The organism is Cupriavidus basilensis (assembly GCF_000832305.1).
Classification (GTDB): domain Bacteria; phylum Pseudomonadota; class Gammaproteobacteria; order Burkholderiales; family Burkholderiaceae; genus Cupriavidus; species Cupriavidus basilensis_F.
In genome coordinates this window covers 741,979-1,195,115 of sequence record NZ_CP010536.1, presented here as the reverse complement: position 1 = coordinate 1,195,115, position 453,137 = coordinate 741,979, and the positions used below count along the sequence as shown (strand labels likewise).

Sequence of the window (453,137 nt, the reverse complement as noted above, 5' to 3'; positions counted from 1 at the left end):
CAATCCCTGCCACGGCCCATGTCATTGCCTGCCGCGCTGGCCGCCTTCATGCCACCGGCCAGCGACTTGCAGCAACGGCCTCCCGGGCGTAGCGCCACCTCTGCCGCCAGCGCCCCGCCCCCCGAAGCCACCACCCAGCCCCCGCATCCGTCCCATCCCACCCGCCACTACCGCGCCATCTGGCTGTCGGACATCCACCTCGGCACGGCCGGCTGCCAGGCCAATTACCTGCTCGACTTCCTCAAGCACAATGAATCGGACCAGCTCTACCTGGTCGGCGACATCATCGATGGCTGGCAGCTGCGCCGCGGCTGGTACTGGCCGCAGAGCCACAACGATGTGGTGCAGAAGCTGCTGCGCAAGGCGCGCAAGGGCACCGAGGTGATCTACGTGCCGGGCAACCACGATGAGGTGGCGCGGCAGTTCGACGGCCTCGCCTTCGGCGATATCACGGTGCGCGAAGATGCCGTCCACGTCACCGCCGCGGGCAGGCGACTGTGGGTCGTGCACGGCGACCTGTTCGACGGTGTGGTGCAGCACGCGCGCTGGCTGGCTTACCTGGGCGACTCGCTCTACACGCTGATCCTGGCCATCAACCGGCACTTCAACCGCATCCGCGCGCGCCTGGGCTTTCCCTACTGGTCGCTGTCGCAATACCTGAAGCACCAGGTCAAGAACGCGGTCAACTACATCAATTCGTTCGAGCAGGCGATGGTGGATGAGGCGCGCCGGCGCGGCTGCGATGGCGTGATCTGCGGCCATATCCACAAGGCCGAGATCCGCGAGGTCGACGGCCAGCTCTACTGCAACGACGGCGACTGGGTGGAGAGCCTCTCCGCCCTGGTGGAGACGCAGGACGGCGAATTGCAGATCGTCTACTGGACCACCTTGCTCGATGCGCCGGCCACAGCAGGGCGCCGCACCGTCGCCACGGCCTGACGAGACTTGAGCGCGGCACCTGCCCCACACGCCGCCACCCGTACAACGGTATTGCCGTGGCCTCGCCGAGGCCGGCCACCCACGCGGCCTGGCCGCAAGGAGCAGCTATGAAGATCCTGATCGTCACCGACGCCTGGGAGCCGCAGGTCAATGGCGTGGTGCGCACGCTCAAGTCCACCCGCCGCGAGCTGATTGCGATGGGGCACACGGTGGAGCTGATCACGCCGCAGGAATTCACCACCATTCCCTGCCCGACCTATCCGGAGATCGCGCTGTCACTGTTCGCCGCCGCCAAGGTCCGCGCGCGCATCCGCGCCTTCGCACCGGACGCGCTGCATATCGCCACGGAAGGCCCGCTCGGGCTGGCTGCACGCCGCTATGCGATCCGCGAGCAGTTGCCGTTCACCACCGCCTACCACACACGCTTTCCGGAGTACGTGCAGGCACGCTTTGGCATTCCGCTTGCCTGGACCTACCGCTTCCTGCGCTGGTTCCACGGCCCGGCGCGCGCCGTGATGGCGCCGACGCCTGTGGTGCTGCAAGACCTGCATCAGTTTGGCATCACCCACGGCGTGCTGTGGACCCGCGGCGTCGACCTCGATGTCTTCACCACCCAGCAGGCTAACGTGCTGAACACGGCGCACCCGATCTTTCTCTACGTGGGGCGTGTCGCCGTGGAAAAAAACGTGGAGGCCTTCCTCGCGCTGGACCTGCCCGGCTCCAAGTGGGTGGTGGGCGACGGGCCGGCGCTGGCGTCGCTGCGCGCGCGCTATCCGGCGGCCAACTACCTGGGCGTACTGACCCAGCCGGAGCTGGCCAAGGTGTATGCTTCAGCCGACGTCTTTGTATTCCCCAGCCGCACCGATACGTTCGGGCTGGTGCTGCTCGAAGCCCTGGCCAGCGGGCTGCCGGTGGCGGCCTATCCGGTAACCGGGCCAATCGATGTGCTCGGCCACAGCGATGCCGGGGTGATGCACGAAGACTTGCGTGAAGCTTGCCTGGAAGCGCTGCGCATCGACCGCGCCACCGCTCGCGCCCATGCCGAACGGTTCTCGTGGCGCGCCGCCTCCGAGCAGTTCCTGACTCACCTGCAGCCACTGCCGGCCGTGCGCGCGACCCCCAACGGCACGAACGGCACCACTGCCCGCCCCTCCTCCGAACATGCCGACTCCGCTTCGCCCACCCACCGAACCGCACCGCCCGCCGGCGCCACAGACCGTCACGTCAGCCCCGGCACCGCCCCCGGACTCGCCGAGCAGCGACTACACGATTGAGCAGAACCCCCACAAGGGCAACCGCGGCCTGGCGCGGGCCTGGCATGCCGGCATCAACTCGGTGTCCGGCCTGCGCTACGCGGTGCTGGAAGAAAGCGCGTTTCGCCAGGAGCTGACGCTGGTGGTCATCCTCACGCCCTGCGCCTTGCTGCTGCCGGTCGGCATTGTCGAGCGCATCCTGCTGCTGGGCACCCTGCTGCTGGTGCTGATCGTGGAATTGCTCAACTCCAGCGTGGAAGCCGCGGTCGACCGGATTTCGCTGGAGCGGCACAGCCTGTCCAAGCGCGCCAAGGACTTCGGCAGCGCGGCGGTCATGCTGGCGCTGGTGCTATGCGGCGGCACCTGGCTGGCTATCGCGGGGCCGATCGTGATGGACTGGCTGCGCGCGCTGGCGGCCTGACAGGCTGGCCGCACGGGCTCGGCACAAGCGCGGCACGGCGGGCGCGCGGACAGCGCCAATGGCGCTTGTGGCATGGCGGCAAACGGCGATTGCTTATAATCGCCTTCAACTTACCGAATTGCCGCTCGCCCGGTCGCCTATGGAACCCAAACAGCAAGCCGGTCCCCGCCGCACCCGGGACCGCATCCTGGACGTCTCACTCCGCCTGTTCAACGAGGTGGGCGAGCCCAACGTCACCACCACCACCATTGCGGAAGCCATGGAGATCAGCCCCGGCAATCTCTACTATCACTTCCGCAACAAGGACGACATCATCAACTCCATCTTCGTGCTGTTCGAGCAGGAGATGGAGCGCCGCCTGAAGTTGCCCGACGATCACAAGGCCACGCTGGACGAAAGCTGGGGCTACCTGCAATACATGGCGGAGTTCCTGTGGAACTACCGCTTCCTGTATCGCGACATCAATGACCTGCTGGCGCGCAACCGCATGCTTGAAACCAATTTCAAGCGCATCGTCGAGCAGAAGAAGCGCTTTGCGATGGAGATCTGCCGGCAGTTCCAGGAAGACGGCGAGATGGAGGCCACGCCCGAGCAGGTCGAGGCCATCTGCACCAATATCGTGGTGATCGCCACCTACTGGCTGTCGTTCCAGTTCGTGCAGCATCCGCGCCAGTACAACGACCCTGAGCTGATCCGCGGCTACCTGCACGGCTCCAGCTACCATATCTTCTCGATCCTGGCCCCTTACCTGCGCGGCAAGGCCCGCCAGGCGTTCGACAAGCAAGCCCAGGAATACGCCGCGGCCAAGGCGGCGCAAACAGAAAAGGAAAAAAAGTGAAGTCCGTTTGCATCTATTGCGGCTCCAGCCCCGGCAATCGTCCCGAGTACGCCGCCGCGGCGCGCGCCATGGGCAAGACCCTGGCCGAGCGCGGCCTGGCGCTGGTGTACGGTGGGGGCAAGGTCGGGCTGATGGGCACCGTGGCCGACGCCGTGCTGGCCAACGGCGGCACCGCGATCGGCATCATTCCCGAGGCGCTGATGCAAAAGGAAGTTGGCCATCGCGGCTTGACCGAGCTGCACGTGGTGCGCAACATGCACGAGCGCAAGCAGATGATGGCCGACCGCGCCGATGCATTCATCGCCATGCCGGGCGGCGTCGGCACCTTCGAGGAGTTGTTCGAGACCTTCACCTGGCTGCAGCTGGGCTATCACGCCAAGCCGGTGGGACTGCTCAATGCGGAAGGCTTCTACGACAGCATGCTGGGCTTCATGCAGCACGCCGTGGACGAAGGCTTCCTGAAGCAGGTCCACAACGACCTGCTGCATGTGGCGCCCACGCCCGAAGGCATCCTCGACAAGCTCGCCAACGCGCCGCGCTTGCTGGTGGACAAGTGGCAGGAGAAGCGCGAGCAGACCTGATGGTGCTCCCCGCGGCCCGACGCCCGACGCCCGACGCCCGACGCCCGATACCCGATACCCGATACCCGATACCGAGAGCCGGCCACATCGGCTTGCGCCCCGGCCCCGCCACCACCCCGCGATAGCGGCTGTGCCACGCGAGACCCGCTCAGAACGACGAGCCGGGTTCCTCCAGGAAGGCGCTCTCCTGCGCCGTATCCCCGCGTCCCAGCATGGCGTTGCGATGCGGGAAGCGCCCGAAACGCTCGATCACCGCACGGTGCTTGAGCGCCCAGTCCACCACGTCCACCTGACCCTGGCTCTGGTCGCGCAGCGCCGTCATCAACCGCACGGCCATGTTCTGGTCGGCAAGCGCTTCGGAATGCTCGAACGGCATGTAGCAGAACATGCGGTGGAATGCCGTGGGCAGCAGGCGGTCGGCGCCGCTCGCCACCATCTGCCGGGCTGTTGCCAGCGCCTGCGCATCGGAGGCGAAGCTGCGCGGGTCGTCGCGAAAGACGTTGCGCGGCACCTGGTCGAGCAGCACGATGCGCGCGCAGGCGGATTCGGGGCTTTGCGCCCAGCCCGCGTTCGCGCCCGCGTGCGTGGCTTCCCACAGTGGCAGGAAGGCAGCGCGAACCGTGGCGTCGAATTCGGCGGACTTGGTGAACCACACCGAGCGTGTCGTGTTCCATGCCGGCGAGCCAGGCGCGCCGAACCAGAAATCGAGTACGCGCCGGGCGTCGGCAGGCAGGTCCGTGGCGGCTTCGGGATGCGTGTCAGCCATGGTGCCGGGACCTATGGCGGGTCAGGTAGCCTTGGCCATCAACGCGGCACATTGCGCATCCAGTCGGCGGTGCCGAAAAAGGCCTGCATCAGGCGCAGCTGCAGGTCTTCGGGCAGGCCGACGTCCTGCATGGCCAGCGCCATGCAGCGCATCCACTGGTCGCGCTCGCTGGTGCCGATCTCGAATGGCATGTGGCGCGCGCGCAGGCGCGGGTGGCCAAAGCGCTCGATGAAGTGGTTGGGACCGCCCAGCCAGCCGCACAGGAACCAGAACAGCTTGTCGCGCGAGCCGTCGAGCGAGGCGGGATGCAACGCACGCAGGCCCTTGAACTCGTCCTCCAGATCCATCAGGTCGTAGAAACGGTCGACCAGTTCGCGCACGCGCGCCTCGCCGCCGATCAGTTCATAGGCGGTGACTTCGGGGGCGGCATCGGATGCCGAGGATGCCGCATTTTCAGGCTTGGAATCGGTACTCATAAGCACTCAGGGATGGTTCAGGCTTCAGGTTTCACGCAGCGTGGCCAGCGCCGGCTGCCGCAGCACCTCGCGCAAACCCAGCCAGCCGCCCGCGAAAGCGCACAGCATGCCAGAAAGCACACCCGCCGGCACGATCCAGCCATTGAAGCGGTAGGGGAAATCGAACACGAACTGCGACAAGCCCCAGCCCACCGCGATCGCGCCCAGGCTGGCCAGCAGGCCCGCCAGCCCGCCCACCACCAGGAACTCCGCGTACTGGGTCTGGCGCACCACCGCGGCGGATGCGCCCAGCGCCTTGAGCAGCCCGGCATCGCGCTTGCGCTCGTCGCGCGCCCCGGACAGCGCTGCATAGAGCACGGTGACGCCGGCTGCGAGCGTGAACACGAACAGGAACTCGACGGCGGCGATGACCTGGTCGAGCACGTCCTGGATCTGGCGCAGGATCATGTCGGTGTTGACCACCGTGATGTTCGGGAAGGCCGCCACCATGCGGTTGCCCAGCGCGGCTTGCGCGGGCGGCAGGTGGAAGGCGGTGATATAGGTCTGCGGCAGGCCTTGCATGGCAGAAGGCGGCAGGATGACGAAGAAATTGACCCGCATCGAGCCCCAGTCCAGCTTGCGCAGCGAGGTGACCGGCGCCTCCACCGACTGCCCCGCCACATCGAAGCGCAGGGTGTCCCCGAGCCGGATCCCCAGCGTCTTGGCGATGCCTTCCTCCACCGAGGCCCCGGCCCCGCCCTTCCCGGCGCCGAGCCAGTTGCCCGCCACCACGCGGTTGCCGGCCGGCAGCGCATCGGTATAGGACAGGTTGAACTCGCGCTCGACCAGGTTGCGGGCGCGGCCATCGGCAAAGCGCTCGGCGCGCACCTGCTGGCCAGCGATATGTGTCAGGCGGCCGCGCACCATCGGGTACAGCAGGTCGGCGATGCCGGCGTGCTGCAGCATGCCGGTAAGCGGCGCGCGCTGGTCCGGCTGGATATTGATGACGAAGCGGTTGGGCGCGTCCGCCGGCGTGGCGTTGCGCCAGGAGGCGATCAGGTCGTTGCGGGTCATGCCGAGCAGCAGCAGCGCCATCAGGCCCACCGCCAGCGCCACCGTCTGCAGCACCGTCACGCCGCGGCGGCGCTCCAGCACCGCGAGCGCAAAGCGCCAGCCCACGCTACCGCGCGCCAGGCGCCGGCCGCGCATCAGCCGCGACAGCAGGCTTAGCAGTCCCAGGGCCAGCAGCGCGAACACGACGCCGGCGGCGACAAAGCCGCCCGCGGTGGTCAGCCCCAGCTTGAGATCACGCGCGGCCACCAGCAGCAGCGCCACGAAGGCGCCCAGGCCGAGCCCGTAGGCGATCCAGGTCGAGACCGGCGGCGCGCCGACGTCACGCCGCAGCACGCGCAGCGGCGGCACCCGGGTCAGCGCCAGCAGCGGCGGCAAGGCAAAGCCCGCCAGCAGGACGACGCCCGCCAGCACGCCAACCACGGCAGGCAAGACGGAAGGCTGCGGCAGCGTCACGGTCAGCAGCTTACCCAGCGAGAGCAGCAGGCCGTAGTGCGCCAGGTAGCCGAGCGCCACGCCGGCCGCCGCGCCGCCCACGCCCAGCAGCAGGAACTCCAGCCCGAAAGCCAGCAGGATCTCGCGGCGCGACAGGCCCATGCACTTGTAGACAGCGCAGGCATCGGTGTGGCGCTGCATATAGCGGCGCGCCGACATGGCGATGGCCACCGCGGCAATCATCGACGACAGCACCGCCACCAGCGACAGGAAACGCTCGGCACGGTCCAGCGTGGCGCGCATCTGCGGCTGGCCGGATTCCAGCGACTCGACCCGCGTGTTGCGCAGCGCGCGCTTGTCGATCTCGGCCTCGGCCCACTTCTGGTAGGCCTGCGCGGCGGCATCGGGGCCAGCCACCAGCAGGCGGTAGGAGACCCGGCTGCCCCAGCCCACCAGCCCCGTGGCGGCCAGGTCAGACAGCGGCAGCATCACGCGCGGCGCGAAATTCATGAAGCCGGCGCCGCGATCCAGTTCCTGCGTGAGGATGCGGTCGATGCGAAAGGCGCGGCTGCCCAGCTGGATGGTGTCGCCCACGGCAACGCCGAGCGCGTCCAGCAAGGCCTCGTCCACCCAGACGGTGCCCTCGGCGGGAATGCCGGTGGCGGCGGCTTCCGGCGCCCCGGGCCCAGCCGCCACCTTGAGCTGCCCGCGCAGCGGATAGCCGGGGGCGACCGCCTTGAGCGCAGCCAGTTGCGAAGGGGCATCGGCCTGAGCCCCGCCAGCCGCCCCTTGCCCTTGCGTTGTGGCGGCCTTGCCCGGCAAATGTGCGCTCGCCATGCTCGGAAAGGTGACCGTCTGCGTGGTGGCCAGGCCCGCTTGCGCGGCGTGGCTGGCGAAGACGGCATCGAACGGCTGGTCGGACACGATCAGCACATCGGCGGCGATCATCTGGCGCGCGTCGCGCTCCAGCCCCAGGCGCATGCGGTCGGCCAGAAAGCCCACGCTGCTGAGCGCCGCCACGGCCAGCACCAGCGCGAACAGCAACAGGCTCAGCTCGCCGGCGCGCCAATCGCGCCGCGCCATGCGCAAAGCCTGGCGCCAGGGCGAGAAGCGCGCCGGGCCGGCGCCGGACGATGCCGCGACGGTGGTGGTGGCTGCGGCTGCGGCTGCGTTTGCTGCTGCGGGAGCGTGCTGGGAGGCGGGTTCTGAAGACATCGATCTCTTATCTCTTCTCTCTAATCTCTTGTCCGTGCACATGCATGGTGGCGGCCGGCCGGGCTGGCCGCAGGCCAGGATTGGCGCGACCGCAGGACACCAGCGGGAGGATCCCGGCGCGCATCCGCCGGACCAGGGCCAGATTATGGCCGGATTGCGCAAAGCGAGGGTCGAACCCGCCACTCAGCGCCGGGGCTGACGCCCCGCCGGCGAGGCCGCCGGAGCACGCTTGGCCAACGCGTCGCGCAAATAGCGCAAGCCGCGCCACAGCTTGGGCAGCAGCCACGCCGCCACCAGCAACAGCACGGCCAGCACCACCAGGAACACCGCAGGCAGGAAAAAAGCCAGCAGCAGCCCGCTGCTGGCGGCAACGTCCTCGCTCAATGAGGCAGCCCAATTCGAAAACGGTTCCGGCGAGACGTTGATCAGGGCGCGGGTGCCGGCCTTGGCGGCATGGGCGGTGCCGGCCAGCGTGCCCCCGACCAGCCCGGCGGCGACCATCCATTGCGGATCGAGCTGCCCGAAGGCGGCAGCGGCCAGGATCGCGCCGGCGGGAATGCGGATAAAGGTCTGGATGCTGTCCCAGAAGGAATCGAAGCCCGGCACCTTGTCGGCCACGAATTCGGCCAGGGCCAGCACCGCGGCCAGCGCGATCACCCACCACGACTGCAGCGCCTGCAGGCCGGGCGGCAGGTGCAGCCAGCCCAGGCGGCCCAGTGCGCCAGCCGTGAACACGGCCAGGTAAAGGCGAAATCCGCTGGTCCAGGACAAGCCCGCGGCCAACGCGGCCGTTTCTAGCATGGCGCTCCTTGCTGGGTCTGTCTGGCGGGCATGCAGCCCCGCCTATGCAACCAGTGTAATACGCGCGCGCTCAAACAGCCGGGTTCCCACCCTCCCCGGTGGACGGCGTCAGCCGCCTTCCTTGCCGTCGGGGCCGTACCAGGGAAGTGCCTCCTGCGGCGTCAGGATGCCATCGGGCGCGGCCATGGCGTAGCCGGGAAGCGCTTCGATGCGGTGCCGGAAGGCCGGGTCAGCCAAATGCGAAAGCAAGCCATGCGCCCAGGGCGTGATCTGGTCGTTCTTGCGCAGTGCCAGATAGTAGGCCTCGCGGGTCAGCGGCACAAAGGCCAGCCCATGGGCCTCGGCATTCATGCGCAGGCCGAAGCCCACCTCGGCACGGCCGGCGTGCACCGCTTGCGCCACCGTCTCGTTGCTGAACTCGGGGGTTTCGTAGCCAACGATCTGGTCCGGGAAGAGCCCCTCGGTGGCCAGCAACTGGTCAAACAGCATGCGCGTGCCAGAACTGCGCTGGCGGTTGACGAAGCGGGCACGGGTACGGGCCAGGTCGCGCAGGCCGTGGATCTCCCCCGCGAGCTCGCGCGCGACGATCAGGCCCTGCTCGCGCCAGGCCAGCCGGATCAAGCGCACGGCGGCCGGACGCAGCCATTTGCGCAGCGTCACGTGAGCGACGGAGCCAGCCTTCTGGATCGGTGAGACGTAGAAGCCAGCCAGCTCGGACTGCCGCTCCTGCAGGCAGATCAGGCCCTCCACGCTGCCGCAGAACACGGTGTCGAGCTGCAGGCCGCCCGGCGCGTCGTGCAGCGCCCCCGCCAGGACCTCCATGGCCGGATCATGGCTGCCGGAGAAGCGGATGCGGGTCTGCGGCTGGGCCGCGTCGTCCAGGTCCGCCAGGAAATCGACCATGGCCTTCTGCACGACCGGGTCGATCGAATCGCGCAAGCGCCCCTCCGCACGCAGCAAGCGCTCGCCGAACAGCGTCAGTGACGCCCCCCGGCCCCGCTCCATGTCGAGCATGCTGCGCCCAAGCATCTCCTCCCAAGACCGCATCACGCCCCAGGCGTGCCGGTACGACAACCCGATCTCGCGCGCCGCGCGATGCAGGGAGCCCGTCTCGCGCACTGCCTTGAGCAGCTGGAACACCTTGCCGTTGGAGCGAGGATTGTCGTCTGCGGCGACAACCGGGAACAGGTCAAAGCGGAATGTCATATGAAACGCCTTTCATATTTACTTTGGAGATGTGGTTCACCGAGAATGCAAGGCGCTGATTTCCACGTATTTTTCTGCATTCTCACCGATCTCATGAGTTTGTGGCAATTGTGTTTCTAAAAACATAAGACAAGGAGAATCCATGCAAGCGCTCAGCAAACAAGGCCTTTCACGCCATATTTCGAACCGAGCCGCGTGCGCTATCGGGCTGGTTTGCCTGGTTGGCATGGCCGGCGCCACCATCGCCACCAGCGCCTTCGCCGGCGAACTCAAGCTGGCCACCACCACCAGCACGGAGAACTCCGGCCTGCTGAAATTCCTGCTGCCCAGGTTCGAGCAAAAGAGCGGCGTCACCGTCAAGGTGATCGCCGTAGGATCGGGCAAGGCGATGAAGATGGGCGAAATGGGCGACGTCGATGTGCTGCTGGTGCACGCCCGCAAGATGGAAGACGAATTCGTGGCGGCGGGCTACGGCGTCAACCGCCGCGACGTCATGTACAACGACTTCATCGTGGTTGGCCCGGCCAGCGACCCGGCCAGGCTGAAAGGCGGCAAGGACGTGCTGGCCGGCTTCAGGAAGATCGCCGCCGGCAGCACCAAGTTCATCTCGCGCGGGGACAACTCAGGGACCGACGTGATGGAGAAGGACTACTGGAAGCAGGCGGGGATCGAGCCCAAGGGGCAGCCGTGGTACGTGAATGCCGGGCTGGGGATGGGCGAGGTGCTGACCATGGCCGCGCAGATGCCGGGTTATACGTTGTCGGACCGGGCCACTTATGGCGCGTATCGCGCCAAGACCGGATTGGCGATCCTGCTGGAAGGCGATCCCAGGATGTTCAATCCATATGGCGTGATTGCGGTCAATCCGGCCAAGCATCCTGATGCCAATTACGTGGATGCCATGAAGCTGGTGGAGTGGATTACCTCCAGGGATGGGCAGGACACCATTGCTGCGTACAAGGTGGAGGGGGAACAGTTGTTCTTTCCGAGTTACAGGGGGAAGTGAAGTGAAGAGGGTGTTTATGCGCAACGGTTCTGCGCGGTTCTGCCCTTGCGCACAAACACCCCCTTACCCCTCCCTCACCAGCTGCGGCAAAACCGGCAACTCCCCCGCTACCTCCGCAATCATCCTGCGCATCCACATCACATCCGGCGCGGCATGGCACCGCTCATGCCACAGCTGATAAAACCGCATCCGCGGAAACGCCACCGGCGAAGGCACCATCTTCAGCGGCAGGTACTGCGCATAATGCGCGGCAAACTGCCGCCCCGTGGTGAACACCATATCGGTCTTCATCAACACATACGGCACCAGCCCGAAATACGGCAGCGTGACCTGGATATTGCGCTTGTATCCCTGTTCGGCCAGCGCCTGGTCGATCATGCTGCGCTGCATCGAGGCATAAGGCGCCGGCGCCAGGTGCGGCATCTCCAGGTAGTGCTTGAGGGTCAGCCCCTTGCGCGCCAGCGGATGCTGCGCTCCCAGCATGCACACCACCTCATCGTCGAACAGCGGCGAAATATGCAGATGCTCCGGTGGCGACAGCCAGTTGCCGACCACGATGTCGAGCTGCCCTTGCTCCAGGCTGTCGAGGAAGTCGCTCGATGACGTCATCGGGTGCACGAACAGCTTGGCGCCGGGCGCCAGCCGGCGCACGCGCTCGACGATATTGGGCAGGAAGAAGGCGTCCAGGTAGTCCGGCGCGCCCAGGTGGAAGGTACGGGTAGTGGTGGCCGGGTCGAAATGCTGCGGTGGCCGGGCGATGCGGTCCATGGCCGCCAGGCTCTGTTCGGCCAGTTGCAGCAGCTCGCGGCCGCGCTCGGTCGGCACCATGCCGCTCTTGCCGCGCACCAGGATGGCATCCCCCGTGATTTCCCTTAGCCGCTTGAGCGTATTGCTGATGGCAGGCTGCGACTGGCCGAGGCGGACCGCGGTGCGGGTCACGCTCTGCTCGGTGAGCAGAGTGTGCAGCACCCGCAGCAAATAGGTGTCGAGATGGTCGCGTCCGTGCATGGCGAGGGGGCGCCTGGCGCGCTTTGCGGCCGGTGGCGTGGGCAATGGGAACGGCGCATAGTGTATGTCACGCACCCCGTCATTGGTCAAATCCGGCCGCCGCCGCCCTCGCCGGCCGCCGGAACGCTCTCCCCGCTTGATGGGGCATATCACCTGGGCCGAATATTGCATCATCGGCGTCAGTGCTATGTTTGGCCCCATCCACAAAGAGAGAAGACACCATGGAGACGCAAACCATCCGCTTTTACCACCGGGGCAAGGTCACGGAGGTCGCAAACGCCCCCGTTACCCGCACCGTGCTGCAATACCTGCGCGAGGACGCGCGCTGCACGGGCACCAAGGAGGGCTGCGCCGAAGGCGATTGCGGGGCATGCACCGTGGTGCTGGGCGAGCTGGGCGAAAACGGCCAGGTCGAGTTCAAGGCGGTCAATGCCTGCATCCAGTTCCTGCCCACGCTGGACGGCCGCGCGCTGATCACCGTGGAAGACCTGCGCCAGGCCGACGGCGCGCTGCACCCGGTGCAGCAGGCGATGGTGGAGTGCCATGGCTCCCAGTGCGGCTTCTGCACCCCCGGCTTTGTGATGTCGCTGTGGGCGCTGTACCAGCAGAAATCCGAGGACGCCGGCACCGGCCGCGCCCCGGCGCGCGAGGCCATCTGCGACGCCCTGACCGGCAACCTGTGCCGCTGCACCGGCTACCGCCCCATCATCGAGGCCGGCCAGCGCATGATGGCGCTGCCGGCGCCGCAGGCCAGCAAGCTGGACCCGCGCCAGATCGCCGACACGCTGCGCGCGCTGCGGCGCGACGACACCTTCCACTACAGCGCCGCAGGCCAGCACTTCTACGCGCCCCGCACCGCCTCGGCGTTTGCCGCCATCAAGGCGGCCGAGCCCGGCGTGCGCATCCTGGCCGGCAGCACCGACGTGGGGCTGTGGGTGACCAAGCAGTTCCGCGAACTGGGCAACCTGCTGTACGTGGGCCAGGTGGCTGACCTGAACGGCATCCGCGAAATCGATGGCGCCCTGGAAATCGGCGCGGCAGTCTCGCTGGAGCGCGCCTACGCCGCGCTGAACGGCGTCCATCCCGAGCTGGAGGAATTGTGGAAGCGTTTCGCCTCCCTGCCGATCCGCAATGCCGGCACGCTGGGCGGCAATATCGCCAACGGCTCGCCGATCGGCGACTCCATGCCCGCGCTGATCGCGCTTGGCACCGAAGTGGTGCTGCAACGCGGCGACGTGCGCCGCACCCTGGCGCTGGAAGACCTCTACCTGGCTTACCAGAAGACCGCCATGGCCGAAGGCGAGTTCGTCGCGGCGCTGCGCGTGCCGCTGGCCGGGCCGGAGCACTTCCGTACCTACAAGCTGTCAAAACGCTTTGACGAAGACATTTCCGCTGTCTGCGCGGCCTTTGCGCTGACGCTGGAAAACGGCGTGATCCGCGATGCGCGCGTGGCCTTCGGCGGCATGGCTGCCACGCCCAAGCGCGGGGCACTGACGCAAGCCGCGCTGATCGGCCAGCCCTGGACCGAAGCCACCGCCCGCGCCGCCATGAGCGCGCTGGCGCAGGACTTCACGCCGTTGTCCGATATGCGCGCCACCGCCGCGTACCGCAGCCGCGGCGCCGCCAACCTGCTGTACCGCTTCTGGCTGGAAACGCGCGCCGACGCGCTGCCCGCGGCCGCCGTCAATGTCCGCGCCATCGGTGCGGGCGCGGCCACCACCACCGCTACCGCGTAAGGAGAGATCGGCATGAACAAGCAAACCGAACCCTTCCTGCTCGACGCCGCGAGCGAAGCCAGGACCGCCATTTCGACGCCGCAAGTGGGTGTCTCGCGCCCGCACGAATCGGCCCACCTGCACGTGGCCGGCACGGCCACCTACACCGACGACATCCCCGAACTGGCAGGCACGCTGCATGCCGCGCTCGGCATGAGCACGCGCGCCCATGCCCGCATCAGGTCGATCTCGCTCGACAAGGTGCGCGCCGCGCCGGGCGTGGTGGCGGTGCTGAGCGCCGAGGACATTCCCGCTGCCAACGAATGCGGCCCGATCATCCACGACGACCCGATCCTGGCCAACGGCCTGGTCCAGTTCATCGGCCAGCCGATCTTCGTGGTGGTGGCCACCTCGCACGATGCCGCGCGCCGCGCCGCCCGCCTGGGCACGATCGAGTATGAAGACCTGGCGCCCGTGCTGTCGCCCGAGGCGGCACACCAGGCCGGCAGCTATGTGCTGCCGCCGATGCACCTCACGCGCGGCGAGCCGGCCAGCCATATCGCCGCCGCCGTGCATCGGGACAAGGGCAACATCCGCCTGGGCGGCCAGGAGCAGTTCTACCTGGAAGGCCAGATCGCCTACGCCGCGCCCAAGGAAAACGACGGCATGCATGTGTGGTGCTCGACCCAGCATCCCACCGAAATGCAGCATGCGGTGGCGCATATGCTGGGCTGGCACGCGCACCAGGTGCTGGTGGAGTGCCGCCGCATGGGCGGCGGCTTCGGCGGCAAGGAATCGCAATCGGCCATGTTCGCCTGCTGCGCCGCGCTGGCTGCCTGGAAACTGCTGTGCCCGGTCAAGCTGCGTCCGGACCGCGATGACGACATGATGATCACCGGCAAGCGCCACGACTTCGTCTTCGACTACGAAGTCGGCCACGATGCCGACGGCCGCCTCGACGGCGTGTCGGTGGAGATGGTTTCGCGCGCCGGCTTCTCGGCCGACCTGTCCGGCCCGGTGATGACCCGCGCCATCTGCCACTTCGACAACGCCTACTGGCTGCCGAACGTGCAGATCGACGGTTACTGCGGCAAGACCAACACGCAGAGCAATACCGCATTTCGCGGCTTTGGCGGCCCGCAGGGTGCCTTTGCCATGGAGTACATCCTCGACAACGTGGCACGCACCGTGGGCCGCGATGCGCTCGACGTGCGCCGTGCCAACCTGTACGGCAAGACCGAGCGCAACGTCACGCCTTACGGCCAGACCGTGGAAGACAACGTCATCCACGAACTGCTCGACGAACTCGAAGCGACCAGCGCCTACCGCGCGCGCCGCGAGGCCACGCGCGCGTTCAACGCCACCAGCCCGGTGCTGAAGAAGGGCATCGCCATCACCCCGGTGAAGTTCGGTATTTCCTTCAACGTGGCCCACTTCAACCAGGCCGGCGCGCTGGTGCACGTGTACAACGACGGCTCGGTGCTGGTGAACCACGGCGGCACCGAGATGGGCCAGGGCCTGAACACCAAGGTGGCGATGGTGGTGGCACATGAGCTTGGCATCCGGCTCGAACGCGTGCGCGTGACCGCGACCGATACCAGCAAGGTGGCCAACACCTCGGCCACGGCCGCCTCCACCGGCACCGACCTGAACGGCAAGGCCGCGCAGGACGCCGCGCGGCAGATCCGCGAGCGGCTGGCGGCGTTTGCCGCGCGCCAGGCCGGCGTGGACGCGGACAGCGTGCAGTTCGGCGACGACCTGGTGGTAGCCGGCGAACTCCGCCTGGACTTCAGCGACCTGGCACGGCAAGCCTACGTGGCACGGGTGCAGTTGTGGTCCGATGGCTTCTACACCACGCCCAAGCTGTACTGGGACCAGTCCAAGCTGCAAGGGCGGCCGTTCTATTACTTCGCCTATGGCGCGGCGTGCTCGGAAGTGCTGGTGGACACGCTCACCGGCGAATGGCGCCTGCTGCGCGCCGACGTGCTGCACGACGCCGGCCGCTCGCTCAACCCGGCCATCGACATCGGCCAGGTCGAAGGTGGGTTCATCCAGGGCATGGGCTGGCTGACCACCGAGGAACTGTGGTGGAACAAGGACGGCAAGCTGATGACGCATGCGCCCTCGACCTACAAGATCCCGACCGTCAACGACTGCCCGGAAGACTTCTACGTGCGGCTGTTCGAGAACGACAATGCGGAAGACAGCATCCATCGGTCCAAGGCCGTGGGCGAGCCGCCGCTGCTGCTGCCGTTCTCGGTGTTCTTCGCGATCCGCGACGCGGTGGCCAGCGTCGCGGACTACAAGGTGAACCCGCCGCTGGTGGCGCCCGCGACCAGCGAGGCAATCCTGGATGCGGTGGACGCGGTGCGGGTGGTGCGGGTGGTGTAGTAGGAGACAGCGGCTTGCGGATGCGCCCGCCCTCTCCCACAGTCCGTCTTCGCTGAAGACCGTAACGAAGTAACGAGCTTCACCCAGAGCATCAACCTTGAAAGGCATCACCATGCAGGACGCACCCCTCAAACCCTTGCGCTTCGCCGACGCCACCCGCTGGGTGCGCGCGGGCGTGCCGGTGGCGATGGTCACCATCGCCGAGGTGAAAGGCTCCGCGCCGCGCGAGGCGGGCGTGCGCATGCTGGTGACCGCCAACGAACTGGCCGGGACCATCGGCGGCGGCCATCTCGAATGGCGCGGCATGGAGATCGCCCGCGCCATGCTGGCCGAGCGCGGCGCGACGCGGCAGATCGTGCGCATCCCGCTGGGCCCGGCGCTGGGGCAATGCTGCGGCGGCGTGGTGCTGCTCGCTTTCGAGGTGTTGGGTGAAGCCGACCTGCCGTGGCTGGACGCGGTGCAGGCCGCGTTCGGAGCCGGACGCGCGCTGATGCGCACGGTGCCACGCATCGGCGCGGTGCGACACGCCGCGGCGCCGGCGCTGCTGCCCTCGGTGGCCTTGCAGGCGGACGGCGACTGGACCGATACCCTGGTGCCGGACGAGTTGCACGTGGTGCTGTTCGGCGCCGGCCATGTGGGCCATGCGCTGGTCAAGGTGCTGGCCAACCTGCCGTGCCAGGTGCACTGGGTGGATGAGCGCGACACCTTGTTCCCCGCCGGCCTGCCCGACAACGTCACCCCGGAAGCCAGCGACACCCCCGAAGCCGTGGTGGACCATGCGCCGGCCGGCAGCTACTTCCTGGTGATGACGCACAGCCACGCGCTGGACCAGACGCTGTGCGAGCGCATCCTGCGGCGCGACGACTTCGCCTACTTCGGCCTGATCGGCTCCAAGACCAAGCGCGCGCGCTTCGAGCACCGCATGGCGGAGCACGGGATTGACCCTTCCCGCTTTGCGGAAATGACGTGCCCGATGGGCGTGCCCGGCATCACGGACAAGGCTCCGGCTATGATTGCGGTTGCCATCGTCGCCCAGCTGTTGCAGGTTCGCGACCAGCGCCTCGCCCATCTGGGCGCGCTGAGCGCCAGCCGCAGCGGCAAAGCGACGAGCACGACGCAAACCAAGACCGCAAAAGGAACCCCATGACGCTCGATGCCGCGCTCGCAGACCGTATCCGCCAGACGCCCAAGGCGGAACTGCACGTCCACATTGAAGGCACGCTCGAGCCTGAGCTGATCTTCCGGCTGGCCCAGCACAACAAGGTCAAGTTACCGTACGCCAGCGTGGAAGCCCTGCGCGAGGCCTACGCCTTCACCGACCTGCAATCCTTCCTCGACATCTATTACGCCGGCGCCAGCGTGCTGCTGACCGAGGACGATTTCTTCGACATGACGATGGCCTACGTGCAGCGTGCCGTCGCCGACAACGTGCGCCACGCCGAGATCTTCTTCGACCCGCAGACCCATACCGAGCGCGGCGTGCCGATCCATGTGGTGATCGACGGCATTTCCGACGCGCTCGCCCAGGCCCGCACGCAGTACGACTTCTCGAGCAGCCTGATCCTCTGCTTCCTGCGCCACCTCTCCGAGGAAGACGCCTTCGCCACGCTGGAAGCCGCGCTGCCTTACCGCGACCGCTTCGTCGGCATCGGGCTGGACTCTTCCGAGCAGGGCAACCCGCCGGAGAAGTTCGCCCGCGTCTTTGCCCGCGCCCGCGAGCTCGGCCTGCACCTGGTGGCGCATGCCGGCGAGGAAGGCCCGGCGCAATACGTGACCGACGCGCTCGACATCCTCAAGGTGGAGCGCATCGATCACGGCGTGCGCGCCATCGACGACCCGGCACTGGTTGAGCGGCTGGCCCGCGAGCGCGTGGCGCTCACGGTATGCCCGCTGTCCAACCAGAAGCTCAAGGTCTACCCGGACCTGCGCGACCATTCCCTGCACCGCCTGCTGGAAGCGGGCGTGCTGGTCACGCTGCACTCGGACGACCCCGCCTATTTCGGCGGCTATATGAACGCGAACTGGGAAGCCGCTTTCGAAGCCTTGCCGCTGACCGCGGCCGATGGCCACAAGCTGGCGCGCAACAGTTTCGAGGCGTCGTTCCTGCCCGCCTCGCAAAAGACTGCCTTCCTCGCTGAAGTCGACCACTTCTGGCAATCCCCCCTGCCCGCCGCGGCCTCCACGGCCTGAAGCGCGGCTCACACCAAGAAGCCGGCGCGCCATGCGCGCGCCGGCGCATGACGAGACATCGATATGACGACCACGCCCCCCACCCAGTCCATCACCCGCGCCATCCGTGGCCGCGTGCTGCACTTCCTGCGCGACCCCCAGTTTCATGACGACGCGTATCAGTATTGGGAAGACGGGGTGCTGATCGTCACCGCCGGGCACGTCGCCGCGGTCGGCAGCCATGCCGACCTGGCCGACCAGATCCCGGCGGGCGCCGAAGTGATCGACCGCCGCGGCAAGCTGATCATGCCGGGCTTTATCGACACGCACGTGCATTACCCGCAGACCGACATCATCGCCTCGCCATCGCCCGGCCTGCTGCACTGGCTGGAGACCTATACCTTCCCCGAGGAGCGCCGCTTCGCCGAGCCGGAATACGCGGCGGCGGTGGCTGGCTTCTTCGCCGACGAGTTGTTGCGCAACGGCACCACCAGCGCCGTGGCGTGGAGCACCGTGCACACGGCCTCGGCCGACGCGCTGTTTGCCGAAGCCGACCGCCGCAACCTGCGCCTGGTCACCGGCAAGGTGATGATGGACCGCAACTGCCCCGAATTCCTGCGCGACACCGCCGAGTCCGGCGCGCGCGATTCGGCCGACCTGATCTCGCGCTGGCACGGCAAGAACCGCCTGTCGTACGCCATTACGCCGCGCTTCGCGCCCACCTCCAGCGAGGCGCAGCTGCAAGCCTGCGGCGAGCTGGCCAAGGCCTGCCCGGACGCCTTCATCCAGACCCACGTGGCGGAAAACCGCGACGAAGTGAAATGGGTGGCCGAGCTGTTCCCGCAAGCGCGCAGCTACCTGGACATCTACGATCACTACGGCCTGCTGCGCCCGGGCGCGCTGTACGGCCACGCCATCTACCTCGACCAGGATGACCGCAAGCGGCTGGCCGACAGCGGCGCGGCGGTGGCGCACTGCCCCACCTCCAACCTGTTCCTGGGCAGCGGCTTCTATGACTTCCACCAGTCGGATGCGCACCGCCTCAACGTGACGCTGGCCACCGACGTGGGCGGGGGCACTTCGTTCTCGATGCTGCGCACCATGAACGCCGCCCACAAGGTGGCGCGCATGGGCGGCTACCACCTGAGCGCGCTGCGCATGTTCTACCTGGCCACCCGCGCCGCCGCCGATGCACTGGGCTGGAGCGAGCGCGTGGGCAGCTTCACACCCGGCTGCGAGGCCGACTTCATCGTGCTCGACCCGCAGGCCACGCCGCTGATCGCGCGCCGCAGCGAGCGCTCGGAAACGCTGGAAGAACAGTTGTTCGCCTTCGCCATGCTGGGTGACGACCGCGTCATCGGCGAGGTGTATGTGATGGGCGAGCCGGCGAGCGCGCCGGCCTGGGCAGCGCACTAACCGTCACTTTTCGCTGAGTGACACCGGGTCGGGCCCTGCTGGCTTGACCCGGATCAACACCCCTGTCACGCAATCCTTCTAAGCTGTCACACCATCGGCCTGTCCCGTGGCCGCGCATCGCCAGTCTCGGGCCCAGCCCGACCCCGCGTTCGACAACTGAAGGTTTTTGCATGATTGCCACGCAGCAAGCTTCCTTTCCGGAGCCGATTTCCCCTGACGCCCCCCTGCCCTCGCGCAAGATCATCCGCGGCTGGCTGATCCCGCTTGGCGCGCGCAGCACGCCGCGCGCGCTGGCGCTGTTCGCGCTGGACACCGCGCTGTTCCTGGCCGCGCTGGCCGGGGTGGTGCTGTTCTCCCACTGGCTCGCCAAGCTGGCCGCCAGCGTGGCGACGGGGCTGATCATCGCCCGCCTGTTCATCATCGGCCACGATGCCTGCCACCAGAGCCTGACGCCCCGGCGCGGCCTGAACAAGTGGCTGGGCCGGCTGACCTTCCTGCCGTCGCTCACGCCTTACAGCCTGTGGGAAGTGGGCCATAACGTGGTCCACCACGGTTACTCCAACCTCAAGGGCTTCGACTTCGTCTGGCAGCCTTACTCGCTCGAGGAATTCCAGGCCCTGCCGCGCTGGCGCCGCGCGCTGGAGCGGGTCTACCGCACCGGCTTTGGCGCGGGCCTGTACTACCTGGTCGAGATCTGGTGGTTCAAGATGTTCTTCCCCAGCCGCCGCCAGATGCCCACGCGCCGCGCCGTCTTCATGTGGGACTGCACGCTGGTGGCGCTCTTCGGCGTGGCCTGGATCGGCGCGCTGGCGTGGCTGGCCATTGCCACCGGGCAGTCGGTGGCGCTGCTGGTCGGGCTGGGCTTCGTGCTGCCGTTCCTGGTCTGGAATTTCACCGTGGGCTTTGTGCTCTACGTGCACCACACCCACACCAGTGTGGCCTGGTACGACACCAAGGCCATGTGGGCGCGCGCCCAGCCCTTCGTTTCCACCACCGTGCACCTGCGCTTTCGCTATGGCATCGGCGCGGCGCTGCACCACATCATGGAGCACACCGCGCACCACGTGGACATGAGCGTGCCGCTGTACCGCCTCAAGCGCGCCCAGGCGCTGCTGGAGCATGCGCTGCCGGGCCGCATCATCATCCAGAACTTCACCTGGCGCTGGTATTTCGATACCGCGCGCCGCTGCAAGCTGTATGACTTCAAGGCGCTCTGCTGGACGGACTTCCGCGGCCGGCAGACCAGCGCCAACGCGCCTGTGCCGGCATAACCCGCCACCGCTCACCGCCTGCCGCAGCCGCCCTGGCTGCGGTTTGTCTTTTGGGGCGCGTAATACTCAATTACAAAGTCTTTGCGCGCGCTTGTCCCGCGCGGCGGCGCTTGCCTCGTTATGCAAGGTATCGGTCTCAAGGTCATTGTGCATCCCGACCCGGGGCCGCCCCTTGGACAACGCCCGAGCGCAAATCAGCGCCAACAGGACAAAGACAAATGGCAATCAGCAAACCCCATGCGCCAGCACGGCGCCGCCTGCTCCGCGCCGCCCTGCCGGCGCTCGCCTCACTGGCGGTGCTCGGCAGCCTCGCCGGCTGCGTGACCGAGCGCGTGGTAGTACGGCAACCGGCGCCTGCGCCACCCCACCAGATGGTCCGCAACATGCCGCCGCCGGTGCACGAAGACCGCGGCCCCGCGCCTGCCTACGGCTGGAACTGGGTGCCGGGCCACTGGAAATGGGAGGGTAACGACTGGTTCTGGGTGCACGGCCGCTGGGTCCAGCAACCGGTGCCGGCGATGCCGCCCGTGATCGTGGAACAGATCACGGTCACCCCCGCCGCACACGCCTACTGGGTGCCCGGACACTGGGTCTGGCGCTTCGAGGGCGGCGGCTGGGTCTGGATGAAGGGCGCCTGGCGCGGCTAACAGGCCATTTCCAGAAAATTCTGGCGTCGCTGCGCGGCCTTGGCCGATCCACTTGTCCTGTCTGCGGCCGCGCGCCTTGCCAGAACCGCTTCGCTTCACTCAGGCTTCTGCACCATCTTCCCAGCCTGCTCCGCCATGCGCGCGCGCATGGCGTCGGCCGAGCCGATCTGATGGAACAGCGGTCCGCCCGGGGCGAAGCTGTCGGCCGTGGCGAGCCGGCCGACCACGACCGGCTCGAAGCCGGCATCGCGCACCAGTTGCTCGCCGATGCGCAGGGCCTTCGGATCGTCGGCGGCGATCGGCACCGCGATCAGGCCCTCGGCCCGGTGGTTCTGATTGGCAAAGTTGGTGGCGCCCATGAAATTGAAGGCGCGCACGATACGCGCGCCGCGCAGGTACTTTGCGGTGGTGATGCCGATGCCCTTGCGCATCGCCTCTTCGGCGACGGCGCCATCGCGCGCGCGCAAGGCGTTGGTCGCATCCACCACCACTTTGCCGGCAAAGGCCTTGCCGTACTCCGCCGATATCTCAGGCAACGCCTTGTAAGGGACGGCGAGAAAAATCACATTGGAAAACGCCAGCGCCTCGGCCACCGTGCCCGCGCGGGCAAGCGGGCCAAGTTTTTCGACCAGCGGCTTGAGTTCATCCGGGTGGCGCGAGGAGAACAGGACGGGATGGCCCGCCTTCACCCACAGCCCGCCCAACGTGCCGCCGATGCGGCCCGAGCCGATCACGCCGATGGGCACGGGGGCGCCTTCCCGGCTTGCCTGCGCGCGCAAGCGCGAGGGCGAGAGCCCCAGCCACATCGCCAGCAAGGCCAGGCTCGCGCTGCCGGTGAGCAGGCGGCGGTGCCGGCCGATGGTTTCGATGCGCTCGGGAAACGGCAAGGCGGACTCCTCGATCCGATGAAGATCATGGTGCTGCAGCACAGCGATCGGGTGCGGTGTGCTTGGCACGCCTTCAAACTCTAGGCGAAAAATACAGGGCGCGCCGCCGCCTGGCTGCCGCCGCGTGATCGATTTGGCGCTTGCCACCTTGTGCACTACAGTAAGTAGCACTTGCATCACCCCCGATCGCCCCGCGCTTGCGTCCTTGTCCCCACGGAGACGGTAATGGCCCCCGCCTTCCCCTGTCCGCGCCGCTCAAGGCTCGTGCCCGCGCCGCGGCGTACGGCAGCCGCATGCGCGCGGCTGGCGCGGCTGGCCCTGGCGGCGCTGGCGGCGCTGGCGGCGGGCGCGCCGGCCGGCGTGGCCGCCCAGACGCCGCAGGCCGCGCCTGGCGACGAGGTCCACAACCTGCGCGAGGTCACCGTGGTCGCGCCCGCGCCGCTGCCGTCGTTCTCCATCCCGCGCGAGGCGTTTCCCGGCAATGCGCAAACCGCGACGGACGCCGACATGGAGCGCGCCAAGGCTGGCAACCTGTCATCGTTCCTCGGCGAGACCATGGACAGCGTGGTGATCAACGACGTACAGGGCAACCCGTTCCAGAAGGACATGCTCTATCGCGGCTACCGCCTGTCCTCCACCCTGGGCGCGGCGCAGGGCATCGCGCTCTACCTGGACGGCGTACGGCAGAATGGCGCGCTGGGCGACGTGGTCGACTGGACGGCGATCCCCGAGGCCGCCATCAGCACCATCACGCTGGTGCCCGGCAGCAACCCGCTCTACGGTCTCAACGCACTTGGCGGCGCGCTGGCGCTGACCACCAAGTCCGGCGAGACGCATCCCGGCGTGGAGGCCGACCTAAGCCTGGGCGGCCACGGCCGCGCGCGGCTCGACGTGAGCGCGGGCAACGTGCTTGGCGATGGCTGGCACGCCTTCGTGGCGGGCACGGGCTTTCGCGAGGACGGCTGGCGCCAGCTGTCCGGCAGCAGCCTGGGCAACCTGTTCGCCAAGGTCGGCCGCTCGACCACCGATACGCAATGGAGCGTGAGCGTGCTGGGCAGCGGCAGCAGCCTGTCCGGCAATGGCCTGCTGCCCGACAGCATTGACGGCAGCCAGCGCAATGCCATCTACACCGCGCCCGACCTCACCCGCACGCGCTCGCTGCAGGTCACGCTCAACGGCACGCACCAGCTCAACGCCGAGGACCAGCTCGCGCTGACGGCTTATGCTCGCCTGGGGCACGCAAAGGCCAGTACCGGCGATGTCAGCGACGACTACCTCGACACCTTGCTTGGCTGCCAGGGCAATGCCGGCAACGCGGGTTGCGCGCCAGGCGCCGCGCCGTCCAGCGCGGTGCTCAACACCGCGAGCGTCAACACGCATGACTACGGGCTGTCCGGGCAGTGGTCCCATGCGGGCGACGTTCACAACGCGGTACTGGGCGCCGCCTTTGCGCTGAGCCGCGCATCGTATCGCCAGGACACGCAGCCCGCCAGCTTCAGCGACGATCGGGTGGCGGTGGCGGACCCCGGCGCCACGCCCGGCACCAACGCCTCGCTCGATGGACGCACCAGCACCGTCAGCCTGTATGCCTCCGATACCGTCAAGCTGCTGCCGCACAGCTACCTCACCGCGAGCGCGCGCTGGAACACCTCGAGCACGCACACGGTGCTGACCTTGCCGAATGCATCCGACGAACGCTTCACGTTCTCGAAGCTCAATCCTTCGCTTGGGCTCTCGCACCGGTTGCGCAGCGGCCTCACGGTCTTTGCCTCGGCCTCGCAGGGCACGCGCATGCCGACCGCCATCGAGCTGGGTTGCGCGGATCCGGCCAATGCCTGCCAGTTGCCCACCGGCCTGCAGGCGGATCCGTACCTGCGCCAGGTGGTATCGCGCACGGTGGAGTTCGGCGGGCGCTGGAAGGCCGCGGATGCCACCGAGCTCACGCTCGCGCTGTACCGCAGCGACAACCGCGACGACATCCTGTTTCAGCGCTCGCCGGTCAGCCCGCTCGGCTACTTCACCAACTTCCCCAAGACCCGCAGCCAGGGGCTGGAGCTCGGGCTGCGCCAGCGGCTGGGCCCGGTGATGCTGCGCGCCAGCTACAGCTACCTGCAATCCACCTACCAGGCGGACGGCCAGATCCAGACGCCCTTCGCGGCGCCCGTCAACGTGCGCCCCGGCACGCGCATGGCGGGCGTGCCGCTGCACAGCTTCAAGCTCAGCGGTGACTGGCGCGCAACCGGGTCGGTCACGCTCGGCGGCACCATGATCGTATCGTCGTCGCGCGCGGTGGCCGGCAATGAGGACGGCGCGCTGAGCGCGCAGGATCCGCGCCTGGCGCGCACCGCCGGCTTCGTGCTGTTCAACCTGCGGGCGAGCTGGCAGGTCGATGCGCGCTGGCAACTCTACGCGCGCGTCGACAATGTGTTCGACCGCCGTTATGAAACCTATGGGCAGGCGGGCCTCAACGTGTTTCCCGGCGGCACCCTGCTGCAGCCCGGCGCGGCGGTGCCGATCGAGCGCTTCGTCGCGCCGGGCGCGCCGCGGCTCTTCCTGGTGGGCGTGCGCTATGAATGGGGCGGGCGCTAGTGGCGCCAGTAGTGGCGCCAGGCATGCGGGAAATCCTTGGCAGTTGCCGCGCCGTCACCAAGAATGAAAGGCAGCCGGAGGGGATCGGGCCGGGGACAACGACAAGCAACGCAAGCGGGAGGCGTGCATGGCGACGAGACAGGGCAATGGCCAATCTGGCCGGATCATGCTGGCGCTATTCGCCGCGCTGGCCTGCGCCGCTTGCGCGCCAGGCCCGGCGCCGCGAGGCGCTCTGGCGCCCAAGGCCTATGTGTCTAGCGAGAGTGGCGGCATCGCGGTGATCGACCTCGATCGGCTCGACATCACTAGCACCTTCGACACCGGCGGCAAGGGCCCGCGCGGCATCGCCATCACTGCGGATGGACGATACCTGCTGGCCGCCAACAAGGGAACCGGCGACCTTACCGTCATCGACACACACGATGGCCAACTGGCCAAGCGCATCCCGATCGGCAAGAACCCGGAATTCGTGCGCGTGTCCGGCGGGCAGGCTTTCGTCACCTATGAGCCCGGCGAGCCGGGCAAGGCTGGCGACCACGCGCCGGTCCCGGCGCAGATCGCCGTGATCGACCTCAAGGACTGGCGCGTCACGCGCGCGATCCCCAGCGGCCTGGAGACCGAAGGCATCGAATTCTCGCCGGACGCTCGCCTGCTGCTGGTCACCAACGAGGGCGACGATACGGTGTCGGTCTACGAGCGCGCCAGCGGCCGCCGCCTCAACCTGATCAAGACGCCGCCCGGATCGCGCCCGCGCGGCATCAAGGCGAGTCCCGACGGACAACGCTATATCGTCACGCTGGAGTCGGCCAATGCGTTCCTGGTGCTCGATGCGGCCGACTACCGCATCCTGCGCACGGTGCCGACGCGCAGCGGGCCCTACGGGGCCGCCTTCGACCGCGCCGGCAAACGCCTGTTCGTGGCCGCGTCGCGGGCGGACACCATCCAGGTATTCGATGCCGACAGCGATGAGAACATCGCCAACATCGCCACCGGCAAACGTTGCTGGCACTTCAGCTTCACCCCCGACGACGCGCGGCTGCTGATCGCCTGCGGCCGCTCGAACGCCGTCTACGTGGTGGACGCGCGGACCTACCAGCCGCTGCGCGAAGTGGCCGGCGTGGCGCTGAGCTGGGGCGTTGTCACCTACCCGAAGAGCCCGGGGACGCTAGATGCGCCTTGAATCCACTGACGCGCACCGGCGTGCAGCCGGGTCTTCAGGATTCCGTGCGACTGGGTGCGACTGGGTGCGACTGGGTGCGACTGGGTGCGACTGCGTATATGGGACGTTGGCCTTGCAGGCGGGGCAGAGAGGCAGACGCCGCAATCCGCGGTCTTTAATGCTGCGTACTCAGCAAGCCAGCCACCGTCTTCGCGCCGGCCTGATCGGCGATCTCCCGCGCGGTCAGCCCGCGGTTGTCGCGCAGCTCCGGGCGGGCGCCTCTGGACAACAGCAGGCGCACCGTATCGACCTTGTCGTAGCCCGCGGCCCACATCAGCGCGGTGAGCTCGTTGGCGTAGAGGGTGTTGACGTCCACGCCGGCGTCCAGCAGTTGCCGAACCACGCCAGCATGGCCCTCGCCGGCCGCGTAGATCATGGCGGTCTTGCCGACGCGATCCGTGGCGGCGAGTTCCGCATGGCGCGCCAGCAGCATCGCCACAATCTCGTCAAAGCCGCCGAAGGCCGCGGCCATCAGCGGCGTCACGCCCTGCACGTTGGCCTGGCTGACGTCGGCGCCATGCTCGACCAGCGTGCGCGCCATCTCGGTCAGCCCACGCTTGGCTGCGGTGAGCAGCGCCGTATCGCCGATGCGGTTGCGCGCATTCACCGCCGCGCCCTGCTGCAGCGATGCGCTCACCGCCACCGCGTCGCCGGCCCGCGCGGCCGCAAGCAGGCGGGCATTGAGGCTAATGTCGTCGTCGGCCCTGGCCTGCAGGCACAGCACTCCCATGCCACATAGCAACGCGGCGGCAAGCCCCGCGCGCCATCCAGTGCGTCCGTTCATGTCCGTCCCCCGCCACTGCCGTTGACTACGTTACCTGTCTCACCGCGACAACTTCGCTGGCTAAGTCTGGAGGGTAAGACGCGCAATTTCAAGGAGCGTCGGCGGGCATGCTGCGGCGCGGCGAACACCGATTTGACACGCGCCGCGATGCAGGTTGTTTTGCCGGCACTCTTGCCTATACTGCTTGTGACCCGGGCCGCCACAGTGTGCGACAAGCACACCCTTTCGCCCTGGGAAAGCCGGGGCACGAATAGATTCAAGCAAGGAGCTTCCCATGCTCTCATCCCGCAGCCACGCCCGGGTGCCCCTCCCCTTGCTGTTGCTTGCACTGGCCGCCGCGGCCGCCGCGCTCATTCCCGCAGCCTTCGGCGCGGACGAAATCCAGGGCGGCGCGACCACCCCGGGCGCGGCCATGACCCGGCCCCTCCCGCCGGTGACGCAGGCACAGCTCGACGCGGCCGGCAACGACGCTCGCGATTGGGTGCATTCCAATGGCTCCTACGTGCAGACGCGCTACTACCCGGGCAGCCAGATCAACACCAGGAACGTGGCAAAGCTGAAACCCGCGTTCCTGTTCCAGACCGCCGTGCTCGAGTCCATGGAGACCGCGCCGATCGTGGTCAACGGCGTCATGTTCCTGACCACGTCCTATAACCACGTCTATGCGATCGATGCCGTGACCGGCAAGGAGTTCTGGCACTACAAGCACAAGATGGGGCCGATCACGACCTTTTGCTGCGGCCCGAACAACCGCGGCGTGGCCGTCTCCGGCGACCGCGTCTTCATGGGCACGCTCGACGCCAGGCTGGTCGCGCTGGACGCCAGGACCGGCAAGCTGCTGTGGGAAACGCAGATCGCCGATCCCGAGCTGGGCTACTCGGAAACCATGGCGCCGGTGGTGGTGGACGACAAGATCCTGATCGGCACCAATGGCGGCGAATACGGCATCCGTGGCTTCCTCAAGGCGTACAGCGCCACCGACGGCAAGCTGCTGTGGACCTTCTACACCATCCCCGAAAAGGGCCATGAAGGCGTGTGGGCCACCAGGGACGCCACCGGCCGCGACATGAAGCGCGATATCGCGGCTGAGAAGAAACAGCTCGCGGACAAGGGCGGCGATTTCTACAAGGCGCTTGGCGGCGGCGTGTGGATGCCGCCGGCGATCGACCGCAAGAACAGGATGGCGATCTTCGTGGTGGGCAATCCCTCGCCCGACCTGTATGGCGCCATCCGCCCCGGAGACAACCTCTATACGGATTCGATGGTCGCGGTGGACCTGGATACCGGCGCCTACAAATGGCACTCGCAGTACATCGCCCATGACGTATGGGACCTGGACGCCGTGAGCCCGCCGATCCTGGTCGACGTGCGCGACAAGAACGGCCAGATGATTCCCGGCGTGATCCACGGCGGCAAGACCGGCCACGTCTATGTGCATGACCGCCGCGACGGCCGGCTTATCCGCTTCTCGCAAGCCATGATCCCACAGGAAGACATGTGGACCCTGCCCACGGCCAATGGCGCGCGCATGCTGCCAGGCGCCAACGGCGGCGTGGAATGGTCGCCGATGGCCTTCAACCCGAAGACGCGGATGGCCTATGCCGCCAACCTGCACCAGCCCATGACGTACCAGGTGGAAGCCTCGCCCTACCCGGGCGGCAAGCTCTGGCTTGGCGGCGCCTTCAAGACCATCCCGGCAGAGGCGCAGTGGGGCAAGCTCTCTGCGGTAAACATCGATACCGGCAAGGTGGTGTGGGACTACAAGACCGACCAGCCGCTGATCGGCGGCGTGCTCGCGACAGCCGGCGGGCTGGTCTTCAATGGTGAAGGCAACGGCCTGTTCCGCGCCTTCGACGCCGCCACCGGCAAGAAGCTGTGGGAGTACCAGTGCGGCGCGGGCGTGAATGCGCCGGCGGTGTCCTACATGGTCGGCGGCAAGCAGTACATCGCGGTGGCGGCCGGCGGCAACACGCAACTGGACTTCAAGCGCGGCAACAGCGTGTTGGTGTTCGCGGTGCAATAGGGATCAGGGATCAGGGATCGCGGATTAGGGATCAGGGATCAGGGATGCGTATCCGGTCCTATCTGGCCCGGCCCCGGCGGTTAGCGCTGCCGGGGCCGGTGCTTCTGGCGGGCCTGCTGCTGGCAGCCGTCGTCGGCAGCGCGCACGCCGATCCCGACGCCGGCAAGCGCAAGGCCGAATCGTGCGTCGCCTGCCATGGCCCGATGGGCAACGCCAGCAATCCGCTCTATCCGGTGCTGGCCGGCCAGAGCGGACGCTACATCTACCTGGAACTGAAGGATTTCAAGGAAGGCCGTCGCAGTCATCCGATGATCACGCCGATGGCCACGCCACTGTCGCGCGAGGACATGCTCGACCTGGGCGAATATTTTGCCGCGCAGAAACCCATTGCGTCCCAGTTCAAGGCCGACGGGCAGAAAGTGCAAGCCGGCAGGAAGAAGGCCGAGGAAGTGCTCTGCACCATGTGCCATCTCGGCGGATTCAAGGGGCAGAATGAAATTCCCCGCGTGGCGGGGCAGCAGTATGCGTATATCGTCAAGCAACTCGAAGACTTCCGTTCGCGCAAGCGGACTAATGATGCGGGGAGCATGACTAGCGTAGCTCGCGGGCTGTCGGATGCGGATATTCGGAATCTTGCTAGTTATATTGCTGATTTGCAGTAGGGTTTTGGGGGTTCCGGAGGGGCATGCGACATCACCCTGTCTGGACCCAAAAGCCATCGCCGCTCAAGGAAACGGCGCCCCCTCAAGTTACCGCTCTCAAAAAAAAACGGGGCTTGCGCCCCGCTCAAACCCTCGTCGGTCCGGACCTCCGGCCATCAACGACATAGCCACCGGACCGCCGATCACCGATGCTCGGTAACAGGCCCGCCTCTCGGCCGGGCCCGTTGATCTCCATCAAATCAGTTGGTGGTCTTGGCGCCTGCCTCGAACCACTGGCCCAGCAGCGCGCGCTCGTCATCCGTGATCTGCGTGACGTTGCCAAGCGGCATGGCCTTTTGCTGCACCGCCTGCTGGTAGATCATCTGCGCATGCGCCTTGATCTCGTCAGCGGTATCGAGCTTGATACCCTTGGCGGCGCTCGGCATCAACTTTGGCGCCGCGGCATGGCATTGGATGCAGCGCGAATTGATGACTTCCTGTACCTGGATAAAGCTCACCTGCGCGGCAGCCGCACCGTCCTTGCTGGCGACCACCTCACGCGGCACCGGCGCGATCATCACCGCGACAACCGCCAGCACGGCCACGCCGGCAGCCGGCCACGCGACGTTGATCCTGCCCTTGTGCTTGAGGATGAAGAACTGGCGAATCAGCACGCCGGCCAGCATGATCAGCACCAGCACGGCCCAGTTGTACTTGTAGCTGTAGGTCATGCTGTAGTGGTTCGACAGCATGGCGAACAACACCGGCAGCGTGAAGTACGTGTTGTGCACGCTGCGCTGCTTGGCGTTCTTGCCATGCACCGGATCCACCGGATCGCCCGCGCGCAGCGCGGCAACCACCTTGCGCTGCCCCGGGATGATCCACACCAGCACGTTGGCGCTCATGATGGTCGCGATCATCGCGCCGGTCAGCAGGAATGCCGCGCGGCCCGAGAACACGTGGCAGGCCACGAACGCGGCCAGCGCCACGTAGATCGCCACCAGGATGCCGACGGTGCGGTCGCTCTTGCCGAACACGCGGCAGATGCAGTCGTACACCAGCCAGCCCACGCCAAGATACGACAGCGCAAACCCGATCGCCGCGCCCGGCGACATGTCCATCACGTTCTTGTCGATCAGGAACGTGCTGGCGTTGAACAGGTACAGCACCACCAGCAGGCCAAAGCCGGTCATCCAGGTGGAATAGGACTCCCAGTAAAACCAGTGCAGGTTCTCCGGCAGCGTCTTGGGCGCGCTCAGGTATTTCTGCGGGTTGTAGAACCCGCCGCCGTGCACCGCCCACAGTTCGCCGCCCACGCCCTTCTCCTGCAGGTCGGGGTCGTCGGGACGGGTCAGGCTGTTGTCCAGCCAGACGAAATAGAACGAGGAGCCGATCCACGCGATCGCCGTGATGACGTGCACCCAGCGCAGCAGCAGATTGGCCCAGTCGAGGATATAGCCTTCCATGTCTTGTCTCCTTTATCGCCCGTTGCCGCGCTTAGCTGCCACGGTAGGTCGAGTACGACCAGGGGGAGACCAGCAGCGGCACGTGGTAATGCGCGCTGGTGTCGGCAATGCCGAAACGCAGCGTCACCACGTCGAGGAAAGCCGGCTCGGGCAGCTTGGTGCCCTGGGTGCGGAAATAATCGCCGGCGCCGAATTCGAGTTCGTACACCCCAACCGCCATGGTGTCGCCATCCAGCAGGGGCTGGTCGCAACGGCCATCGTGGTTGGTGACGACTGTCTTCAGCGTCTCCTTGCGATTGTCGACAATTTTATGCAGGGTAATCGACATGCCGGCGCCGGGCGTGCCGGCTGCGGTGTCGAGTACATGTGTGGTCAAGCGTCCCATCCTGTTATTCCTTAGGGCTTTGGGTTGTGAGAGGCGCCGCTGCCTTCACTAGCACCATTTGTGGGAATGGTGCCCGCTCGGTACGTATTTCTAACGCATCCCGGCGCTGGACTGGTGCATGGCGACAATGCTTCGCACCACTCCGGATGGCAACTCAGGAATTACCCTGACTTGTCGAAAACCTAGCTCGGTTTTGTTGACAATATTGCCGTGCCAACCAAATAATTGTCAACAATTTTTGGGGCGCGCCACTCTGCTTCACCCCGCTCACACGGCGCGCCGCTCCCCTCCTCACCGATACGCTGGTGCCAAGATGTCCAAGAGTCTCAAGCTGATCGCCGGTGCCGATGACACCGCCGCCCCGACCGAAATCAAGCCCGCCCGCAAGGGTTCCGTCGAGGAGCGCATGTATCACGAGATCTATGACGCGATCATGGAACATCGTCTGCCCCCTCGCACCAAGCTGACCGAGCACTCGCTGTGCGAAATCTATGCCACCGCGCGCCACACGGTGCGCAAGGTGCTGGCGCACCTGGCCGCCGACGGCATGGTGGACCTGGAACCCAACCGCGGCGCCTTCATCGCCAGCCCCTCCACCGACGAGGCGCACGACATGTTCGAGCTGCGCCAGATGCTGGAGCGCGCGGTGCTGGAGAAGCTCGCCGGCATGCGCGACGTCAAGCGCGTGATCGCGCCGCTGCGCAAGATGGTGGAGGCCGAGCGCCAGGCCTTCCTCACCAACGAGCGGCCCAAGTGGATCCGCCTGTCGGCCGAGTTCCATACCGCGCTGGCCGAGATTTCGGGCAACGCGCTGCTGGTCACCATGATGCGCCGGCTGGTGTCGCGCACCACGCTGATGATCGCCAGCGTCGAGGCGCCGGGCAATAACGCCTGCTCCTTCGACGAACACGAAGAGATCCTCGACGCACTGGAACAGGGCGATGCGGCCCTGGCCCAGAGCCGCATGGCGCACCATCTCGGCGCTTGCGCCGATCGCGTGCAGCCCGATGAACCGGGCAATTTCGATCTTCGCAGCGTGCTGGGTCACTCCACCTAGCAGGTTGTTCCCGCTGCCAACCTGCGGCCAAGGCCCGATTCCTGCTCATGAGAAACGCGTCCCCGACGATGCGCGAAGCCGGAGTCACATACCGAGAGCCACCCCGCCCGGCAGCGTTCCCATCAAATCCAAAGGAGAGGAGACACATCCATGACTAGCGCTAGCACCACGGTCACAACGGACCAAACCAACGAGCGGCTGCCTTCGGGCCGGCTGCTTGCGCTCGGCCTGCAGCACGTGCTGGTGATGTATGCCGGTACCGTCGCGGTGCCGCTGATCATCGGCGGCGCGCTCAAGCTGCCCAAGGATCAGCTTGCCTTCCTGATCAATGCCGACCTGTTCGCGGCGGGCCTGGCCACGCTGATCCAGGCTTTCGGCTTCTGGAAGTTCGGCATCCGCATGCCGGTCATGATGGGAGTGACCTTTGCCTCGGTGGCGCCGATGATCGCCATCGGCTCCGACCCCAACGTGGGCCTGCTGGGCATCTACGGCGCGGTGATTGCCGCAGGGGTGTTCGGCATCCTGGTGGCGCCGCTGATGGGACGCATGCTCGGGCTGTTCCCGCCTGTCGTCACCGGCACGGTGATCACGCTGATCGGGGTGTCGCTGATGCGGGTGGGCATCAACTGGGCGGCCGGCGGCCAGCCCACCACCCGTGCCGTGATCGACGGCGTGGTCAAGGATGTGCCAAACCTCGCCTATGGCGACCTGGGCAACCTGGGCATCGCGGCGCTGGTGCTGGTGGCGATCCTGTTGCTGAGCAAGTATGGCCGCGGCCTGATCTCCAACTGCGCGGTGCTGCTTGGCATCGTGATCGGCACCCTGGTGGCGATGGCGCTGGGCAAGGTTTCCTTCGAAGGCCTTAGCGACGCCAGCGCGATCGCGCTGATCACGCCGCTGCACTTCGGCATCCCGACCTTCGACCTTCCGGCCATCCTGTCGATGTGCGTGGTGATGCTGATCACGCTGGTGGAATCCACCGGCATGTTCCTCGCGCTGGCCGACATCACCGGCAAGCGCCTGTCCAACGAAGACCTGACCCGCGGCCTGCGCGCGGACGGCCTTGGCACCGTGATCGGCGGCGTGTTCAACACCTTCCCCTACACCTCGTTCTCGCAGAACGTGGGCCTGGTGACGGTGACCGGCGTGCGCTCGCGCTATGTGGCGGTGGCCGGCGGCATCATCCTGATCGGCCTGGGCCTGTTCCCGAAGATGGCGCACATCGTGGCCTCGGTGCCGCAGTTCGTGCTCGGCGGCGCGGGCATCGTGATGTTCGGCATGGTGGCCGCCACCGGCATCCGCATCCTGGGCTCGTGCGATTTCAACCGCAACCGCTTCAACCTGTTCATCGTCGCCATCTCGATCGGCTTCGGCATGATCCCGACACTGGCGCCGACCTTCTTCCAGTACCTGCCCAAGTGGACCGACCCGTTCACCCACAGCGGCATCGTGCTGGGCACCATCGTGGCAGTCGTGCTCAACGTCTTCTTCAACGGCATCCAGTCGCGTGAAGAAGCCATGCGCAACGCCGCGGCCAACTCGCACGGCACGGAATAAGTCCAGCCGGCGGCGGCCGGCACCGTTTCCTGAAGAACCATGACCCTGATGACAAGCCACAACTATCCACGCGATCTGATCGGCTACGGCAGCCAGCCGCCGCACGCCCGCTGGCCGGGCGGCGCGCGCATCGCGCTGCAGTTCGTCCTCAACTACGAAGAGGGCGGCGAAAACAACGTGCTGCACGGCGATGCCGGCTCCGAACAGTTCCTCTCCGAGATCATCGGCGCGGCGGCTTACCCCGACCGCCACATGAGCATGGAGGGCGTGTACGAGTACGGCTCGCGCGCCGGCGTCTGGCGCATCCTGCGCGAGTTCGAGCAGCGCGGGCTGCCGCTGACGATCTTTGGCGTGTCAATGGCATTGCAGCGCCATCCGGACCTGACCCGCGCGTTCGTCGAGCTAGGCCATGAGATCGCCTGCCACGGCTGGCGCTGGATCCACTACCAGGGGATGGATGAAGCCACCGAGCGCGAGCACATGCGCATCGGCATGCAGATCATCAAGGAACTGACCGGCTCGCTGCCACTCGGCTGGTACACCGGCCGCGACAGCCCCAACACGCGCCGCCTGGTGGTGGAGCACGGCGGGCTGCTGTATGACTCGGACTACTACGGCGACGACCTGCCCTTCTGGACCGAGGTGGAAGTCACCGGCGGCGAAAAGAAGCCCCACCTGGTGGTGCCCTATACGCTCGACTCCAACGACATGCGCTTTGCCACGCCGCAAGGCTTCAACACCGGCGAGCAGTTCTTCCACTACCTCAAGGACGCCTTCGACGTGCTCTACGCCGAGGGCGATCCGCAGGGGCTGGACCGCCCCAAGATGCTGTCGGTGGGCATGCACTGCCGCCTGCTGGGCCGCCCGGGCCGCATGCGCGGGCTGCAGCGCTTTCTCGACTACGCGCAGGGACACGACAAGGTCTGGATCTGCCGGCGCGTGGATATCGCGCGCCACTGGGCCGAAACCCATCCCTACTCCGCACAGAACCACGCATAAGCCGAACCATGAGCCAGACCTACACCCTCGACCAACTCAACGCCCTGCCGGCCGCCGACTTCATCCAGGCGCTCGGCGGCATCTATGAACACTCCGCGTGGGTGGCGCAAGCCGCCGCCACGCAGCGCCCCTTTGCCCATGCGGCCGCGCTGGCCGATGCCATGCGCGCCATCGTGGACGGCGCGGGCGACGCTGCCCAGATCAAGCTGGTGCGCGCCCACCCGGAGCTGGCCGGCAAGGCCGCCGTGCGCGGCGAGCTGACCGCCGAATCCACCCGCGAGCAAAGCGGCGCCGGGCTGGACCAGTGCTCCGCGGCGGAGTTCGAGCAACTGCAATCGCTCAACCGCCAGTACAACGAGAAATTCGGCTTCCCCTTCATCCTGGCGGTGCGCGGCTACGACCGCGCCGGCATCATCGGCGAGTTCGCAAGGCGCGTGAGCAACGAACCGGCCGCAGAGTTGCAAACTTGCATCAACCAGATCCACCGCATTGCGCAATTCCGGCTGAACGACTTAGTATCCGGCTGAGCCAAAAAAGCAGCTGGTTCGTTAGCCCTGCGTTACCCCTGTCATTCCACTGATTTACCACTGATTTACCGCTGACTTACCCATGCTGCTGTAACGGGCAGCGGCCGGACCGAGCCCAGGCCCGGCCTCCGCCTGGCACCAAAAAAGGCACCAGAACCAATAAAGCTCATCAAGCCCATCAAGCCCATCAAGCTCGTGGAGCAGCGAAAGCTAATAGAACCCGTCAGGGACCCAGTACACAAAGAACGCAACGGATCAACCACGGAGAAACCCACAATGCATAAGCAGATCAAGCCGGCCCTCAAGCTGGCAGCGATGGCAGCAGCCCTTTTCAGCGGCGCGGCCATGGCGCAATCCAGCGTCACGCTGTACGGCCAGGCCGACATGTTCGTCGGCGGCGTCAAGAACGTCGGCGCGGCCAACCGCGCCTATGTCGCCAATTCGGGCGGCATGCAGACCTCGTACTGGGGCATCAAGGGCACCGAAGACCTCGGCGGCGGCACCAAGGCCATCTTCGACCTGAACGGCTTCTTCCGCACCGACAGTGGCTCCTCGGGCCGCTTCAACGGCGACTCGATGTTCAGCCGCAATGCATTCGTGGGCCTGCAGAACGACAAGCTGGGCACCATCAAGCTGGGCCGCAACACCACGCCCTACTTCGTGTCGACCATCCTGTTCAACCCGCTGATCGACTCCTACGTGTTCTCGCCGATGGTGTTCCACACCTATTTCGGCGCCTCCACGGCCCGCGTGAACGACCCGGGCATCATCGGCGATTCGGGCTGGAACAACTCGCTGCTGTACTCCACGCCGAACTTCGGCGGCCTGACCGCCAACGTGATCTACTCGTTCGGCGAGAAAGCTGGCGCCACCGGCCAGAACAAGTGGGGCGGCAACCTGACGTACTTCAACGGCCCGTTCGCTGCCACGCTGGCCTTCCAGCAGGTCAAGTTCGACAGCACGCCGGGTGACGTGACCGCATCGACCAGCCCGCTGCTGGTCGGATTCAGCAAGCAAAATGCGGTGCAGGGCGGCGTGAGCTACGACTTCAAGATCGTCAAGCTGTTCGCGCAAGGCCAGTACATCAAGTCGGACATCAACAACAACGTCAACGGCGACATCAAGCACACCAACGGCCAGGTCGGCGTTTCGGTGCCGGTCGGCAATGGCAATATCCTGGCGTCCTACGCCTACGACAAGACCAAGAACTCGGTCGCGGACTTCAAGCGCAACACGGTGGCGGTCGCTTACGACTACAACCTGTCCAAGCGCACCGACGTCTACGCCGCTTACTTCTACGACAAGATCACCGACCTGTCGCACGGCGACACCTTCGGTGTGGGCCTGCGCCACAAGTTCTGACGCTTTCCCCTTGTCAGCGGGAACGGCTACCCGCCCTCCCGCCCAACCCGCCCAACCCGCGCTTGTGGCGGGTTTTTTTATGGTGCGCCGGCGCGCGGTGCTCAGGCGGCAAGCAGGCTCCCGGCGATGAAGTCCACGAAGGCCCTGAGCTTGGGTGACAGCTGGCGGCTGGACGGCCACAGCACCCGCAGCATCGTGCGGTCCTGGTTGTAGTCGTCAAGCACGCTGACAAGCGTGCCTTCGTCCAGCTGGCGCCGGATGGAAATATCCGGCACGCAGGCGATGCCCAGGCCCTGCTCGGCGAAACACACCTGCGGCTCCAGCGTGTTGGTCACCATGCTGGCCAGCCGAGCCCGATCCCGGCCGGCTGGCCATCGCGGCACAGCGGCCACGCAAGGCTGGCGCCGCCGGCCATTGCTGCTGGCCGCGCTGGCCGGGCTGCTGGCCTTCAATACGATTACCGCCCTGGCGCCCGGCTACGTAGTGGCACTGGTGGCGCGCTTGCTGGCAGGCATGGCGGGCGGCCTGATCTGGGGCATGCTCGCGGGCTATGCGCGGCGCATGGTGCCGGATCACCTCAAGGGCCGCGCACTGGCCGTGGCCGGCGTCGGCGCGCCGCGTTTGGCGCGATGTCGGTCCTGGCGCTGGCCGTGATGGCGTGGTTCGCGTTGAGGGCGCCGGATTACGCTGGCCACGCTGCGGGCAAGCACATGCCAGTGCGCCGGGTGTTCGCGACCCCGGGTGTGCGGCCAGTCCTGGGCGTACTGGCCTTATGGGTGATGGCCCACAACATGCTCTACACCTATGTCGTGCCCTTTCTCGTGCCAGCCGGACTGGCCGGGCAGGTGGATATCGTGCTGCTGGTGTTCGGCGTGGGGTCGCTGGGCGGCGTGTGGGTCAGCGGCCTGCTGATCGACCGCCTGCTGCGCGTGCTGGTGCTGGCAAGCCTTGCGCTGTTCGCCATGGCCTCGCTGGCGCTCGCCATCGGCGGCAGCCATCCGGCCGTGGTCTATCTGGCCGTCGTGACCTGGGGCCTGACCTTCGGCGGCGCCCCCGCCTTGCTGCAGACCGCATCCGCCGAGGCGGCGGGGCCTGGCGCCGATGTCGCGCAATCGATGCTCGTCACCACCTGGAACCTCGCCATCGCAGCCGGCGGCATCGTCGGCGGCGTCCTGCTGGAGACGCACGGCGTCGGCGCGTTCCCGCGGGCGCTGCTTGCGTTGTTGCTTGTTGGGCTGCTGATTGCGTGGGCCTCGCGCGGGCATGGGTTCCCGACGCGACCCGACGCGGCATAGCGCGCGGCGCCGCGGGCGCTAGGGATTCTTGCGCCGCCGGCCAGGCTTGGGCGGCGGCGCCTGCAGGCTCACCAGCAACCGCCCGAACTCGCGCGCGGCCGGCGTCTTCTCACCATCGCGCCAGATCAGCGCAAAATCCGCCGCCGGCAGCGCTGGCAAGCCGTACTGGCCATCGATCACCTTCATCCCCGGCTTCAGGTCGCCGCGAATCTGCACCGAGGCGCCGAGCCCCGCCAGTACCGCAGTGCGGATGCCCTCCTGGCTTGGCGACGTAAACGCCACGTGCCACGGTATGGGGGTGCCCTCCAGTGCCGCCACGCCCACCTGCCGGTTGACGCAGGGCGACGGCGACAACGCGAGCGGCAACGACGCACCCGGTGCGACCTCGAAGGCCTGGGCGGCGGCCCACACGAACCGCGTGTGCTGCAGCACCGTGCCGCCCTCGCCGCCCGGCGCCGACAACACCACGGCAAGATCCAGTTCGCCGGCCTTGATCATCGCGCGCAAGTCCAGGTACGTGCCCACGTTCACATCGAGACGCACCGCGGGGAATGCCCGGGCGAACCGCGACAGCAGTTGCGGAAGCCGCTCGCCCAGGAAGGTTTCCGGCACGCCGAAGCGCACCACACCGCAAACGGGAGAGGGCCGGAACCGGCGCGAAAGAGCATCGAGCGAGGCCAGGATCTGCTCCGCGTGCTGGAGAAAATCGTTGCCGTCCTCGGTCAGGGTCAGGGTGCGCGTCGTGCGGTGCAGCAGCGGCCGGCCCACCTGCTCTTCGAGCCGCCGGATCTGATGGCTGACCGCGGACTGCGTCAGGTGCAGCCGCTGCGCCGCGCGCGTGAAGCCGCCGGTTTCCTTGACGGCGACAAAGGCCCGCAACAGTGTCGGATCGAAATCCATGGTCCCTTATTTATGATGATCGTTAATGAATCGGAAGAAATTAGATCATTTCTATCATGGCGAGGACTCGCTCACAATGTGCGCCAAGACCGGCGTCGAGCACGACGCCATCCGTTCCCCGCAACCGGATTCGCCTGGAAAGCACCCTCGATGCGCCTCACTCATTCCCGTAAAAACCAAATGGCATTGGCCGCCGTCTGCCTGGCCGCGCTGATGTTCGGCCTGGAGATCTCCAGTGTGCCGGTCATACTGCCCACCCTTGAGCACGTCCTGCACGCTGGCTTCGGGGACATGCAATGGATCATGAATGCCTACACCATCGCCTGCACCACGGTGCTGATGGCGGCCGGCACACTGGCCGACCGCTTTGGCCGCAAGCGCATGTTCATCCTCGGCATTGCCTTGTTCGCCGTTGCCTCCCTGGTCTGCGGCCTGGCGCAAAGCGCCGCCGTGCTGATTGCCAGCCGGTTCCTCCAGGGCATGGCCGGCGGCGCGATGCTGATCTGCCTGGTGGCGATCCTGTCGCATCAGTTCCAGCAAGGCAAGGAACGCAGCAAGGCCTTTGCCGCGTGGGGCATCGTGTTCGGGATCGGCCTGGGTTTCGGGCCCATCGTGGGTGGCATGATCGTTGCCGTCTCCAGCTGGCAATGGGTGTTTCTGGTGCACGTCGTGCTGGCCATCCTGACCCTGGCGCTGGTCTTCGCGGGCGTGCAAGAATCGCGCGATCCGCAGGCGGGCAAGCTCGATGTCGCGGGCATCGTCACGCTGTCGCTGGCCGTTTTCGGCCTGGCCTACCTGATCACGCAGGGGCCGGAGGCCGGCGTTTCCCGCGCCGCCGCGATCGGCATGACGGCCGCGACGGCGGCCAGCTTCGTGGCGTTCCTGCTCGCGGAAAAACGCAATCCGCATCCGATGTTCGATGTTTCGGTGTTCCGCAGCCGGGACTTCTCGGGCGCGCTGCTTGGCTCCATGGGCATGAACTTCAGCTTCTGGCCGTTCATGATTTACCTGCCGCTTTATTTCCACGGCGGCCTGGGCTACGGCAGCGTGGCCGCCGGCTTGTCCTTGCTGGCTTACACGCTGCCCACGTTGGTGTTTCCGCCGCTGGGGGAGCGGCTTGCGCTGCGCTACAGGGCCGCCATGGTCATTCCCCTGGGCTTGTTCACGATCGGGCTGGGCTTCATGCTGATGAAGCTCGGCAGCAGCCTGGCACAGGCAAGCTGGCTCACCCTGCTGCCGGGTTCGCTGCTGGCCGGCATCGGCCTGGGCATCACCAACACGCCGGTGACCAACACCACCACCGGCTCGGTCCCCAGCAGCCGCGCGGGCATGGCGTCCGGCATGGACATGAGCGCGCGGATGATCTCGCTGGCGGTCAATATCGCGTTGATGGGATTCATCCTGGTCGCGGGGATCTCTTCGTATCTGAAGCGTGCCTTTCCGGGCGCGTTCGATGCGTTGCAGTTGCGCGCGCTGGCGCAGCGCATTGCCGCGGGCAACCTGGATGCGCCCGGGGACGCCTTCACGCAACTGCCCGCCCTGGACGCGTCCGGCGCCGCGCTGCATGCGGCGCTGGTCCATGGCTTTGGCTGGGTGATGCTGTATGGGGGGATTGGCGCCTGGGTCCTCGCCCTGCTCAGCCTGATGGTGTTCGCTCCCGGCAAACGCGGGCGTCAGGCGGTTGCCGATCCCGCGGGCCGCTGCGCTTAGCAGTCCACCGCCATCGCCGGCGTGAAGGTGCACGGCACGCCCGGCGTCAGGTAGCCGCCGCAGGTGGACGCCCAGTACGCTCAGCCGCCTCCCCGGGTCGGCACGCCGGCGATGGCCCAGGCCGACGATTCACGCCGTGCCGGGCATGGAATCGCGCACGCCTTGCGCCCCGCGAACTCGCTGGCCATGCGGGCCAGGTCGATCTCCCAGCCGCGCGCTTCGAGCGCCTTGAGCGTCTTGCGAAAGGCGATCTGCAAGCCATCCGAGCGCACCGACACTTCCTCCCGCCAGTCGTCGGGCGTGTGCTGCGGGCAAACCCGGGACAGCACGGCGTGGTCCTGCTCGAAGATGCGCAGGTTGCTGCGGCGGGTGCGCGCGTCAAGCAGCGCGCTCTTCATGAAGGTACGGCCCATCATCCACAGGGTGCGCGTGCGTTTGGCGTCGACCGGCAGGTGCGCCGAGACGATGCGGATCTCCCAGCCGGGACGGGGCTCGAGCCGCAGCGTGGTGCACGGCCCGGAGAAGTGGTAGCCCGGCGTGGTGTAGACCGGCACCCGGCCACCCGCTGCCCCGCGCGCGAGCCACGCAGGCCATGAGCGGCGCCGCGGGCGGTACATGCGCATGCGCGCTTCGCCCTGCCACTCGCCTGCCTCTACCGTGAAGTCGTCGATCTCGGGATGCGCGGGGTCGCCGAAAGCCGTGCCATGCACGAATGGCGCGTGGGCAAAGTCCAGGCCGTTCTCCATCACGCGGTCCCAGCTGGCATCCCAGTCGAAATGCCCGCGCACCAGCCGGAAACGGGGATCCTCGACCCATGACAGATCCGGCAGCGGTGGCCGCTGCGCCGGCGGCAGGTCGCCCAGGAAGGCCCAAACCCAGCCAAAGCGCTCCACCGTCGGGTAAGCGTCCACCCGCGCCCGGGTAGGTACCCGCAGTCCCGGCTGGGCCGGGATATGCGTGCAGATGCCGTTGCCGTCGTAGCGCCAGCCGTGGTACGGGCACACCACGTCGCCGGCCACCACGCGGCCATGGCTGAGGGATCCACCCCGATGCGCGCAGACGTCGGACAGCGCGCAGGCCAGGCCGGCGCTATCGCGAAACAGCACCAGCTTCTGGCCAAGCGCGGTCACCATGACAGGCTCGGCACGCACATCCGTTGAATGGCCCAGCACGTACCAGAGATTCTTTAGCATCGGGATTGCCTTGAGGACGGCATTGAGGATGGCCACGGGGTCGTCGGGTTCGCGCGAGTGCCCTGGCGCCGAAGGGCGCCTCGCCGCCGGATCGCGGCGCGCCGCACCATGGCGGTTCGACCGGATTGAGCGCCGCTGGTTTCGGCAGTGCCGCGACGCAGCATGGATTTGCTGCGGTGCGATAGAGACAAACTACCGGAATTCGGGATCGAAAGCCGCTGCTTAATAGAGCGATTCAATTGGCGGGCCTGCGCCTGCGTACCTAGATTTAGGTTCCAGGCAACAAGACGGCAACGGACGAGGTGACTCATGCGGCGTGATGCAAAGACACGGTCGGAGTTGATGGCCATCCTGAACCAGTTCCTCAACAACAATCCTGAGTGCGGCGAGTGCGAACTGCATGCCATGCGAGTTCACCAGCCTGACCACACCGGTTGCAACTGGAGCGCGGAAGTCGATTTCCCGCGCGAGGAGGAGGACCATTTGCCAACCCGGCTGGCCGCGGCCAAGTCCATCATCGTTGTGATGCGCGAGCAGTACAACATGCTGCAATAGCGACGATAGCGGCATTGCGGCATAGCGGCAACGGGATCAGGGCAGGACAGGTTTTCCGGGCCGGCGGAACTGCTTCACAAGCCGGTCAAAAAAACGGGGCTCCAAAGGAGCCCCGTTTTCATTGGGTGGCGCCCGGCAAGCCGGCCGCGCCGCCGGATCAGCGCACCGCGTTGGCTTCGGCCACCGCTACCGCCGTCATGTTGACGATGCGGCGGGTGGTAGCTTGCGGGTTGAGAATGTGCACCGGCTTGGCCGCGCCCAGCAGGATCGGGCCAATGGTGACGCCCTGCCCGCCCGTGATCTTGAGCAGGTTAAAGGCGATATTGGCCGCATCCAGCGTCGGCATGACCAGCAGGTTGGCGCTGCCGGCCAGCTTGGTGCCCGGCAGGAAGTGACGGCGCACGTCCTCGACCAGGGCGGCGTCGCCCTGCATCTCGCCTTCCACTTCCAGGTGCGGCGCTTCGCGAGCCAGGATCTCCTGGGCCGCGCGCATCTTCCTGGCCGACGGGCGGTCCGACGAGCCGAACATCGAGTGCGACATCAGCGCCACCTTCGGATGCTGGCCAAAACGCGCGATTTCCTCGGCGGCCAGCTGCGTGATGGCGGCGAGCTCCTCGGCGGTGGGATCGTCGTTGACGAAGGTGTCGGTGATGAACAGCGTGTACTTCTCGAGCATCAGCGCGTTCATCGCGGCGAACACCTTGGCGCCCGGCGCCATGCCGATCACGTCGCGCACGTGCTCCAGGTGGGCTTCGAAGCGGCCCACGGTGCCGCACAGCATCGCGTCGGCGTCGCCCATATGCATCAGCATGGTGCCGATCAGCGTATTGGAGCGGCGCAGCATCACCTTGGCCACGTCCGGCGTGACGCCGTCGCGACCGCGCAGGGTGTGGTAGGCCTCGTGGTAGGCACGGTAGCGCGGGTCGTCTTCCGGGTTGATCAGCTCGAAGTCCGCGCCGGCCTTCAGGCGCAGGCCGGCCTTGTCGATGCGCATCTGGATCACGTGCGGGCGGCCGATCAGGATCGGACGGGCCAGGCCTTCGTCCACCACGGTCTGCACCGCGCGCAGCACGCGCTCTTCTTCGCCCTCGGCATAAACCACGCGCTTGGGCGCGGCCTTGGCTGCCGTGAACACCGGCTTCATGATCAGGCCGGTGTGGTAGACGTACTGGGTGAGCTGCTGGCGGTAGGCTTCCAGGTCCTTGATCGGACGGGTGGCCACGCCGGACTCCTCTGCGGCCTTGGCCACTGCCGGCGCGATCTTCTCGATCAGGCGCTGGTCGAACGGCGTCGGGATGATGTAGTCCGGGCCAAACTTCAGTTCCTGGCCACCGTAGGCGGCGGCAACGGCGTCGTTCAGCTCGGCTTCGGCCAGGTCGGCGATGGCCTTGACGCAAGCCAGCTTCATGGCTTCCGTGATCTTGGTGGCGCCGCAATCCAGCGCGCCACGGAAGATGTACGGGAAGCACAGCACGTTGTTGACCTGGTTCGGGTAGTCCGAGCGGCCGGTGGCGATGATGCAATCCGGGCGCGCTGCCTTGGCCACTTCCGGGCGGATTTCCGGCTCGGGGTTGGCCAGCGCCAGGATGATGGGTTTGTCGGCCATGGTCTTGACCATCTCGGCGGTCAGCACGCCGGCGGTCGAGCAGCCCAGGAACACGTCAGCGCCATTGACGATATCGGCCAGGGTACGGTTCGAGGTGTCTTGCGCGTAGCGCGCCTTGTTGGGTTCCATGTTGGCGTCGCGGCCCACATAGATCACGCCCTTGGAGTCCACCACCGAGACGTTCGAGCGGGTCACGCCCAGGCTCACCATGGTGTCCAGGCAGGCGATGGCCGCGGCGCCGGCGCCCGAGACCGCCAGCTTGACCTTGGCGATATCCTTGCCGACCACCTTCAGGCCGTTGAGCAGCGCCGCGCCCGAGATGATGGCGGTGCCGTGCTGGTCATCGTGGAAGACGGGGATGTTCATGCGCTCGCGCAGCTTCTTCTCGATGTAGAAGCACTCGGGCGCCTTGATGTCTTCGAGGTTCACGCCGCCGATCGTCGGCTCCAGCGCGGCCACGATCTCGACGATCTTGTCCGGGTCGTGCGCATCGAGCTCGATGTCGAACACGTCGATGCCGGCGAACTTCTTGAACAGGCAGCCCTTGCCCTCCATCACCGGCTTGCCGGCCAGAGGACCGATGTCGCCCATGCCGAGCACGGCGGTACCGTTGGTGATCACTGCCACCAGGTTGCCACGCGAGGTGTACTCGGCGGCCATCGCGGGATCCTTGGCGATCTCCTCGCAGGCGTAGGCCACGCCCGGGGAGTAGGCCAGGGACAGGTCGCGCTGGTTGGACAGCGCCTTGGTCGCGTTTACCTGGATCTTGCCCTTGGTCGGGCTGCGGTGGTATTCCAGCGCGGCCAGGCGCAATTGCGCTTCAGGACTGTTGGGGGCATGTTGCGGTGCATCACCGCCGGTCTTGCTGGTCATTATGCTCGTCCAGGAAGTGGCCCTGCCAGTGCCCGCCGAGGCTGCGCCGGTCGTATCCGGCGTGGCTTGCCGGAATCTTCCATTGCAGCTTTCAAAGACGGGCTCCGGCGGCTCGGGCCGAAAAATCGAGCCGTCATTCTAGCTCACCCAAGCCCGGCGCGAAGCCCCTCCCACCGGGGCATCCGGGGATTCAAGGCTTTTCGCCGGGCAATTCAGTTTTTACCACCGCACAGGCAATGCCTTGCTTGTGGCTTGCATGTGGCTTGCCACCTGCTACTTGTCATTCGGGTCCAGCGGCAATGTCACCCGCCTTGGCCGGCCACTGTCCGCCGGGAACTGCACGAAGGCGCTGCGGATCAGGTAAGGCATCGCCGCCTGCAGGGACGCCCCCTCCGCGCGGTGGTTCGCCGTGACCTGGTAGACCCGGCGGCCGCTGGCGGCATCCTTGAAGAACACGCGCAGCGTGGACTGGGTGACCGGCACATCGCGCACCGTGGTCACCGGCGGCCAGTAACCCGGGCCACCCCAGCCGTACGGGCCCCAGGGGCGATAATACGGCCCCCAGTAAGGGCCGGGGGACCATGGGTCGACGTAGCTGGTCTCCTGGATCCGCATCAGCCGCGAGTTGCTGTCGTATTCCATGCTGACCAGGTAATGCGCCTGCGGCCGGGCCACCTGCTCGAAGCCGATTCCGGAGAGCGCCTGCGCCAGCCACTGCTCATAGGTCTGGTCCTCGAGCTGCGGCTCCTGGCCGCTGGTGCGATCGAAGGCATAGGTGCGCGGCGGATCGTTCTGCCAGTCGCCCTGGCGAAAGGCCGTCACCTCGGTGGTGACAGTGCTGGCGCAGCCGGACAGCAGCGCCACGCCGAGCAGCGCCGCGCCCGCCATCAGGCGGCCACCGCGCCAGCCCTCGCCGGCTATCCGGCCCCGATCCTGACCGAGGTTCGCCAGCTTCCCGAGCGTTGCCAGCCATCGTTTTGGCATCATGCCTCTCATCGATTCGTTGTCCATTGTGTGATTCTGACCGTGCCGGGCCGGCGGAATTCCGTCCCGGTCGGCCGCCAGCGCCGCGCGCCCGAGCCGGGGCGCCCGCGCTTGGCTACAATGGGTTCTTCAGTGCCGTGGCACGCGGCCCGGCAGCGGCTCCCACCCTGCCCGCCTGCCGTGACCATGGCGACCATGCCGCCCCAGGTGGCCCCCAGAGGACAGGATTCCTTCATGCTGCGCACCGACACGCCCGTTACCGTCCATCGCAAAGACTATACTCCGCCGGCCTTCGCTTTTGAGCACGTCGACCTCACCCTCGAGCTCGACCCGGCGCGCACGGTGGTCACCAGTATCCTGCGCTTCACGCGCCAGGCGCCCGGCCCGCTGGTGCTGGCGGGCGAGGCACTGGAGCTGCTCGGGGTTCGCCTCGACGGCAAGCCGCTGGAAGGCGCGCAGCAGACGCCCGACAGCCTGACGCTGCCCGAGCTGCCCGCGCAAGGCACGCTGGAAATCGCCACCGCCTGCCAGCCGGCCGCCAACACGTCGCTGTCCGGCCTCTACGTTTCCAATGGCAACTTCTTTACCCAGTGCGAAGCCGAGGGCTTCCGCAAGATTACCTATTACCTGGACCGCCCCGACGTGATGTCGACCTTCCGGGTCACGCTGCGCGCACAGCGCGCGGCCTACCCGGTGCTGCTGTCCAACGGCAACCTGATCAGCGAGCGCGAGCTGCCCGACGGCCGCCACGAGGCCATCTGGGAAGACCCGTTCAAGAAGCCCGCCTACCTGTTCGCGCTGGTGGCCGGCAAGCTGGAATGCATCGAGGAACGGATCCAGTCCGCCTCCGGCCAGGAGAAATTGCTGCAGGTCTGGGTGGAGCCGCAGGACCTGCCCAAGACGCGCCATGCCATGGATTCGCTGATCCACTCGATCCGCTGGGACGAACAGCGCTTTGGCCTGGAACTGGACCTCGACCGCTTCATGATCGTCGCCGTGGGCGATTTCAACATGGGCGCGATGGAGAACAAGGGCCTCAACATCTTCAACACCAAGTACGTGCTGGCCAATGCCGAGACCGCCACCGATGCCGATTTCGGCAACATCGAATCCGTGGTCGGGCATGAGTACTTCCACAACTGGACCGGCAACCGCGTGACCTGCCGCGACTGGTTCCAGCTCTCGCTCAAGGAAGGCCTGACGGTGTTCCGCGACCAGGAATTCTCGGCCGACATGATGGGCTCCGAATCCGGGCGCGCGGTCAAGCGCATCGAGGACGTGCGCATGCTGCGCCAGGTACAGTTCCCCGAAGATGCCGGCCCCATGGCGCACCCGGTGCGCCCCGACAGCTACGAGGAAATCAACAACTTCTACACCGTGACGGTGTACGAGAAAGGCGCCGAGGTCGTGCGCATGTACCAGACCCTGCTAGGCCGCGACGGTTTCCGCAAGGGCATGGACCTGTACTTCCAGCGCCACGACGGCCAGGCCGTGACCTGCGACGACTTCCGCGCCGCCATGGCCGACGCCAACGGCCGCGACCTGACGCAGTTCGGCCGCTGGTACAGCCAGGCCGGCACGCCGGTGGTCGCGGTGCGCACCGCGTGGGATGCGGCCACCGGCACCCTGGCGCTGACGCTGTCGCAAACGAGTCCCAAGGTCGGCATCGAGACGCGCCCCGGCACGCCGGACAAGCTGCCCTTCCATATCCCCTTCGCACTGGGCCTGATCGACGCCAGCGGCGCCGACCTTGCGCTGCAGCTCGAAGGCGAAAGCCAGCCCGGCGCCACCACGCGCGTGCTGGATTTCACCGAGGCCGAGCAGACCTTCCGCTTCATCAACCTGCCGCGCGGCGCCGAGCCGCCGCTGGCCTCGCTGCTGCGCGACTTCTCCGCGCCGGTCATCATCGACGCCGAGTACAGCGAAGCGCAGCTGACCTTCTTGCTGGCGCACGACAGCGATCCGTTCAACCGCTGGGAGGCCGGCCAGCGCCTGACCACGCGCGCGCTGCTGCAACTGGTGGCCCAGGGCCAGGCCGGCGGCGAGCTCCGGCTCGACCCGGCGCTGGTGGCCGCGCTGCGCACCGTGCTCAACGACCAGCAACTCAGCCCCGCCTTCCGCGAGCAGGCCCTGACGCTGCCGGCCGAGGCTTACCTCGCCGAGCGCATGGGCGTGGCCGATCCGGCCGCCATCCACCGCGCCCGCCAGTTCATGCGCGAAGCGCTGGCGCGCGCGCTCAAGGCCGACTGGCTGGCCGCGTTCGAGGCCAATGCCACGCCGCTCGCCTACAGCCCCGATGCGGTGTCCGCCGGCAAGCGCGCGCTGCGCAACCTGGCGCTGGGCTACCTGGCCGACAGCGGCGACGCCGCCATGCAGGCGCTGGCCGAAGCGCAATACAAGGCCGCCGACAACATGACGGACCGCTTCGCCGCGCTCAGCGCCATGGTCAACACCTTTGCCCCCGGCCGCGAGGCCGCGCTGGCCGATTTCTACCAGCGCTTCGAGCAAGACCCGCTGGTGATCGACAAATGGTTCTCGCTGCAAGGCACGCAGCGCGGTACCGTGGGGCCGCAAAGCGCCGGCCACAAAGGCAAGCACACCATCGACACGGTGCGCGCGCTGATGCAGCATCCCGCCTTCAACCTGCGCAACCCCAACCGCGCGCGCTCGCTGATCTTCAGCTTCTGCGCGGCCAACCCGGCGCAGTTCCACGCCGAGGATGGCTCGGGCTACGCCTTCTGGGCCGAGCAGGTGCTGGCGCTGGACGCCATCAACCCGCAAGTGGCGTCACGCCTGGCGCGGGTGATGGATCGCTGGCAGAAGTACGCCCTGCCGCTGCGCGACCGCATGCGCGCCGCGCTGGAGCAGGTGGCGGCGGCCAGCGACCTGTCCCGCGATGTGCGCGAGATCGTGAGCAAGGCGCTGGCGCCGTAAGGCAGCGCCGGGCTGGCCGGGGCGCGGTTGGCGGCACCGCGCCCCGGCCCCGCCGACAGTACCCCACGGGCCGGTGGCATTGGCCTGGCGGGCTGGCGCCCATGTAGAATTGCGGCCATTCAAGGAGAATCCCCATGAGTCGCATCAGCCTCACCCGCTACCTGGTCGAGGAGCAGCGCAAGCACAACACGATCGAGCCCGAACTGCGGCTCCTGATCGAAGTGGTGGCGCGCGCCTGCAAGGCCATTTCCAACTCCGTGAGCAAGGGCGCCCTCGCCGGCATCCTCGGCTCGGCCGGCACCGGCAACGTGCAAGGCGAGACCCAGCAAAAGCTGGACGTGATCGCCAACGAAGTCCTGCTCGACGCCAACGAATGGGGCGGCCACCTCGCCGCCATGGCGTCCGAGGAAATGGACAGCTTCTACGAGATCCCGAACCGCTATCCCAAGGGCGAATACCTGCTGCTGTTCGACCCGCTCGACGGCTCGTCCAACATCGACGTGAACGTGTCGATCGGCACCATCTTCTCGGTGCTGCACATGCCCAAGCCGGGCCAGACCGTCACCGAAACCGACTTCATGCAGCCCGGCAGCCGCCAGGTCGCCGCCGGCTACGCCGTGTACGGCCCGCAGACCACGCTGGTGCTGACGGTCGGCAACGGCGTGCAAATGTTCACGCTGGACCGCGAGGCCGGCAGCTTCGTGCTGACGCAGTCCGACGTGAAGATCCCGGAAGACACCAAGGAATTCGCGATCAACATGTCCAACATGCGCCACTGGGCCCCGCCCGTGCGCCGCTATATCGACGAATGTCTGGCCGGCGACGAGGGCCCGCGCGGCAAGAACTTCAACATGCGCTGGATCGCCTCGATGGTGGCCGACGTACACCGCATCCTCACGCGCGGCGGCATCTTCATGTACCCGTGGGACAAGCGCGAACCGGAAAAACCCGGCAAGCTGCGCCTGATGTACGAAGCCAACCCCATGGCGATGCTGGTCGAGCAGGCCGGCGGCGCGGCCACCAACGGCCATGAGCGCATTCTCGACATCCAGCCGGAAAAGCTGCACCAGCGCGTGTCGGTGATCCTCGGCTCGAAGAACGAAGTGGAACGCGCCACGCGCTACCACCAGGAGGAGAAAGCGGCCGGCTGATTGCGGGCAGCTTCATTGATCTGTCAAGTCCTGACATAGGTTGACAGGTTTTGTGGCGCCGTGGGCGCCTAGCGTTCCAAGGTAATAGACGCCCGATGAACCTCATCGGGCGTTTTGTATTTCAGGGCTTGATGGGGGCGTTCACGGTTATAGATCTGTACGGACTCCTTCACCATGCGAGCCGCTTGCTGCAGGTCAGTTGGTCGGTTCAGCAGGAATTCGCTCTTGAGGATGCCGTTGATGCGCTCGGCCATGGCGTTCTGGTAGCAGTCGTAGCCGTCGGTCATGGAACAGGTCAAACCGTGCCGCTGATGGATGGCCTGGTAGTAGGTCGCGCAGTATTGAATTCCTCGATCCGAATGATGTACCAGCGTCTGCCGGGTCCGGCGCGAGCGTAGTGCCATTTTCAGCGCCTGGCTCACCTGCTCGGTCTGCAGGCTGTCATGGACATGGTAGCCCACGATCTTGCGCGACCAGGCATCCGTAACAAGACTCAGATAGACGGTCTGCTGGGTGGTGGGAAGGTACGTAATGTCAGCGACCCAGACCTGCTCGGCCGCCGTGGGCACTACCTTCTGCGGCCCCTCCTTGAGAAGATTGGGATGGCACCGGAAACGGTGATGGCTGTTAGTGGTCTTGTGATACGCCCGATGCGGTTTCACGAGCAGCCTGGCTGCGCGCAGAACATCAAATAGCCGGTCTCGGCCCACCCGGATATCTGCCTTCGCCAGCGGCGCCTGCAGAACCCGCTGCAGTTTTCGCGTGCCCAAACGGGGTTGGCGCAGCCGCACTTCGGTGACCAATGCGCAGATCCTGGCGTCTCGGGCCGTTTGTCGAAGCTCGCTGTGGCGGCGCTTGTAGTACGCCTGGCGACTGATGCCAAAGTAACGGCAAGCCCTGCTAACGCTTAGCCCTTGGACGAGCTCTTGCGCGAGGACTTGCCCGAAGGCTTTTTTACGACGCGTACCCCGTGCTCCTTCTGAATCACGTCGATCACTGCTTCGAACAGTCGCGCCTTCTCCTGCGCCTCGCGCAACTGGACTTCCAGTTCCTTGATGCGCTGCTCCGGCGTGCGGGGCTTGGCTTTACCTTGCTTTTCCATCGTCGCGTACCGGGCGCCCTGTGGCAACGAGCCGCTCCAGTCCTGTAGTCCGTGCTTGCGTAACCATACCAGCACCGTGGACCTCCCCTGGATTCCGTACTTGTGTTGCGCCTGCTTGTACGTCAGTTCGCCTTTTTCCACTTCCTCAACGACCGCCAGCTTAAAAGCCAGCGTGTAGTCGCGTTGGGTTCGTTTCCGATCTATATCCAAGACACTCTCCTCATTGCTGCGGGAAAAGTGTCAACCTTAGTCAGGACGGGTCAATCCGACGAAAAAGGGACGCCGCGGCGTCCCTTTTTCCATCGCTTGACCCCGCTATCGCGCCCGCGCGGCAACTTTGCCAGGCGGCCAGGGCGTAGCGGACGCGCCCAGGACCGGCTTGCCAAGCAGGGGCGTTGACAACGCGTAGGCGCCGTTCTCGGTGAAGGCCCAGATGATATTGCGGTCGTACTCGGTGTAGATCGCGAACACGCCTTTGCCGAGCGTGTAATTCGGCAACTCCGTCTCGTCCGCCAGCGCGGGCACGAAATAGCCAGCGATCGTCGCCTTTTCCGGATGGCTGACGTCAAAAATCTGCACGCCGGCATTGTAGAAAGAATAGGGAACGATGCCTTGGCGCCATTGGCCGGGCTGGCCGATGGAGTTCGCGCGCTTCGGGCCGAAGTTGCCGCCACGCTGGCAGAAGCTCGTGAATGACGCCCCCTGCGGCACCTGCGGCTGCGGCAGTTTTCCGGCCACCTTCAAGTGAGACGGATCGCGTGCGTCGACGACGAAGATGTCCTTGTATGGCTCATAGCAATCGCGGTTCATCGGATAGCCGCCGGTCAGGACATAGCCCGTGCGCGCGTACTGGCTGACATCGGCGTTGTCGTACTCGGTACCGGCAAAGCTGGGCGGCGTATTGACGTTGCCGAGCACCTTCGGCTTTGCCGGGTCGGAAAGGTCGAACGAATAAAGACCGAGGCCACCCATCGCGCCGAAGCCGATCTTGCCGCCGTCCTCCAATGGCTTGGGCAGGAAGATCGGAATGCGCGCTCCCATCCACGAGGTACGGTTGCCAGCCCGTTGATTCATCAGATAAGCCTGCTCGTGGGCTTCGTTACCAAGGATTTGCCCCGGCACCGAGATCTGGGAAACAAAGGTCGGATTCGCGGGATCGGACATGTCCCAGACCTGATAGCCGGGCGAGTAAAGATAGTTGGGGTACTCGGTCAGGCCATACGTGTCATCCGGCGCCGACGCCAGGATCATGTACTTGCCGCCATGGTATTCAGGCGAATCGAGCGATCCGGACCCCTGCTGTTGCCCGACCGGCGCATCGGGGTGCCTGTAGTCGGTGGTGCGGGTTGCCAGCAACCGCCACTGGCTTGGCAGCGGGCCATCCATCGCGAAGACCTTGAACCCTTTCAGCGAATTGTAGCGACGCTGCGCCGCGACCTGGTCAGGCTGCTGGGTCTTGTCAGTCATCAGGCCGTAGCGTCCGATTTCAAACGACGCGACGAGCACCGCCTTGCCCAGTGTCTTGCTCCAGGCAATGGTCGCGCCGCCCAGGTAGTCGTCGACGGTGCGCGGATCGTAGTTCTCACTCGAGCCTTTCGGTCCCCAGACGCCGCCCTTGGAATAGACCACCTTGCCATGGGCGGGATCGGTGATGTCCATGATCCGCAGATAGTCCCGGTCATGAATGTAGAGGTAACGGCGCCCCTCGAAGTCGGCGATGTTGTTCCAGGCATGGAAGGGTGAGCCAACGGCGGGATAGAAGGCCAGAACCTCGACGTTCTTGGCAAAGCTCTTCTTGTCCCATGCGGTCATTTCACCCGGGAAGCGCTGCCCCTTGTGCACTTCGGGCGTCGCTTTCGGCCAGACGAACTGTCCCGTGGCCGGATCCATCCCATAGTCGACACCCGGCTTGAGCGGCGCGGGCGAGCGATCGGGCGTCAGCCGCAGCCAGGCGGCGAGATAGGGATCCTGAACATTGGGCGTGCCCGGCGTCATCTGCGTTGCCGGTGTCACCGGCGTTCCCAGCGTTGCGGAGGCCACAGGCGCCGCCGTTGCCTGCACCGTGTCCGCGTTTGCGCAAGCCATCATGAATATGGCCGCTGACGCTGTCCCTGTTGCCAGGACTGATCTGAACGTTCTGATTCGAAGCATGGCTTCCTCCTTTTGTATCAACAATTTCCTCTCCCGCCGGACCAGGGCCGCCGCATCGTTGCCGGCGGACTGCGGCGCGTTCCTGGCCACCATGTCCGGGCCGGGCGCTCAAAACGCGTGGCGAATGCCGATGGCCATGCCGGACGGGTTCTGCTGGCTGGTAGGCGAGGCCGAGAACGTGACCGGATAGCGGATCGGGCTGTCATGCTTGTGCTGCACGTGAGCGTACGTGGCGTAGATCTCGCTGCGCTTGGACAGGCTGTAGATGTAGCCAAGCACGAAGCCGTTGGCGTCCGACAGCTTGGTGTTGTTGTCGTCCTTGCGATGAACGAAGCTGGCGTAGAAACGGTTCGACGGGTTGAGCCTGTAGCGCGCACCGATCTGGATATCCCAGCCTTTGGACTGGAAGTCCGCATAGGGCGGATACGCGTAGTAGCCGTTGTAGGTGTGGTAAACCAGCGTCGGCTCGAAATCGCCGAACTTGTAGGCCAGCGAGGCGTAGTTGTCGCGCGCCGAAGGCACGCTGCCGGCGTTGTAGATATTGCGCGTGTAACGCAGGTCGCTGACGATGCCCGCGTAAAGCTTGTCGTCGCGGTACTCGAGGCCGGTACTGAGGTAGCGGCCGGCCCGGGTGGTGTCCTCCAGGCCGGTGGTCACCATGAAGCGCCCCATGAACCCGTAGAAGCGCGGCGTGTTGTACTGGATCGAATTATCCACGCGGTAGGCCGCGTAGAAGAACTGCATGTTGCTGACCATGCTGTAATCGGCCGAGAAGCTCGGGTCGGCGTAGCCGGCGATCCAGTATGACGGCGTGTTCTGGCGGCCCATGGTCAGCACGCCGAAATTGTTGCTGTGCAGACCGACAAACGACTGGCGCGCCTGCGCCGTCGCCGTGCCGGTATCGGCCGAGAATTGTGGCTCGTAGGTGAAGATGGCTTTCAGGTCGCTGCTGAGCACTTCCTGCCCGCTGAAGTTGATCCGCGACGAGCTCAACTGGCCGCTGGACACGCGATACACCGAGCCCCCCTTGCCCGACTGAGCGAGGCGCTCCACGCTGATGTCGACGAAGCCTGACAGCCTGACCCAGGACTCCTCGGCACAGACCTGCGCGCCCCCCATTGCCAACGCGCAGGACACCATGGCCCGGGCATACGACACCTTGTCAGCTCTTCTCATTTCCTCTCCTCTTCCTCTTTTGTGGTTGGCCGCCGCGCTGCACGTGCATGTGTGCATGTGCGCTGGCTGCACCGGCTGGCACTTGCCGGTGCCCTGGTCATGCGCGACCCGCTTGCTCGGGGCCTTTCTTGCGCAGTGTTCAGCCGCAGTATGGAGAGGGCTGGCATGCGGCGAAAATGAAATATTCCGCCTTCGGGATGCCTTTAATTTATGGCCAGGAACCGCGGAACGAGCGCCTCCGCACCGCCTCCATGCGATGGGAAAACAGCCTCGTCCGTGCTGAAAAAACCCACGTTGCGCCAGCGCTCCGGCGAGTGCGAATGACACTCGCTCGGGTCCGGCGCAAGCGCTGATCTGCCCGCTTGCCCCCCTGCTTGCCCCCTCCTTTCTTTTTCTTTTCTCCTACTTTTTCTCTTCCCACGTGCCACAGCCATGCCGCTGCCATCGCGTCGATACCGCTGCGCGCTAACAATGCGCCTCACCGCACACTTTTCACATTTTTGCACTCACTTCCAACTAAGTGTATACACATATTACAGTATGTTTACAAATAGATAGTATTTGTACCTCAACAATAAGGAGACACCATGACCACGCCCTGCCCTGGCCGGCGCGCCGCGCGCGCCATCTCTCGCTTCGCCGCCCTGCCCGCGCTGGCCGCCCTTGCCGGTGCTGTTCCCGAACTCGCCCGGGCGCAAAGCGACAGCGTGCAGATTTACGGCTTCATCAAGGAAAACGTGGAACAGGTGCGGCTCGCGGGCAACGGCCGTACCGCTTCGGTGTCGCGCCTGTCGAACGATCTGTCAGTGCTGGGTTTCCGCGGCCGCGAGTCGCTCGGCGGCGGGCTGGAAGCCTTCTTCCAGATCGAGACCAACCTGCGCATGGATGGCACCGGCACGTCACAGATCGGCGACCGCAATACCGGTGTAGGCTTGCGCAGCCCGTGGGGCCAGATCCTGATGGGGCAGTGGGAAATGCCGCTGCGCTTCGTCTCCGTGTACAAGGTGGACCCGTTTACCGCGGGTATCTTTGCCTCGAACTCCATCATGGGTAACGGCTTCACCACGGCCGCCAACGGCGCCGCGCCAGAATCGTTCGACCGGCGCCAGAAGAATCTGGTGCAATACAGCACGCCGCACTGGGGCGGCGTCTCCGCACGGCTGGCCCTGTCGATGCCCGAGGACCGCACCCCCACCACCAACCCGATCGCCTGGTCCGGCCTGCTGTCCTATGAGGACAAGAGCTGGTACGTGGCATGGGGGCATGAGTATCACGGCGACTACTTCTACAGCGGCTCGCGCGACCACGCGGACCGGCTCGGCCTGGTGTACGCCTTTGGCGGCACCAAGCTGCGCGGCGCCTACGAACGGCTCTCCTACGAGCCGGCGCCGGGCCAATCGGTGCGGCGCGATGCCTGGCAGGTCGCGGCCACGCATGCCATCGGCGCGCATGAGTTCCGCGCGTCGTACATCTCGGGCGGCAACGCCCACGGCAGCAGCACGGCGGCGGTAGGCGGCATCGGCCTGCCGGGCACGGATTCCGGCGCCTGGCAGATTTCGCTGGGCTACGGGTACACGCTGTCGAAGCGGACCGAACTGTGGGCGGCATGGACGCGCCTGGTGAACCACGCGACGGCGCGCTACAACCTCTCCGGCAATTCCGTGCCCGGCCTGAAGCCGGGCGACTCCGCCACCGGCGTCGGGCTGGGGATCACGCATAAGTTCTGAAGCAAGGCCGTGCGCGGCCGTTTCGAATAAAAAAGGGCGCACGATACGGTGCGCCCTTGCTGCTGCCTTTGGTGCTGGCCTGGATGTGTGCCTAGTTGCGCTTGGCCGCACCGTCGGCGCGCTGCGCCTCGATCAGCTCCATCACATTGAGCGTGAGGCGCGTGGTGTGGCTGCGCATCGCCAGGTAGGCCTCCTCCGGCTGGCCCGCGAGAATCGCCTCGACAATCTTCTGGTGCTCCCGGTGCGAGGTCTCGAAGCGGCGCTCCACGCCGGACTGCGCGGCGCGGAACGGTGCCAGCCGGTCGCGCAGGTTCTCGACCGCGGCCATCAGCGTCTCGTTCTGCGTGCCCTGGCAGATCAGCTGGTGGAAGCGATGGTTGAGCTCCAGGTATGCCTGCGCATCGCGGCGCTCGCCCACGGCCTCGGTCTGCTCGTGCAGCAGCTCCAGCTGGCGGCGCTGCATGGCGCTCATGCGCTGCGTGGCAATGCGGCAGCAAAGGGATTCCAGCTCGCACAGCGCTTCCAGCATGTCGGCCAGCTGCGCGGCGCCCACATTGGCCACCACGCCGCCGCGCCGCGGCACGAGCTCGATCAGCCCGCGCGCGTCCAGCAGGCGCAGCGCCTCGCGCACCGGCGTGCGCGACACCTGGAAGCGCTCCGCCAGCGCGGGTTCCTCGAGCCTCTCGCCAGGCGGCAAGGTGCCAGCGATGATTTCATCGGCAAGCTTCTGGCTGATTTGGGCGGCAATGGTGGTCACTGTTGTCCTTGTGTCCTGGTCCTTGATCGAAGCGTTCGGCATGGCGAGCCCCCGGCTTGGGGCATCGCAAGGCAGCCATTGCCCCGGATATGGGCGCAATTATACGCGGCACGCCCTTCGCCTCGCCAATTGGCACTAAAAATGTTCCAATCATGATCTATTGAATACACTTAGCATTGCGTGTATACATATCGACTAGCGGCAATTCCGCCGTGCCGATAGTCAATCGCCAAACGAGGAGCACAAACATGACCAGCAAACTGCGCCACATCGCCCTGTCCGTCCCCGATCCCTGGGCCGCGGCCGAGTTCTACCAAAAGGCATTCGGTTTTCGCAAAGTCGGCGAGACCGACTCCTCGCTGGCGCGCGGCGTCTACCTGACGGACGGGACCATGAGCATTGCGCTGTTGAACTACAAGAGCGACGAGGCTGCCGGAGAAGAGCGCGGCAAGGACTTCGTCGGCCTGCACCACATCGGCGTGTGGGTCGACGACATCGCCGAGGCGCGCAAGACCGTGGAGGAAGCGGGTGGCCGCTATTACATGGGCGAAGTGCCGGTCAAGGGCAACATCTTCTATGAAGTGAAATACCGCGACCCGCACGACATCATCATCGACCTGACCGATCACGGCTGGGGCGGCGCTTCCAAGGAAGGCAACAGCGGCGGCGGCGGCCCGGCGCTGCGCAACCCGGACCTCAAGGCGGATCGCGAAGGCCTGTAAGCGCCCCGCCGCAACTTGCGTCCCCGCGCCGCGGGGACGCGTTCAGGCTGGCAACGCCACCGGATGCACCGGCTCGCCATGCAGGAACCAGCCATCCAGGTTGCCCACCAGCGCCGTGTGCTGCGCCACCCGGGTTTCCGGGGAGCGGCCGGCCAGGTGCGGCGTCAGAATGACCTGGTCCATCGCGCGCAAGGCCGCCGGCACCAATGGCTCTGTCTCGATGACATCGAGCGCGGCACCGGCGATTTCCCCGCGCGCCAGCGCCTCGACCAGCGCTACCGTATCCACCACGCTGCCGCGCGCCACGTTCACCAGCAGGCCGCGCGGCCCTAGCGCGCGCAGCACCGCTGCGTCGACCAGATGATGCGTGGCCGCGCCGCCCGGGCAGGTCAGCGCGAGCACATCGCTTGCGGCCGCCAGCGCGATCGGATCGGCATACGGCGCGTAGTGCCCCGCGGCCGGCGCGCCGCGCCGCAGGTAGGCCACCTGCATGCCCATGGCCTGCGCCAGCACGGCCAGTTTGCCGCCGATATTGCCCAGCCCGACGATGCCCAGCGTCTTGCCGCGCACGCCCGGACGCGGCGCGCGCAGGCTTTCCCACTGGCCGGACTTGACGCCGCGATCGAGCGCGGCAATCCCCCGCGACAGCGCCAGCATCAGGGTGAGCGCGTGGTCGGCCACTACCTGGCTATTGGTGTCGGGGGCATGACACACGCGCACGCCGCGCGCCCTTGCCGCGGCCAGGTCGATGTTCTCGTAACCAGCCCCGAAACTTGCCACCAGCTCCAGCGCCGGCAGCGTCGCCAGCTCCGCGGCCGACAAGCCGGTCGAGCCATTGGTCAGCACGGCGCGCGCAATGGCACGCGCGCCGTCGCCGGCCTCGTTCCACGCCACGAAGCGATAGCGCGGCGCCTGCGCCGCCAGCCACGCGGCGTCCAGCGCCAGTCGCGTCAATACCAGTACCTGCTGTTCGCCATGCAATCCGCTAGCCATCTTCTTTTCTCCTCCGTCATCGAATCCGCCTGGAAGCGGTGTTGAACAAAATTATCACGAAGACGTTGACGTGTATACACGCATCACTTAAAGTATTCCCATAGACGGAAATGCATGGCGATTGAAACCCAGTGCTTTCCGTCACCCTGAACACAAATGACAAGGAGACAAGGTGAACTGGCACAGCCTCGCAACCTATGAACTCGCCGGCGACAAGCGCGCCGGCCTGGTAGTCGCAGATACCCTGTATGACCTGGCCGCACTCGGACGTGCTTGCGAGATCGATCCCGCCAGCCTGCCCGGCGACATGAACCAGGTGTTTGCGCGGTGGGCGCAACACGCACCATTGCTGGCCGACATGGCCGGCCGCGCCGCACAACTGGCAACCAGCGGCAAGCTCGCCGCGGTGGATGCGGCTGCCACCTACGCCGTGCCTTACCAGCCGGGCCGCATCTTTGGCGTGGCGTCGAACTTCTACGACCACGCCGATGAGATGGGCACCAAACTGGCAGCTCGCAGCGAGAGCCAGCCTTATGCCTTCATGAAGGCGGAAACCAGCGTGATCCCCACCGGCGCGACCGTGCTGATGCCGCCGGAAACGGCCAAGCTCGACTGGGAAGTGGAACTTGGCGTGGTGATCGGCCAGCGCTGCCGCCACGTTCCGGTGGAAGACGCGCTATCGGTCATCGCCGGCTATACCGTCTTCAACGACATCAGCGCGCGCGACCTCAACCGCCGCACCGACTATCCCTTCACCCACGACTGGTTCCGCGGCAAGAGCTTCGATACCTTCGGCCCCATGGGCCCGTGGGTGGTGCCGGCGGGCTGCATCGCCGACCCGCAGAACCTGCGCATGTCGCTAACCGTGAACGGTGAAACCATGCAGGACGGCAATACCTCGCAGATGATCTTCTCGGTGGCCGAGCAGATCGCCTACCTGTCGCGCATCCTGACGCTGCAGCCGGGTGACCTGATCGCCACCGGCACGCCGGATGGCGTCGGCATGGGACGCGGCGTGTTCCTCAAACCCGGCGACAACATGGTGGCCTGGATCGAAGGCATTGGCTCGATCGAGAACGCAGTGGCGCTGGAAGCACTGGCGGCGCGTTGAACACCACCGCCGTGGCAATGCGCACGCGGCGCAGGCACACTGCGCCCACACGCATCGCCATGGCGACCTGGAGGAGACTGGCATGAACCCGATACGTACCCGCAAGCTGGGCCACCTGGTGCTGATGGTGCGCGACCTGGAACAATCCACCCGCTTCTATACGGAAGTGATGGGCCTCAAGGTCTCGGACCGCATCGCCGACCAGATGGTCTTCCTGCGCGCCGGCGAGGACCACCACGACCTGGCGCTCTCGCGCCTGCCCGAGGACAGCGCCGAGCGCGACGACCTGCCGCGCTACACGCGCCCCGGCCTGGAGCATTTCTCCTACTACGTGGAGTCTCTGGACGAGATGAAGCGCGCGGTGGACGTAGCGCGCAGCCACGGCGTGGTGATCGAGCGCGGCATCGGCCAGCATGGGCCGGGCGGCAACTGGTTCCTGGTGTTCAAGGACCCGGACGGCAACAACGTCGAGATCTACACCGAGATGGAGCGCATCGCCACCGATACCGAGCACGAGCCGCAAACCTGGGAGCGCAACCTCGAATCCTTCGACCGCCATCGCCTGGCGCACTTCGTGGTGACCCCGCCCGCCGCCATGCTCGCCGCCAAGCATGGCAAGCAACCGGCCAAGGACGAAGACTGGCCCGCGGACTCGCAAGCCGGAGACGCGGCATGAGCCAGGGTGCCAGCCCGCCGGGTCCGCAGAGCCGGCTGAGTGACCCGGCCCTGCCAGGCCTCTCGCCCGCGCAGCGCGATGCCATGCGCGCGCTGGGGCGTGACTGGGCGCGCGATATCCAGGGCAACCGCAAGCAGGTCTGCGAGATCTATGACGCCGTCCACGCGGCACTGCCCGCCGACGGCGTGCGGCGCGTGGCGGGCCTGGCCTACGGCGGGGATCCGCGCCAGCAGCTCGATCTCTACCTGCCGCCCGATGTCACGCCGGCCAGCGCGCTGCCCGTGGTGGTGTTCGTGCACGGCGGCGCCTTCCTGCGCGGCAACAAGGACGCCAGCCCCTACATCTACGCCAACGTGCCGCGCCTGTTCGCACGGTTGGGCTATGTTGGCGTGAACCTGGAATACCGGCTTGCACCGCAGGCGCCCTATCCCGCCGGCGCGCAAGATGTGGTGGCGGCAGTGGCATGGCTGCGCGCATCGGTGGGCGCCTACGGCGGTGACGCCCGGCGCATCGTGCTCATCGGCCATTCGGCCGGCGGCAGCCACGTGGCCAGCGCATTGAGCGATCCGCTGTTCGACGGCGAGGCCGCGGGCGTGGCTGGCGCGGTGCTGGTCAGCGCGCGCCTGCAAGCCGACACGTTGCCGGACAACCCCAACGCTGGCGGCGTCATCGCCTACTACGGCGCGCACAGCGCGCAGCAGCAGCAACGCGCGCCGATGGCGTTTGCGCAGCGGCTGACGGCGCCGCTGATGGTGGTGTTCGCCGAGCATGAGAATCCCTACCTCGACCTCTACGCCCTGCAGTACGCCGCGCGCGTCGCCGAGGCGCAGCGGCGCGCGCCGCGCGTGATCCAGGTGCCGCACCACAACCATACCTCCGTGGTGGCGCATCTGGGCAGCGCGGACGCCGCGCTGGCCGATGCGCTGAGCGACTTCATCGAATCCGTGGTCACGCAACGCCCCGCCTCGAAATAACAAGCAGAAACAGCGAACAACAAACAACAAGACAGGAGACTTTCCCATGGCAGCAGACAAACTGCGCGGCGTGTTCGCGCCCGTGGTCACGCCCTTCAACAACGATCTCTCGATCAACCTGCCGGCCTTCGTTGCGCACTGCCAGCGCCTGGTGGCCGACGGCGCCGGCGTGGCGATTTCCGGCACCAATAGCGAAGCCTGCTCGGAGACCTTCGAGGAGCGCATGGCGCTGGTCGACGCCGTGATCGACGCCGGCATCCCGGGTGAGCGCGTGCTGGTCGGCACCGGCTGCTGCGCCATTGGCGACGCCGTGGCGTTGACCCGCCATGCCATCGACCGAGGCTGCGCGGGCGTGCTGGTGCTGCCGCCGTTCTTCTTCAAGAACGTGCAGGAGGACGGCGTGTTCGCCTACTACCGCGAACTGATCCAGCGCGTGGACGATCCCGCGCTGCGCGTCGTGCTGTATCACATTCCCGCCATGTCGGGCGTGCCCATCACCTTGTCGTTGATCGAGCGGCTGGTGGCGGCCTTTCCCACGCAGATCGCCGGCGTGAAGGACAGCAGCGGCGACTGGGACAACGTGATGGCGATGCTGGAGCGCTTCCCCGCGCTGTCGATCTTCCCCGCCTCGGAAATCCTGATGCTGCGCAGCCTGGCGCTGGGCGCCGCCGGCTGCATCTCCGCCACCAACAACATCAACGCGCGCGATATCGCGCTGGCCTATGGCTCGGTGACCGAGGCCGCGCGCCTGAACGACAGCATCACCTCGGTGCGCAAGGCCGCGGAGCGCTTCCCGATGGTGGCTGCCGTCAAGCACACCTTGTCGCTGCTAGCGGGCGACGCGGGCTGGCGTCACGTGCGCCCGCCGCTGGTGCCGCTCGCGGCCGATGCCGCCCTGCAGCTCTCGCAAGCCATGGCCACCGCCATGCCGGCACTGCGCGGCGTGGCGCTGCCAGCATGAACGCGCCGGTGCGGCAGGACCCGCCACCGCTGGCGCGCTACACGGCCAGCCGACGCGCCGGGCGGCATGTGCACGTCAGCGGCATGAGCGCACGCACGGCCGATGGCTGCGCCGGCGTCAGCGTGGCCGCCGGCGGCACGCGCGTGTACGACATTGCCGCGCAGACCGATTGCGTGCTGGGCAAGATCGAGCGCGCGCTCGCCAGCGAAGGCATGGGCCTGGCCGATTGCGTGGCCATGACCTGCTACCTCATCGACATGGCCGACTACGACACCTTCAACGCCGCCTACGCGCGCCACTTCCCCGCCGCCGTGCCCACGCGCACGTGCCTGGCAGTAGCCGCGCTGCCCCATCCGGACATGCGCGTGGAGATCACCGCCACCGCATGGCGCGACGAGGAGGCCGCATGATCGACACCGCCACGCTCGATACGCTGTTCATGGCGGCCCGCAGCCACAACGGCTGGCTGGACGGCGACCTTGACGACGCTACGCTGGAGCGCCTGTACGAACTCGTGCGGCAAGGCCCGACCAGCGCCAACTGCTGCCCGATGCGGCTGGTGTTCGCGCGCTCGCCCGAGGCCAAGGCCAAGCTCTTGCCGGCGCTCGCGCCCGCCAATGTGGACAAGGTCATGCAGGCGCCGGTCACCGCTATCGTCGCTTACGACACGCAGTTCCACGCGCTGGCCGAGGCCCTGTTCCCGCATCGCCCGGCGATGTACGAGATGTTCGCCGCCAACGCATCGTTGTCGCAGGAAACAGCGATGCGCAACGGCTCCATGCAGGGCGGCTACCTGATCCTGGCCGCCCGCGCGCTGGGGCTGGACTGCGGGCCGCTCTCGGGCTTCGACGCCGGGGCCGTCAACCAGGCCTTCTTCCCCGATGGCCGCTGGCGCGTCAACTTTCTGTGCAACCTCGGCCGCGGCGACCCTGCGCGCCTGTTCCCGCGGCTGCCCCGGCTCGCGTTTGGACAGGCCTGTCGCATCGAGTAGATTTCCGAAAACAATGCGCGCGGCGCTTCCCCCAGCGAAGAACGCCGGCAATCACCACGGAGCAGACACATGATGAAGACACACAGCGTCCGCTGCACATGGACGCAAAAGGCAGCAGGCGCGATGCCATTCGCGCTGCCAATTGCGCTGCCGACACAAACCGCCAGCACGGCGAAAACATGCAAGCGCATTGCAGGCAAACTCGGCGGCCGCCTCGCCGCAGGCCTGGCGCTGGCCTTCGCGGCTGCCCTGCCCGCGGCCGTCCACGCGCAGGAGCCCTGGCCCGCCCGTGCGGTCACCATCGTGGTGCCGTTCGCCCCCGGTGGCAATACTGACATGATCGCGCGCTTGCTGGCGGAGCGCCTGGGCAGGACCTTTGGCAAGCCCTTCGTGGTGGACAACCGCGGTGGCGCGGGCGGCCTGATCGCAGCGGAGTATGTCGCGCGCGCACCGGCCGACGGCTATGTGCTGTTCATGTCGACGATGACGCAGATCGTCACCGCCCCGATGACCAACAAGATCCGCTACGACCCGGTGCGAGACTTCGTGCCGATCGTCAACGTCGGGGGCAACCCCTTCATTCTCGCCGCCAGCACCCGGCACAACTTCAAGACCGTGGCGGACCTGGTGCGCTATGGCAAGGAGAACCCCGGCAAGCTCAACGTAGGCCACGCCGGCAACGGCGGCCTGACCCAGCTCTCCGCGCTGCTGTTCCTGAGCCGCGCCGGCGTGCAAGCCACCATGGTGCCGTACCGCGGTGGCGCGCCGGCGCTGGCCGACGTGCTGGCTGGCCAGATCGACCTGTACAGCGCCAGCGTGTCCGAGGTGATGCCGTACGCGGGCACCGGCAAGCTCAGCCTGCTCGCCGTATCCAGCGACAAGCGCCTGGCGCAGCTGCCGTCGCTGCCCACCATCGCCGAGAGCTATCCCGGCCATCAGGTGGATACGTGGAACGGCCTGGTCGGCCCGTCGAAGATGCCGCCCGAGATCGTGGACAAGATCGGCGCCGAGGCGAAGAAGATCATCGCCGAGCCGGAGTTCCGCGCGCACCTGGAGAGTGCCGGCATTATCCCGCTGGGTGAGACGCGCGAGGCATTCGCGCAGCGCATCAAGCAGGACCAGAAGAAGTGGAAGCCGGTGATCGAAGCGGCCGGCATCCAGCCGGAGTAGGCGACCAGCGGCGACAGGCACACCGGCGCGGCCCGCGCGCCACGCCGGCGGTAAACCTCAATATGGCGGCACCGGTGCCCACCCTTTCATCGGCGCATGGTCTTGCGCCCCACCAGGCGTGTCAATGCAATGTGCCTCATGTCCAGCCGTCCCACCGTTACCTTGAGCGACGTGATGCTGCGCCGCCTCAAGCTCAAGCCCCTGCTGATCTTCGATCGCGTGCTGCAGTCCGGCTCCATCGTGCGGGCAGCGCGTGAGCTGAGCCTGACCCAGCCCGCCGTCACCAAGGCGATCCAGGAACTGGAAGAAGACCTCGAAGTCCCCTTGTTCGAGCGCACCAACCGCGGCGTGGTGCCCACCAGCTACGGCCTGCTGCTGGGCGAGCGCGTGAAGTCGGTCATCGCCGAGCTGCGCTACCTCACCGACGAGCTCAACAGCTTCCGCTCGGGCGACACCGGCAACGTCATCGTCGGCACGCTGATCTCCGCCTCGGCCCGGCTGCTGCCGCGCACCATCGCGCTGATGAAGACCCGCCGCCCCGGCATCCTGGTGACGGTGCGCGAAGCCCCCACCGACCGCCTCTTCCCCGCCCTCGCCACTGGCGAGCTCGATCTGGTCATCGGCCGCCTGCCGGAGAGCGATCTGCCGCTTGCCCGCATGTTCGCACTCACGCATACCGCGTTGTACGACACCGCGATGTGCGTGGTGGTGGCACGCGACAACCCGCTGGCGATCAGCGCCGGCCTGCGCCTGGCTGAACTGGCCGCGCATCCGTGGATCCTCCCGCTGAACGAATCTCCCGCGCGCCTGGCCGCCGAGCGCATGTTCCTCGATGCCGGCCTGCAGGTGCCCGCCAACCTGGTGGAGTCGCTCTCGCTGCTGACCAATATCGGCCTGATGCAGGATCTCGGCGCCATCGGCCTGATGGCGCGCGACGTGGCCGATCATTTTGCGCGCCTCGGGCTGCTGGCCATCCTCGACCTGGGCGATATCGGGCGCTTTGGCACCATCGGCTATTCGGTGCGCACGGACCGCGCGCCGGCTCCCGCCGCCGCGCATTTCATCGCCTGCCTGCGCGAAGCCGCCGCACTGTCGCAAGCGCGCTGAGCGCCGCGAAACAGGCCACCCTGGCCCCGTCCAGACATGCCATTTTGGAATACCGGGGGCCTTCTTCTTCATTATGCAAGGCCGGGGGGCGCTCCATATACTGGTCCTCGCTGCGCACCCCTCCCCCAACCCGCGCAGCACGGAGACCAACCCGTGCCCAAGCAGAACATTCCACTCATCCGGCACTACATCGACGGCGAGTTCGTCGCCAGCGCCGGCACTTTTCCCGACACCTGCCCGGTCGACGGCCACCTTGTCGCCAACGTGTGCGAAGCCGATGCGGCGCTCGTGGACCGCGCGGTGCAAGCCGCGCGGCGCGCGCTGCAAGGCCCCTGGGGACAACTCGACGTACAACAGCGCGCGGCGCTGCTGCACCGCATCGCCGACGGCATCGAAGCCCGCTTCGACGCGTTCGTGGCCGCCGAGGTGGAAGACACCGGCCGCCCCGAGCACCAGGCCCGCACGCTGGACGTGGCGCGCGCCGTCACCAACTTGCGCACCTTCGCCGACCTCGCCAAGACCGCCGGCAACGAACTATACGAGACGCCCACGGCGGATGGCGCGGGCGCACTCAACTACACGGTGCGCAAGCCCGTGGGCGTGGTCGGCATCATCTCGCCGTGGAACCTGCCGCTGCTGCTGCTGACCTGGAAGGTGGCGCCCGCGCTCGCGTGCGGCAACACCGTGGTGGCCAAGCCATCGGAAGAGACCCCGGCCTCCGCCGCGCTGCTGGCCGAGGTTATCCACCAGGCCGGCGTGCCGCACGGCGTGTTCAACCTGCTGCACGGCTTCGGCGGCGGCTCCACCGGCGAGTTCCTCACCCGCCACGACGGCATCGACGCCATCACGTTCACGGGCGAGTCCAGGACCGGCAGCACCATCATGCGTGCGGTGGCCGACGGCGTGAAGGAAATCTCCTTCGAGCTCGGCGGCAAGAACGCCGCGGTTGTGTTCGCCGACGCCGATTTCGACGCCGCGGTGGCGGGCGTGCTGCGCTCGTCCTTTACCAACGCCGGTCAGGTTTGCCTGTGCTCCGAGCGCGTGTTTGTCGCGCGGCCGATCTTCGATGCCTTTGTGGCGGCGCTCAAGGCGCGCACACAGGCGCTCAAGCTCGGCCACCCCGGCGACGATGGCGTGGATATGGGCCCGTTGATCTCGCGCGGCCACCGCGACAAGGTGGAGTCGTATTTCCGCCTCGCTGTGGAAGAAGGCGCCACCGTGGTCTGCGGCGGCAAGGTGCCGGTGTTCGGCGATGCGCGCGACGACGGCGCGTACGTGATGCCCACCATCTGGACCGGCCTGCCGGACAGCGCGCGCTGCGTCACCGAGGAAATCTTCGGCCCGGTCTGCCATATCGCGCCGTTCGACAGCGAAGAGGAAGTCATCGCCCGCGTCAACGACAGCGCCTACGGCCTGGCCTGCGCGCTGTGGACCACCAACCTGACACGCGCCCACCGCGTGGCGCGCCAGGTCCGCGTGGGCCTCACGTGGGTCAACACCTGGTACCTGCGCGACCTGCGCACGCCCTTCGGCGGCGTCGGCCTCTCGGGCCTGGGCCGCGAAGGCGGCCGCCACTCGCTCGACTTCTACTCGGAAGTGGCGAACATCTGCATCAAGCTCTGAGCCATGACGAACGAGATCCAACAACCATCCAACGCCGACGCCGCCATCCGCGCCGCCGCCGACCTGCTGTGGCAGGCGCATGCCGGGCATGCGCCGTGCCTGCCGGTGCGCACACTGATCGGCGAAACCGATCCCCGGGCCGCTTATCAGGTGCAGGAGATCAACACGCAGCGCTGGCTCGCCGCAGGCCGCCGCCTGGTGGGCCGCAAAATCGGCCTGACCTCGCGCGCCGTGCAACAGCAGCTGGGCGTGGGAGAGCCGGATTTCGGCATGCTGTTCGCCGACATGGCCGTGGCCGAGGGCGAGGAGATCGACCTGCGCCGCGTGCTGCAGCCCAGGATCGAAGCCGAGATCGCGCTGGTGCTGGCGCATCCGCTTGCGCACGAGCGTCACACCATCGCCGACCTGATCCGCGCCACCGCCTACGCCTTGCCCGCCGCGGAGATCGTCGGCAGCCGCGTGGCCAACTGGGATATCCGCCTGAACGACACGATTGCCGACAACGCATCCAGCGGCCTGTTCGCGCTCGGCTCGCGCCCCGTCAAGCTGGCGGACCTGGACCTCATCGGCTGCGGCATGGCGATGGAGCGCCGCGGCGAACAGGTCTCGCTCGGCGCCGGCGCCGCCTGCCTGGGCAATCCGTTGCACGCCGCATTGTGGCTGGCCGACACCATGGTGCGCGTGGGCCGTCCGCTGCAAGCCGGCGACATCGTCATGACCGGCGCGCTGGGCCCGATGGTGCCGGTTGCCGCCGGCGACGTCTTCGACCTGGAGATCGAAGGACTGGGACGCCTGTCGACGCGCTTCGCCCCGGCCAACAAGGAGCCATCCGCATGAGCATGAGCAAGCCATCCCGGACGCGCCTGCGCGCGGCCATCATCGGCTCCGGCAATATCGGCACCGACCTGATGATCAAGATCCTGCGCCACGGCCAGCACCTGGAAGTTGGTGCCATGGTCGGCATCGACGCCGCCTCCGACGGCCTCGCCCGCGCGCAGCGCCTCGGCGTGCCCACCACGCATGAAGGCATCGAGGGGCTGCTTGGCATGCCCGGCTTCGCGGACATCCGCGTGGCCTTCGATGCCACCTCGGCCGGCGCCCACATGCATCACAACGCGGTGCTGCAAAAGCACGGCATCCAGGTGATCGACCTCACCCCGGCGGCGATCGGCCCCTATGTGGTGCCGGTGGTCAACCTGGACGCCCACCTCGATGCGCCCAACCTCAATATGGTCACCTGCGGCGGACAAGCGACGATTCCCATCGTGCGTGCCGTGTCGCAAGTCGCGCCGGTGAGCTACGCCGAAATCGTCGCGTCCATCGCCAGCCGCTCGGCCGGCCCGGGCACGCGCGCCAATATCGACGAGTTCACCGAGACCACCTCCAACGCAATCGTGCAAGTGGGCGGCGCCGCGCACGGCAAGGCCATCATCGTGCTGAACCCGGCGGAGCCGCCGCTGCTGATGCGCGACACGGTGTTCTGCCTGACCGCGGCCGATGCCGGCCAGGACGCCATCCGCGCCTCGGTCGAGCGCATGGTGGCGCAGGTTGCCGCCTATGTGCCCGGCTACCGGCTCAAGCAGCACGTCCAGTTCGAGCGCATCGACCCGGCGTGCCCGCTCACACTGCCGGGCATCGGCCGCCTTGCCGGCCTCAAGGTCTCGGTGTTCCTGGAGGTGGAAGGCGCCGCGCACTACCTGCCAGCCTACGCCGGCAATCTCGACATCATGACGTCCGCCGCGCTGGCCGCCGCCGAGCGCGTGGCCAGGCACAAGCTGGCGCGTGCGCAAGGAGCAACGCAATGACGGCAGCACAACATCCCGCAGGCAAGACCATGAAGAAAGTCCATGTGTCGGACGTGACGCTGCGCGACGGCATGCACGCCATTCGCCATCAATACAGCCTGCCGCAAGCCGTGGCCATCGCCCGGGCGCTGGACGCGGCACGCGTGGACAGCATCGAGGTGGCCCACGGCGACGGCCTCAATGGCTCGAGCTTCAACTACGGCTTTGGCGCGCACACCGATCTCGAATGGATCGCCGCGGTGGCAGCGCAGCTCAAGCACGCACGCGTGGCCACGCTGCTGCTGCCCGGCATCGGCACCATCCACGACCTGCGCGCCGCCTACGACGCCGGCGCGCGCACCGTGCGCGTCGCCACCCACTGCACCGAAGCCGACATCTCGCGCCAGCATATCGAGTACGCGCGCAAGCTCGGCATGGATACCGTGGGCTTCCTGATGATGTCGCACATGACCACGCCGGCGGCGCTGGCGCAGCAGGCCAGGCTGATGGAATCCTACGGCGCGCAGTGCGTGTACGTGGTGGACTCCGGCGGCGCGCTGTCGATGCGCGACGTGGCCGAGCGCTTCGATGCGTTCAAGCAAGTGCTGGATCCTGCCACCGAAACCGGCATGCATGCCCACCACAACCTGTCGCTTGGCGTGGCCAATTCCATGGTGGCGCTGGAGCACGGCTGCGACCGCGTGGATGCCTCGCTCGCCGGCATGGGCGCGGGCGCGGGCAACGCGCCGCTGGAGGTCTTTATCGCGGCGATCGACCGCGCGGGCATTGCGCACGGCACCGACCTCCACGCGCTGATGGACGCCGCCGACGATCTGGTTCGGCCGCTGCAGGACCGCCCCGTGCGCGTCGACCGCGAAACGCTGGCGCTTGGCTACGCCGGTGTGTACTCCAGCTTCCTGCGCCACGCCGAGGCTGCCAGCGCGCGCTACGGCATCGCCACCGTCGACATCCTGGTCGAGCTCGGACGCCGCCGCATGGTCGGCGGACAGGAGGACATGATCGTGGACGTGGCGCTGGACCTGTTGCGCCAGCGCGATCCCACCGCCAATCCGGCCACCAATCCCACCGGCAAGCCCACCAACAACCCGATCGCGAGTGCCGCATGATTGCCGAGCAGATTATCCAATACGCCACCCGCCTCGACGACGCCGCGCGCCAGCGTGAAGCCATCGACCCGCTGGGCGGCGCCACGCCCCATCGAAGACGCCTACGCCATTCAGGCCGGCGCCATCGCGCTGCGCCACGCGCGCGGCGAGCAACCGATCGGTATCAAGCTCGGCTTCACCAGCCGCGCCAAGATGGTCCAGATGGGCGTGGACAGCCTGATCTGGGGCCAGCTCACCAATGCCATGCTGTGCGAGGAAGGCGCCGCGCTCGCGCTCGATGCCTTTATCCATCCGCGCATCGAGCCCGAGGTGTGCTTCCTGACAGCGCGCGACATCGCTGGCCCGCTCACCTTGCTCGATGCCGGCGGCTTCATCGAGGCGGTGGCCCCGGCCATGGAGATCATCGACTCGCGCTATCGCAACTTCAAGTTCTCGCTGGCCGACGTGGTCGCCGACAACTGCTCGTCCGCCGCGCTGGTGGTGGGGCCGTGGTCGCGCCCGGACAGCGCGCTGGCCAACCGCGGCGTGCAACTCGAGATCGACGGCCGAGCGGCGCGACTCGGCACCACCGCGGCCATCCTCGGCAACCCGCTGCGCGCGCTGGTGCAGGCCTCGCAACTGCTGGCGCAGGCCGGCATGGTGCTGCCGGCCGGCTCGCTGATCATGGCCGGCGCGGCCACCGCGGCCGAGCCGCTGCGTCCCGGCTGCCACGTGCGCACCCGCGTGAGCGGGCTGGGGCAAGTCGAACTGAGCATACGCTGACAACCGGAGACCACGCATGACTACGCTTTCCAAAGTCCTGACCGGCAAAGCCACCCCGCGCGGCCGCTTCCCGCACGTGAAGCGGGCCGGCGACTTCCTGTTCGTCTCGGGCACCAGCTCGCGCCGTGCGGACAACAGCTTTGCCGGCGCCAGCGCCGACGCCATGGGCGTGACCGCGCTCGACATCCACGAGCAGACCCGCGCCGTGATCGGCAATATCCGCGAGATCCTGCAAAGCGTCGGCTGCGATCTGTCCGACCTGGTGGAGATCACCACCTTTCTCGTCAACATGAACGATTTCGGCGGCTACAACGAGGTCTACGGCGAGTATTTCGACTACGACGGCCCGACCCGCACCACCGTGGCCGTGCACCAGTTGCCACACCCGCATCTGCTCATCGAGATCAAGGCCGTGGCCTACCAGCCGCTGCCGCGCTGAAGCGCCGACACGCCCGACATCGCAACCGCAACCTCACCCCCACAAGAGACTCGCGCCATGTTCATCTACGGCATGCCCCTGAACTTCCCGCGCTGGCTGGACGAGCACGCGCACCTGCTCAAGCCGCCTGTAGGCAACCAGCAGGTCTGGCAGGACGCCGACACCATCGTCACGGTGGTGGGCGGCCCCAACCAGCGCACGGATTTCCATGACGATCCGCTCGAAGAGTTCTTCTACCAGTTCAAGGGCAATGCCTGGCTGGACATCATGGACCGTGGCAAGCGCGAGCGAGTGGACCTCAAGGAGGGCGACATTTTCCTGTTGCCCGCGCACGTGCGGCATTCCCCGCAACGCCCCGAGGCTGACAGCCGCTGCCTGGTCATCGAGCGCCAGCGCCCCGAAGGCGTGGTGGACGGCTTCGAGTGGTATTGCCCCGCGTGCAGCGCGCTGGTGTACCGCGTGGAGGTGCAGCTCAAGAGCATCGTCACCGACCTGCCGCCGCTGTTTGCCGGCTTTTACGACAACGCAGCACTGCGCCGCTGCGGGCAATGCGGCACGGTGCATCCGGGCCGGGCCTCGGCACCGGCACCGGCACCGGCCAGCAAGGACCCTGAATGAGCGCCAACAGCGTGGTGGATATCCACAGCCACTTCTTCCCGCCCATCAGCCGCCGGGAGGCTGCGGCGCTTGACCCCGTCGCCGCGCCCTGGCTGCAGGCCAATGGCACTGACACGGCCATGATCATGACCGGCGACCAGCCGTTCCGCCCGGTCTACTCCGCGCTGTGGGACCCCGCGCGCCGCATCGAGGAAATGGACCGCTGCGGCGTCGACATCCAGCTGATGTGCGCCACGCCCGTGATGTTCGGCTACCGCTATCCTGCGCACGTCGCGGTGCCCTGGTCGCAGCGCATGAACGACTACGCGCTGGAACTCTGCGCGCACCGTCCCGCGCGCCTCAAGGCGCTGGCCCAGGTGCCGCTGCAGGATATCGACGCGGCCTGCCGCGAAGCCTCGCGCGCCAAGGCCGGTGGCCATGTCGGCGTGCAGATCGGCAACCACCTCGGCGAGCGCGACCTCGACGACGAAGGCCTGATCACCTTCCTCATCCACTGCGCCAACGAAGGCATTGCCGTACTGGTGCACCCGTGGGACATGATGGGCGCCCCGCGCATGAAAAAGTGGATGCTGCCGTGGCTGGTCTCCATGCCGGCGGAAACGCAGCTCGGCATCCTGTCGCTGATCCTGTCCGGCGCGTTCGAGCGCATCCCGGCCTCGCTCAAGCTGTGCTTCGCGCATGGCGGCGGCAGCTTCGCCTTCCTGCTCGGCCGCATCGACAACGCCTGGCGCCATCGCGACATCGTGCGCGAGGACTGCCCGCACCCGCCCTCGTCGTATGTCAACCGCTTCTTCGTGGACTCCGCCGTGTTCGACCCGCGCGCGCTCAAGCTGCTGGTCGACGTAATGGGCGAGGACCGCGTGATGCTGGGTTCGGACTACCCTTATCCCCTCGGCGAGCAACAGGTCGGCGCGCTGATCCGCGCAACCGATCTTGCCGACGCGGCGCGCCGCAAGCTGCTGGGCGCCAATGCAGCGGCATTCTTCGGGCTTGGGGATAACAAGTCATAAACGACAAGCAACAATCAACAAACGACAAGCAACAAACGACCAGCCACAAATGACGCCGCTCATGCCCGACACGGCACGGGCGGCGGGCAAACCAAGGAGGAGACATGGAACAAGGAAACGGGCAACGCCACGCAAGCGCAGGCTTCCAGCAAATCGTCCAGCGCGAGCAAGGCCTGCACCGCAGCCTCAAACCCGCTCAGCTCGCCATGATCGCCATTGGCGGCGCCATCGGCACCGGCCTGTTCATGGGCAGCGGCTTTGCCATCGGCTTCGCCGGCCCCGGCGTGCTGCTCAGCTATGCCATCGGCGCGCTGGTCACGCTGCTGCTGATGGGTTGCCTGGCCGAGATGACGGTAGCCCACCCCACCTCCGGCTCCTTCGGCGCCTATGCCGAGCACTATGTCAGCCCGCTCGCCGGCTTCCTGGTGCGCTACGCCTACTGGGCCTCCATCGTGCTCGCGGTCGGCACCGAAGTCACCGCCGTGGCGCTCTACATGGGGTACTGGTTCCCGCAGGTGCCCGCCTGGTTCTGGATCGTCTCGTTCTCCGCCGCGCTGATCCTGATCAACCTGGTCGGCGTAGGCATCTTCGGCGCCGTCGAGTACCTGTTCTCGATGGTCAAGATCGTCGCCATCGTCGCCTTTATCCTGGTGGCCGCCTACATCGTCTTCGGCGCGCCCGGCAGCACTGGCAGCGGCGCGGCCGGCGCCGGCTTCCACCATTACACGGCGCACGGCGGCTTCCTGCCAAACGGTTTGTGGGGCATGTGGGTAGCCGTGATCGTCTCGATCTTCAGCTACCTCAGCATCGAGATGATCGCGGTCGCCGCCGGCGAAGCCCAGGACCCCGAGCGCGCCGTGCTGCAAGCCTTCCGCTCCACCATGATCCGGCTCGGCCTGTTCTATCTGCTCACGCTCGCGCTGATGCTCGCCATCGTCCCCTGGAACCAGGCCGGCGCGCAGAAAAGCCCCTTCGTCCAGGTGATGGAAGCCATCCATGTGCCGGGCGCCGCCGCCATCATCAACTTCGTCGTGCTGATCGCCGCGCTGTCCGCCATGAACAGCCAGCTCTACATCACCACCCGCACCATGTTCAGCCTGGCGCGCGCCGGGCAGGCGCCGCGCAGCTTCGGCGAAGTCAGCAAGCGCGGCATCCCCGTGCGCGCGCTGCTGCTCTCCAGCATCGGCATTGCGCTGGCCACCGGCCTCAACGTCTTCTACCCGGGCAACGCCTTCCTGCTGATGATGGCCATCTCCATGTTCGGCGCCCTCTTCACCTGGTTCATGATCTTCGTCACCCACTACCGTTTCCGCCGCCAATGGGCCGCCGCCGGCAACCGCCCGCTGGCCTTCCGCATGCGCGGCTTCCCCCTGCTCACGCTGCTAGGCGCCGGCATGATGCTGGCCATCATGCTGACCACCCTGCTCACCGACGCCTTCCGCATGACGCTGATCACCGGCATCCCCTTCCTGGCGGCGCTCAGCGTGGCCTACCTGCTCCGGTTCCGCCATCGCGCGGCACCCGCGCCACTGCCCGCCAACGACGCCGCCTGAATAACCACGGGGACTCCCGGCAGAATTCTTTCGCCGGGGCTTCACAGCAAAAAAAAACGCTGCTATGATTGCGGGCTTCATCCAGTTGTTGACGGATGGTGGGCCGAAGTAGCTCAGTCGGTAGAGCAGCTCATTCGTAATGAGAAGGTCGGGGGTTCGATTCCTCTCTTCGGCACCATTAATTAGATCTAAGCCCTTGAACTTCAAGGGCTTTTTTCTTTTCTGGCGTCATCTTGGCGTCATCGCTCTCAAGTAGCGGTTGCGAATCCCGCAATCTCCGGCGACACTGTATATCCATACAGTCTACGTGCTGCATGCCCCAGCACCCACCCGCCCGGAATTGCCGCCATGCCCGATACTCGCTCCATCAAGTACATCGTCGTACCCTACCGCAAAGGCAAGGGCGACACACTCCTGCCCGGCGAGATCCGCCAGGCGTCCAGCGAAGTCGGCGCTATCCGTATCGCGAACGGCATGGCCTCGAGCTTCGCCGGCGTCGCGGCCTACGAGGTACTGGTGGACGAGGAGACCGGTGAGATGGGCTCTCCTCGCATTCTGGTGAAGGAGGGGAGCATCCCTGCCCTCGGCGATTAAGCAGAGAGCCGCGCAGGGCGACGGCAATGGCTGCGCGCACCATTGGCACCCCCTCCATTCTGTCGCCATGAGCCTCGCCAATGCCTTCGCGTTCGCTGGCCCCGCAGCCGGTACGCCCGGTGCGCCCCGCCAGGGCCTGCCTTGTCTTGTGGCCGGTGGGCGCCGCAAGGCGCACGCGGCACAGAAAAGCCACGGCCCCGCACGTCCGGTCGGCTATCATGCCAATCCTCTCCGAAGTGGCTCCTTATGATTTCCGTCCGTAATGTCACGCTGCGCCGCGGCGTCAACGTCGTGCTCGACCGCGCGTCCGTCACTTTCAACCCCGGCGAAAAGATCGGGCTTGTCGGCCGCAATGGCGCCGGCAAGTCGTCATTTTTCGCCCTTCTCAACGGCACGCTGCACGAAGACAGCGGCGAGTTCTCGATTCCCGCCGCATGGAAGATGGGCCAGGTCGCGCAGGATATGCCGGAGACCGAGCAGAGCGCGACCGACTTCGTCGTCGAGGGTGACACCGTGCTGCTGGCCGCGCAGGACGAAGTGGCCGCCGCCGAGGCCAGCGACGACGGCATGCGCATGGCGCACGCCTACATGGCCCTGCACGACGCCGGCGCACACGATGCCCCCGCACGTGCCCAAGCGCTGATCCTGGGCCTTGGCTTCAGTGCTGCGCAGCTTGGTCAGCCGGTCAACAGTTTCTCCGGCGGCTGGCGCATGCGACTGCAGCTGGCGCGCGCGCTCATGTGCCCGTCCGACCTGCTGCTGCTCGACGAGCCGACCAATCACCTGGACCTCGACGCGCTAGTCTGGCTGGAAGCGTGGCTCAAGCGCTATCCAGGAACCCTGGTAGTGATCAGCCACGACCGCGAATTCCTCGACGCGGTGACGCAGGTGACGGTGCACGTCGACAACGCCAAGCTCGTGCGTTATGGCGGCAACTACAGCAAGTTCGAAGAGATGCGCGCTGAGCAGCTCGTGTTGCAGCAGGCCGCGATGGCCAAGCAGGCGGACAAGATCGCCCACCTGCAGAGCTTCATCGACCGTTTCAAGGCCAAGGCCTCGAAGGCGAAGCAGGCGCAGAGCCGGGTCAAGGCGCTCGAACGCATGGAGAAGATCGCACCGGTGCTTGCCGAGGCAGAGTTCAACTTCGAGTTCAAGGAGCCACTCAACGTCCCGAACCCGCTTTTGTCGATGCTGGACGCGAGCTTCGGCTACCCGCCGCCGGCCGGCGCACTGCCGGGCACGCCGCCCACGGTCATCGTGCGGGGCATCAACCGCTCCGTGCTGGCCGGGCAGCGCATCGGCATTCTCGGTGCCAACGGCCAAGGCAAGTCGACGCTGGTGAAGACGGTGGCGCACGCGTTGGCGCCGATATCCGGCGAAATCAGCGAAGGCAAAGGCCTGAACATCGGCTACTTCGCACAGCAGGAGCTCGACGTGCTGCGCCCGCTCGACACGCCGATGGAACACATGATCCGCCTGGCCAAGGACACGCCGGCGCACATGCGCGCCCCCGGCCAGAGCGGCACCGAACAATCCCTTCGCACCTTCCTCGGCACCTTCAGCTTCAGCGGCGACATGGTCCATCAGGCGGTTGGCACGATGAGCGGCGGCGAAAAGGCACGGCTCGTGTTGTGCATGATCGTGTGGCAGCGCCCCAACCTGCTGCTGCTCGACGAGCCGACCAACCACCTCGACCTGGCCACGCGCGAAGCGCTAGCTGTGGCGCTCAACGAATTCGAAGGCACGGTGATGCTGGTCAGTCACGACCGGGCCCTGCTGCGCGCCGTATGCGACGAGTTCTGGCTGGTCACCAAGGGCGGCGTCGAGCCCTTCGACGGCGATCTGGACGATTACCAGCAGTTCCTGATCGACGAAGCCCGCCGCATGCGCGAGCAGGCTGCCGCAGAGCAGAAGGTCGTCGCCTGAGATACCTGCTGGCGCGGGCGCCCGTCCCGCAGTTCGTGCAGCAGGCTAGATACCCTCCGCGTTCCCCCACACCGCCCACGTTACGTAACGCGTAACACCGCCGCGCCATCCCCTGCGCGGCGGCGCGCGGTACCCACCCCCTTCCCAGCTCCAGGCAAGTCGCCCGCAATCCCTTATCTGGCGCGGCTTCCAGCCTGATCGCATCGGCCTCGCGCCGCCGCCACGCCGCGTCGGCAAGTGCCATCAGCCAGATGGCACGGCGATTGCGCTAGTCCTTGTCATTCACGCGCGACGGGCCACGACGAATGAGAGAGCAAATGACATCAGTTTTCAGCAGCGAGGAGTTGGACGCGTATTTCTCTTCGTACGCCGGCATGGAGGGGGGAAACATCGGCGCGGCTGTCTGGATATGCGATAAGGAGCCGCACCTGCTTGCGTCTTCGCCGGGTGCCTCGCTGGCGCCCGTGCATGAGCCGCCCGCCTGGGACAGCGCATTTCGCGAGCGCCACCGGCATGACATGCCGCGCTGGCAAACGCACCAGCGCCTCGCCCGCATCATGGCCGCGACGCGCACGGCAACGCTGCGTGAAACCATGCCGGGGCTGGACTGGCGCGGCTACTTCGACCAGTACCTCTACGCGCCGCTCGGCTGGGAGTTCAAGATCAATCTCTACCCTCTGCCCAAGCCGCAGCAGATGGACCTGTCGCAGATCGAGACCTTTCGCCGCAACCCGTGCCTCAGCCCGAACTGGCGCTATGTGGAATTCTGCCGCCAGGGTGGGCGCTTCCGCTTTATCGCGGAGCAGCGCCGGCGCATGCGTCCCAAGGTGATTCTCTGCACAGGGCAGGCCGAAGAAGAGGAGTTCCTGCTGGCGTTCGGCTTCCAGGGCGTGCCCTGCTCGGAGCATCACCTGCAGCCGGCGGACCTGGTCAAGACGCTGCGCGTGTACTCGCACGAGGGCACCCACCTGGTCATCTGCCCGAAGGTGGGCGGGCCGACCGGCATCAACTCGGACACGCTGCTCGATGCGATGGGCGCCTTCCTGTCGGTCTGGCTCGACGCATCGGATTTTCCGGACGTGCGCGCGCAAGCCATGCGCGCGGAGCCGCCCGCCGGCACCGCGCACCTGGCCTGGCGCGCGATGACGCACAGCCAGGCTGGTTCCGCCAGCGCGTCTGCCGTATGACCCAAGCGCCGCGGCCACTGCCGCGGCACTCGCCTGCCCGCATCGTCAAACGCATGTTTGACTGACTGCGCCATGCCCTGGCGCTGCCGCCTGGCAGCCGCCAGCGGCATATCACCCCTCCTCCTGCCTTGCCGGCGCAAGCTCGCGGAACGTCCCGTTTTAGCGGGACGTTGACATCCGCTTGCCCTCCAATCCCCTCCATAGGCTTACGGCATTCGATTGATTGAATCCGCCGCGCCGAAGCACCAGACTGGTAACACGACAAATACAAGACCGGCCCGCCGCTCCAATTGGCTGCCGGGACCGATGACGAAGCGGCCGCGCAGCACGCGGTACGCGTTCGCACTTGCCACGCAACCGGGGAACATCATGCACATCGCCGCCACCTAGGGCCGCCGGCGCCACGCCGGACTCGCGCAGGATGGCTGCGCCCGCACGCCGATTCGCGTCGCGTCCAGCCAGCTCCCAGCCAAGACAATCGACAAGGAAGCGGCCATGGATGCTTATCCAGTTCCTGGCGCGGCGAGGTATCGCCTTTTTCCGCGCAAGCTCCTGATGGTGTTTGCGCTAGGCGCATCCTTGTGGGCCGTCACCGCCCGCGCGGATGACAGCACGCCGCCCGACACCCCGGCAGATCCGGCGCAGGCTATGCCGGCGCCCGCCTTCAGCCCCCAGGTCTGGCTGAACGCCGGATTTTTTTCTTACCACTTCAATCACACGGCGCACTACAACGCGGCCAACTGGGGCATCGGCGCCGATGTCCGCATCACCGAGGATGTCACCTTGTCGGCCGGCGAGTACCGCAACAGCATGCGCCATCACTCCACCTACGCGAGCGTCACCTGGCAGCCTCTGCATCTTGGCCCGGTGCGGATCGGCGCCACGGCGGGCGCGGTGCGCGGGTATCCGGATGTCAATAACGGCGGCTGGTCGCCGATGGCGGCGCCCGTCATCAGCATCGAGTATGGGCGCGTGGGTGCGAACCTGATCTACGTGCCGACGATGCGGGGCAAGGTGGATGGCTGCATCTCGCTGCAGCTCAAGATCCGGGTCTGGTAGGCGAATTCCGTGGTGGGAAGGTGCAGGGGAAGGTGCGGGGGAAGGTAAGAGGGAAGGCGAGAAAAAAAGGCGCCGCATGCGAGAGCATGCAGCGCCACGGAAGGAGGGCCAAGGGATTAGGCCCTCTCGGGAAAACCACTCCCGGGGAGAGAGCGGTAAGTGGCTACTGTAGCGAGCGCAGCCGCATCAACCTACCAGCCACTTCCCAATGCATGTGGAGAAATTTCCGCAAACACTTCCGTTCCCGCTTATGGCTTGAACGTATCGCCCAGCACCACGCCTTCACGACGCGGATCGGCCCCGCCGACCAGCGCCGTCGACCCGCCCACAGTGGTACGGATGATGGCGCTCAAGCCGCTCGACTGGGCCGTCACGTTGACCACGTGACCGAGCCCGCGCAGGCCCTTGACCAGGGGATCGTTGTCGCCGGCCAGGCCGCCGGCCGGCTTGGTGGCATCCACGTTGGGATGCTCGCCGCCGACCATCATGCCGCTGGTGGCGCTGTTTGAGCCACCGAAGTCGATCATCGACACGGCCTGCTGCGCGTCCATCTTCCAGTCCAGCACGCCCACCAGGGTCTTGGCTACGTACTGGATGATGCTGGCGCCGCCCGGCGAACCGGTGGTCATGTAGAAGTCGCCGCGCGAGCCGTCGGCATTGCGCTTGAACACCAGCGTGGGCGCCATCGAGCTGCGCGGGCGCTTGCCCGGCTGCACGCGGTTGGCGATCGGCACGCCACCGGCATCGGCGGGTGCCGCATTGAAGTCGGTCAGCTGGTTGTTGAGCAGGAAGCCGTTGGTGAAGTGATACGAGCCGAGGCCCGCCTCGATGGTGGTGGTCATCGAGACGACGTTGCCATACTTGTCGGTCAGCGACAGGTGCGTGGTGCCGTGCTCGTTGATGACCGACGGGGCCAGCGGCACGGCGCCGAGGTCGCCCGCGGCGACCGGCAGCGTCATGGAGCCCACCGTGCTGATCAGGTCCGCCCGCTTGCGCAGGTAAGGCTTGTTCAGCATGCTTTCCCAGCTGCCGCCCGGCAGGCCGATGAAGTCGGTATCCGCCACATACTTGTTGCGATCGGCATACGCCAGGTTGCCTGCCTCGGCCATCAGGTGGACGCCGAGCACGTTCGGGCGGCCGCCGTTCTTGTCCATGTTCGACGGCGCATAGCGCGACATCTCGTAGTTCTCGACGATACCCATGATCTGCGCCACCGCGATGCCGCCTGAGGACGGCGGCGGCATGCCGCAGATCTCGTACTCGCGATAAGTCGTGCAAACCGCCGTGCGCTTCTTGGCGACGTAGCTCTCCAGGTCGGCCAGCGTGGTCAGTCCCGGCGTGGCGGTGCCGCCATAAGTATTCTGGATCTTGGCGACGATAGCCCGGGCAATCGGGCCGTTCTTGTAGAACGCATCCGCGCCGCCGCTGGCGACCGAGGTGAACACATTGGCCAGCGCCGGGTTCTTGATGATGGTGTTGACCGCGCGCGGGGTGCCGTCGGCATTGAGGAAATATCCGGCCATCTCGGCGTCGCGCTTGATGCTGGGGGCCGTCACCGGATTGCTGAGCGCCGAGGCGATCGCGGCAGCCATGCGGGGCGGAATCGCGAAACCATCGGTCGCCAGCTTGATGGCGGGAGAGAACAAGTCCTTCCAGGCCAGCTTGCCGTGCTCGCCGTGCGCCAGCTCCAGCACGCGCAACGTGCCGGGCGTGCCGATGGAGCGCCCGCTGTGCGTCGCGTTAGGTGCCGGCGTAGTCTGGTCGGCGGCGGACTTCCATTGGATATAGTTGCCGTCGGCGGCGGCCGGCGCCATCTCGCGCCCGTCGTAGGCGGTGACCTGCCTGGTGGCCGCGTCGTAGTACATGATGAAGGAGCCGCCGCCGATGCCGGAGGATTGTGGCTCGACCAGGTTCAGCACCATCTGCGCCGCTACCGCGGCGTCCACCGCCGTGCCGCCGTTCTTCAGCACGTCGCAGGCGGCCTTGGTCGAGACCGGGTTGTTGGTCACCGCCATATAGGTCTTGGCGTAGACCGTACTCTTGGGCGCATAGCCGGTGGCGATCTCCGGCGCATTAGGGTCGCCCGGCAGCACCACGGCTTCGCCACCGGTGGTGCCGTTCAGTTCGCAGCCCGCAACCACCGTCGGGGTAGTCGAAGCCGGGGTGGTGGCAACGGGATCGTCGCCGCCGCAGGCACCCAGGGTCAGCGCCAGGGAGGCGAGCGCGATGGCGCTGAGCCGGGTCGGCGTGAAGCGGGTGCCGGCCGGATCCATAGGCGGAGTTACCGCTTCGTGAGCAGTTTGTGGCATGTTCTTCCTGTCTTATGTTGAGGTTTCAGAAAATCGACGCTTCCCTCGTCGATCGCCGCAACCGCTGCTGATGGGGGAGCGGTTGTGACGAAGGATCAACATAGACCTGCCATTTGCGATTCTGAATAGCTACATGTCTGTATTTACAGACATGTGAACGCGGTTCATACTTGAGAGTGCTGCAAGATGCGCATGTAGCTGTCGGTGGCATGGCCGCCTTTGCGCTGCCCGTCGAGGCGAACGGGTTTTCCTTGTTCGCGGCCTGGCGTGCGCGCAACCATGCCGATCCGGAAATCCCCTGGCTCCCCTGGCCCGGGAGAAAATAGCCGCCGTGGCCGATGCGGCCGTTACGGATTGAAGCGCGGCTCAGGCGGCCAGCACTTCGGCCTCAAGCATGCTGCTGATGGCGGCTTCCAGGGTAACAAGGGCTGCTGTCTTGGGCAGGCAACAGCAGATGCCGTAGCCCATCTCCGGCGGCGGCATGTGCAGCCACATATTGTCCGACAGCAGCAGCACCCGCTGGGCGGGCAGCATGCTCCGCAGCTTGCGCAGCAGGCGCCAGCCGCTGGTCACGTCCTGCGGCATGCCAAACACCAGCAAGCCGGCCTCGCGAATCGTCGTCCCGTGCATCGAGAGATCATCGGGATCCACGCCATCCACCTGCTCCACGCCGGGCATGCTCTCCAGCATGCGGGCCAGGCCGAGGCGCAGCAGCGCGCATTCGTCGATCACCACAGCCCTGAGCGGCGCCGCGCCATGCGACGCCAGCGGCAGCCTGGCAATCTGCCGCGCCGACATGGCCGATGACACGCCCGGCGCGACGCCTCGCGAGGTGATGCTGTCTACGCCTGCCCGGCTGGTGAGTGCCATGTCCATGATTCCTCCTTTTGCTTTTTTTCTGGAACGGCGCCAGCGGGGACGCCTGACAGGGCACGGTGCAAGGCACGTGCCAGCCGCAAACGCGGGCTCGCGCGCACAGCGGGGCAGGCCGCTCGGCCTTACGGCGCAAGGGATTGCCGCCTGCGCGGGACGCGGGCGGCGCGGCCCGGGCGGGGCCGGGGCATGTTACGCGTCACGTAACGTGTTCCGCATGTTGTTCCGCGCGGCACAAGCAAAACCGCCGCGCAAAAGCGCGGCGGCCGGCATGCGACGGCAAGCGTGGGGACTCAGACCAGCGCGATGCGGTCCTCCACCAGCCGGACGTGGCCGCCCGGCTTGTCCTCCATAATCTTCATCGACTTCTGCCCGATGTGCAGGCTGCACCCCCCGTGGATGCGCCGGCTCACCTCGATCACCGCCTCGGGAGACGGCCGCAGCTGCTCGGCAAGCTTGGCCAGCCTGGCGTCGAGCGCAATCGAGTCGCGGGTGAGCTTGAACAGCGTGGCGCGCGCCTTCTCGCGCATGTCGCCCACCGCTTTCTCGGGATGCTTGGCGAAGAAGCTGACCAGTTGCTGCACCTTGGCCTGCTCCGCCTCCAGCTGGCGGCGCTGGGCCTCGAGCTCGGCCTTCTCGGCTTCGGCGTAGGGATTGGTACCTACCTGCACGATGGTGGCGGTGCCCGCGGAGGCGCCAAGGGTGGCGGTGCGCACCGCCAGTTGCGCACGGCAGCGCCCGCCGGTGATGTTGCCTTGGCCACCCTTGGGACTGCCCGCAATGATGCTGCGCCCGGCGCAGACGTCGCTCTGGCGGATGCCGCTTTCCACCTTGACCTCGGTGCCGGCCTCGACCACGGCGCTTTCGATGAAGCGCGCATGCAGCGAACCCTTGCAGGTCACCCGCGCCAGCGCGACGCCCTCGGCGCCCTGTTGTGTGCCTTGATGCGCGCCTTGATGCGTGCCCTCGGCCTTGCCGATGATGCCGCCCTTCACCACCACGTTGCCGCCCGCCTCCACATGGGCAGCCTCGATGGTGCCGGTGACGATCACGTCGCCGGTCACGCGCACGGTCATGCCGGTCCTGATATCCCCGTTGACGCGCAGCGTGCCGTCGAAGGTGACGTTGCCTGAATGCATGTCTACCGCCTCCACATCGACCACCGGGCTCACCGATGCGCCCTGTGCCGACAAGGACGGCGAGCCGGAGATCGCCGCCACCAGTACCTCCGGATCAGCGGGATCCTGCGCCACGCCGGTCAGGCCGTCCGCGAATGGCGGATCGGCAGCCGGCACGGCGGGCACGACCTTGCCGAAGACATCGATGCCATCGCTGCCCTGGCGGGCCGGGATGCGACGCATCAGCGGCGCGCCGGGATTCACCAGCAACAGCGTGCCCAGGTCGCGCAGGTCGATGCGGCCGCTTTCGTCCTCGGCCACCAGCGGCTTTGGGGGGGCCAGCAGGCTCTCGAAGCGCGCCGGCATGCCGGGCAGCGGTGCACGTCCCGTGGCAATCTCGAGCCCGTCGCAATGGCCCGCCTCGACCGCGCCACGCAGGGCCGCGCTGTCCGGCTCGGCTTTGATGCCGCGCTCGGCCAGCGCGGCACGGATCTCGTCGCGTGACACCTCGCGCCCGCCTTGCGGCGGCAGCAGGTTGAGCCGCACGCTCAGGTTGTCGCTGCTGACGCTGAGATCGAAGTATCCGTCGGTCAGCTCGCCGATCAGCGCCTCCACGGGCGTCCCCTCGGTGGCGCGCTGGCATTGCGCGAGAAAGGTGCCGATTGCGGCGGTGTCCAGTTTCGCCTGCGCCCAGCCGCCCCTGGCCAGCGCCTCTTGCAGCGCGGCGCGGTCCGGCGCCATGCGGCCCGGCATGGCGGCATACGCCGCGCGCAGCTGCCGCGTGCTGTCGTCCAGGCTAAGCCGTAAGCCGCCGGCCTCTGTGTCTTGTCCCCGGTTTTCCATTCGGTAGTTCCATTGATGGATCATGTCCGGACGGCTCCGCCCCGTCCTCGGGGTCGTCCGCAATCCCGGCCTCGGCAGTGCCGTGCCGCCGCTGCGCCATGGCGCGGCCGCCCGGTGCCCGTGGCCTGCCAGGCAGGCAGGCCTTTGAAGCCGGGGATGTCATTGATGCGCCGCGGGATCTTGGTCCCTTCCGACGCACACAACACCATCGGCCGTTTCGCCGAAAACTTGAGCCGCGGCGCAGCCCGCACCCCACCGCCCGAGGCGAAAAATGTACACTTCTGCCCATCGACGGAACGCCGTGCCGCAATGCCAGGGGATCACAGATGATTGTGCGAGACCGCCCATCGGGACTGAGGTTGTTCCTGGTCCTGCGAGGCTCGATCCTGTCGCGCATCTGGCGCGTGCTGCTGGTGAACTTGCTGGTAGCGGTTGCCGTCACGATCAGCCACGGCGCGTTCTTCCAGCACAAGGTCACGCTCACGGCCATCCCCTTCACGCTGATCGGCCTGCCGCTGGCCATCTTCCTGGGCTTTCGCAATACCGCCGCCTACGATCGCTTCTGGGAAGGGCGCAAGCTGTGGGGAGAGCTGGTGGTGCGCAGCCAGAACCTGGCACGGCAATGCCTCAGCCTGATCGCGGACAACGTGCCGGACAGCGCCGGCCATAAGCCAGCGGGCCTGAGCGACGCGCGCGTGCGCATGATCTCCCGCACCATTGCCTACGCTTATGCGCTGCGCAACCGTTTGCGCGGCGCCAGTGCCGCCACCGACGTGGACCCGGGCTGGCTGCGCCCGGCGGAGCTAGCCGACCTGCAGCGCTGCACCAATGCGCCCGCCTTGCTGATGATGCGCATGGGCCAAGACCTGGGCCAGTGCGTGCGGCAGCACCGCGTCGAGCCCTGCCTCGCCGCCGGCATCGACGACACCTTGTCGGCCATGATGGCCACGGCGGTGGCGTGCGACCGCATCCACAACACGCCCATCCCGTTCTCGTACACGCTGCTGCTGCACCGTACCGCCTACCTGTACTGTTTCCTGCTGCCGTTCGGGCTGGTGGATACCATCGGCTTCGTCACGCCCGTGGTGGTGGCCATCGTGGCCTACACCTTCTTCGGCCTGGATGCGCTGGGCGATGAGCTGGAAGAACCGTTCGGCACCAGCGCCAACGACCTGCCGCTCGATGCGCTCTGCCGCACCATCGAGATCGGCATGAAGGAAGCGCTAGGCGAGACCGCACTGCCGCCGCCGCTCGTACCCGTGGATTACTGCCTGCTGTAGAGACCTGTTCAGGGGGCCTGTTCAGGGGGCCCGGCAAGGCGGCGCCGGCATGCGCCGGTTGCGCCACTCGCCCCGGGCAAGCGCGACTTTCGGTAAACTGCCGCTGTACCGGCGCAGCGTCGTCCGGCTTTGGCGCACGCCTCACCGCTTTTCCCCAGGTTCCAGACATCCCAGATGGCCCAGAAGTCCCCGGCGTCCAAGACGCCCGCCGCACCGGCGCCCAGCCCCCACGAAATCCGTCCCGGCCAGTCCATCGAGCTGCTCAAGGCGCTGCATATCCTCACGCGCGACGGCAAGATGAACCAGGACAGCCGCCGCAAGCTCAAGCAGGTCTACCACCTGTTCCAGTTCATCGAGCCGCTGCTGCAGGACCTCAAGCAGGATCACCCGGACGTGACGCTGGTCGACCACGGCGCCGGCAAGTCCTACCTCGGCTTCATCCTGTATGACCTGTTCTTCAAGGCGCAGCTTGACCAGTCGCACATCTACGGCATCGAGACGCGCGAAGAGCTGGTGCGCAGCTCGCAGGAACTCGCCAGCCGGCTGGGCTTCAAGGGCATGTCGTTCCTGAACCTGTCGGTAGCCGATTCGATCACGTCCGACCAGCTTCCGCCCACCATCGACATCGTCACCGCGCTGCACGCCTGCAACACAGCCACGGACGATGCGATCCGTTTCGCGCTGGAAAAGCACGCCAAATACATCGTGGTGGTGCCGTGCTGCCAGGCCGAGGTGGCCGGCGTGCTGCGCAAGAACAAGGGCAAGCTGCTGGCCGGCAATCCGCTGACCGAAATCTGGCGCCACCCGCTGCATACGCGCGAGTTCGGCAGCCAGGTGACCAACGTACTGCGTTGCCTGCAGCTCGAGGCGCATGGCTACCAGGTGAGCGTGACCGAGCTGGTGGGCTGGGAGCACTCGATGAAGAACGAGCTCATCATCGCGCAGTACAAGGACCTGCCGCGCCGCCGCCCGGCCGAGCGGCTGAACGAAGTGCTGCGCACGCTGGGACTGGAAGAGATGGAAGCGCGCTTCTATACGCAGGAGCCGGCAGCTGCCGGCTGAGGCTGACTCGCGCCAGGCCAATGGCGCGCTGCTGTCCGCAAGCTGAAACGCGCCGCTTTGACGGCGCGTTTTTTTATGTTCCGCTGCCCTCGGTCATCAGCTTGCGCCAGCCGTCGTGGCCGAGCCGGCGCATGGTTTCCTGGTTGCGCTCGTAGATATCCGACGCATCGGGAAACGCCGCCACGGCTCGCGCGATGCTGTCCTCGCGCAGCAGGTGCAGGATGGGGTAAGGCGCGCGGTTGGTGTAATTCTCGATGTCGTCCGGCTCGCTGCCGCCGAACGCGTAGTGCGGATGGAAGCTGGCGATCTGCAGGATGCCCGCCAGGCGCAGGCTCTTGAGCAAGCGCTCGGCGAAATAGAGGAAATCGTTGTAGTCGAGAAACTCGGCCAGCGACTGTGGCACGATCAGCAGGGTCGTGTCGATCTCGGCAGGGTCGGCATCGGCGAGCGTGCGCAACTCGGTTTCGAGATCGGCGAGCACGCCCTCGGTATCGGTGGCATCGCTCACCGTGTAGCGGATCTGCCGCTTCACGTGCACGGCCTTGGCGAAGGGGCACAGGTTAAGGCCGATCACCGCGCGTTCCAGCCATTGCTGGGTGGCGTCTACGATGAATTGGCTGGATGGCGAAGCGATGGGCATGGCAATGAGTGACGCAGGGAACGGCGCTAAACCGCTATTTTAGCCTCCCGCCCAGGCAGGCCAAAGGCGCTCAGCGCCGCGGCCCGTAGATCTGCCTGGCCAGCGCGTCCGCCTGGCGCATGGCCGCATCGCGCTCGGTCGTGCTCAGCTTTGCGCAGACGTACTCCAGGTTGGCGGTGTCCAGGTCAGTGACATGGCGCTCGCCGGACAGCACGATCACCTTGCGCCACATGCAGGCCTTGACGCGGTCACGCTCCAGCCCGAGGCACCCGGACTGCAGGCAATACGAGAGGTTGCGCTGGGACAGGAAATCGCCTTTCATTGCCTTTTCCTGCAATCCCTGCGCGGTTTCCTGCGCGAGCGCCGGGTGCACGCCGGCGACAAGACCTAGCAAGCCCAGCAAGACCAGCACGAAGGCCCGCGCGGCGGGAAGAGGCAACGACAAGCGGGACCGCATGGGCATGGTCATGGACATGGGAGGCGCGGGAGACCCGTGGCACAAGGGAAGGGGCGATATTAGCAGTTGCCCCTGGCCTATATAATCCGATCCGCCGCACCCTGCCTTGCGCCCCATTGCGCGATCGACCGCCTTGCCCCGGATCCAACCCATGTCTGCACCCACCGCCTCCCTCCCCGCTGCCAGCGTCGCCGTGATCGGCGGCGGCCCCGCAGGCCTGATGGCGGCGCAGGTGCTGGCCGCGCGCGGACTTCGCGTGGAGGTGTATGACGCCATGCCCTCGGTCGGCCGGAAGTTCCTGATGGCCGGGCGCGGCGGCATGAACCTCACGCATTCCGAAGCGGCGCAGCCCTTCCTCGGGCGCTATGGCAAGCGCAGCGCGCAAATCGCGCCGCTGCTGGCCGGCTTCGATCCGCAAGCGCTGCGCGGCTGGGTGCACAGCCTCGGCATCGAGACCTTCGTCGGCAGCTCGGGCCGCGTCTTCCCCACCGACATGAAAGCCGCGCCGATGCTGCGCGCGTGGCTGCACCGCCTGCGCGAGGCCGGCGTGCAGTTCCATATGCGCCATCGCTGGCTGGGCTGGGACGATGCATCGGGCCAGCTGCGCTTTGCCACGCCGGATGGCGAGCGGCTGGTCCGGCCCGATGCCACGGTGCTGGCGCTTGGCGGCGGCAGCTGGGCACGCCTGGGTTCCGACGGCGCATGGGTACCGCTGCTGGCCGCGCGTGGCGTGGACATCGCCCCTTTGCGCCCCGCCAACTGCGGCTTCGACGTAGCCTGGAGCGAACACTTCCGCACGCGTTTTGCCGGCCACCCGCTGAAGGCCGTGGCCATCGGGCTGCGCGACCGCGATGGCGTGGAGCATTATCGCCAGGGCGAGTTCGTCATCACGGCCGGCGGCATCGAGGGGAGCCTGGTCTATGCGCTGAGCGCGCCAATGCGCGACCTGCTCGAGGCCACGGGCGAGGCCACGATCCATCTCGACCTTGCGCCGGGCCTGCCGGCCGAACGCGTGGCCGAAGCGGTGCAGCGCCCGCGCGGCGCGCGCTCGCTATCGAGCCACCTGCAGAGCAAGCTGGGCATCACCGGCGTCAAGGCCGGCTTGCTGCGCGAATGCTTGTCGAAGGAAGAATTTGCCGACCCCGCGCGGCTGGCGGCGGCGCTCAAGGCGCTGCCCGTGCGCCTGCTGCGCGCGCGCCCGATCGATGAAGTGATCAGCAGCGCGGGCGGCGTCGCGTTCGAGGCGATGGACGCGCAATTGATGCTGCGCGCCGTGCCGGGCGTGTTCTGCGCCGGCGAGATGCTGGACTGGGAAGCGCCCACCGGCGGCTACCTGCTGACCGCCTGCTTTGCCAGCGGGCGCGCGGCCGGGCTGGGCGCCTCGGCCTGGCTGAAAGCGCGCGGGGCTGCCGGGCGCTAGCTAAGCCAGCCTGGGGCTCGCTCAGGCCGCCTTGCCGTTGACGATGCTCAAGGCCACGGCCTCGGCCACTTCGATGCCATCGATGGCCGCGGAGTAAATGCCGCCCGCATAGCCGGCGCCTTCGCCAGCCGGGTACAGCCCTTCCACGTTCATGCTCTGGTAGTTGTCCTTGCGGCGGATGCGCAGCGGCGACGACGTGCGCGTTTCCACGCCGGTCAGCACCGCGTCATGCATGGCAAAGCCGGCGATCTTCTTGTCCAGTTCCGGCAGCGCTTCGCGGATGGCTTCGATGATGTAGTCGGGCAGCGCGGTGGACAGGTCCGTCGGCGTGACACCTGGCTTGTAGGAGGGCTCGACCGCGCCCATCGCCGTGGACGGCCGGCGCGCGATGAAGTCGCCCACCAACTGCGCCGGCGCATTGTAGTTGCGCCCGCCAAGTTCGAACGCGCGCTCTTCCCAGTGGCGCTGGAAGGCAATGCCGGCCAGCGGGCCGCCGGGGAAATCCTCCGGCGTGATGCCCACCACGATGCCGGCATTGGCATTGCGCTCGGCGCGGACGTACTGGCTCATGCCGTTGGTCACCACGCGGCCCGGCTCCGAGGCCGCGGCCACCACCGTGCCGCCCGGGCACATGCAGAAACTGTAGACCGCGCGGCCGTTGCTGGCGTGGTGCACCACCTTGTAGTCCGCGGCGCCCAGCAGCTTGTTGCCGGCGAACTTGCCAAAGCGGCTGCTGTTGATCATGCCCTGCGGATGCTCGATGCGAAAACCCAGCGAGAACGGCTTGGCCTCCATGAACACGCCGCGCTCATGCAGCATCTCGAAGGTATCGCGCGCGCTGTGGCCCACCGCCAGCACAACGTGGTCGGCCTGCAGGTACTCGCCGTTGGACAGCTTGAGGCCGCGCATCTTGCCGCCCTCGATGTCCAAGTCCTCGACGCGGGTCTCGAAGCGGACCTCGCCGCCCAGCGCGAAAATCTCGGCGCGCATCTTCTCCACCATGCTGACCAGGCGGAAGGTGCCGATGTGCGGGCGCGCGAGGTAGAGGATGTCCTCCGGCGCCCCGGCCTTGACGAACTCGTCGAGCACCTTGCGGCCGTAGTGCTTCGGGTCCTTGATCTGGCTGTAGAGCTTGCCGTCGGAGAACGTGCCCGCCCCGCCCTCGCCGAACTGCACGTTCGACTCGGGGTTCAGCACGCTCTTGCGCCACAGGCCGAAGGTGTCCTTGGTGCGCTCGCGCACTTCCTTGCCGCGCTCCAGGATGATGGGCTTGAAGCCCATCTGCGCCAGGATCAGGCCGGCGAGCAAACCGCACGGGCCCATGCCGATCACCACCGGGCGCAGCGTGGTGCCCGCTGCGGGGGCCTGGGCGACGAAACGGTAGGCCATGTCCGGCGTCACGCTCCAGTTCGGCTTGCCGGCCATGCGCTGGATCGCCGCGGCTTCGTCCTTCACCGCGATATCGAGGATGTAGGTGAGCTTGATATCGGAGCGCTTGCGGGCATCGTGCGCGCGGCGGTACACGGTGAACCCGGCCAGGCCATCGGCCTTGACGCCGAGCTCGGCGAGGCGGGCGAGGACCACGGCCTTGAGATCGCTCTCGGCGTGGTCGAGCGGGAGTTTGACTTCACTTAGACGTAGCATGGGAACCTGGAATTCTGCGGCCGGTGGGTCGGCCCTGGAAGGGGCGCTGACTGCACTCTGGTTGAGCGTCGGGCTGGCCGGACCGCAATTTTATCGTTTTTAGGGCCAGGGTCCGCATTCTCTGCCACGAGCGTGCGAAATTGTGAGATCTTCCGCACCCCGGCAAGATAACCAGCAAGGAAGAAAGATGATCGACGCACTAGTCAGCGGCCGGCTCCACGGCCACGCCAGCGAACGTTCCGGCCAGGGCGGCAGCCAGTACGTGACCGCCAAGCTCAAGGCTGCCGTCAACGATGGCGACACCGTCATCGTCAATGTGATCGCGTTTGCCGACAAGGTGCGCGCAGGGCTGCTGGCGCTGGAGGACGGCGAATCGGTCGCGCTGTCAGGCAGCCTCACGCCCAAGGTCTGGACCGACAAGAACGGCGACACGCGGCCCGCCCTGGACCTGGTGGCCCATGCCATGCTGAGCGCGCACGGCCAGCAGGACTGACCGCCCCGGGGCAGCCGCGGCCAGTTGCGCGTCAGGCCTGCGCCGGCCGCAGCCAGCGGGTCCACCACGGCCCGGCCGCGGGTGCCTGCAGCCGCAGCGTGGACGCATGCCGGGCCAGCACTTCCACCCAGCCAGCCGACAGCGCCACCACGCTGCCGGCGGGCAGGCGGCGCGGCTGCCGCCACACGGTGCCGGCCAGCCAGCGCGGCGCCTCGGTGAGTTCGATTTCGCCCTCCAGCACGCACAGGGTAGTGCCGGCCTTGGCATGGAAGCGCAGCACGCGGCTGCTTTCCAGGTCGATTGCCTGTGCTTGCGGCTCGGCGCCAGCCAGCATGGCGGGCGTGGGCTGCACGGGCTGCACAGTGGGGATGATCGGGTCTGAACGATAGCTTTGCATGATGCCGGCTCCCTGGCTTTGACAGGGCTCCAGACTACCGACGCGGGCCGGACCAGAACAGGCACACGCGCAAGGCTTGTGCACCGTAACAGAAGCGTAGCAGACCGTCTGTTACGATACAGAAGACCCCGATCTGTATCTGTTGCGCCGGCCGCCGCCGCGCCAACATGCCGCATGGAATCCGCCCCCCTCTACCGCCAGCTTGCCCAGCACTACCTGCACGCCATTGAAACGGGCGTTTTGAAGCCGGGGGACCGCGTGCCCTCCGTGCGCACGCTGATGGAGCTGCACGGCGTGAGCCTGTCGACTGCGCTGCAGGCCTGCCGGCAGATGGAAAGCGATGGCCTGCTCGAAGCCAGGCCGCGCTCGGGCTACTTCGTGCGGCACCGCCGGCACAAGCCGCTGGCGCCAATCGAAGAGCCAGTCGCCACGCTGCCGGACCCCGCGCAATATGTGGGCATCCATGAGCGCATCTCCGCCATCACCGCGCGCGGGCACCAGCAACCGGTCGCGGTGAACTTTGCCGGCGCCTGCGGCGCGCCCGCGCTGTACCCCGCGCAAGGCCTGCGCAACGCGGCGGCGCGCGCGCTGCGCCTGCACCCGCAGCTGTTTGGCAGCGCGGCCGATTCCGGCGGCCATCCAGCCTTTCGCGCCGTGCTGGCGCGCAACGCGCTGCTCTCGCGCATCACGGTCGCGCCGGAAGATATCCTGGTGACCCACGGCTGCACCGAGGCGCTCAACCTCGCCCTGCGCGCGGTGGCACAGCCCGGCGACGTGATTGCCGTGGAGTCGCCCACCTACTACGGCCTGCTGCAGATCCTGGAGAGCCTGGGCATGCGCGCGCTGGAGATTCCCAGCAGCCCGCAGACCGGCATCTCGCTCGAAGCGCTGGAACTGGCAGCGCAGACCTACGACAATATCCGCGCCGTGGTGGTGGTGCCGAACCTGCAGAATCCGCTGGGCAGCATCATGCCGGACGCCAACAAGGCGCAGCTGGTGGCCTGGTGCGATGCGCGCGCCATCGCGCTGATCGAGGACGACTGCTTCTCCGCCCTGGCGGAGGGGGACGCGCCACTGGCCGCCCTCAAGGCCTGGGACCGCAGCGGCGGCGTGATCCATTGCGCCTCACTGCACAAGATCCTGGCGCCCGGCATGCGGCTGGGATGGATCGCCGCGGGCAAGTGGCAGGCGCGCGTGGAAATGCTCAAGTACAGCCAGTCGCGGCCCAACGAGTTGCTGGCGCAGATGGCGGCGGCCGAGTTCATGGGTTCCGGCGCGTTCGAGCGGCACCTGCGGCGCCTGCGCGAGCAATTGCGCAGCCAGCGCGCGCAGGTGGCCCAGGCGATTGCCGCCGAGTTTCCCGCCGGCACGCGTGCCTCCAACCCGAACGGCGGCCTGCACCTGTGGGTCGAGCTGCCGGGCTCGGTCCCGTCCGAGGCCGTGTTCGACCAGGCCATGGCGGCCGGCATCCGGGTCGTGCCCGGGGTGATGTTCTCCAACTCCAACCGCTTCGACCATTTCCTGCGGCTCAATTGCGGCACGCCGTTCACGCTGGAGATCGAGCGCGCGTTGCGCACGCTCGCCGCGGTGGTGGCGCGCCTGGCGGACAAGCCGTAGCGGCCGATGATGCATGGCTGGCGATGGGCATGGCGCGCCGAATCCGTCAGCTCGCGCCACCATTCGCTCCTGGCATCGTGCCGTTCATCGCAGCGCGCTAGGCGGCGGCGGACCGGCCCGGCATCCTTGCGAACATTGCCGAAACCGGCAGACCGCGCCCAAGGAGAACCAGATGCCACACCCCCGCCTTGCGCTAGCCATCGGGACCGTGGGCTCCGTCCCCCGCCTTTGCACCGCCCGCCGCGCCGACCCGGCGCATCGCCTGGCGCGCACCGATGCCAGAGCTGGCCAGGACACAAAAGACAACGCCGCGCGCACGGAGCATGACCAGGGACAAAGCAGCGACCCCTGGCTTGCCGCTACCATCGACCGGGTTCCTGTCCAGACCTTGACTGAGATGACTCATGCCAACTCCGCGGCCAGCGGCAAGCTCGATGAACTGCGCACCCTGGCCTCGCACCTGACCGCCGGCTCGCTGCTGCAGGCGGCCACGCTGCAATTGATCGCCGAGCAAGAGAACGCGAAGCACCGGTACGCCCCCGCGCGCATCGCCGAGCTGTCCCGCCAGGCCTGACGCGCCGGCGTGCGCCATGTGTGGGTTTTTACGCCACACACTACCCATATCCTCCCCTGCTGCCCTATGCTATCGCTCGTAGCGAGCATGGCGGCAGCCACGGCAAATCCGAGGCGGCGCAAAGCCAGCCGTGCCACACGCGTGCCAGCTCTGGCCCGCGCCAAACGGGATTGGGATGGGGATAGGGATTGGGAAAAGACGCATTGATGGCAACGACCGAAACGTCGCGGATCGACAACGAGTACAAGGCCTTGTTCCAGTTGGCGCCGGTCTCGCTATGGCTGGAAGACTTCAGCGCCGTGCGCGAGCACTTCCAGGCCCTGCGTGCGCAGGGCGTGACCGACCTGCGCGGCCACCTGCGCGCCAATCCGGAGGAAGTCGCGCACTGCTCGGCACGGATCCGCGTGCTGGACGTGAACCAGCGCACGCTGGACCTCTTCCGCGCCGCCGACCTCACCGACCTCGTCAATAACCTCGACACCGTCTTTCGCGACGATATGTTCGACCAGCATGTCGAGGAACTCGGCCAGCTGTGGGACGGCGGGTTGCGCTTTTCAAGCCAGACCGTCAACTACACGCTGGAAGGCAAGCGGCTGGACATCCGCCTGGATGCCACCGTCATGCCCGGCCATGAGGCCACCTGGGAACGCGTGCTGCTGTCGATCGAGGACATCACCGCGCGCGTGGCCACCGAACGCGAGCTGCGCCGCAGCGAGCAATACGCGCTGGGCCTGTTCGAGCATTCGCCGGTCTCGCTGTGGGTCGAGGATTTCAGCGCGGTCAAGGTGCTGCTCGATGAAGTCCGCGGCGCGGGCATCTCGGACTTCCGCACCTTCCTCAACGTGCATCCGGATTTCATTTCCCGCTGCATGCAGGAAATCCGTGTGCTCGACGTCAACCAGCAAACCCTGCTGATGTTCAGCGCGTCGACCAAGGAGGAGCTGCTCTCGCGCCTGGGCGACGTGTTCCGCGACAATATGCGCATCCAGTTCGCCGAGCAATTGATCGACCTCTGGAACGAGAAACTCTGGCAGCAGCGCGAAGTCATCAACTACGCGCTGGATGGCCGGGCCGTGGACGTATTCATGCAGTGGTCGGTGTTTCCCGGCCGCGAGGCGGAGTGGGACCAGGTGCTGGTGTCGCTGACCGACATCACCGCGCGCAAGAAGGCCGAAGCCTATGTCGAATTCCTCGGCAAGCACGACGTGCTGACCAAGCTCTACAACCGCGCCTACTACGAAGACGAGCTCGCGCGGCTGGGCCGCAAGGGCCCGTGGCCGGTCAGCGTGATCGCGGTCGACCTGAACGGCCTGAAGCAGGTCAACGACCAGCTCGGCCACGGCGACGGCGATGCGCTCCTGCGCCGCACCGGCGAGGCGCTGAAAAAGGCCGTGGGCGACCAGGCCTGCGTGGCGCGGGTCGGGGGCGACGAGTTCATGGTGCTACTGCCGGCGCGCGACGAGCGCGGTGCGGCTACAGTGGTCGAGCAGATCCACCAGGTGGTGGAGCTCAACAACCAGTTCTATCCGGGCACCGCGCTCAGCCTGTCGATCGGCACCGCAAGCTGTGGCGCAACGGACCGCCTGAGCGACGCCGTCAAGCTGGCCGACGCCCGCATGTACCAGGCCAAGCGCGCCCACTACGAGGCGCTCGACGACGAGCGCGAGCGGCGGCGCCGATAGGCAATCGCCGATGTGCAATCGCCGATGTGCAAAAGAAAGGGCCGGCATCAGCCGGCCCCTTCTTCTTGCGTACTAAAGCCTGTCAGCGTTACAGGTACACGATCAGCGCCACGCCGGCGGCGATCAGGCCGAACTTGACCACGTAGTAAGCCGGCCGGCTCCACGCCTTGAAACGCCGGCGATACTGGCCGCAAACCCAGACAATACGGAACAGGCGGTTGATCATGCCGGTCTGGTCGGACTCTTCGTTGGGCGAACTCGCCGCGGTCATGACCTTGCGGCCCAGCCAGCGGTTGATCTTGCCGGCCCAGCCGAAGCGCATCGGACGCTCGATGTCGCAAAACAGGATCAGCCGGTTGCTGTCGCTCTTGTTCTCGGCCCAGTGCAGGTAGGTCTCGTCGAATACCACGCCCTCGCCATCACGCCAGCTATGGCGCTCGCCGTCGACCTCGATAAAGCAGCGGTCGTCGTTGGGCGTGGCCAGGCCCAGGTGATAACGCAGCGAACCCGCGAACGGATCGCGGTGCGGGTTCAGCTTGCCGCCGGGCGGCAGCTCGGCGAACATCGCCGCCTTCACGCTCGGCAGGCCGCGCAGCAGTTCCACCGTGCGCGGGCACAGGACCTCGGCCGACGGATGGCGGGCTTCGTACCATTTCAGGTAGAAACGCTTCCAGCCGTACTTGAAGAACGAGTTGAAACCGGCATCGTTGTTCTTGTCGGCGGCCTTGATCTTGCGCATGGCAGCCAGGGCAAGGCCTTCGTCGCGAATCTCCGGCCACGCAGCGCGGATCTTCTCCAGCTCGGGAAAACGCTCGACGGGGATGTAGGGCGTGCGCGGCACGCCGGAAAATATGTACATGAAGCAGTTGACCGGGGCCACCAGGGCCGAATGGTCGAGCAACTGGCGCCAGATGCGCAGCCTCACCTTGCCGCGAAAATGCACGTACAGGATCGCTCCCAGGTACGCCGCGACGATTATCCACTTGATCACCCGAAATCCTCCATATCAGCAGTACCGCGCGCAGTTGCATACGCGTAGCAACGCGACGGTGTCGGGGGCGAAAACCCGTAGTGTATCGAAATGGGACGCGCCCTGCTGGATGATATCGATACGCCACACGCCGATCCATCACACAGGATCGGCGGCGTAAGCGGCCTAAGCGGCGTAAGCGGCCTAAGCCGCCGGAGGGCAGCCTCGCCTCAGGGCGCGCCGCGGGATTGCCGGGCGATGCGCTCGATCAGCGCGTTGGCGTCGTCGGGCAACCCCCGCAGCGTCAGCAAGCGCGCGTTGAGCACCATATTCTCCAGCACCAGCTTGGCGGTGGAAGCCCACATGGTCGCCAGTAACGCGTCCACCGGCATGCCGGCCGTCTCCATGGCGCTGGAGCGCTGCGCCACCAGACGGCACACCAACGCGCGCAGCGTGGCGTCGTCGAAGGGCAGGTCGGCATAGTCGATGGGGTCTTCCTTCTCGACTTCCACCATCAGTTGCAGCAGCATGTCTTCGGTCATCGGCAAGCTCCCAGGAAGGCTTCAAGGGTCGGATGGTCCTGTTGATGACGCTAATCCTCGGCCCTTGCGTTGTCAATGTGGTGGCCGATCGGCGCTAGCGCATTGACGCAATGACAACAGGCACCGGGTCCGGCACCCGCGGCAGTAACAGGGACATCCGATGACTCAGGGTAAGCGATAGACAGGTCCCATCAGTCGGCACTGAACAAAGCGTGTAAGCTCCGGTCTGATCTTTACTACCAACCAAGCACCAGAGTTCATGACCGAGCGTTTGTTGTCAGCCATGCGTCAATACGCATGGTTCAGTGGTGTCAAGCACCACGTAGTCCAAGGTGTCGAAGCGCTGGCCACCTTGCTCAAATCTCCCGCAGTCGCAGCCCGCGCAGTGGCTGCCATCGTTGCAGAAACCGAACAGGGCGTGCAGGTGTGGGTGTCCTACTTCGGCAAGCCGATGGATCCGCATACCCAATACGTTTTCTGGCCAATGCAGCGCGCGCTCAAGCCCGCGCGACGACGCGTAGCCATGGTCCCGTTACCGCCGCAGCACCGGGATCGCCGTTAGCCTCGTTGCACCATGCATCGCGAATGGCTGGCCGATGCCGGCGATTCGCGAGCATCAAACCGATGCATCAAGCCAAAGCATCAAGCCAAAGCTTCCTGCCTCGACATCCCCTCCCCCGCTCCCCTCACCTCCCATGCCGCCGCTCAGGCGTCGGCCCAGCGCCGCAGCAGGTTGTGATACACGCCGGTAAGTCCCACCACGGCCGCGTCCTTGTGCCCCAGAGCCTGGCCGACCCGCTGGATCTGCGTATCGAGCTCAAACAGTACCGAGCGCTGGCCCTCGTCGCGCACCATGCTTTGAATCCAGAAAAATGACGACACGCGCGCGCCGCGCGTAACCGGGCTGACGTGGTGCAGGCTGGTGGCCGGGTACAGCACCATATGCCCCGCTGGCAGCTTCACGCGTTGCTGCCCGTAGGTATCCTCCACCACCAGTTCGCCGCCGTCGTAGTCTTCCGGCTCCGTCAGGAACAGCGTTGCCGAGAGGTCGCTGCGCACACGGAAGTTGGTACCGCGCAGGTGGCGGATCGCGTTGTCGATATGGTTGTCGAACGCGTGCCCGCCCTCGTAGCGGTTGAACAAGGGCGGATAGACCTTGAGCGGCAGCGCGGCCGAGATGAAGAGCGGATTGGCGCCCAGCGCATCCTGGATCAGATCGCCCACCTGGCGCGCTACCGGCGAGCCTTCGGGCAGTTGGAGGTTGCGCTTGGCCAATGCCGACTGATGCCCGGAAGTGGCGTTGCCGTCGGTCCACTCAGTTGCATCCATCCAGGCTCGGCATTGGGCAATCTGTGCCTTTGTCAGCACATCCGGGATCTGCAGCATCATGAATTCAATTACCTCGGCAAGACGGTTGGCCCGGGCACCTTGCCGTGCCCGGGACGAGCGCCGATTGTAAGAGAAAGCCGGCGATCATACAAATGGGAATCATTATCAGTATCTGCCAGCCTTGACCTGACGCAAGTCCTGCGCAGAGGCGCTGCCCTGTAGGCCTTGTGCCGACATGCGTCGGGCATGCGGCCTACTACAATGGATTGCACCCAGTCCATATTGCCAAGGAGACGGAAATGCCCGAACCGGTACACGATGAAGCGTTGGTCAACCTCTACCTCGAGCAGATTTCCGCCCTGTCGATCAGTGCCTTCGATGGCGCGGATGTGAACGAGGAACTCGGACAGGTGGTGCGCGAGGCCGTCGATCGGTGCGGCGCAAGCAAGACCGCGCCGCAGGGGAATAACCTGAGCGTGCTGATCGAGCGCTTGACCGCCCGGTCCGAAGCAGCGGCGCGCGAAGGCCAGCCGCAAGTGCGAGACACGTTTTCGCGCGCGGCCGAGCTGGCCCGGGCGCCCGCCTGAATCCCTGGCAGGCGCTGTGCGGGCGCAAGCCAGCGCGACACTGAACCTCTCAGCGGAACACAGTCTCTAATTGTTATCGCCCGCCGCCCGCCGGGCGCGATCCACTGGCGAACCAGAAGCCCCATGCACAGCGCCTTGCTCCGCTTGTTGTTAGCAGTGACAGTGCTGTGCGTGGGCGCATGCGCCGGCTACCCTTACTACGACCCTTACGACAGCTACAACCCCTACAACCCCTATGATCCCTACGGGTTCGACGAGGGCGGCGTAGCCTATCCCCCTGGCACTTACGGGTTCGCGTATGGATACGACCGTGCGCCCTACTATGGCGGGTTCTACGGCCCGGCCTTCTACTACGGTTACGGTGGCTATCGCGGCTATCGCGGCTACGGCTACTATCGCGGCCCCGGCTACCACGCGGGCGGGCCGCGATACTACGGCGGCTATCACTCCGGCATGGCGCACGGCTACTACCGTGGCCGCGGCTGGGGAGGTACGGGAGGTACGGGAGGTACGGGAGGCACGCGAGGCAGCCACGGCGGAGGCGGCCGCGGGCGGCACTGATCGGTGCGAACCCATGGTGCACGCAATGCAAACCGGTCGCGTGCAACGCTTGGGTTTCGTATCTTCGGGAATTTGCAGAACATGGCCAGGACGGCCCGGGGATCAGCCTCGGAGACCAGGAAAGGTCTTTGGTTGCGGGGGCAGGACTTGAACCTGCGACCTTCGGGTTATGAGCCCGACGAGCTGCCAACTGCTCCACCCCGCGTCCGAGAGGCCGGATTATGGTGGATCCCACCGCGCATTGCAATCGCTTTGTGACGTCATCGTGAAAATCCCGCCATCCGGCGCGCCATCCCGTGTGCGCATCCGCTAGTCCGTCACCGGGCCCACGAGCTTATCCACAAGCTGGTAGGCCGCAGCGAACGCAGCGACTTCGGCCGCGTGCCGGGTAGCAAACTGCGCACCGTCGCCCGACATGCGCTCGATGTCGCCGGCATCGGAGGGATCCGCACCCTCCTGGCAGACACGCACCTCGTACCCCCACTGGGCAACCTTGCCCAAAGCCGGGACACCGCCGTCATCCGGCTTCGATACGAGGACATAGACGTCCATGCCCCGATATGCCTCCACCCGCCAGTCCGCATTGCTCATTGGATCCTCCATGGTTCTTGCCGCAAGCATGAAGCATAGCCGCTCGCCCCCAACGCGCTCCTGAACCAGCCTATGCCGCCAGCAGCGCCCCCGCAAGACGGCGTGCGCCTATACACCACTGCGCGCGGCGTGATAGCGTACCCCGCGCATGGGACTATCCGAATCGTCGAGGCAGTGCCGGACAAACGCCAGTTGCCGCTGCAGACCGGCGCCAGGCCCGGCCCACATTGCCCGGCCCAGCAGGTGACTCACCGCAACCTCCTGCCAGGACGCCATCTGCGCGAAGACCTGCGACGCCGCCTGCTCGATCACGGCCCATGCCTGCGCTTCGGTTTGCATGCCACAGTCGTAAGCGGCCCGCGCAACATGAATCGCCCGGCTCATGTCCCAGGCCAGGACGCCACGCGCAAGATCGACCCGGGAGCCAAGCAGGCGGCTCGCCCGCAGGTCCGGCATGGCGCGCTCGAGATTGTCGATGCAGCGGGCAAGACGCACCGGATCGAAGCGATCATCGAGCAGCACGATCTCACGCTCGCGCGCCGCGCGCGGCACCGAGAACAAGATCCGGCAGACCTGCGGATACAGCGCGCGATGCCCCTCCTCCAGCAGCCATGCCAGCGTGCCGCGTGCCTCGCCAGCCGTATGGATATGCCAGTCGGTAGCCAGCACGGCCGCCTGCGTGCGTGAATCCACACCGGTGGCAAGGGTGCTGACGTTAAGGGTCGACCGCGCATCGTGCAAAAAGCCCACCAGCAAACTGCGCGTGTACTCGCCGATAGCCGGTGCAGCCTTGTCCTCCGGCGCCTGGCTGGAAACACGGCCTTGCGGGCCCGGCCCGCGCTCCGCCGCTGATGACAACGCGGACGGCAACGCGGATGGCGACATGCCCGGCTTGCGCCAGCGGCATGCGGCACTGGCCACAGCGGCGAGTATGGCGGCACAGACAAACCACGGCAACGATCGCATCACAAGACGCCCCAAAGGAAAGCGTGATCGCTCGGCCCGGCAGAGCGGGAAGCAGCAGCAAGAGAGCGATCCGGTTATGAACGCGCGAGGATGCGCACCGGAATAGAGATTAGCGAGAGGAAGCTCGGCGCACGATGAGACAAGTCTCAATCGCGGCGATTACCGTCGACGCACGGCAGAACGCCGTAGAATGGCCACACCAGGGACCGAGAGCGACGGCAGAAGCCAAAATGAAAAAAGAGCTTCCATTTCTGGAAGCTCTTTTTGCAATGAGTGGTGCGGCTGGCAGGATTCGAACCCACGACCCCTTGGTTCGTAGCCAAGTACTCTATCCAACTGAGCTACAGCCGCACTCGAGAAAGAAATTATAACGTACTTTTGAAATTTGGGAACCCCCTTGCCCCACTTTTTTTGCTTTTCCCTCCGGCGGGCCGCCGCTTCCTATAATGACAGCCCCGCAGATGTGATCGGATCATGAACAAGGCATTTGTCAAAGAGTCATCCGGCGACGAGGACGACGACCTTCCCGAAGGCGCTACCCCGCTGCCGCCTGGCACCAAGAACTACATCTCGGCGCAAGGCTACCAGCGCTTGCGCGATGAACTGATGCACCTGATCGACACGGCTCGCCCGGAGGTGGTCCAGATCGTTTCGTGGGCCGCATCCAATGGTGACCGTTCCGAGAACGGCGATTACCACTATGGCAAGAAACGCCTGCGCGAGATCGATCGCCGCATCCGCTTCCTGACCAAGCGCCTGGAGAAGGCCGAGGTGGTGGACCCGTCCCTGCAGGGCGACAACGACCAGATCTTTTTCGGTGCCACCGTCACCTATGCCGACCAGGCCGGCGAGGAAACCACCGTGACGATCGTCGGCACCGACGAGGTGGACCTCGACAGCAACCACGTGAGCTGGATCTCGCCGATCGCGCGCGCGCTGCTCAAGGCGCGCGAAGGCGATACGGTGCTGCTGCGCACGCCGGCAGGGGTGGAGCAGATCGATATCCTGAAGGTCAGCTATCCCGGCAAGCGGGCGGAACCGATCGCCGCCGCGCAGCCGGAAAAGCACTGAGCCCGGCTCGGCCGGGCTCAGTGCTTGTGTGCGGGAAGGCTGCGTCAGCCGTCGTTGCGATCGCGGAAGATACGGATGACGTCGGGGTTGCGCCGCAGCGCCCGCATCACGTTGGCAAGATGCAGGCGGTTCTGCACCTGGATGATGAACTGCATGTAGGTGGCTTCCTGATGGCCGCCCTCCTGCTGCTCCATCGCCACGTGCGCGACGTTGGCGTCGGCCGAAGTCAGGTCGGCCGCCACGCGGGCGACGATGCCCTTGACGTTGCGCACCATCACCTTGATCGACACATCGAAGGAGCGCGTGGTCTTCTTCGCCCACATCACATCGATCCAGTGCTCCGGGTCCTTGCTGTGCAGGCGCTTGGCTATCTTGCAATCCTGGACGTGAATCTGCAAACCCTCGCCCTTGCCCAGGTAGCCGACGATGGAATCGCCGGGAATTGGCCGGCAGCATGATGAGAAGATCATCGACATGCCTTCATCGCCGGTGATCGGCACAGCGGGGGCTTCCTCGCCGGCGAAAGTCTGCACGGCCGCCAGCAGCGCGCTGTCGACATCGCCGGAAAGCTCCTGCAGCAGGATCTCCATGCGCTTGGCCACCACGGCCGGCACGCGTCGTCCCAGCGCCAGGTCGGCGAAAATGTCTTCCTTGTGCTTGTTGCCGGTCCACTGCACCATGCGGTCCCACACCGACTGAGGCAGCGCCTTGAGCTCGATGCCGAGCTGTCGCGCCGACTGCTCCAGCAGGCGCTCGCCAAGCTGGATGGCTTCGTCGAGCCGGGTGGTCTTGAGATAGTGGCGGATGGCCGCGCGTGCCTTGCCGGTGCGCACGAACGCCAGCCATGCCGGATTGGGCTTGGAGTACGGCGCCGTCACCACCTCGACGATATCGCCGCTCTTGAGCTCCGTGCGCAGCGGCAGCAGCTCGTTGTTGATCTTGACCGCCACGCACTGGTTGCCGAGGTCGCTGTGCACGGCATAGGCGAAATCGAGCGCGGTGGCGCCGCGCGGCAGCGCGCGGATATGCCCCTTGGGCGTAAACACATAGACCGCATCCGGGAACAGGTCGATCTTGACGTGCTCGAGGAATTCCTGCGAATCACCGGTCTGGCTCTGGATATCGAGCAGCGACTGCAGCCACTGGTGCGCCTGCTGCTGGATATCGTTTGCCTGGTCGGCCTGATGCTTGTACATCCAGTGCGCGGCCACGCCGGCTTCCGCGATCTGGTGCATGTCGCGGGTGCGGATCTGGAACTCCACCGGCGTGCCGAACGGGCCCACCAGCGTGGTATGCAAAGACTGGTAGCCGTTGATCTTGGGAATGGCGATGTAGTCCTTGAACTTGCCCGGCATGGGCTTGTACAGCCCGTGCAACGCGCCCATCGCCATATAGGTGTGCATCTGGGTTTCCACGACCACGCGGAAACCATACACATCGAGCACCTGCGAGAACGACAGCTGCTTGTCGTGCATCTTGCGGTAGATGCTGTAGAGCGTCTTTTCACGCCCCGACAGCTCCGCCACAATGCCGGCGTCGCCCAGCGCCTTCTGCGCGGCTTCGAGAATACGCTTGACCACCTCGCGCCGGTTGCCGCGCGCTGCCTTGACCGCTTTTTCCAGCGTGGCATAGCGGAACGGCGAACCAACCTTGAAGGACAGTTCCTGCAGTTCGCGGTACGTGGTGTTGAGACCAAGCCGATGCGCGATCGGCGCGTAGATCTCCATGGTCTCGAGCGCGATCCGGCGCCGCTTTTCCGGCGGCACGAAATCAAGCGTGCGCATGTTGTGGGTGCGGTCGGCCAGCTTGACCAGAATCACCCGCACATCGCGCGCCATCGCCAGCAGCATCTTGCGGAAGCTCTCCGCCTGCGCCTGCTCGCGGCTCTGGAATTCGAGCTTGTCCAGCTTGGTCAGGCCATCGACCAGCTCGGACACCTTGGGGCCGAATTTTTCCGCCAGCTCGCTCTTGGTGATGCCCTGGTCTTCCATCACATCGTGCAGCAACGCCGCCATGATGGATTGGACATCGAGCTTCCAGTCGGCGCACAGTTCGGCCACCGCTACCGGATGCGTGATATAGGGCTCGCCGCTCTGGCGATACTGGCCAAGGTGAGCTTCGTCCGAGAACTGGAAGGCTTCGCGCACGTGCGCCTGGTCCGCCGGCTTGAGATAAGCGAGCTTCTCCATCAGCCGGGTGATCGAGATCACCTGCTGGCGCGGAGGCACTGCGGGTTGCGAAGTCGGGCCGAAGAAGTGACGATAAGACTGCGCCAGCACCGCATCGATGAAGAGCGCGTCGCCCGGCGCAGCACCCTGCGGCGCCTCGCTCAGTTCACTTTCGGCGGCAGCCTGGGCGGCTCTTGCCTTGCCCGCACCCATTGCCGGGGCGACGGCGCGCTCGCCAACGACATCGTTGCCAAGCGGATCGGGAAGATTGGGAGCGCCGGTACGCGCCGTCACGGCCGACTGACCGGGCACGGCGCGCTTGCGCTGAACGGGTGGCAATGCATCGCCACTCGCGTCACCAGTGGCTTCTCCGCGCAATCGCGCTGGCGTGGCCGTGGGGCTGGCCGTCGCGACAGGGGGGGAAGGCTGGGAGGAAGACATGTGGGCGGCTTCTGTAATCTGGCTGGTTAAGCAAGTACGCGAACAGGTACGTTAGCAGAGTCTCAATGCAAAGGTACGCGTTGCTAGGACTGGCCACCGCCGCCCGAAAATCAGGTCGGTACCTTCTTGAGCATCTCGATGCCGATCTGGCCCGAGGCGATCTCGCGCAGCGCCACGACTGTGGGCTTGTCCTTGGCCTCGACCTTGGGAGTGTGACCCTGCACCAGCTGACGGGCCCGGTACGTTGCCGCGAGCGCGAGCTCGAAGCGATTCGGGATGTGTTTCAGACAATCTTCGACGGTAATACGCGCCATATGTAATCCACCTCGGGACAAAACCTTATGCGATGCCGGCTATTTTACAGCACGCGGCAAGAAACGTTCCCGCCGCGCTCCGGATCAATGAATGCCAAGCTCGATGAAGAGGTCGGCGTGACGCGCTTTTTGCGATGAAAAACGCAGACGGGTAGCGCGGATGACGCTGCGAAGCTGTTCGAGCGCCTGCTCGAAAACCTCGTTGATGATGACATAGTCCGACTCGGACGCGTGAGCCATCTCGCTGCCGGCTGCCAGCAGGCGGCGCACGATCACGTTCGGCTCGTCCTGGCCGCGCTTGTTCAGGCGTTCTTCAAGCGCTTGCAGCGACGGCGGCAGGATGAAGATTTCCATGGCGTTGGAAAAACGCTGATGCACCTGCTGCGCGCCCTGCCAGTCGATTTCCAGCAGCACATCGTTGCCCTGGGCCATCTGTTGCTCAATCCACACCCGCGAGGTGGCGTAGTAGTTGCCGTGCACTTCCGCCCACTCGAGAAATTCGCCGCGATCGCGCGCCGCGCGGAACGCGTCCACGGTGGTGAAATGGTATTCCCGGCCATCCTGCTCGCCGGGACGCGGCGCGCGGGTGGTGTGCGAGATGGATAGGCGAATGGCCTGGTCCTGCGCCAGCAGCGCGTTGACCAGGGTGGACTTGCCGGCGCCGGAAGGCGCCACCACCATGAACAGGTTGCCGGGGTAGGCGGTGTCGATGGCGACGTGGGACGACGTTTCACTCATGATGATTATTCTAGGTTCTGAATCTGTTCTCGCATCTGCTCGATCAGCAGTTTGAGTTCCATGGCGGCATCGGCCAGTTCTTTGGCCGCTGATTTGGAGCCCAGCGTGTTCGCTTCGCGGTTGAGCTCCTGCATCATGAAATCGAGCCGCTTGCCAGCCTGCCCGCCCTTCTTGAGGATATGGCGGGTTTCGTTCAGGTGGGCCTGCAGGCGCGACAGCTCTTCGGCAATGTCGATGCGGATGCCGTAGACCGTGGCTTCCTGGCGGATGCGCTCGCCGATTTCGTCCCGGCTCATCGACGGCATGCCGCCGGGCGCTACCAGGTTGAAGGCTTCCTGCAGGCGCTCGGTGAGCTTGTCCTGGTGATGGGCGATCAGTTGCGGGATGGTGGGCGTGAGGCGCTCGACGATGGCCAGCATGGCTTCGATGCGCTCGTCCAGCGTGGCCTTGAGCGCGTCGCCCTCGCGGCGGCGCGCTTCCAGCAACTGGCCCAGCGCTTCCTTGGCCGCGCCCATCACGGCCTCGCGCAGGGCGTCCTGCGACAACTCGGGTTCCACCAGCACGCCGGGCCAGCGCAGGATCTCGCCCATGCGCAGCGAGCCGGCTTGCGTGAAGGTGGCCGCCACCGTTGCCTCGATCGAGCGGATCTGCGCCAGCAAGGCATCGTTGAGCGCCAGCGTGGTGCCACCGGCGCCGGCATCGGCGCGCTGCAGGTTGATGCGGCATTCCAGCTTGCCGCGCGATAGCTTGGCCATGAGCATTTCCCGCAGCGCCGGCTCGAAAGCGCGGCATTCTTCGGGAGCCCGGAAAAACAGGTCGAGGAATCGCGAATTGACCGTGCGGAACTCCACCGAAACGGATGCGGTCCTGCCGGTGGGCGCGCCTTGCGCGTCCGTCAGCGGCGCCTGGCGCGTCGCCAGGCCGTAGCCTGTCATGCTGTGGATCATTGAATAGTCTCGCGAAATGGCCATCCGGCCGCATGGGTTCAAACAGCCCGGGGAGCCGGCAACCCCGCAACCGCGCTGGCTGAACGCCGAAAAGAGAGGCCAAAATGGCCGCTATTGTGTTCTTTACAAGTCTTCGATTAGTCAGGACAATCCTGAGGCAATCAAGGTCCCGAATCCTATGACAGAGCCAAAGGGCGCATCACCTCCGAAGAGCGCACCGCTGCCCATCGGCACGCTGCTGTCCAACTATCGTATTGTAAAGAAGTTGGCCAGCGGGGGGTTCAGTTTCGTCTACCTCGCGACCGACGAGACCGGCTCGCCTGTCGCGATCAAGGAGTACCTGCCGTCGTCGCTGGCACGCCGCCAACCGGGCGAGCTGATCCCCGTGGTGCCCGACGAAAGCGCGGCGTCGTTCCGGCTGGGGCTCAAGTATTTCTTCGAGGAAGGGCGCTCGCTGGCGAAGATTTCGCATCCCAGCGTGGTACGCGTGGTGAATTTCTTCCGCGAGAATTCCACCGTCTACATGGTGATGAACTACGAGCTGGGCAAGACGCTGCAGGAACACATCCTGCACGCGCGCCAGCAAGGCCGCGCCAAGGTGCTGCGCGAACACTTCATCCGCAAGGTCTTTCATGACCTGATGAGCGGCCTGCGCGAAGTGCATATCCACAAGCTGCTGCACCTGGACATCAAGCCAGGCAACATCTACCTGCGCGAAGACGAATCGCCAATCCTGCTCGACTTTGGCGCCGCCCGCCAGATCCTGAGCATGGAAGCGGCACGCTTTCAGCCGATGTACACGCCGGGCTTTGCCGCACCGGAGCTTTACGGCAAGCATTCCGAGCTGGGCCCGTGGACCGACATCTACAGCCTTGGCGCCACGCTCTACGCCTGCATGGCCGGCATGCCACCCCAGGAGGCCAACCAGCGCGAGAAGGACGACCGCATGGCGGACTCCGTCACGCGGCTGCGCGCCAGCTATACCAACGGCCTGGTGGACCTGGTCGAATGGTGCCTGCGCCTGCCCCCTTCCGAGCGGCCGCAAAGCGTGTTCCGGCTGCAGAAGGAGCTGCGCGAACAAACCAACGCACTAGGCGAACAAGCGGCCGCGCCCGCAGCCGCGGCCACCACCGAGCGCCCCCTCGCAAGCCGGTTCATGACGCTGCTGCGCAAGCGCGAGGAGCCAGCCGCGGCAATCCAGGCCAAGGAGGCTGGCAAAAGAGGCGAATAAAGCACAAAAAGGCGCCATCCCCGCGCCGTGTGCAGGACCCCTCCCTCCGCCCCTTGCGCTATCAATAACAACTATGATGAGAACCGTCGCCTCGCGGCCCGCCCGCACGCTGTGCCGGTGGGGCGCGCTGATGACGCCGCCGTCTCCCAAGAACTGACTCCTACAGCCACCATGCGATTCTCCGTCTACCAGGAAAGCAGAAAAGGCGGCCGCCGCATCAACCAGGACCGCATGGGCTATTGCTTCACGCGCGATGCCCTGCTGATGGTCCTGGCCGATGGCCTGGGCGGCCATGCGCTGGGCGAAGTCGCCGCGCAGCAAGCCTTGCAGACCCTGGCACGCCAGTTCCAGGCCCAGGCCCGGCCCTCGATCCGCAATCCTGCCGATTTCCTGCAAGACACGATCATGCTGGCCCACCGGGAAATTCATCGCTACGCTGAAGCCAACCAGCTGGCCGACGTCCCGCGTACCACCGTTGTCTGCTGCCTGGTCCAGAACGGCCAGATCCACTGGGCCCACGCCGGCGACTCGCGCCTCTACCTGGTACGCAAGGGTAACCTGCTGACCCGCACGCGCGACCACTCCAAGATCGAGAACCTGTTGCAACAGGAGCGCGTGCTGCCAATCGAAGTGGCCAATCACCCCGAGCGCAACAAGCTCTACAACTGCCTGGGCTCGCCCAACCTGCCGCTGATCGATATCGGCGGCCCGCTGCGGCTGGAGCCGGGCGACGTGGCGCTGCTATGCTCCGACGGGCTGTGGGGCAGCATCGAAGAGCAACTGCTGGTCGAGAAGGTCACCAGCTTGTCCGTGGTGCATGCCATCCCGGACCTGATCGAGCAGGCGCTGCACAACGCCGGCGACGGTGCCGACAACACGACGGCCATCGCCATGATGTGGGAACTCGACGCCCACCCGTCCAACGAGGAGTCGGTCGCCACCGAGACCCTGCCGCTCAACACGTTCACCACCTCGATCCTGGAGAACAACGGCGGCGATACCGACCTGCTCTCCGAGGAGGAGATCGAGCGCTCCATCGCGGAGATCCGCGCGGCGATCGACAAGACCAGCAATTTCATGCGCTGAGCCCGGGCCAAGTACCGCCCGCGCCGCAATGGCGCGGGAATTCGCCCTCCCCCGCGAGGGGAGTTGGCGCAGGACGCGCACGCGCAGCCCGGCGGCGTTAAAATCCGGGTCCTGAATCGAATTTCGAGAAAACTCCCACATGCGACCCAGCGGACGCGCAGCCGATGCGCTGCGCCCTATTGCTCTGACCCGCCAATACACCCGTCACGCCGAAGGCGCCGTCCTGAGTGCCTTTGGCGACACCAAGGTGCTGTGCACCGCCAGCGTGCTGGCCAAGGTGCCCCCCCACAAAAAGGGCAGCGGCGAAGGCTGGGTCACCGCCGAGTACGGCATGTTGCCGCGCGCCACCCACACGCGCTCGGACCGTGAAGCCGCCCGCGGCAAGCAGACCGGACGCACGCAGGAAATCCAGCGCCTGATCGGCCGCGCGATGCGCTCGGTGTTCGATCTGTCGGCGCTGGGCGAATTCACCATCCACCTGGACTGCGACGTGCTGCAGGCCGATGGCGGCACCCGTACCGCGGCCATCACCGGCGCCTTCGTGGCCGCCCATGACGCTGTTTCCGCCATGCTGCGCGACGGCCAGATCAAGGCCAGCCCGATCCGCGACTTCGTTGCCGCCGTGTCGGTTGGCATGGTGGATGGCGTGGCCGTGCTCGACCTGGATTACGCCGAGGACAGCAACTGCGACACCGACATGAACGTGGTGATGACCGGCAGCGGCGGCTTTGTCGAAGTGCAAGGCACCGCCGAGGGCGTGCCGTTCAGCCGTGCCGATCTCGATGCAATGACGCGCATCGCCGAGCAAGGCATCGCCGAACTGGTGGCGCACCAGCGCCGCGCGCTGGGCCTGGCCTGATACAGTGAACGCCATGCAACGCCTGGTCCTCGCCTCCAACAACCCCGGCAAGCTCGGCGAGTTTGGCGCGCTGCTGGCGCCGCTCGGCTTCGAGGTGATCCCGCAGGGGCAGCTCGGCATTGCCGAGGCCGAGGAACCCTACGCCACCTTCGTCGAGAACGCCCTCACCAAGGCGCGCCACGCCAGCCGCCTGGCCGGCCTGCCCGCGCTGGCGGATGACTCCGGCATCTGCGTCGACGCGCTGGATGGCGCGCCGGGCGTCTATTCGGCGCGTTATGCGCAACTCGTGGGCAAGCCCAAGTCCGATGCCGCCAACAACGCGCACCTCATCTCGCAGCTGGCCGGCAAGCTCAACCGCCACGCCTACTACTACTGCGTGCTGGTGCTGGTGCGCCATGCCGAGGATCCGAGGCCGGTGATCGCCGAGGGCGTGTGGGCTGGCGAGGTGGTCGATGCACCGCGCGGCAACGCCGGCTTTGGCTATGATCCGCACTTCCTGCTGCCGCACCTGGGCAAGACCGCAGCCGAACTGAGCGCCGAGGAAAAAAACGCCGTCAGCCACCGCGCCCTCGCGCTCAAGGCACTGACCGAGCGCCTGCAGGCCGGCGGCCCCAGGACTGGCTGCCCATGATCCCGATCGTTCCCCTGGCGTCCACGGGCGCTGGCGCCCGCGCCCCCGCCGATACCAAGTCATTGTGGCTGCAGCCTGGCCAGCTCGCGCTGCCCGGCTCCCCGCCGCTGTCGCTCTACGTGCATATCCCGTGGTGCGTGCGAAAGTGCCCGTATTGCGATTTCAACTCGCATGCCGTGCCCGGCGCGACGGACAGCCACGACATCCCGGAAGACGCCTACCTGGACGCGCTGCGCGCCGACCTGGAGCAATCGCTACCGCTGGTATGGGGCCGCCAGGTGCACACGGTCTTCATCGGCGGCGGCACCCCCAGCCTGCTGTCGGCCGCCGGCATGGACCGGCTGCTGTCGGATATCCGTGCGCTGTTGCCGCTGGACGCCGACGCCGAGATCACGATGGAGGCCAACCCCGGCACGTTCGAAGCAGAGCGCTTCGCCAGCTATCGCGCCAGCGGCATCAACCGCTTGTCCATCGGCATCCAGAGTTTCAACGACCGCCATCTTGCCGCGCTTGGCCGCATCCACGGCGGCGCCGAAGCCCGCGCGGCGATCGGCATCGCGCTGGACAACTTCGACAACGTCAACCTCGACCTGATGTACGCGCTGCCTGGCCAGACGATGGCGGAATGCGCCGACGACCTGGAAACGGCGCTCTCGTTCAACACCACGCACCTGTCGCTCTATCACCTGACGCTGGAGCCCAACACGCTGTTCGCCAAGTTCCCGCCGGCGCTGCCGGATGACGACAGCGCGTATGAAATGCAGGACCTGATCGAAGCGCGCACCGCGCAGGCGGGCTACGTCCACTACGAAACCTCGGCTTACGCCCGGCCACACCGGCAAGCGCGCCACAACCTGAACTACTGGCGCTTTGGCGACTACCTGGGCATCGGGGCCGGCGCGCACGGCAAGCTGTCGTTCCCGCACCGGGTGCTGCGCCAGATGCGCCACAAGCATCCCGCCACGTATATGGCGCAGGCCATGGCCGGCAACGCGGTGCAGGAGCAACACGATGTCGGCGCCGCCGACCTGCCCTTCGAGTTCATGCTGAACGCGCTGCGCCTGACTGATGGCGTGCCGGCCAGCACATTCTTCGACCACACCGGGCTGCCGCTGCACACCATCAGCCGCGACCTGGCCGCCGCCGAAAAGAAAGGCCTGCTGGAAGCGGATCTGTCCACCATCAAGCCCACCGAGCTTGGGCGGCGTTTCCTGAACGACCTGCAGGAGATGTTCCTGAAAGGTTGATCTCAACGCCACGCCGCGCTCAGTGAAACGGCCACCCGAGGGTGGCCGTTTCACTGAGCGCCCAGCAATGCCGGTCAGTATGGCGTCGCCATGTCGTTGGCCACCTGGACGCGGGAACCGATGCGCAGATTGCTGACGTTGCGCTGCGTCACGGTAGCCATGCGGCCGTCGTCCAGCCGCACGTTGACGCGATACACAGTATCGGTGCTGCTGCCCGCGCGCTTCTCGATCTGGTTGCCCGCCACGCCGCCCGCCACCGCGCCGCCGATGGTGGCGATGGTGTTGCCGGTGCCCCCGCCGATCTGGTGGCCCAGCAAGCCACCGGCCACGCCGCCGATCACCGTGCCAAGCAAGCCCGAGCTGCCTTGCTGCGTCGTCACCGGCTCGATCGATTCCACCCGGCCATAGAACACCGAATTCGCGGGTGCCTGGTAGGTGTTGGCGCCAGGGGGCGGGGGCGGTGCCTGGTACGCTGGTTGCTGCGGCGCGCCGTAGCCACCGCCATAGCCGCCGCCATAACCACCGGGCGCCGCGCAACCCGCCAAGCCAACCACCGCGGTGGCCGCCGCCACGCTCAACAGAGTCTTGCCGTTCATCAGTTGTTCTCCTCAAGTGATTGCAAATGCGCGGAACGAGGGAACGCGGCGCATCGGCATGCGCCCCCCCTCACGCATATTAGGATCAGTCGGACGAAATGAAGGTTCCGTCGTGTCCGACGAACACCGACAAAACAACTTTGCACGCCGCATGCTGCCGCGCGTCCCCGCACTTGCTATAATGCGCGGCGCTGGCCGTCGTGCCGGCGTCCAAGGCAGCATGCCGCTCGGGCAGGGACATCCCCCGCTTCGCGCTACAATGCCTGCCATACCTTTTCTGGAAGCGTGGCCGAGTGGTTTAAGGCAGCAGTCTTGAAAACTGCCGATGGGGTGACCCATCCGTGAGTTCGAATCTCACCGCTTCCGCCAGATTCCTCGCCGCATGAAGATCAGCGGGTGACATACCCCGGCTGCCCGCCCCCCACCGTACACGCGCGCAAGATGCGCCCCGCGTCCCTCGAAGGAATCACTGGAGATCGCAATTGAAATCCACGAAGGCGTTGGCGGCGATAGCCTGCCTCGCAGCGGCAGCATGCACCACGCCGGCGCCGGCGCCGGCGCCCTATGCTGGCCTGCAAATGTCCACGTATGACACGGACACCGAGTACACCACCACCTACACAGCGGATGGCTTCACGCTCTTGGTCAACTATCGCTACGAGCGGCTCACCGTGCGCGCCAGCGCGGCCGCGGCGCAGTGCAAGGCAGCGCTTGCCAGCGTGGCCAACAGCCTGGCCGAGCGCCGGCAGCGGCAGATCGAGCCCGTGACCGAGCAAAGCATCCATCTCACTACCAGCAGGACCTGGTATGGCAAGGTGACAGCCTGCTCGATCACCGCACCGATCGCCTGGAAACGCTGATTGCGCGTTCAGCGCGCCAGTTCATCGTGCACACAGCGCCCGATATCCACGTTATCGATCCGCTCCTTGTTCATGAACTGCGCGGCATAGTCGCGATAGACGCCGGATACCAGAAACAATTCAAACAGATCCGGATCGATATGCTGGTCCCGCTTCATGCATGACATGATGTGGATGGACTCGGACAGTGTCTTGGCTTTCCTGTAGGGACGATCCGGCGCGGTCAGCGCCTCGAAGATGTCCGCAATTGCCATCATCCTTGCCAGAGGGCTCATCTCCCCGCCCTTCAAGCGTTTCGGGTAACTCGTCCCGTGAAAGGCCCACGCGATCGTTCAGCGTGCGCAGCCACGTTCGCGCCGCAATCCGGCGCAGTCGATCGACATGTGCCGGCTCCATGAACTCACCGCCTTCATTGAAGGCGACGACAAAGGCAAAATCATCGTCGAGTTGCCGGCATTCGGCATCGCGACGCGCTTGCGCGCAGGCAGCCTCCTCGCCGCGTGCCACGGCCTGAAGGCAAGCGATCTGCGCGTCTCGCTTGAGCACTTCGAAGCGCATGCGAATTGAACCGTCATGCGTACTGGCAAGCCCGTTACTCCGCCGTGCCCGGCGCCGTCAGAAGGCGATACGCCTGCTCCTGCGTCATGTCCAGCCCATAGTGCCGCGCCAGCATGCGCGCGAAATGATGCGCGGCGCCAGGCTCGCAATGCTTGAGTTGCTCGCGGTAGGCCTCCAGCTCGAAACGCAGGCGCCAGCGCGGGCTCGCCAGGTAAAGCACGCCCATCAGGCCGCCTGAACGCCAGAATTGCCGCACATGCACCTTTTCATGCTCGATCAGCGCCTGGCTCACGCCCGGCCGCACCAGGATCAGCGGCCCCGGCGCGAAGCCGTCGAAGCCGCGCGGAATCAGCCATCGTGACTTTGTTTCTATCAGCAGACAAAGGGGCGATTTGCAGAAGCGGATCATGGAAGGCGTCGGCGGTGCGGCCGCGCATAGCGCGCGTAGGGCTAGCCTATCAGGTCGCAACGGCCCGCGCCCGAATCCCGGCGCACCCAATAAAAACGCCCCGCACACGGGCGGGGCAAAGAGCAATGCTTGCGCGGATGCCGCGTGCTTAATCGATGCTGATCTTGCCCGCCTCGATCACGCCCTTCCAGCGCTGGAGTTCCTGCTTCTCGAACTGCTCGAACTGCTCCGGCGTATTGGCAACCACCTCGAAGCCGTTCTCGGCCAGCTTCTGTCGCATCTGCGGCTCGTTGAGCGCACCGACCAGCGCGGCATGCAGTCTCACCTTGACGTCCTTCGGCAGCCCGCGCGGCGCGGCCACGGCTTGCCACGAATACACGTCCACGTCCTTCACGCCGCCCTCCGCCATGGTGGGCACGTTCGGCAGCACCGCCGAGCGCTTGTCGCCGGTCACCGCCAGCGCCTTGAGCTTGCCGCTGCGGATATGCTGCAGCACCGCGTTGACGTTCTGGAACGAGACGTCCACCTGGCCGGCGAGCAGGTCGGAGATGGCCGGCGCCCCACCCTTGTAGGGAACGTGGAGGCCGTCGGTGCCGGACTTTTGCCAGAACAGCGCGGCCGTCAAATGGTCCGACGAACCTGCGCCGGAGCTGGCGAACGCCACCTTGCCCGGATTCTTCTTCATGTAGGCGACCAGCTCCTGCAAGTTCTTCGCAGGGAAATCCGGCTTGGTGACCAGCACGTTGGGGGCGCGCACGGCCACCGTCAGCAGGTCGAAGTCCTTGGCCGGGTCATAGCCCAGGTTCTTTTGCAGGAACGGGTTCACGGCATAGACGCCGATCGACGCCACCAGCAAGGTGTAGCCATCGGCAGGCGCACGCTTGACCATGGTCGCGCCGATGGCCCCGGTAGCGCCGGGGCGATTGTCGATCACGAACGGCTGGCCCAGCTTTTCATTAAGCGGCACCGCCAGCATGCGCGCAATGGTATCGGTGGAGCCGCCCGCAGGAAACGGCACCACCACGGCGACGGCCTTCTGGGGCCATGCCGGCGAGGCGGCTGCGGCGCCGGTCACGGCGAGCGCGGCGGCGAGCGCGGTCATGCCCGCGGCAAGCCGGCCGAACTTGCGCCGCGCGGGTGCGGCAAGCGTGCCTGCGGCGGCCGGCCGGCCATGGAATTTGTTCATGGTTGTCTCCTCGTTCTTGGTGGTTTGCTCGTATTCGTGCGAGGGCCGCGGATGCGGCTCACCGGACCATGCAGGGCGCCTTGTTGTCGAAGGTCCAGCCTGGGATCAGGAATTGCATGGCCACGGCGTCGTCGCGCGCACCCAGGCCCATGTTCTTGTAGCGCTCGTGCGCCAGCGCGAGTTGCTCCATATCGAGCTCCACGCCCAGGCCCGGCTCCGTCGGCACGGCCACCTTGCCGTTCTCGATCTTCAGTGGCGCCTTGGTCAGGCGCTCGCCGTCCTGCCAGATCCAGTGGGTGTCGATGGCGGTGACGCGGCCCGGCGCGGCGGCGGCCACGTGGGTGAACATCGCCAGTGAAATATCGAAGTGATTGTTCGAGTGCGAGCCCCATGTCAGGCCCCACTCGGCGCACATCTGCGCCACCCGCACCGAGCCCTGCATGGTCCAGAAATGCGGATCGGCCAGCGGGATGTCCACCGATTGCAGGCGCACCGCGTGGCCCATCTGGCGCCAGTCGGTCGCGACCATGTTGGTGGCGGTGGGCAGGCCGGTGGCAGTACGGAACTCGGCCATGATCTCGCGGCCCGAGTAGCCCTCTTGCGCGCCGCAAGGATCTTCGGCATAGGCCAGCACGCCATGCTTGTCGCGACACAGGCGCACGGCTTCGGCCAGCGACCATGCGCCGTTGGGATCCAGCGTGATGCGCGCCTTGGGAAAGCGCTCGGCGAGCGCGAGGATGGCTTCCATCTCTTCGTCACCGCGCAGCACGCCGCCCTTGAGCTTGAAATCGTTGAAGCCATAGCGCTCATAGGCAGCTTGCGCCAGGCGTACCACGCCCTCGGCATTCATCGCGGCTTCGTTGCGCACTCGGAACCAGTCGTTGTCCGCCTCGGGCTCGCTGCGGTAGCCGAGCGTGGTGCGGTTACGGTCCCCGATATAGAACAGGTAGCCCAGCATCTCCACGGCATCGCGCTGCTGGCCTTCACCCAACAGCGCGGCCACCGGCACGCCCAGATGCTTGCCCAGCAGGTCGAGCAGCGCCGCCTCGAGCGCGGTGACCGCATGGATGGCGATGCGCAGGTCGAAGGTCTGCAGGCCACGCCCACCCGCGTCGCGGCTGGCAAAGGCGGTGCGCACGCGATTGAGCAGCGCCTGGTGGTTGCCGATCGACTGGCCGGCGAGGAGTTCGCGCGCATCCTCCAGTGTCTGGCGGATCGCTTCGCCGCCGGGCACCTCGCCTACGCCTGTATTGCCCGCGCTGTCTTTCAGGATGACGATATTGCGGGTGAAGAACGGACCGTGCGCCCCGGACAGGTTCATCAGCATGCTGTCGTGGCCGGCCACCGGCACTACGGTCAGCTCGGTGATCACGGGCGTGCCTGCCGTGGGCGCGGCGCAAAGGGATAATTGGGTCATGTTGAACTCCAGCAGGAAGAGCGGCTCGCCGCGTTGGCTGCCGGCCCTTGCGGGTTGTCTCGGTCTGGATGCGCCGGCTGCTGCCGGATCCTTGTGTGCGGTGCTTGCCAGCTCCCGGCGCGACGGCGACAGCCTATGCAACGGGAGACACCTGTTATCGGTCGTCATATAACTTACGACGCAGTATAATGAGGGCATTGCGATCCGGTCAAGTCCCAGCCCATCACCATGTCAAACCCGATGTTTGCCTCCACTCCCCCGCTGCGGCGCCGCGGCCGCACGCTTGCCGAAGAGGCGGTGAGCAACCTGAGCGAACGCATCCAGCAAGGCCAGCTCAAGCCGGGCGACAAACTGCCGACCGAGTCCGAGATCATGGCCGCGCTCGGCGTCAGCCGCACCGTGGTGCGCGAAGCGCTGTCGCGGCTGCAGGCCAGCGGGCTGGTGGAAACCCGCCACGGCATCGGCACCTTCGTGCTGGCGCGCAGCGCCGAGAACGGCTCGCCCTTTCGCATTGATCCCGCCACCATGGGCACTGCCATGGACGTGCTGGCCATGCTGGAATTGCGCGTCAGCCTGGAAGCCGAGGCGGCCAGCCTGGCAGCGTCGCGGCGCAGCGATGAGCAACTGACGGCAATGCGTGGCGCGCTCGATGAGCTCAAGCGCACGGCGGCGGGCGGCGAGGATTCCGTCAGTGCCGATTTCGAGTTCCACCTGCTGATCGCGCGCGCCACCGGCAACCGCTACTTCACGGACATCATGGGCCACCTCGGCACCATGGTGATCCCGCGCAGCCGGCTGCATGTCAGCGCGCAGGAGCGTGAGCAGTACCTTGAGCGCGTCAATATCGAGCACGAGAACATCTTTGACGCCATTGAGCGGCGCGACCCCGAAGGCGCCAAGGCCGCCATGCGCATGCACCTGACCAACAGCCGCGAGCGCCTGCGCAAGGCGTCGGCGGCGGTGGAAGCCGGCTAGGGCCGGGCTGCCGGCGCATCCCGGCGGCGTCCGGGATTTCCTGCTTGCCCAACCAGCGCCCTATGTTGTAGGATGTCTTACAATAAAGCGCGGCGAAGCTATATCCCCGTTTATGCGTCCCGCGTGTCGGCCCGGGACCACATGCAAGCCGCCCCAAGCGCAAGCTATGGCGCGCTCCCACTTGATTGCAGTTGAAAGGCAGGAAACGCTAATGACCATTACCGGCGAAATGCTGATCGGCGCCAGCGCAGTGCGCGGCACTACCAAGATCCTCCACGCCACCAACCCGGCCACGGGTGAAGTCCTGGCACCGGAGTTCCATGGCGGCGGCGCCGCCGAGGCCGAGCGCGCCTGCGCACTGGCCGAGGCCGCGTTCGACACCTACCGCAACACCTCGCCGGAGACCCGCGCCAGGTTCCTGGAATCGATCGCCAGCGGCCTGGAAGCCCTGGGCGATACGCTGATCGAGCGCGCCCACGCCGAGAGCGCATTGCCTGTTGCGCGTCTGCAGGGCGAGCGCGCCCGCACCGCCGGCCAGCTACGCCTGTTCGCCAGCGTGCTGCGCGATGGCCGCTGGCAATCCGCCACACTCGACTCCGCCCTGCCGGAGCGCACGCCGCCACGCCCCGACCTGCGCTTGCAGAAGATCGCGGTCGGCCCGGTGGCGGTGTTCGGCGCCAGCAATTTCCCGCTCGCGTTTTCGGTAGCCGGCGGCGATACCGCATCCGCGCTGGCGGCCGGCTGCCCGGTCGTCGTCAAGGCGCACTCTGCCCACCTCGGCACCTCCGAGCTGGTCGGGCGCGTGATCCAGAAGGCCGTGGCCGATGCCGGCCTGCCCGAAGGCGTGTTCTCGCTGCTGGTGGGCGCGGGCGTTGCCGTGGGCACGGCCCTGGTCGCGCATCCGTCGATCCAGGCAGTGGGCTTCACCGGCTCGCGCAGCGGCGGCCTGGCGCTGGTGCAGACGGCCAACAGCCGTCCCCAGCCGATCCCCGTCTATGCGGAAATGAGCAGCATCAACCCCGTGTTCCTGCTGCCCGCGGCCCTGGCCGCCCGCGGCGCGCAAATCGCGCGCAATCTGGTGGATTCGCTGGTGATGGGCGTAGGCCAGTTCTGCACCAACCCGGGCCTGCTGCTGGCAGTGGAAAGCCCGGCGCTGGACGTGTTCCGCCAGGGCGCGATTGCAGCGTTGGCGGAAAAAGCGGCGGCGACCATGCTGACGCCCGGAATCAGCCAGGCTTACGACAACGGCGTGGCCCAGCTCAGCGATATCGAAGGGCTGCGCCGCATCGGCAGTGGCCAGACCGCCAGCGGCCCCAACCAGGCCCGCCCCGCGCTGTTCGAAACCACGGCGGAGCGTTTTCTTGCGGACCACCGCATGGAAGCCGAAGTGTTTGGCCCATCCTCGGTACTGGTCGTATGCCGTGACCACGAGGAGATGCTGGCGGTAGCGCGCCGCCTGGAAGGCCAACTGACCGCCACCGTGCAAGCGGATGCGGGGGATCGTGCCGAGGCAGGCAGCCTGCTGACCGTGCTCGAGCGCAAGGCCGGGCGCGTGCTGTTCAACGGCTATCCGACGGGCGTGGAAGTATCGTACGCCATGGTGCACGGCGGCCCGTTCCCCGCCACGTCCGACACGCGCGCCACCTCGGTCGGCGCCAGCGCCATCGAGCGCTTCCTGCGCCCGGTGTGCTACCAGAACGTGCCGGCGGAACTGCTGCCGCCTGCGCTGCAGGATGGCAACCCGCTGAAGGTGTGGCGCCTCACCGACGGGCAACTGGCCCGCGACTGATCCCGATTGATCCCGCGCGCAAGCATGGAAAAAGGGCCGGAATTTCCGGCCCTTTTTCTATCGCGCTAGCTGAGTATTACGCGACATTACGCGGCATTGCGCTCGATGGCAGCCGGCGCCTGCGGCGGCTGGATCACCGGCGCATTCCCGCGCGAGCGGCCCGAGCTGAGATAGTCGGCGATCGACTCCTGCGTGACCTCGCCCAGGTAGACGCCATCGGCATCGACCACCGGCAGCCAGCTGGTGTTGTGCTGGTACATGCGCGAGAGCACGATGCGCAGGTGCTCGTCGAACGCGGCGGTCGCCATGAATGGCCGCATTGCATCCGCGCACACGCCCCGCCCGGCGCGCGCATCGCGCCGCGTGACGTAGCCCAGCGCGCGCTGCGCGTCGTCCACCACCGGCAGGTGACGCACGTCGGCCTCGTCCATGATGGCGAACGCCTGCGCCAACGGCATGCCGGAGCTGCAGGTTTGCGCCATGGTGGCGGCGTCGCCGGCGCGCACCAGCAGCAGGCGCTTGAGCGTGTTGTCGTGGCCGATGAAGGCTTGCACGAAATCGTCGGCCGGACGTGCCAGCAGTGCATCGGGATGATCGAACTGCACCAGCTTGCCGCCGCGGAACACGGCCACGCGGTCGCCCAGCTTGATGGCCTCGTCGATGTCGTGCGAGACCATGATCACGGTCTTGCCGAGCTGGCGCTGCATCAGGAAGAACTCGTTCTGGATGCTCTCCCGGTTGATCGGGTCCACCGCGCCGAACGGCTCGTCCATCAGCAGCACGGGCGCATCCGCCGCCAGCGCGCGGATCACGCCGATGCGCTGCTGCTGCCCGCCCGAGAGTTCGCGCGGATAGCGGGTGAGCATCTTGCCGGGATCGAGCTGCACCATCGACATCAGCTCGCGCGCGCGCTCGCGGCTGCGCTTCTTGTCCCAGCCCAGCAGGCGCGGCACCACCATGATGTTCTCCTCGATGGTCATGTTGGGGAACAGGCCGATCTGCTGGATCACGTAGCCGATCTTGCGGCGCAGCGTGACTTCGTCCACGCGGGAGGTGTCCTCGCCGTCGATCAGCACGCGGCCGGAGCTCGGCTGGATCAAACGGTTGATCATCTTGAGCGTGGTGGTCTTGCCGCAGCCCGAGGGGCCGAGGAAGACGCAGATCTCGCCCTTGGGCACCGTGAGCGAAACAGCATCGACGGCGCGCACTTCGGCGCCGTCTTTTTGCCTGAAGGTCTTGGTGAGTTGGTCGAGTTCAATCATGTTCAGCGAATTCCTTTCGGTGTCAGCACCCGCTGCAACCACTGCAGGCAGGCATCGGCCACGATGGCGAGCACGCTGACCAGCACCGCGCCGATCGCCAGCTTGCTCATATTGCTCTGGCTGATCGCTTGCAGGATCAGCACCCCGAGGCCACCCGCGCCGATGATGGCGGCAATGGTGGCCACGCCGATATTCATCACCACGGCGGTACGCACGCCGCCGAGGATGACGGGCACGGCCAGCGGCAGATCCACCAGCCGCATGCGCTGCCAGGTGGTCATGCCGATGCCGCGCCCGGCTTCCTGGATGCCGTCGTCGACATTGGCCAGCGCCACGCAGGTATTGCGCATGATCGGCAGCAGCGAATACAGGAACACCGCGGTCACCGCCGGCACGTAGCCCAGCGCGTGGCCAAAGCGCGCGAAGATCGGGATCATCAGCCCGAACAGCGCGATCGACGGCAGGGTCAGCACGATGGTGGCCAGCGTCAGCAGTGGCGTGGCGAGAAAGCGGAAGCGTGCGCACAGGATGCCCAGCGGCACGCCGACGACGATCGCCAGGCCCACCGAGGAACCCACCAGCGCCAGGTGCTGGCCGGTGAGCTTGAGCAGCGTCGGCCAGCTGTGTTGTAGGTAAGTCAGCAAGTCCATGCGGCCGTCCTCAGATCAGGCCGCGGTCGCGCAGGAATTCCTGCGCCACCTTGTCGACCGGCTGCTGGTCGATATCGACCTTGTAGTTCATCGCGGTCATGGCCGCGTTGTCGAGCTGGACCGCCAGCGCGTTGAGCAGGCCCGCGAGCTCGGGATGCGCATCCAGCGTTGCCTTGCGCACCACGGGCACCGCGTTATAGGCGGGGAAGAAGTGCTGGTCGTCTTCCAGCAGCACCAGGTCGAAGCCCTTGACGCGGCCATCGGTGGTGTAGACCAGCCCCAGTTCGACCTGGTCGTTCTTCAGCGCGGTGTAGACCAGGCCGGGATCGAGCTGGATCACGTCGCGGCGCGAGAACGGCAGCTTGTAGAGCCCCTTGAGCGGTTCCAGCCCGTCGGGACGCGCGGCGAACTCCATGTCGACCGCGAACGGATGGGCGGTGCCCTCGCCGGCGGCGCGCATCTTCTCGGCGAAGGCCGACAACGTGGTCACGCCAGCGGCTTCGGCACGCTTTCTCGGCATCGCCAGCGCATAGGTGTTGTTGATGCCGGAGGCGTCGAGCCAGATCAGGCCGCGCGCGGCGTCAAGCGTCTTGACGCGCTCGTAGCTCTCGTCGGCGCCGAGCTTTTCCTCGACCTTGTTGAACACGATCAGCGCCGTGCCGGTGTAGTCCCACACCACGTCGAGCTGGCCGCTTTCCATGGCCTGGCGCATCAGCGTGCTGCCCAGGCCGGCGGTGAGCTCGGTGGTGAAGCCTTTGGCCTGCAGGTACTGCGTTGTCATCGACGACAGGATCAGCTGTTCGGTGAAATTCTTGCCGCCTACGCGAACGGTATCGGCGTGCGCCGGCAGCGCCATGGCCGCCACTGCGGCAAGCACGGCGAGGCTCGCAAGCATGCGTGCCTGGCCACGGGCCGCGTGGCCCGCGCGGGCCAGCACGCTTGTGATGAAATGCATCGGGTTCTCCTTCATGTTCGGTGCGCCCCTGCGCGCCTTAGCGTGCCAGCCCGCGGCGGCGCAGGTAGCAATAACCGGCAGCGGCAAACAGGCCATCGAGGGCGAGCGCCAGCAGCGCTGTGGCCGCGGCGCCCAGCAACAGCAGGGGCTGGTTGTTCAGGTAGATGCCGGGAAAAATCAATTCGCCCAGGCTGTTGGCGCCGATCAGGAAGGACAGCGGCACCGTGCCGACATTGATCACCAGGCTGATGCGCACGCCCGCCAGGATCACCGGCAGCGCGTTGGGCAGCTCGACCCGGAACAGGCGCTGCATGGCGGTCATGCCAAGGCCGCGCGCGGCCTCGGTCAGTGCCGGGGAAACGCCGAGCAAGCCCTCGCAGGTATTGCGCACGATCGGCAGCAGCGAAGCCAGCCACAGCGCCAGGATGGCGGGACGCTCGCCAATGCCGAGCACGGCCAGGGCCAGCGCCAGCACCGCCAGCGATGGCACGGTGTTGCCGATATTGAAGACCTGCATCAGGCGGTCGGCCCAGCGGCGCATGCAAGGGCGGCTCAGGCCGATGCCAGCCGGGATGCCAGTGACCAGCGCCAGCGCCATCGACCACGCCACCAGGCGCAGGTGGTCGGCAACGTCGTACCACAGGCGGTCCTGATATTGCAGGATGACATCCACGCCAATCCAGGTGATCAGAGCGGCCAGCGCAGCGAGCGTGAGACATCCCCAGGCCAGCGCCTGTACGGATTGCTTGGACATATTCCCCTCTGTCCGCATGCCAGATGTGGGCACGAGAAACCACATCCGGATTGACGGACGAACAAAGTGGGCTCAGGCGGGTGCAAATGGGGGCCCGCCGGCCCTGACTAGATTGCCTTGCCCGCCATGACCGGCAGATGAGCCGGTGGACGGACGCCGGGTTTCACGCTGGAGAGCGGGAAACCCAATTGAAGGGACACCGTGCCGGTAAGGGCGGGAGTCCCGGAAGCGGCGCAACCCGCTGCAAGATGCAGGAACGGGAGGCCAGTGGCAGCGCAAATTTGGTGGTTCCGACGCGCCGCCGGATCAATCGGCCGGTGCCACGCTTGGGCAAGCAAGGGGTTGTGGCGGCACTCAGAAGCGCCTGCCGGGCCCTGCCCACTCAATTTGATTATGCGGCATCGGATGACAACGAGAGCGCTATTATACCCAATTACAGCGATCTTGTCATCATCACGCCTTCTCCGCGCTTTCGCGCCACTTTCCGCCCGTATTCCGGCCGTATTTATCAGGCTTCGCCCGGTATCCCGGCGCCACTCGCGTTGTTCCAGAATTGAGGCGCGTCGAGGGACCAGCCGTACCATGGGCAGAACAATCTTTTGCCCGGTTGGCCTCTACCGGTTCTGGCCCAAACCCTTAAATTACGAGGGTAGCCATCGGGGCCGCGCGCCATTGCCGCCCCCCCCAACCAACAGGAGATCGATCATGGAACAACACACGGCCAGCCCTACCACCCCCACCGTCCCGGCCACCGCCACGGAAACCGTGCAGCGCTCACGCGCGGTCGACCGCGTGGTGCGCGGCATCGCCACCTCGGACGGCGCCGGTGTCAAGCTCACCCGCGTGCTCACGCAGAACCTGCAGCGCCGCCTGGACCCGTTCCTGATGCTGGACGCGTTTGGCACCGATAGCCGCGACGACTATATTGGCGGCTTCCCCGACCACCCGCACCGCGGCTTCGAGACCATCACCTATATGCTGGCCGGCCGCATGCGCCATCGCGACAGCGCCGGCAACGAGGGCCTGCTGGAAAACGGCGGCGCCCAGTGGATGGTGGCCGGCGCCGGCGTGGTGCACTCGGAGATGCCCGAGCAGGAAGACGGCCGCATGGAAGGCTTCCAGTTGTGGCTGAACCTGCCCGCCGCGGACAAGATGACGGCGCCCTGGTACCGGGACCTGCCGGCCGCCGCCGTGCCCACGGTAGCGCTGCCGGGCGGCGCCACCGTGCGCGTGCTGGCGGGCGCCTCGCACGGGGTGGCTGGCGCGGTCACGCGCCCGGTCACGGAGCCGCTCTACCTGGACGTCTCGCTGCCGGCGGGGCAGACCTTCTCGCAAGCGCTGCCGCAAGGGCATAACGCCTTCCTGTACACCTATCGCGGCGAGATCGCGGTTGGCGCGGGCAGCAACGCCGCCGTGCTGGAAGCGCAGCGCATGGGTGTGCTGGACAACGCCGCCGGCGCTGACGGGGTCAATGTCACGGCCACGGCCGATGCGCGCTTCCTGCTGATCGCGGGCAAGCCGCTGGGCGAGCCGATCGTGCAGTATGGGCCGTTCGTGATGAACACCCAGGAGGAGATCTACCAGACCCTGGCCGATTTCCGCGAAGGCCGCTTCAACCAGATCGCGCTCAGCAACGGCGCCTGACAAGCTGTGAGCCATCTGGGGCGGCATTGCGCTGCCCCATTCCGGCATTGCCCGGGGCGCCCGGCCCCGGCCCCGGCCCCGGCCCTCTCCCTTCGCGACTCCCCCACGCTTTTCGCAAACTGCACGCCAGTTTCGCGCAAATCGGCCATGCTGGCCGCCCTCGGCGGCCCGGCCTTCCACGCAGCCGCCGAAAATGCCCGGCATGCGACTTGCAACCTGCTTGTATCCGTTGTGGGGCCGAGAAAACTGGCCTGGCCAGGTCGTCCGAACCCCACACACTTATATAATCCACGGTTAATAAACGGCATCACCGCCCAATGATGGTTGCTGCAATGCGTAACGGCGATCCTGCCCCACGCACTGCAGCAGGTGCTGCCCGATACATAACGAACATTGATCCACGTTGCTGCCATAACAACTCGAGCCGCCTCAGTGACCTTAAGCACAACCCCAAGGCTGGCGCTTGCCCATATCAGCAAGCGCTACCCCGGCGTGACCGCCAACGACGACGTGTCCCTCGTCGTCGCCCCCGGCGAAATCCACGCCGTGCTCGGCGAGAACGGCGCCGGCAAGTCCACCCTGATGAAAATCATCTTTGGCGCGGTCAAGCCGGATGCCGGCGACATGCACTTCAACGGTGCGCGCGCCGCGATCCACAATCCGCACGACGCACGGAACCTGGGCATCGCGATGGTGTTCCAGCATTTTTCGCTGTTCGACACGCTGACCGTGGCCGAGAACATAGCCCTTGGCCTGCCCCGGGGCAGCAAGACGGCCGCCGGCAGCCCGCATGCGGGCACCAATATGAAGCAGCTGGCCGAGCAGATCCGCGAAACCGCCCTGCGCTATGGCCTGCCGCTGGAGCCGAACCGCCATGTGCACACCTTGTCGGTCGGCGAGCGCCAGCGCGTGGAAATCGTGCGGGCGCTGTTGGCCAAGCCGCAACTGCTGATCCTGGACGAGCCGACTTCCGTGCTGACGCCGCAAGCGGTGCAAACCCTCTTCATCACGCTGCGCCAGCTGGCGGCGGAAGGCACCAGCATCCTCTACATCAGCCACAAGCTCGACGAGATCCGCGAGCTTTGCCATAGCGCCACCGTGATGCGCATGGGCCGAGTCACCGGCGTGTGCGATCCGCGCCAGGAAAGCGCGGCCTCGCTGTCGCGCCTGATGATCGGCGGCGAGCCGCCGCGCGAGGCACGCGTGCAGACCGAGCCTGGCGTCTGCCGGCTGGCGGTGCGCGAACTCTCGCTGCCGCGCTCGCATGCGTTCGCGACGGAACTTGCCGGCATTTCGCTGGACCTGCGCGCCGGCGAGATCGTTGGCATCGCCGGCGTGTCCGGCAACGGCCAGCAGGAATTGCTGGCGGCGCTGTCGGGCGAGGATGTGCGCGCCGCGCGCGATGCCATCACGCTGGACAACAAACCGGTGGGCAAGCTGGACGCGCGCCAGCGGCGCCGTGCCGGGCTGGCCTTCGTGCCCGAGGAACGCCTCGGCCGTGGCGCCGTGCCGGGCATGAGCCTGGCCGCGAATATCCTGCTTTCGCACCAGTCCGCGCCCTATGTGCAGCGCGGCATGATTTCGCCCAAGGCCGCCGCAGGCCTGGCGCAGGCCGTGATCGCGCGCTTGCGCGTGAAGGCCAGCGGGCCCCACGCGCTGGCCAAGAGCCTGTCGGGCGGCAACCTGCAGAAATTCATCGTCGGCCGCGAGATCGAAAGCGGCCCGAAGGTACTGATCGTGGCCCAGCCGACCTGGGGCGTGGATGTGGGCGCCGCGGCGCAGATCCACAACGAGCTGCTGGCGCTCAAGGCCACCGGCTGCGCATTGCTGGTGGTGTCGGAAGAACTGGACGAACTGTTCGCCATCTGCGATCGCCTGCACGTGATTGCCAAGGGCCGGTTGTCGCCGTCGATTCCAACGCGGGACGCCACGCGAGAGCAGGTGGGCCTGTGGATGAGCGGTCTTTGGGAAGGCGGGCCAGGCGGCCGGCGCGAACAAGAGGAGGCCGTGCACCATGGCTGATTTCCTCCCTCGCTCGCCACTGTCGCTGGCACCGCGCGGGTTGCCCTCGCGCCGCATGGCCTATGCCTCGCCCTTCATCGCGCTGGCCTTGACGCTGGCCTTCGGCGCGCTGCTGTTCCTGCTGCTCGGCAAGGATCCGGTGGCCGCGCTCAAGGTGTTCCTGATCGACCCGCTCAAAGACCGCCGCGCCATCGGCGAAGTGCTGCTCAAGACCGTGCCGCTGGTACTGTGCGCGCTCGGGCTTTCCGTGTGCTATCGCGCCAATATCTGGAACATCGGCGCGGATGGCCAGCTCATCGTCGGCGGCATCTTCGCCGGCGCCACCGTCTTGTACTTCGATGTGCCGGGCCATGGCGTGAACGGCACCGTGGTGCTGGTGCTGGCCTCGCTGGCCGGCGTGGCCGGCGGCATGTTCTGGGCATCGCTCACCGCCGCGCTCAAGGACAAGTTCAACGCCAACGAGATCCTGGTGTCACTGATGCTGACCTATATCGCGCAGCAGTTGATGCTGTACGTGGTCAATGGGCCGCTGAAGGATCCCAACGGCATGAACTTCCCGCAGTCCAAGGTGTTCTCCTCCGAGTTCCTGCTGCCCAACCTGATGTCGGGCTCGCGCCTGCACGCGGGCTTTGTGGTGATGCTGGTGCTGGTGGTGCTGATGACCGTTTTCATCTTCCGCAGCTTCGCGGGCTACCGCCTGCAGGTGGGCGGCACCGCCCCGGCGGCGGCGCGCTATGCCGGCTTCTCGGCGCGCCGTTCACTGTGGAGCGCACTGATGATCTCCGGCGGCACCGCCGGCCTGGCGGGCGCGTTCGAAGTCACGGGCCCGATCGGCCAGTTACTGCCCTCGATCTCGCCCGGCTACGGCTTCACCGCGATCATCGTGGCCTTCGTGGGCCGCCTGCATCCGGTGGGCACCGTGTTCGGCGGCATCGTCATGTCGCTGTTCTATATCGGCGGCGAAATGGCTCAGTCGCGCCTGGGCCTGCCTTCGGCGCTGGGCTCGGTGTTCCAGGGCATGCTGCTGTTCTTCCTGCTGGCCAGCGATACGCTGATCGACAACCGCCTGCGCTGGCGCGCCAAGGCCGCCTGAGCGGAACCCCCAAGACATGGAACAACTCGCCCCTCTTATCGCCACCGCGATCAACGCCGGCACGCCGTTGCTACTGGCGGCGCTTGGCTTGCTCATCAACGAACGCGCCGGCGTGCTCAACCTGGGCGCCGAAGGCATGATGCTGGTCGCCGCCGCGTTCGGCTTCATGGTCGGCTACCAGACCCAGTCGCCGCTGATCGGCTTTGCCGCCGGCGCGCTGGCTGGCATGCTGATGGCCACGCTGTTCTCGTGGCTGGCGCTGGTGCTGGCCACCAACCAGGTCGCCACCGGCCTGGCGCTGTCGATCTTCGGCACCGGGCTGTCGGCATTCATGGGCCAGCGCTTTGTTGGCTTTGCGATGCCGTCGCAGGCCAAGTCGATTCCCTGGCTGGCCGATATTCCGTTCTTCGGGCCGGCCTTCTTCCAGCAGCACTGGATGGTGTATTTCAGCCTGTTCCTGTGCGGCGCCATCATGTGGTTCCTGTTTCGCACGCGCGCGGGGCTGACGCTGCGCGCGATCGGCGAATCGCCGGAATCCGCGCATGCGCTGGGCTATCCGGTGCGCCTGATCCGCTTTGGCGCGCTGTTGTTCGGCGGCGCCTGCTGCGGGCTGGCCGGCGCCTACCTGTCGCTGGTGTACACGCCGATGTGGGTGGAAAACCTGGTGGCCGGCCGTGGCTGGATCGCGCTGGCGCTGACCACCTTCGCCACCTGGCGCCCGGGCCGCGTCTGGGCCGGAGCCTGGCTGTTCGGCGGCGTCACCATCCTGCAGTTCTACCTGCAGGGCATTGGTGTATCGGTGCCGTCGCAGATCCTGTCGATGCTGCCCTATGCCGCGACCATCGTCGTGCTGGCGCTGATCTCGCGCAACCCAGCGTGGATCCGTCTGAACATGCCGGCCTCGCTGGGCAAGCCGTTCCGCCCGGGTGCCGCCTGACCGATGCTGTGGCCGTGCCTGCCCGGCGCCGCGCTGGGCAGCGCCGCGCTTTCTGTTTTTGTTTTTGCTTTTATAAAGTCCGTCAGAGACTTCAGGCTTCAACCCCTCGTAGCTCAGAGCCACAGTTGCAACCTTAATCAAAACATCGGTACTCAGTACCCCGGTCATTTCAAGGAGAAATCATGATCGTCACGCGCAGGAAAACCCTCGCCGCACTGGCTGCCACCGCCGTGCTGGCTCTCGCGGGCTGCGGCAAGAAAGAAGCCGAAAAGCCGGCGGAAAGCGCGGCTCCGGCCTCCGCTCCCGCCGCCGAGCAAAAGGCCGAGCCGCTCAAGGTCGCCTTCGTCTACATCGGCCCGGTCGGCGATGCCGGCTGGACCTACGCCCATGATGCCGGCCGCAAGGCCGTGGAAGAAAAATACGGCGACAAGGTGAAGACGTCCTTCGTCGAGAACGTGCCCGAATCCGCCGCCGATGCCGAGCGCGTGTTCCGCGATCTCGCCGGGCAAGGCAACAAGGTCATCTTCGGCACCAGCTTCGGTTACATGGAATCGATGCTCAAGGTCGCCAAGGAATTCCCGGACGTGAAGTTCGAGCACGCCACCGGCTTCAAGACCGCCGACAACCTGGCCCAGTACGACGTGCGCACCTATGAAGGCGCATACCTGGCTGGTGTGGTCGCCGGCAAGATGAGCAAGACCGGCAAGATGGGCGTGGTGGCGTCGGTGCCCATCCCCGAGGTGATCCGCAACATCGACTCGTTCACCATCGGTGCGCGCAGCGTCAACCCCAAGGCCACCGTCAAGGTGGTGTGGGTGAACAAGTGGTTTGATCCGGGCAAGGAGCGCGAAGCCGCTACCACGCTGATCGGCCAGGGCGTGGACATGCTGATGCAGAACACCGACTCCGCCGCCGTCGTGCAGACCGCACAGGAAAAGGGCGTGTACGCATTCGGCTGGGACAGCGACATGAGCAAGTTCGGCGAGAAGGCCCACCTGGCCGCCTCGGTGATCTCGTGGGGCGTCTACTACAACAAGGTGGTCGGCGACGTGCTGGCTAACCAGTGGAAGAACGGCACCACGTGGTGGGGCGTCAAGGAAGGCATGATCGACCTGAAGGGCTTCAACGCCGTGGTGCCGGATGACGTGAAGGCACTGGTGGAAGAGCGCAAGAAGGGCATCGCCGACGGCTCGGCTCCGATCTGGAAGGGTCCGCTCAAGGACAACACCGGCAAGGAACAGCTGGCCAAGGACCAGGCAGCCGACGACGGCTTCCTGCACGGCGTCAAGTTCTACGTCGAAGGCGTGGAAGGCAAGATCCCGGGCTGATCACCAGCGCCGGTTTAGCGGTTGCCGGCAGCCTGCGCTCGCAGCGCTGCCGGCACGATGGCGTGGTGCTTCTCGCGCCCCGCCACCTGCCCTGCACGTCCGTCACCGGATGTCGTTCGGGTCACCCCTCCCCCACCTGAACGCCCCGCGGAACTTGAAGCGCCGAAGATTGGCCCAAGCTATCTGCGAGTGGCGCCATCGCCCGCGCCGCTTGGCATTTGTGGAAAGTGAAGGAGGCCCCTCATGTGGAAACGATTCTCGGCACTGTGGACCCTGGTGCGCCGCGACGGCCGCCTGCTGTGGTACGCGCTTCGCCATCCCGACGCCCCACGCTGGTTGAAGCCGGCCGCGCTAGGCCTGGTGCTGTATGCCATTTCGCCCATTGACCTGATTCCCGACTTCATCCCCGGCCTTGGCCTGATGGACGATGTGGTGCTGATCCCGCTGGCGGTGCACTTCATCCTCAGGCGCCTGCCCGCGCACGTGTTGCGGCAGGCCGAGGCGCGCGCCGGCGCCCAGACGGTGCGAGCCCGCTAAACGGGCCGGCGGTTCGCACCAGGCTTGCGCTTCAGGGCAGCAGCACGGTCGTGCCAGTGGTCTTGCGGCCTTCCAGGTCGCGATGCGCCTGCGCCACATCCGCCAGCGCGTAGCGTTGGCGGACTTCAATCTTCACCCGGCCGCTGGTCACCATCTCGAACAACTCGGCCGCCATCGGCTCCAGCAATTCGCGATGGACCACATAGGTCATCAGCGTTGGCCGCGTGATGCGCAGCGAACCCTTGTTGCCCAGCACGGACAGATCGAACGGCGGCACCGGGCCGGATGCATTGCCGAACACCACCATGGTGCCGCGCGGCTTCAGGCAATCCAGCGAGCCGTTGAAGGTATCCTTGCCAACCGAGTCGTAGACCGCGGCGACGCCCTTGCCGCCGGTGATTTCCTTGACCTTGTCGACGAAGGATTCACGCGTGTAGACGATGGTGTAGTCGCACCCATGCGCGCGCGCCAGCGCGGCTTTTTCCTCGCTGCCGGCGGTACCGATCACGGTGGCGCCCAGCGCCTTGAGCCATTGGCTGGCGATCAGGCCAACGCCACCCGCGGCGGCGTGCAGCAGCACGGTGTCTCCTGCCTGCACGCGATAGCTGTCGCGCAGCAGGTACTGCGTGGTCAGGCCCTGCAGCATCATCGCCGCGCCCTGCTCGAACGAGATGGCGTCCGGCAGGCGCACCACGATATCGGCCGGCATGACCCGCACCTGCGCATAGGCGCCAGTGGGACGGCCGGCATAAGCAACACGGTCGCCCACGCTCAGGTGCCCCACGCCCGCGCCAACCGCCTCCACCACGCCGGCGCCTTCCATGCCGAGGCCAGCCGGCAGCGGCTGCTTGTACAGCCCGGTGCGGAAATACACGTCGATGTAGTTGAGGCCGACCGCCTCGTGCCGCACGCGCACCTCACCGGGGCCGGGATCCCCCACCTCGACGTCGACCCACTGCATCACCTCCGGGCCGCCGGTCTCGAAAATGCGGATGGCCTTGCTCATGTCTCGCTCCTTTTCCAGTTGCTGCGTGTTGGTATGTATTGGTACGTCTTGATGCCGAAGTGCATCAGCCCGACGCGGCTTACTCCGGGTACATCCGCCGCAGCTCCGCAATCAGCAGATCCGCGGTGGCCACATTGGTGGCACAGGGCACGTTGTGCACGTCGCAGGCGCGCACCAGGGCATTGATATCGGGCTCGTGCGGTTGCGGCGTCATGGGGTCGCGCAGGAAAATCACCACGCCCACGCGGCCTTCGGCCAGTTGCGCGCCGATCTGCAGGTCGCCGCCCCAGGGGCCGGAGAGCATGCGCGTCACCGTCAGGCCGATTTCGTCGCTCAGGCGGCCGCCCGTGGTACCGGTGGCCAGCAGTTCGCAACGGGACAGGAAATCGCGATGGCGGCCAGCAAAAGCCACGATGTCATCTTTCTTGTGGTCGTGCGCAATCAGCGCAATACGAGGGGGAGTCATCGGCATCATCCTAGCCAATCAGAGAAAGGCCGGACCCGCACGGCCCGGCCGGAAAACACCCGCGGCAGTCGCTTAGAACGTGCCGGGGTAGGCGCCGCCGTCGAGGAGCACGTTCTGCCCGGTCATGTAAGCGGCGTGGCGGCTGCACAGGAAGGCGCAGGTGGCGCCAAACTCGGCCGGCTCGCCAAAGCGGCGGCTCGGGTTCTGCGCGGCGCGGCGCTTCGAGACTTCCTCGATCGACAGGCCGGCCTGCCTGGCGCCGCCTTCCATGGTCTTGTAGAGGCGATCCGTATTGAACGGGCCGGGCAGCAGGTTGTTCACGGTCACGCCGTGCTGCGCCACTTCGCGCGCCAGGCCGGCGACAAAGCCGGTCAGGCCCGAGCGCGCGCCGTTGGACAGGCCGAGCACATCGATCGGCGCCTTCACGGCGCCGCTGGTGATGTTGACGATGCGGCCCCATTTGCGCGCGATCATGCCGTCCACCGTGGCCTTGATCAGCTCGATCGGGGTCAGCATGTTGGCGTCGATCGCCGCCAGCCAGGCGTCGCGGTCCCAGTCGCGGAAATTGCCCGGAGGCGGGCCGCCGGCATTGTTGACCAGGATGTCCAGGTCGCCCAGCTTGGCGACGGCTTCCAGCGCCAGCTTTCGCCCCGCCGGGGTGGTGATGTCGGTGGCGACCGCCATCACGCGCCGGCCGTGGCGCGCGCGCAGGTCCGCCGCGGCTTTTTCCAGCGCCTCGGCGCCGCGCGCCACGATCACCACATCCACGCCTTCGGCAGCCAGCGCGTCAGCGCAGGCAAAACCGAGGCCCTTGCTGGCGCCACACACCAGCGCATGCTTGCCGCGCAATCCTAGATCCATCTCATCGACTCCTTGTGTCATCAAGGCGGCCACCCGCCTGCTTGTTATCCAGCGTATCCATCGCATTGCCGCCGCGACGAGCAGCCTGGGCCTTGCCCGCGGCCCCGCTCTTGGCCACCCCGCGCGCCGACAGCAAATATATCCCGCCCATCACCAGCGCGCTGCCGGCGAGCTGCACGCCGGTGATCGGCTCGCCCAGCAGCCAGAAGCCCAGGAACAGGGTGGATACCGGTCCGAGCATACCCGCCTGCGACGCCATCGGCGCGCCGATGCGCGCCACCGCCACCATCGTCAGCGACACCGGCAGCACTGTGCAGAAGACGGAATTGACTAGCGAAAGCCACATCACGGGGGCCGGCTGCAGCAGCTCCGCCAGCGGGCGGCGCAGCACCAGATATTGCACCACGCAGCACGCGGTGGAAACGCACATCGCATAGGCCACCAGCCGCAGCGAACCGATGCGCTGCACCAATTCGCCTGACGCGATCAGGTAGATGCCGTAGGTCAGTGCGCTGCCGAGCACCAGCGCGGCGCCAAGCCACACCTGGGCGCCGCTCACGTCGAGATCATGCGCGAAAACCAGCACGATGCCTATATAGGCCAGCGCCAGGGAAAGCCACTGCCGCAAGCTGATGCGCCGCTTGAACAGCACGGCGCTGGCCAGCAGCACGAAGGACGGCGTGAGGAACAGGATCAGCCGCTCGAGCCCGGCCGTGATGTATTGCAAGCCGAGGAAGTCGAGGAAGCTGGACAGGTAGTAGCCGATGATGCCGAGGAACACGATGCGGCCGCGATCGGCCCAGGACAGCGCCGGCAGGCGCCGCGACTGCCACCAGCCGATCGCCATGAACAACGGCACGGCAAACAGCATGCGCAGGCTGATGACCATGACCGCATCGACCTGGTAACGGTACATCAGCTTGGCGACGATCGCCTTGCCGGAAAAAAGGATGGCGCCGACGGCAGCCACGGCCAGGCCGGCGCGCTGCGCTGCCGGCTCGGCGGCAGGCACGGTGCGGGAAAGTTGGGATGCAGACAAGAGAGAAGCCGGATAGTGGGGCCGCGCGCCGCTGGACGCGGGCGGCCCGCCAGGGACGCGAGCCATTGTATTCGAAAAGAGGCAATTGCATCCGGGGCACATTGTGCTGCGCGCAGGTGTTGGGCGGCGTGCCCCAACCCTCCCTTTGAGGAACCATCCTGCAACGCCGCCAGCCGCGGCAGCAAGCAGCAGCCTACCGCGCCGGCTACATCTTCCATACCGTGGCATGTGTCGTGCCGATGGCCGCGGTGCCTGCGTGGCGCCGCCTCCTTCCGGTGCCTCGGCTTTCGCTATGTGGGACGGCGCACCTTCACGCCGTAGCCGCCCGGCTAAGCTCTGCCAAGGAGAGTCCCGCGCTGCGTGCCGCCTTGTGCCAACCGCAGCCCTGGCGAGCCGGAACGGGGAGACTGGTCGTGGATGGCACGGACCGAAGCAAGCAATACGATGTACTGGACCTGATCCGCGCGCTGGCCGCGGGCCTGGTCTGCCTTGGCCATGTCCGGGCGCTGGTCATCGTCGACTATGCGGCGAGCGGGCCGCATGGCGGCGCGGCCGGCGTGGCGCTGCAGTTGTTCTATGCGCTATGCAGCGTCGGCCACGAATGCGTGATCGTGTTCTTCCTGCTCTCGGGCTACCTGGTGGGCGGCACCGTGCGCCGCAAGATGACGCGTGGCGACTGGTCCTGGCGCAGTTATCTGGCCGACCGCATGACACGGCTATGGATCGTGCTGCTGCCCGCGCTGCTGCTCGGGCTGTTCTGGGACAGTACCGGGATCCACCTGGCGTGGGGGCCGTTCTACCAGGGCACCGAGGGCAACGCGGCCCAGCAGATCGATATCTCGCATAACCTCGGCGCCGCGGCATTGTTTTGCAACGCGGCGTTCCTGCAAACCCTTGCCTGCCAGACCTATGGCTCCAACGGGCCGTTGTGGAGCCTGGCCAACGAATTCTGGTACTACCTCTGGTTCCCTGCGCTATACGGCGCCTGGCACCTGCGCCGCACGCCGCAGGTGTTGCTGTGCGCAGTGGCGGCGCTGGTCACGATGAGCCTGTTCCACGGCCTGGTCGAAGGCTTCTCGTTCTGGCTGCTGGGCGTGCTGGCGCAAGCCCTGGAAGCGCGGCTGACGCAGATCGCAACGATCGCGCGGCTCGCGCGGCGCAAGTGGCTGGTGCTGCCGGCGCTGCTGGTGTTCCTGGCCGCCATTGCACTGACCAAGCACAAGCCGTACGCCGATGCCGCTGTCGCGCTGGGCTTCTTCGTGCTGTTGCTGGCCGTGCTGTCGACCCGCATCCGCATCGGCCATGCTGGCTTGTCGCGCCTGGCGACGTTGGCTTCCGGGTTCTCGTACTCGCTCTACCTGACGCATTTCCCGCTGGCCCTGTTCGTCGCCGCGGCCCTGGTCAAGGTCCGCCTGCCTGTCAGCGCCGGCAGCCTGGGCCTGGCCACGCTGATCCTGCTGGGCTGCTATGCCTATGCCTTTGCGGTCTACTGGGTGTTCGAGCGCAATACCCAGCGCGTGCGCGGCCTGCTCGGGCGCCCGGCGCTGCCGGGGGCGCAGCGCGGGCAGAATATCTAGCCGCCATGCCGTTGCCTGGCCAGCCAGCCTGCCTGCCTGACTGGCAACCCTGGCAGCCAGCCTGAAACTGCCGTAAGCTCGCCGGTCGGCGCGTCAAACGCGCGCCGCATAAGAAAAACCAGGAGCATTCATGACGGCAGCACCCCTCGCTAATCTTTCCTCGCGCATTCCCGTTCCAGTCGAAAAGCAGACCGCCACCCGCCCGCTGCTGATCGCCGCCGCGATTGCCGTGCTCGCAAGCGGCTGGCTGCCCTCGGCCGCCAGCGCGGCCGATTACCCCGTCAAGCCAATCCGCTTCATCGTGCCTTACGCCGCAGGCGGCACCACCGACCTCGTGGCGCGCACGGTCGGCCAGAAGGTCGCGGAGAAACTCGGCCAGCCCGTGGTGGTCGAGAACCGCCCCGGCGCTGGCGGCAATATCGGCATGGAGGCGGTCGCCAAGGCCGCGCCGGACGGCTACACCATCGGCTTCGGCGCCATCTCGACCAATGCGTTGAACCCGCATATCTACAAGCACGTGCCGTTCGACCCGCGCAAGGATTTCACCGCGGTCAGCCTGCTTGGCACCTCGACCATCGTGCTGGAAGTCAGCAACAGCCTGCCGGTGAAGAACGTGGCCGAGCTGGTCAGCTACGCCAAGGCCCATCCCGGCCTGACCTACGCCACCGCGGGCACCGGCACGTCCATGCACCTGGCGGGCGCGATGTTCTCGCAGATGACGCAAACGGGCCTGACCCATGTGCCATACAAGGGCAGCAGCCCGGCTATCAACGACATGCTGGGCGGCCACTTGCAGGTGATGTTCGACAACCTGCCCGCCTCGCTGCCGCACATCCAGGGCGGCAAGCTGCGCGCGCTGGCGGTGGCCGGCAAGAGCCGCTCGCCGGCGCTGCCGAACGTGCCGACGCTGGCCGAGGCCGGCCTGGCGGGCTACGCCGTCGAGCCGTGGTTCGGCGTGTACGGCCCGGCCGGGCTGCCCGCGCCGGTGGTGCAGGCACTCAATGCCGCCTTCGTCGCGGCGCTGGGCAATGCGGACGTAAAGGACAAGCTCGGGCAGGCAGGCTTCAACCCCAAGGGCTCGAGCGCGGCTGACCTGCAGTCGCTGACGCTGTCCGAGTACGAGAAATTCGGCAAGGTCGCCAAGAGCGCCAGCATCTCGGTGGATTGAGCGCAGGCGGAGCTGCGCGCTTGCGGCGGGAGGATCGCCGGGGGCGCGCGGCTGCGCATCCATTACAATCCGGCTGCAACGGGCCCTCGCGCCCACTCCTGCCGCCTACCCGCCATGAAGCAAGATCCGCGTTTCCCCAAGCTGTACATCCTCGATCACCCGCTGATCCAGCACAAGCTCTCCCATATGCGCGACAAGGACACCTCCACGCGCACGTTCCGCGAGCTGCTGCGGGAGATCACGCTGCTGATGGGCTATGAAATCACGCGCGACCTGCCGCTGACCACGCGCCGCATCGAGACGCCCTTGGTGGAGCTGGACGCACCGGTGATCGCCGGCAAGAAACTCACCATCGTGCCGGTGCTGCGCGCCGGCGTGGGCATGAGCGACGGCCTGGTCGAGCTGATTCCCTCGGCCCGCATCGGCCATATCGGCGTCTACCGCGACGACCAGCACCGCCCGGTGGAATACCTGGTGCGCCTGCCCGACGTGGAAGACCGCAGCTTTATCCTGTGCGACCCGATGGTTGCCACCGGCTACTCCGCCGCGCATGCGGTGGATGTGCTCAAGCGCCGCGGTGTCAAGGACGATGCGATTACGTTCGTGGCGCTGGTAGCTGCGCCGGAAGGCGTCGAAGTATTCCAGAAGGCACATCCCGGCGTGAAACTGTTCGTCGCCTCCCTGGACAGCCACCTGGACGAGCACGCGTACATCATCCCCGGCCTGGGCGATGCGGGCGACCGGCTGTTCGGCACCAAGAACTGAGTTTTACTGCCCGCCCCGAGGCCAATCCCAGGATCCGGACCCGATACGAACGCTGTCTGCGCCCGGCTTGACCGGCCTCAATCTCCCTGGCCCCTGCTCTCCCTAGACTATCGGCAGCGGCATACCGGACGGTGTGCCTCACCTGACTTGGGAGACCCACATGGCAGCCTTGAAGATCCTGTTTTCGACCCCCACCGGGCTGATGAGCCTGGCCGTCATTGCCTTCATCATCGGCATGGGCTGGTTCTTCACCCGGCTGTTCCTGCGCAAGATGCGGGAGGACGAGGCAGCGGCGCAACGCCGCTAAGAGGCAAGCCCCGCGCGCTGGCGTGATCGCCGACGGACCGGCTGGCCGATACCACGCCATGGCTATGCGCCGCGCCCACCGATCTCGCCGGGCGTGGCACACCGGAGCGGCCTAGGTGTGCCCCCCGTACCCTACTTCTTCTTGCCTGAGCCCAGCAAGCTGCCCAGCACGCCGCGAATCAGCTCGCGCCCGACCTGCGAGCCTACCGTGCGCGCAGCCGACTTGGCCATCGACTCCAAGATGGAATCGCCGCGCCCGGTCTTGCCCGTGCCCTTGGTCAGCCCGCCGAAGATCTCGCCCGCCTGTTCCAGCCAGCCGCCGCCCTGTGCGGGCGGGGCTTCGGGCTGGCCGGCCGTGGGCACGGGCGCGGGTGCGCCGCCGCCAGCAGCGGGAGCAGCCGCGGGCACGGCGGCACGGCCCTTGAGCTTCTCGTAGGCCGACTCGCGATCGATGGTCTGCTCATAGGTGCCGGCCACCAGCGAGTTCGCCAGCAACTGTTTGCGCTCGTCGTCGGTGATCGGGCCGATCCGGCTGCCAGGCGCCAGCACCCAGGCGCGCTCCGTCATGCCGGGGATGCCCTTGGCGTCCAGCAACGACACCAGCGCCTCGCCCACGCCGAGCTCCCCGATGGCTTTTTCCAGATCCAGCCCCGGCTTGGCCCGCATGGTGGTAGCCGCCACCTTGACGGCCTTCTGGTCACGCGGCGTGAAGGCGCGCAGCGCGTGCTGCACGCGGTTGCCAAGCTGGCCCAGCACGGTATCGGGGATGTCGACAGGATTCTGCGTGACGAAATACACGCCAACGCCCTTGGAGCGGATCAGCCGCACCACCTGCTCGATCTTGTCAAGTAGTGCCTTGGGCGCATCGTTGAACAGCAGGTGCGCCTCGTCGAAAAAGAACACCAGCTTGGGCTTGTCAAGATCGCCCGCCTCGGGCAGTTTCTCGAACAGCTCCGACAACAGCCAGAGCAGGAAAGTGGCGTAGAGCTGGGGCGAATTCAGCAGCTTGTCGGCGGCCAGGATGTTCACCACGCCCTGCCCGTTCTCGGTCTGGATGAAGTCGTCCAGGTTGAGCATGGGCTCGCCGAAGAACACGTCGGCGCCTTGCGACTCCAGCGCCATCAGCCCGCGCTGGATGGCCCCGATCGAGGCCGCGGAGATGTTGCCGTATTCGGTGGTGAACTGCCCGGCGTTGTCGCCCACATACTGCAGCATGGCGCGCAGGTCCTTGGCGTCGAGCAGCAGCAGCCCGTTGGCGTCAGCGATGCGGAAGACCAGGTTGAGCACGCCCTGCTGGGTGTCGTTGAGTTCCAGCATGCGCGACAGCAGCAGCGGCCCCATATGGGAGACCGTGGCGCGCACGGGATGGCCCTTTTGCCCGAACACATCCCACAGGGTGGTGGGGCAGGCGCCCCACACCGGCTCGGGCAGGCCGAGCTCGGCCAGGCGTGCCTTGAGTTTGTCGGAGAGCTTGCCCGGCTGGGAAATGCCGGTCAGGTCACCTTTGACATCAGCCATGAAGACCGGCACGCCCAGCCGGGAGAAGCCCTGGGCCAGGCTTTGCAGGGTCACGGTCTTGCCGGTGCCGGTGGCGCCGGTGATCAAGCCGTGCCGGTTGCCCATCTCGGGCAGCAGGGCAAGTTCCAGCTCGGCGTTCTTGGCGATGATGATGGGTTCGGCCATGGTCTCTCTGGTTGGCAAGCCGCGCGGCGCTTTCGCCGCGACCGTCCCCGCCCTTCCCGGCGGCGCCCGTGATCGGGAGGCCGGCGGCGGCGGGGCCGCGTGATAAAATGCTTGGCTGATTATGCCAGCCCCCAAGGCCGGCTCACAGACACATAAACCACCCGGCGCGCCGCCAGCGAGCACCCGTTGCCCGCCCGGCACAGCCGGCGCGCAAAGCCAAGGCGCGCGCGTCAAACATTTTCCGCTTCGGAGAGAATCATGGCCGGTCACTCAAAATGGGCCAATATCAAACACAAGAAGGCCGCGGCTGACTCCAGGCGCGGCAAGGTCTGGACCCGCCTGATCAAGGAAATCACCGTCGCCGCGAAGCTCGGCGGCGCTGATCCCGACTCCAACCCGCGCCTGCGCCTGTCCATGGACAAGGCAATGGATGCGAACATGCCCAAGGACAACATCCAGCGCGCCATCCAGCGCGGCGTGGGTGGCCTGGAAGGCGCCAACTACGAAGAAATCCGCTACGAGGGCTACGGCCTTGCCGGCGCGGCGATCATCGTCGACTGCCTGACCGACAACCGTACCCGTACCGTCGCCGAAGTGCGTCATGCCTTCTCCAAGAACAGCGGCAACATGGGCGCGGAAGGCTCCGTGGCATTCATGTTCACCCATTGCGGCCAGTTCCTGTTTGCTCCCGGCACGCCCGAGGACAAGCTGATGGAAGCCGCGCTGGAAGCCGGCGCCGACGACGTGGTCACCAACGACGACGGCTCGATCGAAGTGCTTTGCCCGCCCAATGACTTCGGCACGGTCAAGGCCGCGCTGGAAGCCGCGGGCTTCAAGGCCGAGATGGCCGACGTCACGATGAAGCCGCAGAACGAAGTCAGCTTCGCCGGCGACGATGCCATCAAGATGCAAAAGCTGCTCGACGCCCTGGAAAACCTGGACGACGTGCAGGAAGTCTTCACCAACGCGGTGATCGAGGAGTAAGGCGGGGATCGGACAAGACCTCGCCTCACGGCGGCAGCGCGGTTCGATGAGCCATGGCTGCCGCTTTTCGCATTTCGCATGCGTCATTTTTTCTGGCAGTAGATCATGAAAGTATTGGTTGTCGGCTCGGGTGGTCGTGAACACGCGATGGCCTGGAAATTGGCCCAGTCGCCCAAGGTGCAGGTGGTGTACGTGGCGCCGGGCAACGGCGGCACCGCGCTCGACAAGCGGCTGCAGAATGTGCCCCTGACCGATCCGGAAGTGCTCGCCGCCTTCGCCGAGCGCGAAGGCGTGAGCTTCACCGTGGTCGGCCCCGAAGCGCCGCTGGCGGCCGGCATCGTCGATATCTTCCGTGCCAAGGGCCTGCGCATCTTCGGCCCGACGCAGGCGGCGGCCCAGCTGGAATCCTCCAAGGATTTCGCCAAGGCCTTCATGCAGCGCCACGGCATCCCGACCGCCGCCTACCAGACCTTCAACGACGCCGCCGCCGCGCACGCGTATATCGATGCGCAAGGCGCGCCGATCGTGATCAAGGCCGACGGCCTGGCCGCCGGCAAGGGCGTGGTGGTTGCCGCCACGCTGGCAGAAGCGCACGCCGCGGTCGACATGATGCTGGCCGACAATCGCCTCGGCGACGCCGGCGCACGCGTGGTGATCGAGGAATTCCTCGAGGGCGAGGAAGCCAGCTTCATCGTGCTGGTAGACGGCAAGAACGTCCTGGCACTCGCCACCAGCCAGGACCACAAGCGCCTGCTCGATCACGACGCCGGCCCCAATACCGGCGGCATGGGCGCGTACTCGCCGGCCCCCGTGGTCACGCCCGCGCTGCATGCCCGCGCGCTGCGCGAGATCATCATGCCGACCGTGCGTGGCATGGAAAAAGACGGCATCACGTACACCGGATTCCTCTATGCCGGCCTGATGATCGACAGCGAAAGCAACCTGAAGACGCTGGAGTTCAACTGCCGCATGGGCGACCCGGAAACCCAGCCGATCCTGGCGCGCCTGAAGACCGATCTGGTCGATGTGATGGAGCACGCCGTCAACGGCAAGCTCGACGAGATCGAACTGGACTGGGACCGCCGCACCGCGCTGGGCGTGGTGATGGCCGCCTTTGGCTATCCCGATGCGCCGCGCAAGGGCGATGCCATTACCGGCATCCCGGCCGAGACCGACGACAGCGTGACCTTCCACGCCGGCACCACGCTCAACGATGGCACGCTGCTGACCACGGGCGGACGCGTACTGTGCGTGGTCGGGCTGGCCGATACCGTCAAGGCGGCACAGCGCGCGGCTTATGGCGCGGCCGAGAAGATCCACTTCGACGGCATGCAGTACCGTACCGACATCGGCTACCGTGCCATCAAACGGTAAGGGACGATAAATCTGCTGCGCGACCCATGGCGAGCCCTGCGGTGCCCGCCATGGGCTGCCCACTACGATTTCTTCGCCCTTTACGGTGGTTCGTGCTGAATTAGCCGAATCCGGCCAGGCGTTGCCTCAGCCAGTACAATCATGACATCGCCATGACGGCCGGGCAGGTTGACTGACCTGCCCGGCCGTCACCGCTCCGGCTCACCCGCCCGCCCGCATACCATGATCGATTCCCAGGCAGTCCGTGCCTATCTGCTCGGTCTGCAAGACCGTATCACCGACGCTGTTGCCGCCATCGACGGCAAGGCGTTTTCGACCGATGCCTGGGAGAAGCCGCCCACCGAGCGCCTGCGCGGCAGCGGCCGCACCCGTATCCTGGAAGGCGGCGCCGTGATGGAGCGGGCCGGCGTGGGCTTCTCGCATGTGCGGGGCGATGCGCTGCCGCCGTCGGCTACCGCCAACCGGCCGGAGCTCGCCGGGCGGGGCTTCGAGGCGATGGGCGTGTCGCTGGTGTTCCACCCGCGCAATCCCTTTGTCCCCACCGTGCACATGAACGTGCGCTGCCTGATGGCGGTGAAGGACGGTGCCGAGCCGGTGTGGTGGTTCGGCGGCGGCATGGACCTGACGCCTTACTACGGCAACGCTGGCGACTGCGCGCACTTCCACGCCACCTGCCGCGACGCCCTCGCCCCCTATGGCGATGACCTCTACCCGCGTTTCAAGCAATGGTGCGACGAGTATTTCTTCCTCAAGCACCGCGGCGAAGCGCGCGGCATTGGCGGCATCTTCTTCGATGACTTCTCCGCACTCGGCTTCGAGCACAGCTTCGCCATGACGCAATCGGTTGGCGACGCCTTCCTGGACGCCTACCTGCCGATCCTGCAGGCGCGCAAGGACATGGCTTACGGCGAGCGCGAGCGCGAGTTCCAGGCCTACCGGCGCGGCCGCTATGTCGAGTTCAACCTGGTGTTCGACCGCGGCACGCACTTCGGGCTGCAATCGGGCGGCCGCAGCGAGTCGATCCTGATGTCGATGCCGCCGCTGGCCAGCTGGCGCTACGACTGGCAGCCGGAACCGGGCAGCGCGGAGGCCGCGCTGTACACGGACTTCCTGCCCGTGCGCGAGTGGGCCTGACGGCAACCCCATGGCACACGACATCGCACGATCGCTCACCGCCAACGCGGCAGACGCAGCAGGCTCGACCAAGAGCAACCGCCCCTACCGCCTCGGCATTCTCGGCGGCACCTTCGATCCGCCCCACATCGGCCACGTGGCGCTCGCCCGCCTCTGCATCGAACATCTCGAGCTCGACGAGCTGGTCTGGATCCCCACCGGCCAATCGTGGCAAAAAGGCGACGACGTCACCCCTGCCGCCGACCGCCTGGCCATGACCGAACTGGCCGCGCAGGCATTGTCCGACACCCGCGCGCTGGTCCATGCCAGCCGTATGGAAGTCGACCGCGCCGGCCCCAGCTACACCGTGGATACCGTGCATGAACTGCGCGAGCACTATGGCCCCGATGCCTCGCTGGCGTGGCTCATGGGCGCCGACCAGTTGCTGCGCCTGCACACCTGGCATGGCTGGCAAGCGCTGTTCGCGCACGTCCACCTTTGCGTGGCGACGCGGCCCGGTTTCGACCTGGCGGAACTGGACGGTCCGGTACGCCAGGAGCTCGCGCAACGGCGTGCGTCCACCGACCTGATACAATCCATGCCCTCCGGCCGCATGTGGATCGACCAGACGCTCGCCGTCGACCTCTCCTCCACCGCCCTACGCCAACGCCTGGCTGCCGGACAACCGGCAGATGACCAGCTGCCGTCCGGCGTGGCACACTACATCGCGAGCCGCGGCCTGTATCGGCCGACGCAGTCGGATCTGCCCATCCCGGCCCGCCCCCAAACCGATCTCAGCTGAACTGAAAAAAGCACCATGGATATTCGCAAACTGCAACGCGCCATCGTCGACGGCCTCGAAGATGTCAAAGCGCAGGACATCAAGGTGTACGACACCACCCACCTGACCGAGCTGTTCGACCGGGTGGTGATCGCCAGCGGGAGCTCGAACCGCCAGACCAAGGCGCTGGCCGCCTCGGTCCGCGATACCGTCAAGGAAGCCGGCGGCCATATCGTTGCGGTGGAAGGGCTGGAAACGGGCGAATGGGTGCTGGTGGACTGCGGCGACGCCGTCGTCCACATCATGCAGCCCCAGCTGCGCATGTACTACAACCTGGAAGAACTCTGGGGTGACAAGCCGGTACGCCTGAAGCTGTCCACGGCCAAGAAGGGCCTGGCCAAGGCCAGCGAGCCGATCGACGGCGAAGACGAAGACGACGCCCCGGTCGTGCGCACCGCGCGCCGCGCCACCGGCCTGCGCCCGGCATTGGCCCGTCTGCCCGAAGGCATGAAAGAGCCTTCGCCGCCGCTTGGCCACGAAGACACGGACCCGGACGCTATCGCCACCAACCGCGCCCCGACCGTGCAAAAACGCCTGACCAGCGCGCTGGGCTCGGCACCGGCACGCAAGGCGCCGGCCAAGACGGCCGCGCCGCGCAAGACCGCAGCCGGCACCGGCGTGGCACGCAAGACCGCCACCAAGACGGCTGCGACCAAGACTGCCGCCAAGGCGCCGGCCAAGACGGCGGCCGCCAAGGCTCCGGTCGCGCGCAAGCGCGCCACCCGCTCGGCCTGAGCCGGACCGGTCCGCTTGCCGCCATGCAGTTGCTGATCGTGGCCGTTGGCCACAAGATGCCCGGCTGGATCGAAACCGGATTCGCGGAGTACGCGAAGCGCATGCCGCCCGAGCTGCGCATCGAGCTGCGCGAAATCAAGCCCGAGACGCGCTCGTCGAGCAATAACGCCACCACCGTGATGCAACGCGAGGCGGCCCGCATCGAGGCCGCGCTGCCCAAGCAATGCCGCATCGTGGCGCTGGACGAGCGCGGGCGCGACCTCACCACGGTACAGCTCGCCGCCCAGCTGGGCGACTGGCAGCGCGAAGGCGGCGATGTCGCCTTCCTGATTGGCGGCGCCGACGGCCTCGATCCCGCCCTGAAGGCCCGCGCGCAAACCCTGCTGCGCCTGTCCAGCCTGACCATGCCGCACGGCATGGTGCGCGTGCTGCTGGCTGAGCAGCTCTATCGCGCCTGGTCGGTCACGCAGAACCACCCTTACCACCGCGCCTGAGACCAGGCGCGCCCGTGTCGCGCACCGGGCGAGGCCGAGGGTACAATGCGACCGAAGCGGCGCATGCGCTGCAACCGCATTTGGCATGCCCTACCCCACCGCCCTGCCGTGACCCATACCTTCCTCTATCTCGCCTCCCAGAGCCCGCGCCGGCGTGAGCTGCTGACCCAGCTTGGCGTTGCCTACGAATTGCTGCTGGCCGACGACAACGAAGACGCCGAGGCGCTGGAAGTCGTGCTGCCGGGTGAGAGCCCGGACGACTACGTGCAGCGCGTATGCGCGCTCAAGGCCGAAGCCGCGCTGCGCCGGCGCGAGCGGCGCGCCCTGCCCGACGCCCCCATCCTGACCTCGGACACCACCGTCTGCCTGGACGGCGAAATCCTCGGCAAGCCCGCCGACGACGCCGATGCCGCCCGCATGCTGGCCGCCCTGTCCGGGCGCACCCACCGCGTGCTGACCGCGGTAACCGTGGTTTCCGCGCTCGGCCAGCGCCACGCGCTGTCGGTCTCCGAGGTGAGCTTTCGCACCATGACCGCCGACGAGATTGCCGCCTATGTTGCCAGCGGTGAACCGGCCGGCAAGGCCGGCGCCTATGGCATCCAGGGCCGCGCGGCCGAGTTCGTCGAGCGAATCGACGGCAGCTATTCGGGTATCATGGGTTTGCCCCTGTTCGAGACGGCTTCGCTGCTCAGACAGGCCCATCTGCGGTTCTGAGAACCCCGCCGCCGCCCATCCGTTCGCGCTTCAAGCTGCTGCCCCCGTGGCCACGGCAGCGCCCGCGGGACGCATGGCAGCGCAATGCGGACAACCACCTGGCCGGTCAGCCGGCGACGAGTTTCATCCACTATGACTGAAGACATCCTCGTCAACATCACACCGCAGGAAACACGCGTGGCCATCGTGCAGCAGGCCGCCGTGCAGGAACTCCACGTCGAGCGCACACTGTCGCGCGGGCTCGTCGGCAACATCTACCTCGGCAAGGTCGTGCGCGTGCTGCCCGGCATGCAGTCCGCCTTCATCGATATCGGGCTGGAGCGCGCCGCCTTCCTCCACGTCGCCGACATCTGGCACCCGCGCGATCCGGACAAGAACGCCAACGCCGCGCCGCTTGCCATCGAAAAGACACTCTACGAAGGCCAGGCCCTGATGGTCCAGGTCATCAAGGACCCGATCGGCACCAAGGGCGCGCGCCTGTCCACGCAGGTCAGCATTGCCGGACGCACCCTGGTCTACCTGCCGCAGGACCCGCACATCGGCATCTCCCAGCGCATCGAGGGCGAGGTCGACCGCGAAGCCCTGCGCGCCCGCGTGCAAGGGCTGGTGCCGGCGGATGAGCGCGGTGGCTTCATCGTGCGCACCATCGCCGAGGAATCCAGCAACGAAGAACTCGGCAATGACATCGCCTACCTGCGCAAGATCTGGGCTTCGATCCGCCAGAACGCCACCACGCTGCCCGCGCCCAACCTGCTCTACCAGGACCTCAACCTGGCCCAGCGCGTGCTGCGCGACTTCGTCAACGACGCCACCAACGTGATCCAGGTGGACTCGCGCGAGAACTTCCAGAAGCTGGTCGAGTTCGCCCAGGAGTACACCCCCGCGGTGCTGCCACGCCTGTCGCACTACACCGGCGAGCGTCCCGTCTTCGATCTCTTCAATATCGACGCCGAGATCGAGAAGGCGCTGTCGCGCCGGGTCGACCTCAAGTCCGGCGGCTACCTGATGATCGACCAGACGGAGGCCATGACCACCATCGACGTCAACACCGGTGGCTACGTCGGGGCGCGCAACTTCGACGACACGATCTTCAAGACCAACCTGGAAGCGGCGCATACGATTGCGCGCCAGCTGCGGCTGCGCAACCTGGGCGGCATCATCATCATCGATTTCATCGATATGGAAAACACCGAGCACCGCGACCAGGTGCTCTCGGAACTCAAGCGCGCGCTGTCGCGCGACCGCACCCGCATCACCGTCAACAGCTTCTCGCAGCTCGGGCTGGTGGAGATGACCCGCAAGCGCACGCGCGAGTCTCTCGCGCACGTGCTGTGCGAGCAATGCCCCGTGTGCACGGGCAAGGGCCAGGTCAAGACGCCGCGCACGGTCTGCTACGACATCCTGCGCGAGATCATGCGCGAATCGCGCCAGTTCAACCCGCGCGAGTTCCGCATCCTTGGCTCGCAGCACGTGATCGATTTGTTCCTGGAGGAAGAAAGCCAGCATCTGGCCATGCTCGGCGACTTCATCGGCAAGCCAATCTCGCTGCAGGTGGAATCGACGTTCCACCAGGAACAGTACGACATTATTTTGATGTGATCAGGAACGGCGTCAGGCACCCCTCGCGGCTGCCTGATGCTGCGCGGCACCCTCATTCAGGAATCCCCGGATCAAGCGCACCAGGTTGTCCTCCAGTTCAGGATCGGCCAGCAGGGTTTCGTCCGCCGCCAGCGCGCTGCGCATCACGCCCATGACGGCCTGCGTGAGGACGAAGGCGGCCATCGGCCGCATGGCAAGCGCGCGGTTCTCGGCGTCCACGGCGTGGCCCGAACTGAGCCACTGCGCGACCTGCGCCGCGGAGCCTTCCAGCGCCTGCCTGCTGCCCGAGGCCAGCGCTACCTCCAGCAAGAGCTTGCGCACGCGGTGACGGCCGCCAAATGCACTTAGCAGTGCACGCACCAATAGCCTGGCGCGCACCGTGGGGTCGGGCGTGCCGGGCGTACCCAGCAAGAGGCCCAAGCGCCCCATCACGCTCTCGATCTCCCGGCGCCCCAGTGCTTCCATCACTTCCTGCTTGTTCGAGAAATATTGGTAGAGCGTACCGATGCTGATGCCGGCCACCTCGGCGATCCGGTTGGTGCTCAAACCCTCCAGCCCCTCCTTGTCCAGGAGGCGGATGGTCGACTCAAATATGAGTTCCAGCTTCTCCAGCGACCGCGCCTGCATCGGCCGGCGCCGCCTGGGGCCGCTGTCTTCAGGGGTTTGCAGGGTCATGGCGTGGACTCCGGAACGCGAGTAAGCAAACCTGATACTAGCTCATATAATCATCCGCATACTATCCCCTTCGTGCTCCGGGAGCGGTCATGACCCGTCTGGAAATCCTTCAGCTCTATGCCTTGCCGGTGGTGGTCGGCGCGTCCCTGATGGAAGCGCTGGTGCTGCACTGGCGCAAGCCCGGCACGTTCGACTGGCATGAGGCATGGCTGTCGCTGGTAGACCTGGCCGGGCGCAAGATCCTGGTCCTCCTGCCCTTGTCGCTGGCGGCGCCCGTGTTCGCGCTAGCCTGGGAACACCGCCTGCAAACCATCGTGCTCAACAGCTGGCTGCTGGGCACGGCCTTGTTCATCGGCCAGGAGTTCTGCTACTACTGGTACCATCGCGCGGCGCACCGCGTGCGCTTCTTCTGGGCCACGCACGCCGTCCATCACTCGCCTAACCAGCTCACCTTGTCGACGGCTTACCGCCTTGGCTGGACCGGCAAGCTGACAGGCACCACGCTGTTTTTCACGCCCCTGGTGTGGCTGGGCTTTCCGCCCGAGGTGGTGATCGCGACCTTGTCGCTGAACCTGCTCTATCAATTCTGGATTCACGCGACCTGGATCCCGCGGCTCGGCTGGCTGGAATATGTCCTGAATACGCCGTCCGCGCATCGGGTTCATCACGCCGCCAATATCGAATACCTGGATGCCAACTTCGGCGGCGTGCTGATCGTCTTCGACAGGCTCTTCGGCACCTACGTGGCAGAGCGCGACGACGTGCCGTGCCGCTATGGGCTGGTCACCCCGATGCGCTCGCGCAATCCGCTGCGTGTCGAGTTCCAGCAGTGGCTCGACCTTGGACGGGACCTGGCGCAAGCACGCAGCCTGGGGGCGATGCTCGGCTTTCTCTTCCTGCCGCCCGGCTGGCGCCCCGACGGACAGGGCCACACTACTGAAGCGCTTCGCCGTCAGCTCGCGCTTGCCGGCCACCTTGCCTCGGAGGGCAGCGGCACCGCACCGAAGTAGCGAGAGCGGTGCGCGTGCGCACGCTTTCCTCTCGCCTTCCTTGCCTCATCCTCTATAAATATGGAGACGGGTGTGCGCATTCAGATTGCCTCGCGGGCACCGGGCGCAAGGAGTCACCATGAAGAAAAAGCGCTTGCTCTTGTGGCCTCTAGCTGCCGCATTGGCGGCATGCACGGTGACACTGCCTCCTCCCACCCCGCCGGCTGCGCGCGTACCCGAGACACAAAGGGCCCCCGCCCCCGTGGCGCGGGAGCGCGCCACGCCCATTCCCCCCCACGACATCGATATCGCCGCCAATTGCCAGCGCACGGAGGAAGACGGCTTTCGCGAGGATGCCCATATGCGGGTGGCCAGCAACGATGTGCGCAGCCTGAGCTGGAAGCTATGGGTGGGCCGGCATGGCTCCTGCCACTTCGATCTCACCGAGTTCCGCCAGGTGCGCAGGACCCCGCATATCGAACTGCAGGCGATCGATGGCAGCGGCTGCACGCTGATGGTCTGGCAGGACCCGCGGCGCGTCACGCTGGCGCATGCGCATTGCGAGCAGCATTGCACCCCGGGTATCTACGAGCAAGCCTGGCCCGTGCTGTTCGATCCGCGCAGCGGCACATGCGCGCAGATCCGCTAGACATAATGTATTGACCTGCCGGGCCGTCGACGGCAAGCGCGGCTCAGCGCTCGCGCAGGCGCGCCGCCGCGCGCGTCAGCGGCTTGGCCAGCACGGTGGTGGCCAGCGCCATCAGCAGCAGGCCGGAGAAGGCCGTCATGCCGATCAGCCCGGCTTCGAACAAGATTCCCAGCACGACCACTTCCATCAGCCCCTTGGTCTGGACCAGTGCGCCCAGCATCCAGGCCTCGCGCCGCGGCAGGCCGGCCAGGCGTGCCGGCAATGCGGCCCCGACCACCTTGCCGGCCACCGCGACCATGGTGCTCAGGCCGAACACCAAAAGCGTCGCCTGACCGCCGATGGCGATGTCGGTACGCAGCCCGGTCATCAGGAAGAAGAACGGCATCAGGACCACCACGGTGGCCGGCTCGAGCTGGCGCCGGAGCTCGCCGGCCGCATCGCGCGGCAGCACGACGCCCGCGAGGAAGCCGCCGAGGATGTAGTGCAGGCCGATCGATTCGGAGATCAGCGCCGAGCCGAAGATCAACACCGCAACCAGCGCCAGGCGTGCATCAACGGCGGCCATCCGCGGCAGCATGCGCGCCAGCAGCGGGCGTACCAGCCACAGCATCGCACCAACGTAGGCAAGGCCCAGGCAAGCCAGCCGCAGGAAGTCATAGCTTGAGGAACGACCCGCGCTGGCGAGGATGGCCGACAGCACCAGCCAGATGGCCGCATCGCTGAAGGCGGCGCAGCCGACCGCCAACTGGCCGGGCACGGAGTCGGACAGCTTCATTTCCCGCAGGATCGCCCCCAGCACCGGCAGCGCCGTCACCGCCATGGACACCCCCACGGCGAAAGCGAATTGCCAGGCGGATGCCGCATGCCCTACGGCATCCGGGGTGGCGTAGGCCAGCCAGGCGCCAGCTGCCGTGCCGAGCGCGAACGGCACCAGCACGCTGCCCAGCGCGGCCGCCATCGCAATGCGCCGTATCCCTGGCTGCTGCGCGCCGCCGATGTGCAAGCCGGAGAGGAAGGCAAACAGCACCACCGCCAGCCATTGCAGCCCGCTAAGCGCGGATAGCTGCGCCGGCCCGAACAGGGCCTGCCAGCCTTGCGGCCACAGCGCGCCAAGCAGGGACGGCCCGAGCAGGATGCCGCCCACGATCTGCATGGCCACCAGCGGCACGATGCTGCCGATGCGCAGCCCGCGCCACAGGATGAACGGTGTACCGACCACCAGGCAGGCCTGGGCAAAGAAAAGCGAAACGGGATTCAAGGCGACGGGCGGATCGAGTGAAGTGGAACAAGGACGTGGGCGCGCCGGGCGCCCACCGGGCGTGCATCCAGAGGCGCTACTTAGCCTTCGGCACACGCCCCATCAGGTAGAACTCTTCGTTTGGCCGCATGCTGATGGTGTTCGCCATGCGGTTGGACAGGCCGAAAAAGGCGGTGATGGCCGCGATATCCCAGGCGTCCTCGTGGCTGAACCCATGCGTGGCCAACGCCGCGAAATCGGCATCGCCAACCTCGGCCGAGGCCTCGCAGACCTTGAGGGCGAAGTCGAGCATGGCGCGCTGGCGCGGCGTGATGTCGGCCTTGCGGTAATTGACGGCCACCTGGTCAGCCAGCGTCGGCTTTTTCTCGTAGATGCGCAGGATGGCGCCGTGCGCCACCACGCAGTACAGGCACTGGTTGGCGCCCGAAGTGGCCACCACGATCATCTCGCGCTCGCCCTTGGACAGGCCGCCCTCCTTGAGCATCAGCGCGTCGTGGTAGGCAAAGAAGGCGCGGAACTCATCCGGCCGGTGGGCCAGCGTCAGGAACACGTTCGGCACGAAGCCGGCCTTGTCCTGGACTTCCAGGATGCGGGCCCGGATGTCCTCGGGCAGGTCAGCGATGGCGGGAACCGGGTAACGGCTCAGTGGCGGCGATGCGGTCATGGTGGTCTCCTTCGGGGGTGCACCCCTCTTTGCACTGCGCATGAACCGCCCGCGCTAGCTGCCGCGGGCAGCGGGAATCTGGCCGGCTGCGCCGGCTTACTGGGTGGCGAACTGGATCCTGTGCAGCCCGGCGTAGAGTCCCTCGGCCGACAGCAGTTCGTCGTGGGTGCCGTGCTCGGCCACCCGCCCGTGGTCGAGCACCACGATGCGATCGGCATTCTCGATGGTGGACAGGCGGTGTGCGATGACCAGCGTGGTCCGGCCAACCATCAGGGCTTCCAGCGCGGCCTGCACCTGGCGCTCCGATTCGGAGTCGAGCGCCGAGGTGGCTTCGTCGAGAATCAGGATCGGCGCGTCCTTGTACAGCGCGCGCGCGATCGCCATGCGCTGGCGCTGGCCGCCGGACAGCTTCATGCCGTTGTCGCCGATATTGGTCTCGAGCCCTTGCGGCAGGCCCTTGATCACATCGGTCAGGTAAGCGGCGGCCAGCGCGCGCTCGACGCGTGCCATGTCGATTTCGGCCGCCGGATGCACGCCATAGGCCACGTTGGCGGCAACCGTGTCGTTGAACAGCACCACGTCCTGGCTGACAAAGGCAATCTGGCGGCGCAGGTCATGCAGCGAGAAGGCGTCGATGGTCTTGCCGTCCAGCAAGATGCGGCCCTCGGTCGGGTCGAAGAAGCGCGGCACCAGGTTGACCAGCGTGGTCTTGCCGCTGCCCGACGGCCCCACCAGTGCCACGACTTCACCAGCGCTGACGTTGAAGTTGATGTTGTCCAATGCCGGGCGGGCGGCCTCGCCGTAGCGGAAGCCCACCTTCTCGAACACCAGCTCGCCGCGCGCGCGCTCAAGCGGCAAGCCGCCGTCCTGCGGCTCGATCGGCTCGTCGATCAGGCCAAAGATCATCTCGGCCGCGGTCAGGCCGCGCTGCAGCGGCTGGTTCAGGTCGGTCAGGTGCTTGAGCGGCGAGACCAGCAGCAGCATCGCCATCACAAAGCCGGTGAAGCTGCCCACCGTAGTGTGGTTGGTCTGCGACTGGATCATCGCGATGGTGAGGATGACCGACAGCGCCAGCGCCGCCAGGAACGCCGTGACGGGCTGGTTCAGCCCGCCGGCCACCGCCATGCGCATGGAATAGCCACGCAGGCGCTCGGCCATGGCCGCGAAACGCGACGTCTCATAAGCCTCGCCGCCATGCAGCTTGACCACCTTGTAGCCACCAGCGGCTTCCTCGACCACGTAGGCCGCGGTGTTGGTCAGCGCCTGGTGATCGCGATTAAGGCGCCGCAGGCGGCGATTGACCTTGGCCATGACGAAACCGATCACCGGCAGGATCACCGCCACCACCAGCGTCAGGCTCCAGTTGGTATAGAACAGGTAGACCAGCAGCGCCAGCACGGTGAGCGAATCGCGCACCAGGGTGATCAGCACCCCGGTCAGGATCTGCATGACCTGGTTGACCTCGAAGATCACGGCATTGATCAGCGACGCTGCGGTATTGCGATGGTAGAACAGCGCGGGCGCATGCAGCATGCGCTCGAACATCTGCATCCGCATTTTCAGCAGCACCCGGTTGGAGATCAGGGCGAGCAGGTAGCCGGAAGCAAACTGCGCCACCCCGCGGACCAGTGCCACGCCAATCAGCAGGGCCGGCACGTGCCAGAGCTTGCCGGCATATGCGCCGCCGAAACCGTTGTCGAGCAGGTCATTAACGACCTTGGGCATGATCCCTTCTGCACCAGCCACCGCCGCCATCGCGATAATGGCAACGATGAAGACGCGCATTTCCGGACGCAGGTAGGACCAGACTCGCTTCAGGGTGTCGGCTTCCTGTGCCGGGGGCGCATTTTGTTCTTGGACTTTCACGTTTTCTCCACCCCGTCGGCGCGGGGATACTTTGCTTGTACCGCGGCCAGCCCGAGCAACAGCCCGATGATGCCGGCATAAAAAACAATATTTGCCTGGTGCGCCATCGTCACCTGGGTCAGGCCGCTGATCAGGCTGGCCATGACGACGCCGATGCCGGAAGCGCACACGCTGATGCCCAGTGAATTGGCATTGCGCCAGCATACGCGCAGCAGCCGCCAGAACAGGACGCCAGGAACCAGGAACAAGCCCAGCAATGCCAGCATGCCCGGCATGCCCATTGTCGCTGCCGCCTCGAGCACATCGTTGTGCGCGTGCTCAAGGGTGCAAACGTCAGACGACCCATGCTCCTTGCAGAAGATGGAAGCTTGGGGAATCCGCGCGAACTGTCCGACCCCGACGCCGAGCCAGGGATGCAAGTGGATCGATTCCGCCGCCATTTGCCAGAGCTTCAGCCGTGCCCCTACCGAAGTCTCGGTGTTCCCCTGCTGGAACTGCCCCCATTGTCCCCGCACGAGGTCAACCCGCTGCGCGACGGGGCTGCCAGGCGCCAGATAGAGTCCCGCAGCCAAGGCCGCGATGAGCGCCACCGCGCCAAAGAACTTCGCCGGCCTCATGCTCGGGTAACGAACAAAGAGCAGCGGGATCATCGTGATACACAATGCCAGCCACGCGCCGCGCGTGCCATTCACAATCAGCACCGAACCGGCGAGCGCCAGATCCAGCCAGGCAAGCAGATGCGCCTTGCGGCTGATCCCAGGCCGCACGAAACCAATCAACCCCAATGCGGCAACCATGTTCCCAAACGCGATGGCCTGGGTCCAGGCCGACGGCCGTGGATCGTCGAGAACCCAGCGCTGGAACAGGACAATCGCCAGGCTCATCGCCAAAGCGATTGTGATGCCACTCCAGAGCCGCCGCGGGTCTGGCGCGATCTTGAGGATAACCAGGCATGTCACCAACAACAGGAGAATGCGAGAAGGGTTATCCATCACGTTCCAGGGAACGTGGAAATAGAGCTTGGAACCCAGAAAGACAAGCACCAAAGCTAGAATAGCGAGCCCGATGGGGTATAGCGTGGCGCGATACTGCGCAAACATGGGCCTCAAGCCCCGACGGACAATCAGCGCCAGCAGCAAGATAGCGCCCAGGAAAATACCGGCGCCTTTCGGCACGCAGAGCAGCAGGATTGGAAATGCCAGAACTAGCGCATTGGTAAGAGCGGTCACTTTTCCGGCACGGAACATCATAAACAAGCTCTATGAAAATCTCAGTCGTACTGATTACAAAAAACGAGGCACACAACATCCGGGAGTGCCTGGAAAGCGTGTCCTGGTGCGACCGCGCGATTATAGTGGATTCAGGTAGCCGGGACGGCACGGTCGAGCTGGCCCGGAGCCTGGGCGCGGAGGTCTTCGAAACCGAGCACTGGCCTGGCTTCGGCGCCCAGAAAAACCTGGCGGTATCCAAGGCCGACGGCGACTGGATCTTCTCCATCGACGCGGACGAACGGGTCACCCCCGAACTGCGCGACGAGATTATCGCCGCAGTGGCGTCCGGCCAGTCCAATGCGTACGAGGTACCCAGGCTGTCACGCTTTTGCGGCCGCTTCATCCGCCACGGCGGCTGGTATCCCGACTACGTCACACGGCTGTTCCGCCGTGGCCACGCCCGCTTCACTGACGATCTCGTGCACGAGCGCGTGGTAGCCGATGCACCAGTCGGCAGGCTCAATTCGCCATTGCTGCATTACACCTACGACGATTTCTCGCAGGTGCTGCAAAAGATCGACAAATATTCCAGCCTCGGCGCCCAGCAGGGCTTCGCGCGCGGCAAGACGGCGTCGCCCGCCGGCGCCGTGCTGCATGGCGCCTGGGCGTTCCTGCGCACCTACCTGCTGCGCCGCGGTTTCCTGGACGGCGCGCAGGGGCTCGGTGTGGCGCTGATGAATGGCCAGGCGAGCTACTACAAGTACATCAAGCTATGGTACCTGCAGCAGAAGAGCGAGCAGCAGGCGCCCCCACTGTAGGGGCTGCCGCCCCCGCCTGAGGCGCGCCCAGCATGTCCTCGACGCAAGCGCTGAAGGCCGCCGAGGTGGGACCAAAGCCCATCTGCTCGATGTGGACCGCCGCATAGGCCAGCAGCCGCGCGCGCAGCGGCGCGTCCTCGAGCCCGCGGCGGATCGCCTCCGCCAGCGCGGGCACATCGCCAACCGGCGTCAGCAGGCCGGCCTTGCCTTCGGCCAGGATCTCGCGCGGGCCCACCGGGCAATCGGTGCTCACCACCAACTGGCCCAGCGCCATGCCTTCGAGAAGCACATTGGGCAGCCCTTCCATCTTGGAGCTGAACGCCATCAGCCGCGCATGATGGATCCATGCATAGGGATTGGCCTGGAAACCGGCAAAGCTGACACGCTCGCTGATGCCGAGCTCGCGCGCGAGCGCTTCGAGCCGGCCGCGAGAAGCACCGTCGCCCACCAGCACCAGCCGCTCGCGCAAGCCCGTGCCCCTGACCAGCGCCGCGTAGGCCCGCAGCAGCGTGGTGAAATCCTTCTGGCTTTCTTCCAGCCGCCCCACCGAAACAATGTAAGGATGCGCCGGCGGCGTGAACGGCGCCTTGCCGAGCGCGCGGATGCGATCGAGGTCGGTGGCGTTGTACAGGCGGATGAATTTGCCGGCGGCCTCGGGAATCAGCGCCTGCGCGTCGGCCAGCATGCTGTCGTTGAGCACCACGATGCGGTCATAGTGCTCGCGGCACTGGCGTCGCAGCTTGCGCAGCTTACGGCGATTCTCGTGCTCCAGGTGTGCCACGCTGAAGTGCTGGTAGCCGATCATCGGCACCGGCAGGCGACCGGTCAGCCGCGACAGTGACATGTCGTAGTCGATCACCAGGTCATAGTCCCGCGCGATGCCGCGAAAGCGCCGGTTGACCAGCGGCTTGCGCAGCGGCGGCAACAACACTTCCTCGTATATCTTGCCCAACGGACCCAGCTTGCCGGCTTTTTTCAATTGCCGGCAGCGCGAGAGCCAGGCCTGCGGCGCGAGGATATGGATCTTGACGTCCGGCGGCAGCATGGCGCGGAAATGCGTCTCCAGCGCTTCGGTCGGATAGGTCAGCGTCAGGCCGATCTCGAAGCGCTCTCGATCCAGCGAGGCCAGCAGCGACACCAGCGAGGTCTCGATGCCGCCGCGCAGGAAGTGGGTCAGGTGAAAGAGGATGCGTTGCTTGGCCATGCGGGGCTTGTGTAATCCATGAAAAGACGGGATGGACGGCAGCAATGCCGGTCGGGGCGGGGCGCCATGCCGGTGCCGCCCCGCCGGCAAGCCCGGGGTCAGCCGTAGAGCATGCGGACGTTTTCGCCGGACAGGGCCGCGCGGAAGCTTGCCAGGGCATCGTCGGATGGCGTGACCAGCCACTGCCGCCCCAATTCCGCCTCGCAGCGAGCGCCGGTGGTGGCGTAGCTCACGCGCACCGGCACGCCTGGCGCATTGGCCACACTCGCCAGGTAGGGCGTGAGCAACTCGCGCAGCAGTTCCGTGGAGGCATTGCCGTTGAACGCCAGGCCGACCGCCTCGGCGTACTTGGCACGCGCCGCCACCAGGTCCATCACCGATTCGGCGGTGAAGCGCACGCCACCGGTAAAGGTATCGTGACGGGCGTTGCCTTGCACGATCACCATCTCGTCCTCGCGGAACATATGGCGGTTGGCGTCGAACAATTCGTTGAACACCGTCATCTCGACCTGGCCGGTACCGTCGTCAAGCAAGACGATCAACATCTTGCCGCGCTGCGTCATCTGGGTGCGCATGCCGGTGATGACACCGGCGATGACCTTGCCACGCACGTCGCGGCCATAGCCGCCGCCATTGCCTTGCACTTCCTTTTCCAGGCCGGCCAGCGTGCCCTTGAGGAAGCGGCCGACTTCGTCCCGGTAGGCGTCGAACAGGTGGCCGGAGAAGTAATAGCCCAGCGCCTGCTTTTCTTCCTGCAGCATGCGCTTGGGCGCCCAGGCCGGCTCGTCGACCAGCGCGGGCCGGTGCGATTCGCCGGCGTCGGCCATCAGGTCGAACAGTGACACCTGGTTGGCCGACTCGGCCTTCTGCTCGGCGGCTTCCATGGCGCGCGACACCGAGGCAAGCAGCTGGCCGCGATTGGCGTTCAGGCTGTCGAAGGCACCGGCGCGAATCAGCGCCTCGATGGTGCGGCGGTTGACCTGGCGGCGGTCGACGCGCTCGCAGAAATCGAACAGGTCGGCAAAGGGCTTTTCCTCGCGGGCGCGCAGGATGTCCTCGATGGCGCCCTGCCCCGAGCCCTTGATGCCGCCAAGGCCGTAGCGGATGGTCTTGGCATCGGTCGGCGCGAAGCGGTATTCGCTGGCGTTGACGTCAGGCGGCAGCACCTGGAGCTTGTTGAGCTTGCAATCGTCAAAGAGGATCTTGACCTTGTCGGTGTCGTCCATGGCGAGCGACATATTTGCTGCCATGAACGCGGCCGGGTGGTGCGCCTTGAGCCAGGCCGTGTAGTAGGCCAGCAATGCGTAAGCGGCCGCGTGCGATTTGTTGAAGCCGTAGCCCGCGAACTTTTCCATCAGGTCGAAGGTGTCGTCCGCCTTCTCGGCGGTCAGGCCATTCTTGGCCGCACCCTCGCGGAACAGCTCGCGGTGCTGGGCCATTTCCTCGGCCTTCTTCTTGCCCATGGCGCGGCGCAGCAAGTCGGCGCCGCCCAGCGAGTAGCCGCCGATGATCTGCGCCATCTGCATCACCTGCTCCTGGTAGACCATGATGCCGTAGGTCTCCTTGAGCACCGGCTCGACGCGCGGGTCCGGGTACTCCACCTTCTCGCGGCCGTGCTTACGGGCGCAGAAGCTGGGGATCAGGTCCATCGGGCCCGGGCGGTAGAGTGCCACCAGCGCGATGATGTCCTCAAAGCGGTCAGGCTTGGCGTCCTTCAGCATGCCCTGCATGCCGCGGCTTTCCAGCTGGAACACGGCAACCGTGTTGGCCGTCTTGAGGATGTCGAATGCCTTGCTGTCGTCGAGCGGGATGTGGCTGCAGTTCCAGTCGGCCATGGACGGATCGAGCCTGCGGATATAGCGCTCGGCCCAGTCCAGGATGGTCAGCGTGGTCAGGCCCAAGAAGTCGAACTTGACCAGGCCGGCGGCTTCCACGTCGTCCTTGTCGTACTGGCTGACCACACCGCTCATGCCGTCGTTCTGCGCACCCTGGGTGTAGAGCGGGCAGAAGTCCGTCAGCTTGCCCGGGGCGATCAGCACGCCGCCGGCGTGCATGCCGACGTTACGTGTCATGCCTTCCACGCGCTGGGCGAGCTCCAGCAACTGGCGCACTTCCTCTTCGTTTTTCTCGCGCTCGGTCAGGAGCGGCTCTTCCTTCTTGGCCTCCTCGATGGTGACGAGCTTGCCCGGCTTGAAGGGGATCAGCTTGGCGATGCCGTCGACAAAGCCATAGCCCAGGTCGAGTACGCGGCCCACGTCGCGCACCGCGGCCTTGGCGGCCATGGTGCCGAAGGTGGCGATCTGCGATACCGCGGCGTGGCCGTACTTCTCCTTCACGTACGTGATCACGCGATCACGTCCCTGCTGGCAGAAGTCGATGTCGAAGTCGGGCATCGAAACCCGTTCCGGGTTCAGGAACCGTTCGAACAGCAGCGCGTACTTGAGCGGGTCCAGATCGGTGATGCCGAGCGCATAGGCCACCAGCGAACCGGCGCCGGAGCCGCGTCCCGGCCCGACCGGCACGCCGTTGTTCTTGGCCCAGTTGATAAAGTCCGCCACGATCAGGAAGTAGCCGGGGAAGCCCATCTTGATGATGGTGCCGGTCTCGAACTCCAGCCTCGCGTAGTACTCGGGGCGCTTGGCCTCGCGCACGGCTTCGTCGGGGAACAGCACCGCCATGCGCTTTTCCAGGCCTTCCTTGGCCAGGTGCACGAGGTAGTCGTCGAGCGACATGCCGTCGGGCGTCGGAAACAGTGGCAGGCGCGGCTTGCCCAGTTCCAGCGTGAGGTTGCAGCGGCGCGCGATCTGCACCGCGTTTTCCAGCGCGGACGGGATGTCGGCGAACAGCGCGCACATCTCGTCCTGGGTCTTGAAATACTGGTCGGTGGTGAAGCGACGCACGCGGCGGGGGTTGGCCAGCAACTCCCCTTCGGCGATGCAGGTGCGAGCCTCGTGCGCCGTGAAATCGTCGGGCGTCATGAACTGCACCGGGTGCGTCGCCACCACTGGCAAGCCCATCCTGGCCGCCAGCTGCACCGCCTGCTGCACATAGGCATCGGTGCCGGGCAGGCCCGCGCGCTGCAACTCGATGTAGAAGCACTGCGGGAACACCTTTGCCCAATGCGCCGCGGCCTGCGCCGCGGCCGCATCGTTGCCATTGGCCAGCGCCATGCCGATGTCGCCACCCATCGCGCCAGACAGCGCAATCAGGCCGGTGGCCAGCGGCTGGCCCTCTTCGCCGGCTTCGTCGAACCAGGCAGGGTCGATCTCGGCGCGGCCGCGGTACTGGTTGGAAAGCCACGCGCGCGACAGCAGCACGCAGAGATTGAGGTAGCCAATCCGGTCCCGGACCAGCAGCAGCAAGCGCGTCGGCTTGTCGCGATCGTCGGCGTTGGTCAGCCAGACGTCGGCGCCGACCACGGGCTTGATGCCGCCGCCGCGCGCTTCCTTGTAGAAGCGGATCAGGCCGAAGGCATTGGCCAGGTCGGTCAGGGCGAGCGCGCCCATGCCATCGGCGGCCGCAGCCTTGACGGCATCGTCCAGGCGCACGATGCCGTCGACGACGGAGTATTCGGAATGAAGACGGAGATGAACGAAGCGAGGTGCAGACATGGCCGTAATTGTACCGGCTCGGCATGGCCGCGCCGGCCTTCTTTGCGCGACGTGCCCGATGGCAAGACTGAGCCAGGCGCTCGGAAAAGCCCGGCAGGAAGCCTGCGAGGCGTTATAATTTCGCCTTTCCAATCAGGCAGTTACCGCGCGCTCGCAAGGCGCGGTCCCGTCGCGCGCCACCTATGCAGATCGTAAACATCTCCGCTTACAAGTTCGTCTCACTGGACGATATCCCGGTCTTGCGCCCGGAAATGCGCGCGCGCTGCGAAGCACACGGGCTCAAGGGCACGATCCTGCTCGCGCCGGAAGGCATCAACCTGTTCCTGGCCGGCGTGCGCGAGGCCATCGACAGCTTCCTCGGCTGGCTGCATGCCGACCCGCGCTTTGCCGATATCGAGCCCAAGGAAAGCCTGTCGGAAAACCAGCCTTTCAAGCGCATGCTGGTGCGTGAGAAGAAGGAAATCATCACCATGAAGATGCCGCTGATCCGCCCCGAAGCCGGCCGGGCGCCGGCGGTGACGCCGGTCGAGCTCAAGCGTTGGCTGGACCAGGGCCACGACGATGCCGGCCGCCCGGTGGTGATGCTGGATACACGCAACGCCTTTGAGGTCGCCGTCGGCACGTTCGAGCAAGCGGTCGATTACGACATCGCCAAGTTCAGCGATTTCCCGCCGGCCATTGCCGCGCACAAGGCCGAGTTCGCGGGCAAGACCATCGTGTCGTTCTGCACCGGCGGCATTCGCTGCGAGAAAGCCGCCATCCACATGCAGGAAGCCGGCATTGAGCACGTCTACCAGTTGGAGGGGGGCATCCTGAAGTATTTCGAGGAAGTGGGTGGCAGCCACTACCAGGGCGACTGCTTCGTCTTCGACTACCGCACCGCGCTGAACCCCAACCTGGAGCCGGCTGGCCCCAAGCAGTGTTTTGCCTGCCGTGCCGTGGTCACCGCCGAAGAGCAGCAAAGCCCGCACTACGTGGTGGGCAAGAGCTGCCCGCACTGCATCGGGGAAGGCACAGGGACGGCGGCGGCTGCCGCCTGAGCGCACTGGCGGCCCTCAGGCGGCCAGCAAGTGATAGAGGTTGCGCAGCATGCCGGCGGTGGCACCCCAGATAAACCGGTGGCCGCCATCCTCGCGCGGGAACGGCATGGCGTAGAACAGCCGCTCGCCGTCCACCCAGCGGAACAGGCGCTGCTCGTGATGCGATGGGTTCATCAGGAAACCTAGCGGCACTTCAAACACATCGGCAACCTCGCGCGCATCGGGCCGCAGCGTGAATCCGTCGCGCACCAGGCCCACTACCGGGCTCACATGGAAGCCGGTGCCGGTGATGTAATCGGGCAAGCTACCCAGCACTTCCACATAATCGCGCGCCAGCCCCACCTCTTCCTCGGTTTCGCGCAGTGCCGTCGCCGTCCGGTCGATATCGAACGCTTCGTGACGGCCGCCAGGGAAACTGATTTGCCCGGCGTGCGCGCTCAGGTTGGCGTTGCGCTCGGTCAGCAGCACGGTCAGCCCGTCCTCACGCTCCACCAACGGTACCAGCACGGCTGCATCGCGCAGCTTCAGGCTGCGGTCATAGGCGCGCGACTCATCAGTCAGCTCGGGGTCCCAGGCAGGCGGCGACTGGAGCCGATGGCGGATGAATTCCGGGCGCAGGCGCACGTCGGCCAGCGGCGGGTGCCGGGTATCGGTGGCGACGATGGGGAGGGATTCGGGATCAAAGGCAGGACGCATAATCGTTGCGAGTATGACAGAAGCCGGCCAAACCGTTTGTGCTGCAACGCGGCAAACCTGGCATGCGGAGATGCAAAAAGGGCACCCGAAGGTGCCCTTTTTGCGCAGCCCCGACCGGCAAGCCGATCGAGGCGACTGGCGGCTTACTGAGCAGCAGCAGCCTTGGCAGCAGCCTTGGCCGGTGCCGACTTGTATGCCAGCTTTTCCTTGATCCGCGCGGACTTGCCCGAACGCTGACGCAGGTAGTACAGCTTGGCGCGGCGGACGTCACCACGGCGCTTCACTTCGATCGCTGCGATCAGCGGCGAGTACAGCTGGAACGTACGTTCCACGCCTTCACCCGACGAAATCTTGCGCACGATGAAGGACGAATTCAGGCCACGATTGCGCTTGGCAATCACAACGCCTTCATAAGCCTGGACGCGCTTGCGGTTACCTTCCACCACGTTCACGCTGACGATCACGGTGTCGCCGGGTGCGAATGCGGGGATGGTCCTGTTCGCGGTCAGTCGCGCGATTTCGTCTTTCTCGATCAGCTCGATGATGTTCATCGTTTCTTCTCCTTGTCCATCATGCCGACGTTGTCTGCCCCAGGCATGGCCTGGGCCCCGGCAGAGGATGGGGTTTCACTTGGCGGGAGCGAGCTCCCGCCCTTCTTTCGCCAGCCATGTCGACAGGAATTTCTCGTCGACCCGGCTCAGCAACCCTTGACTGCGCGCTGCCTCGATCAGATCGGGGCGCTTCTTCGCAGTATTTGCCAGCGCCTGCTGGCGCCGCCACTTCTCGATCTCGGCATGATGGCCCCCGAGCAGGATATCGGGCACCCGCACACCTTCGTATTCTTCCGGCCGCGTGTAGTGCGGACAATCCAGCAGCCCGTTGACGAAGCTGTCCTGAACCGCCGACTGGGCATCGCCCAACACACCCGGCAAATGCCTGACCACCGCGTCGATCACCGCCATGGCGGGCAACTCGCCACCGGACAGCACGAAATCGCCGAGGCTGATTTCCTCATCGACCCGACGCTCGATCAGCCGCTGGTCAATCGCTTCGTAACGTCCGCACAGCATCACCAGGCCGGGACGCTGTGCCAGTGACATCACCTTTTGGTGCGTCAGCGGCGCGCCTTGCGGCGACATCAGCACCACGTGCGGCCGCACCGGCGCCTCCTGGCCCTCCGGCTTGGCCTGCGCCGCCTGCTGGGCGGAACACGCCGCGTCGATGGCATCTTCCAGCGGCTTGGCCAGCATCACCATGCCAGGGCCGCCGCCGTAGGGGCGATCGTCGATGGTACGGTAGTTGTCGCTGGTGAAGTCGCGTGGATTCCAGGTGCGCAGCGTGTAGCGCTGCTGCTTTGCCGCCCGGCTGGTAATGCCCCAGTCGGTCAGCGCGCGAAACATCTCGGGAAACAGCGTGATCACGTCGAACTGCATCCGCCTCTCCCTTTACTTGCCCACCACTCGCCCACCGGCTATCGCCGGCCAAGCACCCTTGCCTTCGGCAGCTCGGGCCGCTCAGTAATCCAGGCCCCAGTCCACCACCACGCGCCGGGCCGAGATATCGACCGAGCGCAGGAATGCGTCGACAAAGGGAATCAGGCGCTCACCCGCCTTGCCATCGGGCAAGGCATGCGCCACCTGCAGGATCTGGTGCGCACCGTTGTCGATCAGCCCGGACACTTCGCCCAGCGACTCGCCCTGCTCATTGAACACGGCGCAGCCGATCAGATCGACCCAGTAGAATTCGTTCTCATCCGGCGCGGGGAAATCCTCGCGACGAATCCAGACACGGCGTCCCTTGAGCGCCTCCGAGTGGTTGCGCTCGGACACGCCGCTCGCCTGGGCCACTACGGTACCGCTGTGCTCGCGGGACTGCACGATCTTCACGCACAGGGCCTCGGAGGCCACGGCATCCGCCGCGCCGACCAGGCCGGTCGGCGGCGGTTTCAGCAGCCACCAGCGGCGCGCGTGCAACAGTGCGCCTGCATCGTCGGCATGCGGCTGGACCTTGATCCAGCCCCGTATCCCATAAGCCGCACCGATATAACCGACCTCGATCAGGTCGTCCGGCAGCTTGTCGGTATACGCCAGCGCAGCCGGCAACCCGGTTGCACCGCGCTTGAGACTGGGCTTTTCCTGCTCACCGGCCTCGCGCCGGGCCGAGGGCTCGAGCGGCACATTGAGTGGCCGCCGCGCCGGGGCGCCTTGCTTGCGTTCTGTCACGTGTCGTTTGCCACGCGTCGCGAAACGCGCGTCACAACAATCAGGCTGCAGCCTTGGCGGCGTTTTGCTTGACCAGACGGGCAACCGTCGGCGACAGCTGGGCGCCAACGCCGGTCCAGTACGTCAGGCGGTCTTGCACCAGACGCAGGCCTTCTTCGCTTGCCGAAGCCAGGGGGTTGTAGAAACCAATACGCTCGATGAAACGGCCATCGCGACGATTACGCGAGTCAGCAGCGACGATATTGAAGAAGGGGCGCTTCTTGCTGCCACCGCGAGCCAGACGGATTACGACCATGGGTTTGATTCCTCAGAAAACTTGATGTTCGAACACGAAACGCAAGAGTATAGACCAAATTCCGAGGCCAAACAAACACTTAGAGCGATTGACTCGACACCCGGCCATAGGCATCGTGGTGAAAACCCCGACAGGAGAGCTCGCCATGCGGTTTCACCCTCACATTCGCAGCTTCCGCCCCCTGCTCGCCAGCACTTTCCTGGCGTTCGTGGCCGCGACCTGGCTCGGCCCCAACGCCAACGCCGCCTTGCCGCTGGATCAGATCCAGCTGCCGCCAGGCTTTCGCATCGAATTGCTGAGCGCGGAGGTACCGGAAGCGCGTGGCATGACCCTGTCGCCGGAAGGCACGCTCTTCATCGGCACCCGCGGCGAAGGCAGGGTATATGCAATCCGCAACCCGCTGGCGCCCGCCCCAAAGGTCAGGGTCGTCGCCACCGGCCTGACCATGCCGGTGGGCGTAGCCTTCCGCAACGGCGCGCTGTACGCTTCCTCGACCTCGCAGATCGTCCGGCTGGATGATATCGATGCCCGCCTGGACAACCCGCCCAAACCTGTCGTGGTAAGTGATCGCTTTCCCTCCGAGACGCATCACGGTTGGAAGTTTATCGCCTTTGGCCCAGATGGCTATCTGTATGTGCCGGTCGGCGCGCCCTGCAATATCTGCGCGCCCGACGAAAACCGTTACGCCAACATCATGAAGATGAAGCCGGACGGCACCGACTTGCAGGTCGTGACCAAGGGGGTGCGCAATTCGGTAGGCTTTGACTGGCACCCGGCCACCCGCCAACTCTGGTTCACCGACAACGGGCGCGACATGTTGGGGGACGATGTGCCCGACGATGAGCTCAACCGCGTGACCCGGGCCGGCCAGCACTTCGGCTACCCATACTGTCACGCCGGCAACGTCGCCGACCCGGAATTTGGCAAGCAGCGCGCCTGCTCCGAGTTCGAGCCGCCGGCCGCAAAGCTGGGCGCGCATGTTGCCGCGCTCGGCATGCGCTTTTATACCGGCACGCAATTCCCCGCCGAATACCGCAACAGCATTTTCATTGCCGAGCACGGCAGCTGGAACCGGACCAAGCCAGTCGGCTACCGCGTCGTCCGGGTGGTGCTGAACGAGCGCGGCCAGGCGGTGCGCCAGGAGGTGTTCGCGCAAGGCTGGCTGCAGGGCGACAAACCCTGGGGCCGGCCTGCCGATGTCCAGGTTGCCCCGGATGGTTCGCTGCTGGTCAGCGACGATATGGCGGGCGCGGTCTATCGCATCCGCTACGCACCCTGAGCCCTTGCCACGCCCCGGATACAGCCCGACTCCCGTGACAGTGGCGAAACAATCCGTTACACCGGTAACGGCTTTAGCATAGGCGCGCCGAAGACGCCTGCGTACCATGAACCCATATCTTGAACAACCTCACCACGCGACAGGATACAGGGATTCCGCATGCTCCCCCGCACCCTCCTGCGCGACTCGGTGGCTGGCATCCTGTTGGCCGTTTCCTTGCTCGGCCTCAATGCTGTCAGCCATGCACAGGTCGCGTTTTGGCAACATAGCCGGCCCGAAGGCCGGATTGTGAGCAATGCACATGGCCAGCCAGGCCAGGGCACATGGGAAATGGCGAGTGTACGCGCGGAACGGCAAGACCATGTGCGAGCCCAGATCGAACGAATGGAAGCCCGCGCGCGCGCCGATGACCGCCTGAATGGCCGCCCCCTGCCACCTCAGGAACGCGACGATGAACGCAACCGGCAGTCGGATCGCAATATGCAAGGCGACACCGGGCGTGGCGAGCAGCGCGGCTCCGGCATGGGCCCGGGCTGGCAAGCGCGCGGCCGAGACGGCGGCCGCTAGGCACGCCCCCCCCCCCCGCCTCCTCACTGTCTTCCCTGGCTGATTGCCGTGCTCACGGCAATCACGCTCCGCTTTCTACTTGCCCCTCCTCGACGATGTGCCGCGAAAGCAACTCTCGTGGCACATCATCGCCAGACCCGCAGATTTTCCTGCCCTGCTCCGGCGGTGTCCGCCCGCAGTTGATGCCAGCGTACAATGAGCGCCGGCGCCAGCCTGGCTGGCACTCACCTGAATTGCGCCCGCCGGCCGCCCCTGCCGGCCACTAACCTAGCTGTTGCCCCATGCCCGCCGCTACCCGAGTTTCAGCCACCGCTGCCCCCAAGCCGCTTCAGGGCAAATCCAAACTGGTCACGGTCGCACTGGCCTTCCTGTTCGGCACGGTGGGCCTGCATCGCTATTACCTGGGTGGCTTGCGCGATAAATTTGCCTGGGCGCACCTGCTGGCGGCACTCGCCGGGGTCATCGGCGTCATGTCGATGCAGACGGGCGCCGGCTCGCCGGCCCTGAACTGGACCTTTGCCATTGCCGGCGGCACGTCAGTAATCAGCGCCTTCCTGGCGGCCATCGTGTATGGCCTGCGCCCCGACGACAAATGGGATGCCCGCTTCAACCCGCATGGCACGCCGACCCGTTCGGGCTGGCCCGTCGTGATCCTGGTCATCCTGTCCCTGTTGATCGGCACCGGCCTGCTGATGGCGGGCCTGGCCATCAGTTTCCAGACATTCTTCGAATCCCAGGTCGAAGCCGCGCGCGCCTTGTCGCAGTAAGCCCCAGGTCCCAGGCCAATCCCCCTCGCCCAGCACCGATGCACTTCGACTTGCTGGACATCGCCGTGTTCGTGCGCGCAGCGTCGCTGGGCAATCTCTCGGCCGCGGCGCGCGATCTCGGGCTGTCCACCTCCTCGGCCAGCAGCCGCCTGGCGCAACTAGAACAACAACTCGGCACGCGGCTGCTGCACCGGACCACGCGCCGCATCTCCCTGACCGGCGAAGGCGAGCGCTTCCTCGAACATGCCGCGCAATTGCTCGACACGGCCGGCCAGGCCGCGCAATCGGTGGGACGCGGCGCGCAGGCGCCCCAGGGGCAGTTGCGGGTCACGGTGCCCGCCTCTTTTGGCCGCCAGCACGTCTCGCCGGCCATCCCAGCCTTCCTCGCCGCCTACCCAGGCCTGACGCTGGACTTGCGCCTGACCGATCAGGTGATCGACCTGGTCGAGGCCGGCGTCGACGTCGCATTGCGCATGGGTGCGTTGCCGGACTCATCCCTGGTGGCACGCCCCCTGGCCCCGAGCCATCGCGCCGTTTGCGCTTCGCCCGGCTACCTTGCCGCGCAAGGCACGCCCCGGCATCCTGATGAATTGCGCCACCACAATTGCATCGTGCTGGGCGACCAGTCCTCCTGGCAGTTCGGCACGGCACTGGGCAAGACAGCGGTAGCGGTCGCCGGCAACCTGCGCACGGACAACGGCGAAGTCATCCGGGACGCGATCCTGGCCGGCATGGGGCTGGCGCTCAAGTCGACCTGGGACGTTGGTGCTTACCTGCGCAGCGGCGCGCTGGTCCGCGTGCTCCCCGATTACCCGGTGCTGCCGGCCGTGTCGATCTGGGCGGTCTACCCCAGCCGCCGTCAGGTGCCGGCGAAGACACACGCGTTTATCGATTTCTTTGCCGCGCGCTTCGGCTCCCCACCCTACTGGGATAGCCCCGAGGCCACGCCTCCCGCCCCTTGGTAAACACCGCTTGGCTGTCTACGCGAAGCACTGTATAAATATACAGTACCAACTGTAGCCTCAGGACCGCCAACGTGCCGACCCGACCACCCTCCTCCAGCCCCCTGAAAGGCCGGGCGGCGCGTTCGAACGACGTCAGCCGGTTCGACGCCTGGACCCGCGAACGGGTCGCCGACGAGTCCCAAGCCTTCGATGAGCCAGAGACACCCCAAATCCAGACCATTGTCTTCACGGAGAAGGCCAAACGCATCGTCTCGCGCAACCAGTCGCCAGACCTGCCGTTCGACGCGTCCATCAACCCGTACCGCGGGTGCGAGCATGGCTGTATCTATTGCTATGCCCGGCCCAGCCACGCCTATCTGGGGCTTTCGCCGGGCCTCGACTTCGAGACCCGCCTGTACGCAAAAGACAACGCCGCCGCCTTGCTCGAGGCCGAACTGGCTCACCGCAACTACGTACCGACGGTGATCGCGCTGGGGGCCAATACAGACCCTTACCAGCCCATCGAGCGGGACCTCAAGATCACGCGCGGCATCCTGGAAGTGCTGGAGCGATTCAACCATCCGGTGGCCATCACGACCAAGTCGGGCGTGGTCACACGCGACATCGACATCCTGCAGCGCATGGCGGCCAGGAACCTGGTCCGGGTCCATATGTCGGTTACATCGCTCAAGAGCGAGATCGCCCGCACGCTGGAGCCCCGCGCAAGTGCGCCGGCGCGCCGCCTAGCCGCCATCGCTTCCCTGAGCGAGGCCGGCATCCCGGTGGGGGTGATGGTGGCGCCAGTCATTCCGAGCCTGACCGATCCGGAAATGGAATCCATCCTTGACGCCGGCGCCAGGGCCGGCGCGAAAACCGCGGCGTATATCCTGCTGCGCCTGCCGCGCGAGGTGGAGCAGCTGTTCTCGGAGTGGCTGGCCACCTACCATCCGCTGCGCGCCCGGCACGTCGAAAGCCTGGTCGCGCAAATGCGAGGGGGCCGGGCCTACGACTCGCGGTTCGGCACACGCATGACCGGCACCGGCATCTTTGCCGAACTGCTGCGCAAGCGCTTCAAGCTGGCCTGCCAGCGCTTCGGGCTCAATGCTGAGCGTCATCCCCTCACCACCGAACATTTCTCCCGGGCGAGCGCCGCGCCGCAGATGTCGCTGTTCTAGGCCGGATGTGGAGGGCAGCGCGGCTTCAGGCGTGCGGCGCCTTCTCGTCAACGGCGATCGCCAGCGTTTCCTTGATCTCTTCCATCACCACGTAGCTCTTGGACTGCGCGGCGCCCGGCAACTGCAGCAGGATGTCGCCCAGCAGGCGGCGGTACTCGCCGATCTCGCGGATGCGCGCCTTGATCAGGTAGTCGAAATCGCCCGAGACCAGATGGCACTCCAGTACTTCCGGGATACGCGACACCTCGCGGCGGAACTGCTCGAACATATTGCCGGACTTGTTGCCCAGCGAGATCTCGACAAACACCAGCAAGCCACTGCCGAGCAGCGCAGGATTCAGGCGCGCGTAGTAGCCCATGATGACGCCGTCACGCTCCATGCGCTTGACCCGCTCGATGCATGGCGTGATGGTCAGGCCGACCGCTTCCGCCAGTTCCTTCATCGACATACGCCCGTCCGCCTGGAGCAAGGCCAGGATCTTCCGATCCAGCCGGTCCAGGCTGCGTACGGGCTGACGACTTGTTCTCATTAGTTATTCCTGTTTCCCTGAAAATTACGATAACTATGACTGCTCATATTTAAATAATATAGATGTAAATACTCTATTCATTCTATTTCTTGGTTGCGAGCCTCCGACTATGCGCGTTCTCGTTCTTGGCAGTGGCGTAATTGGCGTTACCAGCGCCTGGTACCTGGCCCGTGCCGGCCATGAGGTCACCGTGATCGACCGGGAGGCCGCACCCGCGCTGGGGACCAGTTTTGCCAACGCCGGCCAGATATCCCCGGGCTATGCGTCGCCCTGGGCCGCACCCGGCGTGCCGCTCAAAGCCATCAAGTGGATGTTCCAGGAGCACGCACCGCTGTCCATCAAACCGGACGGCACGCTGTTCCAGCTGCAATGGATGTGGCAGATGCTGATGAACTGCAGCGCTGAGCGCTATGCGGTCAACAAGGAACGCATGGTGCGCCTGGCCGAGTACAGCCGCGACTGCATCGTCGCCCTGCGCGCCGATACCGGCATCGCCTACGAAGGCCGCCAGCAAGGCACGCTGCAACTCTTCCGCACCGCCGAGCAGCTCGACGGTGCCGCCAAGGACATTGCCGTGCTGGAGCAAGCCGGCGTGCCCTACCAGTTGCTATCGCGCGAAGAACTCGCCGCCAGCGAACCGGCCCTGGCCGCCGTCAGCCACAAGCTGACCGGCGGCCTGCGGCTACCCAACGATGAAACCGGCGACTGCCAGCTGTTCACCGGGCAACTCGCCGCCATGGCCGAAGGCCTGGGCGTGCAGTTCCAATACAACCGCTCCATCGACGGGCTGCTGACCAAGGGTGATGCCATTACCGGCGCCATGGTGGGCGGCGAGCCTGTCATGGCCGACCTGGTCGTGGTGGCATTGGGCAGCTGGTCGACACCGTTCGTGAAGAATTTCCTGCCAGGCCTGTCGAACCTGCCTGTGTATCCACTCAAGGGCTTCTCGCTCACGGTGCCGATGACCAATGCCGATCGCAGCCCCGTTTCCACGGTGCTCGACGAAACCTTCAAGGTGGCGATCACCCGCTTCGACGATCGCATCCGCGTGGGCGGCATGGCACAGATCGTGGGTTACGACCGCACGCTCGACCCGGCCAAGCGCCGCACCCTGGAGCATGTGGTCACGGACCTGTTCCCGGGCGCGGGCGATGTCAGCCGCGCCAGCTTCTGGACCGGCCTGCGCCCGATGACGCCGGATGGCACGCCCATCGTCGGCCCCACGCAGGTCAAGGGCCTGTGGCTCAATACCGGCCATGGCACGCTGGGCTGGACCATGGCCTGCGGCTCGGGCAAGCTGCTGTCGGACCTGGTGTCCGGCACCTCGCCGGCGATCCGCGCGGACGACCTCTCGGTGGCTCGCTATCTCAAGCCAGCGAGAACGCACGCCGCCCCGCGCCACGCAGCGGCCTGATCCGCGCGTCGGTTTCGAGGAAGTAAAAAAGGCGACCCGCGGGTCGCCTTTTTCTTGCCTGGACCAGGAAGGCCTCAGAACTGCGCTTCGCTCAACGCATTGACCGGCACCGCGCCCGCCACGATGGCATCGCGCAAACCCGATGCCTGCGACAGGATGTGCTCCGCGAAGAAATGCGCCGTCGAGATCTTGGCGTCGTGGAAGGACGGATCCTCGCCACGCTTCGCATCCGCCGCAAGCATCGCGCGGCCAAGCTGCCAGCCCGAAAACACGATACCGCAGAGCTTCAGGTAAGGCACGCTGCCGGCAAACACGGCATTCGGGTCCGACTTGGCATTGGCCACGACGAACGCCACGACGGTCTCCAGCGCGGCGCGCCCCTTGGCCAGTTGCGCCTGCACCGCGGTGAATGCCGCGCCACCATGCTTGCCCAGCGCCGCCTCGGTCTCGGCGATCTGCGCGCAGATCGCACGGGCCACCGCGCCACCGTCGCGCAGCGTCTTGCGGCCGACGAGGTCGTTCGCCTGGATCGCGGTCGTGCCTTCGTAGATCGGCAGGATGCGGGCATCACGATAGTGCTGGGCCGCGCCGGTCTCCTCGATGAAGCCCATGCCGCCGTGCACCTGCACACCGAGGCTGGTCACATCGATCGACAACTCGGTGCTCCAGCCCTTGACGATGGGCACCATGAACTCGTAGAACGCCTGGCTTTGCTTGCGCACCGCGTCGTCGGCATGCTGGTGCGCCGTGTCGCACGCGGCCGCGGCCACATACGCTACCGCGCGCGCGCCTTCGATCAGCGAGCGCATGGTCATCAGCATGCGTTTGACGTCTGGGTGATGAATGATGGCCACAGCCTCGCGTGCGGAACCGTCGACCGGCCGGCTTTGCACGCGCTCGCGGGCAAAATTCACAGCCTGCTGGTAGGCCCGCTCCGACACGGCGATGCCTTGCATGCCGACCGAGAAGCGCGCCGAGTTCATCATGATGAACATGTACTCCAGGCCGCGGTTTTCCTCGCCGACCAGCGTGCCGATGGCGCCACCGTGGTCGCCGAACTGCAGCACGGCTGTGGGGCTGGCCTTGATGCCCAGCTTGTGCTCGATCGACACGCAGTGCGCATCATTGCGCGCGCCCAGCGAACCATCCTCATTCACCAGGAACTTGGGCACGATGAACAGCGAGATGCCCTTGACGCCCTCGGGTGCCGTGGGCGTGCGCGCGAGAACGAGATGGACGATGTTCTGCGCCATGTCGTGCTCACCGTAGGTGATGAAGATCTTGGTGCCGAACACCTTGTAGGTACCGTCACCCTGCGGCTCAGCGCGCGTGCGCACGGCCGCCAGGTCCGAACCGGCCTGCGGCTCGGTCAGGTTCATGGTGCCGGTCCATTCGCCGGAGATCAGCTTGGGCAGGAAGGTAGCCTTCTGCGCATCGCTGCCCGCGGTCAGCAGGGCTTCGATGGCGCCGTCTGTCAGCAGCGGGCACAGCGCGAACGACAGGTTCGCCGTGTTCAGCATCTCGTTGCAGGCGGTGGCGATCAACTTGGGCAAACCCTGGCCGCCAAATTCCTGCGGATGCAGCACACCCTGCCAGCCACCTTCACCAAACTGGCGGAACGCGTCCTTGAAGCCGGGCGTGGTGGTCACCACGCCATCCTTCCAGCTGCTGGGATCGGTGTCGCCGATACGGTTGAGCGGCGCCACCACTTGTTCGTTGAATTTGGCTGCCTCGTCGAGCACCGCCTGCGCCGTCTCCGGCGTGGCGTCCTCGAAGCCGGGAAGCTTGCTGACTGCATCAAGATCAGCCAGTTCGTTCATCACGAACAGCATGTCCTTGAGCGGGGCACGGTAGGTCATCGATGTCTCCGGTGTGTATAAAAAAGCCGTTCTCGGGCAGGCCCGGAACGGCTAGTACTTACTGATCGAGCCCGGCGCGTCAAACGCCGTGCCGGGCGGTGGGGATCAGCCCAGCGCCGCCACCAGTTCGGGCACGACGGTGTTCAGATCGCCAACCAGGCCGTAGTCGGCCACCGAGAAGATCGGGGCTTCGGCATCCTTGTTGATCGCGACGATCACCTTGGAGTCCTTCATGCCGGCCAGATGCTGGATCGCGCCGGAGATGCCGACGGCGATGTACAGCTGCGGCGCAACGATCTTGCCGGTCTGGCCGACCTGGTAATCGTTGGGCACGAAGCCGGCATCGACAGCAGCGCGGGACGCACCCATCGCGGCGTTCAGCTTATCGGCCAGCGGCGTCAGCACCTTGGTGTAGTTCTCGCCGGAACCCACGCCACGGCCACCGGACACGATGATCTTGGCGGCGGTCAGCTCGGGGCGGTCGCTCTTGGTGACTTCGCGCGAAACGAATTGCGAGATGCCGGCGTCGGCCACGGCGGGCAGGTTTTCCACGGCGGCCGAGCCACCGTCGGCTGCGGCAGCGTCAAAGCCGGTACCGCGCACGGTGATGACCTTGACCTTGTCCGACGATTGAACGATCGAGATCGCGTTGCCGGCGTAGATCGGGCGCTCGAACGTGTCCGGGCTGTCGACCTTGGTGATGTCCGACAGCTGGGCTACGTCCAGCTTGGCCGCGACGCGCGGCAGGATGTTCTTGCCGTAGGCCGAGGCGGGCGCCAGGATGTGGCTGTAGTCGCTGGCGATGGCCAGCACTTGCTCGGCCACGTTTTCAGCCAGGCCGTCGGCGAACTGCGGCGCGTCGGCCAGCAGCACCTTGGACACGCCGGCGATCTTCGCCGCGGCAGCAGCGGCGGCGGCGGCATTGGCGCCTGCCACCAGCACGTGGACATCACCGCCGCACTGGGCGGCTGCCGTCACGGTGTTCAGCGTGGCGGCCTTGATGGATTGGTTGTCGTGTTCAGCAATGACGAGTGCAGTCATGTTTTATCTCCTGGCGCGCTCAGATGACCTTGGCTTCGTTCTTCAGCTTTTGCACCAGCGTCGCAACGTCCGGCACCATCACACCCGCGCTACGCTTGGGCGGCTCAACGACCTTGACTGTCTTCAGGCGCGGCGCCACGTCCACGCCGAGATCTTCCGGCTTGACGATGTCGAGCGGCTTCTTCTTGGCCTTCATGATGTTCGGCAGCGTGACATAACGCGGCTCGTTCAGGCGCAGGTCAGTGGTCACCACCGCCGGCAGCTTGAGCGACAGGGTCTCCAGACCGCCATCCACTTCACGCGTCACCGATGCGCGGCCGTCGGCCACCACCACCTTCGAGGCGAAGGTGGCTTGCGGCAGGCCCGCCAGCGCAGCCAGCATCTGGCCGGTCTGGTTGGAGTCGTCGTCGATGGCCTGCTTGCCCAGGATCACCAGTTGCGGCTGTTCCTTGTCGACCAGGGCCTTGAGCAGCTTGGCCACGGCCAGCGGCTGCAGGTCTTCGTTCGATTCCACCAGGATGCCGCGGTCGGCACCGATGGCCATCGCCGTACGCAGGGTTTCCTGGCACTGGGTCACGCCGCAGGACACGGCGATCACCTCGGTGACCACCCCGGCTTCCCGCAGGCGCACCGCTTCTTCCACGGCGATTTCGTCAAACGGGTTCATGCTCATCTTGACGTTGGCCAGATCCACGCCCGTGCCGTCCGACTTCACCCGGACCTTGACGTTGTAATCCACCACGCGCTTGACTGCGACGAGTACTTTCATGCGCTCACTCCACTGATAGTCGATAGTCAGAAATTTGGTTCGCCCGCCATTATAACCACCGGGTGGGTGGCACTCTTATTTTTCGAACGGTCGTACTATTTTATCGATAAAGAATTGCCGGGCATAGCCCGGCAATGTGAAAACCTCGCCGCATTGTGCCGCAGGATGCCCTGCGGCACACGGTTTTTGAGGGTTTTTTCAAACTTACCAGGCGGTAATCACCGAATCCTTGAAGGTGCTCTGGACGTACTGCTTGATCTCCGGCGAATGATAGGCCTTGACCAGCTTGGCTACCCAGGGCTTGTTCTTGTCGGCTTCGCGGATGGCGATCAGGTTGGCATAGGGACCCTTGGGGCCTTCCATGGCGATCGCGTCCTTGGTGGGCGACAGGCCGGCCGATTCAGCGTAGTTACCATTGATGGCGGCGGCGTCGAGGTCATCCAGCGAACGCGGCAGCTGCGCGGCGTCCAGTTCGACGATTCGGATTTTCTTCGGGTTGGAAACGATGTCCAGCGGCGTGGCCTTCAAGCCAGCATCCGGGCGCAGCTTGATCAGGCCCTTGCTTTGCAGCAACAGCAAGCCACGGCCGCCATTGGTGGGGTCGTTCGGCACGCCAACACGCGCGCCGTCCTTGAGCTGGTCAAGCGACTTGATCTTCTTGGAGTACACGCCCATCGGGAAGGTCACCGTGAAGGCGATGTGGGTGAACTTGTAGCCACGGTCCTTGATCTGCGCTTCCAGGTACGGCAGGTGCTGGTAGCTGTTGGCGTCCAGGTCGCCAGCGGCCAGCGCGGCGTTCGGCTGGACGTAGTCACTGAACTCCACCAGCTGGATATTCAGGCCGTCCTTGGCCGCGACCTTCTTCACCTGCTCCATGATCTGAGCATGCGGGCCGCCGGTGACGCCGATCTTGATCGGCTTTTCCTGCGCCATGGCGCCAGTGGCGAGGGTGGCGCCCAGGGCGGCGCCGACAATCCATTGCAGCAAGTTACGACGTTGCATGTTGATTTCCTTTTCTCGATGGCTCTATGTCTTTGCAGATAGCCAGGCGGATCGCCGGGCTGACTTGCTACTTATGGCTGATGCGCCGCACCAGCCAGTCGCCGAAGCTTTGCACCGCTTGCACGAAGACGATCAGGATCAGCACCACCGCCACCATCACCTCAGTGATGTAGCGCTGGTAGCCGTAGCGGATGCCGAGGTCGCCCAGGCCGCCGCCGCCGATGGCGCCGGCCATGGCCGAGTAGCCCACCAGGCTGACAAAGGTGATGGTCAGGCCGGCCACGATGCCAGGCATGGCCTCGGGCAGCAGCACCTTCATCACGATCTGGCCGGTGCTCGCGCCCATCGACTGGGCGGCCTCGACCAGGCCTTTGTCGACTTCGCGCAGCGCGCTTTCGACCAGGCGTGCGATAAACGGAATCGCGGCGATGGTCAGCGGCACCACGGCCGCGGTCGTGCCGATCGACGAGCCCACGATAAAGCGCGTGAACGGAATCACCACCACCAGCAGGATGATGAAGGGGATCGAGCGCACGGCGTTGACCACCACGCCGATGGTGCGGTTGAACAGCGGGTGCGACAGCACGCCGCCGCGATTGGTCAGGTGCAGCAGCACGCCCAGCGGCACGCCAAACAGCGCGCCAACCACGCCCGAGATGCTCACCATCAGCAGCGTCTCGTTGAACGAGGTCAGGAACAGGTCAAACATTTCAGACCACATGCTCGATCTCCTCCACCACCACGCCTTCTTGTTGCAGATACTCCATTGCCGCCTTCACGTCGGCCAGGTCGCCGGTGGCCATGATGGCCAGCGAGCCGAAGGCCTGGCCCTGGATTTCGTCGATATGCCCGTGCAGGATGTTGAAGTCCAGCCCGTAGCGGCGAATCGCCTGGGCCAGCACCGGCTGGTCCACGCCCGCGCCGGTGAAGGCCAGGCGATAGACGTGGTCGCGCCCGTTGCCGAGGCGGCTCTCCACGCGCTTGAGCACGCTTTGCGGCAGTTCCTGCGCAATCACGTCGCCGATCATGGCGCGCGTGACCGCATGCTGCGGACGCAGGAAGACGTCGATCACCCGGCCGGTTTCCACCACCTGGCCAGCTTCAAGCACGGCCACGCGGTCGCAGACCTGCTTGATCACTTCCATCTGGTGCGTGATCATGACGATGGTCAGGCCCAGCTCGCGATTGATCTGCTTGAGCAGTTCCAGGATGGAGCGCGTGGTCTCCGGATCGAGGGCGGAAGTGGCCTCATCCGACAGCAGCACCTTGGGCTTGCTGGCCAGCGCCCGTGCAATCCCCACGCGCTGCTTCTGCCCGCCGCTGATCTGGGCGGGATAGCGATCCTTGAGCGCCGTCAGGCCAACCAGCTCCAGCAGCGGCAGCACCGTATCGGAAATCTCGCTGCGGGATTTGCCGGCCAGCTCCAGCGGCAGCGCCACATTGTCATAAACGGTGCGCGACGAAAGCAGGTTGAAATGCTGGAAGATCATGCCGATGTCGCGGCGTGCCCGGCGCAACGCGCCGCTGTCAAGCGCGGTCAGCTCCTGGCCGGCGACGAAGACGCGGCCGGCGCTGGGGCGGTTAAGCAGGTTGATGGCGCGCACCAGCGTGCTCTTGCCAGCGCCGCTGCGGCCGATGATGCCGAAGACCTCACCTGCCGCAATCGACAGGTTGACGTCCCGCAGCGCATGCACCTCACCCGACCCGCCGGGGAAGCGCTGCGAAAGACCTTGCAGTTCGATCATGTGAAAAGAAAACGGCAACAGGCGAGTTTGTCTCTAGCACTGTTGCCGCATTTTATTTTTTTGGGCGAAGCGCGCATTTTAAGCGATCCGCTTCATACCAGAAACGACTTTTTGCCGATGTCTTTATGCGTTGAGGGCATATAGCCCAACAAAAATCACAAAAAAGAGACCTACAAGACGCCCCATGAGGGCGGGCGCTTGTCGAGGAAGGCCTGCACGCCTTCCAGCGCCGCCGGATCCATCATGTTGCAGGCCATGGTCTGCCCGGCGAGCTGGTAGGCCGCTTCGATGCCCATCTCCAGCTGGCGGTAGAACAGGCCCTTGCCGGCGGCCACGGCGGCGGCCGGCTTGGCGCAGATGCTGGCCGCCAGGCGTGCAACCTCGGCATCGAGGGCATCGGCAGGCACCACGCGGTTGACCAGCCCGCGGTCGCGGGCTTGCAGCGCGTCGATCATGTCGCCGGTCAGCAGCATCTCCATGGCGTGCTTGCGCGACAGGTTGCGCGACAGCGCCACGCCCGGCGTGGCGCAGAACAGGCCAAGGTTGACGCCCGATACCGCAAAGCGAGCCACATCGGCTGCCACCGCCAGGTCGCACATCGCCACCAGCTGGCAGCCAGCCGCCGTGGCAATGCCCTGCACGCGCGCGATCACCGGCTGCGGCATCTTCTGCATCGCCATCATCATGCGGGTGCAGCGGTCGAACAGGCGGCGGTAGTAGTCGTGCGACGGGCTGGCGCGCATCTCGCGCAGGTCATGTCCCGCGCAGAACGCGCGGCCGGCGGCGGCCAGCACCACCACGCGGACCGAGGCATCGGCGCCGGCGCGGGCAAACGCCGCGGACAGCGCATCCAGCAGGTCCTCTGACAGCGCATTGAACGCTTCCGGGCGGTTCATCGTCAGGCGCAGCACGCCCGGGGCGTCGAGGCATTCGCTCACCAGCGGAGTCACGGCGCGGTTATCGGTTTCAGCCATGCCAGGGCCTCCTATCGTTCGAGCAGCACCTTGAGGTGCGCACACACGCTACGGCTCAGCGCGCTCGGGTTATAGCCACCTTCCAGGCAACTGACGATGCGCCCTTTCGCATGAGCGCGGGCGACGTCGACCAGTTGGGCGGTGATCCACGCATAGTCCTGCTCGACCAGCCCCATCTGCCCGAGGTCATCCTCCCGATGGGCGTCGAAGCCAGCCGAGATAAACAACATCTGCGGCTTGAACTCGTTCAGGCGCGGCAGCCAGATCGTCTCCACCACTTCGCGCACCGCCAGGCCGTTGGTATAGGCCGGCAGCGGGATGTTCGACATATTGGCGGCAATGTGCTCGGTGCCGCTGTACGGATAAAACGGATGCTGGAAGAAGCTGCACATCAGCACCTGGGCGTCGCCACGGAATGCGGCTTCGGTGCCATTGCCGTGATGCACGTCGAAATCGACGATGGCCACGCGCTCCAGCCCGTGCGCGGCGAGCGCGTGACGCGCGGCGATCGCCACATTGTTGTAGAAGCAGAAACCCATGGCCCGGTCCGGCTCGGCATGGTGGCCCGGCGGGCGCACGCAGCAGAACGCATTCTCGATCTCGCCCGCCATCACCGCATCGGTGGCAGCCACCGCGGCGCCTGCCGCATGGGCGGCGGCGGCGAGCGTGTGCGGGTTCATCAGGGTATCGGGATCGATCGGGTGGTAGCCGCTGGCCGGGCTGGCCGCGGCCAGCGAGGCAATGTACTGCGGAAGATGCACGCGCCCGATCTGCTCGGCGGTGGCGGCGCTCGCCTCGCGCCGGTCAAGCAGGCCGTCCATGCCGTGCGAGATCAGGTGATCCTCAATGGCCTGCAAGCGCTCAGGGCACTCCGGATGGAATGGCCCCATCTCATGCAGCAGGAACTCGGGATGCGTGTAATAGCCTGTGGGCATGTCTTATTGCTTGAATCGTGGTCTCCATTCGTTACGTTAGCACATGCCGCGCCAGCCACCCAGCGCGCTGCCGCGCAGGCACCATCCGCTATACTCGCAGCGACTTGCAAAGGACACCATGACCGACTCCCAGCGCTCCCTGCGCCGCCCGCTTCTGGGCGCCGCGCTTTCCGCTGCCGCATTGAGCTTGTGCGGCGTATCCCCCGCCCTGCTTGCGGCCGGCAAGCGCCGCGTGAGTATGCGCGAAGAAGAAATCGAGCCGGGCCGCTACCGTGACAATCCCAAGAGCCGCGCCTTCATCGACGAGATGGTGGCGCGCCACGGCTTTGCCCGTCAGACGCTGGAAGGCTGGTTCGGCCAGGCCGTGTATTCATCCACGGTGGTGCGCCTGATCATGCCACCCGCCACGCCGGGACGCAAAAGCTGGCGTACCTACCGCTCGCGCTTTATCGAGCCGATCCGCATCAACGCGGGCGTGCGCTTCTGGCAGCAGAATCGCGAAGCACTGCGCCGCGCGGAAGCCGAGTTCGGCGTGCCGGCCTCGGTGATCGTCGGCATCATCGGTGTCGAGACCATCTATGGCCGCGACATGGGTACCTTCCGCGTGATCGACTCGCTTTCCACGCTGGCCTTCGATTATCCGGACGTACCCAACCGCGAAGCGCGCACCACGCTGTTCCGCAACCAGCTGACCGACTACCTGCTGTGGTGCCGCGACACCAACACCGATGTGTTCTCGGTGCTGGGCTCCTTCGCGGGTGCCGTGGGCATTCCGCAGTTCATGCCCACAAGCCTGCGCGAATACGCCATCGACTACGACGGCGACGGCCGCATCGACCTGCGCAGCAGCGCCACCGACGCGATCGGCAGCGTGGCGCGCTTCCTGCAGCTGCACGGCTGGGAACCGGGCCGCCCGGTGGTCTGGCGCATCGCCGCCGACGAGGGCAGCCGCGGCATCGCCGCCGCAGCAGCGGATGGCGAGCCATGGCCCACCCGCACGCTCAACCAGTTGCTCAAGGCCGGCCTGCGCGTGGACGAGCCGATCGAGCCGACACGCGAAGGCGAAACCGGCGTGCTGGTGGTGGACCTGCCTACGCCCGGCGAAACCACCGACTACATGCTCGGCCTGCGCAACTTCTATGTGCTGACGCGCTACAACCGCAGCTTCTTCTACGCGCTGGCCGTGTACCAGCTGGGCGAGGCGGTCAAGGCGGCGATGGGCTGAGCCGGTACCCGCTGCGCGATAAGCAAAAAGCCCCCGCAAGACTGAACTCGCGGGGGCTTTTTCAATGCGCGGTGCAAGCCAGCATCAAGCCGGGAACACCCCGGTCGAAAGGTAGCGATCCCCGCGATCGCACACCACGAACACGATGGTGGCATTCTCCACTTCCTCGGCGATACGCAGCGCGACGCACAGCGCGCCCGCAGCCGAGATGCCGCAGAAGATTCCTTCCTCGCGCGCCATGCGACGTGCCATGTGCTCGGCATCACCCTGGCTGACAGGCTCGGTACGGTCAATGAATTTCGGATCGTAGATCTTCGGCATGTACGCCTCGGGCCACTTGCGGATGCCAGGAATACGCGAGCCTTCGGCCGGCTGCGCACCCACGATCTGGATCCCTGCGTTCTGTTCCTTCAGGTAGCGCGAGACACCGGTAATGGTGCCCGTGGTGCCCATGGCAGAGACGAAGTGCGTAATGCGCCCTTCGGTGTCGAGCCAGATCTCCGGGCCGGTGGTCTCGTAGTGCGCCAGCGGATTGTCCGGGTTGGCGAACTGGTCCAGGATCACGCCGCGGCCGTCGCGCTCCATGGAGTCCGCGAGGTCACGCGCGTACTCCATGCCGCCCTTGACCGGTGTCAGGATGATTTCCGCGCCGTAGGCAGCCATGCTCTGGCGGCGCTCCATGCTCAGGTCTTCCGGCATGATCAGCACCATCTTGTAGCCGCGGATGGCGGCTGCCATGGCCAGCGCGATGCCGGTATTGCCCGAGGTAGCCTCGATCAGCGTATCGCCCGGCTTGATACGCCCGCGCGACTCGGCGCGCGCAATCATCGAGACCGCCGGCCGGTCCTTGACCGAGCCCGCGGGGTTGTTGCCCTCGAGCTTGCCGAGGATTACGTTGCCGCGCGGGGCGCCGGCGCCGCCGGGGATGCGCTGCAGTTGCACCAGCGGCGTATTGCCGATGGTGTCTTCAATCGTCTTGTAGGCCATGGTGAGCGGGATTCCAATGTCGGCGGACATTGTAATCCAGTCGCAAAACCCGCGTTGCCGACGTGGCGCGTCAGGCTTCGGCCTCGGCTTCCGGCTCGGCCTTGCGGCTGCCCAGCAGGTGGTACAGCAGGATCGCGCCAAACGTGGCGGTACCAATGCCGCCCAGTGTCATGCCGCCCAGCTTCAGCGTCAGGTCGCCAGCCGCCACGGTCAGCGTAGCGCCGACCGTGATCAGGTTGCGCGAACTGGAGAAGTCGACCTTGTTCTGCACCCAGATACGCCCGGCAGTGGCGGCGATCAGGCCGAACACCACAATGGTCAGGCCACCGATCACGGGGCCCGGGATGGTCAGGATCAGCGCACCGAACTTGGGCGAAAAGCCCAGCACCAGCGCCACCACCGCCGCCACCACGAAGATCAGCGTGGAGTAGATCTTGGTCACTGCCATCACGCCCATGTTTTCAGCGTAAGTGGTCACGCCCGTGCCGCCGCCGCCGGCGGAAATGATGGTGGCAATGCCATCGCCGATGAAGGCACGGCCGATATAGGGATCAAGATTGCGGCCGGTCATCACGCTGATGGCCTTGATGTGCCCGAGGTTTTCCGCCACCAGCACGATGGCCACCGGCGCGATCAGCAGCATGGCGCTGGCCTGGAACACCGGCGTGGAAAATACCGGCAGCCCGAACCAGGCCGCGGCGGCCACGCCGGAGAAATCGATGCCTTTGCCCATGCCCAGCCCGTTGGTGCAAACGTAGTACAGCACGTAGCCGAACAGCCCGCCCACCAGTACCGGCAGCCGGCGCAGCATGCCCGGCGCATGCACCGCCACCACGCCCACGGCCAGCACGGTCGCCAACCCCACCCAGGTATCCAACGGCGCGCCGCTCACGGCCTTGACCGCCACCGGCGCGAGGTTCAGGCCGATGGCCGCGACGATGGCACCCGTCACCACCGGCGGCATCAGCCGCTCCACCCAGCGATACCCCACCGCCTGCACCACCAGCCCGATCAGCAGGTACAACACGCCCGCGGCGATGATGCCGCCAAGCGCCACCGGGATATTCGCGTTGGGGCCGCTGCCGGCGTAGCCGGTCGCGGCGATCACCACCGCGATGAAGGCAAAGCTGGAACCCAGGTAGCTCGGCACCCTGCCGCGCACGCACAGGAAAAAAATCAGCGTGCCGATGCCGGAAAACAGGATGGCGATATTGGGATTGAAGCCCATCAGGATCGGTGCGATCGCGGTCGAGCCGAACATCGCTACCACGTGCTGGATACCTGCCAGCAGGGTCTGGCCGGCGGGCAAGCGCTCATCAGGCGCGATCACGCCGTGCGTCTTTAGCCGCCACTTGGGCAGGAATCCCGCGTCCTCGTTATTTCCCATTGTCCAGCTCCCTTTTTATTGGCCTGGCCGCCCCGTATGCGGGCAGGTCCGGCGCGATCTTGGATTTTGTTGGCCACGCAGGCGGCTCGGGCCACAACAGCGTCCGCATGATACCGCGCGGCCGCATTCGTGATAAGCCAAACGGCACAAGTGTCCTAGCACGAGCCATACCAGCGCCGGATCTTCGTGCTGGTGCACGAGCAGCAAAAAGCCCCGGGCTCGGCCGGGGCTTCGAGGGTCGGATAGCTTGGATGCGGGCGCCGCGCTGCACGCCCGCGGCAAGCTTAGCGAACGGCCTTGGCCGGCGGCTTCTCCGTCTTGGCGTCCTTCTTGGCAGGAGCCGCCGCCACCGTGGCCTTCGGCGCCGCAGCACTGCCGGCACCGATGGTCATGCCGGCCTCCTGCAAGCGCACGACAGATTTCTGCCCCAGGCCCTTGACCCGATCGGCGAGATCCGCGGCATCCTTGAAGGGACCGCCCCGGCTGCGTTCGCTGACAATGGTGCTGGCCGTGGCCGGCCCGATGCCCTTGAGCGACACCAGCGCGGCCTCATCGGCGGTATTCACATCGACCGCCGCAAACGCGGCACCCGATAGCGAGAACCAGACGGCGGCAGCCAGCAGGACCTGCCTGGACGCGCGCGTCAGAGTTGGCTTGAACATGGGAGTTTCTCCTATCCATTGATGAAAGTCGCTTCGCCCTGGCTGGACGAAGCAACACGCAGGATAGGAGCACGCAACCGGCTTGGCGCACCTCGCAACAAAAGTTCACCTCAACGCTACCGAGGTGTCTCCACAGCGCGCGCAAGGCCCACAAAAGACGCCTTTACACGCATGTCTTTGCGACTTCAGCCCTTGTTCTGCAGCAGCCAGCGGCAGTAGCGCGACACGCCTTCTTCCACGGTGTAGAACGCGTCCTTGTACCCGGCGCCACGCAGGCGCGAGACATCGGACTGGGTGTAGCACTGGTACTTGCCGCGCAGCGCGTCGGGGAACTTGATGTATTCCACCAATCCCTCCTGCACCATCTCGTCGAGCGTCAGCTGGGGCCGGCCATCGGCCTCGCGCAGCGTGTTGACCACGGTCGCGGCAATGTCGTTGAACGGTTGCGCGCGGCCGGTGCCGAGGTTGAAGATGCCCGACTTGTCCGGATGCTCCAGGAAGAACAGGTTGACCTTCACCACGTCCTCAACCGAGACGAAGTCGCGGGTATGGCCACCCGGCGCATAGCCGCCATATTCGCCAAACAGCTTCACCGTGCCATCGGCGCGGAACTGGTTGAAATTGTGGAACGCCACCGAGGCCATGCGGCCCTTGTGCGCTTCGCGCGGGCCATACACGTTGAAGTAGCGAAAGCCCACGATCTGCGACAACGCGCACGGCAGCTTGCGCCGCACCACCTGGTCGAACAGGAACTTCGAGTAGCCGTAGACGTTCAGCGGCTTCTCGTACTGGCGCTCTTCCTTGAACACCTGCGAGGCGCCATAAGTGGCTGCCGAAGAGGCGTAGAGGAACTGCGTGCCCTGCTCCAGGCAGGCATCCATCAACGCCTGGGTGTAGCGAAAGTTGTTCTCCATCATGTAGCGGCCGTCGGTCTCCATGGTGTCGGAGCAGGCTCCCTCATGGAACACCGCGCGTACCTTGCCGAACTCACCGCGCTTGAAGCGCTCGATGAACTCGCTCTTGTCTAGGTAGTCGCGGATCTCGCAGTCGACGAGGTTGTGGAACTTGTCGGCGCGCGTCAGGTTGTCGACGGCGACGACATTGTCTTCGCCGCGCTCGTTCAGGCCCTTGACGAGGTTGCTGCCGATAAAGCCGGCAGCGCCGGTTACGATGATGGTCATGGTCGTGTGGGCTCAAAAGAGCCAGGAGGCAGCGCGGCCATTACACCGGCGTGCCAAACAATTCAGGATAGGTGACGACCGCGGTGCCCAGCTTGCCCACCACGATGCTGCCAGCGCGATTGGCGTGCTGCACGGCCTCCTTGAGCGGCACGCCCGCGCCCAGCATGGTCGCCAGCGTGGCGATCACGGTGTCGCCGGCGCCGGACACGTCGTAGACTTCGCGCGCCTGCGCCGACACGTGCAGCACCTCGGCTTCGGTGTAGAGCGTCATGCCCTCTTCCGAGCGCGTCAGCAGCAGCGCTTCGAGATGCAGCTCGCGCCGCAGGTTCTGGGCCCGGATGGTGAGATCGGACTCGGTCTTCCAGGCGCCCACCACGTGCCGCATTTCGGCACGGTTGGGGGTGATCAGCGTGGCGCCGCGATAGCGTGAGTAATCGTCGCCCTTGGGATCGACCAGCACCAGGCAGCCCGCGGCGCGGCCCGCCTCGACCATGCGGCCCACATGGGCCAGGCCGCCCTTGCCGTAGTCGGAGAGCACCAGAACCTTGTACTCTTTGACCAGGGCCAGGAAACGATCCTGCACCGCGGCCAGCACTTCATGTCCCGGTGCATTCTCGAAGTCCACGCGCAGCAACTGCTGCTGGTGCGCCACCACGCGCAGCTTGATGGTGGTGTTGACACTGGGGTCGCGATGCAGGTAAGGCTGCACGTGGCTGGCGCTGAGCAGCGCCTCCAGCGTACGGCCGGGCTCATCATCGCCGACCACGCCCAGCATGCCCACCTGGGCGCCCAGCGCGGCGGCATTGCGCGCCACGTTGGCAGCGCCGCCAAGGCGTTCGTCGCTGCGCTTGATCTGCACCACCGGCACCGGGGCTTCCGGGGAAATGCGCTCGACATCGCCGAACCAATAGCGGTCGAGCATCATGTCGCCCGCCACCAGGATGCGCGATTGATTGATCTGTTGCTGCGGAATATGGTTCTTGCTCATGGACATCCTTGGCAACACGGCCCGGTCCGTCAGCCGGGGTGTTGGCTTGTCGTTCCCGTTGGGTTGCGTTTCAGCGCGTCGTGGTCGGCCGCCCGATCGCATGATATTCGATGCCCGTTTCCTGCATGGCTTCGGGCTCGTACAGATTGCGTCCATCGAAGATGACGGGTGCCTTCAGGCGGCGCTTGATCTGGTTGAAATCCGGGCTGCGGAACACCTTCCACTCTGTAACGATGACCAGAGCATCGGCGCCGTCGAGCGTGTCCATCTGCGCGTCGCAGAAATGCACGCGTGCAAAACCGCCATCGATGTGTGCGAGATCGAGGGCCAGCGCATGCTTGGCCTCGGCCATCGAGATCGGATCATGCACGCGCAGCGAGGCGCCGCGCGACACCAGCGCTTGCGCCAGCACCCGCGACGGCGCTTCGCGCATGTCGTCGGTATTGGGCTTGAAGGCCAGGCCCCAGATCGCAAAGGTACGGCCAGTGAGATCCTCGCCAAAGCGGCGCACGACCTTGTCGGCCAGCACCTGCTTTTGCGCGTCGTTGACGGCTTCCACCGCTTCCAGCACGCGCATGGGCTTGCCATGCGCGCTGGCGGTGCGCATCAGCGCCTGCACATCCTTGGGGAAACACGAGCCGCCGTAGCCGGCACCGGCGTACAGGAAACTATAGCCGATGCGCGGATCGGAACCGATGCCCATGCGGACCAGCTCGATATCGGCGCCGACTTCATCGGCCAGGTTCGCCAGCTCGTTCATGAACGAGATGCGCGTGGCCAGCATCGAGTTGGCGGCGTACTTGGTGAACTCGGCCGAGCGCACGTCCATATAGAACGTACGCTCGTGATTGCGGTTGAAGGGCGCGTAGAGCTGGCGCATGATCGCCTTGGCGTGCCGGCCCGCCACGTCGGCATTGCAGCCCAGCACGATGCGGTCGGGACGCATGAAGTCCTCCACCGCGGCGCCTTCCTTCAGGAACTCCGGATTCGAGACCACGGAGAACTGCAGGTCCTCGAGGCCACGCGCGGCCAGCTCTTCACGAATGGCTTCGGCAACACGATCGCCGGTGCCGACCGGCACGGTGGACTTGTCCACCACCACCTTGAAGCCGGTCATGTACTTGCCGATATTGCGGGCCGCCGCCAGCACATATTGCAGGTCAGCGGAGCCATCCTCGTCAGGCGGCGTGCCAACGGCGATGAACTGCACGTCGGCATGCTCCACGCTGGCCGCCACATCGGTGGAAAATGTCAGCCGGCCAGCCTCGCGATTACGCTGGATTAGCTCCTTCAAGCCCGGCTCGTAGATCGGCACGCCGCCAGCATTGAGCATCGCGATCTTGCGTTCGTCTACGTCCAGGCAAAACACATCGTTGCCCAACTCAGCCAGGCAGGCCCCGGTCACTAGACCGACGTAGCCGCTGCCGATAATGGTGACTTTCATAACTTGTACTCCAGATAGGGATTGGCGTGCGACGCTAAGGCAACAACATCGGCATCGGCATCAGCCGAGCGCCTCGGAACGGCGCGGTGCGTAGGTTTCCCAGCGGTTGCAGCCAGGGCACTGCCAATAGAACAACCGGGCGCGGAAACCGCACTCCCGGCAGGTATAGCGTGCCAGGTTACGTGTGCGGTGCTGCAGCAGGTCGCGGATCGCCGACACCTCCTGCTCATGTTCGACATCGTGCGCGCAGCCCGCCGGCTCGCCATCGGCCACATCAGCCGCATTGGCCGTGACAGCCACGCTGGCTTGCGCGACCTCGGCGGCCTGCGCCTCAAAATACTTGGTCAGGGCCTGCAGCGACGGCTGCCGGCGCAATTGCTCTCGCATCAGCACGGCCGCGGCATGCGCGCCGTGCTGCTCCAGCTCGGCACGATAGGCACTATCGAGCAACTCGGCAGCCAGGTTCGTTTTCAGCAGGCCGCGCAACCACTCCAGCGCCCGGCCATCGTCGCCGAGCTGGCGGTACGCTTTGACCACGCGATCCGCCACCAGCGGCAGATAAGTAGCGTCCTGCTTCTCGATGCCCAGCCAGTGGCCAAGCGCGCCTTGCGCGTCGCCCGCGGCCATGGCCACATCGCCCAGCAGCATCGGCGCACGCACATTGGCGGGGTTTTCCCTGGCGGCCTGCTGCAGCCAGCCGATGGCGTCATCAGGCTGCTTGCGCTGCAGCGCGTCCTGCGCCAGTTCGCAGCAGAACTGAGCGATCTGCACGCTGTAGTCCTTCTGCTCCAGCGGCTGCAGCTCACGTGCCGCGTCGATGGCTTTCTTCCACTCTTTCTCGACTTCGTAAAGCTCCAGAAGCACATGCTTGGCCGGGGCCGCGTACGGCCCCGACATCAGCCGGCGCAGCGATTCCTCCGCGCGGTCAAGCAGGCCGGCGCGCAGGAAATCCTGGCCCAGCTCATAGAGCGCGTGCTCGCGTTCGGCATCGGGAAGATCCTGACGGCTAGCCAGGTTCTGGTGCACGCGGATGGCACGTTCGGTTTCACCACGCCGGCGGAACAAAGCGCCAAGCGCAAAGTGCAGCTCTGTGGTCTCGGGGTCCAGGCGCACCACCTCGATGAACGCGTCGATGGCTTGATCGGGCTGCTCGTTGAGCAGGAAGTTCAGCCCCTTGAAATAGGAGCGCGGCAGCGCGCCCTGCTCGCTCATCAGTTGCCGCGCATCGAAGCGGGCAGCCATCCAGCCAAGGCCGAAAATGAGCGGCAGCGCCAGCAGCCACCAGGTTTCAAAAATCATGGGTCAGACTTTCGGGCCAACTACGTTGTAAGGAATGCCGGAACCTGCCGCGGCCTGCGGGTCGCGCGCACTTTCCGCCGACTGGCTGTGCGCCTCGCCCAGCGCACGCCGCAGCCGGCCCGCCTCCATGCGCTGTCGCATCAGCACGGGCGCCAGCGCGGCGAGCGCGGCGAGGATGCCCAGCCCGAATGCGGCCAGCAAGATCAGGATCAGCGGCGCGCGCCAGACGGCATCAAAAAAGAGCTGCAGCGAGACGTCGGTGGTATTGCGCAGCGCCAGCACGAACAGCAGCGCGAACAGGACAATGCGGATGATCCAGGCGACAAGTTTCATGCGGGCTTCATGCGGCAGATGGGATGAATCGGACTCCGGTGATGCGGACGTCGGCGGGCGGCGCCCCCTCGGTGGATTCCCGGCATTGTAGCGGAATCGCCTCGTACCAACGGTAACCTCTTGTATGCTCGCAAAAATGAAAAAGCGCCCCGATAAGGGGCGCTTTTTTGACTATCCAGGCACATCACGAGCCAAACACAGCGGATTCAGGACTGGGCCAGCTTCAGCCCGCCATCATCATGCAGGGCATTGCCGGCAGCGGCTGCCGGCAACGCCTGGCCAGGCGCGGTCACAAGACCCGCACCAGCCGTAGCGCCATGGCCAATGCTACCGCCATGGGTACTGCCATTCGCGTTGCCGCTGCCAACGTGACTTCCATTGGCATTGGCGCCAGCACCGCCGCTACCTGCCTGCGGCAGCGCCGGGCTGCGATCGACTCGTTCACGCAACTCCTTGCCCGCCTTGAAGTGCGGCACCCGTTTCTCGGGCACCAGCACACGTTCGCCGGACTTGGGGTTGCGTCCCACGCGCGGCGGACGCCGGTTAAGACCAAAACTGCCGAATCCGCGAATCTCGATGCGGTGGCCATCAGCCAGCGCTTCGGACATCGCGTCGAGGATCGTCTTCACCGAGATGTCCGCATCCCGCAGCAACAGCTGCGGGAACCGGGCAGCCAGTTTTTCGACAAGCTCGGACTTGGTCATGGGCATCCGCTAGCAGGCGTAAGAACCAATGCTTACTGGTTGTCCTGGCCGAGCTTGGCCTTCAGCAGCGCGCCCAGGTTGGTCGTGCCAGCCGTGCCGGTGTCGGCAGCGAACTTCTGCATGGCTTCTTGCTGCTCGACGTTGTCCTTGGCCTTGATCGACAGGTTGATGTTGCGCGACTTGCGGTCAACGTTCACCACCAGGGCGGTGATTTGTTCGCCTTCCTTCAGCACGTTGCGAGCATCTTCCACGCGGTCAGCCGAGATTTCGGATGCGCGCAGGTAACCTTCGACGTCATCAGCCAGTTGCACGACAGCGCCCTTGGCATCAACAGTCTTGATCGTGCCGTTGACCAGGGAACCCTTGTCGTTAGCCGAGATGAAGTTGTTGAACGGGTCGCCCGACAGCTGCTTGATACCCAGCGAGATGCGTTCCTTGTCGACGTCGATGCCCAGAACCACGGCTTCCACTTCGTCGCCCTTCTTGTACTTGCGCACGGCTTCTTCGCCGGTTTCTTGCCAGGACAGGTCGGACAGGTGCACCAGGCCGTCGATGCCACCGGGCAGACCGATGAACACGCCGAAGTCGGTGATCGACTTGATCTGGCCGCCCAGCTTGTCGCCCTTCTTGTGGTTACGGCTGAAATCGTCCCACGGATTGGCCTTGCATTGCTTCATGCCCAGGCTGATACGACGCTTGTCTTCGTCGATATCCAGAACCATGACTTCGACTTCGTCGCCCAGCTGGACAACCTTCGACGGAGCAACGTTCTTGTTGGTCCAGTCCATTTCGGAAACGTGGACCAGGCCTTCGATGCCGGCTTCGATTTCAACGAATGCGCCGTAGTCGGTCAGGTTGGTCACCTTGCCGAACAGGCGGGTGCTTTGCGGGTAACGACGCGAGATGCCGACCCACGGATCTTCGCCCAGTTGCTTCACGCCCAGCGAGACGCGGTTCTTCTCTTGGTCGAACTTGAGGATCTTGGCGGTGATTTCCTGGCCAACCGACAGCACTTCGCTCGGGTGACGCACACGACGCCATGCCAGGTCGGTGATGTGCAGCAGGCCGTCGATGCCACCCAGGTCCACGAATGCGCCGTAGTCCGTGATGTTCTTGACGATACCGTTGACGATGGCGCCTTCCTTCAGGGTTTCCATCAGCTTCTGGCGCTCTTCGCCCAGGGTCGCTTCCACAACGGCGCGGCGCGACAGCACCACGTTGTTGCGCTTGCGGTCCAGCTTGATGACCTTGAATTCCAGGGTCTTGCCTTCGTACGGCGTGGTGTCCTTGATCGGACGCACATCGACCAGCGAGCCCGGCAGGAACGCGCGGATGCCGTTGACCATGACGGTCAGGCCGCCCTTGACCTTGCCCGTGACCGTGCCCGAGATGATTTCGCCGTCTTCCAGCGCCTTCTCGAGGTTCAGCCACGATGCCAGGCGCTTGGCCTTGTCGCGGGAGAGAATCGTGTCGCCATAGCCGTTCTCGAGCGCGTCGATGGCCACGGAGACGTAGTCGCCGGCCTGCACTTCGAGTTCGCCCTGGTCGTTCAGGAACTCCTCCACCGGCACAAAGGCTTCCGATTTGAGGCCGGCGTTGACGACCACGAAATTGTGGTCGATGCGCACGACTTCAGCGGAAATCACTTCGCCAGCCTTCATATTGGAGCGGGCGACGGATTCCTCGAACAGTGCGGCAAAGGATTCGTTAGTTTGCAGGTCGGACATAAACTTGAGTATCAATCCGCAGTACTCGGGCCGGCGCGTGGATCGCGCTCAGTCTGCACCGGGCAGCGGGGTCAGGTTGAACAACACCGGTGGAGCCGCGCTTGCAGGCTCTGCCGGCACTTCGGTGTTGCAGCGGCTGGACTAAGCGCGGATCAGGAACCCGGCGCGCCATACCATTGCAGCACCTGCGCCACCGCCTGATCCACCGTCATGTCGGAGGTATCGAGCAAGTGCGCATCCTCTGCGGGACGCAGCGGCGCGGCCGCGCGGGAGCGATCCCGCTGGTCGCGCGACTCAAGGTCTCGCAAAAGGTCTTCGATATTAGCAGAAATTCCCTTATCAATCAATTGTTTATAGCGCCTGCGAGCGCGCGCCTCGACACTTGCCGTCAGGAACACCTTCAGCCGGGCATCCGGGAAAATCACGGTGCCCATGTCGCGGCCGTCGGCAACCAGGCCGGGCAGCTTGCGAAAACCGCGCTGCAGCGCCGTCAGGGCGTCGCGCACCGGTTGGTGGACTGCGATCGCAGAGGCCCGGTTGCCGGTGGCTTCCGCGCGGATGGCCAGGCTGACTTCCTCGCCGCGCAGCCAGACACGGTCAGGCCCGAACTTCACATCGAGGCGGGTGGCCAGGCTGGCCAGCCCCTCCACATCCTGCATGCCGATGCCCGCACGCTCGCTGGCGAGCGCCACCAGGCGGTACAACGCACCGCTGTCCAGCAAATGGAAGCTGAGCGCGTCGGCCACCTTGTGCGCTACGGTGCCCTTTCCCGATGCGGTGGGCCCGTCGATGGTGATGACGTCGACGATAGTCATTGTTTATTAAGGCAGAACAAAATATCGATTTCTTAAATCAATTGAGAATCATTAGCATGCAATACATGCGAGGTACCCGGCAGGATCGCGGGCCCATGCAGCAAACAACCGGCATCTTCGCGAGGCAATCTACCATGGCCAAGACCCTGACGTTCGGCATCATGCACGTTGCCATTGCCTTCGGCGTCACTTATGCACTGACCGGCAATCTGGCTGTCAGCGGCGCCGTGACGTTCATCGAACCAGCAGTCAACACTGTGGCGCATTACTTCTTCGACCGCTACTGGGAACGGCGCGAACCCGGGGCGAAGCACAAGACCCTGCCCCAGACCGGGTACGGCGGCGATGACCTGCCACTGGCTACGTGATCAGCGCGCCACCGCGCCAAACACCTCGAAGTAATCAGGGAACGTCTTTGCCACGCAGCCAGGCTCGTTGATACGCACCGGCAGCGGACCGAACGCGGCCAGCGAAAAGCACATCGCCATGCGGTGGTCATCGTAAGTATCGATGCCGGCGGCCGGGGTCTGCCAGGCGGATTGGGCCGGTGGCGTCACCTTCAGGTAATCCGCACCCTCCTCCACTTCGACGCCCAGCTTGCGCAACTCGGCGGCCATCGCGCTGATGCGGTCGGTTTCCTTGACTCGCCAGCTTGCGATATTGGTTAGCGTGGTAGGCCCTTCGGCGAACAGCGCCGCCACCGCCAAGGTCATGGCAGCATCCGGAATATGGTTGCAGTCCAGTTCGATGCCGTTCAAGCGGCCGTCGTCGCGCTCGGTGCCGCGGACCTCGATCCAGTTGGCGCCGGCCATCACGTTGGCGCCCATGCGGTTAAGCGCCTCGGCAAACTTGACGTCGCCCTGGATGCTGGCCATGCCCACGCCCTCCACCCGCAGCGGGCCGCCGCCGATAGCGCCCGCCGCCAGGAAGTAGGAGGCCGAGGATGCGTCGCCCTCGACAAAAATCTCGCCCGGCGAGCGGTATGCCGCGCGAGCCGGCAGGATGAAGCGTGACCAGCCCTCGCGCCGGATCTCGATGCCAAAGCGCGCCAGCAGGTTGAGCGTGATCTCCACATAGGGCTTGGAAATCAGCTCGCCCACCACTTCGATCTCGATGGTGTCGCCAGGCGCATCGGCCAGCGGCAAGGCCATCAGCAACGCCGTCAGGAACTGGCTGGACACGTCGCCACGCACGCGGATTGGCGCATCGATGCGAATCCGTGCGGGGGAAATCTGCAAGGGCGGATAGCCCTCGGTGCCAAGGTAGGCGACGCTCGCGCCTATCTGGCGCAGACCATCGACCAGATCGCCGATCGGCCGCTCGTGCATACGCGGCACGCCGGACAGCTTGTAGCTCCCGCCCTGCAGCGCCAGCGCCGCGGTCAGCGGGCGAATCGCCGTACCCGCATTGCCCATGAACAGCTCGGCTGCCTTGTTGGGAAATTTGCCGCCCACGCCGCGCACCACGCAAACGCCTTCCTCCTGGCGCCATTCCACGCCCAGCGTGCGCAGCGCCTGCAGCATCACGCGCGTGTCATCCGAGTCGAGCAGGTCGCACACGCGGGTCTCTCCTTCGGCCAGCGCCGCCAGCAGCAGGACCCGGTTCGAGATGCTCTTGGAACCCGGCAGGCGAACCGTGCCCGAAGCGCGAGTGAAGGGACCGAGCGTGAGATGTTCCATGGTTTCCATGCTAGTTGGCGGGCGGCTTTCGATGAAAGGCGCGCCGCTTTCGTTGATGACGTGGCGTTCGCGTAGCGCCGGATTGCGTGGCGATCAGGGCTCGGCGTTGACAGCCGGCGCGCGCTGCGCGCCCCATTGCTGCCGCGCCTGGCTGGCGCGCTGGAAAATACGCTCCAGGCCCTCGCCGTTGCTGTTTTCGATCAGGGTCTTCAGATGCGCCAGCATGGCCTGGTAGGTGCTGAGCTCACTCAACATCGCCTCGCGGTTGCCAACGCAGATATCGCGCCACATCTCCGGCGACGACGCCGCGATCCGGGTGAAATCCCGGAAGCCGCCACCCGCGAAATCGAGCTTGAGCGCAGCGTCTTCGGCATTGGCCACCTGGGCCACCAGCGCATAGGAAAGCAGGTGCGGCAAATGGCTGACGGCGGCAAACACGGCATCGTGCTGCACGGCCGACATCACGCTGCACTGGGCGCCCGCGGTCTCCCACATGGCGCGCACGCCCGCCACGTCAATGCGGGTATTCTCCTGCAGCGGGCACAGCACGACCTTCTTGCCGACATAGAGATCGTCCAGCGCCGCTTCCACGCCATGCAGTTCGCGCCCGGCAATCGGATGGGCCGGCACGAACTGGGCCGCCTTGTCGCCCAGCGCGGTCTTGGCCGCCATGATGACGTCGGACTTGGTGCTGCCGGCATCCGTGATGATCGTAGCCGGCTCCAGATGCGGCTCAAGTGCATGGAGCAGCGCAAAGGTCTGTGCCACCGGCGCGCACAGCACGATCATGCTGGCGCCCTTGGCGGCGTCTTCCAGCGTGGCCGCCTCGTCGATCACGCCCAGCTTGAGCGCACGCTCGAGCGAAGCTTGCGAGCGGCCGACGCCGACCACCGTGCCGACCGCACCTGCGCGCTTGAGCGCGAGTGCCAGCGAGCCGCCGATCAGGCCGACACCGACAATGACGACACGGGAAAAAAATGGAGCGGACGCAGGAACGGTCACGGGGATACGCTGCCAGGCAAGGAAGTTCGGGAATCCGATATTGTAACTTCTCCGCCGGAGGGCGGCGCCGCCATTGCGCCTTCGCGCGCGCGCATGGCGCCGGCCCGCAGCGGGCCGGGACATTGCTCGCAACAGCGCTTACTTGAGGGCCTTTTCCAGCGCCGCGATAAACGCCGCGTTTTCCTCGGGCAGGCCGATGGTGATACGCAGCCATTGCGGCAGGTTGTAGTTGCCCACCGGCCGTACAATCACGCCCTGCTTGAGCAGCGCCAGGTTGACGCGCGCGCCGGCGCCATCGTCCCTCCCCACGCGCACCAGCACGAAATTGCCCGAGGACGGCACGTATTGCAGGCCAAGCCGGTCGAATGCAGCCACCAGTTGTGCCTTGCCGGCACGGTTCAGCTCGGCGCTGCGCTGCAGGAAGGCCGCATCGCCCAGCGCCGCCACCGCCGCTGCCTGGGCCAGGCTGTTGACGTTGAAGGGTTGGCGGATACGGTTGAGCAGATCGGTCAGCGCGGGCTGCGCCACGGCGTAGCCAATGCGCAGCCCGGCCAGGCCATAGGCCTTGGAGAAGGTGCGCGATACCAACAGGTTGGGATACTTGCGGACCCACGCGATCGAATCGTACTGCTGCGCGTCGTCCAGGTATTCGTTGTAGGCCTCGTCCAGCACCACCACGACATCGGCCGGCACCTTGGCCAGGAAGGTCTCGATCTCGGCGGCCGGCAGGAAGGTGCCGGTCGGGTTGTTAGGATTGGCGATAAAGACCAGGCGCGTGTCCGGGGCGATGGCCACGGCCATGGCGTCGAGATCGTGGCCGTAGTCGCGCGCCTTGACCTCGATGGCGCGCGCGCCGACTTCCTGCGTGGCCAGCGCGTACACCGCGAAAGAATGCTCCGCATAGACGATCGACTCGCCTGGCTTGACCAGCGCATGCGCCGCGATTTCCAGGATATCGTTGCTGCCGTTGCCCAGCGTGAGCCAGTCTGGCGGCACGTCGAAGCGGGCCGACAGCGCGCCCTTCAAAGCGAAGCCGTTCGCGTCCGGGTAACGGCCCAGGTCGGCCACGGCGGCAGCGATGGCGGTCCGGGCCGATTCGGGCATGCCGAGCGGATTCTCGTTCGAGGCCAGCTTGACGATGGTGGACTCAACCAGCCCAAACTCGCGCGCCACTTCGGAAATCGGCTTGCCCGCCACGTACGGGGAAATCGCCCGCACATACTCCGGACCGAACTGCTTGCCCTGCTCTGCCATGTTCATTCCTTCTCTGAAACGTTGTTCGCGGATCGCCGATCCTGTTAACGGCTGGACGGATACGAGCCCAGCACCTTGAAGTAGGCCGCGTTGCGGCGCAACTCTTCCAGCGCGCGCGCCACTGAAGCATCGTGCTGGTGGCCTTCGACGTCGACGTAGAAGTAGTACTCCCACGCGCCGCTGCGCGCTGGGCGCGACTCGAACCGGCACATCGACACACCGTTGTCGGCCAGCGGCGCAAGCAACTGGTAGACCGCGCCTGCCTTGTTGGGCACCGAGAGGATCATCGAGGTCTGGTCGCTGCCGGAGGGCTCGGTTTCGTAGCGGCCGATCACGGCAAAGCGCGTGCGGTTATGCGGATCATCCTGGATGTGCGTGCGCACCAGATGCAGGTGGTAGCGATTGGCCGCCGACTCGCCGGCGATGGCCGCCACGGTGGGATCCTCGCTGGCCATGCGTGCCGCTTCCGCATTGCTCGACACCGCCTGGCGCTCCAGGTGCGGGTAGTTGGCCGTGAGCCAGTGCTGGCACTGCGCCAGCGCCTGCGCATGCGCGCGCACCACGGTCACGCCTTTCATATCGGGCGACGATGCCATCAGGTTGTGGTGCACCTTCAGCGCGATCTCGCCACTGATCTTCAGCGAGGTCTGCAGGAACAGGTCCAGCGTGCGCGAGACCGCGCCCTCCGTGGAATTCTCCACCGGCACCACGCCGTACTCCACGGTGCCGGCTTCCACCGCGCGGAACACCTCATCAATGCTGGGGCAGGGTACGCCGCTGACCTCGTGACCAAAGTGCGCGTACAGCGCCTGCTCCGAGAAGGTGCCTGCCGGGCCGAGGAATGCCACCTCGAGCGGCTTCTCCAGCCCGCGGCAGGCCGACATGACTTCACGCCAGATTGCCGCCACGCTGTCGTCTAGCAGGGGGCCAGGGTTGGCCCCCTGCACCTTGCGAATCACCTGCAACTCGCGCTCGGGGCGGAACACCGGCGCGCCGTACTTCTTCTTGACCTCGCCCACGTCGAGGGCGAGTTGCGCGCGGCGGTTCAGCATCGCCAGCAGCTCGCGGTCGAGCGTGTCGATCTGCTCGCGCAGCGGCGTCAGCTCGACGCCCAGCGCCTTTTCGGCCGCGCCATTGTCCTGCTGCGCCTCCCCCTGCGCGCCCTGCTTGTCTTGATTTGTCATTGTATGAATCCGCTACGCCACGCCATTGCGCAGTGCCAATGGCAGTGAAATGGCCTTGGGAAAAACCGAATCGGCACCACTGCGGCATCGCCACGCGATGCCGCAGCGAACAAAGGATCAGGCCGCGGTCCGCTCGAACTCGCGCATATACTCGATCAGGGCGGCAACGCCCTCGATCGGCATGGCGTTGTAGAGGCTGGCGCGCATGCCGCCGACCGACTTGTGGCCCTTCAACTGCACCAGGCCATTGGCACGCGCGCCCGCCAGGAAGGCGTCGTTGCGGGATTCGTCGGCCAGGAAAAACGGCACGTTCATGCGCGAGCGGCTGCCTGGATCGATCTCGTTGCGGTAGAACGCGCTCTGGTCGAGGAACTCATACAGCGCGTGCGACTTGGCGATATTGCGTTGCTCGATGGCGCCTACGCCGCCCTGCGCCTTGAGCCACTTGAAAACCAGCCCGGCGATATAGATGGAATAGGTCGGCGGCGTGTTGTACATCGAGTCATGCTCGGCCACCAGGCGCCAGTTGAAGGCGGATGGGCACAGGGGATGCGCATGGCCCAGCAGGTCTTCGCGCACGATCACGATGGTCAGGCCGGCCGGCCCGATGTTCTTTTGCGCGCCGCCGTAGGCGACCTGCACGCGCGACCAGTCGACCGGGCGCGACAGGATGTGGCTGGAGACGTCGGCGACCACGACCGGTCCGCCGTCGCGGTGCTGGCCGATGTCGGGCACGTCCTGGAACTCCACGCCAACGATGGTTTCGTTGGTGCACAGGTGCACGTAGGCAGCATCGTCCGACAGCTTCCAGTCAGCGACATCCGGGATGCGGGCGAACTTTTGCGCGGTGCTGGTGGCTGCGATATTCACCTCGCCGTAGCGGCGCGCTTCCTGCTCGGACTTGACCGACCAGGTACCGGTGACGACGAAATCCGCCTTGGGACGATCCGCGTTCACGCGGCGCATCAGGTTCAGCGGCACGATGCCGTTTTCGCCGATGGCACCGCCCTGCAGGAACAGGATGCGGAAGTTCTTCGGCACCTGCAGCAGCTCGCGCAGGTTGGCCAGCGCCTCGGCCTGGATGCTCTCGAACTCGCGGCTGCGGTGGCTCATTTCCATCACCGAGACGCCGGATCCGTGCCACGACAGCATCTCGTCGGCTGCCTGCAGCAGCACTTCGGTCGGCAGGGCCGCCGGACCCGGCGAGAAGTTATAGACACGCTCGGCCACGGCGCGCTGCATCATGGCGGCAAGTGCTGGATTCTGGGGTTCGTTCATGGATCGGGATCGAAATGAAAAATGGCTGCCGGTATTACCCAAGCAGCCATTATCCATCAAACCCGCGCCGGATTGGGGAGGCGAGGACAGCGCCCCGCCCGCCCAGCCTGCCCGCCGGTGAATTACTTCGCCGCGGCGGCGATCTCCTTCTCGGCGGCGTCGCGCATCGACTTGCCGACTTGCGGGCCGTACTTTTGCATCATCGAGCCCCAGATTTCCTGGGTCGCCTTGCCCTGGTTAGCCATGAACTTCTGGCCGGTCGGCGACTTCAGGAACGTGGTCAGGTCCTTGATTTCCTGGGCGCTGTAGTACTTGCCGAAGGCGTCGTAGTGGGCCTTCATGGCATCGGTCTTGAAGCCATCGGTGGTGAACGCCGTGCCGGCGCCATCAACCATGCGCTGCACCGCGCCGTTCTTCTTGAGCTTCTCGACAGCAGCTTGCTTTTGCTTGTCGTTGAGCGTCTTGTTCTCGACCAGTACCTGCTCCAGGACCATGGGCGCTTCCTGCTTGGCGCCTTGCTGCCAGTTCTCGGCCTGGCCCTTGACGGCCTGGTCGGCCTGCATCACGGTCAGTAGTTCCTTGATGGCAGCGGTCTTGTCGGCGTCCTGGGCATGCGCCGCGTTGGCCAGCATCATGGCCGGTACGAAGGCAGCCAGAACAGCGATACGTCGATAGGTTTTGAGCATTGTGACTCCCTTGTAAATATGTCCGTTTTAGTCCCGCAACCGGCAATCGAGTTCCGGATAACGGGTCAATGTTGCAACAACTTACGAATTTGATCCCGTGTCAGGCGTGCCGGCGTCGGTGCCGTCCTGCGCACCCGCCTGCTCACCGTCGGCAGCCGGAGCCGCCGCATCCACCGCGTCAGCCCCTTCTTCGAGTTCGTCGCCCGCCACACCGTTGTCGGCATCGCTTTCGACGATTCGCTGCAGGCCGGACAGCTTGGTGCCCTCGTCCACATTGATCAGGGTCACGCCTTGCGTGGCACGCCCCATCTCGCGGATTTCAGACACACGTGTGCGGATCAGCACGCCGCCGGTCGTGATCAGCATGATCTCGTCCTCCGGCGACACCAGCGCGGCAGCCACCACCCGGCCGTTGCGCTCGCTCGTCTGGATCGCAATCATGCCCTTGGTGCCACGGCCGTGTCGAGTGTACTCGGCGATCGGGGTGCGCTTGCCGTAACCGTTTTCGGTGGCGGTCAGCACACTGCCCACTGCGACGGCCTGCTCGCTGGTCTCAGCCGGGGCCACCAGCATGGCGATCACCGTCTGGCTTTCTTCCAGATTCATGCCGCGCACGCCGCGGGCCTGGCGGCCCATCGGACGCACGTCGTTTTCGTCGAAGCGCACGGCCTTGCCGGAATCCGAGAACAGCATCACGTCGTGCTGGCCATCGGTGACGGCAGCGCCGATCAGGTAGTCGCCCTCATCAAGATCGACAGCGATGATGCCGGCCTTGCGCGGGTTCGAAAACTCGGTCAGCGCCGTCTTCTTGACAGTGCCGCGCGCAGTGCTCATGAAAATGAAGTGCTCGGCGTCGAACTGGCGCACCGGCAGGATGACGTTGATCTTCTCGCCATCGGACAGCGGGAACATATTGACGATCGGCCTGCCGCGCGAGTTGCGCGACCCCTGTGGCACCTCGTACACCTTCAGCCAGTACAGCCGGCCGCGGTTCGAGAAACACAGGATGTAGTCGTGCGTGTTGGCGACGAACAGCGTGTCGATCCAGTCGTCTTCCTTGGTGGTGGTCGCCAGCTTGCCGCGGCCGCCGCGCTTTTGCGCGCGGTACTCGGAAATCGGCTGGCTCTTCATATAGCCACTGTGCGACAGGGTCACCACCATGTCCTGCGGGGTGATCAGGTCCTCGGTATCGAGCTCGGTCGCGTTGAGTTCGATGTGCGAACGGCGCACGTCGCCGAACTCGGCGCGGATGGCGGTCAGCTCGTCGGTGATGATGGTGCTGATGCGCTCCGGGCGCGACAGGATGTCGAGCAGGTCGGAGATGACCGCCATGACATCGCGGTATTCCTGGACGATCTTGTCCTGTTCCAGGCCCGTGAGGCGCTGCAGGCGCATCTGCAGGATTTCCTGGGCTTGCGAGTCGGACAGGCGGTACAGCCCGTCGGCTTGCATGCCGAAGATGGCCGGCAGGCCGTCCGGGCGATAGGACGCCCGGCCGCCGGCGGTATCGCCTTCAGCGCGTGCCAGCATTTCGCGCACCAGGCTGGAATCCCAGGCCTTGGCCATCAGCCCTTGCTTGGCGATGGGGGGCGTGGGCGCCGCCTTGATGATGGCGATGAACTCATCGATGTTGGCAAGAGCCACCGCCAGGCCCTCCAGCACGTGGCCGCGCTCGCGCGCCTTGCGCAGCTCGAACACGGTGCGGCGGGTGACGACCTCGCGCCGGTGCGACAGGAAGCAATCCAGCATCTGGCGCAGGTTCAGCAGGCGCGGCTGGCCATCGACCAGCGCCACCATGTTCATGCCGAAGGTGTCCTGCAGCTGGGTGTGCTTATATAGATTGTTAAGCACCACTTCCGGCACTTCGTTGCGCTTGAGCTCGATCACCACGCGCATGCCGGATTTGTCGGACTCGTCGCGGATATCGGAGATGCCCTCGACCTTCTTGTCCGTCACCAGCTCGGCGATGCGCTCGAGCAGGGTGCGCTTGTTGACCTGGTAGGGCAGCTCGTCGACGATGATCGCCTGGCGCTGGCCACGGTCGATATCCTCGAAGTGCGTCTTGGCGCGCATGACGACGCGGCCGCGGCCGGTGCGGTAGCCTTCGCGCACGCCCTGGATGCCATAGATAATGCCGGCGGTCGGGAAGTCCGGTGCCGGAATCAGCTCGATCAGTTCGTCAATCGTAGCTTGCGGATTACGCAGCAGATGCAGGCAGCCATCGACCACTTCGTTAAGGTTATGCGGCGGGATATTGGTGGCCATACCCACCGCGATACCCGACGAACCATTAATCAGCAGATTCGGGATACGTGCCGGCAGAATCAGCGGCTCATGTTCGGAGCCGTCATAATTCGGCCCGAAATCGACAGTTTCCTTATCGATATCGAGCAGCATCTCGTGGGCAATCTTGGACAAGCGGATTTCGGTATAACGCATGGCTGCCGCGTTATCCCCGTCCACTGAACCGAAGTTACCCTGGCCATCGACCAGCATGTAGCGCAGCGAGAAATTCTGCGCCATCCGCACGATCGTATCGTATACAGCAGTATCACCGTGGGGGTGATACTTACCAATCACATCCCCTACGATACGGGCCGATTTCTTGTACGGCCGGTTCCAGTCGTTGTTAAGCTCATGCATCGCATAGAGCACACGCCGGTGTACCGGCTTCAAGCCATCCCGCACATCGGGAAGCGCGCGCCCGACGATCACGCTCATGGCGTAATCGAGATAGGAACGGCGCATTTCCTCTTCGAGGGAGACCGGAAGGGTTTCTTTGGCGAATTGATCCATTGCGGCGTGGGTTATCCGGCGAATTTAAACAGAAGGCACCCAGGTGAATCGCCATTCGCCAAAGCGGCGTCTGACAGGTGGGCAACGTGACATTCTAACATGCGCGGCTGCCCTCTCCCTTAGCCGCGGCGCCCCCCTTGGCAGGGGCTTCGGCAGCGCCCAGAAAGCACGCGCAAGGCCGAGTCGAAAAGCCTGCAAGCACGGCCTGACAAGGGTTTGCGGGCATCGCAAGGGCCATGTTGCACAAACACCACAGGCCTAAAACCCATTGATGGAATCGAATATATTTACTTCTTAGGAAACGACCCTTGTGGCACAATTCCCCAGCGAAGAGCCAGACATTGTTCGAAGTGGAGCATACACCGCATCGAGAATGTTATACTCCGAAGAATGTATGACTTGTTTCCGTCCATTTGCTCGCAGTAACCCTGCGGTGATCTCATCCTGAGAGGAGAAATATGAAAAAATTTGCCAAGCTCGCGCTCGTTGCAGCTACCGCAGTAATGGCTGCATCCGCTCAAGCCCAGTCCGTCCCCTACGAAAAGAAGGCTGTGAACGATAGCTGGGGCAACGGTACGAGCGAGTACGTGTGGAAGAACGGCACGAACGAGCTCTGCTGGCGCGACAGCTCGTGGACCCCGGCCACCGCCAACGCCCTGTGCGACGGCGCCCTGGCACCGGCGGTCGCTCCGGCGGCAACGCAACCCCCGGCAGCTGTTCCCCCGGTTGTTTCCAGCGAAAAGGTCACTTTCGCTGCTGACACCCTGTTCGATTTCGACAAGGCTGTGCTGAAGCCGGAAGGCAAGGCAAAGCTGGACGACCTGTCCTCCAAGCTGTCGGGCATCACCCTGGAAGTGATTATCGCAGTTGGCCACACCGACTCGTTCGGTTCGGACAAGTACAACGATCGCCTGTCGATCCGTCGTGCTGAAGCCGTCAAGGCGTATCTGGTCAGCAAGGGCGTGGAAGCCAACCGTGTCTACACCGAAGGCAAGGGCAAGCGCCAGCTGAAGGTTGACCCGAAGTCGTGCAAGGGCAATCGCAAGGCACAAATCGCCTGCCAGCAGCCGAATCGCCGCGTGGAAGTCGAAGTGGTCGGCACCCGCAGCGCACGTTAATCGGAACCTTTCCGATGAAAGAAAGCCCAGCGCAAGCTGGGCTTTTTTTTTGATACAGTCGCGGCATACCCTCCGCCTTCACGCTGCCGCACTGGTGGCGCGCCAAACTCCATGACGCAGATATCCTCCCCGCTCCATCCGACCGTTGAAACCACCTTGATCGGCAAGAACGCCGACGCGCGCGAAATCGACAAGTTCAGCGAGCTGGCCCATCGCTGGTGGGATCCGGAAAGCGAGTTCAAGCCGCTGCATGAACTCAATCCCTTGCGGCTCGGCTGGATTGATGGCATCGCCAGCCTCAAGGGCAAGGATGTAGTCGACATCGGCTGCGGTGGCGGCATCCTGGCGGAGAGCATGGCGCGCACCGGCGCCACGGTGCGCGGCATCGACCTGTCCACCAAGGCGCTGAAGGTCGCCGACCTGCACAGTCTGGAGTCCGGCGTGACAGTAACCTACGAAGAGATCGCTGCCGAAGCGCTGGCGGCGCGCATGCCAGCCAGCGTCGATGTGGTGACCTGCATGGAAATGCTGGAGCACGTGCCCGACCCGCAATCGGTCCTGCGCGCCTGCGCCACCCTGGTACGCCCGGGTGGTCACGTGTTCTGCTCCACGATCAACCGCAACCTCAAGGCCTATCTGCTGGCCGTGGTCGGCGCTGAATACGTGCTCAAGATGCTGCCGCGCGGCACGCACGACTACGACAAGTTCATCACGCCGTCCGAACTCGCCCGCTACGCCCGCAACACCGGGCTCGAACTGGTCGAGATGCGCGGCATGACCTACAACCCGCTGACCCAGGTCTACTCGCTGGGCCGGGACACCGATGTGAACTATATGATGGCATTTCGCCGGCCTGCCTGAACATGCGCACCTACGACGCAGTCTTCTTTGATCTCGACGGCACGCTCGCCGACACCGCCCCCGACCTGGCCGCGGCCGCGAACCGGCTCGTCACCGAGCATGGCCGCCCGCCCGTGGACTACGAAAAACTCCGCCCGGTGGCCTCGCACGGCGCGCGCGGGCTGATTGGCGCCGCCTTCGGCAAGAGCCCGGCCGACCCCGAGTTCCCCGCCCTGCGCGACACCTTCCTCGATTACTACGAGGCCGACATCGCGGTGCATACGCGCCTGTTCGACGGCATGGCCGAAGTGCTTGACGCGCTGGAAACCGCCGGCATCCGCTGGGGTATCGTCACCAACAAGATCACGCGCTTCACCGCGCCGCTGGTCGCCGCCATCGGGCTGGCGCCACGCGCCTCGGCCGTGGTCAGCGGCGACACCACGGCGCATGCCAAGCCCCACCCCGCACCGCTGCTGCATGCCGCCGAAGTCAGCGGCGTGGCGCCCGGGCGCTGCGTGTACGTTGGCGATGATGTACGCGACATCCAGGCCGGCAAGGCCGCCGGCATGATCACCATCACCGCTGCCTACGGCTACTGCGGCGATGGCGAGCCGCCCGAGGCATGGGGTGCCGACTACCTGGTGCGCCATCCCAGCGAGCTGATCGCGCTGCTGGCCCCTCGCGCACAGCGCTGACGCGGGCGGCGGCGCGACGGGCATTTACACCCGAAGCCGCCAACGGAGTACAACCTCTCTAACTGCTAACGACGAACGTTACGCACTGGCCGCTTAATTGCGGCCGTCCTCGCACTGGCTCGCTGGCGGGCTAGAGTCGCAAGACTACGCGAGGTCATTAACGCCAGATAAGCCCTGAGTTTGTCACGGACCCAGGGACGAAAATTTAGTGACTCGCCGTTGTAGAGCGTGTCCGTCCGCGATGCACCGGTTAGATCAAATGACAGGACTAAGTATGTAGAACTCTCTGTGGAGGGCTTGCGGACGCGGGTTCGATTCCCGCCGGCCCACCAATATTCAGTCCCGGTTATTTCCGGGACTACCGAAACCCCGAGGATAGGCATCCTCGGGGTTTTCTTTTTTCCGGCTTTGATAATGAGGGCGGTGCCCGCACTATCCCCAGGAAATTGCTGGAAACGCGGGAAATTTCCGCCGAATTAGGATTTGTCCGATTCACATAACACCCTCAAGCCTGCATCATCTACACAAGCTGCCTCTGCAGAGGCAGTCTTCCAGACTGCGAGCCTTCGTAGCTTCACGTCCGGAGTTGCCCTCCAGCGCCCGCTCAGTCCTGTGCGGGCGTCTTTTTTTGCGCGCTCGAACAGCGCTCAGCCCGGCCACCGACGCAAGGTCATCAACAAATTGTAATCATCTGTTACAGTCGAGATTTTCTCGGAAACCGAAAAGCGGCGCCAGAGGCGCTCACGTGCACCGGAACGGGCAAAGTACAAATGAAGAAACTCATTGGGGCTGCAAGCGTTGCGCTGGCCCTCGCAGGCTGCGGCGGATCGGGCGACAACAGTGACGGACTGGCGATCGTGCGCACGCCTCCCGCTTCCACACCCACGACCCCCACGGCCCCGTCGACGCCGGTGATCCCGGCAGCGCCCGACACCATCGCGCTCGGCTCCGGCTTCTATATCGGCACCTCTGCCGCCGGTGAGCGGTTCAACATCCTGGTACTGGACGAGAACGTCTATTACGCCTTCTACGCGATGGCGGGCATACCGGACGTATCAGCCGGAGTCCTGAGCGGCAACTACAGCTCGGGCAGCGGCGCGCTCACCACCAATAACAACGGGCTGGATTTCAATCAGGAGGCGGCGGGCTACAGCCTGACTGCAGCGAACTTGATGGCGGCCTACGTGCCGGGCAAGTCGATCCAGGCGCAGGTCACCTACCGCAACGGCAAGAGCACGGTTGTCAATGCCACCTACAGCACCGACTACAACTTCATCGCAACCGCCGACGGCATGAAGGGGACTTACTACGGCACGTCGAACGTCATTGACACGACCGGAATCACGGCGGGTGCGGTAAGGCTTTCCATCGACGCCAGCGGCAACCTCACGCTAGACGGCAGCGCCTCGGGCTGCAGCTTTACCGGGACCGCCACGCCGCGGCGCCAGGGCAAGGTCTACAACGTCACGTTGCAGCTGCTTGGGCCGACCTGCCGCTACGCGAACACACCCATGACCGGCATCGCCTACTACGACCCCACCACCACGCATAGCTTGCCCACGCCCGGCCAGATCTACCTGTTTGCGATGCGCCCCGACCGCCAGGTCGGGGTCATCTTCACTGGCAAGCTCTGAAGCACGGCCTAGAGAAAACGATCGAGGATCTTGCGGCTGCCCTTGTCCAGGCTGGCCAGGTTGCGCACCAGGTAATGGATGCCGTGACTGTCGGAGATCAGCAACGTAGATCCGGCGAGGCGGCGGATGTCTTCCTCGCCACGCAGCACCAGCGACGTGAGGCCACGATCCGTCTCCACCTCCCAGGTGCTGGGGGTGGCGTAGGTCGATACCGAGCGGATGCGGCGGATTTCCGGCATGAATTCACGGCTGGCCAGTTCGGCCTCGATCATCTCGCGCACCGGGGCGGGCAAGGTATCCAGGCGGGGCAGCCAGGCCAGCTCGCGGCCATCGGCGCTGACGAGGCCGACACCATCGTCGGGCGCGGCGATGGGGAAGGCGCGCACGGGAACGACACCATCATGCACAACGCCATCCGCCGTGGTCATCACCAGGCGGCCAAGGGCATTGCGGGAGAGCTTGAAATCGACTTGCTGCATGTGGGCTCCCATCCTTATTGCACGTTGACCGCATCGGCGGAGGTGAGATCCGCGTCGGCATCGACATTGCGGGCCTGCGCCTGGTAGAGCTTGTAGTAGGCGCCTTCGCGCGCCAGCAACTCATCGTGGTTGCCAACCTCCACGATCTGTCCACGATCCATTACCACCAGGCGGTCCGCCTTGCGCAGCGTGGACAGGCGGTGGGCGATGGCGATGGTGGTGCGGCCTTGCACCAGGTTGTCCAGCGCCTTCTGGATTTCCTTCTCCGTCGTCGTATCCACCGACGAGGTGGCCTCGTCCATGATCAGGATGCGCGGGTTGATCAGCAGCGCGCGAGCGATGGAGATGCGCTGGCGCTCGCCGCCGGACAGCGCTTGCCCGCGCTCGCCCACCAAAGAGTCGTAGCCGTGCGGCAGGCGCAGAATGAACTCGTGCGCATGGGCGGCGCGCGCCGCGGCGATGATCTCTTCGCGCGAAGCACCCGGTTTGCCGTAGGCAATGTTCTCGGCAATCGTGCCAAAGAACAGGAACGGCTCCTGCAGCACCAGCCCGATATGGCTGCGGAACTCCGAGACCGGCAGCGAGCGGATATCGACGCCGTCCAGCCGGATCGCGCCTTCCGAGACATCGTAGAAGCGGCAGATCAGGTTGACCAGCGTGCTCTTGCCTGACCCGCTGTGTCCCACCAGGCCAATCATCTCGCCCGGTGCGATCGACAGGTTGAGCCCGCGGATCACGGCACGGTTGCCGTAGCGGAAGCCCAGGTCGCGCAGCTCGATGGCGCCCTCCACACGCTCCAGATGCACCGGCCGCGTGGGTTCCGGCACGCTGGAGACATGATCGAGGATATCGAAGATGCGCTTGGCGCCGGCGGCGGCCTTCTGCGTGACCGAGACGATGCGGCTCATCGAATCCAGGCGTGTGTAGAAGCGGCTGATATAGGTGAGGAAGGCCACCAGCACGCCGACCGTGATCGCTTTGTGCGAGACCTGCCAGATGCCGAAGATCCACACCACCAGCAAGCCGATCTCGGTCAGCAGCGTCACGGTCGGGGTAAACAGCGACCACACCGCGTTGACGCGGTCGTTGATGGCCAGGTTGTGCCGGTTGGCTTCCCGGAAGCGTTCCACTTCGCGCTTTTCCTGCGCGAAGGCCTTGACCACGCGGATGCCCGGGATGGTATCGGCCAGCACGTTGGTGATCTCCGACCAGATCCGGTCGATCTTCTCGAAGCCGTGGCGCAGCCGGTCGCGCACCAGGTGGATCATCCACGCGATGAACGGCAGCGGCACCAGGGTCACCAGTGCCAGCCACGGGTTGATCGAAATCAGGATGGCCGCCGTCATGACGATCATCAGCACGTCGGTGGCGAAATCCAGCAGATGTAGCGACAGAAACACGCAGATGCGATCACTTTCCGAGCCGATGCGGGCCATCAGGTCGCCCGTGCGCTTGCCGCCGAAGTACTCTAGCGACAGGCGCAGCAAGTGCTCGTACGTGGTAGTGCGCAGGTCCGCGCCGATGCGCTCGGACACTCGCGCCAGCAGATAGGTGCGAGCCCAGCCAAGGCTCCACGCCACCAGCGCCGCACCCAGCAGGCCGGCCAGGTACAGCTTGACCCGGTCGTAATCGATGGGCAGCCCGTTCTGGTAGGGGATCAGCACGTTGTCCATCAGCGGCATGGTCAGGTACGGCGGCACCAGCGTCGCGGCGGTGGACAGCAGCGTCAGCAGGAAACCGGCCAGCAACTGGAAGCGGTACGGCCGGGCGAACCGCCACAGGCGCAATAGCGCCCAGGTCGACGGCGGCGTTTCCAGGTCACGGCTGCATTGCGGGCATTGGTCGTCGTCCGGGGGGAGCGGGGCCTTGCAGGTCGGGCAGACCGCTTCGGCATCCAGATCCAACTGCCCTGCCCGGCCCGAGGCCGACAGGTCGCGCTGCGCGTGGAACTGGTCGATCAGGCGCAACGCGGCCGGGTTGTAGCCCAGCGTATAGCGCCAACTGGCCAGCAATCGCCCGCTGTCTTGCAACTCCAGCGTGCCAACCCCCGCATGATCGGCGTGATGCAGCGATAATCCGGGCTGGATCGCCCATTCCTGCCAGTCTTTTTGTCCCGGCATGCGCGCCAGCAAGCGACGATCCGTCACAAGTACCCAGCCTTGGGTAAAATGCAGCTTTGCGTCAAGGTCGACTTCGAGCCAGGCAAGCACGGCTTCGCCAGGCTGCAGGCGGGCGCCGAGTTCGTTACGCCACGGCTCGTTCTGGGCGTCGCTGTCAATCACGGGCAAGGAAGGTTGGGTCATCGTTGGTACGGCATGCTGCGTCCTTGGGCTATGGACATAACTTGAAACAATTTAGCGCGGGCGCGCCCTGGCGGCCCGCCGATTTGCCCGCAGTATACATAAGGCCAAACACACGGGCGCCCCTGATGCACTGCACAATCGCTTTTTAATCAAGAAAGTCAACCGGCTGACCGTTGTAACGTTACTGAAAGGTTAGGCTTCTATTTCTCGGGCACTCGCCCACTGCCTCAAGCTAAATCAATGAAAAAGAAGGACATTGAGATTTTCGATGTCATGTCGCTGCGCGGCCCGAATATGTGGACATATCGGCCTGTGCTGGAGGCGTGGGTCGATATCGGGGAACTGGAGGATTTTCCCTCCAACACGATTCCGGGGTTCTACGAGCGCCTGTCGGCATGGCTGCCCTCGCTGGTCGAGCATCGCTGCAGTATCGGCGAGCGCGGCGGCTTCCTGCGGCGGCTCAAGGAAGGCACGTGGCCTGGCCACATCCTGGAACACGTCACGCTTGAGCTGCAGAATCTCGCCGGCATGCCCGGCGGCTTCGGCAAGGCGCGCGAGACCCCGATCCGGGGTGTCTACAAGGTGATCGTGCGGGCCTGGCACGAGGATGTCACCCGTGCCGCCCTGTTCGCCGCCCGCGACCTGGTGATGGCCGCCATCGAGGACCGCCCCTACGACGTTCAGGAGACGGTGGATCACCTGCGCCGCCTGGTGGACAAGCACTGCCTGGGTCCGAGCACTGCCTGCATTGTCGATGCGGCCGACGACCGCAACATCCCGGCGCTGCGCCTGTCCGAGGGCAACCTGGTGCAACTCGGCTATGGCAGCCGCCAGCGCCGCATCTGGACCGCAGAGACCGACCGCACCGCCGCCATCGCCGAGAGCATCTCGCGCGACAAGGACCTGACCAAGAGCCTGCTGGAATCCTGCGGCGTGCCCGTGCCCGAAGGCCGGCTGGTGGAAAGTGCCGCCGACGCCTGGGACGCCGCCGAGGACATCGGCCTGCCGGTGGTGGTCAAGCCCTATGACGGCAACCACGGCCGCGGCGTGTTCACCAACCTGACCACGCGCGAAGAAGTCGAGACCGCCTACGGCGTCGCCATCGACGAAGGCAGCGGCGTCATCGTCGAGCGCTTTGTGCTGGGCAACGAACACCGCCTGCTGGTGGTGGGCGGCCGCCTAGTAGCCGCCGCCATGGGCGAGACCGCCAGCGTGACCGGCGACGGCAAGTCGACCATCGACGAGCTGATCGAGTCGCAGATCAATTCCGACCCGCGCCGCGGCAGCACCGAAGACCACCCGCTCAACAAAGTGCGGCTGGATTCGGCCGCGCGCCTGGAACTCAAGCGCCAGGGCTTCGACGCCACGTCCGTACCGCCCGAGGGCAAGCATGTGCTGATCCAGCGCAACGGCAACGTGGCCTTCGACGTGACCGACCGCGTGCACCCGAGCGTGGCCGCGCATGCCTCGCTGGCCGCCCGCATCGTGGGCCTGGACATTGCCGGCGTCGACCTGGTGGCGCAGGACATTTCGCGGCCGCTCGCCGAGCAGCGCGGCGCCATTGTCGAGGTCAATGCCGGCCCCGGCCTGCTGATGCACCTGAAACCCTCCAACGGCGAAGCCCGCCCGGTGGGCCGTGCCGTGGTGGATCACCTGTTCCCGGCTGGCGAAGGCGACGACAACGGCCGCATTCCCGTGGTCGGCATCACCGGCACCAACGGCAAGACCGTGGTGGCCAAGCTGGTCGCACGCCTGCTGCAGCTCTCGGGCAAGCACACCGGCCTGGCTTGCAGCGACGGTCTCTACCTGGACCGCCGCCAGGTGCAGGGCGGCGACCGCGCCAACTGGGACGCGGCCCGCCGCATCCTGATGAACCGCGCGGTGGATGCCGCCGTGATCGAGAACGACAGCGGCGCCATCCTGTCCGAAGGACTCGCCTACGACCGTTGCCAGGTCGGCGTGGTGACCAATATCGATGTGCCCGACCACCTTGGCCAGTATTACGTCGAGGAAGTCGAGAAGATGTACAACGTGCTGCGCACGCAAGTCGACGTGGTGCTGGACGGCGGCGTGGCCGTGCTCAACGCGCGCGACCCGCTGGTGGTGGAGATGGCGCAGCTGTGCGATGGCGACGTGATCTTCTTCGGCATGACGGCCGACCTGCCCGCCATTGCCGCGCATCGCGCGGCGGGCCGCCGCGCGGTCTACGTGCGCGACGGCAAGGTGGTGCTCGCCACCGGCAGCCGCGAGGTGCCGCTGGCCGACGTGGCCGCGATCCCCCTCACCTATGCGGGCCGCGTGGCCTTCCAGGTCGAGAACGTGCTGGCGGCTGTGGCCACCGGCTGGGCGCTGGGCATCTCCAACGACCTGATCCGTGCCGGCGTGGTGACATTCGATGTGGGCCAAGTGGATGTGCCCGGACGCTTCACGCTGTTCGAGCGCAACGGTGCCATCGTGGTGATCGACGACGCCCACAATGCACCCGCGCTGGAAGCGCTGGTGGCATCGCTGGAACGCTTCCCGAGCGAGCGCCGCGTGGTGGTGTACGGCGCCGGCGCGCCGCGCCGCGACGAAGACATGGTCAAGCAAGGCAAGGTGCTGGGTGCCGCGTTCGACCGCGTCTTCCTGTGCGAAGACACCTCGGTCAAGCGCGCGCTGCCGGATGCCGAGGCACGCGCGCTGCTCAAGCAGGGCCTGTATGAAGGCCGCCGCGTGACCAAGATCATCGACGAGGGCTCGCGCCGCCAGGCGATCGAGGCCGCACTCGCACAAGTAGTGGCCGGCGACCTGCTGGTCCTGCAATGCGATGAGGCGACGACCCTGCCGACGATCGACCTGGTGCACCAGTGGATGGGCCAACCGGGCCGCCGCGCCTGATCCGCAAGGAAACTGATTTCATGGAAGTCTCACGTATCCGGGCCCTGCGCGGCCCTAACCTGTGGTGCCGCCACACCGCCATCGAAGCCATCGTTTCTTGCTCCGACGAGGCCCACACGCTGGCACAGTTGCCCGGTTTTGAAGAACGCCTGCGCGCGCGCTTTCCCGAGGTAGGCCCGCTGCGGCCCGATGACAACGAAGGCGTGGTGTCGCTGGCGCACGCGCTCGAATGCGCGGCCATGCGCCTGCAAGCAGAGGCCGGCTGCCCGGTCAGCTTCAGCCGCACCGCACCCACCGTCGAACCCGGCACCTATCAGGTGGTAGTGCAGTACAGCGAGGAAGAAGTCGGCCGGCTGGCGCTGGAACTAGCCGCCACGCTGTGCCGCGCCGCGCGCGACGACATGCCGTTCGACCTGGCTGGTGCGCTGCATCGGCTGCGCGAGCTCGACGAAGACGTGCGCCTGGGGCCGAGCACCGGCTCCATCGTCTACGCGGGCGTGGCACGCGGCATTCCGTATCGCCGCCTGACGCAAGGCAGCATGGTCCAGTTTGGCTGGGGCAGCAAGCAACGCCGCATCCAGGCCGCCGAAACCGACATGACCAGCGCGGTCGCGGAATCGATCGCACAAGACAAGGAGCTCACCAAGAAGCTGCTGCACGCCGCCGGCGTGCCGGTGCCGATGGGACGCTCCGTCTCGGACCCCGACGAAGCCTGGGCCGCCGCGCAGGAAATCGATGCGCCGGTGGTGGTCAAGCCGCGCGACGGCAACCAGGGCAAGGGCGTGGCGGTGCGCATCCGCACCCGCGAGGAAGTCATCGCCGCCTATGAAGTCGCCGCCGAGATCAGTTCCGACGTGATCGTCGAGCGCTATATTCCCGGCCACGATTTCCGCCTGCTGGTGGTGGGCAACCACCTGGTCGCCGCGGCCCGCCGCGATCCGCCCCAGGTCACCGGCGATGGCAAGCACACCGTGCGCCAGCTGGTCGAGGAAGTGAATCGCGACCCGCGCCGCGGCGAGGGACACGCCACCTCACTGACCAAGATCCGCTTTGACGATATCGCGCTGGCCACGCTGGCCAAGCAGCATCTCACCGCGGATGCGGTGCCGCCCAAGGGCACCCGCGTGGTGCTGCGCAACAATGCCAACCTGTCCACCGGCGGCAGCGCGACGGACGTCACCGACGATGTGCACCCGGACATGGCGGCCCGAGCCGTGGCGGCCGCGCGCATGGTCGGCCTGGACATCTGCGGCGTCGACGCGGTCTGCGAGACCGTGCTCAAGCCGTTCGAGGAACAAGCCGGCGGCATCGTCGAAGTCAATGCGGCGCCGGGCCTGCGCATGCACCTGCAACCCTCCTACGGCAAGGGACGTGCGGTGGGCGAGGCCATCATCTCCACGATGTTCGCCGACGGCGACGATGGCCGCATCCCCGTGGTGGCGGTCTCCGGCACCAACGGCAAGACCACCACGGTCCGCCTGATTGCCCACCTGCTGGCCGGCAGCGGCCTGCGCATCGGCATGACCGGCACCGACGGTGTCTACGTCAAGGGCGAGCGCATCGATACCGGCGACTGCAGCGGCCCGCGCAGCGCCCGCAATGTGCTGATGCACCCCGACGTGGACGCCGCCGTGTTCGAGACCGCGCGCGGCGGCCTGCTGCGCGAAGGCCTGGCCTTCGACCGCTGCGACGTGGCGGTGGTCACCAACGTGGGCGAAGGCGATCACCTCGGACTGTCCTTCATCAGCACCGTGGAAGACCTCGCCGTGCTGAAAAGCGTCATCGTGCAGAACGTGGCGCCGCACGGCATGGCCGTGCTCAATGCCGCGGACCCCATGGTGGTGCGTATGGCCGACGCCTGCCCGGGCGCCGTGACGTTCTTCGCGGCCGACCTCAACAACCCCGTGATGGCTACGCACTGCGCGCAGGGCAAGCGCGTGGTGTACGTCGAGGATGGCCATATCGTGGCCGCCGAAGGCGAGAACCAGGTGCGCATCGCGCTGTCGAGCATTCCGCTGACGCGCGGCGGCTCGATCGGCTTCCAGGTCGAGAACGCCATGTCCGCCACAGCGGCGGCGTGGGCGCTGGGCATCGACTGGGAAGTGATCCGCCGTGGCCTGGCAACCTTCGTCAACGATGCGGCCACCGCCCCCGGCCGCTTCAACGTATTCGACTACAAGGGCGCGACGCTGATCGCCGACTACGGCCACAACCCGGATGCGATCCAGGCCCTGTGCAACGCCATCGAAGGCATGCCGGCCGAGCGCCGCTCGGTGGTGATCAGCGGTGCCGGCGACCGCCGCGACGTCGATATCCGCCGCCAGACGGAGATCCTTGGCGATGTGTTCGACGAAGTGATCCTGTACCAGGACCAGTGCCAGCGCGGACGCGAGGACGGCGAAGTGCTGGCCCTGCTGCGCGAAGGCCTGGAGGGCGCGAAGCGCGCCAGCGCAGTCGAGGAGATCCGTGGGGAGTTCCTTGCTATCGATACTGCGTTGTCGCATTTGCAGCCGGGGGATCTTTGCCTGATTCTGGTGGATCAGGTGGAGGAGGCGCTGGCGCATATTGAGCAGAGGATTGCTCAAGGGTGAGTGGGAAGTCGCCACGCAGCAAGCAGAAAGCCAGCCTCGTCGGCTGGCTTTCTTGCTTTCGGATTTTGATTGGCGTTGGCGTTGGCGTCTTGTACCCAACTGCCGTATGACCCTTGGGTACAAAGCCACCTATACCCCCACCCCTAATGCCTCCCCGGCAACGACAGCCGCCTCTCCAACAAGCGCTGCATATGCGCCAGCGCCGTACTGAGCATCCAATAAATAGCAGCCACGGCAAGATAAAGCGGCAACGGCTGGTAGGTCGCGGCAATCACCTCCTGGGCCGTGCGCAGCAGCTCGGTCACCGTGATCACAGACACCAGCGAGGTGTCCTTGATCAGGCTGATCAGGCTGTTCGACAGGCTCGGCACCGCCAGCCGCAACGCCTGAGGGCCGATCACGTAGCGCAAGGCCTGGCCTTGCGTCAGGCCCAGGCTGTAAGCCGCCAGCCACTGCCCGCGCGGGATGCCGAGGATAGCGCCGCGCATGCTCTCCGAGAGATACGCCCCTACGTTCAGGCTCAGCGTGAGCACGCCCGCCGGGGTGGGTTCCAGCGCGATGCCGATGCCCGGCAAGCCGTAATACACCACGAAGATCTGCACCAGCAGCGGCGTGCCGCGCATGATGCTGACGTAGGCGCGTGCGACGGCCTTCGGCACGGGCTGGTGGCTGATGCCCATCAACGCCACCACGGTGCCGAGCACCAGCCCGAAGATCATCGACAGCAGCGCGAACTTGATGGTCAGCAGCATGCCCTGCAGCAGCACGGGCAGCGATGTGGCAACGAGCTGGAGAGCGGACATGGAAAGCCCTGGCGGGAGGCGTGCCCGCGCTTATCTGGCCGGCTTGGTCACGTCACTGCCAAACCACCTGGCCGAAAGCTTGCCGAGGCTGCCGTCCTTGCGCATCTCGTCGAGCGCGCGGTCGATGGCCTGCGCAAACTTCGGATTGTCCTTGCGAAAGGGGATCGCCACCTCGGAATTGCCGCCTTCCACAATCGCGCCGGGCCGCAGCGGCAGGTTTGACGTCTTGATCAGGTAACCGATCATCAGGCGGTCGTTCAGCGCGGCATCCACGCGCTGCGCGGCCAGGTCGCGCAGGTATTCGGGTGCGCCCGGATAGGTCTTGACATCGATGCCGGCCACCGACTTGGCCAGTTCGTTGTAGTTGCTGCCCAGGCTCACGCCGAGCTTCTTGCCTTTCAGGTCCTCGAGGGACTTGAACTGCCGGTTGTCATCCTTGCGCTGGATCAGCTGCGCCGCCGAATACACGTAAGGCGTGGAGAAATCCAGCACCTGCTTGCGTTGCGGCGTTACCGCGACCTGGTTGACGATCACGTCGAACTTGCCGGCCTGCAGCCCGGCAATGATGCCGCTCCACTCGGTGGTGACAAACTCCGGCTTGACGCCCAGCTTGGCCGCCACGCCCTTCGCCACATCCACGTCGAAGCCTTCCAGCTGGTTGTTGCTGCCGCGGTAGTTGAATGGCGGATAGGTGCCTTCCAGCCCGATCTTGAGCACGCCGGCCTGCTTTACGGTATCGAGCAGGTCGGCGGCCTGCGCGGCGGCGCCGGCCGCCAGCAGCGAAACGGCGAACAGGGCGTTGAGACAGCCAGTACGAAGCGATCGCATATGTTCTCCAGTCAGCACAGCCGACGCGGACGGCGTCCGCGTCGGTCCGGCAAGCGTTGGCCCGGCGTTGGTCCGCCAAGCGCGCAAGCCGGCTTTTAGCCTAGCGCAATTTCGCGTCGAACAGCAATAACGATTCGCCCTGCCCCGCCACGCTTGAAGTGGTCCAATTACTGGAACGCCTTGTCGTTAGGATGGGCGTAGAGATCCTTCATGTCGGCCGACAGCGGATAGTTCAGGTTGATGTTGCGCGGCGGAATCGGCGACTGGAACCACTTCTTGTACAACTGCTCGGCGCGGCCGCTGGTCATCAGGTCGGCGATCACGCCGTCGGCCAGCGCCTTGAAGGACGGATCGTCCTTGCGGAACATGCAGGCGTAGTTCTCGGTCTGCAGCGGCGTGCCCACCACGGTCCAGTCATTGGCGCTCTTGGCCTTTGTCAGCTCACCGTAAAGCAGCGGCTCATCCATCACGAAGGCCACCGCGCGCCCCGTCTCCAGGATCAGGAAGGACTGGCCGTGGTCCTTGGCGCTGATCAGGTTCATGTTCATGGTCTTCTCGCCGTTCATCTTGACCAGCAGGCGCTCGTCCGTGGTGCCAGCGGTGGTCACCACGTTGCGGTCCTTGAGATCCGGGAAGTCTTTCACGCCCGAATCCTTCCTGGTCAGCATGCGCAGCCCGTAGACAAACAGGCTGTTGGAAAACGCTACCTGCTTCTGCCGCTCCAGGTTGTTGGTGGTGGTGCCGCACTCGATGTCGATGGTGCCGTTCTGCATCAGCGAAATGCGATTCTGCGACGTGATCGGCACCAGCTTGATATCGAGCTTGGGGTTTTGCAGTTGCGCCTTCACCTTGTCGACGATCTGCAGCAGGATCTCGTGCGAGTAGCCCATCACATCGCGTCCGTTGGTATAGGAGAACGGGATGGAGGACTCGCGATAGCCCAGCGAAATCACGCCGGTTTCCTTGATCTTGCGCAGCGTATCGCCGTCGGCGGCGTGCGCATTGCTGACAGCGCCTGCGGTGCCGGCCAGCATGGCAACCGCCAGCAGGCAGCGGGAGAATCGGTTGGAGCGGACCTGCGATTTCATATCGTTTTCTCCTTGGGTGGGAATGGCTCGAGGTACTGCCTGGTCGTGAAGCGGTGTTTCTCAGTGGTAATGCAAACGAAAAAACTGCCCCGCAACGCTGCCCGTCAAGCCAGCATCGCGGCGAAATCGGTGTCATCGATGGCCGGCTTGCGCCCGGCCAGGCCATCGGCCAGCAAACCTGCGCTGCCCATGGCCAGCGTGAAGCCAAGCGCGCCGTGGCCGATGTTGAGCCACAGGCCGCGCACGCCCGAGCGGCCCACCATCGGCAGGCCGGTCGGCGTGGCCGGGCGCAGGCCCGCCCAGGGCTGCAGCTGCTCCGGCTCCATGCCCGGCGCCATGCCGCCAAACAGCGTGCGGGTCTCACAGGCCAGCGTGGCGATGCGGGCACGGTCGATATTGGTATCCGCGCGCACCAGGTCGGCCATGCCCGCCACGCGCAAGGTGTTACCGATGCGGGCATAGACGATCTTGCGCGCAGCATCGGTGATGCTGATGTGCGGCGCGCGCTCGCCATCGCGGATCGGCACCGTGATGCTGTAGCCCTTGAGTGGCCACAGCGGTGCCTGCACGCCCAGGGGCTTGAGCAAGGCCACGCTGCCGATGCCGCCAGCCACCACCACGGCATCCGCCCGCTCGATGCCGGCATCGGTACGCACGCCGCTCACGCGATCGCCTTCGCGCTCGATGCCCAGCACGCTGGTGCCAAAGCGCAGCGACACGCCAGGACGGTCATGCAGCAACTGTGCCAACGCCAGGCAGAAACGATGGCAATCGGCCACCTCCTCGCTCGGCGTGTGAATCGCCCCGGCAATCGCGCCGCGGATGCCGGCCAACGCCGGTTCCAGCGCCACGCACGCGTCGCCATCCAGCGCCTGCTGCTCGCAGCCCAGGCTGGCCTGGTAATCGAGCAGGCGGCACGCCGCAGCAAAGCTGGCCGCGTCGCGGTGCACAATCAGCTTGCCGCGCCGGGCAAAGCCGAAGTCCGCCGGCTGGCTGTCGACAAAGGCCTGCATCAGGTCGCGGGAGTAGAAGGCCAGCCGCAGCAGCTTGCGCGTAGCGGCCTCGCTGGCCGAGGCATTGCAAGCCCGTGCAAACGCGGCCAGCCAGCGCCACTGCGCCGGGTCAGCCGATGGCCGGAAACGCATCGGCGAATCGGCGCGCAGCAGCCACCCGGGTACCTTGGCCAGCACGCCCGGCCCGGCGAGCGGCGCCACATAGCTATAGCTGAGCTGCCCGCCGTTGGCGAAGCTGGTTTCCTCGCCCGGGCCGTCGCGCCGCTCCAGCACGGTCACCTCGTGCCCGTCGCCCGCCAGCCGCCACGCCGCGCTCATCCCGATCACGCCCGCCCCTACGATCACAACCTTCATCACCCGCCTCTTTGATCCGGTCCTTTTCGACCCGACACAGGGTAGACCACGCAGCCCGCCTTGCCCAATGCCAATACGTGCAAGAATATGTCTTTAGGCTATGGGTGCCGCTTTGCTGCAGCGCCCTCCCCTTGCACATGCGATTGCGTCAGATCGAAGTCTTTCGCGCGGTCATGCTGACCGGCACCGTCAGCGAGGCCGCGCGCCTGCTGCACGTCTCCCAGCCGGTGGTCACGCGCGTGCTGCAGCATGCCGAGGCCACGCTCGGCTTTCGCTTGTTCGACCGGGTAAAAGGCAGGCTGCAGGCCACGCCGGAAGCCGGCGCGCTGTACGGCGATGTCGAGCGGCTATACGGCGAGATCGAGCGGGTGCGCCGTGTCTCCGAAAGCCTGCGCCACAAAGGCGCCGGCCGCCTGCGCGTGGCGGCCACGCCCAGCCTGGCCAATCCGCTGCTGGTGCCAGCCGTACGCCGCTTTTGCGCGCGCCATCCCGACACCCAGGTCCAGGTACTCACCCACCACACCGACGAGATCGTGCAAGGGCTGCTGGCTAACCAGATCGACTTGGGGTTCGCATTCTCGCCACCGCGCCACGAAGCCATCATCAGCGAACCGGTAGCGGGCGGCCAGATGCTGCTGGCGGCGCCGCGCGGCGAGCCGCTGGCGGCCCGCGGCCGGCGGGCCGACGTGCCGATGCACAAGCTGGTTGAGCGCCCCTTCATCGCCTACGACGACAACAGCTCGCTTGGGCTGCTGGTGCGCCAGACGCTGGCGCGCAATGCGCTTGAGCCGCGCTCCACGCTGGAAGTCCAGACCTATTCGCTGGCGCTGGCCCTGGTCGATGCCGGCCTGGGCCTCACCTTGCTCGACCAGTACACCGCGCTGGGCGCAAACCCGGAGCGTGTTTCGCTGCACGAGGTCAAGCCCGCGTTGCCTTTCGAGATCCAGCTGCTGCGCGCCAGCCACCGCGGCAGCTCCAGCCTGGCCGACGCCATGCGCGAACAGTTTGCCGCCGCCGCACGGGAGCTGGCTGCCGCGCTGCCGCGGCGGCTGGAAGCGCCGGCGGTCAGTTTTGAGCATGCGCCTAGGTGAAACGCCCCGCAGCCCTCGCGGAATTTGACAGTACCGTGTGCCGTGCACCATCATCAAAGTGCCTGAACGGTGCTTTCCCAAACCTATGTTCGCCCTAACCCTGCTTCTCCTCATCCTGATCAGCGCCTTCTTCTCGATTTCCGAGATCGCGCTGACCGCATCGCGCCGCACCAAGCTGCAGACGCTATCCGAGCGTGGCGACCGCCGCGCCACCAAGATCATGCTGCTCAAGGAGGAGCCGGGCAACTTCTTCACCATCGTGCAGATCGGCGTCAACAGCGTGGCCATCCTGGCCGGTATCGTCGGCGAGAAGCATGTCTCCGACCTGTTGCAGACGGCGCTGCTGCCCTACCTGGATGTGGTCACCACCCAGCGCATCGCCAATGTCGGCTCCTTCCTGATCGTCACCCTGCTGTTCATCCAGTTCGCCGACCTGATCCCCAAGCGCATCGCCATGACGTTTCCCGAGGCCTGCGCGCTGGCGGTGATCGGGCCGATGCTAACGCTCATCAAGATCTTCAAGCCGCTGGTCTACGTGTTCAACGGTGCCGCCAATGCCACGCTGCATCTGTTCGGCGTGCCCACCAAGCACATCGACCAGATCACCTCGGAGGACATCGCCGCCATGGTCGATGCCGGGGCGGAGGCTGGCGTGCTGCACAAACACGAGATCCACCTGATCGAGAACGTGTTCGAGCTGGACGCGAAGAACGTCACCGCGGTGATGACCCCGCGCGACGATGTGGTCTACATCGGCCTGGACGAATCGGCCGACAGCCTGCGGCGCAAGCTGGTCAACTATCCGCACGCGCAATATCCGGTGTGCGGGCACAACCTCGACGACGTGCTGGGCTACATCGATTCGAAAGACATCCTCCAGCTGTTCCTCGCCGACGACTCCACCGGCGTGATCGGCAACATCGGCAATATCGGCAAGCACCACGACAAGAACGTGCTGGTGCTCCCGGACACGCTGACGCTCACCGAATCGCTCACGCGCTTTCGCGAGATGCACCAGAACTTTGCGGTGGTCATGAACGAGTACGGGCTGGTGGTGGGCATCGTCACGCTGGACGATATCGTAGGCGCGCTGATGGGCGACATCATCTACTCCACCGAGGATGAACAGATCGTGCAGCGCGACGAAAGCTCATGGCTGGTCGACGGCGTCACGCCGCTGGTGGACCTGAAGAAGGCGCTGGAGCTCGACGAGCTGCCCGGCGAGGATTACGTCGACACCGCCGCCGGGCTCGTCATCTACACGCTCAAGCGGATCCCGAAGAAGTCGGAAGCGATCGAGGCCGCGGGATTCCGCTTTGAAGTGCTGGACATCGACCATCACAAGATCGATCAGTTGCTGGTTTCGCGGCTGCCGCAGGCGGAGCCGTTCCAGCCGTAAGCGCGCGGCGATACCGCTCGACCGTGCCGGTCAACTGGAACACCACGATCCACGTGCCGACCACCACCACCGCTGCGGCGGCAACCGCGCCCAGGCGCAGCGGCGCCAGGCGTTCCGGTGCATGCAAGGTGGCATAGGCGGTGCCCAGCAGCACGATCCAGGCAAAGCCGAGCGCGCAGCCCGCCAGCACGTCGGACAGCCAGTGCATGCCAAGGTAGAGCCGCGACAGGCAGATCAGCGTGACCACCACCGCCGTCAGCGCCACCACCGGCATCCGTACGCGCCACGGCTGGCGCAGGCACAGCAGGAAGGCCAGGAAGCCATAGGTCACCATGCTGCTGGTGGCGTGGCCGCTGGGAAACGAATACGACTCCAGGCCGCCGTAGATGCTGGCCGGCCGGCTGCGCTCAAGGGCAAGCTTGAGCACCATCACGCAGGCGCGTGCGCCAATCAGCGCCCCCACCCAGTACGCTGCCGCCACCCAGGCACGGCGCCACGCCAGCCAGCCAAAGACCGCCACGCCCACGGCCACGGACACCCGCGCGCCGCCCAGCTCGGTCAGCGCCACCATGACCGTATCCAGCCAGCCCTGCTGCCACGCGCGAAGCTGCGCGAACACCGCCTGGTCCACCTGCACCAGCGGCGCGCCTTCGGCGATGGATTCACCCAGCCACAGCAACGCGGCCGCGCAAGCCAGCAACAGCACACCGCCTGCGGCCAGCAGGAGCAGCTCGACGATATCGCGCTCCAGCATGCCGGCCACGCGCGGCCAGGGCTGCGTGTCGCGCGCGCGCAGCGCCTCGCGGCCACGCAAGCGCGCGGTATCGAGCCTGCGCACCAGCGGGCGGATGACCAGCAGCAAACCGCGCACCACACAGAGCAGCAACAACGCGAACAAGGCGAGAAGGCCCACCACGCCCAGCGCCGTTGCCGGTGTGAGCCAGGACGCGCCAGCCGGCTGGACGGCCGCGAGCGCTTGAACGGGAGCGGCCACCATCGGCTCAGCCCCCCGCCGCCATGCGCGCGATATTGGCGCGTGCCGGCGCTTCGCAATCGGCAAAGGCTGGCGTGAGGAACAACTGCGGCCGTTGCGCCATCGCCTGCAGGAACGCGATCCGCCGCTGCATGAATGCCGCGTACAGGGCATCGCCAGACAGGCCGGTGCGATTGGCCAGCAGCGCCTTGTTTTCCTCGAACACAGCGACAGTCCAGGCGTCGAATTCCGCGTCCGGCGCAGCCAGCCGGGACAGATCCAGATCCAGCACCACCTCGGACTCAGGCACCGATGCACGATGCCCGCAGGTATCCATCACCATGCGCGCGGCCAGCGCTGTCACCGCCACATCGACCCCGCTCACCATGGTCTCGATCAACGCGGCCGACGCCGCTTCGTTGTGCTCGCAGCCCGGCACGTAGATCGCGTCGTGGAACAGCACGGCAAGCGCCTGCGCGGGCGTGAGCGCAATGCCGCGCGCCTGCGCCAGCGCGAACATCTCCAGCACATGGTGGCGATCGTGGTAATGCCGGTAAGGCGCGTCGTAGCAGGCCAGCACCTGCAACACCGTCGCGCGCGGCAAGAAGTCCAGGCAAGCCAGCGCGGCCGGCCAATCCGGCGCAAAACGCGCTTGCATGCCCTGCGGCGTGTCCACGCTTTCGCCGAACACCTCCAGCGGCCGCACCCACAAGCGGGAGCGGTCCCGCATTGACTCATACACCACCACCTGCGACAGGTCCGACTCGATCACGCCGAGGCCAACGATGGCGTAGGCGCCGCCCTTGTAGTGGCGGTAGGGCATGCCGTGGAGATAGTCGGAGGACCCCTCTGCGCCGGGCAAGGCGTGCGGGGAAGGCTGGCAAGAAGACTGTGTCATGAGCGGCTGTTCAAATCGGAGCAGCGTCATGATAGTGCATTGACCACGCGGGGCCGCTTGTCCCGATCCCGCACCCCGGCGCCAATCAGGGTGGGAGGGCGCAAGGCAAGGTTGGCGCACCGGCGAAAAGGATCCGGCGAGCCCGAAGGCTCCCCTGCCCAGGCCCGCCCAATGAAGGCGCGCAGAGGATATCGCGTGAGCCGGCAACGCGCGCGAACCGTACCCCCAAAGCAAAAGCCCCACGACTCTCAAGGAATCGTGGGGCTTTGCGTACTGCTGGCGGAGAGGGTGGGATTCGAACCCACGGTAGGCTCGCACCTACGCCTGATTTCGAGTCAGGTACATTCGACCACTCTGCCACCTCTCCGGTAACTGGGTCGCTTGTCGCGAAGAACAAGATTATAGAGGAAATCTCGTTTCCACTGCAAGCCCCTCGCGTGAAAATTTACGCCTCGGGCTCCAGGCGCGTCAAGCCGCCCAGATACGGCTGCAATGCGGCCGGCACTGTCAGCGAGCCGTCGGCGTTCTGGTAGTTCTCCAGGATCGCCACCAGCGTGCGGCCAACCGCCAGGCCGGAGCCGTTGAGCGTGTGCAGCAGTTCCGGCTTGCCCTGGCCTGCGCGGAAGCGGGCCTGCATGCGGCGGGCCTGGAAGTCGCCCATGTTCGAGCAGGAGCTGATCTCGCGGTAGGTGCCCTGCGCGGGGATCCACACTTCGAGGTCATAGGTCTTGGTGCTGCCAAAGCCCATGTCGCCAGTGCAAAGCACCATGGTGCGGAACGGCAGGTCCAGCTTCTTCAGGATAGCTTCGGCGTGGCCAGTGAGCTGCTCGAGCGCGTCGAACGAATGCTCGGGCTGCACCACCTGGACGAGCTCGACCTTGTCGAACTGATGCTGGCGGATCATGCCGCGCGTGTCGCGGCCGTAGGAGCCGGCTTCCGAGCGGAAGCAAGGCGTGTGGGCAACGAAGCGCAGCGGCAGCTTGTCGCCGGCCACGATGGCGTCGCGCACGATGTTGGTCAGCGGCACTTCGGCCGTGGGGATCAGGTAGAAGTTCTCGGTGCGCTCGCCACCCTCGCTGTTCTCGCCACCGACCTTGCGCGGCACCTTGAACAGGTCTTCCTCGAACTTGGGCAACTGGCCGGTACCGCGCATCGAGGCGGCATTGACGATGTAAGGCACGTACATCTCGGTGTAGCCGTGCTCGATCGTGTGGGTGTCCAGCATCAGTTGCACCAGCGCGCGGTGCATGCGTGCGATGCCACCGCGCAGCATGGCAAAGCGCGAGCCCGTGACCTTGCTCGCGGTATCGAAATCCAGTCCGAGGCGCTCGCCCACGTCGACGTGGTCCTTGACCTCGAAGTCGAAGCTGCGCGGCGTGCCGACGCGGCGCACCTCCACGTTGCCGGTCTCGTCCCGGCCCACCGGCACGCTTTCGTGCGGCAGGTTGGGGATGGCTTCCATGATCTCGGCGAGCTGGGCCTGGATTTCTTCCAGGCGCGCGGCCGAGGCCTTGAGGGCGTCGCCGATGCCGCCGACTTCGGCCATCACCGCCGAGGCGTCTTCGCCCTTGCCCTTGAGCATGCCGATCTGCTTGGAGAGGCTGTTGCGGCGCGCCTGCAACTCCTCGGTCCGGGTCTGCAGTTGCTTGCGCTCGGCTTCGAGTGCCTGGAAGGCCGCTACGTCGAGTTGGAATCCGCGCGTGGCAAGGCGTTGCGCCACGGCGTCGATGTCTTTGCGGAACAGCTGGATGTCTAGCATGTTGCGTGTGAGGGCAGGTGCATTGGCCAGCGACATGCTGGCGGATCTGGCATTTTACTGTACTGGCCCGGGCCCACGCCGAACCGCTGGCTGGAGAACAAGCCGGCGGAGCGCCCGCTGTTCGCGGGGACATGCCGCCGGCCAGGGGTGATGCGTGCTATTGCGCTGCGCCGCCCTCGCCGCCGCCTTCGCCACCGCCCTCGCCCCGGCCCTTGCCTTTGCCCTGCTGCCGGAGCCACTGCGCGTCAAGATCGCGCAGGTGGCGCAGCTTGTCGCTAATCTTGCCTTCCAGCCCGCGCGGCGTGGGCTTGTACCAGCCCGGCCGCTTGAGGTCATCGGGGAAATAATGCTCGCCTGCGGCATAGGCTTCGGGCTCGTCGTGCGCGTAGCGGTAAGCGTGGCCGTAGCCCAGCTCTTTCATCAGCTTGGTCGGCGCGTTGCGCAGGTGCACCGGCACGCCGCGCGACTTGTCCTTGGCCACGAAGGCGCGCGCGGTGTTGTAGGCGTTGTAGCCGGCATTGGACTTGGGCGCCACGGCCAGGTAGATCAGGGCTTGCGCCAGCGCGAGCTCGCCTTCCGGCGAGCCCAGGCGCTCGTAGGTCTCGGCGGCATCCAGCGTGATGCGGGCGGCACGCGGATCGGCCAGGCCGATGTCCTCCCACGCCATGCGCACGATGCGGCGCGCCAGGTAGCGCGGATCGGCGCCGCCGTCGATCATGCGGCAGAACCAGTACAACGTGGCATCGGGATCGGAGCCGCGCACGGATTTGTGCAGCGCGCTGATCTGATCGTAGAACGCGTCGCCGCCCTTGTCGAAGCGGCGCAGGTTCTCCGACAGCGCGCTGCCGAGCAGCGCGTTGTCGATGACCGGCGCGCCGGCGCTGCGCGCGGCGCGCGCCACGATCTCGATATTGTTGAGCAGCTTGCGGCCATCGCCATCAGCCGAGGCCACGATCAGCTGCAGCGCCTCGTCCTCCCACTGCAGGCCGCCCAGCTCTTCACTGGCGCGCCGCGCCAGCTGCGTCAGCTCGGCGTCGTCCAGGCTCTTGAGAACGTAGACCGCGGCGCGCGACAGCAAGGCGCCGTTGACCTCGAAGGACGGGTTCTCGGTGGTGGCACCGATAAAGGTGAACAGCCCGCTTTCCACGTGCGGCAGGAAGGCATCCTGCTGGCTCTTGTTGAAGCGGTGCACCTCGTCCACGAACACCAGCGTGCGCCGTCCGTGGGCACGGTATTGCTCAGCACGCTCGACTGCCTCGCGGATGTCCTTGACGCCGGACAGCACCGCCGACAGCGCGATGAACTCGGCGTCGAAGGCTGTGGCCATCAGCCGCGCCAGCGTGGTCTTGCCCACGCCGGGCGGGCCCCACAGGATCATGGAGTGCGGCTCGCCGGACGCGAACGCCACCCGCAGCGGCTTGCCAGCGCCAAGCAGGTGTTGCTGGCCGATCACCTCATCGATATTGCGCGGGCGCAGACGCTCGGCCAGGGGTTGTTGGGAACGATCGGGAGCTTCGGAAAACAGCGTGTCCGCCACGGTATTCAGGCCTTTAAGTCAGGTCAGGCGCGCACGGTGCGTGCCGGCTGCGCCCAGGAACCTGACAGTGTAGACCATCGCGCGCGGCCGGCCGCGCGGCCCGCTCAGCCGCGCCGGAACGCCACCACGTCGTCCACCTCCACGCGAATGCCGATGTGATCGCCGAGCGCATGGTCATGATGCGAAGGCACCAGCGACAACACCTGGCCGCCGCCGGCCAGGCGTAGCGTGTACAGGATCTCGGCACCGCGAAAGGCCTTGTGCAGGATCTTCGCGCGCAGCGGGCTGTCATCGTCGTGCACGATATCGTCGGGGCGGATCAGCACATCGACCTCTGCCGTTGCGGGCGGTACGCCCAACGGCTCGCTGCTATGCAGCGTGCCGAGTTCCAGCGTGACCGAGTGCGGGCTGGCAAGCAGGCCCGGCATCAGCACGCCCTGCCCGATGAAGTCAGCGACCACGCGCGTGGCCGGCCGGTGATAGAGGTTATGCGCGCTGTCCCACTGCTCGATGGCGCCGGCGTGCATCACGCCGATCTCATCGGCCATGGCAAAGGCTTCGTACTGGTCGTGGGTGACCAGAATGGCGGTGGTGCCCTGGGCCTTGAGGATGTCGCGCACCTCCAGGCTCAAGCGCTCGCGCAGGTCGACGTCGAGATTGGAGAACGGCTCGTCGAGCAGCAGCAGCTCCGGCTTCGGCGCCAGTGCGCGCGCCAGCGCCACGCGCTGCTGCTGGCCGCCCGAGAGCTCGTGCGCAAACTTGCCGCCGGAACCGGCCAGGCCCACCAGCGTGAGCATTTCCTCGACCCGCTCCGCGCGTTCGCCGCGGCGCACGGCATGCAGCCCGAAGGCGACGTTGTCGGCCACGTTCAGGTGCGGGAACAAGGCGTAATCCTGGAACACCATGCCGATGTGCCGGTGCTCGGGCGCCACGGCAAACCCCGGCGACGACATCACCTGCCCTTGCAGCAGGATGCGGCCTTCGCGCAGCGGCTCGAATCCGGCGATGGCGCGCAGCACGGTGGTCTTGCCGCAGCCGCTGGGGCCGAGCAGGCAGGCAATGCTGCCGCGCGCGAGGGTGAAGGACAGGTCGTCGACAACGCGCTGGCTGCCGAAGCCATGGTGAATGCGATCGACCTCGATCACGATATCGGATCGTGCGGGCATGGACGAATTGGAATGCGGGTGGCCTGGCATGCCGAGCATTATATGGACGCAGGCCCTGGATGTCTGTCACATGCGGATGCGTCGCCCGGCGTATCCGCATTGCTAGAATGCGGGGCTTGCCCGATGGCCTGCCCGAAGGCCTACCGGCCGCGCCCCGCCGCCGGGCCACGCCCCGTCCCTCGCCAATACCGACACCTACGCCGCTGCCGCATGAGCCTGTTTCGCCCTAGCCGTACCCGCCGCCTGCACCCGCTAGCCTTGGTTGCCGCCCTGGCCGCGCTGCTGATCGCGCTGCCGATTGCGCAGGTGGCTGGCAGCCTGTTCGAGCCCAGCGGCGACACCTGGCGGCATCTGGCCGACACAGTCCTGGCCGAGTACGTTGGCAATACGCTGTGGCTGCTGGCCGGCGTCTGCGCCGGCGTGCTGCTGGTGGGCGTGCCCACCGCGTGGCTGGTCAGCACCTACCGGTTCGCCGGACGGGCCTGGCTGGAATGGGCGCTGGTGCTGCCGCTGGCGATGCCGGCCTATGTCATCGCCTACGCCTATACCGATACCCTGCAGTTCGCTGGCCCGCTGCAAAGCTGGCTGCGCGAGCTGACCGGCTGGCGCGCCCGGGAGTACTGGTTCCCGGATATCCGCTCGCTGGGCGGCGCCATCGTGTTGTTCACGCTGGTGCTCTATCCCTACGTCTACCTGACCGCGCGCGCGGCCTTCCTGCAGCAAACGCTGAACACGCTGGAAGCGGCCAGGCTGCTTGGCTATGGCACCTGGGGCAGCGTCTGGCGGGTGATGCTGCCACTGGCGCGCCCCGGCATCGTGGCTGGTACAGCGCTGGCGCTGATGGAGACGCTGGCCGATTTCGGCACCGTGGCCTACTTCGGCATCCCGACCTTCTCCACGGGCATCTACCGCGCCTGGTTCTCGTTGGGCGACAAGAACGCGGCAGCGCAGTTGTCGGCCTGCATGTTGCTGTTCGTGATCGGTATCCTGCTGGTCGAGCGTGCCAGCCGGGGCCGCGCCCGCGTGCACGGTGGCCAGCGCCGCGCGCCGGCTTACCGGCTGCATGGCTGGCGCGCCGCGCTGGCGCTGCTGGTATGCGCGGTGCCGGTGCTGCTGGGCTTTGCCATTCCGGCGCTGATGCTGTGCAAGATGGCGCTGGCCGAAGGCGACGCGCAGTTCGGCCAGCGCTTTATCGGCCTGGTGCGCAATAGCTTCCTGCTGGCCAGCGTGACCGCGCTGATCGCGGTGCTGGCCGCGCTGGTGATCGGCTATGCCGGGCGCGGCATGGCCGCCGGCCGGGGCTGGCTGCTGCGCGGGCTGACGCGGGTGTGCGGCATGGGCTATGCCCTGCCCGGCTCGGTGGTAGCGGTCGGCGTGCTGGTGCCGGTGGCGCGACTGGACAATGCCATGTCGGCATGGCTGCAGCAGCATCTGGGATGGTCGGCCGGGCTCCTGCTGACCGGCGGCATTGCTGCGCTGGTCTATGCCTACCTGGTGCGCTTTCTGGGCGTGGCCCTGCAAACCGTCAACGCGGGCCTGGTCAAGATCACGCCGGGCATGGACGCGGCGGCGCGCAGCCTGGGCCACGGCCCCGGCGCCACGCTGCGGCGCGTGCACCTGCCAATGCTGCGCGGCAGCCTGCTGACCGCGGCGTTGATCGTCTTCGTCGACGTCATGAAAGAGCTGCCCGCCACCTTCGTGATGCGGCCGTTCAATTTCGACGCGCTGGCCGTGCAGGCATACAACCTGGCCTCCGACGAGCGACTGGCCGAGGCCGCCACCGCCTCGCTGGTCATCGTGGCAGTGGGCCTGCTGCCGGTGATCCTGCTGTCGCGCTCGATACGGCGGGATGCGCGGGATGCTAGGGAATAGGCCGGCCAAGCCGCCCACGGATTTTCCTAAAGTTCTCCAACGTCTTGCCGATATCCCCCTAGTCCGAAGCTGCGCCCCGGCCCGCCGCACCCCTTTTCGTGCGAGCCAGGCGGTCTGCCCCCACCGCTGACGTGCTTCGCGCCGCAACCTGACTGTGCCGGCCGCAATCCTTGCCCGGCATTTGTTCGCAGCGTTTTCAGGGAGTGTTATGCAGCTTCGTTACCGCATGCTCGTGTTCAAGCTGAACCGGATGACCCAGCAAGACCGGATCAGCGCCGTCGAGGAAATCGCCCTGGCGGGCCAACTGGCTGAGCAACTGGAAAAACCGGGCATGGTCGAGCGCCTTGTGGCGGACCTGTTCGATCACGAGAACTTCCATGTCAGGCGCATCGCACTCAATGCGGTGCGGCGCGCGCATGGTTACCTTCAGGCAGATATCTCACTTGCCCTGCTGCGCAAGCTCGGCGACCCGGAGCCTTGGCTGCGCCATGACGCGGCCTGGGTGCTCCAGGAGGCCGGGCTGGACAGCCCGCACATCCGCGCAGCACTGCGCCAGCTTGCCGGGCCGGTCATGTTGCCTTACGACATGATCCGCGCCAAGGCCAATCCCTCGGACGCGCTGCTGCAAGCACAGGTACGCGCGCGGCAAGCGCTGGACGTGCTCCTGGAGCGCCAGACCGCGGGCAAGGTGGTGGCCAAGCTGCCATATGCGGCTGGCACGTTGGGCCACTCGCACAAGAAGCGGCGCGAGCAGTTGAAGGTGACCTTCGAGAAGCACAGGGAGCGCGGCGCGAAGCTGAGCTTCCGCCGCCTTGAACCTGGAGACGGCGGCGAGAGCAACGCCGCCAAGGGGCCGGGGACCAAAGCCAGGCCCCTGCCCAAGCCATAGAAATGGAGAATGGGAAATAGAAAATGGCGGCTCGCGCCGCCATCCCCGTCCCGCCGGCCAGGCCGCGCTGGCCTCTTCTTGATTTCTTAGAGGCCATTTCAAAAAGATTCTGGCGTCGTTGCGCGGCCTTGCCGTACCACTTGTACTGTCTGCGGCCGCGCGCCTAGCCAGAACCGCTTCGCTTCATTTTGAAACAGCCTCTTACTTGTAGCCAGCCTTGTCCGCCAGCTTCTGCGCTTGCGGCTGGTGCTTGCCCAGTTCGGCCACGTTGATCTTGTCCGCCTTGAAGCTGCCCAGCGCTTCCAGCGCCGGATTGCTGATCTTCACGCTTTCCACCACGGGCCACTCATTGTTGCCATCGGCAAAATAACGCTGCGCGTCATTGCTGGCCAGGTACTCCAGGAACGCACGCGCGGACGCCTTGTTGGGCGCATGCTTGAGCATGCCGCCGCCGGAGATGTTCATGTGCACGCCCTGGCTGGCCTGGTTGGGCCACAGCACGCCAAGCTTCTCCGCCACGGCCTTGTCCTCGGGCTTGGCCGACTTGAGGATACGGGCGATGTAGTACGTGTTGGCCACCGCGATATCGCACTCTCCCGCCGCCACGGCCTTGAGCTGGTCGGTGTCGCCGCCCTTGGGCGCGCGCGCCAGGTTGGCCACCACGCCGCGCGTCCATTGCTCGGTCTTGGCCTCGCCGTCATGGGCGATCAGGCTGGACATCAGCGACAGGTTGTAGACGTGGCCGCTGGAGCGGATGCACAGCTTGCCCTTCCACCTGGGATCGGCGAGATCTTCGTAGGTCTTGATGTCGCCGGGCTTGACCGCGGCCTTGTTATAGGCGATTACGCGGGCCCGAGCCGAGAAACCGAACCAGTCGCCGTTCGGGTCGCGGTAGTTGGCGGGGATGCGCGACTCCAGCACGCTCGATTTGAGCGGCGCGAACACGCCCGCCTGCTGGGCCCGCCATAGCCGGCCGATGTCGACGGTGATGAACACATCGGCCGGGCTGTTGGCGCCCTCGCTCTTGATGCGCTCCAGCAGCGGGTCTTCCTGGCCTTCGATGCGATTGATCTTGATGCCTGTCTGCTTGGTGAAGTTGGCGTAGAGCGCTTCGTCGGTCTGGTAGTGGCGCGCGGTGTAAAGGTTCAGCACCTTTTCTTGTGCGTGCGCGGCGAGCGGCAGCGTCAGAACAGCGAGCGCGGCAAGCGCTGTGGCCCGTGGCAGCAAGCGGCGGAATACGGTCATGACTCTCCTCTTCGATGATTGTTGTATGCCGTCCTGACGATGCCATCCATGCATCCTGGACAAGACAACCTAGAAACAATAATCATTCCCGTTTTGGCAGTCAAGTTACAACGTTGTCACTTTTCTCGCGGTAAGCCTGGGGAGGTAAAAGTGCCGATCGGGACGCTGAAACGCGGACCGGGACGGCAGATACCGCCGGGTCTTCGATTGCGCCCGGCGTTATCCGTGCATCACACTCAGGTACTGGCGCGTTCCACCAATGCCTTCATGGCATCGGCAGGCAGCGGCCCATGGCAGGTCCGCTCGCCGCCGGTCTTGCTGACCACCAGCCACACCTTGGCCGGGGCGCCCGCCGGATGCAGCAGCCAGGCGGGTCCATTTCCGCCGCCGGTTGGCGGCAGCCCTTCCAGCACGCCGCTGCCGACCGACTGCAGCAGCACGGCGCAATCGTTGGCGCTGGCCTGCGTGGCGGAGAGAAAATCCGGATTGGCAAGCACTTCCGGCAGCGCCGTATCGGAGGCACGCAGGAAGGCATCCACGTCGAACTGCTTGCTGGCACCGGGGCTGGCGCAGGCGGCCAGCAACGCTGCGGCGGCAATGCCGGCAACGGCACCGCAACGGTGCCAGGCCGGCCGGGTCAGGAATGCGGGGATCATGGCGCGCCTCATTGCTTGAGCACATCGGCGCCCTTGGGCACCGCAAAGCGGAAGGTGTCTGCCGGCAGCACGGGGTTCTTCTGCATCGCGCTGAAGGTCAGGAGCGTCGTGTTGCCGAAGGCATCGCGCAACTCCATCGCTTCCAGGTTGCCGCTCTTGAAGCCGATGCCGATGCGCTCGAACTGCGTGTCCTTGGCTCTCGGCGTGAGCTCAAGCCACTCCACGCCGTCGCGCGTCGGGCCGTTCTTCACGACAAAGTTCTTTTCCAGGTCGTTGCTGCCGAACAGGATCGCGGCGGGGCTGGACCCGAGGGCGCCATCGAGCTTGCGCTCTGTGACCTGGTTGAGGTCCTTGTCGTAGATGTAGAGCGTCTGGCCGTCAGCCTGCAGCAACTGGTCGTACGGCTTGACGTAGCGCCAGGTGAACTTGCCAGGGCGCGAAAAAGCGAAGGTGCCGCTGGAGGTGCCGGCCACCTTGAGGCTGTCACCCTGCCCCTTGACCTGGCGCTGGGTAAATTCGCCCTTGGCGCTCTTCACGCCCGCCACGAAGGCCTGGAGCTGGTCGGTGCCGGCCGCCATGGCCGCCGTCGCTGTCAGCGACAGCATGGCCGCCGCGGCGCATGCCGACGCGAGAATGCGGATTCGCATGGTGTTGTCCTTGCTGGGTTGGAGGGTGCGCACCGCCGGGGCGGCTGCACTGCCTGTCCGGTTAGAGCGGCGCGCACGCGCCGGATTCCGCAACGATGTGCTTCGCACGTAACAACATGTTACGTGCGGCCGCTTATTCTTCCTCGCGGGCGGTGCCCGCCGGGGCCAGGATGTCGCGATTGCCGTTGCCCGACATGGCGGAGACCAGGCCGGCCTTTTCCATGTCCTCCAGCAGCCGCGCGGCACGGTTGTAGCCGATGCGCAGGTGGCGCTGCACCAGGGAAATCGAGGCGCGGCGGTTCTTCAGCACCACGTCGACAGCCTGGTCGTAGAGCGGATCGGCTTCGCCGCCGCCGCCAATGCCCGCGCCACCGCCCATGCCATCGCCGCCCAGGTCGCCCTCGGCCACACCGCCTTCAAGGATGCCCTCGATGTAGTTGGTCTCGCCGCCTTCCTTGAGCTTTTCGACCACGCGGTGCACTTCATCGTCGGAGACAAAGGCGCCGTGGACGCGGATCGGCACGCCGGTGCCAGGTGCCAGGTAGAGCATGTCGCCCATGCCGAGCAACGCTTCCGCGCCCTGCTGGTCGAGGATGGTGCGCGAATCAATCTTGCTGCTGACCTGGAAGGCGATGCGCGTCGGCACGTTGGCCTTGATCAGGCCGGTGATCACGTCGACCGACGGACGCTGCGTAGCCAGCACCAGGTGGATGCCGGCGGCGCGAGCCTTCTGCGCGATGCGCGCGATCAGCTCTTCCACCTTCTTGCCCACCACCATCATCAGGTCGGCCAGCTCGTCGATCACGATCACGATCATTGGCAGCTTCTCGAGCGGCTCGGGCGCGTCCGGGGTCAGGCTGAACGGGTTGGGAAGCTTCTCCTCGCGCGAGGCGGCTTCGTCGATCTTTTTGTTGTAGCCGGCCAGGTTGCGCACGCCCAGCTTGCTCATCAGCTTGTAGCGCCGCTCCATCTCGCCAACCGCCCAGTTCAGGGCGTTGCCGGCCTGGCGCATATCGGTCACCACCGGGCACAGCAGATGCGGGATGCCTTCGTAGACGCTCATCTCCAGCATCTTCGGGTCGATCAGGATCAGCCTGACCTGCTCGGCCTTGGCCTTGTAGAGCAGCGACAGGATCATGGCGTTGATGCCCACCGACTTGCCGGAGCCGGTGGTGCCCGCCACCATGCAGTGCGGCATCTTGGCCAGATCGGCCACCATGGGCTTGCCGGCGATGTCCTTGCCCAGCGCCATCGTGAGGTTGGACGCGCTCTCGTTGTAGACCTGCGAGCCAAGGATCTCGGACAGCCGCACCGTCTGGCGCTTGGGGTTGGGCAGTTCCAGCCCCATGTAGACCTTGCCGGGAATGGTTTCCACCACCCGGATGGAAACCAGCGACAGCGAACGGGCCAGGTCCCGCGCCAGGTTGACCACCTGGCTGCCCTTGACGCCGGTGGCCGGCTCGATTTCGTAGCGGGTGATGACCGGGCCCGGGTAGGCCGCCACCACCTTGACCTCGACACCGAAATCCTTGAGCTTCTTCTCGATCAGGCGCGAGGTGAATTCCAGCGTTTCGGCGCTGACGGTTTCCTGGTGCGTGGGGATCGGGTCCAGCAGCGCCAGCGGCGGCAGGTCGGAGTCCTGGATATCGGCGAACAGCGGCTGCTGCTTCTCGCGCTCCACGCGTTCGTGCTTGGGCACCGCCTGGGGCCGCACGATCTGCACCGGCGTGGCCTCCTCGATCTTGACCCGCTGCACTTCCACGGTTTCGGTGCGCACGACCTTGGCCGCCTCGCCGATGATGCGATCCTGCTTGCTTTCGCGCCGCGCCTTGAAGCCGAGGAAGAGCGTCTCGACGAAGCCGCCCACATGCTCGGCCACCGACAGCCACGAGAAATGGAAGAACAGCGACAGGCCGATGGCCAGCGTCAGCAAGAGCAGCAGCGTGGCGCCGGTGAAGCCCAGCGCCATCTGCATCCAGCCACCGAGCAGGTCGCCCAGCACGCCACCCGGGGCGCGTGGCAGCGCGGCGCGCAGCGGATACATGCGGATGGCCTCCAGGCCCATGCTGGCGGTCAGCGACAGGCCAAAGCCGATCCAGCTCACCACCAGGCCCTGCCGGGCCTCGCCGTTGCGCTCGGGCAACTCGGCGGTCAGCGCGCGCCAGCCGCGCCAGCAGCGGCGCACCAGCAACACCGCCCACCAGTAGGCGGAGAAGCCGAAGATAAAGAACAGCACATCGGCCATCCAGGCGCCCACGCGGCCGCCGAGGTTGTGGATGTCGGCCACATGGTTGGCGTGCGACCAGCCAGGGTCAGCCTTGCTGTAGCTGGCCAGGATGCAGACAAAGGCCAGTGTGACCGCCAGCAACAGGAACCAGCGCACTTCGCCCAGCAGCTTGCCGATGCGCGAGGGCAGCGCGGAAGGATCGGTACGTGTTGTGGTAGTAGCTCGGGCCATGCCTGGATCTGGGTTGCCAACGGAAGAGGGTGGTGCCGGCCATTTTAACCTTGGCCAGGGCTATCGCTCCCATTGGAATTTGCAACAGTGAGCAAACGCCGGTCCACTTATAATGCTGGTTTCGATTCACGCTAGTGCGCATCAAGGCGCACCAGCCATAGGAAAGCATCATGGCCAAACACGCAAAAGTGCTGATTCTCGGTTCCGGCCCCGCCGGCTATACCGCCGCCGTCTATGCGGCCCGCGCCAACCTGCAGCCGGTGCTGATCACCGGGCTGGCCCAGGGTGGCCAGCTGATGACCACCACCGACGTGGAAAACTGGCCCGCCGACGCCAACGGCGTGCAAGGCCCGGAACTGATGCAGCGCTTCCTGGAGCATGCCGAACGCTTCAACACCGAAATCATCTTCGATCACATCCATACCGCCAAGCTGACCGAACGCCCGATCCGCCTGGTGGGCGACGCCGGTGAATACACCTGCGATTCGCTGATCATCGCCACCGGCGCCTCGGCCCAGTATCTCGGCCTGCCGTCGGAAGAGCTGTTCATGGGCCGCGGCGTGTCGGCCTGCGCCACCTGCGATGGTTTCTTCTACAAGAACCAGGAAGTGGCCGTGGTCGGCGGCGGCAACACCGCCGTGGAAGAAGCCCTCTACCTGTCCCAGATCGCCAGCAAGGTGACCGTGCTGCATCGCCGCGACAAGTTCCGCGCCGAGCCGATCCTGGTCGACCGCCTGCTGCAGCGCGAGAAGGAAGGCCGCGTGGAAATCCGCTGGAACTCCGTGCTGGAAGAAGTGACCGGCGACGACTCCGGCGTGACGGGCCTGAAGGTGCGCAACGTGAACACCGGCACGGTCGAAGACCTCAAGCTGGCGGGCGTGTTCGTGGCCATCGGGCACAAGCCGAACACCGAACTGTTCGAAGGCCAGCTCGAGATGCACAACGGCTATATCGTCACCAAGAGCGGCCTGGCCGGCGATGCCACGGCCACCAGCATCCCGGGCGTGTTCGCAGCCGGCGACGTGCAGGACCACATCTATCGCCAGGCGATCACCAGCGCCGGCACGGGCTGCATGGCAGCCCTGGATGCGCAGCGCTACGTGGAAGCCCTGCAGTAAAGAGACAAAGACTGAAGGCTCAGGCCGGGCTTGCCCGGCCTTTGTCTTTTTCGAGCCGGTGATGCCGCCGCACGCACCAGCCGCGCCCCGCCCTGCCACCCTATAATCACGCCGAGCACCCCGGAGACTCGCCATGACGCACGGCGCCAGAAAGCCCGCCAAGCCCGCCAAACCCGCCCCCCCTGCCGCCAGCCCGCCCAAGCGTTTCGGCCTGACCGACCTGTCCGGCTTGCGCGACTCCCTCAAGGCCGACACCGAGCGGCGCGAAGCCGAGCGCCGCGCGGCGGACGAAGCCGCGCAGCGCGCCCGCGAAGAAGCCGACGTATTCCGCAGCAGCGTTGGCAACGTCAACACGCTGCGCGACCGCAACCGCGTCACTCCCGCGCCCCGCCACCCGGCGCCCGTGCCGGTGCAAACCCAGCTGGACGACAAAGCCGTGCTGGCCGCGTCGCTTTCGGACGAGTTCGATGTCGAGAACCTGCTCGATACCGACGAGACCCTGTCGTTCCGCCGCCCCGGCATTGGCATGGACGTGGTCAAGAAGCTGCGTCGCGGCGAATGGGTGCCCCAGGACAAGATCGACCTGCACGGCCTGCGCAGCGAAGAAGCGCGCGAGGCACTGGCCGAGTTCGTGCGGCGCTCGGTCAAGCGTGGCGTGCGCTGCGTGCGCGTGATCCACGGCAAAGGCAACGGCTCGCCGGACAAGACGCCCGTGCTCAAGGGTAAGGTGCGCAGCTGGCTGGTACAGAAGGAAGAAGTACTGGCCTTCGTGCAGGCACGCGGCGCCGAGGGTGGGGCCGGCGCGCTGATGGTGCTGCTGCGCCAGCCGCACGCCTGAGACGGCGCGCACGATGCATCTGCCGCTCGATCTCCTGATGGGGCGGTTGCCCCTGATCCTGCATGTCATGGAAGTAGTGGGCGTGCTCGCCTTTGCCGTCTCCGGCGTGGTCGATGCGCGCAAGCAACGCTTCGATGCCGTGGGCACCTTCGTGGTGGCATTCGCCACCGCCTTCGGCGGCGGCACGGTGCGCGACGTGTTGCTGGACCGCCGCCCCTTCTACTGGGTCGACCACGAAGGCTATGTGATCCTGATCTTCGTGATGTCGCTCGGCGCGTCGTTCGTGCTACGGGTGGTCAGCCGGGTGGCGTCCGAGCGCACCATGATCACGGCCGATGCGATCGGCCTGGGGCTGTTTTCCGTCACCGGCACATCGCTCGCGCTGGTGGCGCAGATGACCCCGACCGTGGCGGTCATGATGGGCATCATCTCTTCGGTGTTCGGTGGCGTGGTGCGCGACGTGTTGTGCAACGAGGTGCCGATGATCCTGCGGGACCGCTCGCCCTATGCCACCTGTGCCTTCGTCGGCTGCTGCGTCTATATTGGCCTGACCTGGCTGCAGGCCGAACAGGAACTGGCCCTGCTGGCGGGCGCCATCACCATCACGGCGGCGCGCCTGCTGTGCGTGCGCTTCGGCTGGAAGCTGCCGAGCTAGGCAACAACAGCGGCAATCCAGGCGCCCCCTCCCGTGGGATCGCCTGGATTGCCCGCTGGCGCTTGAACGCCAAAAAGGCCTGGGCGCCCGAATGCTTAAACGGCGGCTTCGTCCTGCTCGCCGGTGCGGATGCGGATCACGCGCTCGATCTCGGTCACGAAGATCTTGCCGTCGCCGATCTTGCCGGTGTGCGCTGCCTTGACGATGGCGTCCAGCACGGTGTCGAGCTGGTTCTCGGCAACCACGACCTCGATCTTGATCTTGGGCAGGAAGTCGACCACATACTCTGCGCCGCGATACAGCTCGGTATGCCCCTTCTGGCGGCCAAAGCCCTTCACCTCTGTTACCGTCAGGCCGGTCACGCCGACGTCAGCCAGCGCCTCGCGCACTTCGTCCAGCTTGAACGGTTTGATGATGGCGGTAATCTGCTTCATGTTGGCCCCTTATATAGTCGTTGGTTAGTGAGAGATTTTAGCCTGCCTGCCGGCAGCGGGATGTGGCCTGCCGCACCGCGCCATTTCCGGTAGACTCAACCGTTGCCCGCCCGCATCTGCGCGGGCGCGGCGTGATCAGCCATAGCGGCCGTAGCAGCCATAGCAGCCATAGCAGCCATAGCAGCCATAGCAGCCATGCCGGAACAAGGGCGCCGCCCGAGGGCAGCGCCGATGATGAGCAAATCTAGCGCAATGCAGCCTGAATCTTTCAAGCCCGGCTCCGACCAGCCCGACGCGGCCACCCCGGGGGCGGCTGCGGCACAAGGCCGGCAGGAACACGAGCGGATGGAGAATTATCGCACGCAGATCGTTTTCGATCTGTCCGAGCTGCCCGAGGCCGAGTGGGACACCCTGGTGGCAGCCCAGCCCGGGGCCACGCCGTTCCTGCGCCACGCCTTCCTGCATGCCATGCATGCCAGCGGCAGCGCCTGCGACGAGACCGGCTGGAGCCCGCGCTACCTGACGTTATGGGCGCCACGCGCCGAGGGTGGCGAGCGCCTGGCGGCGGCCATGCCGCTGTACGCGAAGTCGCACTCTTATGGGGAATACGTGTTCGACTGGGCCTGGGCCGACGCCTACGCGCAGCATCGCCTGCCGTACTACCCCAAGCTGCTGTCCGCGATTCCCTTCACGCCCGTGCAAGGTGCGCGGCTGCTGGCCGAGGACGAAGACGCGCGCCGCTGCCTGCTGCAATGTGCACTGGCGGTGGCGGAACAAAGCCAGCTGTCCTCCCTGCACGTGCTGTTTCCCGACGAGCACGAGGCCGCGCTGATGGAAGACGCCGGCATGCTGATGCGCCACGGCGTGCAGTTCCACTGGACCAACCCGGGCTATGAGAGCTTCGACGCGTTCCTGGCCACGCTCTCGCAAAAGAAACGCAAGAACATCCGCGCCGAACGGCGCCGCGTGGCCGACGCCGGCATCACCTTCCGCCAGTTGCGCGGGCCCGAGATCGACGAGGCGCAATGGCGCTTTTTCAACCGCTGCTACCGGCAAACGTACCGCGAGCATCATTCCACGCCCTACCTGAACCTGGATTTCTTCCAGCGCATCGGCGCCGCCATGCCGCAGAACCTGCTGCTGCTGGTGGCCGAGCGTGCCGGCCAGCCGATTGCCGCGTCCCTGGTGGTCTATGACGACGACCCGGCGCGCAGCACCCTGTTCGGGCGCTACTGGGGCGCACTCGAGCACCACCCCTGCCTGCATTTCGAGACGGCGTACTACCAGCCGCTGGAGTTTTGCATCGCCCAGGGCATCCGTACCTTCGAAGGCGGCGCCCAGGGCGAGCACAAGATGGCGCGGGGCTTCCTGCCAGTGGCGACCCGCTCCGCGCACTGGCTGGCGCACCCGTCCTTTGCCGATGCCGTGGAGCGTTTCCTGGTGCGCGAGCGCCAGGGCATCGATGCCTACCTGGACGAGCTCAACGACCGCACGCCGTTTGCACGCGGCTAAGGCCGGCTAAGGCCGGCTTGCCCGCCGCACTAGCGCCACATGCGCCGCAGCGTGTTATCGCCCAGCATGTAGTGGTGGAACAGCGCCGCGATGGCGTGCAGCCCGATCACCATGTAGAAGGCGGTGCCCAGTGTGCCGTGGACGTCCTCGAGGATCTCTTTCAGGTCTTTGCTTTGCGCCACCAGCGAGGGCAGCTCGATGCCAAGGCCTGGCACCGTCAGCAGGTGGCCGTCGGCGTTGAGCGCCAGCAGGCCCAGCACGGGCTGCGCGAATATGAACAGATAGAGTACGAAGTGCATGGCGCTGCCGAGCAGCTGCATCCAGCGCGGACCGGGCTCGGGCGCCGGCGCGCCGCGCACCAGGCGCCACAGGAGGCGCGGCACCGCCAGGACGAGCACCAGCGCGCCAGCCCACGTGTGCACCGACATCGACAACGCCCGCGAAGCGCTGCCCTTGGGCAGAAAGCCCTTGAGCTCGATCGCGGCGTACGCGGTGGCGATCAGCAGGAATACTGCCCAGTGGAAGAACACCGCCGGGCCGGAATACCGTGCCAGGGTGGACGGCGTCGAAAAGGTAGTGGACATGGGGAATAGGCAGTTTGCCTGCCGAGTTGTTCTGTGATTGAAGCTTAACCCACCGGCTTTATGGCGTCTTTGGTTTCCATCAAGCCTGGCGCAACAAAAAACCCCGCCGCAGCGGGGTTTTTTCAGCATCGGTTCAGCCACGCGCCGGAATCGGGCATGACTGGCCATGGCTGCCGGGGCTTACTTGGTGTAGTTCGCCACGCCGTCGGTGATTTCCTTATGGGCTTCTTCAATGCCGGCCCAGCCTTCCACCTTGACCCACTTGCCTGCCTCGAGTGCCTTGTAGTTCTCAAAGAAGTGCTTGATCTGGTCCAGCAGGTTCTGCGGCACGTCCGACAGGCCCTTCATGAAGGCGGTGGCGGGCGACAGCTTGTCCAGCGGCACGGCGACCAGCTTGGCATCCACGCCCGACTCGTCGGTCATCTTGAGCATGCCCAGCGCGCGGCAGCGCACCACTGCGCCGGCCAGGATCGGGAACGGCGAGAGCACCAGCACGTCGACGGGGTCGCCGTCGCCCGACAGGGTCTGGGGAATGAAGCCGTAGTTGGCCGGGTAGCGCATGCCGGTGCCGATGAAACGGTCGACGAAGAGCAGGCCGGTTTCCTTGTCGGCTTCGTACTTCACCGGATCGCTCTGGGCGGAGATTTCGATGATGACGTTGAAATCGTTCGGGATGTCCTTGCCGGGGGAAACGAGGTTGAAGCTCATGCTTGCTCTCCAGATGCCTGTGTTTGAGGATGGCGGGCATTATAGCGTTTCGAAGCTGACCCAGGCCTGACGCGGCGCGTGCCTTGCGCGTCTCGCGCCGTGAGTGATAATGGCGGATTGTCCGAAAGCCGCATCGACAGGCGCACTGCCAGCCACAGCCTGGCAGTCGCATCCAGCCGGAGCTATCCAATGCACGCCCAGCACTTCGTTGCCAACCGCCTGATCGCGCCGGACTCCGGCTTGCGCATCAAGGTATTCGACCCATCCAGCGGCGAGCCTTTCGCCGAAATCGCCCGCGGCAACGCGGTCGACATCAACGTGGCCGTGCACGCCGCGCGCCAGGCCGCCGACGGCGCCTGGGGCGCGATGGCGCCCGCCGAGCGCTCCCGCCTGCTCAACCGCGTGGCGCTGACCCTGATCGAGCACGAGGCCGAGCTCGCCGCGCTGGAAGCGCGCGATACCGGCAAGCCCCTGCGCCAGGCCGCCGCCGACGCGCGCGCCGTGGCGCGCTACTTCGAGTTCTACGCCGGCGCGGCCGACAAGCTGCACGGCCAGACCATCCCCTACCAGCCCGGCTTTACCGTGCTGACCGTGCGCGAGCCGCATGGCGTGACCGGCCACATCATCCCGTGGAACTACCCGCTGCAGATCTTCGGGCGCAGCGTGGGCGCGGCGCTGGCCACGGGCAATGCCTGCGTGGTCAAGCCCGCCGAAGACGCCTGCCTGTCGCTGCTGCGCGTGGCGGAGCTGGCGGCCGAGGCCGGCCTGCCCGAGGGCGCGCTGAACATCGTTACCGGCTACGGCCATGAAGCCGGCGCCGCGCTGGCGCGCCACACCGGCATCAACCACATCTCCTTCACCGGCTCGCCGCAGACCGGCAAGCTGATCGCGCAGATGGCAGCCGAGAACCACGTGCCGGTCACGCTGGAGCTCGGCGGCAAGTCGCCCCAGATCGTCTTTGCCGATGCCGACATCGACGCGCTGGTGCCGGTCATCGTCAACGGCATCGTGCAGAACGCGGGCCAGACCTGCTCGGCCGGCAGCCGCGTGCTGGTGGAACGCCCGCTTTACAACGCCGTGCTCGACCGCCTGGCCACGGTGTTCGAGTCCTTGCGCGTAGGGCCGTCGGAGCTGGACCTGGAATGCGGCCCGCTGATCAACCGCAAGCAGCAGCAGCGCGTCTGGGATTTCGTCTCCGATGCGCAGCACGCCGGCATTACCGCCATGGCGCAAGGCCAGATCGTGGCGCAAGCGCCGGAGTCCGGCTATTACCAGGTGCCGATGCTGTTCCGCGACGTGCCGCCCACGCACCGGCTGGCGCAGGAGGAAGTGTTTGGCCCACTGCTGGCCGCCACACCGTTCGACACCGAGGCAGAAGCCATTGCGCTGGCCAACGGCACGCCTTATGGCCTGGTCGCCGGCATCTGGACCCGCGATGGCGCGCGCCAGCTGCGCCTGGCGCACAAGCTGCGCGCGGGCCAGGTCTTTATCAACAACTACGGTGCCGGCGGCGGGGTAGAGCTACCTTTTGGCGGCAGCGGGCAGTCCGGCTACGGCCGCGAGAAGGGCTTCGAAGCCCTGTACGGATTCACCACACTGAAAACCATCGCAATTCAACATGGGTAATATCAACTTCCTGTCCGTCGCCTTCGCCATTTTCTTCTTCTGGATGGCGTGGCACGTCAGAAACAAACGCGCCACCAACCCCTCGGCCATGCCGCGCCTGCAGGTCTTCAAGCGCAAATGGGGCGACACCGTGGGGGACCGCGTGCACTGGTGCCTCTACGTGGCGCTGCCCTTCCTGCTCGCGCTGATGATGGTCGCCAACGCGCTGCGCGGCCGCGGCCCGTTCTCCCACTAAGGCATTCGCCCATACCTGGCAGTTTTTTTCCGGCGCCGCAAGCGGCGCCACCCCGGCGGTATCGTGCAACCAGAAAAATAGATCCATGTAGATCGACAGATCCAAGAGGAGACAGCATGACAACAACCGCAGTACACTCCGGCGCCGCCGACCCCGCGTTCGAGGACGCCACCTACCGCAAGGTGACCTTGCGACTGGTGCCGTTCCTTTTGCTTTGCTACGTGGTGGCGTACCTGGACCGCGTCAACGTCGGCTTCGCCAAGCTGCAGATGCTCGGCGACCTGAAGTTCAGCGAGACCATCTACGGCCTCGGCGCGGGCATCTTCTTCATCGGCTACTTCCTCTTCGAGGTGCCCAGCAACGTGATCCTGCACAAGGTCGGCGCGCGCATCTGGATCGCGCGGATCATGATCACCTGGGGCGTGATCTCGGCGGCGATGATGTTCGTCACCACGCCGACCATGTTCTACGTGCTGCGCTTCCTGCTGGGGATCGCCGAGGCCGGCTTCTTTCCCGGCATCATCCTGTACCTGACCTACTGGTACCCGTCGCACCGGCGCGGGCGCACCACCACCTTCTTCATGACCGCGATCGCGCTCTCCGGCGTCATCGGTGGGCCGCTGTCGGGCTGGATGATGCAATCATTCGACGGCCGCAACGGCTGGTCCGGCTGGCAATGGATGTTCCTGCTCGAAGGCATCCCGTCGGTGCTGGTAGGGCTGGTGGTGCTGGCCTACCTGGACGACCGCATCGTCCACGCCAAGTGGCTGAGCAACGAAGAAAAGGCCCTGCTCCAGCGCAATATCGCCGCCGAGGACATGCACAAGGAAGACGCGCCGATCGGCAAGGTGCTGTCCAGCCCGCGCGTGTGGCTGATGAGCGCGATCTACTTCAGCTTCGTGATGGGCCTGTACGGCGTGAGCTTCTGGCTGCCCACCATCATCAAGCAGACCGGCGTGAAAAGCCCGCTGGACATCGGCCTGCTCACCGCCATCCCCTACGGCTGCGCGGTGGCCGGCATGGTGCTGGTGGCCTACAGCGCCGACCGCACCCGCGAACGCCGCTGGCATATCGCCATTCCCGCGCTGCTGGGCGCAGTCGGCCTGGTGCTGTCGGTGCAATGGCACAACAATACCGTGCTGGCACTGCTCGGCCTGACGCTGGCCACCATCGGCATCCTGACCACCCTGCCGCTCTTCTGGAGCCTGCCGACCGCCTTCCTGGCGGGCACAGGCGCGGCTGCGGGGATTGCGCTGATCAACTCGCTGGGCAACCTGGCCGGGTTCATCAGCCCGTATGCGGTGGGCTGGTTGAAAGACATGACGCAGAGCACGGACTCCGGGATGTACCTGCTGGCGGCATGTCTGGTGGCGGGCGCGGCGTTGACGGTGTCGGTGCCGGCGCGGATGGTGAACAAGTAGGAGATCGAGGGCCGACGCAACAAGGTACGCCCGCCCTCTCCCCCGGCCCCTCTCCCACAAGTGGGAGAGGCGAGCCAACCAGGGGGAACGGAAACGACATCGCCAGACCATCGATTCGGTGTAGCCGTGATTCCCGCCCGAAGGGGCGGGAATCACCCAAGCGCGATGCGAAGCGAGCCGTGTAGGTGTTCAGAGGCCGTATGGGGCGCCTCGGGATTTCACGAAAAGAGCGGAAAAGAGGGACCCATGTCTGAGTATCGCCTTAAGGCGATGCGAGTTTGGGTCCCGGCCGCTCTTTTCGTGAAATCCCGAGGGGGTGTCGCCCCATCCGGCGCGCCTTTTTTGCCTACTTTTTTGGCAAGACAAAAAAGTAGGTCGCCGCCCCGCAGGGGTGGTGAAACTGCAGTTGAAGTTGACGTTAATCAGTTGCAGTTGCGGTTGCAGTTGCAGTTGCAGTCAACCACCCCCCACCCCCCTCAACTCCCCGCATCCTCCCCCAACATCTGCGCCACCGACCCCGCCATCCCGACAGCCCGTTCACCCAACAAATGCTGCAACGTGGTGAGCAGCTCATCCTCGTTATACGGCTTACCCAGATAAACATTCACCCCGATCTCAGCCGCATAACGCCGATGCTTCTCCGCCGTGCGCGAAGTGATCATCACCAACGGCATATGCGCGGTCCGGCTATCCGCCCGCACATTGCGCGTCAGGTCAAAGCCATCCATATGCGGCATCTCGATGTCGACGAGCATCGCGTCAGGCATCACCTCTTGCAACTGCCGCAACGCGTCCACGCCGTCGCGCGCCAGCACCACCTGGTAGCCGGCCCGCGTCAGCAAGCGATGCGTGACCTTGCGCACGGTCAGTGAGTCATCGACCACCATGACGGTCGGCTGCGTGGCCAGCCCTTGCACCGGAGCCGCGCCGCCTTGCGAGAACTCGGCCACCGCGCCCAGCGTCGGCTGCTGCGCCGGCTGGGGCAGATGCGGCAGAGCGGCAAGCTGCGGACGGGCCAGCTCGCCACGCTCGCGCACGAAGCGCTGCGCCAGCACCACCGGGTTGTAGATCAGCACGATCTCGCCGTCGCCAAGCGTGGTCGCACCGGCAATGCCTTCGAGGCGTGCCAGGTGCGGGCCGATGTGCTTGACCACCACTTCGCGGTTGCCAATCACTTCGTCCACGTGCACGGCGATGCGCTCGGCACCACTGCGCACCACCACCACCGGCGAGTACTTCTTGCCTGCGGCTACCGCTGGCGTTTCTTCCAGCAGCGTGCCGAGGTAGTGGAACGGCACGGCGCCGCCGGGCGCGTCGAGGCTGCCCTGGTTGTAGGCTTCGAGCAAGCCTTGCGAGCGCAGTTGCTGAACCTGGTCGATCATGCCGCTGGGGATGGCGAAGGGCCGTCCGCCCAGCGTGACCAGCAGCACTTGCGTAATGGCTGTCGTCAGCGGCAGGTGCACGGTAAAGCGGGTGCCCTGCCCGGCTTGCGTAGCCAGCGCGATGCGCCCGCCCAGCGCCACCGTTTCGGCGCGCACCACGTCCATGCCGACACCGCGCCCCGCCAGCTCCGACACCGTATCCGCGGTGCTGAAGCCTGGCGCGAAGATCATCTCGGTGAGGCGGGCCTCGCCCGCGTCATCGTCCGGCGCCAGCAGCTCGCGCTCGATGGCGCGCGCGCGGATGCGCGCAAGGTCAAGGCCGCCGCCATCGTCGACGAAGTGCAGCACCACCTCATTGCCTTCCTGCTGCACTTCCAGCGTGAGCGCACCGGTGGCGGGCTTGCCTGCCGCGCGGCGCACGTCGGCGGACTCGATGCCGTGTACCACGGCATTGCGGATCAGGTGCTCGATCGGGCCGGCCATGCGGTCTAGCACGGAGCGGTCGACCTCCACGGTGCCGCCCTTGATCAGCAGGCGTACTTCCTTGCCGGTCTCGCTGGCGGCCTGGCGCGCCACGCGATACAAACGCTCGGCCAGCGCGTCGAACTGCACCATGCGCGCCTGCATCAGGCTGCGCTGCAGGCCGCGCGTGAGCCGGGCCTGCGCGTCGAGGTCGCCTGCGGCGCGGTCGAAGCCGCGCTGCAGGTTTTGCTCGACGGTGGCCACGTCGTTGACCGACTCGGCCATCATCCGCGTCAGCTCCTGGAAACGCGTGAAGCGATCGAACTCGAGCGGATCGAACTCGACCGCGTGCCGGGCATCGGCGGTGCGCGAGGCCATCTGCGACTCGGCCTGGATCTCGATCTCACGCAACTGGCCGCGCAAGCGCGCCACGTTGTCGTTGAGCTCGCCCAGGTAGCTGCGCATCGCGTCGAGCTCGCTCTCCAGCCGCGCGCGCGTCGCGCCGACTTCGCCGGCATCGGTGATCAGCGTATCGAGAGTACGGGCCTGCACCCGCACCAGCGCGCGCTGGCGTTCGACGGCATCGGTGGCTGGGGCCAGCGCAGCGCCCATTGCGGGCGCCGGCAGGGGTGCCGCAACCGGCTGCATGGGCGCACTGGGCAGCCACGGCTGTATCGTGGCGCTCGGCGGCGCGTCTTGCACAAGCGCAGGTGTGGGTGCGAGCGTGGGCGCAGCCGGAACCGGCGCCTCGTCAGGCGCGCTGTTCTGCCCGGTCATGGTGTTGATCAGCTCGGGATCGTCCACCGGCAGCAGGCGGCCGGCCTGCAGCGCCTCGCTATGCGCGAGGATGCGGTCGTACCAGGCGTACAGGCGCACGAACAGGAGCGGCCCGACGCGATCGGCGCGCACGGCGGCATCGAGCAGGGTTTCCATTTCGTGAGCGGCCTGGCCCAGCGCCATGGCGCCGGCCATCCGGGCGCTGCCCTTGAGCGTGTGCAGCGCGCGCAGGATCAGGCCGGCATGGCTGGCATGCTCGCCATCGCCGCAGGCGGCCTCCCAGCCTCGCAGCAGCTTGCCCAGCTCAGGCAAGCTGCCGTGCGCTTCTTCCAGGAAAATCTCGACGAGCGCCGGATCGGGGGCTTCCTCGGTGACCACGGTGGCTTGCTCGTCCGGCGTATCCGTGACAGCCGGCGCCGCTTGTGCTTGCACCGCATGCAGTGGCGTGACGGTGGCGTCGTGCAGCATGCCGGCATTGGCCACGCCGGGCAGCTTGCCGAACAGCAGCGCAACCGGCGCGTCCTCGGCCTCGGCCAGCAGTTCCACCGCCGGCAGCGCCAGGCGCGGGCGCACCATGGCGCGCTCGCCAAGCTCCAGCAGGCTGCGGCAGAGCGTGTCATCGGCGGCGGGCCAGATGCCCGCGGCAAACTGGTGCAGCATGCCACGCACGCGCTCCACCGCCTGCTCCAGCAAGCGGAAGTCGCCCGGGTGCATCGCCACCGGGTGCGCGCCGAGCTGCAGCATCAGGCGCTCAAGCGCCTCGGCAATCGCGCGTACCGGCTCCAGGCCGACCGTGGAAGCGCTGCCTTGCAAGGTGTGCGCGACACGCAGCGCCAGCTCGCTCGGGCAGGGACGGCCCTCGTGGCGCCACTCGGAAAGATCGGTGGCGAACTGGCGGATGAGGTCGTCGGCTTCCTGCAGGTAGACGTTGTAAAGCGGCAGGCTGATGCGCACCGGGCCGATCAGCTTGAAGTGGTCGTTTTCCTCGGCTGGCGTGCTGGCAAAGCGGAAAGGAATGACCTTGGCATCCCCGGCCGCGGTGTTGTCTGCTTCCGCCTCTGCCGGGTGCGGGGGCTGGATGCCTGGCACGGGTTCCAGCTCCGTCCCCGGTTGTGCTTCCAGCACCAGCTCGTCCTCTGGCTGCGTCGCCACCAGCCCAAGCCCGGCCGCGTGCACAGGCGCGCTCACCGCTTCGGCAATGTGCTCCGGCTCGGGCTGCTCACCCGCGCGCACAGACTGCGCCGCGGCCAGCAGGCCCGTGGCATCGTGCGCGGCATGGGCATCGCCGCGCAGGGCGTTCACCCAACCGGACAGCTCATCGTGGGCACGCAGCAGCAAGTCCAGCAGGACCGGCGCCGGGGCGCGGGCCTCGGCAATCCAAAGGTTCATCACCTGCTCGATGGCCCAGGCTGCTTCGCCATAGCGATGCAGGCCGACCATCCGGCTGGATCCCTTGAGCGTATGAAAGGCGCGGCGCAGGCGGCTGATGGTATCGGCATCCGCCAGCGCGGGGAGGCCGCCACCGAGATCGCTGGCGACCTCGCCCAGCACCTCGACCGCTTCGGTCAGGAAGATATCCAGCAGTTCGGCATCGATGGCGGCGGTGTCGGCCGCCGCGGGCATGGCTGCGGCGGGCGCGGGCGTGCCGGGCGCGCCGCTGGGCAGCGCCTCGGCCAGCGCCACCACCAGGCGCTCGGCCGCGCCGTGGGAGCCGGCGAGCCAGGCATTGAGCTGCGTAGTGGCTTCGCCGGCCTGGCGGCGCAGGCCGGCTGCGTCGTCGATGGCGGCCTGCTCGTTCATCGCCTGCAGCGCGGCGCGCAGCGCCTTCACTTCGGGCGCGTCGGCGGCGGCCGGATGGCGCATCGCATCGTTGGCCGCCGCGCGCGCCCTGGCTAGCAGCGTCGCGTGGGAAACCGCGCCGCCCTGCTCGTCTTGCGTGGCAACGTCAACGGCATCGGCATGCGTATGCGCCGATGCGGCACGGCCAAATGCCAGCGCATCGATAAAGGCGTGCACAACTCCCAGCTCGCCGGCAATCGCGGCAAGGCGGCCAGCGCGCTCGCTCACCGCGTCGGCAGCGCTGGCGGTATCGCCCGCGACCTGCGTGGCGCGAGCGCCAGCAAGCCATTCCAGCGCTGGCATCACGCGCTCCAGCGCCGCCGCTACCGCAAGCGCATCGGCCTGCAGTGCTTCGGGCAGCGCACCGGCCTCGCGCAAGCCAGCCAGCGTGCTGGCGAGCGCCGCGAACGCGCGTTCGGCGTCGCGCAGGTGCGCGCCGGCTTCGGCGCGGGCGGCATCGCGGTCATAGGCATCGAGCCAGGATTCACCGCTGTCGAGGTGGCCACGCAGTTGCGCGACTGCCGCCTCGCGCAGGCGTTGCGTGCGCGCCTGGTCCACCATCTGCGCGAGCCAGCGCGGCGCTTGCGCAGCGGGCCCGCCACGCTCACGCGCGCCAAGGTACAAGGTCAGTTCATCGCACCGCCGCGCGAACTCGGCCGCCGCGGCGTGCCCGGTGCTGCCATGCACGCGCCATGGCAACGCCAGTGCCCGCCCCAGGAACAAGGCGATGGCGCTGGTGCCAAAGGAATCATCGGCACCGGGTCGGACCCGCAGCGCGGCATCCAGGCAGCGCAGCAGCGCCGGCTGTGCCAGCGGCTGCGCGGCTTCGGCCAGCACGGCGAGCGCGTTATGCCACTCACCGTGATCCGGGCCAGCGGCAGCGGCCCGCTCGAGCGCGCTGGCCGCCTGCTGCAGGTTGCGGGTGTCGATCGGGTCAAGCCAGCCGTAATAGCGCATGCGGAAGTCGGCATGCACCGCGGCATGCGCCGCATCGATGCGGAAGGCTTGCAGGCATTCGCGAATGGCAGAGCGCAGCACCAGCACGGGCGCGCTCTGCGGTTCGTCCGCCGGCTGCGCGCCGGCGGTGGTGACCAGCAGGTACACGGCGTCGTTGAGCAAGGCTTGTGGCACCCGCACCTGGCCTTGCAGGTACTGGCGCAGCAGCAGGTGGGCACGCCCCGCCAGCCGCTTGGCCAGCAGGTCCGAGGGCAGCAGGCCGTGGGCCAGCGCGCCGAACACCAGGGCCAGCACATGCCACACGCCGCGGTCCGGATGATCGGTGGCGCGGCGCAGTTCCTGCTCGCTCGCGCGTACGTCTTCCAGCGCGGACTCCAGCGGCAGATAGGCCTCGTGCAACAGGCCCGGCTCGGCGCACGGGACCGGCAGGCGCAGCGCCTTGAGCAACGCCGCCTCGAAGCGCTGGCGCGCGCGTGTGACCGTGGAGGCCATGCGCATCGGCAGCAAGATGCCGGGCAGCATCTGCAGCTCGTCCACCCACAGGTCGGCGGGGTGCACGCGGTCTTCGCCAAGGCGGCCCAGCACGTCGGCATAGGAACAGAACAGCCGCACCGGATCTTCGTCGTCGCCAACCATCAGGTCGTCGACGTACTCGGCCAGCGCTTGCACGCCCAGGCGGAACGCGGCCAGCGTGCGGGCGTCGGCGGGCACGGCGCCGCCATCGATGCCTTCAAGCAGGCGGCGCAGCGCCTGGCAATACGGATCGACCCCGCGCAGGCCAACGATGTGCACCGCGCCGGCGGCCTGGTGCAGGTGCTGGCCGGCCAGGCGCAGCGAGGTGGTGTCGCGCGCGCCCAGCGCCTCGGGCGCTTGCTGCACTTCATCGACGTAGTGGCCCAGCTCCGCGGCGGCGTCGTCCAGCGCGGCGCGCAGGCTCGGCGCCAGCCAGGCCAGCACGGAAAGATCACGAGCCACCGGCGCCGCAGGCTTGCTGGCCGGGGCGGCCAGCTCGGCGGACAAGTCCGGCGAAGGGATCGGCGCCAGCGGATCCTGCACGGCCGGATCGGCGCCGGCGGCCTCGCGCGAGACAGGGAAATTCAATGACATGACTGCTTCCAATGCGTCCAATGCGGTGGCGCCGGTCCGTGGCCCGCATCCGCGCGGGCTCGCGTTGAACACCAATGCTGACTCGTCAGGCGATCTTGAATCGCAGCACCGAATTACGCAGCTCTTCGGTCAGCAAGGTCAGCTGGCGCACCGAGAGTGCCGTCTGGCGCGTGCCGGACGAGGTCTGCTCGGTCACCTGCAGGATCCCTTCGATATTGCGTGCCACCGCGGTAGCCAGCCCCGCCTCATGCGAGGTGGTCTGGGAAATCTGCTCGATCAGCTCGGCGAGCTGGCGCGACACGCGGCCGATCTCCACCAGCGCGGCGCCGGCATTGTCCGACAGCTTGGCCCCTTCCACCACGCCCTGGGTGCTGCGCTCCATGGCGTGCACTGCGTCCTGGGTGTCGGTCTGGATGGTGCGGATCAGCGCGCCGATCTGCTTGGTTGCCTCGCCGGAGCGCTCTGCCAGCCGCTGCACTTCTTCGGCCACCACCGAGAAGCCGCGCCCGGCTTCACCGGCCGATGCGGCCTGGATGGCGGCGTTCAGCGCCAGCACGTTGGTCTGCTCGGTAATGTCGGAAATCAGCTCGACGATTTCACCGATCTCCTGCGAGGATTCGCCCAGGCGCTTGATGCGCTTGGAGGTGTCCTGGATCTGCTCGCGGATGCCGTTCATGCCGACGATGGCGTTCTGCACCGCGTGCTGGCCCTGCTCGGCCGCGGCCAGCGAGGCGCGCGCCACGTTGGCGGATTCCGCCGCGCCGCGCGAGACCTGCGTGATGCGGTCCGCCATTTCCACCACCGATTCGCCGGTCTGGCGGATCTGGCGCGATTGCTCTTCCGAGGCGGCGACCAGCTCGGTCGAGGTGTCCTGCACCTGCCCCGATGCCTGCGTCACCTCGCCGGCGGTCTGCTGCACCCGGCCGACCAGTTCGCGCAATTCTTCCACCGTGTAGTTCACCGAGTCGGCGATGGCGCCGGTGATGTCCTCGGTCACGGTGGCTTGTTTGGTCAGGTCGCCGTCGGCGATGTCCTGCAGCTCGTTCATCAACTGCAAAATCGCCTTCTGGGTCACGTCGTTGTTGCGCTTTTCATCCAGGCGGCGGGCTTCGGCCTCGCGCTCGCGGGCCTCGGCTTCGAGGGTACGGGCACGCGAGTCGCGCAGGTACAGCGCGGCCAGGCCCGCCAGGAACAGCAGCGTGAGCAAGGCCGAGACGATGGTGGCGCCCAGCGTCAGCGGGCGCATGCGCGCGCCTTGCGCATAAGCAGCCTGCAACGCGGACAGCTCGCCGCGCAGTGCCTCGTTGTCGTTGAAGATCTGCTGCTGCGCGCGCTTGGCGGCGATCAGGCCGGGCAGGTTCTGCAGGATGGTCTGGGTGGTCTTCTGCACCGCGTCAAAGCGTTGCGACAGCTGCTGCAGGTAGCCACGGGTTTCCGCATCTCCCGCCGCCGACAGCCGCAGCGCTTCGCTGCCATTCATCAGGCCGTCCAGGGTTTCGCGGAAGGTATTGGTGTCCTTGCCGAGCAGGAACGCGGTTTCCGGGTTGACGCCTTCGCCCGCCAGGAACTCGTTGAGGTTCTTGCCCAGTCGCTGCGTCAGCATCACCAGCTGCGCGGAGGCAGCCACCTCGCGCGCGTTGGCGCCGCTTTGCAGCTTGATTGCCGCCACCTGCTCCGCGCTTTCCAGCAGTTCGGGGTTGGAGGCGTTGAAGATCTGCAGCGTCTGGCCGATGGTGGTCAGGGTGGGCTGCTGGGCCAGCACGTCACCGGCGCTCTTCTCGGTGCGCTGCCAGGACTCCATGGCTTTTTCCAGCAGCGGCGCGGCGGCCGCGCCGGTCGCGCGCACGTGCTTCGCATCGCTGCCGTTTTGCAGCGCCTGCAAGTCGTCCGCGAGCTCGCTCTTGGACTGGCGCAGCTGCGTGAACGCCTGCGCATTGCCCAGCAGCGCCACCGGCACGGCCTTGGCCAGGCGCTGCGAGTGCATCAGCATGTCGCCGGCGATCTCGATCTGCGCCGCGCCGTTGTTGGCTTCGCGGTTATCGAAATACACCGATGCCAGCAGCGCCGCCAGCGACACCACCACGCCGGTGGTCAGCGCGCGCTGCTGGCTGGCAAACGGGATGCGGGACAGCCGGCCCGAGAGCGTCTCGGCCGGGGTGCTTCGCGTGCTGGGCGCGGCTGCGGCGTCTGCCGCCAGTTCGGCGGCACCGGCCGCCGGCGCCTGGCGACCCAGGCTGAACATCTTGAAACCCATAGCACCCTCTGTCCGTTATTTTTTGAATTTGATTTGTCGTCGCGCCCGCCGCATCGTCGCGTCCTTGCGAACGGCGCCGCGCAGCGCTCAGGCAGCCTGCCGGCCCACCTGCAGGAAAGCCGGCGACGCCAGCAACCTGCGCACATCGAGCACCTGCCAGTCGCGCCCGTCGCGATCGGCAAAACGCGCGCCCTCCCAGTCCGGCACCGCCTCCGGCCCCGCCGGCGGCGCGTTCGGCGCATTCGGCGCATTCGCCGCTTCCACCGGCAACGACAGGTCTCCGGCATGGCGCAGCCCGATCACGCGCGTGGCCAGGATGCCGCAGGCGCGCTCCACCTGGCGCGACAGCACCACGATCTTGCTGCCCGGCTGCAGCGCGGTGGCTCCCTCGCCGCAGAACAGGCCAAAATCGATCACGCCCAGCAGGCTGCCGCGCGCGTTCACCAGCCCGGTGTACCAGGACTGCGTGAGCGGCACGCGGCTGGGCTGGCGCATCTCGAGCACCTCGCCCGTCTCCGGCAACGGCAGCAGCCAGTGCCGCTGTCCCACCTGCAGGCCCAGGAAGCTGTCCACCGCCGGCAGGCTGCGCGCCTCACGCAGCCGGCGGGCCAGCATGGCCTGGTAGTCCTGCAGCCGGGTCTGGCGGGCACGAAGATCCTGGCGCGGCGCGGTCATGGTGGGGTTCCGGTGAGAAGGCAAGGATGGGCTCGGATGCAAGCGGGCAGGAAACCGGCGCGCGGCTCAGTGTGCCAGCGCGGCGATCTTGGTCAGCAGTTCTTCGCCATCGACCGGCTTGACGACGTAGTCGGCCGCGCCCTGGCGCATGCCCCAGATGCGGTCGGTGTCCAGGCCCTTGCTGGTGCACATGATCACGGGGATGTCCTTGAAGCGGTCGTCGCGCTTGATCGCGCGGGTCGCCTGGTAGCCGTTCTGGCCGGGCATCACCACGTCCATCAGGATCAGGTCGAAGGGTTCCTTCTCGAGCCGGGCGAAGGCCTGTTCGCTATTGCCGGCCACCGAGACCTTGAAGCCCTTCTTGCCGAGCAGGTCGGACATGAACAGGGCTTCGGTGGGGGAGTCGTCGACGATAAGGATTTTGCTGATAGTCATGATGATTGGGATTCCTTGGATTGCGCTCAAGCCGGCAAGGGGCTGGCCACGGCAGCGGCACGTGGCACGCAGGCGTCTACCGCCTGCAGCAGCGACTCACGGGTAAAAGGCTTGGCGAGATGGTCTTGCGCGCCGACCAGGCGGCCGCGCGAACGGTCGAACACGCCGTCGCGGGAGGACAGCATGATCACCGGGATGGCATGGAACCGAGGGCTTTTCTTGATGAGGGCACAGGTCTGGTAACCGTCCAGGCGCGGCATCAGGATGTCGCAGAAGATCAGGTCCGGATGCATGTCGCCGACCTTGGCGAGTGCCTCGAAGCCGTCTTCGGCCAGCAGCACCTGGCAACCGGCCTGGGACAGGAAGATCTCCGCGGTGCGGCGGATGGTGCTGGAATCGTCGATCACGAGCACCTTGCGGCGCGCAGGCGCAGCAGCGCCGCTCGCGCCAGCGCCAGCCTCGACCGCGCCGCTGACCTCGGCGTTGACCCGAATACCTTCTTGTAGTTGAGCGACCCGCATCTCGTTCCCGCGACCGGCGTGCTTCCCTGACGGAAACGCCGGCATTCACTTGAGAACTTCCGCGCAAGGCAGCCTGGCTGCCCCGACGGACCCCCGAAACAAAACGTTCTAATTCCCGAAAACACGCCGGCCGGAAAGCCCCGGTGCCCGGCAAGCGGCGGCGCGTGGTACCCGCGCCTGCCGCAGTCCACCCCCCGAAGGGTGGATTTTCAAATTTGAAACAGAGTGTGACAAGTCGCCGTGGGGCCGTCAATCCGGAATCTCGGGCAGCCCCTGGCGATCTGTCGCATCGACGCGACGCGACGCGGCTGGCTGAGGCCCCAAGCGGGGTCGTCACGGTCGCGTCATGGTGACGCATGGCCAGATCACGCCATCCAGCCTGTGTTGGCTGGCGACGCGGCGGTGCTAGCGTTGCGGTTCAGCAACTCCAGGCACCCTGCAGAACATCAGAGCGCCACCATCTCGAAATCTTCCTTGCGCGCGCCACATTCCGGGCAGGTCCAGTTGATGGGCACGTCTTCCCATTTGGTGCCGGGGGCAATGCCGTCTTCGGGCGCGCCGGTAGCTTCGTCGTAAATCCAGCCGCAGATCAGGCACATCCAGGTCTTGTATTCCATAACGGTCCAGTCACTCTCCATTAAAATTCAGGGCCAGATGGTACCGAATCGGCGCCGCCGGCGCCAGCCGGGTTAGCAGGATTCGGGCCAAATACGCCGTGTTCGCGCACGTTACCGCGTAAATGCCTCGCATTTGATCCTTTTTGCAGGCATCTTCAAGGTAACTTGCTGCCCGTTAGAACGCGTTTCTCCCGCTTTTGATTTCACGCAAAGCCATGTCTCGTAACCAGCAGCTCTTCGACCGCGCACAGCAAACCATTCCGGGCGGCGTCAATTCGCCCGTGCGCGCCTTCCGCTCGGTGGGCGGCACGCCCCGCTTCATCACGCGCGCCGAAGGCGCTTACATGTGGGACGCCGACGGCCAGCGCTATATCGACTATATCGGCTCCTGGGGCCCGATGATCGTCGGTCATGCCCACCCCGAAGTGGTGCGCGCGGTGCAGGAGACCTCAGCCCACAGCTTCTCGTTCGGCGCGCCGACCGAGGCCGAGATCGAGATGGCCGAGGAAATCTGCAAGCTGGTGCCGTCGATCGAGCAGGTGCGACTGGTTTCCTCCGGCACCGAGGCCACCATGAGCGCGCTGCGCCTGGCGCGCGGCTTCACCAAGCGCGACCTGATCGTGAAGTTCGAGGGCTGCTACCACGGCCACGCCGACAGCCTGCTGGTCAAGGCGGGTTCCGGCCTGCTGACCTTTGCCGACACCACCAAGAACGCGCCGTCCTCGGCCGGCGTGCCCGCCGACGTGACCAAGCACACCATGGTGCTGGAGTACAACAACGTCGAGCAGCTCGAGCAAGCTTTCATCAAGCACGCCGATGAGATCGCCGCGGTGATCGTGGAGCCGGTGGCCGGCAACATGAACCTGGTGCGCGCAAGCGATGCGTTCTTGCAAGCCATGCGCTCGCTGTGCACCAGGCATGGCGCGGTGCTGATCTTCGACGAGGTGATGACCGGCTTTCGCGTCGCGCTGGGCGGCGCGCAGGCGCATTACGGCATCACGCCGGACCTGACCTGCCTGGGCAAGGTGATCGGCGGCGGCATGCCGGCGGCAGCCTTTGGCGGGCGGCGCGACATCATGGCCTGCCTGGCGCCGCTGGGCGCCGTGTACCAGGCCGGCACGCTGTCGGGCAACCCGCTGGCGGTGGCGGCCGGGCTGACCACCCTCAAGCTGATCCAGGCACCGGGCTTCCATGACCGCCTTGCCGCGCAAACCCGCAAGCTGGCCGACGGCCTGGCCGCGGCTGCGGTTGATGCCGGCGTGCCGTTCGCGGCGGATGCCATCGGCGGCATGTTCGGCCTGTACTTCCGCGAGGGTGTGCCGGGCAGCTTTGCTGAAGTCACGCAGTGCGATACCGCGCGCTTCAACCGCTTCTTCCACGCCATGCTGGATGCCGGCGTCTACCTGGCGCCGTCCGCCTTTGAGGCGGGCTTCGTCTCGGCGCAGCATGACGATGCGATTCTCGCTACCACGATTGAAGCGGCCCGCAAGGCTTTCGTGGCTTGAGGGGCTGTGTTTGTGGTCTTTGAATTGCAACTGCAACTGCAACTGCAACGGCTTTACTGCCACTTCAAGGGCAAAAGCTGAAAGTCAAAGGCAGTTTCACCTCCCCTGCGGGGAGGCGACCTACTTTCTTGTCTCGCCAAGAAAGTAGGCAAAGAAGCGACCCGGATGGGGCGAAAGCCTCCTCGTCGGCAGGCAAAAAGAGCGGCCGGGGGCCAAACTCACATCGCCTTAAGGCGATGCTCAAACATGGCCCCCTCTTTTCCGCTCTTTTTGCCTGCCGACGAGGCGCCCCATAACGGGAGATGAAAACCCAGACGGCTCGCTGCGCATCGCGCTCGGGTGATTTCCGCCTGGAGGCGCAAATCACGGCTACGCCGAATGGTAATTTGATCCCACTGGGTCGGCCGTGTTTCCCGCCTGGGGGCGGGAAACACCCATGCGCAATGCGAAGCGAGCCGTGAAGGTGTGCCAAGGCCGTATGGGGCGCCTCGGGATTTCACGAAAAGAGCGGAAAAGAGGGACCCATGTCTGAGTATCGCCTTAAGGCGATGCGAGTTTGGGTCCCGGCCGCTCTTTTCGTGAAATCCCGAGGGGGTGTCGCCCCATCCGGCGCGCCTTTTTTGCCTACTTTTTTGGCAAGACAAGAAAGTAGGTCGCCGCCCCGCAGGGGTGGTGAAACTGAAGTTGAAGTTGAAGTTGTAGTTGAAGTTGAAGTTGTAGTTGAAGTTGACGTTAAGCAGTCACCCCTAACGCCGAAACCTCAAAAGCTCGAACGCCCGCTAGGTCAGTCAGCCAAGCAATTCAGGAACAACCGCCCCAAGCCGCTCGCAGGCCTGCGCCAAGGCCGCCTCCAGGGCCGCGCCAGCAGACTTCATCGGCGCGCGCAACTCGTTGCGCGTCCATCCCTCGCGCGCCAGCATGGCCTTGAGCGGCCCCGGATTGGGCTCCGCGAACAGCAGCTTGATCACCGGCATCACGGCATGGAAAAGCCGGCGCGCATGCTCGAGCCGCTGCCCCGCCACCGCCTGCGCGAGCGCCACGAACAGTGCCGGATACAGATGGGCGGAAGCGATGATCGCGCCGGCGCCGCCCAGGCACAGCGTGCCCAGCAACTGGTGATCCTCCCCCGCCAGCACGCTCAGGCGAGCGTCGGCAATGACGGCCTGCGTGCCGTGGTAGTCACCGCCGCAATCCTTGATGGCACGGATATTCGGATGCGCGGCCAGCGCCAGGATGGTTTCCGTCTCCAGCTTCACGCCAGTCCGGTAGGGAATGTCGTACAGCACCAGCGGCGCGGCGGCGCTATCGGCCAGCGTGCGGAAATAATCCAGCAGGCCGGCCTGCGACGGACGGACGTAATAAGGCGCGGGCGCCAGCAACCCGGCCAGCGGCAGCCCGGCCAGCCGGCGCACGCGCGCCTGCACCTGCTTCACCTGGCTGCCCGCCACGCCCATCATTACCGGCAAGCTGCCGGCGCTGGCCAGCACGGTATCCAGCACGGCCAGTTGCTCGGCCTCATCGAGCGCGGCCGCCTCACCGGTGCTGCCGCACACCACGATCCCGGCGATGCCGCTGCCGGCGTAGTGCGCCACCAGGCGGGCCAGCGCGGGGAAATCGACCGAGCCGTCGGCAAATGGCGTCACCAGCGGCAGCCAGATTCCTGAAAAGGCTTGTTGTACTTGATCTACTGCTTGCATCGAATCACTCCTGTACGACCGGTCAAAAAAACCGTGCAGAAGCGCGCCGGGTGGCAGATGAGCCCGCGTGCGGGAGTGGGAAAGCCTGAACCTTGAAACCTGGCCTCGCCCCTGTACGCTGGCACGCAGGTGCCGCTTCCGTCGCTCATCTGACGGAAAGCAGCGCCCCCGGTCAGATGAGCGGCTGTTTTTTGGCTTTGGCGCGCGCCGGCACCTGCCGCTGCGAGGCAGGGCAAACAAGTGCGGAAATCGACGGAACAGCGCGCATGGCAGGTTGGGGCTGAATGGGAGCACACCGTGGCAACCACGGCGGAAACGACAATCTACCGGGACCGCCGGCCTGCCGTCAACTGCACCCGGGCCGATACGCTTGCGCCGCCCGGCCCCTGCGCTACACTGGGGACTCCACGAATTCCGGAGTCCTCGATGCGCGCATCCCCTTCCCTGTCACCGTCCCGCGGGCGCTCTGTACTGCGCTGGCTCATGCTGGCCCTGTGCGCTAGCCTGCTGTCCGCCTGCGGGTACAACGACTTCCAGTCCAAGGACGAGGCCGTCAAGGCGGCCTGGGGCGAGGTGATCAACCAGTACCAGCGCCGCGCCGACCTGATCCCCAACCTGGTCAATACCGTCAAGGGCTATGCCACGCATGAGCGCGAGACACTGGAAGCCGTGACCAAGGCCCGCGCCGCGGCCACCAGCATCCAGGTCTCGCCCGAAACCCTCAACGACCCCGAAGCCTTCAAGCGCTTCCAGCAGGCCCAGGGCGAGCTGAGCGGCGCGCTGTCGCGCCTGCTGGCGGTGTCGGAAAACTATCCGCAGCTCAAGGCCGATGCCTCGTTCCGCGACCTGCAATCGCAGCTCGAGGGCACTGAGAACCGCATCACGGTGGCACGCCAGCGCTATATCACGGCGGTGCGCGACTACAACATCCTGGCGCGCAGTTTCCCCACCAACCTGACCGCCATGATCTTCAAGTACCCGGTCAAGCCGTCGTTCACGGTGGAAAACGAGAAGGCCATCTCCGCACCGCCCACGGTGAAGTTCTGAGCCCGGACCATACCTATGCGCAATCCCTCTGAGCGCAGTGGCTGGACAGCCGCCATGCTGGCGCTGCTGCTATGGCTGGGCGCGCTGCTGGCGTTCCCGGCCATGGCCGCCGGCGACGGCTTTGTCGCGGTGCCGCCGCTCGCGCAGCGGGTCACCGACCTCACCGGCACGCTCAGCGCCAGCCAGCGCAGCGCGCTGGAAAACGTACTGGCAGAGTACGAGCAGCAGCGCGGCAGCCAGATCTTCGTGCTGATGGTACCCACCACCGATCCCGAGCCCATCGATGCCTACAGCATCCGCGTGGCCGACGCCTGGCGCGCCGGGCGCAAGGGCATCGACGACGGCGTGATCCTGCTGATCGCCAAGGACAACCCGCCCGGCCTGCGCAAGATGCGCCTGGAAGTGGGGCGCGGCGTGCAAGGCTCGCTGACCGACGCCATGTCCAAGCGCATCCTGCAGGACGTGATGGCGCCGCACTTCCGCCAGAATGATTTCTATGGCGGCATCGCGGCCGGCGTCTCGGCGATCCAGGCCACCATCGACAAGGAAGCCCTGCCCGGCCCGCAGGCCGGCGCCAAGGCCGCCCAGAGCGGCGCGTGGACCGACTGGCTGCCGGTGCTGTTCCCGCTCGCCATCATCCTGTTCTTCTTCATCTCCGCGGCCCGCCGCTCGGGCGGCTCGCGGATCGTGACGGGCGGGCGCGGCTGGGACGCGGCTGCCGGCGGACTGGGCGGCACCCTTGGCGGTCTCGGGGGTGGCGGCTGGGGACGTGGCGGCGGCGGTGGCTTCGGAGGAGGCGGTGGCGGTGGGGGCGGCGGCTTCGGTGGTGGTGGCGGCGGTGGCTTCGACGGAGGCGGCGCCTCCGGCAACTGGTAACGACACATGCCACACTTCAAGCGCGCCCTGCGCCATCTCGGCACGCGCCCCGGCGCCGCCAGCAAACTCTTCCCCGCCGACGCCCAGCAGCAACTGCAGCAGGCGGTGCGCGCCGGCGAGCAGCGGCATCACGGCGAAGTCCGGGTCGTGATCGAATCCAGCCTGCCCTTGGCGCTGGCCTTCTCCGGCACCAGCCCGCGCGCCCGTGCCCGCGCCCTGTTCGGCGCGCTGGAGGTGTGGAACACCGAAGGCCACACCGGGGTGCTGCTTTATATCAACCTGGCGGATCACGCGGTGGAGCTGCTGGCCGACCGTGGCATCGATGCCCGCGTGGCCCCGGAAACCTGGCGCGCCATCTGTAGCGAACTCGCTAGCGGGCTGGCCCGGGAGCTATCGGTCAAGCCCGTGCTGGCGGCAGTGGAAAAGATCCACCATCAACTGGCGCAGCATTTCCCCTCGGGCGACCGGCCCAATCCGAACGAGCTCGACGACCGCCCGGTCATGCTGTAGCGCTGCTTGCGCGACGCGCCCCCAGCATGTACCACAGCGCGGCCAGCACCTGCAGCGCCACCAGCCCGCCCCACACGGTCAGGTGCGCCGCCTTCGGGTAGCGGCCAGCATCGGCGGGCCAGAGGTCCAGCACCAGCCCGATGCCGACCTGGCAGGCAAAGGTGGACAGGAACACCGTCAAGGTCAGCGCCGTGGTGGCACGTCCGATCAGCGCATCGGGGAAGCTGCGTGCCAGCACGGCATAGGCCAGGATGCCGCTGGAGCCGAACACGCCATAGGCCGCCCACAGCAGCGCTGGCGGCAGCGGCACACCCGCCATGATCAGGCACTGGATCACGATGAACCCGCTCATGCCGACGCCGGCGAAGGTGTACAGGCTCACACCAGCACGCTCCAGATGGCGCGCGGCCCAGCCAGCGCACACGCAGCCGCCCATCATGGCAAAGCCGATCACCGACACCAGGCGCGCGCCCTGCTCCGGCGCATAGCCGGCCACGTCCCGCAGGAAGGCGCCGACCCACAGCGTCTGCACCGCCAGGAACACACCTTGATTGAGCAGGGCCAGCGGCACCACGTGCAAAAAGCGCGCATTGCGAAAGACTTGCCAGGTGCCGCGCAGCTGTTCGGCAAGGCGCTGCTTGCCAGCGCGGCTGGTCTCGGGGGCGCCAAGCCACAGCAGCGCCGCCATGGCCAGCGTCAAGCCGGCCAGCCCATAGCTGACGGTGCGCCAGTCGGTCCATGACAGCAGCCAGCCCAGCGGCGCGCCCACCATGACGGCGCCCAGCCCGCCGATCGCCATCACCACCCCATTGAGCAAGGGCATGCGCGACAGGGGGAACCAGATCGACAGGGCCTGGATGGCAGCCCCCAGGCAAACCGACACGCCCACGCCGATCATCAGGCGCCCTGCCGCCAGCGCGGCCATGCTGGTCGCCGAGGCGAATACCAGCGCGCCAGCCACCGCCACCAGCAGCAATGCCGCCTCGGTGCGGCGCGGGCCAAAGCGATCCAGCATCAGCCCGGCCGGCAACTGGGCGCAGGCAAACCCCAGGAAGTAAAAGCTGGTCAGCAGCCCCAGGTCGGCGGCGCCCAGCCCCATCTCGCGGATCAAATGCGGCGCGAAGCCCAAGTTGACGCCGCGGAAGATATAGGACACCAGGAAACCCAGCGAAAAGATGCAAAGCACGCGCCAGCGGGCAGCAGCCAGCGCAGGATCGCCGGCCCGGGAAGCAGGAGACGGCGCCGCGGCGGCAGGGGTGGATACATTGGCAGAATTCATGCCTGCATTGTCGTCAGTCGCCGCCTGCAACACCAACGAAAGATACCCGCCGCAATTGTGAGTAGAATTTGACGGCAATGACCTCCCGACACCCCAAACCCATCAAGCCTGGCCTGCCCGGCCAGGCCAGCTTGCCATCCCGCCCGGCTGAACCCGCCCCGCCCCCCGAGCCGCTGCGCTTGCAGCGCGCGCCCCAGTTGCCCGCGCTGCAGGCACTGCGCGCACTCGAGGCCGCTGCCCGCCACCGCAGCTTCTCGCGCGCGGCGGAGGAACTGGCGCTGACTCACAGCGCCATCAGCCACCATCTGCGCGCGCTGGAGGACAAGCTGGGCACCAAGCTGTTCCAGCGCACCGGCCACCTGATGATGCCAACCAATGTGGGCGCGCGGCTGGCCGAGCGGATTCGCGACGGGCTGGCGGAACTGGAAGACGGCCTGCGCGAGGCCAGCAACGGTGGCGCGCCGCAGGTGGTGCGGCTGGAAGTCAGCGTCATGGCCGACCTGGCCAACGCTTGGCTGATCCGCCGCCTGCCGAGCCTGCACGCTGCCCTGCCGGGGCTGGACTTGCATCTGCGGCTGCACGCCGAGATCACGCCGCCCGATCCGTACTCGGTGGACGTGGGGATCTGGCACCAGCGCGTGGACCTGCCCGGCTTTGCCTGCCACAACCTGATCGAAGACCATGTCATCGCGGTGGCCAGCCCGGCACTGCTCGCGCGCTACCCCGGCTTCACGCTGGCCGACCTGCCGCGGCTGCCAATGCTGCGCTTCGCGCTGCGGCCGTGGCGCGACTGGCTGGAAAGCGCCGGCCTGCCTGGCACGGAACCCGAGCGCGGGCCGATCTTCCAGGACGCCGGCATGATGCTGCAATCGGCGGTGGCGGGACTTGGCGTGGCCACCGCGCGCCTGCAACTCGCCAGCGACTACCTTGCCAGCGGCGAGCTGGTGCAGATCGGCACCACCCGCATCCCGTCCAGCCTGCACTACTGGGTGACCTGGCGCGAAGGCAATCCACGCGAGAAGGTCATCCTGCGGTTCCATAGCTGGCTGCAAAGCCAGGTGGCGGCCGCCGCCCCGCGCGCGCCGCTTGATGCACCTGCACCAGATACACAGCCGGGCGCCTGAGACCTAGCGTCCGGCAGCCCGCAGCGCTTCGATGCGCTCGCGCGTGAGCGGATGCGTGGAGAAAAAGCTGTCGCCATCGTCGCCATCCCCGTTGTTGCCGCCATCCTCCGCGGCACGCCGGCTGCGGCGCTCCCGCTTGGTTTCGCGCTCGCCGGAGGCGGCTGGCGTGCTGGCCTCGCTCCCGCCATCGGCCTTGGCCGCCTGGGCTTCCGCCTGCCGGGCGTGGGCGTCCTCCAGCGCCTGCAGGACGTCGGCAAACGCCGACACCGGCAAGTGGTTGCGCTGCATGACCTCCACCGCATACGCATCCGCCGCGCGCTCATGGTCGCGCGAGTAGCGCAGGGTCAGGATCGCGGCGGGCACGCCCGCCAGCACGGTGGAATAGTCACCAAAGAAATAGGCCGCCAGCGCGCCCACCGCCGAGGCCTGGAGGATCTGCTGCAGGCCATGGCGCTCGGCCACGTGCCCGGCCTCGTGGGCGAGCACGCCCATGAGGCCCGGGCCCACGCCGGTCAGCTTGACGAGTTCATCGGTCACCACGATGGTGCCGCCCGGCAGGGCCAGTGCATTGGGCCCGAGCTTGCCACCGTGGCGGAACAGGATCTCGTACTCGTGGCCAGGATCGGCCGGGCGCACCAGCGCGGCGAAGTCGGCGCGAATCCGTTGCTGCTGCGCCTGCGGCAGAGCCGAGGGCATGAGCAGGCCATGATCGATGCTGGTAAGCGTGGCCTCGCCGAGGCGGGCTTCCAGCGTCGGCGGCACGCTGCGCGCCACCATGCCGGCGCCCCAGGGCAAGACGTAGAAATATCCCAGCAGCAGCGCCGCGGCCAGGCCCAGCACGGACAGCAGCGCCAGCCGCCAGCTGTTCTGCGCACGCACCACCCAGCCCTCGCGGTAGCCACTGGCGCCCAGCAAGGCGGCAAAACCGGCGTGGTCGGTGACCTCGCAGAAGGCGCCATCGGCAAACGTGACCAGGCGCGGCGCGCGTTTGACCCGTTCGGAGACACGCAGCGCAGCCAGCGGCGCACGGCGCAGCACCGTGCCAAGTGCATCGCGCAACACCGCATCGCGCCCTTCGATGGAGAGCATCACCCGATGGGCACGCGACGAGCGGCCATCGAAGTAAGTGGCGGCTACCGGGGCGGTGGCCGTGGCGTCGGGGATATCCTGCATCAGGGCCTTGGTATCGAAGTGAACGAGGCTTGCGCGGCGATGACTACGATGACTGCGGTCACAGCGCGATGTCGATGTCGTACCAGTCCACCGCGGCGTCGCCCAGCGCACCCACATGCTGCGTCTCGCCAGCCACGAAGGCGTCCAGCGGACCCGCCGCGAGCATGGTCATGCTCTCGATACGGTAGCGCATCGAGCGCACGCGCGCGAACGGCAGGAACAGGCCCAGCGTCAGTGCATTGGCGATCATGTTGGTGGCGAAGATAAACAACAGGCGACCCGCCTTGACCTCGCTGCGAAACGCGTGCGGCGCCAACGTGGTGTGATTCCACACCAGGTTCTGCAGCCGCGCCATGAAGAAGGGGCCGACCGCCATCATCGCCACGAAAAAGCCAATGACGGCCATGATCCCCGCCACCGCCGGCGCGCCCATGCCCGCCCCCATGCCAGCGCCAATCCCGGCGCCGATGCCCCTGCCCAGCATGCCGCCGGCCACGCTCATCCCCACCACGACCGCCACCATCATGCCGAATGCGCGCAGGTAGACGCCATAGAAGCCGCCCGCGCTCGCGCTGATGCCGAAGGGCGCGGTGCCGAAGCGGGTGTTGTCATGCTGGTATTGCTTGAAGCGCTGGTGCGCCAGCGGCGCCAGTGCATAGAGGCTGAGCGCCGTGAGCACTGGCCAGAGCAGGAACACCTTGTAGGCCTGGGCATCGCTCCCGGTAAAGGCGAAGCGCAGGCCGCGGTAGCTGGAGTTCGCCATGCGAAAACGCAAGGACCGCACCAGCAACAGCGGAAACACCACCGCCAGAGCCAGGCCCAGCGCCAAGGCCACGAACAGCGAAATATGGCTGGCAAGCTGGAACACCATCGCCAGGCCAAACACGATGGCGCGGCCCTTGAGGATGGCCGAAGCACGGCCGTGGTAGTCGAAGCTCGCGCCGTCCAGCCGCGTGTTGCGGTAGAAGTACTGCATCGTGCGGACCTTGGCCCAGGCCGAATAGATGCCCAGCGTGACAATGGTCAGCAAGGTATTGACGATCCAGATGCGGAAAAACTCCGATCCCGAGCCGATGAACTCGAACCGCAGAGGACGCACCGTGGCGGCCGGCTGCTCATATGCCGCCGCGTGGAACGCATTGTTGTCTAGCTGCATCCTGCTTTCTCCCGTGAATTGTGCAATTTGGCGGTGCGCCGGCAAACCGCAGTGCCCGCACGCCGCGCGACGATATCCCTTATCCCGGCATGCCGGCCAGCAATGTATCAGGAATGCAACCAAATCGATCGTATTCGCCAGCCGTGACAGGAAGTTCCCTCCTCATCCAACAAGGCGAGGAAAAGCCCGGGCCAATGTGACTCAGTTAACACTCGTCACCCTATCAGGCTACATCTTTTGTCGCTGGCGCACTGTTTCGGCACGTGTGGTATGCCGCTGGCCCTTCCCTCCGGCAGTCGGTGGGCATTATTGTGCACAGTCAATTTGCGCGGGGTTGTATCAACGCTGCAACCATTCGCACGGTCGTGCGGCGACTGCTCCACCACCCGAATACGTTCTCACGAATACCCTTTGGATGGTTCCCGGGCGATGTAGTAAAGGAAGCCTCACCCATCTCTTTCGCCACTTTTGGTGATCTGAGAGAAGTCAGAGCATCGCTTTTCGCCATGCCGGCCATGCTGCGGCGCACACAACAGCCCCGAAGGCAGTAACGACAAGGAAACACTTTGTTACAAGAAACGCAGAATGTAACAAGTTCGCAAAATGCATTCTTAACAAAATCAGCAGTTTACAAACCATGGCACGTTCGTCGCTCTTGTCTTCGTTACAAAGAGCAGAGCGACCGAAAAGATTGCCGATGTCAGCAAATACGGTACGCCAGGGATGCCGGCGACAAGGCGGTGCAAAACCGCCAGCCGCGGCATCACGATAATCAGACTTGAACGGGGAGTGGAGCAGTGGCCGTGACAGAGCTTGCTTCGCGGGGAGGTTAAGCGCCGGGCCAGCGCCGTTTTCAGAATCCATGGCCCACGCCGCACACGGTAGCAGCAACGCTGCCGGTGCGGCGATTTCTATCTGCTTTGCAGTACTTTCAGGCGCGGGCTCGGTTCCAGCGGGACGGTGGAACCGGCCCGCCGCACTATCTCGCGGCTTCGGAGGTTCAGAGAGGCTGCGGCTGGGCGACGTGTTGGCCGAGCACTGGAGGTCTGGCCGCTCTGCATACACGCAGCAAGCCTGCCGTCAGGGCCCACAAACCCACGCCACCCACGACATCCACCAGGTAATGCCCCCCCTCCGTCGGCGTCGACAGGATCATCGCCAGGTTCAGCAGGCATGCGACCACGAACCCGGTGCGGGTCCAGCGCATCGTTTGCACAAAGATCAGCGCCATGGCGGTGTGATAGGACGGAATGGACACCAGCCCCTGTACGTGCGCGAGATCGAATACCTGCATCGCTCCGGCACGTAATACGTTGAAGTGTGAAACGCTGGCCATCTCGGCGGCGCTTGCCACGCCGAACGAGACATAAGCCCCGGCGGCTGGCCAAGGGGCGGCAATCAGCAACAGCAGCGTGCACGAGAGAATCATGTTGGACATGAACTCACGCAAGTGTTCAGCCCGCCCCGCCAGACCGGTCAGCATGGGAACCAGGAGCAGCTGAGCCAGGCCGCTGGCGTAAGCCAACTGCAGAATGAGAGTCACGGCGGGCCGCGCCCTGACCCAGTTGTAGACCTGCGGCCAGTCAAAACCCAACAGCTTGTCCAACTCGGCCAGCCTGGCATCCATCAGAGGCGGGGCCAGCGTGATCATCAAATAAGACATCACGCTCATGATATTGGTGAAGGCTACCAGCAGAGCGCCACATTGCGCCACTAGCGCCAGCCGCCGATAGTGCAGTCCGCGCGATGTGGCTGTCACCCGCGGCATGCCTGCGATCAAGCTGAGAATCAGCGCAATGCCGGCAAGCATCGCCACGGCCCTGCCGATGGCAACGAGGCTGGCATGGGCCACGGAACGCCCGCTTGCCGCGAGCCAGATCGAATCCAGAACCAGAAACCCGAGCGCGATCATCCATCTGATCGCATCCCCCCGCGTGAAGACCCTATCGCCTGTTTTCATTTTGCAGCCCCTCCCCGGACTCATCCAGCTGCGCGCCCCGCTCGCTCGTCTCAGGCGAGGTACTGCATGCAAGATAGCTTAGTCGGGCTGCGTCCGGCATCGACTCTACGTGGGACTACCAAAGTACTAGGCGCCCAGGTATCGCTCCCCGAGCCGCCGGTTGCCTGGGGCAATTCCGCCGAGGCGCCATGCCTTTGCCGCTGCGGACCCGTTTTCACAAATGCAACCAATCCGCGTGAAACCGGCGATCTATGTAAGGCATGCGCAACTCATCCATACAGATGAGTCCGGGCCGCGTTCTGGCTTGTGAAAAGTACGCTGCGCGCTATATCGTCCATCCTTCGGACTACGACTTTTGCAGTTAGCAAGAATCTCTCGTACTTTCGTTCTCATCGGTACGTGCGACTGATAGTTCTTTCCAACCCTCGCACCGAGTACCGCCGGAGATACGCATTTTCAGAAATGCAACCATTCGACCCGCTGGTGCCGGGAGAGATCCCTACCGCAGGCCACATGCCGGCAATGGGAAAACCCGCACCCGGGATGGAAGCACGGGCTTGGAAATGCGAAGCAGCCGTTCCATTCAACAAACACAAGGTGCTAGAACTTCGCATTTCACGGTCGGGGGCATTCCGAATCCCAAGATTCGCAGGACGATGCGCAGTAACACGGAAGAAACATTCTGTTACACACTTGCGTTGGCAAGTAGCGAACTCACAACCGGCCCTGTTAGTGAAATCAATGACTTAGCAGCGTTGGCACGTTCGTCGCATTTATGCTTCGCAGAACATGTGATCGGACTAAAGCCGCAAGCCAGACCACAACAACCGGCGCCGCCTCGCGAGCGCCAAGTCCGGCGACAAGGTTATAAAGTACCCGCAAGCCCAGGCGGGACCAGGGGAGGGGCTCAGGCGCAGGGCCGCGCCAGATAACTACACGGCCCAGGCAGGACAGGCATGCAAAAACGTGCCTGCCCGATGATAGATGGTTGCAGTCATTTCAGGCGCGGGTCGATCCGTAAATGGTCAGGATCGACCCGCGGCACCTGCGCAAGGCGCGATGCACAGTCCATGACGTGCCGCGTGCGGGTGCTCCGGCGGGCTTTGCCCGTTGGCAGGGTTCCTGAAGTCAGTGGGGACGGGAGGTTCACCATGCGAGTCGGGTCCGGGGAGCTTGTCGGCATCATGCCGACGTTCAATTTTCACCCTCGTTCGTGACAAGCTGGCATTCGTGCTTAGCCAGGTGCGGTGATCGAGCCGGGCCCGATGTGGCCCGGACCCGAGCGCCATGCAACTGGCAAACTGAAGACCCTCCATCCCCGAAGCCGCGATGCGCTGGATCAAGCATCGCCCTTCAAGAAGACCGCGAACTAGAACAAGTCCGGAACGGACACTAGCTCGCAACAAGAAGAAGAGATCGGGGGAGGGTTATATGACCGCGTACGTCAATCGTCCGCTGCTGTATCTGTCGCAGCATCACGACGCCATGCGTTGCAGGTTCCTGGCGCAACAAGGCTGGAAGCTGATCTTCGCGTCAAGCCAGCGAGAGCTCGATGCACTCGCCCAGGACACACAGCCCATCAGCGGGCTCCTCGATATACACAGTGGATTCAGTGACGCCGAACTCGAGTCGTTCGAGCCTTGGCTCGCTCAGCCGAATATGAGTTGGGTCGCCACTGTCACGAGCAAGGAAGCGCTCTCGGATTCAGCGCGCCGTTTGCTCGGGCTGCACTTCGTCGACTACTACAGAGATCCTTGCGATATGTCGGCGCTGGCCCATTCCCTGGGCCACGCGGTCGGCATGGTGCAGTTGCGCCTGGAGGCCTCGCATCCTCCGACCCCGGCGAGCGGCCTCGACGGCATGATCGGCAATTGCGCTGCCATGCAAAGCCTGTTTCGCGGCATAGAGAAAGTCTCCAGGTGGGATACGCCGGTGCTCATCGCCGGCGAATCGGGCACGGGCAAGGAGCTAGCCGCCCAGGCGATCCACCGCGCTTCCCGGCGTGCCGGGCAGCCCTTCGTGGCGGTCAACTGCGCGGCAATTCCCCCCACCCTGCTCATGTCGGAACTGTTCGGCTACGAGCGCGGCGCCTTCACCGGCGCGCTCAAGCGCAAGCCCGGGCGCATCGAGATGGCACACGGGGGCACCCTCTTCCTCGACGAGATCGGAGATATGCCTCTCGAAAGCCAGGCCAGCCTGCTGCGCTTTCTGGAAACCGGCCGCATAGAAAGGCTGGGCAGCACCGAGTCGATCACGGTCGATGCGCGCATTGTGTCTGCCACGCACGTCGATCTCGACGCAGCAGTTGCGGCAGAACGCTTCCGCGGCGACCTCTATCACCGCCTGTGCGTGCTGCGCGTCAAGCAGCCGCCGTTGCGCGAACGGGAAGGCGATATCACGCTGCTGGCCGAGCATATCCTGAACAATATCCGCTCGCATTCACCGGATCATATCAAGGGCTTCTCGCCAGCAGCGCTACGCGCCCTCAGCGCGCATGACTGGCCCGGCAACGTGCGCGAACTGATCAACCGTACCCGGCATGCGGCAGCCATGTGCGAGAACGGCGTCATCACGCCGTGCGACCTGGACCTGCAACCACCTCCCGAGATCCGCCCCCAGACACTGGCGGAAGTGCGCGAGGCGGCGGAGCTGAATGCCGTCAAGGAGGCCTTGCAACGGCACCACGAGCGGCTTATCGACGTGGCCGCGGAGTTGGGGATCTCGCGAGTCACACTCTTCCGGATGATGCGCGAGCACAGGCTTCAGGTGAGAAAAGGCGGGTTAGGCATGGTTTGCCTGCAAGGCTAGTCCAATGCCAGAAAGCGCGTTAGTACAGGAGCAAAGCCATGTCGCCCGATGCCTATCTTGAAATGGCGCAAACCGAAGCCGCTCACTGGTGGTTCCGCGGCCGCCGGGATATCGTCGCAGACATGATCAAGCGCCTGCGCTTGCCGGCCGACGCGTCCATCCTCGAAGTGGGGGCCGGCACGGGCGGCAATCTCGCCATGCTATCCCGCTTTGGCAAGGTGAGCGCCGTCGAAATGGATGCCACCGCACGGCAAATCGCCGAACAGAAGACGGCAGGCCAATTCGACATCCGCGGCGGCAGGTGGCCCGACGATGTCCCATTTTCCGCGCCGGGCTTCGACCTCATCTGCTTTCTGGATTGCCTTGAGCATATCGCCGAGGATACCGCCTCGCTTGTGAGCGCACGACGCATTCTGAAGCCAGGCGGCGCGGTGCTGATCACCGTGCCAGCCTATCAGTGGCTCTGGAGCCGGCACGACGAATTCCTGCACCACCAGCGGCGTTACAGCCGGCAGGCTTTGCGCGCAACCGTCAGCGCGGCGGGCCTGGAGCTCGAGCGGATATCGCACTTCAACGCCCTGCTGTGCCCGTTTGCCATTGCCGCGCGGCTCAAGGACCGGCTCAGCGGCAGCCTTGCCTCGACGGGCAGCGCGGTGCCCGCAGCACCGCTCAATGCCCTGCTGCACCGGATATTCTCCGCGGAACGGCACTGGCTCTCGATGTCACCCTTGCCCTTCGGCATCTCCCTGCTGGCTGTTGCCCGGCTGCCGTGAGCGCACGGATCGATCTCGCCGGTACCCGGCTTATGCGCTTCGCCTTGTCAGGTGCCGCAGCGACCCTGCTGCATGTGACAACGGCCTCGACACTCATCGCCTGGGGCTCGGCGTCACCCATGCTGGCCAACGGTGTTGCCTTCATCATGGCAACGGGTTGCTCCTACCTGCTCAATACACTGTGGAGCTTCTCGAGCCGGCTGCACCGCAAGAATCTCGCGCGCTTTCTTGTTGTATCCGCGCTCGCGCTGATCCTCACGGTGCTCATCTCCTGGGCCGTCCAGGCAACGGGGGGCAGCTACTGGATCGGTTTGCTGGTGATCGTCATGGTGGTGACGCCTTTCAGCTTCCTGATGCATAAGCTCTGGACCTACCGATAAACTGCCCCCAGCAACATCCATCACCGCTCCTGGGATACTCGCCGCACGCTGGCCAGGTTGACCACCCGCTTGCCGGCGGCAAACTGCCCCGTCTGGCGCCGTTCCTGATAGCGACGGCGCACCAGGTAGATGGGCCGCCCCTTGGCTTCGTAGTAGATGCGGCCGACATACTCCCCTACCACACCGATGCCGATCAGCTGAACTCCGCCAAAAAACAGCAGCACCGAAAGCAAGGAGGCATAGCCGGGCACCTCCACACCAAGCACAATCGTGCGCGCAATAATAAAGATGCCGTACCAGAAAGCGATAGAGGCGATCAGGAACCCCAGATACGTCCATACGCGCAGCGGCAGCGTGCTGAAGCTGGTAATGCCCTCCAGGGCGAGATTCCACAAACGCCAGCCCGAAAACTTGGAATGTCCTGCATTACGCGCCTCACGCTCGTAGGGCACGATCACGGTCCGATAGCCCACCCAGGCGAACAGGCCTTTCATGAATCTCCTGCGCTCCGGCAACTGCTTGAGCGCATTGACGACCACGCGGTCCATCAGCCGGAAATCGCCGACGTTCTCCGGCAGCTTCAATTCCGACAGATAGTTATGCACCCGGTAGTAGGCCAGCGCCGCCGTGCGCTTGAGAAACGAATCGCACGAGCGGCTCGCGCGTTGAGCGAGGACGACCTCGGCCCCCTCCCGCCAGCGCGCAACCAGGACGGGAATCAGGCTTGGCGGATCCTGCAGGTCCGCATCGATCGGGATGACCGCATCGCCAAGCGCCTCATCGATCCCTGCGGTGAGCGCGGCTTCCTTGCCAAAATTCCGCGTGAGGTCGATCACCCTCACGCGAGCGTCCCGCCGCGATATCTCGAGCAGCTTTTCCAGCGTGCCGTCGTTGCTGCCATCATTGACGCAGACGATCTCGAACGTGGCCGCCTCGATCGATTCAAGTACTGGCACGACGGATTTGAAGAATCCTGGAATGGCATCGCGCTCATTGAAAAATGGCACCACCAGAGAGATCTGCTTGCTATCGTATTGATCAATCATGACCCACCTCCCCCACCCGCGTTTCATTGTTGTGGCACGGCTCCGGGTGCTGAACTCGCTCCGTGCGGATTCGACGGACTATATGAAACAACGTTGCCAGGATCGCAAGCGGCATGAACTGGAATCCGATCGCCTGGACAACAAGCAACCCGAGCAGTGGCGTGAGCCAAAGGACGAGTAGCAACTCCTTCTCCCAGCGCATCCATCCGCGCTCGATGGCGTAACCGGCAAGCCAGAGAATCACGAAACCGAGAAATGCGAGGTCGTAGTCGTAGAGATAAGGACTGAGCATCAGCGTGGCCGCCATCAAAGCGCTCGCCCGCAGCGGGAAACTGGCCGGCCGGCACCACGCATAGATCACGACGCCGGCGGCAAGGGCCGCCACCATGGCATGGATGCCATAGGAGAGCGCGAGATTGCCGCCCAGCAATCTCACCAAGGCAAACACGGTCGGCATCCGGACGAGCTTTGCTTCGCCACCCTCCACCGCGAGGCGTGCCATGTCTGCATTGGCGAGGAATGAGAAAAAGGTCTGCGTGCCGAACACCGAAGCGCTCAAGGCCAGCAGCGCGGCTGAGGAAGCCACCATGGCTGCCAGCGCCTTCCAGGCCCGAGCACAAACCAGTGCAAGCGGGAACAGCAACGCCAGGTGTGGCTTGATGGTCAGGATTCCCATCACAAGCCCGGCAGCAACCGGGTGACGCCGCACCATCGTCAGCGAGAGCGCGGCCAGACCGGAAGTGAGCAAGGCATTCTGCCCCGTTGCGCACACCACGGCGATACCGGGGAAGGCCATGCCTGGCAGCCATGCGCCGCGCCAAAAAGCAATGCGGCTCCCCGCCCACAGGTAGAGCGCACCGGTCGTCCCGATAAAAGCCCCGTACGCAGCACCGAATGAAAGCAGCGCCAACGGACAGACCAGCAGCAGGAAGCTAGGCGGATAAAGCCACGGAAGCGTGCCCCCGGCGGAGGCGAGGGCCGGCATTGCGGCGATCTCGACCAGCCGCAAGGTGGCGTCATCGTAGGCACCCGTAGGGTTGCCGTTCAGGGCAAGCTGGGCGGCGCTCCAGAAGGCGACGAAGTCGCCGCCGAACAGGCTCGCATCACCTTGCCTCGACAGACAGGCACGCCAGATCCAGATCGAGAAGAAGAGAACGTAGGCGACGAGCGCCACGGCCGAGTACAGGCGCACCCGCTCGGCGTTCAGCCAGTGCTCGCCCGGCTGCTGCTCGCCATCGACTGCGGCAACCACTCTCATTGTGCGCATGTCACGCTCCACGCCACCGGGATGCCCGCCCGCCGCAGGATTGCGCCGGCCACCAGGATCAGGATCACGGGACCGATCTGCGGTAGCTTCATGAAGGGATTAAGAAGTTCATACAAGGGCAAGAGCCACACGACTATCAGCAATTGCTGCTCGCCGCGCAGCCATCCTCGCCTGAGGCAGTCGCTCACCATGCCGACAATGGCAAGCCCCATCCAGGTCAGCTCATAGCCATGAAGATATGGGGTCGTCAGCATCGTGGCCGTGGCGAGCATGGCGACGCGAAGCCCTGCGGGAGTCTGCCGCAACCAGACATAGAGCAGGCCACAGATCGAAAACAAGGCAACCAGGCCTTGGGCCAGGTAAGCCTGGGCGATGCTGCCGCCGGACAGGCGCACCGCCGCAAACGCTGTCGGCGAAATGAGCCACCCCTGCGGGCTATGCTCAATCAGCTGCACCCGCGCCAGTTCGGCAGCGCCAAGGAAGGCCGGGATGGTTTCCCAGCCAAACGCCACCAGGCTGGCGCCAAGCAACGCGAGTGCGGTCAGGGCCGCGGCGGCGAGGGCTCTCCAGGCCCGCGCCGCGATCAAGGCAATGGGGAACAAGAGGCCGAGTTGCGGCTTGATACAGAGCAGGCCAATACAAACGCCGGCGAGCACCGGGCGCCGCTGCAGCCAGTACATCGATAGCGCCGCCAAGCTGGCTGTCAGCATGGAATTCTGCCCCAGCAAGAGGGTCAGCAAAACCCCAGGAAACGCGACGATCGGCAGCCAATTCCCAGACCTCCAGCTCGTTGCGGAACCAAGCAACCTTAGCAGGGACGTTACATAGAGATACGCCGTGCCGGCTGAGAAGAGGAAATAGCTGACCGGGAACGGCAGCAGCGCCAATGGCAGCACAGCCAGCAGGAATGTCGGCGGATAGAGCCAGGGCATAAAGAAATCGCCGCCTGAGGTCTGCGAGCCGAACGCCGCCATTACCGGGGCCAGCGACTCAAACACATAGGCATCCTGCGCAGAGCCTTGCAGCGCTAGATAGGAAGCGCTCCAGAATACGGAAAAATCCACCCCGGGACGCGCCGCATGGCCGCTCATGAAGCCGTTGCTGGCCCATCCCCAAGCGACAACAAATAGACCGAAGAACACCAGCACGACAACGCTGTAGAAGCGAACCCGGTCTAGGCCGAGCGCGTCGGACCGCGGGGATTCCTTGCCTTCGCGCATTCTGGCCCTCACAATCCGCTCCTGTTCATGTCCTCGCAATGGCGCGTTTCTCGTACGTTGAAAAAGGCGCTACGCGATGCCGGTTTTCCTCTCGCTTTCGACGCGCTATTTGCCGAGCATCTTTAGCTGGTTCCTGGCACGCGCTCTGGGTTTCTCATCAGGTGCCGTGGCTTCAGTCTTGTCTGAATCCCAAGATTAAACAAGCGCGCCCCCTGCCCGAAAACAGCGCGTTTTACGGCGTTCCAGGGCAATAAAGGCCCAACGTTTCAGCCTTGAATCACGAGCGAATAGCTGCCCGAGCCAGGCCTGGCGCCGAGGACACGCCAGATCCCCGTAAGACGGACAGCCATTTGACGTTTCTCGCCGGAAACATGCCCCTTGGCACCAGCCTCGCCACCATCACCTCAACCATTTGGCGGATCTGCCGGGCCTTGCGTCCGCGTGCAGAGACTGTGCACGCCCTTTGCAATGCCCTTTCGCGGAAAGTCATCCTTCCTTCCTAGCGACTTAGGACTAGCCGGACGCGTCGCGCCTCATCCATAAGGCGGCGTGACGCGTCCGTCGCCGCGCCGCACGTTTCCGCGCGGCAACGACGATGCCGACGCAGACCCTGGCTGGCACGCCCTCTGCGCACCCGCCCTCCCGGAAACCCTTTTAACTCAACGAATAGCAGTGGGGTGGCCCAGCTTTTGCCTATGGTTTGGCATGCGGCGCCAGGACAGTTCCAAGCTGGATGCCGAGGAAGCGGAGGCACACAGCAAAAGCGCCGAAGCCCGACAACGAATCAGCTAAATGAACTTGCGCCATGACTGCTGACCGACAACACGCCGTGCCCGCTGTCCATCTGGAAGCCGCAAGGACTATCTGGAGGGACGGCACACCGAATCGCCTGCCAGGGCTTCCCTCGCAGGCGCTGGAGAAAGGCATGCTCGACGGGATCCGGATTGCCGCCACGCATAGCGCCGCCATCTCTCGGCTTTGTCGCGAACACAAGGGTGGCAAGTGGCCGTTCCACGCCTTCGCAATCTGTGGCCCTCCGCAACGAACAACCCTCGCCCGTAGTTGATTTTCATTGCATCAAGTTTTTCCCAACACCGAAGGAGATTGCCATGAATACCCTGATCAACAACATCAAGCGCTTCGCCAACGATGAAGATGGCGTCACCGCCATTGAGTACGGGCTGATCGCAGCACTGATCGCCGTCGTGATCATTGGCGCGGTTACGATCGTCGGCACGCAGCTCGCGACCACCTTCAACAAGATTGGCACTTCGCTCACGTCGGCTAACGGCTAACGGCTAAAGCGAAGCGGACGGGCTCTTCAGCCCGTCCGCACCCCGCCTCGGCCAAGGCGGAATCACGATGGCACACGATGGAAAGGGGGCTTCACGACGCGAGCCATCCTGCCCAATCCAACGATCCACGACGACACGGCGGACACCATGCCAAAGCTAAGACGAATGTTCAGGGAACTGCATCGTGATCAATCCGGGGTTACTTCCATCGAGTACGCGTTGCTGGGTGTCCTGATCGCCGTTGCCATACTCCTCGCGGTCAAGTCGGTTGGCACCAGTGTGTCTGACCTTTACCAGAAGATCGCTTCCGCCGTCACCGCTTGAGCAGGAATGCCAGGTCCGAATAACGGGCCGGCACAGACAGAACAAAAAAAGTAGAGGGAACATCATGCTAGCCCAGTCCGCCTTACCGCAATACGTCGGTCCATTGGTGATCGTGCTGGTCCTGACCGCAGCTGCCATCGATGCCCAGCAACGTCGCATTCCCAATTGGCTGACCTTTGGGGCGTGGCTGCTCGCGCTGCCTGTGCAGATCATCCTGCACGGCTGGGGCGCCGGAGCCCTGGCCTGGGCAAGTGGCTGGCTCACCGGGTTCGCCCTGTTCCTGCCCCTCTACCTGCTGCGCGGCATGGCAGCCGGCGACGTCAAATTGATGGCCGCGGTGGGCGCCTGGCTGGGCGCGCCGATGGCGTTCGAGATTGCGCTGGCCACCTTCGTGGCCGGTGGGGTGTGGGCGCTGGCGCTGACGTTGTGGCGTGGCCGCCTTGGTCAGTTGCGCCGCAACCTTGCCTGGATGCTGACGTCGTTCGGTCAGGTCAGGCCTACGCTCACCCAGGACAGCGGTGCCCGCAACGCATCGTCATGGTCGGTTGGGTCGCTGCCCTACGGCGTGGCCATTGCCGCCGGTACGATCGGCGTGCTGTTCGCCTCCGCGTGACGACGACCATTCGCCATGATTCACCTGAACCAGAAACTGAAACTGAAACTGAAACGAAACTGAAATCGAGCTTGCAAGGCCGCATCAGCCAATAGACGGGGGGAGCAATGATCGAACACAACACATCGGGAACTGCGCAGCGGGCACCCGCGCCAGGCTTCGAAGCCGACAACCCGGACGACCACGGGCGCGAACAAGTGCGTCCGTGGCATCCCGCGCCCAGGACGGTCGCCGATACCGGCATCGACGTCACACTGCTGGTGGGACTATTGATGAAGGCGGCCTACCTGCATCGCAGCGCCATGCTCACCCAGTTGGCCGACACCCTCAAGTTGCCCGCCATGGTGACCCACGAGATCGCCAGCATCGCCGTGCAAGAGCGCATGCTCGAGGTGGCGCATCGTGGCGCAAGCGACCTTGACGTACGCTTCCGCCTGACCGATGCGGGGTATGCCAGGGCCGCCGAACTGGTTGCGCGCAGCAGCTATGTCGGCGCAGCGCCGGTCACCCTCGACGCATATCTCGCCGCCGTCCAGCGTCACTCCGTGCGCCAGGCATCGGTATCCAGGGCAGATATGGCTGCTGCCTTCGGCGACCTGGTCGTCCCTTCTCACCTGCTCGACGAGGTGGGCATGGCAGTCAATACCGGCCGGGCGCTGATGCTGTATGGCCCCGCCGGCAGCGGCAAGACTTACCTGGCACAGCGCCTTGGCAAACTCCTGCCAGGTGCTGTGCCGGTGCCGCACGCGATTACCGTCGCCAGCGAGATCATCCAGGTCTTTGATCCGCTCGTGCATGTCCCCGTCGATACCGCCGACGCACCGCTGCAGCTGCGCGCGACGGATCGCCGCTGGACCATCTGCCACCGCCCCGCCGTATTGTCGGGCGGCGAGTTGACGCTGTCCATGCTGGACCTGCGCTACGACGCCATGTCGGGCTTCTACCAGGCGCCACCGCATATGAAGGCCAACAATGGCATCTACATCATTGATGACCTTGGGCGCCAGTTGGTAGGCGTGAGCGAGTTGCTCAACCGCTGGATTGTGCCTCTGGACCGCGGCGTCGACATGTTCTCGCTGCAGACCGGCGTGAGATTCTCGGTGCCGTTCGATGTGTGGCCGGTGTTCTCGACGAACCTGGATCCCCAGCAGCTGGGCGACGAGGCATTCCTGCGCCGACTCGGCAGCAAGCTCTTCATCGGCCCCTTGTCGAGCGATGACTACCGCGAGGTGTACCTGCGTGCCGCCAGCGACGTCGGACTGGAAAGCACCGAAGCGGCATTCGACTTCCTGCTGGAGGGGCTGCATTTCCCCAGCAGGACACCGCTCCTGGCCTGCATTCCACGCGACCTGCTCGTGCTGGTGGCGTCCAGCGTGCTCTACCACCGCGGTCCACCGCAGGTGACGCAGGACGCGCTGCGCGGTGCCTGGAAGTGCTATTTCGGTGCGCAGGCAGTACCCGAATCCACGCGTCCCTCCGGCATGGGGATCGCATGGCAGGCCGCGCCTCAGGCCGCCAGCTGAGTGCCGGCATGCTGTCTAACGAACAACGGTAAGGGGAGTCATCATGAAAAACGCTCGAGCAATTCTGATGCTGTTCATCGCCCTGGTCGCGGGGGTCGCGGCGGTCGTCTCCGCCTCGCGGTGGCTGGTGCAGCAATCTTCCAGCTCTCTCAAACAGGTCGTAGTGGCGACCAGCGACCTGAATCTCGGACAACCGCTGACCAATGCGCAACTGAGCCTGGTGAGCTGGCCAGCGGGAAGCGTGCCGCCTGGCGCGTTTGAGGACCTCAAATCCCTCGAGGGGCGCGTGGTTCGTACCAGCGTCCAACGCGGAGAGCCGATTCTCGACGCCAAGCTCGCTCCGCTGGGCACCAAAGGCGGGCTCTCGGCGGTGATTGGCCAGGGCAGGCGCGCCATCACGGTACGCGTCAATGATGTGGTCGGGGTGGCGGGCTTTGCCTTGCCAGGCAATCACGTCGACGTGATTGTCAACACCAACGAGACCGAGGCCAAGGGCGCGGGCAACGGCAGCATCTCCAAGATCGTGCTGGAAAAGATCCTGGTGCTGGCGGTAGCCCAGCAAGTCAGCCGCGACGACACCCAACCGAAAGTCGTCAATGCCGTCACGCTCGAAGTCACGCCCGAACAGGCAGAGAAGCTCGACGTCGCCCGCAGTGTGGGCACCCTGTCGCTCGTCCTGCGCAACCAGGTCGACGTCGCCGCGGTCAGCACCGGTGGCGCCACCAAGATCACGTTGCTCGGCACGCCACCGACGGAGCAGCCCGTCAAGGTGATCACGGTCAATGCGCCGCACGCGCCGGCAAGACCGCGCCCGCTTGCAGCGGCACCGGCCAGGCCGGGCCATTGCATCGGTGTGCTGGCCGGCATCCAGGGCAGTCTTGAATGTTTCTGATGGCCAGGGCGGCCGCCCAGCCAGAATCTATTTGGCAACTCTAGGCGCGATGTACAGCCTCTCCGGGGGGAGATACGAAATGAACAACGTCAATACGGAAGTCCTGAGTGGTGCCCGAGCCATTGCGCTCGCGAGCGTCGCAGGTGCAATCTTGTGCGTACCGTTGGCTGCCGCTGCCCAGGTGGCGGTCGAAGCCGGCGCCATCGCCAAATCCACCACCGCGGCGCCTGCCAAGGCAGCCATGGGCGCGCCTGCCGGCGGCCCGGTGCAGATGACCATCAGCATGGCGCCCGCGCCGGCTGCCGCCGTGCCCACGGACAGCCGTGGGCCGAACTGCACCGGCGCGATCCGCAACGAGAGCAATATCATCGTGCCGGTCGGCAAGTCATCGCTGATCCCCCTGCCAGAGCCGGTACGCAACCGCACGCTCGGCAACCCCAATGTAGTCCAGGCCACCATGGTGTCGCCGCAAACCCTCTACGTGCTTGGCCGCAGCGTCGGCACCACCAACATGATCGTGCAAGGGCGCAGTGGCGGTTGCAGCATCATCAACGTGGTGGTCAACGCAGACGCCGGCGGGCTCCAGACCTCGCTGGCGCAACTGATGCCCGGCGAACCACAGATCCGTGTGCTGACCGCCGCTGACAACCTGGTGCTCTCAGGCAGCGTTTCGAACGCGCAGGCTGCGCAACAGGCCATGGAGATCGCCTATGCGTACGCCGCGGCGGCGCAGGGCGAGGGCAACAAGAAGGGCGGCGTCCTCAACATGCTGTCTGTTGACACGCCACAGCAGGTCATGCTCGAGGTCAAGGTGGCCGAAGTGTCGAAGACGTTGCTGAATCAGCTCGGTTCGGCGGTCAACCTCCAGGGCGGCTTCGGCTCCTGGAGCGGTGGCCTGGTGACCTCGCTGCTGAGCGGCGCGTCGGGCGCCATCTTCGCCAACAAGGCGAACAACCGGCCCTTCAACGTTGCCGTCGATGCGCAGAAGAATGACAGCCTGGTGAAGATCCTGGCCGAGCCGAACCTGGTCACCATCAGCGGCCAGGAAGCGAGCTTCCTCGCCGGCGGCAAGATCTATATCCCGGTGGCGCAAAGCAATGCCCTCGGTGGTGCATCCACCATCACCCTGCAACAGGAGGAGTTTGGCGTTGGCCTGAAGTTCACGCCAACCGTACTGGCAAATGGGCGCATCAATCTCAGGGTGGCGCCCGAGGTCTCCGAGCTCTCGCCCACCGGCGCCACGGTCAGCGGCAGCAGCCTGACGGGGCAGACCATCCTGCCTTTGATCACCACCCGCCGCGCTTCCACCACCGTGCAGATGCGGGACGGAGAGAGCTTTGCCATTGGCGGCCTGCTGCAAAACAGCGCACGCGGCTCGCTAAAAGCATTGCCGGGCGCCGGCGAGGTTCCCGTGCTGGGCACGCTGTTTCGCAGCACGTCTTTCCAGCAAGACCTGACCGAGCTGGTGTTCATCATCACCCCGCACCTGGTCCAACCCATGCAGAGCGCATCCTATCCGCTGCCAACCGACAGCTTCTCTACACCGAACCCGCTCGCGCTCTACCTGATGGGCAATATGGAAGGCTCCGGCAAGAAGACTGACGCACCGAGCCCGACGCCCTCGCAGCCTGCCCCGGCCGCTCCCGCGCCGACGGCTGTCCCCGCAGCGCCCGCTCCGCAGGCACCTAAGGCTCCGCTGAGCATGGTTCCGCCGGCCAAGCCGCTGGACGACGTACCCGTCATCTCCCCGCCCGCGCCCAGGGCGAGCGCTGCGGGCGTTCCGCCGGCAGACGCTACCGCCGCGCGCATCGCGCGCATCGAAGCCACCGCGGCACGGCTGGCGCAGGCGCGCGCCGCCACCACTGCCAGCCCCAGCGGCCTGGCGCCGGACAAAGCCCGCCCGGCCGAAACACCGAGCGCCAACTGAGCTGCCGAAGCGTCCGTCCACGAGGAGAACCACCATGAACAAGAACTTGAAGTACGCGCGCCGCGCCGCTGTCACGCTGGCAGTGCTTGGCAGTCTGACCCTGTCCGCCTGCATGACTTCGACGCCAAATTGGGATAAGCATTTTGGCCAGGCCGTTACCACCGTGACGCGATCCCAGATCATCAACCCCGACGCGCCCGCTGGACTGCCATCGCTGACGGGCACCGATGGCAAGACCGCCGTGGCCGCAATGACCAACTACGAGCGGTCACTGATACGCCTGCGCCCCGCCGGCACAGGTGCCGCGGGTGGCATGGATTTCGGTGCGGGGGGCTACGGCGGCATCGGCATGGCGGGCGGTGCGGGAACGCGCTGATATCGGTTTGCTCGGGGAGACTCATCATGTCCAAATCAATGCTTCGCAGGACCGCGCTGTCGAGCCATCGCGCCCGGCAGCGCGGGGCGGTAGCGATCATCGTTGCGATCGCGCTGGTCATGCTGGTAGGCTTCCTCGGCCTGGCGCTCGACCTGGGCAAACTCTACGTCGCCAAGAGCGAGCTGCAGAACGGCGCGGATTCCTGCGCGCTGGCTGCCGCTCGCGACCTGACGGGAGCGACACCGCTCACCGTCTCGGAAGCAGCGGGCATTACCGCCGGCCTACGTAACATGGCACTGTTCCAGAGCGAGTCGGTACAGCTTGTCGCCAACCAAAGCGTGACGTACAGCGACGCATTGACCGACCCCTTCCTGGACAAGAACAGCGTCACCTACCCGCTCGCCAGCATCAAGTACGTCAAATGCTCTGTCAGCCGCGCCGGCATTGCCAATTGGTTCGCCCAGGTGCTCAACTTCCTGCCGGGCGTGAGTGTCGGGCCCCAAACCGTCGCCTCGTTCGCGGTGGCGACCACCGGCTCGGCACAGACGACCTGCGCCATCCCCGTCTTTGTCTGCAAACCCAGCACCATCAGCCCGCCACAGCCCCCCTACACCACCGGGCAGTGGCTGGTGACCAAGCTCGACTCCAGCAACAAGGGCACCTACGGGGGCGGCAACTTTGGCTGGGCGGACCTGGGCGGAGGCAACAGTGCCAGCCAGATTGCGAAGCAACTTGACGGCGCGGGACAGTGCAACCTGCCGGCCCAAGGGACATTGATTGGATCTGCCGGCAACAAGGCATCCCTGGCGGATGACTGGAACAGCCGCTTTGGCATCGTCAAAGGCTCGAAAGTGCTAGGCGTGACCGACTTTACCGGATTCACGTACAACGACACGACCTGGACGGCGAAGAGCAGCGCTTACGACGGCAGTTCCGTGGATACATCGGGCAACACTCAACCGAACTTCCTTGCCGCGCGCAAGGCCTATCGTGCCTATCAGGGCGACTCCGTTACCGGGCTGAGCACACAGGGCAATGCCGCCCCCGCCGCTTCGTACCAGAGCGGCGCGGATCGTCGCCTCGTGCTCGCACCGATTGTGGACTGTTCCGGTTTCGCCAGCCCTGGCAACCATAGCGCACCGGTGCAAAGCTGGGCCTGCCTGCTGATGATCGAGCCCATGCAAACCGGCGGAAACATCGACTCGGTGCGGCTCGAGTACCGGGGCGACTCAAGCGCGCCAGGCAGCCCCTGCGCGACCCAAGGCATCCCTGGCGCAGGGACTGGCGTAGGACCGCTAGTGCCGGTTCTCGTGCAATAGGAGGAGATCATGAAGACAAGAAAAATGCTCCTGGCGCGCCATCGCGGCGTGGCGGCCGTCGAGTTCGGCATTCTCCTGGTCCCCATGCTGCTGATGGTCTGTGGCGTGGCGGAATTCGGGCGCGCCATCTACCAGTTCGACACCCTGACCAAAGGCACGCGCTCAGCCGCCCGCTACCTGTCGCAGTTCTCCCCGCTGGATATCAGCTATCCGACGGGGCCGGCGAAATGCCTGGCCGTCTACGGCAATACCAGCTGCTCGGGCTCAGCGCTCTCGACCGGCCTCACCACGTCAATGGTGGTGATCTGCGATCGGGTCGATGCATCAGGCTGCCCCGGCATGTCATTCGCCGACGTGAGCACCTACGACAACAGCGCGGGTACCGGCACGCCGGCCGGCACGATCAACCTCGTCACGGTAAAGATCACCGGATATACGTACTCGCCCATCCAGACCTTTATCAATGCAAGCGGACTGACCTTCACCGACATCGCTACCGTCATGAGGCAGGTACTATGAAAACGCGATCCCTCTTCCTCCGGCCTGCGCGGCAGCGCGGCGCGACTGCTGTCGAGTTCGCCTTGATAGCCGGCATCTTCTTCCCCCTGCTGATCGGCATCGTGGAGTTCTCCCGCGTGCTGTTCTACTGGAACACCGCAGCCGAGGCGACACGGCTTGGCGCGCGCATGGCCGTCGTCTGCGACGCCGACGACGCGATCATCAAGACCAAGATGCGCTCACTGTTGCCACTGCTCAGCGCCTCCAACATCCAGCTCGACTATCTGCCAGCGGGATGCGACTCCGATGCGGCCACCGCGCGGAGCACCTGCCAGAGCGCAACTGTCAGCATATCCAACGTCTCGGTACGCACGTTCATCCCCTTGCTTCCGATCACGCTGACCATGCCACCCTTCACATCCACGCTGTCCCGAGAGAGCATGAACTCGTCAAGCGGTGGATCGGTTTGCAGCTAGATTGCCCGAGATTGGAGAACGCACCATGTTGAAGATCCTGATCGCATCGGAAGATGCCCAGAAACTTGACGAGATTTCCCGCCTGAGCGCAGGGAGCGGGAACTTCCAGACCATGTCGCTGCTGGAAGGACCGGCCCGCTTTCCGTTCCATGGCAGCCAGATGCAGCTGGCGGATCTCCTCATCATCGAGCAAGCCGTCGTCGGGGCATCGCAGATGCATAGCATCGAAGCCTTGCGCCAGCAGCACCCCGAACTGCCTTGCATTCTTGTCACGCCCGCCCCGAGCTCCGACTGCCTGATCAAGGCCATGCGCGCGGGTGTGCGCGACGTCCTCTCGTGGCCACTGGACAGGACGCAACTGGCGGAAGCGCTGCGGCGGGTGGAGGCCAGCCATGTGCCCAGGAATCGCGAGATGGCGCAAGTGATCTCGTTCATTTCATGCAAGGGCGGTGCCGGCACCAGCTTCCTCGCCAGCAATCTCGGGTATGCGCTTGGCGCCCAGTTGGGAAAGCGCGTCCTGGTAATCGACCTGAACCGGCAGTTCGGAGACCTGACCTACCTTGTCAGCGACAAGCCGCCGCCCTCCACCCTCCCGGAAATCTGCAGTCAGATCGAGCGGATGGATGCGGCGTTCCTGGATGCCTGCCTGACGCATGTCGATAGCAATTTCGACATCCTGGCCGGCGCCACCGACCCGATCAAGGCAAGCCAGATTCAGAAGGAGAAACTCGAGTGGATACTCTCAGTGGTCCAGCCGGTCTACGACTTTGTGATCGTGGACATCGGACAGGCGCTCGACCCTCTGTCCATCGGTCTGCTGGATCGCAGCGATCGCATCTGCGTCGTCGTCGAACCAACCATCGCCTTTGCCCGCCCGGGACGCCGCCTGCTTGATATCCTGCGCGCCCTGCACTACTCGGCCGACAAGGTCCACATCTTGCTCAATCGCGAGGGCTGCCGCAATGCGCTGGCCCGCTCGGCCCTGAGCGACGTGTTTGGCATGAAGATCCTACACGCGCTGCCCGACGATTCCTCGGCTGTCGACGAGGCAATCAGCCACGGCGAACCGGTTGCAAAATCCCACAAACGCAGCGCCATCGCCAAGGCGATCCTGGCACTGGGTACGCAGTTCGTTGCCGCAACCGGAGCCGAGCGCCGTACGCAACAAGACAGCGTGTCGCCGTTGCGCAAGCTGATGCTGCGCACGCGCGCAACCTGAGCCACCGAGTTCCCGATTCCCTTACCGGAGATCATCATGTCAATCCGCGATCAACTGTCGAGCCCCAGCCAGCCTGCCTTCATCGCCAATGGCCATGGGGCAATCCAGTTCCCGCCGACACCGGCGAACTACCGCTCGTTCAAGCGGACCATCCATGAGACGGTGCTGGACCGTGTGGAACTGGAACGGCTGGCACGCTTCCCCCAGGAGCAGGTCCGGCAGGAAATCAACACGCTGGTGAGCATCATCATCGAGGAAGAGAAGATCCTGCTCAACGACGCCGAGCGCAGGCTGCTCACCTCGGAGGTCTACGACGAGATGTTTGGCTTCGGGCCGCTTGAGCCACTGCTGCAAGACCCTACGGTTTCCGACATCCTGGTCAACACGGCGAAACAGACCTTCGTGGAGCGGCGCGGCAAGCTGGAACTCACCGACGTTACGTTCTACGACGATGCACATCTGATGAAAGTCATCGAGAAGATCGTTTCGCGGGTCGGCAGGCGCATTGACGAAACCAGTCCGATGGTGGACGCGCGGCTGCCGGACGGTTCGCGCGTCAATGCAATCATTCCCCCCTCCGCCATCGATGGTCCCTTGCTATCGATCCGGCGGTTCGCCGTCAATCCTCTGCAGGTAGCCAACCTGGTCGAACTCAAGAGCCTCACGCCGCCGATGGCGCAACTCCTGCAAGCACTAGCGCACGCCAAGGTGAACGTGCTGGTGTCAGGCGGAACCGGCAGCGGCAAGACCACGCTGCTGAACATCCTGTCCGGCTTCATTCCCGAGAGCGAGCGCGTCGTCACCATCGAGGATGCCGCGGAACTCCAGTTGCGCCAGCCGCACGTGCTGCGACTGGAAACGCGGCCACCGAATATCGAAGGCAAGGGTGAGATCACGCAGCGCGCCCTGGTACGCAACGCGCTGCGCATGCGTCCCGACCGCATCATCCTGGGCGAGGTGCGAGGTGGTGAGGCGCTGGACATGCTCAATGCGATGAATACCGGCCATGAGGGTTCGCTGACCACCATCCACGCCAATACGCCGCGCGATGCGCTTACGCGCCTGGAGAACATGGTCAGCATGGCCGGCCTCAATCTACCACCGAAGGCAATCCGGCAACAGATATCCTCGGCAATCACCGTCATTGTGCAGGCGTCCCGGCTGACTGACGGGCGCAGGAAGATAGTCAGCATCCAGGAGATCACCGGCATGGAGGGCGAGATCATCAACATGCAGGAGATCTTTACCTTCCAGCGTACCGGTGTAGGCCAGGATGGCACGGTCAACGGGCACTTCCGCGCCACGGGCGTGTACCCGAAGTTTGCCGAACGCCTGCGCGTGTTCGGCGTGGGCTTGCCCGACGAAACCTATGACCCGGCAAAGCGCTTCGACGTCTGAACCGGACAGCGGCACAGAGAATGCGGGGAGAAGAAAATGAACTTCATATTTTATGCCTTCATCATCTTGTTGTTCGCTGCGGTGGTGCTTTGCATCGAAGGCGCCTACCTTTGGTGGAACAATTACCACGGCCCGGCGGCGAAGCGGATCGAGGCCAGGCTGCGGTCGCTGTCGGCCGGCGGGCAGGTCAGCGCGGAGACCCTGTCGATCCTGAAGGGGCGCATGCTGAGCAACACGCCGATGCTGCAGCGCTGGCTGCTGATGCTGCCTCGCGTCGGCGGGCTCGACCGATGGCTCGAGCAATCCGGGAGCACGTGGTCGGTTGCGCAGCTACTCGGCTATTGCGGGCTGGTCGCGCTGTGCGCGCTGGCGCTCGTGCCGCTGCTGCCCGTGCCACCGGTACTGGTGGTACTGGGCGCGTTACTGGTTGGCTCTTTGCCCCTCTGGCATGTCATCGCACTTCGACATAAGCGCCTCAAGCAACTGGAGACGCAACTGCCCGATGCGGTCGACATGATCAGCCGCGCGCTACGCGCGGGGCACTCCTTCTCGGGTGCGCTGGGGATGGTGGGGCAGGAGGTAAAGGATCCGATGGGCCGCGAATTCCGGACTACCTTTGAGGAGATCAATTACGGGGTCGCTCTCGACGAGGCAATGACAAACATGGCAATGCGAGTGCCGATCAACGACTTGCGCTACTTCGTGATCGCGGTACTGATACAGCGCGAGAGCGGCGGCAACCTTGCCGAAATTCTCGACACGATCGGCAACCTGGTGCGTGAACGCCTGAAGCTGTTCGACAAGATCAAGGTGCTCTCGGCAGAGGGGCGCCTATCGGCCTGGATACTGGGCCTGCTCCCGTTCGCCACCGCCGGGCTGATTCTGGTGGTGAATCCGGATTTCATGACAGTGCTATGGCAAGACCCGATCGGCCTCAAGATGGTCGGGATGGCGCTGGGAGGAATGACGCTCGGCGTCGTCTGGATGCGCCGGATCATCCGTATCCGGGTCTGAATGCACGCGACCCAGAAGTAGGCAGAATTCTCGATTCCGGAGGCGATCATGCAAGGTGTCCATACAGAGCAGGTCCTGATGCTGGTTCTCATTTTTGTGGCGGCGTTCGGCGCGGTATTCGGTCTGCTGCTGACATTCACGCCTAGCCGGGCACGCGAGAGGCTGGGGCAGATAGCCGGTACGGCCACGGGAGCCGGCACGGGGCAGGACAACGCCTGGCTCGACAACCTGGTGCGGTGGGCCAGACCCGTGTCACGCCTGTCGTTGCCCAAGGAGGGTTGGGAAGGCTCGCAGATGCGCGTGCGCTTCATGAATGCCGGCTGGCGCAGCAGCGCTGCGCCGCATCTCTACTTCGCCGCCAAGACGGTGCTGGCCATCGGGCTGCCCATGCTGGCGTTGATAGCGGTGAGCGGCGTGCCGGCGTTCCAGGGGCAGTACAAGACCGTAGCGCTCCTGGCGGTACTAGGCGCGATTGGTTACTACCTGCCCAATGCCGTGCTATCGCGCAAGGTGGATAACCGCAAGCGCGCGGTGTTCGAGGAGTTTCCGGACGTGATTGATCTGCTCACGGTTTGCGTGGAGGCCGGGCTCGGGCTCGACGCGGCGCTGATGCGCGTGGCGGATGAACTCGCGCTGCGCTGCCCGGTACTGGCCGACGAGCTGCAATTGATGCTGCTGGAGCTGCGCTCTGGCTTCGCCAAGGACAAGGCGCTGACCAACCTGGCGCTGCGCACCGGCGTGGATGACGTGGACAAATTCGCATCCATGCTGAACCAGGCCGACCGCTTCGGCACCAGCCTCGGGGAGTCGCTGCGGGTGCTGTCCGACATGCTGCGAACCAAGCGCCGCATGCGTGCTGAGGAACAGGCCGCGAAGATTGCGCTGAAACTATTGTTCCCCTTGATCTTCATGATCTTCCCGACACTGCTGCTAGTGTTGCTTGGACCCGCATTCATCCAGATTTATCGGGTCTTGCTGCCGACCATGTCCGGCCAGTGAGCTGGCTGCCTCGCCTCGCTGGACGTCGCTCCCTCGATTGTCTCCCGGTGCAACGCCAGGGAGCCAGTCTTGCCCGGACTTTGTCCGGGCGTTTTTGCTGGCGGCACAAATAGCCCGCATGCCCGCCGGCTGGAGGCGAACGGCGCGACGCGCCCATGACGCTTGACCAGGTCTTCGCTCGCATGAAGAATACAGGCAGGCCCCTTGCCGTCGGCGCGTCGGCATTTCGCATGGAGACCCCATGAAGATCCGCATCCTCAGCGATCTGCACCTCGAACACGACACACCGGCGGCGATACCCGACTGCCCCGCCGACCTGGTGGTGCTGGCCGGCGATATCGCCAACGGCCGCGCCGGCGTCGACTGGGCCGCGCGCACCTTTTCGGGGCCGGTGGTCTATGTGCCGGGCAATCACGAGTACTACGAGAGCGCCTTCGAGCAGGTGGACGCGCAACTGGCGCAGGCCGCCGGGGCGGCGCCGCATGTGCGCGTGCTCAATGACGCGGTGGCTTGTTTCGACAACCTGGCGGGCGAGCCGGTGCGCGTGATCGGCACCACCTGGTGGACTGACTACGCGCTGTTTGGCGCCGGCCGGCGCGAGGAGTCGATGCTGGCCTGCGCTGGCGTGATGGTGGACCACCGCCTGATCGAGGTGGCGGATGGCGACGGCCTGCGGCGCCGTTTCACCACGGCCGACGCGCTGGCGCGGCACGAGGCGGCCAGCGCCTGGCTGGCGGCGCAGCTCGCCGTGCCCTTTGCCGGCAAGACAGTGGTGGTGACCCACCATGCACCGGATCTCGGCAGCCTCGACCCGCGCTTCTCCCATGACCTGGTCTCCGCCGGCTTTATCTCGCGCCGGCCGGACCTGGTTGCGCAGGCCGACCTGTGGGTGCACGGCCATACGCATACCGGCTTCGATTACCGCCTGGAAGATGCGCGCGTGGTGTGCAACCCGCGCGGCTATATCCGCCGCAAGACCGGCGAACCGGAGAACCCGGCCTTCGACTGGTGCTACACGGTGGAGCTGTAAGCCTTTCACGCGACGGCGCCCCTTGGGCCGGTACTGTCGCCCCATAGACAAAAACCCCCGCCGGCTCGCGCCAGCGGGGGTTTTTGCTACTACGGGTGATGCGGGTACAGCAGGCTGCCGTTTGGCAGGCCGGCAGATTTACATCATGCCGTCCATGCCGCCCATGCCGCCCATGCCGCCCGGCATTGCCGGAGCCGATTCATCCTTCGGCATTTCGGCAACTGCGCAGTCGGTGGTCAGCATCAGCGATGCGACCGAAGCGGCGTTCTGCAGCGCGGTGCGGGTCACCTTGGTCGGGTCCAGCACGCCCATTTCCACCAGGTCACCGTACTCGCCGGTGGCGGCGTTGTAGCCGTAGTTGCCCTTGCCGTCGATGACCTTGGCCACGACGACCGAAGCTTCTTCGCCAGCGTTCAGCACGATCTGGCGCAGCGGCTCTTCCATGGCGCGCAGCACGATCTTGATGCCTGCGTTCTGGTCGGCGTTGTCGCCGGTCAGGTTAGCGATGGCAGCGCGAGCGCGCAGCAGGGCCACACCGCCGCCGGGGACAATGCCTTCTTCCACGGCTGCACGGGTTGCGTGCAGTGCATCTTCCACGCGTGCCTTCTTTTCCTTCATTTCGACTTCGGTGGCTGCGCCAACCTTGATCACTGCAACGCCGCCGGCCAGCTTGGCCACGCGTTCTTGCAGCTTTTCACGGTCGTAGTCCGAGGTCGCTTCTTCGATCTGGGCACGGATTTGCTTCACGCGTGCTTCGATCGAGGCTGCGTCGCCGGCGCCGTCGATGATGATGGTGTTTTCCTTGCCGATTTCGATGCGCTTGGCTTGACCCAGTTCTTGCAGGGTTGCCTTTTCCAGCGTCAGGCCGATTTCTTCAGCGATCACTGCACCGCCGGTCAGGATGGCGATGTCTTCCAGCATGGCCTTGCGGCGGTCGCCGAAGCCCGGAGCCTTGACAGCAGCGGTCTTCAGGATGCCACGGATGTTGTTCACCACCAGGGTCGCCAGGGCTTCGCCTTCGACGTCTTCAGCGATGATCAGCAGCGGGCGGCCCGACTTTGCCACTTGTTCCAGCACCGGCAGCAGGTCACGGATGTTCGAGATCTTCTTGTCGAACAGCAGGACGAACGGGTTGTCGAGGGCGACAACTTGCTTTTCCGGGTTGTTGATGAAGTACGGCGACAGGTAGCCGCGGTCGAACTGCATGCCTTCCACGACTTCCAGCTCGTCGGCCAGCGACTTGCCGTCTTCCACGGTGATCACGCCTTCCTTGCCGACCTTGTCCATCGCTTCAGCGATCAGCTTGCCGATCACTTCGTCGCTGTTGGCGGAGATCGAGCCAACTTGCGCGATTTCCTTGCTGGTGGTGGTGGTCTTGGTCAGCTTCTTCAGCTCTTCAACCGCGTTCACCACAGCCTTGTCGATGCCGCGCTTCAGGTCCATCGGGTTCATGCCGGCGGCAACGTACTTCATGCCTTCGCGCACGATCGACTGGGCCAGCACGGTTGCGGTGGTGGTACCGTCACCAGCGTTGTCGCTGGTCTTGGAAGCCACTTCCTTGACCATTTGCGCGCCCATGTTCTGCAGCTTGTCCTTCAGCTCGATTTCCTTGGCCACGGACACGCCGTCCTTGGTCACGGTCGGGCCGCCGAAGCTGCGCTCCAGCACCACGTTACGACCCTTCGGGCCCAGGGTAACCTTGACTGCGTTGGCGAGAATGTTCACGCCTTCGACCATCTTGGCACGGGCGGCGTCGCCGAATACTACGTCTTTAGCTGCCATGTTCTGAATCTCCTAAATCTGTACGAATGGGGTGCGTGGATTACTTGTTCACCACAGCCATGATGTCTTCTTCGCGCATGACCAGCAGTTCCTGGCCATCCACCTTCACGGCCTGGCCGGCATACTTGCCGAACAGCACGCGGTCACCCACCTTGACGTCGAGGACGATCGAAGCGCCCTTGTCGTCCTTCTTGCCGGGGCCAACGGCGAGCACTTCACCTTGATCAGGCTTTTCGGCAGCGTTGTCGGGAATCACGATGCCGGAAGCGGTCTTGGTTTCATTGTCCAGACGCTTCACGATCACGCGGTCGTGCAAAGGACGCAGATTCATACGGACTCCTTGGTACAAAAAGTGATTTTAGGTTCACAAAAATGACCGCCAGCACTGACGGCCAGCAGAATTAGTACGCTGGGAGAGGTCTGTTAGCACTCATGCCCAACGAGTGCTAATTATAGGGACGGGGGGTAGCGTTTTCAAGTCAACGACTTGATACGTGTTTACCCTGGAATTGTGAGAATCGTTGTGGGGCCTGGCCGCGCGGCGAGATCTTTATTCGCATCCCGATGAAATCCGGACGAATTTCGTCAACGGGAAAGTTGCCCATGGATCACCAGACCAATGTCTCGGGGGCGGATCGCCACACGGCACCCGTGATGCTGCCTGCGGCACTTTCGCCTGCCGCGCAATCGTCAACGTCACCCACTTCCACGGCGGCATGACACGAGGCCACGAGGCCATCCCATTCAGAACTGCATGGCAAGAGTACAGAAGCGTTGATTTACGAGCGCGCCGGCCTGGCCAAGAATGGTCACACCAACCCTTCGCTAGTTCATTGCCAACTTATACGGAGCGCATCATGTCCCACCCCACCATGCAGGCCCTCATCGTCGAATCCGCGGGCGCGCCGTTCACGGCCGTCCAGCTTCCCAGGCCAGTGGCGGGCCCCGGCCAGGTACTGGTGCGCATCCTGGCCAGCGGCGTCAACCCGCTCGACACCAAGATCCGCGCCGGCCAGGCGGCGCACGCCCGCCACCCCTTGCCCGCCGTGCTGGGGCTGGACCTGGCCGGCGTGGTGCAAGCCGTGGGCGCGGGCGCGACGGCCTTTGCGCCCGGCGACGAGGTCTATGGCATGACCGGTGGCGTGGGCGGCCTGCAGGGCTCGCTCGCGCAGTACGCCGCGGTCGATGCCGACCTGCTAACACGCAAGCCTGCCGCGCTGTCGATGCGCGAAGCCGCGGCATTGCCACTGGTATTCATCACCGCGTGGGAAGGCCTGGTCGACCGGGCGCGCGTGCAGCCTGGCCAGAAGGTGCTGGTGCATGGCGGCGCCGGCGGCGTGGGCCATATCGCGGTGCAGATCGCCCGCGCGCTCGGGGCGCAGGTCTACGCCACGGGCTCCGCCGCGCAGAAGGCGATCATCGAGGGCTATGGCGCCACCGCGATCGACCACGCCGCGACATCCGTCGCGCAGTATGTCGACCAATACACTGCGGGCGAGGGCTTCGACGTGGTCTACGACACGGTGGGCGGCACGGTGCTGGACAGTTCTTTTCTCGCTGCGCGCACCTATGGCGGCCACGTGGTGAGCTGCCTTGGCTGGGGCACGCACGCGCTGGCGCCGCTGTCGTTTCGCGCGGCCACGTATTCAGGCGTGTTCACGCTGATGCCGATGCTCACCGGCAAGGGCCGCGCGCACCACGGCGAGATCCTGCGCGAAGCGGCGCGGCTGGCCGATGCGGGCAAGCTCGCCGTGCGGCTCGATGCGCGGCACTTCACGCTCGATACCGCCATCGATGCGCATCGCGCCATCGAGACCGGCACCGCCAAGGGCAAGCTGGTGGTGGAGATTGCCGGGGACTAGGCGTGCGCGCTATTGCCCAGGCGCTCGATGGTCGCATCCAGGAAGGCGCGCAGCCGCCCCAGGCGGCGCAGGTCGCGGTGATAGCCCACCCAGACATCGCGCCCTGGCGGCGCCTCGCCCATGTCGATGGCCTGTAGCCCGCCCAGGCGCTCGGCCAGCACGCAGGGCAGCACAGCCAGCCCCGCGCCGGCCGCGCACAGCCTGGCCTGCGCCTCGCGGCTGTTGCTGCCGAATGCCACCCGGGCGTTCGGCAGTTGCCTGCGCATCCAGGCCACGTCGGGCAGGTCCGCGAAACCCGCATCCAGCGTCAGCAGGGCATGGCCCTCGCCATCGCCCGCGCGCGGCGGTGCCACGCCGGGCGCCGAATAGAGCGCGTAGTCCATATGCATCAGCTTGCGCTGCACGATATCGGCCTCGTCGAACGCGCGGATGCGAAAGACCAGGTCCGCCTCGCGGCGCGCCAGGCTGAGCAAGCGGGCATCGGTAACCAGTTCCACCGCGACGCGCGGATGGGCGCGGATAAAGTCCGCGATCACCGGCGTCAGCATGTGCACGCCAAACCAGTCGGACGACGAGATCCGCAGCATGCCGTCCAGCTCGCGCGCCTGGCCGGACAGCTGGCGCTCGAAAGCAATCGCCTCTGCCTCGATACGCTGCGCGTGGGCGAGCACGGCAGCCCCTTCATCGGTCAGCACATAGCCGTCGCTGGTGCGCTGGAACAAGGCATGCCCGACGGCATCCTCCAGCGCCTTCAGCCTGCGCCCCATGGTCGGCTGGGTCTGCCCGATCGCGCGCGCGGCGCCGCCCAGGGTGCCGGCGCGGGCGATCGCCAGGAAGATCTTGATATCACTCCAGTCCATCCGGGGAATTCGCTGATGTTACTGACGTTACGTTTGGGAGGTGTCGGATTCAGCGCGGCCAGGCAATGCGCAGGCGGCTGCGCGATGATGGCACGGCGGTGTGGCAAGAACAATCACGGGTTCGCGGCGGGCCGGCCTCCCGTCAATGTCAGGCGGAAGGCGCCCGCCCCTCCAGGACCCAGTAGTCAGGCACTTCCCGGCTGGGACTGCGCAACACCAGCGTGCAGCCGCACTGGCGGCAGCGGTAGGCATAGGCGGCGCCGTCCTGGGACCGCGCATTGGCGCGCACGGCCTCCAGATCCTCGTGCGGCGGCAGGTGTCCTGGCCTGCCGGCCTGGCGCTTGCATCGCTCACACGGCAACATGGATTTACCTCAGGGTGGCAGGGGGCAAGGTTCCATCCTGCACAGTCGGATGGATGCAGCATGGCAGCAGGCGAATTGGTGCAACGCGCCATAATTATAGGCACTTTGCGAGCCGTTTCCAGATATACAGCAGGCTATGCGTTGCCTTGCGGCGCAACAAAACGATGCCTCGGCAGGGCCGCTGCTGCCAGGCTAGCGGACCGCCGGCGTGGGCACCGTGAGGAGGTCTCGCCGCGCATCCGGATTCGCTTCACCGCGTGCGGACGTATCACCCGGCGGCCGCTCCCGCGGCGGCTCGGCCAGCGGCACCGTGACGACGGCGAACACGGAAAACGGGCACCAGAAAGATGGCCTGAAGAGACTCATTCTGTGGATGACGATGGCGCCGGCAAGAAACGGTGAAGGCTCTGAAAATCGGCGGACCGGCAAGGCGGCGCCTGGTCGGTCCGGCTTCAGGATTGGTAAGCCCTGACCATCTTAACGACCGAATTGGCGGATGGTTGAGGCTGTCATCAACTATTCATGAAACCCGCAAAATACGGCGCGCACCTGGACGCCATACATCCAGGTGCCACGCAATGCACGCTGCGGCTTTACTGCACAGAAGCCGCGTCGCGCGCCTTGCGCTTGGCGGGCCGGCCCGTCTTGACGGTCTCGACCTGGGCCACGACGGCCAGCAACTGCCGCTCCGGCAGCGACTCCAGCATCTTGAGCCCGGCCCGCAACAACTCGCTTTTCTTCACGTGCGCGCCACCGTTCAGGCAGCGCCGCTTGAGTTCCGCCAGCTTGGCATAGTCCCACTCCGGCATGGTGAAGCTGTCGCGCACGACCTTGGCCTTGGCGGGCTTCTGTGCCTTCTCAACCTTCTCTGCTTTCTCTGCTTTCGCGGCCTTCGGTGCGGCAGCCACGGTCTTGACCGCTTCAGCCTTGGCAGCCTTGCCTGCCGTCTGCGTCTTGCTGGCGCGCTTGACCGGCTGCTTCACTGCGGTGGCGGCCTTTTTCTGCGCCGCTGCGGGCGCGGGCGCACGCGTGCGCCCATTCGAAACCGTTGCCATGCATCCTCCTGTTTTGATCGCAGTGGTATCAAAACAGTATATATCGTTTAACTCGTTGATTTTCTTCGGCGGCGCAAAGGGAGCAAAAGGGGGAAAGGCAGGGAACAGCCATCGCCGCCAAGCGGCACGGGGCCATGCAGACACGGATTTCGTCAAAAAACCTGCCATCCCCGCGAAGGGAAAAGTATCGGCCGGCCCCGCCACGATCTTAGCCGCCGGTTATTTCATTCTTGCGACGAAGCGCAAGCTACCGCGCTACGTGCCAGGCGCGGACTCGCTGGCGATGGCCTGCAGCGCCGCCTTGTCGGATAGCGTCAGGCGCCCGTATTCCAGATGCAGCACGCCCTGCTTCTCCCAGTCCTTGAGCTGCCGGTTGACGCTCTGGCGAGACACGCCAAGCATATGGCCCAGGTCTTCCTGGGAGAGCTTGAGCGCGGCGGGGGCACCGGATGTCCGCACACCCGGCATGCCGTGGGTGGACAGCGCGTGCGCATGCTCGACGGCAAGCAGGCGCCGCGCCAGCCGCACCGGGAAAGGCATCAGGATCACCTCGTCGATCCATTCCAGTGCGCTGCGGTAGCGCCGGCAGATCAGTTGCGTGAACTCCATCAGCCAGCGCGGCTCGCGCGCGACGAGGGCATGGAAAGTGGCGGCGGGAATCACCAGCAGTTCGCTAGCCTGCGCGGCGCGCGTGTCGTACACGCGATGCGCGTCGACGAAGAGCGAGACCTCCCCGAACCACTGCCCCGGCTCCAGCAGGCTGACCACGGCCTCGCGCCCGTTCTGCGCCGTGCTGCTGACCTTGATGGCGCCGCGCTCGACGCAGAAGAGCGCGTCCGGGTTGGAGCCGTAGGTAAACAGCACCTCACCCTTGACCAGTTGCCGCCGCATGGCATGCGACCGGAGCAGTGCTTCGAGCTCGGCCGAAAACTGCCCAGCGGCGGTGTCGTCTTCGTGCGGCTGCGGTCGTGTGCTCATGCCTGTTGCCCGGGTTGCTGGTTACGCTGCTGATGCCGCTCGGGCGGTTCAGGCCGGATCGGTACGGAACCAGCCGGTGAGTGCCCATCGCGTCTTGTGGCAGGGCAATACTTCATGCGGGACCAGGTCGCTGCGAAACACCACCAGCCGCGCGCGCTGCGGCAGCACGCGATGCAACTCGGTGGTGCCGTCATCCTGCCCGTAGAGCGCGAGCTCGCCGCCATCGCGCTCGCTCCATTCAGGATTGAGGTAGAGCACCAGCGAAATCTTGCGATGCAGGGTCGCGCGATGCTGGTCCACGTGCTTCTTGTAGGCGGTGCCGACCGGATAGTGCGAGAAGTGGAATTCCTCGCGCTTCAAGCCCAGGAAGTAGCGCTCGTTCAAGGCCTCGCGCAAACCCGCGGCCCAGGCCTGGAAATCCGCCCGCGCCGCGCCGGCGGGCGCGTCGTCGAGCCACAGGATCGAATCGCCGCGAATGCCCGCGTCGCGGGCGGTGGCTTCGCCCCGCCCGATGCGGGCCGGATGGAACAGGCCGGCCTCCCACGCCGCGCGGCTCTCGGCATGCAGCCGCGCCGCCAGCGTGGTGTCGATGAGGTCGTCGCACACGGCCCAACCGTGCGCTTCCAGGGCAACAAACAAACGTTCCAGGGCTGACATGGGTGGGAGACTTCGTGCTGGGGAAACGTCAAAACAAAAAGGGCCACCTGGACAACAGGAGGCCCTTGGCGCGCAGGCGCGCATTTTAACAGCCCCGGGGCGCAGCCATGCCGGCCGCCGGCCTACGACAACCCGCCGCTGTCGAGATACTCCAGCGCCAGGCTCACCGCGCGGCGGGCCTTGAGCACATAGATCACCTGCCGGTCACGCACGACCAGGGCCAGCACATCGGCCTGCATCAGTTCATTGAAATGGTGGCTGGCGCGCGGCAGGCTCAGCCCGGCGACGCCAGCCAGGTCGAACGCCGGCATGCCGGCTTCACCCGCCTCCAGCAGCGCGCGGCAGATGGCGGCACGCGCTGGCACTGTCAGCAGCGCGTATGTCAGTGTGCTTTCTTGATCGGTCTCCATGGCCACGCCTTCCCGCTCGTCGTCCAGATGTCATGTAGTTATATGCGTCGGCCGGCCGTGCGGAGTGCCGCAGCCCATCCGCCGCGACCGCCTGACACCTACTTTCTACGCGGCGGGCACAGCAAATGCAACCTGCCGAGGCTCGCTGGCGCACAATTACCCAAGATTACAACAGGCTGCGACCGCCTGCCCGTGGCGGCTCACGCGGCGCCGGTGCGCGCACTGCGGCGCTGGCGCTCGCTCGCCCTCGCTCGCCCTTTGATGCGCCGCACAACCCGGCATCCACCCGCTGCCAGCTACCCTAACAGGCACGCGCGCCCGCCGCGAGCCGCATCCGTGGGCGTACTTCGCGCATCACCTGCCGGCATAGATCGTAACGCGCCCGGCGCATCGGCGTAAGCAAGTGAAATATTCAGTCATGCGCAGCGCGTTTCACACGTTCCCGCGCCGCACTATCCTTGCCATATGCCGCGCCTGCGCGGCGCCGCGCTCTCGGCGTGCATGCGCGTGGAAACCAACCCGCCATCCCGGGCAGGAGCCGGCAAACAACGGCATCGCCTCACGAAAGTCCGCATGACCATCGCTTGCTTCTCGCCTCCATGAACGCCGCGCGTTTGCTCTCGCCGCACCTGTTCTGCCTCGCCCTGGCGTCTGCCTGGATGGGCGGTTGCGCGGTCGGGCCGGACTATCAGCGCGCCCCGGCCGAGACCCCCGCCGCGTATCGCGAGGCCGTGCCGGACGATCACCAATGGCAGGTCGCCGAGCCTCGCCCGGTGGATCTGACCCAGGCCTGGTGGGTGGGCTTCGACGATGCCCGCCTGAATGAGCTGGTGGGGCACGCCAACGCAGCCAACCAGAGCCTGCGCCAGGCCGAGGCCCAGTACCGGCAATCCCGCGCGCCGGCCAGTGCCGCCGACCTTGCCGCTGCGCGCCTGACGATCCAGGGCGAGCTGGTGCAGGACTATATCCAGCTGCGCGTCACCGACGTGCTCAAGGCACTGTATGCCTTCGCCCTGCCCGCGTATGAGGAATCGCTCAAGCTGACCCAGAGCCAGTTCCGCGCAGGCGTACCGACCTCGGGCGACGTGGCGCCGGCGGCCTCGGTGACCAGCGCGCAGGTCAAGCGCGAGGACGTGCCGATCGGCCGGTCCGGCGTCGGCACGGTGCAGGCAATGGCCACGGTGACGGTCAAGCCACGCGTGGACGGCCAGCTTGACCGCGTCGGCTTTGTCGAAGGCCAGGACGTCTAGGCCGGGCAGTTGCTGGCGCAGATCGACCCGCGCACGTTCCAGGCGCAGCTGGCCGCCGCGGTGAAGACCGACGAAGCCCTGGCCAACGTCGCCCGCGTGCAGCTCGACTACACCACCATCACCGCGCCGCTGTCCGGGCGCGTTGGCGCGCGCCCGGTCGACCCGGGCAATATCGTCCACGCCGCCGACGCCAACGGCCTGGTGGTGATCCGCCAGATCGACCCGATCGACGCGGTGTTCACGCTGCCCGACGGCGAATTCCAACGCATCAACGGCGCCATGCAGGCCAACGGCGCGCCGCTCTCGGTGCAGGCTAGCGAGCGCGCCAGCGGGCAGTTGCCCGGCAACCTGCCCACGCCCCCGACCTTCCGCAAGATCAACCCGGCCGACTCGCCGATCCTGGTGCTGGCGGTGCAGTCCGACACCTTGCCGCTGACCGAGGTCAACGACTTCGCCGACAATGTGCTGGCGCAGCAGATCTCGCAGATCTTCGGCGTCGGGCTGGTCAATATTGGCGGCCAGCAAAAGCCGTCGGTGCGCATCCAGGTAGATCCGCAGAAGCTCTCGGCCATGGGCATGAGCCTGGAGGACTTGCGATCCGATCCTGGTCTTGACGCACAGCTATACGCCAGCGCCAGCCGTCGTAGCGAAGTAACTGAGCATGCCGGGCCGAGCAATCGGCTCGGATTTCGGGGTAGTGCGGCCCTCTCCTGCATGACCGTGCAGAGGGCTCGCCAGTTACTCCCGCTCCCACGAAAAGGCTGGTTTGCCCCTCGATGGCCGTGCGCTGCAGGGGGGCCTCTCTCCTTGCCACACCACGCTCCCGCATCTCCGACGCTTCTGTCGATTGCAAAAATTTGCAAACACCGAGGATGAATTCGGATTCGTCTGATTGATTCCCTATGCGAAATTCGGCTCAATGTTAGAGATATGAGATTCACGAAAATATTGCGCTGGACTTTCTATGTAGTGGTACTCGTTCTTCTTGTCTGCCACATACAAAATGCGAGATTGCGAGCGACCGCTGACCACTGCACCCGTCACAAGTCGGACAACAGCGCCTATGTCGCGGAGCAATGCGTCATTGACCACTGGAAGGGACTTGTCACAGTGCGTCTACGGATCTTTCGAAACGGCGAGGACACCGTGCTCGCCGAGCGCACCTATACAGCAGACGAAAAGATTCTTAACTGGGATCTGAACGGCAAGGCTGTCTACTACGGCGTCGAGGCATCAGATGGTGATTCGATTGCCTTGCCGCCGTCCCGCTTAGATCGCCTGCGCGCCGTGCTGCCGTGAAAACCAACCACGCACATAGCGCTTACCCAATCACCGGTGGCGGTGACCGTCACACACTAAGGTAAACACAGAGCCAACCAGCGGCAAGATCAACCGATTGAGTAGCCGTGTGAAGCGCCCGAAGGGCGGGCCACACCCGAGCGCGACGCGAAGCGAGCCGTGCAGGTGTTCAGAGGCCGTATGGGGCGCCTCGGGATTTCACGAAAAGAGCGGAAAAGAGGGACCCATGTCTGAGTATCGCCTTAAGGCGATGCGAGTTTGGGTCCCGGCCGCTCTTTTCGTGAAATCCCGAGGGGGTGTCGCCCCATCCGGCGCGCCTTTTTTGCCTACTTTTTGGGCAAGACAAAAAAGTAGGTCGCCGCCCCGCAGGGGTGGTGAAACTGCAGTTGCAGTTGACGTTAAGCAGTTGCAGTTGCCCTTGGCCATGACGTTAATCAGTTGCAACAACCTAACTCACCTCAATCACCCCGTTCATCGTCTCATGCCCGGACCCACAAAAAATATCACACAAGAACCCAAAACTGCCAGCCGCCTTGGGCAAGGCCGAAACCCGCACGACCTTGCCGGGCGGCAAATCCTCCCGAATGCCGAGATCCGGCACGCTGAACCCCATGATCACATCCTGCGCTGTCAGCTCGAACACCACCGGCTCCCCGACCCGCAGCGCAATCCGGTTCGGCGTAAAGACAAACTTGCGCGCATGCACCTTGATCACCCTTGGCGCGGCGGCTGCGCTGCGCAGCAGCGGCGTCCCGCCCGCCAGCGCCAGCAGGCAGCACAGCGCCCGCCTGCGGCTGATTCCTTCCCGTCCGATGACTGACATGACCAACTCCTGATAGCGAGTTCAAAGCAGCGCAAAGCCGTCCAAAGCCGTCCAAAGCGGCATGGCACGATCCGCTCAACCATTGACAGGCCTCTCCTCGATCCCGAAATCCCCCGACGCCCTGCCCGCCTCCACTTCCCGCCAGCCCAACCCCCGATAGGGCTGCGCCGGATCCCACGGCACCGGCAAGCGCTGCGGCTGCGACCCTGCCGCCGGCAACGGGTATATCAGCGAGCGCGCCGCATGGTGCGCGATATGCCCGGTCATGTGGTGATGCTCCTGGTGGATATGCCCGTAGAACACTGTCACATTGGGATGCGGCATCAGCCGCTCGATGACCTGCGCACCGTCCCGGGTGGCCCAGTCCCACTGCGGATACAGATCGAACAGCGGACGGTGCGTGAACACCACGATGCGCGCCGACTGCGGCTGCTGCGCAAGATCCGCGGCGAGCCAGTCGAGTTGCGCAGCGCCCACCCGCCCGGCAGGATCGGACACGTTGTCCAGCACGATGAAGTGCACGCCCTTGTGGTCGAACACATAGTGCGTGGGCCCGAACAGTTCGCGGTAGGCCGCGCCCTGGTCCAGGCCGGCGTCGTGCTCGCCCGGCATCAGGTGCACGACCGGCACCTTGAGCGCGGCAATGATCGACTGGAACTCGCGCATGCGCCTGCGGCGCTCGGCGGGGTCATCGGTGGTGTGGGTAAGGTCGCCGGTGAACATCAGGAAATCCGGCGGCTCGGCCAGTGCGTTGACCGCTGCCACCGCCTTGGGCAAGGTCCCGCGCGCGTCGGGATTGGGCGGGCCCTGGAACCCCCAGTGCGCGTCCGAGAGCTGCACAAAGTAGAACGCTTCGTCGCGTCCGGCGGCCCATCCGGGCAATGCCGACACAAACACCGCGCCGCCGGCACACGCGGCAAGCCCGAGAAAATCGCGCCGCTTCCATGCTCGCTGCATATTGAGCTCCATCTGTTGATCGGATCGATCGCATCGATCGGATTGATCAGGTTGCTGGGGACCTGCCTGTCATACCGGCGCGCAGGCGTGTTTATTCCCGTTGCCGGCGAATTTTTTTTACGCGGTGGCGGTGAGATTCGGGAATAAACTCAATGCATTCCCGGTATACGCGGCACAGACGGAATGAACGGGGATGGCGCGCGATGCGTCCAACCCGGGCACCGAGCCAAAGGAGTGACGTGAACGCTGCCGACCAGCGCCGCCGTTTCGACGATCTGGTACTTCCGCACCTCGACGCCGCCTACAACCTGGCCCGCTGGCTGTCGGGCAGCCCCGCGGAGGCGGATGACGTGGTGCAGGAAGCCTGCCTGCGGGCTTTCTGTTTTTTTGACAGTTTCCGGGGCGACCAGCCACGCGCGTGGCTGCTGGCGATCGTGCGCAACACGTGGTTCACCACCTGGCGCAAGCGGCATCAGCCGGGCCAGGCCGAGAGCGCGGGCTACGACGACGCGCATTTCGATGGCGAGCCGCTGCCCGGCTGGCAGGATGGCCACGGCGATAGCCCTGAGCAATGGCTGTTGCGCGCCGAGGATGTCCGGCTGCTGCATCTGGCGCTGGAGCGGCTGCCGCTGGCCTTTCGGGAAGTACTGGTGCTGCGTGAGCTGGAGGATCTGCCCTATCGCGATATCGCGGTCATCGCGCAAATCCCGCTGGGTACCGTGATGTCGCGGCTGGCACGCGCGCGCAAGCTGCTGGCGGCGGCGGTGCTGGCCTTGCGCGCGGAGGGCACGCGCGGCCTTGGCACCCGGGGCGGCGCCGACCTTGGCGCGGCAGGCACCCTGTCCACCGCACCGGTAACGGACAGGGCCGCCGCGGCAACCGCCATCCACGCCACGCCGCCGCAACCTGCTGGGGAGACAGGCCATGAACTGCAATGACGCCCGCCTGCTGCTGCAGGCCAGTGCTGACGGTGAACTCGGAGCGGGCGATGCCTTGCGCCTTGAGCAGCACCTGGCGCAATGTACGGCCTGCACGGCGCAGCTCGCCCACCTGCGCGAACTGCGCACGGTATTGCGCGCGCATGCGCCCTACCACCGCGCAGGGCCGGCCCTGCGCGCGCGGCTGACCGCGGCACTGGACGCAGCCCAGGCCACGCCAGCGCCACAGGCGGCTGGCTCCGGCGCTGCGGCGGCGCCAGCCGGCAACGGTGGCGCATGGTGGCAACGGATGCGGCGCTATTTCGAGTGGGGTCCCGCCGCCAATGCCGCCATGGCCGCGCTGACGGTGGCGACGCTTGGCTTCGGCATGGTCCAGTACGCGCTGAGCGATGGCTCCGGGCCGACAGTGGAAGGCGAGATGGTGAGCAGCCATGTGCGCGCGCTGATCTCGGGGCACTCGATCGATGTCGCCTCGTCGGATCGCCACACCGTCAAACCCTGGTTCAATGGCCGGATCGACTACGCGCCGTCGGTACGGGAACTCGCGCCGCAAGGGTTCCCGCTGGTCGGGGGGCGGCTCGATTACGTGCATGGGCGGACAGTGGCGGTGCTGGTCTACCGCCGCAACCAGCACCCCATCGATGTGTTCGTGCTGCCATCGCGCACGACGGACAAGCCGGACGGCAAGCCAGCCGCCAGCCCCGGCCGCAGCCAGGCGCCGCCGCAGATCGAGGCACGCCAAGGCTACGAGCTGGCAATCTGGGAGTCGGACGGCATGCGCTACGCGGCCATCACCGATGCCTCGGCCGACGACCTGCTGCGCTTCACGCAAGCCTGGCGCGCGGCCGGCGACAACCGCGCGCCCTGAGCCCTGAGCCCTGAGCCCTGAGTCCGGTACCCGGGCTCAGGCGAGCACGAACGGCAACTGCCGCTGGCGCTTGCCGGTGAGCGTGAACAGCGCGTTGGCCACCGCTGGCGCGATGGCTGGCACGCCCGGCTCGCCCAGCCCGGTGGGCGGATCCTCGGAGGGCACGAAGAACACGTCTACCACCGGCGCATCGGTGATGCGCGGCGGCGGATAGTCGGGGAAGTTGCTATTCTTCACCGCGCCATTTTCGATCTCGATGGCAAAGCCCGGCCGCGTCATCGCCAGCCCGAACACGCATGCACCCTGCACCTGCGCCTCGGCCGACATCGGATTGACCACGCGGTTGGCATGCACCCCGGCCGTCACGCGATGCACATGCGGCTCGTTTTTCACCAGCGACACCTCCACCACATAGGCCACCACCGTGCCGAATGACTCGTGCACCGCCACGCCCCAGGCCTGCCCCTTGGGCAGCTTGCGCTTGCCGTAGCCGGACTTGTCCACCGCCAGCTGCAACGCCGCGCGATGGCGCGCGTGCTTGCCCGCGTCCAGACGCGCAAGGCGGTACGCCACCGGATCCTGCCTGGCATTGACGGCCACTTCGTCGACCAGCGTTTCCTTGACGAAGGCGGTGTGCGTGTTGCCAACCGAGCGCCACCACAGCACCGGCACCGCCACCTGCGGGTGATGCACCGATAGTTGCAGCGGGAAGCCATAGTCGTTCTCAACCAGGCCTTCGACCATGGTCGAGTCCACGCCGCCCTTGACCATGAATGCCTCGAACGGCGTGCCGGAGAGGATGGACTGCCCGACCACGGTATGCTGCCAGCCGAGCACCTGCCCCTTCGCATCGGTGCCGATGCGCGCGCGGTGCACATGCAGCGGCCGGTAGTAGCCGCCGCGAATATCGTCCTCGCGGCTCCACATCACCTTGAGCGGTTCGTCATGCCCGTTCTTGACCCAGGCCAGCAGCACGTTGGCCGCTTCGACCAGGTAGTCGGAGGTGGGCACGGCACGCCGGCCGAAGCCGCCGCCCGCCATCATGGTGTTGAGCGTGACCTTGGCCGGCGCCAGCCCGAGCACGCGCCCGATGGCGGCCTGGTCCACGGTCTGGAACTGCGAGCCCACCCATACCTTCACGCTCTGCACCGCCTTGCCCGACACCTCGGCCTGCAAGGTGCAGTTCAGCGGCTCCATCGGCGCATGCGCAAGATAGGGAAACTCGTAGTCCGCCGAGATGGTGCGCGCAGCGCCGGACATGGCGCCCATGTCAGCCTGCAGCGCCACCGTGCCGGGTTGCGCGGCCAGCGTCCTGTATTGCGCGAACAAGTCCTTGGTGGAGACGCTGGAGCCACTGTCTTCCCACACGATCTCCAGCGCGTCGCGCGCCTGCTTGGCCGGCCAGTAGCCATTGGCCACCACCGCCACGCCGGTGCCGCCGCGATCCACCGGGACCAGCATCACGTCGGCCACGCCCTTGATCGCGCGCGCCTTGTCGGCGTTGAAGGATTTCACCTTGCCGCCAAAGCGCGGCGGGCGTGCCACCACGGCCACCACCATGTTCTTGAGGTGCACGTCGATACCGAAGGCGGTGGTGGCCTCCAGCTTGCCGCGCGCGTCCAGCCGGCGCGTGGGCTTGCCGATGAGCTTGAACTGCGCCGGGTTCTTGAGCGTTACCTGCTGCGGCACCGGCAGCGCCATGGCGGCCTGCGCCAGCTCGCCAAAGGTGGCGCGATGGCTGCCGGCGGTGACCACGCCCAGCGCCACCTGGCAGCTCGACGGATCGACCTGCCACTGCGTGGCCGCGGCGGCAACCAGCATGGCGCGGGCGCGCGCGCCCAGCTCGCGGTACTGCTGGAAGGAGTGGTTGAGCGCGGTGGAGCCACCGGTCATCTGCATGCCAAAGGCGGGATCCTTGTACGCATCGCCGGCGGGCGCCAGCGTGGCGCGCACGTTGCGCCAGTCCACGTCGAGCTCTTCGGCCAGTGCCATGGGCAGCGCCGTATGCACGCCCTGGCCGAATTCGAGCCGGTTGACCGCCACCGTGACGGTGTTGTCCGGCGCGATCAGCAGGAACGCCTGCGGCGGTGAAGGCGGGGCCTTGGGCGCCGCGCCCTCCTGCGCCAGCGCGGCCTGGGCTGGCAGGATGCCGAGCGCCAAGCCGCCACCGGCAAAGCCGGTCAGCTTGAGAAAACTGCGGCGGTCCAGCGCGGCGGCGCCGCCGGCGTGCGCGTGCCCGCGGTTGCCGCCGGCCAGTGCTTCGAGGTATCTGATTCGCATGGTGTCGTCCCCTTAAGCCAGCGCGCGCGCCGCGTCCTTGATGGCCGCGCGGATGCGCTGGTAGGTGCCGCAGCGGCACAGGTTGCCGGCCATGGCCTGGTCGATGTCGGCATCGCTCGGGTGCTTCTTGCTGCGCAAGAGCCCGACGGCGCTCATCACCTGGCCGTTCTGGCAATAGCCGCACTGCGCCACGTCGTGCTTGATCCAGGCGTCGAGCACAGCACGGCCAACCTTGTCGCCGGTGACGCCTTCGATGGTGGTGATGCGCGCGCCTTGCGCCGCCGAAATCGGCATCACGCAACTGCGCGTGGCCTGGCCGTTCACATGCACGGTGCACGCACCGCATGCGGCCATGCCGCAGCCGAACTTGGTGCCGGTCATGCCAAGGCTGTCGCGTAACGCCCACAGCAGGGGCGTGGAAGGATCAACGTCTACCTGCAACGGCTTGCCGTTGATATCTAGCGTGGTCATGGGGGGGAGCTCCTTGGGTCTGTGTGCCCTGGTCCGCCCCGGCATGGTGCAGCGGTTCGATCCGCCGCGCCGCGCCGCCGGCGGCCAGTCAGCAGCGTGCGCCCCAGCCGCGTTGCGCACGCCGTACAACCTTCAGAGCATAGTGCAAAAAGGGCCATCGCGTGCGGTACCGAGCACCGCGCCCGGGCGGCCTCAGGCCATGCCTTCCGGCGCGCATGAGCGGGCCTGCGCAGCTGGCAGACTCGGCCCAGGTGCCGGCAATCACCGCGCGCCCAAGGCGCCCCTATCGCGGATGATGCCGACGCGCTTCGCGCTGGTCCGATAGCCTCGCCAATACCCCTCCTCGGCGGGGATATGCCTGAAACGCCTGTATGCCTGGAACGGCAGCGCGCCTGTCCGCCCTGGCGGCAGAGTGGCCGCCAGGGCCAGTTCCGGCTTGCCGCCGGCCGCTCGCCTACCCCAAAACGGCGTCCGGCGCTAGTCCGAATAGCGGGAACACACCGGGGCTTATCGCCTCGTGCTTGCGGCGCATCGCCGCTATATTGATCCATTAAGCTGGGCCGTGCGTGCAACCTGCCCGACGCCCGCCCATCGCCTCATTTTCGAGAACGCAGCTTCAGGCTGACGCCACATGACGCCAGATTTGGATGTCCGCCCCTTGCCCATCACCTACCCGCGCTGGCAGCGCGTGTCGCTATGCGCCATCGCCTTCTTCCTGCTAGCCCTGGCCGGGCTGGCCGTGTCGCGCTACCCGGGAAACGTGGCCATGCTCTGGCTGGCCAATGCTTTTGGCCTCGGCATCTTGCTGCACCAGCGCAGCGGCGATGCGCTCTGGCAGTTGGCGGGGATGCTGGCGGCAGGCTTGGCGGCCAACGCGGCCATCGGCGATAGCCCCGGCATTGCGCTGGCGCTGGCGCTGGGCAACGTCGTCGAGATTGCCTTCTCGGCATGGCTGGTGCGCGCCATGACCGGCGGCGCCACGCTAGCCCGCCCGGGACCGCTGGCGCGCTTCGCGCTGACGCTGAGCGCGGCCGGCACGCTGGGACCAGCGGTGGGCGCCACCATCGGCGCCGCCACCATCAGCACCGCCTACCACAGCAGCTTTGGCGCGGTCTGGTGGACCTGGTGGACGGCGGACTCGATGGGCATCGTCATGTTGCTGCCGCTGATGGTATCGATCACCCGCGAGCGTTTCGCGGACACCTTCCGCCGCGCGCAACTGCCCCGTGTTGCCGGCCTGCTCCTGCTGAGCCTGGCGGTGGGCGGCGTGGCGCTATACAAGAGCAACGAGCCGTTCGTGGTCATGGCGCTGCCGCTGGTGCTGGCGGCGCTGCTGACCAATCCCTTTGCCACTGCCCTGCTGACGCTACTGGCCATCTGCGGCACGGTGGCGCTGGGGCTGGGCGCGAACGAGCCGTTCCTGCTGCAGTCGGTGCAGTTGTCGACCACGCTGATCATGGTGTTCCCGACTTGCATCGCCTTCCTGCTGGAGCAGAACCGGCGCGATCGCAGCGAGTTGCGCGGCAGCGAGCGGCGCTTTCGCCAGGCGATGGAGCATTCGGCCATCGGCATGGCGCTGGTGGGACTGGACGGCCGCTGGCTGCAGGTCAACCACGCCATCTGCGACCTGTTCGGCTATGATGCCGCCGAGCTGGCGGAGCTGCCCTTCCCGGCCATCACCCACCCGGACGATCTCGCCCCCGACCTGCGCCAGGTCGAGCGCCTGCTGGCCGGCGAGATCGAGTCATACCGGATAGAAAAGCGCTTCCGCCACAAGGACGGCCACTATCGCTGGACCTTGCTGGCCGTCTCCCTGGTGCACGACGAGAACACGGGCAAGCCGCTGCATTTCATCTCGCAGGTAGAGGACATCGACGAGCGCAAGACCGCGCTGGAAAAGCTCGAGGCATTGTCGCGCCGGACCCAGCTGGCGGTGGAAGCCGGCGGCGTAGGCATCTGGGAATGGGACGTTGCCAGCGGCGCGATCGAGTGGGACGCGCGCATGCATGCGCTGCACGGCATCGATCCCGCCCTGGGCGCGCCGGACATCAAGCGCTGGACGGCCATGGTGCACCCCGAGGATGTCGAGCAGGCAAGCACCGAGATGCGCGAGGCGGTGCGCGGCACGCGCACCTTCGATACCGAATACCGCATCCAGCGCCCCGACGGCGCGGTGCGCCACATCCGGGCCATGGCAATGGTGCTGCGCCAGGACGATGGCACCGCGGTGTCCATGATCGGCACCAACTGGGACATCACCGAACAGCGCCGCCTCACCGAGGCGCTGTTCGAGGAAAAGGAACGCCTGCATATCACGCTGCGCTCCATCGGCGATGCGGTGATCTGCACCGACGCCAGCATGGGCGTCACCTTCATGAACCCGATCGCCGAGCAACTCACCGGCTGGACCATGCAGGCAGCTGCCGGCCAGCCGCTCGAATCCATCTTCCGCATCGTCGACGAGCATACCAACGCGCCGATCCCCAGCCCGGTGGAACAGTGCCTGCTGACCTTGCGCCCGGTCTACCTGCAGGACGGCGCGGTGCTGCAAAGCCTGACCGGCGACCGCCATGACGTGCAGGACTCCGCAGCCCCGGTGCGCACGGCTACCGGCGAGGTCATCGGCGCGGTGCTGGTGTTCCAGGACATCACCGGCGCCCGCGCGCTGCAGCGCGAGCTGGCCCATTCGGCCTCGCACGATGCGCTCACCGGCCTGCCCAACCGCATCTGGTTCGAGAAGCGGCTGCGCGAGGCCTGCGACGCTGCGCGCATGCAGCAACAGCATCACGCGCTGTGCTTCATCGACCTGGACCGCTTCAAGATCGTCAACGACACGGCCGGGCACGCCGCGGGCGACGTGCTGCTGCGCGAGCTCGGCCACGTGATCCGCTACCACGTGCGCCCGCACGACCTGCTCGCCCGCCTGGGCGGCGACGAGTTCGCGCTGCTGCTCATGGACTGCACGGTGGACCACGCCGAGCGCGTGTGCCAGAAGATCATCGATGCCATCCGCGGCCAGCGTTTCCCGTGGGAAGGGCGGGTCTACGATGTGGGCGCGAGCATCGGCATTACCGCCATCGACCACGAAACACCGCCGATGGGCGAGCTGATGAGCCGCGCCGACGTAGCCTGCTACGCCGCCAAGGCGGCCGGGCGCAGCCGCGTCTCGGTGTACCGGCGCGACGAAAGCGATGCGCAGCGCCACCACCAGGAGTTGCAGGTTGCCGCCGGCATCCACTCAGCGCTGGATGCTAACCGCTTCCGCCTGTTCGCCCAGGAGATCCACGCGCTGCAGAGACACAACCAGGCCGAGCGCCATATCGAGATCCTGGTGCGCATGGTCGACGAGCAAGGCAAGCTGGTGATGCCGGGCGCGTTCATCCCCGCCGCCGAGCGCTATGACCTGATGGGCCACGTGGACCGCTGGGTGATCCACCACGTGCTGCACGAATTCGGCGAGCGACTGAGCGCGGTGCCCAGGCTCACGGTCGCCATCAACCTGTCGGCCAATTCGCTGGGTGAGCCGTTCCTGCTGCCGTTCCTGCACGCCGAGCTGCACGAGTCCGTGCTGCCCGCCAGCCGCATCCAGCTGGAGATCACCGAGACCGCGCTGATCAACAACATGGCGGCGGCCAATCGCCTGGTGACCGAAATGCGCAGCGCTGGCTGCACCGTGGCGCTGGACGATTTCGGGGCCGGCTTGTCGTCGTTCTCCTATCTCAAGCAGTTTCCGGTGGACTATCTCAAGATCGACGGGAGCTTTATCCGCCACCTGGCCGGCAACGCCGTGGACCGCGAGATCGTCAGCTCGATCAACGACATCGGCCATCGCCTGGGCATGCTGACCGTGGCCGAATCCGTGGAGGACGAGGAAACGCTGCAGGCCTTGCGCTCGCTCGGTGTGGACTATGCCCAGGGCTATGTGATCGGGCGGCCGATGCCGCTGGAACTGTTCCTGGAGAGTTGCCCGACCCAACCCGTGGACAACGCCTGAGTCATCTGGCGTGCGTGGCTGGCGGCGGCATGCGCCAGCCGCGCCATGCCCCTTGCATCACACGCTGGCGCCCGCACGGGCGCCAGTTCCGTTTTCAGCCCCGCCACCCGTTCGGAAAACCGAACGCCCTGTCGCGTTGCCCGCACGGAAATCCGAACCGTGCGCCGAGCGCACATTAATTTCCCCTTGTTTTTCAGCAGCTTAGGCGGCTTCGGCACGGCCTTTGGCCTGGCACGCCTCGTGCAATGTATGCGCCGGCCCCAAGCGGCCATACAGGTCGACGGTTGGCTCCCCCCGTGCCGGCCCGGACCCAAAACAATGGAGGAAACAATGATCGACCCCGCCTTGCCGAGCTTGCCCACCACACCGGTGGGCGCCGGGCACATGCTGCCCGTGCCCGTTCTGCACGGATCAACGCATGGATCCGGAATGATTCCGGATTGAACTGGCACTGATCTTCCCGGCTGAGGCCGCATGGCGCTGTCCCCACGACGGCAACGCCATGCCAGAAGGCTGCCAGCCCCCCCCCGCAAAACAGCCGTCCGGCCATTGGCCGGGCGCATCGGCCCGACTTCTGATGAAACTGAACCGACTGCCCACCCTGATTTTCATTGCGATGCTGCTTGGCGTGCTGGCCGGCACGGCCGCCCACCACTATGCGCCGGACCCCGCCGCCGCCAAATCCATCGCCGACCACCTGTCCATCCTGACCGACGTGTTCCTGCGCATGATCAAGATGATCATCGGGCCGCTGGTGTTCGCCACCCTGGTTAGCGGCATCGCCAGCATGGGCGACGGCAAGGCCGTTGGCCGCATCGGCATGAAGGCGATGGCATGGTTCATCGCCGCGTCCATCACCTCGCTGCTGCTGGGCCTGCTGATGGCCAACCTGCTGCGCCCGGGCGACGGCATGAACCTGGCGCTGCCGGCGGCGGACGCGGCCTCCAACCTGAAGACCGGGGCGCTGAACCTGCGCGAATTCATCGCGCACATGTTCCCCAAGAGCTTCGTCGAAGCCATGGCCACCAATGAGATCCTGCAGATCGTGGTGTTCTCGCTGTTCTTCGGCTTTGCGCTGGGCACGCTCAAGGACGGCATTGGCAAACCCGTGCTGGCCGGCATCGAAGGCCTGTCGCACGTGATGCTCAAGATCACCAACTATGTGATGGCCTTCGCGCCGGTCGGCGTGTTCGGTGCGGTCGCCGCGGTGATCACCGCCGAAGGCCTGGGCGTGCTGGTCGTGTACGCCAAGCTGCTGGGCGCGGTCTACCTGTCGCTGGCGCTGCTGTGGGTGGCGCTGATCGCCGGCGGCTACTTCTTCCTCGGCCGGGATGTGTTCCGTCTGCTCAAGATGGTGCGCGCCCCGCTGATGATCGGCTTCGCCACCGCCAGCAGCGAATCGGCTTACCCCAAGGTGATCGAGCAGCTCGGCCGCTTTGGCGTCAAGGAGCGCATCACGGGCTTCGTGCTGCCGCTGGGCTACTCGTTCAACCTGGACGGCTCGATCATGTACACGTCCTTCGCCGCGCTGTTCGTGGCGCAGGTGTACGGCATCCACCTGTCGCTCTCGCAGCAGGTGACCATGCTGCTGGTGCTGTTGGTCACCAGCAAGGGCATTGCCGGTGTGCCGCGTGCCTCGCTGGTGGTGGTGGCCGCGGTGCTGCCGATGTTTGGCCTGCCCGAGGCCGGCATCCTGCTGGTGCTGGGCATCGACCACGTGCTGGACATGGGCCGTACCGTAACCAATGTGCTTGGCAACGCCATTGCCACAACCGTCGTCGCCAAAAGCGAAGGCGCCATCGGCGCGCCGGTGCCCGAAGAAGCGGATGACCCCGCTGCCGACGGCAACCGCGGCCTGACACCCGTTCAGGTCCTGGCCGGCAAGTAACACTGCCAGCGCGCCAAGGCCCGGCCACCGATCAGGTGGCCGGGCCTTTTTTGTTTCCGGGGGCCGGAAAACCGTGATGTGGTAAAAGACGGGGTCGCCACGGGTGCCGCCATCGCGCAATGTGCGCATTGGCACGCTTGTCCCTACTCCTACCCCCTGCTCTTGCCCCTTTATACGATGCACTTTTGCTGGCGCCTGTAGTCTTAACCAGTCGGGCTCGCTGCCCGCGACCGAGTTCCTTCGCCTTCGCTTCCTGCGCATTCCGCCCGCTCCCATGACCGGCCCGCTTCCTTCACACGCTACCCCGCAAGGTGCCCCGCACGATACCTCCGTGCGTGCCGCACGCCTGCGCCCGTGGGTGCCCCTCATGGCCATGCTGGCACTGGCGATGATGATCGGGCTGGCTGGCGCCATGGGCTACCGGTACAGCTACGACAACGCCCTGGCGCGCCAGGGCGAGCGCGGCCAGGTGCAGTTGCGCCTGTACGGGCAGGCCCTGTCGAGCGAGCTGGCGCGCTATGACTACGTGCCCAGCCTGCTCTCGCTGGACGACAAGATCGCTACCCTGCTGGCGCATCCGAACGACCCGGCACGCGTCGAGGCCGCCAACCAGTACCTTGCCGCGGTCAATGCCCGCGCCGGCACCCGTGTGGTGTTCGTGCTCGATGCCCGCGGCCATGTGCTCGCCACCAGCAACTGGCAGCGCCCCGACAGCTACCTGGGCGAAGACCTGAGCTTTCGCCCCTACTTCAGCGACGCCGCGGACGGCCAGCTGGGCCGCTTCTATGGCGTGGGCACCACCCGCAGCGAGCCCGGCTACTACCTCTCGGCGCCGCTGGGCGATCGCCACAAGCCAAGTGGCGTAGCGGTCGTCAAGGTGGGGCTGGAACCCCTGGAAAACCGCTGGCAGGGCGCCGATACCCAGATGCTGCTGACGGACGAGAACGGCGTGGTGATCCTGGCCTCCGACCCGTCCCTGAAACTGGGCGCGCTCAAGCCGCTGGCCCCCGAGCTGCGCGAGCGGCTGCAACACAACCTGCAATACAACCGCGCCGCGCTCCCGCAGCTGGAACTCACGCCGGTGCGCAAGCTGTCCGACAGCGACGCCCTGGTCCGCCTGCGCAGCGGCCCGCCCATGCTGGCGCAGAACGCCGAACTGGTTGGCACCGACTGGCACCTGACGCTGCTCACCAATACCTCGCAGGCCCGCGTGGCCGCGCTCAGCACCGCCGCGCTTGCCGGCGTGCTCACCGCCTTTCTGTTGCTGCTGGCGGCGGCCTGGAACGTGCGCCGGCGCATCGCCAGCGAGCGCATGGCCGCGCGCGCCGCGCTGGAGGCAGCCAACGGCGAACTGGAGCGCAAGGTGGCGGAGCGCACCGCGGACCTGTCAGCCGCCAACCAGCATCTGCAGGCGGAAATCGCCGAACGCATCCGCGCCGAGGCAACCTTGCGCCAGGCCCAGGATGGCCTGCTGCAGGCCGGCAAGCTGGCCGCGGTAGGCCAGATGTCCACCGGCATCGCCCACGAGCTCAACCAGCCCCTTGCCGCCCTGCGCACGCTCTCGGGCAATACCCAGAAATTCCTCGAGCGCGGCGACAACGCCACCGCGCAGGCCAACCTCGGCACCATCATCGGCTTGGTGGAGCGCATGGGGCGCATCACCGGCGCGCTCAAGTCATTCGCGCGCAAGCCTGGCAATGGCGGCACCGCCGGGCGCCTGGCGCCGCTGGACGATGCGGTGGACAACGCCCTGTTCCTGCTCGATACGCGCCTGCAGGCAGTACGCCCGGCGCTGGTCCGGGAGATCGAGCCGGACCTGATGGTGGCGTGCGATCCCAACCGGCTGGAACAGGTGCTGGTCAACCTGATCGGCAACGCGCTCGACGCGCTGGCCGGCAACCCTGAGCCCCGGCTGGAGCTGCACACCCACCTGGCGGGTGGCAAGCTGCGCCTGACCATCCGCGACAACGGCCCCGGGCTGTCCGAGGAAGCCTTCGCGCGGCTGTTCGAGCCGTTCTTCACCACCAAGCCGGCAGGACAGGGACTGGGCCTGGGCCTGACGCTGTCGGCCGGCATCCTGGACGAGGTCGGCGGCAGCCTGGAGGCCAGCAATCACCCCGACGGCGGCGCGTGCTTCACGCTGGTGCTGCCGCCGGCCAGGCTTGACCCGGAGAGCCGCCATGGCAATTGACCCGAACCACGCCGATTCCCCCGACGCGATCGAACCCGCGCCGCTGACCGTGCTGATCGTCGAAGACGACCCCGACGTGCGCCTGGGTTGCGAGCAGGCACTGCGGCTCGAAGGCATCGCCACGCGTGCCGTGGCGAGCGCCGAAGCCGCCCTGCGCGAGGTCGGCAACCATTTTCCCGGCGTGGTGGTGAGCGACATCCGCCTGCCCGGCATAGACGGCATGGCGTTGCTGCATGAGCTGCGCTCGCGCGACGACGCGCTGCCGGTGGTGATGGTCACGGGCCACGGCGACGTCAGCCTGGCCGTGCAGGCCATGAAGGCCGGCGCCTACCACTTCCTGGAAAAACCATTCTCGCCCGAGCGTCTGGTCGAGGTCGCGCAGCGCGCGCTGGAAAAGCGCCGGCTGGTGCTGGAAGTGGCCGAGCTGCGCAGGAAGCTGGCCGGGCGCGACACCTTGCAGGCGCGCCTGATCGGCCATTCGCCATCCATTGAACGGCTGCGCAAGCTGATCGCCGACCTGGCCGACACCGCGGCCAACGTGCTCATCCACGGCGAGACCGGCACCGGCAAGGAACTGGTCGCCCGCTGCCTGCACGAAGCGAGCTCGCGCCGCGCGCGGCACTTCGTGCCGATCAATTGCGGCGGCCTGCCCGAGCAGCTGTTTGAAAGCGAGATCTTTGGCCACGAGGCCGGCTCGTTTACCGGCGCGGCGCGGCGGCGCATCGGCAAGATCGAGCACGCCGAGGGCGGCACGCTGTTCCTCGACGAGATCGAGAGCATGCCGATGCAGATGCAGATCAAGCTGCTGCGGGTGCTGCAGGAGCGCGTGGTGGAGCGGCTTGGCTCCAATACGCCGGTGCCGGTCAACACCCGCGTGGTCGCGGCCACCAAGGCAGACCTGAAGGCACTCTCAGCGGCCGGCCAGTTCCGCGCCGACCTCTACTACCGGCTCAACGTGGTGACGCTGGAGCTGCCGCCGCTGCGCGAGCGGCGCGAAGACGTGCCGCCGCTGTTCGAGCATTTTGTCGCGCAGGCGGCGCTGCGCTTCGAGCGCGAGGCGCAGCCGGCCACGCCGGCGGAGCTCGCTGCGCTGATGGCCTATCCGTGGCCGGGCAATGTGCGCGAGCTGCGCAACCTGGCCGAGCGCCATGTGCTGGGGCTGGGATGCAATCCCGGACAAGGCACCGCCGAGCCGGCAGCGCTGCCGCTGGCGCAGGCCGTGGAGCAGTTCGAGCGGGCCATGATTGCCGACGCCATGCGCAGGCATGAGGGGAACCTCAGCCGCGCGAGCGAGGCGCTGGGGATTGCCAAAACGACCTTGTTCGACAAGGTCAGGAAATACCGGCTTTGAGATGACCGGCTTTGAGGTTTGCCGGGTGGCGGCGCTAGCTGCCACCGGCTGGACCGCAACGGCTTGAGCACAGCTTGCGTCGAGGCTTTCCTTGCAGCGTAGGCCTGTCGCGCCACCTCCCCGCCCTTCTCCCTTCCTTCCCTCCCTTCCTTCCCGCCCCCCTTCGCTTCCTTCCGCTTCGTTCTTTCCTTGTGTGAGTTGCCGCACCGAAGCGGCGCGCACGCCGCGCCACTATGGTTTCACCCCTTCCCGCGCGCTTTGCACCTTGCCGTGCCTGGCGCGGCCGGTGCGGGACAAAGCCTGGCTTCGGCCGGGTTCGGCGACCGCGGTGCTGGCCCGCACCGTGGCCGCCTCCATGGCTGCCGGGCCTTGCGGCGCATTGAGAAGCCGCCAACGAGCAGGAGCGGAGCGACGATGATCCTTCAAGGAAACGACCCGACTACCGGCGCTTCGTTTTCGCTGGGCAACCGGATTCAGCGCCAGCTCTGGCACTGGGCCTGGCTGTGCCTGTTCCGACCAAGCCCGCGCCCGCTGCATGCTTGGCGCGCGGCGCTGTTGAGGTTGTTCGGAGCGCAATTGGGCCCGCATGTGCATATCTATCCGGGCGTGAAGATCTGGGCGCCGTGGAACCTGCGCGTGGGCAGCCATGCCGGCGTGGCCGATGGCGTCACGCTGTACAACATGGCGCCGATCGACATCGGCGATTTCTGCGTGGTCTCGCAGGGCGCGCACCTGTGCACCGGCACGCACGACTACAACAGCGCCAACTTCCAGCTGGTAGCCCATCCCATCGTGCTTGCGGCGCACGTATGGATCTGCGCCGAAGCCTTTGTCTCACCAGGTGTGACGCTGGCCGAGGGCGCGGTGATCGCGCCGCGCGCGGTGGTGAGCAAAAGCCTGCGCACGCCATGGACCGTCTACGCGGGCATCCCGGCCCGCGCCATCAGCACGAGAGCCAGACATGCCAAGTCTCCAGCCTAGCCAGCCCATGCAAGCGCCGGGCATCTCCGTGCTGATCCTGACCCGCAACGAGGAGCAGGACCTGCCGGGCTGCCTGCAAAGCGTGGCCTGGTCGGACGACATTCACGTGTACGACTCGATGAGCACCGACGCCACGGTGGCGATCGCGCAGCGCTTTGGCGCGCATGTCACGCAGCGCGTCTTCGACAACTGGGCCAGCCACCAGAACTGGGGCCTGCAGCACATCGGCTTTCGCCATCCCTGGGTGTTCTACATCGACGCCGACGAGCGCATGACGCCCGAGCTCGTGGCGCAGGCCCGGGCCGCAGTGCGCGCGGCGCGCGACGAGGTCGCGTTCCGGGTGCAACGGCGCGACTTTTTCCTAGGCACGTGGTTGCGCCATGTACAGACATCTCCCTTCTACCTGCGCTTGTTCCGCCCGGAGCGGATGCGCTATGAGCGCCTGGTAAACCCGGTGTCGATTCCCGACGGCCCGGCCGGCGAGCTGACGGGCTACCTCGATCACTACCCGTTCAGCAAAGGTGTGACCCACTGGATCACCCGCCACAACAACTACAGCGGGCTGGAAGCGATGCAGATCATCGAGAACCGGCGCGGCGAGGCGGCGTTCAGCCTGGCCGAAGCCCTGTTCGCGACGGATTTCCACCGGCGCCGCGCGCACCAGAAGGAGCTGTTCTTCCGCCTGCCGTTGCGCCCCCTCTTCAAGTTCGCGATCCTGTACCTGGGCAAGCGCGGTTTTCTCGATGGACGGGCCGGGCTCACCTACGCCATGCTGCAGTCGATCTACGAGTACTTCATCGTGCTCAAGACGCGCGAACTGGAAAGGTCCATGGCGCTGCCCGCGCCAGATCCCGGGTCCGTGTGCCCGGAAAGCGCGCCGGCGCCCGTGCCCCAATCCCTCCCGATGCCGGGTATGGCTGCGGATGGGGAAGGTGAATTCGGCAACCTGCCAGTCGCATCGGCCAGGCAAACGGTCGCGGTGGCTGGCGGGCGAAATCCCTGACAGCAGGCGAAATTGCTGCCCACATCCTATTTGCCGTTCCTACAGCGAGCGGCCGCGCGGCCATGTGCGCTATACGTTTCGATGGGCTGAGCGCCCGGCAGAAGCACTTCGGATGTATGCAATGTTTGCGATAAATTCCCGCTCACCCGTGTCTGCCAAAACGCGGCAATATGCGTTTAAACCCAGAAGTGGGAGCGTTCAGTGCGATTTCGAAATATTTGGCATGCTGTCTGGTTGCTTATGTTCGATACCGCATATGATTCGAGGCTGGCATTCTTCCGTTGGGAGAATCAGGCACCAGTGACATAGATCATGCCGTTGCAAGACTGTGGGAGCACCTTCGCTCCCGCCGCCCCCGATGCGAGGGCAGGTTACGCAAGAGGCCTAATGGTGCCAGCATGCAACCGTCTTCATGACTCGCGTAGCCTTGCATTGCCAAGCCCCAAACCAGCGCGGAAGGCTCGCGCTGTCACTGCTGTTTCTCTCGCAGTGCGGTGTATTTAGTTAACGGGTGAACGGATGAAACTGGATTCAGAACTGGCTGAAAAGCCTTACTACAGTACGCGTACCGCCGCGAAGCTGCTCAATGTTTCGTTAGGCACAGTACAGAAGATGGTGGAGCGTGGCGAACTCGGGGCCTGGAAAACCAACGGCGGCCACCGGCGCATACATAAGGAGACCGTGCATCGCCTGCTGGCCACGCGCGTGGGGCAGGAACTTCCGTCAGTGCATGAACTCGACCTGGTGGTGTTTCACCCGAACCACCAGGAAGCTCAACGCATCCACGCGCAATTGGGCAAATGGGGCTTGCCCCTGAAAAGCGTGGTGGTGGAGGACGTGGTGGATACCATCATTACTTCGGTCAGCTCGCACCCACGAGTGGTGCTGTACTACGTGGAAGAACTCACTGACGCCGAGTCGGCCACCATCGAGAAGCTGCAGAACTTCTTTGCACGCCAGAACGTCATCTTCGCCGTGATCACCAACCGCCAGGCCTATGACGGTGTGGCCGATGCACTGCAGCAATGGGGCATCATGGTGTTCCTGAAAACGCCCTCGCTGGAGGAAGTCAAAGGCTTCCTGCGCGCGCAGCTGATGATGACCCGGGGTGCGGCCGGCTGATCAGCCGGCACATCGCCAGGATCCTGTCCAGGACCCTTCACCGGCAGCTATCTGCCCGGCCGCCACCCGGCCGCCCGGCTTGCCTTGCCCGTTACCCGTGGGCGTGGCACTCGCTATAAACCGCACACCACAACGCCGCAGTCTCGTAACCCGCACGACTGCGGCGTTGTGGCATGAGCCGCTGCGTCAGGCCAGCGCCGCCAGCGGCTCACGCACGGGCTGCGGCGCCCCGGCGTCCATCATCCAGCCATAGAGATTGCGGGGATCGGGCGGCGTCGCCACCAGTTCCACGTGACTGCCCCGATGCTGGGCGTGGGCCGCGGCATGGAGCCAGCGCAGCGCGGAGTAATCCTCCAGTGCAAATCCCACCGAATCGAACACCGTCACCTGCCCTGTTTCGGTGCGCCCGGCCACCCGGCCGGACAAGATCTCCCACAACTCCGTCACCGGCGTATCCGCTGGCAATTGCTGGATCTCGCCTTCGATGCGGGTCTGCGGCGCGTACTCGACCACAATGCGCGCCTGGCGCAGGATCTGCGGATGCAGTTCGGTCTTGCCCGGGCAATCGCCGCCGACCGCATTGATATGCACCCCGGGCGCGACCAGGTCAGGCGTGAGGATGGTGGCCCGCGTCTTGTCGGCGGTGATGGTGCTGATGATGTCGGCACCCTGCACAGCTGTGCGCACGGAGTCCACCGCCGCCACCTTCAGCCCCGGCACGCCTTGCAGGTTGCGCGCGAGCCGCGCCGTCGCGGCGGGATCGATGTCGTACGCGCGGATCTCCCGGATGCCCACCATGGCATGGAAGGCCAGTGCCTGGAACTCCGCCTGCGCGCCGTTGCCAATCAGCGCCAGCGTCGCGGCGCCGGGCCGCGCCATCACCTGCGCGGCCAACGCCGACGTGGCGGCGGTGCGCAACGCGGTGGCCAGCGTGAGGTCGCACAGCAGCAGCGGGAAGCCGCTCGCCACTTCCGCCAGCACGCCAAACGCCATCACCGTTGGCATGGCGTTCTGCGCATTGCGGGGATGGCCGTTGACGTACTTGAACGCATATTGCACGGCGTCGCTCACCGGCATCAGCTCGATCACCCCGTCGACGGAGTGCGTCGCCAGCCGCGCGGATTTGTCGAATGCTTCCCAGCGCACAAAATCCTGGCGAATGTGATGCGCCATCTGCGCGATGGTGTTGGCGACGCCCGTGGCGCGCACCAGCGCCGCCACATCGGCGGCGTCCAGAAAGCGGGTCATGGCGATCTCCTTCATGGTGTTCTCCCTTGCTGGCTCGGTATTGGTGTTTGCTCGCCCTTCGCGCTCACGCCGCCACCGCGGCGCCATCGGCCGCGGCGCTCGCCCGGGCCGGCCCGCTGGTACGGTCCAGGCGCAGTGTCATGCAGTAGGCGCCGCCGCCGGACAGCATGTACGGCGATAGGTCCACCTCGCGCAGCTGGTAGCCGCGCTGGCCCAGTTCGGCGCGCAGGTGCGGCGTGGTGCGCGTCATCACCACCTGGTCATGCAGGTTGACCGCATTGACGCTGAAGTGGCGCAGGTCGTCCTCGCTCGCTTCGATGCGCAGGCTGGCCGGCACGCGCTCGCGCAAGATGCGCAGGGCGTCCTGCGTAAAGGCGGGCGGGTAGTAGAGAATCTCGCCGCCGGACAGCGGACAGAAGCACACGTCGAGGTGATAGCTCTGCGCCGTGGCAAGCTCCAGCGCGACAACCTCGCGGCCGAAATGGCTCGCCATGGCATCGGCCGCGGCGCGCGAGGAGCGCGGGCCAAAGCCGGCCCAGAAATGGCCGCGCACGGCATCCCAGATGCAGTCGCCAGCGCCTTCCTGGTAGCAGCCTTCGGGCAGCAGGCTGACGGAGTCGATCAGGCCGCGCTCGCGCAGGCCCTCGAAGATCCGCGCAAAGGGCGCTTCCTCGCCGGCCCGCTGGGGATAGCGAAAGCGCGCCAGCACGGCGTGGCCGTCCAGCACCACGGCGGCATTGGCGGGGAACACCATGTCGGGCAAGCCGGGCGCGCCGGGCGCGATTTCCACCGTGAAGCCGGCCGCCTGCAGGGCCGCGTGCAGGGATTCGAAGGATGCCACCGCATTGCGATGCATGCCGCGCGGGTCGCTAGCCCAGAGGCCGGGGTCCATCCACGGGTTGATGCTGTACGACACATCGTAGTGAGTGGGCTCGACAAGCAAGATGGTGGGCTGGTGGATCACGCTGGCTCCTTTGGGTGATGGGTGACGGGGGGTCGTCAGTCAATGCCTTGGAATGCCTGCATTCTGATGTACTGCCGCGCCAACCAAAAGCCAGCAAATTGCGCAATTTGCCTATGCCACAATGCAAAACGCCAGCTAAAATTGGCAAATCGCCAGCCGCGAAGATCGTGCCGGCAAAGGCACCCCCTCGCCTCCCACGGGAACCACCATGGACGACACCGACCGCCAGTTGCTGGCCCTGCTGCGCGACAACGCGCGCACGCCGGCCACCGCCCTGGCCAAGGCGCTGCGCGTCTCGCGCGCCACCGTGCAGAACCGCATCGACAAGCTGGAAAAGGAAGGCCTGATCGTGGGCTACACGGTGCGGCTAAAGCCTGAAGCCGAGGCGCACCGCATCCGTGCCTGGATGACCATCGCGGTGGAAGGCAACAAGGCGCGCGCGGTGCTGCAGGCGCTGCGCGGCGAACCCAATGTGCAAGCCATGCACACCACCAATGGGCGCTGGGACATCATCGCCGAGCTGCGCGCGGATTCGCTGGAAGCATTCGACCGCACACTGGACCGCATCCGGCTGATCGATGGCATCGCCGCCACGGAAACCAGCATCCTGCTGTCGAGCTACAAGCTTTAGAGGCGACGCGAGCGCGCTTACGCCGCGGCAGTGCCGCGCAGCCGTTCCCGCCGGGTTTCCTCGTGCAGCACCTGCCCGCTGGGGCGCAGCAGGTCGCGCAGCGAAACCACGCCCACCAGCCGCATGGAATCCAGGTCGGCCACCACCGGCAGCCGGCTGACACCGAGCTCCGCCATGCGGCCCGCTGCAACGCGCGCGGTCTGCGCCGGCAGCAGCACCTGGTGCGGCTGCAGCGGCGCCATCAGCGCGCGGCCGGCCTCCATTGATGCCTCCCGCCCGCGCAGCGCGTTGCGCTCCAGCATGCCGACCACGCGCGCCGCGCACACGACCGGATAGCCGCGATGCGGTGCGTGCTCGCCAAAGTGGCTGGCCCACAAGACGTGTACCGGCTGCTCGCCATCCACGCTGACCACTGCCGTCGTCATCAAATCCGCCACGTGCTGGCGCTCCAGAGGATCCACGCCATACTCGCGATAGATATGCAGGCCCCGGCGTGCGATCTTCTCGGTCATGATCGAGCGCTTCATGGTCAGCACCGTGAAGCCATGCGCCATCGCCACGGTCAGCAGCAGCGGCAGCAGGGCATTGCTGTCATGCGTCAGGCCAAAAGCGAAGACGATGGCGGTCAGCGGCGCGCCCAGCACGCTGCCCAGCACGCCCGCCATGCACACCAGCGCCCACAACGGCGCAGAGGCGCCGGGCAGCCACGGCGCCAGCGCCACGCCAAGGCCCGCGCCCAGCATCAGCAGCGGGGCCAGCACGCCACCCGACGTGCCGGACCCCAGCGCTGCCACCCAGATGATGGCCTTGACCGTCAGCAGCGCCAGCACCACGCCGATCGCCATGCGGTTGTGCAACAGGTCCGCGATCACGTCATAGCCCACGCCCAGCGCGCGCGGCTCGAAGTACCCGCCAATGCCGACCACCAGCCCGCCGATCGCCGGCCACCACATCCAGTGCAGCTTGAGCTTGGAGAACTGGTCCTCGGTGCGATAGAGCGCCAGCGTCAGCGCGGCGCCCAGCACGCCGCAAAGCAGCCCGGCAACCACGCACGAGCCCAGCGCCATGGTGCTGGCCGGCGCGGTGTGCAGCGCAAACAAGGGGCCAGGCTCGAACACCATCGTGCGAAGGAAGCCGGCAACGGCGCAAGCCAGCGCCACCGGCAGCAGGCTGCGCGGGCGCAGCTCGAACAGCAACAGTTCCACGGCCAGCAGCACCGCCGCCACCGGCGTGCCGAAGATCGCCGTCATGCCGGCGCAGGCGCCCGCCACCAGCAGCGTCTTGCGCTCGGCCGCGGTGAGATGCAGGTACTGCGCGAGCAGCGAGGCGATCGAGCCGCCGGTCATGATGATCGGCCCCTCCGCGCCAAACGGCCCGCCGCTGCCGATCACGATGCCGGAGGACAGCGGCTTGAGCACGGCCACCCGGGGCGACATCTTGCTCTTGCCGAACAGCACGGCCTCGATGGCCTCGGGGATGCCGTGGCCACGGATCTTGTCGCTGCCGTAACGCGCCATCAGGCCCACCAGCAGGCCGCCGACCGCCGGCACCACGATGACCCATGCCCCCAGCGCGTGCTGCGCCGGCGAGCGATCCGCCAGCGACAGGGTCTGATAGAAGAACAGATTGGTGAAGAACCGGATCAGGTTCAGCAGCAGCACGGCAGCCGCCGTGCTGATAGCCCCGATGAGGGGCGCCAGCGCTGCCAGCAGGAGCAGCCGGCGGTCGACGGCGTAGTCGCGTTTTTCGAAGTGCATGGCCAGGATCGGGAAGCAGGCGGAGAAGGGGGCGCGGATCGCGGGCGGATCCCGCTGCGCGAAAAACGAAATGTATCACGTCATGATATATTTGCGCACTGGATTTCCGGAGCACGATGCCAAGGCGATCCAGGTGCGCCATTGCGCGCATTCGCCCGCACAACCCAAAGAAAAAAGACCCATGCCGCCATCCCAGGCCCCCTCCTTAGCCGACTTCCCGCCAGCGCGGGCACGTGCGTGGCTGCGCGCGTTTGCCCCCACGCCCATCGCCGCCGGCCGCCGCGAACGCGTCAAGAGCTGCCTGGGCGCGCTGGTCGGCCTGCTGCTTACCGAATGGATCAGCCGTCACCTGCTGGGTGGCTTCAACCCCTGGTTCATCGCCCCGATGGGTGCCTCCGCGGTGCTGCTGTTCGCCGTGCCCGCGAGCCCGCTGGCGCAGCCCTGGTCCATCATCGGCGGCAACCTGGTGGCCGCGCTGATCGGCGTGGCCTGCGCACGCTGGATCCCCGAGCCTGGGCTGGCCGCCTCGGTGGCCGTGGCGCTGGCCATCGTCGCCATGTTCCAGTTGCGCTGCGTGCACCCGCCCAGCGGCGCGGTGGCGATTACCGCGGTGTTCGGCGGCCACGCCGTGACACAGCTTGGCTTTGGCTTCGTGGTGATGCCGGTCGCGGTCAACTCGATGTTGCTGCTGCTGGTGGCGCTGCTGTTCAACAACCTGATGCGCCGGCGCTATCCGCACCGCCCCGTCGAACACGCCAACCCGCACCGCACCGCCGATCCATTGCCGAGCGAGCGGGTGGGGTTCAACCGCAGCGATCTGGACGAAGTGCTCAAGGCGCGCGGCGAGTTCCTGGACATCGAGGAAGACGACCTGGAAGACATCCTGGTGGCCGCGCAGTTGCGGGCGTATCGCCGGCACTTTGGCGATGTGCGGTGCGTGGACATCATGTCGCGGGACGTGGTGACGGTGCAGCCCGGGCAGAGTGCCCTGGAGGCGCGCGCCCTGCTGTTCAAGCATGGGATCCAGGCACTGCCGGTGGTGGACGCGCAGCGGCGGCTGCTTGGCATGCTTGGGTTGGCGGATCTTCTTGCCGCGCGCAATGGCGCCGAGGGGCAGGTCCGTGCGGGAACTGCCAAGGACCTGATGCACACCAGCATGGCTACGGCCCGGGCGGAGCAACCCATGGTGGAGCTGGCGCGGGCGTTTTCCAATGGCGGCCTGCATCAGGTGCCGGTGGTGGATGCCCAGCGGCGGCTGCTGGGCATTGTCACGCAATCGGACCTGATCGCCGCGCTGCTCGAACAAGGCCCGCCGCCAAAAGTAGAACCCACCGCGCAGCCGGCAGGCTGACCCGCGCGGGCGCTAGCGGCTCGCCTGCAACCCGCCCGCCGCCGCCATGGCGTGTGCATCGGCACGCGCCATGCCATTGAACAACAGGTTCAATACCACCGACATCACGCAAGCCAGCAGGATGCTGCTGTGCATGATGGGCTGCAGCCAGCCCGGCAACTGATTGAACAGCGTGCCCGAGAACGTGGGCAGCAGCGAAATGGCCAGGGTGGCGGCAACGATATACACGTTGTGCCGCGTGCCCTCGAAATCCACCCGCGCCAGCGTGCGCACGCCCGCCGAGGTCACCACCCCGAACATGAACAGCCCTGCCCCGCCCAGCGCAGGCAGAGGGATGGAAGCGACGACCGTGGCCAGCTTGGGAAACAAGCCCAGCGCGCACAGGATCACGCCCGCCGCCACCACGACCCAGCGGCTCTTGACGCCCGTCACCACCAGCAGGCCGATGTTCTGGCTGTAGATGGTGTAGGGAAAGCCATTGAGCGCCCCGCCGATCACGCTGGCCAGCCCGTTGGCCCGCAGGCCATCCGTCATTTCGCCCGCACTCAGCGGCTTGTTCACGACATCGCCGATCGCCAGGAACAAACCCATCGACTCGATCATGATGATGATCATCACCACCACGATCGTCAGCGTGGCCACCACGTCGAACACCGGCCAGCCGAAATAGAAGGGATGGATCACGTCGACCATCGGCGCCTCGGCCACGCCATGGAAGTCCACCATGCCAAAGGGGATCGCCGCCAGCATGCCGGCCGCCAGCGCCAGCAGCACGGAGACATTGGACCAGAAGCCCTTGAGCCACTTGTTGATGACCAGGATCAGCGCGAACACGAAGCCCGCCAGTGCCAGGTGATGCGGCGCGCCGAAATCCGGCGCGCCGCGCCCGCCGCCCACCCAGTTCACGCCGACCGGAAACAGCGACAGCCCCACCACCATCACGATGGACCCGCCAACGATGGGCGGAAAGAAGCGCAGCAGCTTGCCGAACACCGGCGCCAGCAGCATGGTGATGACGCCGCCCGCCATCACCGCACCGACCACGGCCGGCAAGCCAAGCGCAGGATTGGTGGCGATGACGAGGATCGGCGGGATGGCACTGAAGGCCACGCCCTGCATCACCGGCATGCGCACGCCGAAGCGCCAGACGCCCGCGGCCTGCAGGATGGTGGCGATGCCACAGGTGAAGAGGTCGGCATTGATCAGGACCGCCACCGCCTCCTTGGGCAGCTTGAGCGCGCTGGCGATGATCATCGGCACCGCAATGGCGCCGACGTACATTACCAGCACGTGCTGCAAGCCCAGTATCACCAGCGGCCCGGGGGCGAGCACCTGGTCAACTGCGGCCGGCCTGTCGCCGGTCAGGTCTTGGGTGTTCATGGGGTTGTCTCCTCTTGTGCCGTTACGTGCGATGACGCGACATCTCTGGGAATACGGGCGCGCAAAAAAGAAAGCCCCGGAACCTGACTAGCGCCCAGCAGGCGCCGGGGCAAGATCAAGCAAGCATTACAGGTGCACCTCCTTCTCGCCGTGCGCCTGCAGCAGCGCCATCAGCTTCTTGCGCATCACCAGCCCGGGCTTGTCGGACGGCATGTGGAACTCCATGCGCCGCGTGGTATCGATGGGCGCGTCGTAATCCGTGGCTTCCAGGATCTCCTTGTCCTCGCGCGTGACCGCATGGTCGAACTTGACCAGTTCCTCGGCCGGCGCCTGCTGCTCCGTGTCGTTGCGGTATAGCCACTGGACCATCATCGTGCTCTTGTCGTCGATGGGCGTGGCACAGTTCACGATGGTGTGCACCAGGCCATTCGGATAGGTGCAGCCGAAGCGGCGCGAGAACGGCATGTACCAGTTGTCGTGCAGGTGGCGGATGGTCTCCGGCTCCTTGCTGCCGGTAAGCAGCCAGCTATCGGGCGGGTTCATGATCGGCACCGAGCGGCGCGACTCGAAACCCCACGCGTTCTCGATGATCTCGATGTCTGCCGGCTTCGGGCTGGCGAACTTGCCGAAGGTGTTCTTGTGCACGAAGCTGAAGTGCGCGTTGTCGAACGAGTTCTCCATGAAGCGCAGGCCGCTGCATGCCCAGCGCTCGTAGAACTGCGGGATGCGGCGCAGCGACGGATCGTTGCCTTCGGGGATGTCCGGGATGTCGGTCAGCGGGTCTTCCAGCGCCACCCACACGTAGCCATAGCGCAGCTTGCAGTGGTAGTTCGCCACCCGTGCGTTGGCGGGGATCATGTTCTGCGGCATCTGCGGAATGCGCACGCACTTGCCGCTGCAGTCGTAGGACCAGCCGTGATAGCCGCAGCACAGCAGGCCATCTGAATCCACATAGCCCTTGGAGAGCTTGGCGGTGCGGTGGCAGCAGCGGTCGCGCACGGCCGCGGGCGTGCCATCGGCGCCGCGCCAGATCACGATGTCCTCGCCCAGCAGCGTGAACGGCTGCGGGCCAAGGTCGAGCCTGGATTCGGGAATGACCGCGTACCAGAAGCGCCGCAGGACCGGTTGTTGAGTGACAAGCATTGGGAAGTCTCCTCTCGTATTGTCGAGTGTGGGTTGTGCCGGCGTGCAGGCGTGCGGCGCGTTGCGTTCTTGTTTCAGCCTGGTGCGGCTGGTGCGGCTTGCACCGGCAGCCAGTCGCTGATCTGTTTGGCAAGCGCGCCCTTTTGCGCCACGGCCTTGCCCAGCAGCGCGAATCCGGTCAGGCCGCCTTGCGTATCGCGGCACAACGCGCGCAGGCCCGCGCCGGCTTCCCCGGCCGCCGCCTGGGACTCGATCTCCCAGTTGCCCGCGCCGGCCAGCGCGGGCGACACCACGGCCGGCAGCACGGGCGTTTTCACCACCACCGGCATGGCGGCATAGCGCAGCGGCGTCGGCGTGCCGGCCAGCGTGCGGGCCAATGCGCGCGCAGCCTGCATCAGCGGCATCACGTAAGGCAGCACCAGGCTGTCGACCTCGGCGCAGTCGCCCAGCGCGTAGACCGACGGCGCGCTGGTGCGCAGCAGGCGGTCCACCACGATGCCGCGCGCAGTGGCAATGCCGCCGTCCTGCGCCAGCGCCACGCGCGGCAGCAACCCGGTGGCGGACAGCACCACGTCGGCGGCGATCTGCGCGCCGCTGGCCAGTTGCACCGCGAGCGCGCCATCGCGGCGATGCACCGCGACCGGCATCTCGCCAAGGTGCAGCCGCGCGCCTAGGCCGCGCAGCGCGCCGGCCATCAACTCGCCTGCCTCGCCCGGCAGCAGCCGGCCGAGCGGCCACGCGGCGGGATCAACCAGCTCGACGTCGAAGCCACCGGCGTGCAGGTCGTTGGCGAACTCGCAGCCGATCAGGCCCGCGCCGAGGATGGCCACGCGCCGCTTGCCTTGCAGCGAGGCGTGAAAGCGCGTGTAGTCCGCAAGATCGTTGACGGTCTGCACGGCATCGGCCCCATCGCCTTGCAAGCCCGGCGCACGCGCTTGCGCGCCCAGCGCCAGCACCAGTTTTCCGTAGCGCAGCGCTTGCCCGTCGACCAGCACGGTGCCGGCGGCGGTATCGATGGCCGATGCGTCGGCATGCGTCATCACGCGCGCGTTGAGCTGCGCGGCCATCGTCGGCGCGCTGGCGATGGCCAGTGCGGCGGGTGCCTTGTTGCCGGCCAGCGCATTGGACAGCATCGGCTTGGAGTACGACTCGCCGCCGTCGCGCGTGACGATGACCAGCGGCGTCGCGCTGTCGAGCTTGCGGAACTCGCGCGCCAGCGTGTAGCCTGCCAGGCCGGTGCCGAGGATGACCAGCGGCAGCGCTGGCTGCGTCTTCGCGGTGATGGCGTCGTTGGCGTCGTTGGCGTCGTTCGCGTCGTTCGTCATGGCTCAGGCCACCACTTCCATCTCGAACTCGGCCTTGCTCACGCCGCAGTCCGGGCACAGCCATTCGTCAGGGATATCCTCCCAGCGCGTGCCGGCGGGAAAACCGTGTTCGGGCATGCCGAGCGCTTCGTCGTATTCAAAGCCGCATACCATGCACTTCCATTTCGTCGCTGTCGTCATGGCGAGTCCTTTCATCGGGTTCGGGTTGTTACGTGTTTGCGTGCCGGCCGGATGGCTAGACACTGGCCTGCGCCAGCGCAAATGGCGTGGCGCGCAGGCGCTTGCCGGTGGCCGCAAAGATGGCGTTGCCGATCGCCGGCACCACCGGCGGGTTGGACAGTTCGCCGACGCCGCCGGGCTGCCTGCCGGAGGGCGGCATCACCACGATCTCCAGCGCCGGGGCGTCGCTCATGCGCACCACCGGGTAGTCGTGGAAGTTGCTTTGCTTCACGCCGCCGTTCTCGATATGCACCGCATTCATCAGCGCGGTGGACATGCCCCAGTAGATGCCGCCAGCCAGTTGCTGGCGCACCGAGCCGGGATCGACGGCAAGCCCGCAGTCCACGACGCAGGTGATCTTGTGCACGGTGATGGCGCCGTTCCTGACGCTGACATCGGCCACGATGGCGATATAGCTCTTGTAGCCTTCGTAGGTGGCCACGCCCAGGCCACGGCCATTGCCGCCCTTGCCCGGCTTCGCGCCGGCTTTCCAGCCCGCCAGTGCGGCGGCGCGGTCAAGCACCGCCACATGCTCGGGCTTGCCATGCAGCAGCTTTCTGCGCAATGCCACCGGGTCCTGCGCGCTGGCATGCGCGGCTTCGTCGATCAGGCTTTCGATGGCGAAGATATTCGGCACGTAGCTCACCGCGCGCCACCACCACACCGGCAAGCCCGGCTCGTGGCGCACCCAGGCGAGGTCGAGCGCGGGCACCTGGTAGTAGAAATCGTCGCGCATGCCCTCGGTGCAGCTTGGATCGACCGGCACCTTGGCCAGGAAGCCGGGATCGTCGGGCTCCTTGATCGACGGCACCACGGCGCGCAGGCTGAAGGCCTGCACATTGCCGGCCGCGTCCAGCGCGGCGCGCGCCTTGTGCACGCTGGCGCTCTGGTAATAGAGCGCGTGCATGTCGTCTTCGCGGCTGTAGAGCAGCTTGACGGGGCGGCCCATGCGCTTGGCGATATAGGTCGCTTCCAGGATGATGTGCAGCCCTTCGCGGGCGCCGAAGCTGCCGCCGGCTTCGGTCAGATGGATCTTCACGTTGTCGCGCGAGACGCCGGCAATGGTCTCGGCCGCCTGCGCGCAGCGCGAGGGCACCTGCACGCCGCCCCAGTACTCCACCGCATCCGGCCGCACCCACGCCACGATGCTGAGCGGCTCCATCTGCGCATGCGCCTTGTAGGGCATGGTGTAGACCGCTTCCACCACCTTGGCCGCGCCCTGGAAGGCGGCATCGGCATCGCCCTTGACCTTGGACTTCTTGCCAGGCTCGTCCACGCGCGCGGCCATGGCGCGGATGGCGGCCTGGGCGCTGAAGTCCTTCATCGCGCTGTCGCCCCACACCACCTTGAGCGCCTGGCGCGCGCGCTGCGCGGCCCAGAAATGATCGGCCACGATGGCCACGCCGGGCTGGCTGGCGCCATTGATGGGGCGCGCGGCCGGCGCGTCGGGGCGGAAATGCGCGATCGTTTCCGGGATTTCGGTGGCGAACACATCGCGCACGCCGGGCAACGCCTTGACCTCGGCGGCGTTGAACGACACCACCCGCGCGTTGACCACCGGCGCGTGCACCACGATGGCGCTCAGCATGTCCGGCAGCTTGATGTCGATGGCGTAGCGCGCGCGGCCGGTGAGCTTGTCGGCCACGCGGTAGCTGCTGCGCTCCTTGCCGATCAGCACGAACTCGTCTGGCCGCTTGAGCGTGACCTCCAACGGTACCGGCAGGCGTGCCGCGCCTTCGGCCAGCTCGCCGTAGGTCAGGCGCTGTCCGCTGGCCACGTGGATCACGGCGCCAGCGGCCGTCTTGCAGGCCGCCGGCTCGACCGCCCAGCGCTGCGCCGCGCACGCCACCAGCATGGCGCGCGCGGCGGCGCCCGCGCGGCGCAGCGTGTTCCACTCCAGCGCCACGCTGGTGCTGCCGCCGGTGGCGTGCATGCCCCACAGCGGATGCAGGTAGGCCTTGGCAAGCGGATCGTCGGGCTGGATCACCTGTACGGTGGCCCAGTCGGCATCCAGCTCCTCGGCCAGCATCAGGCCCAGCGCGTTCTTCACGCCGGTGCCGCTGTCGTATTTGTGGACCACCAGCAGCACGCGGTTGTCGGGGGTGACGCGGACCCAGGCATTGGGCGCGAAGTTGCCGGCCGCGCTATCGGTGATGGGCGCGGCAGCCGCGTTGCGGATGAACTGGCCTGCGCTGCCGATCTCCAGCAGCAGGCCGCCGGCGAGCGCCGCGCCGGCTTGCAAGAAGCGGCGGCGCCCGCCGCTGGCCGGGGTGGCATCGATAAGGTTGAGCTCGCGCGTCATGCTGGCTTGCCTCCACGCAGTTCGGCGGCGGCGCGATGGATCGCGCGGCGGATGCGGTCGTAGGTGCCGCAGCGGCAGATGTTGCCGGCCATGGCGGCGTCGATATCGCTGTCGGTGGGATTGCGCTTGCTGGCCAGCAGCGCGGCGGCCGACATCAGCTGGCCGGACTGGCAGTAGCCGCATTGCGGCACGTCTTCGGCTTGCCAGGCTTTCTGCACCGCGTGCAGCGCATCGGGCTGGCCCAAACCCTCGATGGTGGTGACCCGCTTGCCGGCCACGGTGGACACCGGCGTCTGGCAGGCCCGCACCGGGGCGCCATCCACATGCACCGTGCAGGCGCCGCACAGGCCCATGCCGCAGCCGTACTTGGTGCCGGTGAGATCGAGCTCGTCGCGCAGCACCCACAGCAAGGGGGTGTCGCCGGGAGCTTGCACGGCGCGCAGGGCGCCGTTGACGTTGATGGGGGTCATGGTTTTTTCTCCTTGCTCCGCCGTTTGTCAGTGCTTGGCGCTGCTTGGCGCTGCTTGGCGCTGCTGATTGCTGTCTTCGGGGGCTGGCGGGCCGTGTTGAAGCAAAGACTAGCTGCGCCAAATCCATATGTGAAATATGATTTAAGAATCTTTTCCATACGACATCGATATGGATATCCGCCAGCTCCGCTATTTCATCGCCGTCGCCGAGGAGGGCAACTTCAGCCGTGCCGCCGAGCGCCTGCATATATCCCAGCCGCCACTGAGCCAGCAGATCAAGTCGCTGGAGGCGTCCCTTGGGGTCATCCTGTTCGAGCGTGGCCGCCTGGGCGCGCGCCTGACCCGGGCGGGCGAGGCGCTGCTGACGCGGGCGCGCGACATCGTGGCCGACCTGGACTCGACCCGGAAAATGGTGCTGCGCGTGGCCGACGGGCTGGAGGGCTACCTGCGCATCGGCATCATCAATTCCGTGATGTACGGCCCCCTGCCCCGTACCATGCGGCTGTTCCAGGAACGCAACCCGGCGGTGGAGTGGACCCTGCACGAGATGCTCCCCGACCAGCAGGGCGAGGCGCTGGTGCGTGGCCAGATCGACGTCGGCTTTGCGTCCAGCGCTACCGGGCGCGAGGAACTGCGGTCGATCCGCGTCTACCCGCAGCCGCTGATGGCCGCGGTGCCGGCAAGCCATCCGTTGGCGGCAAGCGGCCGGATCCGGCTGAAGGCGCTGGCGGCGGAACCATTTGTGCTGCTTAATACCCAAAGCCCGGTGATCCGCAGCTTGCTGGCCGCCTGCGTGCGCAATGGCTTCCACCCGCGCGTGCTGCACGAGTCGGTGGATCCGCAGACGGTGCTCAGCCTGGTGGGCGCCGGCGTTGGGGTCAGCGCGCTGCCGCGCTCGCTGTCGGGCGCGCCGCGCGAGGATGTCGCCTTCCTCACGCTGGACGAGCCGGGGCTGGCCGCCGACCTTTATGCCACCGTGCGGCGCGACCATGGCCTGCCCGCGCTGGACCGCTTTCTCACGCTGCTGGAAGATGTCACCGAGGTATGGCATCGTGAGACGTTTGGGGAAGGCCTGCGTAGCACGTAGCGCGCCGGGCATCCCGCAATGCAACATGGCTGCCCCCGCGATGCCGCCCGTCTCCGGCGGGCTACGGGTTTTCCTATATATTGTTGCCGTTTACGTCACACCGGCAGCCCAGGAGAAGCACCCGATGAATTCCGGCCAACTGATTGAAAAACTCGCCGCCATCTTTGCACTGATCGTGCTGATCGGCGGCTCGTTGCTGGTGCTCGCGCCCTTTACCACCGCGCTGTTGTGGGGCGCCATCCTCGCCTTCAGCTCGTGGTACCCCTATACGGTGCTGTCGCGCTGGATGGGCAACCGGCGCAGCCTGGCGGCCCTGATCTGCGTGCTGCTGGCCGCGGTCATCGTGCTCGGCCCCTTTGTCTATGCCGGCGCCAGCGTCTCCGCGCACATCGACGAGCTGTCCGGCCTGGTCGACCAGTTCTTCGATCACGGCGCGCCCGCGCTGCCCGGGTGGCTGACCGGCCTGCCTTATGCGGGCGGCTACCTGCAAAGCTCCTGGGACAAGGTGATCCATGCCGACTCGGAGATGGTCGCCAACCTGCGCAAGCTGATCGCGCCCGTGGGCCATGCGGTGCTGGGCGCCGGGCTGTCGATCGGCGCCGGACTGGGCCAGCTGGCGCTGTCGATCGTGCTGGCGTTCTTCTTCTATACCGGCGGCGAGTTCGCGGTGGCGTGGCTGCGCGCGGGCATGCGCCGCATCGCCGGCGAGCGCGCCGACCACCTGCTGGCGCTGGCCGGCAACACCGTCAAGGGCGTGGTCTACGGCGTGCTGGGCACGGCCTTCGTGCAGGCGTTGCTGGCCGGCATCGGCTTCTGGATCGCCGGCGTGCCCGGCGCCGCCATCCTTGGCTTCATTACCTTCTTCCTGTCCGTGATCCCGGTCGGCCCGCCGCTGGTGTGGATTCCCGCCGCGCTCTGGCTTTACCACACCGGCTCGCTCGGCTGGGCCATCTTCATGGTGGTGTGGGGCGTGGGCGTGGTCAGCATGGCCGACAACGTCATCAAGCCGCTCCTCATCAGCAAAGGCACCGACATGCCGCTGATCTGGGTGATGCTGGGCGTGTTCGGCGGCGCGCTGGCCTTTGGCTTTCTCGGCGTCTTTATCGGCCCGACGCTGCTGGCGGTGGCCTACGCGCTGCTGCGCGACTGGACCATCGGCTCGCAGCACCTGACCGACCCGCCGCCCGCGCTGGCGCAAGGCAAGCCCATCACCACCGCCGAGGACGTGGCGGGTTCCGGCAAGGCATGAGCGAAACCAGCCGTCCCGAACCGCAGCCATTGGCAGCGCCGCCCACCCAGGCCGAGCTGGCCCGGCTGGTGGCCTGCGAGTACTGCGATGCGGTCTACCAGCGCGCCGAGCTGGAGCCGGGCGAGCGCGCGCTGTGCCTGCGCTGCGGCGGCCAGCTCTACCGCGACAGCGCGCGGGCCTATGCGCGGCTGCTGCCGTTGGTCATTACCGCGCTGATCCTGTTCCTGGTGTCCAACGCCTATCCCATCGTCGAGATGGATCTCAAGGGCGTGCGCACCGAAACCACGCTGTGGGGCGCGGTGCAGGCGCTCTACGCGGACAACATGACGCTGGTGGCCGTGCTGGTGTTCGCCACCACCATCCTGTTTCCCTTGTCCGAGATGCTGATGATGCTTTACCTGCTGGTGCCGATGGCGCGCCACCGGATGCCGCCGGGCTTCGAGCGCATCGTGCGCGGCATCCAGCAAACCCGGCCGTGGGGCATGATCGAAGTCTTCATGATTGGCGTGCTGGTCACGCTGGTCAAGCTCTCGACCATGGCGCGGGTGCTGCCGGGCGTGGCGCTGTGGTCGTTCGCCGCGCTGGTGATCGTGCTCGCCGCGATGCTGTCGTTCGATCCGCGCGATCTGTGGCAGCACCTGGACGAGGAGCCGCCCCGATGAGCGCCCCGCCCCCCAAGCCCCCGGTGGGCGCCACCGCGCTGGCGCGCTCGCGCCGCCTGGCCGCCGATGTGGTGGCGGAGCTGACCGACGACGACGAAACCAGGCCGCTGCCGCAGGTGCCTACCGCCACGTCGATGGGCCTGGTGTCCTGCCACGCCTGCGACGCGCTCAGCCCGCTCGCGATGCAAGGGGAGCCCTGCCCGCGCTGCGGCGCCACGCTGCATCACCGCAAGCCGAACAGCCTCGCGCGCACCTGGGCGTTCCTGTTGTCCGCCCTCATCCTTTACATTCCCGCCAACCTGCTGCCGGTCATGGTGACGCAGTCCATCCTGGGCACGCAGCGCGACACCATCTTCTCCGGCGTGGTCTACCTATGGTTGTCGGGCTCCAACATGCTGGCCATCGTGGTGCTGATCGCCAGCATCGTGGTGCCGCTGCTGAAGATGATCATCCTCGCGCTGCTGCTGCTGTCCGTGCATTTCCGCTCGCGCTGGCGGATTCGCCAGCAGACCCGGCTGTACGGGCTGGTGGAAATCATCGGCCGCTGGTCGATGCTGGATATCTTCGTGGTGGCGCTGCTGGCTTCGCTGGTGCGGGCCGGCGCACTCGCCACCATCATCCCTGGCGCCGGCGCCATGGCGTTCGGCTCCGTGGTGGTGCTCACCATGCTGGCCTCACTCAGTTTCGACCCGCGCCTGCTGTGGGATTCGATGGATACAAACGATGCCTGACCTAGACCAGTCCCCTCCCTCTCCTTCCTCGCAGCCACCGGCGCCGGAGCGCCGCCGCCGGGCACGCTGGCTGCCCTCGCTGGTCTGGCTGATCCCGATCGTGGCGGCAGTGGTTGGCCTGTCGCTGCTGATCCACACGCTCACCGAGCGCGGCCCCGAGATCACGGTCACGTTCCGCACCGCCGAGGGCCTGGTCCCGGGCAAGACGCCGGTACGCTACAAGGACGTGGACATCGGCCTGGTCAAGTCCGTGCGGCTGGCCGGCGACCACTCGCACGTGATCGCCAGGATCGACCTGACCCAGGATGCCGCGAGCTTCTCCACCAGGGACACGCGCTTCTGGGTGGTGCGCCCGCGCTTTGCCACCAGCGGCATCTCCGGGCTGGGAACCCTGCTGTCAGGCGCCTATATCGGCGTCGACGCGGGCAAGTCCGAGGAGCGCGTGCGCGACTTCACCGGGCTGGAAGTGCCGCCCGCCGTCACCACCGATGCCTCCGGCAAGCAGTTCGTGCTGCGCGCCACCGATCTCGGCTCGCTCGACATCGGCTCGCCGGTCTACTACCGCCGCGTACAGGTTGGCCAGGTGGTGGCTTACCAGCTGGAGCCCAACGGGCGCGACCTGTCGCTGCGCGTGTTCATCAACAAGCCCTACGACAAGCTCGTCACGGCCGACTCGCGCTTCTGGCACGCCAGCGGCGTGGACATCAAGCTCGATGCCGGCGGCTTCAAGCTCAACACGCAATCGCTGGTGACGGTGCTGCTCGGCGGCGTGGCCTTCCAGGCGCCGGACGACTCCAAGGCGACGGATGCCGCCAACGAGAACACCCAGTTCCTGCTGGCCAGCGACCAGACCGAGGCGATGAAGGAGCCGGAAGAAATCGCGCCTTCGCTCGCCGTGCTGAACTTCGACCAGTCCGTGCGCGGGCTCTCGCCCGGCGCGCCGGTGGATTTCCGCGGCGTGGTCGTAGGCCAGGTGCGCTCGATCGGCATCGAGTACCAGGTCGAGAAGAAGGCTTTCCGCCTGCCCGTGGTGGTGGAACTGTACCCCTCGCGCATGGGCTTCCGGGCGCGCGACGTGGAGGACGTCAACCGTGCCCGCAATATCGTCCAGACGCTGATCAAGCGTGGCATGCGCGCGCAGTTGCGCACCGGCAACCTGCTGACCGGCCAGCTCTATGTGGCGCTGGATTTCTTCCCCAAGGCGCCGCCCGCCACGGTCAACCTGGATGGCGCCATGCCTGAACTGGCCACCACGCCGGGTGCGTTCGACGAGCTGCAGGCCAAGCTGGGCGATATCGTCAACAAGATCGACAAGGTGCCGTTCGAGCAGATCGGCCAGGACCTGCGCACGTCGATAGCCACGCTAAACACCATGATGACCAGCGCGGACAAACTGGTGGCCCAGCTCAACGGCGACGTGGCGCCCCAGGTGCTGGCTGCGCTGCAGGATGCGCGCAAGACGCTGAGCGCGGCCAACGGCACGCTCGCCTCGGATGCCCCGCTGCAGCAAGACACGCGCCGCATGATGCAGGAGCTCACGCGCACCGCGGTGTCGCTGCGCACGCTGACCGAATACCTGGAACGCCACCCTGAAGCGCTGGTGCGCGGCAAGCCGGAGAAATGATGATGACCCGCATAGAGATGACCTGCCACCGCCTGTTGCTGCCCCTGATGCTGCCCCTGTCGCTCGCCGCGGCGATGCTGGCGGGCTGCGCCTCGCCCGATCCGCGCTATTACACGCTGGCCCAGGGTCCCGCTGCCGCTACGGCTGCCGGCGCCGAAGGACAGGCTGCGGCGCCAGCGCAGGCGCAGCCGGTGTGGATCGAGGTTGCGCCGGTGCGCGTGCCTGAACGCCTCAACCGGCCACAGCTGGTGGTGCGCGGCGGCAAGGATGGCAACGAGCTCAAGCTGCTGGACCTGTCGCGCTGGTCCGCACCGCTGCCGGACGAGCTGCGCGACGCGCTGTCGCAGCAACTGCAGGCCAGGCTAGGCGCGGTCGACACCTACCAGCAAGGCTTGTCGGAGGTGGAGCCCGTGTTCCGCATCACCACCGAAGTGGTGCGGCTGGATGCTGACGTGGGCCAGCGCGCTGGCGCCGTCATCAACTGGACCGTGCGCCGCCTGCCCGACGGCAAGGTCAAGGCCGGCCGCACGCAGGCCGAGCTGGCCGCGCCGGGCGCGGTGGACGGCGTCGTGGCGGCTTACCGCCAGATCGTGGCAAGCACCGCGGACGATATCGCGGCCGGCGTGGAAACACTGCGCCGCGGCACGGCGAAGTAGCGGCGAAGTAGCTGCGCGGCGGGATGCAGGTCCCGCCCGCGCCTGAATCAATCCTCCGCCGGCGCCGGCGCGCCCCGGCAACTGCGCCGCCGCTCCGACTCGGCCATGGCCGCCAGGCAGGCCTCGGCGTCTCCCGCCACCAGCTTGGCCGAGCAGGCCAGCATCAGGTTCTTGCCCAGGCCGAAATCCTCCACCACGAAGCCGCGCGCATCGAGCCGCTCACCCTTGCCTCGCGTTTCATCGGTGGCAACGGCCACGCGGTCCAGCAACGTGCCGCGGTCGCTGCTGTAGCCCCATACCGGCTTTTGCAGCGCGATGGCGAATCCCACCTCGAATGCCGTGCCCGAGTCCGGCTCGCCCGGCCCGCGGAAATCGTCCAGGTTGGCCATCACCATGTCGGCGCGGCGCAGCAGATTGATGTTCGCCTCGTAGATCCAGCGCGCGGTGTCGGGGCCGCAAAGGCCGGCCGGGGCGGCTTTGTCGAGGGGGTAGAGGCCGAGGAAGCCGTAATGGGCGCAGCGGGCCTTCAGGGCCTCGCCGTAGGCGATGGCGTCTTTGCGGAATACGTCGAAGCCGGCGAGGTAGATGGTTTTCATTGAGCGTGGCTGGGTGGCGGACGTTGACGCCAGTGAGGATAGCGCATGTGTTTGACGCGATGGCTACAGCGCCCACGTCAAACCCAACGTCAACCCGAACCTGAACGGCAGGCCGCCGCCCTCGCCAGGCGGCGGCCTGCGTTGCTGCGCTCACGTGCTCACGTGCTCACGCGGGCGGCGAGCCATCCTTGAATGCCCCTTTGAGCATCTGCCGCAGTTCGGGGCCATCCTGGTGCTGGTGCACCTGCACCGCATGCTGGACCGCAACTTCGAGCAGTTCGTCTTCAGTGTCGGCGCTCAATGCCACCGTGCACTTCGACGCGCTCGGAAACTCGCGGCAATCGATATATTTGCGTCCCATCATTGCCTCCTGACGCGTGAGGGTGAGATGGCGCCGCCGGGGCGGCGGGCGCCTGATCCACCGCCTGATCCAGTATAGGACCGGCGCCGTGCGCGGGGGGCCTGCCAGCGCGTCAGAGTACCGGGGTGATCACCTTGCCGGTGCCAAGGAACGCATCGAGGTTGTCGAACACCAGCGCGGCCATGGCCGCGCGGGTTTCATGCGTGCCGCTGGCCACATGCGGAGCCAGTACCACGTTGTCCAGCGCGAACAGCGCCTCGGGCACTTGCGGCTCGGCGCGAAACACGTCCAGCCCGGCGCCGCCCAGGCGGCCGTTGCGCAAAGCCGCGACCAATGCATCCTCGTCCACCACGCTGCCGCGCGACACATTGACCAGGATGCCCTTGGGGCCCAGCGCCTCGATGATGCCGGCCGATACCAGCCCTTCGGTCTCGGGGCCGCCCACGCAGGTTACGGCCAGGAAATCCGCCCAGCCGGCCAGCGCCTTCAGGTCAGGCTCGTGGCGCCACGGCGCGCCATCGCGCGCCCGGCGGTTGTGGTACGCGATGTCCATGCCGAAGCCGGTGGCGCGCTGCGCCACTTTCTCGCCGATGCGGCCCAGGCCCAGGATGCCGAGCTTCTTGCCGCTGACGCGGGTGGTCAGCGGGAAGCTGTCCCTGCCCCACTTGCCAGCGCGCACGAAACGGTCGCCATGGGCGATGCCGCGAGCGGCGTCGAGCAGCAAGCCGAAAGCGAGGTCGGCGACGCAGTCGTTGAGCACGTCGGGCGTGTTGCTGACCTGGATGCCGCGCGCGCGGGCCGCGTCCAGCGCGATCGAGTCATAGCCCACGCCAAAGCTCACGATGGCTGCGAGCCTGGGCATGGCCGCGATGGCCTCGGCGGTGATGCCGTGGCGCGCCGATGTGACCGCCACGCGCGCCTGCTGCGCGTGTTCGCGCAGCCACGCCAGCGGCTCGGGCTGCTCCCACAGCGGCACGGCCTGGTACTGCTCGCGCAGGCGGGAATTGATCTGCGGCGCGAGGGGGCCGATCTGGATAAGCGTGGCTTGGGACATGGATGCGAGGCGAGGGAAAAGATGTGGCATTGGATGGTAGCGCAATCATATCGCGTCCCACGCCACGCCGCGCCGCAGGGCATCGCCCGGGGCTCAGGCGCTCTCGCGCTGGATGACCTCGAACCCCAGGTCGATGATGCGCTCGCCCACTTCGCGAGCGTCGATGCGGGCCAGCAGGCACTCGGCAGCGGTGCGGCCAATGGCCGGGCCGTCGATGCGCACGGTCGACAACGCCGGGTAGGTATGCGCGGCAAAGTTGAGATCGCCAAAGCCCATCACCGCGAGTTGCTCCGGCACCTTCAGCCCGCGCGCGCGCGCTTCCGACAGCGCGCCCTGCGCCAGCGTGTCCGAGCTGCAGAACACCACGTCCGGTCGCGCGCCGCCGTCGAGCAGCCGCGCCAGCCCCTCGCGGCCAAGCCCCAGGCTGGACGGCGCGGGCACGATGCTGCTCGGCACTTCCGTGATGCCGTGGCGGCCGAACGCGTCGAGAAAGCCCAGGCGGCGCGACTCGGCGCGCTGGTCGCTGGCCGACAGGATGGCGGGCCTGCGATAGCCGCGCGCATGCAGGAACTCGGCCACTGTCTGGCCCACCTTCTCGTGCGAGAAACCCACCAGCATGTCGATCGGCGTGGGCGTGATGTCCCAGGTCTCCACCACCGGCACGCGCGCGGCCAGCAGTCGCCGCCGCGTATCGGCGGTGTGCGCGATGCCGGTCAGCACGATGCCGTCGGGGCGGCGCGAAAGGATCGCAGCCAGCAGATCCTGCTCGCGCGTGGCGGCATAGCCGGACAAGCCCAGCATCAGCTGGTAGCCCGCTTGCGAGAAGCGATCGGTCAGCGCCTGGATCGTGTCGGCAAAGATCGAGTTGGCGATGGTCGGCACGATGGCCGCGATCAGCCGGCTGCGCCGCGAGGCCAGGCCGCCGGCCAGCAGGTTAGGCACGTAGCCGGTGCGCTGGATGGCCTCCTGCACGCGCGCCACGGTGCCCGCCGAGACCAGCCCGGGCTGGTTGACCACGCGCGACACGGTGATCGGCGAGACGCCCGCGATCTTGGCCACGTCAGCCAGCGTGACGCTGCCGGTGGCGCGGCCGGCAGGGGCTGGCGTGGGCGCGGAACGAGGGGCGGTGCGAGGAGCGGTGCGAGAAGCGGTCGGCTTGCGGGATGAGGCCATGAATGTGGTGAAGGAAGCAAAAAAAGCCGGCTGGGCGCAGGGCCGGCATGGGCGCCATGATAGCGCCCGCACCACGCCGCGGGCTGCGATGGGGGGGCACGCGACGGGTTAACCCCGATCACGCCTGCGTTGTAGACGACAAATGACAGCGCTATCATCAGCTGTCTTTGGCGCGGAGAGGCAGGACGCCTGCGCGCCTTCGGGCACCGCTCGCGCACCGCGCAGATGAGCTACAGCCGCGCCGGCTACGCCGGCCGCCCGGTGATTCACTAGTATTTAACCATCACCTCACCATCCCAAGAAAAACCGAGGAGACCCAACCCCATGAAACGCCAAGCCCTTGCGCTGCTGGCCGCCGCGGCGACCCTGGCTGCCGCCGCCCTCCCGCTGAGCGCATCTGCCCAGGCCAGCTGGCCCAGCAAACCGATCACCTACGTGGTGCCGTTCCCGCCCGGGGGCACCACCGATACCCTGGCGCGCCTGATCGGCCAGCGCCTGGGCCAGGCGCTGGGCACCACCGTGGTGGTGGAGAACCGCCCCGGCGCCGGCGGCAATATCGGCTCCGACTACGCTTCCAAGGCCGCGCCCGATGGCTACACCATCCTCGGCGGCACCATCAGCTCGCACGCGATCAATGCCAGCCTGTACCCGAAGATGCCGTACGACGTGGTCAAATCCTTCGCCCCCATCACGCTGATCGGCACCAATGCCAATGTGCTGGTAGTCAGCGCCGGCAGCCCGTTCAAGACAGTGAAGGACATCGTGGCCGAAGCCAAGGCCAAGCCGGACACGCTCGCCTTCGCATCCGCCGGCAACGGCACCTCGCAGCACCTGGCCGGTGAATTGTTCAAGAGCCTGGCCGGCATCAAGATCACGCACATCCCCTACAAAGGCAGCGGCCCAGCGATCCAGGACGTGATGGCGGGGCAGGTGCCGATGATGTTCGATACGACCGTGGTGGCCGCCCAGCACATCGACTCGGGCAAGCTGCGGGCGCTGGCCGTGACGTCCGCCAGGCGCATCAAGAGCATGCCGAATGTGCCGACGATGGCCGAGGCCGGCGTCAGCGGCTACGAGCTGGAATCCTGGCAAGCGATCTTTGCGCCGGCAAATACGCCCAAGCCGATCGTGGACCGCTTGTACAAGGAGATCTCGGCGATCATCAAGACGCCGGACATGCAGGCGCGGCTGGAGAAGCTGGGCATGGAGCCGTCGGGGATGTCGCCCGGGGAGTTTGCGCAGTTCCAGCGCAGCGAGATCGTGAAGTGGGCGAAGGTGGTGAAGGCGGCAGATATCAGGATTGACTGAGCTGGTAGCGGACTGGCCCGCCGACGCGGGGGTGGCGTTTTGGGGCGGCGTTTTACTGCTTCTAGCTGCTGGCGTGTCGGAGTTGCGCAGCCCCATGGTTTCGTGGTCAGGCTACTCGCTTCACTCATCTTCCGGTACCAGTGCAAAGCACCACGATATGTCACGCCGTGATGGTTTCGTGGTTGGGTGGGTGCGGTGGTGAATGCCTCAGAACCATTGCGGCGGTGCCACCGCGCCCACGACGAAAACGGGACGCCCGCAGACTCGTGGCCAGTCAAGCCGGTACCGGCAGATGCCCGCCAACACTCCGGGCCGCACGACGAAACCAGCGCTATCCGAAAGCCTGATTGCTCTGCCCCCGGCAGGGTCGGCTTTCTTCTCGTTAGTCTTCTTTGCCGACGCAAAGAAGAGTGACCGGCAGCCCCCGCAGGGGGATGTCGTATGGCACTTGGGTCCAAAAACCAACGCCGCGAAAAGAAACCGCGACCAACCTCGCAAAGCGGAACCAAGGAATCAAGGACTCAAGGACTCAAGGACTCAAAGCCGGATGCTTCAACGCATGCGCGGTCTCCGCCAGATGCGCACGAAAACTGCCTTCATCCGGCTTCAACCCCAGCTCGCCATACCGATAGGCCATCGCCAGCGCCTGGATCGATTCCGGATGCTCGCGCTCGGCCGCGGCCTCGTACCACGCCACCGCGCGGACCTCGTCGCGCGGCACGCCTGCACCTTCACGATAAGCGTTGGCCAGCATGAACATCGCCTGCGGCACGCCGGCATCGGCGGCCTGCTCGAACCAGCGCGCGGCCGCGGCCGGGTCCGGCGTGCGGCCATAACCGCCACGGTGCAGCAGGCCGAGGTAGTACGCGGCCCCGGTATTGCCCGCCGCGGCGGCCAGCTCGAAGTGGTGCCAGGCCGCCTCGGCGTCGGGCGCGCGCTGCGCATCGCCGAGGAAAGCCGCCTTGCCCAGCACGAAATGCGCGCGCGCATCGCCCGCCCCGGCGGCCTGCTTGAGCCAGTCCCGGCCTTCGGCGTGCGCCGCCGCATCCCCGCTTGCCCACAACGCTTCGCCAAGCGCGGCCTGGGCCGCGCCCTCTCCCGCCCGCGCCGCCTTGCGCAGCGCCGCGAGCGCCTCTTCGTCTGCGGCCGAGCCGGCCCGCGTCTGCCACTGGGCAAGCTGCGCGTGGCGCGCGCTGGCATGCTCGCGCCACGCCGAAGCCCCGCCCACGCAGCCTGCCGCCACCGCGACCGCCACCAGCGCCGCGGCAATGACCGGATGCAGGCGGCGCCGATGGCCGTGGCGACGCACAGGCGCACCGCATGCCGGCGCCGTCGTTCCCTTCATTGGCGTATTCGTTACCGTGCTCATTGCCGTGCTCATTGCCGCCTTACTGGTTGAGGTCGACGCTGTATAGCGACAGGTTCTTGGTGGTGTCGTAGCTCGCCTGCTCCAGCGCGACATTGGCGAGGCCGGCGGCTTGCGCCTGCGCCAGCTGGCCTGGCGCGGAAGCAAACACCACCTTGCCGGCCGTGGCCACCTTGGTGAAGCGCCAGCTGCGCGCGGCGCCGTTGGTGGCGCGCGTGATGGCGCCGGCCTTCTTGATGTAAGCGATCAGCACATCGCGGCTGGCGTCCGGCGAGGCGTAGACCGTCTTGCTGCCGTCCAGGCCGGGGAAATTGCCGCCGCCGCTGGCGCGGTAGTTGTTGGTGGCCACGATGAACTGCTGGCTGGCGTCGAGCGGCACGCCCTTGTACGCGAGGTTCTTGATGCGGCTGCCCTCCGGCTGCGTCACGTCGATCTCGTACTGCAGGTCAGGAGAGGTGAACATGTCGAAGTTATAGCCAGGGAAGCTGCTGATGAGCGGCTGGTCGGCGGTCTTGGCCGGATCGATCAGGTTGAAGCGCTTGGCGGCGGTCTCCAGCCAGGCCTTGACGTCGCTGCCGCTCACCTTCACCGCGTAGATGGTGTTGGGGTAGAGGTAGAGATCGGCTGCATTGTTGATGGCGAGGTTGCCGGACTGCACGTCGGTGTAGTCGTTGCCGCCGCCAAAGCCGCTCTTGAACGGTGCGGAGACGGACAGCACCGGCAGCGCGGCCAGCGCCGGCAGGTTGGCGGCGATGTAGTCCTTCACGTAGGCCGCCTGCGCCTGGTTGACGATCTGGATCGCACCGGGATCGCCCACATCGGCGAAGTACGTGCTCATGCGGTAGTCGGTGGTGCCGATCGGCGTCTTCACGTAGGCGATGGTGGCCTGGTGCTCGGCATCGACCGCGGCCGCCACGCTGGCATCGGCCGCCACATAGCTCTTGTCGGCATTCTGGATCGAGCGCGCCTGCACCGTGGTAGCGCTCTTGTCGACCACCCAGCGATTGCCGTCGTGCGCGAGCTGCAGCTTGATCACGCCGAGGCGGCGGCCCCAGTAGTCGGCCATCACGGTAGGCACGCCGTTGACCGTGCCGCGCACCTTGTCCACGCCCGGCAGGTTGAACTGCGCGACCGTGCTGGTGGCATCGGGGAAGACCTGGTGCGAGTGGCCGATCAGCATGGCGTCCACGCCGGCCACCTTGGACAGGTGCCAGCTGCCGTTCTCCATGGTGGGCGAGTACGCGGAAGCATCGAGCCCACCGTGCGAGATCACCACCACCAGATCGGCACCCTTGGCGCGCATCTCCGGCACGTACTTCTCGGCGGTTTCCTTCACGCCCTCGGTGTAGACCTTGCCGTCGAGCCAGCGCTTGTCCCAGCTCATGATCGCGGGCGGCGTGAAACCGATGATGCCGACCTTGACCGGCACCGTGACGGGGTTGCCGTCGGGCCCGGTGGCGGTGATCTGGCGGGTGATGATGGTGTAGGGCTGGAACAGCGGCGCGCGCGTGCGCACGCTGTACACGTTGGCCAGCACCTGCGGGAAGGCCGGCCCGGCGCATGGCGTCTGCACGGACGGGTCGGGCAGGCCATCCACGTTGAAGCGGTTGCCCGTGACTTGGTTCAGATAGCCCAGGCCGTAGTTGAACTCGTGGTTGCCGATGCCGCCACCGTCGAACCTGGCCGCGTTCATCACCTTGTACATGGCCAGGGTCTCGCCGCACTTGAGCGGGTTGACCTGGGCCTGGTAATCGGCCAGCGCGGTGCCCTGGATCGTGTCGCCGTTGTCCAGCAGCAGGGTGTTGGGAAACTCGGCGCGCGCCTGCTTGATCAGGGTTGCCACGCGCTCGAAGCCGAAGGATTTGTCCTCGGCCAGCTTGAAGTAGTCGTAGCTGCGCACATTGGTGTGCAAGTCGGTGGTTTCCAGCAAGGCCAGCGTGGCCTTGGTGCCGGCCGAGACGCTATCGGCCTGCGGCGTGACACCCGTGCCCGTGCCAGGGGCAGCGGGACTGTCATCGGAGCCGCAGGCGGCCAGCAGCACGGCGGCCACGATGGCGGCACCCAGCGCGGCCACCGTGGGCACAGCGAGAAGCGGGGACGAAGCGGGTGCGGCGCGCGCGGGTAGAACGTCGGTCGGACAGCGGTGCATTGGTGGCTCCCTTCTTTCTTGTTGTGCCTGGAGCCGGACATTGTCCCGAGCGTAAATGGCAGCAGAGTGCCGCGTGCGTTACACCACCGTGACGACGGGCCGTTGGCGGCAGGCGCACCCGGACGGCCCGCCGATATGCCCTGTCCTGATCCAACGTGCCATTGACGCCGCGTTATATACCGTCATATATTGCGCATTTGGCGAGCACGTCTGGCGGGCACATCCCGGCCTGGCTCGCCTGCTATCCAACCCGCTTCCGGCCACCCTCCCCCCCCTCCATGCCCATGATCCAGACCTCCGCTGCGTTGCCTGCCCAGTCCCGCCAGCCGCGCGGCGCCCGACGCGCCTCGCTGGCGGCCGGCCTGCTGCTGTCCGCCACCCTGGCGCTATCCGCCCCGGCCGCCTTTGGCGCGGACCTGGTGGTCTCCGCCGCGGCCAGCCTGACCAATGCCTTCAAGTCGCTCGCCGAATCCTACGAACGCGCGCACCCCCAGACCAAGGTGATCCTCAACTTCGGCGCCTCCGACGTGCTGATGCAGCAGATCGTCAACGGCGCGCCGGCCGATGTGTTTGCCTCGGCCGACCAGGACGCAATGAACAAGGCCGTGGCCGAACGCGTGGTGCAGCCTGCGTCGCGCCGCGATTTCGCCGCCAACCAGCTCGCGCTGATCCTGCCGGCCGACAGCAAGCTGGACGTGGGCAAGCTGCAGGACCTGGCCCGCCCCGAGTTCAAGCGCGTGGCCTTCGGCAACCCGGCGTCGGTGCCGGTGGGCCGCTATACCAAGGGCGCGCTGGAAGGAGCGGGCGTGTGGGATGCGGTCTCGGCCAAGGGCGTGATGGCGCAAAACGTGCGCCAGAGCCTGGATTACGTGGCCCGTGGCGAAGTCGATGCCGGCTTCGTGTTCGCCACCGATGCGGCGATCATGCCGGACAAGGTCAAGGTGGCGCTGCGGGTGCCGACGCGCCAGCCGGTCACGTATCCGATCGCCATCACCTCGCACACCAGGCAGCCCGAGCAGGCCGCGGCATTCCTCGGCTACGTGAGCTCGCCGGAAGGGCAAGCGGTGCTGGCCAGGTATGGATTTCTCAAACCGTAAGCCATAATCCCTGATCCTTGCCCCCAGCCCCGGCGCCCGGGCGCGCCGCCAACCTGAATCCACCTTGCCGCCTGCCTGGCTCCGCCGGCAAGCGTTTATGCTGATGACCTCCCTGGAAGCTGTCTGGGTCCCGCTGTCGCTGTCGCTCAAAGTGGCGGGCTGGGCCACCGTGCTCAATGCCGTGCTGGGCGTGGGCGCGGCCTTTGCACTGTCGCGCTGGCAATCGGCCGCGCGCGACGTGGTCGACGCCCTGCTCACGCTGCCGCTGGTCCTGCCGCCCACCGTGCTCGGCTACTACCTGCTGGTGCTGGTCGGGCGCCGCGGCGTGTTCGGCGAGTGGCTCGGCCGGCTCGGCATCGAACTGGTCTTTACCTGGCAAGGCGCGGTGCTGGCCTCCACCATCGTGGCCTTCCCGCTGGTGCTGAAGTCGGCCCGCGCCGCCTTCGAAGGGGTGGACTCGCAGCTTGAGGACGCCGCGCGCGTACTCGGCACACCGGAGGCCGGCATCTTTTTTCGCGTGACGCTGCCGCTGGCCTCACGTGGCATCATCGCTGGCGTGCTGCTGGCCTTTGCCCGCGCGCTGGGCGAGTTCGGCGCCACGCTGATGGTGGCGGGCAACCTGCCCGGGCGCACGCAAACGCTGTCGGTTGCCATCTACGAAGCCGTGCAGGCCGGGGACGACAACACCGCCAACCTGCTGGTGCTGGTCACGTCCCTCACCTGCGTGGTGCTGCTGGTAGCCGCCGGGCGGCTGGTGCCGCCCACCCGCAAAATGTACCGGTAGGCCGCCATGACCATGCAAGTCACCGTACGCAAGCAGCTCGGTTCCGCCGACCGCAGGTTCGGGCTGGATATCGCCTTCGATTCGGCAAGCAAGCGCATTGCGCTGTTTGGCCCCTCCGGCGCGGGCAAGAGCCTGACGCTGCGCGCCATCGCCGGATTGCTCACGCCGGACAGTGGACGCATCGTGCTCAACGGCCGCACCCTGTTCGACAGCGAGACACATGTCAACGTGCGCCCGCAGGAGCGGCGCGTGGCGTACCTGTTCCAGGACTACGCCTTGTTCCCGCATCTGACGGTCGCGCAGAACATCGCCTTCGGGCTGGAGCGGGGCTGGCGTAACCCGCGCCGCAACACGCACCACCCGCAAGCGCAGCGCTGGATCGATGCGTTTGGCCTTGGCGCGATCACCGGCAACTATCCCGGCGAGATCTCCGGCGGCCAGAAGCAACGCGCCGCGCTGGCGCGCGCGCTGGCAGCGCGGCCCGATATCGTGCTGCTGGACGAGCCGTTCTCCGCGCTGGACCCGGCGCTGCGCGTACGCATGCGCGCCGAGCTGCGCGCGCTGCAGGCCAGCCTGGAAGTGCCCATGCTGGTGATCTCGCACGACCCCGACGACGTGGAAGCGCTCGGCGACCACGTGCTGGAAGTGCGCGAAGGCCGCATCTTTGGCGCCGCGCCCGTGAAGGGGCATCCACAGGTGTACGCGCCCGTCTCGGCGCGTGCGGTCTGAGGCTGGCTCAGCCCATGGTGCCCAGGATCACGCTCGACGCCTTGAAGATCGCCAGCGCGCGGCTGCCCTCGGCGAGCCCCAGCGCGCTCACGCTGTCGTTGGTGACAACGGCCACCACGGTGCCGCCGCCATCCAGTTCCAGCGCCACCTCGGCATTGACGGCACCCGGCAGCACACGGGTCACCTTGCCAGGCAACTGATTGCGCGCCGAGAGCCGCAGCCCGGGGTCAGGCAGTCCCAGCAGGACCGAGGAAGCCTTGATCAGCGCGAAGGCTTCGGCGCCGGGCACGAGGCCCAGCGTCTCCACGCTTTCGTGGGTGATGGTGGCTACCACGTGCTGGCCGCCCGCGAGCGACAGCGTGACCTCGTCGTTGACGGCGCCGCCGCGGATCGCGGCCACCTTGCCGAAGAGCTTGTTGCGCGCACTGGTCTTGATCATGAAACGCCGCATCAGGTGAAGATCGTCCTGCGCCGTCTCGCTGACGTTGCCGAGGCTGGCAAGGTGTTCGATAAAGAGCCGGTGCTCGTGCTCAAGCGCGCGGTAGGTGCGGATCAGGCTGGCGGCGCGCTCGGTCAGCACGGTGCCGCCGCCGCCCTTGCCGCCGGCGGCGCGCACCACCAGCGGCTCGCCCGCGCTGTTGTTCATCGCGTCGATGGCATCCCAGGCGCCCTTGTAGCTCAGCCCGACCGCCTTGGCGGCGGCGGTGATCGAGCCGTGCTCGCCGATCGCGGCCAGCAGGGCGATGCGTTCGCGCCCGCCCCAGTCCTGGGAGCCCGAGCGAAACCAGATCGCACCATCGAGTTCTAGCATGCGGGAATGGCGCTACCGCGTGGCAGCGCAGCAAAGTGGCAGAAGGCGCTTATCTTAATGCCAAAGCATGGCGGCGCGCGGCACACGCCCGGTCTCATCTTGCCAGCGCGTCAACCCTGGTGGGCCGGGATATACCAGCGCATCATGCTGCCGGCGAAGTACTGGCGATCCAGCTGGCGCAGCAGGCGCCACGCGGTGAAAGCATCGATATCCAGGTTGACCCAGGCCCAAGGGTGGTTCGGATCGCCCTCGCGCATCAGTTCCACGGACGTCACCGGTGCGTAGGTCGCCAGCTTGTCGCGCAGCATCTGTTCGGTCACATCGCGGTGCAGGCCCCGGATGAGTACCTTCATGTCTTGCTCCCGATATGAGGCGGCGCGCACGTGGCGGGCAGCGCGTGCCTCCGTTGTCTAGCTCATTGTAGGCGGCCCGAGGCGGGCCGTGGGCCGCGGGCCGCGCATTGCGCCCGTGGCGGCAGTCAGCCCATGATGTGCGCGCCGCCGTCCACGTACACGGTGTTGCCGGAAATCCGGCGCGCGTAGGGCGTCGCCAGGTAGGCGGTGGCAAAACCGACATCCATGATGTCGACCAGCTCGCCCAGCGGGGCACGGCCCGCGGCATCCGCCAGCAATTGCTCGAAATCCTTGAGCCCGGACGCCGCGCGGGTCTTGAGCGGCCCCGGCGAAATGGCGTGCACGCGGATGCCGCTCGGGCCGAGCTCGTGCGCCAGGTAGCGGCAGGAGGCCTCCAGCGCCGCCTTGACCGGGCCCATCAGGTTGTAGTTCGGCACCACGCGGTTGGCGCCCTCGTAACTCATGGCGAACAGGCTGCCGCCCTCGCGCATCAGCGGCACCGCGCGCCGCGCCAGGCGCACGAAGGAATGGCAGGACACGTCCATGGCGCGCGCGAAGCCGGCCGCCGACGCATTGAGCAGCCCGCCCTGCAAGTCGTCCTTGGGCGCGAAGGCCACCGAGTGCACCAGCACGTCGAGCTGGCCCCATTGCCGGGTGATCCGCTCGAACAGCGCCTGCTCCTGGCCCGCGTCCTCCACGTCGAGCGGCATCAGGATCGTCGCGCCCACCGATTCAGCCAGCGGCGCCACATGCGGGTAGGCCTTTTCGTTGAGATAGGTGATTGCCAGTTCAGCGCCAAGCTCGCGGAAGGCCCGCGCGCAGCCCCACGCGATGGACTCCGCGTTGGCCACGCCGACCACCAGCACGCGCGCGCCCAGCAATGGGGGGTTGGGTACTTGCACCATGATGTCCCTCGCTTCGTGAATGCGCGCCCTGACGGCGCCGGCTTATGCCCGCCTGGTTCAGGTGCCTGTCTTGGCGTTACGCCGCGCCGAAGGCCTGACCGCCTTGCGCGGCTTGGCGACCTTGCCGGGCTTGGCCGCGCTGGCCACCGCCGTGCCTGCCTTGCGAACGCGTGCGCTGGCTTCCGGCGAAGCGGCTTCGCGCACCATGCGCGGCGTTTCCACGGGTGCGGGCGCCACGGGCGCTGCGGTGGCGGGCTGCACAGTTTGCCGCACCGTATGATCGGTGCCCAGCACGCGCGCCACCTCGCGGTAGCGCGCCAGGCGGGCGCCTTCGAGCGGCCCCACCACGGTCACGATGCGATGGATCGCCATCATGATGCGATGGCGCAGCGCGCTGTCCGGCACCAGCAGCGGCAGCGCGGCCACGGCCCGCCCGGCGTCCAGCCCCACGATCATGCTCTGCCGCCTGACCGCGGCCTTGACGGTGGCGATGTCCGGCTGCTGCTCCAGGTGCTCGCGCGCCATCTGCCGCATCAGGTTGAAAGGCCGCTCCTCGATGCTGGTGTTCTCGTCCGCCACAAAGCAAAGGATGCGCATGAAGGCATCGAGCGGCGTACCCTGCTCGATGCCCGCCTCTGCCTCATGGATGCGCCGCGCGGCCAGTTCCTGGCGCAGCGCTGCGCTCAGCGGTGGCGGGCCGCGCTTTTCGGCGCCAGGCGAGAAGCCCATCAGCGCGGACAGCCATGGCGACTGGTACAACGCCTCGAAGAGCTGTTCCTGGAAGGCATCGCGCTGGTCGCGCCACGCGTCGAGCGTGCGCACGATGGTGTCGGACACCGCGCCCTCCAGCGTGACGAAGGGATTGTCCGGCGCCACCGGCTGGCGCGCCTCGCGCACCGACGGCGCCAGCGCGGCGATCCACGCCATCCACGGATTCGCGTCCGACGCCAGCGAGCGCTCCAGCCGCGCCGGATGCACCTGCCGCATCGCGTAAGCGCTCAGCTCGTTGGATGCGGCCTGCACCGCCGGCGAGGCGAACGTGTCGTACAGGCGCTGATTGACTTCGGCCACGCGGCGCACCACCTCGAACGCACGCTCGTCGTCACGGCCATCGTCCAGCGCGAGGATGTCGTCGATGGTCCTGCGCTCGAAGCGCACCAGGTAGCGGCCTTCGATCAGTTCCAGGTGCGAGGTGCCCGGCGCGATGTCTTCGATGCGCGCCTCGTACAGCCCGGGCGGCAGCACGTCGATCAGGTCCAGCGCCGAGAACAGCTCGGTATGCTCGCGATTGGCCACGCCGGCCGAGACGAAAATGCCGAGATGCCCGACCTTTTCATGCAGGCAGTAGACGATGACCTGATCGTTGGCGACGATCTCGTCGACGCTGGCGTAGAGATCGGGAATCCAGTTCAGCGCCTGCTGCGGCGGCGTGATGTTGTCGCCCCAGGAAGCAAAGACCACGATGGGCGAGCGCACATTGCGCAGGTCCACCGCGACGCTGCCATCCGCGCTGCGCACCTCGCCGGCCGTGAGGTGATTGCCAACGAACAGGTTCTGCACGATCCAGTCGATCTCGGCGCGGTTGAGCAGGAAATGCCCGCCCCACCAGCGCTCGAACGCCAGGAAGCGCTCGCGCTCCGTATCCACCTGCGCATAGACGTCGTAGAGCTTTTTCCAGTATGTGTTGGACGGATTGAGCTGCTCGAAATTCTGCACCAGCCAGGCCCCGTCAAAGCGGCCATTGCCGAGATCCGAAGCAAAGGACGACAGCCACGAGCCGCCCAGCAGCCCGCCGCTGTAGCGCATCGGGTTGCGCCCGCGCACGCCCGACCAGTAGGCCAGCGGCGATCCGGCCAGCAGGATGGGGCCGACCAGTTCCGGCGCGGCGGCCGCCAGCATCATCAGCGCCCAGCCGCCCTGGCAGTTGCCGATCACGAACGGCTTGCCCTGCGCTTGCGGATGGCGCTCGGCCACGGTGAGCAGGAACAGCGCTTCGGCGCGCGCCACGCACTCGATGGTCTGGCCCGGGCAAGGCAACGGAAAAAAGGTGACGAAGTAGCAGGGATGGCCGCTGCGCAGCGCGATGCCGATCTCGCTGTCGATCTTGAAGCCGCCGATGCCAGGGCCATGCCCGGCGCGCGGATCGATCACCACGAAGGGCCGCTTGGTGTCGTCGGTGACGATCCCGGCCGGCGGCAGTATGCGCAGCAGCGCGTAGTTGGCGGGTTGCGCCAGCGTGCGCGCGTCGATCACCACCTCGTGCTCGAAGACCAGCACCGGCGGCATGCCCTCGCGCTCGTGCTCGAAGGTCTGGTTGCCGCGCTCGCGCAGGATGTCGAGCAACAGGATGGCGCGCTGCCAGGCGTCATGCGCGTAGGACCACGCATCGGACAAAAGCGGTGGCATGCCGGCGGCGGCGCTGCCAGCATGGATGGCGGGATCACGTGCATTCACTCGGCTTCCCCTTCTGCGTTCTACGTTCTGCGGTGTGGCGCTGAAGGCAGTCGTTTCCAGGCGATCGCACGGAATTGCTGCCCTGCAGCACGGCACAATCTACCAGCCCGCATCGTGCTTGACAACCCGCAGCATGGGCGGATCCGCGGCCGGCGTGACCTGGCGCAAGGCGCGCGCCAATGTCATCGTGCCGAAGGAAACATCACCTATACTGGCCATTGTTTTTTGCGCGACGCAGCATGTCCGCGCGGTCGCACCGCAACCCCGACGCACCGGAACGCCGATGACCCACACGCCCGACAAGTACTCCGTCCTGCTGGCGCGCTGCCAGGATTTGCCCGCCATTCCCACCGCGGTGGCGCATCCCTGCGATGCTTCCTCGCTCGGCGGCGCGCTGCAGGCGGCCAGCCTCGGCCTGATCGTGCCGCTGCTGATCGGGCCCGAAGCACGCATCCGCCAGGTGGCCGACGCCAATGCGCTGGACCTTGGCGACAGCGTGCTGATCGACGTGCCGCACAGCCATGCCGCCGCCGCGCGCGCCGTCGCGGCAGTCCGCGCGGGCGAGGCCGAGCTGCTGATGAAGGGCAGCCTGCACACCGATGAGCTGCTGCACGAAGTCACCGCGTCCACCACTGGCCTGCGCACGGGGCGGCGCCTTTCGCATGTGTTTGCCATGGACGTGCCGAGCTATCACAAGCCGCTTTTCATCACCGACGCCGCCGTCAATATCTTTCCCACGCTCAACGACAAGGCGGACATCTGCCGCAACGCGATCGATCTGCTGCGCGTGCTGGGCATCGAGCGCCCCAAGGTGGCCATCCTCTCGGCGGTGGAAACCGTCACCGACAAGATCCCCTCCACCATCGACGCGGCCGCGCTGTGCATGATGAGCCGGCGCGGCCAGATCGAAGGCGGCATCCTCGACGGCCCGCTCGCGTTCGACAACGCGATCAGCCATGAAGCCGCGGTGACAAAGGGCATCGTCTCCGAGGTCGCGGGCGATCCCGACATCCTGCTCGTGCCCGACCTGGAAGCCGGCAACATGCTGGCCAAGCAGCTCACCTTCCTGGCCGGCGCCGAAGCCGCCGGCATCGTGCTGGGCGCGCGCGTGCCCATCATCGTCACCAGCCGCGCCGACAGCGTGCGCGCGCGCATCGGCAGTTGCGCGATTGCCGTGCTGCTGGCGCATGCGCGCCGCACTGGCCAGGCGTCCAGCAAGGTCTGAACGCTCCGCCGTCTCGACCACCATCACAGTCAACGTCACAGTCAACGTCACCGTCACAAGGAGGCTTGCCAGCGTGAGCGCCACCCATCCCACCATCCTCGTCGTCAACGCCGGCTCCTCCAGCGTCAAGGTCTCGGTGTACGCCGTGCCCGAGGCCGCGCACGCCAATGCCGACATCAACCCGGTGCTCAGCGCGCACGGGCAGATCGAGGGCATCGGCGTGTCGCCGCGCCTGAGCGCCAGCATGGCGGACGGCCGCATTGTCGCGGACGAACGCTTTCCGGTGGCGCAGGTGGCCGATCACGACGCGGCCTTCCGCCTGATCCGGCTGGTGCTCAGCATCGGGCTGCGCGATGCGCCGCCGGTGGCGATCGGCCATCGCGTAGTGCATGGCGGCGCGGATTTCTCCGCTGCCGTGAAGATCGACGACGACGTCATAACCAAGCTGGAAGCATTGATCCCGCTTGCGCCGCTGCACCAGCCGCACAACCTCACGGCGATCCGCGCGGTGCGCGCCGCCGTGCCGGCGCTGCTGCAGGTCGCCTGCTTCGATACCGCCTTTCACGCCGGGCACGACCCGCTGGCGCAACTGCTGGCGCTGCCGTATGAATACTTCGAACGCGGCATCCGCCGTTACGGCTTTCACGGCCTGTCCTACGAATACATCGCGCGCCGCCTGCAGCAGATCGCGCCCGACCTGGCACAGGGCCGCGTGATCGTGGCGCACCTGGGCAACGGCGCCAGCCTGTGCGCCATGCGCGACGGGCGCAGCGTGGAATCCACCATGGGCCTGACCGCGCTCGACGGCCTGCCGATGGGCACGCGCTGCGGCGCCATCGATGCCGGCGCCATCCTGTGGCTGTCGCAGCAAGGCATGAGCACCAAGGATATCGAGACAATGCTGTACCAGGAGTCAGGGCTGAAGGGACTGTCGGGCGTCAGCAGCGACATGCGCGCCCTGCTGGCCAGCGACGCGCCGCGCGCGCGCCTGGCGATTGATTTCTACGCCTACCGCGCGGCGCAGGAAATTGGCAAGCTGGCGGCCACGCTGGGCGGCCTGGATGCGCTGGTGTTCACCGCCGGCATCGGCGCCAACTCGCCTCCCGTGCGCGAGAAGATCTGCGCGCGGCTGGCGGATCTGTTTGGCATCAGCCTGGACGCCGGCGCCAACAACGAAAACCGCCAGCGCATCAGCCGCGACAACAGCCGCGTGCCGGTCCTGGTACTGCCTACCGACGAGGAAGGCATGATCGCGCTCAATACCGCGCGCATCATGATGGAGCACCACGCACGAGCGTAGTGCTCCTGGGCGGCAAGGATCGCTAAGCGCGTACGAGATAGGCCTGGCGCAAGCGTCCGGCGTCCACCTTGAGCACGTCGCCCAGGTAGGCATCGATGCCGCCGTAGTCCTGCTCGATGGCCTGCATCGAAGCTTCCAGGTAAGCGGCCTTCACCGCCAGCAGCGGCCACATCACCGCGGGATCGACGCCGAACTGCGCCGCGCCGGCGCTCATCTTCTGGTTGAAGCCCTGATTCCAGTGATTCGATTCCAGGTAGTTGGCCATGATGATGCCACGCTCCACGCCCAGGCCGGCTAGCAGCAGCATCGAGGCAAAGCCGGTACGATCCTTGCCCGCGGTGCAGTGGTACAGCAGGTTGCCGCCCTGCTCCGCAGTCTTCAGGAAGCCGCCAAAGGCGGCCTGGTACTTGCGTGGAAAGTCACCATAGACCTCCAGCATGAAGGCTTCCATCTGCTGCGCGCTGCCGTCACGCAAACGCGGCATCAGCTCGGCCATCGACATGGTGCCTTCGAGCACCGGTGTGGCGACCCATCGGAAGGCCTCGCCAAAGGGGCTTTCCGCGGCGGTCTTCTCACTGGGCGAGCGAAAGTCGATCACCATGTCCAGCTGCAATGCGCGCAGCCGTTCCATATCCGCCGCGCTGGCCAGGCCCGGATTGCCGCTGCGAAACAGCTTGCCGCCACGCACGCGGTGGCCGTCGCGCGTGGCGAGGCCGCCGAGGTCGCGCAGATTGACCACATTGTCCAGCGCCAGCGCCGCGTTGCCCCGCACGCCGGCACCTTGTGATGGCGCATCGGCCATGTTTTCCTGCATCGTGTGTCCCTACCCTGTGTTTGTCGTTCGGTGGCGCGCGCACCGCACGGCACGTGTTGGCGGCTCAGCGCGCGCGATAGGCCGGCACATGCCAGCGCGTATGGCAGCCAGCAATATAACGGCGATCGAGCTTCGCCACCAGTTTCCACACGCTCATCGGGTCCACATCGTCGAGATCCAGGTCGACCCAGGCCCAGGGATGCGCACAGTCGCCCTCGCGGATCAGCTCGATGTCCTTGACCCGCACGTAGGCGGCCAGAGCCGTGCGCAGCGCGGATGCGTCGACTCCGGCACGTAGCCCTCTCACTAAAACCTTCATCATGCACTCCAGAATTTTCAGATCACGTTCGCGCGGCTCACCAGTGTGCGGGTCCGCCGGTTGTTGCACTCGCTGCGCGAGCGCCCGCAAGCCCTTGTATCAAGCACTTGTATCGCAATGATCTGAAAGTCTGACCGCCTGGCGCATCGAAATTTCCCTGTGCGAGCCGGTTCCTTGATCCGCGTCATATGCGCCCGGATCCACCCTCGACAGGCACGGTTGGCCGGCACGATAATTTCCCCATGTCGAACGCGGCAGCCCGGCCGCAAGCCGGTCTCCCGCCTCCGCCAGGTCTTCACGGAACGCCGCCGAACGACGCCGCCACCCTGCCAGTCACAGGCTAGCCATCTGCCCGCGCGTGACGTCCGCCTTCCCGTGTCGAACCAAGATCAACAAGAAAAGGCAAAGCGATGACAGACCCGCGCACTCCAACCCAAGCCGCCCCCGCCGCTATCGGTGTGGCTGCCGCCGCGCAAGCCGCGCCCGGCAAATCCACGCCATGGGGCCTCTACGCCGCCGTCCTGGTACTGATCGGCATACTCGCCCTGCCCCTGCCCCCGGACCTGCCGGTGGCGGGACATCGCATGCTGGCGATCCTCGCCTTTGCCATCGTGGTGTGGATCACCGAGGCGGTCTCCTATGAGGCCAGCGCCATCATGATCACAGCGCTGATGGCCGCGCTGATCGGCTTCGCGCCCACGGTGGCGGACCCAGCCACGCAATACGGCACCTCCCGCGCGCTCGGCATGGCGCTGGCAGGGTTCTCCAACACCGCGCTGGCCCTGGTTGCCGCCGCTCTCTTTATCTCGGCGGCGATGACGGTGACCGGGCTCGACCGGCGCATCGCGCTGGTCACGCTGTCGGCCATCGGCACCAGCACGCGGCGCATCCTGATCGGCAGCATCGCGGTGACCATCGCGCTGTCGCTGGTGGTGCCGAGCGCCACCGCGCGCAGCGCCTGTGTGGTGCCGATCATGATGGGCGTGATCGCGGCCTTCGGGGTCGACAAGAAATCCAATATCGCCGCCGGCATCATGATCACCGTGGCCATGGCCACCAGCATCTGGAACGTCGGCATCCAGACCGCCGCCGCGCAGAACCTGCTGACGGTGGGCTTCATGGACAAGCTGCTGGGTGAGCGCATCACCTGGCTGCAATGGCTGATCGCCGGCGCGCCGTGGGCCATCGTGATGTCGGTCGTGCTGTATTTCCTGGTGCGGTTCCTGTTGCCCGCCGAGACCGAGGCCATCCCCGGCGGCAAAGAAGCCGTGCAAAAGGAACTCGCCGGGCTGGGCCCGATGAGCGGCCCGCAGAAGCGGCTTGCCGCCGTGTCCATCGGGCTGCTGCTGTTCTGGGCGACCGAGGGCAAGCTGCACCAGTTCGACACCGCCACCGTGACCTTCGTCGGCCTGGTGATCCTGATGATGCCGCGCATTGGCGTGATGGACTGGAAGACCATGCAGCAACGCACGCCGTGGGGCACGCTGATCGTGTTCGGGGTGGGCATCAGCCTGGGTACCGCGCTGCTCACCACGCAGGCCGGCCAGTGGCTGGGCAAGTTCGTGGTGGCCAACTCCGGGCTTGCCACGCAAGGCCCGATCCTGGTGTTCGCCATCCTGGCCGCCTTCCTGATCCTGATCCACCTCGGCTTTGCCAGCGCCACCGCGCTCACCGCGGCGCTGCTGCCGATCCTGATCTCGGTGCTGCAGACGCTGCCGGGCAATATCCACCAGATCGGCCTGACGATGCTGCTCGGCTTCACCGTGAGCTTCGGCTTCATCCTGCCGATCAATGCCCCGCAAAACATGGTTTGCCTGGGCACGGACACCTTCAACGGCAAGCAGTTCGCCAAGGTCGGCATCCCCGTGACGGTGATCGGCTACGCCCTGATGCTGCTGTTCGCCGCTACCTACTGGCGCTGGCTGGGCTGGATCTGAGCGCACACCGGGACAAGAAACGAACATGAAGATAACACTGCAATCCGCCACCCGGCTCGCCCGCGACCTGCTCGCCGCGCAAGGCGTGCCGACCGACATCGCCAACGACGTGGCCGAGCACCTGGTCGAGGCCGACCGCTGCGGCTACACCAGCCATGGCCTGTCGATCCTGCCCAACTACCAGCGCTCGCTCGCAACCGGCAACGTCAACCCGGCGGGCCGCGCCGAATGCGTGCTCGACCGCGACAGCCTGCTGGTGTTCGACGGCAACGGCGGCTTCGGCCAGCACGTGGGCAAGTGCGTCATCGAGACCGCCATCGAGCGCGTGCGCCAGCACGGCCACTGCATCGTCACGCTGCGCCGCTCGCACCACCTGGGCCGCATGGGCCACTACGGCGAGATGGTGGCCAAGGAGCGCTTCGTGCTGCTGAGCTTTACCAATGTGATCAACCGCTCCCCGGTAGTGGCCCCCTACGGCGGGCGCACCGCGCGGCTGACCACCAACCCGCTGTGCTTCGCCGGGCCGATGCCCAACGGCCGCCCGCCCCTGGTGGTGGATATCGCCACCAGCGCCATCGCCATCAACAAGGCCCGCGTGCTGGCCGAGAAAGGCGAGCCCGCGCCGGAGAACAGCATCATCGATGGCGACGGCAACCCCACCACCGATGCCGGGGCCATGTTCAGCGAACACCCGGGCGCGCTGCTGCCCTTCGGCGGCCACAAGGGCTATGCGCTCGGCGTGGTCGCCGAACTGCTCGCGGGCGTGCTGTCAGGCGGCGGCACCATCCAGCCGGAGAACCCGCGCGGCGGCGTGGCCACCAACAATATGTTCGCGGTGCTGATGAACCCGGAACTGGACCTGGGGCTGAGCTGGCAAGGCGCGGAGGTGGAAGCCTTCGTCAACTACCTGCACGACACGCCGCCCGCCCCGGGCTTTGACAACGTGCAATACCCGGGCGAGTTCGAAGCCGCCAACCGCGCGCTAACCACCACCCACCTGGAAGTGAACCCTGCGATCTGGCGCAACCTGGAAACGCTGGCAAAGGAACTTGGCGTGGCACTGCCGGCGGGCTGAACCCGCGCGGCGGCTTGGGCGGGGACATGGCCGGTGCTGGCACAATACGGCCCATGGAACGTCTCTGGTCGAATTTTCTCAAGCTGGTGCTGCTGCTCATCCTGGGCGCAGCCCTGCTCGGCACGCTCGCCGTGCTCGTCGCTCAGCGCCAGCTGCCCACGCTGGACGCGCTCACCACTTTCCGCCAGTCGCCCGGCTACGTGCCCATCGGCGAGATACCCCCCAAGCTGACCCAGGCGGTGGTAGCCATCGAGGACGACCGCTTCTACCTGCATGACGGCATCGACTATGTGGGCGTGATCCGCGCCGGCGTGGCCAACCTGTCCGATGAGCTGTCGCAGGGCGCATCCACCATCACCATGCAGGTGGCGCGCAATTTCTTCCTCTCGCGCAAGAAGACCTATACCCGCAAGCTGTATGAGGTGCTGCTGGCTTACCGGATCGAACACGCCATGAGCAAGGACGAGATCCTCGAGCTCTACATGAACAAGGTCTACCTTGGGCAAGGGGCCTATGGCTTTGCCGAGGCAGCCGAGACGTATTTTGGCAAGCCGGTGGGCGAGCTGACTCTGGCGGAATGCGCGATGCTGGCTGGATTGCCGAAGGCGCCTTCGGCGAACAACCCGGTGGTGAATCCTCGTCGCGCCCGGCAGCGGCAGGCGTATATCTTGCTGCGGATGCTGGAGCTGGGGAGGATCGGGAGAGGGGAATATGATGCGGCGTTGTTGGAGCCGTTGAGGTTGAAGTAGGTTGATTGAGCGGCGATGGTTTTTGCACCCAAGAACCAACGCCGATCAAAGAAACAGCGCCGCCCCCAACAAACGTCCCCCCATCACTCCAACACCCCCCGATGCCTCGTCACCGCCAGCAAGACGATCTCATCCAGCCCGGCGTCTTCACTGCCGTCCAGCCGCGCCAGCAAAGCGCGCCGCATGCGTGGTTCCCAGAAGCGCTTGATATGGCCGGCGATATCGGCCACCGCTTCTTCGCGGTCCGGCATGGCTTCGAAGAAGGTGCCGATCTGGTTCGCCATCTTGACGAGATTGTCGGAGTTCATGGCTGTTCCGTCCTGCTGTGCAAACGTTGGGGATGAGAGTAGACCACGTGGCGCCCTGTGCGCACAAAGCCGGCGAGCGTGATGCCGGCGTCGATCGCCAGGCGTACCGCCAGCGCGGTCGGACCGGAGACGGCCGCGAGCACGCCGACGCCGGCGCTGGCCGTCTTGAGCACCATTTCGTAGCTGGCGCGGCTGGTCACCAGCACGGCGCCGCGCGAGCGGTCCTCGCCGGTGCGTGCCAGCGCGCCGATCAGTTTGTCGAGCGCATTGTGGCGGCCCACGTCTTCGCGGACCAGCGCGACCTGGCCGTCGGCGCGCAGCCAGGCGGCGGCGTGCGTGGCGCCGGTGTGGCGCAGCAGTTCCTGCCGGGTCTGCAACTGCGTGAATGCCGCGTACATCGCCGCGTCGCCGAAGCTGGCGCCGCTGCTGACGGGTGCCGGGGCGCGCATGACTTCCTGCAGCGATTCGGTGCCGCACAGGCCGCAGCCGGTACGGCCCGCCATGGCGCGGCGCCGATCCTTGAGCGCGGCGAAGGCTTGCGCCGCGATGCGCAACCGCACCGCGATACCCTCGGGGCGGACCTCGGTCTCGATCTCATAAACATCGCGCGGGCTGGCCACCAGCCCTTCGCTCAGGCTGAAGCCCAGCGCGAAGTCTTCGAGATCGGCCGGCGAGGCCAGCATGACCGCATGCGAGATGCCGTTGTATTCGAGCGCAACCGGCACTTCCTCGGCAATCTCGTCGTCCTCCAGTGCCAGCTCGCCCAGGCGGCTGCGGCTGACCTCGAAGGTGCTGTGGGTGACCGGCTCGGCGTCGGCCATGGCGAGTTCGCAGATTGTCATGCCGGCCCTGCCTCGGCGCTGGCCGCCTGCAGCAGCTGCATCTGCTGATCGTGGAAATCACGGTACTGGCGCTGCCATTCGGACGGCTGCGCCACCGGCATGACCTGCACCGCGGTGACCTTGTACTCGGGGCAGTTGGTCGCCCAGTCCGAGTTGTCGGTGGTGATCACATTGGCGCCCGACTCCGGGAAGTGGAAGGTGGTGTAGACCACGCCCGGCTGCATGCGCTCGCTGACGATGGCGCGCAGCACGGTTTCGCCCGCGCGGCTTTGCACGCCGACCCAGTCGCCGTCCTTGATGCCGCGTTCCTCGGCGTCGTGCGGATGGACCTCGAGGCGATCCTCGTCATGCCACATCACGTTCTCGGTGCGGCGTGTCTGCGCGCCGACGTTGTACTGCGACAGGATGCGGCCCGTGGTGAGGATCAGCGGGAACTTGCGGTTCACGCGCTCGTTGGTGGGCACGTAGCGGGTGATGATGAACTTGCCCTTGCCGCGCAGGAATGCGTCGATGTGCATGGTCGGCGTGCCCTCGGGCGCGGCGTCGTTGCACGGCCACTGGATGCTGCCGAGTTCTTCCAGGCGCTGGTAGCTGACGCCGCTGAAAGTGGGCGTGAGCCGCGCGATCTCGTCCATGATCTCCGAAGGATGCTTGTAGTCCATCGGATAGCCCAGCGCGTTGGACAGCAGCACGGTGGCTTCCCAGTCGGCATAGCGGGCCTTGGGCGGCATCACTTTGCGCACACGCGAGATACGGCGCTCGGCGTTGGTGAAGGTGCCGTCCTTCTCCAGGAAGGACGAGCCCGGCAGGAATACGTGTGCGTACTTGGCGGTCTCGTTGAGGAAGATGTCCTGCACCACGATGCACTCCATGGCCGACAGCGCCGCCGACACGTGCTGCGTGTTCGGGTCGGACTGCACGATGTCTTCACCCTGGCAGTACAGGCCCATGAAGCTGCCGGACAGCGCGGCCTCGAACATATTGGGAATGCGCAGGCCCGGCTCCGGGCTGATCTCCACATTCCACGCGGATTCGAACAGCCCACGCGTGGTGGAATCCGACACGTGGCGGTAGCCCGGCAGTTCATGCGGGAACGAGCCGATATCGCACGAGCCCTGCACGTTGTTCTGTCCGCGCAGCGGGTTCACGCCCACGCCTTCGCGGCCGATATTGCCCGTGCACATGGCGAGGTTGGCGATGCCCATCACGGTGGTCGAGCCCTGCGCATGTTCAGTCACGCCCAGGCCGTAATAGATCGCGGCATTGCCGCCGGTGGCGTACAGGCGCGCCGCGCCCCGCAGTTGCCCGGCGGGAATGCCGGTGATCTCGGCCATGGCCTCCGGCGAGTTCTCCGGCAACATGACGAAGTCGCGCCATTGCTGGAACGCGCGGTCCTCGCAACGCTCGGCGATGAACGACTCGGCCATCAGGCCTTCGCTGACGATCACGTGGGCCATCGACGTGACCACCGCCACATTGGTGCCGGGACGCAATTGCAGGTGGAAGTCGGCGCGCACGTGCGGCGAATCGACCAGGTCGATGCGGCGCGGATCGATCACGATCAGCTTGGCGCCGGCGCGCAGGCGCTTTTTCATGCGCGAGGCAAACACGGGATGGCCGTCGGTCGGGTTGGCGCCCATCACCATGATGACGTCCGCCTTCTCCACCGAGCGGAAGGTCTGCGTGCCGGCGGATTCGCCCAGCGTCTGCTTGAGGCCGTAGCCGGTGGGCGAGTGGCAGACCCGCGCGCAGGTATCGACGTTGTTGTTGCCGAAGGCGGCGCGCACCAGCTTCTGCACCAGGTAGCCTTCCTCGTTGGTGCAGCGCGAGGAAACGATACCGCCGATGGCCTCGCGGCCATGCTTGGCCTGGATGCGCTTGAACTCGGAAGCCGCGTGGCTGATCGCTTCTTCCCACGACACTTCGCGCCACGGGTCCGTGATCCTGGCGCGGATCATCGGGTTCAGGATGCGGTCTTTGTGGGTCGCATAGCCAAAGGCGAAGCGGCCCTTCACGCACGAGTGCCCCTCGTTGGCCTGGCCATTCTTGTACGGCACCATGCGCACCACTTCATTGCCCTTCATCTCCGCCTTGAAGGCGCAGCCCACGCCACAGTAAGCGCAAGTGGTGACCTTGCTGTGCTCCGGCTGCCCCATGCGGATGATGGAGGTCTCGGCCAGCGTGGCGGTAGGGCACGCCTGCACGCAGGCGCCGCACGACACGCAGTCGGAATCCATGAAGCTGTCGCCCTGCCCCGCCGTCACGCGCGCATCGAAGCCGCGGCCGCTGATGGTGAGCGCGAAGGTGCCCTGGGTTTCTTCGCAGGCGCGCACGCAGCGATTGCACACGATGCACTTGGAGGGATCGTAGGTGAAATACGGATTGGACTCATCCTTGGCCTCGGCGCGGTGGTTGGCGCCGTCGTACCCATAGCGCACTTCGCGCAGGCCGACCACGCCGGCCATGTCCTGCAACTCGCAGTTGCCATTGGTGGGGCAGGTCAGGCAGTCCAGCGGATGGTCGGAGATATACAGCTCCATCACGCCGCGGCGCAGGTCGGCCAGCTTGTCGGTTTGCGTCTTGACCTTCATGCCGGCTTCGGCCGGCGTGGTGCACGAGGCGGGGAAGCCCCGCCGGCCTTCGATCTCGACCAGGCACAGGCGGCAGGAGCCGAAGGACTTGAGGCTATCGGTGGCGCACAGCTTGGGCACGTTCACACCGGCTTGCACGGCGGCGCGCATCAGCGAGGTGCCGGCGGGCACGGTCACGTCGACGCCGTCGATCTCAAGGGTGACCTGCTGTTGTGAATCGCTGGCCGGCGTGCCGAAGTCGATTTCGTTGCGTGTGTTCAAGGCGGGCTCCCGCTGCGGCCTGGGCCGCATACTGGTGATTCAGAGTGGCGCAGTGGCAGCGCCGGTTCGATAGGCCGAGGCGCTACGCTCAGGCTGCTTTGGCCGGCACTGCCACGCCAAAGTCTTCCGGGAATGCGTCCAGCGCCGACAGCACCGGGTACGGCGTCATGCCGCCCATGGCGCACAGCGATCCGCCCAGCATGGTGTCGCACAGGTCGCGCACCAGCTTGACGTGCTTCACCGGCTGGTCGCCCGCGATGATCTTGTCGATCACCTCGACGCCGCGCGTGGAGCCGATCCGGCACGGCGTGCACTTGCCGCAGGATTCGATGGCGCAGAACTCCATCGCGTAGCGGGCTTGCCTGGCCATGTCGACAGTGTCGTCGAACACCACGATGCCGCCATGCCCCAGCACCGCGCCGAACGCAGCGAAGGCTTCGTAGTCCATCGGCGTATCCAGCCGCGACACCGGCAGGTACGCGCCCAGCGGGCCGCCCACCTGCACCGCGCGGATAGGCCGCGCGCTGCGCGTGCCCTGGCCGTAGCCCTCGAGCAGTTCGCGCAGGGTCACGCCGAAGGCTTTCTCCACCAGCCCGCCCTGGCGCACATTGCCGGCGATCTGGAACGGCAGCGTGCCGCGCGAGCGGCCCATGCCGAAGTCGCGATAGAACTGTGCGCCGCGCGCGAGGATCACCGGCACGGTGGCCAGCGAGATCACGTTGTTGATGATGGTGGGCTTGCCGAACAGCCCTTCGATGGCCGGCAGCGGCGGCTTGGCGCGCACCACGCCGCGCTTGCCCTCCAGGCTTTCCAGCAGCGCGGTTTCCTCGCCGCAGACATAGGCGCCGGCGCCCTTGCGCACGTCCAGCCGGAAGCGCCGGCCGCTGCCGCGCAGATCGTCGCCCAGCCAGCCGGCCGCCTGCGCGATGCCGATGGCGGATTCCAGCACGGCGATGGCGTGCGGGTATTCAGAGCGCACGTAGATATAGCCATGCTCCGCGCCGACAGCGAGGCCGGCGATGGTCATGCCTTCGATCAGCATGAACGGGTCGCCTTCCATCACCATGCGGTCGGAGAAGGTGCCGGAGTCGCCTTCATCGGCATTGCAGACCACGTACTTGATGGGCGACTGCGCCTGGTGCACCGTCTGCCACTTGATGCCCGTGGGAAACGCCGCGCCCCCGCGCCCGCGCAGGCCGGAGTCGGTCACTTCCTGCACGATCTGCGCGCCGTCCAGCGTCAGCGCGCGGGTCAGGCCGGCATAGCCATCGTGTGCGATGTAGTCGGCAAGCGAGAGCGGATCGGTGATGCCCATGCGGGCAAAGGTCAAGCGCTCCTGCCCCTTGAGGAACGGGATTTCCTCGGTGAGTCCAAGCGCCAGCGCATGCGCGCCACCAGCCAGGAAGCCGGCATCGAACAGCGCGGCGACATCTTCGGGGGTAACCGGCCCGTAGGCCACGCGTCCGGCGGTGGTCTGCACTTCAACCAGCGGCTCAAGCCAGAACATGCCGCGCGAGCCGTTGCGCACCAGTTCGATGCTGGCGCCACGCGCCGCGGCCTCACGCGCGATGGCGCGGGCCACCGCATCGGCGCCCATGGCCAGCGCGCTGGAATCGCGGGGTACGAACACGGTGATGCTCATGCTTGCACCTCCTGCCCGACAGCCACGTCCGCGCAGGCTTTGATCAGCGTATCGAAGCGCTGCGGCGTGACACGGCCAGCCAGCGCCCCGTCGATCATCACGGCCGGGCCGCAGGCGCACTGGCCGAGGCAATACACCGGCTCCAGCGTGAACGCGCCATCGGCGGTGGTTTCATGGAATCCGCAGCCCAGCGCGCGCTCGGCGTGCGCGGCAAGGGCATCGCTGCCAACCGACTGGCACGCTTCCGCGCGGCATACCTGCACCACGTGCCGGCCCGGCTTGCTGTCGCGAAAGTGGTGATAGAAGGTGACCACGCCATGCACCTCGGCACGCGACAGGTTGAGCGCGCGGGCAATCTCGGGCAAGGCGTCGGCGGGCACATAGCCTACCGTGTCCTGGATCTCGTGGAGGATGGGCAGCAAGGCGCCCGGCATCTCGTGGCGGGCGGCCACGATACGGGCGACCGGGTCGCGCACGGCGCTGGCGGCTGGCTTGGCGGCGGAATCAGACATCGAGTCTCCTGGTGGCGCAGCTCGGGCCGGCGCAAGCGCTCAAGCGCAAGGCCGGCGGCAGACGTTGTGGCGCATTGGCTTGCGCGTCTTGCCAGGATTGGCTGCGGGGCGCGGCACACCGTGTTGCGGCGACCGCTTTATATGCTATTTTTTTCATATATTGGGGGCTCTGAACGGGCATTCCCCATCTCACCTGGCCAGCCAGGCGCGCTCCAAATGCGCTTTTAGCGGGTGCTATGCCTCTTCGAGCGGACTATAGGCAGTTGGCCGCGTTCGAGCAATATGCTATTTTTCTCATATGATTCGCATCTCGATCCAGCCCCACCTCCAAATCCGCGACGACAGCGATGCCGCCGGCGCCCCACTTGACGTGTCCCGCCTGGTCACCTTGCTCGGGCATATTGAAAGCACAGGCAGCATCAGCCAGTCGGCGCAGGCGACCGGCCTGTCCTACCGCTACGCCTGGGGCATCCTGCGCGACGCGCAAACCCTGTTCGGCGGCGCGCTGATCGACAAGACCCGTGGGCGCGGCAGCGCGCTGTCGCCGCTGGCGCAGCAACTGGTGTGGGCCAGCAAGCGCATTGCCGCGCGGCTGTCTCCCACGCTGGAAAGCCTGGCCTCGGAGCTGGAAATCGAACTGAAGAAGCTGGCGGACCAACCCGGCACCACGCTGCGCCTGCACGCCAGCCATGGCTTCGCGGTGGCGGCGCTGCATGATTTCCTGGATGCACACCGGGTGCGCCACGACCTGAAGTACTGCGGCAGTCTTGAGGCGGTTGCAGCACTTGCGCAAGGTGCCTGCGATATTGCCGGCTTCCATGTGCCGATCGGCGAATTCGAGCGGGACATGCTGGCGAGCTTTGCCACATGGATCCGTCCGCAGACCCATTGCCTGATCCAGCTCGCGGTGCGCTCGCAAGGCATCTTCGTGCGCCCCGGCAACCCGAAGCAGGTCACCACGCTGCAAGACCTCTGCCGCGCCGACGTGCGCTTCGTCAACCGCCAGACCGGTTCCGGCACGCGGCTGCTGCTGGACCTGATGCTCAAGGCGCGCGGCATCGACAGCGGGCGCATCGAGGGGTACAGCAATGGCGAGTTCACCCATGCCGCGGTGGCCGCCTATATCGGCAGCGGCATGGCGGATGCGGGGTTCGGCGTGGAGACGGCGGCGCGCCGCTTCGGGCTGGATTTCGTGCCGGTGCTCAAGGAACGGTACTTCTTTGTGATCGAGCGGGAGCGCCTGCAGAGCCCGGCGCTGGCCGGCGCCGTGGCGGCACTCAGGAGCGCCGGTTTCCGCCAGGTGGTGGATGCCCTGCCCGGCTATGACGGTAGCCTGACCGGCACGGTCTTGACGCTGGAAGAGGCGTTCCCCGAGCGCGTGGGCCCGAGCGGCTGACCAGGCTGGCGCTAGCCGGGCCTAGCGCGCAGGCGCGTCGTCCGGCACGGCCTCGATCCGCTCGACGTGGATGGCCGGTGCCCACGTGCCGGGCTGGTTTGCGCGCAGCACGGTGCCGGTCACGGCCACCTTGCGGTCGCGCAACGCCTCGGCCTCGCCGACAGGGAATTTCTCCAGCACCCATGCCTCGCCATCGGCGGTGACCAGCACCGGCTGCTGGAACAGGGCGCTGCCCTTGACCATCACCGTGCCAGTCAAGGCGATGGACCGCCCGGCCGGCACCGCGTGCACACACGCGGCCAGCACAACGGACAGGGCAGCAATCAGGGGCAGGATTCGGCGCATGAGGTTTGTTGGATCGACAAGGCCGGGCGGCGAACATCGCCGCCCGGGAGCCGCCGGAGGAAGATCCGGCGAGCCTGCGCTTAGCGCGTTCAGTACACCACGACGGATAGCGTGGCGCCAGCAGGCACGCGCACGGTCTCGCTGAAGGCGGCGCCCACATTGCTGCGAACCACGGGGAAACTGCCGTACGGCTGCAGCGTGGCGGGCACGGCCACCGGCAGCTTGCGCAAGGCGCGGAACAGGTCCGGATCGATCAGCGGGAGCGTAAAGCCGCCATCGACACGGGCCGGGTAGCCGTAACGCGCCGGCGACGTCGCGGCCGGCATCAGCGAATTGCTGGTGACGCTCCAGCGCAGCAGTTCCTGGCTGAAGCCGGAGTCCGGGCGCGCGGCCTTGATGGCCTGGTCGAGCACGGTCTTCGAGTCCGCGCTGGAAGTCCGGCCCAGCAAGTCCTTGTAGAAGGCCAGGCCAAGTTGCCGGTCCAGGAAGCCGCCGAAGCTGCCCGACACCGAATAGCTCTCGCAGGTGGCGCCGAAGCCGGTGAAGTTCAGCATATTGCAGTTGAAGTTGCCGTTGCCGTAGCTCACGTAGTCCCTGAAGCGCACGTCGCGGATCGCGTTGTAGGTGGGGTCGATGGTCTGGCTGGCGAAGTCCTCCATCATCATCGCGGACATTTCTTCCAGCCAGCTGTCAAATGCGTACTGCTGGCCGGCCTTGACGCCGCGGCGGTAGAAGTTCTGCATATGCATCCCCTCGTGCGCCATCGTCATCTTCATCGACTTCAGGCCTTCGGTGCCGCCCAGGTATAGGGTCTCGGAATCGAGATAGAGCGACAGCGACTCGTTGCTGCGCGCATCCGAGGTGGCCTTCAGGTTGTGCAGGCCCCAGAAATAGCCCACGGTGCCGAATGGCGCGCTGTTGTGGTCGAAGTTGAGCACCACGATATCCACCGGCTGGCCGCTGCCGGAGATAAGGTTGTTGTAGCTGTGCGGGCCCCACAGCGGGCCGCCGACCGAGGTCAGCATGTCGTAGATGCCACCGCCGCCGGCGAAGGCGGCAGCCAGCGTGTCGACGAGGGCGCCGGTAACCTTGCCAGGCGCAGACTCGGTGGTCTCCACCCAGATGTTGACGGTGGTGGCGTCTGCCGTGCTCACTTGCTTGACCAGCGTGGCCGCGCGGCGCGTGCCGTCGGTGTGATACCAGCTCTTGGTATCGTTGAGCACGGAAGCGAGCGGCGGTGGCGGCGCGATTTCGGAAAGGCTGGCCACCTGCTTGCCGCCAGCCAGCGCCGCCCAGCCGGCGCGATTGAACTCGGCAATGTCGCGCAGCGTTTGTTCGTCCTGCCCCGAGGAAACCGACTGAATCGAGAGGTTGCCCAGCACGGACTGGATCACCGACAGCGACAGGCCGGACGGCATGGCCTGCGCCGTGGCGCCGTTCGTGTATAGCAGCGTCACGGCCTTGCCGTTCACGCCGCCGATGGCAACGGGCACATCGGCGGGCGCACCGGTGGTGTTGGAGGCCGACCAGACGCCGACGCCGGAACCCGAGTAATTACTGGCATCCACGGCGCTGCAGCCGCCGCAGGCCGGCGCCAGCGTGGGCGGCACGGGCGCGCTGGCGACCGGCACGGAAGGACTCGCGGTTGCCTGGGCGGCAGCCGGCGCGTCGCCGCCGCCACCGCAGGCAGCGACGGACATCGCGGCCAGCAGGGCAGCGAGCAGGCCTGCGCGTTGGCGCAAGAGAGGACCCCTCATGTTTTAAAGCTCCAATTCTTGTTCTGTGGATGCGGGCCTGGGCACAAGAACCCTAAGCCACACAAATAACGGCATCCGGAACAAGAGCTTTAACGAGAGGTTTAACGAGAGCTTTAACGAGGTTAACGAGGGCGAAACCTGCTGTGCATCCGTGCCAGCCCCGGCGGACAGGCCATGCCGCGCGGCGCGCGAACAAGAAGGCTCAGTAGACTTCCGGCACGATCATGTCGTCGGGCACCGGCTGGCGCGAGTAGTCGTCGTGCCGCTCGCGCTGCGGCAGCACCACGGCCGGCTGCACGCGCTCTTCGTAAGGCATCTGCTGCAGCAGGTGATGGATGCAATTGAGGCGCGCCTTTTTCTTGTCGACCGCCTGCACCACCCACCACGGCGCCTCGTCGATATGCGTGCGCTCCAGCATGATTTCCTTGGCGCGGGTGTAGTCCTCCCAGCGCCGGCGGGATTCGAGATCCATCGGGCTGAGCTTCCACTGCTTGAGCGGATCGTGGATGCGGGAGAGAAAGCGCAGATGCTGCTCGTCGTCCGAGATCGAGAACCAGTACTTGATCACCTGGATGCCGGAGCGCACCAGCATGCGTTCGAACTCCGGCACCGAGCGGAAAAACTCTTCGTACTGGTCGTCGGTGCAAAAGCCCATCACGTGCTCCACGCCAGCGCGGTTGTACCAGCTGCGGTCGAACAGCACGATCTCGCCCGCCGCCGGCAGGTGCGAGACATAGCGCTGGAAATACCACTGGGTACGTTCGCGGTCGTTGGGCGCCGGCAGCGCCGCCACCCGGGCCACGCGCGGATTGAGCCGCTGGGTGATGCGCTTGATCACGCCGCCTTTGCCGGCCGCGTCGCGCCCCTCAAACAGGATCACGACCTTGTGGCCAGTCTCCACCACCCAGCTTTGCAGCTTGACCAGTTCGCCCTGCAGCCGGAACAGCTCGCGAAAGTAAAGCCGCCGCGCGGCCCGCTCGTCGTCGTCCAGGCCGCCGCCGGCTTCGCCGAACAGCGTATCGACGTGGTGGTCTTCCAGCTCCAGTTCGAGTTCTTCGTCATAGTGATCGGCCACCTCGCGGTGGATACGCCGAATCAGCTCATTCTCGTCTGGTCTCATCGCTAACTCCTGTTCGCAGCAACGTGGTGACTGGCAGGCTAACCGCAAAATGTGACGCGCCCGTGAATGGTCACCCGCACGCTCAGTAACTGCCCTGCTTGCGGAAGGCCCAGCGCCCCGCCAGCACGGTGAAGCTGGCCACCAGCACCACCAGCACCCAGAAACCGTGCGGATGGTCCGCCAGCGGAATCCCGCCCACATTCATGCCGAAGAAGCCGGCGACAATGTTGATCGGCAACGCCAGCACGGTAACCAGCGTCAGCGTAAACAGCGTGCGGTTGGTCTGCTCGTTGAGCTTGGCCGCGATCTCTTCCTGCAGCAGCTTGATGCGCTCGACCAGCGCGGCCAGGTCGCTCAGCACCAGGGAGAACTCCTCGGTGGAGGAGCGCAGATCCTGGATGTCCTGGTCCTGCAGCCAGGCAGGTGGCCGGTTGAGCAGGCGGAACAGCGCGCCAGGCTCGGGCGCGAGCAGCCGCTGCAAGCGCACCAGGCCGCGGCGCATGGCGCCAAGCTCCGCGCGGTTGCCTTGCAGACGATGCGAGAGCAGGCGATCCTCGACCTGGTCCACGGTCACGCTGGTTTCGCGCACGATGCGCACCAGCACATCGGCCTGGTCGCGCAGCAAATGCACCAGCAGCGCCAATGGCGTGTGGAACAGCTCGCCCTGGCGCACCGAGGCGCGCAGCTGGTCAACCGAGCGCAGCGGCTTCATGCGCGCTGTCACCAGGATGCGGCGGTCGGCACAGGCCCACAGCGTGGAGATATCGGTGGTGGCCACGCCGAAGTTGTAGATCACGTCGTTGACCACCGCGAGCAGCGCCGTATCCAGGCGCTCGATGCGCGTGGAGCGCGAACCCTCGCGCAGGGCCTCGAAGAATCCCTCGGGCAGATCGAGCTGGCCCTTGAGCCAGCGCTCGCACGCGCTATGCGACAGATTGAAGTGCAGCCAGAGAAACGCGTCGCCCGGCGGGGGCTGCCCAAGCCACGCGGCGGCCGCGGCGGAATCGATGGGCTGGCCCGGCTCGCCGGGCAGGAAGCGAAAGCCGCTGACCAGGCCAACCGGATCGGAGCCGTAGCTGGCTTCGACGATACCCGCATGCATGTGGTGCCTCTTCGAAAACGCGAATTCGCGAAGATGGGACATTAGCATGCGGGGATGAATGCATGAAGGCCGGCGCATGGCGCCGGCCTTCATGAGGTACTGCCAGATTCGAGGCGCCTATCCGAACTTGCGCCGGGCATCCAGCGCCAACCCGGAGCCAATGCCGCCAAACAGATCGCCCTCGATCCGCTGCGCCCCCGGGATCAGCTCGGACAGCCGCTCGCGCAGCAAAGGCACGCTGCTGGACCCGCCGGTAAACAATACGGTGTCGATCGCATCCGCCTGTACGCCCGCATCGCGCAACAACGCCTGCACCGTGACCTCGGTCTTGCCAACCAGCTTCGCAATGGACTGGTCAAAGTCGGCGCGGCTGATCGCCATGGTCTCGCCAGGGGCGATGCGCCCCAGGTCGAGCTGCGTCTGCGGCTCGCCCGACAAGGCGATCTTGGCGGCTTCCACCTGGATCGCGAGCCAGTGGCCGGCGCGCTGCTTGATCAGGCTGATCAGGCGGTCCAGCTTGACCTTGTCGGCGGCATCGCGATAGTTGTCCATCACGTGCGACCACGCCTTGCGGGTGTAGACCAGGTTGATGGTGTGCCAGCTCGCCAGGTCGAAATACTGCCCCGAAGGCATCGCCTTGCCGTTGCGCAGCTCGCTGCCCAGGCCCAGGAACGGCATCACGCTCGCCAGGCTCAAGCTCTTGTCGAAGTCCGTGCCGCCGATGTGCACGCCGCCGTTGGCCAGGATGTCGCCACGCCGGTCGACCTTGCCGGCCCGCTCGGGTGACAGGCGCACCAGCGAGAAGTCGGAGGTGCCGCCGCCGATGTCGGCCACCAGCACCAGTTCCTCGCGCGCGATCGTGGCTTCATAGTCGAAGGCCGCGGCGATCGGCTCGTACTGGAACTCGATGTCCTTGAAGCCGGCATCCGCCGCGATCTCGCGCAGCGTTTGCTCGGCGAGCTGGTCGGCCTTGGGGTCTTCGTCGATGAAGAACACCGGGCGGCCCAGCACGACCTTGTCGAAGCTGGCGCCGGCCGACGTCTCGGCGCGCTGCTTGAGCTCGCCGATGAAGTGCGAGAGCAGCTTGCGAAACGGCATGGCCTGCCCCATGACCTCGGTGCTGTCCTCCATCATCGAGGTGCCGAGCAGGCTCTTGAGCGAACGCATCAGCCGGCCTTCATAGCCCGCCAGGTAGTCGCCAAGCGCGGCGCGGCCGTAGCTGACCAGCGGATCCTCGGAATGGAAAAAGATCACGGAGGGCAGCGTGAGCTTGCCATCTTCGAGCGGCAACAGCGTGGGTTGTCCCGGCCGGCACCAGCCCACCGTGGAATTGGACGTGCCGAAATCTAGGCCGCAAGCGTTTGACATCATGTTTCTGGTTTCTTCCCTACTGCATGGTTAGGTCCGGGCCGGGATGGCCGTGCTGGCGGGGCCGCTTTTTTTCCGCGCCGGACGTTGCGGCCAGCATGATAGCAAGCCCGGCCGGCGCCCCCGGGCGACAGGAGTGCTCAAGCAGGCGCATTCAGCAGCGCGATTATCTGCTGGTGCAGCCGCGGGTCGCCGCAGGCCACCACGGTGCCGCCCTGCTGCGCATCCCCACCGGTCCAACTGGTCATGACGCCGCCAGCACCTTGCACGATGGGAATCAGCGCCTGCACGTCGTAGGCCTTCAGGCCGGCCTCGACCACGGCATCCACATGGCCCGCCGCGACCATGCAGTAAGCGTAGCAATCGCCGCCGTAGCGCTGCATGCGGGCGGCGTCCGCCACGCGGCGAAAGGCGGCGAACTGCGCCGCGTCCTCGAACATCTCCGGCGTGGTGCACATCAGCTTGGCCTGCGCCAGGTCGGCGCACGGCCGGGTACGCAGGGGCTGGCCGTTGAGCCATGCCCGGCTGCCATCGCCGCTGAACCGCTCGCGCGTAAACGGCTGGTCCATGATGCCGATCACCGGGCGCTGGCCGTCGTTGAGCGCGATCAGCGTGCCCCAGAGCGGCAGCCCGGTGATGAAGGCACGGGTGCCGTCGATGGGATCGAGCACCCAGGTCAGCGGCGAGGTGCCGGCCACGCGGTCTTCTTCTTCGCCCAGGATGCCGTGCTCCGGGTATTTCGCCAGGATCAGGTCGCGCATGGCGCGCTCGGCTGCCTTGTCGGCCGCGGTGACCGGGTCGAAGTGCCGGCCGCCCTTGTCCTCTACCGCCGGGGCGCTGCGGAAGTACGGCAGGCTGGCGTTGCCGGCGGCCTGAGCGAGGCCTGCGGCGAAGTCCATGTATTCGATAAGCTGCTCTGCGGTCAAAGGCATGCGGAGATCCTGGGGTCCGGGGATGGTGTCGGGGCGGCGGCATGCGGCTGCGGGCAGGCCGGGCCGCGCGCGGTGGGACAGCGCTGGCTGCGCGGCCCGCCAGCATTGTAGCGGGCCGTGGGGGCGGGCATCGATCGCCTTTGGCGTCTCGCGGGCGGAGTGCTAATGTCGAGAGTGCGGGTAGCCGTCCATGCGTCGCCCAACAGTCCGTACCCTCTCTCGCCGAGCTCGCTGAGTGACCCCGGGGATACCTGCTGCCGACGTGCCCGCGTGCCAGAAAAAATCTCCATCCCGCGTGTAAGTTCGTGCCACCACCGTCGACAAAGGCACATAAACCGTAGCAGCCGCACCCGCAAGCGCCACGGAACATTGGAGAAAGACGGTGGATACAGCCTCCCAGCTATCGCGGCCCGCACACGGCCGCCGCGGACAAAGGTCCGCCTCCATCCAGCCGGCATGGGTGCGCATCACCCATTGGCTCAACGCCATCGCCGTCATCATCATGGTGATGAGCGGCTGGCGCATCTATAACGCGTCGCCGCTGTTCGGCCTGCATTTCCCCAAGGGCATCACGCTCGGCGGATGGCTGGGCGGCGCGCTGCAGTGGCACTTCGCCGCCATGTGGCTGCTGGTCGCCAACGGGCTGTTCTACTTGTTGATGAACGTCCTCACCGGACGGTTCCGCCGCCGCTTCCTGCCGTTGTCGGTGCCCGCCGCGCTGCGCGATATCGCCGCGGCGCTGCGCGGCCGGCTGGCGCACCCGGACCTGGCTGAATACAACGCGGCCCAGAAGGCCATGTACCTGGGCGTGGTGGTGGTCATCGTGGTCACGGTGCTGTCCGGCCTGGCGATCTGGAAGTCGGTGCAATTCCCGCTGCTGCGCGACCTGATGGGCGGCTATGACGCGGCGCGCTGGGTCCACTTCGTGTGCATGAGCGCCATCGTGCTGTTCATCGTGGTGCATGTGGCCATGGTGGCGCTGGTGCCGCGCACGCTGCTGATCATGCTGCGCGGACGCTGATCGACGGCCGTACTCACGCAAACGCATCCAAAAGACCGAATCCACAGATCCGCATCGCGGAGAACTGCCATGAACAAGTCCAAACCCATTGCCACGCTTGACCGGCGCCTGATCCTGCGAGACGCCGTGCGCGAACTCGATATGCCATCGCGCCGCCTGTTCGCCAAGCGCGCCATCACGCTGGGGGGGCTGTCGATGCTGACGGGCTGCAGCCTGAGCGACGACGCCTCGGTGGAGCGCTTTCTCACCGCGGTATCGCGCTTCAACGATCGCGTGCAAGGCTGGCTGTTCGACCCCAAGCGGCTCGCGCCCACCTACGCGGAGTCCATGATCACCCGGCCGTTCCCGTTCAATGCCTTCTATGGCGAGGACGAAGTGCCCGAGGTTGATGGCGCCGACTTCCGGCTGGAAGTTGGCGGCATGGTGGCGCGCAAGGATCCGTGGACGCTCGAGCAGCTCTACGCGCTGCCGCAGACTTCGCAGGTCACGCGCCATATCTGCGTGGAAGGCTGGAGCGCCATCGGCAAGTGGGGTGGCACGCCGTTCTCGGAATTCCTGCATCGCGTGGGTGCCGACACCAGCGCAAAGTACGTGGGCTTTCGCTGCGCCGACGACTACTTCACCAGCATCGACATGCCCACCGCGCTGCATCCGCAGACGCTGCTGACCTTTACCTACGACGGGGAAAAGCTGCCGCCCAAGTACGGCTTCCCCATGAAACTGCGCATGCCGACCAAGCTTGGCTACAAGAACCCCAAGCACATCATGGCGCTGTACGTCACCAACACGTATCCCGGCGGTTACTGGGAAGACCAGGGATACAACTGGTTCGGCGGATCCTGATCCGCATGAAATTGGCCGGCATGGTGCCGGCTTGCACACTGACCACCCCAAGGAGATCTTCATGAACAAACTTTTCGCAGCTACCCTGCTCTCGACCACGATGCTGTTTGCGGGCCATGCCTTTGCCCAGGACGCCATGAAGAAGGATGCCATGAGCAATGACAGCAGCATGGCCAAGGACAGCATGAGCAAGGACAGCATGAGCAAGGACAAGATGAGCAAGAGCCACGACAAGATGAGCAAGGACAAGATGGGCAAGGACAGCATGAGCAAGGACGCCATGAGCAAGGGCTCGATGGGCAAGGACGCCATGGGCAAGGACTCGATGAAGCAGTAAGCTGTGCGCCCGCTTGCCTGCCAGGCGAGCGGCAGGCCATGTGACAACGCCCCGGCTTTCGTCCGGGGCGTTGCTTTTCGGGCGCGAGGAATCTCCGGCATCACTCGGGCATCACTCGGGCATCATTCGGGCGTCACTCGGACGTATCGGGACATACCCGCAGCGGCCGTCACTGAAAGGCGGATGAAAGCACTCGCGCCTACTGTGCTTGGTAAGCCATTGGGGTGCGCCTGAGCGCGCGCGCTTGCTGTCGATGACGATCCGTGGCGGAAACCAGCGTGGCCTCGCACCGCGCCAGCTTCCTCCGATTCGCGCGCAACTACGCAAAAAATACCGCGCGTAGCCTGGACCGCCGTGCCTGCCTTGCCGCAGATGCGCGGCCTGGGTTTCACTGCAGGCGAGGGAGACAGCCTCATGGAACTATTCGAACACCTGGCCCTTGGGTTCTCCACGGCGCTGACACTACAGAACGTTGGATACTGCTTTCTCGGCTGCGTGCTGGGAACGCTGATCGGCGTGCTGCCCGGCATCGGGCCACTGGCGACCATCGCCATGCTGCTGCCGGTGACTTACACGCTGCCGCCGGTGGCCGCGCTCATCATGCTGGCCGGTATTTACTACGGCGCCCAGTACGGTGGTTCCACCACCGCCATCCTGGTCAACCTGCCGGGTGAATCGTCATCGGTGGTGACCACCATCGATGGCTACCAGATGGCCAGGCGAGGGCGAGCAGGGGTGGCGCTGGCCACCGCCGGCCTGGGATCGTTCTTCGCCGGCTGCGTGGCAACGCTGATCCTGGCCGCGTTTGCTACGCCGCTGTCGGAACTGGCCTTCAAGTTTGGGCCCGCCGAGTATTTCTCGCTGATGTGCCTGGGCCTGATCGGCGCCGTGGTGCTGGCTTCGGGCTCGCTGCCCAAGGCGGTTGCCATGATCGTGCTGGGGCTGCTGCTGGGCCTGGTCGGCACCGACGTGAACTCAGGCGCGGCGCGCTTCTCGTTCGACGTGCCGGAGCTGACCGATGGCGTCGACTTCGTCGCGCTGGCCATGGGCATGTTCGGCTTTGCCGAGATCATCGCCAACCTGGAGCAGAAGGAAAACCGCGAAACCTTCACCGATCACGTCAGCAACCTGTGGCCCTCGAGAGCGGACTTCAAGCGCATGGCGCCAGCGGTGCTTCGCGGTACCGCGCTCGGCTCCATCCTGGGGATCCTGCCCGGCGGCGGTGCGGCGCTGGCTTCCTTCGCGGCCTATTCGCTGGAGAAGAAGACTTCCAAGTACTCGCATGAATTCGGCAAGGGCGCCATCGAAGGCGTGGCGGGTCCGGAATCGGCCAACAACGCGGCGGCGCAGACCTCCTTCATCCCGCTACTGACGCTGGGCATTCCGCCCAACGCCGTGATGGCGCTGATGGTGGGCGCGATGACCATCCACAACATCCAGCCGGGCCCGCAGGTCATGACCAGCAACCCCGCGCTGTTCTGGGGCCTGATCGCCTCGATGTGGATCGGCAACCTGATGCTGATCATCCTGAACCTGCCGCTGATCGGCATCTGGGTCAAACTGCTGCAGGTGCCCTACCGCTACCTGTACCCGGCCATCCTGGTGTTCTGCTGCATCGGCGTGTTCTCGGTCAACAACCAGACCTTCGACGTCTTCACCGCGGCTGGCTTCGGTGTGATCGGCTACCTGTTCATCAAGCTCAAGTGCGAGCCGGCCCCGCTGCTGCTGGGCTTTGTGCTGGGGCCGATGATGGAAGAGAACTTCCGCCGCGCGCTCCTGCTGTCGCGGGGGACATTCACCGTGTTCCTGACCCGTCCGTTGTCGCTTGGCCTGCTGATCGCAGCCGGGCTGCTGGTCTGCATCGTTGCCCTGCCGTCGATCAAGGCCAAGCGCGAGGAAGCATTCCAGGAGGAATGACGCCGGCATGGCGACGCCGCCGCGGGCGCAGACCGTGCACGTGGCACGGCAAGGCCGCGCAACCACGCCAGCATCTTTTGGAAATGGCCGCTCAGGCCTGTGGTTTGTTTGCTAGGCCACGCTGCGCGCTTCCGCGCGGTCGTGGCCGGCCCAGGTCAGGCGCCACCCGGAGGTAGCGGTCTTCGCGACCAGGCCCGAATCCTGAAGCAGCAGTAAATGGTGGCTGAGCTTGGATGCATCGGCATTGCCCAGCGCCTTGGCGAGCTGGAGATCCGTCATCATCGCCTGGCTGTCAGCGCGCAGTGCCGTCAGCACGCGGTCCGCGAAGGACATGTCACGCCTCATCTTGCACTCCCGGTGTCTCGAGAACGCCCCGGCGGCAGCTTGTCACCGCCACCGCCGCGGGTGAGCGTCAGGTGCCGAACGGGAGCACACCGGTAGCGATGGCACCCCGGGCTTCTTGCCGCAACGCAAGACGGCGCGGTCCAGCCTGACGTTCCGTCTCAGTTGCACTTCAGATGCGCAATATTTGCGCTTTACTCGCACCTTGATTACTTCTTCTTGCCTGCTGCGCCATCATTGCCGACGCGCGACTGGACGGCACCGAACGGTGCCGCGGGTGCGACCGGCTTCTTGGGTTGCTTGGGCTTCTTGGTTTCGCGATTGCCGCGTAATTGACCTTTGGCCATGGTGTGTCTCCACGAGTGGGTTACTGCATTGCGTGCCATGCGGCAGATCCAGCATACCCGCTTACTCCAACATGCAGGGAAATATCGCGCGAGGTGCCTGCGCTTTGCCGAAGCGGGAAAATCGCCAGCGGCCGCCGGTTGAAAACCACGTGCCATTGCACCGCCAAGTAAATCGGACGCCACCAGGCAAACAGCGTATGCTCGCTGCAGAAAGGAGATCAACATGCCTCAAAATCATGCGATCTACAAGGGATTCAAGGTCTCGGCCAATGTACGCCGCTCGCTCGACGAAAGCGCCAATGACGAACTCGCACGGGCGAGCTTTCTCGCCACCGTGACCATCACGCAGGTCAGCGGCGACAGCGGCTCGCTCAGGCTGGTGCCACCATTGCTCGAGCACGTCGCGCGCACACCGCACGATGCCATCGACCTGGCCGTGTCCTATGCCAGGACCGTCATCGACGACATGTCCACCTTCGTCAAGCGCAAGTAAACCCGCCCCCTCGATTCGCCCGGAATTGCAGTCCATCGCGCGGCCGCCCTGAGCGGCCTGGCCGCAGCCACGCCCAGCAAGATTTCCCCACGAAAAGACAGGAGACGACCATGGACCGACAGATCAAGAACAAGGCGGAACTGCGCGCCATGATTCGCGCCGAGCAGCAGAAATTCGCGGAATGCAGCGGCGCCTGCTTCGGCGACGTTTGCTGGCATGCGCCGGACGCGGGCGGCTGCAACTGGAATCTGTCCACCATGGAAGGCGGCGACAGCGCGGCCTGCATCGAGAAGATCCGGCCGTTTACAGCCACGCTGCAGGCGCAATACAACATTCCCGACGAGGGGAAGTAGGGCGGCCAGGCGCCTGGTGCCACTTGACTAGTGCCCCAGGCGCTCTATCCGGGCCTTGGCGTTCTCCAGTGCATCCGCCATGGCAAGCTCGCGGGTGCCAAACGCCGCGCCCTGGTTTTCAAAACGGCCGTGCGTATCCAGCGTATAGACCCAGTTCCATTGACCGAAGGTGCGCTGCGTCAGTTCCAGGTTGACGTAGTGGCCCTGATGGAAAAAACTCTCCGGCATCGATCACCTCGCTCAATTGCGACCTGCCCGGCGTCGGGCACCGGCCTCCCCGGATACAACGGGTAGCGCCTCGCCGCGCCAACGCCACGAGGGGCGCTATGCGCAACACCATATCCATCGTACGCGCAAATCCTCGGGCGAGCGCTGATTGACGAAAAATGGTATCATTTGCAGTCTTGGCCGTTCGCCGACCCTCTTCTCGTCGGCGCGAACGTGCCGGCTGCCAGACATCATCAAAATATTAACGGCGGCCTGTCGGGCGTACACCCGATTCGTTCAGGGCGACAACCGCCCATCACCCTCCCGACCCGGCGGCATGTCCGCTCCGCAACCTGTGCGCATGTACCTGGCGCATCAGCCTGCGCAAGCACGGTCCACTCATCACCAGCTACCTTTCTCGCGCAAATGCGCGAGACCTGCCGTTGCTGGACAACGCAAACACGGCGACCGATCGCCAGAAGAGAGCACGCGGCGCACCACAAGATGCGCTCAACGCTGCCTCAGATCGTCCGCCCGCATAAGGGCAACACCTTGAATCAAAGCACCAATAACACCAATAGCACCAATGGCGCCACGCGCGCCAATCCGTACACCGTGTCGGTCTACCCGATACAACAAGAGCCAGGCGTGTGGTTTGCGACCTACCTGATCGCCGAATACAAGAATGGCTCCGAATGCATCGTCGCCAACGTCTCGATGCGCCATGCCACGCATGGCACCGAAGCCAAGGCTAAACAGGCCGCCCGACGCGCGGCCGAGAGCGTCGCTGCCGATATGCGCCTGCAATAAGCCGGCCACACGAAAAGCAACCCGCATGCGTCTCAACCTACCGTGCAGCAAGTCTTGCTGCAAAAGGATCATCGTTGGCTAAAGAAGAACTAGTGGAATTTGGTGGGCAAGTATCGGAAGTACTGCCGGACAACCGTTTTCGCGTCATCCTGGAAAATGGTTTCCAGGTGTGGGCCTATTCGTCCGGCCGCCTGAAGAAGAACCGCATTCGTATCCTGGCCGGCGATCGCGTCACACTGGAAATGTCGCCCTACGACCTGACCAAGGGCCGGATCAACTACCGCCACAAGTACTGATACGGGTTGGCCGGATACGCTACCGCGCCGTCAGGCTGTTGGCCCGCGGCCCCTGCCACCCTCTAACGAAAGGAAGAATCATGTCGATCAGCGAAGAATGGGAAGAGATGCACCTGACGCCAGGTGGCTGGGTAGGCGGAAGCTATCGTCACGTGCCGGGACCGGAAGTCACGGTGGTGCGCCCAGCGGATGACGTGCTTACCGTGCGCAGGCATGTATGCGCAACCTATTGCGGCCCGTCGCGCACCACGGAAGACAGGACACCGCAAACCGAGGACATGGCGTTGATTGAATCGCTGCTGGCCCGCTTCGGCAGCCCGGCATTCGGCGTCTAGCGGCGCAGTCCGGACCAGCACAATCTCCCGGGCGCTCCCCGCGCCCGTGCCAGGAAACGCGACGGCTCAGCCAGGAAACCGCATGCGCGGCATGCTGACGCCAACGCGCGAACCAACCGGGCGCAATTCGCCCTCGAAAGGCTGCGCGCCCAGGTCCAGCACGTAGTCTCCTTCGCCAGCCTTGTCATAGAGGTGGTCACGAATCGCTTGCCCGATCGCAAGCCGGCACAACGCCTCGAAGCTGTCGACCATTTCGCCCGTCAAGGCCGCCTCGTCGGCCTGAACCCCGAATGAACGCCTGCCGTCGCCGACGAAACTGGTGAAACGCACGCCCGTCGGATGGCTGGAATCGAGAAAACTGACGGCTACATGGTAGGCGATGCCCTTGCCTTGCCCCGGTAGCGTGCAGAGGAAATTGGATGGTGTGGCAACCTTGTTCATGACGTATGCGCTCACGGGCCGGCGCAAGCGCGCACGGCGGGTTTTGACAGGTAGACCGGCAGGGCGGGCATTGCACGGCGCGGTCCCGTTTCCTCTTGCTTCCCATTGCCTGGCGGCGGCCGGGCCAGCCCTACGATACCAGCTGGCACCACCACCAGCATAACGGCAAGCGCGGGCAACGCCGCGCTACTGGACCAGATCCTGCCGGCGCAGCGTTACAGCGTAGCGACAGACTCCCCGGGGATCAGTCCGTTAATAATATCTTCACCAAACTTCACGGCCCCCCTGCGCGCCGTGCCGATATTTTCCCAAGGCGTGCTTTCCAGGCGGAACACGCGCGTGCGTTCACCGCCGGGCCGATGGCCTTCGCGGCAGATCACCACGGACGCATTGAAGCTGCGATCCGGCTTGGTCCTCGGCCAGGATTGCGCGGGCTGGATCTTGTACACCAGCGGATAGAGGTCGAAACCCTTGTAGCAGGCGGAAGGCGTATTGTTCATGTGGTGCTCCAGGCGGCTGGATGCCGCAACTGGCCTTGTGCCGGTTCGCTTGCAATGGACAATGTCGAGACCCAATGCGCCAGCGCGCGGGCAAGCTAGGGAGCCATCAGGCGATCGACGACAATCACGATCGCTTTCCCTGGCTTGTCCTGCTTGCAATGGACGCCAAGGCGTGCGCGCAGATACCGGTCAAGGCTGCGTTGTAGTTGATATAAGGCGCCCTGGTCCGCATTGCTCAATTGCTCTGCGACGTCCTGCGCCATCTCGATTTCAAGCGCCCTGGCTGGCCAGGTAAGACTCCCGGCATCAGGGATCTGCCAGTTTGCCGTCACCGCGCGTTGCCCTGCCGGCCAGATCCTGACGTCTTGCCCGGTGATCTCGTCAAGGACGGGCTTTACGAAGGCAACAAGATCTAGCATGACGCCGCACCGGCGACCGATCGGCGCGCCGTCGCTCCGACGGACAAGCAGGACATCGCGCGGACCTCGTCAAGTGGCGACGATGCAGCGGTGGCTGGCAGCTCGGCCAAGCCATGGACGGGCGAGAACATGGCAGGCGCGCCTGCGTCATCCTCGTGCAACGACGGACATTGCCGCATATCGCTCCAGGCGTCAGAGCGAAACGACGGATTGCCCGGGAATCGCGCCGTTGATGATGTCCTCGGCGTAACGAACGACACCACGACGCGCAGCGCCAACGTTGTCCCACGGCACCGTGTCGAGGCGGAACGTACGGGCCTGCGTTCCCTCGGGCTCGCCACCTTCGCGGCAGATCACGACGGCGGCATCGAAGGTGCGGTCTGGCCTGCGTTCCGGCCAGGTACGCACCACGGCGTGCTTGTACACGAGAGGGTATAAGTCGAACCCTTTGTAGCTGGCAATCGGATTGACGTCCATGATGCACTCCACAGTTCCACCGAGTCCCACTCTACTCCTATTGAGCGCCGCTCCATGACCTTTATTTTGGCCGAGCGGGCAGGACTGGCGCGGAAGCGGGAGCGGCCGCCGGGACAGCCGACGGCGTGGCTGCGGCATTGCCGACGGCGGCGCCAGCGGTAACGGGTGGCGTAGCGGCGGCGGGAGTGGCGGCAGCACCAGGCGCGGTCCGTGCGGGCTTTGCCGCCACAGGCTCGGTCAGGGTCAGCAGCATGTCCGCATACCAGGCAGAGTTCAGCCCGAGCACTTCGTCCTCCGCCAGGTCGCGCGAGCCGACGTCGAAGCGAGCGGAGTGGATGCCAAGCAGCATCCACGGCAGGTCCAGCTTGTCGCCCCGGCCATCGCGCATGCGCGAGACCACGAGCGCGCCGCTGGTGCCACGGTGCGTCCTGGCATCGGTCAGGAAAAAACCCTGGCCCTGGAAGCGCAATCCGTACGCGGATGCGACCACGGCCTGGCGTGCAACAGGCAGATGATGGAGCGCGTCATGAAAACCCAGTGGAAATCCAACGATCAACAGGGAGTCGCCCACCTCGACGCGATCGGAAGGCTGAGCCAGATGCTCCGGCGTGAAAGCCCGGTAAAGCAGCTTGGGCGGCAACGCCTTGCGCTCGATCTCCACCACAGCGACATCGACCGGGCCGCCGCCGTCCTCGCCTTCGCGCCAGACGGCAAGCCCGTCACGGTACAGCGGAATCGAAAAGCCGATCGAGTCGGCCATGTTTTCCGGCTGGCTGTGCAGTTCGATCTCGATACGGTCCGGGTGGTGCTTGCTTGGCTCGTCGAACACCACATGGCGGCTGGTCACCACAAAGAGCCGGCCATCGCGCTCGAAAAAGAATCCGCTCGCGTTGCTCAGCGGCTGCCGGCCCTCGAAGGACGAGACCCGGACGGCGGCCAGAAGGATGGATTCGACCATAGGCATGATGTCTTATGCGCTTGCGCACCTCGATGATTCCCGGCCGGTAAAAAAAAAGCCCCGCTAAGCGGGGCTTTTTTCTAGGCGATTCGAATCGGCTCGATTAGATCGGCTCGATCTTGGTCGCTGCGGGGCCCTTTTGGCCAACGCCTGCGACGTAACGCACTTTCTGGCCTTCTTGCAGCGACTTGAAACCGCCGCCTTGAATTTCCGAGAAATGCGCGAACAGGTCGTTGCCGCCTGCGTCAGGGGTGATGAAGCCGAAGCCCTTGGAGTCGTTGAACCACTTGACGGTACCGGTTTCCATGCTGGATATCCTTTAAACCTTAAAAGTTCTGGATGAGCCTGATGCTCACCAGGCATGACGATCAAGGAAGGAACATGGAGCAAACGAATCGCCGCTTGGAGGGGACGATCCATAACATCTGAGTAACCGCTTGAAAGATCCTGCACCAACGTTTATACAGGGATGGGATAGGCATGTCAACTCACCGAAGAGAAAAGTGCCTCATTGATTGCAAGCACGGTCTTCTCCACGCCTCGCGCGCGCCCCCACGTGCGTGAACAGACATAAGCTTGCGGCGGCGGTTTATAGCAGCATGAACGTGCTACAGTCACCCACCTTCCGCCGCCGGATTCCGCATGTCGCCTTGCCCAGCCTGCCTCGCCATCGACACCAACCGTGGTGACTCGCCAGGCCACGCGTTGCTAAGGATCACCGACACGCAGCGCATCAAGGTGCCGCGGCGCCCTGCGATGACGGTCAGCACCTTTGTGTGCCAGGCCTGCGGCACCGGCTGGATCTATCGCGACGGAAAGAACGTCGACGCGCAAGGCTGGCAACTGGCGCCGCAGCAGGCCCCGGTCCCGGACCTTCAATGATGCAGGCTCGCGCCAGCATCGAAGCGGCGCCATAGCACCACACCAACAAGACGAAGACGGGCCCGACAGGCCCCGCAAGCCCGGCAGCTGGCACCACCGCTGCCGCGTCTTTCACGCGAGACGGCGCCGCACGCCCACACCAGCTGGCCGCGGCGGCACGCATCACGCCACGCGGCACCCCTTCAGGAACAGGATGACCCAGCGCATCGGACTATTTTTCACCGTCAGCCTGCTGCGTTTGCTCGCCGCCTTGCCCTATAGCGTGTGTGCCCGCGTCGGCATGAGCCTGGGCGCCCTGCTCTATCGCATTCCAAGCCGGCGCCGCAGTGTCGTCCAGACCAACCTGCGGCTTTGCTTTCCCGACCAGAGCGAAGCGCATCGGCATGCCCTGGGGCAGGCGCATTTCAGCCACGTGATTCGGAGCTACCTGGAACGCGGCGTGCAATGGTATGGCTGTGCCGGCAAGCTCAATGACCTGGTCGAGCTGGAGTCCGCCATCGAGCTCGGCAACACCGAGGCCGGGCCGACCATCTTCCTGGGATTCCATTTCGTGGCGATCGAGGCCGGCTGCATGTTCTACTCGATCAAGCATCCGGTGGCCTCGCTCTACTCGAAGATGTCGAACCCGTTGCTGGAACAACTCGCCAAGCGGCAGCGCGCCAGGTTCGGCACGGAGATGATCCCGCGCAATGGCAGCGTGCGCCAGGCCTTGCGCACGCTCAAGTCGGGCACGCCGCTGATGCTCGCGGCGGACATGGATTTCGGCTTGCGCGATTCGGTATTCGTGCCGTTTTTCAACGTCGCCGCTTGCACGCTCACCTCGGTGTCGCGTCTCGCCGCGCTCAGCGGCGCGCGCGTCGTGCCCTTCACCACCTCTGTCCTGCCTGGCTACCGCGGCTACAAGCTGAAGATATTCGATGCGCTGGCGGGCTACCCCTGCGGCGACGAGAAGGCTGACGCGCTGCGCATGAACGCGTTCCTGGAGCAGCAGGTCCGCGCCATGCCGGAGCAATACTACTGGGTGCATCGCCGCTTCAAGCACCGCCCCGAGGGCGAAGCGCCTGTCTACTGAGATGCCTGGAGCGGCGCGAGCGCGCCGCCCGCGTTCCCTTCAGCCTTCGTAGCCATCCAGGCCCACGCGATAAAGCGTGGCGCCCACCGTCTCCAGCAGCGCACGCGCCGCGTCGGAAAACGGCTCGCTGGCAAGCAGCGCGGCCAGGCCGGCCACGGCGTCGTCCACCGATAGCTCCACCGTGTCGTCGTTGGCGATGCGCTCGAAGGTGCTGATCACTACTGTCGGATCCATCCAGATTCCCCTGCAAAAGTCGAACTCTGCCGCCCGGGCCTGATGCCCAGGCTAGCCAGCTGCGCGCATGGTAGCACCCCGGCACGGCCGGTCAGCGCTTTGGCGGCAAGGCGCCGTGCTACCGGTTTGCCGGCAACGCCGCCAGGCCATCCAGCAGCGCCTTGTGGAACGCCACTGGATCTTGCATCTGCGGCGCGTGGCCCAACTCGGGAAACTCCACCAGCCTGGCGTTCGGCAGCGCCTTCAAGGTGCGCTGCGCCAGCACCGGATAGTTGCCGACCTTGGTGCGGACCTCCGGCGGTGCCGCGTCCTTGGCGATGGCCGTCGTGTCCTTGTCGCCGATCAGCAGCAAGGTTGGCGTCTTCAACGCGCCCAACTCGTACACGACCGGCTGCGTGAAGATCATGTCGTAGATCAGCGCGGAGTTCCAGGCCACCTGCTGCTTGCCCGGGCCGCGGTTGATGCCCGCCAGCATCTGCACCCAGGGCTCGTACTCGGGGCGCCATGTGCCGACATAGTAGGTAGCCTGTTCGTAGCTGCGGATCTTGTCAGCATTGGTGGCAAGCTCACGGGCATACCATTGGTCCACCGACAGGGACGGCACGCCCAACGCCTTCCAATCCTCCAGTCCGATCGGGTTGACGAGCGCAAGCTGCTCGGTTTGCTCCGGGTACATCAGCGCATAGCGCATCGCCAGCATGCCGCCCGTGGAATGCCCGATCACCGTCGCCAGCCGGATTCCGATGGACTCCAGCAAGGCGTGGGTGTTGCGCGCCAGTTGCTGGAAACTGTATTGATAGTGCGCCGGCTTGCTGGATTTGCAAAAGCCGATCTGGTCCGGCGCAATGACGCGATACCCGGCCGTGCTGAGCACCTTGATCGTGTCGCCCCAGGTCGCCGCGCAGAAGTTCTTTCCATGCAGCAACACCGCGGTGCGGCCGTTGGCATGCTCGGGCTTGATGTCCATGTAAGCCATGTGCATCGCCTCGCCTTGCGAGGTGAACGCGAACTGCTGGACCGGCGCCGGATAGTCGAAGCCTTGCAGCTCGGGGCCATACACGGGGCCATCGTCCGCGGCCGCCAGCGCGGCGGGCGGGACGGCAACGGCTGCCGCCGCGAGCAAGGCAAGCAGGAATTGGCGATGAAACGTCATGAGCGTGGTCTCGGCTATCGAAGAAAAAAAGACGGCGGCATTACGCGGCCAGCCGCGCGCGCTCCGGCGGCGCGGCAAAGTCCAGCACAGGCCCTGCCGGCACCACGCCGCTCGGGTTGATAGAGCGGTGGCTTTCATAGTAGTGGCGCTTGATATGGTCGATATTGACCGTCGCCGCAATCCCCGGCAACTGGTAGATGTCGCGCGTAAAGCCAGACAGGTTCGGGTAGTCGGCGATGCGCCGCAGGTTGCACTTGAAGTGCCCCACGTAGACCGCGTCAAAGCGCACCAGCGTCGTGAACAGGCGGATGTCGGCCTCGGTAATCTGATCGCCCAGCAGGAAGCGGCGCGTGGCGAGCCGCGCCTCGAGCCAGTCGAGCGTGTCGAACAACGGCGTCACCGCTTCTTCATACGCGCCCTGCGTGGTGGCAAAGCCGGATTTGTAGACACCGTTGTTGAGCGTGTCGTACACCCGTGCGTTGACTTCGTCGATTTCCGCGCGCAGCGCCGCCGGATAATAGTCGCCCGACTTGGCGCCAACATCGTCGAAGGCGGTGTTGAACATGCGGATGATCTCCGACGACTCGTTGCTGACGATGGTTCCCCGCTGCTTGTCCCACAGCACCGGCACGGTGACGCGCCCGGTGTAGTCGGGATCGGCGCCAGTGTAGACCTGGTGCAGGAGCCGCGCGCCGTTGACCGTGTCCGGCACGACGCCCGGGCCCTCGGCGAACGTCCAGCCCTCGCCGAGCATCAGCCAGTGCACCGTGGAGACGCTGATCATCCCCTCCAGCCCTTTGAGCGCGCGCATGATCAGCGTGCGGTGCGCCCACGGGCAGGCCAGGCTCACGTACAGGTGATAGCGCCCGGCCTCGGCCTTGAAGCCACCGGTGCCGCTTGGGCCGGCGGCGCCATCGGACGTCACCCAGTTGCGAAAGGCGGCGTCCTTGCGAACGAAGCGCCCGCCGGTGGATGCCGTGTCATACCAGCGGTCTTGCCATTTGCCATTGACGAGCAGTCCCATTTCGATACTCCTTCTGATGCGGTGAGGTACGCGTTCTTATTCGGCGCCGACGGGTTGCGACGGCGCATTGATGAAATGCACGATAGCCGGAATGGTCTGCCCCGGCGCTTCCTCCATCAGCCAATGTCCCGAGCCCTTGACAATCACGCCTTGCACATTGGTGGCAACGAGGCGCGCCTGGTCGATCAGGAAATTGCCAGAAGCCTTCTCGCCCGCCAGCACCAGCATGGGCATCGGCAGCGGGTGCTTTGCCAGCGCCGCGAAGTCTTCGGCATCCTGCGGGAATGCACGGAAGAACTCGAATCCCGCGCGCATCCGGCCCGGCCTGGCATAGTTGGCGGCGTAACGCTGGCGGGCGGCTTCCGGCACCGAGTGCTTGGGGTCGGCGGCGAAGTCGTTCCAGAAGTGTTCAAAGTAGGTGCGCTCGCGGCCCTTCACCAGCTTTTCAGGCGTGTCGCCGTAGAAGTTGAAGTGCCACTTGTCGCGCAGCAGCCAGACCTGTTGCCAGTCGCCCACGCCAGGCAGGAACGCGTCCATCAGCGTTACGCTTTCCACTTCGTCCGGGTATTGCGCGGCGTAGGCATAGGCGACCATCAGGCCGATATCATGCCCGACGATGTTGATCTTGCGGTAGCCGAGCGTCTGGACCAGGGCGTGGATGTCCTGCGCCATGGTCTTCTTGTCGTAGCCCGACTGCGTAATCGCCGACCCGCCCGCGCCGCGCAGGTCCGGTGCGATGACGGTGCGCTTGTCGCCAAGCTGTGCCATCAGCGGCAGCCACATATGGCTGGATTCCGCATAACCATGCAACAGCACGACCGGTGTGCCGCTGCCGCGCCCGGACTGCAGATAGTGCAGGTCAACGCCATTCGCGTTGATCGTGTGCTGCTGGATCGCAGCGTCGCCGCCAGGTTCTGCGGCATGCACGGGCGGCGCGAGCGCGCCGAACACGCCAAACATGAGCAATGCGGCGCCAGCGTACCGTGCCATACGGTGGATGAGGGCCATGACTTTTCTCCGGTGATCGTGCCATGGCAGGACGAACTCTCCTGGCCGACGGCGCTTGCAAACAAAGGGGTTGCGGGAATCGGGTGATGCACTGTGACGAATATTGCGCCGGCACACGTGTTTTGCCGTACGATTTTCCCGATGAACTCGTTCGACGGAGTTGAACATGTTGTCAGAAGACGAACTGGCCTTGCTGGAAGCCATCCGGGACAGCGGCAGCCTGTCGCGCGCCGCGGCGCGCCTGGGCAAGGCGCCATCGACCGTCTCCCACGCCGCCCGGCAACTGGAGGGCCGCTTTGACGCCCTGCTGTTCGATCGCCGCCGCTACCGCCTGCAGCTCACCCCTGCCGGCCACCTGCTAGCCGAAGAGGCCGCGCGCCTGATGCAGGACGTATCGCGCATGACCCAGCGCGTGCGGCAGGTCGCCAGCGGCTGGGAAGACCGCCTGTGGATCGTCACGGATGAAGTGCTCGAGTTCGAATTGCTGATGCCGGTGATCCGCAGCTTCGATGCGCTCAAATCCGGGGTGGCGCTGCGCCTGACCCACGAAGTCCTCAGCGGGACCTGGGAAGCGCTGCGCGACGGCCGCGCCGATGTGATCGTCGGCGCGACCAATGAGCCACCCGCCATCCCCGGCCTGCGCTGGTTCGAGCTCGGCGTGGTCGAATGGGTCTTTGCCGTGGCGCCACGCCACCCGCTTGCCAGCGTAGCCGAGCCACTCACGCGCCAGCATATCTCGGCGCACCGGGGCGTGGCCGTGGCGGATTCATCGCGCGGTAGCGCGGGGCGGGCCTACGGGCTGGTGGGCGGGCAAGCCTCGCTGGCCGTGCCGAGCATGCGCGCCAAGATCCTGGCGCAGCGCGAGGGGCTGGGCATCGGCTGGCTGCCGCGGCACCGCGTGGCTTCGCTGCTCAGGCGCGGGGAGCTGGTGGAAAAGCGCACGGCCGATCCGCGCGAGCCCAACACGCTGTATGTGGCGTGGCGGGGCGACCATGAGGGCCGCGCGCTCGCATGGTGGCTGGACCAGTTTCGCCAGCCGCGGCTGGCGAAGCGCCTGGTGCAGGGCATGGATCTGTTTGCCTGAGCGGGCCCGAACCGGCCCGAACCGGCCGCCAGCAGGATAACCAAGATCAACAAGGTGCCGCCGCTGCAGGCCGTTCCATACCGCTGTGGTTTTGTCGATATGCAGTGAAGATGCCCCTGGTCGGGGAATGAAATCAAAGCCCGGCCACAATGTCGCGAATGGCCGGGACGCCGTCGATTTCAATGGCGCAGCCAGTACCGGCCTGCCAGACGCTGCCAAGGCTGCCACTGCGCAACAGGTGCGGCGGCCAGTCGTCACGGATGGCTTCGGGCCCGGTGAAGCTGTCATCGGGCAAATTCCCCGAGGCGGCCTGATTCCGTGCGCCGGCCAGGCGCTTGAACGACACCCGGATGCGACCCCGCCAGCCGGGCCGATGGCTGGCCCACAGGGCATCGACCGCCGCGGCCAGGCCCGATCGGTCCGGCAGGCGGGTGTGGTCATGCACCAGCTGCACCAGATCGGTGAGCCAGTGCGCCGGTGCGCTGAGGAGCTCCTCGGCCCATTGGGCGCTGACGCTCTGCCATACCACCAGCGGGTAGCGGCGCCCCACCCGGTCCCGGGACGCGGCCACGACACCAATCAGGTAGCTGCCCTCGCCGGGGAACTTCAGGCCGCGCGTGCGCAGGATGAAATGACACGGCTCAGCCGCGCGCAATCGAGCTTGGCCCGTGAGGCTGGGTGGCGTCAGATGCAACCAATGCGGCGCATGGCCGACGATGGAAAGCGCTGGCGCCCGGACCGGGGCTTCGGCGTGCCCGGGGTCGAACCAGTTCCGCCACATCGCCACCTGGGCCAGGGGCGCATTGTGGCGAACAAAGTCCCCTTGCGCAGGCAGCTTGCCGAAAATCGACGGTGCCGTAATCACCCCGACCTCCCCGGACACTGGAAGCCCTGCAGCAAGGCGGTGGTCCATGGATTCGCGAGGCTGCCGGTGTTGATGTCGAGCTTCGCCTTGCGGCCGTCAAAGTCATACTCGGCCATGAAGTGGCTGGCTGTCGCCGAGCCGGCCAGCTTGCCCTTGGCAATCACGCGCATCAGGGCCCAGGGGCCGTTGGCGGTCAACGTCGAGGTGTCGGGGCGGATGCGCGGGCTGGCGGTGATCTCGGCACCCTGCCCGCCGCGCGGGCCTGGCCAGGTCACCTTGAGCGGGATCACCGGGCCGTGCACGTAGCGCTGGCTCTGCCCATCGAAATCCATGTTCAGCTCGACGATTTCGGGATCGAGCTCCACGACCTTCAGGTCGACCTTCCAGGCCATCTTCTTTGCGCCCGGATCACGGAAAAACACCTCCCGGATCTCCTTGGCGCGCTGGAACGGCACCAGGCTCGGGCCGGCCACCGGTGGCACGTCGGGCGCGGTCAACTTGTAGCGCCACGGCGAGATGGTGGTATCCACGTGTGGAGCCAGTACCTTCTGGAAGAAGTCGTCCAGCACACCCCCGGTCGCGAAGATGCGCGCAAGATCCTCCGGATCCACGTCCTGCATCGACGTCGGCGTGAACGGATACTTGCCGTCGACGGCACTGCGGCAGCTTTCGCCGATCACAGCGTCCATCTGGGCGATCAGGATATCGCCGACGCCCTTGTTGACATCCCGGGTGCCCTGCACGACCAGATCGGCCAGCACCGCCTTGAAGGGCGCGGGCAGCTTGGCCGCCTCCATGCGCAACTGCGCCCCGGCATCTGACGGGGGCGGCAGGTTCCGGGTGTTCAGCGCATTGTTGGCCACTACCAGACTGGTGTAATAGGCGTTGACCATGCCGGCTATCGCATCCAGTTGCGGCTTCCCGGGCGCAGCCTGCGCACCCGGGTTAGCGGCATCGGCCTGGCCAGTCACCACTTCGCGCAGCGCGGCGAAGCGGTTGTCGACCACCTCGCGCTCCTGGCGAGCCTCGGCGCGCGCGGTCAGTGCGTTGACCGTGCCGGATGTCTTGTCCAGCGCGGACAGCGCCTTCTCCGCCAGGGACTTATCCTCGGGATCCACCGGACGGCTCAGCGTGGTTTCCTGCACCGCTGCCCGGCCCAGCCGGGCCAGCGGGGAGTCCGGCGCGGCGAAATTGCGCAGGATCTCCAGGTCAAAGGCCAGGTTGTCGCCGGTCACCGTCCGGATATCGCCCAGGAATGCCTCCCAGTGCCGCGCATACTCGCTCAGGTACAGGCGCCGAATCTCGCGCGTCAGAGGATCGTTGCCGGTCAGCTTGCCCGCGGCGCGCTCAAGCGTTTTTTTTTGAGCGCCGAGCCCCGTGCCCCTGCCCATTACCCAAGTATCGACCGCCTGTGCCTTGCCAACGAATTCCGGCAGGCGCGCATTGAACAGGTCGTGGTAGCCGGCGTAGGTGAAGAGCCCAGGGATGCCCCGCTCCAGCGGCTCACCACTGGCTCGGGTGAAGACCGTGCCAGCCTGCGGCCCGACCGCGCGCACCAGCGTGAAATCCTGCGGCGCCTCCTCCATCATGGCCGCCTTGGCGCGGTCGTAGAGGCGTTCGACGGAAGTATTTCCATCCAGGAAATCCCGCGCCGAGCGGATCAGCGCCTCGTTCCTGGCATAAGGCGACTGCACCGCGCGGCTGCCGTCCAGCAGGCTGTCCAGGTGCCCGATCACTGCCACGCGACCGCCGAAGGCGTCCGCCCCGTTGCCGGCTGCCCAGTCGCCTTGCAGCCAGCTACGCACGTCGGACGCGTTGAACTTGTCCTTGTCGTGCAGCATCAGGTAGACCCGCAGGGTGTCGTAGGTCTGCTTGGCGTCGCGTCGATTGACTGCGGTCGACAGCACGGATTCGACCCGACCTACCAGGTATGGCACCAGCAGGTTGTCCTGCAATCTCGTATGGGTCTGGGTCGCAGCGCCCAGCACCGGCGGCACGCTGTAGAGGCCATACCGCCAGTCGACAGACGGATCGGCCTGATTCAGGCTGGCATAGGCGGGCAGGTCGCGGGCTGCGGCCAGCACCTCGGGCATCGTATCCGGCTGCGGCTTCTTGTAGAACGCCGTCACCGTCGCGGCCAGCCCCCTGGCTTTCTCCTGCACCACGTCCAGATAGTTATGGTTGTGGCCGAAGCTGTTATGGAGCGCACCGACCAGCCACAGGAAGATCACCACTAGCAGCGCGTGGCCAAGCAGGCGCAGCAGGCGGAAGCGGAATTCCCAGCGCAGGTTCGGCTTCACGAGGTTCGCATCGGGCACGATGATGCGCTTGAAAACATCCTGCAGGAAGTAGCTGCGGTTGCCGGTGGCCGTGTCCACGGTGGCGCCGGCAGCTTGGGCGCCCGCCTTTCCAATGCCACGCAGTTGCCGGAAGACGGCGCTTGCATCTGCGACCACTGCCCCCTCCGTTTGCGCGGCACTGGTGAAATACACGCCGCGCAGCATGGCGTTGCGCTCAGTGTCGTCGTACCGTGAGTCCAGGAACATCTGCTCCAGCATCGCGACAAGCGGTTCCGTCAGGCTCCCAAGCTCATAGAGCAAGGCGTAGAGCGCCTTGCGCCGGCCCTGATCGAACTCCTCGGACAGCCGGCCCGCCAGCCCATCCGCCAACCGCGTCACCAACGACTGCATCTCCTTGCGGCACTGCGCAACGACATCGACAGCTGGCTGTCGCGGCCACCGCTTGCCCGCAACCGGCAAGGTGAACCCCCAGGGCTGGGCCCGTCCCTCGCTGGTCAGGCATTGGAAGTAGTCAGTGAAGCCGGCAAGCTGATCGAGCTTGGTCACCAGCACATAGATGGGAAACCGGATGCCCAGTTCCTCACGCAGTTCGGCCAGGCGCGCCCGAATCCTGGCCGCTTCGGCAACGCGCTCATCAGCGGAATGCCGAAGCAGGTCAGTCACGCTGATCGTCACCAGCGCACCGTTGATCGGGGCGCGGGCACGGTGTTTGCGCAGCAGGCCAAGAAAGCCCTTCCATTCGGCCAGCTCGATCGCCGAACCCGATTTTTGCGCCGTGTAGCGGCCTGCCGTGTCGATCAGGACCGCCTCGTTGGTGAACCACCAATTCGTCTGCTCGGTGCGCTGCCGTGCGCGAGCCGCCGCGCTCATTTGCTCGGCAATCGGGAATTGCAGCCCGGCGTTCAACAAGGCCGTCGTCTTGCCAGAACCTGGCACGCCGACCATCATGTACCAGGGCAGTTCGTGGAGGTAGCGCCGTCCCTCGAACAGCCGGCCGATCCGGCTGCCGGTGCGCATGCCCTTAAGCTGGCGCAGCGCAGTCTGGATGGCCGTGTTCAGCGTGGCGATTTCATCCTTGGCCACCACCTCCTGGCGCTTGCCGCCAACATTCAGCAGGCCTTCCACGAACGACTTGTTCGTGCGGGCATGCTGCCAAAGCAGGTACAAGAGATACGCGGCGAATAGGAAAACGATCACCGAGATCAGCAGGATGCGGACCGAACTCGGTTCCAGCGGATGGCTGGCGCCTATGGCAAGTAGCGGCCCCGCATGCCAGATCAGCAGGCAAAGCGCGGCGACCCCGGTGGTGGAGACCGGCCAGCCAAGCAGCCAGAACAGCGCAAGCGCCATCAGCAGGACGATGACCATGACACGTGCGCCGAGACCCGCCAGCGGATGCATGCCATTGAATCCAAGCAGCGGTCCGATAAACCAGATGGCCGCCGCCACCAGAAGCACGGCGACAAGTGCGAGCGCCTGCCGGGAGACGAGCGCGCCCCCAATACGTTTCAGAAATTCCATGCCTTGACCCCGGTCACTGTGTAACGACGATCTCAACCCGGCGATTCTTCGCTCGGGCTGCCGGCGTCTTGTTGTCGACAAGTGGCTCGGTATCACCCTTGCCAATGGCTTCGAGGCGCCCCTTGGCCACGCCCTTGCTGGCCAGGTACTCCGTCACGGTCGCGGCACGCTCCTCGGACAACGCCTGATTCGAGGGGAACCTGGCCGTCTTGATGGGCGCGTTATCGCTATGGCCGATGACGGTCACCTTGCCGGAGACCTTGCTGATCTCCCCTGCGACCTTGTCCAGCAGCGGCAAGATCTTGCCGCTTACCTCGGCGCGCCCGCCGCCGAACATGTCATCGCCACGGAAGGTCACGGCACTACGCGCCGCGTCCTCCTGCACGCTGACGACCCCACGCGCAATCTCGTCCTTGAGCAGTTCAGCCAGGCGCAGCGCCTTGGGCGGCTCCGGCGGTGTGATCATCCCAATGGCAAGGATCTGTCGCTCGAGATCGTGCGTGCGGAGCAACAGCTGGTATTTGTACCAGGCGAACAAGCCACAGAGCGCCAGGGTCAGCACCAAGGCCGTGACCCAGACCGGCACCGTGCGTAGTCGGCGGAGTCGTCCTGCGTCCCCGCCACGCCAGTTGGGCGAAAGCTCGCGCGGCACGCTCTCGCGTGCGCCACTGATCAGGTGGAAGAGGCGCTGGCGGATCTCCTCCAATTGCCGGGGACCATCGGTCTGCCCGGCATAGCGCCCTTGGAATCCCAGCGATAGAAGGTGATAGAACACCTCGATGACCGGTATATGTTCGTGGGGACTGGTCACCAGCCGGCCGAGCACATGAAAGCATTTGGTGCCGCCCTCGGTGTCCCCGTGCAAGCTGACAAGCAACCCTTGCTGCGGCCAACTGTGTATGCCCCATGCCTGATTTTGTACAGCCTCGTCCAGCGCTGTGCACAAGGCATAGCTCGCTGCCTGGAAATGCTCGCGGCGCACATTGGCCCTTTCGCACAAACCTTGAAAGCGTTGCACTTCAGATGTCAACAAGGCCCGGAGCCGTGGCACATCCTCCTCGTCCAACCCCTCCGGGACATCGGCAAGTGCTCGCAGAAGTGGGCGTGCGGCTTCCAGCAAGGGGGATCCTGCGCCTGCCAGCGCAGCCACCGTCTCAGAGGAAAACGTGGCGTCCGGATTGTGCCTATCCTTTTTAGTCATCAGCTACGAACTCCCCAAAGGTCAACCTGCAGATCAGGAAAATCGCCGGCAACATGTAATGCCAGCCCACCAAATTTCTCGACTTGCTTCCAGAGAGGATTCTCTCGGGTAAGCTCGAAGTAGACATAGCCCGCATTGAACGGAATCTGCCGCGGCGGTACCGGCAGCGCCTGGAGTGGAATCCCCGGCAAATGAGACCGTATCAAGTCGACCAGGCGCTCGGACGGGCCCGCCTTTGCCTTGGCCGGAAATTGCTGCTGCAGCGTATCCACGGGCATTTGCGCCGCGACAGCCAGCACGAATGTCGTGAAGCGCTGGATCTCCGCAGGGTCCAGCACAGCCAGCCGGATGCCGTGCGGCTGAAGTTCAAGCTCGATCCTCTGGGCGGCACGCTCAAGGACCACATTGAGCAGGAAGCGCAGGTCGTCGAACAACGGCTTCAGGCAAATATGCGGGGCATCGTGTCGGTAAGCGGCATGCTCCACAGGTCGACGGCTGTGCGTGCGCACGAACGTCGATAGCTCACCAGACAGCGCCGCCAAATGGACATAGAGGACTTCCGGCGAGGCAGCTTTGACGGCCAGCAGATGCGTCAGAATTGGCTCATAGCGGTTCAGCAGCTGCAGAATCAGATACTCGCTGACTTCCGCCGCATCCCCACCCCGCATGCTCGCGGCGCAAAGGCGCTCGGCCATGGCCGTAGCACGCATGCGCAGCAGGCCGTGGATTTCGGTAAGCCAGCTGTACAGCAATGGGCTGGCGGCAAAGGTGCTGACCGGTGGAATCAATGCCCCGTCAAGCCTCGCGCTACCATCGGCGCGAACCTCGCTGACTCGTGCCAGCGGCATGCCGAGCCACGCACTGGTCAACTCCTTCTCCGTGAGCAAGCGCAGGCGCAGGTCGGCCAGCTGGATCAGCTTCGGACCCTGCGAGATCGAGTTGGCGTCGAGCAGATCTTCCTCAAACGTCCGGAATCGCGCCAACGAATCCGCGGCATCGTCAAAGTCGGTCTCCTGTGCGTTCGGCGTGCGGATCGGCACGGCCAGACAGACCATCTGGCCAACATGCTCATGCCGGAGCGCCAGCGGCGCTGGCGATGAAACCTGCCCCGGCGCATCGAATGGCGTGCCGTCCGGAAAGATGCCGGCGGCAGCGGAGACAACGAGCTTCCCTACCGCGAGCGCTTCGGTATCAATGTCAACCTGATTGAAACCCCAGAAGAACGGGCCAAGCGCCGCGCTACGCTTATGGGCGTAATGCTCAAGATAGCGTTCTTGTTGCTGGAACAGCTGTGGACGCAAAAAGAGGCCTTCGCTCCAGACGACTTTGTTATACCAACTCATTGAATCACTCGATTTTTGTAATGTTGATGGTCAACTGATCAAGCAAGACCTGCAGCTTGATCTTGCGTGCCGGCACTACCGCCCTGTACCACGCGGCTTCCGTTGCTGGCGGCAGCTTGTAGACCGTTCGCCAGGTGGCCTTCCCAAGATCGTTGTAACCAACAAGAAAGCCCAGTGCCGTGGTTGCCGGATTCAGCTTTCTTTCGAAATCCCGGGTTTCGTCCGGCCGAAGGATGAACTCGTCACGAGCGAGGAGATCGTCAAGAAGCAGCGTCTTGTCTGCGCTTTGCAGCGTGAAATAGTCTGCGTTTGCGAATGTCCCATCGGACTTCAGCTCGTACATGCGCACCAGAACAGGACTCGCTCGCCCCCTCGCATCCGGATTGACGGTTGGCTTGGCTTCCGCACGGAGCACCAGCTTCATCTGTTCATTCTGCACGGGACTGGCCGCGCAACCGGCAAGCAAGGCAATCGCCATCGGCCAATAGCGGTACAACTGACGCATGCTCAGCCTCCGACGGCGGCAAGCTGCGAGCCGATCAGCTCGCAACCGCATTCGCAGCGATGTCCGTGCAGCGCAACTGGCCGCCCTTCCACCAGAAAGGCTGGGTGCCCTTCGGTGATGGCGTTGACCCCGTGTGGACGCCCGTCCGAGTAGTGCTCCGGGCAATCGACCAGGTCGCCCTGCCGGGCAATAGGCCGGCCTTGCAAGAGATGGGATGCGGAACCGGTAATGACGCGTCCGCCGTGCGTGGTAGTGTCACCCACTGTGATAATTGGCAAGTTCATGTTCTCACTCCAAAATGACCCAAGCCGGTCGCGGTATCCGCCGGCATTTCCTGCCTCGGTTCGAGATCGACCCACTTCTGACTTTTCAGTCTCCTGAAACACGCTGCGCATACGGGTCACCAGGCTCGATCCGGCACGCCTCCTCCACTTCCCCGGGCCAAACCGGCACCTTGTTCGTCGGCATGCAAAGCAAACGCCCAAACAACGTAACCAGCGCAAACGGCGTGCCAAACAGCAGGAACGCATAGCCATAGCTGAAGTTGCTGAAGGCCACCTTGGTAGCAAACAGGAAAGACTCGCGCTTCTCCGCAATCGGCAGGTACCGGCGCGGCATCGGAATACTCTGCGGGCCCTCTTCCATATAGCGGCGCAGGTATTCCCAGTGAGCGGGCAGCAGGTCCTTGGTGCAGTGAATCCCCATCGAGAAGGTATCGAGCACCGTCTTCCTGTCCGGCGCCAGCACGTGGCCTCGAATATCCCAGACTAGCGGAGGCCGCCCTGCATTAGGCTGACCAGGCCCCATGCAGAAGTAGATGTCTTCCCATCTGAGCGCCAGAACTCCTCCGGCACTTTTACGGCGGAATACATAAACCATTCGGTTTCGCCGGTTAAGGCGGACCGGCCAATGAGTAACGGAAAATACTTCAAATCGAACAAACCACCCAATAAATATGATGAGAAATATGGTCATCGACCAGAATGCTACCAAGAACAATATTATCTCCCCTGTCTCTTCCTTTACTTTTCCAAGATTTTCAAACAGTTCAAGCCACGTTATGCTGAGCACCAAGACCAACGACCCACACCCCAGAATAAATAAAATGGCAAATGCGAATCCCTTCCAAGCATAGTACTTATCAACCACCTCAATGAAGGTCGAGTTCAAGCGGATAAGCGCATCCCAATCCTGCACGTCTTCGCCCTTGCTCACCATCGCCGGCCGCTTCTGAGACAGGTGTTCTGCGCGCTCCTGCTCGGTCAAAGGACGGTTGATCTTGTACTTTGGTATCTGCCCTGTAAAGTCTATCGACATACGTCTCTTACCCTAATGCCAGCTGTAATTCCTGCATTTCCTGATGACCCGTCTTGAAAGCCTCATCAGGTCTCTCGCTTTTGAGCTTTCCCCCAGACACTGCGCTTAAGCCACTCCTGCAGCTTGTTGTCGACCACCAGTGCAATGAGCACTTGCAGCGCGAAGAGGGCCACCAGCGCCAGGACGACAAATGGTCCCGACCAAACAAACAGCGCGGCGAACGCCCCAGGTAGCCACCGATGCGATAGAGAACCTCCAGACCAGTGGGGCACCGCTGGAATCGGTCCCACGCACAAATACCGCTCAGAGCGCGACTATCTGCCGGCCCTTGCTGCCTCGGTTCGAGATTGACCCGCTTCTGATGTTTCACTCTCCTGAAACGCGCTGCGCATACGGGTCACCAGGCTCAATCCGGCACGCCTCCTCCACCTCCTTGGGCCAAACAGGCACCTTGTTCGTCGGCATGCAAAGCAAACGCCCAAACAAGGTAACCAGCGCGAACGGCGTGCCAAACAGCAGGAACGCATAGCCATAGCTGAAGTTGCTGAAGGCCACCTTGGCAGCAAACAGGAAAGACTCGCGCTTCTCCGCAATCGGCAGGTACCGGCGCGGCATCGGAATACTCTGCGGGCCCTCTTCCATATAGCGGCGCAAGTATTCCCAGTGAGCGGGCAGCAGGTCCTTGGTGCAGTGAATCCCCACCGAGAAGGTATCGAGCACCGTCTTCTTGTCCGGCGCCAGCACGTGGCCGCGAATATCCCAGACTAGCGAAGGCCGGCCTGCATAGGGCTGGCCCGGCCCCATGCAGAAATAGATGTCGTCCCATTTGAGTGTCAGCATTCCCCCGGCGCTTTTGCGGCGGAATACATAGACCATTCGGTTTCTCCGGTTTAGTCGGACCGGCCAGTGACTACATGTGAAGGATTCGAAATGAGCCGCCCAAATAAATAGAATCATCAACGGTATTGCCATCATCCAGACAGCAATTATTGACAATGTTAGCTCTATCAATTTCTCTGGAAATCTATGTGGCATTTCAAAAATGCCCATCCATGTAACATTAAATAAAAATAAAAAACATCCACTTCCCATAATTACCATCAATGAAAACATGAATCCTTTCCACGCATAGAACTTGTCCACAAGCTCCATGAAGGTGGAGTTCAGCATGATCAGCGCATCCCAATCCTGTACGTCTTCGGCCTTGTTCACGGCTGCTCGCCGCTTCTGGAACAGCCGGCCGTTTCGCTCCTCCTCAGTCAATGGTCGATTGAGTTTGTACTTTGGCGAGTACCCGGTATAGTCCATCGTCATACGTTTCTCACCTCAATGCCTGCTGCAATTCCCCCAGACCAGTAGGGCATTGCTGGAAGCAGTCCCACTCACAAGTACCGTTCAACTCACGACTATCTGCCGGCGCTTGCTGCCTCGGTTCGAGATTGACCTGCTTCTGATTTCTCACTCTCCTGAAACACGCTGCTCATACGGGTCGCCAGGCTCGATCCGGCACGCCTCCTCCACCTCCCCGGGCCAAACCGGCACCTTGTTCGTCGGCATGCAAAGCAAACGCCCAAACAACGTAACCAGCGCGAACGGCGTGCCAAACAGCAGGAACGCATAGCCATAGCTGAAGTTGCTGAAGGCCACTTTGGTAGCGAACAAGAAAGACTCCCGCTTCTCCGCAATCGGCAGGTACCGGCGCGGCATCGGAATACTCTGCGGGCCCTCTTCCATATAGCGGCGCAGGTATTCCCAGTGAGCAGGCAGCAGGTCCTTGGTGCAGTGAATGCCCACCGAGAAAGTATCGAGCACCGTCTTCTTGTCCGGCGCCAGCACATGGCCGCGAATATCCCAGACTAGCGAGGGCTGGCCTGCATAAGGTTGGCCCGGCCCCATACAGAAATAGATGTCTTCCCACTTGAGCGTCAACATTCCTCCAGCGCTTTTGCGGCGGAAAACGTAAACCATACGGTTTCGCCTATTCAAGCGTACGGGCCAGTGCGTAAAGGTAAAAGCTTCGAAGTGACCAACCCAGCCCAGGAATGTAAGAAGTGCAATTGATAAAACCCAAAGGAATACAAGAAGTGATATTAATTCACCAACCCTACCCGGGATTTCGTCTATGATCACGAACAATCCGTACCACGTCATCCATATAATCATTGCGCTCCATCCGCAACCCATTACAAAAACGAAAGCAAAAAGGATCCCCTTCCATGCGTAGAATTTATCCACCACCTCGATGAAGGTCGAGTTCAATCGAATCAGCGCATCCCAATCCTGTACGTCCTCGCTCTTACTCACCGTTGCCTTTCGTTTCTGAAATAGCCGGTCCGTGCGCTCCTGCTCGGTCAGATTCCGGTTCACCTTGTACTTTGGCGTGTTCCCGGTATAGTCCATCGTCATATTTTTTATCCTAGTGCTTTCTGTAGTTCCCGCATTTCCTGATGGCCAGTCTGGAATGCGTTCTCAAGTCCTTTGCTTTGGAACTCCCCCCAAACGCAGCGCTTTAGCCACTCTTGCAGCTTGTTGTCGACCACCAGCCCGATAATCACCTGCAGCGCGAAGAACGCAACCAGCGCCAAGATGACAAATGGCCCAGACAATGCCCCCATTGCAGCGAAGGCAAGGAAGCCCCCAGTTCCCGCGGAGAAGGCATAGAGCGCAACCAAACCGAAATTCTTCTGTCGAAGCTGCTCGATCGCGTTGACGCTGTCCCAGACAGCCACGATCGCCGCCGCGCCCCCGCCAAACACACGCCCAGCCAAGCCGATCCAAGTGACGTTCGCCAGTGGCCGCATAAGCAGCAAGCGCCCAAGCGGCGTCCTGCCCCAAGACGTCTTTTCCAGAACCTTCTCCGTAACGTCGACGATCGTCGCAGCAAGCGCTGCGCCCGCCGCACGCATCCGCCAGCCCTTCTCCGACTTTTCCCATCCGGACGCCTTCTCTTCGTCGCCGATGGCCTTCGACAAGCCCGCGACCTGTATCAGTGCCATGACCGCACCCAGGCGGATGCCGCTGGTGACGGCCAACCGGAAGCGCGCGGCCAGGCTGCTCTCGTACTGCTCCAGCGTGCGGATGGACTTTGCCGCCCACTTCGCCCGCTCCGCCGGTTTGAGGCCTGCCGGCATGCGCTCGAGATGCGCCCCGTCCACCACCACCAGGAACCGGCCCTTGAAGGTTCCCTCCCGTACTTCGCCCTTGATCTGCAGCAGGCGCATCTCGTCTGCCACCGCCTTCTTGATCTGGTTGTCGGAATAGGCTGGCTTGCCTCCGGCACCGGATTGCAGGCGCAGCATGCCCCGCAGAATCTGTTCGCGGAACTTCTTCTTGGTGCCCACCACATCGACCACCACGATCGGCCTGCCGATGCGCACGCCAAGCGTTGCGACCAGGGTCATCCATGACTTGCCTGCGGCCTTGTCCAATCCGCGACCCAGAAACGCGGCGCCGGAGCCAGCGATGTACATGACCAGGCGCGCCAGATTGTCGGCGCCTGCCTTTTGTTCCACCGTCTGGCCGAACAGCTTCTCCGCCCCCTCCACCAGACGCTTGTAGCTATCCATCAGGCTGTCCCAGGGCAGCGCCGCCAGATCCGGGCTGCCGGCAACACCCTCCTTCAGCTTGTTGATGAGGGCGTCGCTATTGACGCCCAGGGCTCGCAGCAGGTGATTCTTCGGGTCGGAGATATCGCCATCCAGCCATTCCTGATAGAGCAGGCTGCACGGTTGCTTGTCCTCCGTACCCATGATCATCCGGGTCAGGACGCTTTCGTAGTCGAAGCCGCTGGCCAGATCCGCGGTATCGAAGTTGCAGGTGAAGTAGTGCGTCGTGCGGCTGTTTTTCAACCAGGCGGCATGTGCCTTGGCCAGCGGCAGGATCATGCGCTGGTCGAATTTCCCCAGCGCTTCCTTGTAGCGCTTATCAAAGCTGGCGCGCGCCGGCTCGTTGTATTTGCCAAGGTAGGGTCCCCACGCCTGGTCCTTCACCTTCTTCAGTCCTTCGGCGGTGACCTCGTATCCCGTTTCGATGCGCTCGACACGGCGTTGGGCAAGCTGGGTCCCGCCAACGTAGTCAATGACATTTTCCAGCGCCATCGCACCGCTTTCGTTGCCGTATGCTTGTGCCTTCAGATTCTCCGCAGCGGTCAGCTCAGCCAGCTCCGCGCTATGCTCGACCGCCTCCTTCATGCCCAGAATGGCGGCATTGACCGTCACCTCACGCGCCCAGTCGGGTCGGCTGTTGAAGCGCCGCAGTTCGTACTGCATCAGGAAGGAGAGCTCCTGGGCAATGCCAGCCGGGTCTGGCAGGGCAAGGAACAGGGCTTTGCTCTGTGCCGGCTTCACGCCTTCAAGCACGGCCGTCCTTTCGCACAACGCGGCATACTGATCATCGACCGGGTGCCAGGGCCACGGCGCAAAGTCAAAGGATGCTGGCTTGGTACGATTGGTCAGATAGAAGTCGGCGACCCGCTTGTCCAGTTGCGCGATCCGCTCGGCGTGCTGGTGATTCTGCGTGGTCAACCATTTCTGCACGTCAAGCACACGCATGTGCCTGTCCCGGTATGCGGCATCGCGGTGCCGCTCGATGGTTGCCGCCGTCCACTCGGTGTCCGAGACCCCCAGCCAGACTTTGGTCGCCTGCTCCGCGCGCGGAACCGTGATGCACATGGCGATAGCGGCGTGCCCCGCCTGCTCGCAATTGAACTTCGCCTCCTCGGCGGATGGCGCGGGCTTCCTGGGATCGAATTCATACAGATACCCCTCCGGAAGCACCATATAGCCCTTCAATGGCTGCGCCTTGTCCGCTTCATTCCAGCAGTACAGATAGCTGGCTCGCAGACGGCGCAGCACGTACTTCGCGGGCGCCACCGGCACAGCGGTGATCCATTGTGCAAACGGCCCGGTCGGCTCGGGTACCGTGCTCGTCTCCGGCGCAATGCCGTAACGCACTGGATAGATCGCCAGTCCGCTCTTGTCGCAGAACTTGCAGCCCTTCATTGATATCCTCTCTCCGACGCCGGTTTGCGCAAGCCGAGATGGCTTGAGATCCGCGCACGCTGTTCAAAGCCCCATTTGCTCGCCATCGCGGCAAACAGTCCACGTTCGTCAGCACTTCGTTTGATCAGGTCGTCCACCTCGGGATGGGCATCCAGATCGGGATGGATGGTCATGCTGTGCTGCACGTACGCGATCAGGTCGACGCCATCAAGCTTGTGCCGGTCCTGTCCACGCTGCAGCAGGACATCGATCCTGCGCATGGCGTCCATGGATGCCGTGAAGCCGCCGGCGCGCTCCAGCTCGTCGTGAACGGCATTCACAAGAACGATGCGGCCCAACGCCAAGGCTTCTTCGCTTGAGAGGATTTCACTTCGTTCGTCGTCGATCTGCGGAGCGGCTTCGGTCACCCATCCCTTGCCGAGGAGGCAGTAGCTCCATTTCGTGATCGGTCCGTAGAGCGACCGCTGTTTGCGAGGCCCGAGAATGCGCAACAGATGCCGAAACACTCTCGGGTCGTAGTAGCGGAACAGCGCCTCCGGTTCTCCTTCGACATGAAGGCGGAGTCTGCGGCCGAGATGGCCATGGGTCTCGCCGAATGTCGCGCTGGTTGAGATCAGGCCGGATATCGCGGGTGCCACACCCGACGACGCCTCATAGCTATGGCGGTCTGCCAGCGCCTTGCGTTGCGCGTCGCTCAGACCTCTCAGATCTATCTGCCATGGAAACAGGTGCCTCTGCTCGCCCATCGGTTCCAGCACCAGTGAACTGTGAGGCAGGCCATGCAAGTCGCTGTCGCTATCCAGGTTCAGCGGGTCGAGCAACAGACAGTCATGGCTATCCAGGTATTCGAGCATCATGATTTGCCTCAGCTCACCGCCACAACGGCCTGTCCACTACTGGCGGCGTCGCGCATCCCGAACTCGCAGACCGAGCTCTTGGCCAGCTTTGGCCACGCCACGGTCTCTGTCGAAGGGCCAGTGAAGCTATGCCCCGCGGCATGGGCGGTAATTGTTGCGCGCGTGAGGTGCGTGATCCCGCCGTCGTTGTAGCGTGTATGACTGCTACCGCCTCCAATCAGCAGTTCCTTCCTGGCCAGAATGCGGATGTTGTCGTCGGTGCTGATGATGTCGATGCCAAGCTTCGCAAAGAACTGCATGACATCGTTCTGTGCTTGCAAGGTGATCGGACCCTTTGCGGCGAACAGACGGATGCCTAGCAGATGCGCGCACAAGGAGAACATGCCGCGAACACTCGCGAAGAATCCTTTGCCAGTATTCAGCGACAGATGCTCTCCGGTTGTGATCGTCGCGTGCCTGCTACTGTGCAAGTGGGTATCGGTAGTGGCTGTAGCAACGATACCCGCCGCGCTGGCGACAACAATGTGAGGCTCTGCCAGCGTACCGGACGGGCTTTGGTCTCCTTTGATCGCATCGTTCTGGCGCGCGATCGCCTTGGCAACACCCTCTTGCTCATCGCGCTGCGCCTGAGCCTGAACAGAGGCTTGCTGCAACTGCTCCGCGAGCGAAAGCGCGCCGCGCAAACGATCCATTGCCTCGGACAGGTCCAGCGCCGCGCCTTGTCCGTGCGTACGCAGCTCAGTGGAAACCAGTGTCCCCGCACCTGATCGGAGCGCCATATGACCGTCGGTCCGCAGCTCTGCGCCTTCTCCCCGGTGGTCCTTGCGACCGGCGTGATCGGGTACGTTCGTCAGATAACCCAGGTTGAGTTGGGATAGCTGATGATCCGATGAAAGCTGACTCTGTATCTGGTCCTTCGTATCGTCCATCAACAGGTGATTGTGGCGTCCGCCAAACAACTCCTTGCTGCGAATTCCCGACAGCGCATGCTGCCCCGGCAGCGCCCACGGCGACATATTGTGCTGGTTCGGTGCCCGCCCGACGATCAGCGGGCAATCCGGATCGCCGTTGAGAAAGGCAACAATGACTTCCTGGCCGATGCGCGGAATATGCATGGCGCCAAACTGATCGCCGGACCAGCCGTTGACGACACGAATCCACGGTGAAGAGTTCTCGTCGTGCTTCCCGTAGCGGTCCCATTCAAACTGAATGTTCACGCTGCCGTGCTCATTGCACCAGATTTCCTGGTTCTTCGGCCCGGTCACGACCGCCCGCTGCAGGCCGGCGACGCGCGGCTTGCCGACCGTGCGCGGCGGACGGAAGACTTCGTCGGTGGGATGGCCTTCAAAAGCCACGCGGCAGGCAAAGCGCTGCCGGCTGCCGGACGCGCCGCCGACGTCCTCCAGGTCGAACGCCGTGCTGGTCACGAGGAACTCCCGGTTCAACGCGGGATTGCCGTGATTGCTCACCATGTAGGTGCAGCCCGGCGCCACGCCACGCAAGGCACCGACACCGCGCACGCGCCGGCCCCGGGCACGGCGCTCCTCCATGCGAATCCTCGCCCGCATGTCGCCTACCGCCGGCTCGACATAGTCGCCCGGGTATTCGTACCGCTCAAAGTCGGCGAAGCCGGTTTCGCGTGGCTGGCTGTTGCCGGTGGTCAGGTCCGCCCGCGGCTTGCGGAAGTCGTAGTCATTCAGCGTGACCTTGCCCGTGCGCAAGCGGTTGACCGGGTCGAGGCGCACCAGATGTTCCTGGTCCACCTTGAATCCATGCGGATAGATGGGCAGCGTGTGATAGGCCTCACTGGGGAAATTGCGAAACGCTCCGGTTTCGGAAGCCAGGATCAGCCGATGGTGCCCGCCATCGTGCTCAAAGAAGTACGTGATGCCATATTCTTCGGTCAGGCGCTGGATGAAATGGGCATCGGTTTCCCCGCTCTGCACTTCCCAGACCAGCTTGGGGTAGATCGATACGTCAAGACGCTTCTCCACCGAGAACGGATAGTCCGCCAGGACCTCATCCAGGATCTCGATGACGGTCTTCTTCTGGAAGGGCTTGAAATCCGAAGTCTGCGTGGCGAGCCACAACCAGGGCCGCAGCGTGAACCGGTACAGACGATTCTCCGCGGCGCCGCCAACCTGTTCGATCTCCGAGATGACACCAGTGATTTCCCGATGCCCGGCACCAATGCCGCCCAGCAGGCCCGTGCCCATGCCATCGAGCTCGATCGTCACCGTCATCTCGCGCCCGATCATTTCATCGGGGTCCGCCTCGGCGAGGAACTGCTCGGCCGCTGGCGAAACCGGCCGCAGATCCACCTTGTAGGTAAACAGTTCGCTCAACCCTTCATGGCCAGAGAGCCGCACGAATTCCAACTGCGGCTGCCCGAGCAGATCGGGGATGGCTGCGCTGGAGACGCTGACTGTCCGGCGCCGTCTTGCATTGAGGTTCCCCACATCGTTTCGCGTGCTCATGAGTCATCTCTCAGGCCAGTGGCCAGAAGTAAAGCGTCGAGCGGAACCCGTAGCCGCTATCCGCATCGGCCATGCCGGCGTAGCCCATGCCCTCGTAGCCGAGCTTGCTGTCACGCCACGTCATGCGACGCGTCGAAGCTTCCAGCACACGAACCAGGTCATGCGATCCGAACGCCGAGGCCAGCCAGCCGTTTCGCAGCAAATCAATATGCGCGCCGTCGTAGCCGGGCGTCTCGTCAAAGGCAATGATTCCCTGCTCAGCCCGCGTCATCAGATCCCGCAGGCTCGTGACATCAAGCCGACGAGGGGCGCCCAGGCAAGCCGGACCGCTAAGCTGCTCGGCCAGGCGTGCGTGGTTGGTCTCGATCTTCATGCCCTTCTAGCGACCGGCCAGAATCGGCTCGCCGCCGTCCACATGGATGCCGCACTCGATCAACGCAAGGCTCATCCGGATCGCGCAGGCGTTCTCATAAGCCGGATGGTCAACGCGGCTTTCCCAGCCAATCTGGCGGAACAAAGCCAGCCGGGACCGGCGCGGGGCGGCCTCGTCCCCGTGCTCGGGCTTCGGATAGGCATGCCAGAGGTCATCGAAGCGCAGTGAGAGAGCCATGTCCGTTGGTGGTCAGATCAGGTCAGCGATCCCGCCGGCTACGTCAGGCGTGGCCGGCGGGCACAGTCATGACAATCAGGCTTCCTTGTTGCCCTTGATGTCGTAGCCCGCGGTCACGGCGCCGCCGCTGCCGCCCTGGGCGTTCTGCACCACGTACTCCTGCTTGATCTTGGAGAACGACAGCGAGACCTTCTCGCGCATGCGCAACTCGTCATCCACCGAACCCTTCGGGCTCACCTTGGTAACGACCACGTCCGTCATGGTGAGCTTGAGGTATTCGAGCGGATTGCCGCCGGCCTTGCGCACGACCAGCACCGCCTCGTTGATGTGCTTGCCAGTCAGGCAGTACTTCATCAGATTGGGCGAAGCGCGATCGATGAAGTGGTCGAAGGACAGGTCCGACACGGTCGCCTTGCCGGCGCCGCCGCCGCTACCGGCATGCATGGTGGACTGCTGCTCGATGCTCCAGTCCCAGGCCAGCACCTCGATTTCGTTCTTGTGCGAGGTGTCCTGCGACTCGCCGTCGATGCCGTTGATCTTCAGGAAAATGTCCTGTGCCATTGCGAAACTCCTTCAAGTTAAGACGGGTACTGCAGACAAGAGCCACAACAACGCCCCCGCCCCAAAGGGATCGGGGGCGGGGGCGCCTGATGTGGGACTACCGGTACATTTCAGGCCTGGGACGACGCTCAGGCAGCGTCCTTGACCGATGGCAGGCGCGCCACCAGCCGCAGCGACACCGTCAGGCCTTCGAGCTGGAAGTGCGGGCGCAGGAAGAACTTGGCGCTGTAGTAGCCAGGGTTGCCTTCCATGTCTTCGACGACCACTTCGGCGGCCGCGAGCGGACGGCGGGCCTTGGTCTCCTGCGAGGAGTTGGCCGGGTCGGCGTCAACGTAGTTCATGATCCATTCGTTGAGCCAGCGCTGCATGTCCTCGCGCTCCTTGAACGCCCCGATCTTGTCGCGCACGATGCACTTCAGGTAGTGGGCGAAGCGCGAGCAGGCAAACAGGTACGGCAGGCGGGCCGACAGGTTGGCATTGGCGGTGGCGTCGGCGTCGTAATACTCGGCCGGCTTCTGCATCGACTGCGCGCCGATGAAGGCGGCATAGTCGGTGTTCTTACGGTGGACCAGCGAGATAAAGCCGTTCTTCGACAACTCGGCTTCACGGCGATCGGAGATGGCGATTTCGGTCGGGCACTTCATGTCGAGGCCGCCGTCGTCGGTCGGGAAGGTGTGGCACGGCAGGTTCTCCACCACACCACCGCTCTCCACGCCGCGAATCAGCGTGCACCAGCCGTACAGCTTGAACGAGCGGTTGATGTTCACCGCCATGGCGTAGGCGGCGTTGCTCCACACATACTTGCGGTGGTCGGCGCCGTCGGTGTCTTCCTCGAAGTCGAATTCATCAACCGGGTTGGTCTTGATGCCGTATGGCAAGCGCGACAGGAAGCGCGGCATGGCCAGCCCCACGTAGCGTGCGTCTTCCGAGTTGCGCAGGCCGTTCCACGGCGCGTATTCCAGGTTCTGGAAGATCTTGGACAGGTCGCGCGGGTTGGCCAACTCCTGCCACGAGTCCATCTGCAGCACGGACGGCGATGCGCCGGCGATGAACGGCGCATGGGCCGCCGCCGAAATCTTGGCGAGCGACCCCAGCAGTTCCACGTCGGGCGGGGTGTGGTCGAAGTAGTAGTCGGCGACCAGGCAGCCGTACGGTTCGCCGCCGAGCTGGCCGTATTCCTCTTCGTAGATGCGCTTGAAGAACGGGCTCTGGTCCCAGCCGATACCCTTGTACCGGCGCAGCGTGCGGCGTAGGTCCTCCTTGGACACATCCATCACGCGGATGCGCAGCTTGTCGTCGGTCTCGGTGTTCGAGACCAGATGATGCAGGCCGCGCCAGGCCGACTCCAGCTTCTGGAAGTCCTGGTGGTGCAGGATCAGGTTGATCTGCTCGGAGAGCTTCGTGTCGATGGCGCCGATGATGGCTTCGATGCTCTTGTACGCATCGTCGCTCATGGTGAACGAACTGGCGAGCGCCTGCTCGGCCAGGGTCTTGACGGCGAGATCGACGGCTTCGCGGGCCTGGTCCGTCTTGGGCGAAAACTCGCGGCCGATCAGTGCGGCGAAGTCCGAATGCTCTGCGGTCGCGAGGGCTTGCTGTTGTGTTTGTTGGGCGGAAGCCATGGAGTCCTTGCTCGATGTGGTTGTTCAGGTAGGCAAGAAGCCGTTCCGGTCAGGACTGGGGCGCCTGGGTGTCGCCATCCGTAGGCTGGGGCCTGGGCGCCTTGGCGAGCGACTGCAGCAGCGCGGGGTCCTGCAGCAGTTGATTGATCAGCGATTCGGCACCCGACTTGCCGTCCATGTACGTCTGCAGGTTCGCGAGTTGCGTGCGGGCTTCCAGCAATTGCCGCAGCGCATCGACCTTCCCGGCCACCGCCGCCGGCGAGAAGTCCTCGATGCTCTCGAACGTCATGTCGACCATCAACTGGCCGCTGCCGCCCAGCGTATTGGGAACCGCGAACGCAACACGAGGCTTCATCGCCTTCATGCGCTCGTCGAAGTTGTCGATATCGATCTCGAGGAACTTGCGGTCGGCGACTGGCGGCAGCGGCTCGGCGGGCTTGCCGGACAGATCGGCCAGGACGCCCATCACGAAGGGCAACTCGATGCGCTTCTCCGAGCCATAGACCTCGACGTCGTACTCGATCTGTACACGCGGCGCGCGATTGCGCGCGATGAATTTCTGCGAACTGTTCACAACAGACATAGGTCTCCTCAATGAGTGACAAGCGGGGTGACAAGCGGGGTTACAGGGACGTGCCGCACGGCGTCAGGCCGCTTCGGCTTCGGGATGTTCCGGCGCAACAGCGTCGTGGCCGGCACGGTACTCGGTGTGATAGGTCAGTACGGGCGCATCTGGCGGTTCTTCCGCCAGCCGGATGTCGATCGCGGCCAGCTGGCGCTTCTCGGATATCGCTGACAGCCACAGGCGAGCCAGTTGCGGCTGGACGACCTGCTCGATAAAGCTGATCAAACGGCGAGCGCCGGTTTCGCCAGCCGGGCAGCGCGCCACGATGAACCCGACCACGGCGTCGCCATAGGTGAGCGCAATGCCGTGCTGGTCGTGCATGCGTGCCACGACGCGGCCCAGGTGCAGGCGCACGATGCGGCCGAGGTGTTCGGCGGCAAGCGGCAGGTAGGGCACGATCACCAGGCGGCCGAGGAACGCCGCCGGAAAGACTTTGCGCAGCTCCGGCATCAGCGCGTCGCGCAGCGCGGCGGGCTCCGGCATCCGCGCCGGGTCTTCGCAGAGATGCGCCAGCAGATCCGAGCCTGCGTTGCTGGTCAGCAGCAGGATGGTGTTCCTGAAGTCGATGTGGCGCCCTTCGCCGTCTTCCATGTAGCCCTTGTCGAACACCTGATAGAAGACTTCGTGGACGTCGGAATGCGCCTTCTCGACCTCGTCAAGCAGCACCACGCTGTAGGGCCTGCGGCGCACCGCTTCGGTCAGCACGCCCCCTTCGCCGTAGCCGACATAGCCCGGCGGTGCGCCCTTGAGGGTCGAAACAGTGTGCGGTTCCTGGAATTCGGAGAGGTTGATGGTGATGAGGTTCTGCTCGCCGCCATAGAGGGCATCGGCCAGCGCCAGGGCAGTCTCGGTCTTGCCGACGCCGGAGGGACCTGCCAGCAGGAACACGCCGACCGGCTTGCAGGGATCAGTCAATTGCGCGCGGGCGGTCTGGACACGCTCGCCGAGCTGGGCCAGCGCGTGGTCCTGGCCAACGACGCGAGTGCCAAGGGTCTGCGGCAACCGCATGACCGTGGCCACCTCGTCCGCAACCATGCGCCCAACCGGGATGCCCGTCCAGTCGGCGACAATGGCTGCGACCACGGCTTCGTCCACTTCCGTGTACACAAGCGGCGCATCCCCTTGCGCTGCACAAAGGTCGGCTTCGAGCTCGGCCAGAGACGGCTGAACCTGCGCCGTGATCGCCGGCTCGATCGCCGGGGGTTGGACCAGCGCCTGCCGGCGTGCAACCAGGTCGCTCGCCAGGCTTCGTTCGCGCTCCCAGCGCGCTTCGGCCTGCGCCAGGTCGGCATCGATCTGCTCGCGCCGGGCACGTGCGACGGCTGTCCGCGCGACATCCGCTTTGCCGAAGCCGGCTTCCCTGGCGAGCAGCGCACGTTCGGCGTCGGCAGCGGCCAATTGCTGGCGCAGGTGCTCGACTTGCGCCGGTGGGGCGTGCAGTGACAGCGCCACTCGGGCGCAAGCGGTGTCGAGCAGGCTGATGGCCTTGTCCGGCAACTGCCGGGAGGGGATGTAACGATGGGAGAGCTTGACGGCGGCGCGCACCGCTTCGTCGCGGATGAACACCTGGTGGTGCGCCTCGAAGGTGGCGACCAGCCCCCGCACCATGGCGACAGCCTTGGCTTCTTCCGGCTCCATCACCTGCAGGACCTGGAACCGGCGCGTGAGCGCCGGATCTTTCTCGATGTGGCGCTTGTATTCGCTCCAGGTCGTAGCACCGATCGTGCGCAGCGCGCCTCGCGCCAGCGCCGGCTTGAGCAGATTGGCAGCGTCGCCCGTGCCGGCCTGGCCGCCGGCGCCGACCAGCGTGTGGACTTCATCCACAAACAGGATCACCGGCTTCTCGGACCTGGCGGCTTCCTCCAGCACGCCTTTGAGCCGCGCCTCGAATTCACCTTTCATGCTAGCGCCGGCCAGCAGCGCCCCGACGTCGAGACTCAGGAGCCGGACATCCTTCAAGCTCGGCGGCACCGTGCCCGCGGCGATGGCCTGGGCGAGCCCCTCGATGACGGCGGTCTTGCCAACCCCAGCCTCTCCCGTCAGGAGCGGATTGTTCTGGCGGCGGCGCAGCAGGATGTCCGTCATGGTGCGGATCTCGTGCTCGCGGCCAATCACCGGATCCAGCCGGCCGGCGCGGGCCTCCTCGGTCAGGTCGCGGCAGTACTGGCCAAGGGCGGACTTGCCGGAACCGGTGGGCGCCATGGCGCCGCTGGCCTCGCCAGGCGTGGCCGGTGCGAGGCCACTACCGTCGTAGGCCGCTTCCCGGCTTTCGGGCGACTGCGCGACCAACGCGGAAACGGCTTCGCCCAAGTCATCGGCACGTACCTTCGCGAACTGATTCGAGATGCTCAGCATCGTACGGCGCAATTCCGGCGTCTTGAGCAGTGCGCTCAGCAGGTACGCGCCGCGCACGTGGTCATCGGCGAAGGCAAGTGTCGCGTAGACCCACGCCCTCTCCATGGCGGACTCGATCTGGAACGAGAAGTCGCTGATCGACGTGGCGCCGGCCGGCAGCAATCCCAGCGCGCGCGTCAGGTCGGCTTCCAGCGCGGGCAGGTCGGCACCGGCATGGCGCAGGATCCGCTGCAGGTCGCCATCGGGGGCCTGCAGCAACTGGTGCAGCCAATGCACAAGCTCCACGTACGGGTTGCCGCGGAGTTTGCAGAAGGCGGTCGCGCTTTCGATCGCCTTGAACAGGGTGGGATTGAGTCGGCCGAACAGCGCCTGACGCGAAATTTCCATTTGATGCCTTGCTCTGTTTTTTGAATGATCGACTGCGCCATTCCCAATGGAGTTCTTGATTAACTCTTTTTTAGGATATGGCAAAACCATTCGAGGCGTAAACCCCTTCCGCGATCATCGCAGAGTGACTTCCGTGACCAGACAAGAAGCCTGATCGCCGTGGATCCTTGGCGGTCAAATAACCAATACGCGCACGGTTATCACGGAAAGACCACGCCAAGACCACGTCCAGCATGGAGGCGCGACAATTTACGACGATCACGCACAGAGACATGGAAAATTCGGAAATTTCCCAATATTGATTCCGAAAATGGCGGCGTTTTATAGGACAAGTCCTATAAAAATTAGGACGATGGATCATTCATTCAACGCCACCGCGCAGACCGCAATGAATGACATCATTTTGCATTTTGTCTAGCCGTGATTTTCGATTATCATCGGATCCATTCCTGAACCAATCACTAGCGAGGCAAGGCCATGAGCGACTCGCAGACCCGCCCGGCACGGACCGGCGCCACCGACCCCGGATTCGACCGCGATAGCGCTACGCCCTGGCCTTGGGACACGCCCGGCGGGATGCACCCGGGCACTGCCGATCCGTTCTCGGTGCTGAGACCAGCCGCTGGCGAGCGCGCAGCGCAAGCTGCCGCCCCCGATCGGACTGACGTGATCGAGCAGCTCAAACGCCAGGCCGAGGCGGCGCTGCGCGATCCCGACTACGTGAGCACCCACGCGGAGGCCAGCACCGGGGCGGCATCGGCTGTATCGGCTGTACCGGCGCAGATCGCTCGGAACCCGCTGCAGATGCTCGCACGCGAGGCCGGTGATGCCCACAGCCTGATGGACATGCTTGCCACCGCCAGCCACGCCAACACCCTGATTGGCTCCCCGCAGACCCAGGATGACCACCCGTTCTTTGTGATCCCGCCTGCGCCGGACGTGCTCTGGCTCTTCGCAGGGGACATCGTGCCCACCAGGCGCCGTGACGTCGCCGCTCCCCTTACCCGCCGCGAACACCACCTCATCTCGATGGATAGCGCCTACCGCCCTGCACAGGCACAAACGCAAACGCAAACGCCGGAGCCTGATCCGGATGCGGGCGATGCGGCCATGCTCGATGTGGCGACCCTCACTCCGGTAACCGGGCATGGCTGACCACCGCCCACCGCGGGTACCGCGCCGCCCGAATACGCAACTGCTGCCGACGCTCTTTGACCGGCTGCGCGACGACGCGCCCCAACGGCAGACCGAAAGCGCGAGCGAATACACCGTCACGCGCGCCCAGATGCGCGAGATCATCCAGCGCGATCTCACCTATCTGCTCAATACCACCAGCCGCGAGGACGAAATCGATCGCGAGCGCTATCCCGCTGCCGCAGCATCGACAATCAACTACGGGGTACCACCGGTCGCCGGCAGTTACCTGTCCGAGCGTAAATGGAACGACATCGTCAACATCGTCAGGCGCGCTATCCTGGACTTCGAGCCGCGGCTCATTCCCGGCTCTCTGGACGTGAAGGCGCTTTTGAAGGAAGACGCGCCGCAGCGCTACAACACCCTGGTTTTCGAGATCAAGGGCCTGATCCATATGGACCCGTACCCGATGGCATTCACTGCCCAAAGCTCGCTCGACCTGGAAACCAGCCGGATGAGCGTCCAATCGATTCACACCAGCTGACGCCATGGATCCGCAACTGCTCGACTATTACAACCGCGAGCTCGTCTACATGCGCGAGCTGGCCGGGGAATTCGCCAATCAGCACCCGAAGGTGGCGAGGCGCCTGGGCATGCATGGCACCGAGGTGGCCGACCCCTATGTGGAACGCCTGATCGAGGCGTTCTGCTTTCTGTCGGCGCGCACCCAGATCAAGCTCGATGCGGAGTTTCCGCGCTTTACGCAGCGGCTGCTGGAGGTGGTCTACCCGAACTACGTTGCGCCGACGCCGTCGATTGCTGTCGCACAGTTCCGCCCCAGCCGGGTCGCGGGCGATTTTGCCCGTGGCGTGGAGGTGCCGCGCGGCGCGCAGGTCGATGCCGCGCCGGCGCCGGGCGAGAAGACGGCCTGCCAATTCAGGACCACGCAACCGCTAACGCTGTGGCCGCTCGAAATCGCCGAAGCCCGGCTCACTGGCATTCCACCGGACATTCGCGGGCTGGAGCGCTATGTGCCTGCCCACCTGACGGTACAGGGAGCGCTGCGCCTACGCCTGCGCTGCACGCACGATGCCACCTTCGATCAATTGCCCGGCCTGGACCAGCTGCCGGTCTATCTGTGCGGGGACGACCAGATCGCCTCGCACCTGTTCGAACTCTTGCACAGCGCCAGCGTCGCCACGCTGATCGGACAACCCGGCGCCATGAGCGAACGCCCCTGCGCGGTGACAGAGGATGCCGTCAGCTATGTGGGCATGGGTCCGGGCGAGGGTGCGCTGCCGTTGCCGTGGAACAACTTCTTTGGGCACAACCTGTTGCATGAATATTTCGCGTGCCCGCAACGCTTCTACTTCTTCGGTCTCAACAAGCTGGCGCAAGGGTTCGGCCAGATCCGCGGCAAGGAAGCCGAGATCGTCGTGCTGCTGTCAACGCCGCCCGGCAATCTGATCAGCCAGGTCGACCGGGACCAGTTCGCGCTCTTTTGCACACCGGTGGTCAATCTGTTCCCAAAACGCACCGATCGCATCGAGATCACGCCCGGGCGCACCGACTTCCATTTGGTCGCCGACCGACAGCATCCGCTCGACTACGAAATCTACGCCGTCAAACAGCTCTCCGGACAGAAGTCCGAGCACAGTGCCAGCATCGCCTTCCAGCCGCTCTTTGCCACGCTGAACAGTGACGAGGGCAATCACGGCCGTTACTTTTCCCTGCGGCGCGAGCGCCGGCTGATCTCGGAGCAGGCTCGCAAGTACGGCACCCGCACCGCATACGTCGGCACCGAGCTGTTCGTGTCGCTGGTGGACCAGCACGAGGCCCCTTACCCGGACACCTTGCGCTACCTGTCGGTGGAGTCACTGGTCACCAATCGCGACCTGCCCAATCTGGTACCGCGCAATGGCCTGCACGACCTGACCCCGGCGGCATCCATCCCCGTGGACGGGATCGGGCTGATCCGCGCGCCGTCGGCACCTCGGCCACCTTACGCGGACGGCGAAATGGCCTGGCGCCTGATTCGGCTGTTGGGCTTCAACTACCTGTCGCTGACCGACCTGGAGCATCGCTCAGGCGGCCAGGGGCTGCGTGACATGCTGCGGCTTTTCGTGGCGAGCGACGATCTGGCGCACCAGGCGCAGATCCAGAGCCTGATCGGCTCGAAGGTGGAGCCGGTCATGAGACGGTTGCCGGGCAACGGCCCGTTGATCTACGGCCGTGGTATCCGGTGCCAGCTTACCGTGGACGAAGGCGGCTTCTCCGGCATCAGCCCATACCTGTTCGGCGTGGTGCTGGAGCATTTCCTGGCGCGTCACGTGTCGGTCAACGTCTTCACGCAGACCGAACTGCACTCGATGCAACGCGGCCTGGTGCATCGCTGGCCCGTGCGCATGGGCGGCCGTAGCGCCGTGTAGCCATGTTCAAAGGACACGACGACAATGCGCCGCCAGCGCTAACGGCCACGGCGCCACCGGGAAGCTACGCCGGCCAGGCGCCGTGGAAGCTGAGCTTTCTGGGGCTCCTGCGGCATCTGTCCGCCCGGCACCCTGGCTTGCCCCCGATCGGGCGAGCCAGCCGCCCGCGCGACGAGCCATTCCGGGCTGGCCAGCAGGCCGCGCTCACCTTCGCGCCCCGCGAGATCGCGCAGGTGCAGCCGCTGCCTGGCCGGCTCAAGGTGCAGTTGTTTGGCCTGGGCATGCTGGGGCCGAACGGGGCACTGCCGATCCACCTGACGGAAATCGTACGGGAGCGCAGTGAAACACACCGGGACAGCACCACCGCCGATTTCCTGGATCTGTTCCACCATCGCGCTTTCACGCAGTTCTACCGTGCCTGGGCCGGCTCGCAAGCCGCGGCGGGCCTCGATCGGCGCGACGACGAGGTGTTCTCCCGCTATATCGGTTGGCTGACGGGCAACGAAGCCGAAGAGATCGCGCACAGTCCCCTGCCCCCGCACGCGCGGCTCGCCGCCGGTGCGCATCAGGTGCGCGAAGCACGCAATCCCGATGGCATTGCAGCCACGCTCTCGCACTTCTTCGGGGTATCCGTCAGGCTGGAAGAATATGTGCTGCACTGGATCGCCATCGATCCGGCCGAGCACAGCCGCCTGGGGCATCCGGGCGCCCCAAGCGTCATGGGGCAAGGCGCCATGCTTGGCGAGATGGTACCGGACCGCCAGCACAAGTTCCGCCTGGTGATCGGTCCGCTCGGGCTGCAGCAGTACCTGAACTTTACGCCCAACGGCCGGGACCTTCCGACGCTCATTGAATGGGTGCGCGCCTTCGTAGGCCATGAATTCGTTTGGGAAGCCGAGCTGCAGGTGATCCCTGACTCGGCGCCACCTGCCATCCTGGGCTCACAGGAACGCCTGGGCTGGTCGACATGGCTGGGCGAACCGGATCGCAGCCGCGCCATCACCGGCATGGTGTTCGAGCCCGAACACTACGCGACACATTGACCATGAAAGCCAAAACCAGGCCCGTACCGGCGCCAAGACCTGAATTTCCCTTCCCAGAGCTGCTGGAACCGGTCTCTCCCGACGGGCCATGCGGCGATGACCTGGAGTACGACCCTGAATTCGTCGTGCTTCTGGCCAAGGCCGCTCCGAAGGCGGATGCACAGTACGGCGACTTCGTCAGTGAGCCGGAAGCCTGCAACTGGGCCGAGCTGGAGCGCGACTGCCGGCGCCTGCTCTTGCGAACGCGCGACATCCGCATTTTGGTGCTGCAGCTGCGGTGCCGTACCCGGCTAGCCCAGACGGCCGGGCTGAGAGACGGCCTCGAGGCGCTGGCGCAACTGCTGACGAAATGGCCGGATGCGATCCATCCGCAGTTGATGGTCGATGACGAAGCCGATCCTGCCATGCGCGCCAACGCACTGGCCGCGCTGGCCGACCCGGAAGGGCTGATGCGGGACGTGCGGGCGTTGACGATCACGGGCAATGCCGCGCTTCGGCTGCAGGTCCGGGACGTCGAGCGTTCGCTCGGTGTGCCACGGCCCGTGGACGCCCCGGCGCCGGAATCGGTGCGCCTGCAATTGCAGGATCTGCGCCAGCAGCACAGCCCCGCCCTCCTCGCATTGGACGAAGCCGCGGGATATGCCGCTGCCATCGACGGCTGGGCGAAAGCCAACCTCCAGCACGACCGCCCTGACCTGAGCCCGCTGCTCAAGCTGCTCGGCACGATGACGGGCAATGTCGCGGCCGCCGCCCCGCCGCTGCCCGATTTGAGCATCGCGGCCTCGACAGGCGACGGTGCCGCAGGTGGTTTTGGCCCTATGGCGGCCACCGGGCATGCAGCCGCCGACATGCCGCGGGACCGCGATGCCGCCTTGGCCGGCGTGCGCACCGCTCGTCAATGGTTCGAACTGCATGAACCCAGCAGCCCCGTAGCGCTACTGCTCAGGCAAGCCGAGCGGCTGACCGGCAAGCGCTTCGATGAAGTGTTCCAGGCAATCCCCGCCGAGCTGGTGGAGCGCTGGGCGCAGGACAATTCGTGATCTTCCAACCGTTCGGGGAGTGCATCGTCCCATGCATTTTTGAGTAAGCCCGGAGACACCAGAACGTATTGCTTCGAGCGACTGCCGCTATCGCCGGCGTGGGTAGCGCCGCCATCGCCGGCGCGGGTCCCCCATCGAGACAAAAAAAAGCCCCTGAATCCAGGGGCTTTCTTCAACGTCTTGTGTAGCAGCAACCGCTGAATCAACCAGCGAAGTTCTTGCTGGCGAAGTCCCAGTTCACGACGTTCCAGAATGCCTCGACATACTTCGGGCGGGCATTGCGGTAGTCGATGTAGTAAGCGTGTTCCCACACGTCGCAGGTCAGCAGCGGCTTGGCGTCGGTGGTCAGCGGGGTAGCGGCGTTGGAGGTCGAGACCAGGTCCAGCGAACCGTCGGCCTTCTTCACCAGCCAGGCCCAGCCCGAACCGAAGGTGCCGACCGCGGTCTTGGTGAATTCTTCCTTGAACTTGTCGAAGGAGCCGAACTTGGCGTTGATGGCATCAGCCAGCGCGCCGGTCGGCTGGCCGCCGCCGTTGGGCTTGAGCGAGTCCCAGTAGAAGGTGTGGTTCCACACCTGCGCGGCGTTGTTGAAAATGCCGCCGGAGGACTTCTTGACGATCTCTTCGAGCGTCGAGTTTTCGAACTCGGTGCCCTTGATCAGGTTGTTCAGGTTAGTGACGTAGGTCTGGTGGTGCTTGTCGTGGTGGAACTCCAGGGTCTCCTTGGAGATGTGCGGAGCGAGCGCATCATGAGCGTAAGGCAGCGGGGGGAGAGTATGTTCCATTGTTCTGTCTCTTTCTGTGGGGTTGAAGATCAGGAATTGTCGATTGTAGGGGACTTGCCATACCCGCGCAAACGCGGCAAACAAAGCCCCTTTGCTCATATTAGTTTGATCGATATGCAAGCGCTGTCGGCGGCCCGCCGGCGCGCGCCGGGCTTAGCGTTCCACCAGCCGGGGCTGAACGCTGGCGAGGCTGGCATCGGCCACGCCTTCGGCCAGGTGGACTTCGATCACGGTGCCCGCGCGCAGCTCCGACGGCGAGCGCAAGGCGCGTCCGCGCTGGTCCAGCAGCACAGCATAGCCGCGCTCCAGGGTGCGCTGCGGCGCCAGCACCTCGAGCGTGCCGGCGGCACGCTGCCAGCGCTGGCCGGCGCGCTCAACCTGGCGCTGCGTGGCATCGCGCAGGCGCAGCGCGGTGCGGCGCAACTCGGCCTGGGCCAGGGCCAGGTCAGGCCGGCCAGCCGCCCAGCGCATGGCCAGCACCTGCTGGCGGTGCCGCTGGGCGGCCACGGTATCGCGCAGCGCTGAGCGCAAGTGACGCATGAGGTTGTCGATCTGCAGGCGGCGCTCCTGCAGCTGCGCTTGCGGGCTGCGCAGGCGGCGGGCCAGCCAGTCAAGGTTCTGGGCGCGCCGGTCGAGCTGGCGCTGCATGCACTGGGCCAGCGCGTCGCGCGCGCGGCTGGCTTGCAGCAGCATATGGCTGCGGTCCGGGCTGACCAGCTCAGCGGCGCCGGTGGGCGTGGGCGCGCGCACGTCAGCAACGAAGTCGGCGATGGTGAAATCGGTCTCGTGGCCCACGCCGGAGACCACCGGCACGGCGCAGCGCGCAATGGCCTGCACCACGCTCTCCTCATTGAACGACCACAGGTCCTCGATGCTGCCGCCGCCGCGGCACAGGATCAACACATCGCATTCGTTGCGCTCGCTGGCGGTGTCGATCATGGCGGCGATCTTCACCGCGGCGCCGGCGCCCTGTACCGGCACCGGGTAAACCACGACGGGCACATGCGGGGCGCGCCGGCGCAGCGTGCTGATCACGTCGCGCAGGGCCGCTGCCTGCAGCGAGGTGATCACGCCAATGGTGCGGGCGTGGACCGGCAGCGGCCGCTTGCGCTCGGGCGCGAACAGCCCGGCCTGCGAGAGCTTTTCCTTCAGGCGCAGGAATGCCTCGTACAGATTGCCAAGGCCGGCGCGGCGCATGCCCTCCACGCCGAGCTGCAACTCGCCGCGCGCCTCATACATGGATACAAGCGCCCGCACCTCGACCGCCTCGCCCTCGCGCGGCGTGAAGTCGACATGCTGGTTGCGCCCGCGGAACATCACGCAGCGGATCTGCGCGCGCGCATCCTTGAGCGAGAAATACCAGTGGCCGCTGGCGGCGCGTGTGAAATTTGAGATTTCGCCCCGGACCCAGGTCAGCGGGAAACTACGTTCCAGTACCTGGGCGATCGCGTGGTTCAGCTCTCCGACGGGAATCGCCTCACGCGCCCCGGGAGGGGCCATAGGCTGGGTTTCACGCGAAAAATTCAGCGGTTCTGACATGGCGCACGGCCGGGCAAGCGGCGTGGAATTGACATGTCCACAGCATAACTGGTCTGTCAAGTCTCTTGGAGTGGGGGAGGCAATAACCCCGCAAAGCCGCATGACTTGACACAAGCCTTTGATTCTTATGCGCTTTCGGCTGTCTTATTTTTTAGGCAATGTAAGCAAACCCCTTATGCGTCAAACACTTACCGGCCGCCCCCCCGGCTTGTTCACAAAGTTATCCACAGGAACTCTGGACAACCTTGGGTAGAACGCATTTTCTGTGGAAAACTATTTCCTGCCCGCCGGAGTGCCCATCCGGCGGCCAAAAGAGACCCCAAGGCCTCCTTGCCGCGACATGGCATGGCCATGTCCTGAGCACGAGCGCGGAGACTGGAAAACACCGTGCAAACGGCCGTTGCCCGTTTTTTAATCAGCATCCATGAAGCGCTTTTTAATCAATGACTTAAGTGGCTTCTCAGATAGTTTTCCACAACCCGTCCACAAGACTGTCCCGGCGGAATGTGGAAAGGGGGAGACATGGCGGGATTTTTTCCTTCACGGGACGTCGGAGGCCCCCGCGAAGCCCATCTGGCGTGCCCTGCACATTATTTAGGCACCACGTATACCTGCCTTTCCAATCAATGACTTAGCTTTCTTTTCCGGCGTCTGTCCACAAACGGTCCACAGCACTGTCCTGTTTTAATGTGGATAGACCGGACTCCGGTTTTGAGCGGTTCGCGCCCGCCTAGAGGATGTCCTCGTCACTCACCGCTTGCCCATTTTTTAAGCGACATACAATTTTTCATTATTAATCAGTGAGTTGACCGCCTTGTCAGCCCTCTGTCCACAATTCATCCACAGCACTGTCCCTGTTCCATGTGGACATCCCGCCAGTCGCCCCCCTCCAGCGCCGCGTACGCACGATGCGCGGCAGACACACCGCGATGCTGCGTCTTGCCCCGCCCCGTGCTGCGGGTTAGAGTGGCGCCTGATTTTTTCGAACATTTTCGAACATGGCCAGCGCGCGCACGGCCGCGGCGCCTGGCATGAGCACACAAGCCGTTGACTCGGGGTTCCACGTGTTTTCCATCATTCAAGCTGCCGGCTGGCCGATCTGGCCCTTGTTGCTCGCCTCGGTCATCGCCCTGGCGCTGATCGTCGAGCGTTTCCTCAGCCTGAAGCGCAGCAAGGTGCTGCCGCCCAAGCTGTACGACGAAGCCCTGTCGGTAGCGCACCAGCGCCGCGCCACGCCGGAGGTGGTCAACACGCTGGAGCAGGACTCCCCGCTGGGCCGCGTGCTGGCCGCTGGCCTGCGCCATGTGGTGCTGCAGCCCCATACGTCCCGCGATGCCGCCAAGGAAGTGGTCGAGGAAGCCGGGCGCGCCGTGGCACACGAGCTGGAGCGCTACCTGAACGCACTCGGCACGATCGCCTCGGTGGCGCCGCTGATGGGCCTGCTGGGCACCGTGATCGGCATGATCGAGATCTTCGGCAGCCAGGGCGGCGCCGGCGCCAGCCCGGAGCAGCTTGCACATGGCATCTCGGTGGCGCTCTATAACACCGCCTTCGGCCTGATCATCGCGATTCCAGCACTGATCTTCTGGCGCTACTTCCGCCGGCGCGTGGACGACTACGTGGCCGAGCTGGAATTTCGCGCCACCGCCTTCCTGGACGCCATCCTGCCGCAGCGCCGCGCCTGATACGCCATGCACTTCCGATCCCGCCAGCGGCGTGAAGAACCGGAGATCAACCTCATCCCGTTGATCGACGTCCTGCTCGTGATCCTGATCTTCCTGATGATCACGACCACGTACTCGCGCTATACCGAGCTGCAGATCCAGCTGCCGACCGCCGACGCCGAAAAGGCGCAGCAGCGCCCCGGCGAGATCGTGGTATCCGTCTCCGCCAAGGGTGTCTATTCGATCAACAAGCAGGTCATGGACCAGCAGGACGTGACCAGCCTGGCCCAGCGCCTGCGCGAGGTAGCCGGCCCGGCCGATGGCCAGCCGCCCGTACTGATCGTCAATGCGGATGCGCAGGCCACGCATCAGTCGGTGATCAACGTCATGGAAGCGGCCCGCTTGGCCGGGCTGCCCCGCCTGACCTTCGCCACGCAAAGCTCACAGGCGCGCTGAGCGGCCCGGCGCGAGGATGCACGCACCTTGCGGCGGGCGCCGCAAGGTGCCCATAATGGCTGGGTAGCTCGCTTGCGCCCCTCCGCCATGAGGCGATGCCGCGATGCGGCGATGACGCCATCGCGCCGGCGCGCCGTGCTACCGTCCCCGGCCCCACCCCTGTTCCTTTCAACGCAGCATTACCGCCCAGCCCTGCCTACCACGCCCATGCCCGCTCCCCGCAACGCCCTTGCCGACTTCGTGACCGCCCAGTGGCAACGCCGCGGCTGGTTCGCCTGGCTGATGCTGCCGCTGTCGTGGGTGTTTGGCCTGGTCAGCGCCTGGCGGCGCCTGGCATACCGGCGCGGCTGGTACAGCTCGACACGCCTGCCGATGCCGGTGGTGGTGGTCGGCAACGTGACCGTGGGCGGCACCGGCAAGACCCCCGCGGTGATCGCGCTGGCCCACGCGCTGGCCGAGTCCGGCCTGCGCCCGGGCGTGGTCTCGCGTGGCTACGGCGTCAAGCTCAAGCATCCGCGCCGGGTCAAGCCCACCTCGCAGGCCAAGGACGTGGGTGACGAGCCGCTCCTGATCGCGCGCGCCACCGACGTGCCGGTCTGGGTCTTCCCCGACCGGGCGCTGTGCGCGCAGACCATGCTGGTCTCGCATCCCGGCATCAACGTGTTGCTGCTCGACGATGGCCTGCAGCACTACAAGCTGCAACGCGACTTCGAGATCGTGATGTTCGATTCGCGCATGGGCGGCAACGGCTTGCTGCTGCCGGCCGGCCCGCTGCGCGAATCGCTCTCGCGGCATCGCGACGCCACACTGATCAACGACCCGGACTTCCGCCCCAGCCCGGGCCAGCCGGATGTCTATGGCATGCGCCTGGTGCTGGACGATGCCTGGCAACTGGCCGACCCAGCCATGGCCAAGCCGCTGTCGGCATTTGCCGGGCAGCGCGTGCTGGCCGCCGCCGGCATCGGCAACCCCGAGCGCTTCTTCGCCAGCCTGCGCGCCGCCGGCCTCGCGCCGGACACCATGCCGCTGCCGGACCACTACGACTTCGCCGAAGACCCGTTCGCCGGCGATCCTGTCGCGCAGGCGGCCGATGCGATCCTGATCACCGAGAAGGATGCCGTAAAATGCGAGCGCCTCAGTGACCCGCTGGACCCGCGGATCTGGGTCGTCCCCACCACGCCCGTGATCGACGCGGGCCTGATCGAAAAAATTCGCCGCGCCGTCGCCGCGCATGCCCAGGCCGCTCCCGCAGCGCCGGGCGCCGCGACCGCCGCCGGCCACACCAAGGAAACCCGAGATGGACAACCGGCTGCTTGAAATCCTGGTCTGCCCGCTGTGCAAGAGCAAGCTGGAACATGACCGCGCCGCCCAGGAACTGATCTGCCAGGTCGACAAACTGGCCTATCCGATCCGCGACGGCATTCCCATCATGCTGGCCGATGAAGCACGCCAGACCGTGCCGGGCCGGCTGGTCTCGCCGGAATAAGCGGCTCGCACCATGTCGCTGCCCGCTTTTACCGTCGTCATCCCGGCGCGCCTGGCCTCCACCCGGCTGCCCAACAAGCCGCTGGCCGATATCGGCGGCAAGCCCATGATCGTGCGCGTGGCCGAGCGCGCCCATGCCTCGTCGGCGCAGCGCACGGTGGTCGCCACCGACGCACCCGAAGTGGCGGCAGCCTGCGCGGCGCATGGCATCGAAGCCGTGATCACGCGTGCCGATCACCCCTCGGGCACCGACCGCCTAGCCGAAGTGGCGACATTGCTAGGCCTGCCGGACGACGCCATCGTGGTCAATGTGCAGGGCGACGAGCCGCTGATCGAGCCCAGCCTGATCGACGAGGTGGCGCTGCACCTGGCGCACCATGCCGATTGCGCCATCGCCACCGCCGCGCATCCGATCAGCGAAGTTGCCGAGGTGTTCAACCCCAATGTGGTGAAAGTGGTGTGCGATGCCGCCGGCCGCGCGCTGTATTTCTCCCGCGCGCCGATCCCCTGGGCCCGCGACGCCTGGGCGGGCGTTCCGGCCGCGGCGGCGGCCACCGCCCAGGTGGCTTTGCCGGCCATGCCGGTATTGCGCCACATTGGCCTGTATGCTTACCGCGCCGGATTCCTGCGGCGATTTCCCACGCTGGCGCTGTCGCCGGTGGAGCAGACGGAGGCCCTGGAGCAGCTGCGCGCGATGTGGCATGGCGAGCGCATCGGCGTGCTGGAAACGGCGGCTGTGCCCGCGCCGGGCGTCGACACGCAGGCCGACCTGGACCGCGTGCGTGCGCTGTGGGCGCAAGCCATGGCGCAGGAAGGCCCCTGAGCGCACTTCGCGACGGCCACCGGCAGCGGCGGTCATCGTATGACTTACGACATAAGTCATGACAGATGTCAGCGCAGCGGCAAGCCGATTTCGCGCCGCCTCATGGCATAATGCTTGACGATACAGAGCCGTCGGGCGCCCGGGCGCCCGGCCAAGGCTCGGTGGGGAGATGAAAAGTGAGCCCGATCGGTACCCGCCCGCCGCCAGCGGCAGAGGCGTCAGCGTGCCGGCCGTCAACAGACCAGACTCCGACCTGAGGCGCGCCGTCCCGACGGCGTTGGTAAGCCTCGCGTCAAGTTTCGGCGTTACCCTCCTTCCATTCCCCCTGCCATACAAGATTCAAAACTCTGAGGACCCGTAATGCGTTTGATCCTGTTGGGCGCGCCTGGCGCCGGCAAAGGCACGCAAGCCCAGTTCATCTGCGAGAAGTTCGGCATCCCCCAAATCTCCACTGGCGACATGCTGCGCGCCGCGGTGAAGGCTGGCACGCCGCTAGGCGTGGCCGCCAAGAAGGTGATGGACGCAGGTGGCCTGGTGTCGGACGACATCATCATCGGCCTGGTCAAGGACCGCCTGCAGGCGGCCGATTGCAAGGACGGCTATCTGTTCGATGGCTTCCCTCGCACCATTCCGCAGGCCGAGGCCATGAAGGAAGCCGGCGTGGCGATCGACTACGTGCTGGAAATCGACGTGCCCTTCGATGCCATCATCGAGCGCATGAGCGGGCGCCGCGTGCACGTGGCATCGGGCCGCACCTACCACGTCAAGTACAACCCGCCCAAGGTGGAAGGCGTGGACGACACCACCGGCGAAGCGCTGATCCAGCGCGACGACGACAAGGAAGAGACCGTCAAGAAGCGCCTCGACGTCTACTCCCAGCAGACCCGTCCGCTGGTGGATTACTACTCCAAGTGGGCCGCCAATGGCGACGCCGCCGCCAAGGTGGCACCGCCGCAGTACCGCAAGATCGCGGGCGTTGGCAGCGTGGAAGACATCACTTCGCGTGTGTTCGAAGCACTGAAGTAAGCCACGCGCATCCGGCGCTGCAGGTGGAAAAGGCGACCCTCGGGTCGCCTTTTTTATTGCCGCCGCCGTCCGCCTTGATGGCACTGCCGAATTGACGTTTACGTAAACGTTATGCCAACATGCCGTATCTGCAGCGCCAGAAAACCAGAAGACCACACATCCAAGCGAGGAAGACAAAGATGGAAATCCGCGACAACGTATTTATCGTCACCGGCGGCGCCTCCGGGCTCGGCGAGGGCAGCGCCCGCATGCTGGCCGCCGCGGGCGGCAAGGTTGTGATCGCCGACCTTAACGAAGCCGCCGGCACCGCGCTGGCCGCCGAGCTGGGCGGGAAGTTCGTGCGCTGCGACGTCAGCAGCGAGGCCGACGGGCAAGCCACCGTGGCGGCAGCCACCACGCTGGGCCGCCTGGCCGGGCTGGTCAATTGCGCCGGCATTGCCACCGCCAACAAGACGGTGGGCAAGAACGGCCCGCACCCGCTCGACGCCTTCGACAAGACCATCCGCGTCAACCTGATCGGCACCTTCAACATGATCCGGCTGGCTGCCGCGGCCATGGTGCAGAACACGCCCGACGCGCAAGGCGAGCGTGGCGTGATCATCAATACAGCGTCGGTGGCGGCCTTCGACGGCCAGATCGGGCAGGCCGCCTACGCGGCCTCCAAGGGTGGCGTGGTCGCCATGACGCTGGCCATCGCGCGCGACCTGTCGCGCGACGGCGTGCGCTGCATGACGATTGCCCCGGGGCTGTTCGAGACGCCGATGCTGCTGGGCATGCCGCAGGAGGTGCAGGACGCGCTCGGCAAGATGGTGCCGTTCCCGCCACGCCTGGGGCGCCCGGCCGAGTACGCGAAGCTGGTGGAATCCATCATTGCCAACACCATGCTCAACGGCGAAGTGATCCGGCTCGACGGCGCCATCCGCATGCAGCCGAAGTAACGCCGTCCTGGCCTTTGCCGGCAGGTTTCACGCCGGCATCAGCATCACCAGCGTCAGGCCCGGCGCGGCGGCCGGCACCAGCGTGAGCTGCTCGAAATGCAACAGCCCGCGCAATGGATGCTGAAAGCCGCGGCGCCCGCCCTGCCGCTCTTCCACATCCTGCGACAGCCAGTCGGCCCGGAACACCGGGCTCTGCGCAATGAGCCCCTCCACCAGCGCGCGCATCGGCGGATCGTCGGCATGGCGGATGCTGTGCGCGCGAAACTCCGACACCAGCCGCGCCGCCCGGTGCGGCCAGTCCTCCACCAATGCCTGCAAACCCGGCGATAAAAACATGCTGCGCAGCAGGTTGCGGTCTTCGCTGGCGGGATCGAGCCAGCCCACGAACAGGTCGGCGGCGGCGGCATTCCAGGCTAGCGCGCTCCATTGCCGGTCCAGCAGGTAAGCCGGGCCGTTGATGGCCTCCACGCTGGCGAGGACTGCTGCCGGCGCGTGTTCGTCCTGCGCCTGCATAGGGTCGCGCCGTCCAGCCAGCTCGAACAGGTAGGCCCGTTCCGCGCGCGACAGCCGCAGTGCGCCTGCCAGGCTGGCCAGCGCGCGGGCCGATAGCGCCACCGGCCGGCCCTGTTCCAGCCACGTCACCCAGGTGGCGCTCAGGCCGGCGAGCTGCGCCAGCTCCTCGCGGCGCAAGCCCGGCGTGCGCCGCCGCCGGCCGGGGGCCAGGCCGACTTCGGCGGGGGCCAGGCGCTCGCGGTGCGCCCGCAGGAAGCGGCCCAGCACGGCTTCGCGCGTCAGTTCGTGTGGCCTGGCGGGATCGGGGGGCGCGTATTCTGTCATGGAGGGCTGAGCGGGCAATGCGGATAGCCAGGCAAAAGCTGGTGCGTTTTATACCAGGATAAAACCCTGACTTGTACCGGGAAAACAGGCTGCTACAGTACGTCGAACCCGTTGCGCGGGCAAGCCCCCATGACCAATCCAAAGGTCCCCGGTCACCAGAACCCACTAGCGGCCATTGCCGCCAGGAGTGCCACATGCAACAACAAGAACTCGTTGCCGCCCAGTTCGGCGCCACCGCCAGCGCCTACCTCACCAGCGCGGTCCACGCCCAGGGCGCGGACCTGCAGCAGCTTGCACAGGAACTGGCGGTGCTGCCGGCGGCGCAGGTGCTCGACCTGGGATGCGGCGCGGGCCACGCCAGCTTTGCCGCAGCGGGGGTCGCGGCGCAAGTGACGGCTTACGACCTGTCCGCGGAAATGCTGGCGGTCGTGCAAGGCGCGGCGCGCGACAAGGGACTGGCGAACATCCGCACCCGCCAGGGCGCCGCGGAATCGCTGCCCTTCGACGATGCCAGCTTCGACGCGGTGATCTCGCGCATGAGCGCGCACCACTGGCGCAATGTGCCGGCGGCGCTGGCGCAGATGTACCGGGTGCTCAAGCCGGGCGGCAAGGTCGTGCTGATCGATATCGCCGGCTCGGACGACCCGCTACCCGACACTTGGCTGCAATCGGTGGAGTTGCTGCGCGACCCGTCGCATATCCGTGACTACACCGGTACCGAGTGGAAAGCGATGCTGGAGACGGCGGGCTTCACGGCCAGCGTTTCGCCGGCCTGGCGCATCGAGCTGGAGTTCGCCACCTGGGTGCAGCGCATGCGCACGCCGCCCGTGGCGGTAGCCGCCATCCAGCACCTGTGGCAACTGGCGCCGGCGGAAGTACGCGACCACTACCTCGTCAAGGCCGACGGCAGCTTTGCACTGGAAGCGGTGATGGTCACGGCGACGCGCGGCTAAGCCGTTAAGCCGTTAAGCCGTTAAGCCGTTAAGCCGTTAAGCCGCTAAGCCGTTAAGCCGCTAAGCCGTTAAGCCGCCAAACCGCTAAGCCAGGCGGGCGCCCGTCATTGCGGCATGGCCGGTTCGGCCGGCAATGGCAGGCTCTGTACCATCTGCCACACGGCGGCGGCCGAGGGCGACAGGGAGCGGTCTTCCCGGCAGACCATGACGATGCGCCGCTCCTCGCGCGGCGTGAGCGGCCGCCAGACCAGAGGAGAGGCCGCCGGCAACGGCAGCGAGAACGAGGGCAGGACCGAAGCGCCGATGCCGGCCTCGACCATGCCAAACACGCTGGCTGAATGCCCCAGCTCCTGCACCACGCTGGGCGCCACGCCATGGCTGGCGAAAATGCGGTCGATCAGGGGCCGGCTGCCCGAGGCGAAATCCAGCAGCACCAGCGGTATGCCGTCCAGCGCGGACCACGGCACCGAGTCGGCATTGGCCAGCGGGTGATCACGCCGGCACACGAAGCAAAACGGATCGGTGGCCAGCGGCGCGATGGTCAAGCCTTCATGCGCCAACGGATCGATCAATACGCCAAAGTCCACAGCCCCCGCGCGGATCTGTTCGAGGCCATCGGCCTGCACGTTGTCGCGCACGCTGAGGCGGATATCCGGATACTGGCGCGCGCAGGTCGACACATACAGCGGCATCAGCCGCGCGGAGATCGTGGGTGCGCTGGCAATCACGACCCGGCCACGATAGCGCTCTCCAAGCTGACGCGTTTCTTCCAGCGTATCGTCCAGCTGGCCAAGCAGGCGCTCGATGGCAGGCGCCAGGGCCTGCCCCGCGTCGGTCACCACCACCTCCCGCGTGGTGCGGTCGAGCAAGCGCACGCCAAGTGCCTCTTCCAGCTCGGCAACACCCCGGCTGACCGCGGGCTGCGTCAGGCCAACAGCGTCCGCGGCACGGCTGAAACTGCCATGCCCGACCACAGCGAGGAAGACGCGCAACTGGCGCAATGTGTAATTCATGCGTTTATGAGATGAATGGATGCGATAAATGAATTTGCATTCTAGGCTTCGGTGGCGTCCAATACCAGGCGAAGCCCTTATCCAACCTTGCTGTCATGTCCGCCATCCTCTCACCCTTCAAGAAAATCTACGACCTGATCGACGGGTTCGTATTGATCATGCTGAGCGCCATCGGCATCGCGCTGCTGGCCCCGCAAATCGGCGCCGGCGACGGCCCGCTGCACCTGGGCATGGTCACCAACCTGGGCGTGGCCCTGGTGTTCTTCCTGCACGGCGCCGCGCTGTCGCGCGACAAGCTGGTGGCCGGCGCGCGCCACTGGCGCCTGCATGCGTTCGTGCAGAGCTTCACCTACATCGTCTTCCCGGTGGTCGGGCTGGCGTTGATGTTTGGCCTGCGCAACATGCTGCCCGCCGAGCTGCTGCTGGGCGTGTTCTACCTGTGCGCGCTGCCGTCCACCGTGTCGTCGTCCGTGGCGATGACCTCGATGGCGCGCGGCAACGTGCCCGGCGCGATCTTCAATGCCACCATCTCGGGCCTGATCGGCATGGCCGTCACGCCGCTTTTGATGGGCCTGGTGATCAGCGCCAGCGGCGCCTCTATGCCGCTGGGCAAGGCGCTGACCGGCGTGGCGCTGCAACTGCTGCTGCCGTTCGCGCTCGGCCAGCTGGCCCGCCCGCTGATCGGCAGCTGGCTGGCCAAGAAGAAGCAGATCACCAACAAGATCGACCGCGGCGTGATCGTGCTGATCGTGTATTCGTCGTTCTGCGACGCCACCGCCGCCGGCCTGTGGCACAAGTACAGCTGGGAAACCATCGGGGCCGTCATGGCGCTCGCCGCCGTGCTGCTGGTGGTGATCCTGGCCACCACCACCTTCACGGCGCGCCGCCTCGGCTTCTCGGTGGAAGATGAGATCACCGCGGTGTTCTGCGGCTCCAAGAAAAGCCTGGCCAACGGCATCCCGATGGCCAAGATCCTGTTTGCCGGCCATCCGGCGCTGGGCCTGCTGGTGCTGCCGCTGATGGTCTACCACCAGTTGCAACTGATCGTGTGCTCGGTGATTGCCTCGCGTTACGCCAGCCGCGACGCGCTGCCCGACGGGGCTACCGCCCGCGCCTGAGTGTCAGCGCGCCGCACGGCAAACGGCCGGCAACGATGTTGCCGGCCGTTTTGTTTTCAGGCGCCGCCTCTTACACCGACGGATTCTTCGCCAGCGGCGGATTGCGCGCGAAGTAGTTCTTGATGCCACGCAGGATGGCGTTGGCCAGTTGCTCCTGGTGGCTCTCGTCGTTGAGCTTGCGCTCTTCCTCGGGATTGCTGATGAAAGCGGTCTCGACCAGGATCGACGGGATATCCGGCGCCTTCAGCACGGCAAAGCCCGCCTGCTCCACGCTGCCCTTGTGCAGCCGGTTGACGCCGCCGATCTCAGCCAGCACAGCCTTGCCCACCTGCAAGCTGTCGTTGATCTGCGCGGTCGTGGACAAGTCCAGCAGCACCCGCGCCACCTGCGCATCCTTGTTGCCCATGTTGGCGCCACCGATCAGGTCGGAGGCGTTCTCCTTGTTGGCCATCCAGCGCGCGGCGGTGCTGGACGCGCCGCGCTCGGACAAGGCGAACACCGAGGCGCCCTTGGCTTCCGGCGAGAGGAAGGCATCGGCGTGGATGGACACGAACAGGTCGGCCTGCACCCGGCGCGCCTTCTGCACGCGTACGTTGAGCGGCACGAAGAAGTCCGCGTCGCGCGTCATCATGGCGCGCATATTGGGCTGGGAGTCGATCTTGGCGCGCAGCCGCTGCGCGATCTGCAGCACCACGTCTTTCTCGCGCGAGCCGGACGCGCCGGTGGCGCCCGGATCCTCGCCGCCATGGCCGGGATCGATCGCGACGGTCAGCAGGCGGCGCATCTTGAAGGAGCGGTCCGCCGGCGGGTTGTTGGCAGGCAGGGCCGCAGGCGGGCTGTTCTGCGCCAGCGGCGGTGCCGATGGCAGCGCTGGCGAGGAAGGCGCCGGCGGCCTGGGCTTGACGGCTGCCATCGGCGGCAGGGCCGGCACCGGGTTGGCGCCCTTGCCCTCGAACTTGCGCACCAGTGCGCCAATGGCGTCTTCCTCGCCGGAGGCAGGCGCGCCGGACACGCCGTCCGCGCCGGCCGGGGGCTGCGTGGCGGCAAACCTGCGCTGCTTGTCCTCGGTGTCGCGCACCAGCGTCCACAACGGATCCGGCGGGTTGACGGGATACAGGTCAAACACCAGGCGGTTGCGGTAACTGCCAATCGGCGCCAGCGTAAACACCTGCGGCGAGACGTTTTCCTTCAGGTCGAACACCAGCCGCACCACGCGCGGCCGGTTCTGGCCCACGCGCACGGTCTGGATGTAGGGATCGTTGGAGGTGATCTTGGCCACCAGCTCGCGCAGGGTGGGCGAGAGATCGAGGCCATCGATGTCCACCACCAGCCGGTCGGGGCCGTGGATCATCTGGTGGACGGCGGCTAGCGGCTCATCGGATTCGATGGTGACGCGGGTGTATTCCTCGGCGGGCCAGACCCGCACCGCGACGATGCCGGCGCCAAAGGCGATCTGTGGCCCGGCCAGCGTGAGCACCACGCTGCCGGCGCCGGCCTTGAGGCACTGCGCCAGCCATTTGCGGCGGGCCAGCTGGATATCGTCGGGTCGGTCGGTGGCGAGTCGCTTGATCAGCATGCGCAAAGCAGGATAAGTCCAGTCTGAGTATAGGCACGAAGCGTAACGATACGGCGTTCGGCCGCGTCGTCGGCGTCGCTGATGTCCGATTGGAGCAACAAGTGCAGGTCCGGTTCCCCAAGCAAGCGCCCGGCTTTCTCCGGCCACTCCACCAGGCTCACGGCCGGTTCGGCAAAACAATCACGAAAACCGGCGTCGACCCATTCCTCCGGATCGGCGAATCGGTACAAGTCGAAGTGGTAGGCGGTCAGCGGCGAGCCATCGGCACGCGTGACCGAATACGGCTCGCAAAGCGTGTAGGTGGGGCTGCGCACCTTGCCCGCGTGGCCTAGCGCGCGCAGGATGGCGCGCGACAGCGTGGTCTTGCCGGCGCCAAGGTCGCCCGAGAGCTGCAGGTGCACGGCCTGGGGCGGCAGGTTGCGCACGGCCTCGGCCAGCGCCGCGCCCAGCCGGGCGGTGGCCGCTTCGTCGGGCAGGTTGAGTGTGCGTTCTTGGAGCAGGGGCATTGCGTACAATTCGGGAATGATCGACCGAGCAGCCCAGGCGCCAACCGCCTCGCCCCCTCCTGCCAGCAGCGCCGCCCACGGGGCGGCGCCTGGCCTTGCGCCGCCCTTGGCGTCGTCCGTTGTGCATGCAGGCACGGACGCCGCCGGGCTGGAGGCGCTGGTGGGCTCGATCCGGGCCTGGGGCACGGAGCTCGGCTTCGATGCGCTCAGCATTGCCGACGTGGATCTGAGCCGGGCTGAAGCAGGATTGTTGGCGTGGCTGGCGCAGGGCTACCACGGCGACATGGATTATATGGCGAACCACGGCTTGCGGCGCGCCCGTCCCGCCGAACTCGTGCCGGGCACGGTGCGCGCCATCGTGGCACGCATGCCGTACCTGAGCGCCGCGGGCCCGCACGACTGGCGCGCCCATGAACTCGCCCGGCTCGACGACCCCGCCACCGCCGTGGTCTCGCTCTACGCGCGGGGCCGCGATTATCACAAGGTGCTGCGCAACCGCCTGCAGCAGCTCGCCAGCCGCATCGAAGCCGCCATCGGCCCGTTCGGCTATCGTGTCTTCACAGACTCGGCGCCGGTGATGGAGGTGGCGCTGGCCGCGCAGGGCGGGCTGGGCTGGCGCGGCAAGCACACGCTGCTGCTCGACCGCGATGGCGGCTCGATGTTCTTCCTCGGCGAGATCCTGGTCGATGTGCCCTTCCCCGCCGACGCGCCGGAACCCGGCCACTGCGGCAATTGCCGCCGCTGCATCGATATCTGCCCGACCCAGGCCATCCTGGAGCCCTACCGGATCGACGCGCGCCGCTGCATCTCCTACCTGACCATCGAGCACAAGGGCGCCATCCCCGAGGCACTGCGCGCGCCAATGGGCAACCGCGTGTACGGCTGCGACGACTGCCAGCTGGCTTGCCCGTGGAACAAGTTCGCCCACCGTGCCACGTTGCCGGACTTCGACGTGCGCAATGGCTTGGACGCGCCCGACATGGCCGAGCTGTTCGGCTGGACGCAGGCGCAATTCAACCAGCGGCTGGAAGGCAGCCCGATCCGCCGCATCGGCCATGAACGCTGGCTGCGCAACCTGGCGGTAGGGCTGGGCAACAGCCTGCGCGCGGCCGTCGCCAGCGGCGACACGGCGCTGGCCACGCGCATCCGCGCGGCGCTCGGCGCGCGCCAGGCCGAGGCCAGCCCGCTGGTGCGCGAGCATATCGACTGGGCGCTGGCCCAGGCGCCCGCTAACTGACGAGCGACAGCCAGAACGGCGTGGTGACGATGGCCGCCACGGTCATCACCGAGATCGTCGCCGCCACCATCGGCCCGTTGCCGCCCATGCGCACGGCCAGGATATAGGCGCTCGACGCGGTCGGCAGCGAGGCGAACAGCACCACGATCTGCGACTGCAGCTCGGTCAGCGGCAGCAAGCGCCCCACCGCCCAGGCAAAGCAGGGCATGGCCACCAGCTTGACGCCGCTCCACCACGCCACCGGCCCGACCGCCCCCGTCACCCCGCTCATCTGCAGGCCCGCGCCAACTGTCATCAGCCCCAGCGCGGTGGATGCGGAGCCCAGCCGGGCCAGCGTCATGCCCACCACCTCGGGCGGGTGCAGGCCCGCCAGGTTGGTCAGCAAGCCCCCTGCGGTAGCGAGGATCAGCGGGTTGCGCGCCAGCTCGCGCCACAGGCGGGTCTCGCCGTGACGGGCCAGCGCCCATACCGCGGCCACATTGCACAGCGGCACCGTGCAGCCGACGATCACCGCCATCATGGCCAGGCCCTCGCTGCCGCCCAGGCGCGAGGCCAGCGCCAGCCCGATATAGGAATTGAAGCGGAATGCGGTCTGCAGGCCGGAGGCGAAATCGAGCGGCGCCAGCCGCATCGTCCATTTGACGGCATAGCCGCCCACCATGCCGAAGGCGGTGGTCAACAACGCCAGGCCGAGCATGGCCGACGTGGAGGAAAAATCGAATCTGGCGCTGTTGGTGGACTGCAACAGTAGCGCGGGGAAAAGCACGAAGTACACCAGGCGCTCCACCCCAGCCCAGAACGCGCGGTCGAACGGGGAATAGCGCACCAGCAGCCAGCCGATCAGGATCAGGCTGAAATCCGGCACCAACAGGAGAGCAGAAGACATCGGTTCGTTCTAGTTATTGTGATGGCCGCCGCGCACGCCAAGTGCAGCCTAGGGCAGATACCGATTGGTATTGTTTCAGAAATCGTGGACTATGGCACGTTCCGTCGTACCGTCCAGCCTTTATGTTTTCCCGTCGTACCCCGTTCGCGTGCGAACCGCTCGTCCGCCGCGCAGGCCTGCTGGCGCTCACCCTCTGCGTGGGCGCCGCCCTGGCCATGGCGCCGGAGCCCGCGCGCGCCAACGAAATCGAGGGCATGCGGATCGACGACGCCACACGGGTCGGCGGCAAGGAACTGCAGCTCAACGGCACCGGCCTGCGCTCGATGTTCATCATCAAGGGCTATGTGGCCGCCCTTTACCTGCCGGAGAAGGCGCGCAACGCGACCGTGGTGCTGGGCGCCCACGGTCCCAAGCGCCTGCAGATCCGGCCGTTGCGCGAGGTGCCATCCGATGCCTTTATCAAGGCGCTGAACGAAGGAATCCGCGAAAACCACAGCGAGGTCCAGTTCCAGAGGCTGTCCGAGCGCCTGCTCCAGCTGCGCCAGACCATGGAGCAGATGGGCACCGCTCGCAAGGGCGATGTGATCAATTTTGACTTTTCGCCCGATGGCGGCACCGTGGTCGCCATCAACGGCACGCCGCGCGGCAAGCCGATCCCGGGCGAAGATTTCTACCAGGCCGTGCTGCGCATCTTCCTTGGCGACCATCCGGTCGACCGGGATCTCAAGCGCGGGCTCCTGGGCGGTTAGCCCCCGGGCGGCCTCCAGGCTCGCCCGCCAGAACTCACGCCGCCGGCTTCAAAGCCCCGCCACCGCGGATGCGTCGCCGGCGTTCTTTACCTTGGGCGGATATCCCCGCCCGGTCCTTTGACGGGAGACACGATCTCATGCAAACCAGCAAAATCGCCCTGGCCCTTGGCCTGGCAGCAGCAGCCTGCGCGGCGCAGGCGCAAAGCTTCCCGACCAAGCCGATCCGGCTGATCATCCCGTTTGCGCCCGGCGGCACGACGGACATCGTGGGCCGTGGCGCGGCCGACCAGATGAGCCGCATCCTGGGCCAGCCCGTGGTGGTCGAAAACCGCGCCGGCGGGGGCGGCTCGATCGGCGCCGACGCCATCGCCAAGGCTGCGCCCGACGGCTACACCATCGGCATCTCCACGGTCTCCACCATGGCCGTCAACCCGGCCTGCAATCCCAAGCTGTCGTACGACCCGATCAAGGACTTCAAGCCCGTCACCAACCTGGCCAACGTGGCCAACGTCATCGCGGTCAACCCGAACTTCCCGGCCAAGGACTACAAGGAGTTCCTGGCGGTGCTCAAGGCCAACCCGGGCAAGTATTCGTACGCGACCTCCGGCACCTGCGCCTTCGGCCACATGCTGGGCGAGCAGTTCAAGGTCTCGACCAAGACCTTCATGGTCCATATCCCCTACCGCGGCGCGGGCCCGGCGCTGAACGACGTGCTGGCCGGCCAGGTGCCGATCATGGTCGACAACCTGCCCTCCTCGATGCCCTACATCAAGGCCGGCAAGCTGCGCCCGATCGTGGTGGCATGGAACAAGCGCATCGACTCCCTGCCGAACGTGCCGACCTTCGGCGAACTCGGCCTGAAGGAGCCGAACGACCCGGCCTGGTACGGCCTGGTGGCCCCGGCCGGCACGCCCGACGAAGTCATCAAGAAGCTGAACGAAGCCGCGGTCAAGGCGCTGCAGGACAAGGACTTCCAGCAGCGCCTGCGCACTGCCGGCGCGGAACCTTCGGGCAACACCCCGGCAGAGCATGCGGCGGAGATCAAGAAGGAATTCGAGAAGATGAAGACGCTGGTGAAGGTGCAGAACATCAAGCTGGAGCAGTGATGCTGGTGTCAAACCGGCGCCACTAGCCGAAGCCGTCGAGCGGGCCAAAGCCGTCAAACAGGCCAAAGCCGTGCGCCACGACGACGGCTGTCTCTCCCTCTCCCCTCAGGGGGCGCGGGAGAGACAGCACGGCAACGCGGATCCGGCTTTGTCAGGCCAGGACCGCCGCCTCACCCAGCAGCACGCTCACCTCGGCCACCGTCGGCGAATACGCCCCTGCACGCGTGGCCGCCACCGCCGCGGTAGCGGCAGCCCATCGCGCCTGCCGCGCCAGCGTCGCCTCGGGGTCCAGCAGCAATCCCGCCATCCATCCGCCCATGGCGGCGTCGCCGCAGCCGACGGTATCCACCACATCGACGGCGAAAACCGGCTGCTCGCAAGCACCATCCCCATGCAACAGCGTCATGCCATCCGCGCCGCGCGTCAGCAGCACGCGCGCTTGCGGCGCCAGCGCCCTGAGCGCGGCGAGCGCGGCGTGTTCGTCCAGCGCCGGGTACAGGCCGCGCAGGTCTTCGTCCGATACCTTGATGTAGTCCGCCAGGCCAGCCATATGCGCAAAGACGGCCTGATACTCCGGTGCGCGCATGGGCGTGCGGAAGTTGGGATCGAAGGCAATGCGCTTGCCCGCGGCCCTGGCCTGCGTGGCTTCCGTGCACAGGCGCGCGGCGAGCGGCTGGCGCGCGAGGCTGAGCGAGCCGAAGTGCACGGTGCGCGCCGCCTGGCGCCAGCCCGGCGGCAAGCGCTCGGGGTCAAAGTAGAGATCGGCGCTGTCGTCGCCGACGAAGAAGTACTGCGGCGGGTGCTGCGCGCCGACAAAGGCCAGCAACGGCGAGCGCTCCACGCGCTGCAGGAAACGCAGGTCCAGGCCCGCCTCGGCACTGGCCTCGGCTAGCTGGTCGCCCAGCGTGTCGGCGCTGATCGCGCCGGCAAAGGCGGTCGGCACGCCCAGCCGCGCGCCCACGCGGGCGACGTTCCAGCACGAGCCGCCGGGCAGGCCGAGCCAGTCCTGCCCGCCCTGGTGGACCATATCGGTCAATGCCTCGCCGAAGACGACGTAGGCTGGCCATGATGTCGTTGTCATTGCATCCTCTTTCTCGTATTTCCATCTGCGCGCGCTGGCGCGCATCAGCCTTGCCAGGCCGATGCAGCGGCCAATGCGCGCCGGATCAGGCCGGCGGTGGAAGCATCATGCGGGCGCGCCGGCCCGCCGTCGAGCTCGCAGGCGATCGGCGCGGCAAGCTGCTTGCCAAGCTCCACGCCCCACTGGTCGAACGAGTTGATATTCCACAGCACGCCTTGCACGAAGGTGCGGTGCTCCGAGAGCGCGATCAATGCGCCCAGGTGATACGGATCGAGCCGCTGCAGCAACAGCGTGTTGCTGGGCCGGTTGCCCTCGAACACCATGTGCGGCACCAGCGCTTCGTCCTGCACGCCGAGCGCCCTGACCTCTTGCGCGGTGCGCCCGCGCAGCAACGCCTCGCCTTGCGCAAAGCAGTTGGCGAGCAGCTTGCCGTGGTGGCCCGGCATCGGGTGCACCGGCTCCAGCGCGGCGATGAAATCCACCGGCATCCAGTGCGAGCCCTGGTGCACCATCTGGAAGTAGGCGTGCTGTCCGTTGGTGCCGGTGGTGCCCCACACCACCGGCGCGGTGCCTTGCGCGGCGGCGGCACCGTCGAGCTGCACGGACTTGCCGTTGCTCTCCATCTCGAGCTGCTGCAAGAAGGCCGGCAGCAGTTCGAGCGGCTCGCAGTACGGCGCCACGCAGCGGCTGCCGGTGCCCAGGAAGCTGCGATACCACACGTCGAGCAGGCCGAGGATCATCGGCATGTTCTGCGGCGCGTCGGCCTCGGCGAAATGCCGGTCCATGGCGCGGGCGCCGTCGAGCAATTGGCGAAAACGCGCAAAACCAACTGCCAGCGCAATCGACAACCCCACCGCGGACCACAGCGAAAAACGCCCGCCCACCCAGTCCCAGAACGGGAACATGTTGGCGGGGTCGATGCCGAACGCGGCCACCGCCTGCCGGTTGGTGGAGACCGCGACGAAGTGGCTGGCCAACTGTGCCTGCGGCACGCCGTGGAGCAGGAACCAGGTGCGCGCAGTGTGGGCGTTGGCCATGGTCTCCAGCGTGGTGAAGGTCTTGGAGCAAACCACCACCAGCGTGCTGGCGGCGTCCAGCCGCGCGAGCACGGCGGCAAGATCGCTGCCATCCACATTGGCGACAAAATGCAGGCGCGGCCCTTCGGTGTCCAGGTGCGCGAGCGCGCGGCAGACCATGCGCGGGCCGAGGTCCGAGCCGCCGATGCCGATATTGATCACGTCGGTGATCCGGCGGCCGTTCCAGCCGCGCCACGTGCCGCCGCGCACCGCGTAGGCAAAACGCTCCATCTGCGCGAGCACCGCGGCCACGTCGCCAGCCACCGCCACGCCCTGCGCGTGAAAGCCGTCCTCCGGCCACGCGCGCAGCGCCATATGCAGCGCGGCGCGGCGCTCGGTGGTGTTGACTGCTTCGCCGCGGTACATGGCATCGCGCCGCGCGCTCACGCCGGCCTCGTCGGCCAGCGCGAAGAGCAGCGCCATGGTGGTGTCGGTGACGCGGTTCTTGGCGTAGTCCAGTGTCAGGCCGGCCGCCTCGGCCACGAAGCCGGCGCCACGCGCTTCGCCCTGCTGGCCGTCGAACCAGTCGCGCAGGTGGGCATGGCGGATGGTTTGCGCATGCGCTTGCAGCCGCTGCCAGGTCGGCAGGGAACGAGACCCGTCGGACATCGGGGACATCGGGGACACCGGGAACATCGTGGACATCGAATCAACTCCTGTACTCGCCGCCGCCGGCAACTGCTGGCGCGGCGCCATGCTTCAGACTGGCTTCACAACGCGTCTCACTGACGTCTCACTGACGTCTCACAGCTCTTCATGCCACACCGCGCCATCGCGCGAGGGCAGCGCGCTCGACGCCGCCGGCCCCCAGGTGCCGGCGGTGTAGAGCTTGGGCGCGAGATTGCTCTGCGCCCAGGCCTGCTGGATCGGCGCGACCCACCGCCAGGCTTGCGCCTGCTCGTCGCGCCGCACGAACAGCCCGAGCCGCCCGCGGATCACGTCCAGCAGCAAACGCTCGTAAGCCCCGGTCTTGCGCTCATTGCGATTGCCCTGGCCGCGCGGCAGCATGCGTTGCAGGTCCAGCGTGGCAGGCTGCAGCGCCTGCGTGTCGCCGGGATGCTTGACCAGGAAATGCAGGCGGATGCTCTCCTCCGGCTGCAGCGTGATCACCAGCCGGTTGCCGGGCTCGTGGTCCAGCGGACGCGGAAACAGCGAGTACGGTACGTCGCGGAACTGGATCACGATCTCGGCCACGCGCGACTGCATGCGCTTGCCGGTGCGCAGGTAGAACGGCACGCCGGCCCAGCGCCAGTTGGCAACCTCCGCCTTGATGGCGACGAAGGTCTCGGTCTGGCTGTCGGGCGCGACGGCCGGCTCGTTCACATAGCCCGGCACGGCGTCGCCAGCCGCCGCGCCACGGCAGTATTGCCCGCGCACCACCTTTTCGGCGACTTCGTTCAACTCGATGGGCTTGAGCGCCTTGAGGATCTTCAGCTTCTCGTCGCGGATCGCGTCCTCCGACAAGCTGGCCGGCGGCTCCATCGCCACCATGCACAGCAGTTGCAGCAGGTGGTTCTGCACCATGTCGCGCAGCGCGCCGATGCCGTCGTAGAATGCGCCGCGCTTTTCCACGCCGATTTCCTCGGCGATGGTGATCTGCACATCGCGCACCCATTCGCGCCGCCACAGCGGTTCGAACAGTACGTTGCCAAAGCGCATCGCCATCAGGTTCTGCACCGACTCCTTGCCCAGGTAATGGTCGATGCGGTAGATCTGGTCTTCGGCAAAATGTTGCGCCACTGCGGAGTTGATGGCATCGGACGAGGCCAGGTCGTGGCCCAGCGGCTTTTCCAGCACGATGCGCACGCCTGCATGGTTGAGCCCGGTGCGGGCCAATTGCTCGCAGATCGGCACGAACAGCTGCGGGCCGGTGGCCAGGTAGAACACCACCACCGGCGCGGCGCGGGCACGAACCAGCTCGGCGAGCGCGTCGAAACCCTCCGGCGCGTTGGCGTCCACCTGCAGGTAGAGGATGCGCGCGACAAAGGCCTGCCAGACTTCGGCTGCGGCGGCGGCGGGCAGCGCGGGACGCACCTTGGACTCCAGCATGGCCAGGTAGGCGTCCTGGCCGAGCGGCTGGCTGCCGAGTGCGAGGATGCGCCCGCGCGGGTGCAGCGAGCCGACGCAGTGCGCGTCAAACAGCGCCGGCAGCAGTTTGCGCGTAGCCAGGTCGCCGGTGCCGCCGAACAGCACAAAGTCGAATTCGGGGACTGCGCCTACAGCATTGTTTGGCATGGTTTCACCAGTCGGTTGGTCGGTTGGTCGGTTAGTCGGATATGCGGGATTCGGTTGCAGGTTGAGCGCGGACCGCTGCCCGGCTAGCGCGGCGCGGCCCAGCCCTTGTACTCGTTCACATTGGCTCGCGTAACCAGTGTGGGCGGCAGCAACACGGTGCGGTTTGCGGGCGCCTGGCCATGCATCAGCCCCACGCCGATCTCCACCGCGGTGCGGGCGATGGCCCACGGGTCCTGGCTGGCCGAGGCCTGCACCAGCGTGTTGGCCTTGAGCGCGGCCTCGATATCGGGCGCGCCGTCGACAGACGCGATCAGGATGCCACCGCGGTTCAGCTGACGCGCGGCCAGGTCGGCGCCGACAGCCTGCGGGTCGTTGATGGTGAAGACCGCGTCGATCTTGGGGAAGCGGGTCAGGTAAAGCTGCATGACATTGAGGCCGCCCTCGCGCGAGCCCTTGCCATCCTGGTCATCGGAGAGCACGTGGATGCCGGGGTGCTTGCCCAGCACCATCTTGCAGCCCTTCACGCGATCCAGCACGGCAGACACCGGCGGGCCATTCTGGATGATGAGGTTACCGCGCCCGCCCAGCCGCCCGGCGAGGAAGGCGCAGGCCAGCTCGCCGGCCCGCGTGTTGTCGGTCTGCACCGTGGCGTCGGCGCCCGCCGCCGCCACGTCCACCGCCACCACCACGATGCCGGCCTTGCGAGCCTTCCTGACCGCGGGTTCGATGGCGCGCGCGTCGGCCGCGTTGATCAGGATCAGGTCCACCTTCGACACGATAAAGCTATCGATATGCGAGAACTGCTTGTTGAGGTCATAGTCGGCGGACAGCACCGTGACCTTGGCATCCGGGTTGATCTTCTTGGCGGCGGCTTCGGCGCCGTGCGCCAGCGCGACGAAGTAGGGGTTGCCGAGCGAGCCGAGCGTGACGCCGACTTTCTTCAGCGGCCGTTGCGCGGCTGCGCTCGCCGGTGCGGCGTCCGGCGCGCTCTGCGCGGCTGCGCCAGTGCATAGCAGGCTCAATGCCGCCGTTGCCAGTGCCGCCAGGTATTGCTTGAACATATCGTGTCTCCGGTTGCCAGTGGTCAGGTCACGCACGCCTCACGTGCGCGCCGAACCCTTGCGGCGATAGCTGTCGAGCGCCACCGCGCCAATGATCACCAGGCCCTTGATGATGTATTGCCAGATATCCGACACGCCCAGCAGCACCAGCCCGTTGGACAGCACCGCGATGATCAGCGCCCCGACCAGCGTGCCGACGATGGAGCCGGTGCCGCCCACGAAGCTGGTGCCGCCGAGGATGACCGCGGCGATGGCATCGAGCTCGTACGACTGGCCAAGCTGCAGTCCGTTGGCCGCGTACAGGCGCGCGGAGGACATCACGCCGCCCAGCCCCGCCAGCAGCCCGGACACCGCGTACACGAACAGCAGCACAACCCACACCTTGATGCCGGACAGGCGCGCCGCCTCGGCATTGCCGCCCACCGCGTAGATCTGCAAGCCCAGCACGGTACGGCGCAGCACGAACCACGACACCGCCACCACGGCAAAGGCGATGATCACCAGCCAGGGCACGCCCAATACTTCGCCGTTGCCGATAAAGGCAAAGCCGATATCCGGGTTGTAGATCGTGCTGTCGTTGCCGACCAGCCGCGCCAGCCCGCGCACCGCCGTGAGCGTGCCCAGTGTGACGATGAACGGCGGCAGTTTCATGAAAGCGACCAATGCGCCGTTGACGATGCCGAACAGCAGGCCGCACAAGAGCGCGGCGGGCACGCTCAGCATGCCGAGCTGCGGCATCAGCGACACCAGCATCGCCACCACCGCCGAGATCGACAAGATGGAGCCCACCGACAAATCGATGCCGCCGGTCAGGATCACGAAGGTCATGCCCGCGGCCAGCACCATGTTGATGGAGGCTTGCTGCGCGATGATCGACAGGTTCTGCCAGCCGGCGAAGTTCTCGGTCAGCACCGAGAAGCCGATGCATAGCAGCACCAGCACGGGCAGCATGCCAAGCGCGCGCAGGCGTTCCTGCGTGGTGAGGCGGCCGAGGGTGCCCGCGGGCAGCGGAGCGCCCGTGGAAGCGGCGGGACGTGTAATGGATTCATGCATGGTTGTCTCCTGCACCGGCGGCTGCGTGGCGCTGCAGGCCGGTGTCGATCATCGTTGTCTCGTGCGGGTGGTGCAGAGGCTGCACCGGGTCTCAATGCAGCGTGATGCCAGTTGCGTTGCCGGCGCCAGGCAACGGCACGTCCACCCAGGCGGGCGCCGCCGCCGCCGCGCCGGTGGCCAGCGCAATGATGCGTTCCTGAGTTTCGGCCGCGCTGCCGGCGGGGCGCACCTCGCCGGCCAGCGTGCCCTCGCGCATGACCAGCACGCGGTCGCACAGGCCCACCACTTCGGGCAGCTCGCTGGAGATCATCAGGATCGCCACGCCGCTCTGGGCCAGCGCGTTGATCAGCCGGTAGATCTCCGATTTGGCGCCGATGTCCACGCCACGCGTGGGCTCATCCAGGATCAGCACGCGCGGCTGGATTTCCAGCAGCCGCGACAGCATCACCTTCTGCTGGTTGCCGCCGGACAGCGCGCCCACGTTGACCTGCGCATGCGCCACGCGGATGCCCAGCGTGTCGATGGCCTCGGTCGTGCGGCGGCGCGCGGCGGTCCGGTTCAGGCGGCCCAGGCCTAGTGCGTCGCGCGCGGCCACGATCAGGTTGATGTTCTCATGCACGCTCTGGTCCAGGAACAGGCCCTGCAGCTTGCGGTCCTCGGTCAGGTAGGCGATGCCGGCATCGATGGCCTGGCGCGGGCCGCCGGCCGGCAGCGTGACCAGACCGCCCGAGCCGGCCGGGTTGGCAATGCGGACCTCGCCGCGCGTGCGCGCGTCGGCGCCAAACACCAGCCGCGCCAGCTCCGTGCGGCCCGCGCCGACCAGGCCCGCCAGCCCCAGCACCTCGCCGGCGCGCAGGTCGAAGCTGCAGCCCTTGACGCGCCGGCCATCGGCCACGTCGCGCACGGACAGCATCACCTCACGCTCGACCGCCTGGCCGTGCGTCTTGGTGTAGAAGCCTGACAGGTCGCGCCCCACCATCATCTTGACCAGCGCCGCCTGCGACAGGTGCGCGCGGTCCAGCGTGCCAACGAAGCAGCCGTCGCGCAACACGGTCACGCGATCGGCCAGCTCGTCGATCTCGGCCATGCGATGGCTGATATAGAGAATCGCCATGCCTTCGCCACGCAACTGGCGAATCAGCGCGAACAGGCGATCCGTCTCGTGCGTGGACAGCGGCGTGGTGGGCTCGTCCATCACCAGGATGCGCGCCTCGAAGTGCACGGCCCGCGCGATTTCCACCAGCTGGCGCTGCGCGATCGACAGGCTCGCCACGTTCGCCGCAGGCGAGAAATCCGCGCCGAGCCTGGCCAGCGTGGGCGCGCAGGCGCGCACCATGTCGCCGCGCGCCACCAGCCCGCGCCGCTGCAGGGCGCGGCCCAGGTAGATGTTCTCGGCCACGCTCAGGTTGGGCGCCAGGCTGAGCTCCTGGTAGATCACCGCGACGCCAAGGTCGCGCGCCGATTGCGGCCCATCGATCTGCACCCGTTGCCCGTCGATATGGCATTCGCCGCCGGGGTCCGCGGTATAGGCGCCGGACAGGATCTTCATCAGCGTCGACTTGCCGGCGCCGTTCTCGCCCATCAGGGCGTGGACCTCGCCGGCGTAGGCCGTGAGCTCGACCTTGCGCAGCGCGCGCACGCCGGGGAAGGTCTTGCAGATATTGCGCAGCGCCAGCAGCGGCGCCTTGGTGGACGTATCGGACATATCGGACATATCGGACGCATCCGAAGTATCGGACAAAGCAGCCGAAATAGCCGAAGCGGACAGATCAGACGATGGCATGGTTGGCCTCCGGAATCATGGCGGATGCGCCTTTGAGCATGTCGGCTCGCGGCGAGAAATTCATGAACATCGGCAGCGACGCGGCACCGACTGCGCCGGCGTTGGCGCCAAAGCAGCCACGCACCACGCGTGGCGCTCGCCGGGCCTCGGGCGCGCCGTCATCCAGCTCGCCTTGCAGGCGCTCGATCAGCGCCTGCACCAGGCCACCGTCGATATCAGCGTCAAGGATGATCAGCGGCACGTCGAGCACCGCCAGCGCGGATTGCATGGCGGGCGCCAGCGCATCGATGCAGTCGTCCAGCCACTGCGCCACCGCCGGGTGCCGGGCGCGCACCTGCGCTTCCAGATCGGCGTGGCCGTCGATGGCCACGCCGTGGTAGCGCAGGTGGCGCGTCAGCGCGTTGAGCGAGGCGCGCGCCAGCAGGATGTCGCGCCGCTTGCCGGTGCGCGGCGCGGAGGCCAGGGTGCTGGGCTGCACCGGCATCATGCCGATGTCGCCGGCATTGCCCGACACGCCGCGCACGCAGTCGCCATTGAGCGCGACGCCGCCGCCGATGGCCGGGCCAACGAAGACATAGAGGAAGCTCTGCGCGTGATGGCTACCGTAGAACAGCTCGGCCACGGCAGCAGCGGTGCCGTCGTTCTCGCCAAACACCGGCAGGCCGGTGGCATCCGACAGCGCTGCGGCAAAGTCCACGGCATCCCAGGCGCGGAAGGTGGCCTGCGATGCCTCGTCCTGCAGGTCCAGCTCGCGCAGCCAGGCGCCCAGGTTGTAAGGCTGGGCCACGCCGATGCCAAGCAGGCGCTTGCGCTCGGCCGGCGTGAGCAGCGCACGCAGTTCGGCCACGTCGTCGCGCACCAGCGCCAGCGCTTGCTCCGGGTGAGGCAGGACCATCTGGTGGGCGCGGCTGGCGAGAATCTCGCCGCCAAAGTCCACCATCACGCACTCGATGCTGCCGCGGTCCAGCCGGACCCCGATGCCGAACGCGCCCTTGGGTTGCAGGCGGATCAGGCTGGCCGGCTGGCCGCGCTGTCCGTCCTGGCGGCGGCCGGCCACATGGATCAGGCCATCCTCGGTGAGCGTCTGCACGATGCTGCCCACCGCCGTGTTGGTGAGCTGCGCGATGCGGGCGAGATCCGCCTTGGACGCTTCCCCGGCATGCCGCAGCGCCAGCAGCAGAGCGCGCTCGTTGTACAGCCGCAAACTGGCGGAATTCACGCCGCGGCCGGCCTTGGCACTGTTCATGTGGTCTCCGAATGCTGTTATGAGTGCCGCTTGAAGCATGTTGCGCACCGGGTGGCGGCGGTGCGTCTAGCTGCGGCATTAATTAATTCAGTTTGAATTAAATAATAAGCCAGACCAGAACTCAAGGAAGGGGAAACCCCAATCAAGCGGTTGCATGGCCCTTGGCGATGCGCCCCACGGGCCGCCGCGCATCCCGGCGCCGACGCCATGCTCTAAAATCCAGGCTCGCGCTTCCCACCCCTGCCATGGACTCCATCTTCGACGCCATCCTCCCAGCCCCTTTCGGCAAGATCGGCGTGCGCACCGACGGCGAATTCGTCCGCGAAATCGTCTACCTGCCCGCGAGCATGCGGCTCGTCGCGCCGGCCAACGCGGTCACGCAACGCCTGGCGCGGCAACTGGAGGCCTACTACGCCGATCCGGATGCACGCTTCGACATCCCGCTGGCGCCGGTCGGCAGCGCCTTCCAGCGCCGGGTCTGGCAAGCGATCTCGAACGTGCCGCGTGGCAAGGTCACCACCTATGGCGCGGTGGCGCGGCAGATCGCCAGCGCGCCGCGCGCGGTCGGGCAGGCGTGCGGCGCGAATTTCTTCCCGCTGGTGATTCCCTGCCATCGCGTGGTCGGCGCCAGCGGCATCGGCGGCTTTGCCAACCATGACGGCGACGGCTTCTTCCTTGACATCAAACGCTGGCTGCTGCGCCATGAAGGGGTGATGCTGGCATGAACGACATTGCGCAGATTGACGACGGTGACAACGGCGGCGACAGCGGCCATATCGACGACATCGAAGACGACAACGAAGACGCCATCGAAGACGGCAACGAAGACGGCAACGCCGCCATCGACACCATCGACACCGAGGACAGCCCCGCCCTGCTCGGCGACCTGGCCCTGGTCGACCGCTTCTGCGACGCGCTGTGGCTCGAAGACGGCCTTGCGCAGAACACTATCGACGCCTACCGGCGCGACCTGGCCCTGCTGTCGCGCTGGCTGCATGCCTCGGGCACCTGCGCGCTGCTGGCGGTGGACGACACCGCCCTCAACGGCTACTTCGCCTCACGCCACCTGGCAACCCGCGCCTCGTCCGCCAACCGGCGGCTGACAGTGTTCAAGCGCTTTTTCCAGTGGGCGCTGCGCGAGCACATGATCACGGCCGATCCCTGCCTGCTGCTGCGCCCGGCCAAGCAGCCGCCGCGCTTTCCCAAGACCCTGACCGAAGCCCAGGTCGAGGCGCTGCTGGAAACACCCGACACCGCCACGCCGCTTGGCCTGCGCGACCGCACCATGCTGGAGCTGATGTACGCCAGCGGCCTGCGCGTGTCCGAGCTGACGCAGATGAAGACCATCGAGATCAGCCTGAACGAGGGCGTGGCGCGCGTGGTGGGCGGCAAGGGCAACAAGGAGCGCCTGGTGCCGTTTGGCACCGAAGCCGGCGACTGGCTGCGCCGCTACCTGGCCGAAGGCCGGCCAGCGCTGTTGGGCGAGCGTGCCTGCGAAGCGTTGTTCGTCACCCAGCGCGGCGAGGGCATGACACGCCAGGCCTTCTGGCACCTGATCAAGCGCCACGCGCGCGAAGCCGAGATCTACGCGCCGCTGTCACCGCACACCTTGCGGCATGCCTTTGCCACCCACCTGCTCAACCACGGCGCGGACCTGCGCGTGGTGCAGCTGCTGCTGGGGCACGCCGACATCTCCACCACGCAGATCTACACGCACGTGGCGCGCGAGCGCCTGCGCGAGCTGCACCAGCACCACCATCCGCGCGGCTAGGTTGCCCGCGCTGTCATTGCGATCCGCCATCCATCATGAGCAAGACCAAACACGTTTCGGAAACCCCGGCCACCCAGTTCCTCAAGCAGCATGGCGTTGCCTTTGGCGAGCATGCCTATGACTACGTCGAGCACGGCGGCACGGGGGAGTCCGCCCGCCAGCTCGGCGTGGACGAGCACGCGGTGATCAAGACGCTGGTGATGGAAGACGAGCGTGCGCAGCCGCTGATTGTGCTGATGCATGGCGACTGTTCGGTGTCTACCAAGAACCTGGCGCGGCAAACCGGGCACAAGAGCGTGCAGCCCTGCAAGCCCGAGGTGGCGCAGCGGCATAGCGGGTATCTGGTGGGCGGGACCTCGCCGTTCGGGACGCGCAAGCGGATGCCGGTTTTTGTCGAGGCTGGTGTGTTGGCGCTGGAGCGGATCTATATCAATGGGGGCCGCAGGGGGTATCTGGTCAGTATTGATCCGCAGGTATTGAGGACGTTGGTGGGGGCGGAGGTGGTGGAGTGTGCGTTGAGGGATTAGGTTGGGGGCGGGCCATCCCCCATCCCCCCGCCCCCCCTTCCACGCTACAATCCCGCCAGCCTCAAACCCCCGGTTCCCACATGGCCAATCTGATCTTTGCACTAGCCGCCTACCTGATCGGCTCCATTTCCTTTGCTGTCGTGGTCAGCAAGGCCATGCGCCTGCCCGATCCGCACACCTATGGCTCCGGCAATCCTGGCGCCACCAACGTGCTGCGCAGCGGCAACAAGAAAGCCGCCATCCTGACGCTGATCGGCGACGCCTTGAAGGGCTGGCTGGCGGTCTGGCTGGCGCAGCGCTTTGGCCCGGCCTACGGGGTCGACGACACGGGCATCGCGCTGGTGGCGGTGGCGGTGTTCCTGGGCCACCTGTTCCCGGTGTTCTTCCGCTTTGCGGGCGGCAAGGGCGTGGCCACCGCGGCCGGCATCCTGTTTGCCGTCGACCCGCTGCTGGGCGCGGGCACGATGGCGACCTGGCTGATTGTGGCCTTCTTCTTCCGCTACTCGTCGCTGGCGGCGCTGGTGTCGGCCGTCTTTGCGCCTTTCTTCTACGTCCTGATGTCGGGTGTGGATGTGATCGCCGGCGCGGTATTCGCGATCAGCGTGTTGCTGGTGGTGCGGCACCGCGCCAACATCGAAAAGCTGCTGGCCGGCAAGGAAAGCCGCATCGGCGAGAAGAAAAAGGCGCCCGGCGCCTGAACACCGCGCGACAGTAAAAAGCCCGCATGGTGATGCGGGCTTTTTTATGCCGGCTGGCAAGTAGCTACGGCAGCTTGCTGAGGATGCCGTTCATCTCTTCAGCGGAGAAGGCACGCAGCGTCTGGCTGCGGACGTTGCCCGCCATGCCCAGGGCCAGGCCGAATGCGGTCATGGTGGCCTCGTCAGGCGCGCTAAAGGTCGCTACCAGGTCATATTGCCCGAGCGTCCAGAAGATGTCTTTCATTTCGATGCCGCTTGCCTTGGCCATTTCGCGAACCGCCGCGGCGCGCTTGGTTGTGTCCTTTACGGTACGGATTCCCTGGTCGGTGAAGTTAAGA

General features: G+C 66.0%; 416 protein-coding genes, 5 tRNA genes, 1 other RNA gene and 2 pseudogenes (2 of these 424 only partly in view). 209 read left to right on the top strand and 215 right to left on the bottom strand.

Annotated elements, in window-relative coordinates; genetic code table 11:
* The 5 genes from RR42_RS05405 to RR42_RS05385 all read left to right on the top strand — a co-directional run.
* On the top strand, positions 1-939 hold the 3' portion of the coding sequence (locus RR42_RS05405) for a UDP-2,3-diacylglucosamine diphosphatase (protein ID WP_043344705.1). Its footprint begins 78 nt before the window's first position; only the last 939 of its 1,017 coding nucleotides appear in the window; the start codon falls outside the window, past its left edge; the stop codon is at positions 937-939.
* A 107-nt stretch (positions 940-1,046) separates the two neighbouring features.
* Positions 1,047-2,213: a glycosyltransferase family 4 protein gene (locus RR42_RS05400; RefSeq protein WP_043344703.1), complete on the top strand. Its 1,167-nt coding sequence runs from the start codon at positions 1,047-1,049 to the stop codon at positions 2,211-2,213.
* Positions 2,101-2,613: a diacylglycerol kinase gene (locus tag RR42_RS05395; protein WP_082054804.1), complete on the top strand. Its 513-nt coding sequence runs from the start codon at positions 2,101-2,103 to the stop codon at positions 2,611-2,613. The genes RR42_RS05400 and RR42_RS05395 overlap by 113 nt, the downstream gene beginning before the upstream one ends.
* A 139-nt stretch (positions 2,614-2,752) precedes the next feature.
* The gene (locus RR42_RS05390; protein WP_043344702.1) at positions 2,753-3,451 is read left to right on the top strand and encodes a TetR/AcrR family transcriptional regulator; all 699 of its coding nucleotides are present in this window, start codon (positions 2,753-2,755) and stop codon (positions 3,449-3,451) included.
* A complete protein-coding gene (locus RR42_RS05385) occupies positions 3,448-4,032 on the top strand; it encodes a TIGR00730 family Rossman fold protein (RefSeq protein ID WP_043344699.1) in 585 nt (194 codons plus the stop codon). The genes RR42_RS05390 and RR42_RS05385 overlap by 4 nt, the downstream gene beginning before the upstream one ends.
* Before the next feature lie 148 nt (positions 4,033-4,180).
* On the opposite strand, the gene RR42_RS05380 is transcribed toward RR42_RS05385, so the two are convergent.
* The 5 genes from RR42_RS05380 to RR42_RS05355 all read right to left on the bottom strand — a co-directional run bounded on the left by RR42_RS05380 (position 4,181) and on the right by RR42_RS05355 (position 9,981).
* On the bottom strand, positions 4,181-4,798 hold the full coding sequence (locus RR42_RS05380; RefSeq protein ID WP_043344696.1) for a DUF924 family protein: 618 nt from the start codon (positions 4,796-4,798) through the stop codon (positions 4,181-4,183).
* Positions 4,799-4,836: 38 nt separating this feature from the next.
* Complete coding sequence (locus RR42_RS05375; RefSeq protein WP_043344693.1) at positions 4,837-5,274, bottom strand: group II truncated hemoglobin; 438 nt, start codon at positions 5,272-5,274, stop codon at positions 4,837-4,839.
* Between the two features lie 24 nt (positions 5,275-5,298).
* The gene (locus RR42_RS05370) at positions 5,299-7,842 is read right to left on the bottom strand and encodes an ABC transporter permease (RefSeq protein ID WP_043344691.1); all 2,544 of its coding nucleotides are present in this window, start codon (positions 7,840-7,842) and stop codon (positions 5,299-5,301) included.
* A gap of 315 nt (positions 7,843-8,157) precedes the next feature.
* Positions 8,158-8,775, bottom strand: coding sequence for a DUF4126 domain-containing protein (locus RR42_RS05360; RefSeq protein WP_043344688.1), 618 nt, complete (start codon positions 8,773-8,775; stop codon positions 8,158-8,160).
* 108 nt (positions 8,776-8,883) lie between these two features.
* A complete protein-coding gene (locus RR42_RS05355) occupies positions 8,884-9,981 on the bottom strand; it encodes a substrate-binding domain-containing protein (protein WP_043344686.1) in 1,098 nt (365 codons plus the stop codon).
* A 226-nt stretch (positions 9,982-10,207) separates the two neighbouring features.
* Between RR42_RS05355 and RR42_RS05350 the strand changes: the two genes are divergently transcribed.
* The gene (locus RR42_RS05350; protein ID WP_236702034.1) at positions 10,208-10,987 is read left to right on the top strand and encodes a substrate-binding domain-containing protein; all 780 of its coding nucleotides are present in this window, start codon (positions 10,208-10,210) and stop codon (positions 10,985-10,987) included.
* 63 nt (positions 10,988-11,050) lie between these two features.
* Here RR42_RS05350 and RR42_RS05345 read toward each other — a convergent pair whose 3' ends face one another.
* The gene (locus tag RR42_RS05345) at positions 11,051-11,995 is read right to left on the bottom strand and encodes a LysR substrate-binding domain-containing protein (RefSeq protein ID WP_043344685.1); all 945 of its coding nucleotides are present in this window, start codon (positions 11,993-11,995) and stop codon (positions 11,051-11,053) included.
* A 221-nt stretch (positions 11,996-12,216) separates the two neighbouring features.
* On the opposite strand from RR42_RS05345, the gene xdhA reads away from it, so the two are divergent.
* From xdhA to RR42_RS05310, 7 genes are all read left to right on the top strand, one after another.
* The gene (gene xdhA / locus RR42_RS05340; RefSeq protein WP_043344683.1) at positions 12,217-13,731 is read left to right on the top strand and encodes a xanthine dehydrogenase small subunit; all 1,515 of its coding nucleotides are present in this window, start codon (positions 12,217-12,219) and stop codon (positions 13,729-13,731) included.
* 12 nt (positions 13,732-13,743) lie between these two features.
* Complete coding sequence (gene xdhB / locus RR42_RS05335) at positions 13,744-16,101, top strand: xanthine dehydrogenase molybdopterin binding subunit (RefSeq protein WP_043344680.1); 2,358 nt, start codon at positions 13,744-13,746, stop codon at positions 16,099-16,101.
* Between the two features lie 112 nt (positions 16,102-16,213).
* Positions 16,214-17,248, top strand: a complete 1,035-nt coding sequence (gene xdhC, locus RR42_RS05330) for a xanthine dehydrogenase accessory protein XdhC (protein ID WP_043351435.1) — start codon at positions 16,214-16,216, stop codon at positions 17,246-17,248.
* Positions 17,245-18,291 (top strand): adenosine deaminase, encoded by a 1,047-nt coding sequence (locus RR42_RS05325; protein WP_043344677.1) that lies wholly within the window; start codon positions 17,245-17,247, stop codon positions 18,289-18,291. The genes xdhC and RR42_RS05325 overlap by 4 nt, the downstream gene beginning before the upstream one ends.
* A gap of 63 nt (positions 18,292-18,354) precedes the next feature.
* Positions 18,355-19,686 carry a guanine deaminase gene (gene guaD, locus RR42_RS05320; RefSeq protein ID WP_043344675.1) on the top strand — a complete coding sequence of 444 codons (1,332 nt, stop codon included), beginning with the start codon at positions 18,355-18,357 and terminating at the stop codon, positions 19,684-19,686.
* A 170-nt stretch (positions 19,687-19,856) separates the two neighbouring features.
* Positions 19,857-20,957: a fatty acid desaturase gene (locus RR42_RS05315; protein WP_043344673.1), complete on the top strand. Its 1,101-nt coding sequence runs from the start codon at positions 19,857-19,859 to the stop codon at positions 20,955-20,957.
* 218 nt (positions 20,958-21,175) lie between these two features.
* On the top strand, positions 21,176-21,604 hold the full coding sequence (locus RR42_RS05310) for a YXWGXW repeat-containing protein (RefSeq protein ID WP_043344672.1): 429 nt from the start codon (positions 21,176-21,178) through the stop codon (positions 21,602-21,604).
* Between the two features lie 95 nt (positions 21,605-21,699).
* Here RR42_RS05310 and RR42_RS05305 read toward each other — a convergent pair whose 3' ends face one another.
* Positions 21,700-22,473 carry an NAD(P)-binding domain-containing protein gene (locus RR42_RS05305; protein ID WP_043351432.1) on the bottom strand — a complete coding sequence of 258 codons (774 nt, stop codon included), beginning with the start codon at positions 22,471-22,473 and terminating at the stop codon, positions 21,700-21,702.
* 243 nt (positions 22,474-22,716) lie between these two features.
* Between RR42_RS05305 and RR42_RS05300 the strand changes: the two genes are divergently transcribed.
* The gene (locus RR42_RS05300; RefSeq protein ID WP_063778397.1) at positions 22,717-25,080 is read left to right on the top strand and encodes a TonB-dependent receptor; all 2,364 of its coding nucleotides are present in this window, start codon (positions 22,717-22,719) and stop codon (positions 25,078-25,080) included.
* 127 nt (positions 25,081-25,207) lie between these two features.
* Positions 25,208-26,260, top strand: a complete 1,053-nt coding sequence (locus RR42_RS05295; RefSeq protein WP_236701987.1) for a beta-propeller fold lactonase family protein — start codon at positions 25,208-25,210, stop codon at positions 26,258-26,260.
* A gap of 154 nt (positions 26,261-26,414) precedes the next feature.
* Here RR42_RS05295 and RR42_RS05290 read toward each other — a convergent pair whose 3' ends face one another.
* On the bottom strand, positions 26,415-27,083 hold the full coding sequence (locus RR42_RS05290) for an ankyrin repeat domain-containing protein (RefSeq protein ID WP_052494464.1): 669 nt from the start codon (positions 27,081-27,083) through the stop codon (positions 26,415-26,417).
* Between the two features lie 274 nt (positions 27,084-27,357).
* Between RR42_RS05290 and RR42_RS05285 the strand changes: the two genes are divergently transcribed.
* Both RR42_RS05285 and RR42_RS05280 read left to right on the top strand, forming a co-directional pair.
* Positions 27,358-29,106, top strand: a complete 1,749-nt coding sequence (locus RR42_RS05285; RefSeq protein WP_043344667.1) for a pyrroloquinoline quinone-dependent dehydrogenase — start codon at positions 27,358-27,360, stop codon at positions 29,104-29,106.
* A gap of 44 nt (positions 29,107-29,150) precedes the next feature.
* On the top strand, positions 29,151-29,768 hold the full coding sequence (locus RR42_RS05280) for a c-type cytochrome (RefSeq protein ID WP_043344665.1): 618 nt from the start codon (positions 29,151-29,153) through the stop codon (positions 29,766-29,768).
* Between the two features lie 239 nt (positions 29,769-30,007).
* Here RR42_RS05280 and RR42_RS05275 read toward each other — a convergent pair whose 3' ends face one another.
* Complete coding sequence (locus tag RR42_RS05275; RefSeq protein ID WP_043344664.1) at positions 30,008-31,213, bottom strand: urate hydroxylase PuuD; 1,206 nt, start codon at positions 31,211-31,213, stop codon at positions 30,008-30,010.
* A 31-nt stretch (positions 31,214-31,244) separates the two neighbouring features.
* On the bottom strand, positions 31,245-31,598 hold the full coding sequence (gene uraH / locus RR42_RS05270; protein WP_043344662.1) for a hydroxyisourate hydrolase: 354 nt from the start codon (positions 31,596-31,598) through the stop codon (positions 31,245-31,247).
* A 313-nt stretch (positions 31,599-31,911) separates the two neighbouring features.
* On the opposite strand from uraH, the gene RR42_RS05265 reads away from it, so the two are divergent.
* The 5 genes from RR42_RS05265 to RR42_RS05245 all read left to right on the top strand — a co-directional run bounded on the left by RR42_RS05265 (position 31,912) and on the right by RR42_RS05245 (position 37,100).
* On the top strand, positions 31,912-32,655 hold the full coding sequence (locus RR42_RS05265; RefSeq protein WP_043344659.1) for a GntR family transcriptional regulator: 744 nt from the start codon (positions 31,912-31,914) through the stop codon (positions 32,653-32,655).
* A gap of 150 nt (positions 32,656-32,805) precedes the next feature.
* Positions 32,806-34,212, top strand: a complete 1,407-nt coding sequence (locus tag RR42_RS05260) for a nucleobase:cation symporter-2 family protein (RefSeq protein WP_043344656.1) — start codon at positions 32,806-32,808, stop codon at positions 34,210-34,212.
* A gap of 48 nt (positions 34,213-34,260) precedes the next feature.
* A complete protein-coding gene (gene puuE, locus RR42_RS05255) occupies positions 34,261-35,211 on the top strand; it encodes an allantoinase PuuE (protein WP_043351427.1) in 951 nt (316 codons plus the stop codon).
* A gap of 8 nt (positions 35,212-35,219) precedes the next feature.
* Positions 35,220-35,738, top strand: coding sequence for a 2-oxo-4-hydroxy-4-carboxy-5-ureidoimidazoline decarboxylase (gene uraD, locus RR42_RS05250; protein ID WP_043344655.1), 519 nt, complete (start codon positions 35,220-35,222; stop codon positions 35,736-35,738).
* A gap of 276 nt (positions 35,739-36,014) precedes the next feature.
* On the top strand, positions 36,015-37,100 hold the full coding sequence (locus RR42_RS05245; RefSeq protein ID WP_043344653.1) for a porin: 1,086 nt from the start codon (positions 36,015-36,017) through the stop codon (positions 37,098-37,100).
* Positions 37,101-37,201: 101 nt separating this feature from the next.
* On the opposite strand, the gene RR42_RS05240 is transcribed toward RR42_RS05245, so the two are convergent.
* Positions 37,202-37,438 (bottom strand): LysR substrate-binding domain-containing protein, encoded by a 237-nt coding sequence (locus RR42_RS05240; protein WP_052494463.1) that lies wholly within the window; start codon positions 37,436-37,438, stop codon positions 37,202-37,204.
* On the opposite strand from RR42_RS05240, the gene RR42_RS37585 reads away from it, so the two are divergent.
* Together RR42_RS37585 and RR42_RS05235 are read left to right on the top strand one after the other, a co-directional pair.
* Entirely contained in the window at positions 37,437-37,754 is a 318-nt protein-coding gene (locus RR42_RS37585) for an MFS transporter (RefSeq protein WP_144409742.1), read from the top strand. The two genes, RR42_RS05240 and RR42_RS37585, sit on opposite strands and share 2 nt — an antisense overlap.
* A complete protein-coding gene (locus RR42_RS05235) occupies positions 37,730-38,395 on the top strand; it encodes an MFS transporter (protein WP_052494461.1) in 666 nt (221 codons plus the stop codon). The genes RR42_RS37585 and RR42_RS05235 overlap by 25 nt, the downstream gene beginning before the upstream one ends.
* 18 nt (positions 38,396-38,413) lie before the next feature.
* Here the strand turns inward: RR42_RS05235 and RR42_RS05230 are convergent, their stop codons facing one another.
* Entirely contained in the window at positions 38,414-39,295 is an 882-nt protein-coding gene (locus RR42_RS05230; protein ID WP_043344650.1) for a LysR substrate-binding domain-containing protein, read from the bottom strand.
* Positions 39,296-39,475: 180 nt separating this feature from the next.
* Here RR42_RS05230 and RR42_RS05225 point away from each other — a divergent pair, with 180 nt between their 5' ends.
* Positions 39,476-41,005 (top strand): MFS transporter, encoded by a 1,530-nt coding sequence (locus tag RR42_RS05225; RefSeq protein ID WP_330218506.1) that lies wholly within the window; start codon positions 39,476-39,478, stop codon positions 41,003-41,005.
* An 80-nt stretch (positions 41,006-41,085) separates the two neighbouring features.
* On the opposite strand, the gene RR42_RS05220 is transcribed toward RR42_RS05225, so the two are convergent.
* A complete protein-coding gene (locus RR42_RS05220) occupies positions 41,086-42,198 on the bottom strand; it encodes an aromatic ring-hydroxylating oxygenase subunit alpha (protein WP_043344646.1) in 1,113 nt (370 codons plus the stop codon).
* 309 nt (positions 42,199-42,507) lie between these two features.
* On the opposite strand from RR42_RS05220, the gene RR42_RS05215 reads away from it, so the two are divergent.
* The gene (locus RR42_RS05215; protein WP_043344643.1) at positions 42,508-42,753 is read left to right on the top strand and encodes a hypothetical protein; all 246 of its coding nucleotides are present in this window, start codon (positions 42,508-42,510) and stop codon (positions 42,751-42,753) included.
* A 157-nt stretch (positions 42,754-42,910) separates the two neighbouring features.
* On the opposite strand, the gene RR42_RS05210 is transcribed toward RR42_RS05215, so the two are convergent.
* A complete protein-coding gene (locus RR42_RS05210; protein WP_043344642.1) occupies positions 42,911-45,232 on the bottom strand; it encodes an NADP-dependent malic enzyme in 2,322 nt (773 codons plus the stop codon).
* A gap of 273 nt (positions 45,233-45,505) precedes the next feature.
* Positions 45,506-46,120, bottom strand: a complete 615-nt coding sequence (locus RR42_RS05205; protein WP_043351423.1) for a DUF4136 domain-containing protein — start codon at positions 46,118-46,120, stop codon at positions 45,506-45,508.
* A gap of 330 nt (positions 46,121-46,450) precedes the next feature.
* On the opposite strand from RR42_RS05205, the gene pepN reads away from it, so the two are divergent.
* Positions 46,451-49,150 carry an aminopeptidase N gene (pepN, locus tag RR42_RS05200; RefSeq protein ID WP_043344641.1) on the top strand — a complete coding sequence of 900 codons (2,700 nt, stop codon included), beginning with the start codon at positions 46,451-46,453 and terminating at the stop codon, positions 49,148-49,150.
* Between the two features lie 134 nt (positions 49,151-49,284).
* Complete coding sequence (locus RR42_RS05195; RefSeq protein ID WP_043344640.1) at positions 49,285-50,301, top strand: class 1 fructose-bisphosphatase; 1,017 nt, start codon at positions 49,285-49,287, stop codon at positions 50,299-50,301.
* Between the two features lie 68 nt (positions 50,302-50,369).
* Here RR42_RS05195 and RR42_RS05190 read toward each other — a convergent pair.
* The 3 genes from RR42_RS05190 to RR42_RS05175 form a co-directional block, all read right to left on the bottom strand.
* Positions 50,370-51,613 (bottom strand): IS3 family transposase gene (locus RR42_RS05190; RefSeq protein ID WP_144409723.1). Its coding sequence is split into 2 segments (ribosomal slippage): positions 50,370-51,257 and positions 51,260-51,613, totalling 1,242 coding nucleotides; the frame shifts between segments, so codons are not numbered across the junction.
* 105 nt (positions 51,614-51,718) lie between these two features.
* Positions 51,719-53,647 (bottom strand): hypothetical protein, encoded by a 1,929-nt coding sequence (locus RR42_RS05180; RefSeq protein WP_236701986.1) that lies wholly within the window; start codon positions 53,645-53,647, stop codon positions 51,719-51,721.
* Positions 53,648-53,662: 15 nt separating this feature from the next.
* A complete protein-coding gene (locus RR42_RS05175; protein ID WP_236701985.1) occupies positions 53,663-54,730 on the bottom strand; it encodes a porin in 1,068 nt (355 codons plus the stop codon).
* Between the two features lie 587 nt (positions 54,731-55,317).
* Between RR42_RS05175 and RR42_RS05170 the strand changes: the two genes are divergently transcribed.
* Positions 55,318-56,457, top strand: a complete 1,140-nt coding sequence (locus RR42_RS05170) for a porin (protein ID WP_043344638.1) — start codon at positions 55,318-55,320, stop codon at positions 56,455-56,457.
* A gap of 91 nt (positions 56,458-56,548) precedes the next feature.
* Here RR42_RS05170 and RR42_RS05165 read toward each other — a convergent pair whose 3' ends face one another.
* Positions 56,549-57,256: a GntR family transcriptional regulator gene (locus RR42_RS05165; RefSeq protein WP_236701984.1), complete on the bottom strand. Its 708-nt coding sequence runs from the start codon at positions 57,254-57,256 to the stop codon at positions 56,549-56,551.
* Positions 57,257-57,462: 206 nt separating this feature from the next.
* On the opposite strand from RR42_RS05165, the gene RR42_RS05160 reads away from it, so the two are divergent.
* Entirely contained in the window at positions 57,463-57,936 is a 474-nt protein-coding gene (locus RR42_RS05160; RefSeq protein WP_043344637.1) for a VOC family protein, read from the top strand.
* A gap of 42 nt (positions 57,937-57,978) precedes the next feature.
* Here the strand turns inward: RR42_RS05160 and RR42_RS05155 are convergent, their stop codons facing one another.
* On the bottom strand, positions 57,979-58,929 hold the full coding sequence (locus RR42_RS05155) for a 2-hydroxyacid dehydrogenase (RefSeq protein WP_043344636.1): 951 nt from the start codon (positions 58,927-58,929) through the stop codon (positions 57,979-57,981).
* Positions 58,930-59,101: 172 nt separating this feature from the next.
* On the opposite strand from RR42_RS05155, the gene RR42_RS05150 reads away from it, so the two are divergent.
* The 22 genes from RR42_RS05150 (at position 59,102) to RR42_RS05045 (ending at position 79,601) form a co-directional block, all read left to right on the top strand.
* Entirely contained in the window at positions 59,102-60,040 is a 939-nt protein-coding gene (locus RR42_RS05150) for a fumarylacetoacetate hydrolase family protein (RefSeq protein ID WP_043344635.1), read from the top strand.
* A gap of 82 nt (positions 60,041-60,122) precedes the next feature.
* The gene (locus RR42_RS05145; protein ID WP_043344634.1) at positions 60,123-60,716 is read left to right on the top strand and encodes a VOC family protein; all 594 of its coding nucleotides are present in this window, start codon (positions 60,123-60,125) and stop codon (positions 60,714-60,716) included.
* Entirely contained in the window at positions 60,713-61,690 is a 978-nt protein-coding gene (locus tag RR42_RS05140) for an alpha/beta hydrolase (protein WP_052494460.1), read from the top strand. Before RR42_RS05145 ends, RR42_RS05140 begins: the two co-directional genes overlap by 4 nt.
* A 46-nt stretch (positions 61,691-61,736) precedes the next feature.
* Complete coding sequence (locus RR42_RS05135; protein WP_043344633.1) at positions 61,737-62,651, top strand: dihydrodipicolinate synthase family protein; 915 nt, start codon at positions 61,737-61,739, stop codon at positions 62,649-62,651.
* On the top strand, positions 62,648-63,061 hold the full coding sequence (locus RR42_RS05130; protein ID WP_043344632.1) for a RidA family protein: 414 nt from the start codon (positions 62,648-62,650) through the stop codon (positions 63,059-63,061). The genes RR42_RS05135 and RR42_RS05130 overlap by 4 nt, the downstream gene beginning before the upstream one ends.
* Complete coding sequence (locus RR42_RS05125; protein ID WP_043344631.1) at positions 63,058-63,642, top strand: malonic semialdehyde reductase; 585 nt, start codon at positions 63,058-63,060, stop codon at positions 63,640-63,642. The genes RR42_RS05130 and RR42_RS05125 overlap by 4 nt, the downstream gene beginning before the upstream one ends.
* 69 nt (positions 63,643-63,711) lie before the next feature.
* A complete protein-coding gene (locus tag RR42_RS05120; RefSeq protein ID WP_236701983.1) occupies positions 63,712-64,812 on the top strand; it encodes a Bug family tripartite tricarboxylate transporter substrate binding protein in 1,101 nt (366 codons plus the stop codon).
* Positions 64,813-64,950: 138 nt separating this feature from the next.
* The gene (locus RR42_RS05115; protein WP_043344630.1) at positions 64,951-65,919 is read left to right on the top strand and encodes a LysR substrate-binding domain-containing protein; all 969 of its coding nucleotides are present in this window, start codon (positions 64,951-64,953) and stop codon (positions 65,917-65,919) included.
* A 153-nt stretch (positions 65,920-66,072) separates the two neighbouring features.
* Positions 66,073-67,542 carry a 2-hydroxymuconic semialdehyde dehydrogenase gene (locus RR42_RS05110; RefSeq protein ID WP_043344629.1) on the top strand — a complete coding sequence of 490 codons (1,470 nt, stop codon included), beginning with the start codon at positions 66,073-66,075 and terminating at the stop codon, positions 67,540-67,542.
* A gap of 3 nt (positions 67,543-67,545) precedes the next feature.
* Positions 67,546-68,379, top strand: a complete 834-nt coding sequence (locus tag RR42_RS05105) for a 2-keto-4-pentenoate hydratase (protein WP_052494459.1) — start codon at positions 67,546-67,548, stop codon at positions 68,377-68,379.
* A 2-nt stretch (positions 68,380-68,381) separates the two neighbouring features.
* On the top strand, positions 68,382-69,347 hold the full coding sequence (locus RR42_RS05100; RefSeq protein WP_043351412.1) for an acetaldehyde dehydrogenase (acetylating): 966 nt from the start codon (positions 68,382-68,384) through the stop codon (positions 69,345-69,347).
* On the top strand, positions 69,344-70,453 hold the full coding sequence (gene dmpG, locus RR42_RS05095; RefSeq protein ID WP_052494458.1) for a 4-hydroxy-2-oxovalerate aldolase: 1,110 nt from the start codon (positions 69,344-69,346) through the stop codon (positions 70,451-70,453). The genes RR42_RS05100 and dmpG overlap by 4 nt, the downstream gene beginning before the upstream one ends.
* A 54-nt stretch (positions 70,454-70,507) precedes the next feature.
* On the top strand, positions 70,508-71,215 hold the full coding sequence (locus tag RR42_RS05090; RefSeq protein WP_236701982.1) for a 2-keto-4-pentenoate hydratase: 708 nt from the start codon (positions 70,508-70,510) through the stop codon (positions 71,213-71,215).
* Between the two features lie 16 nt (positions 71,216-71,231).
* Positions 71,232-71,654: a RidA family protein gene (locus tag RR42_RS05085; protein ID WP_043344628.1), complete on the top strand. Its 423-nt coding sequence runs from the start codon at positions 71,232-71,234 to the stop codon at positions 71,652-71,654.
* Positions 71,655-71,711: 57 nt separating this feature from the next.
* Positions 71,712-72,272, top strand: a complete 561-nt coding sequence (locus RR42_RS05080; RefSeq protein WP_043344627.1) for a 3-hydroxyanthranilate 3,4-dioxygenase — start codon at positions 71,712-71,714, stop codon at positions 72,270-72,272.
* A complete protein-coding gene (locus tag RR42_RS05075; protein WP_043344626.1) occupies positions 72,269-73,282 on the top strand; it encodes an amidohydrolase family protein in 1,014 nt (337 codons plus the stop codon). Before RR42_RS05080 ends, RR42_RS05075 begins: the two co-directional genes overlap by 4 nt.
* Positions 73,283-73,386: 104 nt before the next feature.
* Positions 73,387-74,835, top strand: a complete 1,449-nt coding sequence (locus RR42_RS05070; protein WP_052494457.1) for an amino acid permease — start codon at positions 73,387-73,389, stop codon at positions 74,833-74,835.
* A gap of 102 nt (positions 74,836-74,937) precedes the next feature.
* Positions 74,938-75,013 (top strand) — tRNA-Thr (locus tag RR42_RS05065).
* 170 nt (positions 75,014-75,183) lie between these two features.
* Positions 75,184-75,429 (top strand): hypothetical protein, encoded by a 246-nt coding sequence (locus RR42_RS05060; protein ID WP_043344625.1) that lies wholly within the window; start codon positions 75,184-75,186, stop codon positions 75,427-75,429.
* A gap of 246 nt (positions 75,430-75,675) precedes the next feature.
* Positions 75,676-77,355 (top strand): ABC-F family ATP-binding cassette domain-containing protein, encoded by a 1,680-nt coding sequence (locus tag RR42_RS05055; protein WP_043344624.1) that lies wholly within the window; start codon positions 75,676-75,678, stop codon positions 77,353-77,355.
* Positions 77,356-77,672: 317 nt separating this feature from the next.
* Entirely contained in the window at positions 77,673-78,542 is an 870-nt protein-coding gene (locus tag RR42_RS05050) for a hypothetical protein (RefSeq protein ID WP_052494456.1), read from the top strand.
* A gap of 495 nt (positions 78,543-79,037) precedes the next feature.
* Positions 79,038-79,601 (top strand): hypothetical protein, encoded by a 564-nt coding sequence (locus tag RR42_RS05045; RefSeq protein ID WP_043344623.1) that lies wholly within the window; start codon positions 79,038-79,040, stop codon positions 79,599-79,601.
* A 248-nt stretch (positions 79,602-79,849) separates the two neighbouring features.
* Here the strand turns inward: RR42_RS05045 and RR42_RS05040 are convergent, their stop codons facing one another.
* From RR42_RS05040 to RR42_RS05030, 3 genes are all read right to left on the bottom strand, one after another.
* Positions 79,850-81,874 (bottom strand): gamma-glutamyltransferase family protein, encoded by a 2,025-nt coding sequence (locus tag RR42_RS05040; RefSeq protein ID WP_052494455.1) that lies wholly within the window; start codon positions 81,872-81,874, stop codon positions 79,850-79,852.
* A 402-nt stretch (positions 81,875-82,276) separates the two neighbouring features.
* A complete protein-coding gene (locus RR42_RS05035; protein ID WP_236701981.1) occupies positions 82,277-82,786 on the bottom strand; it encodes a DNA-binding response regulator in 510 nt (169 codons plus the stop codon).
* Positions 82,787-83,076: 290 nt separating this feature from the next.
* Complete coding sequence (locus RR42_RS05030; protein WP_236701980.1) at positions 83,077-84,768, bottom strand: DUF342 domain-containing protein; 1,692 nt, start codon at positions 84,766-84,768, stop codon at positions 83,077-83,079.
* Positions 84,769-85,070: 302 nt separating this feature from the next.
* Between RR42_RS05030 and RR42_RS05025 the strand changes: the two genes are divergently transcribed.
* Positions 85,071-86,024 (top strand): bestrophin family protein, encoded by a 954-nt coding sequence (locus RR42_RS05025; protein WP_043344621.1) that lies wholly within the window; start codon positions 85,071-85,073, stop codon positions 86,022-86,024.
* A gap of 174 nt (positions 86,025-86,198) precedes the next feature.
* The gene (locus tag RR42_RS05020; protein ID WP_052494454.1) at positions 86,199-87,086 is read left to right on the top strand and encodes a class I SAM-dependent methyltransferase; all 888 of its coding nucleotides are present in this window, start codon (positions 86,199-86,201) and stop codon (positions 87,084-87,086) included.
* Between the two features lie 73 nt (positions 87,087-87,159).
* On the opposite strand, the gene RR42_RS05015 is transcribed toward RR42_RS05020, so the two are convergent.
* Positions 87,160-87,726 (bottom strand): DUF1415 domain-containing protein, encoded by a 567-nt coding sequence (locus RR42_RS05015; RefSeq protein WP_043344620.1) that lies wholly within the window; start codon positions 87,724-87,726, stop codon positions 87,160-87,162.
* 70 nt (positions 87,727-87,796) lie between these two features.
* Positions 87,797-88,201, bottom strand: coding sequence for a hypothetical protein (locus tag RR42_RS05010; RefSeq protein WP_236701979.1), 405 nt, complete (start codon positions 88,199-88,201; stop codon positions 87,797-87,799).
* A gap of 133 nt (positions 88,202-88,334) precedes the next feature.
* Between RR42_RS05010 and RR42_RS05005 the strand changes: the two genes are divergently transcribed.
* Positions 88,335-89,603 carry a TIGR03862 family flavoprotein gene (locus tag RR42_RS05005; RefSeq protein ID WP_043344619.1) on the top strand — a complete coding sequence of 423 codons (1,269 nt, stop codon included), beginning with the start codon at positions 88,335-88,337 and terminating at the stop codon, positions 89,601-89,603.
* Between the two features lie 21 nt (positions 89,604-89,624).
* Here RR42_RS05005 and RR42_RS05000 read toward each other — a convergent pair whose 3' ends face one another.
* Entirely contained in the window at positions 89,625-91,247 is a 1,623-nt protein-coding gene (locus tag RR42_RS05000) for an NAD(P)/FAD-dependent oxidoreductase (protein ID WP_043344618.1), read from the bottom strand.
* A gap of 187 nt (positions 91,248-91,434) precedes the next feature.
* On the opposite strand from RR42_RS05000, the gene RR42_RS04995 reads away from it, so the two are divergent.
* Entirely contained in the window at positions 91,435-91,740 is a 306-nt protein-coding gene (locus RR42_RS04995; RefSeq protein WP_043344617.1) for a single-stranded DNA-binding protein, read from the top strand.
* 31 nt (positions 91,741-91,771) lie between these two features.
* On the opposite strand, the gene RR42_RS04990 is transcribed toward RR42_RS04995, so the two are convergent.
* Positions 91,772-92,137 (bottom strand): hypothetical protein, encoded by a 366-nt coding sequence (locus tag RR42_RS04990; protein ID WP_043344616.1) that lies wholly within the window; start codon positions 92,135-92,137, stop codon positions 91,772-91,774.
* A gap of 174 nt (positions 92,138-92,311) precedes the next feature.
* Between RR42_RS04990 and RR42_RS04985 the strand changes: the two genes are divergently transcribed.
* The 3 genes from RR42_RS04985 to RR42_RS04975 all read left to right on the top strand — a co-directional run bounded on the left by RR42_RS04985 (position 92,312) and on the right by RR42_RS04975 (position 96,010).
* Positions 92,312-93,754 carry a PLP-dependent aminotransferase family protein gene (locus RR42_RS04985; RefSeq protein WP_043344615.1) on the top strand — a complete coding sequence of 481 codons (1,443 nt, stop codon included), beginning with the start codon at positions 92,312-92,314 and terminating at the stop codon, positions 93,752-93,754.
* A gap of 172 nt (positions 93,755-93,926) precedes the next feature.
* The gene (locus RR42_RS04980) at positions 93,927-94,328 is read left to right on the top strand and encodes a hypothetical protein (protein WP_043344614.1); all 402 of its coding nucleotides are present in this window, start codon (positions 93,927-93,929) and stop codon (positions 94,326-94,328) included.
* 206 nt (positions 94,329-94,534) lie between these two features.
* Entirely contained in the window at positions 94,535-96,010 is a 1,476-nt protein-coding gene (locus tag RR42_RS04975) for a sensor domain-containing diguanylate cyclase (RefSeq protein WP_043344613.1), read from the top strand.
* A gap of 88 nt (positions 96,011-96,098) precedes the next feature.
* On the opposite strand, the gene lpxO is transcribed toward RR42_RS04975, so the two are convergent.
* Both lpxO and RR42_RS04965 read right to left on the bottom strand, forming a co-directional pair.
* Positions 96,099-97,001, bottom strand: a complete 903-nt coding sequence (lpxO, locus tag RR42_RS04970; protein ID WP_043344612.1) for a lipid A hydroxylase LpxO — start codon at positions 96,999-97,001, stop codon at positions 96,099-96,101.
* 209 nt (positions 97,002-97,210) lie between these two features.
* On the bottom strand, positions 97,211-97,522 hold the full coding sequence (locus RR42_RS04965; RefSeq protein WP_043344611.1) for a hypothetical protein: 312 nt from the start codon (positions 97,520-97,522) through the stop codon (positions 97,211-97,213).
* Between the two features lie 259 nt (positions 97,523-97,781).
* Between RR42_RS04965 and RR42_RS38270 the strand changes: the two genes are divergently transcribed.
* Positions 97,782-98,084, top strand: a complete 303-nt coding sequence (locus RR42_RS38270; RefSeq protein ID WP_082054800.1) for a hypothetical protein — start codon at positions 97,782-97,784, stop codon at positions 98,082-98,084.
* Positions 98,085-98,227: 143 nt separating this feature from the next.
* On the opposite strand, the gene RR42_RS04960 is transcribed toward RR42_RS38270, so the two are convergent.
* Entirely contained in the window at positions 98,228-98,911 is a 684-nt protein-coding gene (locus RR42_RS04960) for a Fe2+-dependent dioxygenase (RefSeq protein WP_043344610.1), read from the bottom strand.
* A 239-nt stretch (positions 98,912-99,150) separates the two neighbouring features.
* Here RR42_RS04960 and RR42_RS04955 point away from each other — a divergent pair, with 239 nt between their 5' ends.
* The gene (locus tag RR42_RS04955; RefSeq protein WP_043344609.1) at positions 99,151-99,438 is read left to right on the top strand and encodes a hypothetical protein; all 288 of its coding nucleotides are present in this window, start codon (positions 99,151-99,153) and stop codon (positions 99,436-99,438) included.
* A gap of 123 nt (positions 99,439-99,561) precedes the next feature.
* The gene (locus tag RR42_RS38265; RefSeq protein ID WP_201777353.1) at positions 99,562-99,999 is read left to right on the top strand and encodes a hypothetical protein; all 438 of its coding nucleotides are present in this window, start codon (positions 99,562-99,564) and stop codon (positions 99,997-99,999) included.
* A 129-nt stretch (positions 100,000-100,128) separates the two neighbouring features.
* On the opposite strand, the gene RR42_RS04945 is transcribed toward RR42_RS38265, so the two are convergent.
* From RR42_RS04945 to RR42_RS04930, 4 genes are all read right to left on the bottom strand, one after another.
* A tRNA-Met gene (locus tag RR42_RS04945) sits at positions 100,129-100,204 on the bottom strand.
* 104 nt (positions 100,205-100,308) lie between these two features.
* Complete coding sequence (locus RR42_RS04940) at positions 100,309-100,590, bottom strand: hypothetical protein (protein WP_043351390.1); 282 nt, start codon at positions 100,588-100,590, stop codon at positions 100,309-100,311.
* A 108-nt stretch (positions 100,591-100,698) separates the two neighbouring features.
* Positions 100,699-101,475 (bottom strand): DUF1266 domain-containing protein, encoded by a 777-nt coding sequence (locus tag RR42_RS04935; RefSeq protein WP_236701978.1) that lies wholly within the window; start codon positions 101,473-101,475, stop codon positions 100,699-100,701.
* 355 nt (positions 101,476-101,830) lie between these two features.
* Positions 101,831-101,907 (bottom strand) — tRNA-Arg (locus tag RR42_RS04930).
* 123 nt (positions 101,908-102,030) lie between these two features.
* On the opposite strand from RR42_RS04930, the gene greB reads away from it, so the two are divergent.
* A complete protein-coding gene (greB, locus tag RR42_RS04925; protein WP_043344607.1) occupies positions 102,031-102,627 on the top strand; it encodes a transcription elongation factor GreB in 597 nt (198 codons plus the stop codon).
* A gap of 44 nt (positions 102,628-102,671) precedes the next feature.
* On the opposite strand, the gene RR42_RS04920 is transcribed toward greB, so the two are convergent.
* The 4 genes from RR42_RS04920 to RR42_RS04905 all read right to left on the bottom strand — a co-directional run bounded on the left by RR42_RS04920 (position 102,672) and on the right by RR42_RS04905 (position 107,235).
* Positions 102,672-105,089 carry a RelA/SpoT family protein gene (locus tag RR42_RS04920; protein ID WP_043351387.1) on the bottom strand — a complete coding sequence of 806 codons (2,418 nt, stop codon included), beginning with the start codon at positions 105,087-105,089 and terminating at the stop codon, positions 102,672-102,674.
* 257 nt (positions 105,090-105,346) lie between these two features.
* A complete protein-coding gene (rpoZ, locus tag RR42_RS04915; RefSeq protein WP_006162413.1) occupies positions 105,347-105,550 on the bottom strand; it encodes a DNA-directed RNA polymerase subunit omega in 204 nt (67 codons plus the stop codon).
* Positions 105,551-105,634: 84 nt separating this feature from the next.
* A complete protein-coding gene (gene gmk, locus RR42_RS04910; protein ID WP_043344606.1) occupies positions 105,635-106,288 on the bottom strand; it encodes a guanylate kinase in 654 nt (217 codons plus the stop codon).
* A 5-nt stretch (positions 106,289-106,293) separates the two neighbouring features.
* A complete protein-coding gene (locus tag RR42_RS04905; RefSeq protein WP_043351385.1) occupies positions 106,294-107,235 on the bottom strand; it encodes a YicC/YloC family endoribonuclease in 942 nt (313 codons plus the stop codon).
* A gap of 178 nt (positions 107,236-107,413) precedes the next feature.
* On the opposite strand from RR42_RS04905, the gene RR42_RS04900 reads away from it, so the two are divergent.
* From RR42_RS04900 to hemW, 5 genes are all read left to right on the top strand, one after another.
* The gene (locus tag RR42_RS04900; RefSeq protein ID WP_043344605.1) at positions 107,414-108,466 is read left to right on the top strand and encodes a serine/threonine protein kinase; all 1,053 of its coding nucleotides are present in this window, start codon (positions 107,414-107,416) and stop codon (positions 108,464-108,466) included.
* 171 nt (positions 108,467-108,637) lie between these two features.
* Positions 108,638-109,552 carry a PP2C family protein-serine/threonine phosphatase gene (locus tag RR42_RS04895; protein WP_043344603.1) on the top strand — a complete coding sequence of 305 codons (915 nt, stop codon included), beginning with the start codon at positions 108,638-108,640 and terminating at the stop codon, positions 109,550-109,552.
* A gap of 139 nt (positions 109,553-109,691) precedes the next feature.
* On the top strand, positions 109,692-110,411 hold the full coding sequence (gene rph, locus RR42_RS04890; protein WP_043344600.1) for a ribonuclease PH: 720 nt from the start codon (positions 109,692-109,694) through the stop codon (positions 110,409-110,411).
* A gap of 13 nt (positions 110,412-110,424) precedes the next feature.
* Positions 110,425-111,042 carry an RdgB/HAM1 family non-canonical purine NTP pyrophosphatase gene (gene rdgB / locus RR42_RS04885; RefSeq protein WP_043344597.1) on the top strand — a complete coding sequence of 206 codons (618 nt, stop codon included), beginning with the start codon at positions 110,425-110,427 and terminating at the stop codon, positions 111,040-111,042.
* Complete coding sequence (gene hemW, locus RR42_RS04880) at positions 111,039-112,289, top strand: radical SAM family heme chaperone HemW (protein ID WP_043344594.1); 1,251 nt, start codon at positions 111,039-111,041, stop codon at positions 112,287-112,289. Before rdgB ends, hemW begins: the two co-directional genes overlap by 4 nt.
* A 74-nt stretch (positions 112,290-112,363) precedes the next feature.
* On the opposite strand, the gene RR42_RS04875 is transcribed toward hemW, so the two are convergent.
* Positions 112,364-112,885 carry a glycine zipper 2TM domain-containing protein gene (locus tag RR42_RS04875; protein WP_052494452.1) on the bottom strand — a complete coding sequence of 174 codons (522 nt, stop codon included), beginning with the start codon at positions 112,883-112,885 and terminating at the stop codon, positions 112,364-112,366.
* 279 nt (positions 112,886-113,164) lie between these two features.
* Here RR42_RS04875 and RR42_RS04870 point away from each other — a divergent pair.
* Both RR42_RS04870 and RR42_RS04865 read left to right on the top strand, forming a co-directional pair.
* Positions 113,165-113,254: transfer RNA gene (locus RR42_RS04870), tRNA-Ser, on the top strand.
* 113 nt (positions 113,255-113,367) lie between these two features.
* The gene (locus RR42_RS04865) at positions 113,368-113,745 is read left to right on the top strand and encodes a hypothetical protein (RefSeq protein WP_043344593.1); all 378 of its coding nucleotides are present in this window, start codon (positions 113,368-113,370) and stop codon (positions 113,743-113,745) included.
* Positions 113,746-113,753: 8 nt separating this feature from the next.
* On the opposite strand, the gene RR42_RS04860 is transcribed toward RR42_RS04865, so the two are convergent.
* A complete protein-coding gene (locus RR42_RS04860) occupies positions 113,754-114,020 on the bottom strand; it encodes an HD domain-containing phosphohydrolase (RefSeq protein ID WP_144409741.1) in 267 nt (88 codons plus the stop codon).
* A 106-nt stretch (positions 114,021-114,126) separates the two neighbouring features.
* Between RR42_RS04860 and RR42_RS04855 the strand changes: the two genes are divergently transcribed.
* Positions 114,127-114,312, top strand: coding sequence for a hypothetical protein (locus RR42_RS04855; protein ID WP_043344592.1), 186 nt, complete (start codon positions 114,127-114,129; stop codon positions 114,310-114,312).
* A 25-nt stretch (positions 114,313-114,337) separates the two neighbouring features.
* Here the strand turns inward: RR42_RS04855 and RR42_RS04850 are convergent, their stop codons facing one another.
* The 3 genes from RR42_RS04850 to gudD all read right to left on the bottom strand — a co-directional run bounded on the left by RR42_RS04850 (position 114,338) and on the right by gudD (position 117,315).
* Entirely contained in the window at positions 114,338-114,712 is a 375-nt protein-coding gene (locus RR42_RS04850; protein ID WP_043344591.1) for a hypothetical protein, read from the bottom strand.
* Positions 114,713-114,860: 148 nt separating this feature from the next.
* A complete protein-coding gene (locus RR42_RS04845) occupies positions 114,861-115,814 on the bottom strand; it encodes a Bug family tripartite tricarboxylate transporter substrate binding protein (protein ID WP_236702033.1) in 954 nt (317 codons plus the stop codon).
* A gap of 142 nt (positions 115,815-115,956) precedes the next feature.
* Entirely contained in the window at positions 115,957-117,315 is a 1,359-nt protein-coding gene (gene gudD / locus RR42_RS04840; RefSeq protein ID WP_043344589.1) for a glucarate dehydratase, read from the bottom strand.
* A gap of 228 nt (positions 117,316-117,543) precedes the next feature.
* Between gudD and RR42_RS04835 the strand changes: the two genes are divergently transcribed.
* Positions 117,544-118,290, top strand: coding sequence for a FadR/GntR family transcriptional regulator (locus RR42_RS04835; protein ID WP_043344587.1), 747 nt, complete (start codon positions 117,544-117,546; stop codon positions 118,288-118,290).
* A gap of 211 nt (positions 118,291-118,501) precedes the next feature.
* Positions 118,502-120,079, top strand: coding sequence for an aldehyde dehydrogenase (NADP(+)) (locus RR42_RS04830; RefSeq protein WP_043344585.1), 1,578 nt, complete (start codon positions 118,502-118,504; stop codon positions 120,077-120,079).
* Between the two features lie 86 nt (positions 120,080-120,165).
* Here the strand turns inward: RR42_RS04830 and RR42_RS04825 are convergent, their stop codons facing one another.
* The 4 genes from RR42_RS04825 to RR42_RS04810 form a co-directional block, all read right to left on the bottom strand.
* Positions 120,166-121,341 carry a betaine/proline/choline family ABC transporter ATP-binding protein gene (locus RR42_RS04825; RefSeq protein WP_043344582.1) on the bottom strand — a complete coding sequence of 392 codons (1,176 nt, stop codon included), beginning with the start codon at positions 121,339-121,341 and terminating at the stop codon, positions 120,166-120,168.
* Positions 121,342-121,343: 2 nt separating this feature from the next.
* Positions 121,344-121,991 (bottom strand): ABC transporter permease, encoded by a 648-nt coding sequence (locus RR42_RS04820; RefSeq protein WP_043344580.1) that lies wholly within the window; start codon positions 121,989-121,991, stop codon positions 121,344-121,346.
* A gap of 10 nt (positions 121,992-122,001) precedes the next feature.
* Positions 122,002-122,886 (bottom strand): glycine betaine ABC transporter substrate-binding protein, encoded by an 885-nt coding sequence (locus RR42_RS04815; protein ID WP_236702032.1) that lies wholly within the window; start codon positions 122,884-122,886, stop codon positions 122,002-122,004.
* Positions 122,887-122,983: 97 nt separating this feature from the next.
* Entirely contained in the window at positions 122,984-123,700 is a 717-nt protein-coding gene (locus RR42_RS04810) for an ABC transporter permease (protein ID WP_043344577.1), read from the bottom strand.
* A gap of 188 nt (positions 123,701-123,888) precedes the next feature.
* Between RR42_RS04810 and RR42_RS39460 the strand changes: the two genes are divergently transcribed.
* From RR42_RS39460 to RR42_RS04780, 7 genes are all read left to right on the top strand, one after another.
* A complete protein-coding gene (locus RR42_RS39460; protein ID WP_144409740.1) occupies positions 123,889-124,257 on the top strand; it encodes a hypothetical protein in 369 nt (122 codons plus the stop codon).
* Positions 124,258-124,405: 148 nt separating this feature from the next.
* Positions 124,406-125,344 (top strand): pirin family protein, encoded by a 939-nt coding sequence (locus RR42_RS04805; protein ID WP_043344575.1) that lies wholly within the window; start codon positions 124,406-124,408, stop codon positions 125,342-125,344.
* Between the two features lie 432 nt (positions 125,345-125,776).
* A complete protein-coding gene (locus tag RR42_RS04800; RefSeq protein WP_043344573.1) occupies positions 125,777-127,366 on the top strand; it encodes an ABC transporter ATP-binding protein in 1,590 nt (529 codons plus the stop codon).
* Positions 127,359-128,459 carry an ABC transporter permease gene (locus RR42_RS04795; protein ID WP_043344571.1) on the top strand — a complete coding sequence of 367 codons (1,101 nt, stop codon included), beginning with the start codon at positions 127,359-127,361 and terminating at the stop codon, positions 128,457-128,459. Before RR42_RS04800 ends, RR42_RS04795 begins: the two co-directional genes overlap by 8 nt.
* A gap of 16 nt (positions 128,460-128,475) precedes the next feature.
* Entirely contained in the window at positions 128,476-129,396 is a 921-nt protein-coding gene (locus RR42_RS04790) for an ABC transporter permease (RefSeq protein WP_043344569.1), read from the top strand.
* 182 nt (positions 129,397-129,578) lie between these two features.
* Positions 129,579-130,724, top strand: a complete 1,146-nt coding sequence (locus RR42_RS04785; RefSeq protein WP_043344567.1) for a BMP family ABC transporter substrate-binding protein — start codon at positions 129,579-129,581, stop codon at positions 130,722-130,724.
* Between the two features lie 243 nt (positions 130,725-130,967).
* On the top strand, positions 130,968-131,261 hold the full coding sequence (locus RR42_RS04780) for a YkvA family protein (protein ID WP_043344566.1): 294 nt from the start codon (positions 130,968-130,970) through the stop codon (positions 131,259-131,261).
* A 31-nt stretch (positions 131,262-131,292) separates the two neighbouring features.
* Here the strand turns inward: RR42_RS04780 and RR42_RS04775 are convergent, their stop codons facing one another.
* The 4 genes from RR42_RS04775 to RR42_RS04760 form a co-directional block, all read right to left on the bottom strand.
* Positions 131,293-132,267, bottom strand: coding sequence for a quinone oxidoreductase family protein (locus tag RR42_RS04775; RefSeq protein ID WP_043344564.1), 975 nt, complete (start codon positions 132,265-132,267; stop codon positions 131,293-131,295).
* 79 nt (positions 132,268-132,346) lie between these two features.
* Positions 132,347-132,733: a methylglyoxal synthase gene (locus RR42_RS04770; protein WP_043344563.1), complete on the bottom strand. Its 387-nt coding sequence runs from the start codon at positions 132,731-132,733 to the stop codon at positions 132,347-132,349.
* 72 nt (positions 132,734-132,805) lie between these two features.
* Complete coding sequence (locus RR42_RS04765) at positions 132,806-133,594, bottom strand: SDR family oxidoreductase (RefSeq protein WP_043344562.1); 789 nt, start codon at positions 133,592-133,594, stop codon at positions 132,806-132,808.
* Between the two features lies 1 nt (position 133,595).
* Positions 133,596-134,633 carry a DMT family transporter gene (locus RR42_RS04760; protein ID WP_236701977.1) on the bottom strand — a complete coding sequence of 346 codons (1,038 nt, stop codon included), beginning with the start codon at positions 134,631-134,633 and terminating at the stop codon, positions 133,596-133,598.
* Positions 134,634-135,046: 413 nt separating this feature from the next.
* Between RR42_RS04760 and RR42_RS04755 the strand changes: the two genes are divergently transcribed.
* From RR42_RS04755 to RR42_RS38260, 4 genes are all read left to right on the top strand, one after another.
* Positions 135,047-136,210 (top strand): acyltransferase family protein, encoded by a 1,164-nt coding sequence (locus tag RR42_RS04755; protein ID WP_052494450.1) that lies wholly within the window; start codon positions 135,047-135,049, stop codon positions 136,208-136,210.
* A 130-nt stretch (positions 136,211-136,340) separates the two neighbouring features.
* The gene (locus tag RR42_RS04750; RefSeq protein WP_052494449.1) at positions 136,341-137,378 is read left to right on the top strand and encodes a Bug family tripartite tricarboxylate transporter substrate binding protein; all 1,038 of its coding nucleotides are present in this window, start codon (positions 136,341-136,343) and stop codon (positions 137,376-137,378) included.
* A gap of 114 nt (positions 137,379-137,492) precedes the next feature.
* Positions 137,493-138,143, top strand: a complete 651-nt coding sequence (gene upp / locus RR42_RS04745) for a uracil phosphoribosyltransferase (protein ID WP_043344561.1) — start codon at positions 137,493-137,495, stop codon at positions 138,141-138,143.
* A gap of 160 nt (positions 138,144-138,303) precedes the next feature.
* Positions 138,304-138,450: a DUF3149 domain-containing protein gene (locus RR42_RS38260; protein ID WP_006158366.1), complete on the top strand. Its 147-nt coding sequence runs from the start codon at positions 138,304-138,306 to the stop codon at positions 138,448-138,450.
* A gap of 131 nt (positions 138,451-138,581) precedes the next feature.
* Here RR42_RS38260 and RR42_RS04740 read toward each other — a convergent pair whose 3' ends face one another.
* Positions 138,582-140,132: a helicase HerA-like C-terminal domain-containing protein gene (locus RR42_RS04740; RefSeq protein WP_043344560.1), complete on the bottom strand. Its 1,551-nt coding sequence runs from the start codon at positions 140,130-140,132 to the stop codon at positions 138,582-138,584.
* A 258-nt stretch (positions 140,133-140,390) separates the two neighbouring features.
* On the opposite strand from RR42_RS04740, the gene RR42_RS04735 reads away from it, so the two are divergent.
* The 8 genes from RR42_RS04735 (at position 140,391) to rng (ending at position 147,986) form a co-directional block, all read left to right on the top strand.
* Complete coding sequence (locus RR42_RS04735; RefSeq protein WP_043344559.1) at positions 140,391-141,116, top strand: YebC/PmpR family DNA-binding transcriptional regulator; 726 nt, start codon at positions 140,391-140,393, stop codon at positions 141,114-141,116.
* A 105-nt stretch (positions 141,117-141,221) separates the two neighbouring features.
* Entirely contained in the window at positions 141,222-142,490 is a 1,269-nt protein-coding gene (purD, locus tag RR42_RS04730; RefSeq protein ID WP_043344558.1) for a phosphoribosylamine--glycine ligase, read from the top strand.
* Positions 142,491-142,712: 222 nt separating this feature from the next.
* Positions 142,713-143,624, top strand: a complete 912-nt coding sequence (hemF, locus tag RR42_RS04725; protein WP_043344557.1) for an oxygen-dependent coproporphyrinogen oxidase — start codon at positions 142,713-142,715, stop codon at positions 143,622-143,624.
* Positions 143,625-143,634: 10 nt separating this feature from the next.
* Entirely contained in the window at positions 143,635-144,405 is a 771-nt protein-coding gene (locus RR42_RS04720; protein ID WP_043344556.1) for a nicotinate-nucleotide adenylyltransferase, read from the top strand.
* Positions 144,406-144,420: 15 nt separating this feature from the next.
* Positions 144,421-145,179 carry a ribosome silencing factor gene (gene rsfS / locus RR42_RS04715; protein ID WP_043344555.1) on the top strand — a complete coding sequence of 253 codons (759 nt, stop codon included), beginning with the start codon at positions 144,421-144,423 and terminating at the stop codon, positions 145,177-145,179.
* 23 nt (positions 145,180-145,202) lie between these two features.
* Positions 145,203-145,673, top strand: coding sequence for a 23S rRNA (pseudouridine(1915)-N(3))-methyltransferase RlmH (gene rlmH, locus RR42_RS04710; RefSeq protein WP_043344552.1), 471 nt, complete (start codon positions 145,203-145,205; stop codon positions 145,671-145,673).
* Positions 145,674-145,736: 63 nt separating this feature from the next.
* The gene (locus RR42_RS04705; RefSeq protein ID WP_052494448.1) at positions 145,737-146,387 is read left to right on the top strand and encodes a Maf family protein; all 651 of its coding nucleotides are present in this window, start codon (positions 145,737-145,739) and stop codon (positions 146,385-146,387) included.
* 132 nt (positions 146,388-146,519) lie between these two features.
* On the top strand, positions 146,520-147,986 hold the full coding sequence (gene rng / locus RR42_RS04700) for a ribonuclease G (protein ID WP_043344550.1): 1,467 nt from the start codon (positions 146,520-146,522) through the stop codon (positions 147,984-147,986).
* 12 nt (positions 147,987-147,998) lie between these two features.
* Here the strand turns inward: rng and RR42_RS04695 are convergent, their stop codons facing one another.
* Positions 147,999-148,661: a TetR/AcrR family transcriptional regulator gene (locus RR42_RS04695; RefSeq protein WP_082054798.1), complete on the bottom strand. Its 663-nt coding sequence runs from the start codon at positions 148,659-148,661 to the stop codon at positions 147,999-148,001.
* Positions 148,662-148,750: 89 nt separating this feature from the next.
* Between RR42_RS04695 and RR42_RS04690 the strand changes: the two genes are divergently transcribed.
* Together RR42_RS04690 and RR42_RS04685 are read left to right on the top strand one after the other, a co-directional pair.
* Entirely contained in the window at positions 148,751-149,671 is a 921-nt protein-coding gene (locus RR42_RS04690) for a sterol desaturase family protein (protein ID WP_043344547.1), read from the top strand.
* 118 nt (positions 149,672-149,789) lie between these two features.
* Positions 149,790-150,299, top strand: a complete 510-nt coding sequence (locus tag RR42_RS04685) for a hypothetical protein (protein WP_043344545.1) — start codon at positions 149,790-149,792, stop codon at positions 150,297-150,299.
* 43 nt (positions 150,300-150,342) lie between these two features.
* Here the strand turns inward: RR42_RS04685 and RR42_RS04680 are convergent, their stop codons facing one another.
* The 4 genes from RR42_RS04680 to RR42_RS04665 form a co-directional block, all read right to left on the bottom strand.
* A complete protein-coding gene (locus tag RR42_RS04680; protein ID WP_043344543.1) occupies positions 150,343-151,557 on the bottom strand; it encodes a cation:proton antiporter in 1,215 nt (404 codons plus the stop codon).
* Between the two features lie 76 nt (positions 151,558-151,633).
* Entirely contained in the window at positions 151,634-152,221 is a 588-nt protein-coding gene (locus RR42_RS04675; protein ID WP_043344542.1) for a peroxidase-related enzyme, read from the bottom strand.
* Positions 152,222-152,317: 96 nt separating this feature from the next.
* A complete protein-coding gene (gene msbA / locus RR42_RS04670; RefSeq protein ID WP_043344540.1) occupies positions 152,318-154,087 on the bottom strand; it encodes a lipid A export permease/ATP-binding protein MsbA in 1,770 nt (589 codons plus the stop codon).
* On the bottom strand, positions 154,084-155,337 hold the full coding sequence (locus RR42_RS04665; protein WP_043344539.1) for an O-antigen ligase family protein: 1,254 nt from the start codon (positions 155,335-155,337) through the stop codon (positions 154,084-154,086). Before RR42_RS04665 ends, msbA begins: the two co-directional genes overlap by 4 nt.
* Positions 155,338-155,348: 11 nt before the next feature.
* Here RR42_RS04665 and RR42_RS04660 point away from each other — a divergent pair, with 11 nt between their 5' ends.
* Positions 155,349-156,116 (top strand): glycosyltransferase family 2 protein, encoded by a 768-nt coding sequence (locus RR42_RS04660; protein ID WP_043344537.1) that lies wholly within the window; start codon positions 155,349-155,351, stop codon positions 156,114-156,116.
* Here the strand turns inward: RR42_RS04660 and RR42_RS04655 are convergent.
* Both RR42_RS04655 and dnaE read right to left on the bottom strand, forming a co-directional pair.
* Positions 156,064-157,320 (bottom strand): glycosyltransferase, encoded by a 1,257-nt coding sequence (locus tag RR42_RS04655; protein ID WP_043344535.1) that lies wholly within the window; start codon positions 157,318-157,320, stop codon positions 156,064-156,066. The two genes, RR42_RS04660 and RR42_RS04655, sit on opposite strands and share 53 nt — an antisense overlap.
* A 98-nt stretch (positions 157,321-157,418) precedes the next feature.
* A complete protein-coding gene (gene dnaE / locus RR42_RS04650) occupies positions 157,419-160,931 on the bottom strand; it encodes a DNA polymerase III subunit alpha (RefSeq protein WP_043344533.1) in 3,513 nt (1,170 codons plus the stop codon).
* Positions 160,932-161,113: 182 nt separating this feature from the next.
* Between dnaE and RR42_RS04645 the strand changes: the two genes are divergently transcribed.
* A complete protein-coding gene (locus RR42_RS04645) occupies positions 161,114-161,971 on the top strand; it encodes a sulfurtransferase (protein WP_043344531.1) in 858 nt (285 codons plus the stop codon).
* Between the two features lie 15 nt (positions 161,972-161,986).
* Here RR42_RS04645 and RR42_RS04640 read toward each other — a convergent pair whose 3' ends face one another.
* The 5 genes from RR42_RS04640 to rpsP all read right to left on the bottom strand — a co-directional run bounded on the left by RR42_RS04640 (position 161,987) and on the right by rpsP (position 165,184).
* Positions 161,987-162,667 carry an NUDIX hydrolase gene (locus tag RR42_RS04640; protein WP_043344530.1) on the bottom strand — a complete coding sequence of 227 codons (681 nt, stop codon included), beginning with the start codon at positions 162,665-162,667 and terminating at the stop codon, positions 161,987-161,989.
* A 143-nt stretch (positions 162,668-162,810) separates the two neighbouring features.
* A complete protein-coding gene (rplS, locus tag RR42_RS04635; RefSeq protein WP_043344529.1) occupies positions 162,811-163,218 on the bottom strand; it encodes a 50S ribosomal protein L19 in 408 nt (135 codons plus the stop codon).
* A gap of 75 nt (positions 163,219-163,293) precedes the next feature.
* The gene (gene trmD / locus RR42_RS04630; RefSeq protein WP_043344527.1) at positions 163,294-164,100 is read right to left on the bottom strand and encodes a tRNA (guanosine(37)-N1)-methyltransferase TrmD; all 807 of its coding nucleotides are present in this window, start codon (positions 164,098-164,100) and stop codon (positions 163,294-163,296) included.
* A gap of 81 nt (positions 164,101-164,181) precedes the next feature.
* Complete coding sequence (gene rimM / locus RR42_RS04625; protein WP_236702030.1) at positions 164,182-164,769, bottom strand: ribosome maturation factor RimM; 588 nt, start codon at positions 164,767-164,769, stop codon at positions 164,182-164,184.
* 160 nt (positions 164,770-164,929) lie between these two features.
* Positions 164,930-165,184, bottom strand: a complete 255-nt coding sequence (gene rpsP, locus RR42_RS04620) for a 30S ribosomal protein S16 (protein WP_043344523.1) — start codon at positions 165,182-165,184, stop codon at positions 164,930-164,932.
* A gap of 145 nt (positions 165,185-165,329) precedes the next feature.
* Here rpsP and RR42_RS04615 point away from each other — a divergent pair, with 145 nt between their 5' ends.
* The 5 genes from RR42_RS04615 to RR42_RS04595 all read left to right on the top strand — a co-directional run bounded on the left by RR42_RS04615 (position 165,330) and on the right by RR42_RS04595 (position 169,916).
* Positions 165,330-166,463: a PQQ-dependent sugar dehydrogenase gene (locus RR42_RS04615; protein ID WP_043344521.1), complete on the top strand. Its 1,134-nt coding sequence runs from the start codon at positions 165,330-165,332 to the stop codon at positions 166,461-166,463.
* A 159-nt stretch (positions 166,464-166,622) separates the two neighbouring features.
* The gene (locus RR42_RS40925) at positions 166,623-167,030 is read left to right on the top strand and encodes a hypothetical protein (RefSeq protein ID WP_043344519.1); all 408 of its coding nucleotides are present in this window, start codon (positions 166,623-166,625) and stop codon (positions 167,028-167,030) included.
* Between the two features lie 281 nt (positions 167,031-167,311).
* Positions 167,312-167,797 carry an NINE protein gene (locus tag RR42_RS04605; RefSeq protein WP_043344517.1) on the top strand — a complete coding sequence of 162 codons (486 nt, stop codon included), beginning with the start codon at positions 167,312-167,314 and terminating at the stop codon, positions 167,795-167,797.
* A gap of 38 nt (positions 167,798-167,835) precedes the next feature.
* Complete coding sequence (locus RR42_RS04600) at positions 167,836-168,762, top strand: LysR family transcriptional regulator (RefSeq protein ID WP_043344516.1); 927 nt, start codon at positions 167,836-167,838, stop codon at positions 168,760-168,762.
* 71 nt (positions 168,763-168,833) lie between these two features.
* A complete protein-coding gene (locus RR42_RS04595; protein ID WP_043344514.1) occupies positions 168,834-169,916 on the top strand; it encodes a PA0069 family radical SAM protein in 1,083 nt (360 codons plus the stop codon).
* A 25-nt stretch (positions 169,917-169,941) separates the two neighbouring features.
* Here the strand turns inward: RR42_RS04595 and RR42_RS04590 are convergent, their stop codons facing one another.
* Complete coding sequence (locus tag RR42_RS04590; protein ID WP_006158394.1) at positions 169,942-170,445, bottom strand: Lrp/AsnC ligand binding domain-containing protein; 504 nt, start codon at positions 170,443-170,445, stop codon at positions 169,942-169,944.
* A 109-nt stretch (positions 170,446-170,554) separates the two neighbouring features.
* Here RR42_RS04590 and RR42_RS04585 point away from each other — a divergent pair, with 109 nt between their 5' ends.
* Positions 170,555-171,859, top strand: coding sequence for a D-amino acid dehydrogenase (locus RR42_RS04585; RefSeq protein WP_043344512.1), 1,305 nt, complete (start codon positions 170,555-170,557; stop codon positions 171,857-171,859).
* Between the two features lie 74 nt (positions 171,860-171,933).
* Here the strand turns inward: RR42_RS04585 and RR42_RS04580 are convergent, their stop codons facing one another.
* The 8 genes from RR42_RS04580 to RR42_RS04545 form a co-directional block, all read right to left on the bottom strand.
* Positions 171,934-173,718, bottom strand: coding sequence for an acyl-CoA dehydrogenase (locus tag RR42_RS04580; RefSeq protein ID WP_043344510.1), 1,785 nt, complete (start codon positions 173,716-173,718; stop codon positions 171,934-171,936).
* Positions 173,719-173,823: 105 nt separating this feature from the next.
* On the bottom strand, positions 173,824-174,759 hold the full coding sequence (locus tag RR42_RS04575; protein ID WP_043344508.1) for an electron transfer flavoprotein subunit alpha/FixB family protein: 936 nt from the start codon (positions 174,757-174,759) through the stop codon (positions 173,824-173,826).
* A gap of 19 nt (positions 174,760-174,778) precedes the next feature.
* Entirely contained in the window at positions 174,779-175,528 is a 750-nt protein-coding gene (locus RR42_RS04570) for an electron transfer flavoprotein subunit beta/FixA family protein (protein WP_006158397.1), read from the bottom strand.
* Positions 175,529-175,732: 204 nt separating this feature from the next.
* Positions 175,733-176,530 (bottom strand): MetQ/NlpA family ABC transporter substrate-binding protein, encoded by a 798-nt coding sequence (locus RR42_RS04565; RefSeq protein ID WP_043344507.1) that lies wholly within the window; start codon positions 176,528-176,530, stop codon positions 175,733-175,735.
* Positions 176,531-176,597: 67 nt separating this feature from the next.
* Positions 176,598-177,251, bottom strand: coding sequence for a methionine ABC transporter permease (locus RR42_RS04560; protein ID WP_043344505.1), 654 nt, complete (start codon positions 177,249-177,251; stop codon positions 176,598-176,600).
* Positions 177,241-178,275 (bottom strand): methionine ABC transporter ATP-binding protein, encoded by a 1,035-nt coding sequence (locus RR42_RS04555; protein WP_043344503.1) that lies wholly within the window; start codon positions 178,273-178,275, stop codon positions 177,241-177,243. Before RR42_RS04555 ends, RR42_RS04560 begins: the two co-directional genes overlap by 11 nt.
* 170 nt (positions 178,276-178,445) lie before the next feature.
* Positions 178,446-179,249, bottom strand: a complete 804-nt coding sequence (locus RR42_RS04550; RefSeq protein ID WP_043344500.1) for an enoyl-CoA hydratase — start codon at positions 179,247-179,249, stop codon at positions 178,446-178,448.
* A gap of 11 nt (positions 179,250-179,260) precedes the next feature.
* Positions 179,261-180,184: a histone deacetylase family protein gene (locus tag RR42_RS04545; protein ID WP_043344499.1), complete on the bottom strand. Its 924-nt coding sequence runs from the start codon at positions 180,182-180,184 to the stop codon at positions 179,261-179,263.
* A 118-nt stretch (positions 180,185-180,302) separates the two neighbouring features.
* Between RR42_RS04545 and mltB the strand changes: the two genes are divergently transcribed.
* Positions 180,303-181,409, top strand: a complete 1,107-nt coding sequence (gene mltB / locus RR42_RS04540) for a lytic murein transglycosylase B (RefSeq protein WP_043351372.1) — start codon at positions 180,303-180,305, stop codon at positions 181,407-181,409.
* An 84-nt stretch (positions 181,410-181,493) separates the two neighbouring features.
* Here the strand turns inward: mltB and cysM are convergent, their stop codons facing one another.
* The 11 genes from cysM to cmk form a co-directional block, all read right to left on the bottom strand.
* Positions 181,494-182,396: a cysteine synthase CysM gene (gene cysM, locus RR42_RS04535; protein ID WP_043351371.1), complete on the bottom strand. Its 903-nt coding sequence runs from the start codon at positions 182,394-182,396 to the stop codon at positions 181,494-181,496.
* Between the two features lie 70 nt (positions 182,397-182,466).
* Positions 182,467-183,783, bottom strand: coding sequence for a solute carrier family 23 protein (locus RR42_RS04530; RefSeq protein ID WP_043344496.1), 1,317 nt, complete (start codon positions 183,781-183,783; stop codon positions 182,467-182,469).
* Between the two features lie 284 nt (positions 183,784-184,067).
* Positions 184,068-184,445 (bottom strand): ComEA family DNA-binding protein, encoded by a 378-nt coding sequence (locus tag RR42_RS04525; protein ID WP_052494447.1) that lies wholly within the window; start codon positions 184,443-184,445, stop codon positions 184,068-184,070.
* A 185-nt stretch (positions 184,446-184,630) separates the two neighbouring features.
* Positions 184,631-185,626, bottom strand: a complete 996-nt coding sequence (rfaD, locus tag RR42_RS04520; RefSeq protein ID WP_043344493.1) for an ADP-glyceromanno-heptose 6-epimerase — start codon at positions 185,624-185,626, stop codon at positions 184,631-184,633.
* Positions 185,627-185,666: 40 nt separating this feature from the next.
* Complete coding sequence (rfaE1, locus tag RR42_RS04515; protein WP_052494446.1) at positions 185,667-186,614, bottom strand: D-glycero-beta-D-manno-heptose-7-phosphate kinase; 948 nt, start codon at positions 186,612-186,614, stop codon at positions 185,667-185,669.
* Positions 186,615-186,684: 70 nt separating this feature from the next.
* Positions 186,685-188,058 carry a UDP-glucose dehydrogenase family protein gene (locus tag RR42_RS04510; RefSeq protein ID WP_043344491.1) on the bottom strand — a complete coding sequence of 458 codons (1,374 nt, stop codon included), beginning with the start codon at positions 188,056-188,058 and terminating at the stop codon, positions 186,685-186,687.
* 60 nt (positions 188,059-188,118) lie between these two features.
* Positions 188,119-189,357, bottom strand: a complete 1,239-nt coding sequence (gene lapB / locus RR42_RS04505; protein WP_043344489.1) for a lipopolysaccharide assembly protein LapB — start codon at positions 189,355-189,357, stop codon at positions 188,119-188,121.
* 3 nt (positions 189,358-189,360) lie between these two features.
* Entirely contained in the window at positions 189,361-189,690 is a 330-nt protein-coding gene (locus RR42_RS04500) for a lipopolysaccharide assembly protein LapA domain-containing protein (RefSeq protein WP_043344486.1), read from the bottom strand.
* A gap of 206 nt (positions 189,691-189,896) precedes the next feature.
* Positions 189,897-190,394: an integration host factor subunit beta gene (locus RR42_RS04495; protein WP_043351368.1), complete on the bottom strand. Its 498-nt coding sequence runs from the start codon at positions 190,392-190,394 to the stop codon at positions 189,897-189,899.
* Between the two features lie 32 nt (positions 190,395-190,426).
* Positions 190,427-192,121, bottom strand: a complete 1,695-nt coding sequence (gene rpsA, locus RR42_RS04490) for a 30S ribosomal protein S1 (RefSeq protein WP_006158411.1) — start codon at positions 192,119-192,121, stop codon at positions 190,427-190,429.
* 152 nt (positions 192,122-192,273) lie between these two features.
* Complete coding sequence (cmk, locus tag RR42_RS04485) at positions 192,274-192,936, bottom strand: (d)CMP kinase (RefSeq protein ID WP_043344483.1); 663 nt, start codon at positions 192,934-192,936, stop codon at positions 192,274-192,276.
* A gap of 134 nt (positions 192,937-193,070) precedes the next feature.
* Between cmk and RR42_RS04480 the strand changes: the two genes are divergently transcribed.
* On the top strand, positions 193,071-193,304 hold the full coding sequence (locus tag RR42_RS04480) for a DUF2061 domain-containing protein (protein WP_043344481.1): 234 nt from the start codon (positions 193,071-193,073) through the stop codon (positions 193,302-193,304).
* Here the strand turns inward: RR42_RS04480 and aroA are convergent, their stop codons facing one another.
* The 7 genes from aroA to gyrA all read right to left on the bottom strand — a co-directional run bounded on the left by aroA (position 193,305) and on the right by gyrA (position 202,815).
* Entirely contained in the window at positions 193,305-194,615 is a 1,311-nt protein-coding gene (gene aroA, locus RR42_RS04475; RefSeq protein WP_043351366.1) for a 3-phosphoshikimate 1-carboxyvinyltransferase, read from the bottom strand.
* Between the two features lie 93 nt (positions 194,616-194,708).
* Positions 194,709-195,617: a prephenate dehydrogenase gene (locus tag RR42_RS04470; protein ID WP_043351365.1), complete on the bottom strand. Its 909-nt coding sequence runs from the start codon at positions 195,615-195,617 to the stop codon at positions 194,709-194,711.
* 138 nt (positions 195,618-195,755) lie between these two features.
* On the bottom strand, positions 195,756-196,871 hold the full coding sequence (gene hisC, locus RR42_RS04465; RefSeq protein ID WP_043351363.1) for a histidinol-phosphate transaminase: 1,116 nt from the start codon (positions 196,869-196,871) through the stop codon (positions 195,756-195,758).
* A 44-nt stretch (positions 196,872-196,915) separates the two neighbouring features.
* Complete coding sequence (pheA, locus tag RR42_RS04460) at positions 196,916-198,055, bottom strand: prephenate dehydratase (RefSeq protein WP_043344480.1); 1,140 nt, start codon at positions 198,053-198,055, stop codon at positions 196,916-196,918.
* A 117-nt stretch (positions 198,056-198,172) separates the two neighbouring features.
* Positions 198,173-199,333 carry a 3-phosphoserine/phosphohydroxythreonine transaminase gene (gene serC / locus RR42_RS04455; protein WP_043344478.1) on the bottom strand — a complete coding sequence of 387 codons (1,161 nt, stop codon included), beginning with the start codon at positions 199,331-199,333 and terminating at the stop codon, positions 198,173-198,175.
* A 122-nt stretch (positions 199,334-199,455) separates the two neighbouring features.
* On the bottom strand, positions 199,456-200,019 hold the full coding sequence (locus tag RR42_RS04450; RefSeq protein ID WP_043344476.1) for a DUF2059 domain-containing protein: 564 nt from the start codon (positions 200,017-200,019) through the stop codon (positions 199,456-199,458).
* An 81-nt stretch (positions 200,020-200,100) separates the two neighbouring features.
* Entirely contained in the window at positions 200,101-202,815 is a 2,715-nt protein-coding gene (gyrA, locus tag RR42_RS04445; RefSeq protein WP_043344474.1) for a DNA gyrase subunit A, read from the bottom strand.
* Between the two features lie 458 nt (positions 202,816-203,273).
* Between gyrA and ompA the strand changes: the two genes are divergently transcribed.
* The 5 genes from ompA (at position 203,274) to RR42_RS04425 (ending at position 207,102) form a co-directional block, all read left to right on the top strand.
* Positions 203,274-203,933 (top strand): outer membrane protein OmpA, encoded by a 660-nt coding sequence (ompA, locus tag RR42_RS04440; RefSeq protein WP_043344473.1) that lies wholly within the window; start codon positions 203,274-203,276, stop codon positions 203,931-203,933.
* Positions 203,934-204,044: 111 nt separating this feature from the next.
* On the top strand, positions 204,045-204,794 hold the full coding sequence (ubiG, locus tag RR42_RS04435; protein ID WP_043344472.1) for a bifunctional 2-polyprenyl-6-hydroxyphenol methylase/3-demethylubiquinol 3-O-methyltransferase UbiG: 750 nt from the start codon (positions 204,045-204,047) through the stop codon (positions 204,792-204,794).
* Between the two features lie 2 nt (positions 204,795-204,796).
* Entirely contained in the window at positions 204,797-205,468 is a 672-nt protein-coding gene (gene gph / locus RR42_RS04430; protein WP_043344471.1) for a phosphoglycolate phosphatase, read from the top strand.
* Positions 205,467-205,791, top strand: a transfer-messenger RNA (tmRNA) gene (gene ssrA / locus RR42_RS38085). Before gph ends, ssrA begins: the two co-directional genes overlap by 2 nt.
* 447 nt (positions 205,792-206,238) lie before the next feature.
* The gene (locus tag RR42_RS04425) at positions 206,239-207,102 is read left to right on the top strand and encodes a hypothetical protein (RefSeq protein WP_043344470.1); all 864 of its coding nucleotides are present in this window, start codon (positions 206,239-206,241) and stop codon (positions 207,100-207,102) included.
* A gap of 8 nt (positions 207,103-207,110) precedes the next feature.
* On the opposite strand, the gene RR42_RS04420 is transcribed toward RR42_RS04425, so the two are convergent.
* Positions 207,111-207,581, bottom strand: coding sequence for a DUF1854 domain-containing protein (locus RR42_RS04420; protein WP_144409738.1), 471 nt, complete (start codon positions 207,579-207,581; stop codon positions 207,111-207,113).
* A gap of 14 nt (positions 207,582-207,595) precedes the next feature.
* Complete coding sequence (locus RR42_RS04415; RefSeq protein WP_043344465.1) at positions 207,596-209,884, bottom strand: ABC transporter ATP-binding protein; 2,289 nt, start codon at positions 209,882-209,884, stop codon at positions 207,596-207,598.
* 240 nt (positions 209,885-210,124) lie between these two features.
* Here RR42_RS04415 and cphA (RR42_RS04410) point away from each other — a divergent pair, with 240 nt between their 5' ends.
* Entirely contained in the window at positions 210,125-212,761 is a 2,637-nt protein-coding gene (gene cphA / locus RR42_RS04410) for a cyanophycin synthetase (protein WP_043344463.1), read from the top strand.
* Positions 212,762-212,781: 20 nt separating this feature from the next.
* On the top strand, positions 212,782-215,352 hold the full coding sequence (gene cphA / locus RR42_RS04405) for a cyanophycin synthetase (protein ID WP_043351361.1): 2,571 nt from the start codon (positions 212,782-212,784) through the stop codon (positions 215,350-215,352).
* A 143-nt stretch (positions 215,353-215,495) separates the two neighbouring features.
* Here the strand turns inward: cphA (RR42_RS04405) and RR42_RS04400 are convergent, their stop codons facing one another.
* From RR42_RS04400 to RR42_RS04385, 4 genes are all read right to left on the bottom strand, one after another.
* Positions 215,496-216,155 carry an amino acid ABC transporter permease gene (locus tag RR42_RS04400; RefSeq protein ID WP_043344462.1) on the bottom strand — a complete coding sequence of 220 codons (660 nt, stop codon included), beginning with the start codon at positions 216,153-216,155 and terminating at the stop codon, positions 215,496-215,498.
* A 30-nt stretch (positions 216,156-216,185) separates the two neighbouring features.
* Positions 216,186-216,983: a transporter substrate-binding domain-containing protein gene (locus RR42_RS04395; protein WP_043344459.1), complete on the bottom strand. Its 798-nt coding sequence runs from the start codon at positions 216,981-216,983 to the stop codon at positions 216,186-216,188.
* Positions 216,984-217,150: 167 nt separating this feature from the next.
* Positions 217,151-218,071 (bottom strand): glutamate/aspartate ABC transporter substrate-binding protein, encoded by a 921-nt coding sequence (locus tag RR42_RS04390; protein WP_043344457.1) that lies wholly within the window; start codon positions 218,069-218,071, stop codon positions 217,151-217,153.
* 104 nt (positions 218,072-218,175) lie between these two features.
* A complete protein-coding gene (locus RR42_RS04385) occupies positions 218,176-219,438 on the bottom strand; it encodes a D-amino acid dehydrogenase (protein ID WP_043344455.1) in 1,263 nt (420 codons plus the stop codon).
* A 137-nt stretch (positions 219,439-219,575) separates the two neighbouring features.
* Here RR42_RS04385 and RR42_RS04380 point away from each other — a divergent pair, with 137 nt between their 5' ends.
* Both RR42_RS04380 and RR42_RS04375 read left to right on the top strand, forming a co-directional pair.
* Entirely contained in the window at positions 219,576-220,529 is a 954-nt protein-coding gene (locus tag RR42_RS04380; protein ID WP_043344454.1) for a LysR family transcriptional regulator, read from the top strand.
* 85 nt (positions 220,530-220,614) lie between these two features.
* A complete protein-coding gene (locus RR42_RS04375; RefSeq protein ID WP_043344452.1) occupies positions 220,615-221,928 on the top strand; it encodes a hemolysin family protein in 1,314 nt (437 codons plus the stop codon).
* 157 nt (positions 221,929-222,085) lie between these two features.
* Here the strand turns inward: RR42_RS04375 and RR42_RS41590 are convergent.
* The 6 genes and pseudogenes from RR42_RS41590 to RR42_RS04350 all read right to left on the bottom strand — a co-directional run.
* Positions 222,086-222,499 (bottom strand): annotated as a pseudogene (locus RR42_RS41590) (phosphatase PAP2 family protein); the annotation flags it as partial.
* A 430-nt stretch (positions 222,500-222,929) separates the two neighbouring features.
* The gene (locus RR42_RS04370; RefSeq protein ID WP_052494752.1) at positions 222,930-223,799 is read right to left on the bottom strand and encodes a DUF1653 domain-containing protein; all 870 of its coding nucleotides are present in this window, start codon (positions 223,797-223,799) and stop codon (positions 222,930-222,932) included.
* A gap of 277 nt (positions 223,800-224,076) precedes the next feature.
* Positions 224,077-224,166 (bottom strand) — tRNA-Ser (locus tag RR42_RS04365).
* Between the two features lie 78 nt (positions 224,167-224,244).
* Positions 224,245-225,558: a serine--tRNA ligase gene (gene serS, locus RR42_RS04360; protein WP_043351360.1), complete on the bottom strand. Its 1,314-nt coding sequence runs from the start codon at positions 225,556-225,558 to the stop codon at positions 224,245-224,247.
* Positions 225,559-225,715: 157 nt separating this feature from the next.
* A complete protein-coding gene (locus RR42_RS04355; RefSeq protein ID WP_052494445.1) occupies positions 225,716-227,095 on the bottom strand; it encodes a replication-associated recombination protein A in 1,380 nt (459 codons plus the stop codon).
* Positions 227,096-227,199: 104 nt separating this feature from the next.
* Complete coding sequence (locus tag RR42_RS04350; protein ID WP_043351356.1) at positions 227,200-228,261, bottom strand: ATP-binding cassette domain-containing protein; 1,062 nt, start codon at positions 228,259-228,261, stop codon at positions 227,200-227,202.
* A gap of 210 nt (positions 228,262-228,471) precedes the next feature.
* On the opposite strand from RR42_RS04350, the gene RR42_RS04345 reads away from it, so the two are divergent.
* Positions 228,472-230,133 carry an ABC transporter permease gene (locus tag RR42_RS04345; protein ID WP_052494444.1) on the top strand — a complete coding sequence of 554 codons (1,662 nt, stop codon included), beginning with the start codon at positions 228,472-228,474 and terminating at the stop codon, positions 230,131-230,133.
* Positions 230,134-230,341: 208 nt separating this feature from the next.
* Complete coding sequence (locus RR42_RS04340) at positions 230,342-231,022, top strand: hypothetical protein (RefSeq protein ID WP_043344447.1); 681 nt, start codon at positions 230,342-230,344, stop codon at positions 231,020-231,022.
* Positions 231,023-231,223: 201 nt separating this feature from the next.
* On the opposite strand, the gene RR42_RS04335 is transcribed toward RR42_RS04340, so the two are convergent.
* From RR42_RS04335 to RR42_RS04320, 4 genes are all read right to left on the bottom strand, one after another.
* Positions 231,224-232,267 (bottom strand): Fe(3+) ABC transporter substrate-binding protein, encoded by a 1,044-nt coding sequence (locus tag RR42_RS04335; protein WP_043344445.1) that lies wholly within the window; start codon positions 232,265-232,267, stop codon positions 231,224-231,226.
* 236 nt (positions 232,268-232,503) lie between these two features.
* Positions 232,504-232,923 carry a hypothetical protein gene (locus tag RR42_RS04330; protein ID WP_052494443.1) on the bottom strand — a complete coding sequence of 140 codons (420 nt, stop codon included), beginning with the start codon at positions 232,921-232,923 and terminating at the stop codon, positions 232,504-232,506.
* 8 nt (positions 232,924-232,931) lie between these two features.
* Positions 232,932-233,570, bottom strand: coding sequence for an outer membrane lipoprotein chaperone LolA (gene lolA, locus RR42_RS04325; protein ID WP_043351351.1), 639 nt, complete (start codon positions 233,568-233,570; stop codon positions 232,932-232,934).
* A gap of 133 nt (positions 233,571-233,703) precedes the next feature.
* Complete coding sequence (locus RR42_RS04320; RefSeq protein WP_043344443.1) at positions 233,704-236,028, bottom strand: DNA translocase FtsK; 2,325 nt, start codon at positions 236,026-236,028, stop codon at positions 233,704-233,706.
* 170 nt (positions 236,029-236,198) lie between these two features.
* On the opposite strand from RR42_RS04320, the gene trxB reads away from it, so the two are divergent.
* From trxB to RR42_RS04305, 3 genes are all read left to right on the top strand, one after another.
* On the top strand, positions 236,199-237,146 hold the full coding sequence (trxB, locus tag RR42_RS04315; RefSeq protein WP_043344442.1) for a thioredoxin-disulfide reductase: 948 nt from the start codon (positions 236,199-236,201) through the stop codon (positions 237,144-237,146).
* Between the two features lie 133 nt (positions 237,147-237,279).
* Positions 237,280-237,984, top strand: a complete 705-nt coding sequence (locus RR42_RS04310; RefSeq protein ID WP_043344439.1) for a Smr/MutS family protein — start codon at positions 237,280-237,282, stop codon at positions 237,982-237,984.
* Between the two features lie 13 nt (positions 237,985-237,997).
* On the top strand, positions 237,998-238,639 hold the full coding sequence (locus RR42_RS04305; RefSeq protein ID WP_043344436.1) for a trimeric intracellular cation channel family protein: 642 nt from the start codon (positions 237,998-238,000) through the stop codon (positions 238,637-238,639).
* A gap of 95 nt (positions 238,640-238,734) precedes the next feature.
* Here the strand turns inward: RR42_RS04305 and glnK are convergent, their stop codons facing one another.
* Positions 238,735-239,073 (bottom strand): P-II family nitrogen regulator, encoded by a 339-nt coding sequence (gene glnK / locus RR42_RS04300; protein WP_006162803.1) that lies wholly within the window; start codon positions 239,071-239,073, stop codon positions 238,735-238,737.
* Positions 239,074-239,418: 345 nt separating this feature from the next.
* Between glnK and RR42_RS04295 the strand changes: the two genes are divergently transcribed.
* On the top strand, positions 239,419-240,585 hold the full coding sequence (locus tag RR42_RS04295; RefSeq protein WP_144409875.1) for a GNAT family N-acetyltransferase: 1,167 nt from the start codon (positions 239,419-239,421) through the stop codon (positions 240,583-240,585).
* A 29-nt stretch (positions 240,586-240,614) separates the two neighbouring features.
* Here RR42_RS04295 and RR42_RS04290 read toward each other — a convergent pair whose 3' ends face one another.
* A complete protein-coding gene (locus tag RR42_RS04290; protein WP_043344431.1) occupies positions 240,615-241,169 on the bottom strand; it encodes a cytochrome b in 555 nt (184 codons plus the stop codon).
* 180 nt (positions 241,170-241,349) lie between these two features.
* On the bottom strand, positions 241,350-241,877 hold the full coding sequence (gene ppa, locus RR42_RS04285) for an inorganic diphosphatase (protein WP_043344428.1): 528 nt from the start codon (positions 241,875-241,877) through the stop codon (positions 241,350-241,352).
* Positions 241,878-242,066: 189 nt separating this feature from the next.
* On the opposite strand from ppa, the gene RR42_RS04280 reads away from it, so the two are divergent.
* From RR42_RS04280 to RR42_RS04270, 3 genes are all read left to right on the top strand, one after another.
* Positions 242,067-243,503 carry an aldehyde dehydrogenase family protein gene (locus RR42_RS04280; protein ID WP_043344427.1) on the top strand — a complete coding sequence of 479 codons (1,437 nt, stop codon included), beginning with the start codon at positions 242,067-242,069 and terminating at the stop codon, positions 243,501-243,503.
* Positions 243,496-243,738 carry a hypothetical protein gene (locus RR42_RS04275; RefSeq protein WP_006162792.1) on the top strand — a complete coding sequence of 81 codons (243 nt, stop codon included), beginning with the start codon at positions 243,496-243,498 and terminating at the stop codon, positions 243,736-243,738. Before RR42_RS04280 ends, RR42_RS04275 begins: the two co-directional genes overlap by 8 nt.
* 116 nt (positions 243,739-243,854) lie before the next feature.
* Complete coding sequence (locus tag RR42_RS04270) at positions 243,855-245,159, top strand: MFS transporter (protein WP_043344425.1); 1,305 nt, start codon at positions 243,855-243,857, stop codon at positions 245,157-245,159.
* A 476-nt stretch (positions 245,160-245,635) separates the two neighbouring features.
* On the opposite strand, the gene RR42_RS04265 is transcribed toward RR42_RS04270, so the two are convergent.
* The 6 genes from RR42_RS04265 to RR42_RS04240 form a co-directional block, all read right to left on the bottom strand.
* A complete protein-coding gene (locus RR42_RS04265) occupies positions 245,636-251,683 on the bottom strand; it encodes an Hpt domain-containing protein (protein ID WP_043344422.1) in 6,048 nt (2,015 codons plus the stop codon).
* 85 nt (positions 251,684-251,768) lie between these two features.
* Positions 251,769-253,937, bottom strand: a complete 2,169-nt coding sequence (locus RR42_RS04260) for a methyl-accepting chemotaxis protein (protein ID WP_043344421.1) — start codon at positions 253,935-253,937, stop codon at positions 251,769-251,771.
* A gap of 87 nt (positions 253,938-254,024) precedes the next feature.
* Positions 254,025-254,612: a chemotaxis protein CheW gene (locus tag RR42_RS04255; RefSeq protein ID WP_043344419.1), complete on the bottom strand. Its 588-nt coding sequence runs from the start codon at positions 254,610-254,612 to the stop codon at positions 254,025-254,027.
* Between the two features lie 66 nt (positions 254,613-254,678).
* Positions 254,679-255,047 (bottom strand): response regulator, encoded by a 369-nt coding sequence (locus RR42_RS04250; protein WP_043344417.1) that lies wholly within the window; start codon positions 255,045-255,047, stop codon positions 254,679-254,681.
* Between the two features lie 26 nt (positions 255,048-255,073).
* Positions 255,074-255,568, bottom strand: a complete 495-nt coding sequence (locus RR42_RS04245; RefSeq protein WP_006159033.1) for a response regulator — start codon at positions 255,566-255,568, stop codon at positions 255,074-255,076.
* A gap of 446 nt (positions 255,569-256,014) precedes the next feature.
* Positions 256,015-256,185 carry a rubredoxin gene (locus tag RR42_RS04240; protein ID WP_006159034.1) on the bottom strand — a complete coding sequence of 57 codons (171 nt, stop codon included), beginning with the start codon at positions 256,183-256,185 and terminating at the stop codon, positions 256,015-256,017.
* 215 nt (positions 256,186-256,400) lie between these two features.
* Here RR42_RS04240 and hemL point away from each other — a divergent pair, with 215 nt between their 5' ends.
* Positions 256,401-257,690, top strand: coding sequence for a glutamate-1-semialdehyde 2,1-aminomutase (gene hemL / locus RR42_RS04235; RefSeq protein ID WP_043344414.1), 1,290 nt, complete (start codon positions 256,401-256,403; stop codon positions 257,688-257,690).
* Between the two features lie 788 nt (positions 257,691-258,478).
* Here hemL and dapA read toward each other — a convergent pair.
* Positions 258,479-259,387: a 4-hydroxy-tetrahydrodipicolinate synthase gene (dapA, locus tag RR42_RS04230; protein WP_043344413.1), complete on the bottom strand. Its 909-nt coding sequence runs from the start codon at positions 259,385-259,387 to the stop codon at positions 258,479-258,481.
* Positions 259,388-259,813: 426 nt separating this feature from the next.
* On the opposite strand from dapA, the gene RR42_RS04225 reads away from it, so the two are divergent.
* Genes RR42_RS04225 through RR42_RS04215 form a run of 3 tightly spaced genes read left to right on the top strand, consistent with a single transcriptional unit; the run spans position 259,814 to position 261,820 of the window.
* Positions 259,814-260,434 (top strand): LemA family protein, encoded by a 621-nt coding sequence (locus RR42_RS04225; RefSeq protein ID WP_043344411.1) that lies wholly within the window; start codon positions 259,814-259,816, stop codon positions 260,432-260,434.
* Positions 260,435-260,449: 15 nt separating this feature from the next.
* Positions 260,450-261,310 (top strand): TPM domain-containing protein, encoded by an 861-nt coding sequence (locus RR42_RS04220; RefSeq protein WP_043344408.1) that lies wholly within the window; start codon positions 260,450-260,452, stop codon positions 261,308-261,310.
* A 6-nt stretch (positions 261,311-261,316) separates the two neighbouring features.
* On the top strand, positions 261,317-261,820 hold the full coding sequence (locus RR42_RS04215; RefSeq protein ID WP_043344406.1) for a TPM domain-containing protein: 504 nt from the start codon (positions 261,317-261,319) through the stop codon (positions 261,818-261,820).
* Here the strand turns inward: RR42_RS04215 and RR42_RS04210 are convergent.
* The gene (locus RR42_RS04210; RefSeq protein WP_043344404.1) at positions 261,810-263,099 is read right to left on the bottom strand and encodes an MFS transporter; all 1,290 of its coding nucleotides are present in this window, start codon (positions 263,097-263,099) and stop codon (positions 261,810-261,812) included. The two genes, RR42_RS04215 and RR42_RS04210, sit on opposite strands and share 11 nt — an antisense overlap.
* A 77-nt stretch (positions 263,100-263,176) precedes the next feature.
* Here RR42_RS04210 and RR42_RS04205 point away from each other — a divergent pair, with 77 nt between their 5' ends.
* Complete coding sequence (locus tag RR42_RS04205) at positions 263,177-264,223, top strand: LysR substrate-binding domain-containing protein (protein ID WP_236701975.1); 1,047 nt, start codon at positions 263,177-263,179, stop codon at positions 264,221-264,223.
* 3 nt (positions 264,224-264,226) lie between these two features.
* Here the strand turns inward: RR42_RS04205 and RR42_RS04200 are convergent, their stop codons facing one another.
* The 4 genes from RR42_RS04200 to RR42_RS04190 all read right to left on the bottom strand — a co-directional run bounded on the left by RR42_RS04200 (position 264,227) and on the right by RR42_RS04190 (position 268,512).
* Positions 264,227-265,396 (bottom strand): M48 family metallopeptidase, encoded by a 1,170-nt coding sequence (locus tag RR42_RS04200; RefSeq protein WP_052494442.1) that lies wholly within the window; start codon positions 265,394-265,396, stop codon positions 264,227-264,229.
* A gap of 58 nt (positions 265,397-265,454) precedes the next feature.
* A complete protein-coding gene (locus RR42_RS04195; RefSeq protein ID WP_043344402.1) occupies positions 265,455-266,552 on the bottom strand; it encodes a YjgN family protein in 1,098 nt (365 codons plus the stop codon).
* Between the two features lie 486 nt (positions 266,553-267,038).
* Positions 267,039-267,416 (bottom strand): hypothetical protein, encoded by a 378-nt coding sequence (locus RR42_RS39455; protein ID WP_144409737.1) that lies wholly within the window; start codon positions 267,414-267,416, stop codon positions 267,039-267,041.
* 136 nt (positions 267,417-267,552) lie between these two features.
* Positions 267,553-268,512: a phosphatase PAP2 family protein gene (locus tag RR42_RS04190; RefSeq protein ID WP_043344399.1), complete on the bottom strand. Its 960-nt coding sequence runs from the start codon at positions 268,510-268,512 to the stop codon at positions 267,553-267,555.
* 1,431 nt (positions 268,513-269,943) lie between these two features.
* Between RR42_RS04190 and RR42_RS04185 the strand changes: the two genes are divergently transcribed.
* From RR42_RS04185 to RR42_RS04175, 3 genes are read left to right on the top strand one after another with little or no spacing between them, the layout of a single operon-like run.
* Positions 269,944-271,320 (top strand): sigma-54 dependent transcriptional regulator, encoded by a 1,377-nt coding sequence (locus RR42_RS04185; protein ID WP_043344397.1) that lies wholly within the window; start codon positions 269,944-269,946, stop codon positions 271,318-271,320.
* A gap of 38 nt (positions 271,321-271,358) precedes the next feature.
* Positions 271,359-272,093 (top strand): class I SAM-dependent methyltransferase, encoded by a 735-nt coding sequence (locus RR42_RS04180; protein WP_043344396.1) that lies wholly within the window; start codon positions 271,359-271,361, stop codon positions 272,091-272,093.
* The gene (locus tag RR42_RS04175) at positions 272,090-272,473 is read left to right on the top strand and encodes a GtrA family protein (protein ID WP_236701974.1); all 384 of its coding nucleotides are present in this window, start codon (positions 272,090-272,092) and stop codon (positions 272,471-272,473) included. Before RR42_RS04180 ends, RR42_RS04175 begins: the two co-directional genes overlap by 4 nt.
* 20 nt (positions 272,474-272,493) lie before the next feature.
* Here RR42_RS04175 and RR42_RS04170 read toward each other — a convergent pair whose 3' ends face one another.
* The 3 genes from RR42_RS04170 to RR42_RS04160 are packed head-to-tail and all read right to left on the bottom strand — an operon-like array spanning position 272,494 to position 276,006.
* Entirely contained in the window at positions 272,494-273,519 is a 1,026-nt protein-coding gene (locus RR42_RS04170; protein ID WP_043344394.1) for a glycosyltransferase family 2 protein, read from the bottom strand.
* A complete protein-coding gene (locus RR42_RS04165) occupies positions 273,512-274,786 on the bottom strand; it encodes a glycosyltransferase family 87 protein (RefSeq protein WP_063778396.1) in 1,275 nt (424 codons plus the stop codon). The genes RR42_RS04170 and RR42_RS04165 overlap by 8 nt, the downstream gene beginning before the upstream one ends.
* Positions 274,774-276,006, bottom strand: coding sequence for a glycosyltransferase family 87 protein (locus RR42_RS04160; RefSeq protein ID WP_043344391.1), 1,233 nt, complete (start codon positions 276,004-276,006; stop codon positions 274,774-274,776). The genes RR42_RS04165 and RR42_RS04160 overlap by 13 nt, the downstream gene beginning before the upstream one ends.
* Before the next feature lie 1,109 nt (positions 276,007-277,115).
* On the opposite strand from RR42_RS04160, the gene RR42_RS04155 reads away from it, so the two are divergent.
* The 15 genes from RR42_RS04155 (at position 277,116) to RR42_RS04085 (ending at position 290,909) form a co-directional block, all read left to right on the top strand.
* On the top strand, positions 277,116-277,301 hold the full coding sequence (locus tag RR42_RS04155) for a Flp family type IVb pilin (protein ID WP_043344388.1): 186 nt from the start codon (positions 277,116-277,118) through the stop codon (positions 277,299-277,301).
* 165 nt (positions 277,302-277,466) lie between these two features.
* The gene (locus RR42_RS04150) at positions 277,467-277,625 is read left to right on the top strand and encodes a Flp family type IVb pilin (RefSeq protein ID WP_043344385.1); all 159 of its coding nucleotides are present in this window, start codon (positions 277,467-277,469) and stop codon (positions 277,623-277,625) included.
* 64 nt (positions 277,626-277,689) lie between these two features.
* Positions 277,690-278,238 carry an A24 family peptidase gene (locus RR42_RS04145; RefSeq protein ID WP_043344383.1) on the top strand — a complete coding sequence of 183 codons (549 nt, stop codon included), beginning with the start codon at positions 277,690-277,692 and terminating at the stop codon, positions 278,236-278,238.
* A gap of 107 nt (positions 278,239-278,345) precedes the next feature.
* On the top strand, positions 278,346-279,761 hold the full coding sequence (locus RR42_RS04140) for an ATP-binding protein (protein WP_052494438.1): 1,416 nt from the start codon (positions 278,346-278,348) through the stop codon (positions 279,759-279,761).
* Between the two features lie 43 nt (positions 279,762-279,804).
* A complete protein-coding gene (gene cpaB, locus RR42_RS04135) occupies positions 279,805-280,653 on the top strand; it encodes a Flp pilus assembly protein CpaB (protein ID WP_043344381.1) in 849 nt (282 codons plus the stop codon).
* Between the two features lie 79 nt (positions 280,654-280,732).
* Positions 280,733-282,580, top strand: coding sequence for a type II and III secretion system protein family protein (locus tag RR42_RS04130; RefSeq protein WP_043344379.1), 1,848 nt, complete (start codon positions 280,733-280,735; stop codon positions 282,578-282,580).
* 34 nt (positions 282,581-282,614) lie between these two features.
* Entirely contained in the window at positions 282,615-282,956 is a 342-nt protein-coding gene (locus RR42_RS04125) for a hypothetical protein (protein ID WP_043344376.1), read from the top strand.
* A 26-nt stretch (positions 282,957-282,982) separates the two neighbouring features.
* The gene (locus tag RR42_RS04120) at positions 282,983-284,275 is read left to right on the top strand and encodes a pilus assembly protein TadG-related protein (protein WP_144409736.1); all 1,293 of its coding nucleotides are present in this window, start codon (positions 282,983-282,985) and stop codon (positions 284,273-284,275) included.
* Positions 284,276-284,284: 9 nt separating this feature from the next.
* Entirely contained in the window at positions 284,285-284,794 is a 510-nt protein-coding gene (locus RR42_RS04115; protein ID WP_043344371.1) for a TadE/TadG family type IV pilus assembly protein, read from the top strand.
* Positions 284,791-285,249 (top strand): TadE family protein, encoded by a 459-nt coding sequence (locus RR42_RS04110; RefSeq protein ID WP_043344369.1) that lies wholly within the window; start codon positions 284,791-284,793, stop codon positions 285,247-285,249. Before RR42_RS04115 ends, RR42_RS04110 begins: the two co-directional genes overlap by 4 nt.
* A 25-nt stretch (positions 285,250-285,274) precedes the next feature.
* Positions 285,275-286,468 carry an AAA family ATPase gene (locus RR42_RS04105; RefSeq protein WP_043344368.1) on the top strand — a complete coding sequence of 398 codons (1,194 nt, stop codon included), beginning with the start codon at positions 285,275-285,277 and terminating at the stop codon, positions 286,466-286,468.
* A gap of 36 nt (positions 286,469-286,504) precedes the next feature.
* Positions 286,505-287,866: a CpaF family protein gene (locus RR42_RS04100; protein WP_043344366.1), complete on the top strand. Its 1,362-nt coding sequence runs from the start codon at positions 286,505-286,507 to the stop codon at positions 287,864-287,866.
* 36 nt (positions 287,867-287,902) lie between these two features.
* Positions 287,903-288,880 (top strand): type II secretion system F family protein, encoded by a 978-nt coding sequence (locus RR42_RS04095; protein WP_043344362.1) that lies wholly within the window; start codon positions 287,903-287,905, stop codon positions 288,878-288,880.
* A 48-nt stretch (positions 288,881-288,928) separates the two neighbouring features.
* Positions 288,929-289,879, top strand: a complete 951-nt coding sequence (locus RR42_RS04090; RefSeq protein ID WP_043344358.1) for a type II secretion system F family protein — start codon at positions 288,929-288,931, stop codon at positions 289,877-289,879.
* 241 nt (positions 289,880-290,120) lie between these two features.
* Positions 290,121-290,909 carry a metallophosphoesterase gene (locus RR42_RS04085; RefSeq protein WP_043344353.1) on the top strand — a complete coding sequence of 263 codons (789 nt, stop codon included), beginning with the start codon at positions 290,121-290,123 and terminating at the stop codon, positions 290,907-290,909.
* A 138-nt stretch (positions 290,910-291,047) separates the two neighbouring features.
* Here the strand turns inward: RR42_RS04085 and groL are convergent, their stop codons facing one another.
* Both groL and groES read right to left on the bottom strand, forming a co-directional pair.
* On the bottom strand, positions 291,048-292,691 hold the full coding sequence (groL, locus tag RR42_RS04080; protein WP_043344351.1) for a chaperonin GroEL: 1,644 nt from the start codon (positions 292,689-292,691) through the stop codon (positions 291,048-291,050).
* A gap of 40 nt (positions 292,692-292,731) precedes the next feature.
* Positions 292,732-293,022, bottom strand: a complete 291-nt coding sequence (gene groES, locus RR42_RS04075) for a co-chaperone GroES (RefSeq protein ID WP_006160236.1) — start codon at positions 293,020-293,022, stop codon at positions 292,732-292,734.
* Between the two features lie 526 nt (positions 293,023-293,548).
* Here groES and RR42_RS04070 point away from each other — a divergent pair.
* Positions 293,549-294,553, top strand: coding sequence for a zinc-dependent alcohol dehydrogenase family protein (locus tag RR42_RS04070; protein WP_043344347.1), 1,005 nt, complete (start codon positions 293,549-293,551; stop codon positions 294,551-294,553).
* On the opposite strand, the gene RR42_RS04065 is transcribed toward RR42_RS04070, so the two are convergent.
* The 6 genes from RR42_RS04065 to RR42_RS04040 all read right to left on the bottom strand — a co-directional run bounded on the left by RR42_RS04065 (position 294,550) and on the right by RR42_RS04040 (position 298,877).
* Positions 294,550-295,413 carry a LysR family transcriptional regulator gene (locus tag RR42_RS04065; RefSeq protein WP_043344343.1) on the bottom strand — a complete coding sequence of 288 codons (864 nt, stop codon included), beginning with the start codon at positions 295,411-295,413 and terminating at the stop codon, positions 294,550-294,552. The two genes, RR42_RS04070 and RR42_RS04065, sit on opposite strands and share 4 nt — an antisense overlap.
* A gap of 148 nt (positions 295,414-295,561) precedes the next feature.
* Positions 295,562-295,777 (bottom strand): hypothetical protein, encoded by a 216-nt coding sequence (locus RR42_RS04060; protein ID WP_043344339.1) that lies wholly within the window; start codon positions 295,775-295,777, stop codon positions 295,562-295,564.
* Between the two features lie 593 nt (positions 295,778-296,370).
* On the bottom strand, positions 296,371-296,832 hold the full coding sequence (locus tag RR42_RS04055) for a hypothetical protein (RefSeq protein WP_043344337.1): 462 nt from the start codon (positions 296,830-296,832) through the stop codon (positions 296,371-296,373).
* A gap of 255 nt (positions 296,833-297,087) precedes the next feature.
* The gene (locus RR42_RS04050; RefSeq protein WP_043344333.1) at positions 297,088-297,810 is read right to left on the bottom strand and encodes a Crp/Fnr family transcriptional regulator; all 723 of its coding nucleotides are present in this window, start codon (positions 297,808-297,810) and stop codon (positions 297,088-297,090) included.
* Between the two features lie 48 nt (positions 297,811-297,858).
* Positions 297,859-298,467, bottom strand: coding sequence for a 2OG-Fe(II) oxygenase (locus tag RR42_RS04045; protein ID WP_043344331.1), 609 nt, complete (start codon positions 298,465-298,467; stop codon positions 297,859-297,861).
* Between the two features lie 122 nt (positions 298,468-298,589).
* Positions 298,590-298,877, bottom strand: a complete 288-nt coding sequence (locus tag RR42_RS04040) for a winged helix-turn-helix domain-containing protein (RefSeq protein ID WP_043344327.1) — start codon at positions 298,875-298,877, stop codon at positions 298,590-298,592.
* Positions 298,878-299,461: 584 nt separating this feature from the next.
* Here RR42_RS04040 and RR42_RS41430 point away from each other — a divergent pair.
* The 3 genes and pseudogenes from RR42_RS41430 (at position 299,462) to RR42_RS04030 (ending at position 301,426) form a co-directional block, all read left to right on the top strand.
* Complete coding sequence (locus RR42_RS41430; protein WP_162484919.1) at positions 299,462-300,127, top strand: hypothetical protein; 666 nt, start codon at positions 299,462-299,464, stop codon at positions 300,125-300,127.
* Positions 300,128-300,427: 300 nt separating this feature from the next.
* Positions 300,428-300,724 (top strand): annotated as a pseudogene (locus RR42_RS40645) (efflux RND transporter permease subunit); the annotation flags it as partial.
* A gap of 333 nt (positions 300,725-301,057) precedes the next feature.
* Positions 301,058-301,426, top strand: coding sequence for a hypothetical protein (locus RR42_RS04030; RefSeq protein ID WP_043344323.1), 369 nt, complete (start codon positions 301,058-301,060; stop codon positions 301,424-301,426).
* Between the two features lie 448 nt (positions 301,427-301,874).
* On the opposite strand, the gene RR42_RS04025 is transcribed toward RR42_RS04030, so the two are convergent.
* On the bottom strand, positions 301,875-302,249 hold the full coding sequence (locus RR42_RS04025) for a cupredoxin domain-containing protein (protein WP_043344319.1): 375 nt from the start codon (positions 302,247-302,249) through the stop codon (positions 301,875-301,877).
* Positions 302,250-302,324: 75 nt separating this feature from the next.
* A complete protein-coding gene (locus RR42_RS04020) occupies positions 302,325-303,206 on the bottom strand; it encodes a metallophosphoesterase family protein (protein WP_043351342.1) in 882 nt (293 codons plus the stop codon).
* Between the two features lie 239 nt (positions 303,207-303,445).
* Here RR42_RS04020 and RR42_RS04015 point away from each other — a divergent pair, with 239 nt between their 5' ends.
* The gene (locus RR42_RS04015; protein WP_043344316.1) at positions 303,446-304,144 is read left to right on the top strand and encodes an RNA polymerase sigma factor; all 699 of its coding nucleotides are present in this window, start codon (positions 303,446-303,448) and stop codon (positions 304,142-304,144) included.
* Positions 304,131-305,012: an anti-sigma factor family protein gene (locus RR42_RS04010; protein WP_043344314.1), complete on the top strand. Its 882-nt coding sequence runs from the start codon at positions 304,131-304,133 to the stop codon at positions 305,010-305,012. The genes RR42_RS04015 and RR42_RS04010 overlap by 14 nt, the downstream gene beginning before the upstream one ends.
* Positions 305,013-305,048: 36 nt before the next feature.
* Here the strand turns inward: RR42_RS04010 and RR42_RS04005 are convergent, their stop codons facing one another.
* Both RR42_RS04005 and RR42_RS04000 read right to left on the bottom strand, forming a co-directional pair.
* On the bottom strand, positions 305,049-307,292 hold the full coding sequence (locus RR42_RS04005; RefSeq protein ID WP_043344312.1) for a xanthine dehydrogenase family protein molybdopterin-binding subunit: 2,244 nt from the start codon (positions 307,290-307,292) through the stop codon (positions 305,049-305,051).
* 12 nt (positions 307,293-307,304) lie between these two features.
* On the bottom strand, positions 307,305-307,763 hold the full coding sequence (locus RR42_RS04000) for a (2Fe-2S)-binding protein (RefSeq protein WP_043344308.1): 459 nt from the start codon (positions 307,761-307,763) through the stop codon (positions 307,305-307,307).
* A 631-nt stretch (positions 307,764-308,394) separates the two neighbouring features.
* Here RR42_RS04000 and RR42_RS03995 point away from each other — a divergent pair.
* The 7 genes from RR42_RS03995 (at position 308,395) to RR42_RS03965 (ending at position 320,293) form a co-directional block, all read left to right on the top strand.
* Complete coding sequence (locus RR42_RS03995; RefSeq protein ID WP_043344306.1) at positions 308,395-311,757, top strand: diguanylate cyclase; 3,363 nt, start codon at positions 308,395-308,397, stop codon at positions 311,755-311,757.
* Positions 311,758-312,334: 577 nt separating this feature from the next.
* Positions 312,335-313,645 (top strand): dicarboxylate/amino acid:cation symporter, encoded by a 1,311-nt coding sequence (locus RR42_RS03990; protein ID WP_043344302.1) that lies wholly within the window; start codon positions 312,335-312,337, stop codon positions 313,643-313,645.
* Between the two features lie 274 nt (positions 313,646-313,919).
* The gene (locus RR42_RS03985; RefSeq protein ID WP_043344299.1) at positions 313,920-315,836 is read left to right on the top strand and encodes a sensor histidine kinase; all 1,917 of its coding nucleotides are present in this window, start codon (positions 313,920-313,922) and stop codon (positions 315,834-315,836) included.
* Entirely contained in the window at positions 315,826-317,187 is a 1,362-nt protein-coding gene (locus RR42_RS03980; RefSeq protein ID WP_052494435.1) for a sigma-54-dependent transcriptional regulator, read from the top strand. The genes RR42_RS03985 and RR42_RS03980 overlap by 11 nt, the downstream gene beginning before the upstream one ends.
* 414 nt (positions 317,188-317,601) lie before the next feature.
* Complete coding sequence (locus RR42_RS03975; protein WP_043344295.1) at positions 317,602-318,168, top strand: acetyltransferase; 567 nt, start codon at positions 317,602-317,604, stop codon at positions 318,166-318,168.
* On the top strand, positions 318,149-319,171 hold the full coding sequence (locus tag RR42_RS03970; protein WP_236701973.1) for a glycosyltransferase family 2 protein: 1,023 nt from the start codon (positions 318,149-318,151) through the stop codon (positions 319,169-319,171). The genes RR42_RS03975 and RR42_RS03970 overlap by 20 nt, the downstream gene beginning before the upstream one ends.
* Positions 319,172-319,690: 519 nt before the next feature.
* On the top strand, positions 319,691-320,293 hold the full coding sequence (locus RR42_RS03965; RefSeq protein ID WP_006160260.1) for a helix-turn-helix domain-containing protein: 603 nt from the start codon (positions 319,691-319,693) through the stop codon (positions 320,291-320,293).
* Positions 320,294-320,479: 186 nt separating this feature from the next.
* Here the strand turns inward: RR42_RS03965 and RR42_RS03960 are convergent, their stop codons facing one another.
* A complete protein-coding gene (locus RR42_RS03960) occupies positions 320,480-321,556 on the bottom strand; it encodes an ornithine cyclodeaminase (protein ID WP_043344291.1) in 1,077 nt (358 codons plus the stop codon).
* Between the two features lie 49 nt (positions 321,557-321,605).
* Positions 321,606-322,505 (bottom strand): dimethylarginine dimethylaminohydrolase family protein, encoded by a 900-nt coding sequence (locus tag RR42_RS03955; protein ID WP_043344288.1) that lies wholly within the window; start codon positions 322,503-322,505, stop codon positions 321,606-321,608.
* Between the two features lie 208 nt (positions 322,506-322,713).
* On the opposite strand from RR42_RS03955, the gene RR42_RS03950 reads away from it, so the two are divergent.
* Entirely contained in the window at positions 322,714-323,136 is a 423-nt protein-coding gene (locus tag RR42_RS03950; protein WP_006160263.1) for an Lrp/AsnC family transcriptional regulator, read from the top strand.
* Between the two features lie 17 nt (positions 323,137-323,153).
* Here RR42_RS03950 and RR42_RS03945 read toward each other — a convergent pair whose 3' ends face one another.
* Positions 323,154-324,893, bottom strand: coding sequence for a chloride channel protein (locus RR42_RS03945; RefSeq protein ID WP_043344282.1), 1,740 nt, complete (start codon positions 324,891-324,893; stop codon positions 323,154-323,156).
* A gap of 181 nt (positions 324,894-325,074) precedes the next feature.
* Here RR42_RS03945 and RR42_RS03940 point away from each other — a divergent pair, with 181 nt between their 5' ends.
* Positions 325,075-326,244 (top strand): HPP family protein, encoded by a 1,170-nt coding sequence (locus RR42_RS03940; RefSeq protein ID WP_043351337.1) that lies wholly within the window; start codon positions 325,075-325,077, stop codon positions 326,242-326,244.
* Between the two features lie 12 nt (positions 326,245-326,256).
* Here RR42_RS03940 and RR42_RS03935 read toward each other — a convergent pair whose 3' ends face one another.
* The 6 genes from RR42_RS03935 to RR42_RS03910 form a co-directional block, all read right to left on the bottom strand.
* Positions 326,257-327,624, bottom strand: a complete 1,368-nt coding sequence (locus RR42_RS03935) for a nucleobase:cation symporter-2 family protein (RefSeq protein WP_052494434.1) — start codon at positions 327,622-327,624, stop codon at positions 326,257-326,259.
* A 126-nt stretch (positions 327,625-327,750) separates the two neighbouring features.
* Complete coding sequence (locus RR42_RS03930; RefSeq protein WP_043344279.1) at positions 327,751-328,767, bottom strand: aromatic ring-hydroxylating oxygenase subunit alpha; 1,017 nt, start codon at positions 328,765-328,767, stop codon at positions 327,751-327,753.
* A gap of 74 nt (positions 328,768-328,841) precedes the next feature.
* The gene (locus tag RR42_RS03925) at positions 328,842-330,092 is read right to left on the bottom strand and encodes an NAD(P)/FAD-dependent oxidoreductase (RefSeq protein ID WP_082054794.1); all 1,251 of its coding nucleotides are present in this window, start codon (positions 330,090-330,092) and stop codon (positions 328,842-328,844) included.
* 3 nt (positions 330,093-330,095) lie between these two features.
* Entirely contained in the window at positions 330,096-330,272 is a 177-nt protein-coding gene (locus tag RR42_RS03920; RefSeq protein WP_043344276.1) for a rubredoxin, read from the bottom strand.
* A gap of 55 nt (positions 330,273-330,327) precedes the next feature.
* Complete coding sequence (locus RR42_RS03915; protein ID WP_043344273.1) at positions 330,328-332,613, bottom strand: xanthine dehydrogenase family protein molybdopterin-binding subunit; 2,286 nt, start codon at positions 332,611-332,613, stop codon at positions 330,328-330,330.
* On the bottom strand, positions 332,610-333,083 hold the full coding sequence (locus RR42_RS03910) for a (2Fe-2S)-binding protein (RefSeq protein WP_043344270.1): 474 nt from the start codon (positions 333,081-333,083) through the stop codon (positions 332,610-332,612). Before RR42_RS03910 ends, RR42_RS03915 begins: the two co-directional genes overlap by 4 nt.
* Before the next feature lie 169 nt (positions 333,084-333,252).
* On the opposite strand from RR42_RS03910, the gene RR42_RS03905 reads away from it, so the two are divergent.
* The 6 genes from RR42_RS03905 (at position 333,253) to RR42_RS03880 (ending at position 339,092) form a co-directional block, all read left to right on the top strand.
* On the top strand, positions 333,253-334,170 hold the full coding sequence (locus RR42_RS03905; protein WP_043344266.1) for a LysR substrate-binding domain-containing protein: 918 nt from the start codon (positions 333,253-333,255) through the stop codon (positions 334,168-334,170).
* Positions 334,171-334,294: 124 nt separating this feature from the next.
* The gene (locus RR42_RS03900) at positions 334,295-335,419 is read left to right on the top strand and encodes an AI-2E family transporter (protein ID WP_043344262.1); all 1,125 of its coding nucleotides are present in this window, start codon (positions 334,295-334,297) and stop codon (positions 335,417-335,419) included.
* On the top strand, positions 335,416-336,081 hold the full coding sequence (locus tag RR42_RS03895; RefSeq protein ID WP_052494433.1) for a paraquat-inducible protein A: 666 nt from the start codon (positions 335,416-335,418) through the stop codon (positions 336,079-336,081). Before RR42_RS03900 ends, RR42_RS03895 begins: the two co-directional genes overlap by 4 nt.
* Entirely contained in the window at positions 336,078-336,812 is a 735-nt protein-coding gene (locus RR42_RS03890) for a paraquat-inducible protein A (RefSeq protein WP_043344258.1), read from the top strand. Before RR42_RS03895 ends, RR42_RS03890 begins: the two co-directional genes overlap by 4 nt.
* On the top strand, positions 336,805-338,436 hold the full coding sequence (locus RR42_RS03885; protein WP_043344256.1) for an intermembrane transport protein PqiB: 1,632 nt from the start codon (positions 336,805-336,807) through the stop codon (positions 338,434-338,436). Before RR42_RS03890 ends, RR42_RS03885 begins: the two co-directional genes overlap by 8 nt.
* Positions 338,436-339,092, top strand: a complete 657-nt coding sequence (locus RR42_RS03880) for a PqiC family protein (protein WP_043344253.1) — start codon at positions 338,436-338,438, stop codon at positions 339,090-339,092. Before RR42_RS03885 ends, RR42_RS03880 begins: the two co-directional genes overlap by 1 nt.
* 47 nt (positions 339,093-339,139) lie before the next feature.
* Here RR42_RS03880 and RR42_RS03875 read toward each other — a convergent pair whose 3' ends face one another.
* The 4 genes from RR42_RS03875 to RR42_RS03860 form a co-directional block, all read right to left on the bottom strand.
* Positions 339,140-339,688, bottom strand: a complete 549-nt coding sequence (locus RR42_RS03875) for a nucleoside 2-deoxyribosyltransferase (RefSeq protein ID WP_043344251.1) — start codon at positions 339,686-339,688, stop codon at positions 339,140-339,142.
* Between the two features lie 166 nt (positions 339,689-339,854).
* Complete coding sequence (locus RR42_RS03870) at positions 339,855-340,049, bottom strand: DUF1059 domain-containing protein (protein WP_043344249.1); 195 nt, start codon at positions 340,047-340,049, stop codon at positions 339,855-339,857.
* A gap of 112 nt (positions 340,050-340,161) precedes the next feature.
* Positions 340,162-341,103, bottom strand: coding sequence for a 2-hydroxyacid dehydrogenase (locus RR42_RS03865; RefSeq protein ID WP_043344246.1), 942 nt, complete (start codon positions 341,101-341,103; stop codon positions 340,162-340,164).
* 93 nt (positions 341,104-341,196) lie between these two features.
* The gene (locus RR42_RS03860) at positions 341,197-342,276 is read right to left on the bottom strand and encodes a LacI family DNA-binding transcriptional regulator (protein WP_043344242.1); all 1,080 of its coding nucleotides are present in this window, start codon (positions 342,274-342,276) and stop codon (positions 341,197-341,199) included.
* Positions 342,277-342,600: 324 nt separating this feature from the next.
* On the opposite strand from RR42_RS03860, the gene RR42_RS03855 reads away from it, so the two are divergent.
* Positions 342,601-343,584 carry a tripartite tricarboxylate transporter substrate binding protein gene (locus tag RR42_RS03855; RefSeq protein WP_043344239.1) on the top strand — a complete coding sequence of 328 codons (984 nt, stop codon included), beginning with the start codon at positions 342,601-342,603 and terminating at the stop codon, positions 343,582-343,584.
* Between the two features lie 529 nt (positions 343,585-344,113).
* Here RR42_RS03855 and RR42_RS03850 read toward each other — a convergent pair.
* Both RR42_RS03850 and RR42_RS03845 read right to left on the bottom strand, forming a co-directional pair.
* On the bottom strand, positions 344,114-344,953 hold the full coding sequence (locus RR42_RS03850) for a tetratricopeptide repeat protein (RefSeq protein ID WP_236701972.1): 840 nt from the start codon (positions 344,951-344,953) through the stop codon (positions 344,114-344,116).
* Positions 344,954-344,972: 19 nt separating this feature from the next.
* On the bottom strand, positions 344,973-347,099 hold the full coding sequence (locus RR42_RS03845) for a bifunctional 2',3'-cyclic-nucleotide 2'-phosphodiesterase/3'-nucleotidase (protein WP_236701971.1): 2,127 nt from the start codon (positions 347,097-347,099) through the stop codon (positions 344,973-344,975).
* A gap of 278 nt (positions 347,100-347,377) precedes the next feature.
* On the opposite strand from RR42_RS03845, the gene modA reads away from it, so the two are divergent.
* The 3 genes from modA to RR42_RS03830 all read left to right on the top strand — a co-directional run bounded on the left by modA (position 347,378) and on the right by RR42_RS03830 (position 349,709).
* Complete coding sequence (gene modA / locus RR42_RS03840; RefSeq protein ID WP_236701970.1) at positions 347,378-348,196, top strand: molybdate ABC transporter substrate-binding protein; 819 nt, start codon at positions 347,378-347,380, stop codon at positions 348,194-348,196.
* Positions 348,197-348,308: 112 nt separating this feature from the next.
* Entirely contained in the window at positions 348,309-348,980 is a 672-nt protein-coding gene (modB, locus tag RR42_RS03835; RefSeq protein ID WP_043351326.1) for a molybdate ABC transporter permease subunit, read from the top strand.
* Positions 348,981-348,986: 6 nt separating this feature from the next.
* On the top strand, positions 348,987-349,709 hold the full coding sequence (locus RR42_RS03830; RefSeq protein WP_043344233.1) for an ATP-binding cassette domain-containing protein: 723 nt from the start codon (positions 348,987-348,989) through the stop codon (positions 349,707-349,709).
* Between the two features lie 7 nt (positions 349,710-349,716).
* On the opposite strand, the gene RR42_RS03825 is transcribed toward RR42_RS03830, so the two are convergent.
* The 4 genes from RR42_RS03825 to RR42_RS03810 all read right to left on the bottom strand — a co-directional run bounded on the left by RR42_RS03825 (position 349,717) and on the right by RR42_RS03810 (position 354,184).
* Complete coding sequence (locus tag RR42_RS03825; RefSeq protein ID WP_043344228.1) at positions 349,717-350,520, bottom strand: TOBE domain-containing protein; 804 nt, start codon at positions 350,518-350,520, stop codon at positions 349,717-349,719.
* A 110-nt stretch (positions 350,521-350,630) separates the two neighbouring features.
* Entirely contained in the window at positions 350,631-350,873 is a 243-nt protein-coding gene (locus tag RR42_RS03820; RefSeq protein ID WP_043344225.1) for an RNA recognition motif domain-containing protein, read from the bottom strand.
* Positions 350,874-350,998: 125 nt separating this feature from the next.
* Positions 350,999-351,778 (bottom strand): enoyl-ACP reductase FabI, encoded by a 780-nt coding sequence (gene fabI, locus RR42_RS03815; protein WP_043344222.1) that lies wholly within the window; start codon positions 351,776-351,778, stop codon positions 350,999-351,001.
* Positions 351,779-351,835: 57 nt separating this feature from the next.
* Positions 351,836-354,184, bottom strand: coding sequence for a DUF3141 domain-containing protein (locus RR42_RS03810; protein ID WP_052494746.1), 2,349 nt, complete (start codon positions 354,182-354,184; stop codon positions 351,836-351,838).
* A 331-nt stretch (positions 354,185-354,515) separates the two neighbouring features.
* Here RR42_RS03810 and RR42_RS03805 point away from each other — a divergent pair, with 331 nt between their 5' ends.
* On the top strand, positions 354,516-355,457 hold the full coding sequence (locus tag RR42_RS03805) for a phosphate acetyltransferase (RefSeq protein ID WP_043344219.1): 942 nt from the start codon (positions 354,516-354,518) through the stop codon (positions 355,455-355,457).
* Positions 355,458-355,530: 73 nt separating this feature from the next.
* Complete coding sequence (locus RR42_RS03800) at positions 355,531-356,757, top strand: acetate/propionate family kinase (RefSeq protein ID WP_043344217.1); 1,227 nt, start codon at positions 355,531-355,533, stop codon at positions 356,755-356,757.
* A gap of 22 nt (positions 356,758-356,779) precedes the next feature.
* On the opposite strand, the gene RR42_RS03795 is transcribed toward RR42_RS03800, so the two are convergent.
* Complete coding sequence (locus tag RR42_RS03795; RefSeq protein WP_052494431.1) at positions 356,780-357,571, bottom strand: tyrosine-protein phosphatase; 792 nt, start codon at positions 357,569-357,571, stop codon at positions 356,780-356,782.
* A gap of 64 nt (positions 357,572-357,635) precedes the next feature.
* Positions 357,636-357,890 (bottom strand): hypothetical protein, encoded by a 255-nt coding sequence (locus RR42_RS03790; protein ID WP_043344214.1) that lies wholly within the window; start codon positions 357,888-357,890, stop codon positions 357,636-357,638.
* A 410-nt stretch (positions 357,891-358,300) separates the two neighbouring features.
* On the opposite strand from RR42_RS03790, the gene RR42_RS03785 reads away from it, so the two are divergent.
* From RR42_RS03785 to RR42_RS03775, 3 genes are read left to right on the top strand one after another with little or no spacing between them, the layout of a single operon-like run.
* On the top strand, positions 358,301-359,827 hold the full coding sequence (locus tag RR42_RS03785) for a DASS family sodium-coupled anion symporter (RefSeq protein WP_043344210.1): 1,527 nt from the start codon (positions 358,301-358,303) through the stop codon (positions 359,825-359,827).
* Between the two features lie 25 nt (positions 359,828-359,852).
* Positions 359,853-360,902 carry an Ldh family oxidoreductase gene (locus tag RR42_RS03780; protein ID WP_043344208.1) on the top strand — a complete coding sequence of 350 codons (1,050 nt, stop codon included), beginning with the start codon at positions 359,853-359,855 and terminating at the stop codon, positions 360,900-360,902.
* A 53-nt stretch (positions 360,903-360,955) separates the two neighbouring features.
* Complete coding sequence (locus RR42_RS03775) at positions 360,956-361,651, top strand: transglycosylase domain-containing protein (protein WP_043344204.1); 696 nt, start codon at positions 360,956-360,958, stop codon at positions 361,649-361,651.
* Between the two features lie 83 nt (positions 361,652-361,734).
* On the opposite strand, the gene RR42_RS03770 is transcribed toward RR42_RS03775, so the two are convergent.
* The 5 genes from RR42_RS03770 to RR42_RS03750 all read right to left on the bottom strand — a co-directional run bounded on the left by RR42_RS03770 (position 361,735) and on the right by RR42_RS03750 (position 367,807).
* Positions 361,735-361,959 (bottom strand): formate dehydrogenase subunit delta, encoded by a 225-nt coding sequence (locus RR42_RS03770; RefSeq protein WP_043344201.1) that lies wholly within the window; start codon positions 361,957-361,959, stop codon positions 361,735-361,737.
* The gene (gene fdhD, locus RR42_RS03765; protein WP_052494430.1) at positions 361,956-362,801 is read right to left on the bottom strand and encodes a formate dehydrogenase accessory sulfurtransferase FdhD; all 846 of its coding nucleotides are present in this window, start codon (positions 362,799-362,801) and stop codon (positions 361,956-361,958) included. Before fdhD ends, RR42_RS03770 begins: the two co-directional genes overlap by 4 nt.
* Positions 362,798-365,653, bottom strand: coding sequence for a formate dehydrogenase subunit alpha (fdhF, locus tag RR42_RS03760; RefSeq protein WP_043351318.1), 2,856 nt, complete (start codon positions 365,651-365,653; stop codon positions 362,798-362,800). Before fdhF ends, fdhD begins: the two co-directional genes overlap by 4 nt.
* Before the next feature lie 88 nt (positions 365,654-365,741).
* The gene (locus RR42_RS03755; RefSeq protein ID WP_043344198.1) at positions 365,742-367,295 is read right to left on the bottom strand and encodes a formate dehydrogenase beta subunit; all 1,554 of its coding nucleotides are present in this window, start codon (positions 367,293-367,295) and stop codon (positions 365,742-365,744) included.
* Positions 367,292-367,807, bottom strand: coding sequence for a formate dehydrogenase subunit gamma (locus RR42_RS03750; RefSeq protein ID WP_043344195.1), 516 nt, complete (start codon positions 367,805-367,807; stop codon positions 367,292-367,294). Before RR42_RS03750 ends, RR42_RS03755 begins: the two co-directional genes overlap by 4 nt.
* 298 nt (positions 367,808-368,105) lie before the next feature.
* On the opposite strand from RR42_RS03750, the gene RR42_RS03745 reads away from it, so the two are divergent.
* Entirely contained in the window at positions 368,106-369,203 is a 1,098-nt protein-coding gene (locus tag RR42_RS03745; RefSeq protein WP_043344193.1) for a substrate-binding domain-containing protein, read from the top strand.
* Positions 369,204-369,224: 21 nt separating this feature from the next.
* Here RR42_RS03745 and RR42_RS03740 read toward each other — a convergent pair whose 3' ends face one another.
* The 6 genes from RR42_RS03740 to hisN all read right to left on the bottom strand — a co-directional run bounded on the left by RR42_RS03740 (position 369,225) and on the right by hisN (position 375,827).
* A complete protein-coding gene (locus tag RR42_RS03740; RefSeq protein WP_043344190.1) occupies positions 369,225-369,548 on the bottom strand; it encodes a hypothetical protein in 324 nt (107 codons plus the stop codon).
* Between the two features lie 89 nt (positions 369,549-369,637).
* On the bottom strand, positions 369,638-371,305 hold the full coding sequence (locus RR42_RS03735) for a M30 family zinc metallopeptidase (RefSeq protein ID WP_043344186.1): 1,668 nt from the start codon (positions 371,303-371,305) through the stop codon (positions 369,638-369,640).
* A gap of 202 nt (positions 371,306-371,507) precedes the next feature.
* Positions 371,508-372,425 carry a polyphosphate kinase 2 gene (gene ppk2 / locus RR42_RS03730; protein ID WP_043344183.1) on the bottom strand — a complete coding sequence of 306 codons (918 nt, stop codon included), beginning with the start codon at positions 372,423-372,425 and terminating at the stop codon, positions 371,508-371,510.
* Positions 372,426-372,507: 82 nt separating this feature from the next.
* Complete coding sequence (locus RR42_RS03725) at positions 372,508-373,527, bottom strand: transporter (protein ID WP_043344181.1); 1,020 nt, start codon at positions 373,525-373,527, stop codon at positions 372,508-372,510.
* A 117-nt stretch (positions 373,528-373,644) separates the two neighbouring features.
* Positions 373,645-374,898: an Hsp70 family protein gene (locus RR42_RS03720; protein WP_043344176.1), complete on the bottom strand. Its 1,254-nt coding sequence runs from the start codon at positions 374,896-374,898 to the stop codon at positions 373,645-373,647.
* A gap of 137 nt (positions 374,899-375,035) precedes the next feature.
* The gene (hisN, locus tag RR42_RS03715) at positions 375,036-375,827 is read right to left on the bottom strand and encodes a histidinol-phosphatase (RefSeq protein ID WP_043344173.1); all 792 of its coding nucleotides are present in this window, start codon (positions 375,825-375,827) and stop codon (positions 375,036-375,038) included.
* Positions 375,828-376,209: 382 nt separating this feature from the next.
* On the opposite strand from hisN, the gene RR42_RS03710 reads away from it, so the two are divergent.
* The 4 genes from RR42_RS03710 (at position 376,210) to RR42_RS03695 (ending at position 379,945) form a co-directional block, all read left to right on the top strand.
* Positions 376,210-376,848: a cytochrome b/b6 domain-containing protein gene (locus RR42_RS03710; protein WP_052494429.1), complete on the top strand. Its 639-nt coding sequence runs from the start codon at positions 376,210-376,212 to the stop codon at positions 376,846-376,848.
* A gap of 69 nt (positions 376,849-376,917) precedes the next feature.
* Entirely contained in the window at positions 376,918-377,691 is a 774-nt protein-coding gene (locus RR42_RS03705) for a molybdopterin-dependent oxidoreductase (RefSeq protein ID WP_043344170.1), read from the top strand.
* 61 nt (positions 377,692-377,752) lie between these two features.
* The gene (locus tag RR42_RS03700; protein WP_043344165.1) at positions 377,753-378,028 is read left to right on the top strand and encodes a pentapeptide MXKDX repeat protein; all 276 of its coding nucleotides are present in this window, start codon (positions 377,753-377,755) and stop codon (positions 378,026-378,028) included.
* A gap of 414 nt (positions 378,029-378,442) precedes the next feature.
* Positions 378,443-379,945 (top strand): tripartite tricarboxylate transporter permease, encoded by a 1,503-nt coding sequence (locus tag RR42_RS03695; RefSeq protein ID WP_043344162.1) that lies wholly within the window; start codon positions 378,443-378,445, stop codon positions 379,943-379,945.
* A 111-nt stretch (positions 379,946-380,056) separates the two neighbouring features.
* On the opposite strand, the gene RR42_RS03690 is transcribed toward RR42_RS03695, so the two are convergent.
* Complete coding sequence (locus RR42_RS03690) at positions 380,057-380,278, bottom strand: hypothetical protein (RefSeq protein ID WP_043344159.1); 222 nt, start codon at positions 380,276-380,278, stop codon at positions 380,057-380,059.
* A gap of 218 nt (positions 380,279-380,496) precedes the next feature.
* On the bottom strand, positions 380,497-380,634 hold the full coding sequence (locus tag RR42_RS40685; RefSeq protein ID WP_006157962.1) for a hypothetical protein: 138 nt from the start codon (positions 380,632-380,634) through the stop codon (positions 380,497-380,499).
* Between the two features lie 223 nt (positions 380,635-380,857).
* Between RR42_RS40685 and RR42_RS03685 the strand changes: the two genes are divergently transcribed.
* Both RR42_RS03685 and RR42_RS03680 read left to right on the top strand, forming a co-directional pair.
* Complete coding sequence (locus tag RR42_RS03685; protein WP_043344156.1) at positions 380,858-381,127, top strand: hypothetical protein; 270 nt, start codon at positions 380,858-380,860, stop codon at positions 381,125-381,127.
* 110 nt (positions 381,128-381,237) lie between these two features.
* Positions 381,238-381,480 carry a hypothetical protein gene (locus RR42_RS03680; RefSeq protein ID WP_043344153.1) on the top strand — a complete coding sequence of 81 codons (243 nt, stop codon included), beginning with the start codon at positions 381,238-381,240 and terminating at the stop codon, positions 381,478-381,480.
* A gap of 27 nt (positions 381,481-381,507) precedes the next feature.
* On the opposite strand, the gene RR42_RS03675 is transcribed toward RR42_RS03680, so the two are convergent.
* On the bottom strand, positions 381,508-381,708 hold the full coding sequence (locus tag RR42_RS03675; RefSeq protein ID WP_043344151.1) for a hypothetical protein: 201 nt from the start codon (positions 381,706-381,708) through the stop codon (positions 381,508-381,510).
* A 531-nt stretch (positions 381,709-382,239) separates the two neighbouring features.
* Between RR42_RS03675 and RR42_RS03670 the strand changes: the two genes are divergently transcribed.
* From RR42_RS03670 to RR42_RS03660, 3 genes are all read left to right on the top strand, one after another.
* On the top strand, positions 382,240-382,497 hold the full coding sequence (locus RR42_RS03670) for a hypothetical protein (protein WP_052494745.1): 258 nt from the start codon (positions 382,240-382,242) through the stop codon (positions 382,495-382,497).
* 74 nt (positions 382,498-382,571) lie between these two features.
* A complete protein-coding gene (gene infA / locus RR42_RS03665; RefSeq protein WP_006157957.1) occupies positions 382,572-382,793 on the top strand; it encodes a translation initiation factor IF-1 in 222 nt (73 codons plus the stop codon).
* Between the two features lie 80 nt (positions 382,794-382,873).
* Positions 382,874-383,128, top strand: a complete 255-nt coding sequence (locus RR42_RS03660) for a hypothetical protein (protein ID WP_043344149.1) — start codon at positions 382,874-382,876, stop codon at positions 383,126-383,128.
* Between the two features lie 66 nt (positions 383,129-383,194).
* Here RR42_RS03660 and RR42_RS03655 read toward each other — a convergent pair whose 3' ends face one another.
* The 6 genes from RR42_RS03655 to RR42_RS03630 all read right to left on the bottom strand — a co-directional run bounded on the left by RR42_RS03655 (position 383,195) and on the right by RR42_RS03630 (position 386,230).
* A complete protein-coding gene (locus RR42_RS03655; RefSeq protein WP_043344146.1) occupies positions 383,195-383,569 on the bottom strand; it encodes a hypothetical protein in 375 nt (124 codons plus the stop codon).
* 215 nt (positions 383,570-383,784) lie between these two features.
* Entirely contained in the window at positions 383,785-384,069 is a 285-nt protein-coding gene (locus RR42_RS03650; RefSeq protein ID WP_043344143.1) for a hypothetical protein, read from the bottom strand.
* Between the two features lie 95 nt (positions 384,070-384,164).
* Positions 384,165-384,488 (bottom strand): hypothetical protein, encoded by a 324-nt coding sequence (locus tag RR42_RS03645; protein WP_043344139.1) that lies wholly within the window; start codon positions 384,486-384,488, stop codon positions 384,165-384,167.
* A gap of 192 nt (positions 384,489-384,680) precedes the next feature.
* A complete protein-coding gene (locus RR42_RS03640) occupies positions 384,681-384,965 on the bottom strand; it encodes a hypothetical protein (protein ID WP_043344135.1) in 285 nt (94 codons plus the stop codon).
* 61 nt (positions 384,966-385,026) lie between these two features.
* Positions 385,027-385,929 (bottom strand): S1C family serine protease, encoded by a 903-nt coding sequence (locus RR42_RS03635; protein WP_043344131.1) that lies wholly within the window; start codon positions 385,927-385,929, stop codon positions 385,027-385,029.
* 97 nt (positions 385,930-386,026) lie between these two features.
* Positions 386,027-386,230 (bottom strand): cold-shock protein, encoded by a 204-nt coding sequence (locus RR42_RS03630; RefSeq protein WP_006157950.1) that lies wholly within the window; start codon positions 386,228-386,230, stop codon positions 386,027-386,029.
* A gap of 335 nt (positions 386,231-386,565) precedes the next feature.
* Here RR42_RS03630 and RR42_RS03625 point away from each other — a divergent pair, with 335 nt between their 5' ends.
* Both RR42_RS03625 and RR42_RS03620 read left to right on the top strand, forming a co-directional pair.
* Positions 386,566-386,805, top strand: a complete 240-nt coding sequence (locus tag RR42_RS03625; protein ID WP_043344128.1) for a hypothetical protein — start codon at positions 386,566-386,568, stop codon at positions 386,803-386,805.
* Positions 386,806-386,998: 193 nt separating this feature from the next.
* Entirely contained in the window at positions 386,999-387,877 is an 879-nt protein-coding gene (locus RR42_RS03620; RefSeq protein WP_043344124.1) for a lipid A biosynthesis lauroyl acyltransferase, read from the top strand.
* Between the two features lie 39 nt (positions 387,878-387,916).
* Here the strand turns inward: RR42_RS03620 and RR42_RS03615 are convergent, their stop codons facing one another.
* From RR42_RS03615 to RR42_RS03600, 4 genes are all read right to left on the bottom strand, one after another.
* Positions 387,917-388,111 carry a hypothetical protein gene (locus RR42_RS03615; RefSeq protein ID WP_043344120.1) on the bottom strand — a complete coding sequence of 65 codons (195 nt, stop codon included), beginning with the start codon at positions 388,109-388,111 and terminating at the stop codon, positions 387,917-387,919.
* 118 nt (positions 388,112-388,229) lie between these two features.
* The gene (locus RR42_RS03610) at positions 388,230-389,264 is read right to left on the bottom strand and encodes an alpha/beta fold hydrolase (protein WP_043351312.1); all 1,035 of its coding nucleotides are present in this window, start codon (positions 389,262-389,264) and stop codon (positions 388,230-388,232) included.
* A gap of 40 nt (positions 389,265-389,304) precedes the next feature.
* On the bottom strand, positions 389,305-390,288 hold the full coding sequence (locus RR42_RS03605) for a glutathione S-transferase family protein (RefSeq protein ID WP_043344115.1): 984 nt from the start codon (positions 390,286-390,288) through the stop codon (positions 389,305-389,307).
* A gap of 36 nt (positions 390,289-390,324) precedes the next feature.
* Positions 390,325-391,296 carry an alpha/beta fold hydrolase gene (locus RR42_RS03600; RefSeq protein WP_043344111.1) on the bottom strand — a complete coding sequence of 324 codons (972 nt, stop codon included), beginning with the start codon at positions 391,294-391,296 and terminating at the stop codon, positions 390,325-390,327.
* A gap of 166 nt (positions 391,297-391,462) precedes the next feature.
* Here RR42_RS03600 and RR42_RS03595 point away from each other — a divergent pair, with 166 nt between their 5' ends.
* Positions 391,463-392,380: a LysR family transcriptional regulator gene (locus RR42_RS03595; protein WP_043344108.1), complete on the top strand. Its 918-nt coding sequence runs from the start codon at positions 391,463-391,465 to the stop codon at positions 392,378-392,380.
* A gap of 133 nt (positions 392,381-392,513) precedes the next feature.
* Here the strand turns inward: RR42_RS03595 and RR42_RS03590 are convergent, their stop codons facing one another.
* The 18 genes from RR42_RS03590 to tssH form a co-directional block, all read right to left on the bottom strand.
* Positions 392,514-393,293, bottom strand: coding sequence for a TagF domain-containing protein (locus RR42_RS03590; protein ID WP_082054790.1), 780 nt, complete (start codon positions 393,291-393,293; stop codon positions 392,514-392,516).
* Complete coding sequence (tssM, locus tag RR42_RS03585) at positions 393,242-397,066, bottom strand: type VI secretion system membrane subunit TssM (protein WP_043344104.1); 3,825 nt, start codon at positions 397,064-397,066, stop codon at positions 393,242-393,244. The genes RR42_RS03590 and tssM overlap by 52 nt, the downstream gene beginning before the upstream one ends.
* 13 nt (positions 397,067-397,079) lie before the next feature.
* Positions 397,080-398,267 (bottom strand): type VI secretion system protein TssL, long form, encoded by a 1,188-nt coding sequence (tssL, locus tag RR42_RS03580; protein WP_082054789.1) that lies wholly within the window; start codon positions 398,265-398,267, stop codon positions 397,080-397,082.
* Complete coding sequence (gene tssK / locus RR42_RS03575) at positions 398,267-399,610, bottom strand: type VI secretion system baseplate subunit TssK (RefSeq protein ID WP_043344101.1); 1,344 nt, start codon at positions 399,608-399,610, stop codon at positions 398,267-398,269. Before tssK ends, tssL begins: the two co-directional genes overlap by 1 nt.
* 4 nt (positions 399,611-399,614) lie before the next feature.
* Positions 399,615-400,115 carry a type VI secretion system lipoprotein TssJ gene (gene tssJ / locus RR42_RS03570; protein WP_144409735.1) on the bottom strand — a complete coding sequence of 167 codons (501 nt, stop codon included), beginning with the start codon at positions 400,113-400,115 and terminating at the stop codon, positions 399,615-399,617.
* 2 nt (positions 400,116-400,117) lie between these two features.
* Complete coding sequence (locus RR42_RS38245; protein WP_082054788.1) at positions 400,118-400,399, bottom strand: PAAR domain-containing protein; 282 nt, start codon at positions 400,397-400,399, stop codon at positions 400,118-400,120.
* Positions 400,400-400,484: 85 nt separating this feature from the next.
* Complete coding sequence (locus RR42_RS37565; protein WP_052494428.1) at positions 400,485-401,432, bottom strand: DUF6708 domain-containing protein; 948 nt, start codon at positions 401,430-401,432, stop codon at positions 400,485-400,487.
* Between the two features lie 366 nt (positions 401,433-401,798).
* Complete coding sequence (locus RR42_RS39450; protein ID WP_144409734.1) at positions 401,799-402,746, bottom strand: DUF6708 domain-containing protein; 948 nt, start codon at positions 402,744-402,746, stop codon at positions 401,799-401,801.
* A 144-nt stretch (positions 402,747-402,890) separates the two neighbouring features.
* Complete coding sequence (locus tag RR42_RS03555; RefSeq protein ID WP_043344098.1) at positions 402,891-403,838, bottom strand: DUF6708 domain-containing protein; 948 nt, start codon at positions 403,836-403,838, stop codon at positions 402,891-402,893.
* A gap of 5 nt (positions 403,839-403,843) precedes the next feature.
* On the bottom strand, positions 403,844-406,432 hold the full coding sequence (locus RR42_RS03550) for a T6SS effector BTH_I2691 family protein (RefSeq protein WP_043344095.1): 2,589 nt from the start codon (positions 406,430-406,432) through the stop codon (positions 403,844-403,846).
* Positions 406,429-407,289, bottom strand: a complete 861-nt coding sequence (locus RR42_RS03545) for a DUF4123 domain-containing protein (protein ID WP_043344093.1) — start codon at positions 407,287-407,289, stop codon at positions 406,429-406,431. Before RR42_RS03545 ends, RR42_RS03550 begins: the two co-directional genes overlap by 4 nt.
* 8 nt (positions 407,290-407,297) lie before the next feature.
* Positions 407,298-409,766, bottom strand: coding sequence for a type VI secretion system Vgr family protein (locus RR42_RS03540; protein WP_043344091.1), 2,469 nt, complete (start codon positions 409,764-409,766; stop codon positions 407,298-407,300).
* Between the two features lie 10 nt (positions 409,767-409,776).
* Positions 409,777-410,139, bottom strand: a complete 363-nt coding sequence (locus RR42_RS03535; protein WP_043344083.1) for a hypothetical protein — start codon at positions 410,137-410,139, stop codon at positions 409,777-409,779.
* Between the two features lie 6 nt (positions 410,140-410,145).
* Positions 410,146-410,376, bottom strand: a complete 231-nt coding sequence (locus tag RR42_RS03530; protein WP_043344080.1) for a hypothetical protein — start codon at positions 410,374-410,376, stop codon at positions 410,146-410,148.
* Positions 410,377-410,451: 75 nt separating this feature from the next.
* Positions 410,452-410,937, bottom strand: coding sequence for an Hcp family type VI secretion system effector (locus tag RR42_RS03525; protein WP_043344077.1), 486 nt, complete (start codon positions 410,935-410,937; stop codon positions 410,452-410,454).
* Positions 410,938-411,065: 128 nt separating this feature from the next.
* The gene (tssC, locus tag RR42_RS03520) at positions 411,066-412,559 is read right to left on the bottom strand and encodes a type VI secretion system contractile sheath large subunit (protein WP_043344074.1); all 1,494 of its coding nucleotides are present in this window, start codon (positions 412,557-412,559) and stop codon (positions 411,066-411,068) included.
* Between the two features lie 49 nt (positions 412,560-412,608).
* Positions 412,609-413,142, bottom strand: coding sequence for a type VI secretion system contractile sheath small subunit (tssB, locus tag RR42_RS03515; protein WP_043344071.1), 534 nt, complete (start codon positions 413,140-413,142; stop codon positions 412,609-412,611).
* Between the two features lie 63 nt (positions 413,143-413,205).
* A complete protein-coding gene (gene tssH / locus RR42_RS03510) occupies positions 413,206-415,926 on the bottom strand; it encodes a type VI secretion system ATPase TssH (protein WP_043344068.1) in 2,721 nt (906 codons plus the stop codon).
* Between the two features lie 477 nt (positions 415,927-416,403).
* On the opposite strand from tssH, the gene RR42_RS03505 reads away from it, so the two are divergent.
* From RR42_RS03505 to RR42_RS03485, 5 genes are read left to right on the top strand one after another with little or no spacing between them, the layout of a single operon-like run.
* Positions 416,404-417,081 carry a TagK domain-containing protein gene (locus RR42_RS03505; protein WP_063778394.1) on the top strand — a complete coding sequence of 226 codons (678 nt, stop codon included), beginning with the start codon at positions 416,404-416,406 and terminating at the stop codon, positions 417,079-417,081.
* Positions 417,074-417,604 (top strand): type VI secretion system baseplate subunit TssE, encoded by a 531-nt coding sequence (gene tssE / locus RR42_RS03500; RefSeq protein WP_043344067.1) that lies wholly within the window; start codon positions 417,074-417,076, stop codon positions 417,602-417,604. The genes RR42_RS03505 and tssE overlap by 8 nt, the downstream gene beginning before the upstream one ends.
* A 4-nt stretch (positions 417,605-417,608) precedes the next feature.
* A complete protein-coding gene (gene tssF, locus RR42_RS03495; protein WP_043344065.1) occupies positions 417,609-419,489 on the top strand; it encodes a type VI secretion system baseplate subunit TssF in 1,881 nt (626 codons plus the stop codon).
* Positions 419,490-419,491: 2 nt separating this feature from the next.
* Positions 419,492-420,532 (top strand): type VI secretion system baseplate subunit TssG, encoded by a 1,041-nt coding sequence (tssG, locus tag RR42_RS03490; RefSeq protein ID WP_043344061.1) that lies wholly within the window; start codon positions 419,492-419,494, stop codon positions 420,530-420,532.
* 2 nt (positions 420,533-420,534) lie between these two features.
* Entirely contained in the window at positions 420,535-421,572 is a 1,038-nt protein-coding gene (locus tag RR42_RS03485) for an ImpA family type VI secretion system protein (protein WP_043344058.1), read from the top strand.
* 202 nt (positions 421,573-421,774) lie between these two features.
* On the opposite strand, the gene sodB is transcribed toward RR42_RS03485, so the two are convergent.
* Together sodB and xseA are read right to left on the bottom strand one after the other, a co-directional pair.
* Positions 421,775-422,356, bottom strand: a complete 582-nt coding sequence (gene sodB / locus RR42_RS03480) for a superoxide dismutase [Fe] (protein ID WP_006157940.1) — start codon at positions 422,354-422,356, stop codon at positions 421,775-421,777.
* A gap of 153 nt (positions 422,357-422,509) precedes the next feature.
* Positions 422,510-423,895: an exodeoxyribonuclease VII large subunit gene (xseA, locus tag RR42_RS03475; RefSeq protein ID WP_043344055.1), complete on the bottom strand. Its 1,386-nt coding sequence runs from the start codon at positions 423,893-423,895 to the stop codon at positions 422,510-422,512.
* Between the two features lie 1,064 nt (positions 423,896-424,959).
* Between xseA and RR42_RS03470 the strand changes: the two genes are divergently transcribed.
* From RR42_RS03470 to RR42_RS03440, 7 genes are all read left to right on the top strand, one after another.
* Positions 424,960-425,580, top strand: coding sequence for a MotA/TolQ/ExbB proton channel family protein (locus tag RR42_RS03470; RefSeq protein WP_043351300.1), 621 nt, complete (start codon positions 424,960-424,962; stop codon positions 425,578-425,580).
* A gap of 6 nt (positions 425,581-425,586) precedes the next feature.
* Positions 425,587-426,015 (top strand): ExbD/TolR family protein, encoded by a 429-nt coding sequence (locus RR42_RS03465; protein WP_043344052.1) that lies wholly within the window; start codon positions 425,587-425,589, stop codon positions 426,013-426,015.
* Between the two features lie 207 nt (positions 426,016-426,222).
* Positions 426,223-427,332 (top strand): tetraacyldisaccharide 4'-kinase, encoded by a 1,110-nt coding sequence (gene lpxK / locus RR42_RS03460; protein WP_043344049.1) that lies wholly within the window; start codon positions 426,223-426,225, stop codon positions 427,330-427,332.
* Complete coding sequence (locus RR42_RS03455; protein WP_043344047.1) at positions 427,313-427,501, top strand: Trm112 family protein; 189 nt, start codon at positions 427,313-427,315, stop codon at positions 427,499-427,501. Before lpxK ends, RR42_RS03455 begins: the two co-directional genes overlap by 20 nt.
* Before the next feature lie 12 nt (positions 427,502-427,513).
* On the top strand, positions 427,514-428,323 hold the full coding sequence (gene kdsB / locus RR42_RS03450) for a 3-deoxy-manno-octulosonate cytidylyltransferase (protein ID WP_043344044.1): 810 nt from the start codon (positions 427,514-427,516) through the stop codon (positions 428,321-428,323).
* Between the two features lie 360 nt (positions 428,324-428,683).
* Positions 428,684-429,349: an adenylate kinase gene (gene adk, locus RR42_RS03445; RefSeq protein ID WP_043344041.1), complete on the top strand. Its 666-nt coding sequence runs from the start codon at positions 428,684-428,686 to the stop codon at positions 429,347-429,349.
* Between the two features lie 179 nt (positions 429,350-429,528).
* Positions 429,529-430,287, top strand: a complete 759-nt coding sequence (locus tag RR42_RS03440) for a 3-hydroxyacyl-CoA dehydrogenase (RefSeq protein WP_043344040.1) — start codon at positions 429,529-429,531, stop codon at positions 430,285-430,287.
* Between the two features lie 27 nt (positions 430,288-430,314).
* Here the strand turns inward: RR42_RS03440 and RR42_RS03435 are convergent, their stop codons facing one another.
* Positions 430,315-431,124, bottom strand: a complete 810-nt coding sequence (locus RR42_RS03435; RefSeq protein WP_043344037.1) for a helix-turn-helix transcriptional regulator — start codon at positions 431,122-431,124, stop codon at positions 430,315-430,317.
* Positions 431,125-431,318: 194 nt separating this feature from the next.
* Between RR42_RS03435 and RR42_RS03430 the strand changes: the two genes are divergently transcribed.
* The gene (locus RR42_RS03430; protein ID WP_043344035.1) at positions 431,319-432,077 is read left to right on the top strand and encodes a class I SAM-dependent methyltransferase; all 759 of its coding nucleotides are present in this window, start codon (positions 431,319-431,321) and stop codon (positions 432,075-432,077) included.
* Between the two features lie 104 nt (positions 432,078-432,181).
* Here the strand turns inward: RR42_RS03430 and RR42_RS03425 are convergent, their stop codons facing one another.
* Positions 432,182-433,090, bottom strand: a complete 909-nt coding sequence (locus RR42_RS03425; protein ID WP_043344033.1) for a LysR family transcriptional regulator — start codon at positions 433,088-433,090, stop codon at positions 432,182-432,184.
* Between the two features lie 95 nt (positions 433,091-433,185).
* Between RR42_RS03425 and RR42_RS03420 the strand changes: the two genes are divergently transcribed.
* A complete protein-coding gene (locus RR42_RS03420; protein ID WP_043344030.1) occupies positions 433,186-434,208 on the top strand; it encodes a bile acid:sodium symporter family protein in 1,023 nt (340 codons plus the stop codon).
* A 70-nt stretch (positions 434,209-434,278) separates the two neighbouring features.
* Here the strand turns inward: RR42_RS03420 and RR42_RS03415 are convergent, their stop codons facing one another.
* Positions 434,279-435,784, bottom strand: coding sequence for an N-acetylmuramoyl-L-alanine amidase (locus tag RR42_RS03415; protein ID WP_043344027.1), 1,506 nt, complete (start codon positions 435,782-435,784; stop codon positions 434,279-434,281).
* A complete protein-coding gene (gene tsaE, locus RR42_RS03410) occupies positions 435,778-436,290 on the bottom strand; it encodes a tRNA (adenosine(37)-N6)-threonylcarbamoyltransferase complex ATPase subunit type 1 TsaE (protein ID WP_043344026.1) in 513 nt (170 codons plus the stop codon). Before tsaE ends, RR42_RS03415 begins: the two co-directional genes overlap by 7 nt.
* A gap of 16 nt (positions 436,291-436,306) precedes the next feature.
* Here tsaE and queG point away from each other — a divergent pair, with 16 nt between their 5' ends.
* On the top strand, positions 436,307-437,527 hold the full coding sequence (gene queG / locus RR42_RS03405; RefSeq protein WP_043344024.1) for a tRNA epoxyqueuosine(34) reductase QueG: 1,221 nt from the start codon (positions 436,307-436,309) through the stop codon (positions 437,525-437,527).
* Here queG and RR42_RS03400 read toward each other — a convergent pair.
* Positions 437,520-438,413 (bottom strand): AEC family transporter, encoded by an 894-nt coding sequence (locus tag RR42_RS03400; protein WP_043344021.1) that lies wholly within the window; start codon positions 438,411-438,413, stop codon positions 437,520-437,522. The genes queG and RR42_RS03400 overlap by 8 nt on opposite strands.
* Positions 438,414-438,535: 122 nt before the next feature.
* On the opposite strand from RR42_RS03400, the gene RR42_RS03395 reads away from it, so the two are divergent.
* Entirely contained in the window at positions 438,536-439,162 is a 627-nt protein-coding gene (locus RR42_RS03395; RefSeq protein WP_419188871.1) for a chalcone isomerase family protein, read from the top strand.
* A 137-nt stretch (positions 439,163-439,299) separates the two neighbouring features.
* A complete protein-coding gene (locus tag RR42_RS03390; RefSeq protein ID WP_043344018.1) occupies positions 439,300-440,268 on the top strand; it encodes a tripartite tricarboxylate transporter substrate binding protein BugE in 969 nt (322 codons plus the stop codon).
* A gap of 151 nt (positions 440,269-440,419) precedes the next feature.
* On the opposite strand, the gene RR42_RS03385 is transcribed toward RR42_RS03390, so the two are convergent.
* The 7 genes from RR42_RS03385 to RR42_RS03355 form a co-directional block, all read right to left on the bottom strand.
* Entirely contained in the window at positions 440,420-441,349 is a 930-nt protein-coding gene (locus tag RR42_RS03385; protein ID WP_043351296.1) for a carbohydrate kinase family protein, read from the bottom strand.
* Positions 441,350-441,393: 44 nt separating this feature from the next.
* Entirely contained in the window at positions 441,394-443,070 is a 1,677-nt protein-coding gene (gene pgi / locus RR42_RS03380) for a glucose-6-phosphate isomerase (RefSeq protein WP_236701968.1), read from the bottom strand.
* Positions 443,071-443,169: 99 nt separating this feature from the next.
* Positions 443,170-444,660, bottom strand: coding sequence for a glucose-6-phosphate dehydrogenase (zwf, locus tag RR42_RS03375; RefSeq protein WP_043344015.1), 1,491 nt, complete (start codon positions 444,658-444,660; stop codon positions 443,170-443,172).
* An 83-nt stretch (positions 444,661-444,743) separates the two neighbouring features.
* Complete coding sequence (locus RR42_RS03370) at positions 444,744-445,721, bottom strand: ABC transporter substrate-binding protein (RefSeq protein WP_043344012.1); 978 nt, start codon at positions 445,719-445,721, stop codon at positions 444,744-444,746.
* Positions 445,722-445,760: 39 nt separating this feature from the next.
* Positions 445,761-446,774, bottom strand: a complete 1,014-nt coding sequence (locus RR42_RS03365; protein ID WP_144409733.1) for an ABC transporter permease subunit — start codon at positions 446,772-446,774, stop codon at positions 445,761-445,763.
* Positions 446,775-446,865: 91 nt separating this feature from the next.
* Complete coding sequence (locus RR42_RS03360; RefSeq protein ID WP_043351291.1) at positions 446,866-448,479, bottom strand: sugar ABC transporter ATP-binding protein; 1,614 nt, start codon at positions 448,477-448,479, stop codon at positions 446,866-446,868.
* A 64-nt stretch (positions 448,480-448,543) separates the two neighbouring features.
* Entirely contained in the window at positions 448,544-449,803 is a 1,260-nt protein-coding gene (locus tag RR42_RS03355) for an ROK family transcriptional regulator (protein ID WP_043344009.1), read from the bottom strand.
* A 245-nt stretch (positions 449,804-450,048) separates the two neighbouring features.
* On the opposite strand from RR42_RS03355, the gene RR42_RS03350 reads away from it, so the two are divergent.
* The 4 genes from RR42_RS03350 to plsY all read left to right on the top strand — a co-directional run bounded on the left by RR42_RS03350 (position 450,049) and on the right by plsY (position 452,799).
* Positions 450,049-450,528: a methylated-DNA--[protein]-cysteine S-methyltransferase gene (locus tag RR42_RS03350; RefSeq protein ID WP_043344007.1), complete on the top strand. Its 480-nt coding sequence runs from the start codon at positions 450,049-450,051 to the stop codon at positions 450,526-450,528.
* A complete protein-coding gene (xerD, locus tag RR42_RS03345; protein WP_236701967.1) occupies positions 450,525-451,574 on the top strand; it encodes a site-specific tyrosine recombinase XerD in 1,050 nt (349 codons plus the stop codon). Before RR42_RS03350 ends, xerD begins: the two co-directional genes overlap by 4 nt.
* Positions 451,575-451,609: 35 nt before the next feature.
* A complete protein-coding gene (locus RR42_RS03340) occupies positions 451,610-452,101 on the top strand; it encodes an aminoacyl-tRNA deacylase (protein WP_043344004.1) in 492 nt (163 codons plus the stop codon).
* A gap of 80 nt (positions 452,102-452,181) precedes the next feature.
* Complete coding sequence (gene plsY, locus RR42_RS03335) at positions 452,182-452,799, top strand: glycerol-3-phosphate 1-O-acyltransferase PlsY (protein ID WP_043344002.1); 618 nt, start codon at positions 452,182-452,184, stop codon at positions 452,797-452,799.
* 64 nt (positions 452,800-452,863) lie between these two features.
* Here the strand turns inward: plsY and RR42_RS03330 are convergent, their stop codons facing one another.
* A protein-coding gene (locus tag RR42_RS03330) for a GYD domain-containing protein (RefSeq protein ID WP_043343998.1) crosses the window boundary here: on the bottom strand, positions 452,864-453,137 show its 3' portion. The gene runs 20 nt beyond the window's last position; 274 of the gene's 294 nt are visible here — the last part of the coding sequence; its start codon lies off the right edge, out of view; it ends in the stop codon at positions 452,864-452,866.

What these genes read in the sequence shown, in the direction of transcription:
- RR42_RS05400 (WP_043344703.1), top strand. Translation starts at nt 1,047, where the DNA reads ATGAAGATCCTGATCGTCACCGACGCCTGGGAGCCGCAGGTCAATGGC.
- RR42_RS05395 (WP_082054804.1), top strand. Translation starts at nt 2,101, where the DNA reads ATGCCGACTCCGCTTCGCCCACCCACCGAACCGCACCGCCCGCCGGCG.
- RR42_RS05390 (WP_043344702.1), top strand. Translation starts at nt 2,753, where the DNA reads ATGGAACCCAAACAGCAAGCCGGTCCCCGCCGCACCCGGGACCGCATC.
- RR42_RS05380 (WP_043344696.1), bottom strand. Translation starts at nt 4,798, where the DNA reads ATGGCTGACACGCATCCCGAAGCCGCCACGGACCTGCCTGCCGACGCC.
- RR42_RS05375 (WP_043344693.1), bottom strand. Translation starts at nt 5,274, where the DNA reads ATGAGTACCGATTCCAAGCCTGAAAATGCGGCATCCTCGGCATCCGAT.
- RR42_RS05370 (WP_043344691.1), bottom strand. Translation starts at nt 7,842, where the DNA reads ATGGCGCGGCGCGATTGGCGCGCCGGCGAGCTGAGCCTGTTGCTGTTC.
- RR42_RS05360 (WP_043344688.1), bottom strand. Translation starts at nt 8,775, where the DNA reads ATGCTAGAAACGGCCGCGTTGGCCGCGGGCTTGTCCTGGACCAGCGGA.
- RR42_RS05355 (WP_043344686.1), bottom strand. Translation starts at nt 9,981, where the DNA reads ATGACATTCCGCTTTGACCTGTTCCCGGTTGTCGCCGCAGACGACAAT.
- RR42_RS05350 (WP_236702034.1), top strand. Translation starts at nt 10,208, where the DNA reads ATGGCCGGCGCCACCATCGCCACCAGCGCCTTCGCCGGCGAACTCAAG.
- RR42_RS05345 (WP_043344685.1), bottom strand. Translation starts at nt 11,995, where the DNA reads ATGCACGGACGCGACCATCTCGACACCTATTTGCTGCGGGTGCTGCAC.
- xdhA (WP_043344683.1), top strand. Translation starts at nt 12,217, where the DNA reads ATGGAGACGCAAACCATCCGCTTTTACCACCGGGGCAAGGTCACGGAG.
- xdhB (WP_043344680.1), top strand. Translation starts at nt 13,744, where the DNA reads ATGAACAAGCAAACCGAACCCTTCCTGCTCGACGCCGCGAGCGAAGCC.
- xdhC (WP_043351435.1), top strand. Translation starts at nt 16,214, where the DNA reads ATGCAGGACGCACCCCTCAAACCCTTGCGCTTCGCCGACGCCACCCGC.
- RR42_RS05325 (WP_043344677.1), top strand. Translation starts at nt 17,245, where the DNA reads ATGACGCTCGATGCCGCGCTCGCAGACCGTATCCGCCAGACGCCCAAG.
- guaD (WP_043344675.1), top strand. Translation starts at nt 18,355, where the DNA reads ATGACGACCACGCCCCCCACCCAGTCCATCACCCGCGCCATCCGTGGC.
- RR42_RS05315 (WP_043344673.1), top strand. Translation starts at nt 19,857, where the DNA reads ATGATTGCCACGCAGCAAGCTTCCTTTCCGGAGCCGATTTCCCCTGAC.
- RR42_RS05310 (WP_043344672.1), top strand. Translation starts at nt 21,176, where the DNA reads ATGGCAATCAGCAAACCCCATGCGCCAGCACGGCGCCGCCTGCTCCGC.
- RR42_RS05300 (WP_063778397.1), top strand. Translation starts at nt 22,717, where the DNA reads ATGGCCCCCGCCTTCCCCTGTCCGCGCCGCTCAAGGCTCGTGCCCGCG.
- RR42_RS05295 (WP_236701987.1), top strand. Translation starts at nt 25,208, where the DNA reads ATGGCGACGAGACAGGGCAATGGCCAATCTGGCCGGATCATGCTGGCG.
- RR42_RS05290 (WP_052494464.1), bottom strand. Translation starts at nt 27,083, where the DNA reads ATGAACGGACGCACTGGATGGCGCGCGGGGCTTGCCGCCGCGTTGCTA.
- RR42_RS05285 (WP_043344667.1), top strand. Translation starts at nt 27,358, where the DNA reads ATGCTCTCATCCCGCAGCCACGCCCGGGTGCCCCTCCCCTTGCTGTTG.
- RR42_RS05280 (WP_043344665.1), top strand. Translation starts at nt 29,151, where the DNA reads ATGCGTATCCGGTCCTATCTGGCCCGGCCCCGGCGGTTAGCGCTGCCG.
- RR42_RS05275 (WP_043344664.1), bottom strand. Translation starts at nt 31,213, where the DNA reads ATGGAAGGCTATATCCTCGACTGGGCCAATCTGCTGCTGCGCTGGGTG.
- uraH (WP_043344662.1), bottom strand. Translation starts at nt 31,598, where the DNA reads ATGGGACGCTTGACCACACATGTACTCGACACCGCAGCCGGCACGCCC.
- RR42_RS05265 (WP_043344659.1), top strand. Translation starts at nt 31,912, where the DNA reads ATGTCCAAGAGTCTCAAGCTGATCGCCGGTGCCGATGACACCGCCGCC.
- RR42_RS05260 (WP_043344656.1), top strand. Translation starts at nt 32,806, where the DNA reads ATGACTAGCGCTAGCACCACGGTCACAACGGACCAAACCAACGAGCGG.
- puuE (WP_043351427.1), top strand. Translation starts at nt 34,261, where the DNA reads ATGACAAGCCACAACTATCCACGCGATCTGATCGGCTACGGCAGCCAG.
- uraD (WP_043344655.1), top strand. Translation starts at nt 35,220, where the DNA reads ATGAGCCAGACCTACACCCTCGACCAACTCAACGCCCTGCCGGCCGCC.
- RR42_RS05245 (WP_043344653.1), top strand. Translation starts at nt 36,015, where the DNA reads ATGCATAAGCAGATCAAGCCGGCCCTCAAGCTGGCAGCGATGGCAGCA.
- RR42_RS37585 (WP_144409742.1), top strand. Translation starts at nt 37,437, where the DNA reads ATGCTGGCCAGCCGAGCCCGATCCCGGCCGGCTGGCCATCGCGGCACA.
- RR42_RS05240 (WP_052494463.1), bottom strand. Translation starts at nt 37,438, where the DNA reads ATGGTGACCAACACGCTGGAGCCGCAGGTGTGTTTCGCCGAGCAGGGC.
- RR42_RS05235 (WP_052494461.1), top strand. Translation starts at nt 37,730, where the DNA reads ATGTCGGTCCTGGCGCTGGCCGTGATGGCGTGGTTCGCGTTGAGGGCG.
- RR42_RS05230 (WP_043344650.1), bottom strand. Translation starts at nt 39,295, where the DNA reads ATGGATTTCGATCCGACACTGTTGCGGGCCTTTGTCGCCGTCAAGGAA.
- RR42_RS05225 (WP_330218506.1), top strand. Translation starts at nt 39,476, where the DNA reads ATGGCATTGGCCGCCGTCTGCCTGGCCGCGCTGATGTTCGGCCTGGAG.
- RR42_RS05220 (WP_043344646.1), bottom strand. Translation starts at nt 42,198, where the DNA reads ATGCTAAAGAATCTCTGGTACGTGCTGGGCCATTCAACGGATGTGCGT.
- RR42_RS05215 (WP_043344643.1), top strand. Translation starts at nt 42,508, where the DNA reads ATGCGGCGTGATGCAAAGACACGGTCGGAGTTGATGGCCATCCTGAAC.
- RR42_RS05210 (WP_043344642.1), bottom strand. Translation starts at nt 45,232, where the DNA reads ATGACCAGCAAGACCGGCGGTGATGCACCGCAACATGCCCCCAACAGT.
- RR42_RS05205 (WP_043351423.1), bottom strand. Translation starts at nt 46,120, where the DNA reads ATGGCGGGCGCGGCGCTGCTCGGCGTGGCGCTGCTGTCCGGCTGCGCC.
- pepN (WP_043344641.1), top strand. Translation starts at nt 46,451, where the DNA reads ATGCTGCGCACCGACACGCCCGTTACCGTCCATCGCAAAGACTATACT.
- RR42_RS05195 (WP_043344640.1), top strand. Translation starts at nt 49,285, where the DNA reads ATGAGTCGCATCAGCCTCACCCGCTACCTGGTCGAGGAGCAGCGCAAG.
- RR42_RS05180 (WP_236701986.1), bottom strand. Translation starts at nt 53,647, where the DNA reads ATGGTGGCCAGGAACGCGCCGCAGTCCGCCGGCAACGATGCGGCGGCC.
- RR42_RS05175 (WP_236701985.1), bottom strand. Translation starts at nt 54,730, where the DNA reads ATGAGAAGAGCTGACAAGGTGTCGTATGCCCGGGCCATGGTGTCCTGC.
- RR42_RS05170 (WP_043344638.1), top strand. Translation starts at nt 55,318, where the DNA reads ATGACCACGCCCTGCCCTGGCCGGCGCGCCGCGCGCGCCATCTCTCGC.
- RR42_RS05165 (WP_236701984.1), bottom strand. Translation starts at nt 57,256, where the DNA reads ATGCCGAACGCTTCGATCAAGGACCAGGACACAAGGACAACAGTGACC.
- RR42_RS05160 (WP_043344637.1), top strand. Translation starts at nt 57,463, where the DNA reads ATGACCAGCAAACTGCGCCACATCGCCCTGTCCGTCCCCGATCCCTGG.
- RR42_RS05155 (WP_043344636.1), bottom strand. Translation starts at nt 58,929, where the DNA reads ATGGCTAGCGGATTGCATGGCGAACAGCAGGTACTGGTATTGACGCGA.
- RR42_RS05145 (WP_043344634.1), top strand. Translation starts at nt 60,123, where the DNA reads ATGAACCCGATACGTACCCGCAAGCTGGGCCACCTGGTGCTGATGGTG.
- RR42_RS05140 (WP_052494460.1), top strand. Translation starts at nt 60,713, where the DNA reads ATGAGCCAGGGTGCCAGCCCGCCGGGTCCGCAGAGCCGGCTGAGTGAC.
- RR42_RS05135 (WP_043344633.1), top strand. Translation starts at nt 61,737, where the DNA reads ATGGCAGCAGACAAACTGCGCGGCGTGTTCGCGCCCGTGGTCACGCCC.
- RR42_RS05130 (WP_043344632.1), top strand. Translation starts at nt 62,648, where the DNA reads ATGAACGCGCCGGTGCGGCAGGACCCGCCACCGCTGGCGCGCTACACG.
- RR42_RS05125 (WP_043344631.1), top strand. Translation starts at nt 63,058, where the DNA reads ATGATCGACACCGCCACGCTCGATACGCTGTTCATGGCGGCCCGCAGC.
- RR42_RS05120 (WP_236701983.1), top strand. Translation starts at nt 63,712, where the DNA reads ATGATGAAGACACACAGCGTCCGCTGCACATGGACGCAAAAGGCAGCA.
- RR42_RS05115 (WP_043344630.1), top strand. Translation starts at nt 64,951, where the DNA reads ATGTCCAGCCGTCCCACCGTTACCTTGAGCGACGTGATGCTGCGCCGC.
- RR42_RS05105 (WP_052494459.1), top strand. Translation starts at nt 67,546, where the DNA reads ATGACGAACGAGATCCAACAACCATCCAACGCCGACGCCGCCATCCGC.
- RR42_RS05100 (WP_043351412.1), top strand. Translation starts at nt 68,382, where the DNA reads ATGAGCAAGCCATCCCGGACGCGCCTGCGCGCGGCCATCATCGGCTCC.
- dmpG (WP_052494458.1), top strand. Translation starts at nt 69,344, where the DNA reads ATGACGGCAGCACAACATCCCGCAGGCAAGACCATGAAGAAAGTCCAT.
- RR42_RS05085 (WP_043344628.1), top strand. Translation starts at nt 71,232, where the DNA reads ATGACTACGCTTTCCAAAGTCCTGACCGGCAAAGCCACCCCGCGCGGC.
- RR42_RS05080 (WP_043344627.1), top strand. Translation starts at nt 71,712, where the DNA reads ATGTTCATCTACGGCATGCCCCTGAACTTCCCGCGCTGGCTGGACGAG.
- RR42_RS05075 (WP_043344626.1), top strand. Translation starts at nt 72,269, where the DNA reads ATGAGCGCCAACAGCGTGGTGGATATCCACAGCCACTTCTTCCCGCCC.
- RR42_RS05070 (WP_052494457.1), top strand. Translation starts at nt 73,387, where the DNA reads ATGGAACAAGGAAACGGGCAACGCCACGCAAGCGCAGGCTTCCAGCAA.
- RR42_RS05060 (WP_043344625.1), top strand. Translation starts at nt 75,184, where the DNA reads ATGCCCGATACTCGCTCCATCAAGTACATCGTCGTACCCTACCGCAAA.
- RR42_RS05055 (WP_043344624.1), top strand. Translation starts at nt 75,676, where the DNA reads ATGATTTCCGTCCGTAATGTCACGCTGCGCCGCGGCGTCAACGTCGTG.
- RR42_RS05050 (WP_052494456.1), top strand. Translation starts at nt 77,673, where the DNA reads ATGACATCAGTTTTCAGCAGCGAGGAGTTGGACGCGTATTTCTCTTCG.
- RR42_RS05045 (WP_043344623.1), top strand. Translation starts at nt 79,038, where the DNA reads ATGGATGCTTATCCAGTTCCTGGCGCGGCGAGGTATCGCCTTTTTCCG.
- RR42_RS05040 (WP_052494455.1), bottom strand. Translation starts at nt 81,874, where the DNA reads ATGGATCCGGCCGGCACCCGCTTCACGCCGACCCGGCTCAGCGCCATC.
- RR42_RS05035 (WP_236701981.1), bottom strand. Translation starts at nt 82,786, where the DNA reads ATGGACATGGCACTCACCAGCCGGGCAGGCGTAGACAGCATCACCTCG.
- RR42_RS05030 (WP_236701980.1), bottom strand. Translation starts at nt 84,768, where the DNA reads ATGATCCATCAATGGAACTACCGAATGGAAAACCGGGGACAAGACACA.
- RR42_RS05025 (WP_043344621.1), top strand. Translation starts at nt 85,071, where the DNA reads ATGATTGTGCGAGACCGCCCATCGGGACTGAGGTTGTTCCTGGTCCTG.
- RR42_RS05020 (WP_052494454.1), top strand. Translation starts at nt 86,199, where the DNA reads ATGGCCCAGAAGTCCCCGGCGTCCAAGACGCCCGCCGCACCGGCGCCC.
- RR42_RS05015 (WP_043344620.1), bottom strand. Translation starts at nt 87,726, where the DNA reads ATGCCCATCGCTTCGCCATCCAGCCAATTCATCGTAGACGCCACCCAG.
- RR42_RS05010 (WP_236701979.1), bottom strand. Translation starts at nt 88,201, where the DNA reads ATGTCCATGACCATGCCCATGCGGTCCCGCTTGTCGTTGCCTCTTCCC.
- RR42_RS05005 (WP_043344619.1), top strand. Translation starts at nt 88,335, where the DNA reads ATGTCTGCACCCACCGCCTCCCTCCCCGCTGCCAGCGTCGCCGTGATC.
- RR42_RS05000 (WP_043344618.1), bottom strand. Translation starts at nt 91,247, where the DNA reads ATGCTACGTCTAAGTGAAGTCAAACTCCCGCTCGACCACGCCGAGAGC.
- RR42_RS04995 (WP_043344617.1), top strand. Translation starts at nt 91,435, where the DNA reads ATGATCGACGCACTAGTCAGCGGCCGGCTCCACGGCCACGCCAGCGAA.
- RR42_RS04990 (WP_043344616.1), bottom strand. Translation starts at nt 92,137, where the DNA reads ATGCAAAGCTATCGTTCAGACCCGATCATCCCCACTGTGCAGCCCGTG.
- RR42_RS04985 (WP_043344615.1), top strand. Translation starts at nt 92,312, where the DNA reads ATGGAATCCGCCCCCCTCTACCGCCAGCTTGCCCAGCACTACCTGCAC.
- RR42_RS04980 (WP_043344614.1), top strand. Translation starts at nt 93,927, where the DNA reads ATGCCACACCCCCGCCTTGCGCTAGCCATCGGGACCGTGGGCTCCGTC.
- RR42_RS04975 (WP_043344613.1), top strand. Translation starts at nt 94,535, where the DNA reads ATGGCAACGACCGAAACGTCGCGGATCGACAACGAGTACAAGGCCTTG.
- RR42_RS04965 (WP_043344611.1), bottom strand. Translation starts at nt 97,522, where the DNA reads ATGACCGAAGACATGCTGCTGCAACTGATGGTGGAAGTCGAGAAGGAA.
- RR42_RS38270 (WP_082054800.1), top strand. Translation starts at nt 97,782, where the DNA reads ATGACCGAGCGTTTGTTGTCAGCCATGCGTCAATACGCATGGTTCAGT.
- RR42_RS04960 (WP_043344610.1), bottom strand. Translation starts at nt 98,911, where the DNA reads ATGATGCTGCAGATCCCGGATGTGCTGACAAAGGCACAGATTGCCCAA.
- RR42_RS04955 (WP_043344609.1), top strand. Translation starts at nt 99,151, where the DNA reads ATGCCCGAACCGGTACACGATGAAGCGTTGGTCAACCTCTACCTCGAG.
- RR42_RS38265 (WP_201777353.1), top strand. Translation starts at nt 99,562, where the DNA reads ATGCACAGCGCCTTGCTCCGCTTGTTGTTAGCAGTGACAGTGCTGTGC.
- RR42_RS04940 (WP_043351390.1), bottom strand. Translation starts at nt 100,590, where the DNA reads ATGAGCAATGCGGACTGGCGGGTGGAGGCATATCGGGGCATGGACGTC.
- RR42_RS04935 (WP_236701978.1), bottom strand. Translation starts at nt 101,475, where the DNA reads ATGTCGCCATCCGCGTTGCCGTCCGCGTTGTCATCAGCGGCGGAGCGC.
- greB (WP_043344607.1), top strand. Translation starts at nt 102,031, where the DNA reads ATGAACAAGGCATTTGTCAAAGAGTCATCCGGCGACGAGGACGACGAC.
- rpoZ (WP_006162413.1), bottom strand. Translation starts at nt 105,550, where the DNA reads ATGGCGCGTATTACCGTCGAAGATTGTCTGAAACACATCCCGAATCGC.
- gmk (WP_043344606.1), bottom strand. Translation starts at nt 106,288, where the DNA reads ATGAGTGAAACGTCGTCCCACGTCGCCATCGACACCGCCTACCCCGGC.
- RR42_RS04905 (WP_043351385.1), bottom strand. Translation starts at nt 107,235, where the DNA reads ATGATCCACAGCATGACAGGCTACGGCCTGGCGACGCGCCAGGCGCCG.
- RR42_RS04900 (WP_043344605.1), top strand. Translation starts at nt 107,414, where the DNA reads ATGACAGAGCCAAAGGGCGCATCACCTCCGAAGAGCGCACCGCTGCCC.
- RR42_RS04895 (WP_043344603.1), top strand. Translation starts at nt 108,638, where the DNA reads ATGCGATTCTCCGTCTACCAGGAAAGCAGAAAAGGCGGCCGCCGCATC.
- rph (WP_043344600.1), top strand. Translation starts at nt 109,692, where the DNA reads ATGCGACCCAGCGGACGCGCAGCCGATGCGCTGCGCCCTATTGCTCTG.
- rdgB (WP_043344597.1), top strand. Translation starts at nt 110,425, where the DNA reads ATGCAACGCCTGGTCCTCGCCTCCAACAACCCCGGCAAGCTCGGCGAG.
- hemW (WP_043344594.1), top strand. Translation starts at nt 111,039, where the DNA reads ATGATCCCGATCGTTCCCCTGGCGTCCACGGGCGCTGGCGCCCGCGCC.
- RR42_RS04875 (WP_052494452.1), bottom strand. Translation starts at nt 112,885, where the DNA reads ATGAACGGCAAGACTCTGTTGAGCGTGGCGGCGGCCACCGCGGTGGTT.
- RR42_RS04860 (WP_144409741.1), bottom strand. Translation starts at nt 114,020, where the DNA reads ATGAGCCCTCTGGCAAGGATGATGGCAATTGCGGACATCTTCGAGGCG.
- RR42_RS04855 (WP_043344592.1), top strand. Translation starts at nt 114,127, where the DNA reads ATGTGCCGGCTCCATGAACTCACCGCCTTCATTGAAGGCGACGACAAA.
- RR42_RS04850 (WP_043344591.1), bottom strand. Translation starts at nt 114,712, where the DNA reads ATGATCCGCTTCTGCAAATCGCCCCTTTGTCTGCTGATAGAAACAAAG.
- RR42_RS04845 (WP_236702033.1), bottom strand. Translation starts at nt 115,814, where the DNA reads ATGACCGCGCTCGCCGCCGCGCTCGCCGTGACCGGCGCCGCAGCCGCC.
- gudD (WP_043344589.1), bottom strand. Translation starts at nt 117,315, where the DNA reads ATGACCCAATTATCCCTTTGCGCCGCGCCCACGGCAGGCACGCCCGTG.
- RR42_RS04835 (WP_043344587.1), top strand. Translation starts at nt 117,544, where the DNA reads ATGTCAAACCCGATGTTTGCCTCCACTCCCCCGCTGCGGCGCCGCGGC.
- RR42_RS04830 (WP_043344585.1), top strand. Translation starts at nt 118,502, where the DNA reads ATGACCATTACCGGCGAAATGCTGATCGGCGCCAGCGCAGTGCGCGGC.
- RR42_RS04825 (WP_043344582.1), bottom strand. Translation starts at nt 121,341, where the DNA reads ATGATTGAACTCGACCAACTCACCAAGACCTTCAGGCAAAAAGACGGC.
- RR42_RS04820 (WP_043344580.1), bottom strand. Translation starts at nt 121,991, where the DNA reads ATGGACTTGCTGACTTACCTACAACACAGCTGGCCGACGCTGCTCAAG.
- RR42_RS04815 (WP_236702032.1), bottom strand. Translation starts at nt 122,886, where the DNA reads ATGCTTGCGAGCCTCGCCGTGCTTGCCGCAGTGGCGGCCATGGCGCTG.
- RR42_RS04810 (WP_043344577.1), bottom strand. Translation starts at nt 123,700, where the DNA reads ATGTCCAAGCAATCCGTACAGGCGCTGGCCTGGGGATGTCTCACGCTC.
- RR42_RS04805 (WP_043344575.1), top strand. Translation starts at nt 124,406, where the DNA reads ATGGAACAACACACGGCCAGCCCTACCACCCCCACCGTCCCGGCCACC.
- RR42_RS04795 (WP_043344571.1), top strand. Translation starts at nt 127,359, where the DNA reads ATGGCTGATTTCCTCCCTCGCTCGCCACTGTCGCTGGCACCGCGCGGG.
- RR42_RS04790 (WP_043344569.1), top strand. Translation starts at nt 128,476, where the DNA reads ATGGAACAACTCGCCCCTCTTATCGCCACCGCGATCAACGCCGGCACG.
- RR42_RS04785 (WP_043344567.1), top strand. Translation starts at nt 129,579, where the DNA reads ATGATCGTCACGCGCAGGAAAACCCTCGCCGCACTGGCTGCCACCGCC.
- RR42_RS04780 (WP_043344566.1), top strand. Translation starts at nt 130,968, where the DNA reads ATGTGGAAACGATTCTCGGCACTGTGGACCCTGGTGCGCCGCGACGGC.
- RR42_RS04775 (WP_043344564.1), bottom strand. Translation starts at nt 132,267, where the DNA reads ATGAGCAAGGCCATCCGCATTTTCGAGACCGGCGGCCCGGAGGTGATG.
- RR42_RS04770 (WP_043344563.1), bottom strand. Translation starts at nt 132,733, where the DNA reads ATGACTCCCCCTCGTATTGCGCTGATTGCGCACGACCACAAGAAAGAT.
- RR42_RS04765 (WP_043344562.1), bottom strand. Translation starts at nt 133,594, where the DNA reads ATGGATCTAGGATTGCGCGGCAAGCATGCGCTGGTGTGTGGCGCCAGC.
- RR42_RS04750 (WP_052494449.1), top strand. Translation starts at nt 136,341, where the DNA reads ATGACGGCAGCACCCCTCGCTAATCTTTCCTCGCGCATTCCCGTTCCA.
- upp (WP_043344561.1), top strand. Translation starts at nt 137,493, where the DNA reads ATGAAGCAAGATCCGCGTTTCCCCAAGCTGTACATCCTCGATCACCCG.
- RR42_RS38260 (WP_006158366.1), top strand. Translation starts at nt 138,304, where the DNA reads ATGGCAGCCTTGAAGATCCTGTTTTCGACCCCCACCGGGCTGATGAGC.
- RR42_RS04740 (WP_043344560.1), bottom strand. Translation starts at nt 140,132, where the DNA reads ATGGCCGAACCCATCATCATCGCCAAGAACGCCGAGCTGGAACTTGCC.
- RR42_RS04735 (WP_043344559.1), top strand. Translation starts at nt 140,391, where the DNA reads ATGGCCGGTCACTCAAAATGGGCCAATATCAAACACAAGAAGGCCGCG.
- purD (WP_043344558.1), top strand. Translation starts at nt 141,222, where the DNA reads ATGAAAGTATTGGTTGTCGGCTCGGGTGGTCGTGAACACGCGATGGCC.
- hemF (WP_043344557.1), top strand. Translation starts at nt 142,713, where the DNA reads ATGATCGATTCCCAGGCAGTCCGTGCCTATCTGCTCGGTCTGCAAGAC.
- RR42_RS04720 (WP_043344556.1), top strand. Translation starts at nt 143,635, where the DNA reads ATGGCACACGACATCGCACGATCGCTCACCGCCAACGCGGCAGACGCA.
- rsfS (WP_043344555.1), top strand. Translation starts at nt 144,421, where the DNA reads ATGGATATTCGCAAACTGCAACGCGCCATCGTCGACGGCCTCGAAGAT.
- rlmH (WP_043344552.1), top strand. Translation starts at nt 145,203, where the DNA reads ATGCAGTTGCTGATCGTGGCCGTTGGCCACAAGATGCCCGGCTGGATC.
- RR42_RS04705 (WP_052494448.1), top strand. Translation starts at nt 145,737, where the DNA reads ATGCGCTGCAACCGCATTTGGCATGCCCTACCCCACCGCCCTGCCGTG.
- rng (WP_043344550.1), top strand. Translation starts at nt 146,520, where the DNA reads ATGACTGAAGACATCCTCGTCAACATCACACCGCAGGAAACACGCGTG.
- RR42_RS04695 (WP_082054798.1), bottom strand. Translation starts at nt 148,661, where the DNA reads ATGACCCTGCAAACCCCTGAAGACAGCGGCCCCAGGCGGCGCCGGCCG.
- RR42_RS04690 (WP_043344547.1), top strand. Translation starts at nt 148,751, where the DNA reads ATGACCCGTCTGGAAATCCTTCAGCTCTATGCCTTGCCGGTGGTGGTC.
- RR42_RS04685 (WP_043344545.1), top strand. Translation starts at nt 149,790, where the DNA reads ATGAAGAAAAAGCGCTTGCTCTTGTGGCCTCTAGCTGCCGCATTGGCG.
- RR42_RS04675 (WP_043344542.1), bottom strand. Translation starts at nt 152,221, where the DNA reads ATGACCGCATCGCCGCCACTGAGCCGTTACCCGGTTCCCGCCATCGCT.
- RR42_RS04665 (WP_043344539.1), bottom strand. Translation starts at nt 155,337, where the DNA reads ATGATGTTCCGTGCCGGAAAAGTGACCGCTCTTACCAATGCGCTAGTT.
- RR42_RS04660 (WP_043344537.1), top strand. Translation starts at nt 155,349, where the DNA reads ATGAAAATCTCAGTCGTACTGATTACAAAAAACGAGGCACACAACATC.
- RR42_RS04655 (WP_043344535.1), bottom strand. Translation starts at nt 157,320, where the DNA reads ATGGCCAAGCAACGCATCCTCTTTCACCTGACCCACTTCCTGCGCGGC.
- dnaE (WP_043344533.1), bottom strand. Translation starts at nt 160,931, where the DNA reads ATGTCTGCACCTCGCTTCGTTCATCTCCGTCTTCATTCCGAATACTCC.
- RR42_RS04645 (WP_043344531.1), top strand. Translation starts at nt 161,114, where the DNA reads ATGCAGATCGTAAACATCTCCGCTTACAAGTTCGTCTCACTGGACGAT.
- RR42_RS04640 (WP_043344530.1), bottom strand. Translation starts at nt 162,667, where the DNA reads ATGCGTCCTGCCTTTGATCCCGAATCCCTCCCCATCGTCGCCACCGAT.
- rplS (WP_043344529.1), bottom strand. Translation starts at nt 163,218, where the DNA reads ATGAACATCATCGAGCTGATCGAGAAAGACGAAATCGCGCGACTGACC.
- trmD (WP_043344527.1), bottom strand. Translation starts at nt 164,100, where the DNA reads ATGCAGTTCGACGTGATCACGCTGTTTCCCGAGATGTTTCGCGCGCTG.
- rpsP (WP_043344523.1), bottom strand. Translation starts at nt 165,184, where the DNA reads ATGGTCGTAATCCGTCTGGCTCGCGGTGGCAGCAAGAAGCGCCCCTTC.
- RR42_RS04615 (WP_043344521.1), top strand. Translation starts at nt 165,330, where the DNA reads ATGCGGTTTCACCCTCACATTCGCAGCTTCCGCCCCCTGCTCGCCAGC.
- RR42_RS40925 (WP_043344519.1), top strand. Translation starts at nt 166,623, where the DNA reads ATGCTCCCCCGCACCCTCCTGCGCGACTCGGTGGCTGGCATCCTGTTG.
- RR42_RS04605 (WP_043344517.1), top strand. Translation starts at nt 167,312, where the DNA reads ATGCCCGCCGCTACCCGAGTTTCAGCCACCGCTGCCCCCAAGCCGCTT.
- RR42_RS04600 (WP_043344516.1), top strand. Translation starts at nt 167,836, where the DNA reads ATGCACTTCGACTTGCTGGACATCGCCGTGTTCGTGCGCGCAGCGTCG.
- RR42_RS04590 (WP_006158394.1), bottom strand. Translation starts at nt 170,445, where the DNA reads ATGAGAACAAGTCGTCAGCCCGTACGCAGCCTGGACCGGCTGGATCGG.
- RR42_RS04585 (WP_043344512.1), top strand. Translation starts at nt 170,555, where the DNA reads ATGCGCGTTCTCGTTCTTGGCAGTGGCGTAATTGGCGTTACCAGCGCC.
- RR42_RS04580 (WP_043344510.1), bottom strand. Translation starts at nt 173,718, where the DNA reads ATGACCTACCGTGCCCCGCTCAAGGACATGCTGTTCGTGATGAACGAA.
- RR42_RS04575 (WP_043344508.1), bottom strand. Translation starts at nt 174,759, where the DNA reads ATGACTGCACTCGTCATTGCTGAACACGACAACCAATCCATCAAGGCC.
- RR42_RS04570 (WP_006158397.1), bottom strand. Translation starts at nt 175,528, where the DNA reads ATGAAAGTACTCGTCGCAGTCAAGCGCGTGGTGGATTACAACGTCAAG.
- RR42_RS04565 (WP_043344507.1), bottom strand. Translation starts at nt 176,530, where the DNA reads ATGCAACGTCGTAACTTGCTGCAATGGATTGTCGGCGCCGCCCTGGGC.
- RR42_RS04560 (WP_043344505.1), bottom strand. Translation starts at nt 177,251, where the DNA reads ATGTGGTCTGAAATGTTTGACCTGTTCCTGACCTCGTTCAACGAGACG.
- RR42_RS04555 (WP_043344503.1), bottom strand. Translation starts at nt 178,275, where the DNA reads ATGATCGAACTGCAAGGTCTTTCGCAGCGCTTCCCCGGCGGGTCGGGT.
- RR42_RS04550 (WP_043344500.1), bottom strand. Translation starts at nt 179,249, where the DNA reads ATGGCTGAAACCGATAACCGCGCCGTGACTCCGCTGGTGAGCGAATGC.
- RR42_RS04545 (WP_043344499.1), bottom strand. Translation starts at nt 180,184, where the DNA reads ATGCCCACAGGCTATTACACGCATCCCGAGTTCCTGCTGCATGAGATG.
- mltB (WP_043351372.1), top strand. Translation starts at nt 180,303, where the DNA reads ATGACCGACTCCCAGCGCTCCCTGCGCCGCCCGCTTCTGGGCGCCGCG.
- cysM (WP_043351371.1), bottom strand. Translation starts at nt 182,396, where the DNA reads ATGGCCTACAAGACGATTGAAGACACCATCGGCAATACGCCGCTGGTG.
- RR42_RS04530 (WP_043344496.1), bottom strand. Translation starts at nt 183,783, where the DNA reads ATGGGAAATAACGAGGACGCGGGATTCCTGCCCAAGTGGCGGCTAAAG.
- RR42_RS04525 (WP_052494447.1), bottom strand. Translation starts at nt 184,445, where the DNA reads ATGTTCAAGCCAACTCTGACGCGCGCGTCCAGGCAGGTCCTGCTGGCT.
- rfaD (WP_043344493.1), bottom strand. Translation starts at nt 185,626, where the DNA reads ATGACCATCATCGTAACCGGCGCTGCCGGCTTTATCGGCAGCAACCTC.
- rfaE1 (WP_052494446.1), bottom strand. Translation starts at nt 186,614, where the DNA reads ATGAGCAAGAACCATATTCCGCAGCAACAGATCAATCAATCGCGCATC.
- RR42_RS04510 (WP_043344491.1), bottom strand. Translation starts at nt 188,058, where the DNA reads ATGAAAGTCACCATTATCGGCAGCGGCTACGTCGGTCTAGTGACCGGG.
- lapB (WP_043344489.1), bottom strand. Translation starts at nt 189,357, where the DNA reads ATGATTTTTGAAACCTGGTGGCTGCTGGCGCTGCCGCTCATTTTCGGC.
- RR42_RS04500 (WP_043344486.1), bottom strand. Translation starts at nt 189,690, where the DNA reads ATGAAACTTGTCGCCTGGATCATCCGCATTGTCCTGTTCGCGCTGCTG.
- RR42_RS04495 (WP_043351368.1), bottom strand. Translation starts at nt 190,394, where the DNA reads ATGACCAAGTCCGAGCTTGTCGAAAAACTGGCTGCCCGGTTCCCGCAG.
- rpsA (WP_006158411.1), bottom strand. Translation starts at nt 192,121, where the DNA reads ATGTCCGACCTGCAAACTAACGAATCCTTTGCCGCACTGTTCGAGGAA.
- cmk (WP_043344483.1), bottom strand. Translation starts at nt 192,936, where the DNA reads ATGACTATCGTCGACGTCATCACCATCGACGGGCCCACCGCATCGGGA.
- RR42_RS04480 (WP_043344481.1), top strand. Translation starts at nt 193,071, where the DNA reads ATGGCCAAGACCCTGACGTTCGGCATCATGCACGTTGCCATTGCCTTC.
- aroA (WP_043351366.1), bottom strand. Translation starts at nt 194,615, where the DNA reads ATGGAACATCTCACGCTCGGTCCCTTCACTCGCGCTTCGGGCACGGTT.
- hisC (WP_043351363.1), bottom strand. Translation starts at nt 196,871, where the DNA reads ATGGCAGAGCAGGGCAAGCAGTTCGGTCCGGAGTATGTGCGGGCGATT.
- pheA (WP_043344480.1), bottom strand. Translation starts at nt 198,055, where the DNA reads ATGACAAATCAAGACAAGCAGGGCGCGCAGGGGGAGGCGCAGCAGGAC.
- serC (WP_043344478.1), bottom strand. Translation starts at nt 199,333, where the DNA reads ATGAACGAACCCCAGAATCCAGCACTTGCCGCCATGATGCAGCGCGCC.
- RR42_RS04450 (WP_043344476.1), bottom strand. Translation starts at nt 200,019, where the DNA reads ATGCTCAAAACCTATCGACGTATCGCTGTTCTGGCTGCCTTCGTACCG.
- gyrA (WP_043344474.1), bottom strand. Translation starts at nt 202,815, where the DNA reads ATGGATCAATTCGCCAAAGAAACCCTTCCGGTCTCCCTCGAAGAGGAA.
- ompA (WP_043344473.1), top strand. Translation starts at nt 203,274, where the DNA reads ATGAAAAAATTTGCCAAGCTCGCGCTCGTTGCAGCTACCGCAGTAATG.
- ubiG (WP_043344472.1), top strand. Translation starts at nt 204,045, where the DNA reads ATGACGCAGATATCCTCCCCGCTCCATCCGACCGTTGAAACCACCTTG.
- gph (WP_043344471.1), top strand. Translation starts at nt 204,797, where the DNA reads ATGCGCACCTACGACGCAGTCTTCTTTGATCTCGACGGCACGCTCGCC.
- RR42_RS04425 (WP_043344470.1), top strand. Translation starts at nt 206,239, where the DNA reads ATGAAGAAACTCATTGGGGCTGCAAGCGTTGCGCTGGCCCTCGCAGGC.
- RR42_RS04420 (WP_144409738.1), bottom strand. Translation starts at nt 207,581, where the DNA reads ATGCAGCAAGTCGATTTCAAGCTCTCCCGCAATGCCCTTGGCCGCCTG.
- RR42_RS04415 (WP_043344465.1), bottom strand. Translation starts at nt 209,884, where the DNA reads ATGACCCAACCTTCCTTGCCCGTGATTGACAGCGACGCCCAGAACGAG.
- cphA (WP_043344463.1), top strand. Translation starts at nt 210,125, where the DNA reads ATGAAAAAGAAGGACATTGAGATTTTCGATGTCATGTCGCTGCGCGGC.
- cphA (WP_043351361.1), top strand. Translation starts at nt 212,782, where the DNA reads ATGGAAGTCTCACGTATCCGGGCCCTGCGCGGCCCTAACCTGTGGTGC.
- RR42_RS04400 (WP_043344462.1), bottom strand. Translation starts at nt 216,155, where the DNA reads ATGTCCGCTCTCCAGCTCGTTGCCACATCGCTGCCCGTGCTGCTGCAG.
- RR42_RS04395 (WP_043344459.1), bottom strand. Translation starts at nt 216,983, where the DNA reads ATGCGATCGCTTCGTACTGGCTGTCTCAACGCCCTGTTCGCCGTTTCG.
- RR42_RS04390 (WP_043344457.1), bottom strand. Translation starts at nt 218,071, where the DNA reads ATGAAATCGCAGGTCCGCTCCAACCGATTCTCCCGCTGCCTGCTGGCG.
- RR42_RS04385 (WP_043344455.1), bottom strand. Translation starts at nt 219,438, where the DNA reads ATGAAGGTTGTGATCGTAGGGGCGGGCGTGATCGGGATGAGCGCGGCG.
- RR42_RS04380 (WP_043344454.1), top strand. Translation starts at nt 219,576, where the DNA reads ATGCGATTGCGTCAGATCGAAGTCTTTCGCGCGGTCATGCTGACCGGC.
- RR42_RS04375 (WP_043344452.1), top strand. Translation starts at nt 220,615, where the DNA reads ATGTTCGCCCTAACCCTGCTTCTCCTCATCCTGATCAGCGCCTTCTTC.
- RR42_RS04370 (WP_052494752.1), bottom strand. Translation starts at nt 223,799, where the DNA reads ATGACACAGTCTTCTTGCCAGCCTTCCCCGCACGCCTTGCCCGGCGCA.
- serS (WP_043351360.1), bottom strand. Translation starts at nt 225,558, where the DNA reads ATGCTAGACATCCAGCTGTTCCGCAAAGACATCGACGCCGTGGCGCAA.
- RR42_RS04350 (WP_043351356.1), bottom strand. Translation starts at nt 228,261, where the DNA reads ATGCCCGCACGATCCGATATCGTGATCGAGGTCGATCGCATTCACCAT.
- RR42_RS04345 (WP_052494444.1), top strand. Translation starts at nt 228,472, where the DNA reads ATGAGCCTGTTTCGCCCTAGCCGTACCCGCCGCCTGCACCCGCTAGCC.
- RR42_RS04340 (WP_043344447.1), top strand. Translation starts at nt 230,342, where the DNA reads ATGCAGCTTCGTTACCGCATGCTCGTGTTCAAGCTGAACCGGATGACC.
- RR42_RS04335 (WP_043344445.1), bottom strand. Translation starts at nt 232,267, where the DNA reads ATGACCGTATTCCGCCGCTTGCTGCCACGGGCCACAGCGCTTGCCGCG.
- RR42_RS04330 (WP_052494443.1), bottom strand. Translation starts at nt 232,923, where the DNA reads ATGATCCCCGCATTCCTGACCCGGCCGGCCTGGCACCGTTGCGGTGCC.
- lolA (WP_043351351.1), bottom strand. Translation starts at nt 233,570, where the DNA reads ATGCGAATCCGCATTCTCGCGTCGGCATGCGCCGCGGCGGCCATGCTG.
- RR42_RS04320 (WP_043344443.1), bottom strand. Translation starts at nt 236,028, where the DNA reads ATGGCCCGAGCTACTACCACAACACGTACCGATCCTTCCGCGCTGCCC.
- trxB (WP_043344442.1), top strand. Translation starts at nt 236,199, where the DNA reads ATGGCCAAACACGCAAAAGTGCTGATTCTCGGTTCCGGCCCCGCCGGC.
- RR42_RS04310 (WP_043344439.1), top strand. Translation starts at nt 237,280, where the DNA reads ATGACGCACGGCGCCAGAAAGCCCGCCAAGCCCGCCAAACCCGCCCCC.
- RR42_RS04305 (WP_043344436.1), top strand. Translation starts at nt 237,998, where the DNA reads ATGCATCTGCCGCTCGATCTCCTGATGGGGCGGTTGCCCCTGATCCTG.
- glnK (WP_006162803.1), bottom strand. Translation starts at nt 239,073, where the DNA reads ATGAAGCAGATTACCGCCATCATCAAACCGTTCAAGCTGGACGAAGTG.
- RR42_RS04295 (WP_144409875.1), top strand. Translation starts at nt 239,419, where the DNA reads ATGGAGAATTATCGCACGCAGATCGTTTTCGATCTGTCCGAGCTGCCC.
- RR42_RS04290 (WP_043344431.1), bottom strand. Translation starts at nt 241,169, where the DNA reads ATGTCCACTACCTTTTCGACGCCGTCCACCCTGGCACGGTATTCCGGC.
- ppa (WP_043344428.1), bottom strand. Translation starts at nt 241,877, where the DNA reads ATGAGCTTCAACCTCGTTTCCCCCGGCAAGGACATCCCGAACGATTTC.
- RR42_RS04280 (WP_043344427.1), top strand. Translation starts at nt 242,067, where the DNA reads ATGCACGCCCAGCACTTCGTTGCCAACCGCCTGATCGCGCCGGACTCC.
- RR42_RS04275 (WP_006162792.1), top strand. Translation starts at nt 243,496, where the DNA reads ATGGGTAATATCAACTTCCTGTCCGTCGCCTTCGCCATTTTCTTCTTC.
- RR42_RS04270 (WP_043344425.1), top strand. Translation starts at nt 243,855, where the DNA reads ATGACAACAACCGCAGTACACTCCGGCGCCGCCGACCCCGCGTTCGAG.
- RR42_RS04265 (WP_043344422.1), bottom strand. Translation starts at nt 251,683, where the DNA reads ATGTCATTGAATTTCCCTGTCTCGCGCGAGGCCGCCGGCGCCGATCCG.
- RR42_RS04260 (WP_043344421.1), bottom strand. Translation starts at nt 253,937, where the DNA reads ATGGGTTTCAAGATGTTCAGCCTGGGTCGCCAGGCGCCGGCGGCCGGT.
- RR42_RS04255 (WP_043344419.1), bottom strand. Translation starts at nt 254,612, where the DNA reads ATGACCGCGCCGCGCCAGGATCTTCGTGCCCGCCAGACCCGGCTGCAG.
- RR42_RS04250 (WP_043344417.1), bottom strand. Translation starts at nt 255,047, where the DNA reads ATGACTATCAGCAAAATCCTTATCGTCGACGACTCCCCCACCGAAGCC.
- RR42_RS04245 (WP_006159033.1), bottom strand. Translation starts at nt 255,568, where the DNA reads ATGCGGGTCGCTCAACTACAAGAAGGTATTCGGGTCAACGCCGAGGTC.
- RR42_RS04240 (WP_006159034.1), bottom strand. Translation starts at nt 256,185, where the DNA reads ATGGAATACAAGACCTGGATGTGCCTGATCTGCGGCTGGATTTACGAC.
- hemL (WP_043344414.1), top strand. Translation starts at nt 256,401, where the DNA reads ATGTCTCGTAACCAGCAGCTCTTCGACCGCGCACAGCAAACCATTCCG.
- dapA (WP_043344413.1), bottom strand. Translation starts at nt 259,387, where the DNA reads ATGCAAGCAGTAGATCAAGTACAACAAGCCTTTTCAGGAATCTGGCTG.
- RR42_RS04225 (WP_043344411.1), top strand. Translation starts at nt 259,814, where the DNA reads ATGCGCGCATCCCCTTCCCTGTCACCGTCCCGCGGGCGCTCTGTACTG.
- RR42_RS04220 (WP_043344408.1), top strand. Translation starts at nt 260,450, where the DNA reads ATGCGCAATCCCTCTGAGCGCAGTGGCTGGACAGCCGCCATGCTGGCG.
- RR42_RS04215 (WP_043344406.1), top strand. Translation starts at nt 261,317, where the DNA reads ATGCCACACTTCAAGCGCGCCCTGCGCCATCTCGGCACGCGCCCCGGC.
- RR42_RS04210 (WP_043344404.1), bottom strand. Translation starts at nt 263,099, where the DNA reads ATGAATTCTGCCAATGTATCCACCCCTGCCGCCGCGGCGCCGTCTCCT.
- RR42_RS04205 (WP_236701975.1), top strand. Translation starts at nt 263,177, where the DNA reads ATGACCTCCCGACACCCCAAACCCATCAAGCCTGGCCTGCCCGGCCAG.
- RR42_RS04200 (WP_052494442.1), bottom strand. Translation starts at nt 265,396, where the DNA reads ATGCAGGATATCCCCGACGCCACGGCCACCGCCCCGGTAGCCGCCACT.
- RR42_RS04195 (WP_043344402.1), bottom strand. Translation starts at nt 266,552, where the DNA reads ATGCAGCTAGACAACAATGCGTTCCACGCGGCGGCATATGAGCAGCCG.
- RR42_RS39455 (WP_144409737.1), bottom strand. Translation starts at nt 267,416, where the DNA reads ATGGATTCTGAAAACGGCGCTGGCCCGGCGCTTAACCTCCCCGCGAAG.
- RR42_RS04190 (WP_043344399.1), bottom strand. Translation starts at nt 268,512, where the DNA reads ATGAAAACAGGCGATAGGGTCTTCACGCGGGGGGATGCGATCAGATGG.
- RR42_RS04185 (WP_043344397.1), top strand. Translation starts at nt 269,944, where the DNA reads ATGACCGCGTACGTCAATCGTCCGCTGCTGTATCTGTCGCAGCATCAC.
- RR42_RS04180 (WP_043344396.1), top strand. Translation starts at nt 271,359, where the DNA reads ATGTCGCCCGATGCCTATCTTGAAATGGCGCAAACCGAAGCCGCTCAC.
- RR42_RS04170 (WP_043344394.1), bottom strand. Translation starts at nt 273,519, where the DNA reads ATGATTGATCAATACGATAGCAAGCAGATCTCTCTGGTGGTGCCATTT.
- RR42_RS04165 (WP_063778396.1), bottom strand. Translation starts at nt 274,786, where the DNA reads ATGCGCACAATGAGAGTGGTTGCCGCAGTCGATGGCGAGCAGCAGCCG.
- RR42_RS04160 (WP_043344391.1), bottom strand. Translation starts at nt 276,006, where the DNA reads ATGCGCGAAGGCAAGGAATCCCCGCGGTCCGACGCGCTCGGCCTAGAC.
- RR42_RS04155 (WP_043344388.1), top strand. Translation starts at nt 277,116, where the DNA reads ATGAATACCCTGATCAACAACATCAAGCGCTTCGCCAACGATGAAGAT.
- RR42_RS04150 (WP_043344385.1), top strand. Translation starts at nt 277,467, where the DNA reads ATGTTCAGGGAACTGCATCGTGATCAATCCGGGGTTACTTCCATCGAG.
- RR42_RS04145 (WP_043344383.1), top strand. Translation starts at nt 277,690, where the DNA reads ATGCTAGCCCAGTCCGCCTTACCGCAATACGTCGGTCCATTGGTGATC.
- RR42_RS04140 (WP_052494438.1), top strand. Translation starts at nt 278,346, where the DNA reads ATGATCGAACACAACACATCGGGAACTGCGCAGCGGGCACCCGCGCCA.
- cpaB (WP_043344381.1), top strand. Translation starts at nt 279,805, where the DNA reads ATGAAAAACGCTCGAGCAATTCTGATGCTGTTCATCGCCCTGGTCGCG.
- RR42_RS04130 (WP_043344379.1), top strand. Translation starts at nt 280,733, where the DNA reads ATGAACAACGTCAATACGGAAGTCCTGAGTGGTGCCCGAGCCATTGCG.
- RR42_RS04125 (WP_043344376.1), top strand. Translation starts at nt 282,615, where the DNA reads ATGAACAAGAACTTGAAGTACGCGCGCCGCGCCGCTGTCACGCTGGCA.
- RR42_RS04120 (WP_144409736.1), top strand. Translation starts at nt 282,983, where the DNA reads ATGTCCAAATCAATGCTTCGCAGGACCGCGCTGTCGAGCCATCGCGCC.
- RR42_RS04115 (WP_043344371.1), top strand. Translation starts at nt 284,285, where the DNA reads ATGAAGACAAGAAAAATGCTCCTGGCGCGCCATCGCGGCGTGGCGGCC.
- RR42_RS04110 (WP_043344369.1), top strand. Translation starts at nt 284,791, where the DNA reads ATGAAAACGCGATCCCTCTTCCTCCGGCCTGCGCGGCAGCGCGGCGCG.
- RR42_RS04105 (WP_043344368.1), top strand. Translation starts at nt 285,275, where the DNA reads ATGTTGAAGATCCTGATCGCATCGGAAGATGCCCAGAAACTTGACGAG.
- RR42_RS04100 (WP_043344366.1), top strand. Translation starts at nt 286,505, where the DNA reads ATGTCAATCCGCGATCAACTGTCGAGCCCCAGCCAGCCTGCCTTCATC.
- RR42_RS04095 (WP_043344362.1), top strand. Translation starts at nt 287,903, where the DNA reads ATGAACTTCATATTTTATGCCTTCATCATCTTGTTGTTCGCTGCGGTG.
- RR42_RS04090 (WP_043344358.1), top strand. Translation starts at nt 288,929, where the DNA reads ATGCAAGGTGTCCATACAGAGCAGGTCCTGATGCTGGTTCTCATTTTT.
- RR42_RS04085 (WP_043344353.1), top strand. Translation starts at nt 290,121, where the DNA reads ATGAAGATCCGCATCCTCAGCGATCTGCACCTCGAACACGACACACCG.
- groL (WP_043344351.1), bottom strand. Translation starts at nt 292,691, where the DNA reads ATGGCAGCTAAAGACGTAGTATTCGGCGACGCCGCCCGTGCCAAGATG.
- groES (WP_006160236.1), bottom strand. Translation starts at nt 293,022, where the DNA reads ATGAATCTGCGTCCTTTGCACGACCGCGTGATCGTGAAGCGTCTGGAC.
- RR42_RS04070 (WP_043344347.1), top strand. Translation starts at nt 293,549, where the DNA reads ATGTCCCACCCCACCATGCAGGCCCTCATCGTCGAATCCGCGGGCGCG.
- RR42_RS04065 (WP_043344343.1), bottom strand. Translation starts at nt 295,413, where the DNA reads ATGGACTGGAGTGATATCAAGATCTTCCTGGCGATCGCCCGCGCCGGC.
- RR42_RS04060 (WP_043344339.1), bottom strand. Translation starts at nt 295,777, where the DNA reads ATGTTGCCGTGTGAGCGATGCAAGCGCCAGGCCGGCAGGCCAGGACAC.
- RR42_RS04055 (WP_043344337.1), bottom strand. Translation starts at nt 296,832, where the DNA reads ATGGCAACGGTTTCGAATGGGCGCACGCGTGCGCCCGCGCCCGCAGCG.
- RR42_RS04050 (WP_043344333.1), bottom strand. Translation starts at nt 297,810, where the DNA reads ATGAGCACACGACCGCAGCCGCACGAAGACGACACCGCCGCTGGGCAG.
- RR42_RS04045 (WP_043344331.1), bottom strand. Translation starts at nt 298,467, where the DNA reads ATGTCAGCCCTGGAACGTTTGTTTGTTGCCCTGGAAGCGCACGGTTGG.
- RR42_RS04040 (WP_043344327.1), bottom strand. Translation starts at nt 298,877, where the DNA reads ATGGAGACCGATCAAGAAAGCACACTGACATACGCGCTGCTGACAGTG.
- RR42_RS04030 (WP_043344323.1), top strand. Translation starts at nt 301,058, where the DNA reads ATGAGATTCACGAAAATATTGCGCTGGACTTTCTATGTAGTGGTACTC.
- RR42_RS04025 (WP_043344319.1), bottom strand. Translation starts at nt 302,249, where the DNA reads ATGTCAGTCATCGGACGGGAAGGAATCAGCCGCAGGCGGGCGCTGTGC.
- RR42_RS04020 (WP_043351342.1), bottom strand. Translation starts at nt 303,206, where the DNA reads ATGCAGCGAGCATGGAAGCGGCGCGATTTTCTCGGGCTTGCCGCGTGT.
- RR42_RS04010 (WP_043344314.1), top strand. Translation starts at nt 304,131, where the DNA reads ATGAACTGCAATGACGCCCGCCTGCTGCTGCAGGCCAGTGCTGACGGT.
- RR42_RS04005 (WP_043344312.1), bottom strand. Translation starts at nt 307,292, where the DNA reads ATGCGAATCAGATACCTCGAAGCACTGGCCGGCGGCAACCGCGGGCAC.
- RR42_RS04000 (WP_043344308.1), bottom strand. Translation starts at nt 307,763, where the DNA reads ATGACCACGCTAGATATCAACGGCAAGCCGTTGCAGGTAGACGTTGAT.
- RR42_RS03995 (WP_043344306.1), top strand. Translation starts at nt 308,395, where the DNA reads ATGACGCCAGATTTGGATGTCCGCCCCTTGCCCATCACCTACCCGCGC.
- RR42_RS03990 (WP_043344302.1), top strand. Translation starts at nt 312,335, where the DNA reads ATGAAACTGAACCGACTGCCCACCCTGATTTTCATTGCGATGCTGCTT.
- RR42_RS03985 (WP_043344299.1), top strand. Translation starts at nt 313,920, where the DNA reads ATGACCGGCCCGCTTCCTTCACACGCTACCCCGCAAGGTGCCCCGCAC.
- RR42_RS03980 (WP_052494435.1), top strand. Translation starts at nt 315,826, where the DNA reads ATGGCAATTGACCCGAACCACGCCGATTCCCCCGACGCGATCGAACCC.
- RR42_RS03975 (WP_043344295.1), top strand. Translation starts at nt 317,602, where the DNA reads ATGATCCTTCAAGGAAACGACCCGACTACCGGCGCTTCGTTTTCGCTG.
- RR42_RS03970 (WP_236701973.1), top strand. Translation starts at nt 318,149, where the DNA reads ATGCCAAGTCTCCAGCCTAGCCAGCCCATGCAAGCGCCGGGCATCTCC.
- RR42_RS03965 (WP_006160260.1), top strand. Translation starts at nt 319,691, where the DNA reads ATGAAACTGGATTCAGAACTGGCTGAAAAGCCTTACTACAGTACGCGT.
- RR42_RS03960 (WP_043344291.1), bottom strand. Translation starts at nt 321,556, where the DNA reads ATGAAGGAGATCGCCATGACCCGCTTTCTGGACGCCGCCGATGTGGCG.
- RR42_RS03950 (WP_006160263.1), top strand. Translation starts at nt 322,714, where the DNA reads ATGGACGACACCGACCGCCAGTTGCTGGCCCTGCTGCGCGACAACGCG.
- RR42_RS03945 (WP_043344282.1), bottom strand. Translation starts at nt 324,893, where the DNA reads ATGCACTTCGAAAAACGCGACTACGCCGTCGACCGCCGGCTGCTCCTG.
- RR42_RS03940 (WP_043351337.1), top strand. Translation starts at nt 325,075, where the DNA reads ATGCCGCCATCCCAGGCCCCCTCCTTAGCCGACTTCCCGCCAGCGCGG.
- RR42_RS03935 (WP_052494434.1), bottom strand. Translation starts at nt 327,624, where the DNA reads ATGAACACCCAAGACCTGACCGGCGACAGGCCGGCCGCAGTTGACCAG.
- RR42_RS03930 (WP_043344279.1), bottom strand. Translation starts at nt 328,767, where the DNA reads ATGCTTGTCACTCAACAACCGGTCCTGCGGCGCTTCTGGTACGCGGTC.
- RR42_RS03925 (WP_082054794.1), bottom strand. Translation starts at nt 330,092, where the DNA reads ATGACGAACGACGCGAACGACGCCAACGACGCCAACGACGCCATCACC.
- RR42_RS03920 (WP_043344276.1), bottom strand. Translation starts at nt 330,272, where the DNA reads ATGACGACAGCGACGAAATGGAAGTGCATGGTATGCGGCTTTGAATAC.
- RR42_RS03915 (WP_043344273.1), bottom strand. Translation starts at nt 332,613, where the DNA reads ATGACGCGCGAGCTCAACCTTATCGATGCCACCCCGGCCAGCGGCGGG.
- RR42_RS03910 (WP_043344270.1), bottom strand. Translation starts at nt 333,083, where the DNA reads ATGACCCCCATCAACGTCAACGGCGCCCTGCGCGCCGTGCAAGCTCCC.
- RR42_RS03905 (WP_043344266.1), top strand. Translation starts at nt 333,253, where the DNA reads ATGGATATCCGCCAGCTCCGCTATTTCATCGCCGTCGCCGAGGAGGGC.
- RR42_RS03900 (WP_043344262.1), top strand. Translation starts at nt 334,295, where the DNA reads ATGAATTCCGGCCAACTGATTGAAAAACTCGCCGCCATCTTTGCACTG.
- RR42_RS03895 (WP_052494433.1), top strand. Translation starts at nt 335,416, where the DNA reads ATGAGCGAAACCAGCCGTCCCGAACCGCAGCCATTGGCAGCGCCGCCC.
- RR42_RS03890 (WP_043344258.1), top strand. Translation starts at nt 336,078, where the DNA reads ATGAGCGCCCCGCCCCCCAAGCCCCCGGTGGGCGCCACCGCGCTGGCG.
- RR42_RS03885 (WP_043344256.1), top strand. Translation starts at nt 336,805, where the DNA reads ATGCCTGACCTAGACCAGTCCCCTCCCTCTCCTTCCTCGCAGCCACCG.
- RR42_RS03880 (WP_043344253.1), top strand. Translation starts at nt 338,436, where the DNA reads ATGATGACCCGCATAGAGATGACCTGCCACCGCCTGTTGCTGCCCCTG.
- RR42_RS03875 (WP_043344251.1), bottom strand. Translation starts at nt 339,688, where the DNA reads ATGAAAACCATCTACCTCGCCGGCTTCGACGTATTCCGCAAAGACGCC.
- RR42_RS03870 (WP_043344249.1), bottom strand. Translation starts at nt 340,049, where the DNA reads ATGGGACGCAAATATATCGATTGCCGCGAGTTTCCGAGCGCGTCGAAG.
- RR42_RS03865 (WP_043344246.1), bottom strand. Translation starts at nt 341,103, where the DNA reads ATGTCCCAAGCCACGCTTATCCAGATCGGCCCCCTCGCGCCGCAGATC.
- RR42_RS03860 (WP_043344242.1), bottom strand. Translation starts at nt 342,276, where the DNA reads ATGGCCTCATCCCGCAAGCCGACCGCTTCTCGCACCGCTCCTCGCACC.
- RR42_RS03855 (WP_043344239.1), top strand. Translation starts at nt 342,601, where the DNA reads ATGAAACGCCAAGCCCTTGCGCTGCTGGCCGCCGCGGCGACCCTGGCT.
- RR42_RS03850 (WP_236701972.1), bottom strand. Translation starts at nt 344,953, where the DNA reads ATGAGCACGGTAACGAATACGCCAATGAAGGGAACGACGGCGCCGGCA.
- RR42_RS03845 (WP_236701971.1), bottom strand. Translation starts at nt 347,099, where the DNA reads ATGCACCGCTGTCCGACCGACGTTCTACCCGCGCGCGCCGCACCCGCT.
- modA (WP_236701970.1), top strand. Translation starts at nt 347,378, where the DNA reads ATGCCCATGATCCAGACCTCCGCTGCGTTGCCTGCCCAGTCCCGCCAG.
- RR42_RS03830 (WP_043344233.1), top strand. Translation starts at nt 348,987, where the DNA reads ATGACCATGCAAGTCACCGTACGCAAGCAGCTCGGTTCCGCCGACCGC.
- RR42_RS03825 (WP_043344228.1), bottom strand. Translation starts at nt 350,520, where the DNA reads ATGCTAGAACTCGATGGTGCGATCTGGTTTCGCTCGGGCTCCCAGGAC.
- RR42_RS03820 (WP_043344225.1), bottom strand. Translation starts at nt 350,873, where the DNA reads ATGAAGGTACTCATCCGGGGCCTGCACCGCGATGTGACCGAACAGATG.
- fabI (WP_043344222.1), bottom strand. Translation starts at nt 351,778, where the DNA reads ATGGTGCAAGTACCCAACCCCCCATTGCTGGGCGCGCGCGTGCTGGTG.
- RR42_RS03810 (WP_052494746.1), bottom strand. Translation starts at nt 354,184, where the DNA reads ATGCCACCGCTTTTGTCCGATGCGTGGTCCTACGCGCATGACGCCTGG.
- RR42_RS03805 (WP_043344219.1), top strand. Translation starts at nt 354,516, where the DNA reads ATGACCCACACGCCCGACAAGTACTCCGTCCTGCTGGCGCGCTGCCAG.
- RR42_RS03795 (WP_052494431.1), bottom strand. Translation starts at nt 357,571, where the DNA reads ATGCAGGAAAACATGGCCGATGCGCCATCACAAGGTGCCGGCGTGCGG.
- RR42_RS03790 (WP_043344214.1), bottom strand. Translation starts at nt 357,890, where the DNA reads ATGAAGGTTTTAGTGAGAGGGCTACGTGCCGGAGTCGACGCATCCGCG.
- RR42_RS03785 (WP_043344210.1), top strand. Translation starts at nt 358,301, where the DNA reads ATGACAGACCCGCGCACTCCAACCCAAGCCGCCCCCGCCGCTATCGGT.
- RR42_RS03780 (WP_043344208.1), top strand. Translation starts at nt 359,853, where the DNA reads ATGAAGATAACACTGCAATCCGCCACCCGGCTCGCCCGCGACCTGCTC.
- RR42_RS03775 (WP_043344204.1), top strand. Translation starts at nt 360,956, where the DNA reads ATGGAACGTCTCTGGTCGAATTTTCTCAAGCTGGTGCTGCTGCTCATC.
- RR42_RS03770 (WP_043344201.1), bottom strand. Translation starts at nt 361,959, where the DNA reads ATGAACTCCGACAATCTCGTCAAGATGGCGAACCAGATCGGCACCTTC.
- fdhD (WP_052494430.1), bottom strand. Translation starts at nt 362,801, where the DNA reads ATGACAATCTGCGAACTCGCCATGGCCGACGCCGAGCCGGTCACCCAC.
- RR42_RS03755 (WP_043344198.1), bottom strand. Translation starts at nt 367,295, where the DNA reads ATGAGCATCACCGTGTTCGTACCCCGCGATTCCAGCGCGCTGGCCATG.
- RR42_RS03750 (WP_043344195.1), bottom strand. Translation starts at nt 367,807, where the DNA reads ATGTCTGATTCCGCCGCCAAGCCAGCCGCCAGCGCCGTGCGCGACCCG.
- RR42_RS03745 (WP_043344193.1), top strand. Translation starts at nt 368,106, where the DNA reads ATGATTCGCATCTCGATCCAGCCCCACCTCCAAATCCGCGACGACAGC.
- RR42_RS03740 (WP_043344190.1), bottom strand. Translation starts at nt 369,548, where the DNA reads ATGCGCCGAATCCTGCCCCTGATTGCTGCCCTGTCCGTTGTGCTGGCC.
- RR42_RS03735 (WP_043344186.1), bottom strand. Translation starts at nt 371,305, where the DNA reads ATGAGGGGTCCTCTCTTGCGCCAACGCGCAGGCCTGCTCGCTGCCCTG.
- ppk2 (WP_043344183.1), bottom strand. Translation starts at nt 372,425, where the DNA reads ATGAGACCAGACGAGAATGAGCTGATTCGGCGTATCCACCGCGAGGTG.
- RR42_RS03725 (WP_043344181.1), bottom strand. Translation starts at nt 373,527, where the DNA reads ATGCATGCGGGTATCGTCGAAGCCAGCTACGGCTCCGATCCGGTTGGC.
- RR42_RS03720 (WP_043344176.1), bottom strand. Translation starts at nt 374,898, where the DNA reads ATGATGTCAAACGCTTGCGGCCTAGATTTCGGCACGTCCAATTCCACG.
- hisN (WP_043344173.1), bottom strand. Translation starts at nt 375,827, where the DNA reads ATGCCTTTGACCGCAGAGCAGCTTATCGAATACATGGACTTCGCCGCA.
- RR42_RS03705 (WP_043344170.1), top strand. Translation starts at nt 376,918, where the DNA reads ATGAACAAGTCCAAACCCATTGCCACGCTTGACCGGCGCCTGATCCTG.
- RR42_RS03700 (WP_043344165.1), top strand. Translation starts at nt 377,753, where the DNA reads ATGAACAAACTTTTCGCAGCTACCCTGCTCTCGACCACGATGCTGTTT.
- RR42_RS03695 (WP_043344162.1), top strand. Translation starts at nt 378,443, where the DNA reads ATGGAACTATTCGAACACCTGGCCCTTGGGTTCTCCACGGCGCTGACA.
- RR42_RS03690 (WP_043344159.1), bottom strand. Translation starts at nt 380,278, where the DNA reads ATGTCCTTCGCGGACCGCGTGCTGACGGCACTGCGCGCTGACAGCCAG.
- RR42_RS40685 (WP_006157962.1), bottom strand. Translation starts at nt 380,634, where the DNA reads ATGGCCAAAGGTCAATTACGCGGCAATCGCGAAACCAAGAAGCCCAAG.
- RR42_RS03685 (WP_043344156.1), top strand. Translation starts at nt 380,858, where the DNA reads ATGCCTCAAAATCATGCGATCTACAAGGGATTCAAGGTCTCGGCCAAT.
- RR42_RS03680 (WP_043344153.1), top strand. Translation starts at nt 381,238, where the DNA reads ATGGACCGACAGATCAAGAACAAGGCGGAACTGCGCGCCATGATTCGC.
- RR42_RS03675 (WP_043344151.1), bottom strand. Translation starts at nt 381,708, where the DNA reads ATGCCGGAGAGTTTTTTCCATCAGGGCCACTACGTCAACCTGGAACTG.
- RR42_RS03660 (WP_043344149.1), top strand. Translation starts at nt 382,874, where the DNA reads ATGTCGATCAGCGAAGAATGGGAAGAGATGCACCTGACGCCAGGTGGC.
- RR42_RS03655 (WP_043344146.1), bottom strand. Translation starts at nt 383,569, where the DNA reads ATGAACAAGGTTGCCACACCATCCAATTTCCTCTGCACGCTACCGGGG.
- RR42_RS03650 (WP_043344143.1), bottom strand. Translation starts at nt 384,069, where the DNA reads ATGAACAATACGCCTTCCGCCTGCTACAAGGGTTTCGACCTCTATCCG.
- RR42_RS03645 (WP_043344139.1), bottom strand. Translation starts at nt 384,488, where the DNA reads ATGCTAGATCTTGTTGCCTTCGTAAAGCCCGTCCTTGACGAGATCACC.
- RR42_RS03640 (WP_043344135.1), bottom strand. Translation starts at nt 384,965, where the DNA reads ATGGACGTCAATCCGATTGCCAGCTACAAAGGGTTCGACTTATACCCT.
- RR42_RS03635 (WP_043344131.1), bottom strand. Translation starts at nt 385,929, where the DNA reads ATGCCTATGGTCGAATCCATCCTTCTGGCCGCCGTCCGGGTCTCGTCC.
- RR42_RS03630 (WP_006157950.1), bottom strand. Translation starts at nt 386,230, where the DNA reads ATGGAAACCGGTACCGTCAAGTGGTTCAACGACTCCAAGGGCTTCGGC.
- RR42_RS03625 (WP_043344128.1), top strand. Translation starts at nt 386,566, where the DNA reads ATGTCGCCTTGCCCAGCCTGCCTCGCCATCGACACCAACCGTGGTGAC.
- RR42_RS03620 (WP_043344124.1), top strand. Translation starts at nt 386,999, where the DNA reads ATGACCCAGCGCATCGGACTATTTTTCACCGTCAGCCTGCTGCGTTTG.
- RR42_RS03615 (WP_043344120.1), bottom strand. Translation starts at nt 388,111, where the DNA reads ATGGATCCGACAGTAGTGATCAGCACCTTCGAGCGCATCGCCAACGAC.
- RR42_RS03610 (WP_043351312.1), bottom strand. Translation starts at nt 389,264, where the DNA reads ATGACGTTTCATCGCCAATTCCTGCTTGCCTTGCTCGCGGCGGCAGCC.
- RR42_RS03605 (WP_043344115.1), bottom strand. Translation starts at nt 390,288, where the DNA reads ATGGGACTGCTCGTCAATGGCAAATGGCAAGACCGCTGGTATGACACG.
- RR42_RS03600 (WP_043344111.1), bottom strand. Translation starts at nt 391,296, where the DNA reads ATGGCCCTCATCCACCGTATGGCACGGTACGCTGGCGCCGCATTGCTC.
- RR42_RS03595 (WP_043344108.1), top strand. Translation starts at nt 391,463, where the DNA reads ATGTTGTCAGAAGACGAACTGGCCTTGCTGGAAGCCATCCGGGACAGC.
- RR42_RS03590 (WP_082054790.1), bottom strand. Translation starts at nt 393,293, where the DNA reads ATGGACCACCGCCTTGCTGCAGGGCTTCCAGTGTCCGGGGAGGTCGGG.
- tssM (WP_043344104.1), bottom strand. Translation starts at nt 397,066, where the DNA reads ATGGAATTTCTGAAACGTATTGGGGGCGCGCTCGTCTCCCGGCAGGCG.
- tssL (WP_082054789.1), bottom strand. Translation starts at nt 398,267, where the DNA reads ATGACTAAAAAGGATAGGCACAATCCGGACGCCACGTTTTCCTCTGAG.
- tssK (WP_043344101.1), bottom strand. Translation starts at nt 399,610, where the DNA reads ATGAGTTGGTATAACAAAGTCGTCTGGAGCGAAGGCCTCTTTTTGCGT.
- tssJ (WP_144409735.1), bottom strand. Translation starts at nt 400,115, where the DNA reads ATGCGTCAGTTGTACCGCTATTGGCCGATGGCGATTGCCTTGCTTGCC.
- RR42_RS38245 (WP_082054788.1), bottom strand. Translation starts at nt 400,399, where the DNA reads ATGAACTTGCCAATTATCACAGTGGGTGACACTACCACGCACGGCGGA.
- RR42_RS37565 (WP_052494428.1), bottom strand. Translation starts at nt 401,432, where the DNA reads ATGTCGATAGACTTTACAGGGCAGATACCAAAGTACAAGATCAACCGT.
- RR42_RS39450 (WP_144409734.1), bottom strand. Translation starts at nt 402,746, where the DNA reads ATGACGATGGACTATACCGGGTACTCGCCAAAGTACAAACTCAATCGA.
- RR42_RS03555 (WP_043344098.1), bottom strand. Translation starts at nt 403,838, where the DNA reads ATGACGATGGACTATACCGGGAACACGCCAAAGTACAAGGTGAACCGG.
- RR42_RS03550 (WP_043344095.1), bottom strand. Translation starts at nt 406,432, where the DNA reads ATGAAGGGCTGCAAGTTCTGCGACAAGAGCGGACTGGCGATCTATCCA.
- RR42_RS03545 (WP_043344093.1), bottom strand. Translation starts at nt 407,289, where the DNA reads ATGATGCTCGAATACCTGGATAGCCATGACTGTCTGTTGCTCGACCCG.
- RR42_RS03540 (WP_043344091.1), bottom strand. Translation starts at nt 409,766, where the DNA reads ATGAGCACGCGAAACGATGTGGGGAACCTCAATGCAAGACGGCGCCGG.
- RR42_RS03535 (WP_043344083.1), bottom strand. Translation starts at nt 410,139, where the DNA reads ATGAAGATCGAGACCAACCACGCACGCCTGGCCGAGCAGCTTAGCGGT.
- RR42_RS03530 (WP_043344080.1), bottom strand. Translation starts at nt 410,376, where the DNA reads ATGGCTCTCTCACTGCGCTTCGATGACCTCTGGCATGCCTATCCGAAG.
- RR42_RS03525 (WP_043344077.1), bottom strand. Translation starts at nt 410,937, where the DNA reads ATGGCACAGGACATTTTCCTGAAGATCAACGGCATCGACGGCGAGTCG.
- tssC (WP_043344074.1), bottom strand. Translation starts at nt 412,559, where the DNA reads ATGGCTTCCGCCCAACAAACACAACAGCAAGCCCTCGCGACCGCAGAG.
- tssB (WP_043344071.1), bottom strand. Translation starts at nt 413,142, where the DNA reads ATGTCTGTTGTGAACAGTTCGCAGAAATTCATCGCGCGCAATCGCGCG.
- tssH (WP_043344068.1), bottom strand. Translation starts at nt 415,926, where the DNA reads ATGGAAATTTCGCGTCAGGCGCTGTTCGGCCGACTCAATCCCACCCTG.
- RR42_RS03505 (WP_063778394.1), top strand. Translation starts at nt 416,404, where the DNA reads ATGAGCGACTCGCAGACCCGCCCGGCACGGACCGGCGCCACCGACCCC.
- tssE (WP_043344067.1), top strand. Translation starts at nt 417,074, where the DNA reads ATGGCTGACCACCGCCCACCGCGGGTACCGCGCCGCCCGAATACGCAA.
- tssF (WP_043344065.1), top strand. Translation starts at nt 417,609, where the DNA reads ATGGATCCGCAACTGCTCGACTATTACAACCGCGAGCTCGTCTACATG.
- tssG (WP_043344061.1), top strand. Translation starts at nt 419,492, where the DNA reads ATGTTCAAAGGACACGACGACAATGCGCCGCCAGCGCTAACGGCCACG.
- RR42_RS03485 (WP_043344058.1), top strand. Translation starts at nt 420,535, where the DNA reads ATGAAAGCCAAAACCAGGCCCGTACCGGCGCCAAGACCTGAATTTCCC.
- sodB (WP_006157940.1), bottom strand. Translation starts at nt 422,356, where the DNA reads ATGGAACATACTCTCCCCCCGCTGCCTTACGCTCATGATGCGCTCGCT.
- xseA (WP_043344055.1), bottom strand. Translation starts at nt 423,895, where the DNA reads ATGTCAGAACCGCTGAATTTTTCGCGTGAAACCCAGCCTATGGCCCCT.
- RR42_RS03465 (WP_043344052.1), top strand. Translation starts at nt 425,587, where the DNA reads ATGCACTTCCGATCCCGCCAGCGGCGTGAAGAACCGGAGATCAACCTC.
- lpxK (WP_043344049.1), top strand. Translation starts at nt 426,223, where the DNA reads ATGCCCGCTCCCCGCAACGCCCTTGCCGACTTCGTGACCGCCCAGTGG.
- RR42_RS03455 (WP_043344047.1), top strand. Translation starts at nt 427,313, where the DNA reads ATGGACAACCGGCTGCTTGAAATCCTGGTCTGCCCGCTGTGCAAGAGC.
- kdsB (WP_043344044.1), top strand. Translation starts at nt 427,514, where the DNA reads ATGTCGCTGCCCGCTTTTACCGTCGTCATCCCGGCGCGCCTGGCCTCC.
- adk (WP_043344041.1), top strand. Translation starts at nt 428,684, where the DNA reads ATGCGTTTGATCCTGTTGGGCGCGCCTGGCGCCGGCAAAGGCACGCAA.
- RR42_RS03440 (WP_043344040.1), top strand. Translation starts at nt 429,529, where the DNA reads ATGGAAATCCGCGACAACGTATTTATCGTCACCGGCGGCGCCTCCGGG.
- RR42_RS03435 (WP_043344037.1), bottom strand. Translation starts at nt 431,124, where the DNA reads ATGACAGAATACGCGCCCCCCGATCCCGCCAGGCCACACGAACTGACG.
- RR42_RS03430 (WP_043344035.1), top strand. Translation starts at nt 431,319, where the DNA reads ATGCAACAACAAGAACTCGTTGCCGCCCAGTTCGGCGCCACCGCCAGC.
- RR42_RS03425 (WP_043344033.1), bottom strand. Translation starts at nt 433,090, where the DNA reads ATGAATTACACATTGCGCCAGTTGCGCGTCTTCCTCGCTGTGGTCGGG.
- RR42_RS03420 (WP_043344030.1), top strand. Translation starts at nt 433,186, where the DNA reads ATGTCCGCCATCCTCTCACCCTTCAAGAAAATCTACGACCTGATCGAC.
- RR42_RS03415 (WP_043344027.1), bottom strand. Translation starts at nt 435,784, where the DNA reads ATGCTGATCAAGCGACTCGCCACCGACCGACCCGACGATATCCAGCTG.
- tsaE (WP_043344026.1), bottom strand. Translation starts at nt 436,290, where the DNA reads ATGCCCCTGCTCCAAGAACGCACACTCAACCTGCCCGACGAAGCGGCC.
- queG (WP_043344024.1), top strand. Translation starts at nt 436,307, where the DNA reads ATGATCGACCGAGCAGCCCAGGCGCCAACCGCCTCGCCCCCTCCTGCC.
- RR42_RS03400 (WP_043344021.1), bottom strand. Translation starts at nt 438,413, where the DNA reads ATGTCTTCTGCTCTCCTGTTGGTGCCGGATTTCAGCCTGATCCTGATC.
- RR42_RS03395 (WP_419188871.1), top strand. Translation starts at nt 438,536, where the DNA reads ATGTTTTCCCGTCGTACCCCGTTCGCGTGCGAACCGCTCGTCCGCCGC.
- RR42_RS03390 (WP_043344018.1), top strand. Translation starts at nt 439,300, where the DNA reads ATGCAAACCAGCAAAATCGCCCTGGCCCTTGGCCTGGCAGCAGCAGCC.
- RR42_RS03385 (WP_043351296.1), bottom strand. Translation starts at nt 441,349, where the DNA reads ATGACAACGACATCATGGCCAGCCTACGTCGTCTTCGGCGAGGCATTG.
- pgi (WP_236701968.1), bottom strand. Translation starts at nt 443,070, where the DNA reads ATGTCCACGATGTTCCCGGTGTCCCCGATGTCCCCGATGTCCGACGGG.
- zwf (WP_043344015.1), bottom strand. Translation starts at nt 444,660, where the DNA reads ATGCCAAACAATGCTGTAGGCGCAGTCCCCGAATTCGACTTTGTGCTG.
- RR42_RS03370 (WP_043344012.1), bottom strand. Translation starts at nt 445,721, where the DNA reads ATGTTCAAGCAATACCTGGCGGCACTGGCAACGGCGGCATTGAGCCTG.
- RR42_RS03365 (WP_144409733.1), bottom strand. Translation starts at nt 446,774, where the DNA reads ATGCATGAATCCATTACACGTCCCGCCGCTTCCACGGGCGCTCCGCTG.
- RR42_RS03360 (WP_043351291.1), bottom strand. Translation starts at nt 448,479, where the DNA reads ATGTCCGATACGTCCACCAAGGCGCCGCTGCTGGCGCTGCGCAATATC.
- RR42_RS03355 (WP_043344009.1), bottom strand. Translation starts at nt 449,803, where the DNA reads ATGAACAGTGCCAAGGCCGGCCGCGGCGTGAATTCCGCCAGTTTGCGG.
- RR42_RS03350 (WP_043344007.1), top strand. Translation starts at nt 450,049, where the DNA reads ATGGACTCCATCTTCGACGCCATCCTCCCAGCCCCTTTCGGCAAGATC.
- xerD (WP_236701967.1), top strand. Translation starts at nt 450,525, where the DNA reads ATGAACGACATTGCGCAGATTGACGACGGTGACAACGGCGGCGACAGC.
- RR42_RS03340 (WP_043344004.1), top strand. Translation starts at nt 451,610, where the DNA reads ATGAGCAAGACCAAACACGTTTCGGAAACCCCGGCCACCCAGTTCCTC.
- plsY (WP_043344002.1), top strand. Translation starts at nt 452,182, where the DNA reads ATGGCCAATCTGATCTTTGCACTAGCCGCCTACCTGATCGGCTCCATT.